The following is a 337,826-nucleotide window of genomic DNA, read 5'->3' on the forward strand; positions in this document are numbered from 1 at the left end:
AACTATCCGATTGAAGTTGTTAACCCTTTGAAGCAAATTGCTAATACTTTTAATAGAACAAAGGTTGATAAGCTTAGTGGTGTTTTTGGTTTAAATTATAAGTTTTTAGATGGATTTAGTGCAGAAGCTAATTACCAATGGAATTATTCTGAAGTAAGAACAAGAGGGCTTAATCCATTAGTAGAATATGGTAACGGATCAGTATTTGACAATACAGATAATGTTCAATTTACTGAAGGAACAAGCTTTTTTAGAGATTATACTTTTGATGCTTTTGTAAATTACGAAACATCATTAAATGATGAGACACATAACATAAAAGCAACTTTAGGAACGTCAGTATTTAAAACAACAGGAGATTATTACTTAGCTATTGGAGACGGAATGCCAGAAGACACTATTTTTAGTGAAGCTAATATTAATGATGCAACTACTATAACAGATCCTTATGCACAAATAAGTAATCGTTTTTTCGATTCTAGATTACTATCATATTTTGGTAGAATACAATATAATTACAAAGGAAAATATTTATTCTCTGCAGTTGTAAGACGTGATGGATCAACAGCTTTTGGACCTGAAAATAAATTTGGAATTTTTCCATCGGGTTCTATTGGTTGGGTAGTATCCGACGAAGCCTTTTTAGAGGATAGTAGCACAATAAACTTTTTAAAGTTAAGAAGTTCTTATGGAGTATTAGGAAACGATAGAATTCCTGGATTCAGATTCGAATCTCTATTAGATGGAGAAGGTGTATATGTTTTAGATGATGCTTTGGAACTAGGAACAGCAGTTGGCGCTATTTCTAATCCTGAAATCAAATGGGAAGAGCAAAAAGCATTTGATATTGGTTTTGAAACGAGATTATTTAATAGTAAAATTGATATTACTGCAGATTATTTTAAACGTACTACGGAAAACTTATTATTACCAGTAGAGAGTTCTTTAATTTTAGGAGGGGCAGCACCAGGTTCTGGAAACCCTATAGTTAATGCAGGTACTGTTGAAAATAGTGGTTTAGAATTTCAAATTTCTTACAAAGACCAAATTTCAGATAATTTTAAATTCAACGTAAGTTATAATATTTCAACTTTAGAAAATGAGGTCATTGAAGTAAATAACAGTATTGGCTATGAAGTAGGAGGTAGTTTTGGTATTGGTCAAGCTAATCCGCCATCAAGAATGCAAGTTGGGCAGCCAATAGGTGTCTTTTATGGTTTACAGATGGATGGGATTTTTCAAACACAATCAGAAGTGGATGCACATCCATCTCAATTAGCATTAGGAGCAAATGCAGAAGCAGGAGATATCAGATTTGTTGATGTAAATCAAGATGGAGTGATTGATGCAGACGACAGAACTTTTATAGGTAACCCAATTCCGGATGTAACTATGGGATTAAACCTATCTTTTGATTATAAGAATTTTGACTTTCAAACGTATTTCTTTGCTTCACTTGGTAATGATATAGTAAGAAACTACGATCGTAATAGTGCAAAAACAAATTTAACAACATACGTTTTAGACAGATGGACTGGGCCAGGATCTACAAATTCAGATCCTAGAGTTACAAATAGCGCGACTGCTAATACAGTATTCTCAGATTATTTTGTTGAAGATGGATCGTTTCTTAGAGCACAGAACATACAATTAGGGTATACTTTTAATAAAGAAAGATTACAAAATATAGGTCTAGATAATATTAGAGTATACGCATCTGTTAGTAATGCATTTACATTAACAAAATATAGAGGGTTTGATGCAACAACATCTAACGGAGCTCCTATTGGAGGCGGTATTGATAGTGGATTTTATCCAAATCCAAGAACATTTTTAATTGGAACAAACGTAAAATTTTAAAAGATGAAAAACATAAAATATATAATTCTACTTTTAGTTTCAGCTTCGACAATAATAGCGTGTAGTGACGATTTTGTGGACGTTGAATCTCAAAATGAAAGTTCTGAAAACTATTTTAATTCAGAACAAGACTACCAAGATGCTTTAATTGGTGCCTATGATTTGTTACAATCTACTTACTTAAATGTAATGTTAGGAGAAATTGCTTCAGACAATACGCTAGCAGGAGGAGAAAGTGCAACAGATGTGCCAGGAATACAACAAATTGATGACATGATTCACACACCTAATAACGAGCAGTTACGTTCTATTTGGGGTTGGATGTTTGCAGGAGTAAATCGTGCCAATTACATCATGGAGTTTCAGGATAAAACAGCGTTTTCTGGTAAAGAAAATGTATTAGCTCAAACTAGATTTTTAAGAGCATATTATTATTTCGAATTAGTAAAATGGTTTGGAGATGTGCCATTAGTGGTTGATCAACGTTTTTTATTCGGAGACCAATTTACTGCAGACAGAACACCTAAAGAGCAAGTATATACACAAATCGAAATGGATTTATTATACGCAGCAGAGAATTTACCATATGTACAAACTCAGTTAGGACGTGTTACAAAAGGTGCAGCGCAAGCATTATTAGGTAAAGTGTACTTATATCAAGATAAATTTGGCGCAGCAGCGTTAGTTTTAGAGGATTTAATAAACTCGGGTCCACATGATTTGGTTGCAGATTACACAACACTTTTTGAAAATGATAATGAAAATAGTATCGAGTCTGTATTTGAAGTACAATACGCAGATTTAGAAGGTGCTGGATTTGGATGTTTACAGTGTAGCGAAGGTAATGTAGCTGTTGGTTTTAACGGTATTCGTAATTACAATGGACCTTTATTTGATTCAGGATTTAGTTTTAATGTACCAACTCAAGAGGTAGTAGATGCTTTTGAAAGTGATGACCCAAGAATCGATACAGCTATTTTAGATATTAATGCATGGGCAACTAGCACAGGTGCTACGTTTGGAACAGGTAATGAGCACACGGGATATTATAACAGAAAGTATATAGCACGTCAAGGCGATTCTAATATTGGAGATCAAAACTTGACTAATCCAAATAACTACAGAGCTATTAGATATGCTGATGTACTATTAATGGCTGCTGAAGCTTTAAATAGAGGATCTATTGCTGACGATAGAGCACAAAACTATCTTAATTTAGTAAGACAGCGTGCTTTTGGAGATATGGATCATAACATTACGTCTTCAGGAAGTACTCTAACTGAGGCTATTTATAATGAGCGTCGTGTTGAGTTAGTAGGAGAAGGCCACCGCTTTTTTGATTTAGTAAGAACAGGTCGTGCTGCATCAGAAATTGATGGTTTTATGTCAGGAAAACATGAAGTATTTCCAATTCCTCAAATAGAAATAGAATTAACAGGTAATCGTTGGTCTCAAAACACTGGTTATTAATAAAATAATATGAAAATTAAAACGAAATATAACATGAAAAATTTCAAGTACATTCTTAGTTTATTCTTGGTAATAACAGCTTTTGTAAGTTGCGAACAAGATGATGATTTGCCAGATGTAAGTGCATTACCTGCACCAACTAACGTGGCAGCAGTTATTACTATAGCTCAAGATAATTCGGGGTTAGTAACAATTACGCCTACAGGAGAAAATGTAGCTAATTTTAGAATTAATTATGGTGATGGATCTGGTACAGATTCTGGCCTACTTAATCCTGGAGAAAGCACTCAGCATACTTATGCAGAAGGGGCATATGATATTGTAATTGCAGCAGCAGCAATAAATGGAAAAACAACGACTGTCGCACAAACAATAGTTGTGTCTTTTCAAGCACCAGAAAATTTAGTGGTTACCATCGCAAATGACGAAGGTGTTTCTAGACAAGTCAATGTAACTGCAACTGCAGATTTTGCAATGTCTTATGATGTAGATTTTGGTGACGCAGCAGGAACAGTAATAACGACTAATATTGGAGAGGTTACTTCTTTTGTTTATGAAGAAGCAGGAACATATACTATTACAGTAACTGCTTTTAGTGGGTCTGTAGATACGGTGTCTTATACGGAAGAGTTTGTTGTAACAGAAATTACAGCTCCTTTAGCAGCAGCGCCAACACCGCCAACTAGAGCTGATGAAGACAAAATTTCTATGTTTAGTAATGCTTATACAACAGATGTAAATGTTAGTTCTTGGAGATCAGATTGGAGTACAAGTACATTAACAGATATTCAAATTGATGGCGATGATACTAAGTCTTATGTAGATGCAGATTTTGTTGGAGTAGAATTTTATGGTGGAGACGCTGTAGATGCTTCGACAATGGAATTCTTTCACTTGGATGTTTGGACCGCTAATGCGGAAACATTTAGAGTAAAGTTAGTTGATTTAGGAGGTACTGCAACGGAAGCAGAAATAGTGTTTGAAGGTATCGCTCAAGGCGAATGGGTGTCTCTAGATATTCCTATGGCTGATTTTATTGCTGCTGGTATGACTGCAACAAATTCAATTCAACAATTAATATTTTCAGGTTTACCAACAGGAACCTTTGATTTTTATATAGATAACGTGTATTTCTATAAAGCACCTTCTGCAATGGGAGATACAACATGTGCAGTACTTCAAGATTTTGAAGGAACAGCACCTGCATTTACATCGTTTGGTAATATAGCAGATACGCAAATTATTGCTAACCCAGATATGTCAGGAGAAAACACTTCAGCTAATGTAGCACAATTAGTTAAAACAGCTGGATCAGAAGTTTGGGCAGGAACATTTTTTGACGTAGCATCACCAATTGATTTATCTACTTGTAATATGATAAGCGTTAAGTCTTGGTCACCAAAAGCAGGAGCAACGGTTAGACTTAAAATAGAAAATAGTGCTGATAATACTCAGTTTTACGAAACGGATGCAACTACATCTTCTATTAATACATGGGAAACTTTAGTATTTGATGTTTCTGCAGCAGCAGCATTAACTTATGATAGAGTCGTATTATTTTATGATTTTGGAGTAGCTGGAGATGATTCTACTTATTATTTTGATCAAATAGAAGTTGTGAGTACAGGTGGAGGTTCAGGTGGAACTCCTGCATTACCTTTTCAAGATTTTGAAGGTGCAGCACCAGCATTTACAGCATTTGGAAATATTGCAGATGTACAAGTAATTGCTAACCCAGATATGTCAGGTTTAAATACAACAGCTAATGTTGCAGAGTTGGTTAAAACAGCTGGTTCGGAAGTTTGGGCAGGTGCATTTTTTGATGTAGCAACGCCTTTAGATGTTAATACGTATAACAAATTAAGCGTTAAAACATGGTCTCCTAAAATGGGAGCTGTGGTGAGATTAAAAATTGAAAATAGTGCTGATAACACACAGTTTTTCGAAATTGACCTAAGTACAACAACTATAAATGCTTGGGAAGAGTTAGAATTTGATATTAGTGGCGCAGCAGACTTTAATTATGATAGAGTCGTGTTATTCTTTGATTTTGGAGTAGCAGGTGATGATTCAGTGTATTATTATGATGAATTTGAATTGAAGAACTAATAATCAGTTAAAAAAAGAACAAATGAAACATATACTAAAAATTAGTTTGCTATTAAGCATTGCTATTTTCTTTATTGCTTGCCAAGAAGAGGATCAGACGTTTGGTAATATAGTGGCGCCAACAAATATTGTTGTAGTACCAGAGATTGTTGGTCAAGATGCTGCCAATCCTAATGGAGATGGAAGTGGATTAGTAAATTTTACAGCAACTGCAGATAATGCATTAAGCTTTAAATATAGTTTTGGAAGTGCTGTTGTAAATGCACCCTCTGGAACTACAGATTTTACCTTTTCAGATTTAGGTGTAAACACTTATACGGTAACGGTGGTTGCTTACGGTACAGGAGGTGTGTCTACAACGACAACACTTGAAGTTGAAGTTTTGGCAACCTATTCTGCACCTGCAGATTTGTTAAATGCTTTAGTTGGTGATGGATCTAAAACATGGCGAATAAAATCTGAAAGTCCAGGACATTTTGGTCTTGGTCCAATTGGAGGTGTGGTACCTACGGAATGGTATGGTGCTGGTCCAGGAGAAAAATCGGCAACAGGAATGTATGACGACCGTTATATTTTTAATACAGACGGAACGTTTACTCATATTGTTAATAGTGTAAATGATGATCCTACAGTTAACCCTGAAGGAACTGTGTTTGGACGTGAGCCTTTAATAAATGAATTAGGTCCACATAGCGAAACGCCAAATGGAGCAGATATCGAAAATTATCCATACCAAGACTATTCTGAAAGTTGGGTAATTACAGCACCAGGAGGTGTAGAAACCATTAATCTTACAGGTTTAGGGTTTATGGGGTATTACACTGGAGGTAATCATAGATATGAGATTTTTAGTCGTGATATTCCTAATGAGATGATTATTAGAACTACAGATGGAAACAGTGAGTTTGATTGGTGGTTTATTATTACTTCTCAAGAAGAAGGTAGTTCTAACGAGTTACAGACTATTTATAACGATTTATTTTGGGCTGATGAGTTTGACATTAATGGTGCTCCAAATCCAGCTAATTGGACATACGACTTAGGAACAGGAGATAGTGGTTGGGGTAATAATGAGTTGCAGTCTTATACTAGTAATGCTGATAACGTAATTGTTGAAGATGGTATTTTAAAAATCACTGCAAAAGCAGATGGTGCTTCTTATACTTCTGCACGTATTAAATCTGTGGACTTATTTGAGTTTACGTATGGTAGAGTAGAAGTTAGAGCAAAGTTACCTGCAGCACAAGGGACTTGGCCTGCAATATGGATGTTAGGAGCAAACTTTGAAACAGTTGGATGGCCAACAAGCGGAGAGATTGATATTATGGAACAAACAGGTCAGGATAAAAACACGACTTTAGGGACGTTACATTACCCAGGAATGTCAGGTGGAAATGCTAATGGAGGTGCAACGCAAGTAGCAACGTCAACATCAGAATTTCATAATTATAGTGTAGAGTGGACACCAGATGTTATTAAGATTGTTGTAGATGGAGACGTTTTTCACACAGTAATTAATTCAGATGCATTACCATTTAATAGTGATTTCTTTTTTATTCTAAATGTGGCAATGGGAGGAAGTCTTGGAGGAGATGTTGACCCAGCATTTACGGAGGATACAATGGAAATAGATTACGTAAGAGTTTATCAATAAATATGAAATTAAGCAAGTATTATTATTTAGTCTTAGCAGGTCTTCTCATTATTTCATGTAAAAATAATAATGAGAACGACTTAGCTATAAGTGATGACAAAACATCAAGTATTGATGATAAAGTAGCTACGCTATTGTCTAAAATGACCTTAGAAGAAAAAATAGGTCAGATGAATCAGTACAATGGCTTTTGGGATGTTACAGGTCCAGTGCCAGAAAATGGAGACCAAGCTAAAAAGTACGAGCATTTACGTAAAGGATATGTAGGCTCAATGCTTAATGTTAGAGGTGTCAAAGACGTTAGAGCTGTTCAGAAAATAGCGGTTGAAGAAACACGTCTAGGGATTCCTTTAATTATAGGTTTTGATGTTATTCATGGTTATGAAACCTTAAGTCCAATTCCAATTGCAGAAGCTGCAAGTTGGGATTTAAAGGCTATTAAAAAATCGGCAGAGGTTGCAGCAAAAGAAGCTTCGGCAGCAGGTATCAACTGGACATTTGCACCAATGGTAGACATTTCTAGAGATGCCCGTTGGGGACGTGTAATGGAAGGCGCAGGAGAGGACACGTATTTAGGGTCTAAAATTGCGGTGGCAAGAGTTAAAGGATTTCAGAGTGACGATTTGTCAACCCCTTTTTCAATAGCAGCATGTGCTAAGCATTTTGCAGCTTATGGTTTTGCAGAAGCTGGTAGAGATTATAATACTGCAGATGTCGGAACTTCAACATTATACAACGTTATTTTTCCGCCATTTAAAGCAGCAAAAGATGCGGGTGTTAGAACATTTATGAATTCGTTTAACGAATTAAATGGTGTGCCTTCAACTGGAGACGAATATTTACAACGTGATGTTTTAAAAGGACAGTGGCAATTTGATGGTTTTGTAGTTTCGGATTGGGGCTCAATTACAGAAATGATTGCTCACGGACATGCCGAAAACGGTAAGCATGCAGCAGAATTAGCTGTAAAGGCAGGTTCTGATATGGATATGGAGTCGTACTTATATGTCGAAGAGTTAGCTGGTTTGGTTAATGACGGTACGGTTAATATTAAAGATATTAATGATGCTACAAGCCGAATTTTACGTGTCAAGTTTGAATTAGGATTATTTGAAGATCCATATAAGTATTTAGATGAAACTCGAGAAAAAGAAGTTATAGGAAGTCAAGAAATACATGATGCAGCTTTAGATATGGCTAAAAAATCTATTGTACTTCTTAAAAACGAAAATAATATACTTCCACTTAAAAAAGAGGGACAAAAAATAGCATTAATCGGTGCTTTAGCATCAGATAAAACAAGCCCTTTAGGTAGCTGGCGTATTGCTGCAAAGGATAGCACTGCGGTTTCTGTTTTAGAAGGTCTAAATAAATACTCAGGTAATACCATTACTTATGCTAAAGGTGCGGACGTCTCTATAGGTAAAACGGAATTTGCTTTTGAAGTAAAAATTAACACCTCTGATAAAAGTGACTTTAATGATGCCATCAAAGTTGCTAAAAAAGCAGATGTAGTGGTTATGGTTTTAGGAGAACATGGTTTTCAAAGTGGAGAAGGTAGAAGTCGTACAGATTTAGGATTACCTGGTGTACAGCAACAGCTTTTAGAAGCAGTATATAAAGTTAATAAAAACATTGTTTTAGTATTAAATAATGGTCGTCCGTTAACCGTGACATGGGCAGATAAAAATATACCTGCAATTGTAGAGGCTTGGCAATTAGGAACACAATCTGGTAATGCTATTGCACAAGTTTTATACGGAGATTATAATCCTAGTGGTAAATTACCAATGACATTTCCTAGACACGTTGGACAAGTCCCAATTTATTATAATTATAAAAATACGGGTAGACCAACTTTACCAGGAGAGGATATTGTGTTTTGGTCGCATTATCAAGATGAGAAAAACACACCTTTATACGCTTTTGGTCATGGTTTAAGTTACACGACGTTTAAGTATGATAATTTAAAAATTGAAAACACTTTTTCAGAAAACAAAACAGTAACGGTTTCAGTAGATGTTACTAATACAGGAGAATTGAAAGGAAAGGAAGTTGTTCAATTGTATATCAGAGATTTATTTGCAAGCATCACACGTCCTGTAAAAGAGTTAAAAGGATTTGAGCTAGTCGAATTAGATCCAAACCAAACAAAAACAATAACCTTGTCTTTAACTCAAGAAGAACTTGGTTTTTTTAATAATCAAGGTCTTTTTATTGTAGAAGATGGTGATTTTGAAGTCTTTGTTGGTGGAAGTTCTGAGACAGTATTAACGGATAAATTCAAATTATAATGAAGCTTTTAAAACTAATCGTATTACTTGTTTTCTGTTTTTCTTGTAAAGAGAATCAAGATAACAAGAAGTTAAGTAAAGCTAATGATGTATTTAGTTTTACAGATCAGTTTAAAGGCGCGCAGTTAAATGAGTCCTATTGGAATTACGACCTTGGTGATGGTTGCCCTAATTTATGTGGTTGGGGTAACAATGAAAGACAGATTTATACTAAAGAAAATGTATCTGTAAAAGATGGTAACTTAATAATTACAGCGACTAAAGATTCGACTGGATATTATTCAGGAAAAATCACAACTAAAGACAAAATTGAATTTCAATATGGAACAGTAGAAGTTAGAGCTAAGTTGCCTTTAGGTTCAGGTTTATGGCCTGCATTTTGGATGCTAGGGTCTGATATAGATACTAATACTTGGCCTGCTTGTGGTGAGATTGATATTTTAGAATATGTAGGTAAAATGCCTAATCAAATTCATACTACATTACATACACCAGACAGTTATGGAAAGTCTGTAAACACAAAAATTTCAACGATTGAAGATATAGAGGAAGGATTTCATAATTATAAAACCAATTGGACTAAAGATTCGATTTCATTTTATGTAGATGATAATTTAGTTTACACCTTTTCTCCAGACGTTAAAAATGAAAAAACATGGCCTTTTGATAAACCTTTTTATCTAATAATAAACTTGGCAATTGGCGGAAATTTTGGAGGTCCAGAAGTGGATGATTCTATTTTTCCTCAAGACTTTATTATTGACTACGTAAAAGTGTCAGGGTCTAATTAATCTTAACTACAATCACCATGAAAAAAATTACAGTATTAGTATTTTTATTTGCGACAACACTAGGGATATCTCAGGTATTACCTATAGATTACTCAGATCCAGCTGACGTCATGAATTGTTTTGATTGTGGTTTTATGCTCACAACAGATGCCGGAAATGATGTCGGCCAAATAGCAGGTGGTGGTTTGTTATACGATACCGCACAACTTAATCTAGCAGAAAATTTAGATCTGTCTGACGATGCTAATAATACTATTACTTTTAGAATTAAACCTATTGCAGAATATGGGACACGTACACATTTATTAAAATTTGAAGGTGGTACAGGCCCAAATACAGAATTATCTTTTACAACTACCGGTACGGATTGGCAAGTGGTAAGTTTAGATTTTCCTGCAGGTTTAGGTAATTACGACTTAATGGTGTTTTTTCCTGACTTTAATAACAATGAAGTAGGTACCTACTTAGTAGATGACTTTGCAGGAGGAACAAATATAGCACCAATTCCGGAGTTAGAAATCCCGTCACCAACACCAACAACACCTAATAACGAAGTGTTAAGTATTTTTGGAGATACAGGTGGATTTACTAATGTTTGGACAAATGATTATACGTTTGGAGAAACTACAATAGTTGATACAGATCCATCAGCGGTGATTAATAATACCTTTAAAATGGATTTTTCTATTGCAGGATATGGACAAGGAACAAATCCAGGTGCAGTAACAGATTTATCGGCATATAGTAATTTTCATTTTGATTATTATACGACCAATGCCACTCAGATTAGAATGATTTTGATTGAAGAAGATGGCGCTGTTTTTGAGTATTTTTATGAACTTCCAACAGAAGAAGCATTCGTTTTTAACCAATGGCAAAGTGTTGATATACCATTATCTTTTTTCACAGATCAAGGCTTTAGCTTAGATAAGTTTTTTCAATTTAAAATAGGAACCGAGTCAGATTTAAATACAGGTATCGCTTATTTTGATAACCTATATTTTTCTTTAAACCCAGGGACTAGCTTAAGTGTTGATAGATTTAGTGCTAATACGTTTTCTGTTTTTCCAAATCCTACAACATCAGATTGGAATATTCAATCTACAAAAACAGTTAATACAGTGCACGTTTTTGATGTATTAGGAAAAACTGTTTTTACACAAAAAATAGACGCTTTGCAATTTACAATACCTACAGATAATATGCCTTCAGGATTATATTTTGCAAAAATATATTCTGATAAAGGTAACCAAACCTTAAAATTAATTAAAGATTGATAGCCCTTAGCCTAAACAATAAAAAAGGATGTAATTTTTAATTACATCCTTTTTTTTATACTTTAAAATATTTAATGCTATTCGACCCGACTTAGGTCTTGTAGGTTTTCAATTTTTATCTGTTTTCCTTTAGTGCTAATCAAGCCTTCTTTTTTAAATTGAGATAAAATACGGATGGCGCTTTCAGTAGCAGTACCAACAATACTAGCGTAATCATCTCTAGACAAGTTTAAGGCTAAATAACCGTCTTGGTCTATATCAAACGTTGTTTGTACATAGATTAAGGTTTGTGCTAAGCGCTGTTTTACGGTTTTTTGTGCCATATTAACAAGACTATCTTCAGAAGTCTTTAAATCTTGAGCCATGCGTTTTAAAATATCCATAGAAAAATTGACGTTTTTTTGTAAATCACGAACAATTTCTTGTCTAGGAATAAAGCAAATTTGCATATCATTTATAGCTACAGCTGTCAGGTTTGATATTTCTCCACTAACTAAAGAGCGTTGCCCCATCATACCGCCTTTAATAGCTAGTTTTACAACTTGTTCTTTTCCGTTATCGCTAAGTTTAGTTAATTTACAAACGCCTTCTCTTACACAGTAAATACCATTTAAAGATTCTCCTTCTCTAAAAATGATGTCTCCTTTTTTTATCACGCTACTTGTTTTGCAAGCAGACACACGGACTAACTCCTCCTTGGTAAGGGTCTTTAGACTATTAAATTGCCTTACAATACACTGTTCACATTTACTCATACCTAATTTTGTTGGAAGTATACCAAAAGTATACAATATGTAACATGACAAATATCATAAAATATAAGCCAGTAAAGTGTAACCTTTGTTACAGGTAAATGAGCAAATTATGGAATTAAAAGTATGTTATCATTGTGGCGATAATTGTACAGATACAACTATCCTTTTAGAGGATAAACCGTTTTGTTGTCAAGGCTGTAAAACGGTGTATGAAATCTTGTCTGAAAGCGATTTAACGTGTTATTACGACTTACAATCGTCTCCTGGAGCTATTCCAAAAGAGATTGAGGGGAAGTACGACTTTTTATCTCAAGATAATATTATTGAGAAGTTAGTCGAATTTGATGATGGTAAAACACAAATAGTCACACTTTACATTCCACATATCCACTGTAGTTCTTGCATATGGATTCTAGAAAATTTAAATAAGTTAAATCCTGCGGTTACTTTATCTCAAGTTAATTTTGGTAAAAAAACAGTGCGTGTTTCTTATAATACAGCATCGTTTTCGCTTAAGCAGTTGGTATTGTTGTTAAGCTCTGTAGGGTATGAACCTTATATTAGCTTAGACGATTATAAAACGGGGCAAGAAAATGTAAATCGTAGTTTAATTTACAAATTAGGAGTTGCCGGTTTTGCTTTTGGGAATGTGATGTTTTTATCTTTTCCAGAGTATTTTGAGGTCAACGAGTTTTGGTTAGAGCAATACAAGCATGTCTTTAGATGGATTATGTTTGCTTTTTCTTTACCTGTTGTGTTTTATGCTGCTCAAGATTATTTTATATCGGCTTACAAAGCTATTAGAACACGAATTTTAAATATTGATATTCCTATTGCTTTAGGTATTATTGTTTTGTTTGCACGTAGTACAGCAGAAATAGCATTCGATTTGGGCTCAGGATTTTTTGATAGTTTAACAGGGTTGGTTTTCTTTTTATTATTAGGAAAATTTTTTCAGCAGAAAACCTATTCATTTTTATCTTTTGAACGCGACTACAAGTCGTATTTTCCAATCGCAGTTACAAAAATTTTTAATGGCGAAGAAGTGCCGGTTCAGGTTTATGATATCGAAAAAGGGGACCGTTTATTAATTCGAAACCAAGAACTAATTCCCGTAGATGGTATATTAATTAACGGGAATGCGAAAATAGATTACAGCTTTGTTACTGGCGAGTCTGAAACGGTTACCAAGCAATCTGGTGACAAGTTGTTTGCCGGAGGTAAGCAAACCTCTGGAGTTATTGAGATGGAAGCGATTAAGTCGGTTGAGCAAAGTTATTTAACACAATTATGGAGCAATGATGTGTTTAGAAAAAATAAGGACGATGGCTTTACAACGTTAACCAATGCGATTAGTAAGCGTTTTACAGTGGCTGTTTTAAGTATTGCTTTTATTGCTACAGTATTTTGGTTATTTAAAGACTCTAGTAAAGCTTTAAATGTATTTACAGCAGTTTTAATTATTGCTTGTCCGTGTGCTATTGCTTTATCCGCACCTTTTACTTTTGGTAATTTATTACGCATTTTAGGAAAGAAAAAATTCTATATAAAAAACGCTTCGATATTAGAGCAATTAGCACATATCGATACTATTATTTTTGATAAAACAGGAACAATTACTTCTAATAAAAAAAGTGATGCACAGTATGAGGGATTACCTTTAAGTGCTGCTGAAGAAGTCTTACTTAAAAACACACTGCGTGGCTCTAATCATCCATTAAGTCGTGGTTTGTATGATATTTTAGAAGAGAATAATATAGTTACACTAGATACATTTGAAGAGCATTTAGGTCAAGGGATTGAAGCGTCTCATGCTTCTGATAATATTAAAATTGGCTCTGCTAAATTTGTAGGGTTTCAAAATGAAAATGCAGTATTAAATACAGCAGTACATATTAGTGCTAACAATAACTATAAAGGAAAATACACGTTTTATAACAGTTACCGTAAAGGGTTATCAAAGCTGTTTAATAAGTTGAAAAAGAATTTTGATCTTGTCATTTTGTCGGGTGATAATGAAGGGGAACTAGAAAACCTTAAAAAGTTACTACCAGCAAAAACTAAAATGCTATTTAATCAAAAGCCAGATGATAAGTTGGAGTATATTAAATACCATCAAACGGAAGGCGCAAAAGTATTAATGGTAGGGGATGGTTTAAACGATGCTGGTGCTTTGGCACAAAGTAACGTGGGTATTGCTATCTCTGAAAATGTTAATGTGTTTTCTCCAGCTTGTGATGCTATTTTGGATGCTACAAAATTTAATCAATTACACCAATATATAAAGGCGTCTAAAAGTGCCATTAAAATTATAAAATGGAGTTTTGTACTCTCTTTTTTCTACAATGTTATTGGATTGTATTTTGCGGTAACAGGACAATTAGCGCCAGTAATTGCTGCTATTTTAATGCCTTTAAGCTCTATTAGTATTGTTGTTTTTACAACAATAGCCACTAATTTGGTAGGACGAAAATTAAAGTAGTTGTTTGATAAATAGAAGGAAGTCACTAAGACTGCTCTGTGTACTTTTTTTTCTAGTATTACTATCGTTTCGTTTTAAATTACTGCGTTTTGGCAAATTTTCCGTGTAAGCGAAAAACAATCTTAAATAAATCTTAATTTTTTTTGAGAATTTAATTCAAACATGATAAATGTCATCTTTTAAAACAGGCATCTAAGCTACTTTTGTAGCATAACTTCTAATAGGTATGAGCGTTATATACATTTTACTAACAGTCAGCATTGTTGTCGCAATTGTCTTTTTTATAGCCTTTATATTGGCAATAAGAAACGGACAATTTGATGATAGCTATACGCCTTCAGTAAGGATGCTTTTTGAAGATGAATTGGTTAAAACCACAGAATCACTAACTAAGAATAATAAAAAGACTAATCACAATTAATTATGGAAATGCAGCAATTTTATTACGATAACAAGATCGTTAAAAAGTTTCTTTACGCAACCATGCTCTGGGGAGTTGTTGGTATGCTTGTAGGGTTGCTTTTAGCCTACATGTTTTTATTCCCGAATATGACAGACGGAATTTCATGGCTAAGCTTTGGACGTTTAAGACCTTTACACACCAATGCGGTGATTTTTGCATTTGTTGGTAATGCTATTTTTGCAGGGGTTTATTACTCTACGCAACGTTTACTAAAAGCTAGAATGTATAGCGATTTACTAAGTAATATTAACTTTTGGGGATGGCAATTAATTATTGTTGGTGCCGCCATAACATTACCATTAGGATACTCTACATCTAAAGAATACGCAGAGTTAGAATGGCCTTTTGATATTGCTATTGCTTTAATCTGGGTGGCTTTTGGGATTAACTTGATTGGTACGATGATGAAACGTCGTCAACGTCACCTATACGTTGCTATTTGGTTTTATATTGCCACATTTGTAACTGTCGCTGTATTACACATATTTAATAGTTTAGAGTTACCGGTTAGTTTAACGGGTATGAAAAGTTACTCAGTTTACGCAGGGGTGCAAGATGCCTTAGTACAATGGTGGTATGGACATAATGCGGTTGCCTTTTTCTTAACAACACCGTTTTTAGGGTTAATGTACTATTTTGTACCTAAAGCAGCCAACAGACCAGTATATTCTTATAGATTATCAATTGTTCACTTTTGGTCGTTAATCTTTATTTATATATGGGCTGGACCACACCATTTATTATACACAGCTTTACCAGAATGGGCTCAAAATTTAGGTGTTGCATTTTCTATTATGTTATTGATGCCATCTTGGGGAGGTATGATAAACGGACTACTAACACTTCGTGGTGCATGGGATAAAGTACGTGTTGATCCTGTACTTAAATTTATGGTAGTTGCTATTACAGGTTATGGTATGGCAACGTTTGAAGGTCCAATGTTATCGCTTAAAAATGTAAATGCGATTGCGCATTATACAGATTGGATTATTGCACACGTGCATGTTGGAGCATTAGCTTGGAACGGATTTTTAACCTTTGGTATGATTTACTATTTGGTACCAAAATTATTTAAAACAAAATTATACTCTTTACCATTAGCAAACCTTCATTTTTGGATTGGTACCTTAGGTATTATCATGTATGCCTTACCAATGTATGTTGCAGGGTTTACACAAGCTAGTATGTGGAAACAATTTAATCCAGACGGAACATTAGTGTACGGTAACTTTTTAGAAACAGTTACTGAGATTATGCCAATGTACTGGATGCGTGCTATTGGAGGGACTTTATACTTAACAGGAATGTTAATCTTAGTGTTTAACGTAATCCAAACCATTAGAAAAGGTAGTGTTGTTGAAGATGAATTAGCAGAAGCTGCAGCATTACAACGTGTGTCTAAAAAACGTGTTTCTGGAGAGGGATGGCACACTTGGTTAGAACGTAAACCTATTAAATTAACTATAGGTGCTACAATAGCTATTTTAATTGGTGGTGTTGTACAGATTGTACCTACAATAATGGTTAAATCTAATATACCAACCATTAGTAGTGTTAAACCATACTCTCCTTTAGAGTTAGAAGGTCGTGATATTTATATTAGAGAAGGTTGTGTTGGATGTCACTCTCAAATGATTAGACCATTTAGAAGTGAAGTAGAGCGTTACGGAGAATATAGTAAAGCAGGAGAGTTTGTTTATGATCATCCATTTTTATGGGGAAGTAAACGTACAGGTCCAGATTTACACCGTATAGGTGGTAAATATTCAGACAACTGGCATTTTAACCACATGTATGATCCACAAAGTACCTCGTCAGGATCTATAATGCCATCTTATAAATGGTTAATAGATAATACGCTAGATAAGACTGATATCGAAGCTAAAATGAAAGTGATGGTAACATTAGGTGTCCCTTATACAGATGAGGATATTGCAAATGCACAAGCCGAAATGTTAGCACAAGGAACACAGATAGAAAAAAATCTTTACACAGATCCTGATTTTGCAGAAGCTTATGAAGCTAGTAAGAAAAACGGAGGTGCTGATTTTGTAGAAATGCGTAACCGCGAAATAGTAGCAGTTATAGCTTACTTACAACGTTTAGGTACTGATATTAAAGAAGGAAAAGAAGAAACAACCGTACAAAACTAAAACGTCATGTTAAAATTTGTAAAAAATCATTTAGACAGTATTGCAGGTGTAGAGATATACCCAATACTATCATTACTTATATTCTTTGGTTTTTTTGTAGTCCTTTTTTGGTGGGTAATTACCGCCAAAAAAGACTATATCACTCAAGTAAGTAATATTCCATTAGAATTAGACAACGAAAACGAAAACGAAATCGAATGATCAGACCAAACGCTTTATTATTTAATTATAAAATAATAAAAGTCAAAGGTTCTATTTGTCTATTTCAAAACAATAAAAACTAATCAAATGAAAAAAATAATCCCATCATATGTAAGAGTCCCAGCTCTCTTTTTTGCCATCTTTGGATTGGTAGAATATTTTGTAGACTCTGGAGATAAACCCGCTTTTTTAGAGTATCCAATTATCATGTTATTTTTAGTATTAGTATTATTTATACTAATTGCTGTAGAAGGTATTGTTGGATCTATAGAAAACGTATTGTTTCAAAGTTTAGATGAAGCAGGTAAAGCACGTTACCTAGCAAACACCTCTAAAGTACCAGAGTTTAAAAAAGCTAAAGCGCTGTACCATAAATTAAAAGGAGGAGAAACTCCAATAGAAGAGGAGCATGAAATTATCCTTGACCATAACTACGATGGTATAAAAGAGTTGGATAATAATTTACCACCATGGTGGTTGTATTCTTGGTATGCTTCTATGGTTTTTGCTGTAATTTATTTATTTAATTTTCATGTTACAGGGTCATCAGATACACAATACGAAGAATTGGATAACGAGTATGCTCAAGCTAAAATAGAAATTGAAGCGTATAAAAAAACAGCTAAAAATTTAGTAGATGTTAACTCAGTAGTTTTATTAACAGATGCGGCAGATCTTCAAATTGGTAAAAAAGTATTTGATGCTAACTGTGTTGCCTGTCATATGGCAGATGGAGGTGGAGGTATTGGACCAAATTTAACGGATAAATACTGGATTTTAGGAGGAGACATTAAAAGTGTGTTTCATACAATCTCTGAAGGAGGTAGATCAGGAAAAGGTATGATCTCTTGGAAAAAAGAAGGTTTAAAACCATTAGAAATGGCTCAAGTTGCAAGTTATGTATTGTCTTTACAAGGTACAACGCCAGCTAAAGGTAAAGATGCTGAAGGCGATTTATGGCAGCCGGAAGGAACAGAAGATACTACAACTCCAGCAGAACAAGAAAACACTGAAGCTTTAGAAATAGGTGAAACTATTTCTAGTAATAATTAAATTATAAAAATGGAAGCTCCAATTAACGAGGGTTTTAGAGACTCAATATCAACTATAGGCGAAGACGGTAAACGTGCTTGGGTTTTTCCTAAAAAACCCAGTGGTAAGTTTTACGATTATAGGAAGATTGTTAGTTATGTGCTATTAGTCTTTTTATTTGCAGCTCCATTTGTTAAAATTAATGGTAACCAGTTTTTATTATTCAATGTTCTAGAGCGTCGTTTTAATGTTTTTGGATTTCCGTTTTGGCCTCAAGATTTTCACTTATTTGTAATCTCTATGATTATTGGTGTGGTCTTTATTACCATATTTACGGTTGCTTTTGGGCGTATATTTTGTGGATGGATTTGCCCACAAACCATATTTCTAGAAATGGTATTTAGACGTATTGAGTATTGGATAGATGGGGATAGAGGGGCGCAAATGAAGTTAAAACGCACCAAATGGACTCCAGAAAAAATTAGAAAGCGTGTATTAAAACACACCATTTTTATAATCATTTCCTTTTTTATTGCTAATGTGTTTTTAGCCTATTTAATTGGTAGTGATAAGTTATTAAATTACGTAACAGAAGGACCCTCTCAGCATTTAAGCACCTTATTTCCGTTATTGATTTTTACAGGTTTATTTTACTTTGTATTTTCATGGTTTAGAGAGCAAGTATGTATTATAGCTTGTCCTTATGGACGTTTACAAGGTGTGCTATTAGATAATCAATCCATTATTGTTGCTTACGATCATAAACGTGGAGAAGGAGAAAATGGACGCAAAAAGTTTAGAAAAAACGAAGACAGAGAAGCACTTGGTCATGGTGATTGTATAGATTGTATGCAATGTGTGCACGTTTGTCCAACAGGTATTGATATCAGAAACGGTACACAATTAGAATGTGTTAACTGTACAGCTTGTATAGACGAGTGTGATGATATAATGGAGAAGGTAGGTTACCCTAAAGGGTTAATACGTTATGCTAGTGAGGATAATATAGAAAAGAAAGCGCCTTTTAAATTAACCACGCGTCTTAAAGCCTATATTGTAGTACTAGTTATTTTAACGGGTGTTTTAATAGCGATGTTACAATTGCGTAATGATGTCGAAGCTAGAGTCTTAAGGTTACCTGGGCAATTGTTTGAGCATAAGGCAAATAATGTCATTAGTAATGTATTTACATACAAGGTTGTTAATAAAACAACTCAGGAGATTGATAATGTCAATTTCAAACTTAAAAAATATAAAGGGACTGTCAAGTTAGTATCAACAGATAATAGTTTTGTAGTACCAGCACAAGGTTTAGCACAAGGAACATTGTTTATAGAGCTTGATCAAGGCGTTTTAAAAGATGATAAAACCAAATTAACTATAGAGGTTTACAGTCATAACAAATTAATAGAAACCACAACAGTAAACTTCTTAGGACCTAGAAGCTATAATTAAAAAATAAGACTATGAAATTTAACTGGGGAACAGGTGTTGTAATTGCATTTATACTATTTATAAGCTTTATCATGTATTTTGTGATATCTATGAATACGGATAAAAGCCTAGATCACGATTTAGTAGATGAAAACTATTACAAGCAAGAATTAGAATTTCAGAACGATATCAATAAAGAAAAAAACGCCAAAACATTAGCGTCTAAAGTGACTTGGAAAAAAACAACCGAAGGTATTGTTATTAGCTTTCCAGCTGATTTTGAAGACAAAGACATTACAGGTAAAGTATTCCTATATAGACCATCTAATAAACAACTAGACTTCGAAACCACAATTTTGTTGTCTAATCACAATTTGCTCATACCTGACAAACGTTTATTAGATGGTCGTTGGAATATTAAAATAGATTGGAGCTATAAAGATACAAACTACATGCTTAAAGAAGAAATACAGTACTAATGTTACTTACAGCACTCATATTTGGCTTATTGGGTAGTTTTCACTGCGTTGGTATGTGTGGACCTATTGCTTTTATGTTGCCTGTAGACAGAAGTAATTCTTTAAAAAAAATAACACAAATAGCGGCTTATCATTTTGGACGTCTATTAGCCTATAGTATTATCGGATTAATTTTTGGTTTAATAGGTAAAAGCCTTTATATTTTTGGATTACAACAAAAGTTATCTATTGTAATAGGTGTTTTAATGATTGTTGTTATCCTTTTTCCTTATAAAAAATTGGGTCAAAATTTTATAGTAAAGCCCATTTACAAGGCAGTAGGTTTTGTAAAAAAACAAATGGGTCAAGCCTTAAAAAATAAGACTGCAGACACCTTTTTAACCATTGGCTTTTTAAACGGATTTTTACCTTGTGGATTGGTTTATATGGCTGTTTTTGGAGCTATTGCAACAGGTACAGCATGGCAAGGCAGTTTATATATGGCCTTTTTTGGTTTAGGTACAATACCGTTAATGACCACAGCAATATATTTAGGTAAATTTTTAAATGCACAAGTAAAACAACGTATTCAAAAGGCTATTCCTGTATTTATCGTTATTATTGGTGCCTTATTTATTTTACGTGGCTTAGGTTTAGGTATTCCTTATATATCGCCAAGTCCCGTGGTGGAGATGGCAAATAGTGCCATAGATTGTCATTAAAAGAAAATATTTTTTTCGCTTTCGCGGAAATAATGCCAGGCACATTTAATGCTAGTAAATAGCTGCTAGTCTTATAAATAAACGTAAATTATCAAACCTTATTTACTCAAAAAACGTCTTTAAAATGAAAAACATCCTTTTACTTACAGATTTTTCTCAAAGCTCTAAAAATGCCATGCATTATGCAGCTATGCTTTTTGAAAATAAAGCTATTAATTTCCATTTAGTATATGTACACAAAGCGTCTGCTTTTACATCTGCAGATTTAATGACAACTGGAAATGCTAATTTGTATGCCTCTATAGTTAAAACACCAAAAGAAGATCTAGAAGATTTGGCACAAGACTTACAAACGGAATGTAACAACCCAAAACACACGTATAACGTACATATAGATTACGATGTGTTTACAGATGCTATTAACCAGTTTGTGGTTTTAAATGGTATCCAATTAATTATTATGGGTACAAACGGAGTAACTGGTGCTGATGAGGTTGTTTTTGGAAGTCACACACTAAATGTAATTAGAAAAGTAAGTTGTCCAACATTAATAATACCAAATGGTTTTAAGTTTGTTAAACCAAAATCGATTTTACTTCCATTAGACGAAAAGGATCAATTTAATCAACAAAGATTGAATCAGATTTTTAATCTTGTAAGCAAAGAAGCGTCTCATTTTCATGTTTTAAGAATAACAGAAACAGCAGAAGACCATACTACAGATATAAACACTTTAAAAAGCCTTTTAAAGTCTGGTAATTATAAATATCATCACGTTATAAATGTACCAATGGATAAAGTTGTAGATACGTATATGCAAACAAATACAATAGATTTAGAAGTCTTTATTATACAAAAAACTAGCTTTTTAGAACGTTTGTTTATGGGGTCACCAATAACAAAACATAGTAAAATAGCTAGTGTTCCATTATATATATTACATGATTAATGCGTTACCACTAATCATGTAATATATATTAGTTTTTTTGTGGTATTATTTTATCTTCTTCTAAAACTAAAATTAAAAGTTTTGAGTAATCATTTACCGTTTTATTAATATTTTTTGGATCCACAATATCTATATATCCTTTCCATATTAACGTGCGGTCTTTAGTAGGGCATAAGCAGTATACAGCCGTTTCTGCGTTATAGACTTGATACTCATTATATGCATCTGGATTAAAATGTTGGTCTTGATACATTAAATAATCATCGTTAAAACGATTATGACTTTTAGAGCTATTGGTATAGTCTTTTTTAAACTGGATTTTATTTTTAATTCCAACCACTTTGGTAAACACAACAGCATCATAACCTTCCTTTAATAGCTGGTTTTCTAAAGCTTTTATTTCTGTGTCGGTTCTTTTTTTAGCAAGAAATTCTGCATCAAATTTATCAAGGCTAATTGTAGCTTCAATTCCTCGTGACGTTAATTGGCTTTGTAATTTTCTTTCGAATTTTTCTCTAGCTTCAGGATCGTCAGTCAACCCAACAATAAACACTTTTTCTAGTGTGTAATTATCTGCTTCGGGACTAATCCAACGGTCTTTTAATTGTGTACTTCCGCAACTGTAAAGCGAACAAACAAGTAATATTAGTAAGAGTTGTTTCATGGTTTAGTTTAATAAATGGTCTTGTTTATCTCTTTTCATTAAGGTTTTTACCAAATTGAAAATTTCAGATTTCACAGCTTTATAATCATAAAAAAACGAACTTACTTGCTTAATAAAGGCTAGATGATCAGCTTTATATTGTTCTTCTTTGTCTAATTCATTTTTACCGTCAACCATTAGCTCAAGATCATTTTCATGTGCTACTAAAGCAGTAATTAATTTTTGACTGCCTCTTTTTGTTCTCAATAAAGCAGTTGCTGCATCTTGCGCTCTAGCTAATACGTGGTCATCTATAATTAGTTGTGTGTAATCTGTAATTAATTCTTCTAAAAACACTTGTTCATCTTTAATAAAATTTAAATCAGATAACCAGGTTTTAGACATTTCATGCATGCGGTCTGCACCATACCATTCTACCATTTTGTTTTTGTTTTGTGTTTTCATTTTTATGATTTGTTTATTAAAAAAAAACAGGAAGTAAAGTAGGCCATACTTCCTGTTTAAAGATTACATCATCTTTTATTACCTATTAACAAGACTGTTTTTGAGGCGTCGTGTTAATGATTAATAGCGTGTGGTAATTTTAAAATATTAGATTTTGTAATCTAAATATTATATGGTTTTTACTATAAATTAAAGATAGAATTATTACAAGTTAATTAGTATGATAAATATCATGTTGTACATTATCTATAACTCTATTTCTATAGTTTCAAATAAATTTGGGATACAAGTATACCAGTTAAAGGTATCTTTAATTTTAACTCTTAAAGCATTTTGGGCAGTAGGTTCGCCATGTATTAGATAAACTGTTTTTGGCGTGTTTTTAATAGCACTTAACCAATGTAGTAACCCATTCTGATCTGCATGAGCAGAGAGACTATCTATAGTTAATACAGCTGCTTTTACTGGATAGTATTTACCATAAAATTTAATTTCGTGAGCGCCTTCTTTTAATAGTCTACCTCTTGTGCCTTCTGCTTGATAGCCGACCAATAAAATAGTTGTAGAGGCATCATCTATTAATTGTTGCAAGTATGTTAAAACGCGACCACCGGTAACCATTCCGCTACCTGCAATTATAATTTTACTTCTTGGATCATCAATGGTTTTCCAAGTATCTGCATAACTTTTAATAATATTTATGTGCTTACACATAGCATTGTAATCGGTTTCAGATAGCTTATGCCATTTAGGAAAACGTTTAAAAATCTCTAACACATTATTACCCATTGGACTATCAACAAAAATGGGGATGTTTGGTATTTTGTTTTTTTGATAAAGTTTAAATAAGATAAACATTAGCATTTGTAAACGCTCTACCGCAAAACTTGGTATAATTAAATTGCCTCTAGTGTTTATGGTCTCTTTAATAATTTGAGTTAGTTTATTTTCAATGTCTTCGATAGGGTGTAGTTTGTTGCCATAAGTACTTTCTAGAAACAAATAGTCTGCTTGATCAGGTCGTTTTGGGTCGTTTAATAAATAATCATTAACTCTACCAATATCTCCAGAAAACACAAATCGTTTTCCTTCTATATCAAGTTCAATAAACGTAGACCCTATTATATGACCATTATATTTAAATCGATAAGAGATGTGATTATTTATAGCAATCCATTTGTCTTCGACTTGTACTTCAAATTTTGATACGGTTTGATCTACTTCCTTAGCAGTATAAAAAGGTAAAGCTGGTTGATGCTTAGTATATTTTTCTTTGTTTGCTTTTTTTGCTTCTTCTTCCTGTATTTTAGCACTGTCTTTAAGTATAATTTCGGCAATAGCTAGAGTAGGCGCTGTACCAATTATTTTACCATTAAAACCCTGTTTTATTAACCTTGGTAAATAGCCAACATGATCTAAATGCCCATGAGTTAGTAATATTGTTTCAATTTTTGAAACAGCAATGGGTAAAGGGTTCCAATTTAGTTGTCTTAAATCTTTTAGACCTTGAAATAAACCACAATCGATTAATATAGAAGTATTAAAAGCTTCAATAAGATATTTAGATCCTGTTACTGTTTTTGCGCCTCCTAAAAATGTAATTTTTACTTTAGTTTTCATAATTTATGATTTTAGGTTACACAGTAGTTTAATTTCGTTTAAAATTCTTTTTTTTCTAATATCTGATATTCCTAAGTGATCTAAATAAAAAGCATCATTTATTAAATCTTTGCATAAGACAACCTCTCTGTTTAATAAAAACTGTTTTTCTCTTTTTGTTAATAAAGTAGAAGTGGTTATTGGGTATAATTTTAGTTTATCAATACGGTCTTTTAATCCATTATGTAAAGGGTAATCCCAGCTTAATAAATACAGCCCAATGCAGTTTCCGTAGGTTTGAGCATCCTTAGTAAATCTAGTATTAGTAACAACCCAACCTTCGGTAATTTTAGTTTTTAATCCTAATTGATTATTCCATTTAGATTGAATGTCTTTATATCTAGAATGGATGTACAATGGGATTTTAACGTTGCAATTTAAACCAGCTTCACCATGAAATTTACATTCTATAACAATAGTTGCTTTTTCTTTTGTGGCTAGTATATCTACTTCATGATTTACACATTTGCCATTAATGATCTGTCCAACTTTTACATCATAACCAAACGCTTTTATGATAGAAGCTATATAACGCTCAAACGGAAAACCTGTTGGACCTAATTCGTAAATTGCTTTTTTTAATTTGTATTTGGAGGCTATATGACTTTTTTTAGATTTTAGTAATGCATACGCTTTATTGTAAATTTCTTTTGTAGAAATGCCTTGATATAATTGGTCCCTAACATTATTAACAATACTATCTGTTAACATAATATCTGCTCCAGAATTTATTAAAGATTTTCTTAATTTTTTAATTGAAAATTTAACAGGCTTTCCTGATGCTTTTTTTATATAAATATCTTGATTATTCATGTGTTACTATTTATTATCAGGTAGTATTAGAAAAGGAATGCTAGGCTTAAACCCTATTGTTTTTATAATAGGTTCGTTTAAATAACGCGCTATAAGACTATGTTTGTAGTTAACCATGACTAATAAATCAATGTTTAAATCGTTTATAAAGGTTGAGATTATTGTAGCTTTTTTATCGTAATTAGGAACGGAATGGTAATGTGTTTCAAAGCGCTTTAAACCACTTTTTAATACCGCTAAATTATATTTTTGAATCTCAGTTAAAGCTTTATTTGTCTGGATATTTATTACTCTTAAAACAGCATTGTTATTTGTAGTAAATTCGGAAATTGTATTAATTACTTTTTCAAAAAAGAATCGGTTTAAATCAGTTGAAAACACAATTTGATCTATTGGTTTATAATTGTATTGATCAGGAATAATTAAAATAGGACATGTTTTAATGTGGTCTACTAAATGCACTGTGTTACTTCCAAAAAATAAGGCTTTATTATTAGTCGCTCCTTTAGTACCCATAATTATTAAATCAATTTTTGTATCTAATATAAATTGATCTACAGCACTATTTAATTCCATAAATTTAATAACCGTTTTAAAAGTATGATTAGGGGTTTTTTCGGCGTTTAAAACCTGTTGTTTTAATTCAAGTAACTGTTGATTACTTTGTTGCCTTATACTTTTTATATAAACATCGGACAAGGTGGCTAAAGAGGATGGATTTAGTGGTTTTGCGTGTAGTAAATAAAAAGTACAGATATCATCTCTATAATATTTTATGGCATATACAATTGCGCTCCACGCATTATCCGAAAAATCTGAAGGTAGAAGTATATGTTTCATAACGTTAGGGTTTTGGTATACTTAAAGCTATGATTAAAAAACAACTATAAAAATGATATATATTAGTTTTAAAAAGAAAACCCCTATAAAAATGATAACTCATCTTTATAGGGGTTTAATCCTTATTAGTGTGTTGTATTATTTGATTTTAAAAGTCACTACAGGTAAAGATGAGTGGTTTGCAATATCCTCAGAGATACTTCCTGCCAAAAAGTGAGTAAAACCTTTACGACCGTGTGTTGCAACAGCTATTGCATTTGCACCTGATACATTAGCATGATTTAATATACCTTTTTCTACGGTGTAGTCAGAGATGTATTTTACTTCTGATAATTTATCTAAATTACCATCCGCTTTTTGTAAAAAGTTAACAACAATTTGCTCCATTTCTGAAGTGCTGTTAAAATTATCTCCTGGGGTATTTACATAGATAAGATGTAAATTAGCACCAAGTTTATCAAATAATTTTGTTGCGTTTATATAAGGTGTTACTGTGCTTTCTGAAAAGTCAGAAGCAAATACCACATTCTCAAAACTTAGGTTTGTTGGTTTGTTTTTAATAACCAATACTGGCACATCAGAATGGCGTACTACTTTTTCTGTATTAGAACCAATAAAGATTTCTTTTAATCCGCTACTTCCATGAGACCCCATTACAATTAGGTCCGCATTATGCTCCTTAGCAACCTCATTAACTTCAGTAAATACTTTAAAATGTTTAACAATAGGGGTTACTTTTACGTCTTTTAAAAAATCTTGTTGTAAAAAATCTGTAAATCGTTGTTCCGCTAATTTTAAGAAAAATACAGTTTCGGCTTGTAAATCAGCTTCTCCTTTTGTTAATATCGTTTCTGATATTTCTAACATGTGTAATGCTAATATTTCAGCATCATATTTTTTTGCTAATATAGCAGCTGATTCTAAAGCATAATTTGAATGATCTGAAAAGTCTACTGGTACAATTATTTTTTTCATGTTTAGTGGTTTATTAGTATTAAGATTTACTAAAATTAATAAATCTTTAAATCAGTTTTTAGTTTTTATGTATTAATTAACACCCTTAAATGGTCATTGAAAACAGTTGTGTTTCAGGTTTATTACGTTGTAAAAGTAAATCGAAAGCCATACAAATGTTTCTAACAAATGGTTTCCCTTTTTCGGTAATAAAAATTTGGTTCAACTCTTTTTTTAATAAACCATCATCTTCCATTTCTTTCAATTTGGATAAGACCTCTGGGATTTCTTCAAAATATAAATCAGAATCGATCCAACTGGTTTTAAAATGACACATTAAGTTTAAAATATGTTGTCTAATTATAAGGTCTTCGTTAGTTAAAATATGTCCTCTAAATACAGGTATGATTTGCGATTCTATTAAATGGTAATATTCTTCTATTCCTTTGACATTTTGAGCAAAAGCATACCAACTATCACTTATTGAGGACACGCCTAAACCAATCATTACTTTTGTTTTGGAAGCGGTATATCCCATAAAATTACGGTGCATAGTCTCTGATACACTAGCAGTATAAAGACTGTCCGTTTTTAATGCAAAGTGATCCATTCCAATATCATAATAACCAGCATCTGCTAGTAGTTTTTTACCCAATTGGTATTGGTTTTGTTTAATGCTTGGTGTTGGTAAGTCACTGTCTTTATAACCACGTTGTCCATTTCCTTTTATCCATGGGACATGTGCATAGCTGTAAAAGGCAATACGGTCTGGTAATAATTCTTTTGTTTTATTTATAGTCTCAGCAACATGTGCTTCGGTTTGAAAAGGTAGTCCAAAAATAATATCATGACTAACAGATGTGTAACCAATAGCTCTTGCTTGTTCCGTTACTTTTTTGACGTTTTCAAAAGGTTGTATTCTGTGTATAGCTTTTTGTACAATAGGGTTGTAGTCTTGTACTCCAAAACTAACACGCTTAAATCCCAAGTCAAATAAGGTCTGTAAATGCGTTTCTGTCGTATTGTTTGGGTGACCTTCAAAACTAAATTCGTAATTATCCGCTAATTTTGCTTTGCGTGTAATGCCATCAATTAATATTTTTAGATTTTTAGAATCAAAAAAAGTAGGTGTTCCACCGCCTAAGTGTAACTCTTTTATATTAGGTTTTTCGCCTAATAAATCACAGTATAAATCCCATTCTTTTAAAACCGCACTTATGTAAGGCGATTCAACTTCGTGGCGTTTTGTAATGCGTTTGTTGCACCCACAAAAAGTGCATAAACTTTCGCAAAAAGGTAAGTGAATATAAAGACTGATACCTTCTGTAGTATTACTTTCTTCAAATGCTTTTTTTAGATTTTCTTTCCATTGTTTTAAAGAAAATTTATCAACATTCCAATACGGTACAGTCGGGTAACTAGTATATCTAGGTCCGGCAACATTATATTTATTTACTAATGAAAAACACATAACTTTTTTGTTTATACGTCAAAGTTAGTGTCTTATTAGAAGTTAAAATATGACTAATATCATAAGTTAAAATTTAAGATAATAAGGCGGTAATTGTTTTAAAAGGAATATCATTAAACGTATTAACCACATGATCAGCTAAAGTGTAATCTTGGTTTTTAGAATGGAAACTATCAAAACCAATACAATAACTACCAGCAGATTTAGCTGCTTTAATACCGTTAGTCGAGTCTTCAATAACTATGCAATGGGCTTGTGGATGTCCTGCTAATCCTGCTGCTTTTTCAAAAATTTCAGGATGTGGTTTTGATGCTTTTAAATCTGCACCACTAATTTTAGCTACAAAATATTGATCTAAATCAAAACGGGTAAAGACATTGTTTATAGTTTGCATGGATGCAGAAGAGGCTAGGACAAGCGTTAAGCCATTTTTATGGTAATCTTGGATAATGTCAAGCACACCATCTATTAACTTTAAACTAGGGTCGCTATGGAACAATCCTGTAAAAATCTTACGTTTACATTGGACCAACTCTTCTGGGTTATTGTCTAAACCAAAAACCTCGCATAGTCTTTTACAAACATTGATAGTAGATTGCCCTGTGGTAGATTCATACAACGCACTGGAAACATTTATGTTAAAGTGGTCAAACATTAAAAAGTAGGCTTTTTTGTGTAACGGTTCTGTGTCAACAATTACACCATCCATATCAAATAAAACAGCTTTTAGCATTGGTCTAGTTTTTAGGCGAAGATACTTATTATGTGCTTTTTTACCATACATATATTTTTTTCTCTGTAAGAATTAGAATATTTTGCATAACCAATAGATTAATATGATTTACACTATTATTTTTATAGCACTAGTTATACTTGTTATTTACGCGTTTTATGTCATGCGCCCAAAGAAGATTGAAATATTCCCAAAGCATTGGCATGATCTTTTGGTAAAAAACGTTTTGTTTTATAAAAATCTTTCTGCACCGGATCAAGCCATTTTCAGGAAGCGTATGTTGTTATTTTTAGGCGAAATAAATATTGATGGTGTTAATACAATAATCGAAGACTTAGATAAAATACTAATTGCTTCAAGTGCTATTATTCCTGTATTTGGTTTTTCAAATTGGAGTTATAATAACTTATCAGGTATTATTGTTTATCCTGATACCTTTAATGCTGATTTACAATTTTCTGATAAAGATGAAAACAAAAAAATATTAGGAATGGTTGGAACGGGGAGATTTGAAAAACAAATGATTTTATCAAAAAAGGCCATACGTTTAGCATTTAGTAATAAAACCGACAAGCATAATACGCCAGTGCACGAGTTTGTACATTTATTGGACAAAATGGATGGCGAAACGGATGGTGTGCCTGAATTTTTTTTAGGAAAAGAATATATTGGCCCATGGTTAGAGCTAATGCACGAAGAAATGGAGCGTATTAATAATGATGCCTCTGATATAAGAAAATATGGCGGTACCAGTCAAGCTGAATTTTTTGCGGTTGCATCAGAGTACTTTTTTGAAAGACCTAAACTTTTTAAGCAAAAACATCCTGAATTATTTAAAATGCTTTCGCTTTGTTTTCAGCAACCTAAGCAGGGATCGTAAAATAAAAAGTGGTTCCTTTTCCTACTTCAGAGTCTAACCATATTCTACCACTATGGGCTTCGACTATTTTTTTACAATGGGCTAATCCAATTCCTGTACCTTCATACTCGTCTCTAGAATGTAAACGTTGAAAGATAGAGAAAATACGGTCTTTATGTTTTTCTGGTATTCCTATTCCATTATCTGTGATAGAAAACACCCAATAGTCAACGCTCTCTACATTAGATTGCAGATTACAATCAATTGAAATAATAGGTTTTACTCCTTTTTTTGTAAACTTAATACCGTTACTTATCAAGTTCTGAAACAATAATCTAAGTTCTAATTCTGCCCCTTTAATTGAAGGTAGGTCAGTGGTAATAATTGTAGACTCTGTTCTGTCAATAACGTTTTTTAAATCGTCTTTTAAAATAGAAATCACACTATTACAATTTATGTTTGTTGTGTTTTTACTTTTTCCAAGTCTAGAATACTGCAGAATGGCATCAATAAGTTTTTGCATTCTTGCGCTAGATTGACTAATAAAATTAAGACTCATTTTACCGTTATCGTCTAGTTTGTCTTCATATTCTTCGACTAATAAATCTATTAATCCAGTAATTGTAATTAAAGGTTCTTTTAAATCATGACTTGCAATGTATGCAAACTGCTCAAGCTCGTCATTTTTTATCTCTAACTCAAGACTCTGTTTTTGGATAGCAGCATTTTTGTCTTTTAATTTTTTGTTTAATTTTTTCTTACTTAGGTAACTTCTATAAATAAGTATCCCGCCCAATACCGCTAAACTGATTAAGGTTATTAGTAAGATATTTATGGTTTTTTGAGTGTTTAGCTGAGATTCTTTTTGTTTTAAAATAAACTCTTTAGTTTCAATTTCAGCAATTTGGTTCTGTATAAAATTATGTTGCTTTTGTATTTCTAGATTACGGCTAATAATGTTTTGATCTTGACTTTTAATAAATTCAATTTGACGCTTAATATTGTCTTCTAAATCTTGTTCTATTTTAACTTTATCTTCAAATCGCTGTTTATGTAATTCGCTTTGATTGGATAGTGTTTCAATCCATTTATCTTGTGTAACTACAGTGTTTAATATGGTGTCTATTTTACTTTCTTGCGTATTGATTTGTTGTTTCTGTGATAATATTTCAGCATCTTTTGTAACAAGGTTTTCTTGTTGTTCTGCTTCTGTTTTTTTTGAAGCTTCAAGATTAGCTTCACTATTTTGGTATAAATCTTTCCATTTTTGAGAGGAGCTAATAGCGTATTGTTGTAACGAGTTTGCTATTTTAAAACCTTCCTTATCAATAGTCTTGTTATTAATTTCATATTCAAAAGAATCTCCAACATTTACCATATTAATCATGGTTGTGTGGTAATTGTAATCTTCTGTAACTAGTAATATATTTTGACCTGAAATTTTATTTAAGATGTAATTGATGTCAAAATTGAAGGATTTATTGACGTACAGTAATTGTACGTCTTTGACATCTTTAACGCTATTAAAATTAACTACCGTAACTGGTTTGTTGTTTATGTTACGTTTTTGTGCTAAAGATTTAAAGTCTATTATAGCACGGTCCGGACCTAGTACACCTATTTTAAATTGTGTAGCATCTACTTGATTTGGCCAACCTACTTGTTGTGCAAAATTGTATACAAAAATAGCCCGTTGTAATCTTTTTACTTGCTGATTTGTTGTTTGAGCATGAATTGATAAACCATAAAAACACAGTAAAACACAAACCACTACTGATTTGTGTTTTAGATTATAGAGTGTTGTTTTTAGATTTAATTTCATTATAGTTTTAAAAAGGCTCTCATGTAAAAGTTAGAACCATTAACTCCAAATTGTTGCACACGTCTACTGTAAACAAAATTACCATTATCAATATTTGCAGAGTGTGTGTGTTTATCTGGATAGACGTTAAATATGTTATTACCACCTAAGGTCAGCTCAATACTACTATTAAATTTGTAAGAAACAGCTAAATCTGTAAGTAATTTAGGTGTAAATTTTTGATCTCTAGATTCTACTTCTCCAGATAATTCATTTAAAACCCAATTGTCACGATTACCATCTTCTGGATGTATAAAGCTGACGTCACCAAAATAGGTGTTTCCTAAAGATACTTTATAACTGTCAAACTCATAAGACAACAGGTTGTTTATCTTATAGTTTGGTTGTCCAGATTCTACTCTTGCAATTTCTTCTCTATTAAATAAGACATCTTCTTGACCAACTAAAGATTCTGATACTTTAATATCACCGATGACCTTTGTCTTATTAAAGTTTGCTGCTAAAGAGGCATTTAGTTTTCCTGATCCAATAATTGTTTTGTATTGTATAGCGGCATCTAAACCAGTGGTTCTAGAGTCTATGGCGTTTGTAAAAAACTGAGCAGCTCCTACATTAAAGGGTTCTAAGATACTTTCATAACCTTCATCAAAACGACCAGATAATACAATACGATCTTTAATTTTGATATAGTAATAATCTAAAGTGAAAGAAAAATTATCTTTTAATTTACCGTTAATTCCTAAGCTATAATGTCTAGATAATTCAGGCTTTAAGTTTTCAATTTTAAAAGCTTCTTGCGCTACAGCACTTTCGTTATTAAACGTACCTACTTGAATAATTTCACCATTAATAAATTGCGAGCTTATATTCTGAAAATAAACTTGGTGTAGGGAAGGAGCTCTAAATCCTGTAGAAATACCACTTCTAATACCTAAGGCGTCATTAACTCTATATAGACCGGAAACTTTCCAAATTAACTGTCCACCAAAATCGTTGTAAGACTCAAATCTAGCAGCAGTTTTGATTAATAGTTTTTCAGTAATGTTAGTTTCAATATCAATATATCCGGCACTATTTGTTCTAAATCGACTTAACTCATTCTCTGGCTGAAAACCAGGAAACACTTGTGCTCCGGGAATACGCGGTTGTTCGTCGCCAAAGGCATCTGTATACGTACTGCCTCCATCAATAAAAGACGCTTCTTCTCCAGCTATAATTTGATAGTTTTCAACTCTTAATTCTGCTCCAAAAGCAATGTTTACACCATGTAACCAATCATAAGTTCTAGACAGGTCTAAATTAGATGTGCTTTGTTTGTAAGCAAATCCTCCTGAATAAAATGTTTTTGGAGAAGCAATACCTAATGAGGCATTAATAGAATTATTTACCGTGTAGTCTAAAGCATTTTTTCCAATAGAATGACTAAAATCTATATCCCAATTATTTTTGACACCTCTAATTCCGGCTGTTACCGCATCATCTTGTATGTCGGTTAAAATTTGTGGAGAAAACCCATTAGGAAACAACTCTAAGACCACACGGTCTTCATCCTTTGGTAATCTATAAAATCCTTTAGCTTGACCTTCTCTGTAGTTTCTGCTACCGTTAAAATAAAAGGTTGTAATTTCAGAAATAGGAATTTCACCATTAAAAGTAATGGCTAAGTTTTGTGTTTTGGCACTTCCAATTTCCATTATTTTTTGATCATCGTATCCTGTATTATTAAAAAAGTTGTGCTCACTAACTAATTGTGCGTCTTCAATAGGTGTATCAGAATAAACAGGTCCAGTATAATTACCCGCTCTGTTAGTAGATTCTCTACTGCGGTATTCTCCAGTAATATTTATAAACCCTTCTGTACCAATATTAAATCCAAAATTAGCGCCAAAATAACTTGTTTGTCCGTCTCCTTCTTTATTAACACCAACGCGTCCAACGATATCAATAACTTCAACTTGTTGTTTTAAAATAATATTTACAACACCGGCAATAGCATCAGATCCATATTGCGAGGTTGCACCATCACGCAAAATTTCTATGCGCTCTACAGAGGCAACAGGAATAGCATTAAAATCTGTTCCAACAGTTCCTCTTCCAACAGTTCCGTTAACATTTAATAACGCACTATTATGGCGACGTTTTCCGTTTACTAAAACCAATACTTGATCAGGTCCTAAACCTCTTAATGTGGCAGGATCTATGTGATCTGTACCATCAGAAATAGTTTGAGTAGTAGAGTGGAAGGACGGCACTAGATAATGTAAGATATGACTTAGCTCTATTTGTGTTGCATTTGTAAGTTCTTGCGGAGAAATAATGTCTACAGGAGCAGTGGTTCTTAAAGAAGATATTGGTTGTGCTCTGGATCCTAAAGATACTGGTTGGTCTATGGAAAAACCAGTTTCTAATTTAAAATCTAAGGTTGCTGTTTCTCCAACTTTAACTGTAATACTTTTTGATATGGAATTGTACATTACAAAACCTGCTGTAATAACATAATCACCTTCTTCTAATTGCAACGTATAAGTCCCGTTTACATCGGTAGAGGTATTTAAATTAGTACCTTCAATACTCAGTTTAGCACCCGGAAGTGTTCCAAATTGATCAGAAACATTACCAGTAATAGTCGCTCTTTCTTGGCTATAAGCATTTAGTTGTAGACAAAATAAAAAGATACAAGTTATGTATGGTTTTATGGAAAAAGACATGGTAGTTAGTTGTTATGCACTTTTTAAAGCGTTAAAATAAATTAACAGTAATGCGTTATTCTGTGTTTAATGACAACACAACAGAATAGATATTATACGGTTTTTTGTTTGTAATGGCTTTCTATTAAGGTTGTTAATAAACTAGCAGATAAAGGCTTGTTTATAAAGTCCTCAAGTAAATCTATAGTTTTAAAACGCTTATAATCGTCAGGATTATTAGAAGTCGTTAATAAAATTATCTTTATTGATGATGTAAAATCTGTGTCTAGCTTATTATATTCTTCAATAAATTCCCAGCCATTCATGGCAGGCATATTTATATCTAAAAAAATAAGATTAGGTTTAATGGCTAAGCCTTTACTAGCATCTTCAAGATATTTTAAAGCTTTTAAAGCACTGTTAACAGATATAACTTGATTAAAATCATCATGTTTGTTAACTATTTTTTCGTTATAAAAATTAATAACTTTGTCGTCATCAATTAAGAGGGTAAAGTCTACGGGAAAATTAATTTGCATGTTACAATATTAAATATATTTATCAAATGTCAGAGATAAATTAGATTCATTTTTTTTTATTCGCTGAATGGCTTAAAAGCAACGACTACTAGCAGGTTTCGAATAGATGAACACCAATTATGTATTGGGCAAATTTGTTTAACTTTACCTTATAAAAAAACAAAAGATGTTAGAAGAGTTACAACAAAATTACGGGTATTTATTTGAAGATGAATTGATTCAAGAAATTAATAATGTTGGGACTTATAAAGATATTCCTGAGGGTTTTAAATTAATCGAAATTGGTGACTACATAAAGTCAATGCCACTTTTAGTAAGTGGCGCTATTAAAATTTTGAGGGAAGATGAAGATGGTGACGAATTGATACTATATTTTATAGAGCAAGGAGATACTTGTGCCATGACATTGTCTTGTTGTTTAGGTAATTCTAAAAGTGAAATTAGGGCTGTTGCCGAAACCGATACTAAATTAATCATGGTGCCCATTGTAAAAATGGAAGAGTGGTTAGGTAAGTATAAATCTTGGCAAAAATTTGTGTTACAAAGCTATCATAATCGAATGTCAGAATTGTTAGAAGCTATTGATACCATTGCTTTTTTAAAGATGGATCAGCGTTTGTTTAAATACTTAAAAGACAAGGCGATGGTTAATCATAATGAAGTTATACATGTCACGCATCAAGAAATCGCAAGAGATTTACACACCTCTAGAGTCGTGATTTCTAGATTATTAAAAACCTTGGAAATTGATGGTAAAATAAAACTTCATCGAAATAATATTACAGTAATTGATTTATAAGCGTAACAACTGTTACATATAATTACTATTTAAAACAGTAGTTTTGTTTTCGATAATTTAACCTATGGATTTTACACAAATTTTTACTTACGTTGCAGCATTTTTAATTGGAGCTATTTTAGGCTTAATTGGTGGTGGTGGTTCCATTTTAACAGTACCATTATTGGTTTATTTTTTAGGGTTTAATCCAATAATTGCAACAGCGTATTCTTTATTTGTGGTAGGATCTTCATCTCTTGTAGGTGTGGTTCAAAAATACCGTAAAGGATTAGTAGATTTTAAGACAGGTTTAGCCTTTTCGTTTCCATCATTTATTGCTGTTTTTATTTCTAGAAGATATTTGGTGCCAGCAATACCAGATGTGCTTTTTACAATAGGAGATTTTGCATTAACTAAAGGTATGGCAATCATGATATTTTTTGCTATTATCATGTTTTTGGCAGCTTTTTCAATGATTAAAACAAAACAAGAGGACTCTGTTTCTAACGGGTCTCAACCCTATTACAAAACGTTTGTTCAAGGCATAATAATTGGTGTTATAACAGGGTTAATTGGTGCTGGAGGTGGTTTTTTATATGTTCCTGCACTGGTGCTTTGGGCTGGTTTAGATATGAAAAAAGCAGTCGGAACATCTTTAGTTATTGTAGCAATTAACTCACTAATAGGGTTTTCTGGAGATGCTCAAACTTTAGATATTGATTGGTTTTTTCTGTTAACTTTTTCTTTATTAACAATTGTTGGGATATTGGTAGGTGGTTATTTTTCTAAATTTGTTTCAGGAAAAAAACTAAAAAAGAGCTTTGGTTACTTTGTATTAGTAATGTCAATTTATATAATTTTTAAGGAGTTGGTTTTTTAATTATGTAACTTATGTTGCTATAAAAATTTAAAAACATTAGTAAATTTGAAGAATTAAATAAGATGTTTAGCCTTAAGGCGAACACATTTTACCAAAATATAAAATAGAATTCAAAATGAACCGAGCTATTAAAGCGAACACATTTTACCAAAATATAAAATAGAATTCAAAATGAACCGAGCCATTAAGGCGAACACATTTTACCAAAATATAAAATAGAATTCAAAATGAAGATAGAGCAGATTTATACAGGTTGTTTGGCACACGCAGCCTATTATATAGAAAGTAATGGAGAAGCAGCAATTTTTGACCCATTAAGGGAAGTGCAGCCATATATAAAAAGAGCAAAGCAAGACAATGCTAAAATAAAATATATTTTTGAAACGCATTTTCATGCAGATTTTGTGTCTGGCCATTTAGATTTAAAAGAAAAAACAGGCGCTCAAATTGTATTTGGACCCACAGCAAAACCATCTTATGAAGCAGTTATAGCAACAGATGGTCAAATATTTGAAGTAGGAGACTACAAAATAAAGGCCATCCATACACCAGGTCATACTATGGAAAGCACAACGTATCTTGTCATTGACCAAAATGGAAAAGAGCACGGTATAGTTACAGGAGATACGTTATTTATTGGAGATGTTGGACGTCCTGATTTAGCACAAAAAATAGCATCAGACTTAACACAAGAAAAGCTAGCAGGGTATTTATTTGATTCGCTTCGTAATAAAATTATGACGTTACCAGATAGTGTTATTGTATATCCAGCACATGGCGCTGGTTCTGCTTGTGGTAAAAACATGAGTAAAGAAACCACTGATACTTTAGGACATCAAAAGGAAGTTAATTATGCATTACGTGCAGATATGACTAAAGACGAATTTATTGCTGAACTATTAGACGGGTTATCAGAGCCACCAGCATACTTTCCTCAAAATGTTATGATGAACATCAAAGGTTATGAAAGCTTTGATAAAGTCATGACTAAATCTCAGAAACCATTAACTCCAAAGGCTTTTGAAGCTGCAGCTAATGAGACTGAAGCTATTGTTTTAGATGTGCGTAATCAAACCGAATTTATAAAAGGACATATTCCACGTTCTATATTTATTGGTATTGATGGTGGATTTGCGCCTTGGGTTGGTGCATTGATTGCAGACGTTAGTCAGCCGGTTTTATTAGTCGCTCCAAAAGGTAGAGAAGAAGAAGTAATCACACGTTTATCTCGTGTTGGTTTTGATAATGTAATTGGGTATTTAGACGGTAGTTTTGAGGCTTGGAAAAGTTCAGGAATGGATTATGATACATTAACATCAATTTCTGCAGAAGAGTTTGCTAAACGATACGAAGAAAACAAAGACGTTATTTTTGACGTTAGAAAAGATGGCGAATTTACTGCCGAGCATGTTGATGGTGCAAAACACACTGCTTTAGATAATTTAAACAGTCATTTAAGCGAGTTTCCAGAAGATAAACCGTTTTACATTCATTGTGCTGGTGGTTACAGGTCTGTAATTGCAGCATCAATATTAAAAAGCAGAGGTATTCATAACTTAATAGATGTCGCCGGAGGTTATGGTGCCATCAAGAAAACAGACATACCAAGAACAGATTTTGTTTGTCCTACAACATTAAAATAATATTAAAGTTGTTTTTAGTTAGTAAAAGCGCGTATTGCATAATTGTAATACGCGCTTTTTTTGTGTAACATTAGTTACCGTTTAAGATTTCAATTTGTAGTAAATTTATATATTACTTTAATACTTTGGCCTTACGGCGAAACAGTTTTACCGAAATTTAAAATAGAATTAAAAATGAACCGAGCCATTTTAGCGAAAACATTTTACCGAAATTTAAAATAGAATTAAAAATGAACCGAGCATTTTAGCGAACACATTTTACCAAAATTTAAAATAGAATTAAAAATGAACCGAGCATTTTAGCGAACACATTTTACCAAAATTTAAAATAGAATTAAAAATGAACCGAGCATTTTAGCGAACACATTTTACCGAAATTTAAAATAGAATTAAATATGAACACTTCAATAGTAGTACAAAACTTAAAATGTGGTGGTTGTGCAAACACTATCACTACAAAATTAGCCGAAATAGAAAACATCTCTGAGATAACAATAGATGTTGACAATAGTGTAGTAGCATTTAATCATAATAATCAAGCAGAAGCTTTAGTAGTAAAAGAGCGACTTAAAGCATTAGGTTACCCTTCAATAGATGATGATAATAATTTAGTATCTAAAGCTAAATCTTTTGTTAGTTGTGCTACTGGAAAGCTTTCACAATAAAAAAAAATCATGAAAAAGGTCTACTTACTTATAATAGTATCGTTGTTTTTGGTTAGCTGCAATAATTCTAAAAATAAAAAATTTTCTGCATTTGACACACAAATGGAGGCTAATAAGCATCCTGGAAAAAAGCTAATGGAAACAAACTGTTACACATGTCATAGTCCAACAGCAAGTCAATCTGAAAGGATTGGACCGCCAATGATTGCTATCAAAAAGCATTATATAGATAAAAATACAACTAAAGCGCAATTTGTAGAAAATATGCAAGCATGGGGCAAAAATCCCAATGCACAAGACGCTAAAATGTTTGGAGCAGTAAAACGTTTTGGTGTTATGCCAAAGCAAGCATTTCCAGAAGAGACAATTGCTAAAATAGCAGACTATATGTTTGATTATGATATTGATCAACCAGATTGGTTTGAAGCCCATTTTAATGAAGAAAATGGTAACCATAAAGGAAATAGAAATAAAAATAACGTTAACCAGCAGCAGTCAGAAGTAAATTTTAAAGATTTACCGTACGCGGAACGTGGATTAAAATATGCCTTAACAACTAAAGCTGTTTTAGGAAAAAACCTAATGGGAACTATCCAGAAAAAAGGGACGTTAGATGCTTTGGCGTTTTGTAATGAAAAGGCTTATCCTTTAATAGATAGCATGTCTGTAGTACATAATGCAACCATAAAAAGAGTTTCCGACAAACCAAGAAATCAAAATAATTTAGCAAATAATAAAGAATTAACGTATATTAAATCTTTTAAAAACGACATCAAAAATAATACAGAACCAAAACCTATAGTTGATGTTTTAGATAGCAAAGTACTTGTATATTATCCTATAACAACAAACGCAATGTGCTTGCAATGTCATGGTAAACCAAATCAAGATATTAAAAGACCAACATTAAATAGTCTTGCTAATTTGTACCCTGAGGATAAGGCAACAGGTTATTCTATAAATCAGGTTAGAGGTATTTGGAGTATTAGTTTTGATAAATAAATAAAATTAATAATGAGTAAATTTTCAGAAATAATAAATCAAGATTCACCAGTGTTGGTGGATTTTTATGCCGAGTGGTGTGGGCCTTGTAAAACAATGAGCCCTATTTTAAAAGATGTAAAAGATAGTTTAAAAGAACGCGTTTCGATTATAAAAATTGATGTAGATAAAAACCAAGAATTAGCATCTAAATACCAAGTTAGAGGGGTGCCAACATTATTGTTATTTAAAAATGGAAAACAAGTTTGGAGACAATCAGGTGTGCTACAAAAAAACGAATTGATTGATGTTATTACAGCAACGTATTAATGGATTTAAACGCAGGTTTTTGGGATGATAGATACCAATCTAATGATATTGGTTGGGATTTAGGAACCATTTCTCCGCCATTACAAGCTTATTTTGATCAGTTAACTAATTTAGATTTAAAAATTTTAATTCCTGGTGGAGGTAATAGTTATGAGGCAGAATACCTTTATAATAAAGGCTTCAAGAATATCTTTGTTGTCGATTTATCTAAAACAGCTTTAGATAATTTAAAAGCTAGAGTGCCCGATTTTCCATCTTCAAATTTGATTTTAAATAATTTTTTTGATTTAAATATGACGTTTGATTTAATTATAGAGCAAACTTTTTTTTGTGCTATAGATCCAAGTTTAAGAAGTGCTTACGCTAAAAAAGCTTCTGAGATTTTAAATTCAAAAGGTAGCGTTTCGGGATTACTATTTGATGCTGTGTTAAATACAACGCATCCACCTTTTGGAGGTAGTAAAACGGAGTATTTAGGCTATTTTAAGCCCTATTTTGATATTAAGATTATGGACGAGGCTTATAACTCAATAAAGCCAAGAGCAGGACGAGAATTGTTTTTTATCATTCAAAAAAAAGGATAACTAACAAAGGTTTGATAAAACTGATATTTGTCATATTAAATTTAAAAAGGCAATAGTAATTTTACACTATCAAATAACGACATAAATTTTATACTATGATATCTCAAAACATTGCATTATACAATTGGAACAACGGAGTAATAATGATTGCTATATTCGCGCTTGTTTGCTTAGGACTTATTGGTTTATTAGTAAGTTCAATGACAAACAGTGATAGAGATAAAGAAGAGCCAAAAGAAAGATAATTTAAAACACTACAGATAATAATTTAAAAAGCGCATATTATGCGCTTTTTTTATGCAATAAAGTGTTTGTTTTAGCTATTGTTAACACTTATAATAGGATAGGGAATACGTATGGTTTAAGTCACAAATGTTACAAACCAACTTGTACTTCTAGAGTAATTTTATACTATAAATAATTAAAACTCGATATACTATGAATACGCTAGAAACAACACCACAAGACACATTTGCAATGCCAAGAATTGGTGATAAAGCACCAGAATTTACAGCAGTAACGACGCAAGGAAATATTAATTACCCTTCAGATTATAAAGGCAAATGGTCTATATTATTTAGTCATCCCGCAGATTTCACACCTGTTTGTACCTCTGAGTTTATGACATTTGCGCATTTAGAAGAAAAATTTGCAAAAGCAAACTGTAGTCTTATCGGTTTGTCAATTGATGGTCTATACAGTCACATTGCTTGGTTAAGAACTATTAAAGATAAAATTGAATTTAACGGAATGAAAAACATTGAGGTTAAATTTCCTTTAATTGAGGACATCTCGATGGAAGTTGCCAAAAAATATGGAATGATTCAACCCGGAGAAAGCAAAACACAAGCAGTTAGAGCTGTCTTTTTTGTAGATCCAAACGAAACCGTTAGAGCTATCATTTATTATCCATTAAGTTTAGGTCGTAATTTTGATGAACTTTACAGAGCTTTAATAGCTATGCAAACTTCAGATAAGTTTAATGTAGCTACTCCTGCAGATTGGAATCCTGGAGATGATGTAATTGTATCTCCTGCTGGATCATGTGGTGTTGCAGAAGAACGTATGACATCTGCCGAAGATTTAGACTGTAAAGACTGGTTTTTCTGTACTAAAAAACTAGATAAAGACTTAGTCTTAGATGCAATCTTAAAAAAATAATTCAAACTAATTATAAATAACAAAAAAGCCTCATTTTTGAGGCTTTTTTGTGATAAAGGTTACACAGCGTTTAAGCGTTGTGTCGTATTTTTATAGTCTAAAAACTAGGATATGGAAGACATGCTCTTTTACGATAGATTGCAGTTTGCATTTACTATCACATTTCATTATATATTTCCGCAATTAACCATGGGATTATCATTATTGATAGTCTTTTTTAAAGGAAAGTATTTAATAAATAACATCGAAAAGTATAACAATGCAGCAAAATTTTTAATGAAAATTTTTGCTATCAATTTTACCATGGGAGTGGTTACAGGAATTCCAATGGAGTTTCAATTTGGTACCAATTGGGCGAAGTTTTCAGAACTCACAGGTGGTATTATTGGTCAGACTTTGGCTATGGAAGGGATGTTTTCTTTCTTTTTAGAATCCTCGTTTTTAGCACTCTTTATTTTTGGTGAAAAACTAATGGGACAAAAACTACACTTTCTAACAGGTTTTCTAGTCTTTTTAGGATCTTGGGCAAGTGGATGGTTTATTCTAGCTACTAATGCTTGGATGCAACATCCTGTAGGTTATGAGGTTTTAGAAAACGGTAAATTTGTTTTAGAAAACTTTTCAGCACTCTTTACAAATCCTTGGCTATTACCAGCCTTTTTGCACAATCAAATAGCGTCGGTTGTTACGTCTTCGTTTGTTGTAGCAAGTATTGGTGCATTTTATGTATTAAGAAATAAGCAAACGGAATACGGGAAATTATTCTTAAAAACAGGTGTGATTTTCGGATTAATATCTAGTGTATTGGTTGCTTTTCCAACAGGTGATTGGAATGCTAAAAATGTTGCAGAATACCAACCAGCTTCTTTTGCTGCTATGGAAGGGATTTTTGAAACAGAAGAGGCTGGAGCCGAAATTGTTTTAGTTGGACAACCTAATATGGTAGAAAAGAAGCTAGATAATAAAATAGCAGTACCTAATATATTAAGCTTTTTAACCCATCAAGATTGGGATAAACAAATTCCGGGAATGGATCAGTTTAAAGAAGAAGAATTGCCAAGTAATATTCCTGCGCTTTATTATTCTTATCACATAATGGTTGGACTAGGAACTATTTTTATAGGTGTAATGGCATTGGCACTTTTCTTTTTATGGCGAAAAAAACTATACACATTAAAACCATTATTATGGACCATTATGTTTTTAGTGCCATTTCCTTATATCGCAAATCTTACCGGTTGGTATACTGCAGAACTAGGACGTCAACCCTATTTAGTGTATGGTTTATTAAAAACTAGCGATGGGATTTCGCCAACAGTATCTTCAGGAAACACGTTATTTACATTACTTGGTTTTGTTGCTTTATATATGCTTTTAGGCTTGTTATTTCTAGTCTTAGTTGGTAAAACTATTAATCAAGGTCCAAAACCTCAAACACATTAATTATGGAAGTATTTTGGTATATAGCAATCGCTATTGTTTTAGCAGTGTTTTTTATTTTAGATGGTTACGACTTTGGTACAGGAATCATTCATTTGTTCTTTGCTAAAAAAGAAAAAGACAAAGAAGTCATCGCAAAATCTGCTGGTTTATTTTGGGATTCTAACGAGGTTTGGTTAGTTGCAGCAGGAGGGATGCTTTTTATGGCGTTTCCAACATTTTACGCGTCTGTATTTAGTGGTTTTTATTTACCATTAATTATAGTGCTTTGGCTAATTATTTTCAGGGCTATTGGCTTAGAGTTTAGAGGCCAATTTAAGTATCAAATGTGGAAAGACATTTGGGACACCTCATTTGGTGTGTCAAGTTTGTTATTAGCCTTGTTTTTTGGTATTGCTTTAGGTAATATTGTTAGAGGTGTAAACTTAGGAGGCGTTGAAAATGGAGTTTCAGCTTACGAAGGACATTATTTTTTCTTACCCTTATGGGATAGTAGTTTTAGTCCATTAAGTGATACGCCTGGAATTATAGATTGGTTTACAATTATTATAGGGTTAATTTCTGTGATCACCTTAGCTATTCATGGTGCTAATTGGGTGATTTTAAAAACTAATTCTTCAATTAATACAAAACTTAAAGGTGTCATTTTTAAGTTGAATATCGCTCTAGCAATACTAACGGTGTTTTCCTTATTTATATGGCAAATTGTTAACCCTAACTCGCTAGATAACTTTATAAAAAGGCCTTATTTAATAGTCTTTCCTCTTATTTATCTTACAGGATTAATTGGATTGTTTTTTATCAACAAACTAAAGAAAGAAAGTCATGGTTTTATGTTTTCAACCTTATTAATTTTAGGAGGAATTACATCGTCATTGGCGTCACTATTTCCGGTTATATTACCGTCTATCAATAATACGCATGAGCATTTAACAATTTACAATACAGCTACAGAAAGTTATGGTTTGTCAGTCGCTTTTAATTGGGCAATTATTGGTTTTATTCTGATTGTTATTTACTTCATTATTCAAAAAAGACTAATGGCAGGAAAAGTTGATAAAATGGATTACGGACACTAGTGTAAACTTACTATTATGACAGGGACTTTAATTTCACTAGTTAGTATTCTTATTGGCATTATTGCGGCTAATATCTTTGGTGTTTTTTATAAAAAGTACTCTTTTGGTTTCATAGGAAACACTTTAGTAGGTGTTTTTGGAAGTATTTTTTTAATCAAATCTTTTGGAAGATTAGGTTTTGATCCCTGGTCAATAATGCAAAATGAAAGTTTTAATATAACTTTATTCGTCGTCAATTGTTTTGTCTCTATTTTAGGAGGCGTTTTAGGACTTGTAGTTGCTAAATTAATCTATAAAAAACTGAATAAATAACAATGTATTAATTAGGTATGGTTTTGTTTCCAATCCAAAAAAAAAGAGATAGAGAATGTTTAGATAGTTTTAAATAGCTTCTGAAGTTATAATATGTACACCCATAGCAACCATTTTAATCTTAATAGTTTCAAATGCTTTTAGATCTAAAGGTTTAGAAGCATCTTCAATAAAATAACATTCAAAACCTTCTTGAATAGCATCGCGAATAGAAAAGTAAACACAAATATCAGATGCTAAACCACAAAAATAGAGTTTTTTTGCCTCCTTTTCTTTTAAATAACCTGTTAACCCTGTTGCTTTTAAATGGTTGTTGTCATAAAAGGCGCTATAACTATCAATATTTATATCAGTACCTTTTCTAAAAATAGCTTCGTATTTTTTAGTGTCTAATTCTGGATGTAATTCGGCTCCTTTACTGCCTTGTACGCAATGTTCCGGCCATAAGGTTTGCAATTTCCCGCGCCATTCTATACTATCAAAATTAGATTTGTTATCATGGTTTACAGCAAAGCTAGAATGCGTTTTTGGATGCCAATCTTGCGTAGCTACAATCAAATCGAATTTATCTTGTATGCTATTTATTACGGGAACAATGTTATCTCCATCGGGCACTGCAAGAGATCCGCTAGGCATAAAATCGTTTTGTACATCAATGACTAAAAGTGTTTTCATAGTTTGACTATTTTTTAATGGATTAGGTTACGATTTATCTAACCATCTGCAGTATTGCTTTAACTTTTATGTTTGTTAATTAGATCGTTTCGTTCTTTTTTAAGTTGACTACTCAATCCAACTTTATAAGTATGTGGATTTTGAAAACGTTTATATTCATCCGGAAGTTGTGCTAAACGCGATTGCGAATATTCTGCAATTTCGGTAACAGTTCTAATCGGAACGACACGTTTACCATCTTCCATGACTAGCTCCAATAACGGTTCTTTTTTTAGTGCACTAATATCTATTTGTTTGGTAATATCAAAAGGGTGTTCCATTTTATCAATCTCACCTTCGGCATAAATAGCCACAGCATCTGCACCATAAAATTGTCCGTCGGCATCAGTCATTCTGTACACTTGCTTTTTAAAAGGTAGCGATACTTTTATGATGTTTTCAGAGAGTTTAATTCTTGGATCACCATTGTATTCAGATAATTTATAAACGCCATCTAACGCCGCATCTGGTCTTCCAGTAACCAGATTAGTTCCTACACCAAAAACATCAATAGGCGCCTGTTGTTCTTTTAAACTTTTTATAACAAATTCGTCTAACTGATTAGAGACTACAATTTTTACATAACTTAAATCAGCAGCATCCAAAATGGCTCTCGCTTTTTTAGATAGATACGCTAAATCACCACTGTCCAATCTGATTCCGAATAATTTTTCACCGTTCTCTTCCATTTCTTTTGCAACAATAATCGCATTTGGAAGTCCTAATTTTAGGGTATTATAAGTATCAATTAAAAGCACACAGTTTTTAGGTCGCACTTGAGCAAAATCACGAAAAGCGTCTAATTCATTATCATAACTCTGAATAAACGAATGTGCCATTGTTCCTGTTGATGCGATGTTGTAATCTTCTGCAGCTTTCACATTACTAGTACTGTCAAAACCACCAATAGCAGAAGCTCTTGACGCATAATAACCACCTGTAGCATGGGCACGACGTAATCCCATATCTAATAGTATGGCATCTTTTGCACTATAGCGTATTCTACTAGCTTTGGTTGCGATTAAGGTTTGAAAATTAAGAATATTTAATAAAAGGGTTTCTATAATTTGTGCTTCTATAATATTGGCTTCAACTTGTAAAATTGGACGGTTAGGAAAAACAATATCACCTTCTTTACTAGAACGAATACTACCTTTAAAGCTAAAGTTTTTTAAATACTCTAAAAACTCGTTCTCAAATCCTTTTTGCTTTAAATAAGAAATATCAGATTCTGAGAATTTAAGCGATTCTAGTATGTCTAAAACATCTTCTAACCCCGCAAATATGGCATACCCATTATCAAAAGGATTACGACGGTAATAATAGTCAAATACAGCTTTACCATTTGGTTTAGTCACAAAATAGACTTGCGCCATTGTAATTTGATATAGATCCGTATATGCTGCAGTAATGTCCATAAATTTATAAGTTTAGTTTACAAGATATTTAAAATTTGAAAGATTTCCATTCTCAAATTCTAAAGAAATTAATAGTATGTAATAATTAGTCTAGTTGAAATTAAATAATGGTTTTTAAACCGAAATTAATTCCCTTTTAAGCGTTGCCAAAGTTCTGATAATAGCTTTTTACCATCATTAGAATCTTTAGGCGCCTCTATAAATGAAACTTTACCCGTTGGATCAATTTCTAATTTGTATTTAAAAACAAAATTGGTTGATTTTGGTTTTAGGCTTAATAATCCAAAGCGTAAATCGTTAAAGTAAAGTGTGTTATTTTCTTTAGTAATAGTATACCAACCTTCAGTAATAGCAATCATTTGTTTTACACTTTTATCCTCAACAAGACTACCTAATAAGTCGTGGTTTTTTGGATAGCTTTCAAAAGTGATGGGTTGGCTATCAAAAAACGAATAATTACCAAGTAAATAAGCATCTTCAGTTTGCACATTGGCACTCCAAAGTATCGTGTTTAAAGGTGATGGTCTAGTGTCAATATCTGAATAATCAATATTTTGTGTTGCTAAAGTAGATTCAAATTTTGTATAAGCAGCCCACTTTAATAATAAAGTTAATGCTAAGTAAGAGGTACTTAAAATCAATCCCATGTTATTATAAAAACGACGTTTTGCAGTAGTCCGTTTCTGGCGCATTGCCAAAATTAAAAACACTAGAAAAGGCAAGGTGTATAATGGATCAACTACAAATATATTTTTGAACGCTAATCGTAAATCAAAAGGCCAAAACAGTTGTGTTCCCCAAGTCGTATGTGCATCTAAAATAGGGTGTGTTACAAATGCTAAAAAGAATAGCCAAGTCCAGTTTTTAAAGTTTTTATAGCTTTCGTACCGTGTCACAATCCATGCCAATATGGGCGCGAAAAGGACAGAAAACACAATGGAATGTGTAAATCCACGATGCACATAAAGTGCAGTGACATTGTCTGTAAAAAAAGATGCTAGGACATCTAAATCAGGAATAGTTCCTGCAATAGCACCATAGAGCATGGCTTTATTTCCAACTTTTCTACCTAAAACAGCTTCGCCTACAGCTGCTCCTAATACTATTTGTGTTAATGAATCCATATCAAATACAAAAGTAAGGGATACCAATATATTTATAACAATACTTATGTTTTAAGTTACTTTTTGGGCGCTTAATAAAAGGAGGTTGTCAGCGTTTTTTTTATTTGGTTTTATGGAATTATGTGATAATCAATATTTTGTATGATAATTATCAGTGTGTAGACTTTTTATTTATTCTAAATTTAGAACTATTAACGATGTCTCGAGTACTATTACTTTTCTTAAGTAACCTATGTTACTGACTAAAGTAAATTCCTGAACTATTTTTGTACTGTAAATTAATGATAAATGAAAAAACACATATATATAGTCGCTTTACTTTTTGTTTTCAGTATGTCTGTAAAAGCACAAGACTTGGTGCTCCTAGCAAAATCTGATGTTTTGTCAAAAGTATCTGAAAATAATACTAGTATAAAAATTTCCGAACAAGATTTTAACGCAGCTAGAGCCGACTACAGACAAACCAATGCTGTGTTTTTGCCAAACATTACAGCAAGTCACACTGCAATGGCGACAACCAATCCTTTAATGGCTTTTGGTTCTAAATTAAATCAAGAGATTTTAACACAGAATGATTTTAGTCCTGCGTTGTTAAACGATCCTTCTCAAATAGAAAACTATGCAACCAAATTCGAAATTCAGCAACCATTAATTAATTTAGATGGTATTTACCAACGTAAAGCTGCTAAGTCAAAAATGGAAGCCATGTCTTTAAAGACAGAACGTACACAAGAGTATTTAGTGTTTGAAGTTGATAAAGCCTACATGCAATTGCAGTTAGCATATAAAGCAGTTACTGTTTTAGAAAAAGCGTTAGTAGCTGCAAACGCTAATAAAAAATTAGCAGATGATAGTTTTAAACAAGGCTATTTACAACGTGCAGATGTATTGAATGTGGAAGTACGTGTTACTGAAGTTCAGAATCAGTTGCAAACCGCTAAAAGTAATGTGCAAAATGCCTCTAATTATTTGTCTTTTTTAATGAATGATGACACCTATGTCGTTTACATTCCAACAGATGAATTAACCATTGCCTCTTTTACTTTAGAGGATAAAATGGTGTCTGAAAACCGTTCTGACATTAAAGCCATGCAATTAGTATCAAATGCTTATGAAGCTATGAATAAAGCGGATAAAATGGCGTTTTTACCACGTTTAAACGCATTTGGGAGTTACGAGTTGTATGACGATAAAATTTTTCAAGGTGATGCAAATGGGTATTTATTTGGAGCACAATTAAGTTGGGATATTTTTAAAGGCTCAAAACGTTTTGGAAAAGTACAAAAGAGTAAAGCTGAATTTGAAAAATCAAAGCTAGAATACAATCAATATGTATCACAAAGTAATTTAGAATTAAACAAAGCTAAACGTGCCTTTATAGATGCCGAAAATAAGTTAAAATTAACAACTCTAGCATTACAACAATCTGAAGAATCTTTACGTATTAGAACAAACAGATTTAAAGAAGGTTTAGAAAAAACATCAGATTTACTAATTGCCGAAACACAATATGCGCAAAAGCAATTGGAATACTATCAAACCATTTTTGAATACAATTACACACAAGCATATTTGCAATTTTTAACTAAAGAATAAAAAAGATACAAGAATATAGAACCAAGAATCAAGATTGATTTTCGAGAGTTTTTAATTATAAAAAATGTCACACTGAGCTTGTCGAAGTGTCTTAAATAAAAAATAACAACCATGAAAAAAATATATACAATCCTAACACTTTCTGTAGCGCTATTAGTAGCAAGTTGTGGTAGCGAAGACAAAAAACCAGTTGTAGATAATTCGCCAGCAATTAGCGTAAAAACGAGTCAAGTAGCAGCAAATGAAAATAGCCCTTTTTTATCTGTAAGCGGTAAAATACAGGCTACTAATAGTGCCGATTTAAGTACTAGAATGATGGGTTACGTTAATAAAGTACATGTAAACGTAGGAGACAAAGTACGTAAAGGACAATTATTAGTCTCTATTAATAATAGCGATTTACAAGCTAAAAGAGCGCAAGTAAATGCGGGGATTACAGAAGCAAATGCAGCTTTAAGCAATGCTCAAAAAGATTACAACCGTTTTAAAAATTTATTTGCGGATAATAGTGCGTCTCAAAAAGAGATGGATGATATGACTGCAAATTACGAAATGGCAAAAGCTAGAGTAGAAGGCGCTAATCAAATGAAAAACGAAATTAACGCACAATTTGCTTACAGTAATATTACTGCACCTTTTAGCGGAACAGTAACTAGTAAAAATGTAGAAGCTGGTAACATGGCAAATCCTGGTGTATCATTAATAAGTATAGAAACACCTGGAAATTTTGAAGTGATGGCAATGGTTCCTGAAACTGAAATTTCAGCGATTAAAAAAGGAGCTACTGTTGCTGTTTTGGTTAAATCAATCAATAAAACCATAAAAGGCAAAGTAAAAGAAGTGAGTACTTCTGCTAAAAATACTGGAGGACAATATTTAGTAAAAATAGATTTAGATAAAACAGAGGCTAATATTTTGTCAGGTATGTTTACAACAGTGCAATTTCCTGTGGAAAGAAAAGCAACGTCATCAATGGTTTTAATACCAAACGAAGCTATTGTCACAAATGGGCAATTATCTGGAGTCTATACAGTAAGCCAAAGCAATACAGCATTATTACGTTGGTTGCGTTTAGGTAGAACTTTTGGAGATCAAGTGGAAGTATTATCTGGTTTAAATGCAGACGAAGCATACATTGTTTCTGCTGAAGGAAAATTATTTAATGGTGCGAAAATTACAATTCAATAACTAATAAGTTGCGTTAAGGATAGAAGAGGAAATCCTTTTTACGTCAGTTCGAGTGAATTTGCCTAAGCAAATTTGTATCGAGAATAAGTAAAAAGATTGTAACGGATAGCCTGTTAAAACGCCCAAAATAAAAATTCAAATGAAAGAAGGAATCGCAGGTAAAATTGCCAAAGTCTTTATGCAATCGAAGCTTACAGTGCTTTTGATGATTGTATTTATGGTGGTTGGTGTGTACAGTTCGTTTTTAATTCCGCGTGAAGAAGAACCGCAAATTGATGTGCCTATGGCAGATATTTTTGTGGGGTATCCAGGAGCAAGTCCTACGGAAGTAGAGTCACGTGTGATTAAGCCTTTAGAGCAATTAATTTCGAATATTAAAGGTGTGGAATACGTGTATTCTACGTCTATGAAAGAGCAAGGAATGGTCATCGTACAGTTTTATGTTGGCGAAGATATTGAGCGCTCTTTTGTAAAATTATACAACGAGATTAATAAGCACATGGACCAAATGCCGGAAGGTGTTACGTTTCCGTTAGTAAAAACGCGTGCGATTGACGATGTGCCAATGTTGGGTTTAACGTTGTGGAGTGAAAATTATGACGATTACCAGTTAAACCAAATGGCTCAAGAGTTGGAAGCCGAAATCAAGAAGATAAACGATGTGGCTATTACGCATAAAATTGGTGGTAGAGATCGTCAATTACGTGTGGTTTTAGATAAAGATAAATTAGCTGCAAGTGGTTTGGACTTTTTGTCGGTTTCGGAAATGATTAAAGCAAATAACAGCCAGTTAAGTGCTGGAAGTTTTGATAAGAATGATACTGAATTTTTAGTAAATACAGGTTCGTTTTTAGCTTCGGTTACTGATGTTGAAAATCTGGTGGTTGGTGTGCAACAAAATCAGCCTATTTATTTAAAGCAAGTCGCTAAAATTATTGATGGACCAGAAGTACCACAAAATTATGTGAGTTTAGGTTACGGAAAAGGAAGTGTAAAATCGGTTGATTATAATTCGGAATATCCTGCTGTAACTATTTCGGTAGCGAAACGTAAAGGTGCAGATGCCATGAAAATTGCTGATGTGATTATTGATAAAGTAGATCATTTACGTAGTACTTTAATTCCCGATGATGTACATGTGGAAGTCACTAGAAATTATGGTGAAACAGCGTCTCATAAAGTATCGGAATTACTGTGGCACCTCATTGGGTCTATCTTTGCAGTAACACTTGTAGTGATGCTAGCAATGGGTTGGCGTGGTGGATTGGTCGTGTTTTTATCGGTGCCAATTACGTTTGCTTTGACCTTACTGAGTTACTACATGATGGATTACACGCTAAACCGAATTACCTTATTCGCGTTAGTATTTGTAACGGGAATTGTGGTGGATGACTCGATTATTATTGCCGAAAATATGCACCGACATTTTAAGATGAAACGCTTACCATTTAAAGACGCAGCTTTATATGCGATTAATGAAGTTGGGAATCCAACCATTTTAGCAACATTTACAGTTATAGCGTCGGTTTTACCTATGGCGTTTGTGTCTGGATTAATGGGGCCATATATGGCACCAATGCCGATAGGTGCGTCTATTGCCATGATATTGTCTTTATTTGTTGCCTTAACTATTACACCATATTTAGGCTATATTTTCTTAAGAGAAAAAGATAAAAAAGGAGCAGAGGAGAAACCAGAAAAAGCAGTTGAAGACACGCTTATTTATAAGATTTATAACAAGTTTGAACGTCCTTTATTAGAAAGCAAAGGTAAGCGTTGGTTGTTTTTAGGGATAACGTTTATGGTCTTAATGGCGACAATGGTGTTGTTTTTCACAAAATCGGTTGCTGTAAAAATGTTACCATTTGATAATAAGAATGAATTTCAAGTGGTTATTGATATGCCTGAAGGCACAACGCTAGAAAGAACAGGAGTTGTAGCACAAGAAGTGTCGCAATACTTAGCGACGCGACCAGAAGTGGTTAATTATCAAAATTACGTTGGTACATCTGCACCAATTACGTTTAACGGTTTGGTGCGTCATTACGATTTACGTGGTGGATCTAATATGGCAGATATCCAAGTGAATTTAATTGATAAAGGCGAACGTGATATTCAAAGTCATGGTATAGCAAAATTAATGCGTCCAGATATTCAGAAAATTGCAGCAAAGTATAACGCTAATATTAAATTGATAGAAGTACCACCAGGACCTCCAGTATTGTCAACGATTGTTGCAGAAGTGTATGGACCTGATTATAACGAGCAGATTAAAATCGCCAATGGCGTTCAAGAGATTTTAAAAAACACAGATGATGTGGTAGATATTGATTGGATGGTGGAAGCCGATCAAACCGAATATCAATTTAATATAAACAAAGAAAAAGCCATGCTGTATGGTGTTGCGCCACAACAAATTGCGTATACCATGAATATGGCATTGTCTAATAGAGCGATCACAAATTTATATGATGAAGATGCGGTTACTCAAGTAGGTTTGATATTGGCTTTAGATGAAAAAGAGAAATCTACAATTAGTGATATTTCGCAATTAAAAGTAAAATCGAAACAAGGAAATATGGTACCAATTGCAGATTTGGTAACTATTACGGAAACGATAGCTGCAAAAAGTATTTATCGTAAAAACCAAAAGCGCGTGGTTTACGTGATGGCAGATATGGCTGGAGAATTAGAAAGTCCTGCGTATGCTATTCTTGGAATGGAAGAAAAGTTAAAAGAGATTCCGTTACCAAAAGGCTACGAGTTAAACGAAATGTATTTAGGTCAACCAGATTTTGAAGATAATTATACTGTAAAATGGGATGGCGAATGGCAAATTACTTTAGAAGTATTTAGAGATTTAGGTATTGCCTTTTTAGGAGCTATTATCTTAATTTACATTTTGATTGTAGGCTGGTTCCAAAACTTTAAAGCACCTATCGTTATGATGGTTGCGATACCATTATCGTTAATCGGAATTATACTAGGACATTGGATTATGGGAGCGTTTTTTACCGCAACGTCGTTTATTGGTATGATTGCTTTAGCAGGAATTATGGTTCGGAATTCGGTATTACTTATTGATTTTATTAATATAAGAACAGCAGAAGGTGTGCCACTAAAACAAGCGTGTATTGAAGCAGGCGCAGTGCGTACAACACCAATTTTATTAACAGCAGGAACGGTTGTTATTGGAGCATTTGTGATACTTTTTGATCCGATTTTTCAAGGATTGGCGATATCATTAATGGGAGGGACTATTGTGTCTACAGTGTTGACTTTACTGGTTGTGCCTCTTGTTTATTATATGATAGAGAAGCAAAATTATAAATAATGGGTAATTGTATTGTGAATGATGGGATTCTGAAATGAATTCAGAATGACGTGCGGTTTGCTGATAAGATTGGGTAATAAAAAGAAAGTTGAGTTGTGAATAATTAGGTTTTGAACTAGTTCAGAATGACGTGAATGTTAAGTTATAAATTTAAAAAAGAATAAAGATGTTGAATACATATTTTAGAGTAATTGTTGGTGTAATGGTATTGTTAAGTGTGGTGCTTTCTGTTTATGTAAGTCCAAAATGGATGTGGTTTACAGTGTTTATAGGTGTAAATTTAATACAGTCTGCATTTACAAAGTGGTGCTTATTAGAAACAATATTAGTAAAGTTAGGAGTGAGGAAAGAAGGCGCAGGTTGTAGTGTTAAATAACATTAGTTTTATAATAGGTTTATTCCTATAAAATTGGTGTTGTAAAATTCCATAAATTGATTTGTAGCATGTATTTTTGCGCAAATTTAATTTATGGATTTTTTATTTCAACCTTGGCATTGGTTTGTTTCAGGATTTTTAATTGCCTGTACAATGCTATTCTTATTATTAATGGGAAAGAAGTTTGGTATGTCATCAAACTTAAGAACTTTTTGTGCTGCTTGTGGTGCCGGAAAAGTCAATTCGTTTTTTAAATTTGATTGGAAATCGGATGTGTGGAATTTATTAGTCGTGATAGGGGCTATGCTTGGTGGGTTTATAGCATCACATTATTTGTCAGCTACAGATATGCCTGCCATTAGTGATGCTACAAAAGCATCGTTATCTAGTTTAAATATTTCAACTGAAAACCAATACTTACCTGTCGAGTTATTTTCTATTTCCGCTTTAAGCGATGTAAAAACCATTATAATTTTAGTTGTTGGTGGTATTTTGGTTGGTTTTGGAGCACGATATGCTGGAGGATGTACTTCTGGTCACGCCATTTCTGGATTAAGTAATTTACAACTTCCGTCTTTAATTGCTGTTATTGGCTTTTTTATCGGTGGATTAGTAATGGTTCATTTATTATTCCCTTTAATTTTTTAATATGAAAAAACTACTTTTTATTTTTATAGGACTTTGTTTTGGGATTATAATGTACAAATCAGAAGCTGCTTCTTGGTTTAGAATTTATGAAATGTTTCGTTTTGAAGCATTTCACATGTATGGTATTATTGGTACAGCTTTAGCGTTTGGTATTTTGTTTGTTCAAATTATAAAAAGGTATAACGTCAAATCGTTTGATGGTAATCCAATTGTAATTGCACCAAAGGAAAAATCGTTTTCTAGATATTTACTTGGAGGTATTATTTTTGGACTTGGTTGGGCACTAGTTGGTGCATGTCCAGGACCAATATTTGTGCTTATAGGTGCGGGTTATCTGCCTATTATTATCGTGTTTTTGTCAGCAGCATTAGGGACATTTTTATATGGTGTTTTAAAGGGTAAATTGCCACATTAATTAAAAATATTTTTCAAACTCTGTAACATTTTTACAAATTATACGTCATATAGGTATAAATCTAAAAAGCGAATTAAAGTAAAAATGAAAACAGACAGACAATTATTAGTATTAACCCATTTAAGTCAATTGGCATCTTTAGTTATAGGATGCGGTAGCTTAATCTTGCCATTAATAATATGGTTGACCCAAAAAGATAAAGTATACGACATGGATGCACATGGAAAGGCAATCGTTAACTTTCAGTTAAGTATTGTTGTTTTATACTTTGTATGTGTACCTTTAATACTGTTATTTGGATTAGGTTTTTTAGGATGGTTTGTTCTAGGCCTAGTATCTATTATATATCCAGTAATAAATGCTGTTAAAGTTAGTAATGGCGAAAACCCAGAATACCCTTTATCTTTTAATTTTATTAGTTAGTTATATTACTATGATAAAGAGAAAAACGCAACCTGTAAGGGTTGCGTTTTTAGGTTATATACTATGTTGTTTGCGTTTATTGTCTTATAAATTCTAAAGTCGAAAAATTTTCTAAAATTAGATTTCCATTCTCCAAAAATTGCACTGATGTTATGGTTTCTGTGCCATTTTGTTCGGTTATAATTAATTCAGCTTCGTTAAGTGTCCAAGTAAATGGGTTGGCACTAGATATAATTCCTGCTTGGGTGGTTAGTTGTTCTGTTATTAAGCCATTAGCATTATCTTCATAAAAAAACAATTTATATTCTGTAGATGTATCAACTAAGTAGTCACTTCTTAACCATTCTCCAATAATGGAATTGTTACTAGTTGTACTTGTTGTGTTGTTATCGTTTTGACAAGATAACTGTGTTAAGCATACTAGAACTAAAAGTATTAGTTTAATGTTACTTTTCATACTTTGGATTAATTGTTTCAATAAAATGTAATTATAATAACTGAGGGAAATTAATAATATTGTTTTAAGCGCTAAAAGTACTAAATTAAGTAGCAATAACACATTGGTTATTTGTCAAAAAAAAAGCAACTCGTTAGAGTTGCCTTTTTTAATATTATTTAAGCGGTAGTTATTAGCTATTTAACATAACTGGCATAACTAACATTGTAACATGTTCTCCTTCTTCTAAATCGTCAATAGGCGTTAAGATACCTGCTCTGTTTGGCATACTTAATTCTAATTGTACATCGTTAGATCCTAGATTGTTTAACATCTCTGTTAAAAAACGCGAGTTAAATCCAATTTGCATGTCATCTCCTTGGTAATCGCAAGTCAAACGCTCTTCAGCTTTGTTAGAGTAGTCAATATCTTCTGCAGATATATTTAATTCTGCTCCAGCAATCTTTAATCTAATTTGGTGCGTTGTTTTGTTAGAGAAAATACTAACACGACGTACAGAGTTTAAAAATTGAGTTCTGTCTATTGTTAATTTATTTGGATTCTCTTTTGGTATTACAGCTTCGTAGTTTGGATATTTACCATCAATTAGACGACAGATTAATACTGTGTTTTCAAAAGTAAATTTAGCATTAGAATCATTATACTCGATAGTGATTTCTTCGTCGCTTGCTCCTAAAATTCCTTTTAATAAGTTTAAAGGTTTTTTAGGCATAATAAATTCTGCAACCTGAGATGCTTGTACATCAGCTCTTGTATACTTTACCAATTTATGAGCATCTGTAGCTACAAACGTTAAACCTTCAGTAGAAAACTGAAAGAAAACACCACTCATTACAGGTCTTAAATCATCATTACCAGCAGCAAAAATAGTTTTGTTAATTGCAGTTGCTAAAATATGACCCGGCATTTTTGTATTACTTGGATCCTCTAGGCTAATTGCTTTTGGAAACTCGTTACCATCCGCATAAGCTAAAGCGTATTTACCATGATTAGAGCTAATCTCTACTGTATTGTTTTCTTCAATTACAAACGTTAACGGTTGTTCTGGAAACGTTTTTAAAGTATCTAAAAGTAAACGTGCAGGAATAGCAACGCTACCTTCGTTATCACTTTCTACATCTAATACTGAAGACATAGTTGTTTCTAAATCACTTGCAGATACGGTTAGTTTTGTTCCGTCTAATTCGAATAAAAAATTATCCAAAATTGGCAGTGTATTCGAGCTGTTAATAACACCTCCTAAAACCTGTAATTGTTTTAGTAAGTAAGTACTTGATACAATAAATTTCATCTATATATGGAAATTAATACTATTAATAATTGGTCTTACAAATATATTGTTAATGTCTTAAATTAAGAAACAAACTTATCAACACTTACTTAGCGTATTTTTTCTTTCTTAAGTAGTTAAATACAAATCCAAAAACACCTAATAAAACCAATGGTAATAAGATGTTTAAGAGTTGCCATTTTGTTTTTTCGGCACTTATTTTTTCAGGATTTAAAAAGGCAACCGCAATTTCTTTAGACCTAATGTTTATAAGTCCAGTGTCGTCTAAAAGATAATTAGCCACATTTATTAAAAATTCTTTATTCCCAAAAGTCTGCCCTGTATATTTATCAAAACCAAGTTCTTCTGGGCCAGTTCTGCCTACTTCATTTTTAATAATATCACCATCACTAATCACGACCATTTTGGTTGGTACACTTTCATTTTTGGTATTTGGTAGATTTACCGGTTTTACTCTATTATTATAAACAGATGTAAAGGTGCCTTCTAGCAAAACAGCAAGCGTTTGCGGACCTTTATTAAAGCTTTTAGGATCTAATTGGTCGTTTACCATATCCAAGCTTATTTCTCTTGGAGTCCCTTCTAGTTTGCTTAAAGGTGCACTTTGTAGCAATATAGTTTTCTTAGTGCTACTTTTTAAAACATCCATTGGATTTGCAAAGTCAAACTTTAAAAAGTCTAAATTATTTACAATTGGATGCTTCGTGTTTCCTTTTGCAAGCGGAGAATACGTCCATGGGTAACTTTGAAACTGGCTATCACTACCTTCGCCAGAAGCTAAAGTAATAGGAGCAGAGTACATAGAGCTTACAATTAATGGATTAATACGTACACCATATTTAAAGAAAAAATCAGTTAGTTTTAAATCCATTGGGATGGCCACATTTTTACCTAAGTCGTTGTAAAGACTATCCTTGTCCATAGCGACTTGTTCTAGCAACCATAGGCTTTTTCCACCATTCATGGTATATTGATCTAAAACAAATTTTTCTTTCTCTGTAAAAGCTTCTGTTGGCTTAGCCGAAATAATTAAATCGTATTCCTGAAGTTTTTTCAAGGTGTTTTCCGCCTGATTAGCAACGCTATCTAACGTAAAAGGGGCAATAAAATAGTAGTCTCTAATAGACTTTACATAATCTGCAATGTATTTGTTTTCTAGTTGTCCGTTACCTTTTAAAACTGCTATTTTACGACGTTTAGGATTAACTAATTTACTAATCCCATCAGCAAAGGCGTATTCTAATTGTTGTACAGAATTTGTAACTAATTGTTGTTGCGTTGCTCCAATGGTGTTTTTTACTAAAGGAATTTTTACGGTTGTATTATTAAAACTGGCTAATGCCCAAGGAAATATAACGGCTTGACTAGATTTTCCGTTTTCCTTTACATTTAATTGCATTGGTGTTAATCCTCGATCATTTAATTGCTGAATGGTTTGATCACGAGTTGCATCATTTTCAATAGGATTAATAAAACTGAAACTGATATTGTTGTTATAAGCCTTAAACTCTTCCAATAATTGTCTGGTCTCTAATTGTAGTTTTCTAAACTCTGAAGGAAATGCTTCCCCTTCTAAAAAGACATCAATTACAATGGGTGCGTCAGCTTTGTCTAATATCGCTAAAGCGGAAGGATTAAGCGTATAACGTTGATCTGTAGTTAAATCGAAGCGTTTATAAACAGTCTGTGAGAGTACGTTTAGTAGTATTAAACCAACGACTATAAGTGCGATATTTTTGATAAGTTTATTCAAATTTTTTCTCAAGTTTATAGGTTTTAACAGCAACTATGGTATCGTTTTTAAATTTAAACTCGACACACTCTTGTTGATTATTAAAAGCACCTGGTTTAAAGCCCATATTATAGTTCCATTGGTCTTTAGAGTTGGCTTTGATGCTATCATCCCAACCAAACCATTCTGCAGTACCAAAATCCGTAGTTATCTGTGCTTTAGTTTTTCCAATTAACTGATTGTCTTTATTTAGCTGGTCCATCATTTCAAAACGCAGTTCAGGGTATTCTGCCCAGTTTTCAGCATTAAAATATTTTTGATGATGGTAGTTAGAAAAGATATTTACTAAAGGGTAAAACATATAAAAATAGAGTAGTGGTGTCGCAATTAAAGTAATAAGTAAGCTGACCCATTTATTATCTCCAATGGTTTTTATAAATAACCAAGCCAAAACAAAAACAACAACAAACGATATAATTAAAGTAATAGTAATAACCATATTATTGTTTTTTGATATTGAATTTGGTTAGCGCAATAAACAGTATAGTTACACTTAAAAAGTAAATAATATCTCTAGTATCTAAAACACCACGACTCATACTTTTATAATGCGCATTCATCCCCAATTGCTCAATCATATTACTGGAAGCCACATCAGCAATCCCTTCAAAACCTATAAAAAAGAATAAGCATAAAAATACGGCAACAATAAAGGCTACAATTTGATTATCGGATAATGTGGATGCGAATACACCAATAGCAGTGTAAGCAGCCACTAAAAATAACAGTCCAAAATAAGACCCTAAAGTGCTTCCAAAATCTATATTTCCTGTTGGATTTCCCAATTGGTATACTGTATAGACGTATAATATTGTTGGTAATAATGCGATAATTATTAATACAAAAGCACCAAGGTATTTGCCTAATACTAACTGTAATGTGCTAATAGGTTTAGTTAAAAGTAACTCTAATGTTCCTTGTTTTTTCTCGTCACTAAAACTACGCATGGTTACCGCAGGAATCAAGAATATTAAAATCCAAGGCGCTAATAAAAAAAACGGAGACAAATCTGCAAATCCATTGTCTAGTATATTAAATTCGCCTTTAAACACCCATAAAAAGAGACCGTTTAATAGCAAAAATATAGCAATCACTAAATAGCCTATTGGCGAAGCGAAAAATGAATTTATTTCTTTTTTAAGTATGGCTAGCATGCTTTTTCTTGGTTTTTGTATTATTTATTACTTAAGTGATGCTAACTTATCAACACTCCAAGCTTCGGGTTTGGCATTAAACAACGGTTTTGTCTTTGCCCAAATACCTTTAAATAGTTCAGAGTTTCGGTAGTTTTCTAAGTCGCTCTCAGCATCCCAATAACTATACGTAAAAAACACATTACTATTGTGTTTGTCGCGATACAATTCTAATAATTGGTTGCCTTCAAAGTTTCTTATTTTAAACTTTATGATTTCAAAATTAGCTAAAAAGGTGTCAATATTTTCTTCAGCAAAACTTAATTTTACAATTCTTACAAACATGATTTTTACCTTTTTTAATTTCCGCTTAAGCGAAATAATTACTCTTTAAAAAAATTAATAGTAACAGTATCTCTTATTCCTAATCCCATTAAGCTACTTGCGCTACCAACGGTTTGGTTGTTACTTTTATATATCGCAATTTCTAGGTAGTTAGAGCTGTTAAAAACCACCAGACCACGTCCTTCGTCATTACGTTTGTCTTCGGGCGTTTCAAAATTAACAATATCACTATATTTATTTTGTATTTTTTTAAACTTATAGTTTCTAGCAGAGACCTCATAAGGGCGTCCTTTTTGAAGTGTTTCAAAAAAGTTTTTTCTAATATTAGTCACTACATTACCGTAATTGTCAATATATATAATACTTCCAATAATTTGGGTTTGTTCCTCATTAACGTAAGGGACTAAGTTTTTAATTGGCTTTATATTTCTAATCGCTTTTCCAATAACTTCTAATGTACCACCTCGCGCAATATGGCAGGCCACTTTTACAAAAACATCTAATACAGGAAAACTAGTTTCTATCTTGTCGTGTATATTAATTTCGACTAGTTTAGAAGGTGCAATTTCATTGGCAATCATACTCATTATTCCATTGTTTGCACAGATAAAATAATGCTCGTCCAATTCTACCGCAATATGTTTGTTTTCAGGGTTTATTTCTGAATCAATTCCAATAACATGAATAGTTCCTTTTGGAAAGCTACTGTATGCATTTTGAATAATGTATGCAGCTTCTGCACTATTAAATGGTGAGACAGAATGAGAGATATCAACAATTCTTACTTCAGGTAATTCACTATAAATAGCTCCTTTTATTGCGCCAGCAAAGTGATCTTTCTCTCCAAAATCTGTGGTAAGCGTTATAATTGGCATGTAGTATTGTTGATATTTTTTTAACCTTAAACACACAAAAATTGTGTAAGTTTGTTAGATACACAAAACTAATAAAATTGTACAGACTAATTTAATAAATCCACGCTTTTGAAAGAAATAATTATTGAACTAGAGGAGATCTCTCCAAAAGAGTTTTTTGGAACAGGAAACGAGAACATAACTCTTTTAAAAAAATACTTTCCAAAACTTAAAATAATTGCGCGCGGAAGCAAAATTAAAGCCATTGGTGATGCGGAGCTTTTAGAAGAATTTGATCGTAGAATGACTATGTTGATTAAGCATTTTTCTAAATATAATGCTATTGATGAAAACGTTATTGAACGTGTATTAACCAGTCAAAGTAGTGACGATTATAAGACTTCAGAAAAAAGTGGAGAAGTTTTAGTACATGGTGCTAACGGAAAACCAATTAAAGCTATTACAGCCAACCAACGTAAAATGGTGGAGCTGATGCGTAAAAACGATATGGTTTTTGCTATTGGACCAGCCGGTACAGGAAAAACATATACAGGTGTTGCATTAGCTGTTAAAGCCTTAAAAAATAAAGAAGTTAAACGTATCATATTAACTAGACCTGCAGTAGAAGCAGGAGAAAATTTAGGGTTTTTGCCAGGAGATTTGCAAGAAAAATTAGACCCTTACATGCAGCCTATTTATGATGCTTTGCGAGATATGATACCTGCGGAAAAATTAGCACATTATATAGATAACGGAACCATACAAATTGCACCATTAGCATTTATGCGTGGACGTACATTGGATAACGCATTTGTTATTTTGGACGAAGGTCAAAACACAACACATGCACAAATGAAGATGTTTTTAACCAGAATGGGTAAAAATGCTAAGTTTTTGCTAACCGGTGATCCAGGACAGATAGATTTACCACGTCGTACCATTTCTGGTTTAAAAGAAGCGTTGCTTATTTTAAAAGGGGTAGAAGGTGTTGGAATGGTTTTTCTTGATGATAAAGATGTTGTGCGTCATAAATTAGTTAAGAAAATTATTGAAGCATACAAGAACATCGAAAATGTAGATTAGATTTTTAAAAAAATATAAAATAAATAAATTACCAGATTAAGTAATGAGTAATACAATAATAGATACCAATTTTAACTTCCCGAATCAGAAAAGCCTTTACAAAGGAAAAGTTAGAGCAGTTTATAATATTAATGACGAAGAATTGGTCATGATTGCAACAGATAGACTTAGTGCGTTTGATGTGGTAATGCCAAAAGGAATTCCGTATAAAGGACAAATCCTTAATCAGATTGCAACTAGCATGATGAAAGCGACTGAAGATTTGGTGCCAAACTGGTTAACAGGTACTCCGGATCCAAACGTTGCTGTTGGGCATTTATGCGAGCCTTTTAAAGTAGAAATGGTAATACGTGGTTACATGTCTGGTCATGCTGCACGCGAGTATAAAGATGGAAAACGTATGCTTTGTGGCGTTGCAATGCCAGAAGGGATGAAGGAAAACGATAAGTTTCCTGAGCCTATAATTACGCCTGCAACTAAAGCAGAAATAGGTGATCATGATGAAGATATCTCTAGAGAAGATATTTTGAAAAAAGGAATTGTTAGTGAAGCCGACTATATTGTTTTAGAAGATTATACACGTAAATTATTCCAAAGAGGTACTGAAATAGCTGCTTCACGAGGATTAATATTAGTAGATACTAAATATGAATTTGGTAAAACTAAAGACGGAAAAATTGTTTTAATTGACGAAATCCATACGCCAGATTCTTCTCGTTATTTTTATACAGAAGGTTATCAAGAGCGTCAGGATAATAACGAAGCACAAAAACAACTGTCTAAAGAGTTTGTAAGACAATGGTTAATTGCTAATAATTTTCAAGGTTTAGAAGGTCAAACTGTACCTGTTATGTCTGATGCGTATATTGAAACGGTATCAGAACGCTATATTGAATTATACGAAAATATTATGGGAGAACCTTTTGTAAAAGCAGAGGTGTCTAACATACAAGAACGTATTGAAGCTAATGTTTTAGCCTATTTGAAATAAGACTTAATTATTTAAGTTTAATAATAGCTGATATCCTTATTTATAAGAAATAAGAATATCAGCTATTTTATTTAAGTCTGGTTCGTTTATTTCTGTGTGTGGTGCTAACGGAAATGTTTGCTGTCCTGGACGACTTACAAAAGCAGCTCTCCAGCCCGCCCAAAGTGCGCCTGCAACATCCCAACCATGTGCAGCAATAAGCATACACTCTTCTGGTTTTACATTCATTTTTGTTGAAGCCCAATTATAAACATCTGTAAAAGGTTTAAATTTTCCCACAGATTCAATGCTTAATAGCGCGTCAAAATAAGAAGTTAAACCAACGTTTTCAAATTTGTTTTTTAAGCTTTCTTTATTAGAGTTAGTTAATGCAACTAAAGTATAACCTTCTTTTTTTAATTCAGCTAAGGCTTCTTTAACTTCTGGATGTGGTGGTAAATTTTGCATCGCATTTACAATAATATCTCGCGCTTTGTCTTCTGGAATAGTAATGTCATGATTGGCGGCTACCATTTGCAATGCAGCAGCACCAATATGTCCAAAAGGCTCATAACGCCCACTAGCAGATACCACTAATGAATACTGTAACATTGTAGTAAACCATAATGATAACAACGCTTCGTTTCCGCCTAAAGCGTCACCAACTTGTTTTTTCATTATCGTCAAATCTAATAAGGTTTCGTTTACATCAAAAAATAAAACTTTAGGTCTGGTTAGGCTACTCATAACTATAGTTTTTTTAATGCAGTTACTATCTCAGAAACTTCTGCACGTTTGGTATAATCAGCATCTAAAAACGCATATTGTATAATTCCATTTGTATCTATAACGTAGGTTGCTGCTAGTGGTAATTGGTTACTAGCGTCTCCATTTTTTTCATTTAAACCAAAACCATTATTATAAATAGTGGCTACTTCTGGAGTTAATTTAAATACAACACCATAATTTTTACCAATAACATTACCAACATCACTTAATACAGAAAATTCTAAATTGTTTTTTTCAGAAGTATTTAATGAGTTGTCCGGTAACTCCGGTGTTAATGCTAAAAGTGTAGCACCTGCAGTTTTAATTTCAGGTAATTTATCTTGTAAATAGTGTAAAGTAATATTACAATACGGGCACCAACCACCTCTATACCATGTTAGCACAACAGGACCATCTTTTAATTGGTCATATAAAGATACGGTCTGATTTAGTTGATTTTTTAATGAAAAGTCTAGTGCTTTATCACCAACGTTTAAAGCGGTATCTAGGATTCCTGAATCGGAAACACTAGCAATACCATCAGCGTAAATTTTCTTTTTCTCCTCAGTAAATTTTGAAGCACCGTCTTGACGCTTAACATCTAATAAGGCATCTAAAGTTCCTGTGTTTTTTGTGGTATCCATAGTATTGTGATTTTATAATTAAATATTATTGTTCAGCGATTAATTCTGAAAGCACTTGTTTAAAGGTATCCACAGGCTGTGCGCCTGTAACTGCACTTTTTCTATTAAAAACAATAGTTGGCACAGAATTTACGCCCATGTTTTTCCAATAGTCTTGTTTTGTTCTAACTTCTTTACGGGCTTCTTCATTGTCTAGTTTAGCTAAAGCTTCGTCAGCATCTAAACCAACTTCTAACAATGCAGCTCTTAAAACATCATGTTTAGAGACATCTTTACGATCACTAAAAAACGCTTTAGTAAGTGTCATTTTTAGTTCTGTTTGTTTACCAAAATCTTTAGCATATTCTAATAAAACGTGTGCGTCAAAAGTGTTGACCATACGCATGTCATCAAAATAATCGAAAGTAAACCCTAATTCAGCCCCAACTTCCTTCATGTGTTGTTTGGACTGATTTTGTTGTTCTATTGTAGAGCCATATTTTTCTGTAATATGTTCGTTTACATTTTGACCTCCGGCAGGCATGTTTGGATTTAACTCAAACGGTTGCCATTCTATTTCTACTTGATCTTCAACACCAAGTTCTTTGATTGCTTTTTCTAAGCGTTTGTATCCAATGGTACACCAAGGACATACAACGTCAGATACGATATCTATTTTAAGTTTTTTTGTCATAATTAAAAAGTTACTAGGTTACTAATTTGAAGTTGTCCCTCTACGTTACTATAATTTTTGACATCAGCAGCAAACGTTTTTGCATGAGGTCCAAAAGCAGCTTGAAAAGCAGCAACATCATAAAATTTTAAATGTGCAATAGCGACATAAGGAGCAGGCTCTCCCGGAACTCTGCTAGCAATACCTAAGTCTAGTTCTAAACCTTTTAAGGCATCACCAAGTGCATTAACAATCATTGGTAAATGACTGTTAGTGTAGTAATCAGAATCAAACGTGACGTCTTTACCGTTTGGGTACATTACAGATACTTTTATCATAATATGTTTTTTATAAAATTAGTAAACCTTCTGTAAAAGTAACAGAAGGTTTACAGCTATTTATTAGTAATAATGGGATACTCTTATTTTTTCCAAGCAAAAGCTTTGAAAGCATCATCAACAGGTGTGTTGGCAATGTGGTTTGTATAGTTACTAATTACTTTTTGAGATAACCCTAAAATAATTTCTAATACTTGTTGCTCACCATATCCAGCAGCATAAAAAGTTGTTAAATCGTCTTGCGTTACATTACCACGGTTTCTAACAATTGTTAATGCCATTGTGCGTAAAGCTTCTAGTTTAGGATTTTCTAAAGCTGTTTCGTTACGTAAAGCTTCTGTGATTGCATCATCAACTTTCATCATTTTTGCAATTCCTGTGTGTGCAGGGACACAATAATGACATCCGTGTTCAACATTTATTGCTTGCCAAACCACAGTCAATTCTTCTTCATTAAAAGATGTTTGTGTAAATAACTCATGTAATTGCTGGTATGCGTCTAATAATTGAGGTGCTCCAGCTAATACGCCATGTAACCCAGGAATCATCCCGTAAGCCTTTTGAGACTTTTCTAATAATGGTTTTGCTTGTTCAGGAGCAGAGGCGATGTTGTGAATTTTTAAAGTTGTCATAATTATTTTTATTAATTGTTTGTTAATTTTTCTAAACGCTCGTTTAGTTATTGTTTAAAAAAAATGATTTTAAATTGTTTTAAAAATCATTTCTATATAATCTTCTATTTCTTGTTTTGTATTTACCCTTGACGCAGCAGCTAATCCGTGCTTTGCTAAAAGTAAAAAGTTAGCTTGTTTTAATATTGTCGCTTCGTCTTTATTGTTATCCAATGCTAACTTTTGGATAATAATATCTTTTAGATTAGCCATAAAAGCAGTCATTTGTGCTTTCACTAATTCATCTTCAGTTTCAGAAAACTCATTATACGTGTTTGTTACTAAACAGCCTTTTATATTGTCGCTTTTAAAACTAGAACTTACAGAATCGTAAAAAAAATGTTTGATGTCTTCAACACCTTGTGTTCCGTTTTTTAACTTTTCTAAAGTCACACTGACTTTTGCTTTGTATTGTTTTAGGCTTTCTAGAAATAAACCATGTTTACTTTCAAAGCTAGAGTAGATGGAAAACTTATTAATGCCCATTGCTTTTTCAAGCATCTGCATAGATGTGTTTTCGTAGCCATTACGCCAAAACAATTGCATTGCTTTGTCAACAACTTCCTCCTCTATATATTGCTTTTTTCTAGCCATTATTTTTAATTACACGACAAAACTAACTAATCGGTTAGATATAATAATACACTTTAACATTTATTTAGTTTTTAGCTTTTTATAAAAGCGTCTTATCTTATTGTAAATATAAGTATTGGTTTTTACGTAATAAAATGAAATAAAGCAAACAACCACTATAAACACTATCGCTCCAAGGATGGCTTGGGTTGGATTTAAACTCTTGTATAAAAAGTGTTTTAAGCTTAAACCTGTAAAACTACCGTAGATAATCATAAAATGAATCACATAAATAGACAATGTTTTTTGTCCTATTTTAGTAATTATAGCTTGTTTAAGGTACGTTTCAAAAGTGTAGAATATGCCAAAGATCACTAATACATTACCTAGTCTACTAAACAAATAATTGTAGTTAGCACTTTTATTAAATAACGGAATATCAAACAGGTTATCCATAAGTTTTAAACCCGCACTGGAAAAAAATATTAATGCCAAACCAACAACCAGAAAACCAATAATTTTTAAAGGTTTGTAGTTGTTTTTATGTCCAAACTTGAAAAATAATACAGCAATAAAGCCACCAAAAGCAACAAAGCCAAACCATGGAATAATAGTAAACACAGAGCCATTTTGCTGACTTATATAATTAACAAAAAGGATTGGTGCATCCGCTAGATTTAAAGTGCGGTACAACGGTTCAGAAACAAAAATACCACACCCTAGAATTAAGAAGAGTAGTGCTAAAACCCATTCGTTTTTAAAACTAATTTTATATAATAAGATTAAAATTAATAGCGATAACCCTATGCATTGCAGGACATCCACTTGTAGGAAATTCATGTTAACTTTACCATACATCAAGCTTAAAAACGAGAATCGTAAGGCATAACCTAATATAATAAGCAATAGCCCGCGATTAATTCCTTTTTTAATTCGCTCGCGTTCTGTGCCTTTTTCTTTAGCTTTTAATAATAAAAACACAAAGACTAATCCTGTAATTGTAAAAAAGGTAGGTGCGGTAATCCCTCTAAAATAGGCCCATACATTGTAAACCGTATTAGAGGTGTCTCTATAAATCGGGTTTAAAAGCGAATCTATAAAATGACCTTGTAGCATCATTAGTATAGCAAAAGCTCTAACAGCATCAAGAAAAAATAGTCTGGTTGGTTTCAAGTAGTAATATTTGTTAGTCATGTAAAGATAATAGTTATATTTAAAGTCTAAAACTTTAGAATAATATGTACGATAAAATAAATGAGTGGGTTGGAGATTTTGCTTCTTTTGTTTGGGGTTTACCTTTACTAATTTTATTAATTGGAGGTGGATTATATCTATTGATATTATCTAAATTTTTACCATTTAGGTATTTGGGACATGCCATACAAGTCCTTCGTGGTAAGTATGATAACCCAGAAGACACCGGAGAAATCACTCATTTTCAAGCCTTGACAACTGCGTTATCCTCGACCATTGGAATGGGGAATATTGCAGGAGTAGCAGTGGCCATTTCTATTGGAGGGCCAGGCGCTGTATTTTGGATGTGGATTAGTGCAATAGTAGGGATGTCTACCAAGTTTTTTACTTCAAGTTTAGCTATAATGTATCGTGGTAAGGATAGTGAAGGTAATACCCAAGGTGGTCCAATGTACTTTATAATGGAAGGATTAGGTAAAAACTGGAAACCGTTAGCTATGTTTTTTAGCGCCTGTGGATTAATAGGTGCATTACCCGTTTTTAATGTCAATCAATTAACGCAAGCCATCAACGATATTGTCTTAAAACCTAACGGAATTACTGTAAATTTTACCTCAAATTTAATCATAGGATTGGTATTAGTAACTATTACTTCAGTGGTTATTTTAGGGGGTTTAAACCGAATAAGCAAGGTGGCATCTAAACTAGTACCTAGTATGGTATTACTATATTTTGTGTTGATACTTATTATTTTGTTCGCTAATGCGGAAGTCGTGCCAACTTATTTTAAATTGATTTTCACAGATGCTTTTGCAGCAGAAAATTATAAAGGAGATGCTTTTTTAGGAGGTCTTTTAGGTGGATTGATAGTTTTAGGTATCAGACGTGGTGCATTTTCAAACGAAGCAGGTATAGGTACAGCGCCCTTAGCGCATGGTGCAGCAAAAACTAACGAGCCTATTCGCGAAGGTTTAGTAGCTATGTTAGGACCTGCAATAGATACATTAATTGTATGTACACTTACTGCTTTAGCTATTTTAGTAACTGGTGTTTGGGAAACCACAGATGCTAATGGAGTTAGCTTAACAGCAAAAGCATTTAGTAGTGCAATGCCACTTTATGGTAAGTATCTATTGTTAATATGTATTGTTGTGTTTAGTGTATCGTCACTGTTTTCGTATTCTTATTACGGAAGTAAATGTTTATCCTTTTTAATAGGAGATAAAAACAAACACTACTACAATTACTTTTATATAGTCAGTATTATTTTAGGAGCAACAACATCTTTAGCTTTAATGATTAATTTAATTGATGGTGTTTTTGCATTAATGGCAATTCCGACAATGACAGCAACTTTAATCTTATCGCCAAGAGTAATAAAAGCAGCAAAAGATTATTTTAAGAGGATGAAAGAGGCAAAACAAGTTTAAGCTTTATTTACGGACGCCTTAAATTGTTGAGGCGTCATTAGTTCCATTTTTTTAAATTGTCTATTAAAGTAACTGGTATTATTAAAACCAGATTTAAAGGCAATTTCAGACATTCTAAAATCTTTAGATTCTTTAATTAGCTTTTTAGAAAATTTAATCTTTTCAGAATTTATATAATCAATAGGAGAGATGCCTAAGGTATTTTTAAATTGTTTATGGAAGTGCGACGTGCTCATGTAAGCTTTTTTTGCTAATAGATTCACGCTTATATCTTTATTAGTTAAGTTGTCTTTTATGTATTTAATAACGGTGCCTATTCTGGTGTCGTTAAAAACCTGATTAGGATCATTAATAATTAAAGACTTGGCTTTGGTTTGTAATAGCCTAACAATTAATTCCTGAATCATTAAATCCAACAACACATCCTTAGATTTATTATTGTTTGTAAAAGTGTAAGTCAGGCGTTCTATTAAATGATTAACATCTGTGTTATTTATTAAGTGTGATGTGGTTTCATTTAAATCCCAAGTATTATTCTCATTTTCAATAGCGACTTGTTGATTAAATTTTTCAACAACCTCATCAATTTTAAAGGCATCAATTCCCAAAGCTAAACATTGTGTTGGGTTATTTTGTGTTGCATTTGGAAAGTCAATAACCATTTCTTTATTAGAAGGCATAACTACAGATTCGCCTGGAAAAAAATCAAAAGGATCATAACCATCAATATGCATAACTTTTTGGCCAGTTAACATGCTTGCTATAATTGGAAAATTAAATGTCAACGAGACTTTTTCCGCGAAAGCGTGTGTCTCATAGATATTAAGTTCTGCATAGTCGGCACTATAAGTCGTTCTGTTTTCTACTAAAGTGGTTAGTTTTCTGGTATTTAGATGTTGATTTAAAAGCGGTTTCATAGTCAATATTACAAAATTTTAGTCAGCAGATCTGTTAATAAGAGATATGTTCACAATTATGATAAATACGTGCAATAAACTTCGGATTTGATAAAATAACTTTATCAAAACTAAAGATAATATATTTTTTAGAACAGAAAATTATCTAATTACTAATTTAACATCAATTTATATGAGTTATTCTAAACCTAAGTTTAAAGAGAAATATGCTAATTTTATTAATGGAAAATTTGTCGCTCCTATTGGTGGGCAATATTTTGAGAATACCTCACCAATTGATAATAGTTTAATTGCAAAATATCCGCGTTCTCAGAAAGAGGATGTCGAGCTGGCTTTAGATGCTGCCAATGCTGCCAAAGAAGCTTGGGGAAATACCTCAGCAACAGAGAGAGCCACGTTATTAAATAAAGTAGCCGATATTATTGAAGTAAATTTAGAGGAGTTTGCAGTTATGGAAACCTGCGATAATGGTAAACCTATCCGTGAAACTTTAAATGCAGATGTCCCTTTGGCAATAGATCATTGGCGTTATTTTGCAGCGTGTATTAGATCTGAAGAAGGAAGTGCAACCGAGTTAGATCAAAACACATTATCCATGAATATTAAGGAGCCTTTAGGTGTTATTGGTCAAATTATACCATGGAATTTTCCGTTATTAATGTTGTCTTGGAAACTACCGCCAGCATTAGTAACAGGTAATTGTGTGGTTTTAAAACCTGCAGAACAAACACCCTCTACAGCAACATTATTAATGGAGAAAATTGCAGACGTCTTCCCTCCAGGTGTTATAAATATAGTGCATGGTTTTGGACCAGAAGCCGGAAAACCATTAGCGTCAAGCGCGAAAGTGGATAAAGTAGCCTTTACAGGAGAAACAACAACGGGGCAATTAATTATGCAATATGCTTCTAAAAACTTGAATCCTGTAACTATGGAATTAGGTGGTAAGTCTCCAAATGTTTTCTTTAACTCTGTTATGGATCATGACGATGCCTTTTTAGATAAAGCTATTGAAGGTGCGGTATTATTTGCTTTTAATCAAGGAGAAGTTTGTACTGCACCTTCTAGAATATTGGTTCAAGAAGATATCTATGATGCGTTTATGAAACGCGTTGTGGCGCGCACAAATGCCATTATACAAGATAACCCATACGATGTAAATACAATGGTTGGGGCACAAGCTTCTAAAGATCAGCATGAGAAAATACAATCGTATTTTAAAATAGGTAAAGACGAAGGTGCCAAAGTATTATCCGGGGGATCTGCAAATAATCTAAGTGGTAATCTAGCAAATGGGTTTTACATAAAACCAACCTTATTAGAAGGTCATAATAAAATGAGAGTCTTCCAAGAAGAAATTTTTGGACCGGTAGCTTGTGTGACTAAATTTAAAGATGAGGCTGAAGCGATTGAAATTGCTAATGATACGCTTTACGGACTTGGAGCAGGCGTTTGGACTAGAGATGCACACCAATTATATCAAATTCCGCGTGCAATAAAAGCGGGTCGTGTTTGGGTAAACTGTTACCACGCGTATCCTGCGCATGCACCATTTGGAGGTTATAAAAAATCTGGATTTGGTAGAGAAAATCATGTGATGATGTTAAACTACTATCGTCAAACTAAAAACATGTTAATCTCTTATGATAAAAACAAATTAGGGTTCTTTTAGTAGTTATTTAGAAACGTTTTATTAGTAACACAAAAGGCTGAGTTTAGTTAATTCAGCCTTTTTTAATACATTTAAGTTATGGAAAGAGTAGCAATTACAGAAGCAGCAATAACGGTTTTGGAACAACTAAAAGCAAAACATGGCGATTTAATTTTTCATCAAAGTGGCGGGTGTTGTGACGGGTCTGCGCCTATGGTTTTTGAAAAAGGGGATATGTATCTGGATGAAAGCGATGTGTTGTTAGGAACGTTAAAAGGCGTTAATTTTTATATGAATCAAGATCAATTTGAATATTGGAAGCACACACACCTTACTGTGGACATAACAGAAGGTCGTGGTGCTAGCTTTTCTTTAGAAATCCCTTTAGGACTTCGGTTTTTAATTCATTCTAGATTATTAACTACAGAAGAGGAGGCTTTTTTTAATAGCTGATTTCAGATAGGTATTCCGATTTTAATAATATAAGCTCTAAAAATCAATGATATTGTTGGTTTTAGGGCTTTTTTTTGGGGTAATAATTAATTATTTAACAATTTGGTTTTTATTTTATTGCTAAATTGATATATTTATGCTAAATTAATATACATGACTGTAGATTTATGTCCCAATTGTGGATCAGACCATTACATTAAAAGCGGAATTGTTAACGATAGACAGCGTTATAAGTGTAAAAAATGCAACTATTTTTTCTCTGTTAATAAGATCGGTAAGAAGATAGATGACTACTACGTTAACAAGTCACTGCAATTATATTTAGAAGGATTGACTTATCGAGAAATCGAACGCATTTTAGGGATCTCTCACGTCAGTATCATGAATTGGGTGAAAAAGTACAATATTAAACGCCCTTATAATTCTAATTACCATCCAACCTATAAGATTTTAAACGCTACAGAACTGGGTATTTATTTTAGTAATGCTCAAAATATTAAAGGCGCAGGTGTTGTTGTTACTGAGTTAGGGGATAAATTTATGTTGATTAAATGGGAGCGTTTTAAAGATTAGTATAATAAATTAACAGATAAATATATTAATTTTCTGTTAACACATTGTTTTTAAGAGCTTAGTAGTGCACACAAAACCAATTAACTACTAATTAATCCTTTAAACAATGAAAAAACAAACCCTATTATTGGCAGGACTCTTTTTAATGTCCTTTCAATTAATGACCGCTCAAGGCTCTCCCGATTATGATGGAGGTCTTAAGTTTAAGTTTAACGAAGATGGTTCTAAATATCTTCGGCTTATTTCTTGGGCGCAAGTCCAAGCTAACTATAATACAGACGATACATTTGATGCAAACGGAAACGAGAACAGTAAATTAAATTTTAATTTACGTCGTGCTCGTATTTTAATGTTTGCACAAATTAATAAAGACTTTTTAATCGTAACACACTTTGGATTAAACAGTTTAACAAGTTCTACATTAAGTCCAACAGGAAAAGGAGATGGTTCTCAACTCTTTTTTCATGATGTTTGGGCACAATACAATTTAGGTAAAGACCATACTGTTGGTGGTGGTTTACATTATTTTAATGGTATTTCAAGACTAAATAATCAAAGTACACTTAATATGATGACGTTGGATAACAACCGTCAATCTTGGGCAACCATTGGTTTATCCGATCAATTTGCGCGTCATTTAGGTGTTTTTGCAAAAGGTAAATTTGATAAGCTTCAATATCGTGTCGCTATTAATGACGCTGCGGTATCAACATTGGACGGTCGCACAGCAGTTGCTGGTGGAGACGCAGTTTATAATGGTCGTGCTACTTTAGGATCTAAAGATGCGGGTAAAACATACGCCGGTTATTTTGATTATAATTTCTTAGATCAAGAATCTAATTTTCTGCCGTACAAAGTAGGAAGTTATTTAGGAGGAAAAAAGATTTTTAATATTGGAGCAGGGTTCTTCTTGCATCCAAAAGGATCTGTAATTGATACTGGTACAGCATTAACACCAAACTTAGAAGGTGAGGATATTTCAATCTTTGCAGTAGATGCTTTTTATGATGCGCCACTTGGTGATAATGGAAGCGCAATAACGGCTTATGCGGTCTATCAAAATAGCGATTACGGTAAAGATTACTTATACAGTGCTTATGGTACTGGAAGTATGATTTATGGTCATGTTGGTTATGTCTTTAAAGGCGATGTTACAAAAACAAGATTTCAACCTTATGTAAGTTACGGTACGCATAGTTATGATGCTGTAGGTGATGACAGATCTATATTAGGTGTTGGTGTTAACGCTTATATGAGTGGACATAATTCAAAATTAACTTTAGAATATAAAAACCAAGAATTTGGGGCTTTAGATGCAAACACTATTTCGCTTCAAGCTATGATTTATCTATAAAAACTAACAACTATGAGTGATAAACAAAAACACGCGTCAGCGTATTGGAAAGAAAATATTAAATATTTGGCAATACTTCTTGTCATATGGTTTGTGGTATCCTTTGGATGTGGCATTTTATTTAGAGAAGAGTTAGATCAATTTAGACTTGGAGGATTTAAACTCGGTTTTTGGTTTGCCCAACAAGGATCTATATATGTATTCGTGATTTTAATTTTCGTATACGTAAGATTAATGAACAAATTAGATAAAAAATACGGTTTTGACGAGTAGTCTAAACTAATAACTTAAAAAATAAGATATTATGAGTGTACAATTTTGGACATGGTTATTAGTAGGAATTACTTTTGCCTTATATTTTGGAATAGCAATTTGGGCCCGAGCAGGCTCAACTAAAGAGTTTTATGTTGCTGGTGGAGGTGTTTCTCCGTTAGCAAATGGTATGGCTACCGCAGCCGATTGGATGAGTGCAGCCTCCTTTATTAGTATGGCTGGTATTATTTCCTTTTCAGGGTATGATGGCTCAGTTTATCTTATGGGATGGACTGGTGGTTATGTACTGTTAGCGTTATTATTAGCACCTTACCTGCGTAAATTTGGTAAGTTTACAGTGCCAGATTTTATTGGAGATAGATATTACTCAAACACAGCAAGAACAGTAGCAGTAATTTGCGCATTAATTGTATCATTTACATATGTTGCAGGTCAAATGCGTGGTGTAGGTATTGTGTTTTCTCAATTCTTACAAGTAGATATTAATATAGGTGTTATCATTGGGATGACGGTTGTTTTAACTTTTGCGTTATTAGGGGGTATGAAAGGAATCACATACACGCAAGTCGCACAATATTGTGTCTTGATTTTCGCTTTTATGGTGCCTGCATTTTTTATCTCTTTACAAATGACAGGAAACATTATTCCTCAAATTGGAATGGGAGGTAAGGTTGAAGGTGGTGCTTTTCTATTAGATAAATTAGATTTATTACATACAGAACTTGGATTTAACGAGTATACTAGCGGAACAAAATCTACTTGGGATGTTTTTGCAATTACATTAGCATTAATGACTGGTACTGCAGGATTACCGCACGTAATTGTACGTTTCTTTACAGTGCCAAAAGTAAAAGATGCCCGTAAATCTGCTGGTTATGCCTTATTTTTAATTGCTATTTTATATACAACAGCACCTGCAATTGCAGTATTTTCAAGAACTAATTTAATTGAAACGGTTAGTAATAAACAGTATAAAGAAATTCCAGAATGGTTTAAAAACTGGGAAAACACTGGGTTAATAGCGTGGTCTGATAAAAATGGAGATGGAAAAATCCAATATGTTGCAGGTGATGCTTTATCAAGTAAAAAACCAATATATACGGATGCTAGAGGTGCAAGTGGAGAACGTATCGTGTCTAATGTTAGTGATGCTTCAAACGAGCTTTACGTAGATAGAGATATTATGGTATTGGCAAATCCAGAGATTGCAAACCTACCCAATTGGGTTATTGGATTAGTCGCAGCCGGAGGATTGGCAGCAGCACTATCTACAGCAGCAGGATTGTTGTTAGTAATTTCGACATCTGTGTCTCACGATTTAGTTAAAAAACAATTAAAGCCGGATATTTCTGATAAAGACGAATTGAAAGTCGCAAGAATCGCCATTTTTGTAGCCATCTTAATTGCGGGGTACTTCGGTATTAATCCGCCGGGATTTGTCGCAGCGGTCGTCGCACTAGCATTTGGCCTCGCAGCAGCGTCCTTTTTTCCAGCTATTATTTTAGGAATATTTGATAAGCGTATGAATAGCGAAGGTGCTATTTCAGGAATGGTTGTCGGTATTGTTTTAATGTTATTCTACATGATGAAATTTAAACTCGACATGTTTGGTGGTGGTACAAAAGAAGATTGGTGGTTTGGTACATCTCCAGAAGGATTTGGTACTATAGCAATGATTTTAAATGTTGTGGTATCACTTGTGGTATCGCGCTTAACACCTGCGCCACCTCAGAATGTACAAGATATGGTTGAAAGTATAAGAATCCCTTCAGGAGCTGGAGAAGCTCAAGATCATTAAGGCATTGAGTTCGGTCTTTAATCGTTTTTAGCTTTCGCTAAAAATTAAAGAACTTAATTTTAATTTAGTTAGTATGCAAATCAGCATTACATTTATGTAGTGCTGATTTCTTATATTAGTAAAATAAACTAAATTCTGTTGCTCAAATCATGTCAGACTGAGCTAGGTGAAGTCTAATCAATAAATATATTTAGATAATAATTTCCAATGAAAAAACGCCACGAACAAAAGCTAGTTGTATTATCAATAGCATTATGTTTAATTTTTAATGTCCCATTTATCTTAGTCTTTAATTTTGAAGGTGCTATTTTTGGTATTCCAACCTTATATTTTTCAATATTTTCAATTTGGTTAGTATCTATCGTTATTTCATATATCGTATTAAAACGTCACTATGAATAACTACGCACTAATTGCCATAATTGTAATTTATTTAGCGGTGTTATTTTACATTGCTTTTCTTGGTGAAAAAAAGAAACAAAGCAAATGGGTTAACAATCCTTATGTGTATACGCTGTCTTTAGCAGTGTATTGCTCTGCATGGACGTATTACGGAAGTGTTGGTATTGCAGCAAATTCAGGAATTAATTTTTTACCAATTTATTTAGGTCCAGTTATAGCAGCGCCTTTGTGGATTGTTGTGCTTCGGAAGATTATTAGGATTTCTAAACAACATAAAATTTCAACTATTGCCGATTTTATTTCGCTACGTTACGGAAATAGTCGATTTCTTGGAGCGTTAGTAACCATAGTCTGTTTGTTTGGAACCTTGCCCTATATTTCATTACAATTAAAAGCAGTATCCGAAACGTTTGAGATTATGTCTGACGATACTAGTTATGTTTCTACAACTGTAATTGACGATTCTACTTTTTATGTCGCTTTGTTGTTAGCGATATTCGCTACTTTTTTCGGGACACAAAATGCGGATGCTTCCGAAAAACATAAAGGAATTATTGCTACTGTGGCTTTTGAGTCGGTTTTAAAACTAGTATTCTTTTTGGCTATTGGAGTTTATGTGACCTATTACTTGTTTGATGGGACTACAGATATTTATAATCAGATTTCAAAAACTGAAAATTTTAAACAACTCACCACGCTTAGTGGTGTGGAGGATGGTTTTAACTGGTTTTTCTTAATAGGATTGTCTTTTATGGCAATATTTTTATTACCGAGACAATTTCAGGTTTCGGTTTTAGAAAATAACAGAGAAAAACATCTTAAAAAGGCTATTTGGTTGTTCCCATTGTATTTATTATTATTTAATCTGTTTGTTATTTTTATAGCTTGGGCAGGTAAAATCACGTTTGGATCGACTCAGAATGCAGAATATTACTCGTTATTATTACCATTAGAAAATGGGAATTCGTTTTTAGCAACATTAGTTTTTCTAGGTGGTTTCTCAGCTGTAATATCAATGGTTATTGTGTCCACTTTGGCATTGTCTACTATGGTGAGTAATAACTTGATTATTCCTTATGGATTTTTAGATAAGTTTATAAAAAATCAACCAGAACGAAACTCTAAGTACATCAAGAATATCCGACGTATTTCTATTTTTACAATCATTATTACAGCCTATTTTTTCTATGTGTTATTCTCAAAAGAATTATCGTTGTATTCTATTGGTTTAATATCGTTTGTTATTATCTCGCAATTAGCGCCTTCCTTTTTTATAGGATTATATTGGAATCGAGGGGCTTCTAAAGCAGCAATTATAGGGATATTAGTCGGTTTTTTTATAGCGGTGTATACATTAGTGTTACCTTTTACACTTCAAGCTTACACAGGTACGGATGATTTTACGCAACTTGGTTTGTTCGGTATTTCAGCTTTAAAACCTTATGCGTTATTTGGTATTGATTTTTTAAGTCCGCCTGCGCATGCTTTTTTCTGGAGTATTACTTTTAACATGTTATGTTATTCGGTGTTTTCATTAACCTCAAAAGGAAATTACAGAGAGCGTAATTATGCTGAGATGTTTGTGGATAGTAATAACTTTACGACACTTCAGGATAATGCATTGGTTTGGAAAGGAGAAGCTTACGTTTCTGATATTAAAAGTGTATTAATTCGGTTTTTAGGTGAAAAAAGAGCCACTCGTGCGCTGACTATATTCTTCACTAAATACAAATTACCTCAAGACACACAATTAGCGGATGCTAGATTAATTAATTTCTCAGAAAAATTGTTAACAGGAAGTATTGGTTCGGCTTCAGCCAAAATATTAATTGCCAGCGTAGTCAAGGAAGAGCAAATTAGTTTAGTCGAAGTTTTAAAGATTTTAGAAGAGTCTAAAGAAAATATCGTCAGTAATAAAGTATTAATAGAAAAATCAAATGAATTATCTCAGCTATCTTCAAAGTTAAAAGAGGCTAATGATGAATTAATAAGTAAAGATAAGCAAAAAGACGAATTTTTAGACACTGTTGCGCATGAGTTAAAAACACCAATTACTGGTATTAGAGCTGCAACAGAGTTGTTGATGGATGAAGACGATGATATGCCACAAGACATTAAGGCACAGTTTTTAAAAAATATCCTTCAAGATTCCGATCGTTTAGGACGCTTAATACATAATATCCTTGATTTTGAAAAGTTGGAGACAGGGCGTTTGCACTTGGATTTACAATATCAAAATATCCAGAAAACAATACACAAAGCTACTAGTAGTATTTCTCAGATAGCAGCTAAAAAAGACGTTAAAATAGTTAATAAAAACCCACATGCGTTTAGTACTAACTATGACGAGGATCGTATTCTGCAGGTATTAACCAATTTACTGTCTAATGCCATCAAGTTTTGTAATCCAAAAACAGGAGTTATTGAAATAGATTATAAGCTAGGAAATCAAATGGTAGAAATATCTGTAACAGACAATGGTAAAGGAATTCCGGAAGAAGATCATAAGTTTATTTTTGATAAATTTTATCAGTCAAAACACCAAAATACCATCAAACCACAAGGCAGTGGATTAGGTTTAGCAATTACAAAACAAATTGTAGAAAAGCATAACGGGAAAATTTGGGCAAAAAAAGACGTTAAAAATGGCGCAACGCTTGTTTTTACCATACCTTTTAAGTAAATTGTTGTCGTAAAGTATGAAGAAGAAAATTTTAATTGTTGACGACGAGCCAAATATTGTTATGTCGTTAGAATACACTTTCAAAAAACAAGGTTTTGAAGTGTTTATTGCAAGAGATGGAAGTGAGGCTTTAGAGATATTAAAACATCATATTCCTAACGTGGTTTTGTTAGATATTATGATGCCAAACGTTGATGGTTTTCAAACCTTAACGCAAATTAAAAATACAGATAGTTTAAAGGATACCAAAGTGGTGTTTTTAACTGCGAAAAATAAAGCTTCAGATATTGAAAAAGGTTTAAAACTTGGAGCAGATAAGTATTTAACAAAACCTTTTTCAGTAAAAAAAATAGTTTCAGAAATATTGGAACTAATGACTTAAAACAGTTTTTTAAGTTTATTTAAAATTGGTTTTGTGTGCAAACAAACTAAGTTTAATTAAAGTTTAAAGACATGAAATTTCACATCAACCCATTAGCGTCAGATATTATAATTAGTATTTATATTATCGCTACGCTTTATCTTAGGTTTAAATTTGAAAGTCAAACCTATACAAGCCCAATGCTCTCAATTGTTTTGGGACTCTGTTTTGTGCTTATAATCTATGCACTTGTCAAATTAAAAGTACTTAATCCCAACTGGTTCGGCTTATTTAATTCTAAAAAAGCCTAGCTATGTATTATCAAGAATTTTATAGAAAAAGTATAGACCAACCAACGCAATTTTGGCAAGAACAAGCTATGCAATTGGAGTGGCTTAAAGTGCCAAAAACCATATTGTCTAAGGATAAATATGACTATGATCAATGGTTTGAAGATGGGCAACTTAACTTAAGTTATCTGTGTATTGATAAACATATCAAGGAGGGTTTTGGCGATCAGAATGCTATTATTTACGACTCTCCTGTAACTAATGTAAAACAACATATTACTTTTAATCAATTACATCACGAAGTGTCAAAACTTGCAGGTGGATTGCAAAGTTTAGGATTGCAAAAAGGGGATACATGTATTATTTACATGCCAATGATTCCGCAAGCGTTATATGCTATGTTAGCTTGTGCTAGAATAGGCGTAATACATTCGGTAGTATTTGGTGGTTTTGCACCACATGAGTTGGCTATCAGGATAGACGATTGTAAACCAAAAGCAATTATAACAGCATCCAACGGAGTAGAGATTCAGAAAATAATACCTTATAAACCATTTGTAGATCAAGCCATCACTAAAGCCAAAAACAAACCAGAACACGTTATCGTTTTTGATAGAGCCTTAGGTGTTGAGATTCCGAAGAAAAGCTACGATATAGATTATACAACTTTAGTAGAGGCATCGCCCTCCATTGCTGCTGTTGCTATAGAGTCTACACACCCTTCATATATTTTATACACATCAGGAACAACAGGCACACCAAAAGGGATTATAAGAGATACAGGTGGTTATGCAACCGCTTTAAAATTCGCTATGAAATACATTTATGGCGTAAACGAAGGCGAAACATTTTGGGCTGCAAGTGACGTTGGATGGGTTGTAGGACATAGTTTTATTGCTTACGGACCATTATTAAATCGAAACACAACCATTCTGTTTGAAGGAAAACCCATCAAAACACCAGATGCATCGACTTTTTGGCGTGTGATTAGCGAGCATAATGTAAAAGCAATGTTTACAGCGCCTACCGCTATTAGAGCAATACGAAAAGAAGACCCAAATGGGCATATGTTAAAGCGTTTTGATTTGTCGTGCTTAAAATATCAGTTTTTGGCAGGAGAACGTTGTGATGTGGCTACTTTAAAATGGGCTGAAGAAAAATTGAATGTACCAGTAATTGACCATTGGTGGCAAACAGAAAGTGGTTGGCCAATGATTTCTAATATGGTCGGTGTAGGACTACAGGAAATAAAACCAGGATCAGCAAGTTTGCCTGTAAGTGGTTATGATATCCAGATTTTAAATGAAGAGGGAGAAGAGGTACAGTCTAGTATAGAAGGCTACGTTACTGTAAAACTACCTTTACCACCAGGTACATTAAGTAACCTATGGGGGAATCCAGAGCGTTTTAAATCTGGGTACTTAGAGCGTTTTCCTGGCTATTATTTTTCAGGAGATGGTGGTTATAAAGACGAAGATGGTTATGTATTTATAACCGGTCGTGTAGATGATGTTATTAATGTGGCGGGTCACAGATTATCGACTGCAGAAATGGAAGAAATTGTGTCCTCGCATAAATCGGTAGCAGAATGTGCTGTATTTGGTGTCCATTGCGAGCTTAAGGGGCAAAAACCATTAGGGTTAGTGGTTTTAAAAACAGAAACAGCTTTAGATAACGATGCGATTCAAAACCAAATAATACAAGCCGTTCGTCAAGAAATTGGTGCAGTCGCTTCTTTTAGAGAGGTGTTAGTTGTAAACCGATTGCCAAAGACACGAAGTGGAAAAATTCTTCGTAAATTGTTGCGTAATATCGCAGACGAACAACAGTATAATATACCATCAACCATTGATGATGTTACAATTATAGACGAAATAAAAATAGTATATAAAACCCATAGTATTGGGATTCATAAATAAGCTATCGATACAATGCTCTTAAAATGGCATCACTCTATCTTATTAGACCAGAAGATAACGTCACATCGAGTGATTTTTAAAGTATGAAAAAATTGTATCGAGATCTATAAATATAAAAAACTATTTATCACACTGAGCGGAGTCGAAGTGTCTAGAAATAAAAACTAAATTAATAATATAAATATCCCACTAAACACAATCAACGTGTTTAATAAATTAAACTAATTATGAGTAATTATCACATAAAACATTTAGAAGAGTACTACCAAGTTTATCGTAAATCCGTCAGAAACCCAGAAAGCTTTTGGGAAGAAATCGCAGAAGAGCATTTTATGTGGCGTAAAAAATGGGACAACGTTTTAAGTTGGGATTTTTCTAAGCCTGAAGTTAAATGGTTTGAAGGCGCTAAATTAAACATTACAGAAAACTGTTTGGATAGGCATTTATATACAAGAGGAGATAAAACAGCAATTATTTTTGAGCCTAACAGTCCAAAAGAAAAAGCGCTTCATATTACATATAGAGAATTACATGAGCGTGTTTGTAGATTCGCCAACGTACTTAAAGAAAATGGAGTAGGTAAAGGCGATCGTGTTTGTATTTACTTACCAATGATTCCAGAATTAGCAGTCTCTGTTTTAGCATGTGCCCGTATAGGTGCGATACACTCTGTAGTTTTTGCAGGGTTTTCTTCAACAGCATTAGCAACCAGAATTAATGATAGTGATTGTAAAATGGTAATCACATCAGATGGGTCTTATCGTGGCGCAAAAACAATCGACTTAAAAGGGATTGTAGACGAAGCTTTAGAGGACTGTCCAGATGTAAAAACAGTATTGGTAGCAAAACGTATCAATTCAGATATAAACATGCAAGAAGGTCGTGACCAATGGTTACAACCGCTATTGGATGAAGCCTATCACGATTGTGATCCAGAAATTATGGATGCAGAAGATCCATTATTTATTTTATACACCTCAGGATCTACCGGAAAACCAAAAGGAATGGTACATACCACAGCAGGATATATGGTATATACTGCGTATACGTTTAAAAATGTATTTCAATACAGAGAGGAAGATGTGTATTGGTGTACGGCAGATATAGGTTGGATTACAGGACACAGTTATATTGTTTATGGACCATTATGTAATGGAGCAACAACCGTTATGTTTGAAGGGGTGCCAAGTTATCCCGATTTTGGACGTTTCTGGGAGATTGTAGAAAAACATAAAGTAAGTCAGTTTTATACAGCGCCAACCGCAATTAGAGCACTCGCAAAAGAAGGAGTAGAGCATCTAGAAAAACACGATTTATCGTCTCTAAAAGTCTTAGGTACCGTAGGAGAACCTATAAACGAGGAAGCTTGGCACTGGTATGATGACAATGTTGGTAAGAAAAAAGCACCAATTGTAGATACTTGGTGGCAAACCGAAACTGGAGGTATCATGATTACACCAATTGCATTTGCTACTCCAACCAAACCAACCTACGCAACCTTACCTTTTATCGGGATTCAACCAGCATTAATGGATGAGCATGGACAAGAAATTAAAGGGAATCAAGTGGATGGGCGTTTATGTATAAAATTCCCTTGGCCAAGTATAGCTAGAACCATTTGGGGGAATCACCAACGCTATAAAGACACGTATTTCTCGGCTTATGATAATATGTATTTTACAGGAGATGGAGCATTACGTGATGAGGTTGGGTATTATCGTATTACAGGTCGTGTAGATGATGTGATTATCGTATCGGGACATAATTTAGGAACTGCACCAATCGAAGATGCTATTAACGAGCATCCAGCGGTATCCGAAAGTGCAATTGTAGGCTTCCCGCACGATATTAAAGGAAACGCATTGTATGGTTACGTAACGCTTAAAGAAACAGGAGAAAGTAGAGATCATGTCAACCTGCGTAAAGAAATAAATCAAATTATTACAGAGCAAATAGGACCTATCGCTAAGTTAGATAAAATTCAATTCACAAACGGATTACCTAAAACACGAAGCGGAAAAATTATGCGACGTATTTTACGTAAAATTGCTAGTAATGAAACCGATAATCTGGGGGATACAAGTACATTACTAAATCCAGAATGTGTGCAAGATATTATGGATAATGTATTGTAATGTCATTTCGAGAAGGCACGACGAAGCAATCTTGAATAATGACATGTAAAACTATTATTTGGGCATTACACTTTTCCGCTTAAGCTACAAAGTGTCGGGCTATCCGTTATATCTTTTGCTAAAAGGCAAAAGGATGCCACTACTATCCCTAATGCAAAAAACGCAACCTCAAAAAGGTTGCGTTTTTTTTTATAATTTAAAAAAGAGTTTAGAGTTAAGTAAGCCCACAACAGTAAGTATTCCTTCCCTTTTTTTCAGGGAAGGTGGATTCATGCTTTCTAAAAAGCATGGATTCGGAAGGGTTTTCTTGGTAGTAAAAACAACCACCTCTTTCTTTAAAATTCCTTTTTACGGGAATTTTAAATTCATTCTCCTCCTTAAAAAATAGGAGGAGAATTTTACTCGACTGTTCTTGCGAGTCTCTTTTTGTTGTATTTTCTAAATATTATTTTAATTTAACCACAACAGTAGGTATTCGGAAGGGTTTGACATAAGAGTAATCAAACCTCAATATGCTCACAATAGTAAGTATTCCTTCCCTTTTTTCAGGGAAGGTGGATTCATGCTTTCTAAAAAGCATGGATTCGGAAGGGTTTTACCACTATTAGTTACCTAAAAACTCAGAAGTAATGTGTTTAATTATGATATCGATCATATATAATCAAACTACGATGGTATTTAAGTCAATTTTAATATAACTCTTAAATTATATAGCGATATTTGCAGTGACAAGCAAATATGATAAACATTAGAGAGTATATAGAAAAAACAGTTGCCGTTTCTGATGCAGATTGGCAGTTATTTTCTTCTAAATTAAAAGTCAGAACGTTTAAAAAGAAAACGACTATTCTTGGGGTAGGAGAGACTGAAAACTATATCTCGTTTATTGAGGAAGGTATCGCACGCTTTTTAATTCCGAAGGAAGATGAAGAAAAAGATTTAACCTTTGGATTTTGTTTCAAAAACGAATTTGTCAGTGCTTATGATTCTTTTTTAACAAGAAAACCATCACTTTATCAGTTACAAGCGTTATCGGACATTACAATGTGGAGTATCTCTCATGAAGATTTACAAGAAGTGTATGAGAAAAGTTTTGCAGGTAATGTTATTGGACGTTTATCCTCAGAACGCTTATTTTTAATCAAATCAAAACGTGAGCAATCCCTGTTAAACGAATCTGCAGAAGAGCGTTATCTTAATTTGTTTACAGAACGTCCTAACTTAATAAAAGAGATTCCGTTAAAGTATGTAGCATCTTACATTGGGGTTACACCACAAGCGTTAAGCAGAATAAGGAAACGTATTTCTTAACTTAGGTTCATTTTTATTCAACCTATTATTATAGACCTTTGCAAAATTAAAGCAAGGACTATGACTATTATTATATTTATTATCATTTTATGGTATACAGGTTTGTTCTTTCAAACCTTCTTTTTACACAGATACGCAGCACACCAAACGTTTACAATGTCTAAATTTACAGAGCGCGTTTGCTTTGTGCTAACATGGGTATTTCAGGGATCTAATTATTTAAGCGCCTATGGATATGGAGTAATGCACAGGATGCACCATGCCTATGCGGATACAGAGAAAGACCCACACTCACCTAAATACGATAGTAACTTATTTACTATGATGTGGCGTACTAAAAATATTTATCAGGATATTAATAAAAAACGTATTGCAGTAGCAGATAAGTTTACTAAAAACGTACCACAATGGAAAGCGTTTGACAAAATAGCGAGCTCTAGAATTTCAAGATTATCTTGGGCTACAGCTTATATTGTGTTTTTTATTGTTTTTGCAACTGCTTGGTGGCAATGGTTATTTTTACCTGTAGCCTTTTTTATGGCTCCAATCCATGGTGTTATTATTAACTGGTTTGCTCATATTTACGGATACCGTAACTTTAAAGTTAGCGATACTTCAAAAAACTTATTACCAATAGATATTTTAATGATGGGAGAAGGCTATCATAACAACCACCACTCGCATAGTGGACGCGCTAATTTTGGTGTACGTTGGTTTGAAATTGATTTTACTTATTTAATAATGGTGGTTTTAGATAAACTACATATTATTAAAATCAAGAAAACAGTAAACGTCTAGACTCTTGGTCTTAAATGATTTAAAATAAACACTATATTTTTTGTCAAACAGTTTAAACTAACTAAAAATTAGTTGCTATTTTAGAGGAATGAAATTTATAAAATATTCATTCCTCTTTTTTGTGTTCTTATTTGTTGTAAACAAAGGGTTTGCACAACAAAAAACAGATAGCATAGCTTATTATGTGACTAAAATAAGTCAAGTAAATACTAGTAATGACTTAGAAAAAGCTTATCAATTTTTTCAAAATAATAAATTGAATGCTTTAAAAAACAAGCACAAAGTACAAGTCGTTTATAATCTTTTTCAATTATCTAAAATAGACTATAAATTTGGGTTTTATAATACAAGCGAAGCAAATGCTGTAGAGGCATTATCTATTTTAGATCAGATAAAAAAAACAACATATAATAACACACTTAGGCGATCGCTTTACAATCATTTAGGAAAAGTTTACAAAGAAAAAAACATGTATACTTTGGCTTATGATAAGTATAATCAAGCTTTAGCATTGACTACAAGTGCATTGGATAGTTTAATTGTCTACAATAATATCTCTAATATATTAAAAGATAAAACAGATTTTGTAGCTGCAGAACAGTTGTTATCTAATACATTAAATATGTTTAATCGTGTTGAAAGTCCTATTGAAAAAGCTAGACTACTAGATAATTTAGGTTTAGTTCAGCTTAAGCTGAATAAAGAGAGTGCTTTTAACACATTAAGTCAAGCCTTAGCACTTAGAGAGGCTTCTAAAAGTACGTTAAGCTTATACCCAAGTTATAAAAGTTTTTCTAAATATTATTTAGCACATAAAGATACTGCACAAGCTAAGGTTTTTGCGCTCAAAGCATATAATGTCGCAAATCAGGTTAATAGTTTGTCTTATAAGTTAGATGCAATAAAACTAAGATTACAATTAGGGGATTATGAGTTGTCTAATCAGTATTTTAAATGGAATGATAGTTTGGAGTTAGTTAAGCAGCATAACCAAAACAAGTTTGCATTGTTAAAGTACAATGTTGGTCAAAGTGAGTTAAAGTCGCAAGTAGAAAAGACCAAAAAGCAGCAGTTTCAATTTATAGCACTGTTAATATTAGTTGTTGCTATTTCTCTCTTTTTTATATTACAATCAAAGCATAAAAAAGAAAAGCTACAAGAAGTGTATGCTACTGAAACTCGGATTTCCAAAAAAGTCCATGATGAGGTTGCTAATGATGTATATCAAGTAATGACAAAACTACAAGGTCAAACTATAGAAAAAGAAGTTGTTTTAGACGATTTAGAGCATATTTATATAAAAACTAGAGATATTTCTAGAGAAAATAGTACAATTGATGTAAACCAAGATTTTGAAGATTTACTGATAGATTTATTACAAAGCTATAAGAGTGAATCTGTTAATATCATCACCAAAGACATCTCTAAAATAGATTGGAAAACAGTTTCTGAAATCAAAAAAACAACTATTTATAGGGTGTTACAAGAATTGATGACTAATATGAAGAAGCACAGTCAAGCATCCATCGTCGTTTTGGTGTTCAATAAAAAAAATAAAAAAATAGAAGTAAATTATAAGGATAATGGCGTTGGAAGCGCAGAAAAAAAACAAAATGGTTTGCAAAATGCGGAAAACCGTATTCAAAGCATAAATGGAACAATTACATTTGACTCAGATATTAACCAAGGCTTTAAAGCCTTTTTTATTGTGTAGCGTATGTTTGAAAAAGTATTGATTTCTGATGATTTAGGAAGTATTAATCAAGGTGTAGTAACGGTATTAGATAGTTTAGCAATTAAAAACGTCCATCAAGTCCAGTATTGTGACGATGCGTATCTTAAAATTAAGAAGGCTAGCATGGATCAGGAGCCTTTTGATTTACTAATTACAGATTTATCCTTTGTGTCAGATCATAGGGATCAAATATATAGTTCTGGTGAAGCATTAGTAAAAGCGCTGAAGCAAGAATATCCAGAGTTAAAAATCATAGTATATTCCGTAGAAGACCGCTTACAGCGCGTCAGAACGTTAATAAATAACTACAATGCTAACGGCTATGTTTGTAAAGGTAGACGCGGTTTGATCGAGCTAGGTAAAGCTATTACGTCTGTATATGACAATCACAGCTATTTATCTCCTCAGGTGGAGCGTGCGTTAAGTCCAAAATCTAATTTAGAAATAGACGATTACGATGTAGAACTGATACGTCTGCTATCTCTAGGATTATCTCAAGAACAGATAGGCACTCATTTAAAATCTAAAAACATATCTCCAAACAGTTTAAGTTCTATAGAAAAGCGTTTAAATAAACTTAGAATACAGTTTAAGGCAAATAATGCTATTCATTTAGTGGCTATTGTCAAGGATTTAGGACTAATTTAAAAATAAAAACACCTGTTTACGGGAAACCGTAAAATACAAACTAAGAGAATGCTTAAAATTGCATGTTATTAGTTAGTAATTTTTTTAAAAGGGAAAATTAGAGGCCGACAGTAATGTTTGCCTCTTTTTTTATGGTTTGCGGTTTTCCGTAAAGAATACCGTTTTAATCGTTTTATTTTTGAGCAGACTTTGATTAAAATCTTGATAGGAATCCTTTTAGTACTACTCTAAACTATAGATAACTTACTAATAAAAGGATTGAGTTAATAGAGATAAAATAGCTATTAATCAATGTTGTTCATTTATTTTAAAGCCTTACGTAATAACCAGTAAGGCTTTTTTTTAGGACTATAATTTAAAAAACGAACCGCTTTATGTGGTGTTTCTCTGTCTTTCTAATTTTATGATTAATCTAATAAAATGATTATTACCGTGTTTGTATTATCATTTTCACTACATTTAAATCACAATTGTAAAATTAATTTATAAAACATAAAGTCATGGCTAAGTCTCAAGATTCAAAGAAGAATGTAAAAAAAGAAGCAACATTAACACCTAAAGAAAAAAAAGCAGCAAAATTAGCTAAAAAGGCGGCTCGTAAATAATAGCTTAATTATAGAATAACAAAAACCACTCTAATTTAGAGTGGTTTTTTCCTTTAAACACTATATCTTTAGTGTTGTAAAAGGATATCAATTTAAAAAGAATTAAAACGCTTAAAACTATGGATATAAAATTAGCAGTACTTATTGATGGAGACAATATACCATCCGCTTACGTAAAAGAAATGATGGAAGAGATTGCTAAATACGGTAACCCTACTATAAAACGTATTTATGGCGATTGGACCAAGCCAAATCTTAACAAGTGGAAAAGTTTATTGTTAGAAAATGCAATAACGCCAATACAACAGTACGGTTATACCACAGGTAAGAATGCGACGGATTCTGCTATGATTATCGATGCTATGGATATATTATATTCTCAAAAGGTAGATGGTTTTTGTTTAGTGTCTAGTGATAGCGATTTTACGCGTCTTGCAACGCGTTTACGTGAAGCTGGCATGAAAGTATATGGGATTGGAGAAAAGAAGACACCAAATCCTTTTATAGTGGCTTGTGATAAGTTTATTTACATCGAAATACTTAAAAATCTATCTGAAGACACAACATCTGAAGCAACCACTAAGTCTGCGACACCAAAAAATAACTACGATACCATTACTGCAAAAGAAATTAAATTTATAACCTCTACCATTGATGATGTTGCAGATGATGATGGATGGGCTTTTTTAGGAGATGTTGGAAGTTTGTTACAGAAGAAACAGCCTAATTTTGACTCAAGAAACTATGGCTTTCAAAAATTAACACCGTTAATTAAATCGATTCCTGCAATTGAGATTGAAAGGAGAGAAGCGTCAAAAGGGCGTACAAAATTAATTTACGTTAGAATAAAAGAGGTCAAGTCTAAAGTTAAAAGTCGTAAATAGTATAACTAATAAATGATTATCTAAAACATAATACAACGACTCTTGTCACTATAGAGATAAGTGTCGTGTTAATTTAAAAATCGCGTAATTTTAATTCGCGATTTTTTTTGGTTTTAAGTAAAGCGGACAATTTAAGAAATAAAATAGCGGTTAAATAAGCATCACCAGAAGCTGTATGTCGGTCATGCATAGTAATATTAAACAAATGGCATAATGCGTCTAAGCTATAGTGTTTTTGATTTTTAACGTACTTTGTTTTTTTATAGAGTTGTCCGGTATCAATAACCTTGTTTTTTAACTTAGGTAACGCCATCTGTTTTAAAGCTTGATTTATCATAGCGACATCAAAAGCAGCATGATGTGCTACTAAAACGGCATTTTTTATGTAATCTAAAAACTGAATGATAGCTTCGTGTTGCGTTGTTTTTACGATTGTTCCGGTTTTTAAAATCCCATGTATTTTTACAGTGTCTGCGTTAAATTGAGTTTGGATTATGTAACGTTCAAAACTATCAGCGACGTCAATAGCACCGTTTGTAATGGCAACGCAACCAATGGATAGTATTTTATCTGTTTTTGGCTGTAAACCCGTAGTTTCTGTGTCAAAAACAACAAACCTAGTGGTGTCTAAGCTGTTGTTTGGATGTGTAAAAGTTTCCGCGTAAGCGTTATAAAAATCAGGATATATATGACGCTTAAACCAACCCATTATAAGATTTGAGACAGTTTAAAACGCACGTTTAATAGCTCTTGAATATCTTTGATAGGTTTAAAACAGCCTTTTAGTTTTAGTTTATTGGATTTACTTAGATTTTTGACATCTATATAACGTCCAGAATCACCATGTTTTAGGCCTTGTTTTGTTCTAAAACGTAATAATATTCTGAAAGCATAAATACAAGACTCATACAACTCTTTATTTTGTGGTTCTAGTTCAATTAACTTCTGGTAGCGGGCAATAGTACTATTAAAATCTTTGACATTATGTGATAAAATAATAACTCGGGCGGCGTCTACTAATGGCATTATTGCTCGAGATTTGATATCAAATTGATCTTTATGTTCTCCTGTATCTTCCACCAAGAAACTTCTAAAAAAGCTTAAAGGTGGTGGGTTTTTTAAGGCATTGCGACCCATAAAATTTAAGAAAATAGTATAGTTATCAATTGCCTGAAAGATGCTGTCCGACATTTGACTAACCAAACTTGGTTTTCCGTAAACGATATTGTAGTCAAAAAAGATGTTGCAAAGCATCATTTTGTCTTCGTTAGGATGCGTAATCCAATTAGTGAATTGTGATTGCCAGTCCGATACAGATAAGCACCATTTGGGATTGCTAGCCATCATATTTGCAGGACATAATTCAAAACCGACTATCGCTAATTTATCATTTACTGCTTTTGCTAATTTTAAAAAATAGGCTTTGGTTTTGGTTTCTTCAATACCATCTTCGTACACCAAAGCATTGTCTTGATCTGTGTATAATAATTGTTCTTTTCTACCTTGACTTCCAATAGCTAGCCAAGCAAAAGCTACCGGTGGTTGTTTATCTAATTCTGCAATTGACAAATCAATAACACGTTTGGTTATGGCGTCGTTTATTGCTGATATTATCTTGGAAACAAAGCTTATAGGGATGTTTTGTTTAAGATACCCTTTAAGCAGTTCTTGAGCTTTTTCTCTGATAAATTTTAATGATTTTGCAGTGGTTGCACGTTTGATTTCTTTAATTAAAACCGATGGGTTGTTACCATGTATTACTATAATATCGTGCTCTGATAAGATGCCAATTAATTCAGAATGTATTGTACCATCTCTAGTGATGCATAAATGCGAAATATCATTTTTTAGCATCGCAATTTGTGCTTCTGCGACAGATATGTTTTCTGGAAAAGTAATTACGGGCGAAGACATGATAGCTTCAACGTCTTCCGTAATTGAATGTAATCCAGTGGCTATTTTATTGCGTAAATCTTTATCTGTAATTATACCAATTGGTAATTTGCCTTCTGTAATAATTATGGAGCCGACTTTATTCTGACTCATAATTAAAGAGGCTTCTTTTATGCTAATTTGTGTATTACAAACTATTGGGTTTTTAGAATATTTGGCAGATTGTACTTCTGTAAAAGCAGACGTTTCGGGTTTTAAAATGGCTTCGTTAGCAAATAGTGTCCCTTTGTCTTCATTACTGTAAGGGTTACGCGTATTGGTTGCAAAACTGGCTATTAAAAACTGATTTGCTTTGGGATTATTAATAATTATGTCTTCTAATAATTTTGAAGAAATACTATACAATATACTTTCTTCAATAGTTTTAGCGTCTAATAAGTAGTGGTCTTTACGGATTACTGCGCGTAAACCAAAAATATCACCTTCGTCACATTCGTCCACCAATTTTGTGCCTCTAAATACTCCAACAGCACCATCCTTTACAACGTAAAAGGAATCATGTAATTCTTCATTTTGTCTAAAAACAAAACTATCCTTTTCTAGGTATAACACTTTGACTTGAGACGCAATAGCAAACAATTGATCATGAGTTAAGGCGTCAAAAGGAGGGAAGTTTTTAAGGAAATCTAAAATACGTTCAGCAATGGTGTTCTTCATCTTACTAATTTATGCAAAATTAATATGAAAAATGCTGAGTATTATCATGAATTTTTTAAAGTCTGTGATTGACTTTTTATTTTCTTTAAAAGGAAGGCTATTTAGTATAATTTTATATCTATTATTTTGAAGTAACCTAAAGTAATAGGCTACTTCAAATAAAGATAACCGGCTTTTATATTGGTTGTTTTAATGTGTTAATTCTCAGGAACGTCCGTTAAAGTTTCTAGGTAAGCTATAATGGCTTGTTGCTCCGTTTCTGTCAGGTTTAAATTATCAAATGGAAGGGTTTGGTGTTCTAAATCAAATCCTAATCCACCACCGCCACCAAGGTTGTAAAAATTAAGAACGTCTTCTAAAGTATTATAAACGCCATTATGCATGTATGGTCCCGTGATAGCTATGTTTCTTACAGTTGGTGTTTTAAACATACCTTTATGTAGGTCTTCTTTATATTTATAATAGAAACCAGAATCGTCATCTAGTTTATTATTTTTTGCTGTTTTTGGTACACCAATAACTTCTTTTTCGGTTTCAGTAAAAAAAGGAGGTACAGTTCCGCTAGTTAGTGGCATAAAATGGCATGTAGCGCATAAAGCCTTTCCCATAAATAGGTTATAACCGAAGGTTTCTTCATCTGTAAAATTATCAAGTTCTCCTCTAATATTTTTATCAAATTTAGAGTCAAAACCGTTTAATGTAGATATGTAAGAAGATAGTGCTTTTATAACATTGGTGTTGTTTTTTGGAACTTGTCCATAGGCTTCTTTAAATAATTTAATGTAGGTAGTGTCTTGCAGAATAGCTTCAGAAAACGTGTGAACATTAGTATTAAACTCTTTGTCATTTAAAAATACAGATGAAATTTGTTCAATCATCGTTTCTGAGCGACCATCCCAAAAAAAGCTTTTTTGAAAGGCGCTGTTTATTAAAGTAGGTGTGTTACGTTGTAACTTGTTACCGTTATTGTCTAAGTTAACAGTCAACGCATCTGCATATCCTAACACGGGACTATGGCAAGTGACACAAGCCATGCTGTTATTAGCAGAAAGTTGGGTGTCAAAAAAAAGTTTTTCGCCTAACGCGATTTGTTTGTCACTAGGATTTCTGTTTGTGGTTGTTGTAAAATAGTTTAAGTTGAAACTGTTGCTTTCAAAAAAAGTGGGCGCATCAAAATTAAAAGGCTCTGTATTGGTAGGCTTCCAAATATCAGCTGTTTTACGGATAGAAACCCAATGACGTGTGATTGGATTCAGGTAATCACGTGTAAATGTAAACCTATCAAAACTATCAAAATCTTGATTTTGTTTGATGTAATTAATAGCCTTTAAAATTGAATTATTAAACGTGTCATCTAAGGTTTTGTCTTTTTTTAGAATAGTGGATTTAATGGTGTTATTATAAACGGTTTGTAGGCTTTTTAATGAAATAGCACTCTCTTTTATACCTAAATGGCTAACAGGTGTATCAAAAGCCGACATACCTAAGCTTACAATGCGTAATAATTGTTGGTGTGTAGCTATAAAGAAGCGTTGTGGTGTTAACGCTCTGTTTTGCATATTTCCTTTTAGGATGGCAAATAAGCCTTGGGTAACATAAATTTCTTGATTAAAATCGGTGATGGATGTGTCTTGGTTATAAATGCTTTCTTCTATTTTTTGAAGACCAATTGGTTTTAAAATTTTACCAGTATCTTCTTTATAAACAGGAAGCGCAGGTCCATTAGTTCTGTGTCCAACTTCAGGATTTAAATATGACGCAAAAGGCTCTGCTTTTTTAAAAGCTTCTCTTGCTAATGTAAAGTAGTGTTTTGTGTTTTTACCCTTTAGACCTTCGACTTTTAAGCTATCTAAGTATTTGGAAGCAAGGTCTATATTTTCTATATAGTAATTTTGAGCTACCTTCCAATTAATGACATCTATGGTTTCGGTTTTATCGGTTTTACAAGCAGAAATGCTTAATAGTAATGTTAGAATAATTAAAAACGAATGGTGTGATTTCATGTTAAGATTGTAATAAACAAAATGAATCTCCATTATAAAACGGAGATTCATTATTAATAATAAAAGACGTTGTCTTATCTAGGTAATCCTTGTAATAAAACGATTTGTCCACCTTGATTGTGTGGTAAGTTATTTGATATAAACTCGTCACTTTTCCAGTAATGTGGTTGTAGGTTTAAGATAAAGGTATCAGGTACACCAACTTTGTCAGAAATATCAATTAATGCTCCAAACTCTCCTGATAAAGAAGTGCTTCCAGTAGGGGATAAGTTGCTTTCAATTTTTAAATCTAAAACGGCAGTTGGGTTGTTTCCTTCTAAATCTGTTTGGTAGATTCTAGCAGCATGTCCTCTAGAAAAAGAGTTAGGATCTTCCTGGATATAAATATAGTTTTCTGTCACACAAATATTATCTGGGCTTTGTAAGCTAGATAAGTTTCCGTCTTGATTGTTAGTGTCTGTATTACCACTTACCACTTGTGTTAATTGACCTTGTAAAGGGTTAGTGGCATCTAAGTTAAGTTTGTAAACTGTACCCCAATCATTGTAAGTTCCTGCTCCAGGACCTCTTCCAGTTACCGCAAAATAGACGTTTCTACCATTGGCATCGCTACCTTTTTGATAATCTACATCTTCTACACGCATAAATTGTGAAGCAAAGACACCAGTACAAGCTGTTTCCATTTCGTTTTTGGTCATCGATGCACCATTTTCGATTTCTACAAACTCAACATCGTAAGTCATTCCAAAATCTAAGCTTCCTTCGTTATAAACTGTATTCGCAGTGACTGTTTGAACACCATTTGCGCCATCAGAAATTTCTTTTAAACGCAACACATATATTTTACCATTAGTTAAATCTGCATCGCCATTTTCTGATAAGTACATGATGACTTGACCTTCAGACCCACTAGAATCGTCGTCTCCACCAATAATTACCGTTTTACCAGCAAATGAGTTTTGAGGTAATGGCACTGCGTTTTCCCAAGAGAATTCGCCTAAAGCATCCAAACCAAAATCGGCAGTAGGCGTAGGCGTTTCTATCCAAGGATCGATAGCTTTAACATCGTATGCGATACTTTCTGAAGCAGATAAAAAGAAGTCTTGAGACCCACCATGTATTGCAGCTTCCCACATTGTTCCAGAGCACTGTCTTGCAAAATCTGCAACTCCAGCGTTTAATAACCATTCTCCTTTAATAGGTCTCATGTTTTCGTCAAATCTGATTCTAGAGACACTATAATCGTCTTCTGCATTAACAACATAAATATATTCGTTACCATCTTTTAATAAACCCGCACCATCTTGTGCACCAACTAAACGGAATCCATTTGGTAAATAATCTGTTGAGCTAATTAATGAGTAAGCATTTACGTTACTAAAATTAGAGCTAATATTTACCAACGGATCTAATACAGATTTGTTAGTGAATAAGCCTTCTGGCGGTGTGTAATCTTGTCCATCTTGACCATTAATTCCGTCTAGACCGTTTGTTCCATCTAATCCATCTTCGCCTTCACAACCCAAAAGTCCAAATCCAAGACTTGTTAGGATACATAGTTGAAAAAAACGTTGTTTAAATAATTTCATTTTGATTAATATTTTTAGTGGTTAATTTTAAGCAAAACTACAGTCAAGAGACTAATTGTATGTTACGTTAAAATGAATGAAATTTTAAGAAAACTTTACGCCAATGTTACTATGTAAACACTATGTTAAGTGTTGTTTTTGTGTGTTTAAAATACTGATAGTATGAGTGTTATGTTGTTTTTGATACGATTTTAGTGTTTACGTTTTAATTAAGATTAGTTAATGCTTTGGTAACTTTTATACTTTATAAAATCACGGAATTTGCAGAAAAAACAATGGAATTATTTTTAGTCGTATTTGGTGCTTTATTTTCAATAATGAATCCCTTAGGAACTGTCCCAGTATTTGTAGGTTTAACAGAAGAACTGAGCAAAAAAGAACGGTCTGTCACTGCTTTTTGGACAGCAATAGATGTTTTAGTGATTTTAGTACTTTCGTTTTTTGCAGGTCAATATATATTGTCTTTTTTTGGAATTAGTCTAAATGCTTTGAAGATAGCAGGAGGGCTGATAATTACCTCGTCTGGATTTGCTTTGTTAACGGGTAAGTTTAGAGAGCACAAAGGGATGAAGCGCAAAAAAGTGCAGGAGGATATACATACGCGTGATGCTATTAGTTTAACGCCCTTAGCTATACCTATGTTAGCGGGACCAGGGACCATCTCTTTATTAATAACTTATAATCAAGAATTTGTACTAACCTCTGAAATATTAATTATCGTAGGTGCAATTCTCTTGGCAACACTTGCGATATATATCATATTAAAAAGCGCTTATTTTATAGTTCGGTTTTTAGGTGCATCCGGTATAAATGCACTGTCCAGAATTATAGGTTTTATAGTAATAGCAATAGGTGTGGAGTATATTATATCTTCGGTTGTAGATATACTAACTTTAATTAAAGGATAGCTTCCTGACGTGCTTTTCGTTTTCTAGTGGATTTGATGTAAGTAAATATCATTAGTGATAAGGTTCCAAATATGGTAAAACCAATAAATAATGGTAGCGCTGTATCTTTAACATAACTACCAATAAAGTTAGCAATTGGCACCGCCATTATTGTTGATACAAATCCCGTTATAGCAGCGCCAATACCTGCAATATGACCAATAGGCTCCATTGCAATGGCTCTTAAATTCCCAAAAATAAAACCAATAGTAAAAAACTGAATAGCCATAAACAATAGTATTACAGTTAATGATGGATTTGTAGCAGCATTCCAGAATAATAACACATATAATAAAGCATTGACACTAAATACTATAATTGCTAAATAAGATAATCGCCACATTCCTAAACGCATCACAAAGCTTCCGTTTAAAAAGGTTGATAAACCGACGCCACAAGCCAATCCTGCAAAGATGTATGGAAACTCATCTATTAAACCGTATTGGTTTTCAAAAATAACTTGAGACGCACTTAAATAAACAATAAAAGCACCCGAGATAAACCCAGAAATAACAGTAAATCCAATGGTTTCTTTATACTTTATTAACTCTTTTAAACCATCAATAAACTCATGGCTACTAAACTTTATTTTGTATTCAGGTTTAAGGGTTTCTGGTTGTCTTTTCCAAAACCAAATGCTGACTATAAATGCCATAACTAATTGGACATAAAATATACCAGTCCAATTATAATGGTTTAATATAAATTTTCCCATTACGGGCGCAATAACAGGAACTAAAATAAAAAACGTCGTTACAAAAGACATGATTTTGGCCATATAATCACCTTTAAACATATCTCTAATAATAGCAATTGCAATAGTTCTTGGTGCTGCCAAACCTATCCCTTGAAGGATACGACCAGCAACCATCATTTCTAAACTGTGCGAAAGCACACAAACAATACTACCTACTGCAAACACAGCAAAACCGATATATACGATTGGTTTTCGACCAAAACTATCGGATAAAGGTCCAAATAATAATTGCCCAAAACCTAATCCTAAAAATATCATGGTAATTAGTAACTGATTATTTCCAGTATCAAAACTATTAATAGAGATACCAATTGCTGACATTGCAGGCAAAATTGCATCTATTGCTAAAGCTACAATAGACATTAGCGAAGCCATTAATATGATAAATTCTAGTTTTACAGTCTGTTTTTCTTGCATGCAGCAAAAGTAGGATAAAAAAGAATTATCCTTGGTTTAATTAGTGTGAAATAGGTGTTAAAATAGACCCAATTAATTAGATTATTATCAAACTTTTATAACAACTTTGCAAAACAATATTTTTAGTGATAAAATTTATATTACTATCTTGTATATTGTAATAAACCTTTGATTATCAATGAGAAATAATGTTCTATTTTGCTTAGTGTTTTTGTTGTTTTCAACACAAATAATTGCGCAACAAATTGCTCCAGAAAAGATAAAAGAGCAAATCAGTATTTATAAGAATGATTTACGTGGTCCTTATAAAGATATCCGTTGGTTTTGTACGGATGGTAGTTTACGTCAACCTAAAGATCCTTGTCCTGATAATATTGGACCAGGGAATCAACATGCGCGCTATAAAGATGACGTTGAAAAATTAGCAAAAAGTAACCATATTTATTTAGGGCAAATTTTAACTAACACAACAAATGAAGCTTTTTTAGATGTAGATAATGACAATTCTAGGTTAAAACAATACCAAATTGATAAGTATTTAAGAGCTGTTGATAATGGTTGGGTTAATCAAAAAAGTCAGTTTTATAGAGGTGCAATCCAGTCGGAAGATGAGGAATCATGGGGGGTTGATTTCTATAAGTGGTTATTATCTAAAGATAAATTACTTGTTGAAAATTACTTTTTAATCAGGCAATCTTTAAAAGACATTCCGCATAGTGGTGATGATAATCTTGCACAATTAATGCGTAGTCAATCTAAAGTGTTATCTGATTTGTATCCTTCATTTATGGATTTACGCGTTAAGATACATGCACAACCAGAAATAAATGATATTGAAAAAGTTAAAGCTTTTAAAGTAAAGCATGTAGAGAAGTTAAGTGCGAGCCAAATTAAGGTTTTAGATGAATTATTGGCAACTATGACTACTTTTTTTAAACCGATAGATTTGTTGTCATTACAAGCTAAAGCAAGTATAATAAAGTCAACAACGTTTGGCGAAACTTTTAAAAATTATGCCATTCAGAATAATCATTCTAATAATGCGTCGGATTTAATTCAGAATACAGCTGAATTATTAACCATTTTAAGAGCAAGTCTTCTTGAAGAAAAAAGACCTCTTGCGCGTTTACAACTATTAGATATTTCTATTGTACTTGAAGATCTTATCTTTAAAAACGCACCATTATGGCAACCTGAAACAGTAGAGCAGTTAGTTAGTAAGGTGTGTTATTTAGGAATGGCAACAGCTGCAACCGGTTATATTGAACAACATGAATGGGACGCTTTAAACCAAACATTATCAGCTAACAAAGCCAATGAAGCTACTTTAGGCGAGTTAACGTCTGTTTTACAAAATGGAAGAAGTTTAGTAGAATGGAGTTCAGGGATGGTTAAAGCTAATTATCAAAATGAAGTAAATACGTATACTGCTTTTGAACCTTTAGCCTATGGTTTTATAGATGATAAAATTAGAGGATCAATTGCTTTGCATTTAGGTAAAGCGGTAGGAGAATTGGGTGATTTTATAGCTGAAGAATCAGCGTTGACTAATAAAGTGTTAAGCATACCAAACCAAAGCACAGTACGTGGTTTAAACCCAGGGTACGCTTTTGGAGAACTTGTTGTTGTTGCAGGATCACCAGATGCTATTGAGGTATCTTCAAATAAGATTTATATTTTCCAACGTCCACCAGCAGATTTAAAACCAATAGCGGGTATTGCAACGGTTTCAGAAGGGAACATGGTGTCTCACGTGCAATTATTAGCGCGTAATCTAGGGATTCCAAATGCAGCGTTGTCTGATCAAAATTTAGATGATTTAAAACCTTTTAATGGACAAAAAGTGTTTTATGCAGTGTCTAATAATGGAAATGTAATTATTAAGGCAGAAAAAGACATGTCTGCAGAAGAACGTGCCTTATTTACAAAAACAGAACGTAAAAGCGAAAAGATAGAAGTACCGGTAGAATCTATTATTTTAAATGAATCTAAAGTGCTTAATTTACGAAATGTAAACGCTAGTAATTCTGGTAAGATTTGCGGACCAAAAGCAGCCAATTTAGGTCAGCTTAAACAAATGTTTCCGGAGCAAGTTGTGGAAGGATTAGTTATTCCGTTTGGGATATTTAGAGATCACATGAATCAGGATATGCCAGAACAAAATCAATCGTATTGGCAGTTTTTAGAAGCTATGTTTAAGGAAGCTACCGCAATGGAAGCCAAAGGGATTGTAGAAGGTGAGATTGAACATTACCAATTACGTCAATTAGAAACATTAAGAGCAGCAATAAAAAAGATGCCTTTAAAAGCTGATTTTATTGATCAGATGGAAGCTGATTTTAAATCGGTTTTAGGTCAAGATTTAGGTGCTATTCCAGTCTTTTTAAGAAGTGATACTAATATGGAAGACCTAAAAGAGTTTACAGGTGCTGGTTTAAATCTAACCCTATTTAATGTGGTTGATAAAACTAAAATATTAGAAGGGATTAAAGATGTTTGGGCATCTCCGTACACAGAACGTAGTTTTAAATGGAGACAAAAATATTTATTGAATCCAGAAAATGTTTTTCCTTCGATATTGGTAATTCCGAGTGTAGATGTCGATTATTCGGGTGTTTTAATTACTAAAGGATTAACTTCTGGTAATGATAACGACTTGACTATAGCTTTTAGTAGAGGCGCGGGAGGTGCAGTGGATGGACAGTCTTCAGAAACGTATTTATTAAAAGACGATGGCGGATTACAATTCTTAGCACCATCAAGAGAGCGTTTTTACAATAGTTTGCCAATTACAGGCGGAACATTTAAAAAGTCATCAACCTTTGATAAACCAATATTAAATGCGCAAAACATTAATGATATAAGAGCATTGGCTAAAACAATTAGAGCAACCATGTCTCAAGCCACTAATTCTGATTATCAAGGCGCTTATGATGTAGAATTAGGGTTTAAGGATAATAAATTATGGTTGTTTCAAATTAGACCATTTGTAGAAAATAAAAAGGCATTAAGTTCTACATATTTACAATCCATAACACCAGTAATTGATAATAATAAAGTGATAGCACTTTCAAAAAAGATATAAATGAAAAAAATAGTAATTGTTTTAGTCTTAGTACTGATTTGTTCTGCGTTTACAACCGCAACCTTTTATCCTATTGATGGTTATGAGCATACAGGCATTAAACGTTTAAAGCGTTTAGAGTTAATTAAAAGTGGCGAAATTGTTGAAAAACAAACCTTACCAGAAGGTGCTTTTAAATCGTATTTAGATATTAAATTGAATCTAAAAGAAAAGGCATCCGATAGTCTACATTGTTTTTTCAAGGAAAATGACGCTTTTCAAAAGGAAATTAGTAGCCTTTTTAGAGGTTTGGATAAAAGTTACTCGTTAACTGTAATGGATATTACCGATTTAAACAATATTAGATACGCACACCGAAATGAAACCTCAGGGTATCAGCCAGGAAGTGTTGGTAAATTAGCTGTTTTGATTGGGTTGTTTAATCAGTTATCTAAAATTTATCCTGATGATTTTGATAAACGTATTCAATTATTAAAAACAAAAGTGGTTAAAGCTGGAGTTTGGGGTTTAACGGATGAGCACACAATACCAATTTACAATATAGAAACAAAAAAACTAGTTAAGCGCCAGGTGATTGCTAGTGATACGTTTACTTTATTTGAATGGGCAGATCATATGTTATCTGTAAGTAATAACGGAGCAGCAAGTATTGTTTGGCGCGAAGTATTATTAATGCAAGCTTTTGGAGAGAAATATCCTGAGTTAACAGAAGAAGAGGCTTTAACCTATTTTAAAACCACAGAAAAAAAGGTGTTAACTGACCTAGGAAATGACGTTGTTAATTTGCCATTACGTGATTTAGGGATTACTGCAGACGAATGGCGTTTGGGGAGTTTTTTTACTAGAGGAGCAAACACTTACGTTGGAGATAAAGGCGGGAGTATTGGAACGCCTTTTGGTGTTATGAAATTTTTAGTACAACTAGAACAGGGTAATGTCATTGATGCTGAGTCTAGTTTAGAGATGAAACGCTTGATGTATATGACGGACAGACGTATTAGATATGCACAAGCACCAGCTTTAAAAGAGGCAGCGGTCTATTTTAAATCAGGTAGTTTATATAAATGTGATAGAAGTAATGGACAGGTTTGTGGCAAGTATATGGGTAATGTTCAAAATTTTATGAACTCTGTTGCAATTGTGGAGCATCCAGATAAAACGACGTATATGGTTGTTTTGATGACTAATGTATTAGGCAAAAACTCAGCAACTGACCATATGAACTTAGCTGCCAATATTGATAAGTTAATTAAGAAATAAGACGTAATAAGTTTTCAGTTTGTGTCCTGATTTTTTTATTAGTTTCATTAATTAAAACCAATTCTAAAAGAGGCTTATAATTTGCAGTATTAGACTTTTCAATAAGGTATAATACTGCAAATTTTAGTTTAATATCTTTTCGTTTTAGTAACTCATTATAGCATTCTAATTCACTTAAAACCTTAAGATTAAGTTTTTTTATTTTTTCTTCAGAATTAGAATCTAACAACATTGATTCTGCTACCGGAATTAATTCTTTTTTAAGTTGACTGTTTAAAATATTATCTAAAAACTCAATAGCATGTAAGCGTTGTTCTTCCTGACCGTGTATCATGGTATTAAATATAGGATCCACATCGTTTGGTGGGTATTTAATTCCTAAAAACCTAAATATACGTTGTAATTGTCTGTCTAATCGCTGCTCTAAAAGGTGTATAAGTCCATTTCTAGCTTCAGTTTCGTCTTTAGACTCAGTAACACCAGATTTCTTTTTATACTGCAGTACAATTTGAGTATGAATAACCGCTAAGGTGTTTTGATACAATTGACATTCGTCTAGAATTTTATCGACTATAAATCGATCCTTGATTTTTAAGTGTGGATATTTCCATTTTAAACGTTTTAATGCTTCAATTGCCTCGATTTTAACAGCATGCTCAGTATCGTTAGTTAGAAGAATTAACGTGTTTATTGCTTTTTGAGATTTAAATTTTTCGATTACTAAAATAACATAGGCTGCATCTTCAAAATCAATAGTTTCTTTTATGACCTTTTGATAGAGTACATCTATAACAGGTTCTTTGTAAAAAAACAAAGCATCTACAGCAGTCTGTCTGGTTTCTTTTACCGATAAATGCGAAATAATAGCATCAATAAATTCAGAATCTAAGGTCTTGGCAGCACTAGTTATCGCTGTTTTTAAAATGTCTAAATCTTTAGATAATAGTTGTGTTTTTAGCACATTATAATAAGTACTTATTTTAGCATTACCTATACTTTCTAGAATTGCTGTAATCTTGTTGGTTTTTAACTCAGGATCCGCTAACTCTAAATATTTACTTAAAGCAGCATTTATTTTTGAGTCTAAGTTAAATCTATTTTGGAGTAATTGATTATGACTAGATTCTAAAGATAATCCTACTAGAGCAGCATTAGCAATGGTGTTATCATCACTGTTTATATACTTTTCAAATAAAACAATAGTATTTTGCTTGTAGTTTTTTAATAGATATCTAAATGCTGACGTGGTAACATCTTGATCTTTATCGTAAACCATGGTTTCAATTTGAGACGATAGATTTTCAGACTTTAGAAAATATAAATTATCTATAGCCAATGTTTTTATCCTTGGCGATTCATGATTCAGAAGATTTTTAATACTATTAAAAAAACGTTCGTCTTTTACGTCTAACGTTCTTTCTAACATATTAATAATTTGGTTCTCTTTTCCTGTATTTAAAACTCTTAAAACACTATCTATAATTGATGTTACTTTTATAATCTCTTTATGATGCTTATCTTTTTTAATTCCAGAATTATCAAGTAAATCTTTAAAAGCAATGATGTATTCTTTTCTAAGGAAATAAATTAAAACCAACCAAACAGCGATTAATATGATAATAATTACACTGATATAAGTAGAAGAAATATTTAAACCGTTTATAAAAAAGATTAGAATAAAACCAGCAAGACCTGTAGCGATACTATCTACAACAACATCTGTAAAGGTTTTTGTTTTCTTTTTAATTTCTATAGGAATAGGGATTGATAACAACTCTGTAGATGCTTTATTAACGGATTGTTTTAAACTACCGTCCACAATTTTAATAAATACAATCACCCATAATTGTGGCAGTAATAGTAGAATTATTGAACCAATTAAAATCCCGGTTGGAAGCCATAATAAAGCTTTTCCAACACCAAAAGTACCAACAATTCGCTTGGTTAAAAATAGTTGTACCAATAATGAAATAACACTTAAGGTAGAAAACCAAAATCCAAAAAAGGAGGTCAGTTCATCTTGGTTATCAATAAGTCTTGACGCATAGTCACTATATTGGTAATCTACTAATTTGGCAACAAGTACGCTTAAACCTATAACTAAAGCGATAAGACTCAGTAATTTTGATTGTTTTATTAGTTTTAAAGGCGACTCTCCTTTAGCATTACTTTTTAAAGTGAGCTGAAAGGTATTAAGTTTTGCTATTTCGGTTTTCCATATGTATCGTGTAATAAAAACACAGATACAAAGTAGTAAAGCTGCAATAAATAACAAGTTTACAGAGTCAATAAAAGTAGTTAGTAAAGACGTTAAATACCCACCAAAGATACCTCCAGCAATAGCGCCAGCACCTATAAAACCAAACACACGTTTGGCTTCTCTAATATTATAAACTAGGTTGGCTAAAATCCAAAATTGTGAGGCGGTAAGCAATCCAAAAATAGCCACCCAGATGTATGGAATGTATAATAAAAAACCAGTAATTAAATTAAAGTTTAAACCAACACCAAAGAGTATTAACGATATTACAGAACCAATAATGGTTTTGTCTATTATAATATTTAACGAGTATTTTTCTAAGGCTTTGTCATAAAAGTAAGAGCCTACAATTGCCATGATAGCAGTTAAAACATAGCCTAACGGAAGTGCATCTGATGTTAACTCTGATAAAAATAGCGAGTTAATTGTAGGTTTTACAATTAATAGTGTTGTAATAATTATAAAAATATTTAATTGTAATAGAAGGGTCTTTTTAAGCTCTTCTTCCTTTAAATCAAATGCTTTTAAAAGTATGGTTTTTATAGGTTTTAATACCGAATTTGTTAAGTCCAATGTTTTGTGTCTAATGCGTAATGATTAATAGTTTACAAATGTAAGGTATAAACTATCTTTTATATTTATTGAAAAGGGTAATAAATAATATCAAAACTTAATTAGCTCTTAAGACTTTCTCTACTGGTTTTATCAAGTCTCTAATAATTTGTTCTCCTGAAGCGTCTTCTATTAAAGCTACTAATATATAACGTCTGTTAAGGTCTTTTCCCCAAACTAAAACAGAGTCTGAATGATAGTTTTTCCAAGAGCCCGATTTTCTAAATATTCTTGCATCAGGTGCTATTTTGTCAAGTGTATTTACAAATTTATGGTGCAACGCTGTGTTTTCCATAATATCTAACATTTGCTTAGAGCGTTTTTGATTAACCAATTTACCATTAGCTAACAGGTAATAGTATCTACAAACTTGTGTAACAGTAGCTGCATGACTTAAGTTTTTTAAAGGTTCTCTGTTTGTGTTTCCACCACCACCGTAGCGTTTTCCTACCCACAGACCACCACCAATAGCTTCGTCATAAAACTTATATTTTTTACTCCTCATTACCGACTCAATCTTGTCATATCCAACACGATCAATCATTCTAGTGGTTGCCGCATTATTAGATTTACTAATCATAAGGCGCATATCTTTTCTAATGTCTGCAGTCTCAGTTAATTCTTTTTTATCAATAGCATCCATCGCAGCTAATAATACTGCAATTTTTGGTAAACTGGCAGCATACATCATGTGGTTGCCATTTATTCTAGCAAACTTTACATTATTGGTATCTCTAAGGTCTACTAAGCCAATCGACATCTTTTTTTGATTGATTAGTTTTTTCCAAAGGGGATTTTTATTAATCTCTGATTCTAGTGTTTTTTGAAGATCACTATCTGCTAAAGAGGTTAACATCGCAATTTTGCCATCACTAGTTGGTAATGGAAGCTCATTTTGAGCAAAGCTATTAGTTACAAATAGAGTAACTATGGCGATAAAAACAAGGTGTAATTTCATTAAAAAAAATGCGTTAAATATAATTAGGCAAATGTAGTTAATTAACTAGTTATTAAAGTGTTAAAATTTTATTTTTCAAAAAAATAAAATTATGAGCAATTGTAATGGTTTTGTGATTGTTACATCCTTTTTTAGTTAATATTTTAGCTTTAGATTTTAAAATAGTATTAATAATCTAGTTGCTATTTAGTAAAAATCATAATCCATTAGTAAAACTGTGATATTTTTATAAATTTGTTTTAAACTTATCCCTTAAGTCTAATTTTAATGATAAAAAAACAAAGCATTACGGTTGTTAATGCTCTATTTTATAGTGTAATCTTTTTATGTGTAGGTCTTGTATCTGCTCAAAATTATCGTACGCCTAACTTTTATAGTTTAATAGACTCTGCTGATGTTTATATAGATGATTTCCCAAAAAAAGCAGAACAATTTTTAGATAGTATTCCAGAGCCAATCACATCTACAATTAAAGGGCGTTTAGCTTACTATTATCAGTTGCGTGGATTAATTAATGATAAGTATGAAGAGCCTATTAAGGAGTTTCAAAACTTCTCTTTAGCTTTAAAATATGCCAAATTAGAAAATGAATATGATATTGCTGGCATGGTGTCTTTGGAGCTGTTTTTTAATACTTATATAATTAAAAGGGATGCAACAGCATTTAAATATTTAGACGATGCCAAAGCATTTTACGCCTTAGCAAAAAACACAAATGGTTTAGCAGAAGTTAGTCAAATGTATGCTTATGTACAGTTTAATCAAAATAACTATGCCAAAAGTAATGCCTTACTTTTACCAAATTTAGAGCGCTATAAAAACATAAAAGATGATCAGTATTATTATATGTATGCGTTGTTTATGTTGTCTTCAAATTATGCGCATCTTAATAATTTAGACAAAGGACATTACTATTTTAATTCGCTTAAAGCACTACAAAACGACAGTACACTTTCCCCATCATTATACGCATCGCATGTAGTAACTATTAATACGTGTTTTGCAGAAGTGCACTTACAACATAAAAATTTAGATTCGACGTTGTATTATCTTGAAGCTTCAGGTAAAATGCGTCCAGCTATGAATGTGTCTGACACTAAGCAGTATTTTAATTTGTATGCCGATTATTATAAGCAACAAGGAAACAGTGCATTTAAAAATAGTTATTTAGATTCTTTGCGCGTCTTTAACGACCAACAATTTGATAAAGCAATAAAGGCTAGTCTAGATATTAATACAGCTTTAGTAAGCAAGGATGAAGCGTTAGTAGATGCAACAGATAAAAGAAACACTAATAGATTATGGATTGTAATTTTAGCAATTATTTTAGTGGCTTTTGGTATTGTTATAACAATGCGTTACAAAAAGATTAGATTAAAGATTGTTGAGTTTACAAAACGAAAAGACGAATACCAGTTTATGCAAACCAATCATGAAAAGCTTAAAGTTAAGGTAAGAGGGTTGGAGGATTATATTAAGGAGCTTAAAAATGAATTGAGGGCAATTTCAACCATAGATAACTCAACAGAGCAGAAAGAAAAAACGAAGGCGTTATATAAAAATTTACATCATCAATCATCTACATTTTTAGCAAAAGAAGAAAATTATTTAGAGTTAATCAATGATGTAAATATTGAATTTTTCACACAAATAAAAACATTACATCCTACGTTAACTGATTCGGAAATCATCATTTGTTATTATTTGTTTTTAGGATTTAAAAATAAGGAAATCGCAGCTTTTTTAAATACGTCTACGCGATCTGTAGAAAGTAAACGCTATCGACTTTCAAAAAAAATAGAGGCTTTGGATAGTAATATAACTTTAATCGATTATTTAAATGTGACTTTTAAGAATTCTAAAATCAGTGCTTTTTAGTCTTCTAACGTCCCATTAGGTCTTAGTTTTTAATAGTGCGTAGTCAATGCGTAGTCTTTGTTTACAATAGTATATACAGGTTAATTGATATTTGTGTTGTTCTAATAATTAAATAGAAAAACATGAAAAAAACAATTACTTTTTTATTCTTGGTCTTCACGATTGTATCCTATTCTCAATCTATAGACTACAAAAAGACACCTTATTTAAAAGGTAGTAATTATTACCAAATCATAAAACAAGTTAGAGAGGATTTGGGAGCATTCAATAAAAATGCATCTAAAACCGAAATTAAAAAGCATAAGCAATTTGAACGTTGGGCTTATTTTTGGAAAGATAGAGTGGACGTAAATGGAAACTTTCCTAATGCCTTTTCAGGTTATTATAATGCTGGTATTATTTATGCTAATGGTAAATTTAAAGACAATATAAGTTTAGCAAGTCAGACTAGTAGAGCTTCAAATACAGGACAAACATGGACAAATATTGGACCACAAGAAGTACCTGATGCTAACGGTTACCCTAATCAACCACAATTAGGACGATTGACTAACTTTTTAAGGTACACACATGCTACTGATCCAAGTCAAAATGTATTGTTTGTAAGTGCTCCAGTTGGAGGTGTATGGAAATCTACAGATAACGGAACCTCTTGGACACCTAAATTAGATCATTTAGCAGGTATTGGTGTTACGGATATTAAAAGTAGCGCGACAGATATTAATAATCCGGGGACTATTTATATCTCCACTGGAGATTTTGATGCAGGACATATCAAATCAATAGGTGTGTATAAGTCAACTGATTTTGGAGAAACCTATCAGCCTACAAATTTGACCTTCAATTTAAATCAACAAGAATCAACTTCTAATTTAATTGTACTTGATGCTAACACGGTAATTGTTGGAACAAACAAGAACATTAAAAAAACAACGGATGGTGGCGTAACATGGACCAATGTTTATGCTCATAATTATGACGATGCTGTTTTGGGTAAGTTTCATAGAAACGGTAATAATATTATGTGTTCTGATAGTTGGGGTGGATTATTTTTCTCTTCTAATAATGGAAGTACATGGAGTGTTTTAGTGTCAGAAGGCTCAAGTAGCCAGCGTCATGCTATTACATCAGATCAATCAGGTGTGTTTTATGTACAAAACGATAATGGACAGGTGTCTACATATAATACAACATTAGCATCACCAGTGTTAACGACTATTGGTGTGCCGGCAGTTGGTTATAGTACACAAGGCTCTTATAACCAATGTTTAGCAGTAAAAGATGGTTTAATTATTAGCGGAGTAGTAGATGGAATAAATTCTGATGACTTAGGAGACACATGGTATGTAACTTTAAACAATTCTTGGTCAGATAACACTTCTGCTGGTTCTTATGGACATGCAGATATACATGAAATGGGACCTTTAGATGATGGGTATTCTTTTTGGAATGTAAACGATGGTGGTTTAAATTTTGTTACTTACAGTAGTATTGCGGACGAAAAACCTACCGTAGAATATAAATCTAACGGAGTGATTGTAACACAATTATATTCGGTAGCAATAACACCACAAACTAGTACAGATAACATTATTATGGGAAACCAAGATAATGATGGTTATAGTTTAGAATTAGTTGGTGGTACACCAACATGGGTAACAGCAGGAGCAGGAGACGGTACGTGTACAGCAGTAGATTATACTAATCCTCAAATTAGATATTTAGGGTCGCAGAATGGTGGGTTGACAAGAGCAGATAATGGCTTTTTAGGTGATGTTTGGGGGACAAGTTTAACAACGCCAACAGCTGGAGCGCCTTTTGTTTGGACATTAAAAATGCACTCCACAAATTCTTCAATATTATATGGTGGTTTTGCAGATGTTTATAAATCGGCTAATAAAGGTGATACTTGGACCAACTTAAACTCTGGAGCAGGAGCAATAGAGTATATCGAAACTTTTGGAAGTGATTTAATAGTTATTGGAGAAACTTCGGTTAGAAAATCAAGTAATGATGGAAGTACGTGGACTACAGTTAATCAACCTGAAGCTGGTGCTAAAATGAATTCTGTTTCATTAAACCAAAATAACACTAATATATTATATGCAACAGTAAATGGTTATGTAGACGGATCAAAGGTTTATAAATCTATGGATGGTGGAGCTACATGGATTAATATTTCAGCAGGACTACCAAATATAGTTGCAAAGCAAGTTGTTTTAAAACAAAATCAAGGTCAAGAGATTTTGTTTTTAGGTACAGAAATAGGCGTGTATTTTAAAACAGGAACTGAAGATTGGGCTAAGTTAGGCGAAGGATTGCCAAATGTGGTTATTAATGATTTAGAAATTAACTACACGCAAGACAAATTAGTAGTTGGAACATATGGTAGAGGACTTTGGGAAGTTAGTATTTTTAATGAAACCTTAGGTGTCGAAGAAGTTCAATTATCAAGTGAAACCGCACCTTTAGTGTATCCAAACCCAGTAAAAACTGGAGTTCTTAATATTAAAATGAATACGACTAATACCAATTTTAAATATCAAATGTACAATGTTATTGGAGGTTTGGTTAAAAAAGGAAGCTTAGCCACAGGACTAAATACGCTAGATATTAGCACTATTGCATCAGGTATTTATGTTGTAAGAATGACAGATGGAATCACGGTATCTGCTCAAAAAGTGATTATTGAATAGAGTATAGCTAGTAATCTCTGATTTTTTTAGGGAAACTAAAAAGAGCCTCAATTGAGGCTCTTTTTTTATGCTTTCTTTATGTATTATTTTTTTTATAAAGGAATATTACCATGTTTTCTATTTGGTAAAACTTCTTCCTTATGTTCTAACATTTTAAACGCTTTTATTAATTTACGTCTTGTGTTTTCAGGAAGAATAACTTCATCTATAAAACCGCGTTCTGCAGCTTTATAAGGATTAGCAAACAGCTCAGCATATTCGGCTTCTTTTTCTAAAAGTTTTTCTTCAGGATTATCTGCTGCTTTTATTTCTTTTCTAAAAATAATTTCACTGGCACCTTTTGCTCCCATAACAGCAATCTCAGCACTTGGCCAAGCGTAATTTAAGTCCGCTCCAATGTGTTTAGAGTTCATAACGTCGTAAGCACCACCATAAGCTTTTCTTGTAATTACAGTTACTTTAGGTACTGTAGCTTCGCTTAAAGCATATAATAGTTTTGCACCATGCACTATAATTCCGTTCCATTCTTGATCTGTTCCTGGTAAAAATCCTGGTACATCTACTAACACTAATAACGGAATATTAAAGGCGTCACAAAATCGTGTAAATCGTGCTGCTTTACGCGAACTATTTACATCTAAAACACCTGCTAAAATCAATGGTTGGTTAGCTACAATACCAACACTTTTCCCACCAATTCTTGCAAATCCAACAATAATGTTTTGGGCAAAATCTTTATGGATTTCAAAAAAGCTATCCACATCAATTATGCCTTTTATAACATTATGCATGTCATATGGCTTGTTGGCATTTAAAGGAATGATTGTTTTAAGTTCGTCTCTAATTTCATCACCTAACTCAAATGGTAAATCTTTTGGTTTTTCTAAGTTGCTTTGTGGTAAATAGCTAAGTAAACGTTTAACATCTTCTAGACATTCTATATCGTTAGACGATGTGACGTGGGCTACACCAGATTTAGTCGAGTGTGTACTTGCACCACCAAGCTCTTCGCTGGTCACCTCCTCGTTAGTTACTGTTTTAACAACGTTTGGACCTGTAACAAACATATAACTTGTATCCTCTACCATCATAGTAAAATCCGTCATTGCAGGACTGTAAACAGCTCCTCCAGCACATGGACCCATAATAGCAGATAGTTGTGGTATTACACCAGATGCTTTTACATTTCTATGAAAAATATCAGCATATCCACCTAAGGATCTAACACCTTCTTGGATACGTGCACCACCAGAATCGTTAAGACCAATAAAAGGCGCACCAACTTTAAGTGCTAAGTCCATTATTTTACAAATTTTTTCGGCATGTGTTTCAGACAAAGCACCTCCAAAAACGGTAAAGTCTTGTGCAAAAACATAAACTAATCTTCCGTTTATTGTTCCGTAACCTGTAATAACACCATCACCATAAAATTTTTGGTTTTGCATTCCAAAATCAACAGTTCTGTGTGTTACTAATGCACCAATTTCTTCAAAAGAGCCTTCGTCCATTAGATAGGTAACACGTTCTCTTGCGGTTAATTTTTTCTTTTGGTGTTGTTTATCTATTCTATCTTGACCACCACCTAATTTGGATAGCTCAAGTTTTTCGTTTAGGGTTTTTATTTTAGATTCCATATCTCTATTTTAATCACGTATGGTCGTAAACGCTATACGTTATGTAATTATCTAATTAGTTGGTAGTCTTAATTGCTTTTGATCCTCTAGATACTGTTTTACAGCAAAAAGAGCAGCTAATTTAGCTTCGTGTTCTGCATCTTGTTTTAAAGCTTCAGGAGAATAGTACTTTTTTACAAAATGGGTGTCAAAGTTTCCTGATTTAAACGCTTCATGATTAAATACAAACGTCCCAAAAGGCAACGTGGTTTCGATACCTTTAACATCGTAATCTGCAATAGCTTGACGCATTAGTTGCATGGCTTCTTCACGTGTTTTACCGTAAGTAATTAGCTTGGCTAACATTGGATCGTAGTAGATCGGGATATCCATACCTTGTTCAAAACCATTATCCACTCTTATCCCTTTTCCTTCTGGAAGTTTATAAACGTCTAAATGTCCAACACTAGGTAGAAAATCGTTTAAAGGATCTTCAGCATAAATACGTAATTCTAAAGCGTGACCATTAATTTTTAAATCAGATTGTTTTATGTCTAAAGCTTCGCCACGAGCCACTTTTATTTGTAATTCTACTAAGTCAACACCAGCGATAATTTCTGATACAGGATGCTCTACTTGTAGTCGTGTATTCATTTCAAGGAAATAGAAGTTTTTGTTTTCATCTAATAAAAACTCGACAGTTCCAGCGCCAACATAATCACATGCTTTAGCTACTTTAATTGCAGCTTGTCCCATTTCTTCTCTTAACTCTGGCGTTAAAACAACACTTGGCGCTTCTTCGACTACTTTTTGATGGCGACGTTGTATACTACATTCACGCTCAAAAAGATGTATCACATTACCATGCGTGTCCGCCATGACTTGAATTTCGATATGACGAGGCGATCCAACGTATTTTTCAATAAAAACAGAACCATCACCAAAAGCATTAACTGCTTCACTAATAGCACGATTCATTTGAGATTCAAATTCGTCTTCGTTTTCCACAACACGCATTCCTTTTCCACCACCTCCAGCAGAGGCTTTTATTAAAATAGGAAAGCCAATAGTCTTAGCTATTTTTTTAGCTTCAGCAATATCTGTAATAGCTTGGTCTGTTCCTGGTACCATTGGTATATCATAACCTTTAACAGCATCTTTAGCTGCAAGTTTACTACCCATGACTCTAATAGCATGCGATTTTGGTCCAATAAAGGTGATGTTGTTTTTTTCGCAAAGCTCTGCAAAATCTGCATTTTCACTTAAAAAACCATAACCAGGATGTATACCATCAACATTTAAGCTTTTGGCTACTTCTATAATTTTATCGCCTAATAAATACGATTGATTAGAAGGTGCTTCTCCAATTAAAACAGCTTCGTCAGCAAATTTTACGTGAGGCGCATTACGATCTGCAGTAGAGTAGACTGCTACGGTTTCAATTCCCATTTTCTGGGCTGTACTCATAACTCTTATTGCGATTTCGCCACGATTGGCGACTAGTATTTTTTTCATTTTATTCGAATTCAATTAACAATTCACCTTTGTCTACAGTACTTCCCTTTGTTCCTGTCACAGACTTTATCACACCATCTCTAGGTGATACAATGCTGTTTTCCATTTTCATAGCTTCAAGGATAAGTAAAGGTGTATTTACAGAGACTTCGTCACCAGGCTTTACCATAATATCCAAGATTAATCCGGGCATTGGCGCTTTTATATTATCAATAACTTTGGAAGCACCAACTTCAAATCCCATTGCCTTTATTAAAGCATCCAATTGGTCTTCGATTTGGACTGTATATAGGTTATTGTTAACTTTTACGGTGTACGCTTTTTTTAGAAAATCACTTTCCGTGATTTCGATTTTAAAAGGTTTGTTATTATCTAAAAGATGAAATGTATTCTGTTTAACTTCAACAGAATCAATGCTATTTATAACATCTGAATCTATCTCAAATTGATTAAGACCATTTGTTTTTACATTAAATTTTTGGCTCATTTTGTCTAAAATTATGAGGTATAAAGATAAGTAACTATATCGTTTTAGTAAAACAGAAACTCATTATATTATTCTATATTAGTTAACAATTACATCCATTAGGTTTATTTTTACGTACTTAAGTTATAAACAACATATATTATGAAAATAAAATTACTTCTTTTAATATGTTTATTATTCCAGGTTAGTTACGCTCAGGACTTGTCTTTAGGATATAGTGCAAACGACTTAGCACAGCACCCAATGCAAGATTTAGCTAAACCAGGTTACTTGCAATCTGCAGCAGATCCATCTTTTCCAGCAACACAAATACGACGTATTACAAATGCAGGAACAGGTAACTCTATTAAACCCATGTATAGCACAATACAGGCTTGGAATGCAGATGAAAGTTTAATGATAGTTTATGGCGGAGGTACGCACCAATTATTAAATGGTCAAGATTATACGTTTATAAGAAACTTAACGGATGTCAATCCTGATGATATTGAGACTATTTTCTGGTCTTTTTTAAATCCTGAGATATTCTTTTATATGGACGGCGCTACGGATGATTTGATTAGTTATAATGTGCAAACCCAGGTAAAAACGGTATTGGTTAATATTAGAACAATTAGTAGTTGTGTTTCTAGTAATGGTTTAACAGGAGGTAATGATATCCAAATGATGTCTTGGGATGATGATGTATTTGCTTTTAGATGCGGAAATACTGCTGCATATTGTTACAGAATCTCTACAGGAACGCTAACACAATTTAATATATCAGACGTTGCTTATACAGCACCAATGCCTTTTCCTAGTGGTAATTTGTTTTTTCATAGAGGAGATGTTTATGATGCTAATGGTGATTTTGTGAGAAGTTTAAATATAGCAGGCGTACAGCATTCTTGCTTAGGAAAACTAAGTAATGGAGACGATGCTTATTACAATGTTAATTTTGAAGAAGGTATAAATGGTGGTTGTCAAGGGACTTTAGTGGCTCACAATGCGACAACAGGAGACTGTTTTGCTGTTACAACTTATAGTGATTATGCATATCCAAAATCAGGAACACATATATCGTCTTTAGCGCATAAAAACACAGGAGATGGTTGGGTTGCAGTTTCTTGTTTAGGTTTTCAGCGTGATGGTGTACAGATTTTAGATCAAGAATTATTTATCGCGAAGGTCAATGAGTTTGATGCCGATGTTTATAGAGTAGCACATCATAGAAGTGATCCTGATGAGTTTGGTTATTTTGCAGAGCCACATGTGACTATCAGCCCAACAGGGACCAGATTATTATTTGGTAGTGATTGGAGTGGAACAGAAGACGGAGACTCTGTAGATAGTTATGTAGCTGAACTAAATAGTTATACGCTATCAACAGCACAGGTTGTAACCACAACTAAATCAATAGCTTTATTTCCAAATCCAGTTAATAATATGCTACAATTACAGTCTACTTTAAATAGAAGCATACAATTTTCTATTACTGATATTACAGGAAAGCAAGTTTATGATGCTAGCTTTTATAACAATACATCAATAGACGTTAGTGCTTTAGCTAATGGTTTGTATTTTGTTACTTTTAATAATGAAAGTACTTTGGATGCGATAAAATTTGTTAAGAAATAGAATTTAAATCGTCTTTAAAAACAGAACTATTTTGATGGTATCTAATGGCTCTTCTAGATAAGAAAATTCCAATTGCTAGAGATACAAAAGCACCAACCCAAATACCTGGGACAAAATCTATAAATAAGAAAAAGTCATAGGCTCCATGAAATAAAACAGCAAAAAATAAGCCTAATAAATTTAAGTATAATTTGTTGGGCGCAAATTTTGCTTTACCCATAAAGTATCCCATTAAAATTCCAAAAGTAGCGTGAGCAGGCACTGCGGTAAATGCTCTGGCAATTGCTGTTGCTGGCCCACTTTGCATGACGTACATGATGTTTTCGGTTGCTGCAAACCCCATAGATACCATAACAGCATATACAATACCGTCAAAGGGCTCATTAAACTCTTTATGGCGTTGCGCAAAAAGCAATACGATTAAAAATTTACTTAATTCTTCAGAAAAACCAACCACGAAAAAGGCTTGTTTAAATTGTTCCCAAATGCTTAGTTTATTCTCTAAAGGGACTAGTATATTAAATACAGAGTAGAGTAGTGTGGTAATAATAATACTAACAATAGCACCCAATAAAAACGAAATTATTAATAAACGTTTAGGTTCTTTCTCGTACTTATCTTTTAGATAAATGTAAAATATGATAATAACAATTGGCGCTAAAGCCATCAATAGTAGTTGCATAGTTCAAAAGTAATTAAAAAAGGGAAACTAATTCCTTTCTGCTTTTAGGGTCTAAAAAAATATACCCAATATTAGTTATCAAATGACTTATTAAAACAGCAATTGCAGCTCCAGAAACTTGCCAAATAGGAATCAATAGATAACACAATACGACATTAAATGTGCAACCAATTATAAAGCGATAAACATTTTTTTGTAGTTGATTTGTGTTAATTAAGTGCTTTTCATATATCATTCCTATAAATATAATAAGCGGTGCCCAACAAAATATTAATAACGGACTTTTTGCTTCGGCATAGCTTTCTGAAAAATAGGTATTTAATATTGCGCTGCCAAATAGCGTATAAAGTATACCAATTAATACCCCTAAAAAACACATGATTTTAAATAGCTTTTTTAACTTTCTGGCATATAGTATACTGTCGTCTTTATAAGATTCTGCTAAAGAAGGATATAGTGCATTAATTATCGAAAACCCGATATTCCAACTTAAAGCAATCACTAAAAATTGAACAGTTGCAAAAATTCCGTTAGCATGATCGCCTAAAAAATGTTTCAAAAACAGCTCGTCAATAGAGATATAAAACATAATTAAAGCATTGGACACTATAAGCGGAAAAGACATTTTTAATAAAGACTTTCCTAAAGGCCATGAAAAGCGCCATTGCTTGAACAAAAATTGTTTTTTATATTTTAAAATGAAGTAATAAATAACGCCTTGAATTAGAAAATCTAAAGCAATAAGCTTCGCAAAATAATTAACATCCAAATTGTTTTTAACTCCATAATATTGCAAAGACACAATAATAATAAGACTGGATATTTTACTAATAAATATAATCTTAGTCCATTTTTTTGCGAGTAAATAGTATTCAAAAACGTCTGTGAGTTTAAAAAAATAACTGACAGCAATAATTAGATATAAACTGTTTAATGGGCTATTTTCAGCACTATAAAAGTAGATTACAATACCAATAAATATTGCAATCCAACTTGCAAGTCTTAAATAAAAGGCAGTGGCTAAAATTTGCTCGCTTCGCTTTGGGTTAAAGACTATTTCTCTGATGCATATAGCAGAAAGACCTAGAAAAAACAAAGGTGTTAATAGTCCTAAAACGGACTCGACAAACTTAAGTTTTCCGATGTCAATCGTACCTAAAGTGCTAAATATTTGTGGTACAATAAAGACACCTGTTACAAACTGAATAAGTTTTTCTAGTGTAAACCATTTGGTGGCGATAAAGTCTTTTTTGCTAAAAACGTTGGTCATGAATTGTCTATAATTTTCAAATATATAAAACGGTTTCCATTAGCTGTTTGATAGATTAGTATTACTTTCGTTTTCATTATTTTAATATGACACCAGAGTTTTTAAGACGCTATTATATTTTACGTGTTATTTCAAATCCTAAGGTTTATGGAATTGAAAAAAATGGCTATGTCCCGTTAGAAGATTTACAAAATGCGTTAGACCAATTACGCGTAAATAATATTGATGATCCGCTATATGATAAACTCAATCAGTTTTCTCAAAAAACGATTAAGCGTGATTTAGAGAAAATAAAATCCTATTTTCAAACTATAATTTTACACAAACGTAATTATGGCTATTTTTTAGAAGGCTATGAAATGACTGATGGTTTAAAGGAAGTTTATGAAAAAACAGAACTTTATCTTTTGCATCATCATGCCCATTCTTGGAAAGATCATGTTACGACTGCTCGAAGTTCTTTAAGTGTCTATATAGATTTAGTCCCTTTAATACAAGCTATTGAATTGCAGGTTTTAGTGGAAATTACTTATCATGGTTGGTATGATGATAATGGTTTTGAAACCATTACAGGTTTTTTTCAACCATTGCACATTAAAGAGATTAATAAGGCTTGGTATTTAATTGCACATAATGACAAATATGGTATTTATGCCTTTTGTTTAGATGATAGAATTAAGTCTTTAAATATAACCAACCATCAGGTTAAAAACCCTATAAGTTTTAATCCTAAACAGTATTTTAAAAATGCTATTGGTATTTTAAAAACAGATATAAAAGTAGAATGGATATATATCCAAGTAGCTAATCATCATTTTAAATATTTAGAGAGTAATCCTTTGCATCATTCTCAAGAGATAGTAAAACGTCCTAAAGCAGCTGAAACAGAGTCATTAGACTACAAAAACGCTAATATTTGGGGAGAAATAAGGATTTATATTGAACCTAACTACGAGTTTTTAATGGAGATTTTAAAGTATAATCTTTGGGTTAAAGTGGTTAGCCCTACGCATGTAAAGTCTTATGTTAAGAATCATTTGGAATATATGATAAACTATTATTAATTAAAAACGGGTCATTGTTTTCTGAGGTATCTGTGGTTTTTAATGTTTTTTTTATAATTTCTAAACTAAATTTAAAACGGACACATTTTGTCTGTTTGGTAAGTAAGTTTGCTGTAGGAAAGATAGGGAACAGATAAATTTAACCAAATTAACTGATTTTTTCTAAATATTCATGGTGTAAAAAATAACAGTAGATAGGGAAGCTATTAATCTAAAGGGACTTGTTATTTTATTATGGATGGCATATAAAAACCTCAACTTGTAAAAGTTGAGGTTTTTGCTTTTAGGTACTATTTTTTAATAGTATTATTTAAGTTATTCTATTTAAAATAGCTTCTGAGACTTTTATGTAATAGTCGTAATTACTTGCTACAAAATGCCCATTAGTTTTACTGTTTTCTAAAAGATCTAAAAAATCGTACATACTAACTAGTTTTAAAGCGTTGACCTCTTCCTCTTGAGGTATTAGAGACACAATAGGGAGGCGTAACGGAACAATGTAAGTATTATGAAACTCGTTGTCCTTTATCCCATTTGGATAGCTTTGAAAGCACTCAAAAACACCAATTTTTTCTAAATCAGTCTGTTTTATTTTTAAACCAATTTCTTCCTTAATTTCTCTAATGGCACCATTCTCGATAGATTCTCCTGCATCTATGTGCCCAGCAACAGATACATCCCAAAGTAATGGATAGATTGATTTTGATGCTGCACGTTGTGCGAGTAATATTTGACCGTCATCAGTATAAAACCAAATGTGTGCGGTATTATGTAAATAACCTTTAGTATGAATGACAGATTTTAAAGCGGTCTCTCCAGTTGGAAGTCCATTTTTGTCAACAATATCAATTGTTTCGTCCATGTTAAGTTGTTTTAATTAAAGCTGAAAAGCAAGCGATTAATGTTTTAAAATCTTCAGTTGTATTAAAAACATGACTAGACAATCTAATGTAATTTCCCCGGAAGGAAACATAAATATTATGATTAGCCAATGTTTGTTTTACACGTTCTGGCGTTATATTTTCTGGTAATTTAATGCCAAATAAATGATGCGTTCTATAATCATCATCTTCAATCTGAAATCCTAATGCTCTTAATTCTTGAACAGCTTTTTGTGTTATTGTTTTACAATAGTGTTGGATGGCTTCAGGTGTCCATTCTAAAACTTGCTGTAGTGCTGCGATTTGCATTTTTACGTTTAAAAAGCTGGCACTTTCTCCTGCAGAATAGCGATTGGCTAATGGCTTATATTGTTCTTGGTAGTTTGTTAAGCCTGAAAAGTTGTCGCTATCTAAGCGATTAGTCCAATTTTCTTCAAGCGGAATTCCGTTATCAAACGTTTTACTAAAATAAGCATAACCACAACCATACGGACCAAATAACCATTTGTAGCCTGCACAAATCAATGCATCGGGTTGTAACTCTTTAACAGAGAATGGTAAAGCGCCAATACTCTGGCTACCGTCAATAATTAATAAGGCTTCGTGTTGTTTAGATTTTTCTCGTATTTTTTTTAAATCGAATAACGTTCCGTTAGACCAATGGATATGTCCCATGGCTACCACAGCGGTATTAGTATTTATAGCTTTTATGATATCTAAATTCCATTGTTGACCAATGTTTTCTACATCTAAAGGTGCTTTTACAACTCTAATAGTTGCTTGATATTGATCTGCTAATCTTTTCCAGGAATAGTAATTACTGGGAAACTGCTCGTCAATAATCAAAATTTCGTCGGTTGGTTTTAAAACAATATTATTTGTCACTGTTGCAATACCATAAGATGCTGACGGAATTAAAGCAATACGGTTATAATTGTCTTCATCAATAAGTTGTGCAAATAAGGATTTAAGTTGTTTGACGGGTTCAAAATAATCAGAGCCCGTTATTAAGTAAGGCCTTCTTTTTTGTAGTAATCCATCTAATCCGGCTTGATGCATCGCGTTAAATGCAGGCGATTGCGACGCGATATTTAAATACGTGACGTCTTCTGGTAAATCAAATAAGTGTTTTTGTTGTTTTAAATCCATAGTATAAAGATAAAAAAAAGCCTCAAAAAGAGGCTTTAATTGTTTTATGTTATTTGTATTTAAATGATCAAAACTGATTATTTAAAATAAGAAAATGTTTCACCATCTTCAATTTTAAGTAATGTTTCATAAATTAATTTAATAACGTTTTCTACATCATCTTGGTGTACCATTTCTACAGTCGTGTGCATGTAGCGTAATGGTAAAGAGATTAATGCCGATGCAACACCACCATTACTGTATGCAAATGCATCAGTATCAGTTCCTGTTGCTCTACTTAAAGCAGCACGTTGAAACGGTATTTTATTATCATCTGCAGTATCCGTAATTAAATCACGTAATTTTTGTTGTACAGCAGGCGCATAAGCAACTACAGGACCTTTACCAATTTCGACATGACCTTGTACTTTCATGTCAATCATTGGAGTAGTAGTATCATGCGTTACATCTGTAACTATTGCTACGTTTGGTTTGATTGTTTCCGTAATCATTTGTGCACCACGTAAACCAATTTCTTCTTGAACCGAGTTGGTTATATAAAGTCCAAATGGTAATGTTTTCTTATTTTCTTTAAGCAAACGTGCTACTTCAGCAATCATAAAACCACCCATACGGTTATCTAAAGCACGACAAACAAATTTGTCTCCGTTTAAAATATGAAACTCATCTGGATAGGTAATGACACATCCAACATGCACACCCATTTTTTCAACTTCTTCTTTGTCTTTAGCACCAACATCAATAGTAATGTTATTAGGCTTTGGTGCTTCTTCTTTAGCTTTATTACGTGTGTGTATTGCTGGCCATCCAAAGACACCTTTTACAATACCGTTTTTAGTATGAATATTAACTATTTTACTAGGTGCAATTTGATGATCACTACCACCGTTTCTTACCACATAAATTAATCCGTTATCAGAAATATAGTTTACGTACCATGAGATTTCGTCTGCATGACCTTCAATTACAACTTTAAATTTAGCATCAGGATTAATAACCCCAACAGCTGTTCCGTAGGTGTCAGTAAAAAACTCGTCTACATATGGTTTAAGGTAATCCATCCATATTTTTTGACCATCCCATTCGTATCCTGTTGGAGACGCATTATTTAAATATGTTTCTAAAAAGTCCATTGACTTTTTATTAAGTATGCTTTTTGTTGCCATTTGATTTAATTTTTGTCTAAAATAAGAATATTCACACTTTTTAATCGTTAGCAAGACGTTAATTATTAATTTTGTGCAATAAAATGTTCTATTTTGGAATAGTTTTAGCAGTTAAGTCACTATGAAGTATATTATTTGCCTTTTTTTATGTCTCCCTTTTGGACTTTTTGCACAGGAAGTTAATGAGGTTGTAAAAGATTCCACAGAGGTAGAGTACATTATTATTGCTGGAGATTCTATCCCACATACTTCTATTTATTTAGATGAAGTTATGCTTTTGGATAAGCTAAGTTTTAAAGATAAAGCGGACAGAAGACGTTATTATATTTTAAGACGAAAAACAATAAAAGTGTATCCGTATGCAAAGTTGGCAGCAGACCGTCTAAACGCATTAAATACTAAATTGAAAACGTTGACTAAAAAACGCGAGAAAAAGAAGTACGCTAAAAAAGTCCAAAAATATATAGAAGAAGAGTTTTCTGAAGAGTTAAAAAAGTTAACTAAAACGGAGGGTCAAATTTTAGTTAAATTAATACATAGACAAACCGGAGATACAGCCTTTAACTTGATAAAAGAGTTACGTAATGGATGGCGTGCCTTTTGGTATAATAGTACGGCGTACTTATTTAATATTTCTTTAAAACGTGAGTATGACCCTGAAAACGTAGAGGAAGATTATTTAATCGAAGATATTTTGGTTAGAGCCTGGCAAAGAGGAATACTTAAATTGGTGAAATCGCCTTTAAATTTTGAATACTATAAGTTATCCAATAAATGGGAAACAACAGATAAATCTAATAATAACTAATGCGTAAGCAAACCCCTTTTGAAGAAAAATTAAATGCATTAACACACGGTATAGGTGCTGTTTTTGGTATTGTAGCATTAGTGCTATTAATGGTTTTTGAAACTAAAAAAACAGAATACAGTTTGTTTAGTGTTGTGGTATACGGTTTATCAATAATCATTTTGTTTACAGCGTCAACACTATATCATATTATTACTGAAGAAAAAAAGAAACACTATTTTAGAATTGTAGATCACGTTAGTATTTATCTGCTAATTGCAGGAACATATACGCCAGTTTTACTTATTACTTTAGAGCAAAGTTTAGGTTGGACATTATTTTATACCGTCTGGGCAATTGCTGCTTTTGGTGTAGTTTTAAAACTGTTTTTCACAGGGAGATTCAACTTTTTTTCCACACTATTGTATTTAGTTATGGGCTGGTTAATAGTTTTTGATTTTGCAAGGCTATCAAGTATTATGGAGCCTAACGGTATTGTATTACTTATGGCAGGAGGCTTGTCTTATACTGTCGGTATTGTATTTTATGCTATCGAGAAAATACCATACAATCATGTTATTTGGCATTTATTTGTTTTAGGAGGTGCCATTTGCCATTTTTTTATGGTCTTATTTTTTGTAGTCTAACTCTAAAACATCCTGTTTATAAATTATTGTCGGGTGCGTTCTATAGCTTTGTTTATTTGTAGTAATGCCATATCCACTATGTTTTTATTGTTAAGCGCAATTGTCCATAGCGACAATTCTGTACAGGCAACTAATACAATATTATTTTTACTGTATTTTTCTATAAGTGCTTTATATTCTTCAAAATCAATATCTGTTTCAGAATAACTATATAGTTTTTTTCGACAATTATCAATTGTGATTTGATCAGATTTAGATGGCAATGTTACCGTAATATTTTCTGAACGTAATTGATTAGTAATATAATCCGAGCTCATTGTGTATAAAGAGCCAAAAACTATCACGTTACTTATATTTTGAGCTTTTAGGTGTTGTGTGCTTAACGTTATAGGATGAAGTATAGGCTTGTCAAATTGTAATTGATCTATAGTTTCATGTAAAGTAATATTAGGTACAATACAGCTATGTACATTGTCCTTAAAAAGTGATGTTATTTGTTGTTTAACAACGGGTTTAAGTGTATTAAATTGATTTGGTAAATACGGATTTATAGTATTAAAATCTACAGTATGTGTAATAGAAGGGAAGGTATGATAATCGCCTTTTAGGGTGTGGAATTGTGTGTTCAATTGTTCTAAATAAAACAAAGTGCTTCGGCTTCCAAGCCCTAATATTCCTAATACTTCTGATTGTTTTTTAATCATTTTTTATCCAATATATAATCTGCGAAATAAGTATTACTATCCATTAATTTGTCAATAACTTGTAATGATGTATTCTTTAAATAAGAGTTTAAAATGGTATCATTATATTTTCTAGAGGTCTCTGTATGTACGCGTTCTCCTTCCATAAAATGGAATGTTTTATTTAAGCTTTTAACCGTAACATTTTGATTTGTTGTGCTTACTATATAACTTCTGGCTATACCTTCTTCTTCTGTGTATTCTGGTTGGTGTACAAAGGCATTCGTGTCAAAATCTGCACCTAATTCGTTATTAATTCTATCTAATAAGTTTAAGTTGAAACGTTTTGTAATTCCTTGGCTATCATTATAAGCAGGTAGTACAATGTCTCTAGATTTGATAAGGTCTAAACCTAATAAAACTTTATCATTTGGTCTTAATGAATTTGATAATTTAGAAAGAAAATCTTCCGCTTGTACATCACTTAAATTACCAAGATTTGAGCCTAAAAATAAAATTATTTTAGGATGATTAGATTGTTTTAATGATGCCAAAACATTAAAATAATCACCTTGTTTGGTGGTTGTTTTAACGTTAGGTAATTCTTTGTCTACACTTTGCTTTAATTGGTCTAAGGCATTTTGAGAAATATCTATTGGCACATAATTAAAATCGTAATTTTCAGTATCTAAAACTTTTAATAGTTCTTTTGTTTTGGTTCCGTCTCCAGCTCCAAGTTCTATCAATTCAAAAAATGTATTTTTATTAAGTTGTAGCGCTTTAATGATATTTTGGGTTTGATTTTTAAAGATATCAAATTCAGCTCTAGTCAAATAATACTCGGGCATATTCATAATATCTACAAATAAAGCATCTCCTTTTTTATCATAAAAATATTTGGATAAAAGGTACTTAGGTGTATTACTTAGACCTTTATCTACGTCGTTTAAAAAATTGTTATTCATATTTATTTAGCTAGTCTAATGCCTGAAAATTGCCATTTAGTTTGTGGTGGAAAAAAGTTTCTGTAAGTTGGTCTGCTGTGGTTTTTGGATGTAGCAGAAGATGCCCCACGAAGCACCATTTGGTTAATCATAAATTTACCATTATACTCGCCAACAGCACCTTTTGCTATTTCAAAATTAGGATAAGGTAAGTAAGCGGAATTGGTCCATTCCCAACGTTGTCCCCAATTTAAGTTTTCAGAGGCTATTTCCCATTCAAACTCTGTTGGTAAGCGCATACCTTTCCAAAAAGCAAATGCGGCAGCCTCATAATAAGATATGTGCGTTAAAATGGCATCAGGATTAACTGGTTTTAAACCAGACAGTGTATAATGGTACCAAGTTGCGTCTATCTTAACCCAATATAAGGGTTTGTCAATTGCGTTGTCATTAATCCAATACCAACCTTCGTCTAGCCAATAATTAGAGGTTTGATAGCCTTTGGCTTCAATAAACTCAATATATTCTTGATTAGTTACTAAGGCTTTATTAATACTGTAGGGCTGAAGGTAGACTTTATGTAAACCTAGCTCATTATCAAAAGAAAACGAATCTGTATTATGTCCAATACTGTAAACCCCCTCTTGTATTGATAACCAACCGGATTCTATATTGGTGGCTTCAACCAAATTATGGTCTGTATATTTTGGATTAATTGGATTTAAAGAAAACGTGTATTTTAAGTCGGTAAGCAATAACTCTTGATGTTGTTGCTCATGATTTATGCCTAAAACAGTCAATTTTACAACTTCTGGATCCGCTGCTGTTTCTAATAGTTGAGACATATGTTTATCCACATAAGCACGATATTTAAAAATCACATCAATACTTGGACGTGTAATTAAACCACGGTTATGACGCTCTATACGTTTACCTATGCTATTGTAATAACTATTAAATAAAAACGAATACTCACTGTCAAAAACAATATAATTTGGATAAAACGATTTCAAAATCATTTCTTCAAAAAACCATGTGGTATGTGCAATATGCCATTTAGGCGGACTTGCAAAAGCAGCAGATTGTGGTGTGTAATCTTCTATTTTTAGAGGATTACAAATAGTTTGAGTATAATTTCGAGTGTTTTGGTAGTGTTGTAATATGGTATCCATGCTTCTCAAATATAACAAGTAATTGGCTACAGGTTTAATTATTAGTCCGAATTTAAATTTATTTTAACGTTATTTTACACATCAATACTACTGGTTTAAAAAGAATAAATTCATTTTTAAACCAATAATTAAACGTGATATATAGCGTATGAAAATAACACTAAAATTGTTATTTGGTATTGAGGAAAGTTTGTCAACTGACTATAACTAGTACTGTCTACCATTTACTTTTAAAAAAAATAAAACAGTAAAACGTACTGTAATTAATCTTTTTAAAATAAAACACACAAATACTAAGTCGTTATTTTTAATTGTACCTAACACAATTAAAACAGCTATTTTTGATAAAAAATGGAGTAGGTTTAATCTTCTAGAATATCTTTATACTCTTCAAAAAAGTCTTCAAAAAGCGCCATGTGTGTATTAAAAAACACCATTACTTCTTGCCAAGAGTTTTTGTTATGTATAGATACTTTTTGCTCTAAGGGCACATAAATTCTAGAGATTTCTTTTCCATTATCTAGTATATATTCTTCGTCATAAATAGCTTCGGGAAGATATTGATCTAACAAAATAGATTTTAGAGATACTAGTTTTTCCCAGTAATTAATGCGGTTTTCAAGATCATCTTCAAGGTCTAATGTTACAAAAGCTTTTTTATTATCAAAATAAAACTTGAAGCTTAAGCCTTTTAGTTTAGTGTTGTATAGCGTCCATTTTCTTGGAAAAGATTTTCCAAAACTAGTCCAAAACAACTCTTTTATCTCTCTTGATTCTTCTTTTGAAAACATAGATATATTACAGTATTAACACGGTTAAAGTTTATAAACGTGCTAGATTATATTTTTATATGGTTAACGCCTCGTTATATTAAATAGGCAATTATAATACCTAAAACAATGGTACTTAGTTTAGCTAAATTAAATTTATGCCCTTCGCTACTTTCAAATAAAATGGTGGTACTAATATGTAAAAATATACCAATAACCAAAGCAGAAACCTCATAATAATAGTTTTCAAAAAACTGAAATTGCATTGATAAAAACACTCCTAAAGGCGTCATTAATGCAAACAGTAATAAAAACATAATACTTTTAGACTTACTTAAGTTTGAAGCTAGAAAAAAGGTTGATAATATTATAGCTACAGGTAGTTTATGGATAATAACACCATAAATTAAATGGTCATGTGCCTCGATAGGGATGCCTTCTAAAACACTATGGATACTTAAACTTATAAATAATAACCAAGGAAAATCAACACTACTTTTGTCAATATGTACATGACCATGTTCTGCTCCTTTAGAGAAAAACTCTAGTATAATTTGTAATAATATACCAATCATGATAAACAAACCAATAGGTTTATCAAAACTATTATACACTTCAGGTAAAAAATCAAAAACGGTAATTGACAGTAAAAAAGAACCACTAAACGCTAGTAGTAATTTAAGACTGCGGTTATGTTTAGGCTTAAATAATAAGACTATTAAATACCCTAAAACAACAGCTATAATGGGAAAAATAAAATTTTGCATTTGTTTTACTAAATTACTTACTTGATAATCATGATTAAGCGATCAGATGTTTTTTTATGAAATTTATTTAATTTATAATCTCCAAAAATATCTAATAAATAAACACCGGCTTGTTCAAACAAAGCTTCAAAATCAGCTAAGCTAAAAGCTTTAACACGCTCTTGAAACTGATACTCTTCGCCATCTGCCGTAAAGCTAATGTCTTTAATAATGTATCCGTTTTCTACTCGTCTTTTTTGTAAAAAGTCAATGCCCTCTACCGTTTTAACGTTTTCGGGAACCAGGTTGTCAATAATAAACTCGGTATTCATAAAATCAATAACACCAAAACCAGAATCGTTTAAATTGGCTTTAATAGCTTTTATAGTCGCTAAATTGTCAGATTCGTTTTCAAAATATCCAAAACTGGTAAACAAATTAAACACAGCATCAAAAGTTTCGCCGAAAGGCTCACACATATTATGCACTTTAAAATGCAATGTGTCATTTTCAAATTGCTTAGCATGATTAATACTATTTTCTGATAAATCTGCACCAGTAACATTGTATCCAATCGAGTTTAAATACACCGCATGTCTACCTTTACCACAAGCTAAATCCAATATTTTACCTTCCTCAGGAAGATTTAAATATTCCGTTAAACTAGTCATAAAATGCTCTGCTTCAGTATGATCTCTATCTTTGTAAAGTATGTGGTAAAATGGACTATCAAACCATGATGCGTACCATTTTTTATCGTTTTTATTCATATTTTATTTTTGGGGTTTAAACTTCCGCTTAAGCTACAGTTTATCAGGCTCTCACAACTCGCTCTCTCCGAGGAGCTCAAACAAATTGCTCCATCCTTAACCCAATTATTTATAAAGGTTATATTTCCGGCAAAAATAGAGTATTTTTGCAAAGTATTAGACGAAAAGAATGGAAGAAAATTTCAAGATGGTTGCCAAAACTTTATTTGGCTTTGAAGAGTTACTAGCAAAAGAGTTAACACAATTGGGTGCACGCGATGTAAAAATCGGTGTTCGTAACGTGTCATTTGTTGGGGATAAAGGATTTATGTACAAAAGTAATTTGGCTTTGCGTACAGCAACAAAAATTTTAAAACCGATACATAGTTTTAAAATTCAAACAGAAAAAGATCTATATGATCAGGTTTATAAAATGGACTGGACGCCTTATTTGAAGTCGTCAGGAACATTAGCTGTTGATGCTACAATAAATTCTACGGTGTTTACACACTCTTTATATATAGCACAAAAAACTAAAGATGCCATTGTAGATAAGTTTAGGGACGAAACTGGAGAGCGTCCAAATGTAGACTTAAAGTTTCCGGATGTTAAAATTAACGTTCATATTGATAGGGAAGAGTGTAATATTTCCTTAGATTCTTCTGGAGATTCTTTACACAAACGTGGTTATAAATTAGCAACCAATATTGCACCTATTAACGAGGTGTTGGCAGCAGGGATTATTATGTTGTCAGGTTGGGATGGACAATCCGATTTTATAGACCCAATGTGTGGTAGTGGAACTATTTTAGCAGAAGCTGCTATGATTGCTTGTAATATACCACCAAATTTAATGCGTAAAGAGTTTGCTTTTGAGCGTTGGAACGATTGGGATGTAGATTTATTTGAAAAAATTGAAGAGTCTTTAATTAAAAAGACTAGAGATTTTCATCATAAAATAGTAGGTTATGATAAGTCTCCAAGTGCAGTTACAAAAGCTAAGGAAAACATTGCAAATGCGCACTTAGAGGATTTTATAACAATACAGCACGAAGACTTTTTTAAGACACAAAGAGGAGGGGAGTCAAAATTACATATGGTATTTAACCCACCGTACGGAGAACGTCTTGATATTGAAATGGAGAGCTTTTACAAGAATATAGGAGATACTTTAAAGCAGAACTACCCAAATACAGATGCTTGGTTTATTACTTCTAATTTAGAGGCTTTAAAACATGTTGGTTTAAGACCATCAAGAAAAATCCATTTAATGAATGCTATGTTGGAATCACGTTTAGTTAAATACGAGATTTACGCAGGAAGTAAAAAAGGAAAGTACATGAATAAGTAGTTATTATAAATAGCTAATAAAAAAAAGGAAGTTGATTAATTATCAACTTCCTTTTTTGTTTTTACACTGTTTTTGTTTTTCTTAAAAAGCGGTATTAGATAGGAAACACTGTATCCGTAACCAACCCCGATACGACCGGAATCAAACGTTTTGTTAAATCCAGGCACAAATAAATTTTCAAAATCTATAGGTTGGTCTTGCGTAATCATTCCTTTTAATTGCGCATTAATACCAATATAAAAATTAGTAAAAACTTCAGCTTTAATTCCTAATATTAATTCAACCCAAATGGCAGACAAGCCACTAGATTCTATTGACTCTGTTGATGAGAATTGAGGTTGCCAATATTGATTGGTAGAATAAACAGTATAGCTAGTTCTAGTTTGACTAAAAGTACTAGCTCCAATTCTAAAACCTGAATAAATCATATTATCCGCTCCTGCCCAATTATCATAAAGGTTATAGTCAAAACCAACTTTAAAGTAGCTTCCTTTAGCAGTAACATCTAAAAAGTCATTGGTGGTTGTTTTTTCTTCATTACCAATTTCTCCCGCAATAAATAGATCTTTAGTCAAACGGTAATCACCATTAATTTCAAAACCAGAATAGTCATCGTCTAAAGCTGTTCTAATTAATTTACTAGCGTCTGTACCTAAACGCAAACCATAGCGCAGTTGGATACTATCTTTTTTGATTGCGACCTCTTCTTTTTCTTCTTGTGCGTGTAATGTTACACTACAGCACAAAAACAGACTAATGATAAAAGAAATAGTGTGTTGTTGTTTCATCTTCAATTGTTAAATTATCATTTTCTGGTTGTGCAAATATGATCCAATTAGCATCCGTACCTCCATCTATTGTTACTACTACATTTTTAAATATAGTTTTATAACCACAAGCTCTAGAGACATAAACGTCTTCCGTAGCGTAGGTTATAGTAACTGTATCTGTATTACCTGAGGTAATATTACCATCGTCATCTAAAACTGTATTACGGGTTAAAGAAAATGTTGTAGTATCTGTGTCTGTTCGTAATGGTAACACAACTTGGTTTACGGTTGCAACATTATAACCATCTAAAACGTCTTCATTATCCTGACCAATTACATATAGGTTTGTTGCATTTTTCCTACTGTCCTGCGCATTATTGTTGTAAAAATCAATAATTAGACTTGGCGTTGTAGGTGTTGTTTCTGGACATAAATCGTCACGCTCACAAGTCAAAAGACTAAACGAGGCAACCAATACTACTAAGTAAAGTTTTAAATGTTTCATTTACGTTGTAAATTATTTCTTTTCTAAAAGTACAATATTTTCTACATGGTGTGTTTGCGGAAACATATCTACAGCTTGCACTTTAGTAATGTTATAGATGTCTTTCATTAACTCTAAATCTCTAGCTTGCGTCGCACTATTACAACTTACATATACTATTTTTTGTGGCGCAATATTTAGTATTTGTTGTACCACATCTTTATGCATTCCGTCTCTTGGTGGATCTGTAATAATAACGTCTGGTTGACCATGAGTATTTATAAACTCTTGGTTAAAAACGTTTTTCATGTCTCCTACAAAAAACTCGCAATTTGTAATATTATTGCGTTCAGCATTTTCTTTTGCTGCACTAATAGCATCTGGTACAGCTTCTACACCAACCACTTTTTTAGCTTTTTTAGATACAAATTGAGCAATAGTTCCGGTACCTGTATATAAATCGTAAACTAATTCGTCTCCTTTTAAATCGGCAAACTCACGGGTTAGTTTATATAACTCGTAGGCTTGATTAGAATTGGTTTGATAAAATGACTTCGCATTTATCTTAAATTTCAAACCTTCCATTTCTTCAAAAATATGATCTTCACCTTTAAAGCAAATTACATCTTGATCGTAAATAGTATCGTTAGCTTTTTCGTTAATAATATATTGTAATGATGTTATTTCTGGAAAAGTTTCAGCTACATAATTTAAAAGCAATTCACGTTTTGTAACATCCTCTTTAAAAAATTGAATAACAACCATTATATCGCCTGTAGAAGACGTACGTATCATCATAGTACGTAATAAACCAGTTTGGTTTCTAGTATTAAAGAATTCTAGTTCATTTTTAATAGAAAAATCTCTAACCGCATTTCTAATAGCGTTAGAAGGATCTGCTTGTAAATGACATTTTTTAATATCTAATATTTTGTCCCACATTCCAGGAATATGAAAACCAAGTGCATTTCTGTCTCCTAAATCTCTATCAGATTGTACTTCTTCTAAAGTTAACCATCTAGCATCGCTAAAAGAGAACTCCATTTTATTTCTATAAAAATATTGTTCTGCAGACGGTAGGATAGGAGTTACTTCAGGTAACTCTAAATGACCAATTCTGGTTAGGTTATTTGTAACTTCATTTTGTTTGTAATATAATTGGTGCTCATAGCCCATATCTTGCCACTTGCAACCCCCACAAACGCCAAAATGCTCACATTCTGGAGTTGTACGTTTATCACTTAATTTATGAAAAACAGTAGCCTTACCTTCAAAATAAGACTTACGTTTTTTAAATGTTTGTACATCTACTATATCTCCTGGTACTGCGTTTGGTAAAAATATAACACGTCCATCAGGTGCTTTAGCTACAGTCTTTCCTTTAGCTGCAGCATCTAAAACTTCTACATTAGTAAAAATTTGTTTTTTTGTATTTCGTCTTGCCATAAGTGCAAAAATATCAAAAAAAAACTGCTCTAATGTTTTAGAGCAGTTTTAAATTTAAAGGAAATTTAAATTATTTTTTATTAAATCTGTCTAAAATGTTAGACATCTGTTTTCCTGCAGCTTCACGACCACCAAGTCCAAAAGATAATACGACTGTAAGTGCTACTGTACCTAATGTAATTCCGAATGCTAAGTTTACAATTTCATCAGCAATTCCCATAGAGCGTAATCCGATAGCTAGAAAAATAGCGATAATTGCTATTTTAATAATAGAAGTTACAAAAACGTTGTTACCCTTTGCTATTGTAGAAGTTAATAAATTAGCTAACCACATACCAAGTGTAATAATTACAATTCCGAAAAGGATTCTTCCACCATAAGAAATTACTGTATCAACAATAGATGTTAATTGAGAGAATTCTAATTTTTCTAAAGCTGTAACTAATCCAAAAAGGATAATAAAAACATAAACTATTTTAGAAATAGCAGTTGCTACATTGGTGTTACCAAATAAGCTTTTCATATTCATTTTTTCTAAAGTACTGTCTAAGTTCATGCTTTTTAAAAGGTCTTTTAATAAAGCAGAAATAAATTTTGCAGCGACAACAAATACTATTAAAATAATTGCAGCTAATAATATTTTAGGAATAGCAGCAAAGAACGTACTTAACATTTGTGTTGCTGGCTCTGAAATAGTTTCTATATTTAAAATGTTTAAAGCAGAAATTAATAATGGTATAAATATTAAAATGAATACCACTTGTTTTAATATTTTAACAAGATTAATATTTTCTGGTAATTTTAATTTTGGTGTAAATTTTTGAATGGTATCTCCAGATAATTCTACTAATTCTGAAACTACATTAGCAAGCATGTAACCTATGTAAGCTACTAATCCTGCTCCTATAATATTAGGAATAAAACCTAAAAATTTATTAAGCATTATTTTTAATGGCTCAAGAACGTTAGTCATTCCTAATTTTTCTAATGCTAGCATAAACACAATTATCATTAATAAAAAGTAGATAAGCTTACCAATTAGTTTTGACAATATTACTTTATCGCTTTTAAGTTTTGCATCTATACCACTTTTTGCTACTAATTTTGTAATTATTTTTTTTACAAATTTAGCGACAAAGATTCCTATTATTAATATAAGTAAAGCACCCAAAGCATTAGTTAAATTATCTCCAAGTGAGTTTGAAATACTTCTTTCAATGTTTTTTAAAAATTCCATTTTGTATTATTATTTTGTTGATTAGTTAATGATTCTAGCTAAAATAGAATTTATAAGACAGTTGTAATTATTAATAGAACTAGTAAATGTCACATCGGATTAAGTGCGCTTTTGTCTGTTAAAAGGAATTTAGAATTGGTATATATTACTATAATAAATTTGATTTTTATTTCTTTGAAGGTTTTATTTATTAATTTGCGAGTTCTTAGGGATGATTTCTCTCCCACGCTGAATTTTCGAGCTTTCGAAAGGATAAAGGTACAGAAGGAATGGCTACTTTATAACTTTAAATATTGAAAAAATGGCTGTTTTAAACCAATTAACATCGCAAGAAGCGATGGACTTAGAAAACAAATACGGAGCACACAACTATCATCCATTACCTGTTGTATTAAGCAAAGGTGAAGGTGTATTTGTTTGGGACGTAGAAGGAAAAAAATATTATGATTTTTTATCTGCATATTCTGCAGTTAATCAAGGACATTGTCACCCGAAAATAGTAGGAGCAATGGTTAAGCAGGCGCAAACATTGACATTAACGTCTCGTGCTTTTTATAATGATATGTTAGGTAAATTTGAAAAATATGCTACCGAAACATTTAATTACGATAAGTTATTACCAATGAATACTGGTGCTGAAGCTGTAGAGACTGCTTTAAAGCTATGTAGAAAATGGGCTTATGAAGTAAAAGGTATTGATGAGAATGAAGCTGAGATTGTTGTTTGCGAAAACAATTTTCATGGTCGTACAACTACTATTATATCTTTTTCTAACGATCCAGTAGCACGTAAAAACTTTGGACCTTATACAAAAGGATTTATTAAAATTGAATATGATAATCTTCAAGCATTAGAAGATGTTTTAAATAGTAACAAAAACGTTGCAGGTTTTTTAGTGGAGCCTATCCAAGGAGAAGCGGGTGTATACGTGCCAAGTGAAGGGTATTTAGCAAAAGCTAAAGCATTATGTGCAAAACATAACGTTTTATTTATTGCAGATGAAGTACAAACAGGTATTGCAAGAACAGGACGTTTATTAGCAACTTGTGGTAATTGTACTTGTTCTGACAAACATTGCTCTGGTACTCCAGAAGTAAAAGCTGATATTTTAATATTAGGAAAAGCATTATCAGGAGGAGCTTACCCAGTAAGTGCTGTGTTAGCAAACGATAACATAATGAATGTTATTAAGCCAGGTAACCACGGTAGTACATTTGGAGGTAACCCAGTTGCAGCAGCAATTGGAACTGCAGCTTTAGAAGTAATTAAAGATGAAAAATTAGCACAAAACGCTTTTGATTTAGGAGAATTATTTAGATCTGAATTAGCTAAATTTATCGAAACTTCAAATATTGTTAACTCGGTTAGAGGTAAAGGATTGTTAAATGCTATTTTAATTAATGATACAGAAGATAGCGAGACTGCTTGGAACATTTGTATTGCATTACGTGATAATGGTTTATTAGCAAAGCCAACGCACGGTAATATTATCCGTTTTGCGCCGCCTTTAGTAATGACTAAAGAACAGTTGTTAGATTGTGTTGGTATTATTACAAAAACATTAAAACAATTTGAAAAGTAATTTTTAAATTGTTGTATACTAAAAAAGACTGTCAAATTTGACAGTCTTTTTTTTTTGTTTAAACAGTAACTAATTTTATTTCTTGTTAGCAACAATCACTTTTTTAGTAGTTGTATTACTATTAGATAATGTGGTTTTTACTAAATACACACCATCACTTAGGTTTTTAGTAGAATAGCTTAATCTTGTAGTTGTATTGTTCACTAATTTATTAAAAATTAGCTTACCAGTTATATCAAATAACTCAATACTATTAATCTTTAAATTTTTAGGGTTTAGTACAACTAATTCTGCATTGGCATTGTTTTGTAGTACATTAAAATTATTATCTACAAACTCATCACTTGATAATGTATTTGCTTCTTCAAAAGTAATTTCAAATCTATTGGAATAGACACCAATAGGTAAAATAACATCAAAGTCTTGCTGCCTTAAGTCTACGTATAAATCGTTGTCTTTATCGTGTAAAAATATTGGCTGTCCATTGTCAAAATTTTGAATATCCGTTAATCTGAATTTTAACGTTTGTGGCGCATCTATATTTAAAATGATTGGAATTATTAATTCAATTTCAAATTTATCAGCCTTAGTAACATAAGCATCATTGCCTTGTTTCCAGTTAGCATCAGCACTTAAAAGACTATTCACTTTACTTTCTAATCCATAATCCATTCCAGGTGTTGCTGAGTCGTGAAAATTATGTAATAATTGTCTTGTGTATGCAACTCCAAAATCTACGTTTAATCTAAAGCGTTTGAAAGCTTCAGGAATAATTTGATTTCCATTGTCGTTGTATACCATTTGGTATTCTGAGGCATCATTACTAGTACTTCTTTGCGAAGTTGTTCTGTAAAATTCACTATTCACTCCAGTTTTCTTATAAAATACACGGTGTTTATCTGATATTAAAAGTGTACCTGTGGCTGCACCTTTGACCATGTATCCTTGACCAACAGGGATATAACGTCTGGCTCTTTTTCCTGTGGTGGATGTCGATCCGGCTGTATTTAAAGTACCATCGCCATTATAAGCATTAAAAGCAGGAGGGACGTAAGATCCAAGTGTACCTGAAGCATCAATAGTATAAGCACCATAACCTGCTCTGTAGTCTACTAAAACATGAGAGCTTACAGATTGGTCTTGTTCCCAATAATATAACGAACCAGTATCTAATAGAGGCACATTGTTGGCATCATGTATAAAAGCTTTTGCATCTAAAGCGGAAGGAAAAGGATTTCCTATTAAAGTTTCTTGACCTAAGGTAACTTCAGCACCAATTTCACCTTCGTTCGGCTTTCCTCTAAAATCATATAATTGCCCAGAAGCAGGAGTAGATCCAGTGGTCCCTTTCATAGTAAAACCATAACCTGCGTCTACCGTTCCCGATTGACCAACAAATATCCAATCACTATAAGATGTACCAGGGTTATACTTCCATAACCAATAACTTTCAATATTTAAAGGTGCACTTGTACCATTGTATCCAGAAGTAGCATAACCAGCTAAATTACTGTTGGTTAAATCTACAACATCAAAAATGTTTTGATTAGGTATAAACGCAGAATTACCTGTTGTATTAGTTGATACATTACCTACAGGAGAGGTCCAATAGTTATAAGCATAATTATGTACAGTACCTTGTTGATAAACACTTAGTTTACCTAAACCAGAATTACCTGTTGATTTAATACCTTGTATTATTTGTGCTTCGTTTCTTAAATAAATAGTACTGTTTGCTTCTTGTAGGTTAATGTTGTCCGTTACAAATAATGGAGCGACATCGGCTACAGTGTCATCAAATCCAGTACCATCAACAAAAATGTAAGCATCGTTTCTTACTGTCAGTTGCGCAAAGCTTATATATATAGGACATATAAGTAGCGCGAATATTAGGTTTTTTTTCATGATTCTTTGGGGGATGAATATTCTATACAAAAATATTGAATTTATCAATATGATTGGTTTAATTCAGTATAATAATTTCATTTTTAGTCTTTTGACTATCCTTTATGTAAGGTATTGCGGATTAATAATTTGTTAATTGGTGTTTTTTACTAAGCTAATTGACACAAGTATTATAAAAATATATAGATTTGTTTAAATAATTAAATATATCGCAATCGTGCAAAAAAAGACTACGCTTTACTATATCTGTATTTTACTAGGTGCAGTTGTTGCCATTTATGCCAATGCTAATGAGAAACAAAACATATTACTCTTAGTTGGTGGTGTTGCTGTATTAATGTTTGGTATTTTTAATTTGCAGTCAGGAATACCTAGTAAAAAAGAAAAGGAGACGTTTGTTGAATCGGAACTAATTGAAGACGAAGAAGAATGAATTTAAAGATTGGAGATGTAGTAGATGTTTTGGATGATGCTTTGTCTGGAACAATAATAGCTATAGTGTCAAATACTGTAACTATTGAAACAGATGAAGGTTTTGAGCTTGAATTTAAGCCTTCTGAATTAGTTAAAACTAAATCAGCTACACTAAGAAATAATGTTTTTAATTCGGCATCACTACAACAAGTATTGTCTGAAAAAACAGAGAAAAAACGCCATTCTACAACTAAAGTTAAGGCTAAGGAACGTTATGAGCCAACGATGGAAGTGGATTTGCATTTACATAAGTTAGTTGACCACGAAAGAGGTATGACTAATTATGACAAATTAACCATTCAATTAGATACCGCTAGACATAAGTTAGAATTTGCTATTAAAAAGCGTCTTCAAAAAATTGTGTTTATACACGGTGTCGGAGAAGGTGTTTTAAAAATGGAATTAGAAACCTTATTTAGTAGGTATGACAATGTTAAATACTACGAAGCCGACTATAAAAAATACGGTTTAGGAGCTACAGAGGTTTATATTATGCAAAATGCTAGCACTACTAATTAATCCTAAATAAAAGGTGGTGTAATTGTTCTAGTTTTAGACGTTAAACCATCATCTAAGGTACCAAAATTAGTTTCGTCATAAATAATTTCAGGAAAAGAAATATTTTCAAATTTAAGAGTAACTGTAAATTCCTGAGAAATACTATGACTTCTAAATGATGTCGGTTGATGATTATTCATAAATATTGGGTTTAAATAATCAGGACCAAAAGTACTGTCAGAAACGTCATTGGTTGGGTTATTATCAAAAGTTGTAACCTCTTCATTTCTGGTTGGTATACCATCACCATCATCATCGTTATCTAAATAATTTGCAATACCATCTCCGTCAGTATCCAAAGCATTATTTAGGCCATCTGTTTCTGTGTAAGCAACACTTTCACTTGCTGTTAAAACATTATCACCATCATCGTCTGCATCTAAATAATCTGGCAAACCGTCACCATCTGTATCTAAAGGATTTGTTGTGTGGTCGTTATCACCATCTAAATTATCATCTTCTAATTCGGCAGGTATTCCGTCGTTATCATCTTCAATTAAACTAACAGTAAAATATGCAGTTCCACTTGTAGTTGTATACTCTTCAACGATTTGAATACCGTTTGGAGGGACATCATTACAGAAAAAATCAGTAGGATCACTAGTGTAACTTCTAAACTTAAATAAACCAGCAACACTAGCTACGGTAACATCTGTTGTTACCAAATCTACTAGTAACGTGTTATCAGCGTTAGCTTCAGTTTCAAGCAAAGAAGCAACAGTAAAACTAGGACTATCTAATTGTAATGAAAGCGTTTCGTTAGGTTCCGTTTTTACTTTAAAGAAAACTAAATCACCACAAGCCTCAAAAGTATCATCAAAATCTAGTTCAGTGGTAATAATGTCGCCATCATCACAAGAAAATAGACTTAATAAAAAGATAAATAAAACTGAAATTTTTCGCATTGCTAATAAGTTTAAAAGACAAAAATAAGAGAATTGTCAAACTTATAACGTTGGTTAAGCTAATTAATTTTATTTAAACTATTTTTGTGCTTCTTAATAGCAATAAACGCAATGAAACCAGTATATTTTGATAGTGCTGCCACTACGCAGATAAGACCAGAAGTTATAGATAAAATGACTAAAGTTATGCAAGAGTGTTATGGTAATGCATCCTCGACGCATAGTTTTGGACGTTCTGCTAAAGCATGGATTGAACAAGCTAGAAAAACAGTAGCTAAGCTTTTAAATGTATCTGCGTCAGAAATTGTATTTACATCAGGTGGTACGGAAGCTGATAACTTAGCATTATTAAGTGCAGTTAGAGATTTAGGTGTAAAAAATATTATTACTTCAAGAATAGAGCACCATGCTGTTTTGCATACCGTACAACAATTACAACGCGAGTACGATATTACTATCAACTATGTAGATTTAGATGTCGATGGTCATGTAGATTATAAGCATTTGGAGCAATTATTACAAGCATCAGAAAAAACCTTAGTTAGTTTAATGCATGTTAATAATGAGGTTGGTAATATATTAGACATCAAGCGTGTTGCTGATATGTGTAAGTCTAACCAAGCATTATTCCACAGTGATACTGTACAGTCTGTAGGACATTATAAATTGGATTTACAAGAAATCCCGATAGATTTTATGGCAGTAAGTGGTCACAAATTTCATGGACCAAAAGGAGTTGGGTTTGCATTTGTTAGAAAAAATTCAGGTTTAAAACCTTTAATTTTTGGAGGAGAACAAGAACGTGGACACCGCGCAGGGACAGAAGCAGTGCATAATATTGTTGGATTGGAAGAGGCTTTAAAATTGTCTTACCAAAATCTAGAAGAAGAAAAAGCATATATCACAACGCTTAAAACATATTTTATAAAGCAACTAGAAACTAATTTTCCTGGTGTTGGATTTAATGGTAGTAGTGCCGATTTTGAAAAAAGCACATATACTGTTTTAAATACTTGCTTACCAATTGCGTCAGAAAAAGCATTGATATTACTTTTTCAATTAGATTTAAAAGGAATTGCATGTTCTAAAGGAAGTGCTTGCCAAAGTGGAAGCTCTAAAGGAAGTCATGTATTATCTCAAATTTTAAGTGATGATGATATGCAAAAACCGTCTTTACGTTTTTCTTTTAGTAAGTATAATACAACAGAAGAAATAGATTATGTTATTGAGGTGTTAAAAGAATATATTTAAGTCTTTTTATATCGTATTTTTGTAACTCATAAAAAATATTTGTTAAACTACTCTACATATTTAAATGCTAATTCTAATCAATGGGTGACTTTTGTCCATGGAGCTGGAGGGAGCAGTTCCATATGGTACAAGCAAATTAGAGATTTTAAAGCAGAATTTAATGTGCTTATTTTGGACCTTCGTGGTCACGGAAATAGCAAGCCTAGATTAAAAGACACCTTTAATTCTAAATATACTTTTGATTCTATTACTAATGATATTCTTGAGGTTATCAATCATTTAAAGATTGAAATGTCACATTTTGTTGGTATTTCTTTAGGAACCATTTTAATAAGAAATTTAGCCGAAAAACATCCCAAACGCGTACAAAGTATGATAATGGGAGGTGCTATAATGAAACTTAATGTTAGGTCTCAAATCTTGATTAAGTTAGGTGTTATTTTTAAAAGTGTAGTGCCTTATATGTTATTGTATCGTTTTTTTGCATTTATTATAATGCCGAAAAAAAATCATAAAAAGTCAAGATCTTTGTTTGTTAACGAAGCTAAAAAACTATATCAAAAAGAGTTTATCAGATGGTTTAAGTTAACCTCTGAGATCAACCCTTTACTTCGGTTTTTTAGAGCAAAGGATATTCAAATCCCAACACTTTACGTCATGGGAGCAGAGGATCATTTGTTTTTACCATCCATAAAGGATATAGTAAAATCGCATTCATCTTCAATATTATATGTAGTTGAAAAATGTGGACATGTCGTTAATGTGGAACAACCCTTGTTGTTTAACAAAACAAGTTTAGACTTTCTTAGAAGCAGAGCAATAGTAGCTTAGTTTTTTTGAAGCGCTTCTATTTGCTCTAATACCGCTTGTGCTTCGGCTTGTTTTTTATCACTCTCACTTCTATTAGTAGTTGATAATTTAAACGACTCTTCTAATAATTTTTTGTATTTATCTTGAAGTTTATCTAACTCACTTTTCTTTTTAAATAATCCAAACATAGCTTTTATTACAAAGATAGGTGCTAAGGCACTTTAGTTTGTCAAGGATCTGTTAATCTTTGTATTAGGTAAAAAATAAGGTATGCATATAACGCCCAGGAACAAAAGTAAAAGCACCAGCTATTAACATTGCGCCAACGTATAAGCCAATCATTTTTATTTTATGACGCCTTACGTCTCCCTTTTTTATCGCGGTGTATGCAGTTGGTACAGTGTAAATAGTTAGGAAGCTAAATAAGTGTATCCAACCAAAATGGTTGAATAATTGAGGGCCAATAAAAGAGGGCATAAATAAAGTAATGAATGCTGTTAATAGCATTAAAATCATATAAATCCGACCAATTATTTTATGTATTACTGTTCCTTTTTTTAGTATAAAACTGAGTGTTCCTAAAACAAAAGCAGGAAGTATGGTGGCTAAATGAAGGTACATTAAAATAGTATAAGACATAATTTTGGGTTGTTAGATACCCAAACTTATACTTATTTTAAGGCTTCTGTAATTTTGTTTTACTCAAGTGTTGTTTTTTTAGGATGGAGTGTTAGTTGTTATTTTGACCAAAAAATTTTTTTGCTTTCTCGTAATCAAATGTTATTAACTTAATTAATTTTCCTTGCTCTTTTATTCTTATATCCATTAAAACTGTATTGTCTCTATTTTTAAAATCAAGATAAACGTCTTGTTTAACAGATTTAATTTTTATGGTTGTTGGTTTTGTAAAACTGTTAAATTGGTGATGTATAAGTTTTTTAAAATCATTGTAAGACTCATCTATACTTGACATATCAAATTGAAAATTTTTAGAATAAGCTTCTTTATGTTTTAAATTAAAATTAAAAAAATATCTATTGTTTAATTTGTAAATAGTAAAATAATGATCAAAATGTATTAGATATTCTTTTATTTCTGATTTTTTCTTTTTGCCAGAAACAAATTCGGCCAGTTCTATTACTCTTTCCTTGTAATAGTAGCCATAATTAATTAAATATCTACCGTCATTTCTAATAAGAACAAAACCATTTTTGGGAACTTTATACATAAAAAAAGTATTTTCCAGGAAATCAGAAAATAACATTTTGTTACTTTTTATTTTATTCTGTAGTTGTTGTTTATTTGATTTAGAGCTTTTAATAAAAAAGGAGTTGCAGTTTATTGTTTTATTTAATTCGTTTATAAATTCAGTATCATTTTTAAAAGTATTGAAAGAAGATGAATAATTGAAATTATTCTTTCGGTGTTTGTAATGAATTAACATAAATTCTTTCGAATTTAAACTTTTTTTTGAATGTTTATCAATAAAAAAAATCAAGCTATCTAGTTTTTTTTTATTCAACATTCCATATCTTAATTTTGGATATATAACCTGTAATACGTTATTTTTATTACTGTTATATTGCACGGAGTATTCGTCTCTTGTAGTAGAGTCAAATAGGTTTTGGAATTGTGTTTTAGAAATTATTTTATTTTCCTCTGCATTGTAATACGTTTTAATTTTTTCTTGAGAAAGTGATAAAAATGGTGCAGAAAATAAAATTATATAGATAAACAGTTTCATTGTAAATTATTTCGTTGTTATTTTCTAATTGTGTTTTAGGGATTCTAAAAGCATTAAAAAACATTTAAACTAAACAGTATTTATTTTTAAAAACGCATTGTAGTTCTGACATTAAAAACACGTGGCGTTAAATAATTAGGTATTGCATACTGACGTTTACTGTACACATCTCTAACCCAAGTATTGGTTATAGAGTTTTGAACATCAAACACGTTAAAGATTTCAAATCCAAAAGACAATTCTTTAAACGCTTTTTTCCAACCACTGTCAAATTGCTTGTCTGCGTCTACTACAACAAATTGAAATCCTATATCAGCACGTTTATAGTCAGGAAGTCTATTTTGAAACACGTAAGGATCGGCGTAACTTGGTGATCCTCCTGGAAGACCTGTATTATAAACTAAGTTTAAATACATTTTCATACTAGGTATATTTGGTACGTAATCCTGAAACAATGCAGCAAATTTTAGGCGTTGATCTGTTGGTCTTGCTATAAAACCTTGATCATTAATATTTTCTTCTGTTTTTAAATATCCAAAACTAAACCAGCTTTCTGTACCAGGTACAAATTCGCCATTTAAACGTAAATCTAAACCGTAAGCATACGCTTCTGCATTATTAGTAGCACGATATCTAATACGTACGTTTTCTAAAGTATATGGATTAACATCTGTTAGATTTTTATAATAGGCTTCACTAGTTAGTTTAAAGGGTCTCTCCCACATTTTAAAACTATAATCGTTACCTAATACTAAGTGTATGGATTTTTGAGCTTTTACATCTGCTTGGACAATACCTTCTTGATTACGTAATTCTCTGTAAAAAGGAGGTTGGTAATATAAACCACCACTAATTCTAAATAGCATGTCTTTATCCCAGTTTGGTTTTATAGCAAATTGTGCACGGGGACTAAAAACATTTTGAGATACACTTTGGTTTGTAGCCTCATCATTAACAGTCCAACTATGGCTTCTAACGCCGGCATTATACCATACATCATGTGCTCCAATGGTGCTACGCTTGCTCCATTGTACATATGCTTGCAATCTATCTATTGTAGTGTTGTTTCGTGCTCTAACGTCCTGATAAGCTTCTAGAGGACCTTCGTAAGGCTCATAAGGTTGATTATTAAAAGCATCTGATCTTGGAGGATTTATTGAGAACCCGGCAGAATCAATTACTTCCCATTCTACCAATCTATCTCTAATATCCTCCTTGGTATATTTTATTGAAAATTTGAATTCGTTTTCATTTTTAGTATACGTTCCTTTTGCTTCCACTGTCGTGATTAAAGCATCTAAATCGTTACGCCCGTGATTTAGTTGACTTCCTATACCTTCAGCAAATTCGACTTCACCTAAATTTTCATCTCCAATATTACTATTAACTTCCCCTAAAGCATACTGTGCTAAAATGTCAAAGTATTCTTCTTCTGTAGTGTGATAAGTGGACGTAACTAATGCCAGCGATAAATCGTCATTAACATCATAATTAGCACTTAAAGCACCAAAAAGGGTTTGGTATTTATCTTTTTCTTGACCTTGATATTGCACAATTAACGCTTGTGGGTTATCTAAGGTTCCAAAATTTGTTTGCCTAGTTAATGGCGTATAATCATATTTATTAAGTGCAGCATTTCCTAAAAAGCTGACTTCTAATTTATCTGTAAATTGATACGTTAAATAACTTTGCACATCTGCAAAGGTTGGTTTAAAATTAGTCTCCGTTTCTTTAGCGTTAACCAATAAGCTATTGTCCCTGTAGCGTAGTCCGACGATACCTGTAAATTTAGAATCTTTACTAGCAGTTTCTATAGCTACACTAGCGCCTAATAGGCTAGCGTCTACAGCTACGCTATTGTCTACTGGTTTACGATAAGTAATATCTAAAACAGAAGATAATTTGTCTCCATATTTGGCTTGAAATCCTCCAGCAGAGAAATCTACATTTTGAACTAAATCGGAATTAACAAAACTTAATCCTTCCTGCTGTCCAGAACGTATTAAAAAAGGACGATACACTTCAATGCCATTAACATATACTAGGTTTTCGTCAAAATTACCACCTCTTACAGAATACTGTGTACTTAACTCGTTATTACTACTAACACCAGGTAGCGTTTTTAATAAATTTTCAATACCAGCTTGTGCACCTGGGATTTTTGTTAATGTAGCGGGATCAATATTAACAATACCTTCCACATCTTTTCTTTTACGACCATTTATGACAACGGTCGAAATTTGCTCTACGTTTTCTTTTAGGACGGGATTAAACTCTAATTTTTCACCATTTTTTAAGTTGAAAGTAGCCGTTATATTTTTATGGGATACATGAGAAAAAATAACTTTTACATCTGTGTTAGCCGGAATTTTAATTTCGAAAAAACCATTTTGATTGGTTTGTCCGCCAAACGCTCCACTCTTAATATTTACGGCTTCTACTGGTTGGTTAAATTCGTTTAAAATCACACCTTTTATTGTTCCTGTTTGTGCAAAACAGAACAGGGGTAATAAAAAGGCTAATAGTTTTATGGTGTAGTTAGGTTTGTCCAAGGGTAGTTGTTTTATTTTCTAAAAAAGCTTGCTTCAAATGTAGTGCTATTTCCTACATTATCTGTAACAATAACTTTTAAATTGTTCTTAGTACCAGTAACGACTTTATCTTTAAAATCGTATGTTAAGGTCTTCTTTTTGTAGTCATATTCCATTAAAATCCACTCATCATTAATGGACGCTCTGTAATTAGAGATACCGGTTTCTTTATCATCAATTTTGATTTTCAAAAAACGGTATTTACTTAACCATTGTCCATCTTTAAAACTTACAGGTGTTATTGTGGGATTTACAGTGTCTCTTGCTAAGCAATACGTCCCCAAGTTTTTGGTCCTAGTTAGTAATGTATTATCTTCTCTGATAGTAGAGGAGTAGCTTAAATAATTTTTGTAACTCACTAATCTAGCAATGTACATTTGTTTTAAATCTTCAGCACTATAATTGCTAACATTATAAGATATAGTAAAATACTTTTTAGCCGCAAGATTGTTTTCATGAAGCTTTAATGTATCACCACTAACTTTATAATCAATAAAAAAGTCTTCGTAAAAGGTCTGTTTCGGGATTTCTACTTTTATATTTTGATCCTCTAATAAATTTACTTCTTCTGATTTAATATAATAAGGCGAAGTAAAACGATCTACAATATCTGTAGGTTGCGTGTTTTCTCCTTTGATATTAATATTTATACTAGTTTCATTACCATCAAAATCTGTAATTTTTACTTTATAAACGTTAGAAACGGTATCGTATATAATTAAATATCCATCGTCAATTATATTATCATACATGCTTAGAGGATTGTTGGTGTCTTTAAATAACTTTTGAAGACGTTCCTTTTTATCCTTATAATGTTTGTAGTCAATTAATCTATTAAGATGTTTTGTTTCGTTAAATGAAAACTTTTTAAAATCGATTGTAAAATTTTGCATGCCATTATAAAACGTTTCAATTTTATAAACTCCATTTTTATTAGCAGCTAAATCGTGTCTATCAATACTATTAATAGCAAAACCAATTTTACCGTAAGCTGTCAAGTCTTCGGTTTTATAGTCCCCATTTTTTAAAGGGATAAGTCTAATTTTTTGCTTTTGGTTAGAACCATTTACATGAGATAAGTCGTTAATTGGATACGCATAAACACTGCTAACTGTCGGTTTTTTGGAGTCCTTAATTTTTAAACCAAAAAGCAATGGATTGATTGGACGTTCTTGGTTATCTCTAATCTCAAAATGAAGGTGAGGACCACCAGAACCACCAGTATTCCCAGAATAAGCAATAACGTCACCTTTTGTAACTACCAAATCGTTTAAATCGGGAAATAACTCGATTTCATAACTTTCTTCTGCATATTGACGTTGTTTAACATACGTTTCAATTTTATCAGAAAAGCGTTGTAAATGCCCATGCACTGTAACGTAACCATTAGGATGCGTCACATAAATAGCTTTACCATATCCATAATGTGATACTTTAATTCGGCTAACATAACCGCTAGCAGTTGCGTAAATGTTTAAACCTTCTCTTTGTTTAGTTTTAATGTCCAAACCAGAGTGGAAGTGGTTGCTTCTTAACTCGGCAAAAGTACCGGATAACACCAGTTCTATATCCAAAGGAGATCTAAAATAGTCTTGAGGGTAAATGCTTTGTGCTTGGCCAAAAGTTGAAATAAAAATGAGTAATAAAAGTGTATATCGCATAAAATATTGATTACGGCTAAAGTATAAATAAGGTTTTAAATACCAAAGTAAAATCAAAGACTAAGCCATACTATTGATAATGAGCATAATTAAAGGCGGTTTAAAAAATTATCAAAAATTAATTGTATTGTGTTAAGGTTTGATTAACTTTGTGAGATAAGTATAGTATTAGTTCATGAGTAAGATTGAAAACATTGTTGATGCTCTAGAAGGTAAAATTAAAAAAGTCTTACATAGGCAAGAGATTTTAAAACTAGAAAACGAAAAGCTTAAAAAGGCTTTAGAACAATCCCAATCTAAAAGTGTTGCAAAGGATTTAGAATTAGAAACTTGGCAAGAAAAGTATAACACTTTAAAAATGGCTAACACAATACTTGGCAGTGACAATGATAAACGAGAAACAAAGCTCAGAATAAATACATTAATAAGAGAGATTGACCATTGTATAAGTCAATTATCAAGTTAAAGTTTATATAGTTTTTATGGCAGACACGCTTAAAATAAAGTTATCTATAGCAAATAGAGTCTACCCGTTAACTATAGCACCTAGTCAAGAAGAAGGACTGCGTTTAGCAGCAAAGAAGATTGAGGCTATGATTACCAAGTTCGAGCAAAGCTACTCTGTTAGGGATAAGCAAGATGTATTAGCCATGTGTGCTTTACAATTTGCAAGTCAAGTAGAACAGAAGGCACTAGATAAAGACCATGTGACGGAACATGTACAGGATAAGTTAGAAGCTTTAAATGATATGTTACAATCACATCTTAGTTTATAATACGTTCATATAACATAGAATATTAGGTTACTGCCTACATTAATTATTTTTTTGATAAACTCAACGTTAATTCTTTAAAAAGGGTGAGTTTTAAGCTGTAAAAGCGTGCTGCTAATAGTGATTTATTACTATTTAGGCAGATTATTGATCAGCTTGTTAGCCCTAAACTTGTTTTTAAGGAGTTTATACAAAAGCAAATTAGTGTAGGCTTTTTTTATATATAAACAATCAAAAATGGATAAAACAATTTTAATTATAGCAGGTATTGCAATCGGAGCCATAATAGGCTTTATAGTCGCTAAAATATTAGAGCGCAATAACGCATCAAAGCTTATCAAAGGTGCTAAAAAATCAGCAGCAGCTATTCTCAAAGAAGCTAAGGTAGAAGGTGATGGTATCAAAAAAGATAAAATACTTCAAGCAAAAGAAAAATTTTTAGAGCTTAAAGCAGAGCACGAAAAGGTTATTTTAAGTCGTGACAAAAAAATGGCTGACACAGAAAAACGTGTTAGAGATAAAGAGTCTCAGGTATCTAGTGAGTTATCTAAAAACAAAAAGCTAAATACTGATATCGAAGTAAAAGTAAAAGACTACAATCATAGACTTGATGTTTTAGATAAAAAACAAGAAGAGCTAGATAGACTGCATAAAAGCCAAGTAGAGCAATTAGAAGTTATTTCTAGTCTGTCTGCAGACGAAGCTAAATCTCAATTAGTAGAGTCTTTAAAAGGTGAAGCAAAAAGTGATGCTATGGCTTACATCCAAGATAAAATGGAAGAAGCTAAATTAACAGCTCAGCAAGACGCTAAAAAAATAATTATAAATACTATACAACGTATTGGAACAGAAGAAGCGGTTGATAACTGTGTCTCTGTTTTTAATATTGAAAGTGATGATGTTAAAGGACGTATTATTGGTCGTGAAGGACGTAATATTCGTGCAATTGAAGCAGCGACAGGTGTAGAGATTATTGTTGATGATACACCGGAAGCAATTATTTTATCATGTTTTGACTCTGTTAGAAGAGAAGTAGCACGTTTGTCACTTCATAAATTAGTAACGGATGGTCGTATTCATCCAGCACGAATTGAAGAAGTTGTTAAGAAAACACAAAAACAGATAGAACAAGAAATTATCGAAGTTGGTAAACGTACAGTTATCGATTTAGGTATTCATGGATTACATCCAGAACTTATAAAAATGGTAGGACGTATGAAGTATCGTTCTTCTTACGGACAAAACTTATTACAACACTCCCGTGAAGTCGCAAAATTATGTGGTGTAATGGCAGCAGAACTAGGTTTAAATCCAAAATTAGCAAAACGTGCAGGATTATTACATGATATAGGTAAAGTGCCAGACGCAGAAGCAGATATGGAAACACCACATGCTATTTTAGGTATGCAGTGGGCTGAAAAGTATGGCGAGAAAGATGAAGTGTGTAACGCTATTGGAGCTCACCACGACGAGATAGAGATGAAATCGTTATTATCACCAATCATTCAAGTCTGTGATGCTATATCAGGAGCACGTCCAGGTGCTAGACGCCAAGTATTAGACAGTTATATACAACGTTTAAAGGATTTAGAAGAAATTGCTTTTGGATTTAACGGAGTTAAAAAGGCTTATGCTATACAAGCTGGTAGAGAATTACGTGTTATTGTAGAAAGTGAAAAAGTAACTGATCAAATAGCATCAGACTTATCATTTAATATCTCTCAAAAAATACAGACAGATATGACTTATCCTGGTCAAGTAAAGGTTACAGTAATTAGAGAAACTAGAGCGGTAAATATTGCTAAGTAAATTCTAAAACTATTTATAAATAAAAAATCCAGCTTATAGCTGGATTTTTTTATGATTAGGAATTCGTATTTTAAACGTTGTACCGACATCTATTTTACTATCGATGGTGATTGTACCTCCGAAAGCTTCAACCTGATTTTTGACCAAGTATAAGCCTACACCTTCAGCATCTTCATTATGATGGAACGTTTTGTACAACCCAAAAATATCTTTACCAAATTTCTCTAAATCTATGCCTTTTCCATTATCACTAATCGTCAATTCTAAATCATCATCAATACAATCAGAATCAATAGTTATTACAGGGTTACGGTCAGTATGTTTGTATTTTATAGCGTTAGTAATTAAATTTTGTAGAATACTATGTAAATAACTAGCACTAAAGTAGACATTACAGTTGCTTCTAACATTATTATAAATTATAGTGCTACTTTCTGATATTATAAAAGTAAGTTCTTCTATAACAGCATTTACCTCTTTACCTATTTCTATGTTCTTATCTCTAATACTTTCTTTAGACTGAAGTGTAACAATTTGACTTAGGCTATTTAATGTCTTTGATAAAGATTTAGAAACAGTTCTTAAGTGTCTAACCATTTCCTGTTTTTCAGCATCAGAATCCGCTTCTTCGTGAAACTTGAGGATACTCTCAAAATTACCAGCATGTTGTTTTAGGTTATGAGATACAATATGTGCAAAACTTTTTAATTTATTATTTTGATCAGTAATAACATCAATTGACTTTTTTAATGATAATTCAGCTTCTTTTTGTTTCGTAATATCTGTATGTGTACCAACTATTCTTAATGGATTACCAGCGGTATCGCGCTCAATTATTTTACCTTGATCTAAGATCCATCTATAAGTATCATCTTTATGTAAGACGCGGTGTATATTAACATAGTTTGAATTTACGCCTGTAATATGATCATTAAAATCTTCATAATAATCGGCTCTATCTTCTCTATGTACACGATTATCCCATTCTGATGCTTCAGAGCTTATTTCGTCATCTTTAAAACCTATAATTTTTTTTGATTCTTTAGAGTAAATGACAACGTTAGTTTTTGCATTCCAATCCCAAACTCCAATTCCTGAGTTTTCTAAAGCGAATTTCCATTTCTGGTTTTCAAGAGTGTTTTCTTCGGTTATCTGTTCCATTTCTCTAAATATTAATACATTACAGTGCAAATATCTAATACAAGAATTAATTTGAGGATTTTTGTGTTTGTAGAAATGTTAACATCGATTAAACACCAGTTAATTAGATTAACTGCATATTTTACCGTTTAATTGCTTTTGGTTTTTTTTTGAATAACTTTAAAACTGTTTGTTCGGGATAGTAATGGTAAAGGTTGTACCAGAATTGACAACACTAGACACTGTAATGGTACCATTAAAAGCTTCAATTTGATTTTTAACAAGATATAAGCCAACTCCTTCAGAGTCATCGTTATTATGAAACGTTTTGTAGAGTCCAAAAATGGCATTACCAAATTTTTCTAAATCGATTCCAATACCATTGTCTGATATTTTAATTTCTAAAATATCATTTATAGTTTGAGACGTTATAGTTACTTTAGGTTCACGATCTGGATGTTTGTACTTAACCGCATTATTAATTAAATTTTGTATTATACTTTGAAAATACGAGGTATTAAAATGCACATAGCAATTTAAACTAGCTTCATTAATAACTGTAGCGTTATTGTCTGATATAAAATACTCTAAATCGTTGAGTATTATATTTATTTCATTATAAATGAATAGTTTATGTATTGAAGTTTTTTCTTTAGATTGTACGGTTACAATTTCGCTTAAATCTGTAATTGTTTTTGATAAAGATTGAGAAAGTGTTTTTAAGTAATCTAACATTTCTGTTTTTTCACTTTCAGTATCGGCTTCTTCATATAGCCCTAAAAGACTTTCAAAATTACCAGCATGCTGCTTTAAATTATGAGTAACAATGTGTGCAAAATTTTGAAGTTTACTATTTTGCTTTACAACAAGGTTAAAGGTGTCTATTATTTTTTCTTCGTTTTCAACATATTCAGTGATGTCCACGTGTGTACCAATAATTCTAGATGCTTTTCCTGATTTATCTTTTTCAACAATTTGACCGCGATCCAAAATCCAGCGGTAAGACCCATCTTTATGCAAAACACGGTGCTTATTCTCGTAGATAGGTTTTAGTCCTTTGGAGTGGTCTTGAAAATCGTTATAGTATTGCGCTCTGTCATCTGGATGTACACGGTTGTTCCAATCTGTAGCGTTATTACCAAATTCGTCATTATCTTCAAATCCAATTAGAGCCTTAGACGGTTGAGAAAAGAAAATACGGTCAGAAGTTCCGCAATAGTCCCAAATACCCAATTTACTAATTTGTAACGCTAATTGCCACTTTTCATTTTCATGAATGGACGTATTTGGATTTGGCAGAACACCATTTATTAACTCAGACATACAGTAAAATTTTAATCAAGCTAGTTCAGGGATTCCGTCTAAATCATTCAGACTGTGTCAAATATAAATAAATATATCGAGAAAACCCAACTATTTTCTTGGATGAAAATTATTAATTACTGCGGTTAATTGACTGCGGTCTACGTGTGTATAAATTTCGGTAGTGGTAATACTTTCGTGACCCAACATAAGTTGTATAGCTCTAAGGTCAGCACCATTTTCTAATAAATGTGTTGCAAATGAGTGTCTAAAAGTGTGAGGAGATATTGTTTTATCTAAAGCAATGGTAACAGCTAAACCTTTTATTATAGTAAATATCATTGCTCGGGTAAGTTGCTTACCACGTCTGTTTAAAAACAAAATATCCTGATGCTCAGGGTGTATTTTTATATGGTTTCGTATTTGATTTTTATAAATAGTAATATATTTTTGAGTGTCTTCTAAAATAGGGACAAAGCGCTGTTTATCACCTTTTCCGGTGACTTTTATAAAGCCTTCATCAAAAAATAAATCAGATATTTTTAGATTAGTTAACTCGCTAACACGTAGACCACAACTGTATAATACTTCTAAAATAGCGCGATTACGTTCGCCTTGCGGGTGACTTAAATCAATAGCTTCAATTAAATTATTGATTTCATTTTCGCTTAATGTATCCGGAAGTTTTCGTCCAATTTTTGGAGAGTCTATCGTATCCAGAGGATTGTCTTTGCGGTAGTCTTCAAAAATTAAATAGTTAAAAAAACCTTTTAAACCTGAAATTAAACGGGATTGTGATCTAGCATTTAACAGTTTAGCAACTTCATAAATAAACTGTTTTACTGTTGTCGTATCTATGTCAATGGGTGAAACGCTGATAGTATTAGTCTCTAAATAATTTATTAGTTTTTTTACGTCAAGAATATAACTATTAATAGAGTTTTCAGAAAGCCCTCTTTCAATTTTTAAATACAATGAATAATCGGTTAGTGCTTGATGCCATTTCATGAGGTTAAATATAGTATTTATAAAGACCAAAATAGAGCATATTGCTGATAGTTTATATATTAGTTTGATTGTGATAAAAAATAAGTGCTAAGCGTGTTAATATGATGAGAATAATGCTTGAAATACATGTTTTTTTTTCATAATGTTTAATATTTGTTTTTGTTGCTATCCTTTTGATATCGGGGCTTGACAAGATTTTTAACTACTTTTTATCAAAATGAAACGTTAAACTTTCACTCTAAATGTATGATTGATAGTGACTTGTTTTTCAGCTCTTTTTTTTTACGAAAATTTACTTGTTGAAGGTGTTTATAGCTTCTAAATTTGCAGTTCAAATGATTTAAAATTATATCAATTATGAAAAAATTATTATTTACAGCTGCAATCGCAGTATTAGGATTTACAAGTGTTAATGCACAAGAGGATACTACTGTTGGTGGTTTCGAAAAAGGTGATGTTTTTGTTTCTGGATCAGTAGGTTTTAGTAATTCATCTTTTGGGGATGACAGTTCTGATTTTTTTACTATAGCTCCGAAAGCTGGATACTTTGTATCTGAAAATATTGCTGCAGGTTTAAAAGTAGGATATGAGTCAGATACTGCTGATAATGGTGTTACTGATACTAGAGATGAAACTGAATTTTCAGTTGGCGTATTTGGTAGATATTACTTTACTCCTTCTAGTCAATTTTCTTTATTTACAGAATTAGGAGTTGATTATTTTTCAGGTGAAAATAAATTATCAGATGCTGAGTATGATGGTTTCGATATTGCTTTTGCTCCTGGTATTAGCTATTTCGTGTCTAAAAACTTTGCTATCGAAGCAACAGTTGGTGTATTAAGTTATGAAACTGAAGAGTATGATGGAGCTTCTGATTCTCAAGATAACTTCAATGTAGGTTTAAACTTTGATGATATCAGATTTGGAGTTGTTTACAAGTTCTAAGTTTATAAAACTTTATTATAAAAATACCGAAGCTTAATCGCTTCGGTTTTTTTATGCTATAACTTTTGTATTTTTACAGTATGAAAAAACTAATCATTATAAACGGACCAAACCTAAACTTACTTGGTAAGCGAGAACCTAATATATACGGAAGTCTTTCTTTTACCGAGTTTTTAGATACAATAAAGGCAAAATATCCAACTGCGGCTATTGAGCATTACCAATCTAATATTGAAGGCGAATTAATTGATAAAATCCAAGAGGTAGGCTTTAGTTATGATGGTATAATCTTAAATGCAGCAGCGTATACACATACGTCTATAGGTATAGGAGATGCTGTTAAAGCTATAGAGACACCTGTTGTAGAAGTGCATATCTCTAATACTTTTGGAAGAGAGGAGTTTAGACATCAATCCTTTGTGTCTCCAAATGCAAAAGGAATTATTTTAGGTTTTGGATTACAGAGTTATGAGTTGGCCATTCAAAGCTTTTTATAGTCTTTGAATAATAACTATTAGAATAAGATCTATATTTTAGACATAAAAAAAGTTCCAGAAATTTCTGGAACTTTTTTACTATAATAGTTTTCTAAATAGATTTTAGTCCTAAAGATTAAAATCTATTTAGATTTATAAATGTATTACTTCTCCATAAGCATCTGCTACAGCTTCCATAACCGCTTCACTCATTGTAGGGTGTGGATGTACCGTTTTTAATACTTCATGTCCTGTAGTTTCTAATTTACGCCCTAAAACGGCTTCTGCAATCATGTCCGTAACACCAGCACCAATCATATGACAACCTAACCACTCACCATATTTAGCATCAAAAATTACTTTTACAAAACCATCTTTTGCTCCAGCAGCACTTGCTTTACCTGACGCAGAGAATGGAAATTTTCCAACTTTAATATCGTAACCTTGTTCTTTAGCTTGTTTTTCTGTTAAACCAACACTTGCAATTTCTGGGCTAGCATAAGTACAACCAGGGATGTTACCGTAGTCTAATGCTTCCACATGCATTCCCGCAATTTTTTCTACACATAAAATAGCTTCTGCAGAGGCAACGTGTGCTAATGCTTGACCAGGAGTAATATCTCCGATAGCGTAGTATCCAGGGATGTTAGTTTGGTAATAATCGTTTACTAAGATTTTATCTCTATCTACAGCAATACCAACAGTTTCTAATCCAATATTTTCTATATTAGATTTTATACCAACAGCAGATAATACGATGTCAGCTTCTAATACTTCTTCTCCTTTTTTAGTTTTTACAGTAGCTTTTACACCATCACCAGAAGTATCAACACTAGTAACTTCCGCAGAAGTCATAATTTTAATACCACTTTTCTTAAAACTACGTTCTAATTGTTTAGATACATCGTCATCTTCAACAGGAACAATTTTATCAAGGTATTCTACTATAGTTACTTCTGTACCCATAGAGTTATAGAAATAAGCAAACTCAACACCAATTGCACCAGAACCTACAACAATTAATTTTTTAGGTTGTTCAGGTAATGTCATAGCCTGTCTGTAACCTATCACTTTTTTACCATCTTGAGGTAAGCTTGGTAATTCTCTAGAGCGTGCTCCAGTAGCTATAATAATATGATCTGCACTGTATTCTTTTCCTTCTACATCAATCTTTTTTCCAGTTTTAAGTGTTCCAAAACCTTCAATAACATCAATCTTGTTTTTTTTCATTAAAAACTTAACACCGTTACTCATGCCTTCAGCTACGCCACGACTACGTTTAACTACAGCATTAAAATCTTTGTCATAATCTTTAACAGATAAACCATAATCTTCTGCATGCTTTAAATATTCAAAAACTTGTGCAGATTTTAATAAAGCTTTGGTAGGAATACAACCCCAGTTTAGGCATATACCACCAAGACTTTCTTTCTCTACAACAGCAGTTTTTAAACCTAATTGAGATGCTCTAATAGCAGCTACGTATCCTCCAGGACCACTTCCAAGTACAATTACATCGTATTTACTCATTCTATTAATTTTTGTAGTTTTTAAGAAGTTACGAAGTTACGAAACCAAATTTGAATAAAGAATTTAGATTCTTAAAAAATTACAACTTTATGCTACCTTTGCACAGCAAGTTTTTTATTATGAATATACCTAAATCTAGTTTTCCTCGAATTGTAATTATTGGTGGTGGTTTTGCGGGCATTGCGTTAGCTAAAAAATTATCTAAACAAGAAGTGCAGGTCGTACTTTTGGATAAGCACAATTATCATACATTTCAGCCTTTATTATATCAAGTATCTACCGGTGGTTTGGAGCCAGACTCCATAGCTTATCCGATTAGAAAGGTATTACAAGATTTTCCTAATTTTTATTTTAGACTAGCAAAAGTATCCGAAATAGATACTGAAAAAAACACAATACAATCAAATATAGGAGCACTTAAGTTTGACTATTTAGTAGTTGCTTCAGGATCTAAAACCAATTATTTTGGTAATAAATCTATTGAAGATAATAGTATGGAAATGAAAACCATACCACAGTCTTTAAATTTAAGAAGTTTAATTCTTGAAAATTTTGAAGAAGCATTATTAACGTCTGATTTAAATCGAAGAAATGCATTAATGAGTTTTGTTATTGTTGGTGCTGGACCAACAGGAGTAGAGTTGGCTGGGGCTTTAGCCGAAATTAAAAAAGGAATATTGCCAAAGGATTACCCTGATTTAGATACGCGGTTAGCACAAATAAATTTAGTGCAATCGGGAGATACTATTTTAAAAACAATGAGTCCAAATGCCTCTAAAAAAGCAGAAGATTTTTTAGAAAAACTAGGAGTTAACGTTTGGAAAAATGTTAGAGTAACTAGTTACGACGGTACAACGGTAACAACAGATAGCGACTTAACGTTTGAGTCTGAAACTGTAGTTTGGGCAGCAGGAGTAAAGGGCGCTGCTATAAAAGGATTGGATGCCGAACAATTTGTGTCTAGAGGTAATCGAATTTTGGTTAACGAGTTTAATCAAGTCAAAGGAATTGATAATATTTTTGCAATTGGAGATGTCGCACAAATGGAGTCTGAAAGTGTACCACATGGCCATCCAATGATGGCACAACCAGCGATACAACAAGGTAAATTATTAGGTGATAATATCTTGAAGCTGTTAGATAAAAAACCAATGACACCGTTTGTTTACAAAGACATAGGGTCTATGGCAACTATAGGTCGTAATAAAGCAGTTGTAGATTTACCTAATTTTAAATTCCAAGGTGTTTTTGCTTGGTTTGTGTGGATGTTTGTACACCTGTTTTCTTTAGTTGGATTCAGAAACAGAACAGTTGTTTTTATTAATTGGGTTTACAACTATATTAGATTTGATAGAGAGGCACGTTTAATAATAAGACCTTATAAAAAGAAACTAAAATCCTAAGTTTTAGGTTTACTAAATTTTTCTGAATTAAACTGTACCGATTGTCCTTTTGGTATAGATAAAGATTGCCAATCAGTATTTTTAATAATAACACCTATGTAGGCTATTTGACCAATATGATAACTGTAATGTCCTAGTTGTCTAAATATGGCGTCGGCTACAGTATGACTTTCATTACGGATGTAAACAATACGCTCTAAATCTTTGTTTTTAAGCGGTTTTATAGCATCATATACACATTGCCATCCTTTTTCCCAATCGGCAATAAGTTGGTCTTTATTTGTGTAGGTCGCTTCAAACTCTTGTTCACGCTGGCGCCAATCTTTCTCGCCATCTTCTATTAAAAAGTTAGTCCATCGGCTTAACATATTTCCAACCATATGTTTTACAATAATAGACACGCTATTAGAATTGTCGTGAGATTGCCAATTCATCTCCTCAAAAGATAACTGCTGGAGTGTTTTGTCTCCAGCAGTTTTATAGTAATCAAACTGTTTTATTATACTTGTAATGTAGTTATTCATCTTTAAAATCTACACTTGCAGAGTTAACACAAAAACGTGTTCCTGTTTCAGTAGGACCATCGTTAAAAACATGTCCTAAATGTCCACCACAATTAGAGCACACGACTTCCGTTCTAATCATCCCATGCGTTTTATCCAATATGTTTGTCACACTTCCTGGGATTGCTTCGTCAAAACTAGGCCATCCACAATTAGATTCAAACTTACTGTTGCTTTCAAAAAGCTTTTGGTGACAAGCAGCACAAGTATAGGCACCATCTTCAAAATGAAGATTATATTTACCTGTATGCGGCATTTCAGTACCTTTTTTACGTAAAATACGGTATTGCTCATCCGTTAATTCTTTACGCCATTCGTCTTCTGATTTTGTTACTTTATAATTACTCATTATCTGGTTTAAAATTTAATGCAACTCCGTTTATACAATGTCTTTCTCCTGTGGTTTCAGTAGGACCATCATTAAAAACATGTCCTAAATGTCCACCACAAGTCCCGCAATGTTCTTCATCTCTTGTGTAACCAATTTTAGTATCAGTTCCAAATGCAACATTACCTTCTATTTCTTGGTCAAAGCTAGGCCATCCTGTTCCAGAATCAAACTTATCTTTACTTTTAAATAAAGGCGTGTCACAGGCAGCACAATGGTACGTTCCTGATCTGTGTTCTTTATTTAAAGCGCTAGAAAAAGGACGTTCTGTACCGGCTTGTCTTAATACATAATATTCGGCGTCAGACAATTCGGCTTTCCATTCTGTATCTGTTTTAGTCACCTCAAAGGTTTCTTTTTTTGTTGTTTCCTGTGCTTCACTTTTGCAACTAAACAAAAGGCAAGTTAGGAGTACTAATGCAATATTTTTCATAATTTTTCTTTTTTTTAAAGATATCTTAAAAACTTAAAATAGAATTAATACTGTCGTAATTTTAATTTAAAAATAACATTTCACTATTTGTAATTTTAAGTGTAACTTTTCAACTTCTAATTAAATTATTGTAAATGAAAATATTTCATATTAGCGCAGAATGTTATCCTATAGCCAAAGTAGGAGGATTAGCGGATGTTGTGGGCGCCTTACCAAAATATCAAAATGGGTTAGGACATTCGTCTTCAGTAATCATGCCTTTTTATGATAATAAATTCACCCAAAACAATAGTTTTACTACTGTTTACAAAGATCAAATAGATTTTAATGGTTCTCAAATTAGTTTTAAAATATTAAAGACAACGGATGACGTTTTAGATTTTAGTACCTTTTTTGTGGATATACCAGAACTTCTTTTTAAAGATTATGTGTATTCTACGGATGATACGGATCGTTTTTTAGCGTTTCAAATTGCAACTTTAAATTGGATTTTGACTTTACAAGCATTACCGGAAATTATCCATTGTCACGATCACCACACGGGGTTAATTCCGTTTATGCTACAAGAGAGTTTTAGGTATAAAACATTAAACACAATTCCTGTGGTGACAACTATCCATAATGCGCAGTATCAAGGCTGGTTTAGCTATGATAAATTACATTTAATACCGGAATTTGATCTAAACAAAACAGGATTATTAGACTGGGATAATAGTATTAACCCATTGGCAACTGCTATTAAATGTGCTTGGAGAGTAACAACGGTATCGCCAAGTTATATGGAAGAGTTAAAGTTAGAAGCTAATGGATTACAAGATTTATTAAAACATGAAAGTAATAAGTGTGTTGGTATTTTAAATGGTATTGATACTGCTGTTTGGAATCCAGAAACAGACCATTATATAGAAGAGAATTATAGTATAAATACAATCGAAACTGGTAAACTAGCTAATAAATTAGCGCTTTGTAAAACATTTGATTTGGATGTAACAAAGCCTTTAATTGCTTTTATAGGGCGTTTGGTTTACGAAAAAGGTGCAGATGTATTTCCTTCAGCTTTAGAAAAAGCATTAGAAGATAAAAATTGTAGTGTTTTGGTTTTAGGATCGGGTAATGCTGAAACAGAAGCGGCTTTACTTCAGCTTAAAGCGAAAAATAAAGGTTACTACAACACATTTATTGGATATGACGAAAAATTGTCACACAATATCTATGCTGGAGCAGACTTTTTATTAATGCCATCACGAGTAGAACCTTGTGGCTTAAATCAATTATACGCCTTACGTTATGGTACTATTCCGGTAGTGAGAAGTATAGGAGGCTTAAAGGATACGGTTGTGGATATTAGTAAAAAAGGTGGCTTTGGGATTAGCCATGAGCAGGTTACCGTTGAAGAAATTTACCAAGCAATTAAAAGAAGTGTCGATTTATACCATAAAACTACTATCTTTAAGTCACTAACTAAGCATATCATGACAATTGACCACTCATGGCATGTATCAGCAAACGCATATATCAATTTATACCAATCTTTAAAAAAATAACTATGATTAATAATAAAGTTTTATCTATCATTTTAGGAGGAGGACAAGGCTCAAGATTGTACCCTTTAACAGCAACTAGATCTAAACCAGCAGTACCAATTGCGGGTAAATACAGATTGGTAGATATACCTATTTCTAATTGTATTAATTCTGATATCAAACGTATGTTTGTGTTAACTCAGTTTAACTCGGCATCATTAAATCGTCATATAAAAAATACCTATCATTTTAGTTTTTTTAGTTCTGCTTTTGTAGATGTATTAGCTGCCGAGCAAACGCCTGGTAACGAAGGTTGGTTTCAAGGTACCGCAGATGCTGTTAGACAAAGTATGCATCACTTTTTAAGTCATGATTTTGAATATGCTTTAATATTATCAGGTGACCAACTTTATCAAATGGATTTTAATGCCATGGTAGATGCGCATGTTAAGGCTAAAGCCGAAATTTCTATTGCAACTATTCCAGTAAATGCAAAGGATGCGACGTCTTTTGGGATTTTAAAAACAGACGATAAAAATGTAATTACCTCTTTTGTAGAAAAGCCTGATGCGTCCTTATTACCGGATTGGACGTCTAAAGTTAGTCCAGAAATGGAAAAAGAAGGTAAAAATCATTTAGCATCTATGGGAATCTATATCTTTAATAGAGAGTTGTTGGTGGAATTAATGAGTAATCCGGATACTAATGATTTTGGTAAAGAAATCATTCCGCAATCTATAGAGAAACATAAAACCTTAAGTTACCAGTTTGAAGGGTATTGGACAGATATTGGTAATATTGATTCGTTTTTTGAGGCCAATCTTGGTTTAACGGATGATATTCCTAAATTTAATTTGTACGACAAAGACCAAAGTGTTTATACACGTGCAAGGATTTTACCGACGTCTAAAATATCAGGTACAGCTTTAGATAGAGCGGTAATTGCAGAAGGTTGTATTGTACATGCATCAAAAATCGAAAAATCGGTTATTGGAATACGGTCAAGAATAGGTAAAGAAACTACGATTATTAACACCTATATGATGGGAAATGATTCTTATGAATCCTTATCCGAAATAGAATCTAATAAAATAAATATTTTAATGGGTATTGGAGAGCGTTGCTTTATTAAAAATACCATTATTGATAAAAACACTAGAATTGGAGATGATGTCCGTATTAACGGTGGTAAACATCTTGAAAATATAGAAACGGATACGTACGTTATTAAAGACGGTATTGTGGTTATTAAAAAAGGAGCAATAATACCTAATGGGTTTGTAATATAATATATGGCAGATGTAACAGTATTTAGTTTATTTACAGAATTTGATATTAATCTCTTTAAGTCTGGAAAACACTATAAGTTATACGAGAAGTTTGGGTCGCATATCACGACTGTAAATGGAGTAGAAGGTACTTATTTTTCTGTGTGGGCACCAACTGCCAAGCAAGTGTCTGTTGTCGGAGATTTTAATTATTGGAAGGAAGGCGAACATTTACTAAATGTGCGCTGGGATGAAAGCGGTATTTGGGAAGGGTTTATACCAAATATTGGTAAAGGAAGTGCCTATAAATATAAAATACAAAGTAATAATAACGGTATTGTAACAGAGAAAGCCGATCCGTACGCTAGACGTTGCGAGCATAACCCCAATACAGCATCTATTGTTTGGGAAGACGATTATAGTTGGAAGGATTCCAAATGGATGAAATCTCGAAAAAAGAAAAACGCACTAGACGCCCCGTATTCTGTTTATGAAGTGCATTTAGGATCTTGGAAAAAGCAAATTGAAGAGAATCGGTTTTTATCTTATGTAGAGTTGGCGGATGACTTAGTAAAATATGTCAAAGACATGAATTTTACACATGTAGAGCTGATGCCAATCATGGAGTTTCCGTACGACCCAAGTTGGGGCTATCAAATTACAGGATATTTTGCACCAACATCACGGTTTGGATATCCTGAAGAGTTTAAATTATTAGTCGATAAGCTGCATCAAAATGACATCGGAATTATACTAGATTGGGTACCCTCACATTTTCCTGAAGATGCACATGGTCTTGGTTTTTTTGATGGATCTTGCTTGTATGAGCATCCTGATAAGAAAAAAGGCTATCATCAAGATTGGAAAAGTTTAATCTTTAATTACGGACGTAACGAAGTTAAATCCTTTTTAATAAGTAATGCTATTTTTTGGTTAGAACAATTCCATGCCGATGGATTGCGTGTAGATGCTGTAGCGTCTATGCTATTTTTAGATTATAGTAGAGAAGAAGGCGAATGGGAACCTAATATTTACGGAGGACGAGAAAACTTAGATGCTATTGCGTTTATGAAAGAGTTAAACGTCGCTGTTTACGATAATTTTCCTGATGTACAAACCATAGCGGAAGAGTCCACCGCATTTCCTGGAGTATCAAAACCAGTCTTTTTAGGTGGTTTAGGTTTCGGGATGAAATGGATGATGGGTTGGATGCACGATACATTGCAGTATTTTGCAAAAGAACCGATTTATAGAAAACACCATCAAAACGATATCACTTTTTCTTTAACCTATGCGTTTACTGAAAATTTTATGTTGCCTTTAAGCCATGATGAAGTTGTTTATGGCAAAAAATCTATTTTAGGACGTATGCCAGGAGACGAGTGGCAGCGTTTTGCAAACCTGAGATTATTATACAGCTATATGTTTACACACCCAGGAACAAAATTATTGTTTCAAGGGGCGGAGATTGGTCAAAGTGAAGAGTGGGATTTTCAAACCAGCTTAGATTGGCACTTACTAGAATATCAATCTCATAAAGGGATTAACCAGTTTATTAAGGCTATAAATACATTTTATAAATCGGAGCCTGCTTTATATCAAAAACAATTTTCTCATGATGGTTTTGAGTGGATAGATTATGGAGATGCAGAGCATTCTGTTATTGTTTTTATAAGAAAAGGAAATCAACCAAAAGACAATGTAATTATTGCTTGTAATATGACGCCTGTACCTTTAGAAAACTATCGTATAGGTTTGCCTAAAAAAGGAAGTTTAATAGAGGTTTTTAATAGTGATAATAAATCATTTTTTGGAACAGGAGATTTTAAAAACAACAGCTTAACTAGTGAAGGGACGCTTTGGCATTCTCGAAAAAACTCGACAGAAATAACAATTCCACCTTTAGGAATGGTCGCATTTAAGTATCAAAAAAGCGCAAAATAAATTATATTAAATTCTCTTTTTATCTGCTGATAATAAAGGTTTTAATAATTTTTGTTACCGAAATCGTTATAGTTAATAATTTGTGGTAATAACTGTAATCAATGTTTTTATAACATTAAAATTTTCCGTTTTTTTACTTTATAAATAATATACAATTATGATTGTAAATACAGAATTAGAACAAAAAGGAAATTTGTTTCCATCAAAGTTCGTCTCTTTTAAAAAAGATGTCGATACATTATATTTTTCAACAGATAATAATGTTGTCCTTCAATTAACTGTTTTTAGAGACAGTGTATTACGATTTAGGTATACAACCACAGGTACTTTTGATAACGATTTTTCTTATGCTATCACTAAGTATGCTAGCAAAGGGTATAATCATTTAGAGATTGTAGAAAATGATGAAGAATACCATATTATTACCTCTAAATTACTTTGTAAAATTGCAAAGGAAAATTTAAGAATACGTATTTACGATGTCAAGGATAACACTTTGATAAATGAAGACGAAATTGGTTTTCATTGGGAAGAAAGCTATGAGTATGGTGGTAACATTGTTAAAATGAGTAAAACCATAAATGATCGTGAAAGCTACTTTGGCTTAGGAGATAAACCAGAACATTTAAACTTAAAAGGAAAGCGTTTTGAAAATTGGGTTACAGATTCTTATGCATTTGGTAAGCAAACAGACCCAATATATAAAGCTATTCCGTTTTTTACAGGCTTACACCATAACAAAGCCTATGGGATATTTTTTGATAATACATTTAGAACGTATTTTGATTTTGGTCAAGAAAGACGAAATGTAACAAGTTTTTGGGCACAAGGAGGAGAGATGAATTATTACTTTATCTACGGGCCTAAAATGAATGATGTCGTGGAAAGTTATACAGATTTAACAGGAAAACCACACCAGCTGCCACCACTTTGGGCATTAGGATTTCATCAATGTAAATGGAGTTACTATCCAGAAGCTAATGTAAAAGAAATCACCAACAAGTTTAGAGAGTTACAAATACCATGTGATGCCATTTACCTGGATATAGATTATATGGATGGTTTCAGATGTTTTACTTGGAATAAAGACTATTTTCCGGATCCTAAACGTATGGTGAAAGAGTTATTGGATGATGGTTTTAAAACGGTCGCTATTATAGATCCAGGTATAAAGATTGATCACGAATATTCTGTATTTAAAGAAGCACTAGAAAAAGACTATTTCTGTAAACGTGCTGATGGTCCTTACATGAAAGGAAAAGTATGGCCAGGAGAATGTTATTTCCCAGATTTTACTAAACCAGAAGTTAGAGATTGGTGGTCAGGTTTATTTAAAGAATTAGTAGAAGATATTGGCGTGCAAGGGGTTTGGAATGATATGAATGAGCCTGCAGTTATGGAAGTGCCAAACAAAACATTTCCGGATGATGTTAGACATGATTATGATGGTAACCGTTGTAGTCATAGAAAAGCGCATAATGTTTATGGTATGCAAATGGCGCGAGCGACGTACCATGGAATGAAAAAATTTAATTACCCAAAACGTCCGTTTGTTATAACCAGAGCAGCGTACTCAGGAACGCAACGTTATACGTCTACTTGGACAGGAGATAATGTGGCGACTTGGGAGCATTTAAGTATTGCAAATATTCAAGCACAGCGCATGGCTATGTCAGGGTTTAGTTTTGCAGGTAGTGATATTGGTGGTTTTGCAGAACAGCCTCAAGGCGAATTATACACGCGTTGGATCCAGTTAGGCGTATTCCATCCATTTTGTCGTGTGCATTCTTCAGGAGACCATGGTGATCAAGAACCTTGGGCATTTGATGATGATGTTACTGATATTGTTAGAAAATTTATTGAACTACGTTACCAATTGTTACCGTATTTATATACGGCATTCTGGAAGCTGATAGAACATGGGACGCCATTATTACAGTCGTTAGTCTTATTCGATCAAGAAGACCAACAAACGCATTACAGAACAGATGAATTTGTATACGGAAATCAAATATTGGTGTGTCCAATTCAAGAGCCAAATGCAAAAGGACGTAGAATGTATATTCCTAGAGGAAGTTGGTATAATTTCTGGACAGATGAATATGTTGAAGGTGGAAAGGAAAAATGGGTAGATGCAGAAATAGATAGTATGCCAATGTTTATTAAAGAAGGTGCTATTATTCCTAAATTTCCTGTGCAACAATATGTTGGTGAAATTGAAATTGAACAATTAGCTTTAGAAGTCTATTATAAATTAGGGAAAGAAGTATCTGAATTGTATGATGATGCACATGACGGTTATGACTATACTAAAGGACGTTATAGTTTTAGGACGTTTAAACTAACAGGTAAGGCTAACGAGTTAATTATACAACAGCATAAAGAAGGTAAGTATGAAGCGTCTTATAAAACTTTTAAACTTAATTTACATGGTTTACCTTTCGAGATAAAAGAGATTCAAATTGATAATGAAATCATCTCATTAGAACACTTAATAGTAAACGGAACAGTGTCTATGGTGATTGATAAAAAGTTTTCAGAAATTCATTTAATCGGAAATTAATAGTGCTAAAATCGGTAGTTTAAGGTGGTTTTTATGACGTTTATCGATGTTACTAACATGAAAAATATGGTCTTTACTTAATTGTGGCTAAGTTTTTGTAATTTTATAGAAGAATTAACAACAATCCATATGAAATTTAAGAATACAATAGTTTTGACATTAACATTAGTGATGTTTATGTCTTGTGCAACAAATCCGTTTACGGGAAAAAAGACGCTAGCATTTGTGTCTAATTCTCAATTGTTTCCGACTGCATTTGCACAATATAATCAAGTGTTGACAGAAAGCAAAGTAGAAACAGGTACGGCTCGTGCTGATATGATTAAGCGTGTTGGTCAACGTATAGCAGTTGCTGCAGAGCGTTGGTTAAATGCAAATGGTCAACAAGGATATTTGAATGATTATAAGTGGGAGTATAACCTAATTGATGAAGACATTATTAATGCTTGGTGTATGCCAGGAGGTAAAATTGTATTCTACACAGGGATTTTACCTGTAGCAGAAAATGAATCTGCGGTAGCAGCCATTATGGGACATGAAGTTGCTCACGCGCTAGCAAATCATGGTCAGCAACGTATGAGTGCAGGTATGGTTCAGCAAGGTTTAGCTGTAGCTGGAAATATCGCCATTAAGGATGATCAAACTAGAAATGCGTTTAACCAATATTACGGTGTTGGATCTAATGTTTTAGGAATGTTACCATTTAGTAGGAGTCATGAAACGGAAGCAGACAAAATTGGATTGTATTTAACAGCTATTGCTGGTTATAACCCAGATGAGGCTGCAAACCTATGGAGACGTATGGCAGCAGCAAGTGGAGGTCAAGCGCCACCAGAGTTTTTAAGTACTCACCCTGCAAATCAAACACGTATTGATAACTTAACAGCATTGTCGCCAGCTGCGAAAGCAGAAGCAAAGAAGTTTGGAGTTACTAGCTTTAAGCCATTAGGAAAATACTAGTTACTTATTAAAATATTTAATTATTTTTAAAGCTGCTCTTTTATAGAGCAGCTTTTGTATTTTTAGGCTCTAACTAACACTTATTAAATGGCAAATCTTGAAAAGGGAAGTAAAAAACTACTTAATGCTTGGGCTTTCTATGACTGGGCAAATTCGGTTTACACGCTAACAATAGCATCTTCTATATTTCCTATATTCTATTCTGCACTTTTTGTATCACAAGTAGAAAAAACAGTTCCTGCTTTTGGGATGGTATTTAAAAGTACAGCATTAATAACCTATGTTACTGCATTTACATTTCTAGTAGTTGCTTTTACTTCTCCAATTTTATCAGGTATTGCCGATTATGTTGGTAATAAGAAAAATTTCATGAAGTTTTTCTGCTACGTTGGAGGTATAGGTTGTATTGGGTTATACTGGTTTAGTATAGATTTTATTCACCTAAGTTTGTTCTTTTATTTTATGGGATTAATTGGGTATTGGGGCAGTTTGGTTTTTTATAACTCTTATCTACCAGATATAGCTTATCCAGAACAGCAAGATAGTATTAGTGCCAAAGGGTTTAGTATGGGGTACATTGGAAGTGTTACACTATTATTATTAAACTTAGCTATGGTAATGAAGCCAGATTGGTTTGGTTTTGATATTAGTATTTCTGAATCAATCAGAGAAACAGGAACAGAAGGACAAATAGCAGAAGCATTAAAAGAGGCTAAAAATGCAGCATCTTTTCAAGCCATGCGTATATCTTTTATAACCGTTGGTTTATGGTGGATATTATTTAGTCAGTACTCTTTTTATGTCTTACCAAAAGGGGTATCTAAAGGACATAAGGTAACTAGAGCTGTTGTTTTTAATGGTTTAAAAGAATTAAAGTTAGTTTGGATTCAGTTAAAACAAAACTTAAGACTTAAACGTTACTTAACAGCCTTTTTTGTGTTTAGTATGGCAGTACAAACCATTATGTTGGTTGCGGTGTACTTTGGAGAAGAAGAGATTAATTGGGGAGGCGCTGATGCTAAAACACAAGGGTTAATAGTAAGTATATTAGTTATTCAATTAGTTGCTATTTTAGGTGCTTTTTTAACTTCAGTAGCATCGTCTAAATTCGGAAACATTAAAACACTTATTGTTGTAAATATAATATGGATGTTCCTTTGTTTTTACGCCTATTTTATGGAAACACCAATGCAATTTTATTTAGCTGCTGGTTTTGTTGGTTTAGTAATGGGAGGTGTGCAAAGTCTAGCACGATCAACGTATTCAAAATTTTTACCAGAAACAGAAGACACAACGTCTTATTTTAGTTTTTATGATGTGGCAGAAAAAATAGGTATTGTAATAGGTATGGTAATTTTTGCGACAATAGATCAATTAACGGGAAGTATGCGTAATGCCATCTTGTTTTTATTCATATTCTTTTTAATAGGTATTGTGTTGTTATTTAGAGTACCAAAAGAAGGTGAGTTGAATTAATTGTTTTAAGTTTATAATCTAAAATTATTTAAAATGAAAAAAATATTACTTCCATTATTATCCTTAGTCTTAGTGTTATTTAGTTGTGAAAACGAAGCTTTAGAAGGTGAGTTTTTAAGTCTTGAAGGCGGTAGTTCTTCTAGCTTAATTGGAACTTGGGCTTTAGTTGATTTTAATAACACAATTAGTAACACAGGAGAGGTTAGTGGTACAACTATAGATTCTAATACTACTATAGATGGTATGAATCCTAATTATAACATGACGTTTACACCAGGATCTTTTAGTGCTTTAGGAAGTTATGGGTATAATGTTAATTCTACCGTTAATGGTGTAAATAGTACTCAAGATATATTTTTGACAGATGTTACTGGTGCTGGAGATTATTCAGTAAGTGGTAATACAATGACAGTTGATGGTTCTTTTTTTACTTTAGAATATCAAGGTGTAGATTTTTCTCAAGTTCAAGGAGCACAAACTATAAATTTTAGTATTTCTGAAGATGGTCAAACCTTAACATTTACACAAGAATCAACCGAAACAAATACAGTTTCTGGAGGTGCAATTACTGCGGTAGTATCTGGTACTTCCGTTTGGAGTAAAACAGCAACGACGACTGCAAGTTGTGATGAAACTATAGCTAATACAACAGTTGCGGAAAATGAGTATAACAATGATACAACTAACACAGATTTATGTAATGCTTATAAAACAGCACTACAAAGTCAGATTAGCAGTTGTGGTGATGCAGATGGAAGTATTCAAGCAATCATTGATGGATTAAATTGTAATTCTAGTGATGACAGTTTATTGTTAAAGCAAATGATTTGGACAGAATTAGATGGAACTTCGGAAACAGAAGAATTCTTTTATGATGGAAATAATTTAACTTCAGTTACTGTTGATGGCGTTTTATATAATTCATATACATATGAAAATGATTTATTAACTAAGATTGAAACTTATGATGATAATGGAGCTATAGCTGATTATACAATTCCAGAATATGATACTAACAACCAATTAATAGTTTATACTGTATATATAAATTCAGATAATCAAGGTATAAGATTTGAATTAACCTATAATACTGATGGAACTATTACAGAAAAAAAATATTTAGGAGACCTTAATTCGCAAACTAATTTAACCTCAGAAACAATAGTAATAATTGATAACAATCAATTATTACAAGAAAATAATGATAATGGATTTAGCGTTACTTATGCATATGATACAAGCAATGGTATCTTCAAAAATATATCAAATTTGCAAACGCTAAATTTAATTAATGTTGATTTTTCAGGGTTTATTGATAGTGGTCAAAATAATATTTTATCATATACGGAAAATGACAATGGGACTGTAGTCGTTCCTGAGGAATATGTGTATACATACAATTCAAACAATTATCCAGAGACTTCAAATGATTACTATGAAGGCGTTTTAGATACTACTAGAGAATATATTTATGAGTAATATTAATCACTAAAAAAAGCCCCTAACTTAAATTAAGATAGGGGCTTTTTTTATGTTTAAAAATTAATACAAATTCCAATTACCTTCTTTATAATAAGTATACAACTTAGGGTTGAAAATAGTATTAATTTTAATATCCGTTGTATCTGCTAATGGTTTTCCAAAAGACGTCAACAAACCAATTGAGCTATTATTAAGCCATTTTAAGGACGGTATACTAGAAACATCTACATCATGAACCTGTTTTGTAGTTATCTTATTTTTGCTACCTATAATCCAGCCCCATTCTCCTAAAGTTAAAATTTGATTATGTAATGGAATGGTATTTAATTGCGCAGCACGCATTGTTTTTTCTATACAATAAAAGGCTTTTGTTGCATAATAGGGACTTCCTGATTGGGTTATCATTAAGCCATTATCGCTTAACCTATTTTTACATAAATAATAAAACTCTTTAGTGTACAGTTTGTTTAGATCTACATTGTTTGGATCTGGAAGGTCCACAAATATGACATCATATAATATGTCATTTCTTTCTAAAAAAGAAAAGGCATCATCTGCAACAGTTGTTACTTTAGGACTGTTTAGAGCATCGTTGTTTAAGGTTTTAAACGTTTGGTTGTCTTTACCAAGCTCTAGCATTACAGGGTCTAAATCAACCAAAGTAATAGTGTTAACTGACTTGTATTTTAAAATTTCTCGAGCTAAACAACCGTCACCACCTCCTAAAATTAAAATATTACTTTTTTTTGGTGCTAATCCCATGGTTACGTGTGCCATAGGTTCATGATACATAAACTCATCAAAAGAGGATAGTTGTTGGTTTCCGTTTATATATAACGAGTGCCAGTCTTTCCATTTAGTAATAACTATTTTTTGATACTTAGTTTGTTGACTAAACACTATTTTGTCCTTGTATTTTACTTGCTCTCCGTATTGTACTATTGGGCTAGCAAAATAAACGCCTAATGCAATACAAGTGGATACAATCACGTAAGTTATGGAAAGCATTTTTTTTGTTTTTGCAGAAAATGTGTCTTTAAGTACAATAAACAACCAAAACGAAACACTTAAATTAAGAAACCCAAGTATAAATGGCGTGTAGGTTAATCCTAAATATGGTAAGCCTACAAAAGCAAAAAATAGTCCTCCAATTAAACTCCCAAAATAATCTTTCTCAAGAATATTGGAAATGTTAAGTCTCAGCTCTTCGTAGTCATCATTTATTCGGGTTGCTAGCGGGATTTCTAATCCAATTAATAAACCTATTAGTATTGAAAACATATAAATAATCAACCATGAAAAATCTGTAAATCCATAAACCAAATAGCAAATAATTGCTGAAAAGGATATAAATACAGAAAGCACTAGCTCGGTTACAATAAACGATAAAACAACATTACCAGTAAATAATCTGGATAACCGACTACCTAAGCCCATTGCAAATAACATAATTGAAACAATTAATGTAAACTGCAATATGGCGTTACCAATAAAATAAGATGCTAAGGTTGACAGAATATACTCTGCCACGATACCGCTTAAGCCTGTAGCAAATAAGGCTACTTTTAAGGCGGTAGATTTTTGTTTTTTAGTATAACTCAAAATTACTATTTTCCAGTTCCACCTGATCTAGATCGTGTTGAAGACCCTGATTTGTATCTTGAAGAACTTCTACTAGTTCTTTTTTCTAAATTATTCCAGCGTGAAGCATTTTTACTTTGTCTTGTAAAAAAAGAAGACCTTGTTTTTTTCTGGTAACTACTTCTTGTACCGTATCCATAAGTATTATTTCTATTTTGTCCATAATAACTTCTACCACTAGTATTGTACGTTCTGTAATTAGTATAATCGCTTCTAAATATACTACGTCTAGAACCTAACCAAAGCCAAAAAAATGGACTAGTAGAATGTGTTCTCCAACGTCTATGTGTTGTTCCAGAATTGGACGTGCTTGTAGAGTCTTTTTTAGTCTCTTCCCATTCGCCATGCGCTGTATTTCCAATTGCCCAACCAAAACCTACGGGTTGTGCTAATGTTGAAACTTTACCATTATGCCTTGATAAAATTTCCATTCCTAAATCATTTTTATGATTAGAAAAAAAAGTTTGATTTACAACAGCCCAGTCTTTATCTGTACTGTATAACGAATCTTTTTTAAGCTCTAAAACTTTATACTTGTGTTTGTGTATAATTTGATTCTCAGTTTCTTCAATAGTCATATCATCCAATACTAACGAAAAATCATTACTTGGTATGTTTTTTAATATGGCTTGAGAAGGCTCAACAGTTATTGTTTTTACCTCTTTTTCCGTGTTATCACACGAAAACAATAAAAGGCTAATTACAGTAGCACATATAATTTTGTTAATCATTTTATAAGGTGTTAATGTTGGTTATTTTTTTAGGTTTTATTTCTTTTCCATAAAAGGATTCAATACTTCCGTCACTCCATTTTTCAATAGTAATACAATTGTCTTTGTAATAAAATTGATAACTAGTTAAGGTTTCAGTGCTTGTAAAAATAGTCATATTTCTGTAAGAGCCTGAATATGTTTCTTCTAATTTATAATCTTTACCTTCAAAATTAAAGTAACCATCATCAATAATTTCATCTAAATCAATAGTTCCTAGATGCAATGTTTCGCTATAGATAACTTCAAATTCACCACGATAAAATTCGACTTCTAAAAATGCTTTTTCAGCACCACTTTCAATGGTGTATTCTACACTCATATTTCCTGTATCCCAACTATATTCACCAAGTTCAAGGATGGTCCATTCTTTTTTTAATAAACTAAATGAAAACCCCACTTTTAGTTTGTTTAATGGATGTTGTTTTTTGTTTCCAAACATTATTCTATTATTTCTTTATTACAATGTGGGCAAATACATTTTTCTGTTTTCTTTTGGCTACGTATTTCTTCAATATAGGCAGAGCTAATAATACCGGTTGGTAAGGCTACAAAACCAATACCTAGTAAAGCGATAAAAGCACTCATTATTTTACCTAGTCCTGTTATTGGGTAAATATCTCCATATCCTACGGTAGTTAAGGTTGCAACTGCCCACCAAAGTGCTTGTCCAATATTTTCAAAAGCTTCAGGTTGTGCTTTGTTTTCTATATAAAACATTAAAGTAGATGCTATTATTAGTAATATAAATACTAATATGGCTGAAACTAATATTTCATTTTTTGTTTTAATTATTACAGAACGTATTACCGCTAAACTTTTAAAATTTCGATTTAATTTTAAAACTCTCAATAATCTAAATAAACGTAACAATCTGATTATTCTTAAATCTAACGTGATTATAAATGGTAAATAGAATGGCAATATTGATGCTAAATCTACTATTCCCATAAAAGAAAGCGCATATTTTAATCGCGCTTTGGTAGGAGATAGATGTGGGTAGATTAAATCTGAAACCCAAATACGAATGATATATTCGATTGAAAAAACAATGATTGTAAATAGTTCTAGTAATTGAAAAAGGGATTTATAGCTGGTATAGATGCTTTTATAGGATTCTAATATAATGGCTAATACATTTATTAGAATTAGTACTGCTATAAAATATTCTAATAGTGCTTCTCCTTTAGCGTTACCTTTTTCGTCATCAAAATATTTTGCAATTGATTTTTTAAAACTCATAGCTTAATGTATTTTTTCTAAAAATCCTCTTTGAGAAAATTGCTGCTCTATTTTATCAGATTCAAATTGTTCTTGGATCCATAGTATACCTTTTTCAAGATCGTTAAAGGTACTGCATGTAAAAAAGTCTAATGCGACATAGTTATGTTCTGGCCAAGTGTGTATTGCAATATGACTTTCTTTAATTACAATTACACCACTAATACCAATAGGAGAGAACTGGTGTATAGTTGTGTTAACTACATTAAGGTTCATTAACTTGGCTGCTGTTTCTAAAATAGTGGTTATTGTTGAGACTGAATTGATGGTGTCTTTATTACAATTATAAAAGTCTACTGTAGTTTGATATCCTAAGCTTTTTTTCATGACTCAAATATAGCATTCTAAATCAATAATTTTAGAACATAAAAAAAAGGATTTTACAATTAATTGCAAAATCCTTTAAACTATAGATTCACTTAGTGTCTTAATTACTAATATCTCCAGAGCCTGTAACTTTTTTATTTACGTTTGACGGGTTACCTTTATAATCTATATCTCCAGATCCAGTAACTTTTGCTTTTAAACTGTCTTTAGCGTAAACTTCTATTCCGCCAGATCCTGTAACTTTTACATCTGCATTGTCAGACTTTAAACGCTCAGCATGTATGTCTCCTGACCCAGTAACACTTGCTTCTAAGTTTTTAGTAGTACCAGTAATGGTTAAATCTCCAGATCCAGTAACCGAAGCTTTAACATTTGTAGCTTCTAAATCTAAAGTAACATCTCCAGATCCAGATACTTTAGTTTCAAAATTTTTAGAGTAAAATGTTGCATTAGAAGTAACATCTCCAGAACCGGATAAAGTTAATTTATCTATGTCTTCAAATGGAACCGTAATTTTGATTTTATTGCTTCCGCTTGGTTTTAAATTTGTGTTATTTTCTATTTTAATTACTAATGCGTTAGATTCAACTTCTGTAATAATGTAGTCTAATAAGTTTTCTTCACCTTCAATAGTAATTGTACCTTCTGTACCTTTTACTAATTCAAAGTCCATCCAACCAGCTAATCTAATGGCATCATAATCTGATGTTGATCTAGTAATGGTGGTAACATTTCCGTTTCCTTTAATCTTTTTACCGTTACCCCATTGTGCATTACAAGACGAGAAAGTAACTAGAGTTAATGCTAAAAGTAATGTTTGTTTTAATGTTTTACTTACCGCATTTGTAATTGGTAAGTGTTTGTGTGCTGAAAAATTCATAGTGATTGATTTATATTATTAATTGATTATTTTTTATCAAAAGTGACACTTCCATATTCTGAGTTTATTTTAACTAAATTTCCTGTACCATTTTTTAAATGGTAACCAGAGTAGTACTTGTCTGTGTTTTTTATACTTTTTGTTTGTACTTCAAAATGGTCATCTCCGTTAAGTCCACCATATTCTAAGTTAATATCAAAGTTAAAGGCGTATTCTGCATCAATACCTATTTTTATACCTACGTAATCAGATTGGATGCTTATGTTTTTAGCATTTTTGGCCATTTTTCCTATTTTAATAGAACCATAATCTGCATTTATATTAACATTTTTATACACATCACCTAAGACAACTGTAAGGTAGTTTCCGTTACCAGAAATGCTATTAAGTTTATTAACACGTAAGCTTCCGTAGTCACAGTTATAATCTATGTTTTCTACAATTTCTATAAGTGATTTTGTGTAATCGGCAACTATAGTCAAATCTTTACTTTTTGCTACGGTAAATCCACTATAGTCGGCATTTATTTTACCACTTTTTATATACTCAAAATAACTATTGTTTGTATAATCAAATTGGATGGTGTTGTTATCTGCTAATAACTCTTTAGTTGTAATCTTACCATAGTCGCACTTTATGTCAGCATGTCCTTCAAGCGTATCTAATGTAATATTACCATAGTCGTTATTTAAGCTTACGTTATTTGTTATAGGCATTTTAATGACATAATTTATTTTCATGTTTACGTCATTATTGCTAGACCAACTCCACCAAGAGTTTTTCTTCTTTTTACCAATAACAGTTTCGGCAGAGACCTGGTTAGAGGATGCGTTAAACTCGACATCAATTTCATTTAACCTTTTATCTACTTCCTCTGGATCATTACCATTGGTAGTAATTGTTACTTCAATCTCTATTGTGTTTCCTGTCCAGGTAACAATATCTAAGTTTCCATACTTGTTGGCTACTTTTAGTGTTGCATCTTTACTTACAGTATAGGTCTTGTTAATGGTCTTTTTCTTAGTGTGTTTGCCATCCCAATTGCCATTATTTGAAAACGCGAAAAGCGGCAGCAATAGGCATAAGGTTAGTTTATAAAGTAGTTTCATAATTGTTTTGTTTTAATGTTTTTATCGCTTCGATTTGTAAAAGCGTGCTTTGTAGCAAGTCTATTCTGTTCTGAAAGTTGGTAATCATTGCGTAAATAACACGTTGATCTTCTCCGCTTTCTGTTAAATTTAATTTTAGTGTTTTGTATTCTTTTTCTAGCTGTCCTAATCTTAGTAAAGCATCGTTTACTAGTTTTTCTGTTTCAGGACTTTTCTCTGTATTTAATTTGTTTAATTCAAAGGTGATTGTATTTGCAAAAAAAGTTTGTGTTTCTGCCATTTCTGGAGACACACTAGCCAAATCTTTATCACTAGTATCAGGTTTTAAATTAAACGTAATGGTTAATATTAAAACTATAGAGGCTGCTACCGCTAATAATGGTTTCCAATAACTAGCTTTAGTATTGGCTACTTTTACTTCAATTTGTTGGTTATTTAATTTGTCTAAAAACCGTTGTTGGTGTCCAAAATTTGGAACTTCAACATCAAATTGATTGTCTAGGTTTTTAAATAAGTCTTCTATTTTATCGCTCATAACAATTAGTTTAATTGTTCTAATTTTTTTCTTAAACTGTCTTTAGCTCTAGACACGGTGGTTCTGCAATTGGCATAACTAATATCCATGATTTGGCTAATTTCTTCGTAATCATAACCTTCAATTAAATTAAGGGTTAACGCAATTCTGTAATTAGATTTTAAGACATTCAAAGTTTCTAATATTTGTTTTGCTTTAGAAGACGTAATTTCGGTTGTTGTATCTAATCCTTGTTGGTCTTCAATTTTATATAATACATCGTCCAGTGCTACGTCTTCATTTTTTTTATTCTTATTAAACGCATGGATGCTATTATTAACAACAATACGTTTAAGCCAAGCACTAAATGTGCTTATTTCTTTTAGTGTCTTAAGCTTAGTAAATGCGGTCAAAAAGGACTCTTGCATAATGTCTTCAGCTTCAAAACTATTGTTCACAATTCTAAACGAGGTATTGTACATTGCTTTGTAATATCTGTTGTAAATCTCCAATTGTGCTAATTGGTTACCAGATAAGCAAAGCATTATAAGCTCTTCGATATTGTGTTTGGTTAGTGTCAAAAAATGGTTTGTTTTATATAAAGAGGAAAGTTAAAACACTTTGTTACACTTTTAGAAAAAATATTTTAAATTTTATTGAATCCAATTCTATTAACTTCCACACGGAATCTATTCGGTTTGAAAGTAAAAACTTAAAAAGTGGCACATTAATTGAAATTTTACTAATGAAAATAAACTGTTTTATTTTGTTAATAACAAGTAAATCAATAAGATGGATTATTAATAAGAATAATTTTAAAAAATTAATAGCTCAAATGAAACTACTAATGTGACATTTTGGCTTATATATATCTATGAAAAAATCTAACTTTATATCACTTGACAGTTTGTCATTGCAGGATTTTGACGAAAATTCAGAGTTAATACCTTTAATGACACCAGAAGATGAAGAAAAAATAGCTAAAGAAGAATTACCAGAATCTTTGCCAATTTTATCGTTACGTAATACGGTATTGTTTCCAGGTGTTGTAATTCCTATAACTGCAGGACGTGATAAGTCTATTAAATTAATTAACGACGCTAATAAAGGCGAAAAAGTTATTGGAGTAGTCTCTCAAATTGATGAAGAGGTTGAAGATCCAAAAGCTGAAGAGTTACACCAAGTAGGGACAGTAGCTAGAATTTTAAAAGTTTTAAAAATGCCTGATGGTAACACTACAGTTATTATTCAAGGTAAAAAACGTTTTGAAATTGATACAGTAATCACTGAGGAGCCATACATTAAAGCAACAGTAAAAGAAGTACCTCAAGCAACTCCTGCTAAGAAAAATAAAGAGTTTGCTGCTATAATAGATTCTATTAAAGAGTTGGCTGTACAAATTATTAAGGACAGTCCAAATATCCCAACAGAAGCTACTTTTGCTATTAAAAATATTAAAAGTGATGCGTTTTTAATCAATTTTGTGTCGTCAAACATGAATTTGTCTGTAGACGAAAAACAAGCACTTTTAGAAATTAACGATTTAAAAGAAAGAGCTTTAGAAACGTTACGTTTTATGAATGTCGAGTTCCAGAAATTAGAACTTAAAAACGATATCCAATCTAAAGTACAAAGCGATTTAAATCAACAACAACGTGAGTATTTCTTAAATCAGCAATTAAAAACCATTCAGGAAGAACTTGGTGGTGGTAATGCTGAAGAAATTGAAGCGATGAAAAAACGTGCTAAAACTAAAAAATGGGACAAAAAAGTTAAAGAGCATTTTGAAAAAGAATTAGCAAAAATACAACGTATGAATCCTCAGGTTGCTGAGTATTCCATACAACGTAATTATTTAGATTTATTTCTAGATTTACCATGGGGTAAGTTTAGTAAAGATAAGTTTGATTTAAAACGTGCCGAAAAAATACTAGATCGTGACCATTATGGTTTAGATGACGTTAAAAAACGAATTATAGAACATTTAGCTGTTTTAAAACTTCGTAATGACATGAAGTCTCCTATAATCTGTTTATACGGACCTCCAGGAGTTGGTAAAACATCTTTAGGTAAATCTGTAGCAGAAGCTTTAGGACGTGAGTATGTGCGTATGAGTTTGGGTGGTTTACGTGACGAAGCAGAAATACGCGGACACCGTAAAACATACATTGGTGCAATGCCAGGACGTATTTTACAGAGTCTTAAAAAAGCAGGAACATCTAATCCTGTATTTGTATTAGACGAAATTGATAAATTATCTAACTCTAATCAAGGAGATCCATCTTCTGCATTGTTAGAAGTGTTGGATCCAGAGCAAAACTCTGAGTTTCATGATAACTTCCTAGAAATGGGGTATGATTTATCTAAGGTTATGTTTATTGCAACTACTAATAGTTTAAATACAATACAGCCTGCATTAAGAGATCGTATGGAGATTATTAATGTAACAGGGTATACTATTGAAGAAAAAGTAGAAATAGCGAAACGTCACTTATTACCAAAGCAACTTAAAGAGCATGGTTTAACGGACAAGCATATTAAGATTGCAAAACCACAATTAGAGAAAATAGTTGAAGGTTATACGCGTGAGTCTGGTGTCCGTGGTTTAGAAAAGCAAATTGCTAAGATGGTGCGTTATGCAGCAAAAAACATAGCAATGGAGCAAGACTATAACATCAAAATATCTAATGATGATATTATTGAAATTTTAGGTGGTCCAAAATTAGAACGTGATAAATACGAAAACAATAATGTAGCAGGGGTTGTTACAGGATTAGCTTGGACTAGAGTAGGTGGTGATATTTTATTTATCGAATCTATTTTATCTAAGGGAAAAGGATCGCTTAATATTACAGGAAACTTAGGTAAGGTGATGAAGGAGTCTTCTACCATTGCAATGGAATATATTAAAGCACATGCTGAAGAATTAGGTATAGATCCTGATGTTTTTGAGAAATATAATGTACATATCCACGTGCCAGAAGGTGCAACTCCAAAAGACGGACCAAGTGCAGGTGTAACAATGTTAACATCATTAGTGTCATTATTTACACAAAGAAAAGTCAAAAAGAGCTTAGCAATGACCGGCGAAATTACACTTCGTGGGAAAGTTTTACCCGTTGGTGGAATAAAAGAAAAAATATTGGCTGCTAAACGTGCAAAAATTAAAGAAATATTACTTTGCGAAGACAACAGAAGAGATATAGAAGAAATTAAGCCAGAATATTTAAATGGGCTAACGTTTCATTATGTGTCAGACATGTTGGAGGTTGTTGATATTGCTATTACCGACCAAAAAGTTAAAAACGCAAAAAAACTTTAAAGCACACTTTAGTAACATGAAAAGATTAATTGTTTTAGCCGTATTATTTAGTTCGTTAACTGCATTTGCACAAGACGATAATTATATTGAAGTCGTTTTAGACGGGAAACCTGCTTTGTTAAATACAAAAACGGGTCAGTTTAAAGCAATGAATAAAAAGGATTTGGCAAAAATGTCATCCAACAAAAATAATACAGCAAGTAAAACAGTTAGTAGTGGTAACACAACTAGCGGTAATACTCATACAGTTAATAGGGGAGAAACATTATATTCTATATCTAAACAGTATGGTGTAAGTATGTCTCAATTAAAGTCTATAAATAATCTAGAAAGCAATGCCTTAAGCATTGGACAGGTACTCAATATCTCTTATGCATCTGCAACTCAAGAGCCTTCAGAAAGTGCTTGGATTGTTAAAAAAGGAGATACTTTATATGGTATTTCAAGACAATCTGGTGTTTCTGTTACAGATATTAAAGCTTTAAATAATTTAGAAAGTAACACGTTGTCAATTGGACAGCAGTTAAGATTAAAATAAGACGCTAAACCGTCTGTAATAATATTTTTTAAAACACCATTATCCTTTTTAACTAAAGTATAATGGTGTTTTTTTTATGTTAAATTCCTTAATTATAGCGGATAATAAGCAATAGCTTATATTTGCAGAAAATAATCCATTTATAAAAATGAAAAACATACTATTTATTTTAGTGTTTTTATTTGCTAACCTAGGTATAGCACAAGAAGTAGAAGAAGAATTTTTACCAATAGTAATAGAAGAAAAGGAGGCATTTATGTCTACTTTAACAGGAGAATATGTGTTTAGAGAACATGCAAAAACGGATCCTGAACAATTACAAACAACACCAAGTGGTGTAGTTTATAATAACATATCTACGCACGTTGTTAAAAAAGGAGAAACGTTATCTGTAATTGCAGAAAAATATAAGTTAGGTCTTACGCAGTTAAAAAAAGATAATAATCTAAAATCTAACGCGCTTAGTTTAGGTCAAAAGTTAAAAATTATCAATAAAGTTTTAGTAACATCAAGTAGCCCGGTAATTAGTTATTCTGGAGACGATCGTATTATTGCTAAATTAAGACCAGGACAATCACCATCTACATTAGCACCGCCACCATCACAGACATCACAAACAATGGAAAGTGATACTAAGATAACAAAAACAGTAAATCCTAAAGACAAAAAAACAAAAGTTAAAGGAAGTATCTATTCTAAACCAATGATTATTCCTACGGTTTCAGAACCATCAAATACAACTGTTCCAGTAACAACAATCGAAGAAGAAGTTGTCGCAGCTCCAAAGGTTGAGGTTCAAGAAACTGTAATTACAAATCAAATAACAGTTTTGGAAGCTTCGGAAGAAGTTAGAAGAGCAGAGAGACAATTGGAAGATGCTAAGCAACGATTAAAATTAGCTAAAAAAGCGCAACAATCTAAAGTAACAGCGCCTGTAAAGATACCTGCAGTAGCAGAGCAAAAGGAAATAGTTGAAACCGTTGTTAGCGAAACAGTTATTGAAGATACAGTTATTGAAGATACAGCTATTGAAGATGCAGTAGTAGCTAAGGACGTGGTAAAACAGATTGTAGAATCTGAAGAAACGGTAGTAGTTGAAGAAGCTGTAGTTGAAGAAGCTATAGAAGAAACTGTGGAAGACGTTTTAGAAGAAGAAACTGAAGTAGCGACTGAAGATACAGTTGATGATACTGATGAAGACAAAGAAGAGTCGGAAGAAGAAGCTAAAGAAGAAGTAGAGGGTGTCGATTACCATATAATTGTAGAAGGGGATAACCTTTACAATTTGGCTTTAAAACACAAAACAACAGTTAAAAATCTAACGTTACTAAACAACGTTAAGTTTAATAATTTAAAAATAGGACAAAAGCTTAAACTTAAGTAAAAAATAAATTTACTATATCTGCGTTTTAGGGTAGATTTATTTACTTTGCGAAACTATGTTTAAAAATAAAATAGTCCTTTTATTGCTATTGTTTGGTTGCACGTTTAGTTATGCGCAATTGGGAGGGCAATCGACTTATCAATTTTTAAACTTAGTATCATCCCCGCGTCAAGCCGCTTTGGGAGGTAAAGTTTTAACCAATATAGATTACGATGTCACGCAGGGATTATATAATCCATCGGCTATTAATCCAGAAATGGATAACCAATTCGCATTAAATTTTAGTAACTATTTGGGTGGTATTACTTATGGTACTGCTGCTTATGCTTATACTTGGGACAGACGTACTCAGACTTTACATGCTGGGATGACCTATATTAATTATGGCGATTTTGATGGCTATGATGAAGACGGAATTTCAACAGGAACATTTACTGGTACAGAAGCAGCCTTATCTTTAGGGTATGCATTGCAATTAGGCTATTCTGATTTTTATTTTGGTGCCAATCTTAAATTTATTACGTCTACTTTAGAGCAGTACAGCTCGTTTGGAGTAGCAACAGATTTGGGTTTAATGTATGTCGATGACGATTTAGAGTTTCAAGCTGCATTAGTAGTCAGAAACCTAGGAACACAGATTACAACCTACGCAGGACAACAAGAAAGTTTGCCATTAGACATCACTTTAGGTTTGTCTCAAACGCTAGAGCATGTACCATTGCGTTGGCATGTCACTTTTGAAAACTTGCAACAGTGGCCTATAGGAACCTCTAATCCGGCACGTGCAACCACAGATTTAGAAGGTAATCAAACACAAGAAAAGGTTGGATTTTTAGGCAATGTAATGCGTCATACTATTTTAGGAGCGGAGCTTTTTCCAGACAAAGGTTTTAATATAAGATTAGGTTATAACTTTAGACGTGCAGAAGAGTTGCGTATTGTTGATCAACGTAATTTTTCAGGCTTGTCTGCTGGATTTGCTATTAAAATAAACAAATTACGTTTTAGTTATACACATGCCAAATACACTGCAGCAAGTAATGCTAGCTTTTTTGGATTGCATATCGACCTACAGTAAAACTAAATAAATGCCTATTGTTTTGTATTTTTGCAAAATAAAACAAACCCTTACATGAAGTATTCTAAAGCACAAGTGTTAGCAATAGCAAATAAAGCAAGCAAAAACACTTTAATGGAAACCTTAGAGATAGAAGTTGTGGATTATGGCGAGGATTTTTTAGTGTCCAGAATGCCAGTTACACCACGTGTACATCAACCAGACGGTGTGTTGCATGGTGGCGCAACAGCAGCTTTAGCAGAAAGCGTTGGTAGTTTTGCTTCGCATATTTTTTTAGATTCAGAAAATTTAATGATTAGAGGTTTGGAGATAACTGCCAACCATTTAAAAAGTATTAGCTCAGGCTATGTTTACGCTAAGGCTACTTTTTTACATAAAGGACGTACGACACAATTACTAGATATTAGAGTAACGGATGATGATGATAACCTTATTTCGTTATGCAAATTGTCAACCATTTCTTTACCTAAAAAGAAGTAAGTTATGACGTCTTCAGATTTTTTTGAACAGCTTGCTCAGCAGTTTACAAATCAGCTTCCTTTTGTAGCGTATAAAAAGCCCAATCAATTAGCAGTAAAAGCAATGCTTCAGGATAGCAATCAGCTTCATTTTACGACAAATTTTGAGGATAGCGGTTTTGTGTTTTCACCTTTTAAAAATGAAGATAATACGGTATTATTTCCTTTAGATAAAAGCAAAGTAATAGATTGTTTGTTTGATAGTAAACCGGATCAGGTTAAAAGCCAATTAAGTAGCACTATAAATGTTTCAGCGAAAGCGAAACATATCCAAATAGTAGAGAAAGCTATTTCCGAAATTGAAGATGGTAGTTTTAAAAAAGTAGTGATATCTCGAGTTGAAACCGAAACTTTTCCTGAAGACAATACGCTTTTACTATTTAAAAAACTGTTAGCGACTTATAAAACAGCAATGGTGTATTGTTGGTATCATCCAAAAGTAGGGCTGTGGCTAGGAGCAACGCCTGAAACGTTGTTAAAAGTAGAAGGCAACCGCTTTTTAACCATGTCTCTTGCAGGTACGCAACAATATAAAAATACAGTTGATGTCCAGTGGCAGTCCAAGGAACAAGAAGAACAGCAATTAGTTACGGATTTTATAGTAGGTAGTTTAGAGTCGTCAGTAAGTAGTATTAATTTGGGCACTACAGAGACTATCAAAGCAGGAATTTTATTGCATTTGAAAACTAAGATTTCTGGACTATTAAAGCCTGAAAATGGATTGCAGTCTGTTATTGCTAAATTACATCCAACACCTGCAGTTTGCGGTTTACCTAAAGAAAACGCTAAACAGTTTATATTAAAAAACGAAGGCTATAATCGTGAGTATTATACCGGTTTTTTAGGCGAAATAAATATTAAACAAGCCAAAACAAGAAATACCAATCGCAGAAACGTAGAGAATAACGCTTACGGATCCGTAAAAACAATATCGCATTTGTTTGTTAACTTAAGATGTCTGCAAATTAAGGACAACCAAGCATTAATCTATGTTGGTGGCGGAATTACAAAAGATTCTATACCTGAAAACGAATGGGAAGAAACCGTTGCAAAATCTAAGACTGTTAAAAACCTCTTATAATGGTTTTATTTAGGATTTGGGTTTCGTATTTTTGTATAACACATGAAACACCCAAAAATACCTTTAGCGCAAACGGTAATTCAGCTTTGTAAAGCCAAGAATATCCAACACATTGTACTGTCTCCAGGAAGCAGAAATGCGCCATTAACCATTGGATTTACTCACGATCCTTTTTTTAAATGTTATAGTATTGTGGACGAGCGTTGCGCAGCTTTTTTCGCATTAGGTATCGCACAACAAATAAAGCATCCCGTAGCAGTTGTTTGTACTTCTGGTAGTGCGTTGTTAAATTATTATCCAGCAGTGTCAGAAGCGTATTATAGCCATGTTCCGTTAGTGGTTTTAAGTGCAGATAGACCTAAGTACTTGGTCGGAATAGGAGATGGACAGACTATAAATCAAGAAAACGTTTTTAAAAATCACATACAATATTCGGCTAATTTAAAGCAAGATTTAAATCCTGAAAATCAAAACGCTTTCGCGGAAGACTTGCCAATAATGAAGAGTATTGAGAATAAAATCGAACGCTTTTTAGGGCTACAACAAGGGATCCAACAATACAACGAAACCGAAATTAATAAAGCCTTTAATATAGCAATAACAACACAAGGCCCTGTACATGTTAATATTCCGTTTGATGAGCCTTTATATCAAATGGTGGATGCGCTAACGGTAACTCCAGAAATAGTGCCCGTACCAAAACCTAATATAGGTAGTGAAGATTATAACGCTTTCGCTGAAATTTGGAATAACTCCAAAAAGAAGTTAGTATTAGTAGGTGTTTTAGATCCAAACAGCGTAGAGCAGCACTTTATTGATGTTTTAGCAGAAGATGAAAGTGTATTGATATTAACCGAAAGTACGTCTAACTTACATCACGATAATATTTGTCCAAGTATTGATAAATTAATTGGTGCGCTTTCTGAACAAGAGTTACAAGGCTTACAACCAGAAATACTATTAACCTTTGGAGGTTTAATAGTATCAAAAAAAATAAAGAAATTTTTAAGAACCCATAAGCCAAAACAACATTGGCATGTAGCAGAAAATGGGGCAAATGACACCTTTTTTGTGCTAAATAAGGTGTTTAAGCAATCAATAAATTCGTTTTTCCAATCTTTTATACCATTAACTAAAGCTTTAAAAAGTGATTATAATCCATTTTGGAAAAACCAAATGGATATTAGAAGAGAAAAGCATTTGCAATACATGGGGTTGATACCATTTTCTGACTTTAAAGCATTTGATGTGTTACTAAAAAGTTTACCAAATCATACGCAATTACAAGTTGGTAATAGTTCTGCTATTAGATATACACAGCTTTTTGATATTAATCCAACGTTGGACGTTTTTTGTAATCGAGGTACTAGCGGAATTGATGGAAGTACTAGTACCGCAATTGGAGCATCAATAACAAGAGATAATCCAACCGTCTTTATTACTGGAGATTTAAGCTTTTTTTACGATAGTAATGCGTTGTGGAATAACTACATACCTAAAAACTTTAGGATTATAGTTATTAATAACGAAGGAGGAGGTATTTTTAGAATCCTACCAGGACATAAAAACACAGATAACTTTGATTATTTTTTCGAAACCAAACATAATCTGTCTGCAAAGCTCTTGTGTCAAATGTATGGTTTAGAATACACCCAAGTAACCGACCCAGACCAATTAGAAAATGCTCTAGAGCATTTTTACGATAAAACCGAGCAACCTAAGTTATTGGAGGTTATGACGCCAGCAAGAGACAATGATAGTATACTATTAGATTATTTTCAATTTGTTAAATAGTTTAATCGGAGAAATTGACCGTTAATCGTAATTGTAATTATATTTATTTTGGCTTAAAAAAGAGACCGAGAAAAATTGTATCTTTAGTAAGCTAAAAATTATTAATTTAAATTATAAAAAAATTATGAGTAAACGTGATGACTTAATCGTAAAGTACGCTGCAGATTTAAAGGATAAATGTGGAGTTAATCCAGATATGGATTTTTTAACTAAAGTTACTATTGGTTGTGGACCATCTATATATAATAAAGATGCAGCGACAGTGTCAGGTTCTGACGAATCAGAATTAGCTACTGTAAAAAATAATTTTTTAATTAAAAAGTTAGGTTTAGCAGATAGTGCAGATTTAGATAAAGCTATAGATTCTGTAATTGAAACTTATGGAAGATCAAATAAAAATAAATACAGAGCAGTTGTTTATTATTTATTGGCAAAACACTTCAAAAAAGAAGCGATTTACAACAAATAGAAAAAAAATAGAAAAAAATATATAAAAAAAGCGTTACAGTTCTGTAACGCTTTTTTTATATGCTTACATTTGCAAAATGATACAAATAGGAGAATTCAATACGCTTGAAATTTTAAGAGATACAGAACCTGGATTATTTTTAGGTGATGCAGATAATAATGAAGTTTTATTACCTAACAGATATGTTCCAGAACATTTTGAAATTGGGGATAAAATAGAAGTTTTTGTTTATTTAGATAATGACGAACGTATTATCGCAACAACTACAGAACCGTTTATAATTAACGGGGAGTTTGCTGTATTACGATGTAATGAAGTATCTAATTTTGGTGCCTTTTTAGATTTTGGATTGGTAAAAGAATTGTTTTGCCCATTTAAAGAGCAAGCATTTCCTATGAAAAAGGGTGGTTGGTACTTAGTACGTTGTTATTTAGACGATGTTACAGAGCGTTTAGTTGCATCTAGTAAGACTAATCAGTTTTTAGATAATAAAGAATTAACAGTAGCGCAGTTTGATCAAGTGGATATTATTGTATCTCATCCAAGTGATTTAGGGATGAATGTTATTGTTAATAATATACATACAGGATTAATATACAAGGATAGTATTTTTCAAGACTTAAGTGTTGGAGACAAACTAAAAGGTATTGTTAAAAAAGTAAGACCAGGAAATAAGTTAGATATTGGATTAGGAGAAATAGGCTATAGAAATATAGAACCTAATGCTGATAAGATCATGCAAGAACTTACGGATAGTAATGGGTTTTTAGCTGTAACAGATAAATCTAGTCCTGAAAAAATTAAAGACCTTTTACAAATGAGTAAAAAAACATTTAAAAAGGCAATAGGGACGTTATACAGACAAAAATTAGTGGAGTTAAAACCTGATGGAATTTATCTTAAGAAGCAAGATTAGCACTACTAAGGCGTTTTGCCCAGTCAATAGCTTCGTATAAGTCATCAAAGCGTTCAATCTCTACATTAGAAAATAATTTTTCCATTAAAGCATTAAACCAACTGTTTTCACTTTTGGTAACTACAGCGTAGGCATTTAGTCTATTGTTACCACGATAAAATTTTAACCAATCAGATGGTTTTACAGAGTATTTATTTATACGGTTAGACACATAACTTACGTTTATTGTTGGACCGTAAAATGCTTGTGCTGCTTCAATAACTTTTTTTGCTTCTTCCCAAGTGTAGGTAATACCTTCGTCAAGTTCTGAAATTATAACATCGTCTAAAAAATAGAAATTACCATAATCAGAGATGTATACATCTTTAATTTGGTCAGCAAGTGTGGAATCTACAATTTTCATAAGTTTAATAGCTTATAGCAAATTTAGAGCATGAATTTTTTTTAATGTAGTTATGTGGTTGTTAACTAAATAGTTTTCGATATAAATTATGTTTTTTAGGTTTAACTCCAAAAAAAAAGTTACTTAAAAAGAGTTTAGGGCTCTTAAAAAGTAACTTATAAGTTTCTATATAATAGTAACTTGGGGGGACTAATTTACGCTATCAATTAATACTTACTTTATTTTGTGCAACTGTATTGGAATAAGTAAAAGCTTCATTAAGGGTATTAAATGTTAATGTTTTCATTTTACTAAATCGTTTTTCAATTGAAATATTCATTTCACTAAAGCTTGAATATCCGATAATACCATACATACATATATTATCAAATAAACTACTATATTTTGGATAGTCTAAAACTTCAATAGAGTACTTATTTATTCTATTAGAGATTAAACTAAACGGTTTTTTTCTTTTTTCATAAAAATCATATAAGATTTCTAAGCAATCTTGTAAAGCGTCTATATCTACGTGCATGCCTTCATGAACTTGAATTACAGCTACATTTTCAAAAAGAAATAAATCACCTAGGGAGAGATTGTGTTCTTTTGAAATTGAATTATATAGGTTAGACTTGGTTACATTCATTAATAGAGGGATTTTAATATGCTACAAATATAAAAGTTGTTTTTAATTGTATTATGCTAATTGCTAAAGTTGTGATAACAAATAGATTAAAGACTGATTTCAACGTTTAAAACCAAAAATTGAGTTGATTTTTCTTACATTTAACACCTGTAAATCAAGTATTTACAAGTATTGACGCTCTCTCATCTTGTTTTTTTAGCCAAAAAGTATTCGGTAGTTAACCTTGAATATCGCTTCTTAAAAAAGATTTATTCCGTATTTTTATGACTTGAAAAATTAAAGATATTTTATGGATAATATAAATTGGAAGAAAGCCAAAGATTACGAAGACATTACCTACAGTAAATGTAATGGTGTTGCACGTATTGCTTTTAATAGACCAAATGTTAGAAACGCCTTTAGACCAAAAACTACAAAGGAATTGTATGATGCTTTTTATGACGCAGGAGAAGATACCTCAATAGGTGTTGTGTTATTATCCGCAGAAGGACCATCTACTAAGGATGGCGTGTATAGTTTTTGCTCTGGTGGAGATCAAAAGGCAAGAGGACATCAAGGTTACGTAGGAGAAGATGGTTACCATAGATTAAATATACTTGAGGTACAACGTTTAATTAGATTTATGCCTAAAGCAGTTATAGCAGTTGTTCCTGGTTGGGCAGTTGGTGGAGGACATAGTTTACATGTTGTTTGCGATTTAACTTTAGCAAGTAAAGAACATGCTATTTTTAAACAAACGGATGCTGATGTTACTAGTTTTGATGGTGGTTATGGATCTGCTTATTTAGCAAAAATGGTAGGTCAAAAAAGGGCTAGAGAAATATTTTTCTTAGGAAGAAACTACTCCGCGCAAGAAGCTTATGACATGGGAATGGTAAATGCTGTGATACCTCATGACGAGTTAGAAGCTACTGCATACCAATGGGCACAAGAAATTTTAGAGAAATCGCCAACGTCTATTAAGATGTTAAAATTTGCCATGAATTTAACAGACGATGGTATGGTTGGGCAGCAAGTATTTGCTGGAGAAGCGACACGATTGGCTTATATGACAGACGAAGCTAAAGAGGGTAGGGATGCGTTTTTAGAAAAGCGTAAGCCTAATTTTCCAAAACAATGGATTCCATAATATATGAAGAACCTTACCAAATGGTTGTCGGCAATGCGCTTACGCACATTGCCACTATCTATTTCTGGAATTATTGTCGCCGCCTGTTTAGCAAAATATAATGGCGCTTTTGATAGTGTAATTCTAGTGTTTGCTATTCTAACAACGCTCAGTTATCAAATACTATCAAATTTAGCTAACGATTATGGAGACGGTGTAAAAGGGACGGATAACGACCAACGCATTGGACCTGTTCGTGCTTTACAATCTGGCGCTATTACACATCAGGACATGTATAAAGCTATTAGATTAAACGTAATTATTAGCGTAGTGCTTACTCTAATTTTACTTTATGTGTCTTTTAAAGCTGAATATTTGTGGTTAGCACTATTATTTTTTGTGCTAGCAGGAATCTCTATTTATGCTGCTATAAAATATACCGTAGGAAACAATGCGTATGGCTATAAAGGTAAGGGCGATATTTTTGTCTTTGTTTTTTTTGGTTTAGTAAGTGTTTTAGGATGTTATGTTTTATTTGCTAAACAGATAGATTTTATTGTTGTTTTACCTGCAGTTGCAATAGGATTATTAAGTACAGCGGTACTTAACCTAAATAATATGAGAGATATTGTATCTGACGTAACAGCAAACAAAATAACATTGGCTGTAAAATTAGGTGCAGAAAAGGCTAAAAAATATCATTATTTTTTAATTATAACAGCTATTGTATTATCAGTTTTATTTGGTGTTATTTACTATAAATCACCTTTAAATCTGATTTACTTTGTAGCGTATATTCCTTTAGGATTACATTTAAAAAAGGTCAGATTGGTTACTAATCCTAAAGATTTTGATCCAGAATTAAAAAAGTTAGCATTAACCACAGTATTGTTAAGTTTACTATTAGGTATCGGACATTTACTGTAATAAATACATTACCATGAAAATTACTTTTTACGGTCACGCCTGCTTAGGTCTTCAAATAGAGGATACACATATTTTAGTAGATCCATTTATTTCAGGAAACCCTAAAGCTGCTCATATTGATATTAATACCATTAAAGCAGATTACATATTGTTGACGCATGCACATCAAGATCATATTTTGGATGTGGAAGCAATCGCAAAACGTACGGATGCAGTCATTGTTTCTAATTTTGAAATTGTAACACACTTTCAGAATTTAGGTTTTGAAGGTCATCCAATGAATCATGGTGGGACCTGGGATTTTGACTTTGGAAGTTTAAAATATGTCAATGCAATACACACCTCTTCTTTTCCTGATGGTAGTTATGGTGGTCAACCTGGAGGTTTTGTTCTTGAAGGCGAACATAAAAATATTTATATAGCAGGAGATACAGCACTAACATTTGATATGAAGTTGATCCCAATGCAAACCAAATTGGATTTAGCTATTTTACCTATTGGAGACAATTTTACAATGGGTATTAATGATGCTATTATTGCTAGTAGTTTTGTAGAGTGCGATAAAATTTTAGGATATCATTTTGATACGTTTGGTTATATAGAAATTGATCATGAAGCAGCTAAGCGTAAGTTTTTTGAAAAAGACAAAGACTTAATGCTTTTAGAAATAGGAGAAAGTTTAGAGTTGTAATTATTATCTAACTTGACTTTTCATTACAAAACGATGTAATAGCTTTGGAAAAAAGCGTTTTAAATACACGCCTAAAATCTCCTTTTTTCCAATATAAGCTTCAAATTTTTCTTTTTGAATAGCTTGTATCATGCGGTCACAAAACTCAGGAATAGGTAATCCGTTTTCTGTAGCGTCATCTTGGCTGTTTTGTAAACTACCATCGCCAATCAATGCATTTTTTGCAATATTAGTATTTACAAATCCGGGACAGATTAGTGTTACGTTTACATTGTCTTTTTGGTGTTCCATGCGTAGCGCATCAAAAAAACCGTGTAAAGCATGTTTTGCACCGCAATATCCAGAACGGTAAGGCGAACTGAATTTACCCATCAAGCTAGTTACTACAGCGTAATGTCCAGTTTGATTTTTAATAAAATGAGGCAGTAACGCTTTGCTTAAAGCAACAGTCCCTAAATAATCCACTTCCATTAGTTTTTTATCTACACTTATATCCGTATCAATAATCAAGGCGCGTTGGCTAATACCTCCGTTATTAATTAACAAGTCTATTTTTCCATACTGTTTTATAGCTTGAGCTACAACTGGTTTCATATGGTTGTAATCCAATAAATCAAACGGTAGGACTGCAATATTATCTGGATTAGGACACAATTGCTTAAGTTGATTTAAAGTGCTACTGTTTCTTGAAGAAATTATTAATTGACACTCTAATTTAGCTAAGGCTAGAACTAACCCTTTTCCTATTCCGCTAGAGGCGCCAGTAATCCAAACTACTTTATTTTTAAACGTCATGTAATCCTATATTTTTAGGTGAAATTACAAAATTATTTAAGTATTTTTGATTTTCTTATGAAAGCAAGCTACAAGAAACACATTTTAGAATTTAAAAGACCAAGTGGTACCTCTCGAGGTGTTTTAAAAACTAAGGAAACTTGGTTTATTATTATAGAACATGACGGTAAACGTGGTATTGGAGAATGTGGTATTTTAAGAGGTTTAAGTGCAGATGATAGACCTGATTACGAAATGCAATTGCACAACACATGTCAAGAAATAGAAAAAGGGTTAGTGTATTTGTATGCCAAGAATACAGAATTCCCGAGTATTCAAATAGGACTTGAAATGGCTTTTAAAAGTTTAGAGAGTCAAGCCCCTTTTGTTTTATTTCCTTCAGAATTTACAAGTGGCAGTGCTTCGATTGATATTAATGGTTTGATTTGGATGGGCGATCAGGCTTTTATGAAACAACAAATTGAAGACAAAATAGCGTCGGGATTTAGTTGTATAAAATTAAAAATTGGAGCCATAGATTTTCAAACGGAGTTGGATATTTTAAAGGGTATCAGGCATAATTTCAGCGAAAGCGATATTGAACTACGTGTGGATGCCAATGGTGCGTTTAAACCATCTGAAGCTTTAGAAAAACTAAAACAGTTATCAGAATTTAATTTACACTCTATTGAACAACCAATACAAGCAGGTCAGTTTTCAGAAATGGCAAAACTCTGCGAGCAAACCCCTTTAGATATCGCTTTAGATGAAGAATTAATTGGTGTGTTTGATGATGCTAAAAAGGAAGCCTTATTACACGCTATTAATCCGCAATACATTATTTTAAAACCTAGTTTTATTGGAGGTTTTAAAGGTAGTGATACATGGATTGCATTAGCCCAAAAACAAAAGATAGGTTGGTGGATTACTAGCGCGCTAGAAAGTAATGTTGGACTAAATGCAATAGCGCAATACACGTATACAAAACAAAGTAATTTACCACAAGGTCTTGGTACTGGCGGTTTATTTACTAATAATATTACATCGCCTTTAGAAGTAGAGCAAGGACGATTACATTACAATAACAATACTAATTGGGATTTTAAATTATAGACTATGGATTTTATAAAACAAGCTTTTAATTTTAAACACGAATTTTGGCGTTACCTAGTAGGGTCTTTAATTATTGCTGTTTTTGCATCATTAGGGCAAATTCCGTTTACAGTTGCAGCTATGCTTAAATATGTGGCAAATGGTGGATCTGCTTATAATATGGACGAAAAACAATTGATGACAATTTTAGAACCTAATCTAAATTTGTTTTTATTATTACTATCCTTTGCTATTGGTTTTATAGGGTTAATTATTGCTGTTAAATATTTGCATAAACAAACGTTGTTATCTGTAACGACTGCTAGAAATAAAATAGATTGGAAACGTGTTATGTTTTCTTTTTTGTTTTGGGGTGTAATATCTTCAGGAATGATAGTGATTGACTATTTAACGACGCCTGAGAGTTATGTTTGGAATTTTGAGTTAGAACGTTTTTTAATTTTAGCTGTTATTGCAGTATTATTAATACCAATTCAAACAAGTTTAGAAGAGTACATTTTTAGAGGGTATTTAATGCAAGGTTTCGGGACGGTTACAACTAGTAATCAATTTCCTTTTGGATTTATTTTTACGCTGTTGTCTATTCCGATATGTTCTAATATAATCATGATTTATGATCTTGATGTATGGGAAGGTATTGGTGCGATTGGCGCTGTAATTGGAGTTGGTGCTTTAATCTTTGATATTTTAAAAAAGAAAAATGCTTTTGAGTCTGAATTTAATAAAAACTTAGTGACATCTTTAAGAAAAAAATGGGTGCCATTACTTATAACCTCTGTTATTTTTGGAGGTATGCACGTGTTTAATCCTGAAGTTGGTAAGCTAGGTTATGGTGTAATGGTGTATTATATTGGTACAGGTGTATTTTTAGGAGTACTAACGTTAATGGACGACGGGATGGAGTTAGCCTTAGGGTTTCATGCTGCAAATAATTTATTTGGTGCGTTATTGGTTACTGCAGACTGGACTGTATTGCAAACACATTCAGTTTTAAAAGACGTGTCAGAACCAGGAGCAGGTTTTGGAGATGTAATTATACCAGTATTTGTAGTGTTTCCTATATTGCTATTTATTTTTGCGAAAGTCTATAAATGGACCAATTGGAAAGAGAAATTATTTGGAAACATTGAAGCACCATTAAAGGAAAATAGTAACCTTTTAGATTAAGTAATGACACCAACATTTAATAAAGTACATAACCGATTTAAGTTAAACGGGAATAGTTTTTCTTTTCAAGACTTGAAAGAAGTAGCGTATAGTTTTATTAAAGAAGGTGATTTGTTTGAAAAAGAAATCGGTGATTTTTTATCAGATTGGTTAGATGATAATGACTTTATTTTAGTAAAAACATCAGGGTCTACAGGACAACCTAAAACAATTACATTAAGTAAACAAGCCATGGTGCATTCGGCTATTGCTACTGGAGATTTTTTTAAGTTGCAACCTAGTAATTCCGCGTTATTGTGTCTTCCGGCAACGTATATAGCGGGTAAGATGATGTTGGTACGTGCTATGATTTTAGGTTTAGAAATAGACTGTGTACAACCAACAACTAATCCAGAGTTTGAAATAAAAAAGCATTATGATTTTTGTGCTATGATTCCTGCGCAAGCAGAAAAGACAATTCAAAAATTAAGCAATATAAAAACGTTAATTGTAGGAGGTGCTCAAGTGTCTCCCAAATTAAAACAACAGTTTAAAGGTTTAAAAACTAATATTTTTGAAACTTATGGGATGACGGAAACCATTACTCATATTGCGGTAAAACAGATTAATGATAAAGCAACAAACTACTTTAAAACGTTACCAAATATAACCATTAGTCAAAACGATAAGGAGTGCTTGGTTATTGATGCGCCACAATTAAATACAACGCAAATTATAACTAATGATGTTGTAAAACTACATTCTAAAACAACGTTTGAGTGGTTAGGACGTATTGACAATGTTATAAACTCTGGAGGTGTAAAACTGTTTCCGGAACAGATAGAGGCGAAGCTTCAATCTAAAATTGGACCTCGTTTTTTTATAACTTCAGAAAAAGACGAAACGTTTGGAGAGGTCATTGTATTGGTAATTGAAGCGGAAGACAATACGTTAAATCCTGCTGTTTTTTCAGACCTAACAGCAATACAAACGCCTAAAACTGTATATTCTATTCCCGCATTCGCGGAAACAACCTCAGGTAAAATAAATAGGTTAAAAACTATGGCACTTGTTAAATCGTAGGTTTGCCTAATTGAAAAGTAGCGTTCCCTCAATATTGGTTTTGTAATCTTTAGTTTGGTTATAAGTTTGTTTTAATTTTAAAACAACCACCATGAAACTAATCAAACTCTTTTTCTTTTTTATCTCAATACAACTATTTGCGCAAGAAGTACCACGAATTAAACTTCAAGATTCTACTTTTTTAGCGTTAAAGCAATTGGATGTTAAAACAGAAGTTGTAGGTAATATTGCTACAACTACTTATAACATGACCTTTTATAATGGTACAGATCGTGTTTTAGAGGGGCAGTTGGCTTTTCCTTTGGGGCAGGGTCAATCTGTGACTAATTTTGCAATGGATGTAAATGGTAAGCTTAGAGATGCTGTAATTGTTACTAAAGAGTTGGGTCGTGTTGCTTATGAGTCTACTATCAGACAAACCATTGATCCTGGATTGTTAGAAATTACTAAAGGAAATAATTATAAAGCAAGAGTATATCCAATACCGGCAAAAGGTTATAAATTATTAAGTATCACATTTGAGCAAGAAATGAATGTAAGTAATGGTAAACACTTATATCAGATTCCGTTACATTTTTCAGATCCTTTAGACTTTAATCTAGATGTTGTTGTTTATAATGTAAATCAAGAACCGAGGGTTATTGGTGATAATCTGTATAAACTTAAATTCAAAGAAGTAGATGGCGTATTAAAAGCATCATCTAAGCAGACTAAAGCTATTGTAAATACGGCTGTTTTGTTAGAGTTTCCTATAGGTAGCACAGAGAGTGTATCCACTTATAACGCATATTTTAATGTTTATAAATCATTTAAGCCGAAAAGTAGGATTAAAGAAAAACCTAGAAATATTACATTGTATTGGGATGCGTCTTATTCTATGAAGTTTAGAGATTTAGAAACCGAAATTAAGCTTTTAGAAGACTATTTTAAATATTTAAAGACGGTTAACGTCAATTTAGTTGTGTTTAGTAATGTAACTCAAACACCAAAACATTTTAGTATTACTAACGGAAATTGGGACCTATTAAAAAAAGAAATTCAGTCCGTAGTGTATGATGGAGGTACATCTTATTTGGATATTAAAAACGCGGTAAAAGAGGAGGTTTTATTTTTTAGTGATGGTATGTTTAATTTAGGAGAGTTGCAAAATAAGTTTAACGGTCGTTTGTATACCATAAACACTGTTAAATCTGCCAACCATCAGTTTTTAGAGCACATAGCAAATCAAAATAACGGAAAATATATTAATCTAAATTTCAACAAACCTGATGCTGCTTTACATGCCCTTAAAACGGAATCATTTAAGTTTTTAGGTACTGATAAAAACAAAGCAGTTTCAGAAGTGTATCCGCTACCAAATACAACTGTGAATAGTGATTTTTCAGTGTCAGGAAAATTTGATTCTAATACAGAAGTAAAATTAAATTTTGGTTATAATGGTCAAGTTACAGAGCATTTAAAAGTAAACTTAATTAAATCTAGTTTTAATGGATTAGTAAAGCGCTTATGGGCAAAAAAGAAATTGCAAGCATTGAATATAAATAAAGAAAATAATAAAGATGACATTATTAAACTAGCAAAAAAGCATCATTTGATATCTGAATATACGTCGCTAATAATTTTAGATAGAATAGAAGATTATGTCAGGTATAAGATTGAGCCACCATTGGAACTAAAAACAGAATATAAAGCACTTATAGCTAATAATAGTCAAGCTGAAGCTGAAAGACAAGAAGAGATACAAGACAGAAAAGAAGATCTTATAAAGGATTATCAAGATTTAATGGAATGGTATAGCACTAAGTATCCGATCGTAACTAAGATTAAAAAACCAAAATCGTTAAATGCAGCAACGGTGACACCAGAAAGTGCTACAGTTAACCTGCCAAGTATTACAGAACCTGAAGTTATGCCTGTTAGAAGTGTGTTACCGGAAACAGAATTAGACTCCAGTAGTAGGATAATATCAGGAGTTATAACTGACGAAAACGGACTACCATTGCCAAGTGCTTCAATAATTGTAACAGGAACGTCTAGAGGTGCAACAACAGATTTTGAGGGGAATTTTAGCATTAATGCCGACCTTGGAGATAGTATTGCTATTAGCTATGTGGGGTATGTAAGTAAAGTGTTTGTTGTTGGTAGTAATACTACTGTTAATAGTACTTTAGAACCGGATAATAATTTAGATGAAGTGGTTGTTACTGCTTACGCTTCTATAACAAGGAAAAGTGTGACAAGTTCAGTTCAAGTTGTTAAATCAGAATCTGTTACAGACGCAGTACAAACATTAAGCGGTAGAGTTGTTGGAGTTAATATAGAAGACGATTCAGGGCAACCAGGAGGTAGTCCTCAAATAATTATAAGAGGACAAAGTACTATTGGTAACAATACACCGTTGTATGTAATTGATGGAGTAATAGTTTCTGATACTGAATTTAAAAAAATAGATACGGATTCTATTGATAGTCTTACGGTGCTTAAAGATGCTTCAACATCCGCCTTATTTGGAAGTAGGGCTAGTAATGAAGTTATAATAATAAGAACCAAAGCTGGTCTAAAAAATAGACCAGAGGAAATAGAAGAATTAGATAATAAAATTAGGGAAGACATTAATTTTAAACCTTGGTCAGCAGAGAATGATTATATCAAATTGTTAATGGCGCAAACAAGCATTGAAGATGCTTATAAAACGTATTTAAAGCTGAGAGGAAAATACCGCAATACACCATCTTTTTTTATGGATGTCGCAGATTTTTTTGATTCTAAACAAGAAACAAAATTAGCAATTAAAGTGTTGTCTAATTTAGTTGAAATAGATTTAGATAATCACGAAGTAATGCGAGCTCTGGCTTATAAGTTAGAGTATTTTAAACAAGATCAACTGGCACTGCATGTTTATAAAGAAATTTTAAAGTTGAGGCCAGAAGAGCCACAATCTACAAGAGATTTAGCTTTAGCTTTTGAAAACGTTGGACAGTACCAAAAGGCTTTTGACTTATTATATACATTAATAGATGGACAATTAGTTGAAAAGGATTTAGATGAACGCTTTTACGGAATAGAACACTTAGCATTTATCGAGGCTGGTCATTTGATACAAAAATATAAAGGTCAGATACAATTAACTGAAGTACAGAAAAAACGAATACAGCCAATTAAATTAGACCTGCGTGTTGTTGCAGATTGGAATCATAACGATACTGATTTAGATTTATGGGTAGAAACACCTGAAGAAGTATCGATAAGCTATAAAAAGACCATATCAGATTTTGGAGATCATTTGTCAGAAGATATGACTGAAGGTTATGGACCGGAAGAGTTTATGATTAAAAAAGGACTGAAAGGAACATACGAAATTGAATTAGATTATTTTGCTGACGACGTTCAGAAAATTTCGGGACCAACCACTTTAAAAATTACAATATTCAAGAAATACGGAAGTAAAGAAGAAACGAAAGAGGTTAGAGTTTTTAGACTAGATGCTGAGAAAGATCTATTGGAAATCGGAACAATACAATTTTAAGTTTTAATTGTTACTAGTATTTAAAATAAAAAAGGAGCGCTAAAAGCGTTCCTTTTTTATTTTGTTTTAAAACCGTTTCTTAAAAATTAAATCTTCATTTAAATCGTAAACACGCCAAGTACCAACTTGTTTGTCTTTTCTGTATTTACCAGAAATTTTAAGAACTCCGTTGGAATAGTAGGATTTATAACGTCCATGTTTTAAACCATCTTTTAATTCAACACTAAATTTGGTGTTTCCGTTAGCGTATTTTTTAGAAAATTGATCAGCAGTTAGATCTGTTGGATATATTTCAGGAATATTAAATACAGTAGTCTGATCAATAGTATCTTTATTAATTAATGAAGATGTATTACTATTTGGTTTGTTTGGTATAGTGGCATCTATAAAAGTATAATTACTTTTTACTTGATCAGGTGCTTGATAGTCTATTACTATTTTACTTTCAAAATAACGTTGTTCTGGTGTTAGTTGTATTCCTATTAATGGAAAACATATCACATAGTCTTTATTTACACTTAACTGTTGTTTAGTGGCATTATCTACAAATTGATAAGCGTTGTTGTATAAGCTAGGTGTATTGATGTAAGCGAAGACGCTAGAGCGTTTATCAAAGCGGTCGTCAAAATTATTAAAAGCCTCAAAATTACTTAATGTTTGTTTGTTAGTATACCCATTGATGATACTCTTTAAGGTGTTAGGCTCATTACTAAAAACAACATAATTATCTATAATGGTGTAGTATGGCTTTTCTATATCTGAAAACAAATCACCTAAAAGAATTTTAAAGAAGCCCTTTATGGACATAAAATTAATAGTATAGCCTTTGTAGTCAACCGCCTTGAATTTAACAGGAGATCGTTTTCTAATTTGTTCTAGAATAAAGTCTAGGTTTTCTTTGGCGTCATCAATGTTATTTGTTTTTATAACTAAGGCAACATCTTTTTTAGAATCTGAAACGTTGGAATGGAGTTGTAGTAAAGCAATCTCATCATCAACCCAACTTATGAAGTGTTTTTTAATGTTTATTTTTAAAAAGCTTTCAATCTGTTCTGTACCGTCCAAATAGCTTTTAAATTGTTCTGGGTTTTCTTTTTGAATGGTCTCAAAATTGTTGTAAAAGTCTTTAAAACTACTAAAGCCGAAGCTAAGATATAAAGCAGTTTCTTTTGGAGCAACACGACTTATTGTACGTTTTCCTTTTCCTGATTTTTGAAGTGCTTTTAAATAGGACGACGCTTGATTGTTTGTATTTGTAATTCCGTTAGCAATAATGGTATTATCGTCCAAGTCAAAACTAAAACCACTATACTCAAGACTTTCTGTTAAAACTTGTGTTGTATACCCCGGAGTGTTAGAAAAGACTTTAACAAACTGGTCTAGATAGTCATATTGAAAGTATAGCCTAAACATATCATTATACCCAACTTGTTTTTTGACTTCAATAAAATTTAAATCTCTACCAATTTTAGGTTCAGAATACTGATCAATAGAAGCTTCTACTAGAGTATGCGTATAGGACGCAATCATTTGGTTTTCTATAAAACTAATATAAAGTGTTTCTCTGTTTTTAACATCGTAAACCTCTGTTATTTGATGGTCATGATATTTACGTTTACTAACCTTATAATTACTATTTATTAATGAGTTTAAATTGTTTTTAAGTAAATTAAGTTTAGATATTTTCTGTAAATCTACAACATAGAAAAACCCATATTTTTTAGGCGCATAAACATGTGCAGAGATTAAAACCTCACGATTACCAATGCGATTAAAAGTGCCTTGCTTTTGTTTAAAAATAGTATCTAACTTATTTAAGTTTTGAGCAAGGCTATTAAAATAGGTGTTGGTGTTTAAATGTTTCCAGATATCACTTTTACTAATGGCATCCCAATTGTCTATTGGTTTTTGGCTTTCAATAACATAAACCGCATCTTTAGGTACTAGATAGATGGATTGTATGTTGTTGTTATTGTCAAAATAAAACACATAAATTTGGTATAAACCATAACTAATAAATAGTGCAACTAGTAATGATAATATACCTTTTTTATTAAAACTCATAAAGGTTATTTTCTATAAAGCGTGTTCTTTTTTAAGAGCAAATACCATAGCATTAGCTATTTCTGGATTAAAATGACTGGCTTTAAAGTAATATCTTCCTGCTTTGTCAATTACAATTGTAAAATCACAGGCTTCGTAGTTTTTGTTAAATAAAGAATACAGTAGTTTCTTTTCGTCTTTAGTACTATAAGTCGATTTTTTATTGTCATAATGAGCAAATACTAGGTCTGATACTATTTGTTGCTTTAATTTATCTGCATTAATCTTAGCTTGTTTAGAGTTAATATTTGCATAATTATCATACCAACAATCACCTCTTGATTTTAAATAAGAAATAGTTAAATATTCTGTATCATTAATTTCAATATTAAATAATTCTTTTATGTAACTTTTAAAAATAGGCAATGCTTCTTCTGTTAAAACACCTTTTTCAAGATTCTTTAGATGTTCCTTATACTCTTGGAAGTATTCTTTATTAATAGTTTGAGAGTTACTGTTGAAGGTTTTTTTTGAGTCCACTACTTTTGTACCACAACTACTTAATAATAAAAAAAATAAAACAGTAGAAAGAGCTAGAGATAATGTTTTTGTATTCATAAAAAAAATAAGATTAAAAGTTAAAAGTTAAATTAAACCTGTAAAACCCCCATGTTAAATTGCTTCTCAATAGGTGCGTGGTTTGCAGCTTCAATACCCATGCTAATCCATGTTCTAGTATCTAAAGGATCAATTACAGCATCAGTCCAAATACGTGCAGCTGCATAGTACGGAGAGACTTGCTCATCGTAACGTGCTTTTATTTTATTAAATAGTTCGTCTTCTTTTTCTTTAGTAATTGTTTCACCTTTCTTTTTAAGTGATGCTGTTTCAATCTGTAATAATACTTTAGCAGCGCTATTACCACTCATTACAGCAAGCTCTGCACTTGGCCAAGCAGCAATTAATCTAGGATCATACGCTTTTCCGCACATTGCATAATTACCAGCTCCATAACTATTACCTAAAATAATAGTAAACTTTGGCACCACGCTATTACTAACAGCGTTTACCATTTTGGCACCATCTTTTATAATTCCAGAATGTTCGCTTTTACTACCAACCATAAATCCAGTAACATCTTGTAAAAAGACTAAAGGGATTTTTTTCTGATTACAATTAGCAATAAAACGGGTAGATTTATCGGCACTATCATTATAGATAACACCACCAAATTGCATTTCTCCTTTTGCATTTTTAACTAAGGTACGTTGGTTTGCTATGATGCCGACAGCCCAACCATCTATCCTAGCGTAAGCAGTTATTATAGATTTACCATAATCAGCTTTGTATTCATCAAACTCAGAGTCGTCAACAAGTCGCTTAATAATCTCTTTCATATCATACTGATCCGCTCTAGATTTAGGCAAAATACCATAAATGTCTTGTGGATCTTCTTTTGGTTTTTTCGACTCATTTCGGCTAAAGCCAGCTTTGTCATAATCACCAATTTTATCAATAATACGTTTAATTTTTTCTAAAGCATCTTTATCATCTGTAGCTTTATAATCTGTTACACCACTAATTTCACAATGTGTTGTTGCTCCACCTAATGTTTCGTTGTCTATAGATTCTCCAATAGCAGCTTTAACTAAATAGCTACCTGCCAGAAAAATACTTGCAGTTTTATCTACAATAATAGCTTCGTCACTCATAATAGGTAAGTAAGCACCACCAGCAACACAACTACCCATGATAGCTGAAATTTGTGTAATTCCCATACTACTCATAATTGCATTGTTTCTAAAAATACGACCAAAGTGTTCTTTATCAGGAAATATTTCGTCCTGCATAGGTAAGTATACACCAGCAGAATCCACTAAATAAATAATAGGTAATTTATTTTCGATTGCAATCTCTTGAGCACGTAAGTTTTTCTTTCCTGTAATAGGAAACCAAGCGCCTGCTTTAACAGTTGCATCATTGGCAACAACTATACATTGTTTACCCTTTATGTAGCCCATTTTTACAACCACACCTCCAGAAGGGCAACCGCCATGTTCTTGGTACATGTTTTCTCCAGCAAAAGCGCCGATCTCTATACTTTTCTTTTTACTATCTAATAGATAATTTACACGTTCTCGGGCAGTCATTTTCCCTTTTGCATGTAATTTTTCTATGCGTTTTTCTCCGCCACCTAGTTTAACTTTAACTAATTTAGACTTAAGGTCAGAAAGTAATAGCTTATTGTGATCTTCGTTTTTATTGAAGTTTATGTCCATTGCAATTGTTTTATTTGAGGTAAAAATACAAAAGATAATAGTGTAATGAAACTACTATTTTCTAATTATAACAAGTATTATGCTGTAATCCATAATTTACAGCTTATAATTAGCATTTTTTTTGTTTCATCTGTAATACAATACAAGGAATTAGTTTCCATGTAATGTATATTAATTTATTTTGTATATTTGTAATCTATAAAATTAGATACATGAAAAAATTAATAGCATTTGGAGCAAGTAACAGCTCAACATCAATAAATAAACAATTAGCAACTTACGCAGCGTCTTTAGTACCAAATACAACAGTAATGGTTTTAGATCTTAACGACTTTGAAGTACCTGTTTATGGAGTAGACTTAGAGCAAGCTTCTGGTTTTCCTGAAAAGGCACAATTATTTTTTGATAAGCTTAAAGCAACTGACGGAATTATTATATCCTTAGCAGAGCATAATGGAGCGTATACCGCAGCTTTTAAAAACTTATTAGATTGGATGTCTAGGATAGACGTAAAAGTGTTTCAGGATAAACCAATGTTGTTAATGAGTACGTCTCCGGGTGCAAGAGCAGGACAGTCAGTGTTTGACATGGCAAAAGATAGATTTCCAAGACATAATGCTAACATTGTTGCCACTTATAATTTCCCATCGTTTAATGATAATTTTAAAGATGGAAGTATTATTGATACAGATCTTAATAAAGTATTAGTGCATGAAATTGCTAAATTTTCTGACAGTTTATAACAGCTAATAACACCAATGATCATGGCTAATTTCGCAGAAGAGATAAATTCAAAATTTGATAATAACAGGATAAAGGCAATGCTTAATATTCTGTATACAGCAAATTACATTACAAGTCATCAAAACGATTTTTTTAAACCTTTTGGGGTGTCGCCACAACAGTATAATATTTTAAGAATATTGCGTGGCGCAAAACAACCTATAAAAGTGCAAACCATAAAAGAAAGAATGGTAGAGCGCGCACCAAATCTAACACGTTTGACGGATAAGTTGTGTGATAAAAAACTAATTAAACGGATTCCTTTTCCTGGAGATCGCAGAGTTGTTTTAATTGAAATAACAAAAGATGGATTAGATCTTTTAAACGAAATTATGCCTAATAATCCATTGCATCATTTATTGGATTCGTTATCTAACGAGGAAGCGGGTCAGCTAAGTGATTTATTAGATAAATTGCGTGACAATAACGACGCATAGATTACGGTATACGGTATTGATTACTAAAATAAATATTAAAACAAAATGAAAACAGTTATACACCAAGCTTCAGATCGTGGTTTTGCAAATCATGGTTGGTTACAAGCAAATCATAGTTTTAGTTTTGCTCAGTTTTATGACCCAAATAAAATGCAATTTGGAGCGTTACGTGTATTAAACGACGATGTCATAGCACCTAGTATGGGGTTTAGTACACATCCTCATGATAATATGGAGATTATTACTATCCCATTAAAAGGTACACTTAAGCACAAAGACTCTATGGGTAATGCATGGCAAACCATAGAAGCAGGAGAAGTACAAGTCATGAGTGCAGGGACAGGCTTGTTACATTCTGAGATGAATGCTAAAACGGATGAGTATTTAAGCTTGTTTCAAATTTGGGTGATACCCAATAAGCAAAATGTAGCGCCACGTTACGATCAACGCTTTTTTAACGCAGAAGATAGGCAAGGTAAGTTACAAACCTTAGTAACATCTATAGATAGTGAAGAGGATGGTTTAAAAATTCATCAAGACGCTAAGTTGTCCAGAATAGATTTAAAAGCCAATCAAAGCTTTAAGTATCATGCAAAAAGTGATAACCACGGAACCTACGTTATGGTTATGTCTGGAGGTGTAACTATAGATGATAATGTATTACAAACTAGAGATGCTATAGGAGTTACTGAAACAGATAATTTTGAAATAAAAACGAATACAAATACGCAATTACTTTTTATAGAAGTACCAATGTCATAGCTTCAAATTAAGCGATATCAAAAAAGCATCCTAAATAGGGTGCTTTTTTTGTTGAAATAAACGATATTTGTAATTCACATTTTACTAAAAATAGATTATGGCAATGAATAAAAATACTGTGTTAGCTTGGGCTACCACAATAATGATAATAGTAGGATTAGCATTAATCGCATTAGGAGCCTTTAGATACGATGATGTAGCAGGTTGGGGTTTTGCAGCTGTTGGTGTCGGTTTTTTTGCTGTGGCTTGGGTGTTTAACGCACTTAAGGGAAGAGTATAATCAAATTAATAATTAAAACATTACAATAAATGTCTGACGATAAAAAAGTAATTTTCTCAATGTCTGGTTTGACCAAGACATTTCAAAGTGCACAAACACCTGTACTTAAAAACATATATTTAAGTTTCTTTTATGGAGCAAAAATTGGAATCTTAGGTCTTAACGGTTCTGGTAAATCTACTTTACTTAAAATTATTGCTGGAGTTGATAAAAACTATCAAGGAGACGTAGTCTTTTCTCCAGGATATTCTGTTGGTTACTTAGAACAAGAACCAGAATTGGATAATGACAAAACAGTAATGGAAATTGTACGTGAAGGTGCAGCAGAAACCGTTGCTATTTTAGATGAATACAATAAAATTAACGATCAGTTTGGTTTAGAGGAAGTATACTCTGATGCAGACAAGATGGAAAAACTAATGAATCGTCAAGCCGAGCTTCAAGATCAAATTGATGCTTCTAATGCTTGGGAGTTAGATACCAAATTAGAAATTGCTATGGATGCGTTACGTACTCCGGATGGTGATAAAAAGATAGGTGTATTATCTGGAGGTGAAAGACGTCGTGTTGCTTTATGTCGTTTATTACTTCAAGAGCCAGATGTATTATTACTTGATGAGCCAACCAACCACTTGGATGCAGAATCTGTACATTGGTTAGAGCATCACTTAGCACAATACAAAGGAACAGTAATTGCTGTAACACACGATAGATACTTTTTAGATAACGTAGCAGGATGGATTTTAGAACTAGATAGAGGAGAAGGTATCCCATGGAAAGGGAACTACTCATCTTGGTTAGATCAAAAATCTAAGCGTATGGCTCAAGAAAGCAAAACAGCGTCTAAGCGTCAAAAGACATTAGAACGTGAGTTGGAGTGGGTTAAGCAAGGAGCTAAAGGACGTCAAACAAAGCAAAAAGCACGTTTGAAAAACTATGACAAGTTAATGAGTCAAGACCAGAAACAACTGGACGAAAAACTTGAGATTTACATTCCTAATGGACCACGTTTAGGAACCAATGTTATTGAAGCAGTTGGTGTAAGCAAAGCTTTTGATGATAAATTATTATACGAAGATCTAAACTTTAGTTTACCTCAAGCAGGTATAGTTGGTATTATTGGTCCTAACGGAGCGGGTAAGACTACTATTTTTAGAATGATTATGGGAGAAGAAACTCCTGATAAAGGTGAGTTTAAAACAGGAGAAACTGCAAAGGTCTCTTATGTTGATCAAGCACACTCAAATATAGATCCTGAAAAAACAATTTGGCAAAACTTTAGTGATGAGCAAGAGTTGGTTATGATGGGTGGAAAAGAAGTAAACTCTAGAGCTTATTTGAGTCGTTTTAATTTCTCAGGAGGAGAGCAAAACAAAAAGGTAAAACTATTGTCTGGTGGAGAGCGTAACCGTTTACACTTAGCAATGACACTTAAGGAAGAAGGTAACGTATTACTTTTAGATGAGCCTACCAATGATTTAGATGTAAATACATTACGTGCATTGGAAGAAGGTTTAGAAAGCTTTGCAGGATGTGCAGTAGTGATTTCTCACGACAGATGGTTTTTAGATAGAGTGTGTACTCATATCTTAGCATTTGAAGGAGATTCTCAAGTGTATTTCTTTGAAGGTGGATTTAGTGAGTATGAAGAAAATAAGAAGAGTCGTTTAGGTGGAGATTTAATGCCAAAACGTATTAAGTATAAAAAATTAGTAAGATAAGTTTATTGATTTTTAAGCATAAAAAAAGCAGACTAATTAGTCTGCTTTTTTTTATGTCTTATTTTTATTGATATAAATGACCGTCCGTAAAATCGTTGTAATCATTACTGTTATTTTGTTTATTCAGTAACGCTTCTATTTTTTTGTTTTCTTCATCAAGCGCAATTTGGTTTTTCCTCATTTTTATTTTTTGTGAACCTAATAATGCGCAAAAAATAACAAATACAAAACCAAATAGCAGAGTAATAAATAACGTGCTCATATTTTAATTATAAATTTTTAAGTCTTTTAATCTCTTCCTTAAGTTGGTTTACTCTATAAAGGTTTAGCGTAAGTAAAGATATCATTGTAATTAATGCAATAGACAAAATTGTAATTATTTTTTCATTAGGTAGTGTTGCCGATGCTTCTTCTATACTTTGTAAAATAAATAATACTTTAGGTGTCATAAATTGTTAATTTGGGGATTTATCAATCCCAAATATAATAATTAATTTTTAGGATACCAATCTAGCTGTATAACCTCAATTTCAGAATTACCAGCGTTAACTAAAGTTTTAAATTTAGCAACATCACTTAAACCCTCTGTTCCTCTGTAATGATAAGGATAAACTTGTTTAGGTTTAAAATCTAATACTGCACTAGCTGCACTTTCTACTGTCATGGTGTAAGGTAAATTCATGCAAACAAAAGCTTTGTCTATGCTTGTAAGCTGTCTCATTTCAGGGATGTCTTCTGTATCTCCAGAGATGTAAATACGTTCTTCACCAATAGTTAGTACATATCCATTTCCAAGTCCTTTAGCATGAAACTTTAAAGCTTCCTCACGCAAATTGTACATAGGTATTGCTTGTATAGTAACCGTATTAACCATTGCAATGTCATCATTAGCCATAACTTTAATAGTTGGCTTAAAATCTTCAGGAAACTTATCTACTACCGCTTGAGGAGCAACTAATAATGCGTTTTTTAAATCTAATGCTTTTAAAGTCTCAATATCAAAGTGATCACCATGTGTATCTGTAACTAAAACTAAAGTTGGTTGTTTTTGATCTTCAAAAGCTTCTTTTCCACCAGTTGGATCTACGTAAATAGTTTCGTTAGCATAATTTAAAACCAATGTAGCATGCGTAATTGGTATAATTTCTAAGCTGTTTTTAACAGCTGAGGTTGTTGGTTTTTCAGCTTTAGCGGTATCAGTTTTCTCTTGATTTTTACAACTAGTTAGTAATAAGGTTAATGTAAGTAAGGTAAATAATAGTCTTTTCATTTTTAGATTTTTGTTTTAAAGATACTTGTTTTTTAATTCTTGATAATAATCTGTAACATTTTAATAACAATTAATACTTATATTATGAGCAATAAATATTTTCTTAACTAATATTTTTTAACGAAATTGCTTACATAAATTTTATCCAACCTTAAAAACAAGAATATATATGTCTGATGATTTTGATTTATTAGAAACAAACTCTAATGAAAAAACCGAAAAAGTAGATGTCAATTGGGGAAAAGCAATTGATACCATGAAGTCTAAGTTAGCGCAAGAGGACGATCCAGAAAGTCGTCAAAAAATCTTAAACGCAACTTTGGATGATGTTGTTGGTATGGCGGAGAAAGATCGTACAACGCTTTTAGATGCTATTAAAGATTTAACAGACTACCAAGATGAGGTTGGTATCTTGTTTGAGCGTTTTTCATCATTAAACGCAAAAGAGCAAAAAGTTATTGACGATGCTCAAAAAGCATTAGAGCGTTCAAAAATCGAATTAGAAGACGCACAAAATAAGCCTGACACATGGTGGAATAACCTTTGGGGACGTAAAAGCAAAATCAAAGCAGCAGAAAAAGCTTTGGAAGCATCAGAAAAAGTACGTGCAGGAGCAGACAACAAAGCAAAAGCGATGTTTCAAGAGCGTATAGAGAGCGCTGACATCCAAACACTATTAAGTGAGTTGTCATACAAATCTCAAGCAGCAGTAACACGTCTTAAAAATCGTGAGGTAGAAATCAAAGAAGTAGAAGATAAGCTGCAAGTAGCTATCGTAGAAGCCTCTAAAAACCACACTAAAGCCTTAGAGAAAAAAGCAGAAACAGAAGCTAAATTAGAGACACAATATGCTGCATTAAAGCAAGCACGTCAAGCATTAGAAGAAGTTGCAGATAAACAATCACCACAGTACTCTGAGGCATTATCTCAAGTCACTAAATTAGAACAAGAGATAGAAGAGTTAGAAGGACTTAAAAACGCCTACACAACACTTGCAGCATCTAAAGACAGTTTTGTACACAAGCATAATTTAACTATTAAAGTATTAACGTCTTTGCGTAGTAACTTACAAACGCACCGTGCTAAATTAAAGTCGGATACAGAAGAGCGTTTAAAGTATTATGACGGTTATGTAGTAGCTTTAAAAGCACGTACAGATCAAGAATTTGCTGCTATTTTAGAGCATTTAGGAGTTAAAACGGACGAGCATATTGGAGAGACATTAGCATCAATGCATACAGCAAGTGCTAAAGCACGTCAAGAAATGATGGATAATATCCCAGTTCACGAAAAAGTTATGCAAGGTGTATACCGTAGTTATGCAGAGGCTTTGCATGAGATTAGAGCAAAAGATGTGGATATTCAAAAGAATTTTGCAGACCGTTACGGAATTGACATGAAAGAGATTTTTGAAGAGTATTACAACTCAGATAATACAACGCCTTCAGGAGATGATGCACCAGCAGGAGCACCAAAACCAGAAGCATCAAACGACGATTTATTGTCTTAAAATTAGTAGAGCGTTACCTACTTTAGCTTTTAAGGGCTAAAGTAGGTCAGGCTTTACGTTATATCTTTTGCAAAAAAGCAAAAGGATGCCACTTCAATCCTTAACGCGCTTACTCAGGTGTTAAAGTGCGTATAAACATGCTATCATAATTTAATAAAGTCAAAACAGTTAAGCTAATTAATCTTGATTTAGTAAACACTGTTTCTTACAACGGAATATTGAAAATTTAAAATGAGTATAAACCACATTGTAACACCATTAGATTCGGCTATTTTAAATAGCAAAGATCAATATGTGTTTTATCATAAAAAGGTAGATTTTGCCTTAAAAGAGCTAATAGTTGGCGTCCAACAAAACGGCTTATGTACACCACAAGAAGTTATATTCTTTAAACAATACTGCGACCTGTTATTGTACTCCATAGAGGCCATGCGTGTCAAATACATGTATGACGAAGAAGATAACATGAAGATAGATGTTACAGATTCAGGTTTCCCAAATTATTTAGAATTTAGATATCTATTTAACGACCTGTCTTTACGCGACAACTATTTAAACAAATTAAAAGACGTCTCTGTACTTCAAGACGAATTTCTAGATCAATTATTACGTAAAAAACAACCCGTCAGACGTGATAAATTATTTCAAGCAGCCTCAATTGTCTATTACACTTCAGTAGAGCAACAATACATATTCAATCGTTTTGTTCAAGGTAAAATTATAAAAGCACCGGAAGGTAGCGAAGCAGACTATATGACTAGTTGGAGTTTTTACGATGTGTCTTTAAACAGACCTTTTGTATGCTTTATGTACTTTGACTATGATGGTAAAGATCCATTTACAAATAAAGAAGAAATTTACGAGGCATTAAAAGCAGTAGCTGATCGTAAAATGAATATGGATACCATGGCTTATGGTATTGATAGACGTTTAAAAAACGTATATCCAAAACATATAAAACGTCTAGATATAGGTGCGTTTCATAACGTGTTTGCAAAGGATGATAACGACTTAACGCATACTATTTTAGAAGCAATAGGTAAAAAGGAAATCCCTTTAGAAGCCTATGCATTATCTTTTAAAATTCACGAAGTATTTACTGGAGGAGAATTTAAAGAAGGAGGGTACTTTAGCAAACAAACACTTCAAAATTGGAGCACTCCAATCAAGGAAGGTTATGTGTTTGCACCACACCGTATTATTCAATTACTATACAACAAAAATCCAGAGATTATGAATAAGTTGGCAAAGCCACCATTTCAAGTAGCGGATTTAATAATAGAAAAATAAAATCAATAACAGTGGTCGTAATTAGCTTTATAAAATATTGATAAATACGTATTACACACTGAAGACTAATAAACCATGGAACACAACTCAACTTTCCCTATAAAAAAATCAGAATTAGACGTTTTACGTGACGAAGCTTCATCATACTTAAAAAGTATAAGTTGGGAGCAAGGGTCGCGTGCAAAAAATAAAGACAAAGATGCTAAAGACGAGTCGATCCTACTGTATTTATCAAAAGCAAATAATGGATCGTCAGCGTCAATTACATCGGTTTCAAAAACAATACTGGCATTAAAAAAACGATTATTGCCAGACTCGGTAGCTATACCAATTCTTTTAAATCAAACATTATACGCAGTACAAGAAGGATTAACCTTAGGTATTTGGATAAAAGATAGTTATTATGATGCGTCGGGATTATCTGGTCTTAACGAGCGTAAATCGGCATTAGATAATGATGGTAAACGTGAGTTTGAAAGTAAAATGCAAACCGCAACTGCTTTTATGTTATTTGCTTCGGCTTATAAAATATTACACTTATTAAAGCCGCATGCTTCGGACGATTTAAGTGTTATGAAACAAAAGTTTGCTGGTATTCCAGAATTGTCTTTAATGTCTCCTTTAAAAGGGGTGTCTTGCGCCTTATTTTATTTTGATAAATATTTAGCACATCCGGATATTGTTAAATCGGATAAAGATGTTGCAGATTTTACAGTAGTCTATTTTGAGGCGTTGTTAGCAGAGATTAGTTTAAGAAGAAGTAGTTTAGAGTATACAGAGACTATTGTTGACAGAACTTATAAATTAGAAAATAGTGATTTTGCCATTTCAGGATGGGAAAATACATTTCAGGGCACAGCAAAAAGTGTTGAGTTTAACAAAATACAATTCGAACAAATCGTTGGTAATAGAGATGCAAAACACTTTGCACGTCGTTTAACAGAGCGTATGTTGAGTTACGATTTTGAAGCAAAGAAAAACCCGTTCCAAGAACTAGGTGGTTTTATGCCAGTTTTTATGGGGTACGGTATTCCTGGAACAGGAAAAAGTATGCTAATTGCAGCTATTGCTACAAGATTAAAAGAGCATTGTGACCATTTAGACATTCCATTTTTATTCCATCCAATGCCGGATACTTTAATTAGTACATTTCAAGGTGGATCGGCAGAAAAGATGGTAGATTGGATGAAACCAATGCAGGATCCAACTAAACTTATTTTTGCACCAATTGATGATGCAGAAAACAATTTGCAAGAACGTACAGCGCAAGGTGTATCTGCCGGTGTAAAAGAAGTTATTGGTGTCTTTTTAAGATACACGGAAGGGGCGTATGCTGTTAATTACGGAAATAGCTCTGTAGGGTTATTTACCAACCTTCCAGAAATGTTAGATAAAGCAGTTATTTCTCGTGTTCAAGGACGATTTAAAATTGATGGTGCACGTAATGAGCATGATTTTATTGATCAAGATCATATCTGGTGGAGAAAACTAGATAGTACAATGCCTGATTTTGTAAACATGAGTAATCCTTCAGATTACAACTATTTAGATGCGCAACATGTTGCTAAAAACTTGGGAGATATTTTAGAAAAAGTAGACAACCCAACTGAGCAACGCGTTTTAGAAACATTTGAAAAAGTAGAGGCAAAATATAAAGATACAGAGCATATGTTTTATGCTAATTTATATACCGAAATTCAGAAAATATTTCCATTTTTCTCATCTCGTGATGTACGTAATATTCAAAAATCAGTATCGCTACGTTTAACGGATTTTGATTTAGAACCAGATTGGTTTGAGAATCCTGAAACGTATTTCAAAAAAGATTACGATACTAAATTTGGAATGTTACAAGAACTAATGCGTGCCAACATGAAAGGATTAGACTTTTCGGATATTAGAAGACAAGAGGTTGTGCGTTATTTAGATAACGTTGCAACTATTGCAGATACAGACTTTAAACGTAAAGTGGATGCTAGAGTAAATCAATTAAATATTGAAACTAAAGCTAGAGAACAATACGGTGTTAGTAAATAACAATTTGTCATTCTGAGCTGCGACGCAGGATCCATAAAAAGTAAAACAAGCAAGACTCAAAATAATTAGACTTTCGAATAATGCAATAGTTTTAAACATAAACAAAATAATAATAGTTTGTCATTCTGCGCTACGACGCAGGATCTATAAAAAGTAAAATAAGTAAGATTCAAAGTAATTAGAGTGTAGAATACTGTATTAGTTTTAAACTTAAACGAAGTAATAATAGTTTGTCATTCTGCGCTTTGACGCAGGATCTATAAAAAAATGAAAGTAAATAACCGTCAATACTATGTTTATATCCTTTCTAGTAAAAAAAATGGCACATTATATATAGGAGTAACAAACAATTTAGAACGAAGACTAATCGAACACAAACAAAAGTTAGCTTCTGTATTTACTTCAAAGTATGATGTAAATAGACTAATGTATTTTGAAATAATAGCAGACATTAATGAAGCCATCAAACGTGAAAAACAGCTTAAAAACTGGAACAGGCAATGGAAAATTGAGCTTATTGAAAAAGAAAATCCAAATTGGAAAGATTTGTCAATAAATTGGAATTAAAAATAGATTCTGCGTCGTAGCGCAGAATGACATGTAAAAAAAAGTAACATCATTTGTCATTCTGCGCTGCGACGCAGAATCCACAAAGAGTAAACAAGATATAATTCAAATTAAACAGAATTTAGAATAAAGCATAATTTTAAAATCCAAATAGGAAAGATTTGTCAATAAATTGGAATTAAAAATAGATTCTGCGTCGTAGCGCAGAATGACATGTAAAAAAAAGTAACATCATTTGTCATTCTGCGCTGCGACGCAGAATCCACAAAGAGTAAACAAGATATAATTCAAATTAAACAGAATTTAGAATAAAGCATAATTTTAAAATTCTAATTGGAAAGATTTGTCAATAAATTGGAATTAAAAATAGATTCTGCGTCGTAGCGCAGAATGACATGTAAAAAAAAAGTAACACCATTTGTCATTCTGCGCTACGACGCAGAATCCACAAAGAGTAAAAAAGATATAATTCAAATTAAACAGAATTTAGAATAAAGCATAATTTTGAAATCCAAATAGGAAAGATTTATCAATAAATTGGAATTAAAAATAGATTCTGCGTCGTAGCGCAAAATGACATAAAAATTTAAACAAAACACAAGCTGAATAACAAATGAGTACTGATAGAATCAAAAATTTAAAAACCGAATTATTATCTGATAATTGGTACACTCTAAACAAGTTAACATTTGATTATTTACAAAGTAATGGCGAGTGGCGATCAGTTGCTAGAGAATGTTACGATAGAGGTGATGGAGCAGTCATTCTGTTGTACAATAAAGTAAAACAAACGGTTGTATTAACCAAACAACTTCGCATACCAACATATGTAAACGGTAATAAAGATGGCTTTTTGATTGAAGCCTGTGCGGGTATGTTAGACAATGATAAACCTGAAGATTGTATCAAAAAGGAAGTTGAAGAAGAAACAGGATATCGCATTACAAACGTAGAAAAGGTAATGGAAGCCTATTCATCTCCAGGATCTGTTACAGAAATTTTACATTATTTTATTGGCGAATATTCAGACCAAATGAAAGTCAATGAGGGCGGAGGAGCTACTAATGAGACAGAAGACATCGAAGTATTAGAACTAGCGTTTAATACAGCTGTAAATTGCATTAAAACTGGCGAGATTAAGGATATAAAGACTATTTGTTTGTTGCAGTATGCTCAAATTAATAATATAATGCAGTAATTAATATGGAAGATAGCAAACACGGTAGTAAATTATCTAATCTTGGTATTCAAGATTTTTTATCCATTGGATACTTATTTTTATTAGTGCTAGGTGTTGTGCATGAAACCATTTACTATAAATTTATTGGGATTAATATATTAGATTATTCATCTGTTTTAGATGTTTTGATTAGTCCAATAGCTGTTATTACAGGTAATTTAATTCTAGGTTTAGCAGTCTTATTTAGTATAGTTATGGCTTATGTAGTGGTTAAAATAACGCCTAAGTATTACAAATGGTTAAGTAAAAAGAAAAAGTACCAATCAGGAAAAAATAAAATAAAATTAGAAAAGGCACAAGTTAAAATTAATGCTAAAGACGCGGTAATAACAATGATTGCCTTTTATGTATTCAGTATTTTTATAGGCTTGGGTATTGGAAGTGGTTATAAAACTAAGAAAAGAATAATTAGTAATGACTATAAAATAACACATCAATTAACATTTGAGGATGGTTTTACACAAGACATAAAAATGTTAGGTAAAAATAGTTTGTATGTGTTTTATGTTTTAAAAGATGATCCTGAAGTAATAATTGCGCCTATTGATGGAAATATTAAAATGATTAAAAATTTAGAAAAATTGTAGTTTGAAAAAGGCTTGGTACATATACAAAAGGTATTTTTTACCACCTCAAATATTGCTATTTGTAATACTTGGTATTGCATTGGTTAAATTGGATAAAAGTGAAACCCAATACCCTTTAATATTTATTATTTTAAGTTTATTTATTATGCTCTCATTTCTGAGTGCAATGCGCTATTATAATTATGAGGTTTTAAGACCAAAAAAAATAATTGAGGAATTAAACTCTGAGTTATTTAACGAATTTAAAAGAAATGGGTTTAAATTAAAAGGTAGGGATTGGGTAGGTCAAATTAGAGACTACACGGTACTTGCAGGAATAGAATGGGAGAATCATCAAGAAACTCCTGATTATAGATTTAGAGTTTTGTTTGATCCGTTGTCATTAGGGCGGAATTTGAGTCTTGAAGAGTATGTAAATTATAATGATTTGGAAAAAAATAACTTCTATGTAAATTTAAGTCATTTAGAAAAATCGCATAATTTAAAAGCCTATTCAAGTCTCAATTATAATAGACCGTTAATTGTAATAAATAGTATGGTTGATTATTTAATTATTAAGAATTTAATCCCAATAACGCCTAAAGAGTGGGGAAAGCATGTTTTTAATATTGAGAGGATGGAAAAAAAATATTTGAGTAAAATTTAATGTAATGCAAAAACTAAAACAAGCAAATCTATACAGAAGCGAGCTAATTCCGATAAGTGGTAAATTAGTGGAGCGTTACAACCAATGCCTTCAAAAATTAGGGTTTACGCCGACTAAACTGACTAGTTTTTCAATTGATGGTATTGGATATAGTCCAGAAATAGCAGAAGAAAAAGGAACAACCATGTATCTTAATAATGGTGAAGCCAATCCGCATGCTATTATTATTTCGCCTTTACAAAAAGGAAAACCAGTGTATTCTGAGTTTCATAGTTTTGATAGAGAAATGATGAAACAGGTGTTTCAAGTACATGGTCAAAAAATTAATGATATTACAAGAGATTCAGCAATATGCATTGATTTTGATCAAGATATAGATGCTTTTTATGAGCCTTTAGATGTTCTTAAATACAATAAGGTTTACATTAAATTTCATCTAGTAAATAATTTAGATAAACTACAAAAAGAACAACAACAATTAATAGATACTTTTAGACAAGGTAATAATTTTATTGACGAGGATTTGCATGCGCAACTATTAGCGTCTGCTAAAGCTAATGGCGATTTACGTGGGCGAGATTTAAGCTTACATAGCTTGCAATATCAAACAGATTCGTTTTACACTAAATCCTTCGGGGGTGTTTATGTATTACGTGATTTTATATCACCAATCGTTGTCTTTGAAGATGAAAAAGGGTATAAAGAAGCGATTAAGGATACTGTGCATGATGTTACAATTTATCATATTGAGCAACCAGAACTAATGGATAAATTGCGTGATCATGTTATTATTGAGCATGATTTGGAGGAAGCACTAAATACGACGCGTTATCAACGCGTAAAAAAAATGGAATTTGCAATGGCTTTAAAAGACACGCAACATCCGTTACGTGACATTTTAAACGATGCTGTTTTGTTTAAAAGTTATTTAAATAAGTTAGATATTGATACTAGAAAACGTGTCATGGGTGTAGAGTTATATTTAGACAAAATTGAAGTTAGTAACCAATATAAAATTGCAGATATTGTAGATGTTAATTTGTTTAATGCGTTGCATATACCGCATTCGTCTTTAACTGCTAAGCATCAAGATTTAATCTGGAAACTACTAATAAATGTTTCGCCTAGAGATGTTTTGTTCTTATATTGGTATGATAAAGAAGAATTTTATAAGCAATACAGTACTTGGGAGGATTCTTTTAAGGATTGGGTTATTGAAACTATTAGTAACAATATTTAAAAATTATAGACTAATTTAGTACAGGCTTTGTAATAAGCCTTTTAAATAATAAAACACAAGCAAAACCATGGGTTTAGAAATTATTATATTTTTTGGAGCAATTCTTTTCGGAATTTTTATTTATTGGACAGAATCTAAAGGAAACGGAGTTTATAGATTTTTTAATAAACTATTAAATAGTAAAGAATTACAAATGAAATCAGGCAATGTAAAAGGCTTTATTTATAAGCAAGACATTCTACCTAGGGTTTTGTTTGTTGCATTTGGATTTTTAATTGTGGCTTTAATTATTCAGTTTTTAACACCTATCGTTATTTTTAGCTCTTATTATGGGATTTCAGCTTTTGCAATGGCCATTTTTGGAACATTGATTGGGACGTATGTTGCTAATTTTGTGCTTAAATCTGGAGAGGTTATAGAAGAGCAAACAGATAGTATTGAAGATGTTGTAAAAGATGGTTTTAATAAAGGTAAAGAGTTTTTAGAGGATTTAAAAAACACAGATACTAAAGTGATTAAAGAGGCTAAAACCGAAATTAAAGAAGAAGCTAAAGCACCTGAAAAAACTGCAAGAGAACGATTGAAGGATAAAGGATTAATGTAGTTTTTAGGCAAAAGGCATAAGGCAGAGAGATAAACAAGGAAACACTATTCGGTTAAAAGCGAAAGCTAAAAACCAAAATATAAGTTATATGATTAAAAGGTATTGGAATCAAGGAGGTAAGCAAAAAGCAGTTGTTATTATTTTAGGACTAATTGTTTTTGCATTATTGTTTTTTTTAAGAGATGATTATCAACCGTTACTATTATTTATACGTAAGTATATTTTTATCATTTTACTAAGTGGTATATTATTGTTTTTTGGATTGCGTAGTTTCCGTAATTCAGCAGCAACAGGAAAACGATTAGCTGTTTTAGCAGGACTATTAGTGTTTTTTGGACTGTTGTATGTGGCAGGTTGGGAATATCAATTATATGATTATATGAGAACGTATAATGTGTATAATAATCTAAATAAAATCGAAATTAACGAACTACCATTAACACAAAACGAACGTATTCAACCATTAAAAAACGTCCATTCTATGGGTAATGAAAGCGTTGGAGAGACTAAAGATGTGTCGTTGCCACACTTGGTTCGTATTGGAGATGAGAATAAATGGACGATGGCTATTCAGCCTACAGAAAAATATGTGTGGCAGGGTATAAGTGATAATACTGAAGAAGTGTTTTCTGTATCAAGTACAACACCTTTTCCTCGTTTTTCTAATGAAAACCGAATTCCGGTAACGTTTTCTATTGGAGAATCTTTAAAATTTAGTCGTAATACTTACAATGCAGTAGTACAACGTTTTAATCCTTGGATGTTATTTAATTATGAACCAAGCGATACATTTTACATGAAAAACGATTCTGGTCAATGGGTGGAAGTAGTAAGTCTTATTAAATGGAAAGGATTTTTCTTTCCTTACCCAACCTTTGGAGGGGTAATGGTTATAGGTAATGGCGCACATGATTTTAGCGATTATATTGAGCGTGTTACTATAGGTAAAGGGACGTTTATAAGCCCAGAAGAAATGAGGAATCATCCTTACTTGACACGTCAAAATACGTTGTCAGAAAAAGTATCACGCTTACAAGCGGAATCTTTAAAGTTTATTGGTGGGTTTAGTGATCCTTTACCTTGGAACATGAAAACAGCAGTTAAAATTCCGGACTTAGAAGATGATCAAAATCAACTGCCTTTTGTAACGGATTTTAATTTTGAAGATACTAAAATAGATGCCTACAGTGGATTGTATCATTGGTTTGGTTTAGAGCCTTTTGGAGACGAGCGTACTAGTTTAACATACAGTGTTTTTGTGCCAGCTGATGGTACTGACAAATTGTATTATTATGATCATGCAACAAAAAAACAAGGTTACGCAGGTATTTCTGCGATGCCTTCTAAAGTTAGAGAGTCTAGGAAAGAATACGATTGGGACGTTAATAAGGCTGTAGAGTTTAGGCCTTATATAAAAAATATTGCAGGACGTAAACGTTTATTCTTTTTAGGGACGGTCGCTTCAATTAGTAAAGACTCTGATAATTTTGACGGTTCTGCAACCCCAGATTTGGCATTAATTGATAGTGAGTATAGAGATGTTGTTTGGATAGATGTTAAACATCCAAGTACATGGGAAAAAACTATTTATGATCAACTTAATGAAGCTTGGAGAGCAAGCGAAGGTATTGATACTTATTTTGTAGATGAAGAAAAAGCCACAGAGGCTATAATGAAGGATTTAAACGATCAATACATTGCTATTGATACTACAGCAGTAAATGGCAACACTGTTGATAATAAAGAGACGCTAGAGGCTTTACAGCGCAAATACGACTCTATAGTAAACAAGCGTAAAGCTGATGATATTGCTAAATTAAAACAAAAAATAGATTCGTTAGAAAATAATAATTAATCACAAAAAAAGCACTAAATCTTATTTAGTGCTTTTTTTTATGCGTTTAAATCATATTCCATTTTTATATTGGACCTTTTGTAAGGCGAATCTTGCTCTAAAGTAATTTCCTTAAAGCCAAATTTTAAATATAAATAGATTGCGTTTTTTAATGTTTTACTAGAGTAGAGAAGTAGCCTTTTAAATTGATTGGTTTTGGCAAATTCAATACTATGTTGCAATAATTTTTGACCTATTTTATGTCCTCTCATATCCGGAGAAACCGCCATTTTAGTTAATTCAAAACCAGGTTGGTCTTTTAAGGGCATAAAGGCATAAGTGCCAACTATTCTGTCTTCAAACTTAGCAAAAAAGATAAAACCACCTTTATCTATAATATAGTCTTTAGGATTGCTTAAAACAGTTTGATCAAAAGGCTCAACATAAAAGTAAGTTTCCAACCATTCTATATTTAATTGATAAAAATCTTTAGAATACAGTTGATTAAACGGAATTATTTTAATATTTTCTGTCATCTTTAATTTAATATTTTTATTGCAAAAAGCATTAATAGAATTGAAATTACAGAAATAAAAAACGTTAAATTAAATATAGATTTATCTGCAACTTGTTTTCTAATTAAATCAACAATCATCCAGATTGGAACAGCTACAATTAATACAAGAACGGGTATTGTTATGGCTTGTGCAGTGTTAATAAACCAATCCATTTGTACTTGGTTAATAAGCACAAATAATAGTGTAATAATAAAGATAAATACTAAGGTTGCTATCGCAAGTCTTATATATTCTACTTGTAATTTAGTCATTTTTATTTGAGTTTGAACGTATAAAGTCTGTTATTAAATAGCTGATTAGTTTACCTACTTGTGCAGCATTTTTCTTTTTTGCCGAAGCTTCGCAAATATGCAAATAATTAGCATTATTTAGTTTTGCAAAGTGATGAAGAAATTGCCTTGTTTTTTCTACGGTAAAACCACTAGGTGTTTGTGCGCTACTAGGTGTGTTTATTATGGCATCACAATCTATTTCAATTCCAAATTTTGATTTATTAACATGTGATTCAGCACGCTGTAGTTCTGCTAAAAACTTCTTTTCATGTCTGACAGCAACAGCTTCGTAAGTATTATAGTCTAAATGTTTATTGTCTTTAAACTGACTAAAAATATGTGAAGACGTATAGTTTTCGTGTAAACCAAAAACAAAATAACGTTTTAAGAAACCTTCCGCGTAAGCGTAACTAAACCCATTACCACTATGTCTACCTTCCAACGCTCTAAAATCTGTGTGTGCATCAAAATTAATACTGTTTACAGGTTGTTTTAAGGCTAAACTTGTTCCTTTAATCATTCCGTAAGCATTATTGTGTCCACCACCAATGGCAATAGGGATTTTACCTGCACTAACAATTTTAGAGACTAAGTCTACAATATGTTTATCTATTTCTGTTACTAATTTTCTAGCTTTAGAAATATGCTTAGGGTTGCTCTGTTTTAGTTTGGAGATTACTTCTTGTTCTTCAGAAAAATCTAGATGTCCCAGAATTAGTACGTTGTTGGGCACATTAAACGTGTTACTTTGTGTATTTAACAAAATTTTAATTGTAGCCTCCCAAGTGCTTGAAGTGCCTGATTTACCGTGATTTGCAAATACACCGACGTCTTCTGGTATGCCAAATATAACATGCGTAACGTCTAAATTTTTAAGTGCATCGTATATATTTGAAACACTGGTTAATGTCTGAACATGTTCACCAAATTTAGTTTCGCCAGAGCGTGTATTAAGTAGATCTGTAATAATCGAGTTATTAAATAAAACTAATTTATTCATTTACTTTTTATGTAGTTTTGAAAAATTAAAATTACGTTTTTATTATTAAAGTTTTAACAAGAAACAAGAATTAACGTTTAACAATTTAAAAACAAATAATTATGGCAAATAACACCGCAAGTACAGGACTAAAAGTAGCACTAGGTATTGCTTTAGCATTATTTATTGGTACCGGAATTTACACGTCGTCTTTATATAAAGACAAACAAAAAAATGAACAAGAATTAACGCAGCAAAAAGAGAGTGTTTTAAGCGATTTAAACATTATGGCTGCAAAGTATGACGTGGCTTTAGGAGAAAATAAAGTTGCAAATCAAAGTTTGATTGATGCAAGAGAACGTATTCAAGGTTTGATAGACTCTTTAAAAGTATCAGAAAACAATGTGGGTAGTTTATGGAAGTATAAAAAGAAATACTTAGCGTTGCAAGATGAAATGGATGTGTTGTTAACTGAAAACGACAGATTAAAAGTTGAAAACATGCAATTAGCAACTACTTTGGATAGTACAAATGTGAGATTTGAAAAAAGCAGAATGTTTAACGATTCGCTTTTAGTACAAAATACTGCGTTGGCTAATGTAGTAGAAAATGCAGCAGTATTGTCTACTGCTAATTTAAAAGGGTTTGGTGTTATTGAGCGTAATAACGGTAAACTAATACCAACAGAAAGAGCAAGAAGAAGTGACAAAATTAGAGTATGTTATACAGTTGCAAAAAACAAGTTAGTACAATCCGGAGATAAGGAGTTTTTTGTACAAGTTTTGGATCCTAAAAATAATGTTTTAGGAGTTAATGAGCAGGTTAAATTTGGAGAACAATCACTTAATTACAGTGTGATTAGTAAATTTAATTATGAGAATGCAAATTTAGATATTTGCGAATTTGTTGCAAATAATACAGATGATGATTTTGAAAAGGGGCTTTACCAAGTCAATGTTTTTAATGCAAACGAATTGGTTTCTAGTTCTCAATTTACTCTAAAATAAAAGTATTACTAATAGTAATTTATTATTCCATAAAAAGCCTGAAAGTATATTGCTTTCAGGCTTTTTTAATGCGTTTAATTTAACGTGAATTTTTCTTTTGTAAGCTTCTTTAGTAATTAAAAGAATAAATAATAATCTTGATAAGTTTAAACTATATAACTTGTCCGTTAATTATAACAGTATCAATATGATTATCTCCAAAAGCATATGGTAAATAGTTATAACTTGAGATTGGTTTTGTAATAATTAAATTGGCTTTTTTTCCTTTGGTGATACTTCCATATTGATTAGATATTCCCATTGCATATGCGCCATTTATTGTAGCTGCATTTATAGCTTCTTCTGGTGTCAATCTCATTTTAATACAAGCTGTGCTTACAACAAAGTTCATGTTTCCTGATGGTGTAGATCCTGGATTATAATCTGAAGCCAATGCTAATGGTAAACCTGCATCAATTATTTGACGACCTGGTGTATATGGAATGCTTAAAAAATAAGAGCAAGAGGGAAGCGCTACAGCAATTGTATCACTATCTTTTAAGGCTTTTATATCTTCAGGATTTAACTGCTCTAAATGATCTACGCTTAACGCATTATGCTTAACCGCTAATGCAATACCTCCAAACGCATTAAATTGATTAACATGTATTTTTGGTATTAAATTATAGTGTTTACCAGCGTTTAATATTTGTTCTGTATCGTTTAAGTCAAAATAGCCTTTTTCACAAAAAATGTCAATGTATTGGGCTAAGTTTTCTTTGGCAATTTGAGGTAGCATAACGTTAATAATCTGATCTAAATAACCTTGCTTATTATCTTTGTACTCTAAAGGTAATGCATGAGCACCTAAAAAAGTGGCTTTTACTTTTAACGGAAATTCTTTTTTAATACGTTTTATTACGCGCAGTATTTTAAGTTCAGCCTCAGGTGTTAATCCGTAACCGGATTTAATTTCTATTGCTCCTGTACCTAACTTCATAACATTTTTTAAACGTGCAATGGATTGGTTGTAAAGCTCGTCTTCACTTGTATTTTGAAGTATTTTAGCGCTATTGGTAATTCCGCCGCCACGGTTTGCAATGTCTTCGTAACTTAAACCATTGATACGGTCTACAAACTCTTGAGAGCGGTCTCCAGCGTATACAATATGCGTGTGAGAGTCGCACCAAGTAGGTAAAACTAGTTTACCTGAAGCGTCAATTATTTTATCGGCTTTTATGGTACTTACGTCTATCATAGATCCAAAATCAACAATTGTGTCATTATCAATTAGTAGATAAGCATCTTTAATAGTAGGTAATTCTTTCATCTGATTTCCAGATAACTTTAAAGTGTTTTCCTCTCTTACCTGCAGTAATTCTTGAATATTTGTAATAAGTATTGACATAAAAAAAAGCTCTAATTTATATTCAAATATAGACAAAATGCATAGTACAGAATACTTCTTGTCAGAATAGTTGTTTTAAATTTTAACATGTCATACGTCGAAAACTTCTTTGACCAACCAATAAATATTATAATTTAGCATACGTGTAAATAAAATATATGTGTGAGAAGGGAGAAAAATATTATAATGATATATATAACTATATAACTTCATTTTACCCCATGTCTAAAACCTCATTTGATCAGATGTTAGGTGCTTCTAGTTGCAAACAGCTAAAAGCAGGAGATATTCTGGTTGATTCTGGAGATGTGCCAAGTAAAATTTATATGTTAAATAAAGGTGTGATGCGTTCTTTTGTTAGGTTAGAAAGTGGAAAAGAAGTGACTAAATCACTTTTTTTACCTATCACGATTTTGGCATCTTTTGATGCTTTGCTTAATGAATCGCCTTCAAATAGTATTTATGAAGCTCTAACAGATTGTGATATTTATATTTTAGAATATTTTCAGTTTAAAGCATTGTGCGAATCTAATATTGAAATCCTAGGGTTTTATGCTAAATTTTTAGAAACCTTGATTTGCGAAAAGGATAAAAAGCATATTGAATTATTAACCATGGGAGGAAAGGCGCGTTATTTAAACCTAAGAAAAATGATTCCGAATATTGATAATTTGATACCGCAATATCAAATTGCGAAGTATTTGAGTATTACGCCAGTACAACTTAGTAGGATAAGGGCAAAATTGTAATATTTATTAACATATGTTAATGTGTATAAATATAATAAGTTATAATCTTGCAGTGGTTATTTAAACCATCCCTATTATTAAAATTAATAACTAACTAAAAAAAACCGATAAGCTAGCTTACCGGTTTTTTACTTTTATAAGAGTTGTCACATTATTTTAATGCACCAACCATATTTTCTGGTTTTACCCATTCGTCATAATCTTCTGCAGTAACATAGCCTAAATTAACAGCTTCAACTTTTAAAGTTGTACCGTTTTTATGAGCAGTATTTGCAATTTCAGCAGCTTTATAATATCCTATTTTAGTGTTTAAAGCAGTTACAAGCATTAAAGAGTTGTTTAAAAGTTCTTTAATAACATCGTAGTTAGGCTCTATACCTGCAGCACAATTAATATCAAAACTAACACATGCATCTCCAATAAGTTGTGCAGATTGTAATATGTTAGCAGCCATCATTGGTTTAAATACGTTAAGCTCATAGTGTCCTTGTGTACCTCCAACAGTTACAGCAACATCGTTACCCATAACTTGTGCACATACCATTGTTAAAGCTTCACATTGTGTAGGGTTAACTTTTCCTGGCATGATAGAGCTTCCTGGCTCGTTAGCTGGAATAATTATTTCACCAATTCCAGAACGTGGTCCTGAAGCCATCATACGGACATCATTAGCTATTTTGTTTAAAGAAACCGCTAATTGTTTTAAAGCACCGTGACTTTCTACAATAGCATCGTGTGCAGCTAAAGCTTCAAATTTGTTTGGCGCAGTAATAAATGGTTGTCCTGTAAATTCTGCTATATATTCTGCAACACGTTTAGAGTAGCCTTTAGGTGTGTTTAAACCTGTACCTACAGCTGTACCTCCTAAAGCTATTTCGCTTAAGTGTGGCAATGTATTTTCTAAAGCTTTAATACCATGGTCTAATTGTGACACATAACCAGAAAACTCTTGTCCTAAAGTTAAAGGTGTTGCATCCATTAAATGCGTACGACCTATTTTTACAACGTTTTTAAATGTATCCGATTTCTTTTTTAAAGTATCACGTAATTGTTTTACACCAGGTATGGTTGTTTTAACAATTTTTGTGTAAGCTGCAATATGCATTCCTGTAGGGAACGTATCGTTTGATGATTGTGATTTATTAACATCATCATTAGGTTGGATTGTTTTCTCTCCTTCGCCAACAATTTTACCGGCTAATTGGTGTGCTCTGTTAGCAATAACCTCATTAACATTCATATTAGATTGTGTCCCAGAACCTGTTTGCCAAATTACTAAAGGAAATTGATCATCGTGTTGTCCTTTTAAAATTTCGTCACAAACCTGTGCTATCAAATCGCGTTTTTCAATAGGTAAAACCCCAAGTTCACAATTTGTGTAAGCTGCAGCTTTTTTAAGATAAGCAAAACCATAAACCACTTCAAGTGGCATTGATGCAGCCAAACCAATTTTAAAATTATTTCTAGAACGTTCTGTTTGTGCACCCCAAAGCTTGTCTGAAGGGACTTTAACTTCGCCCATGGTATCTTTTTCTATTCTGTATTCCATCTGAAAATTAATTAAATTATAGCAGTAAAATTACAAAATTTTGAGGTTTTAGATTGTCAGATTTGGATAATAAAATTAAAAAATAATGTACTGTATTTGATGTTAGTGTTTTTGTAAAATTTTTAATAGTAAAAAATTGATTAGAAATAATTTAAGATGTGTTAAATACCCTTATTTCTTTGAGAATAAATACATACCTTTATCTTTTATTAGCAACTTAACCTAGTGCATGATTTTTAATAAGATAATTAAGAATGTAAAATATTATTTGCTTGTTTTTATAGTTTTATTTGTAGGTGTATTTTTATTACACAACCTATTGGATAATAATAATGCTTTAGAACAGCAAAAAATAGAACAGAAACTTAAAGAGGAGCATGCAAATGCTATAAATAGTGCAAAAGCAGGCTTGCAAGTGTATGCAACGATAGTGTCTTCTATTAAAAGTTATACTAAAAATGAAGCTACATTCCCTGATGAATACCAGCTCCAAAAGTATCTTAACGATTTATTAAAAGATATCAATTTTAAGGATTCGATTTTAATAAGCCATGTAGGGATTGACCATGCTTTTAAATATGTAATAACTCCTAATCAAATTGATCCTAAAAAATTAAAAGGTGTTTCTACAAAATCATTTATTTCTAAGAAAAAGATAGCCGCATTAGATCGTTTAATGCAGTCTGAGGATATCGAATTGTTTCCACCTATAAATTTGAGAGAAGGATGGGCTGGTTTTCCGTTTGATTTTTCGGCAAGAAATAATAAAAACGAAATTTTAGGATATGTTGCTCCCGTTATAAATGTGAAGTATTTGTTGGATTATTTTTATGAAAATAATGATGCAGAAACTTATGTACACAAATTTATTGTTAATGATTCGATAGATTTAACTCGAGAAGCAGTCCATAATAACACTGAAATATTTAATGCTACTAAAGATGTAGAATATTATAAAAACTTTGATGTTAAGGATAGTGATTATATCTATTCCAGTATACAGTTGTTTGGTTTAAAATTAAGAATTGGTAGTGCTTACAAGGTTAAGCCTTTAGTAAATAAGAGTAGCACAAATATAGCTTATGCTTGGTATGCTTTAATTTCTCTTTTAGTGTTGTTATCATTATATCAGTTTCTTAAAAACAGAGCCTTAAATAATAGTTTACATGATGCTAACGATTTAGTTCTTGATAAAAATAAAGCGTTGGAGGGTAACTTGCTTAAAATTCAGACCTTGATAAAAGAGATTCACCACAGGATAAAAAACAACATGCAAATGGTGTCTGGTATTTTATTAATGCAAGAGGATGAGTATGAAGATGAAAATATTAAAAAAGCTTTAAGAGATAGTCAAAACCGAATACAATCAATGTCTCTTGTACATGAAAAACTTTATGCAAATGCGACTTTAAAGGAAGTAAATACAAAGGAGTATATAGAGCAATTATTGATGTATGTTGAGGATACTGTAAAGTATAAAGCATTAGAGTTACAAAAAGAAATTGTTATAATTCAAGAGTTGTACTTTGATGGTGACACCTCTTCGGATTTAGGATTAATAATTAACGAATTGGTTACAAATTCTTTTAAGCATACTTTTAGAGAAGGACGTAATAATAAATTACGAATTGAAATTATTAAAGAAGAGTCATTCTATAAATTGATATATAAAGATTACGGTAAAGGATTAGCCGATAATTTTGATTTTAAAAGTGCAAAAACTTTAGGAATGCAATTAATTACAATTTTAACGGAGCAATTAGGAGGGCGATTGGAGTACAATAAGTCGCCGGATAGCACTTTTATTATCTATTTTAAACCATTAGAAAAAAGTTTCAAGGCGTAGGTCGGAAAATTATTAACAAGTCTGTTAATAAATTTTAACTTTGTATTGGATAAAAAACAACTTTACTTTATCTTTGCCATAACAATAAACAAGAAATTAAACGCATTATGTTCGAATTTGACCAATATTTAGGCTTTTTAGCATTTTTAACTATCTTAACCATAGGGTTTTGGTTGATGATATTTTTAATCACTTTTGTTATTCCTTACTGGATTGGAGGAAGTGTAATTGAGCGTTTAAACGAAATTAAAGAAGAGAAAAAAGCTAATCATAGCGCATAAGCTTTTAAATAGTATATTAAAAAAGGGAAATTCGAAAGGGTTTCTCTTTTTTTGTGAATAATATTTTGCTAGTTAATGTTGAGCATAAAAAAAGGAGCAAGTAATTAATTACTTGCTCCTTTTTTATTAATTGTATTTTACCTATTAACCTTCAAAATCATCACCATCTCCGTAACCACCACGTTCTGGACGTTTCTTTTTCTGATTGAATCTATATGTAAAGGCTAAATTAAAGCTACGTTCTCTCCACTGAAACTCGCTATAAGCATCATAAGTAGGAGTAGTAGTAGTCTGCTGTCTTTTTCTACTGTTAAATAAATCGTTTACATTAAATGCAATTGACGCTCTGTCTCCAAATAAATCTTTACTCAATGCCATAGTAGTTGTAAAGATACCTTCTGATTTATTTTGAGCATCCTCACTTGGACCTCTATAATTTAGATTAGTTTGCCAATCAATTTCTCCAGGCAATGTGTATTTATTACTTACTCTAGCAAACCAGCTTGTATTTGTGTTGTCTAAGGATAAACCATTTGGAGTATCTCCTTTAGTGTCGTTTTGAAAAAAGTTAAAGTTTCCGTTTACTCTCCATTTTTTAGAAGGACTGTAAGTTAAAGTGAATTCAAATCCATATCTGTCTTCTGTTGCTAAGTTTATTGGTGTACGTTGTATGATTGGTAATTCTTCTCCATTTACAATAGCCGTTTCTCCTGTATCAAAACTTACATAGTTAAAAGCGTCTGTAGCATGAGAATAGTATAAGGATGAATTAAATGTGAATTTACCAAAACGTTTTAAATATCCTAAATCAAATTGTCCTGAATAACTAGGGTTTAAGTTAGGGTTACCTTGGAAATAATTAGTAACACTAGATCTTGATGGGAATGGGTTTAAAAAGAATCCTCTAGGACGACGTAAACGTCGTGCATATCCCAATGTAATATTTTCTCTGTCTGTTATTTCGTAACTTAAATTTACTGTTGGGAATAATCCTGTAAAATCTCTTTTACTGAAATCGCCTGTAGTTGGTTGGTCAATAGTTAACTGCGTGTTTTCTAAACGTAAGCCTAGTAAAAATGAAAAGTCACCAATTTTACTTCCAAACTGAGTGTAAACTGCATTTAAATATTCTCTAAAATTTAAAACATTTGATAAATCTGTACTTAATGCAAATTGATTAGTATCAGTATCTAAAAATTCTACTTGAAAATCTGTTGTCGTTGTATTAAAATTACCTCTGTAACCTGCTTCAAATTGACTATTTTCTCCAATAGGAAGTACATAGTCCGATTGTAATAAGATCTGTGTTTGATCTTCTAAAGTAGCAACACGTTCTGAGGTTATATTATCTACTTTTACTAAAGAGTTTTCGTCTTCTGAACTTTTTTCATATTGAAAGTCAAAAGTAAAAACATGACCACTTTCTTTGAAATTTTTCTGAAAGTTTAATGCGTACTGCATTGTTTTGTCCTCTTCAAATTCTGGGTCTAAACGTACCGTTGTAGATAGTAAGTTTTTATCAGAATCAAATTGTTGTAATAAGTTAGTCGTGTTGTTTTCGTCATCACTATTTCTATACAAGAAAGAAGCAGTTAAAGATGCAGAATCATTGACATACCATTCTACACCAAAATTAGTAGTAAGTCCTTTTCTAATTCTATCAAATTCATTAGTTTCATCTAAAAAGTTTCCTGTAGATACGTATTGAGTAGAAGAAGAGGAGTTACCAGGTGCTTCTCTGTAGCTATAACCTGTAGTATTAAATATATTGATGTCTCCAGTTCTGTAATTAATGTTACCATTAATTCCTGCAGAAGGATTGTAACCAACATTAGTTGTTATTGCGCCATTTAAACCTTCTAATTTACTACGTTTAAGAATGATGTTTAATATTCCTGCAGTTCCTTCCGACTCATATCTTGCGGATGGCGATGTAATTACTTCGACACGTTCTATAGATTCGGCTGGTAATTGTCTTAAAGCGTCAGTCGAATTTAAACCAACTAAACCTGATGGTTTTCCGTTAATCAAGATGCGCACGTTATCATTTCCGCGTAAAGCGACATTACCTTCTACATCCACCGAAACAGAAGGGACGTTATCCAAAACATCACTTACGGTTCCGCCACGCACGGTTAAATCCTTACCAACGTTATATATTTTTTTATCTAATCTAATTTGTACTGTCGTTTTTTCAGCAACAATTTCAACTTCATCTAATGCTTCCGCATCCATAAATAAATACTGCGTTTTTAAATTCTGGTCAGCAGTAATTGTTTTGTTAGGAATTGTTTCGGTTTTAAAACCGATATACTCAAAACTAATATCATAAGTGCCTTTGTTTACTTCAATTGAGTAATTACCCGTTCCATCTGTAATACCTCCTGAAACATCAGATGGGCTTTTAGCATTTTTAAATACAACTGTTGCGTATTCTAAAGGTGCATTTGTATCCTTTTCTAAAATTTTTCCTGTAATAGTTACCTTGTCATCAGCTCCACTTTGTGCAAATGCTGTATTTAATGCTAAAAAGAGCAAGCAAACGGTAATAATATTTTTTGTCATAAGTTTTGGTTTCTTAGTATGACCTCAAAAATACCGATAGGTTTAAAGGGGATTGGTTAAAGGTTTGTTAAATAAAAAATGCACCTTATTTTAAAGGCGCATTTTCTTGCTGTACGATATTAAATATGCGTTTTGGAGGATCTCCGATAACAGCTTTTTCACCGTTTATAATTATTGGACGTTCTATAATATCTTGATACTCGATCATGATATCTATTAAGCTGTCGTCATTAAACTTATGTCCCTCATCTACAAGAGGTTTGAAGTTATCTATCCACGTTTTACTTTCTTTTCTAATTAATTCTTCAGGTTTTATATTTAAAAGTTTTATTATTTTGGTAAACTTGATTTTATCTAACGGTTTGTCTTGATATTTTATGACTTGACTATCGTTTTTATGTGTCTCCAGTATTTCAAGGCAAGCGTTTGAGCCTGTAGACTCAGGATTGTGATATATAACTATCATTAGTTTAAGGGAAAATTTTAGTTGCTATTAATTGCTAAGAACTGATATTACAATATTGTTTGAATTAGCTCTGTTGGTCTGCCTATTACTGCTTTGTTATTATTAACAACAATAGGTCTTTCTATTAGCTTTGGATATGCTACTAACGCATCAATTATTTGATTATCCGTAAGTGTTTTTGTTTTGTAGTTTTCTTTCCAAATGGCTTCATTTTTTCTTACCAATTCCATTGGCGTAATATCTAAAAGCTTGATTATTTCTAATAATTGAGCTTTTGATAATGGATGGTCTAGATATTTAATAATTTCAAACTCTTGGTTAGAGTCTTCTAATAACTGTAACCCTTGTCTAGATTTGCTGCATCTAGGATTATGGTATATTTTAATCATTTTTTATAGGTTTTGGTTATCTGTTTCTTGCTGCCCCATCATCATTAAATAGGCTTTTAAAAAGGGTTCTATATTACCATCTAAAACAGCATCAACATTTCCTGTTTCATGGCTACTTCTTACATCTTTAATTAATTTGTAAGGGTGTAATACATAGTTTCTAATTTGACTACCCCATTCAATTTTCATTTTTCCGGCTTCAATATCATCACGTTGTGCTAATTGTTTTTGCAACTCAATTTCGTACAATTGAGACTTTAACATTTGCATAGCTCGAGATCTGTTATCGTGTTGTGATCGTGTTTCAGAACATGATATTTGTATACCAGAAGGCTTGTGTGTTAATTGTACTTTAGTTTCAACTTTATTTACATTTTGTCCACCGGCACCACTTGATCGGGCAGTAGTAATTTCTATATCAGCTGGGTTTATTTCAATCTCAATAGTATCATCTACTAAAGGATATACATATACGGAGGCAAAACTAGTGTGTCTTTTTGCATTACTATCAAAAGGAGAGATACGCACCAATCTATGGACGCCATTTTCACCTTTTAGCCAACCAAAAGCAAATTCGCCTTCAATTTCTAAAGTAACGGTTTTGATACCGGTAACATCACCTTCTTGAAAGTTAAGTTCTTTGACCTTAAATCCATTTTTTTCGGCATACATTAAATACATGCGCATCAACATGTTTGCCCAATCACAACTTTCTGTACCACCAGCACCAGCTGTAATTTGTAATACGGCACTTAAATTGTCTCCAGGTTCTGACAGCATATTTCTAAACTCAAGATCCTCAATTAAGGACAAGGCTTTATTATATCTGTTTTCTACGTCAGATAAAGTGGCTTCATCTTCTTTATAGAATTCGTATATAACTTCTAAATCTTCAACAAGTATTTTGGATTGGTTGTAGTCATTGATCCATTTTTTCTTTTCTCTAATGGATTTCATTACTAGCTCAGCGCTTTTTGAATCATTCCAAAAGCTAGGATCAAAGGTTTGTTCTTCTTCGTTTTGAAGTGCAATTAGCTTAGCATCAATGTCAAAGATATTGCCTTAACAAATTAAGGCGTGTATTAAGATCTTTAATGTTTTCTGAAGTGATCATATATTAGGTTTGCGTATCTAACAAAAATAGAATTAATACTCATATTTAAAAATATTTGCCAACTATTTTTAATAGATTTATGCTGAAAAATAAGAATTAAGATGATTATAGATTTAAGAAGTGACACGGTTACTAAACCAAGTCCAGGAATGTTGGATGCCATGATGCACGCCAATGTTGGTGATGATGTTTATAAAGAAGACGAAACTATAAATGCATTAGAGTCAAAAGTTGCAGACATGTTTGGTAAGTCTCATGCCATGTTTTTTCCAACAGGGACAATGGCTAATCAAACTGCACTTAAATTACATACTAATCCAGGAGATCAAGTAATATGTGATAAATATGCCCATATATATAATTACGAAGGTGGAGGTGCCTCTTTTAATAGTGGTATATCATGTAATTTACTTGATGGGAGCAGAGGGATGTTTACAGCGCAGCAGGTAATTGAGGCTATAAATCCTCCAGAATTTTACCATAGTCCATTAACAACGTTGGTGGAAATTGAAAATACGACAAATAAAGGAGGAGGTGCTTGTTGGGATTTTCAAGAAGTTTTAAAAGTAAAACAAGTTTGTCAAGATCATAACTTAGGATTTCATTTAGATGGTGCACGACTTTGGAATGCATTAGTAGAAAAAAAAGAAACGACACAACAATACGGAGATGCGTTTGATACGATATCTGTCTGTTTAAGTAAAGGTTTAGGATGTCCAATAGGATCCGTTTTAGTAGGAGATGAGCAAATTATGAAAAAGGCACTCCGAATTAGAAAAATTTTAGGTGGAGGTATGCGACAAGGTGGTTTTCTAGCTGCTGCGGGATTATACGCTTTGGATAATAATATTGAAAGACTGTCAGAAGACCATAAAAAAGCTAGGGAATTAGGGGACGCATTATTAAAGTCTTCTTTTGTTAAAAAGGTAGAACCTGTTGAAACAAATATTGTCATATTTGAGCTTAATGAAAAATACTCAGAAAACCAATTTATAGAGCTGTTTTCTGCGAAAAATATTAAGTTAATTGGAATGGGAAGTAACAAATTAAGGGTAGTAACGCATTTGGATTATTTTGATAATCAGCACGATAGGGTATTAGAGATTATCAATAATTTGTAATTTTTTTTTACTAGAGTTGTTATGCTGAATCTAAAAGTGTAAAAACAAGTGTTTTTAAACGGAAATTTAACACACTTTATCGAAATGTTAACTCAATTTTAAGAATAAATACCGAGAATAGTCAGATATGTGTTTTTTTTGCATCAAATTAGTGAACAGTCGTTATTAGTTCGGCTATATATTTTAATAAATAACAATTTAAATTAACAAAAATGAAAAAAGTATTACTAACAATTTTATCTTTTGTAGTCTGCTCAGCAGTTTTTGCACAAGATTTACCTACAAATCCTGAGCCAGGGAAATGTTACGTACGTTGTGTAACTCCTGATGTATGGGTTAACCAAGACATTACAGTTCAGGTTGCACCAGCTTACAAGAAATTAAGCGTGGTTCCTGCACAGTACAGAACAGAAAACGAAGAAGTTGTAACTCAATCTGCTGGACAAGAATTATCTGTTGTACCTGCACAGTATGAGACACAAACTTTTGAAGTTGTTACTCAAGGAGCGTCACAGAGATTAGAAAAAGTAGCTGGATCTACGGATACAACTACTGAAGAAATGACAATCCAACCTTCTTACCAAGAATTAGCAGTAGTACCTGCTAAGTATGCAAACGAAACTTTTGAAGTTGTTACAGCTGAAGCTGGTCAAACTTTATCAGTAGTTCCTGCAAAATTAGGGTCTGAAAGTTTTGAGGTTGTAGTACAAGAAGCTGGTCAACGTTTAGAGTTGGTACCTGCAAAATATGAAAACAGAACAGAGACTGTATTAGTACAAGCTGCTTATACTAAGTTACAAACTGTACCTGCACAATATGAAACTAGAACTGAGACAGTAGTAGTACAAGCTGCTGGTCAACGTTTAGAAGTTGTTCCTGCAAAATGGACAACTGAAAATGTAACTGTAGTAGTACAACCTGCTTCTTCTAGATTAGATTTAGTTCCTGCTCAATATGGTACTGAAACTGTAGAAGTAGTTGTTAAAGAAGCTGCTCAACGTTTAGAGGTTATTCCTGCAAAATGGGGAACTGAAACGTTATCTTATAAGAAACAAGAATTTGGTTCTACTTTATCTGTAGTACCTGCTAAATTTACTTCAGGTTACCAAACTATCGAAGTTAAGCCAGCTACAGCTAAATGGGGTATGAGTGATACACCTGCTGCTGATTGTGCTTCAAGTGATCCTAACGATTGTAGATACTGGTGTTACAAAAATGTACCATCTCAAAACATTACAATTAACACAACTGAATTAGCTTCTGATGCGCAAGTAATGACTAAGCCAGGATGTGATCAAGGAACAAACAATGCTTCTGATTGTGGTATGGGTACTTACACAAGACGTGTAGTTCAAACTCCAGCAACAACTAGAGTAATTGATATTCCTGCTGTTACTAAAACAGTTAAGAAAACAGTAATGACTACACCTCCAACATCTAGAGTTATTGAAATTCCTGCTGTTGAAAAAACAATCAAGAAAACAGTATTAGTATCTCCAGCTACAACTAGAGTAATTGATATTCCTGCTGTAACTAAAGATGTAACAAGAAGAGTTATGGTTACACCTCCAACAACAAGAGTTGTAGATGTACCTGCTGTAACTAAAGAAGTTACTAGATCTGTAATGGTTACACCTCCAACAACAAGAGTTATTGCAATTCCTGCTGTTACAAAAACTATGACACGTACAGTTGTATTAGAGCCAGCTACTACTAGAGTATCTGAGATTCCTGCTGTAACTAAAACTATGAAACGTACTGTAATGGCAACACCTCCTACAACGAGAGCTATTGATGTACCTTCTAAGTCTACAACAATCAGAAAAACTAACATTACTCCTGAGTCTACTAGAGTTGTTGCAATTCCTGCAGTAAGTACTACAATGAAGCGTACTGTTATGACTACACCTCCTACAACTAGAGTTATTGAAGTTGCTCAAAAAACTGCAACTTTAAAGCGTACAGTTTTAGCTAGTGATGCTAGAGTAGAAGAAACTACTGTTCCTGCTGTTAACAAAACAGTAACGAAAGAAGTATTACAGAAAAAAGGTGGATTAACGACTTGGACTGAGGTTGATTGTAAAATCGTTGAATATAACGACTTAAACATAAACTGGAATTTAGGTTCTGCTTCTTTAACTGCAGCTGCTAAAGCTGAAATCGATGCTAAATTATTACCTGTATTAGCTAACGGAGTATCTGTAGAGATTGCTTCTCATACTGATTCAAGAGGTTCTAAAGAATCTAACAGATCTTTATCTGAAAGAAGAGCTCAAGCTGTAACTAACTACTTAATCACAAAAGGAATCAATTCTTCAAGAATTGTATCTAATGGATATGGTGAAGCTAGATTAGCAAACAGATGTTCTGATGGTGTTTCTTGTACAGAAAGAGAGCACTTAGCAAACAGACGTACTCAATTTAGAGTTATCAATGCTAACTAATTAGTATATACTTTTATATAAAAAAAGGAAGCCAATTTGGCTTCCTTTTTTCTTTTAATAAGGTTTTGTTTCTTAAAACAAATCCATTCCAGGAATGTTAGGCATTCCTTCTTTAGTAACAGCAGCAATCTCAGTATCATTAATCTCAGTTGCTTTTGCAATAGCCTTGTTAAGTGTTAAAATCAGATAATCTTCTAGCTGTTCTTTATCATTTAATAAATCATCACTGATAGTAATAGATTTAATTTGACGGTTAGCAGTTATTGTTACCTGTAATAAATTATCAGTACTGTTTTGATCTATTAAAACAGTATCCAATCTTTTTTTAGTGCTTTCTACTTTTTGTTGGGTTTCTTTTAATTTACCCATCATACCTTTAAGGTCTCCAAACATGTCTAATAGTTTTAAAATTAATAGTGCAAATTTATTAAAATGATTGTTTATAAATTCATTTTAATTAAATATGAAAAAACTGTTTTTGCTAATTATATTAAGTTTTACATTTGTAGTATCCCATTAAATAGAAAAAAGTATGACTAAAAGTAATATAGTACCTCCTGTTGCAAAAAAAGTAAAAAAGGAATTAACCATACATGATGACACTAGAATAGATAATTATTATTGGCTAAATCAAAGAGAAGATCAAGAAGTAATAGATTACTTAAATGCAGAAAATAGTTATACAGATTCTGTTTTAAAACATACAGAGCCATTTCGAAAGTCTCTTTTTGACGAAATGAAGGCTAGAATAAAAGAAGACGACCAAAGTGTGCCATATAAACAAAATGGGTATTGGTATATTACTAGATTTGAAGAAGGAAAAGATTATCCAATTTATACTAGAAAAAAAGATAGTTTAGAGGCGGATGAAGAAGTCATGTTTGACTGTAATACAATGGCGGAAGGATTTAGTTACTTTAAGTTGGGTGGTATTTCTATCAGTACAGATAATACATTAGCAGCTTATGCTGTAGATACCGTAAGTAGAAGACAGTATACCATTTATGTAAAGAATCTTATTACAGGTGAAATATATACAGATAAAATAGAAAACACATCTGGAGGTGCAACATGGGCTAATGATAATAAGACTTTGTTTTACAGTCAAAAAGATGAAGTTACATTGCGATCTGACAAAATTTTTAAACATAAACTAGGAACTGAATCCTTACAAGATGTTTTAATTTTTAACGAAGAGGATGAGACCTTTAATACATACGTTTATAAAACAAAATCTAAAAAGTATTTAGTTATTGGAAGCTCTAGTACATTAACTACAGAATATAGCATTTTAGAAGCAGATAATCCAGATGGTGATTTTAGAATTTTTAATGCACGTACGCGTGATTTAGAGTATTCTATTGCGCATTTTGAAGATAATTTTTATGTTATTACAAACAAAGATGGTGCAACAAATTTTAAGCTTCAAAAAACTAGCGAATTGGATACTAGTAGTGATAATTGGGTCGACGTTTTACCGCATAGATCTGATGTCTTATTAGAAGATATCGAAATTTTTAAAGACTATTTAGTAGTTAACGAAAGAGAGAATGGATTAAATCAACTACGTATTATTAGTTGGAATGGTAAGGAAGATTACTATTTAGATTTTGAAAATGAAACGTACACCGCATTAATTGGTAATAATCCTGATTTTGATAGCGAATTTTTACGTTATGGTTATAATTCTTTAACAACGCCGAGTTCTGTTATAGACTATAATTTTATTACAAGGATTAAAACAGTTAAAAAAGAACAACAAGTACTTGATCAGAACTTTGATAAAGACAATTATACCTCAGAACGTATTTGGGCAACAGCTAGAGATGGGGAGAAAATCCCAATGTCTGTAGTATATAGAAAAGACACAGAGCTTAACGGTAATAACCCCGTATTACAATATGCTTATGGCTCTTATGGCTCTACAATAGATCCCTATTTTTCTACAATTAGATTAAGCTTACTTGATAGAGGTTTTATATATGTTATTGCACATATTAGAGGAAGTGAATATTTAGGTAGACCTTGGTATGAAAACGGTAAGTTGTTAACCAAGAAAAATACTTTTACAGATTTTATTGATTGCTCAAAACATTTAATAGAACACAACTATACGTCTAAGCAACATCTATATGCCATGGGGGGTAGTGCAGGAGGACTGTTAATGGGAGCTATAATTAATATGAATCCAGAATTATACAACGGAGTTATTGCTGCAGTACCATTTGTAGATGTTGTAACTACAATGTTAGATGATTCTATTCCGTTAACAACAGGAGAGTATGATGAGTGGGGAAATCCAAATGATAAACCTTATTATGATTATATGAAATCATATTCACCTTATGATAATATAGAAGCTAAAGCATATCCAAATTTATTAGTAACAACAGGTTTACATGACTCGCAAGTACAATATTGGGAGCCTGCAAAATGGGTTGCAAAATTAAGAGAGTTAAAAACAGACGCTAATTTATTATTGCTAAAAACAGACATGGAAGCCGGTCACGGTGGTGCTTCTGGTCGTTTTGAAGCTTTAAAAGAGGTGGCTTTAGAGTATGCTTTTATATTTGATTTAGAAGGAATAAATAAATAATGAAAAAAAATGCTTATTTTTGCACGGTTTGATTTTTAAAATCAAAAAAATAAGTAGCTTTTAAATAGCATTTATGAAACAAAAGAAACAAGTTTTTGATAGCGTATTAGATTTAATTGGTGATACGCCAATGATAAAACTAAAAAAAATTACATCAGAATTTAAAGGAAATTACCTAGCAAAGGTAGAGGCTTTTAATCCTGGTCATTCTTCTAAAGATAGAATTGCACTATATATTATTGAGCAAGCAGAAAAGCAGGGTATCCTTAAACCTGGCGATACAATTATAGAAACGACTTCTGGTAATACAGGATTTAGTATTGCTATGGTTAGCGTAATTAAAGGATACGACTGTATATTAGCTGTAAGTTCTAAATCTTCTGCAGATAAAATAGACATGTTAAAAAACATGGGAGCTAAGGTGTATGTTTGCCCAGCAAACGTAAGTGCGGATGATCCTAGAAGTTATTATCAAGTTGCAAAACGTTTGCACGACGAGATTAAAGGTTCTGTTTACATTAACCAGTATTTTAATCAGTTAAATATAGATGCACATTACCAGTCTACTGGTCCAGAAATTTGGAACCAAACAGGTGGGGAGATAACACATTTAGTAGCATGTAGCGGTACAGGAGGAACTATTTCTGGTACAGCTAAATATTTAAAAGAGCAAAATCCAAACATCAAGATTATTGGTGTAGATGCATTTGGTTCTGTACTAAAAAAATACCACGAAACTAGAGAGTTTGACGATAAAGAGATTTATCCATACAGAATTGAAGGTTTAGGTAAAAACTTAATTCCAACAGCTACAGATTTTGATAGTATTGATAAGTTTATCAAAGTATCTGATGAAGAAAGCGCACACACAGCAAGAGAATTGGCTCAAACAGAAGGTTTGTTTGTAGGATACACTTCTGGAGCTGCGATGCAAGCTTTAAAGCAGTTAAACGAATTAAATGAATTCAAGGAGACAGACAACATTGTTGTTATTTTTCCTGACCATGGATCACGTTATATGAGTAAAATATACAGTGATAAATGGATGAGTGAACAAGGCTTTTTTGATAGTAAAAATGAAGCTGCTGCTCAAAGTATTCAATATGTAAAGTAATTATTACAATAAACATATAAAAAGTTAACTTTAATATAATTAGAGTTAACTTTTTTGTTAATAACAGTTAGGCTATTTATTATGCACGTATAATAAAAATGCCTAATTTTGTATTATCTAACTAAATTATAATAGCTTAAGCCAATTATTTCGCAAATAATAGCTTAAAAATCGCGTTTTACAATGAAAGATTTATTTGAAAAAATATACAAGGACAAAGGACCACTAGGTAAATGGGCTGCGCAAGCAGAAGGTTATTTTGTGTTTCCTAAATTAGAAGGAGAAATTTCTAATCGTATGAAATTTCAAGGAAAGGAAGTTATCACTTGGAGTATCAATGATTATTTAGGATTAGCAAATCATCCTGAAGTTCGTAAAGTGGATGCAGAAGCTGCAGCACAGTACGGATCAGCTTACCCAATGGGAGCAAGAATGATGTCGGGTCATACAGAATTACATGAGCAGTTACAAAACGAACTAGCAACTTTTGTACAGAAAGAAGCAGCATATTTATTAAACTTTGGTTACCAAGGTATGGTATCTACTGTAGATGCTCTAGTTAGTAAAGATGATATTATTGTTTATGATGTTGATGCACACGCATGTATTATTGATGGTGTAAGATTACATCACGGTAAACGTTTTACGTACAAGCACAACGACATGGAAAGTTTGGAAAAAAACTTAGAACGTGCTACTAAAATGGCAGAGACAACTGGAGGAGGGATCTTAGTGATTTCTGAAGGTGTTTTTGGTATGAGGGGAGAGCAAGGTCGTTTAAAAGAAATTGTTGCTTTAAAAGAGAAGTTTAACTTTAGACTTTTTGTTGATGATGCACATGGTTTTGGTACTTTAGGTAAGACTGGAGCAGGAGCTGGTGAAGAGCAAGGTGTACAAGATGATATTGACGTTTATTTTGCAACGTTTGCAAAGTCTTTAGCAAGTACAGGTGCTTTTATTGCTGCTGATCAAGAAATTATTGATTATTTAAAATATAACTTACGTTCTCAAATGTTTGCTAAGTCATTGCAAATGCAATTGGTTGTTGGAGCATTAAAACGTTTAGATATGTTACGTACAATGCCTGAGTTAAAACAAAACTTATGGAAAATTGTAGATGCATTACAGTCAGGTCTTAAATCACGTGGTTTTGATATCGGAACAACACAAAGTTGTGTAACTCCAGTATATTTAAACGGAAGTATTCCTGAAGCGATGGCTTTAGTTAGAGACTTAAGAGAAAATTACGGAATATTCTGTTCTATTGTAGTGTATCCAGTAATACCAAAAGGATTAATTTTATTAAGAATGATTCCTACTGCAACGCATACATTAGAAGATGTAACAGTTACTTTAGATGCTTTTGATGCGATTAGAGAACGTCTAGAAAACGGAACTTACAAACGTATGTCTGCTGCTTTAATAAAAGCAATGGGAGAATAAGAAGTAATAAATATAATATATAAAAAAATCCGATTCGTAAGAATCGGATTTTTTGTTTTAGTGTAGTTCCTTTTTGAAGGTACAACGTCTAATATATACTTCTGGATCAAAATGCTTCCATATTTTATGTATAGCTTCATTGTCTTCTAGTTCTGGTGTTCTGTAACAGGTTTGTATACCTTTTTCAGTAAATGTGTTATAGTATTCATTAAAAATAACAGCATGGACACCCTTATTTTGATAATCAGGATGTACACCAATTAAGTAAAACATAACATCTTTACTTTCTTTTTTAGCTTTTAGTAACTTCAAAAACCCTAAAGGAAAAAGTTTACCATTCATCTGTTTTAATGCACTTGCAAATCTTGGCATTACGACCGCAAAAGCAACTAGTTTTTTATCTTTATCTAGTACAAACTTGATGTACTCTGGATTTATAAAACTGATAAATTTCTTTTTAAAATATTCCTTTTGAATGTCTGTAATAGCCACAAAGGATGACAAAGATGCATAGCTATCATTAAATAAATCAAACATCTGATCTACGTATGGCATAACTTCAGATGTTTTTTTCAAATCTAAAGCAGTTAACTGATAGCGACGCTTGATTAATTCTTGTGCTTTATAGAAAAATTCTGGTTTTACGTTTTCAAAAGGAAAGCGATTTTCAGAGTATTTTTTTTCAACAGAAAAGCCATGTGCTTTATAATGGTTAACATAATAGGGGTGATTATACCACGTTATCATGTTTCCAACAGTATCAAAACCTTCCGTAATAACACCAACTTTGTCTAAATTAGAAAATCCTACAGGACCTTCTGTGTAAACTAAGCTGTTTGCTTTTCCTATGTTGTAAACCTCTTCTAATAGTGCTTTACTGACGTCTTGGTCATCAATAAAGTCAAACCAACCAAAACGCATTTTTTTGATGTTTTGATCTTTTACTTCCAGCCAGTTTATTATGGCAGCTATACGCCCTACAATTTTATTGTCTTTATAAGCTAAAAACAATGTGGCTTCAGCATCATTAAAGATTGGATTTTTTTTAGCATCAAACGTAGCTAATTCTTGGCTAATAATAGGAGGAACCCAATACTTGGAATCTTTATATATATCAAATGGAAATTTAACAAATGCTTTGTAATCTGCTTTTGAAACTACTTTTTTGGTTGTAATCATATAAAAAAGAAAGGGTTAATTTTCGTCATCGAAATCAATTTCTTGAGTTTCTTTTTTTCGTTTTCCTGAATCTTCTGGAGTATCAGGGTCTCCATCTTTTTTCTTCTTCTTTTTCTTATTTGCTCTTCTTTCGTATTCTTCTAAAGCATCAGTCCCGTTGTCTTTGTCTGCTTCAGGATCTTTATGAAAATCTAAACGGTAAGAGGCACCAAAGTTTACACCAAATACAGAAGGTGTGTCTTTAGTATTAAAAGTCACTGCTGTATCTAATTGGAAATCTTTATTCCATAAATAGGCACCACCAAATCTAAATAAGTTATCTGCGTAGTAGTCACTTTTAATCCCTTGCGTTTCTCCAAATAACACCCATTGTTGATTAATAGCTTTAGTTAATGTTACTATATATTCAAAATCAGAAAAATCTGATCCAATTCTGTCTTTAGAAAAATTGGTTACTAATACCCATCCACTGCTAAAGTTGTTTTGAGTAGCAATCATTACTTTAGGTGTAAAACCACCTTCGTAATTAGGACTTGTAAACGGGTTGCTATAAGGGACATAACTGTTATTGTCAGCATCATAGTTAACTCCCACATATACGGCAACTGCTGGTATTAAATTACTCCATTTAAATTTCTTGTTTGCATGGTAGCTATATAAATTCGGTTTTTCTTCACCTCTTTTTTTATAAGGATCGTAAACCAAATATTTAGCACCTACTGTCAAATATCTAAAATTAGCACGGTCTGATTCTACAGGAAATGCAGAAGAGCGGTTATCCGTAAAGGTGTCATTTTGGTAACTTCCTTCAATATTTAATTCTAATTGCTCCCAAACCAAACCATAACGTGCCGCAAAGTCAATTCCAAACCCTGAAACTTCATTTTTTAGTGGCGTATGTTCTTCTTTAACTATATAAGGACCAACTTCCAGTTGGGCTACATTTTTTCCTACAGCAAAAGCACTTCTAGATACTCCAGGTCTGTTAGAATTTATGACATCTGTATATTGGGCAGTAGCAGTGATACTTGCTAATAGCAGAATATACTGCAATATTAATTTTGGGTTAAGCATATATTATTGTTTAAAGTCAAATATAAGATTTTATATTTTTTTTAAGTATTTAAAACTTAATTTAAAACTGAAGAATTGTATTTTTGTTAAAGTATTGATAATTTAACAAAAGTTACAACATGGGTTTATTAAGAACCATCCTTATTATTGCATTAATTTATTACGGATTAAAAATCTTATCTCGTCTGTTTGCACCTGCGCTTTTTAAATACGCAGCCAAAAAAGCGGGTCAACGTTTTAATGGCGGTTTTAACCAACAAAGAGCAGAACCAACTACAAAAGAAGGAGAAATATCTATAGATAAAATGCCTAATAATAAATCTTCAAATAAAAATGTAGGGGAGTATGTAGATTACGAAGAAATTGAGTAATTTTCAACCTCATACTTTTTAAAATCATTTATGCAATTTTCGTTTAAAAAAATCTTACCACATCTTTTAGTTTTGGTAGGATTTATTGTTTGCTCTTTAGCCTATTTTAGTCCTGTTTTACAAGGTAAAGTTATTTACCAAAGTGATATTGTGCATTACACCGGAATGGCTAAGCAACAAAAGGATTTCAAAACCAAAACAGGTGAAGAAACGTATTGGACTAACAGCGCATTTGGAGGTATGCCAACCTATCAATTAGGAGCAAAATACCCACACAATTATATTAAAAAATTAGACTTATCCTTACGGTTTTTACCAAGACCTGCGGATTATTTGTTTCTATACTTTTTAGGTTTTTATATTTTACTTTTAGTCTTAAAGGTAGATTGGAAACTTGCTGGACTGGGGGCACTAGCCTTCGGTTTTTCTACATATCTGATTATAATTCTTGGTGTTGGACATAATAGTAAAGCACATGCTATTGCTTATATGCCATTAGTTTTAAGTGGTATTTTACTAACATTTAAAGGTAAGTATGTTGGGGGGTTCTTGTTAACAGCAATTGCTATGGGCTTAGAGTTGGTGGCTAACCATTATCAAATGACCTATTATTTGCTTTTATTAGTATTGGTATTGGGTATTGCTTATTTAGTAGATGCTTACAGAAAAAAAATGTTGCCACATTTTTTCAAAGCGGTTGGCGTCTTATCGGCAGCAGTAGTGTTAGCAATAGGTTTAAATGCTACAAATATATTAGCTACGCAAGATTATGTTAAGGAAAGTACACGTGGTAAAAGTGCGTTAACCATAAATCCTGATGGCTCTAAAAGAGAAAGCAGTAATGGGTTAAGTAAGGAGTATATCACAGAATATAGTTATGGAAAACTTGAAACTTTTAACTTATTTATTCCAAGATTTTTAGGAGGAGGTAGCGGTGAAGATGTTGGAGAAAACTCGGCTGTATTTAAATATATAGTGGCGCAAGGTGTACCTGCCAGTAATGCTAAAGAATATACAAAAAGCTTGCCTACGTATTGGGGAAGTCAAACCATAGTGGAAGCGCCTGCTTATATTGGAGCAGTAGTTATCTTTTTGTTTGTACTTGGCCTATTTTTAGTCAAAGGACGCTTAAAGTGGTGGTTAGTTGGCGGAACTATTTTATCGTTATTATTATCGTACGGAAAGAATTTAGAGTTTTTAACTGACTTATTTATAAATTATGTACCACTATATAATAAGTTTAGAGCGGTTAGTTCCATACAAGTTATTTTAGAATTATGTATTCCTGTTTTAGCAGTATTTGCTTTAGTTAGACTATTTAATGATGTTGTTAAAACAGAAGAAAAATTAAAGGCTTTAAAATATACGGTATTTATTACCGGAGGGTTATCCGTTTTATTTTTGGTTGCTAAAACCATTGGTCTTTTTGATTTTGTAGGAGGAATGGATGGACGCATTAGAGAAGGTAATGGGCAAGCATTTTTAGATGCGTTAAAAGCCGATAGAGCTAGCTTTTTTACAACAGACACACTTAGAACGTTGCTATTTGTTTTGTTAGCTGCAGGTGTTATTTACTTATTTTTAAAACAGAAATTAAACGAAACCAAAGTCATTATTATTTTAGGACTTTTAATTGTTGTGGATTTAGTTAGTGTTGATAAGCGTTATGTAAATAATGATGATTTTGTGTCTAAGTTTCAAATGGAACGTCCTTACGAAGCTAATAAAGCCGACTTACAAATATTAAAAGACAAGTCTAATTATAGAGTATATGATATGACGTCTGGCGGTGCAAAAACAAGTTATTTTCATAATGCTTTAGGAGGATATCATGCTGCAAAACCAAAACGTTTTCAGGATTTATATGAATTTTACATCTACAAAAACAATATTAATGTATTAAGTCTGCTTAACGCGAAATACATTATTGGTGCTGGTGAAGATGAAAAACCATTTCGTTATGTTAATAATGATGCAAACGGAAACGCATGGTTTGTTTCAAATCTTGAAAAAGTAGCTTCAGAAACGGATGAGTTATTGGCTTTAGAGTCTTTAAAATCAAAAGAAACAGCTGTATATTCATCTGAATTTAAAGGGAAAACTAATTTACCTAAATCATTTACAACGGATTCTTTAGCTTCGATTAAAGTAAAAACGTACACTCCCAATCTAATTGAATATAGTTCTGAGAACAGTAACAATGGTTTTGCAGTGTTTTCTGAAATGTATTATGCTAATGGTTGGAATGCTTATATAGATGGTCAATTAAAACCACATTATAAGGTAGATTATGCTTTACGTGGTATGGAAATCCCAAAAGGGAAACACACCGTAACTTTTAAATTTGAACCTCAAGTGGTTAAAACGGGAAGTACTATTGCTTTGGCTAGTTCTGTGTTATTAGCTTTGCTTTTACTTGGAGGTTTGTTTTTTGGATATAAAAATTATCTAGGAAACCAAAAGGGTTAATACGTCAAGGCATAAATTCCGCGAAAGCGTTATATAATGAATAAAAAAAAAGTACTTATAATTACTTATTATTGGCCACCAGCAGGAGGTCCAGGCGTACAGCGGTGGTTAAAATTTGTAAAGTACTTACCAGAATTTAATATAGAACCTATTGTATATTGTCCGTCAAACGCTAGTTATCCTATTACAGATGCTAGTTTGGCTGATCAGGTTAATCCTGATTTAACAGTTATTAAACAACATATTAAAGAGCCTTATAAGATAGCGCAATTGTTTTCTAAGAAAAGTAAAACGATTAGTAAAGGGATTATTGCCGAAAAGGAAAAGCAGAGCTTAATGGAGCGTTTGATGCTATTTGTAAGAGGTAATTTTTTTATTCCTGATGCGCGAAAAAATTGGGTAAAACCGTCTGTTAAATACTTGTCAACTTATATTAAAGATTTTAATATAGATACGATTATTACAAGTGGTCCACCACACAGTTTACATTTAATAGGTTTAGAATTACAGCAAAAATTAGAAGTGACTTGGATTGCGGATTTTAGAGATCCTTGGACAACTATTGGCTACCATAAGCAACTAAAATTAACGTCTGCATCTAAAATTAAGCACAAGAATTTAGAAAAAAAAGTACTTAATAATGCTAATAAAATTATAGTAACTAGTCCTAGCACTAAGGTGGAATTTGAGCAAATTACAACGCAGCCTATTCAGGTTATTACCAATGGTTATGACCATGAAAAAGTAACAACATTTGGATTGGATAAAAAGTTTACACTCTCGCATATTGGTTCGTTATTATCAAAAAGAAACCCTGAAGTATTGTGGAAAGTATTGCGTGATTTAATTAATGAAGATTCAGATTTTGCATCAAATTTTCAGTTGAATTTGGTTGGTGCTGTTGGTAAGGAAGTGCTTCAGTCTATTGAAATTAACGATTTAACTAACAGTTTAAATAACATTGGTTATGTTTCACATAGTGAAGCAATTATGTTTCAGAAAAAGTCGCAATTATTATTATTGATTGAGATAGATTCTGAAATTACTAAAGCAATAATACCAGGTAAGTTATTTGAGTACATGGTTGCTAATAGACCTATAATTGCATTAGGCCCAATTGGTGCAGATGTGGCTTCTATTATAAAAGAAACTAATACAGGACAGTTTTTTAATTACCAAGATTACGATGCTTTAAAGTTGACTATAAAACAACATTTTGAAGCCTTTAAAAAAGGAGATTTAAAAACAAATCCAATTGGTTTACAGAAGTATTCTAGACAACAACTAACCAAGAATTTAGCACAGTTTATAAATCCTTAATACCTTAGGGTTTTAATATCTTTTAATTTATGGGAATAGTCATTAATCAATCTATAAAAAACACTATTGTCACGTACTTTGGTTTTGGAGTAGGCGCTATTAATGTTATTTTTTTGTACACTCAATTTTTAACGGAACAGTATTTTGGTTTAATAACTTTTATATTGTCTACCGCTAGTATATTAATGCCATTTATGGCATTTGGAGTACATAATACTATCGTTAAGTTTTATTCGTCGTTTAAGACAAGACAATCGCAAAATAGCTTTTTAAGTTTGATGTTGATACTGCCTTTGTTTCTTATTATTCCTTTAGGTTTATTGACGCATTTTGCTTTTGACGTGATTGCGAATTGGCTATCTAAAAAAAATGCGATAATAAAGGATTACACGTGGTTAATTTATGTGTCTGCAGCTGCATTTGCTTATTTTGAGGTGTTTTATGCGTGGAGCAAAGTGCAGTTACAAAGTGTTTTTGGTAATTTTATGAGCGAAGTCTTTCATAGGGTAGCAACCTCTATTTTATTAATAGCACTTTATTTTGGTTATCTAACTGTAGACCAATTAATTTATGGGATTGTTATAGTATATATAGCGCGCGCTTTGATAATGAAATTGTATGCTTTTAGCTTAAGAATGCCTAGTTTTAAATGGACTAAAATCCCTAATTTATCTAGTATTTTAAAATACTCTGCTTTAATTATTATAGCAGGCTCTGTAGCTAATATTATCTTAGAAATAGATAAGTTTATGTTAGGACAGTTTCAAGCGCTTAATAATGTAGCTTATTATGGTGTAGCAATCTATATTGCTACGGTAATTGGTGTGCCAGCAAGAGCAATGCACCAAATAACTAATCCTTTAACTGCAAAATTATTAAACGAAGGACATAAGGAGGAATTAAAGACCTTGTATCAAAAAACGTCTATCAACTTATTTATTATAAGCGGTTTTATTTTTTTGTGTATTATCATAAACATATCCAAGTTATATCTTTTGATTCCTGAGAATTATAGCGAAGGGTTTCTTGTGGTGTTAGTTATTGGTTTAGCTAAGTTGTCTGATAACTTAATAGGAAATAATAATGCTATTTTGTTTAATAGCGATTATTATAGGGTAGTGCTAGTATTTGGTGTACTGTTAGCCATATTGACCGTGGTTTTAAACTTAGTATTTATTCCTATATATGGAATTAACGGAGCAGCTTACGCGAGTTGTATCACGATATTTACTTATAATATTATTAAACTTAGCTTTGTGTATCGTAAGTTTAAAATGCATCCTTTTACAGGTTTAACACTAAAAACGTTGCTTTTAATTACGATTTGCGGATTAGCATTATTCTTTTGGGAGTTTTCGTGCCATCCGATTTTGGCTATTTTGTTAAAAACAATGCTACTTAGTATTGTATATGGGCTTTCTGTTTATAAATTTAATTTGTCTGAGGATATTTCTAAACTATTAAATAAGTTTATTCCATAAAAAAATCCTACTTCCAGTTGCTTTAGGGCAAACAACCGTTTGTAGGATTCTAATCTTGTAACTATTCTATATTAATTTCTAGACCTTGTACTTCTTGTTTTAGAAGATGTACTTCTAGAGCTTGTTGTTCTTGGTTTAGAAGTCGTTTTTCTAGTTGTTGTCGTTCTAGTATTACTTCTATTTGATTTTGTACTTACTGTATTCCTTGTTCTAGGTTTACTAGTTGTTGTACTATTGTTTCTAGTTCTAGGCGTAGAGGTTGTTGTTTGGTTCCCTCTTGTTCTAGGCGTACTAGTTGTAGTGCTATTATTTCTAGTTCTAGGCTTAGAGATCGTTGTTTGGTTTCCTCTTGTTCTAGGTGTACTAGTGGTAGTATTATTGTTTCTAGTTCTAGGCTTAGAGTTAACTGTTTGATTCCCTCTTGTTCTAGGCGTACTAATCGTAGCATTGTTATTTCTAGTTCTAGGCTTTACAGTAGTATTACCTTTTGTTCTAGGTGTTACTTTGTTATTTCTTGTACGTGGTGTACTGTTTGCTCTAGGTGTTCTTCCTTCGTTTCTAGAAGCTAAAGCTCTATTTCTAGTAATTGTGTTTCCTCTTCTGCTAGCAACCGCTGTTCTACGTCTATTGTTGTTTACATAAGGTCTATCATATCTGTATCTAGTAGGTGTGTAATTTTGTCTGTAAGGTGTAGAGTATAATACACGGTAATGTATTGAAGGTAATACATAATATGCATGCCATGATCTGTATACATATGCTCTGTTATACACGTTAATAAATCCTGTACAGTGAGAATAACGGTTGTATCGGTTATAGTGTACATATAATCCACCAACACGGTTTACATATCCTCTGTTGTTATAGTTTATATAAACATTTCCAACTTGACTTACACGACCATAATAGTCATAGAATACTGGAGTGTTTTCTACTTGTATAATAGCTCCAAATTCGTCATACTGCACATAAGCACCATAATCGTAACCTGTATTAAAGCTAATACTTGTGTTTCTGTTATTTACGTCTACGTTAACTTGTGGTCCGTAATTTGGCATGTAGAAGTCAAACTGCCCATCAGCATAAACAGAAAATTCTATTCCTGCTTCTTCAAATATAAAAGAGTTACCATAACCTCTAACGTAAGAGTTGTTAATAACACCGTTATCTACAGTGGTATTTGTGTCTGCATTAACAGTAAATCCACTAAGGACTAATGCTGTTAATAAAAGGAATATGTTTTTCATAATGTATTGTTTTAAGATTGAACAATTAACTAATTACAAGCATCGTGCCAAAAATCAAAAACCTAGTAATAGTAAGGGGTTTAGGTGTCTTGTTTTAATTTTATCACATAATAAACCCCGTAAATAAAAATTTACGGGGTTTATCTTTAGGGCAAAAAAGATATTATTTTCTTGTTTTAACAACTTTAGTCTTTTTAGTTTTTACACCTTTTTTATAATAGTAGTTATCATCATTAGTATTATAATCATTGTATGTATTATAATCTACAGTGTTATTATGGTGTTGACCTCCATAGTTACTTGTATTTGCTCTATTAACATGACCAATGGTTTTAATTAAATGCCCATGTCTGTTGTATTTTAAACGCATGCTTCCAATCTGACTAACTAAACCTTGACGGTTGTAGGCGATATATACGGATCCTAAACGTTTGATTTGTCCGGTTCTGTTATAGTTTAAAAACACATGTCCAATACGTCTTACTTTACCATCACGATCATGTGTTACAGTCATACCTCTGTCTCTAGGGGTAGAATAGGTAACCTGTGTTCCTGGTGCACCATAAGTTGTATTTACAGATCTACGTTTTGTAGTGCTACGTCTGTAATAATTGTCACCTTGTGTTTGTTCTAATTGTGTATTAAAATCAAAACTTCCGTCAGGAAAAATTAAAAATTCTACACCACGCTCTACAAACAATATTGGTTGTGCGTAATAATTTCTGTTTAATACTAAATCTTCACCTTGCGATGCAGATTTAGTTTCTGCTGTTACGGTAGTTAATCCAATTAACATACCTGTAAATAATAGTACTAATTTTCTCATAGTATTAAGGATTTAGATTTTGCCTACTAATTAAGCGTTTCGGCATTCGCTATATTGATTAGATAGGTTCAATAGCTGTGCCAAACTTGTTAAACGTTGGTTTTACTAGTGTTTCAAACCGTTTAAAGACATGGTTTTATTCTTGATGTAAACCAAAAAGTATTAAAAAGAATGCTATATTTACTATCGTAAAAACCAACCACCAATGTCTTTAAAGTATAACACGTGTAAAAATTGCGAGAGTGATTTTAAATCTGGATTTGATTTTTGTCCGCATTGCGGAATGAAGGATAAAGAGGATTTAACGCTTGGAATTTTGTTTTATAATACTTTAAACAACTATCTACTATGGGATTCTAAATTCTTCAAGAGTTTTATACCCTTAATGACTAAGCCAGGTTTTTTACCAAATCAATTTATAGGAGGGAAGCGTTTGTCTTTTTTGCATCCCGCCCAATTGTACTTATTTATAACATTTGTATTTTTCTTTTTGTTTTCTTTTCAGATGAACAAAGTAGAACAAGACCTAAATGAAGGTTTTAAAGCCGAATCAAACAACGTATTAAATCAGATTCAAACTAAGGATGCAGATTCCGTTAAAAGAGAAGAAATGCGCACCGCATTAATTAAAAACAAAACACTGACTAGAATGTCTGATAAAGCGATTGACTCCATAGTCTCTCAAAAGGATATTAAGTCAAATAATTCCGTATCCTTTGGATACAATACTCAAGAAATAGATGCTCTACTAGCTGCAAGTGCTTCTAATGACACTATTTATAAAGCAATGGGAATGGCGGACAATCCGGGTTGGTTTGACAAGATGTTGTATCCTCAAATGTTAAAATTTCATAAGGACAGAAAAGCAGGTTCGATATGGATCTCTATGATAAATGCCACACCAATTGCATTATTTATATTGTTGCCTATTTTTGCTTTATTTCTAAAGTTGTTTTATTGGAAAAAAGGACGCTATGCTTATCATTTAGTGTTTTCGTTCTATTTTTTCGCTTTCATTTTTATGGTGTTTAGCATCTTATTAATCACCAACCTTATTATAGATGTGCCTAGTTGGGTTAATTTGTTGATTACGCTATCTGTTTTTATCTATTTTGTAATTGCTGTCAAGCATTTTTACAATCAACGTTGGCGCTATAGTATACTAAAAAGTGGTGTTATTTCCTTTGTGTTTTTGGCAATATTGGTTCCTATTGCTTTTGTGGTGTTAGCGTTTGTTTCTTTTTTGTTTTATTAAATCAAAATTTAAATAGCGAAGTAGTATTCTAATTTTTTTTTCGGTTAAACCGAAATTAAAAGCCTTATAAATAAAAAGGTATAGACTTAATGAAGTTGCTTTTTTGGGTTACAAGTATTGTTTGTAAACCGAAACGCTAAGACGTTGCATGCCAAATAGGAATGTTAAAATGTTTGCTTAATACTTCAGCATCAATAATAATAGTTTTTAGTTTGCCATGATCTACCACATTAATTCGTGAAGCATCTTTTAGTACTAAATTAAGTTCAAAGCTTTTGTAATTACCATTCTCACCAGATATAGTTTCGCCAATAATCTGTAAAGCAACAATGTTTGATAATACAGTACTCTTCTTTGAGTTGTGTTTATTAAATCCGCGATAAAAACGATTGGAATGTTTATTAAAAACAATGGGCGAAAAATAAGAAATCAGTAAATAGTTACCTGCAATAAAAAACATAGTTCCTGCTAATGTTGCTAGAGTAAATATAAAGTCAAAATTTTGAGTCTTTATATACAAGGCAATACCTGCATACAAAAAGGCATAAGCAACACTAACAAATAACAGTGTAAATAGGGCAAAGCCTAAAGAAGGCTTAAATTTAAACCCATATCTAGTCTGAGACAAAACATGTGTTTCAAAATTAGCACCTCCACTTACTGCGGGTTTTGTAGATACCTTTTTTTTGATAGTTTCTAAATCACCCATTTAACGTTGTTAACTGTAATGTTTATTATAGTTTGTCTTTTAAATATTGCGCAGTAACACTAGCTTTTACTTTTATAATCTCTTCAGGTGTTCCAAAAGCGACTAATTTACCACCATTTTCTCCACCTTCAGGACCTAAATCTATAATATGATCTGCACATTTAATCAATTCTAAATTATGCTCCACAACAATTATAGAATGTCCTTTAGCTATTAAAGCATAAAAGGATTTTAATAATTTCTGAATGTCATGAAAGTGTAAACCTGTTGTAGGTTCGTCAAAAATAAATAAGGTTTTATCTTTTGTGTTTCCTTTACCTAAAAAAGTAGCTAGTTTAATGCGTTGTGCTTCTCCACCAGAAAGGGTAGAACTGCTTTGACCTAAAGCAACATAGCCTAATCCAACATCTTGCAGTGGTTGTAATTTATTTTTGATTTTGGAAACGCCATTTTTATCAAAAAAGGCAATAGCATCATCAATAGTTAAATTTAAAATGTCATCAATGTTTTTATCTGCAAAAGTGACTTCTAAGACCTCCTTTTTAAAACGTTTTCCTTTACAAGTTTCACATTCTAAATGGACATCAGCCATAAATTGCATTTCAATAGTCACTTCACCTTCACCTTTACAGGTTTCGCAACGTCCACCATCCACGTTAAAACTAAAGTGTTTAGCTGCATAATTACGGATAGTACTTAGTTTTTGTTTAGAATATAATGCTCTGATGTCATCATAAGCTTTAACATAAGTCACCGGGTTTGATCTAGACGATCTTCCTATAGGGTTTTGGTCAATAAATTCGATGTTTTTTACAATACTATAGTTTCCTTTTAGTTCTGTAAACTGTCCTGCTTTATCACTAAAACCAGTTAAGTGTTTTTGTATTGCCGGAAATAATATTTTTTTAACCAATGTACTTTTTCCACTTCCAGAAACACCAGTAATAACTGTTAGCATTTCTAAAGGAAAAGAGACATCTATATTTTTTAAATTATTTTCTCTAGCACCAATAATATCGACACTATATTTACTAGTACGGCGTGTCTTAGGCACTTCAATTTTTAAGGTTTCATTTAAATATTGTGCGGTTAACGAGTTTGATTTTAGAATATCAGCATACGTACCAACTGCAACAACTTCTCCTCCTAAAGTACCAGCTTCAGGACCAATATCTATAATTTGATCCGCTTCCTTCATGATATCTTCATCATGTTCTACCACAATTACAGTATTTCCTAAATCACGGAGTTGTTTTAAAACTTGTATCAAGCGTTCAGAATCTTTTGGGTGTAAACCAATACTAGGTTCGTCCAATATATACATAGATCCAACTAAGCTACTTCCTAAAGAGGTTGCTAGATTTATACGTTGGCTTTCTCCTCCGGAAAGGGTATTAGATTTTCGGTTTATTGTCAAATAATCTAATCCTACGTTATGTAAAAAGCTAAGTCTGTTTCTAATTTCTATTAATAAACGTTCTGCAATTTTTGCATCGTAGTCGTTTAACACGATCGTATTAAAAAAGACAGCCAATTTATTTAAAGGTAACTCTACTAATTCCGTTAAGGTTGCATTACCAACTTTAATATAGTTAGTTTCTTGTCTTAATCGTTTTCCGTGACATACTTTACATTGTGTTTTACCTCTGTATCGGGATAACATCACACGGTTTTGAATCTTGTAAGCCTTGCTTTCTAACTCTGCAAAAAAGCTATTTAAACCTTCAAAGTATTCATTTCCTTCCCAAATTAAGGCTTTATGTTTTGCGCTTAATTCAAAATATGGTTTATGAATGGGAAAATCAAATTTATGCGAGTTGTTAACCAATTGGTCTTTATACCAACTCATACTGTCACCACGCCAAGGAAAAATGGCATTTTCATAAACAGAAAGTGCTGTGTTTGGCACGACTAAATCGTCATCAATACCTATCACATCACCATAACCTTCGCATTTAGGGCAGGCACCATAAGGGTTGTTAAAACTAAATAAATGTACGTTTGGCTCTAAAAATAGCACGCCATCTAATTCAAATTTATTACTAAAATGACGGGTTGTATTATCAGCTAACGTTTCTATATAACAATTGCCTTTACCTTCAAAAAAGGCAGTTTGTATGGCATCTGCTAATCTGTTATAAAAATCCTCATCGTCTTTTGTTACAATACGATCTACTACCAAAAACAAATCTTTGGTTGATGTTAAGTCCTTAGCATCGTCTATTCTAATAACTTTATCTTTTACTTTAATTCTGGCGTAACCTTGCGCATTTAATGCACTTAATTTATCTTGTAATTCACGACCTTCTTCTAAAACTAAAGGCGCTAAAAGCAGTAGTTTTTCGTTTAAACCTAATCCTTTTATATAATTTGTAACGTCTGTAACAGTATCTTTTTTAACTTCTTGACCAGAAATAGGAGAGTAGGTGCGTCCAACTCTTGCAAAAAGCAGTTTTAAGTAATCATAGATCTCAGTAGTTGTTCCAACCGTAGATCTAGGATTTGTACTATTTACTTTTTGCTCGATTGCAATTGCAGGAGCAATACCTTTAATATAATCTACTTTAGGTTTGTTTAGACGACCTAAAAACTGTCTAGCATAACTACTTAAACTTTCTACATAACGACGTTGCCCTTCGGCATACAAGGTATCAAATGCTAAACTTGACTTTCCAGAACCTGATAGTCCTGTAATAACAACAAGTTTGCGTCGTGGTATTACAACATCAATATTTTTAAGATTGTGCAGTTTTGCACCTTTTATAATAATGTTTTCTTTTGGATTTACTTCAGAAAGCGGTGTAGTCATAGTTGTTTTTACGTCTAAAACACAAAGATAACACAAGTTGAGCACCTTTTAAATAGGTTTATTGTGCAATAAAATGTTAAAAAAAATGTTTTTTTTTGCTTTTACGGAATGATTGTTGTTATATTTGGAACATATCATATTATTAACAAAACTTTATAGCCTATAGTATAACATTACTTTTTAATTTATAAACCCCAGACCAAAACCTGCTTTTGGTGCTTAAAAGTAATGATTATGCAAAAAATAACCATAACGGATGCTATCCTTGTTAGTAACTATATTAAAGGAGATGAGTCTTCTTTAGAGATTCTTATTAAAAGACACAAACAACGTATTTACAGTTTTATCTATTCTAAAGTATTTGATAGAGACATCGCAGAGGATGTTTTTCAAGATACCTTTATTAAGGTTATTCGTACCTTAAAAAGAGGTAAGTATAATGAAGAAGGTAAATTTTTACCATGGGTTATGCGTATCGCACACAACTTAGTTATTGATCATTTTAGAAAGAATAACAGAATGCCAAAATTTGATAATTCAGGTGATTTTGATATCTTTTCTGTAATTAGTGATAACTCTTTAAACGCTGAAAAAGTGATGGTTAAGGAGCAGGTCGAAGCAGATGTACGTCGATTAATAGACGAGTTACCAGAAGATCAAAAAGAAGTTTTGGTTATGCGTATGTATAATGATATGAGTTTTAAAGAAATATCAGAACGTACAGGTGTAAGTATTAATACCGCTTTAGGGCGTATGCGTTATGCATTAATTAATATGAGAAAAGTAATTGAAAAGCATAATATTGTTTTAACAAATTAGAAATGCAATAAATCAAAAGATTGCTCGTTATCTGTGTATACCTTAAACATATATACATGGCGAAAATTTACTCTGAACATTCGAATACCCCAAAAAAACAAAACTTTAAAATAGAACCAAAAGCAGAAACAATTAGTTTTATTTTAAATTACTCTAAGGCTTTAAGTGTTATAAATTATAAAAATTTGAAGTTTGAAGCACTTCAAAACTAAACTTTGAAAACGTCCTGATAGTCTCAGGACGTTTTTATTTTTAAGGCATTTTAGTAATTAACCTTAATGAAAATGAATTATTATACTTTTTCAGGACCTATTATGTCAGAAAAAAGGTGATGATAATTATTCAGTTCGCGGAATTATAAAACCATTTTTAATAGTATCAAAACCTATTTTTGGATAGTATTCCATTGCTAATGGTGCCGAAAGTAAAATTAGCGTCGTTTGTGGTCCAATCTCTTTTTTGGTAAGATTTATTAGATGCTTACCAATACCTTCTTTTTGATATTCGCTATTTACCGCTAAATCTGATAAATAACAGGCATAGCAATAATCTGTTAGTGAGCGTGCTATTCCTACCAATTCGTTGTTTAACCAAGCAGTTATAATTAGATTAGAATTTTTATACATTTTTGAAATCCGATCACTATCGTTTGTAGGTCTTGTTATTCCTGAGCTATTATAAAGTTTGATTATCTCCGATGTGTTAGGATGTATTCCGATTTTGAATTCGATATTTTTCATGTGTTACGAATGTTTTTCAGCTTATTAATCTATCAATTCTACTTATAATAGTCCTTTAAAACGGTAGCACGACCAATAGTTTTGGTAATAATATCTTTTTCTAAATCCCAACCTCTAGCAGGAGAATACTCGCGTCCATACCAAATAATTTGCAAGTGTAAATCATTCCAAGTGTCTTTTGGAAATAAGCGCTTGGCATCTTTTTCTGTTTGTTGTACGTTTTTACCGTTGGTTAAATTCCAACGGTACATAAGTCTATGTATGTGCGTATCCACAGGAAAAGCAGGTACACCAAAAGCCTGACTCATAACTACACCAGCTGTTTTATGTCCAACAGCGGGAAAGGTTTCTAATGCTTCAAAAGACTGTGGTACAATACCGTTATAGTCTTCGACTAACATTTTTGATAACCCATAAATACCTTTACTTTTCATTGGAGACAAACCACAAGGTCTAATAATAGCTTTGATTTCTTCCACACTCATTTTTATCATATCATACGGGTTATCTGCTTTGGCAAATAATAACGGTGTGATTTGATTAACTCTAACATCTGTACATTGTGCAGATAGCAATACAGCAACTAATAAGGTGTACGGATCTTTGTGGTCTAACGGAATAGGTATTTCTGGATAAAGTTTATTTAACGTATTTATAACAAAATCTACCTTTTCTTGCTTAGTCATTAGTCGTATTTTTGAATGAAACCAAAATTACAACTATGAATACATTAAAACAAGGCGATAAAGTACCAAATTTTACAGTAAATGATCAAGATGGAAATCCAGTGTCATTATCGGATTATAAAGGCAAAAAACTAATTGTTTTCTTTTATCCAAAAGCTAGTACGCCTGGTTGTACAGCCGAAGCTTGTAATCTAACAGACAACTATACACTGTTACAAGATAAAGGTTATGAGATTTTGGGGGTAAGTGCAGACTCAGAAAAAAGACAAACTAATTTTAAAAACAAATACAGTTTCCCGTTTCCGTTATTAGCGGATGAAGAGAAAGAAGTTATTAATGCTTTTGGGGTTTGGGGTTTGAAAAAATTTATGGGTAAAGAATATGATGGTATCCACAGAAAAACCTTTTTGGTAGATGAAGATGGAGTAGTAGCCCATGTTATTGATAAAGTAAAAACTAAAGATCACGCAGCACAAATTTTAGAGCTGTAAGATTATAATTTAAGTATAAAAAAAGCGACCATGAGGTCGCTTTTTTTTTGTTGCTATAATTTTGAAAGAACAATTATTCTGTAGTTTCTTCCATAGTATGATATACGTTTTGCACATCATCATCTTCTTCTAATTTTTCTAATAATTTTTCAATATCTGCTGCTTGTTCCGGTGTTACTGCTTTTGTAACTTGAGGAATACGTTCAAATCCTGAAGATAATATTTCGATATCACGACTTTCAATTTCTGCTTGGATAGCTCCAAAGCTTTCAAAAGGCGCGTAGATTAAAATACCATCATCATCAGCAAATACTTCTTCTGCACCAAAATCGATAAATTCTAATTCTAACTCTTCTGGGTCTAAACCTTCAGCATTTACTCTAAAGTTACAAGTATGGTCAAACATAAATACTACAGAACCTGACGTCCCTAAACTACCATCACATTTATTAAAATAACTACGCACATTTGCAACTGTACGGGTGTTATTATCTGTTGCAGTTTCTACCAATACAGCAATACCATGTGGTGCATAACCTTCAAATACAACTTCTTTAAAATCACCAAGACTTTTATCACTTGCTTTTTTAATAGCACGCTCTACGTTGTCTTTTGGCATGTTTACTGCTTTGGCATTTTGGATAACTGCACGTAAACGTGAGTTACTAGCTGGATCGGGTCCACCTTCTTTAACCGCCATTACAATATCTTTTCCTATGCGTGTAAAGGCCTTGCTCATCGCAGACCAACGTTTCATTTTACGTGCTTTTCTAAATTCGAAAGCTCTTCCCATGGTTATATATGTTTTTAAATTTCCGCTTAAGCGAAAACTAAATAGTTAAAATTAATTTTACAATTACAAATTTAAAAAAACTTTTACTTTTAATTTAATCTTTAGACAGGTGTCTACGTAATTAGTTTGCTTTTATTACTAATTTTTAAGATTAAGTAGGTCTTTTAAAATTGTATAAGATTCTGCAATATAAATATCTTTTGATAATTGCGTGATTATATCCGCATTTAAGGTTTGATCTTCTTTATTAATATCTAATAATTTTTGTGTTGCTTTAGTATTAGACACTTTAATTAATGGTAAATCGTCTTGTTCAGGAAAAATCTGAAAATATAAGTCGCTCTTAGTTTCTCTGGTTTTTTTTATACCTTCTAACGTCAGTTGATATTTTTCTCCCTTTTCAAAAATACTAGCTCTTAATTTTAGGTTGTTTTTAGCAATGTCTTTAAAATTAATGTTGTTGGCTAATCGCTGCTTGTTATTACTAAATATAGAGGCGTAATCTACTGTTTTAAACGGTCTAAATCCCATTTGAGGCGTAACTCTATCTTTGGTTAAAGCATAGTCTAAATACCCTTCTCCGCTATCTAAATTATCATAAATAGAAGGGAGTTTTATATCCGGAATTACTCCAGTTGCCTGATGACTTTGGCCTGTGATACGATAAAATTTTTCGACAGTAATTTTGCAAAACCCTAAATTGCCCGTGTCATCTAAAGCAAGGATACTTTGCGCACTGGATTTACCATGTGTTGTAGACCCCACAATTAAAGCACGATTATAATCTTGCATTGCAGATGCAAAAAACTCTGATGCAGAGGCGCTATAACTATTAACCAGTACTACGACAGGTTTGTTAAAAAACGTACCACGCTTACTATCTCTAATGGTGTAGGTTTCTTTTAAGTTAGTTTCAATAATGGTTATTGGACCTTGATCTATAAACATGCTAACAAGTTCCATTGCTTCTTGCATGGATCCGCCACCATTAAATCTAAGATCAATAAGTAACGCGTCAATATGTTGTTTTTGTAGTTTGTAAAGTTCTTTAGCAAAGTCAGAGGATATACCACGACCATTTAGAGACTCGTCATTAGTATAAAAACTAGGTATCTTGATATATCCTAAATCTTGATTTTCGCCAAGTAAATAGCCTTTAATGGCATTGTCTTCTACTTTAATTTTGGTTTTAGTTATGGTAATGGTTTGTTCTGTTCCGTTTTTCTTTTTTACTAAAAAGGATACTGTTTTATGGTCTTCTTTATTACTAAATGCTTCGATCTCATGATTAGAAATACAAAACGTATTTAAAGTAACGCCATTAGCGGTTAATGACATGATGATATCGTCCGTTTCAAAGTTTCCGTTATTAAAAGCTGCGCTTCCTGGTGTGATTTCTGCTATAAAAATCTGACCTTCTTTATTTTTTTCGGTAGTAATACCAAAAGACAATTGATTACTAGATAAGGAGGTTTCGTAAATTAATTTTTCAGTAGGATTAAAAAACACCGAATGTGGATCGTGATACTCTAAATAAGCATTAATAAAGGCATCTTTTACATAACGATCAATACCACCGCTGGTGTTGGTAAACTGCTCAAGTTTGCACAGTTGATTTTTAATAACATCCAATCTAGCGTTAACTTCTAGAGTTGAAAAGTTAGATTTAATAACTTCTATAGCGTCATTACTATCCAATAGATTGGTAATAACCTTATAGGCTACTAATTTTTCAAGCATTTTTTGTAATCCCTGATAATCTTTGGGATAAGTGATAAATTTTGAAGGCGAATATTGTAAGGTTAGCCCACCAGAATAATCAGGAACAGTTGTGTTTAATTGCTCTAAAATAGTTTTAGTGTCGTTAATACGTTGTAGTAATACTGTTTTATAAGTGTCTAAAAAGTCGCAATTATCAGACAGTAAATAATTATCAAATTGCAGTTGATCTGATTTAAATTGGTCAATATCTGTTTTTAAAAAGTAATCCTTATCAGGATCTAAGCCTTTTAAAAATAGATTAAAAACACCTTTTGATAAACTATCATTAATCACTTTTGGTTGGTAATGGTTATTTTTTACCAACTGTTTTACAGCCACTAACTGCTTACAAAATATAGAATCTGATTGCGCCAAACTGACGCTAGTACTTAATAGAAAGAGTAGGAGAAGGTGTTTATACATTTGGGGCGTTTAAACGGTTAGTCTTCGTCTTCTTCAACAATATGCTCAATAGCTAATGCTAATTTAAAATCTTTATCAGTAACGCCACCTGCATCATGCGTTGTTAAAATTATTTTTAAAACATTATACTCGTTAGTCCATTCTGGATGGTGGTTTAATGCTTCGCACTCAAAAGCAATTCTGCTCATGGCACTAAAACAATCTTTGAAATTTTCGAATTCAAACTCTGCATGTATTGCATTATCAGCATAGTCCCATTCTGGTAATCTTAATAAACGTTGTTCAATTTCAATAGGGGTAAGTGTAGACATAAATTTTTATTTAAAAATAAGACATTTATACTTCTAATTCTGTTAAAATATCATGACTTAATAGCTCTAAATTTTTTGGAAGCGTATTTGTTTTAGATAGTACTGCTAAATAACGATCGTCATTAGTAGTAAACACTTGCTTAAACACAGGGTTTATAACACCTAAAGACGCTATTATTTCTTTAAAAAAGTCGTCATGATGCACTAAGTCTGTACTTCCAAGATGGAAAATACCGGATTTTTTTTGATTGATAATATAATGAATTTGTTGTGTCACCTTTGTATCTGTAGTGACATTCATTATTAAATTCGGAAAAACTTCAATGGGTGATTTTTCTTTTAAAAAAAACTTTATTTCTTGTATTCTTGGGGATTGCGCTCCAAAAACCATGGGTAATCTTATTATTGCGTAGTTGCGTTTAGGCAAGCGCAATAGCATGTTTTCAATCTTAATTTTAAAATGACCATACATGCTATTGCTTAATGTTTTGTCTTCCTCATAACTAGGATACTTGCTGTAAGCATCAAAAACGTTTGCTGAGGATAAAAAGATAAATTTACTATTATTAGCCACCACATATTCTGCAATATGATGATGCGCAATAACTTGTGCCGAAAAATTACCACGTACTGCCGAGATTATAATTGTAGGTTTTACAATCTCTAGAATTTCGAAAATATCATCCTCTTCCATATTATATTGGAAGTAGTGCTGATTTTTACTAAACGCTTTATTATCTACACAATACGTCCCGTAGGTGTTAAAATAGCCACACAACTCTTTATATAAAGCTTGTCCTATAAACCCACTAGCGCCAAGTATAAGTATGCGATGTTTGTTATTTATCGTTTTCATTTAAAGACTATAACGTTTAGAAAATAGATAAATTGGTTTGGGTAGTAAATTGTTCTAAAGCTTGCATTCCAATTAAAGAGTTTCCTTTAGCATTTAGTCCTGGAGACCATGTAGTAATTACAAATTTATTTGGTAGAAGCGCCACAATACCGCCACCAACACCACTTTTACCTGGTAGACCGACTTCAAATGCAAACTCGCCAGATTCGTCATAAAAGCCACAAGTCAACATTATAGCATTGATCCGTTTGGCTTGACTAACGGTAACATGTTGTTTGTTATTAACACATTTTCCGCTGTTAGCAAACACATAAAACGCTTTAGCGACTTGCGCACAAGTCATCTCTAAAGCACATTGATGAAAATAAAAATCCAAGACCACCTCCACATCATTATGCAAGTTGCCAAAAGACTTTAATAAGTTGGCAGCCGCATAATTATTATAACCAGTAAGCTTTTCTGAAGCCGCCACTTTATAATTGTATTTTATGGACTGATCATTACTAATATCTCTAACGTACTGTAAAAAGTCTGCTTTTGGGTTTTTAAATTGTGTACATAATATATCTGCCACAACAATAGCACCAGCATTTATTAAAGGATTTCTAGGTATTCCGTTTTCTAATTCTAATAACGATAAATGGTTAAATGGGTTTCCAGAAGGCTCCACATCTACACGGGTCCATAAGTTGTTATCTTCAAACGCTATGGCTTTAGATAAGGTTAGGACTTTAGATATACTTTGTATGGAAAACGGGACATTAGCATCTCCAGCCATAAATGTACGACCATCCATGTGCTGCATAAAAATACCAAAGTGATTAACATCCTGTTTTGACAATTCAGGAATATAAGAAGCAACAACACCCTTAACAACTTCGTTTTTTAAGTTGCTATGGATGTTGTTTATAATAGTATTAAAGTCTAGCATAAATAATTACGCTTTGTAAAACGGAAGTTTTACAACAGTTGCTGGTACTGCGTTTTTACGTATTTGTATGTTTATTTTGCTGTTTACGTCAGTAAATACGGTTGGTACATACCCTAAGCCAATACCTTTACCTAACATTGGAGACATTGTACCAGAAGTAACAACACCAATCTTTTTACCTTGACCATCTACAATATCATAACCTTGTCTTGGTATACCACGTTCGTCAAGCTCAAAAGCGACTAATTTACGGTCTACACCACGACGTTTTTGATCCTCTAAAGCTTCACTATTAGTAAAAGTCTTACTAAACTTAGTAACCCATCCTAAACCAGCTTCAATAGGTGATGTTGTATCGTCAATATCGTTTCCGTAAAGACAGTACCCCATTTCAAGACGTAAGGTATCACGTGCAGCTAAACCAATAGGTTTTGCACCAGCTTCAGTTACCTTATCCCAAATTTGTTTAACCTCGTCATTTTTACAATAAATTTCAAAACCACCACTTCCAGTATAACCAGTTGCAGAGATAATAACATTGTCAATACCTGCAAAATCACCAACTTCAAAGTTGTAAAATTTAATAGCAGATAAATCATGACTAGATAACGCTTGCATTTTTGTTACAGCATTAGGACCTTGTATAGCTAAAAGCGAATAGTCTGCAGACAAGTCGCGCATATCCGCATTCACTGTGTTTTTAGAACTAATCCAATTCCAGTCCTTTTCAATATTACTAGCATTAACAACTAATAGGTATTGTTCCTCTTTTAGTTTGTAAATAATCAAATCGTCAACAATTCCACCATCATCATTTGGTAAACAAGAATATTGCGCTTTACCAATAGTTAATTTAGTAGCATCATTACTACTTACACTTTGTATTAAAGCTAAAGCGTTAGGACCAGAGATTAAAAATTCTCCCATGTGTGATACATCAAATACACCACAATCTTTTCTTACGGCTTCATGTTCGATATTTACACCATCATATTGTACAGGCATGTTATAACCTGCAAAAGGAACCATTTTTGCACTTAGTGCTTCGTGAGTTGCTGTTAAAGCTGTGTTTTTCATTCTTAATATATTTTTGATTTTACCGTCAAGCGGAAATGATTAGCAATTGTCTAACAAAAGTATTGAAAATTATCGAGTTGCTTTTTAGTAATAGAAATAATATCAAGTTAAAATTTATAATCGAAGCATGTCCCGTTTAGAAGTACTTCAAATGTTAAAAAAATTAGTAGTTGCTTGTAAAACCAAGTATTTTCTATTAAACTAAAGTTAAACCAATCCTTTAAATTTGGTAAGCGGGTGTGTAGCTGTTATCTTTAAGTATGGAAAATATATTAGTAGCAGGTGCCAACGGTACCACAGGAAAAAAAATAGTAAATCTTTTAAACGAATCTCAGTATTTTAACCCAATTGCAATGGTTAGAAAAGAAGAGCAAGTCGCTTATTTTAAAGCCAAAAATATTGATACGGTTTTAGCAGATTTAGAACAAGACGTTTCTGTAGCTTTTAATAACACTATAGACAAGGTTGTTTTTGCTGCAGGATCTGGAGGAAAAAAAGTAGTGGAAGTAGATCAAGAAGGCGCAAAGCGTCTAATTGATGCATCTAACAAAAACAATGTCAAAAAATTTGTGATGTTAAGCTCTATGGGAGCAGACCATCCAGAACAAGCAGAACAACTACAAGCGTATTTAAAAGCAAAACATAACGCAGACGAGTATTTAAAATCAAGCGGATTAAATTATAGTATTGTTAGACCAGGATCTTTAACTAATGGCGAATTAACTAACAAAATACAGTTAGACACTAAGCTAAATAGAAGTGGAGACATTAGCCGAAACGATGTAGCCCAAACCTTAGTTAGATCTTTAAATGACGATGTTGCAAATAATGCCACTTTCGAAATTTTAAAAGGAGAGACCTTAATTGGCGATGCCTTAAATACATTGTCTAAATAGAATAAGAATTTCTTGTTTTTAAGATATTTGATTAATAAAAAAAGCTACCGTTTGGTAGCTTTTTTTTGTTTTCGGGTTTAAAATAGCGGTTGGTGTATGAAATGTAGCAGATTTTCATGTTCTACTTTTCGGTTTAAAAATAGAAATAGCAGAAAAGAAAAAAACTTTAAGTTTAGCTCTCCTTAACTGCTATTTTTTATATACGTGGTTGTAGGTAATATTATATATTAATATTTTCCATATTTTTCAATTCTTTTTTGACAATTCAACCATTCGTTTAATTCTAATTCTATTGGCTGAAATTCAATTCCAGTACAATCTTCATACTGTATTTCATTTTTGAGTTTTTTAGATACTATATATTTAATTCCACCGCTAATATCAGTTAAAACAAAAAAATCACTATTAACATCTTTTTTAATATTTACATTCTTTATGATTATAGTAAAAGGGTATTTAATTTTAGCTTTTTCTTTTAAAAAGTCTTCTAAATTAGTAATATTTAATTGTTTTATTATTGTTGAGTAATTTTTAGTTAGAAAAACTTTTGATTTTTTAAAATTAATAAAATTTAATCTTGACCTTGAAGGATTGGTTATCCAATAATTTGTTATTTCTTTTCCATTTTGTATCAAATTTGATTTAAAAAATTTAACATCATCTTTATTTTTAGAATCTATGATAGACTTTAATTTGTTGCTAACTAATAATTTGCGACCAAATCCAATGCTAGAAATATTAATTAAATCAGTAAGATTTGAACTGGCATATAGAATAGCATTAGATGTAATAGGCTCAAAGTTTACTTCTTTAAATTCTAGTCTATCTATAAATTTTTCATCATCCCAAACATGGCAATTATGTTTTTCTCCTTTTATTTGAGGATAATTACCTAATATTTTTTTATTTGAAGAAGAGTTTATACTATAAAATTTCATTTTAAAAAATTAAATTATCAATATGAGTTGTTGGATTATTAGCTATAGCTGTTCTAATATTATTTATTAATGTCGAAACATACTCAAATGTTTGATTAGGAGTTGCATTTGCAGGTAATTGATTTAAGAAACTAAGAATTCTATTGTCATAATTTGTATGACTACCAAGATGTACAGTATTTACAAGTTAGCACTTAGCCAAATTGGCAATTTTTATGTTACCTTTTTTCATTTAACCGTCAAATTTTATATTTAGCGGACTTTGTAAATATTCACAGACCTTTTGGTTTAGCGCAAATACCCTATGTTTTTTATACATTATTAGCCTTTGTTTATTCTCCAATTGCTGATTTAATAGCTCCATTAGTGACTTTATCTAAATGGTCTAGTCCTTTTTTCGCTAAACTATTTACTATGTCTAATTCTTTTTTTGTTAATTTTTTCGTTTCAAAAGGCGATTCGTATATCCTTTCAACTGTTTCAATTATAAACTGCTGTGATACGTCATCATCTTTATTTTCTTTTAGCATTTCATTATATGCTAAAATTGATAATGATAGAACTGATTTGAAACTGTATTTTTCAATTAAATCCCTTCTCGAATTGTATTGCTTGATAAAGAAAAAATCTAAAACTATCAATGGTATTGATATTAATAATTTCATATAGAACATTCCGTTCAAATTTGTTGAATCTAATTTGTCAATACCGATAATATCATTTCCGTTTAGAATTAACAAAGTCAGTATAACTAAACTAATATTTATGATTGCAATACCTGATAACCAAAACCATAATCCCTTTTCCAATTGTCTTTTTCGCCAATGAAAAGACTTATATAACCGTCCTGCATTTGCTCCTTCAAGAAGTGAATTTACTTTCTTTTGTAATTCAGTGTTTTTTGTAATTATATTTGAAGTTTTTAAATCAAACCCATCTGTTTTTGTATTAAATTCAGTTTCTTTTTGAAGTAAAAAATCTTCAGCTCTAGTTTCAGAATTCTCTAGTGTTTCTTTTAGTTTCGTTTCAATTGTCTCAAAAGTTGATTCTATATTTTCTGAATTTTGATGTAATGAATTAATTGTAAGTTTTTTAGTCTCTATCTCTTGAAGGTTTGAATTTATTTGGTTGTAAAGATTTTCAATTTGGTTTTTTAGATTTAAAGTTGATGCTGAAGTTTTTTCTAACTCAGTAATCTTATTAATTAACACATCTGCCTTTTCATTTATAGTTTTAGATACTCCAATTGTTTTGCGATTTAATACTTCAGCATTGCTAATGTCTTTAACTAAGTTATTGTACCTTCTTTTAATTTTATTTAATTCTTTAGTTTGTTCCGCATAATTATAATAACCTTTTAATTTTTGAGAAAGGAATGACGAATCGACAATGTCTCTTAGTCCTAGAATCGTTGTAATTATGGCATTTACTTGTGACTTTGCTTGATTATTATTTGAATCATAATTCCAACGAGATAATTGATTTAAATAATTAGTAATATTGTTCAAATTTGCAAATATTTGGTTTCTTTTATTGTATGTAATTTTTTCGAAAACATCTTTCTCAACTGATGAGACTATCAATTGTTTCACAAAATCTAATTCATCTAATGCTTCTAAAACGGTTGTTTCATATTGTTCATATTTTGGACTATTTTCACGTAAGAGGTTTAACTGATTTTCAGTAGTTTCACTGTTAAACCAATTAATAATATTTTGAGTAGTGTTTTTCATTTTTCTTAATAAAAGCTAACTTAAAACTGATATGACATCGTTTTTAATGATTTATATCAGTAGTTATTTTAAATCCGAAGGTAATGGTTTTATTTTTTAAAATCAAGTTTAGATTACATCTAAATTTACAGAGATTTAAGCTTCTTTGTGTGGTAAATTCAGTATTTATTCCTGCTCATAATCATGCACAAAAGTAATGTGTGGGCTGCTAGCCATTAAGTTAGGATTTGTGCCTTCAATCCCTTCAGGAATGGGTTGATTACGTGTTTTGTAATAGGTTATCCAACTTGGCATTGGGTGTCCTGTACTATCGTTAAAGGTCATTGGGTGTGTCAAAAAAGGAATAGCTGCTTTTGCTAAATTTTGAGTGGAGAACATTTTATAAACTAATTCTGAGCAATAATATGATGTATCGTCCCATAAAAAGACATCGTCATAAGGTGTGTTTAGTCTCTCCATTCCGTAGTCCAAAGCTTTTGCAATAAAGCGTTGGTAAATACTATCTAATCTGGCGACTGTAGTTTGCGATTTGTTTAATTTGTTTTTATTTCGGTCTAGAAACGTTTTTAAAGAGGTTTGAGAAACCCCGATTTTTGGATAGGCTTCCACAACAAACCATTGGTCGTCTTTTTGCATGGCGATGCCAACATGAGAGTAGTTTTTAGATAGTGATGTTGCTGTTACATCTTTGATTGCGTTAGCTACATCACTTGTGCCCGTATTTTGAAACAGTAAATCGCCTTGTTTTAATTTAAAGGCAGTAGTGTTTTTATTACTATTACAGCTTATTAAAACAAGAGATGCTATAAAAAGGAGACACGTTTGTTTTAGCGTTAGAGTCATGTTTTTTGTGGTTAGTTTTAGGTTGAATAGAATAGGTCTGAAAATAGTAATTAGTTTACCTGTTATTAGTGGATTTTCTTATCATTTTTAATCCTATTATCAAACTATAGATAAAACCGAAGCTATAAATAATTAGTAAAAGTTTATCTAAGGTTTCTAATTTAGGTTTAGTCCAAAAATAATAGCTCCAAAACCCAAAAAATATCAGATTAAAGAGTAAAATCAAAGGGAGTTTGAATTCTATTTTTTTTAAAGCTTCGTTTTTAATTACAAAAGTATTGGATACATTATCGTGTAAAGCTTTTTCGTCATCACTTAATCCAGAAAGTATACTAATAAATCGGCTTATATTTCTTTTAATTAACTGTATCACTGTTGGTTTTTCTCCAACATGGTTTACAACTTGAGTTTGTGTTTGGTACTTACCAAGTGTTCTGCCCGAAATATATTCAAAAGAAAAATAGTAAATAAATCTGACAAGTGTATAAATTAAAATAGCTAATAGGAGGTTTTTATAAGTGTAAAAAGCTATTAAAACACCCATAAAAGAAGATATAATAAAATCCATTATTAGGTTTTCACCACGATCATCCTCATTTGCTAAATTAAGATTTTTATATTTTTTGTTCGTGATTTTCATTTATATAAGACAGACAGTTTAGTTTCTTAAGTGGTTAATTTAGTGGTTTTATTTTAACTGTTCAAATTTTAATTTTTCTAACCAAAAAAAGCCACCAAATTGGTGACTTTTTTAGACTTGTAATCAAGTGTTTATAGTAATATTTTATTATTTTGAATAAGCGCCAGATGAGTAGGTAAGCTCATAGCTATGCGTGTAAATTTCAAATACAATTCCAAAAGGATCTTCCACGTAGCACATTTTAAAAGGCTTGTCTTTTGGATAGTATTCTCTAATTGGCATTCTTTGTTTTCCGCCGTAAGCCAAAATTTTCTCAATAAGGTCTTCAATATTTGGGTCTTGGATGCAAAAATGAAATAATCCAGTATTAAACGGATTAAAATCGGGTGCTTCTTTTATACCATTCGGAAAAGAAAATAACTCTATTCCAATACCGTCAGACGTTGCTAAATGTGCAATTTCAAATTCGGTCCAATCGTTACCAAAAACATCAATACACATTTGACCAATCGCCGTTTCTGTTTCTTTTTTGACAGTAGATGGTTCCATTATAATGTACCAACCCATAACTTCAGAATAAAATTTTACAGCTTCTTTTATGTTGGGAACCGTAAGTCCTATATGAGAAAATGATTTTGGATAATTTTGATTTGTTGTCATAACATTTATTTTAGATTACAAAATTAATCTATATTTGCTTTATAGGCAATAACTTACCAAAAAGTAGTATAGTTACCTAAACGAGTAAAATAATAGAAATCAGCACTTTAAATATTTAATATTGAATAAAGAAATTAACTGTCCTCTGAATTATACAATGAATTTGATAGGCACAAAATGGAAACCTTTAATTTTATTTCATTTATTGGAAGGTGGTTTGCGTTCTGGAATCTTACAAAAGCAAATTCAAGGAATTTCAAATAAAATGTTTACCCAAACGGTTAGGGATTTAGAAAAAGATGGACTTATTTCTAGAAAAGTATATCCTGTTGTTCCTCCAAAAGTGGAATATAAATTAACTGCAAGAGGTAAGTCTTTGGAGGCTATTTTAAGAAGTTTAGATCAATGGGGTTTGGATGACAGTCAGAAGTAGTGGAGGTGTTGTAATTTATTTGACCACATCTTAGAATACCAACAGAGTTAAACGCTATTACTTTTGTTAATTTATTATTCCAAAGAAAAAAGTTTTGCTGGCCTATTAAATTATTAAATAATGCTTTGTGGTATTTTAAATGGCCTGATTCTGATCTGGAATAAACAATATAAACGTCATCTTTTTTGAATTGTTTGACAATCACGTTTTTAATTTTTTGATAATCAATTTCAATAGCTGTCCCAAAATGGATCCATTCTTCTTGATTGCTTTTAGTCCAATCTATTTTATTAGTTAGAGCATGGGTAATACTGTATAGTAATCTTGAGTCCAAAATATGTTTAAAGGGTTGTTAATAAAATTTTAAATAATCAAACCGCGTTGTTTACTTCAATCCAATAACCATCTGGATCTTGAAAGTAAATTTGTTGGATACCATCATCCCTTACATAATCTTTTTTAGGCGTATCACGCCAATCAGAGTAATATACTTCTAAACTTTTAAGGTGCTTTACAAAAGCGTCAAAATTAGGCGTTGCCAAAGCAAAATGAACGGCTTTATTGGTTTTAACCTCTAATTCTGGTCTAGGTATTAAATGGATTTGTTTATGATCTGTAAGTGCCAACCATCTGGTTTTAGAACTGGACGCAGTGTTTTTAACTTCCTCTATCCTAAAAACGGATTGATAAAAAGTAACCGATAGGTCGACGTCCTTTACAGAAAGTGCAATATGATCCAATACAAATGTCATGTTAGTCTCTTTTATATTTAGCATTTAAAACTAATCAAAAGGCTTTGAATTATTGTAATAAAAAGGCTTTTAAACCATCGTAATCACTAATTTTAGTAGCGACTTTGGTTTTATCCATAACCGCTTCAATTTGTGGTGGTAAGGCTTGCTTTTCTTTAATTACGTCTTCAACAACATCTAAAAACTTAGTTGGATGCGCAGTTTCTAAAAACACACAATGTGCCTTAGAATGCGCTTTTAAGTAAGATTTGCATCCTAAATAGCCAACAGCGCCATGTGGATCTGCAACGTAGTTATAGGTATCGTAAATCTCTTTTAAAGCCACTTTTGTTTCTTCATCAGTAAAGCTAAAAGAAGATAAGTTTTCTTTTAACGCGCTAAAGTTATTTTTGTAAATTTCTTGGATACGTATAAAATTACTTGGATTACCAACATCCATCGCGTTACTAATGGTTTGAACTGATCGTTTTGGTGTGTACAGTTCCGTTTTTAAGTAATTAGTAACCACGTTATTTTGATTATTTGACGCAATAAAATGTTTAATTGGTAAGCCTAACTGCTGTGCCATCATTCCGGCGCATACATTTCCAAAGTTTCCGCTAGGTACAGAAAATACAATCTCTTTTTGTGTTTTGTGTAGTTGTTTATAAGCAAACATAAAGTAGAGTAGTTGTGGTAACCAACGTGCTACATTAATAGAGTTTGCAGATGTTAATTGCATTTTACTGGTTAACGTATCATCCAAAAAGGCACGCTTAACCATGTCTTGACAATCGTCAAAGACACCGTCCACCTCTAATGCTTTAATGTTTTGTCCTAACGTTGTTAGTTGTTTTTCTTGAATATCGCTTACTTTTCCTGAAGGATATAAAATTACAACATTTACACCTTTTACACCCAAAAACCCATTGGCAACAGCACCTCCTGTGTCTCCAGAAGTGGCAACTAATACCGTTACTTGATTAGTGTTGTCTTTATTAAAGTAGCCTAAACAACGCGCCATAAAACGGGCGCCAACATCTTTAAAAGCCATAGTCGGACCGTGAAATAGCTCTAATGTTGAGATGTTATCATTAAGCTTTACCACAGGAAACTCAAACGATAGGGTTTCGGCAATAATTGTTTTTAAAACGTCTTTTGGAATATCAGGGCTCACAAATTGTTGTAAGGCCTCAAACGCAATATCTGTATAGCTTAAAGTGTCAATATTTTCAAAAAATGAAGCCGGTAAAGGCGTTATACTTTCTGGAAAATACAATCCTTTGTCTGGCGCTAACCCTTTTACAACAGCATCTTTAAATGTTGTATTTGGTGCTTTATGGTTTAATGAGTAGTAGTTCATTTTTTTGTTTTTGTTTGTCTTTACGCGGACGCAGGACGTGGCACTCTATTTTAATTTTTTTGTTTACTGGTAATGCCGATTAACTTAATATTTTCATCCCTTGAGTATTAATTTTAGAGACATAAGTATTAAAATTAATAGCTGTTTTAGCATAAATAGTAGTCATCGCTTTAGCTACATCTTCCGCAGTTTTTTTGCTTTTTGATAAAGCGAAAATAGACGGTCCAGAACCAGAAATTCCGGCACCCAAAGCGCCTGCTTTTATAACTTCGGTTTTAACCGAATCAAAATGTGGTATTAATTGACTTCTATAAGGCTCTACAACTACATCAACTAAGGCTTGGCTTAGCAATTTATAATCGTTAGTATGTAAAGCATGTACCAAGCTACCAACGTTTGACCATTGTGTTATGGCGTTTTGCAACGGAATATGTTTTGGTAAAATAGCACGCGCTTCAGAGGTTTTAACTTCAATTTGTGGATGTATAATAGTCACAAATAAATCTTCTGGAGTTGGTAATTGTAATACTTGTAAAGGTGTTGTGCTTTTTACTAATGTAAAACCGCCAAATAGGGCAGGAGCAATATTATCAGCATGTTCACAACCACTTGCAACCGCTTCGCCTTTCATAGCAAAATTGGTTAATTGTGTTTTATTATACGGTCTGCCTAATAGCTCGTTTATGGCAAACACACTTCCGGCAGCACTTGCAGAGCTGCTTCCAATACCGCTTCCTGGCTTAATGTTCTTATAGATTTCTATTTCGAAACCGCAATCAGGATTAGCGTGATTATATAAGGCTAAAGCCGAAACACTAGCTACATTTTTATGCGCTTCAAAAGGAAGGTCAGCACCAACTATTTTAGTGATTTTGATTCCTTTTTCAGTGGTTTTTCTAATCACCATTTCGTCACCAATAGTATCTAAGCAAAAGCCTAAGACGTCAAAACCGCAAGAAACGTTAGCGACTGTGGCTGGTGAGAATATTTTGATTTCGTTCATTTAAAACTCCTTTTTATAATTTCCGCGAAAGCGTTACTCTTTTTACTAATTACTGCCTTTACTATGGCTTATTTATTACCTATTCTGATAATATCTGCAAATAATCCGGATGCTGTAACATCTGCTCCAGCACCAGCACCTTTGACTATTAAAGGCTGTTCTGGATAGCGTTGTGTGTAAAACATAACAATGTTGTCTTTTCCTTCAAGATTATAAAAAGGATGTCCTTCTGGTACTTCTTGTAATCCTACTTTAGCTTTTCCATTTTTATATTCGGCAACATATTTTAGTTGACAATTATTAGCTTGTGCAGAAGCGTATAGTTTTTGAAAATGTGCTTCGTCATTAATTAAAGTATCGTAAAAATCGTCAACAGAAGTGCTATTTAAATTAGCTTCGGTTAAAAATGAATCGTTTACAATGTCTTCGATTTCCATCGGAATTCCGTTTTCACGGGCTAAAATTAATATCTTTCTTGCGACATCAATTCCGCTTAAATCAATACGCGGATCAGGCTCAGTATACCCTTCAAATTGGGCTTGTTTTACTGTATCATGAAAATTCTTTTTATCACTAAAATTGTTAAACACAAAGTTTAAGCTACCAGATAGAACTGCCTGTATACTAATTACTTTGTCTCCTGATGCAACTAAATTATTAAGTGTATTAATTATTGGTAATCCGGCACCAACATTTGTTTCGTATAAAAATGGTGCGTTGTATTTTAATGATAAATCTTGTAAGTTTTTATAGTTAACATACTTATCAGAACAGGCTATTTTATTACAAGCAACTACTGCGACACTTTGTTTAAGATAGCTGTCATATATTGCTGCGACATCCTTATTAGCGGTTACATCTACAAATATGCTATTTCTAAGATTTAGGCTATTTACTTTGTCTAAAAAGGCAGTAATACTTGATGGTTCTGCATGATGAAACTGGTCTGTCCAATTGTTTAAATCGATACCTTTTGGATCAAAAATCATTTTTTTAGAATTTGACATTCCAACAATTCTGACATCTAATTTTAAGTTTTTCTTTAAAAAACTATGTTGTTGCTGTATTTGGTCTATTAGCTTTTCTCCAACGTTTCCAATTCCGGTAATAAATACGTTTAATTGTTTAGTGTTAATCTCAAAGAAACGCTCGTGTAAACTGTTTAATGCCTTGCTAACATCATGCTCATTAATTACAGCTGAGATGTTTTTTTCTGACGCACCTTGCGCAATAGCTCTGACATTAATATTGTTTTTTCCTAAGGTACTAAAAAGCTTTCCGCTAATACCTTGGTGGCTTTTCATGTTATCACCAATTAATGCAATAATAGAAAGTCCTTTTTCAACGATAATAGGATTTATTTTATGTAACGATATTTCGTATTCAAATGCAGTGTTTATGGCTTGTTCTGCCTGTTGGGCATTACTAACATCTATTCCAAAACAAATAGAATGCTCTGAAGACGCTTGTGTTATAAAAATGATGTTTATTTTTTCGTTGGCTAAGGTTTCAAACAGACGCTTAGAAAATCCTGGGATACCAACCATACCACTACCTTCTAATGTTAAAAGGGCGACATTATCTATATGACTAATCCCTTTAACGGTCAGGTTACTTTTATTGTCTTGATTAGAGATCACTGTTCCGTTAGCTTCCGGATGTAATGTGTTTTTAATGTGTATCGGGATAGCTAAATTTAAAACCGGTTGTACTGTTGGAGGGTATAAAACCTTCGCACCAAAATGCGACAGTTCCATAGCTTCTTGATACGACAAATTAGTAATCGGGTAGGCCTGCTTTACTAATTTTGGATTAGTAGTATACATCCCGCTAACGTCTGTCCAAATTTCTAATTGGTCTACTTTTAAAGCAGCTGCAATAATAGCTGCTGTAAAATCTGATCCACCACGACCTAGAGTTGTTACTTCTCCAGCTTGCGATTTTGATACAAACCCAGGAAGTATTGTAATTTGCTGATTGGCGTTATTAAAGTAATCTGTAATATTCTTGTTAGTTATGTCGTAATTAACTTCTGCTTTTGTAAAATTAGAGTTAGTAACAATAAGCTCTTGACTGTTTTTTAAGACAGCATTTAAGCCCATTTCTTCCATTGTTTTTGCAATTATAAAAGACGAAAGTAGCTCTCCAAAACTAACTAGCTTATCAGATGTTTTTGGAGACAACTCGTTAATCAAATAGATACCATTTAGTAGTTGTTTTAAGTCTTCAAACTTTACATCTACTTCAGACGTGATTGCTTTAGGTTTTGAACTTAAGCCTTCAATAACTTTATAGTGCGTGGTTTTTATTTTTTCAAAAATAGTAAGGTAGCTTTTGTCTTTTTGCTTAGCTAATGTTCCAGCTTGCAGCAATTTATCAGTAATACCACCAACAGCGGATACTACACAAACGACAGTACTAGATTGCGATTCTTTTTGAAGAATGGCGATAACTTTTTTTATGTTTTGTGCTGAACCAACAGAGGTTCCACCAAATTTTAATACTTTCATTTTTAAATTATTTTGTGATAAAAATTGTAGTTGAAAAACTACCCAAACGGAAGGAATATATAGTCATTAACCCAAAAGGGTAATGGTCATAATTAACGTAAAAATAGTATGTCTTTTTTTCATTTTATGCATCTATACCTATCAAATGTATTACTTTTACTTTTATCAAAAAAACTAAACATCAATTTTTGCGAGATTGATAATTAATAGCCAATATATTATTAAAATGAAAATATTTTCGAAAGAACAAATTTATGAAGGCGATGCTTTAACAGCTAAAAAACAAGGTATTACATCTACCGATTTGATGGAGCGTGCAGGTATACAAATTTTTAATTGGTTGCATATGCGTATGCAAGGCGCACAAGTCCCAATACACGTGTTTTGTGGGATTGGAAACAATGGAGGAGATGGTTTAGTAGTTGCTAGACATTTAATAACACACGGATATAATGTAAAGACTTACATTGTTAATTATAGTACAACACGATCTAAAGATTTTTTACTTAATTATGATCGTATTAAAAGCACAACTAAAGATTGGCCTGTAGTATTAGCTGATGATTGTGAGATGCCTGCAATAGAAGAGAAAGATATTATTGTAGATGCTATTTTGGGTATTGGTATTAATCGTCCTGTGGATCCTTGGGTAAAGTCATTATTTAATCACTTTAGAGCTACTAAAGCTTTTGTTTTAGCCATAGATGTGCCTTCAGGTTTATCTACAGATGCAGCGCCAACTGATGAAGAAAGTGTTGTAAACGCAGGATACACCTTAAGTTTTCAAACACCAAAATTGGTTTTCTTTTTACCAGAATTGGCTAAATATACGGTACAATGGGAAGTTTTAGATATTGGTATTGATCCAGAATATTTATTTACGACACCAACTGTAGCTGAGTTAATTGGAAAAAATGAAGTCTTACCAATTTATAAGCCTAGAACTAAGTTTAGCCATAAAGGAGATTTTGGACATGCTTTAATTATAGGCGGGAGTTACGGTAAAATAGGATCTGTTACATTAGCTAGTCAAGGCGCATTAGCTATTGGAGCTGGTAAGGTTACAGCGTACACACCAAAATGTGGTTATATTCCATTACAAGTTGGTTTTCCTGAAGCAATGGTTATTACAGATAGCGATGAGGAAAAAATTACGGCTATAAATTATGATATAACACCAAACGTTATTGCGTTTGGAGTTGGTGTTGGTACAGATGCTAAAACAGTTACTGCTTTTGAAACGTTTTTAAAAGCAAACAAAACAGCTTTAGTTGTTGACGCGGACGGTTTAAATATACTATCTAAAAAGAAAGCATTATTAAAATTATTGCCAGAAAACACAATATTAACGCCACATCCAAAAGAGCTTGAAAGACTTGTTGGAACTTGGAAAGATGATTTTGATAAGCTTAAAAAAACGAAAGCATTTGCTAAAAAATATAAGTGTATTGTTGTTATTAAAGGTGCCAATACAATTACTGTTTTTGATGATAAGTTGTATGTAAACGCAACAGGAAACCCTGGGTTAGCAACAGCTGGTACTGGAGATGTTTTAACAGGTATGATTGCTGGTTTAGTAGCACAAGGTTATGACGCTTTGTCTGCTGCAATTTTTGGTGTGTATTTACATGGAAAATCTGCCGATTTATTAATCGAGGATTTGGGTTACCAAAGCTTTATAGCTAGTCATGTTATTGAAGGTATATCGTTGGCATATTTAGATATGTTTAAGCAACCAGAGCCACCACAAGTTGAAACTGAAGAAGAAGGTGAAGAACCACAAGGATAAATTAAATATAAGTACAAAAAAAGCGAACTGAAAAGTTCGCTTTTTTTATATAAGTTTTAAACTAGCTTAGATTCCGAAAGAACTTAAGTACTCGTTTATTTTTGGATATGATGGTCTTGGAGCATCAGCATTAACAATATTACCATTTGGATCTATTAAGATAAATCTAGGTATAGAGTTAATTTTGTAACCTGTAACAAAATCAGAGCTGAAAGATTTATCAGCAAATAATTGAATACCACTCATTTCTTTTTCAGCAATCATTTTTCTCCAAGCTTCTTTAGATAATTTAAAAGATTCTTCTTTGCTTGCAGCTCTATAACCTCTTCCGTCATCTGTAGAGATACTTACAAAAGCAATATTTTTACCTTCGTAATCTTTTTCTAAAGTTTGTAATGCAGGAATTTCGCCAATACAAGGTCCACACCAAGTTGCCCAAACATCTACATAAACATATTTACCTTTTAAGTCAGATAAAGACACTGTTCCACCTTTATAGTTTTCGTAATTTTCAAAAGTAGGAGACACTGTTCCTGCAGGTAATTCTTGTTTTAATTTAATACCACCTAACACATATCCTTTTAAACCGTCCAGCATTGGGCTAACTTGTTCTTTAGATTGTGCAATAAGTGTAGAGTCAATGCTTACGTTTTTATCATAAAAAGCAATCATTTCATTTTTTAAACTCTCTATTTTAGAATTCAATCCAGTTTCATCTAAACTTTTTAAAGCTTCGATATCAATTAAACCTTCTTCAAATTTTAGTTTTTCACCTAAAAAATTAGTTTTTTCAGCACCTTTTCCAGAAAAAGCAATCGTTTCATCAAATGCTTTAGTGTCTAAAGTCATTTTAATATCCATATCATTAGCTAAAAAGATATTAGTTTGCTCTTTACCATCATATAATCCGTAAACTCCAGATTTAACTTTTAGTGTATCACTAAACGTTCCGTCTTCATTAACTTTTATCGTTCTTTTAAAGTCTCTACCTTGGTAAACAAATAAAGAGTCACTGTTTTTATTTTCTATTTTACCAGATATTGTAGCATAATCTTTAGGGGCTTCCTTTTTGCAAGCAACAATAGATAATGCTGCTATACAAACTAATAGTTTTTTCATTGTTTTAATTTTATTTAAACCAAAAATATATAGAATTCTTATAGATATAAAGTTTTTTTTTAATTATTAACAATTACTTGCATATTATTATAGTATTGATGACTTTTGACTAGTTAAATTAAGCAAATGAAAACAACGCACATTATATCTTCAACGCCATTAGATTTGGCGACTATACAATCGATAATTTTAGAACAAAAACAATTAGAATTATCAGAGCAATCTATTGTTAAGATTAATGAGTGTAGAGCTTATTTAGACGAAAAACTAAAATCTGAAACTAGACCAATTTATGGAATTAATACAGGATTTGGGTCTTTATATAATGTAAAGATTAGTACCGAAAATTTAACGAAACTTCAGGAGAATTTAATGATGTCTCATGCTTGTGGTACTGGAGATTTGGTGCCTAATGAGATTGTAAAATTAATGTTGCTATTAAAAATACAATCATTAAGCTACGGACATTCTGGAATACAGTTAAAAACTGTACAACGTCTAATTGATTTTTATAATAACGATGTTTTACCATTGGTTTACACACAAGGATCTTTAGGTGCCTCTGGAGATTTGTCACCTTTAGCACATATGTCATTACCATTAATTGGTAAAGGAAAAGTGTTTTATAAAGGCGAAACTTTAGAAGCAAAAGAAGTGTTAGAGCAATTTAATTGGGAACCAATAACAATGCAGTCTAAAGAAGGATTAGCATTGCTTAACGGAACACAGTTTATGAGTGCTTATGGTACGTCTTTACTGTTAAAAGCGTATAAATTATCTTATTTAGCAGATTTAATAGGAAGTGTGTCTATTGATGCTTTTGATGGTAGAATAGAGCCTTTTAATGAATTAATACATTTGGTAAGACCACATAATGGTCAATTAAAAACAGCCAAACGTGTGCGTGACTTTTTAGAAGGAAGTGAAATTATTACTCAAGAAAAACAGCACGTGCAAGATCCTTATAGTTTTAGATGTATCCCACAGGTACATGGTGCAACTAAGGATACGCTTGCTTTTGTTGAAAAAACGTTTACTACCGAAATTAATTCAGTAACGGACAATCCTAATATTTTTGCAAAAGATGATGAGATTATCTCAGGAGGTAATTTTCATGGTCAACCATTAGCGTTAGCTTTAGATTATTTAAAAATAGCGATGGCGGAAATTGGAAATATATCGGAAAGACGTGTGTTTCAATTAGTCTCAGGACTAAGAGGTTTACCTGCATTTTTAGTGGATAATCCAGGTTTAAATTCTGGTTTTATGATTCCGCAGTACACTGCAGCAAGTATTGTAAGTGCTAATAAGCAGTTGGCATCTCCTGCCAGTATTGATAGTATTGTATCTAGTAATGGTCAAGAAGATCATGTTAGTATGGGTGCTAATGCAGCAACACAAGCCTATACTTTAATAAATAATGTAGAACGTGTTTTAGCTATCGAGTTGTTTAATGCGTCTCAAGCATTAGCTTTTAGAGCGCCTTTAAAGTCAAGTGATTTTATAGAGGCCTTTTTATCTAGCTATCGTGATGTTGTTCCTTTTATAAAAGAAGACGAAATTTTGCATGATGATATTCAGGCATCTATTGCATTTATTCAGACTATTGGTATTGATTCAGATGAATTATTCTAAGAGATTTGCGCGCGTATAGCGTTATGTTCAAGTGTTTTTATAGCCCAAAACATGGCATTGTCCATAGTTTCAAATAGTTTGAATTTGTTTTTATAGAACAGTTTTTCTATTTCAGAAATTTCTGTTTTCCTAGTTTTATTACAAACCACGCCAAATCCTATGATATTTTTGATTTTAGAAATATTGGTATATAATGTAGGATCAATAGAGTAGGAGTTTATGCGATTTGTAATATAAACCATTGGATAATCTCCTAAATGTTTAAAAACGGTTAATACAATGGTCTCACTTAATTCAGGAGTCAGATGTACGCCTTCGTTAACTGTACCAATTACTATTTTGTTTTTTTTGAAAATTTCTAAGGAACAGAAATTTAATTTTATTGTTGTACTCATAATAGCATTTACTTAGGCTACTTAAGGTACTAACTGTAGACTAAAAAAATGAATACAACAGAATGATTTAAGCTATTTATCGCTTAAAAGTCATTTTATTCGTCAAAACACTTATTTTAATCTAGTTTTCATTATTGTTTTAATGTTATTGAATAGATTTGAATAACTTAAACTAATTGGTTTAATCAATAAAAGATTCTGATTGGTTTTCTTTTAATGTTTTTAAGGCCCAAGCTTTGGCTTTATCTAAATCAGAAAATATTTCAAAAGGCTTATTAAGAAATAAGCGCTCTATTTCCGCATTTCTAGCTGATAGCGTTTGAGAGACTACAGCAAAACCACGCAAAGTTTTAATTTGAGAGACGTCTCTATATATAATAGGATCTACAGCATAAGAATTGACTCTATTAGTAAGATAAACAAATGGTCTATTTTGAAAAGTGACTTTTGCAAAATGAATGATGGCATCAGACAGCTCTTTATTTAGAGTAATCCCTTCATTAATCTCCGAAATAAGGATACTATTAGAAACTAATAGTGTTCCGAAGGATAATTTTGTTTTTGCGTACATTTTAAGTCAATTAAAAAAGCTTCACTAAAGTTAGTGAAGCTTTTAATATTTTGCAAATATACTTTTAATCTTAAGATTCTGCAGGCTTTTCTGCTTTTTCTATTGCTATAGTGATTTCGTCAGTTTTTGAATCTAAATCCATCACTATTTTATCACCTTCTTGCAGTTTAGCGCTAATAATTTCTTCAGCTAAAGCATCTTCAACATACTTTTGAATAGCACGCTTTAAAGGACGTGCACCGTATTGTTTATCAAATCCTTTGTCTGCGATATAATCTTTAGCAGCATCAGTTAAAGTTAATTTATAACCTAAACCGTCAATACGTCTTAGCAGCCTATCTAATTCGATATCAATAATTTTATTAATATCTTCTTTTTCTAAAGCATTAAAGACAACTACATCATCAATTCTGTTTAAAAATTCTGGAGCAAACGATTTTTTAAGTGCATTTTCAATAACACTTTTTGCATTTGCGTCTTCCTGAGATTTTTGAGAAGCTGTTCCAAAACCAATACCTGTTCCAAAATCTTTTAATTTTCTTGCTCCAATATTTGATGTCATTATAATGATAGTATTTCTAAAATCGATTTTACGACCTAAACTATCCGTTAAATAACCATCATCTAATACCTGAAGTAACATATTAAAGACATCTGGATGTGCTTTTTCAATTTCATCTAAAAGAATTACTGCGTAAGGTTTACGACGTACTTTTTCTGTTAATTGACCACCTTCTTCATATCCTACGTATCCTGGAGGTGCACCTACTAGTCTTGAGATAGCAAATTTTTCCATGTACTCACTCATGTCAATTCTTATCATAGCATCTTCGCTATCAAACAATTGATTAGATAAGACCTTGGCTAACTGTGTTTTACCGACTCCTGTTTGACCTAAAAAGATAAATGACCCGATTGGCTTGTTTGGATCTTTAAGTCCAGCACGGTTACGTTGTATCGCTTTTACAACTTTTGCAACTGCTTCATCTTGACCAATTACTTTTCCTTTAATAAGGTCTGGTAATAATGATAGTTTGTTGCTTTCGGTTTGAGCAATACGATTAACAGGTATTCCTGTCATCATGCTTACAACATCTGCAACATTATCTTCGCTAACAATTTCTTTATGTAACTTGGTGTCTTCTTCCCATTTTTCTTGGGCAACAGCTAATTCTTTCTCTAAACGTTTCTCATCATCACGTAAACGTGCTGCTTCTTCGTATTTCTGTTTTTTAACAACAGAATTTTTTGTTTCTCTAACGTCCTCTAATTTTTTCTCTAATTCTATGATCTGTTTTGGTACACTTATGTTGGTAATGTGTACTCTAGAGCCAGCTTCATCTAAAGCATCAATTGCTTTGTCTGGAAGAAAACGTTCCGTCATATAACGGTTGGTTAACTTTACACAAGCCGCAATAGCTTCGTCAGTATAGGATACATTATGGTGTTCTTCATACTTACCTTTAATGTTGTTAAGTATTTCAATAGTTTCGTCAACAGTAGTTGGTTCTACAATTACTTTCTGGAAACGTCTTTCTAAAGCACCATCTTTCTCAATATATTGTCTATACTCATCAAGAGTGGTAGCTCCAATACATTGGATTTCTCCTCTTGCTAATGCAGGTTTAAACATGTTAGAAGCATCTAAACTTCCTGTAGCTCCACCAGCACCAACAATGGTATGAATTTCGTCTATAAAAAGAATAACGTCATCATTCTTTTCAAGCTCATTCATTACCGCTTTCATACGCTCTTCAAATTGGCCTCTATATTTAGTACCAGCAACTAAACTAGCTAAATCTAAAGTAACTACGCGCTTATTAAATAATATACGAGATACTTTTTTACTTACAATTCTGTTGGCTAATCCTTCAGCAATTGCTGATTTACCTACACCTGGCTCACCAATTAGTAATGGGTTGTTCTTTTTACGACGAGATAAAATTTGAGATACGCGCTCAATTTCTTTTTCTCGTCCTACCACTGGGTCAAGTTTACCTTCTTCAGCCATAGCTGTCAAATCACGTCCAAAATTATCTAACACAGGTGTCTTAGATTTTTTGTTCCCTTTAGCTCCCCCAGGAGTATTAAATATGTCTTTAGAACTAGAGTCTTCAGAAGATGGGTCATCTTGAAATGACTCAGCTTTTGGTGCTCCAGTTATGTCTTCGAAGTTATCGTCGTTTGTTATCATAGACTTAAATTGTTCTTTAACGTTATCATAATCTACTTTAAGCTTATTTAAAAGCTTAGTTGTAGGGTCGTTTTCGTTTCTAAGTATACACAATAATAAGTGTGCTGTGTTTATTGATGTACTTTGAAACAGTTTAGCCTCTAGAAAAGTGGTTTTTAATGCACGTTCTGCTTGACGCGTTAAGTGCAAATTTTTCTTTTCGTTAGAAGTAATAATGGTATTAGGATTAGCAGGACTTAATATTTCGACCTTTCGCCTTAAATGATTTAAATCAATATCTAACGCATTTAAAATATTAATTGCTTTTCCGTTCCCGTCTCTTAATAAACCAAGCATTAAATGTTCAGTACCTATAAAGTCATGTCCTAAGCGTAATGCTTCTTCCTTACTATAGGCAATGACGTCTTTTACTCTTGGTGAAAAATTATCATCCATATATTTGTTCCTTTCAGCTTTAAAAATAGTAAACATATTTACTAATGGCAAAAACTATACCTTAAATAATATGTTAATTGTTTAAAGCTTGAAAGTACAGATAATTTCAAAATAAAGTACAATTGAGTTATTAACTAAAAAAGGGAATCAAATTGTTAATAAAAAACATCAAAAAATAGACTTAAAAGGCGTACGGTTACTAATGAAAGTTTTATATTAGCGTGTTTTGAAATAATGAATAAAACTAATTAAATTTATATATGGCAGAAGGAGAGAAGGTCATTCCAATTAATATTGAAGATGAAATGAAATCGGCTTACATTGATTATTCAATGTCAGTCATTGTGTCACGTGCATTACCAGACGTTAGGGACGGGTTAAAACCTGTACACAGACGTGTATTATATGGTATGCATGAACTGGGTGTTAGAGCAACCGGAGCGCATAAAAAGTCGGCAAGAATAGTTGGGGAAGTTTTAGGAAAGTATCACCCACACGGGGATACATCAGTTTACGATGCAATGGTACGTATGGCTCAAGAGTGGAGTTTACGTTATATGTTAGTAGACGGTCAAGGTAACTTTGGGTCTGTAGATGGAGATAGTCCAGCTGCAATGCGTTATACAGAAGCACGTATGCGTAAGATATCTGAAGACATGTTGGCAGATATTGATAAAGAAACTGTAGACCATAAATTAAACTTTGATGATACTTTAGAAGAACCAACGGTTTTACCAACACGTATACCGGGTCTTTTAGTAAATGGAGCATCTGGTATTGCTGTAGGTATGGCAACAAACATGCCTCCTCATAATTTAACAGAAGTAGTAGATGGTACTATTGCTTACATTGAAAACAATGATATTGAAATAGATGAGTTAATTACACATATTAAAGCTCCAGATTTTCCTACAGGAGGAACAATCTATGGTTATGATGGTGTAAAAGAAGCTTTTCATACAGGTAGAGGGCGTATTGTTATGCGTGCCAAAGCTATTATTGAAGAAGTGCAAGGTCGTGAGTGCGTTATTGTAACAGAGATACCATACCAAGTCAATAAGGCAGACATGATTAAAAAGACTGCTGACTTAGTTAATGATAAAAAGCTTGAAGGTATTTCTACTATTAGAGATGAATCTGATAGAAATGGTATGCGTATCGTCTATATCTTAAAGCGTGATGCTATACCTAATATTGTACTTAATAAATTATTTAAGTATACAGCATTACAATCTTCTTTTAGTGTTAATAATATTGCATTAGTTAATGGAAGACCTCAATTATTGAATCTAAAAGAATTGATTCATTATTTTGTGGAGCACAGACATGAAGTTGTAGTAAGACGTACCACTTATGAGTTACGTAAAGCTGAAGAAAGAGCACATATATTAGAAGGACTTATAATTGCATCGGATAATATAGACGAAGTAATTAGTATTATTAGAGCTTCCAATAATGCAGATGAAGCACGTGCTAATTTAATTGAACGTTTTAAACTTTCTGAAATACAAGCAAAAGCTATTGTAGAGATGCGTTTGCGCCAATTAACTGGTCTAGAACAAGACAAGTTACGTAGCGAGTATGATGATATCATGGTAACTATTGATGATCTTAAAGACATTCTTGCTAAGAAGGAAAGAAGAATGACTATTATAAAGGACGAGTTGCAAGTTGTTAAGGAAAAATATGGAGATGAGCGTCGTTCTGTAATAGAATATGCTGGTGGAGATTTAAGTATCGAAGATATGATTCCGGATGCACAAGTAGTTATTACTATTTCTCATGCAGGTTATATTAAACGTACATCTTTAACGGAGTATAAGACACAAAATAGAGGAGGTGTTGGTCAAAAAGCATCAACTACTAGAAATGAAGATTTCTTAGAACACTTATTTGTTGGTACTAATCACCAATATATGTTATTCTTTACTCAAAAAGGAAAATGTTTCTGGATGCGTGTTTACGAAATCCCAGAAGGAAGTAAAACGTCTAAAGGTAGAGCTATTCAAAACCTTATAAATATTGAGCAAGACGACAAAGTAATGGCGTTTATTTGTACTCAAGATTTAAAAGATGAAGATTATATTAATAGTCATTATGTGATTATGGCAACTAAAAAAGGTCAAGTTAAAAAGACTTCTTTAGAGCAATATTCAAGACCAAGAACTAATGGTATTAATGCTATTACTATTAAGGAGGATGACGAATTATTAGAAGCTAAATTAACAACTGGTAATAGTCAAGTTATGATAGCACTTAAATCTGGTAAAGCTATTAGATTTGAAGAAGCTAAAACTAGACCAATGGGAAGAAATGCTTCTGGAGTTAGAGGTATTACTTTAGCACATCCAAAAGATGAAGCTATAGGGATGGTGATCGTAGAAAACCCTCAAGAGGAAACGGTACTTGTGGTTTCTGAAAATGGATATGGTAAGCGTACTTATATTGACGACCCAGAAGATGGAGAAGCAGTGTATAGAATTACAAACAGAGGAGGAAAAGGAGTTAAAACCATTTCAATATCTGAAAAAACAGGTGGTTTAGTATCTATTAAAACAGTAACAGATACTGATGATTTAATGATAATTAACAAATCGGGTATTGCAATTAGAATGGCGGTAGAAAGTTTACGTACTATGGGAAGAGCAACTCAAGGAGTTAAATTGATTAACCTAAAAGGTAAAGACTCAATAGCAGCTGTTGCAAAAGTAATGAAAGACGAAAACGAGGAGCTTGATGAAACTCTAGAAGGCGTTGAAAACAGTACTGAAGCAGAGGATGGCACAACTATTGATATTACAGAAGAAGAATAAATAACAACAAATTTAAAAATAACTAATAATGAAAAAACAATTAATACTTGGGATAGCATTACTTGTATCTGTAAGCTCAATTGCGCAGAAAAAAGAAATCAAAGCTCTAGAAAAAGCAGTAAAAAATAGTAACTATGCTGAAGCAAAAAGTTTAGTAACACAGTTACAATCTATGGAAGGTGCTATGGATAGTAAATTAAAAGATAAGTATTATTTTGCATCTGCTAAAGCCTTTTTTAGTAATGGTTCTGGATCTTCAAAAGATATAACAAGTGCAGTAAGTAGTTTAGAGAAAATATCTAGTACTACAGTTGAAGTTTCTCAATTTAAGCAAGTTATTGAAAATGATTTAATATCTAAAGCTAACGATTTTTATACTGCAAAAGATTTTAGTAAAGCAGCTAGTGTTTTTGAGAGTCTTTATAATGTAAAGAAATCAGATCAAACTTATTTGTATTATGCGGCATCTAGTGCATTACAAGCGCAAGATATGGATACAGCGTTAGGATATTATTTACAACTTAATGAGTTAGGTTATACAGGAGTTTCTACTGAATATTTTGCAATTAACAGTGCTAGTGGACAGGAAGAGGTTTTACCAAAGGAAACTAGAGATAAGTTTGTTAAAATGGGTACTCATACAAACGCAGGAGAAAGAACTACTGAATCTAAGTCTTCAGAAATAATCAAGAATATTGCTTTAATATATGCAGAAAAAGGTGAAAATGATAAAGCTTTAGATGCTATGAAACAAGCTAGAGAAGCAAATCCTGAAGATTCTAGTTTATTGGTAAATGAAGCTAATTTACATTATAAATTAGGTAATAAAGACAAATATCAAGCACTAATAAGTGAAGCTCTTGCTAATGATCCTAATAACCCTGATTTATTATACAATTTAGCAGTATTAGCTAATGACGGTGGTGATAAAGTTAAAGCAAAGGAGTATTATACTAAATCTCTTAGTTTAAAGCCAAACAACACTAACACTTTAACTAATTTGGCTGCTTTAGTTTTAAGTGAAGAGCAAGAAATAGTAAAAGTAATGAACGGTTTAGGGACGTCAGCTGCTGATAACAGAAAGTATGACGAATTAAAGCAAAAACGTACAGATCTATATAAAGAAGCTGCACCTTACTTAGAAAAAGTTTTAGAACTTAAAGAAGACAGTGTTGAAGTAGGTTTGACTTTGGCAAATATCTATAGTGCACTTGGTGAAGATGCTAAAGCTAAAGTATTAAAAGAAAAGTACGATAGATAATAATAAATTCTATTTTTACTAAAAAAAGCTTTCAATAATGAAGGCTTTTTTTTATGTCCAATTTTAGGTATGGTTGGGTAGACTTATAGTCTATCTTATAATATCGAAAAGTAGTATTTGCTTAGTAAATAATTATAGAAGTCACAGAAGTTAGTTTAAGTGTGCTAAATATTATAAACATACTTTATGAGGATGCAAAACTTAAAGATTTAAAGCGAGTAGTACAATCTAAAACACTATGTTGTAGTACTAAAAAAGCCTTCATTTCTGAAGGCTTAATTCTCTATTATATAATCTTTTTAATGACTCGCAATTTGTGCGTATGCATGCGCCTGTCTGCATTATATATACCTGTATGATCTAATCTGTCAATTCTTACTTGTCCATGAGCATGGATAACATAATTATCTTGCATAATAATTCCAACATGTATAATGCTTCCTTCATTATTATCAAAAAATGCTAAATCACCTGGCTCACTTTCCTCTATAAAACTTAAAGCTTCTCCTTGTGTTGCTTGTTGAGAGGCATCACGTAATAATTTATAACCATTAAGTTTATAAACCATTTGGGTAAAACCACTACAATCAATTCCAAACGGTGTTTTACCACCCCATAGATATGGCGTGTTTAGGTACTGAAATGCAGTCGTAATTATTTCTTCTTTTAAATTTTTCTTATCACAAAAATCACCTTCAAAAGCATGTTGCATTAGGTCTAAACCATTTAATTGAGAACCTAAGACAATAGTATTTAACTGGTTATTTTTATCCTGAATAAATTCAACTAAATCAGTTGACAATTTAAGAGGTTGACTGTTTATTAGATGGTATTGCTCTTCTGTAATTTCAATATATTGCTTATTATCAATCCAGCCTTCGTATTTATCAAAAGCTAATCTTATTTTACTCCATTGCTTGCGCTGCTCTAAAACTTTAAATGTTTCTCCATAAATAACCTGCGAGACTAACTCGCTTGTATCAGAGGTTTCAAGTCTTAAAGGAACAATACTTAAATTACAGATTCCGAATTGCATTAGGTCTTTTTAGTGACGTTCAATAATTACAGCAGAGGCACCACCACCACCATTACAAATGGCTGCAGCTCCTATTTTAGCATTATTTTGTTCTAACACATTTAATAAGGTAATTAGTATTCTAACACCAGAACATCCTAATGGATGACCTAAAGAAACAGCACCACCATTAACATTTACATTAGAATCGTTTAATCCTAAAATTTTCATGTTAGCTAATCCAACAACAGCAAAAGCTTCGTTAAATTCAAAAAAGTCAATATCGTCAATTGACATACCAGCTTTTTCTATTGCTTTTGGTAACGCTTTAGAAGGAGCAGTTGTAAACCATTTAGGTTCGTGCGCAGCATCAGCGTAACTTTTTATAGTTGCAAGAGGTTTTAAACCTAATTCTTTAGCTTTATCAGCACTCATTAATACCATTGCGCCTGCACCATCATTAATAGTTGAAGCATTAGCAGCAGTTACTGTACCGTCTTTTGAAAAAGCAGGACGTAAAGCAGGTATTTTTTCCATTTTCACATTAGTAAATTCTTCATCTTTACTAACTATTACAGGTTCTCCTCTTCTTTGTGGTACTTCAACAGGAACAATTTCATTATCAAATTTACCTGCTTGCCACGCAGCTGAAGATCTGTTATAACTTTGGATAGCGTAAGCGTCTTGGTCTTCTCTAGAGAAGTTATACTCAGTAGCACAAGCATCAGCACAAACGCCCATTGCATTTTGGTCGTAAGCATCAACTAATCCATCTTTTTGCATACCATCAATTAGTGTCCCTGGACCAAATTTAGTTCCAGTTCTAGCATGAAAGTAATGCGGGATCATACTCATGTTTTCCATTCCACCAGCAACAATTATATCAGCATCACCCAAAGCAATACTTTGTGCAGCTTGCATAACTGTTTTCATACCTGAAGCACATACTTTATTTATAGTTGTACATGGTACAGTATTAGGTATTCCGGCATATATAGCTGCTTGTCTAGCAGGTGCTTGACCATTACCAGCTTGTACAACATTACCCATTAATACTTCTTGTACTAATTCTGGATTTAAATTTATTTTATCTAAAGCTCCTTTTATAGCAATAGCTCCTAACTTTGTAGCAGGAACAGTACTTAAAGCACCTAAAAAACTACCAATTGGTGTTCTAGCTGCAGAAACAATAACAACTTCTTTGCTCATAATATCTATTATTTAGTAAAGCACGAAATTACTAATTTTTTTAGAAAATTTTACTGTAATCTTAATATTATAGGTTAATTGTAGTATTATAAATTGTTACATTTGAAAAACACGAGTTTTAAGCATGAAAGATCATATTAACGCGATTTATAAAAATCATTCGCAATTTTATAAAATATTACTATTTGTAGTTACTACTATTTTAATAGTCTTTATTTTTCCTAAAAGTGGACGGTTTAAATATAATTTTGAGAAAGGTAAGCCTTGGCAAACAGAAAATCTGTACGCTCCTTTTAATTTTGCCATTCAAAAATCTAATGTTGAAGTTTTAAACGAAAATGCGATTATTACTTCTCAAACTAGTCGTTTTTTTAACAAGAAAGCAGATTTAGCAGCAGAAGTTAGTGATAGTTTTGAAGAGAACTTTGGCAAAGTATTTAATGATACACTACGGGATTATAAAAAGATAAAATCTAAAGGGTTTTCTATTTTAAAGGACTTTTATAAATATGGTATTTTAAGTCAAGATTTAGATTTAAATGATCAAGATAAAGTAGTTATTTTAGTAGATAATGTTGAGAAAAAAATAACTACATATTCTAATTTACAAAAATTAGGTGCTATAAAAACTACGATTGATAAAGAATTAAAAGGAAGTTCTTTAGAAGCGTATTCTAATAGATTAACCGCTTTGTTTTTTGATGTTATAAAATCGGATTTAACTTACAATCGTGCTTTAACAGATAATGTTTTAAACGAATCTTTAAGTAAGGTTTCTAAGAATAGAGGTGTAGTGGATAAAGGGACTTTAATAATCTCTAAAGGAGAAGTTGTTAATGACGAAAAGTATCAAGTACTAACATCTTTATCTAAAGAATACGAATCTCAAGTGTGGAGTAAGTCAAGTTATAATTGGATAATTTTTGCTTATACTTTATTAGTAGCTTTGGCGCTATTAATGTTGTTGCTTTTTATAAGAAAATATAGGTTAGATGTTTATAAAAATAACACAAAAGTAACCTTCATCTTTTTTAATGTTTTTATAATGGTATTATTAACGACTTTGATTGTTAACTACAATTCAGAGTACGTTTATTTGGTTCCAATTGCGATATTACCTTTAGTTTTAAAAGCCTTTTTTGATGCACGTCTTGGATTATTTACTCACGTTATTACCGTATTATTGTTAGGATCTATAGTGCCTAATAGTTATGAGTATATGTTTCTTCAGATCATAGCGGGTATTGTTACCATCCTAACGGTATCAGAGCTATATAAAAGAGCAAATTTATTTATTTCCGTGGGTCAGATTACTTTGGTGTATATCATCGCTTATTTCGCCTTTTTTGTAATTCATGAAGCTAGTATAGATAATTTGAAATGGGAAACTTTTGGGTTATTTGTATTATGTGGATTAGCCACGCTATTTGTACAACCGTTAATCTACGTTTACGAGAAGTTATTTGGATTAGTGTCCGATGTGTCTTTATTAGAATTGTCTGATACTAATTCTAAACTATTAAAAGAGTTGTCTAATAAAGCACCAGGAACGTTTCATCACTCTTTAAATGTTGCTAATTTAGCTGAAGCTTCTGCTAACGAAATTAATGCGAATGCGATGTTAGTTAGAGTAGGGGCATTGTATCATGATATTGGTAAGATGAAGTCTCCGACGTATTTTACCGAAAATCAATCTTCAGGAATTAATAGTCATGATGAATTATCGCCAAAAGAAAGCGCTAAAATAATTATAAATCATGTTTTGGATGGTATTGAAATAGCAAAGAAAAATAATTTACCAGATCGTGTTATTGATTTTATTAGAACGCACCATGGTACAAGTCAGGTCTATTATTTTTATATGAAGGAGAAAGCCAATCATGAAGATGTAGACATTAATGACTTTACATATCCAGGTCCAAAACCTTTTAGTAAAGAAACTGCAATATTAATGATGTGTGATAGTGTAGAGGCAGCTTCTAAAAGTTTGAAGGAGCCAACCTCTAGTAAAATTGATAATTTTGTCGAAAATATCATAAATAAACAGAAAGATGACGGTCAATTTTTAAATGCGGACATAACTTTTAAAGAAATTGAATCAATTAAAAAAGTGCTAAAGCGCAAGCTTGCAAATATTTACCATTTGAGAATTGAATATCCTGAATAAAATTCAAAAAAAACTTGAAAAAAGGTTGTGATATTTAATAAAGTATTCTAAATTTGCACCCGCAATTACTTGCAAGTTCATTACAATAACGGAGAGGTGCCTGAGTGGCCGAAAGGAACGGTTTGCTAAATCGTCGTAGGTGTTAAAACTTACCCAGGGTTCGAATCCCTGTCTCTCCGCAATTTTTTTATCAAAATTGTATTTTGATTTAAGATAACCGTTTTTCGGGGTGTAGCGTAGCCCGGTTATCGCGCCACGTTTGGGACGTGGAGGCCGCAGGTTCGAATCCTGCCACCCCGACACTGTTTTCGTAGAAACAATAAAACTACGGGCTCTTAGCTCAGCTGGATAGAGCACCTCCCTTCTAAGGAGGCGGTCTCAGGTTCGAATCCTGAAGGGCTCACTCAAAGCTTCACTAGAAATAGTGAGGCTTTTTTGTTTTCTATAGTTTTCTTCTGTTTTATTATACTTCACAGCCTTTATTGGGCTATAAATACAATTTCAATACAATCTAATATTTAATAAACACACATCTTTTTAAGTGTGCTATAAGGTGTACCATTTTCACTTCAGGTGTACCAAAATAAAATCTAAACAATATGAATAATTATAAAGTTTCAATCTTGTTTCTATTGCAGAAATCTAGATTAAATAAACATGGAAAGTGCCCCGTAAGATGTAGAATTACATATCTTAAAAAAAGGAAAGAATTTGCAACTGGAATGTTCTTAAATCCAATTAATTGGGATAATCATAAACAAAAGCCTATACCAATTAATGTAGACAACACAATTTTAAACAATAAACTAAGCCTTATTTATCAACAGATAGATAAGGCTTTTTTAATGCTCCAAATTCTACCAAATGATTTTGATGTAGATGATATTTACAGAAAATATAAAGGAGAAGATGTTAAAACAGAAATTACCATTTTAGGAGCTTATGATTTACATAATGATAAAACTAAAAAATTAATAGGTATAGATTTTAACGAATTATCTTGGAGTCGATATGTCGAAAGTAGAAGAAAAGTAGCCGGTTTTATATCTAAATTTTACAATAAAAAAGATATTCAATTAAAACAATTGGACTTAAAATTTATAATGGATTTAGAATACTATTTTAAGACAGAACTCAATTTAAAACAAGCAACAATTTATAGAAGCATCCAAAGAGTAAAGAAGATTATTCAATTTGCTATTGCTGAGAATTATCTTCAAAGAGATCCTTTTAATTTATATAAAAATAAAAAGTATAAAACTAAGATAGTCTATTTATCCGTAGAGGAATTAAGGACTCTAGAAAATCATTCTTTTGCTCAAGATAAACTTCAGAAAGTCAAGGATATGTTTGTTTTTTGTTGTTATACAGGTTTAGCTTATTTAGAAATGGCGAATTTAAAGAGTGAAAACGTTATTATTAATTTTGATGGAAATAAATGGATTCAAATTAAACGTCAGAAAACTCAAAAAGTTATTTCTATACCATTATTAAGTAACGCTGAATTAATTTTAAAGAAGTATGAAAATTTGGAAGTAGAGACATTACTTCCAGTAATTTCAAACCAAAAATTCAACTCTTATTTAAAAGAGATCTCAGAGCTTTTGGGCATAGATAAAAGATTAACACATCATATAGCTAGAAAAACTTTTGCTACCACAGTGTTGCTTTATAATGATGTCCCTATGGAGATTGTATCAGAACTATTGGGACATTCAAATATGAATATAACTCAAGCTCATTATGGTAAGGTTGTGAATCAGAATATTAGTAAACAAATGAAAAAACTTAACAAAAAATTGAGGTAAGTATCATAATTCTATATTTTAAGATAGTAAATAATATTTAATAGATTTGTCTAGCTTAACATAACGCAACTCATCTTGAGTTGTATGATATTTTAATAATATTCTATAATAAAAAATGGCTAATTGAGGAAAACCGTAAAATAATTAGTAATAATAAAAATACATTTAAAAATAACAATAATAGTATAAATACAAATTCATTAAATATAGTATGACAGTATTAATAATAGTAGTTTTAATAGTGATAGGTAAATTTATTTATGATTCTTACCTATCAAATAACACTGAAGAGAGATGGCAAGAATACAAAAAAACAAATCCACATAGAGCAAGGAGGGTAGAGGCTTCTAAATTTGGAGCTAAAACTAATAAAAATGATTATAAGTATAGAGCAGATATGGCTCAACAAAAAAAGAAATTAATTTCTGAAATGATCAAGAAAGATCTTACGGACTATCAAATAAAAAGTTTGATTGAAATTGAAGACGATTTTGGCGAGATAAAAGGGAATAGTATTACAACATTAAAAGCGATTGATATTATTAATTCAAATTCTATTTTATTTAAATTAGAATTGTTAAAGAAAAAGTTAGAGCTAGAACTAGAAGAAAGAGAATTATTAGAAATAATTGATAATGTTTCCAGGGGTGTTATAAATGATAAGCTAGGTATTAATTTGAATGAAGAAGAAATGGAGGTTACTAGAAGGAAAGCCGTTTCCATATTGACTAAAAGAGTAAAATTAATAGTAGGAGCTAATCATAATATAGTTATTAGGAAAGTACAGTTTACCAAATATTTAAATGAAGCTGTAATTAGTGTTGATGCATTTAATAGTTTTTCTGAAAATAAAGCAAAAGATTTTTTTATCAACGGAAAATTTGAAGAAGCCACCAATGTTTTTACAGAAATACATGTAATTAAGGAACTAGGTTATAAATTACAAGAAACAAAACTGGCAACAGTTTATTGTGATAAAAAAGAAGAAGGTATTGTAGTTGTTGATGTTATTTCACAAAATGAAATTATATAATATGCTTAATTTTTTTAGATATAATAAATCAAAGAGAAACATAATTAATTTCTTTGACGAATATGAAGGATCTTGCGTTATCACAGAAAAACATAAAGGAATTTTAAAAATAGAGTTTTCAAGAATTTCTAAAGTTGATTTAATTAAAGTTTCAAATAGATTGATTAATACATTGGGTATAGTCATTTACGATTTAGAAATTGTTTTTTGTAACAATTCAAAGATGTCTATTGGTAATCAAATTCTTGTAGGCTTAAAAAGTAAATTACCAATCAAATTTAATTTAGTTAGTACAGGTGTAAATTACCAAAATCTAATAGAGTATAAAGTTACCCAAAAGTATGGTGTAATGCATAAAGAATTGGATGGTTTAGTTTTAGCAAGTAATATTGGAAACTATTATATCCTTAAAATGAAAGTTAAATGATAGAGGAAGAGTTTAAAAATATAGTTTTAAAATCAATTTATAATTTGGATATAAACTATTTATCCTTGTTAGAAAACAATACAGTGTATAAAGGAACTGAAACTTATTATCACATTAAAAGAGAAATTACCACTCTGATTGAGATAGCAGAAGCAAAAGACGTAAGTAAGTTTAAAATTTCTATCCATAAAGATGATAATGAATTTAGTGTTCTAACAGAAGATATGATATTTATTGTTAGATATAAAATTCATCACGTTCAACATTCTAGATTTACCATTACAAAATGTGTTGATGGTATTCCATTCTAATTTTTTTTAAATTTTTATTTTATTTTTTTTAAGAGTTTCTTCTTTATAAGTAACCTAAAAACACCCCCACGCTTTGTTGGTTTTGGGCAGATAGCCCGTGCTTATTGTTAAATCTAAAAATTAAACAAACCATGGTAAAAATTGTAGATTTTAAAACCTATCAAACAGAAGAAGGAAAAAGTTTTTGTACGCTTATTGTACAAGGAGGATTAGAAGCTGTAAAAAGTCAAAGTACTAATAAGACTTATTTAACAGCTAGAACAGCAAGGATGTCTTGTACATTTAATGAAGCAGTATGCAAATCATTGATTGGAACAGATTTTCCAGGCTCAGTTCAAAAGATTGAAGTTGATCCGTATGAGTACACTATAGAAAGTACAGGAGAAATTGTTAAGTTATCTCACCGTTACGAGTATATGGGAGAAGAGGAAAGCATTATTAATAATAATGTGGTAAAGAAAGAGTTGATATTTTAATCACTCTAAATAATACAGTATAAAAGGTTCTAGCTTAGGTTAGAGCCTTTTTTTTTGTGCTATATAAAACGATTATATAGCTACTAATTTTATTAAATATATAATATATGAAATTACAACAAGCCAAAAGGCATCAAGTAAAATTAAGACTTGGATTAAGCGGAGCTAGTGGGTTTGGAAAATCTTACAGCGCATTATTATTAGCGTATGGAATTACAAACGATTGGTCTAAAATAGCCATAATTGATACAGAGAATGGGAGTGCTAGTTTATACTCGCATTTAGGAGACTACAATGTGCTATCATTAGAGGCTCCTTATAGTCCAGAGCGTTACATAGAGGCTATTAATACGTGTGAAGCATCAGAGAATATTGAAGTCATTATTGTGGATAGTATAACTATGGAATGGTCTGGTTCTGGAGGTTGCTTGGATATGCATTCTAAACTAGGTGGGAGATTTGCAGATTGGAGTATTGTTACACCAAGACACCAATCCTTTATAGACGCTATTTTAAAATCGAATTGCCATGTTGTTACCACAGTTAGAAAGAAAATGGACTATTCAATGGATAGAGATTCTAACGGGAAAACTAAAGTTATAAAACATGGTTTAAAGGATATAACAAGAGAGGGTTTTAGTTATGAGTTAACTGTTGATTTTGAAATTATAAATGATAAGCATTTGGCTAAAGTATCAAAGGACAGAACAGGATTGTTTACTAATAAACCTGAGTTTATAATAAATGCTTCTACAGGAAAAAAACTTATAGCTTGGTGTAATGAAGGTATATCCATAGAACAGATTACTCAAGAGATAAAAAACTGTTCTTCAATAATAGATTTAAAACACATTTATGATAAACATTCAAGTGTGCAATCAGAGATTAAGTCACTTGTTTTAAGACGTAAAGAAGAACTCGAAGCTTTAAAGAATCAATTAATTGATCAAAAAGAAATTGTAAACCCAATAAAAACAGAAAACAATGGAATTGATAGCTAATAACAACGTTAAAAATATGGTTTTAAGTCATTTAGAAGTAACTAATAGCACTTCTAGTAGTTTTATAGAAGCCAACACAGAAATAGTAAGCTTAGAGCATCTTAAAGAAAAATGTACAATTCCTGTTTTTGCTAAAGATAACGAAACCACAATAAGTCATTTTCAGTTTATTAATGAAACCTTAGAACTGATTAAGTCTCAATTTCCTAACACTAATCCTAAAATACCAGACATTAGAGTTAGCCATGTAGTAAAAGGTAGAGTCCCAACAGCTATTGGTAAACCTGCAAAAGAATTATTAGAACATGAAAAGACAATCTATTATGAGCGCTGTGCATTTGTAATTGAAATCCCAGAGTTTAAAAAGGTTATTAATGGTAATGAATTGTCATTATGTGTTGGTGGTGTTAGAGCGTACAATCAAGAAAATCTTTACAGTAAAAAAAGCTTAGAGAAATTTAAAATGTTTGTTGGCTTCCAAAATAAGGTCTGTACTAATCTATGTGTTAGCAGTGACGGATTCACAAATGAAATTAGAATAGGCTCTATTTTAGATTTAAACCAAAACATTAATAATCTACTTAGTAATTATAATAAAGACTCTCATTTAAAGGCAATGCAGACAATGTCTAATTATAGTTTAACAGAAAATCAATTTGCTAGTCTAGTAGGGAAAACAAGAATGTTTCAGCATTTAGATAAGGTAGAGCAGCAAGGTAAATTTTTAATTAATTTAAATGATTCTCAAATTAATAACGTTGTAAAAGATTATTACAACTGTTTAAATTTTAAAAGGAGTGAAGATGGAAGTATTAACATGTGGAATTTATATAATTTATTCACAGAAGCTAATAAAAGCTCTTACATAGATTCTAATTTTGAGCGTAATGTTAATTGCTACGCATTCGTAAATCACCTAGTAGAATCGATTAAAAACGATGCTATATGCTGGTACCTTCATAATTAATATATAGCTAACAAGTGTAATTCAGATTTGAGTATAACACATAAAAATATTAATAAATGACTGATAAAGAACTAGCTTTTTCACTTAAATACAGCTCTTCTAAAGAGCTTTATGTGGTTACATGGGATAATACTTTAAAACTTCTTTACTGTCCATTTAAAGCAATAGCAAACCGTAATATTGGGTTGCTTAAAAAGGAGCAAGTGGTTTTTGTTGAAGAAGTAAAAGTTACCCAAGAACTACAAACAGTGTATATCATTAAAAATATAGCTTACTACTATTTTCACTTCGAGATACTATTAGAGCGTTAGTTTTTAGATATATAATTCAATATTGATTTGACCCTTATGTTGTATTTTCTTTACTCGATTCTTTTGAGACTTTTTTTGGTCATTAAATTATAAAATACTGAAAAGTAATCAGAATTTAATAATTGCATTGTATGTGTTAAGTCTTATTTATAATATATTGTACATTCAATTCATGCAATGCAACATTAATTAAACACCTTTCTAAATAATGCTTAAAAATTTTAAATTTACTGATTTTACTTCTAAAAAATCTTACTGTAGGCTTCAAGAGTTTTTTGCTTCAGCAGACTATCGTAATGGTTTTTATGAAAAATTAAACGAACCATTTGCTGACAGAACTATTATTATTAATGATGTTAATTTTGAAGGGGAAGAAAACTATCGTGAAGTTTCTTTTATAGAAGGATTTATTAAACCTAATATTGATATAATGCATAAGTTCTATTTTAGATCTTTCATTGGAGAAATAAATAGTAAGCTACTGTTACTAAAAGAGCAAAAATCTGGTTTAGCAAAAAAAAACATACAGAACATAAGAGTCACAAATGAGTTATTAAATAAATCTGAATACCTGCACCCAGAAGTAATTAATGTTTTAAGCAGGCAATTAGAATTATTAGAAAAGAAAATCGAGGGTTTTCTATTAAATCCCTATCCACATGTAAAAACTAAAATTCAATTTAATTGGAATAGAACTGATGTCATATATTTTTTTCATCTTTTAAGGGAGAATAAACAGATAGAGGATATTTCAAATGCAGACTTAGGGAGAGTTATTGATCATATGTGTGAGTGGTCAAAGGTAGATATGGCTTTAGCTATAAAAGATTCTAAAAAACATTTAAGTGACTTTAAAACGACTTCAGGAAGATCAGAAACGCCAGCATTAAAACGTCTTAGCGTAGTGTTTAATGATGATTTTTTTAATGTGTAATTTGGGGAAGTTTTTTTGACCCCTAAAAAAGGAATTAAAGTTTGTAGCTTTGTATTGAATTTGAGTAGAATGAAAGAGAAGATGCAAGCAGGATATTTAAAAAGACTCCAATTATATTGTCATTTAGACGCCTCTCTATCTTTTAAATTTATTTTAAACTATCCTCAAATTATAAGATAACATCAGTTTGATAGTTACTGATAAACCTAAACAAGCTTGACTACCTTGACTGGTAGATAGGGCTTCGTTTAATAATTACTAAATATAATGAAGAGAGAAAATGTAGAGAATGTAAAATTTAAAATTAGATCAGGAGCTGATTTAATAAATCAATATGAAAAATTACCAGAACCTAAATTACTTTGGAATGGTATTATTGAAGGCGCATTTGGTTTAATTACAGGAGTAGGAAAAACAGGAAAGACAACTTTTGCTGAAAATTTAGCGATGTCACTTGCTGTTGGAAAAAATGAATTTTATGGTTATGAATTGGATGCAAATCCTAGAAAAGTACTATTCATAAATTTAGAAGAAAAATTATGGAGAATTGGGAGACGTAATTCAGCACAAATAGATAGCTTAAATGAAAAAGAGAAAGCATTGTTTGCTTCAAATTATTTTGTTGCTCCAGATGAATTTCCTGAATATTTAATGAATGATTCAGATTGGGAGAATTTAGAAGAATATATCAAAAAAATAAATCCAGAAGTGTTATTTATAGATAGTTTAACGCATATGTGTATTGGAGAAATCGAAAGGAGTGTGGTTGCCCAAGAGTTTACAAGAAAACTAAAACACTATGTAGCTCATTTAAATATAACAACTTTTATTATTCACCATAACATTAAAGGTAATGATAAGCCAATGACGCAAGATAGTATAGCGGGAAGTAGAATAATTACACAAGAATTTGATTTTGCATTAGGTCTTGGTAATGTTCCAACAGCAAAAGGAGGAACCTATTCTTGCATTTTGTATAATAAAGATTCTGGTAAAGAAAATAATGCCGCAATCACGTATTCTTTCGATGACAATTATAATGTTGTAAGACTGGGAGAGTCTAATGTCTATGATTTATATACAGAAGCTAAAACGGATGGACGAAAGAATGATAAAAATAAAAATATAGTTACTGATTACATATTGAGTAAACATAGTCAAGGTAGTCAATCTATTACAACGAGTGAACTTAAAAGTGAGTTTGTAGAAACCAACACTTTTTCTAAACAAACGTTGTATACTGTTATAAAAAGTTTGAAAGAGGATGGTAGTATAAATATGGATAATGAAATAAAAGGAAAATATTTTATTAATATATATTAAGAGATTTAAAATGAAGGAAATAATGCAGGAGGAAATGAAGAAAAAATACACAATATATAAAGCAGAAAACATACAAACAGGTTATGTTTACATAGGAGCTACTACACGAAGCTTAGAAGAGAGAAAACTAGAGCACTATAAAAAGGTGTCTAAGAATTCAGAAAAACCCTTACATCAAGCCATATCTTTTTATGGAGTAGATGCTTTTACATGGGAAACTATTGATACAGCAAGTAACAATAATGAATTAGCTGAAAAAGAAGTTAATTATATATTTAATTACAGTAATGAAACTGAATTATATAATCAAGATAGAGGAGGAGGCATACCAAAACAAGTCTATCAATACAATATAGAAACTGGAATGTGGGTGAACACCTATAATTCTCTAACAGAGGCCGGTCAGCAATTTAATATTGATAAAAAATCATTGTCTAAGGTGTGTTTAAGCGTCAATAAGAACTTCAATAATTTCTATTGGAGCTATGAGTATAAAGAACCATTTAAACCATTAATAGACTCTAGAAACAAGTGTGTAACACAATACAATGAGAGTAAAGTGGAAATAAAAACGTTTAAGTCTGTTAGTGAAGCTTCAAGGCTTACAGGAGTTAACAAAACATCTATATCTAAAGTTTGTAGAGGGGAACGTAAAACTGCAGGAGGTTTTATGTGGAGTTATCTCTAATAGTTTAAATTTAAAGCCTAGTATAACGATGTATTAGGCTTTATTTTTTTCAATACTTTCTTTTGAATAATAATATGCATTACCTCGTTTTTTAAATTCAAGTTTGCCTTGAACTCTATAATGCATTAAATCGCAACTTTTTATGTTTGCTTTTTTTTGAGCCTCTTTACTTGAGAGCCATATTGATTTATCCTTCATAGAAATATAATTAACAACTATTTAGTCGAATTTTCATTTTGAAAATTACATTAAATTTAAAAACATGCTCATGTTAATAATTAAATCACTAATAAATTACACACATATTGGCTTTTGACGTTAATATGATTAATTTTGAAAATTACATAATATTATGATAAAAATTAGAAGTAAAAAAGTTGAGGGTATAATTTCTGAAATTATAGACCAATATGCTTACGCAGATACAACAGATAGACCATGGATTATTGGTTTTAGTGGAGGAAAGGATTCAACAGTTTTATTAACTTTAGTTTGGATTGCTTTACAGAGAATAAAAGAAACTTTACCCTATCCATTTCAATTAAGAAGACCTGTATACGTAGTATGTAATGACACTATGGTTGAGAACCCAATAATATCTAGTTATATTGATGATGTATTAGCTAAGGTAGAAGAAGGAGCTAGAGATCAGGGAATTCCTATTATAGTAAAAAAGACAGTACCTAAATTGGAAGAGTCTTTTTGGATTAACGTAATAGGTAAAGGTTATCCTGTACCAAATAATACGTTTAGATGGTGTACAGATAAGCTTAAAATTAGACCAACATCTAATTTTTTGTTAGAACAAATAGATGAAAAAGGTGAAGCAGTCGTTTTACTGGGAACTAGGTATGAGGAAAGTGCTACTCGTGAGAGATCTATGAGGAAGCATGAAGTTGAAGGTAGGAGATTATCTAAGCATAATACAAATGCAAACACATATGTGTATGCGCCAATAAAAGAAATGTTACTTGAGGAGATATGGTATGTAATTAATACCGTTAAATCACCTTGGGGATTTGATAACTCTATTTTATTTCAGATATATTCAGATGCAAGTGCAGATGATTATGAGTGCCCAACTGTGGTTACAAATAAAACGCATTCTTCATGTGGTCAAAGTAGATTTGGATGCTGGACATGTACTGTTGTAAAGAAAGATAAATCAATGACAGCTTTAATTGAAAATGGTCAGCATTGGATGGAACCTCTATTAAAATTCAGAGATGGTCTTGTAGAAAATAGAAATGTTAGTGAAAACAGATCTACCACGAGAAGAAATGGAATGCCTGCTGTAGATGAAGATGGTCACAGATCTGGTAATTATGAGATGCATTACAGAGCAACAATACTAAGAGAATTGTTAGAAATACAAAAAGGAGTTCAATTAGAAAGACCTCACGTAACCCTAATAACTAATCAAGAGTTAATTGCTATTCAAGTAATGTGGAATAGGGATTTAGAATTTGATTTCACTGTTGGTGAAATTTATAAGAAAATATACAATAAAGATATTAGTACTAATAATATCAAATCATTAGATGATACAGAAAGAAGAATCTTAAAAGAGGTTTGTAAAGAAGATGCTTCATATTATCATTTAATAGATAATTTAATAACGCTTCAAGAAACAAAGACTCTTATGATTTCTAAGTATGGATTGCATAATGATGTTGAAAATAGAATTGAGTCTTTTGTTAATGAAAATCAATTATGAAAATAAGTAAAATAAAACTAAATAACTTTAGGATATATAAGGGACAAAATGAATTGAACCTTTCAGCTAAAGGAGATAAAAACATAAGTATTATTGCAGGTAAAAATGGTTTTGGTAAAACAACATTTTTAACGTCTTTAATATGGTGTTTTTATGGAAAACTTATGACTCAAGTTGAGGATAAGTATAAAAAGGATATCAAGAATATAGGAGGATATGATAATTATTTACTGTCATTAGTAAACAGAGATAGTAAGGATGAATCTTCAGAATCTACTTTTACAGTAGAAGTTGAGTTACAAGATTTATTAATACCTTCAATACCATGTAGAACAGTAAATATTATTAGAACGTATAGCTTAAAAACCCAACAGGAAACACTAAAGATTCTTATAGATGGAGATGAAAATGAGTTAACTAAAGATGTAGGCTTTGAAGTTTTTATAAATGACTTTATTTTGCCTAGAGAAATTGCTAAGTTCTTCTTTTTTGATGCTGAAAAAATAGTATCACTTGCAGAAGCTAAATCCAAATCTGAATTAAGAAGTTTAAGTAAAGCATATTCTGAAGTTTTAGGAATTAAAAAGTATGAAGAGCTTAAAAACAACTTAGAATCACTTATAACTAAACTTAGAAGAAGAGGTGTTTCAGATCTTGAGGAATATAAACTAAAAGAACTGTTATCTGAGGAGGAGGAATTAGAAAAACTAATTAATCATAATCAAGATAAGCAAGATGAAATAGATAAACATCTCGTTATTTTAAAATCTGAAAGTGACTCTCTTCAAGAAAAGTTAATTCGTGAAGGGAATTCCATCACTTTAGAAGAGTTAAAAGAGCTTAAATCTAGGCGTGACAGTTTAAAAGAAGAATCTATTAGTATAAAACAAGATTTAAGAAAACTACTAGACCTTACACCACTTGTAATAGCTGGTAAGCATCTTGGTAAGTTATACAGTCAACTTGTATTAGAAAATGATGATTTATATGGTGCTTTAACAGAAAAGCTTTTAAAGAAAGAATTAGAATCTTTCTCAACAAGTATTCTGGCTAATCAAGACTTATTAAATTTAGATCCGTCAATTAAAGATAAAATTGAAAAAGCTATAACCAATTCGATGAGGTCTAAATTCAAGAAAAAAGATTCAAAATCGAAAGTAGGTAAGGTGTATCTAGAGTTTAATGAAGAGTCTTTTAGAGCGTTTGAAGCCATTTATAATAACATTAAAACAACGTTTTTAAGTCAGTTTAATGCTATCGTTAAAGATGAGAAAATCAATAGAGCTTTACTTAGTAGAACTAATAAAAAAATTAAGCAAGGAGAAGCCAGAAAAGACAATCATTTAGCTAGACAGTTTAGAGATGAAAAGACTAATGCTGATACTAAAATTGAAGATTTTCTAAATGAAAAGAATAATCTTTTAGAAGAAGTTGGTGGATTAAGATTGAAGCTAACTTCACATAAAAAAGTGAGATCTGAATATGAGAAAAACTTTAATTTAGTAGAGACAGATAAAAAGAAGTATGATGTCACCCAAAAGTTGTTAGTTAAGATTAATGAGTTAATTAAAAGAATCAAGGAGGATAAAAAGTACTCTCTACAAAAATCAGTGTCTTTAGGTTTAAAGAAATTGATGCATAAAAAAGATTTCATTTCTAATGTTAGAGTTAACATTATAGATGATGTTATGGACATTGATTTATTAGACAAAAAAGGACAAGTTATAGACAAGGACTCTTTATCAAAAGGAGAGCAACAGCTTTATGCAACAGCTTTGTTAAAAGCTTTGGTTGATGAGTCTGGAATTAAGTTTCCTGTATTTATAGATAGTCCTTTACAGAAGTTTGATAAGTACCACTCTAAAAACATTATTAAAGAGTTTTATCCATCTATTTCAGAGCAAGTAGTACTATTTCCTTTGTTGGAAAAAGAACTATCTGAAGCAGAGTATGAGCTATTAAAACCTAATTTAAATAAAGCGTTCTTAATTCATAATACTGAGAATGGGTCTGAGATTATCTCTACTCGTGTAAATAATTTATTTAAAGAATTTAAAAAAGAAAAAGATGTTTACACATATTAAAACGAGTAAAGAAAATAAAGAGGTTGTATCTAAACTTACACGTAGACTTAATCTTGGCACGGAAAATATAATTTCTAGAATTGCATTAGCACATTCTTTGTCTCAAGATAGGGTTTTAAAGTTAGAAGATATTCAAAATTCAGGTGGTAAAGATTACTCTAAAGCGGTGCTTTTTGGTGATTATCTAGATTATTACTTAGGTATGATTGCTCTGCACTATGGTATCCATATTACAGATAAAGACTTACCTAAATATGTGAAAATGCATATTGATGATGGACTTCAATTATTGAATGAGGAGCTAAACCAAAGATCTAATATTGATGGGTTTGACTTTTTAGTAGAGAAGATAGAATTTGGTCTTAGTGAATTAATACAAGACTGACTTTCTTATATTTTAATTTTAAGAATCAAGGATTAGACTTAGACAAAAGTCTAATCCTTTTTTAATCTTTATCAACAAACTTAATTCTATGCTTAACATTGATAACGTCTGGAAAATTAGGAATTAAATCTTGGTTTTTTGAAAGACGAAATTCAATCTCTTCACGATTCCACCATTCTGTCCATGTGCCTTTGTTTTTAAGTGATTCTAATTTTTCAGTTAATGGAGCAGTAATTTGAGTAGACACCGCTAAGAAATAACCATTAGAATTATGAGTTTCAATTGTATCTCTTATATCTGTAACTTTACTTTTTCCAACAGAATTATTACTAGCCTTACATTGCCCAACTACTCTGATTGTTTTTGTTGGAGGATTGATCTCAGATATTTCTTTTTTATCAAACACAGTCCATTCTATAATTAAATCTCTTCCTTTATCACCTTGATTAATTGGCGCAGGTTTTCTTACATTTTTCACTCCGGGTTCTCTTTCTAAAAGAGCTTTTATCATATTCTCAAACTGCTCTGGACAAATTTTTTCTATCCAAACAAATGATGGTATAGGAAATAATAACGCAGCTTCTTTATTATGCCTTTTTCTTAACAACTCACGCTCTGCTTTAAACTCAAATCGTCCAGATAACCTACCTAATGCTATTATATATGGTTTTGAAACTGAGACCAACATATTTTCTAGAGGGATAATAGTATCATTAAATTTAATACTATTGTTCAACGATTTAAATAATTCATAGAATTCATCTCTAACAGTATTTGATATAAAATTATTTACTTCTTTATCTACAACAAGATTACCATTAACACCCTGAATTGTGTTTTCAGCTAGTGCATTGTTTTTTAGAATAATTTCGAGATATTCTGACAACTCTATGGATTCAATAACAGTAACTTCATTCTCCATGTCGTACAGATAATGCCAATTTGGTCTCATTCGACTACCATAATTAATATGCGGGGAATCTCCATATAGTATTTTAGTTTTTTTAATTAGATCATCCTTTATTCTATAATCTCTACTATTTTCCTGTTGCATACAATCTTTACAAGGGCATCCAGCTGTCCTCCAAAAAATTAACCGCCATATAGTTATTACACCGATTAAATCTTTTATCTTATTACGTAATTGAAAATTGCTTAAAGAGCCTAAAAAAAATGGCATTTGGTCAGGCATAATATATCTACCCCAAATTTCATCTTCAATCATTGGGTGTGGGATATCAAATAAGGAAGATGAAATTGGAGAATCAGTTAGCCTTAAGAAAACACTAAACATTAGACTTAATACTACATGGGCATCTGTCCTATCTCCTTCATAGAATACGTCGTAGGTTCTTTGAATAAAGTAAAAGGATAATTTATTTTGTTCCTCAATATTCAGAATAATAGATATTCCAGAAGCTTGGTCAGTATTTATCTTAAAATAATTTTCTGTACTTCTTTCTAATTCTAACTCTGCATCTGAACATAACTTTTCAATAAATCGAACTAAACTAATGTCTTTTTTTTTCAATGTAAAGAGCTTTTTTAATCATCATTTTTTTGCTATCCATACTACTTTATTTTCCATATAGTTTCAATTTGCATTGAGAGATCAATAGCCCTCTTGTCTATCTTCACAGTATCCCAATACTCATTTTTCTTATAAGTCTTCTTTTTTGAAGCCTCAGTATATGATTTATGTATATCGAATGTTAAAGGAATAGAGGTGCTTTTACCATCATCTCCAGAAGTCTTTTCTTTGAAAAAATCAATTTTTTTATCAAAGCTGTAATTTTGAACTTTTTTGTTATTTCTTGGATTAATAAGTGTAAGATTACCAATATTATTAATTACATCTTCAGGCTTTCTCTTTTTAAAATCAAAATCACTCCAATGTTCTTTGTAGGATTGAGGAAGTATATGTTCCAAATCCACCTCATAAATCATGGTTTCACTTCCCAGATTGTTTTGTAATATTTTTGCTAAAGCATATCTTGCCAACCCATTAGAAAAAGTTTTTTGGACGAACTTTGACTTAAAAGTTGTGTTGTCAATTTCTAGATTTTCATTAAAAATTTGGAGAACTTTTCCTAATTTCGGTTTTGTATCTGATTTCAAATATTTTAATACTTCATCAAAAGTTTCTTTTGCTTTTCTAACTTGTAACTCTCCAACAGTAATTGTTCTGAATAGATAAGCAACACTTAATTCGGTAATTTCCTTAATGATTTTAACCTTTTTGTATTTGGAGTATAGAATTACGGGGATACAAATAGAGTATTTTAGCTGTTGTATTTCAGATAAATATTGTTCTAAGCTCCGACTTTTATATTTATTAGAAGGGTATTGTAAATCTACATTTGTAATAGAAGAATATGAATTAGAAGTATCAACTAGAAGTTTTGAGTATTTTTCTATCTTCTTAGGCGACATACTCAAAAGTTTCTGTCTAACGTTTTTATAGAGAGTTTTCTTTGTAATTGGTGAATTTTCAAAGGCAAGCCAATGATAATAGAAAAAATCTACTATACTTGTGTTATTTGATTCTTTAAGGTTAGAGATGATTTCACTCCAATTTTCAAAAACATTTTTTTGAACTGACTCATCTTTCTGACATATCATCAACATTTTGTTTTTGATTAAATCAGCTTGACTTAAACTCATTCCTTTTGAATTCAAGGATTCAAATAACAAGTAAGCATCATAGTCTTCACCAACTTTAATTGCATTAATTTTGAGTTTCTTAATTAAATGAGAGATAAATTCATGAAGTTCTGTTGCGCCATCACTTTTCTTAATAAAAAGCTCTAAAATTTTTGAAGCAAAGAATTTTTTAGTTTTTAAAATTCTAGAATCATTTGAAATTATCTTTAAGTCATCTTCAGTTCTTAAGATTTTAGATGTTTGAATAATTTCCCTTTTGAAAACTGGATTGTCTTTCTCATTCAATTCCAAATAATAGTTGTCAGGTTCTCCATAATAAACAAGTCTATCACTTACTCTTTTTTCAACTCTAAATACTTCATCGTAATCTCGATCATAATTCCATTTATCATAAATTTCATCTTCACCATGATTTTTTGTAAAAAAGGAAGCATAGTCTTTAATAACTTTGAATAGAATGGAAAATGTAGTAATTCTTTGTTGGCCATCAACAATATCAAATTCTGTTGCAGAATCAATATCTCCATTAGCATTTAACACAATATTCCCAATAAAATATTCTGTCTTTTGTTTGAATGAGAACATAATGTCATTCCACAGTTCTTCAACTTCTTCATTGTATTTCCAAGAATAGTCACGTTGGTATTTTGGAATTCTATATTTCGTTTCTTCTCCTGATAATATTTTAGAAAAGTCTACAATTGATGGTTTTATTTGCATTTTTTAGTTGTTATATAAATCAATAAACATATAATGAGAGTTCTTTAGCTCTCTTTCTTATTCTGCTCTAAGAATATTAACTCCAGTGATTATCAATGTAATTAATCATTTCACTTGGGTTTAATGCTGTAGTGGATGCAGCTCTTCTGATATAAAATTCTTCAGTATTTTTAGATTTATTTTTAACATAAATAGCTCCACTTTTTCTGAAATCAACATCTATTCTACAAATCATTTTACCTTCTAGTTCTGGAAAAGAAATTCTAATTAAAGAATAAGCTGAGTTTCCAATATATTTTTCTACTAAATTATCTAGATGCTTTTGAAATTCATCTAACAAATCTGGTTTATTTCCAAAAGATTCAAAGTCTGTGTTTAGTCCTAATATCTCTTTGTTATCAGCTACTCCTATTAACAATGTTCCATTTTTTGTGTTCATAAAACCTGCAATAGTTTTTATACAGGAAAGTTCCATTTTATCATCAGGTTTATTGGTGTGAAGATTAACTCTAAGGGTTGACTTAAATTCAGTATTGGGAGATTCTCCAGCTTTTATTAAACTTAAAGTGGATGAAACTATATCTTCATCTGCTTCTTCAATTTCTAAGTTAATTGAATCATCTTCTTCAATAAATTCACTATTTTCTGCTAGTAAGTCAACAAACAAATAAGGGCTGTTTAGCAATTTGTTATCATTATATTCTTGTTGTAAATATTCTAAACCACCATTTGCATAACTTTCAATAAAAGTAATAATATCATCTACCACTTTGTTTAGCTCAGGCTCTTCCATGTCTTCTAGTTCATTCCATTTAAAACCAATTTCTTCACAATGTGTGAAAATTGTCATTAAAAGGAAATCTACTAAACTAGAGCCTCCTTTCCATTTACCAATCTCTAAGAAATCTTTAGTCATATTTCCTTTAGGAAGAGGTAATTGAATTTTTTTCTTTAAACCAATAACAAAAGCATAAATATATAACTCATATATAGGCCCAAATTGACTATATTCTGATTTAGATTTTCCTTTATTAGCAAATGCTTCAATTACAGGGATTCTACTCTTAGCATATTTAGGTCTTCTCTTTGTAATAAGATTTTTAAAAACTTCTGAGTTCATTATTTTAATTTAGTTTTTGTAGTTATTAAATCAATTTGTTCAGCACCTTCTGGAACATGATTTACATACATAGTTTTTACATTACTATCTTTTAATAACCTCTTACCTAAGTCATTAATTTTCATATCATCATTTCTTTTGTAAATCTCTTTTACTAAGACAATACTTTGAGGGAAAACTTCACCAGTAGCTTCAAAGAATCCTTCTGTGAATCCCTCACCAAATGCAGAAATTGGTGCATCAGCAAGTAAAGGGTAGTTATATTCAGAATTATTGGCAGAAATGATAGCCATAACTACTGAGAACTTTTTCATACGCTGGAATCCTTCAGAACTACCATATACAATATTGTTATTGCTGTCAGAGTAATTGAAGTTTATTGAGCCCGAAGGTGTTTTTTCAAATTTTAAAATACCTCCTGCTAAATCATTATTTACAGTAAGATTTTTGAAATGCTGATTGGCATGTTCTTCTAGTAAACTAATCATATTGTCATAGACTCTATCTTTAGCATTTAAAGTAGCTTTAGCTAAATCTATAGCAATTGAATAGTTGTCTTTATAGCCTTGAGGAATATCTTGAGTACTATTTAGAGCATCAATCTCAATTTCTATATTATGAATATCTGTTTTTAACTTATTTATTTTAGGTCTAATAATGTCGTCTATTTTAGAACGTGCATTTTCCATTCTTCTTATAGCTCCATGATAGTTAGAAAGAATCTGTGAATCTGATGTTTCAGAATCTTCACCTCCAACAAAAATGTCTTTTCTCTGGTCTTTTAAAGATTTAATTCTTTCTTTAATTTGATTAATCTGCCTTTTTAATTCTTGTTCTTTTTCCTTTGTTAGCATAATGCTATTTTTTACATCAGGAATTCTACTATAGAATGGTTGTGCTTGAATTTGAATATTTCCAAAAAAGTCCTTTAAATCATTTTTAACAAATGTTTTCTCTTTGGCAGACTCAATTGGTCTATTTTTTAATTTGAGTAGATAATCATGTTCTGGTTTTCCTTTTTTTGCGGGTCTATCACATACGTAGCAATGCTCATTGTCAATCATGTTTTGAATAGAAACAGCGTCAGGAGAATTTACAGGTAAAAAGTGAAAGTAATTATTAGGACTTTCTTCTATATCTAAAAGAGCTTTTTTCTTATACCTTTCATCTATGAATTTATCATTTAAATTTCTGAAGTCTTTGACAGTTTTATCAAAGCCCATAGCAATCCATGAAAAATTCCCATCAAAAAACTTATTATTTAACCTGTCTAGAAACTCTTCGAATTCTGCCGCTTTGTCTTTAAGTTTTTTATTTAAAGGTCTTAACTTATCATCAAGTTCTTTTCTTTTGTCTGCATTAGCGTAAATTTTATCAAGATTGTTTTTCTCTTTTTCGGCATCAGAAAAAGTTATTTCCCATTCAGAAAGTTTTTTTGTTTCGTGTTTTAGTTGCTCACGGACTTTATCTTTCTCAGCTATTGCATTATTTAAATCTCTTGCTTGTTGATCGTTTGCATTGTTTTGGTTGGCTAGATCTTTTTCAGCTTTAATTTTAAACTCTTCTGTTAAGTCAACAAGTTTTCTGTACTTACTAATATCAGTTAGATTCTGTACAGCACCTTCAATACTGTCTTTTTCAGAAAAATCAATAATGTCATCAACTTCCTCACCTTGAAAAAATGAATATTTCCTAAAGTTAGGAAGTATTAACCTATCAATTATTTTTCTTTTTTCATCTTCATCATAAACAGGCTTATATTTTGTAAGTACTAAGTCTGTTTTGTTTATTTCAGTGTCATTTATAGTAAACTGCCAACTATTTGGATCTGAAATATCATTGTTTAATTTGGTAAGCGTAAATGATTTAATAATTTGGAATTTATGTAATTTACCATATGTGTATTCAACCTGAATTGCACAATCTACTGTATCTCTTATTTGTGTCTCATTTTTGGCTTTGTCAGACAAGATTTTTACGTAAACATCTTTTATGTTTTTTCTGATTTTATCATCAGAGTCAAGCACTTGGTCATTAAATAGCCATAAAAAAGCATTAAAGAATTTTGATTTTCCTGCTCCGTTATCAGCTACTATAATATTAATTCCTTCTTTTAAATCATACATGTTATCTTCAAACTCACCATAATAGTTGAAGAAGTTTTTAAAGGAAATACTGTTTATTATTGAAGCCATAACTATATTTTATGTATATTTTTAATAGTTGAATAAATCTGTCTAGAGGATCTGTTATTATCGTTTTCATTGATAATTGTTGAAAGTATATCTACTATTTTTTTACTACCAGGTTGAAAAGGCTTAATATCATCTAAATCCTTTTCATTTATATCATACTTTACCATTAATTCTTTGTCTGAAAGAATCTCTTTTAATATTTGTTCTCTTTTACTCATAATTCGTTAATTATAGTGTCTAGATTTAAGTCATATTTTTTTAGTACATTTTCTAAATTCTTTGTTGAATTATAAAAATTCATTGATAAACTTGCGAAATATGCAACTCTACGTATTTCATTCTTTACCATATTTTGTTCCATATTAAAATAATCTAAATTGTTATTAGATAATTTAGGGATTACTATCATATCATATATAGTAGCAAAAGATTTAGAAGGGTGTTTTCTCAACAACCTTCCTCTTCGTTGAATAAATTGTCTAGGATTACCAGTGCTAGAACAAAAAATGCCAACTTCTGCTCTTGGTACATCAACTCCTTCATCTAACATCTTCATAGCAAATAGTAAATCAATTTTCCCTTCAGTAAAGCCTCTTAAAATATCATCAAGATTTGAATCTTCTGAAGTGTATGAATTCATTTTTAAATTTGGTAAAGTTTCATTACCAGCTGTAATAAATTTATCTAATATTTTTTCTGAATCACCTTCATCAGTTTGTATATATCCCTCTGGAATGTAAGTGAAAATATATTTTAACTTATTTTCAATATTTAACTGTTTTAAAATAGTTTTAAAGCATTCAATTTTATTCTTTGCCTTGTGAATAATGTTTTTTCTTTTAAGTAAAAGTATTTCTACGATTGGGTCATTTTTAAACTGCCCTTTTTCAAAATCAAAGAATTTTAGAAGTTTTTTTGATATTGAAATATATTCTTCTAATTCATTTTCATTAAGCTCAACGACCAAAGGAAAGTATTTGTATTCGGTAAGAAAGCCTTCATTTAGAGCTCTTTCCATATCAAAACTGTAGGTGTATGGATATGTATCATTAAAAAAGGTATTTATAGCTTCGGTACCTTCAACATCATATATTCTTTTAGGGGTAGCAGATAAACCTATTTTTTTTTGAGTTTTAATACTATTAAGTTTTGACCTTATATTATTAGCTCCCATATTGTGGGCTTCATCAGCTATAAGAATTAAATCCTTTTCAATTTTCTTAAAATATTTTTGAAACCTATCAGTAATGAAACTACCATAAGTTGATATTATTACTAGGTTATCTTTAATATCCCATGTGTAATTACTTACATAGGTTGCTAATTCCTTTTCCCAGTTATTACCTCCACCAACTTTTAATATTTTTTTAAAATTAAATGATTTTACTTCTTCTTCCCATTGATTTAATAAAGCAATTGATGGAACTAGAATTATAGCTCTATAGGATTGTTCATTATTATATATATTTAATAAGCAATTAAGAGAAGTTATAGTTTTCCCTGTACCTGTAGCCATTGCAAAAATTCCTGAATAGTTGTTTTTTTTCCAAGCATTAAAAGCTTCTGTTTGATACTCTCTAGGTCCCTGTGGAAATGGGAATTTTGGCGTATTTGAGAGTAACTCAATTTTCTCATCAAATCTCTTTTTCTTTCTCTCAATGACTTTTTTTACTTTATCACCGTAATTTTCTTTATTCAATTCTAATGAGTCGTCAAGTAAATCAGAAATATCTTTATCCCTTCCAACAGAGTTAATTACAACTTCAATACTCTCTTTTTCAATATGTTTATAGCTTGTATGGGTCTTATTAATAATCTTCTCGAAATTAACTTTCTCATCTTCAATTCGATTAATACTCACATCACCATTCCATGGAGTTTCAACTTGGAAACTTTCAGAATTTTTAATTAAAGCAGGTAAGGTAAAATTAATGCTCCCTTCAGTTACTATATGGTCTCTTCCATCAAATAGGATCATTTTTTTACAATGAGCTAAATCAACATTATTAAATTTAACTGGAATTAATTCTAGTCTACCTTTCTTTAATAAGTACTTCAGACAATCAAAAAAATGTTTTCCTTCATAACTTAAGTTCTTTTGGATTTCAGATAGATTACTAAAAATATTAATCACTTTATCTTCATCAAGAAGATTGGTGTCATTTAGTAAGTTTTCATAATCAGCAAGACTGTAAACGTGATTAGTAATAAGCCTCATTTTACCACCATTATATATAAACTCAGCAAAACTTCTTGAAAGGACTTTTATAGCATTAGAACTAAAATATCCTAGTAGTAGATCTATGTTAGTGGATATAGGAAAGACTTCTTCATAGAATTCTAGAGGAATAGCATTAGAGTCTGAACTATATTTATAAGTAGAGGGAAAGGTTAACTCCCTAAAGTATTTCTTCATAAAATATTAATGAACAAAATAAAGTGGTTAGTAATTAATAAGCGATTATTAAAGCATAAAAATACAGATATTAATATTAATGGAATCTGTTTATTTAAAAAAAATATAAAATTTAATTATCTGATTTTTTCACTAATTAGAGCAAATAATTTGAACTTATTTGTTTTATAACAGGCTCCTTGACCATTACTATTATTGATATACTCAAATTATAGATTTAATTATTCAAATATTAAACATAATAAAAACACCAATTAAAATTAACTAATAATTTAAAATATATGAAAGCATCAGAAATTAAGATATCTTATTTAAATGATAAACTAGAAAAAGTATTAATACCAAATAGTCAAACAATCTATAATTTAATAAAAATACATTGTAACCTTAGTAACATTGAAATTCACGAAGAAGTAAAAGTAGTGTTACTTAGTAAAGCAAATATTTTGATAGGAATATGTGATTTACCTAAAGATAGTATTATGAACTGTAGTATTAATATTAAATTATTACTAAGTGTCGTTTTAAGAGCAAAATCTTCAAATATTATTTTAGTACATAATCATATAAGTAGAAATATAAACCCTACTGATGTAGATAAAAGGATTACAACCGCGTTAAAAAACGCATGTGATATGGTAGATATAAAATTACTAGACCATTTAATTATTTCGAAAGAAAGTTACTTTAGTTTTAAAGATGGAAGTTTTTTATAAATACAATAAGCAAAAAACTAAAAGGCACACTTTTAGGCACACAAGAAATAGTAGAGTAGTGGTAAGCACTACAAAATATAGAAACTTAAGCTCAGGTTCGAATCCTGAAGGGCTCACTCAAAGCTTCACTAGAAATAGTGAGGCTTTTTTGTTTTCTATAGTTTTCTTAATTAATAGTCTTTAATTAGTTATAGTTCTGTTCTGTTCTGTTCTGTTCTGTTCTGTTCTGTTCTATTTTAGTTTTATTACAATTTGTTTTATTACTATTTTGTTCTAGTTATGGTCCAAATTTTTTAATGCAATTAGTTTCTTGAGTAATTAAATATTTACGCTTTACTTATTTTTTATTGCCTTTATATTTTGACTAACGGTTTAGTTTTTAACACTATATCGATTTATTTTGTTTTTCATCGATTCAGCTATTTTTTTAAGTGTACAAATTTTTTATCCTCTTTTAAATGGTACTTTTGCAGCCCCAAATTCAGCATATTTATTTGCTGGTTTAAACTTGAAAAAATAATGAAATATCTATTAAAATTATCAGTTGCAATTTGTTTATTATTAACTGTATCTAGTTGTAATGTAGAGTCTTTGGATGATGCAGTAAGTAAAAGTGCAGTAAGTCAAAATGTAGCCGAAGCAAATCAATCTTGCAATAATCAAGATCCAAAAACAAAACTAACAAACAACGGAACTGTCGCTTTTACTTTTCAAATCATAGATTCTGATAGTAATATGATTGAATTTGTAGATGTAGCTGCAGGTGCAAGTACTTCTTGGATTAGTTTTACAGAAGGAGATACTATTTTTAATTTGGACAGCAATGTTATTGGTGTTTCTGATGATAAAATAGCTATAAGTATTAGTAACTGCTCAGAAATTGAAATTGTTGTTAATGCTCAAAATAAAATTGACACACCTATAGTAAATAGTCTAAACTAAAGTTTAGAACAAAGAATAGTGATTTTTGAATTGTCTAAATTGGTGGTAAAAAACAAATAGTTTTTACCACCATCTTTTATTTTAAGCTTTTCTCTTATTTTGGCTACTGACTCAGGAAAGTTACGAGTCGTTATATTAGCTTGTTTTAATCCTATTTTTTTATTGAATTCCTTTTTGTTGTAATTAATACTAGTTTCAATTTTAAATATTCTTCCTGGAAATTTAATTAATGTATCACTAGTGTATAAATGCGCGTGTTTGTGTAACTTAAAAAGTTTTAACTGACTTGCGACACTGTTAAACGCTCCGGACTTTAAAATGGCTGCATTAGGTTCGTATAAATAGGTTAGAGGCTGGCTGTAGTCAGGATCTTCTTTATTTTCATCACCTAATAAAAAAGAAAACTCTTGTTCTTCGTTATTTTTAAGATTTACTGTATTAATTCTTATTGCGCCCTCAAAACCTTCTTCTAACACCCACAATAGTTCTTTAACTTCATTATTGACAGCAACACAATGTATTGATTTTACATTTTGAAGTTCGTTTATACCAGAAGTTAAATCCAAAAGAGGGGAGGTTTTAATTAAAACATTTTTGGCCTTTGTAAATAGAAAATTTAAATGCTCAGGTATATTTGGTAAACAGTCTTTTAATAAAAACACTTTTCCTTTTATATCATTTCTTCTAGAGGGGTCAACATATATCCAATCTAATTTGGTGGTTATGTTTTGTAAAACCTCTATTCCGTTTTGGGGATAAAAGCTGCTATTTTTAATTTTTAAGATAGAAGCATTATAAGCGACTATTTCAGATAGCGTTTTGTTTATATCACAATGCACGACAGATTGTATCGTTTTAGCAAAATACAAACTGTCTACCCCAAATCCTCCAGTTAAGTCTATTAAAGCTTCTCCTGAAACTAGATTAGCTTTATACTTTGCTGTAATCTCTGAGGACGTTTGCTCTATATTTAATTTTGTTGGATAGTATATGTTTGGCGTGTTAAACCAAGTAGGAAGCTTTTTTTGACATCTTTTTTTTGCTTCTATTTGTGTAAATATATCTTGTTTTAAATGCTCAGAAAAGGGAATACCTTTTAGCGCTAATTTAGATATGTCAGAGTTTATGTTAGCGTTTATAAAATCTTGTATGTCGCTATCAAGAATGGCCTTATTAAACTTAATCATCTAAACCTTTAGTTAATTTATCAACCACTCTGTATTCTGATAAAAACTCTTTAGAAATCACTTTAAGTACTGTGTACATTGGAATAGCGACTATCATACCAACAATACCAAATAATAATCCAGCGATAATAATAACTAAAAATATTTCTAACGGATGAGATTTTACACTTTTTGAAAATATAAAAGGTTGGCTAACAAAATTATCTACTAATTGTGCTATTAAAAACCCAACCATTACGTAAATGGTCTTTGGAAGTATAACATCGCTAAAACTTTCTCCTAAATTGCTAGACATACTTAAAAGTATTAGTAAAAAGGCGCTAATAATAGGACCAACGTATGGAATTATATTTAATAGAGCACAAAGTGTTGCTATAATTACTGCATTTTGTATTCCAAAGATTAAAAGAACAATTGAGTAAATTGTGAACAGTATTAACAACTGTAATAGTAACCCTCCAAAATATCGTGTTAGTAAATCGCGTATTGTAACAAATGACTCTCTTAACCTTTTTTCATGTTTTTTAGGTAATATAGTAACCAATCCTGTACTCATTAGTTTACTATCTTTTAGGAAGAAAAAGGATATAAATAGTATTGAAAACAGACCAATACTAAAGCTTCCAAAACCGGCAATTAAATAGTTTAAAAATTCTGGTATTATACCAAAATTAATACTTGACATAAATTTAGAGTCTTTTATAGACTCTTCAACTGTAGAAGAACTTAATCCAAAATGACTAATAACTTCTTTATATAAGTTTTCAATATTGGTTTGTAATAAATCAATATCTAATAAAGCTAAGTTTTGACCTTGTTCTATAATTAAGGGTATAAAAAGACTAATTATACCAAAGATTAATGCAAGAAAAATAACCATGGTAGAAACCACAGCTAAAGTATCCGAGAATTTTAGTTTGCTTTTTAAGAACACCACTAACGGACGCCCTAATAAAGCAACGATACCAGCAATTACTAAATAAACTATTACAGATTGTATTTTATATAAAAACCATAAAAGTATAACAACACCAACTAACGTTGCTGCAGCCCTTAAAATTCCGTTTGATATTGTTCTTGATGTCATACTGTAAATATAAAATATTGAATTTTATTTTTGTGCTAACTGTTTAGTAATTTCATATAAACAAATACTTGTTGCTTGGACTACATTCATGCTACTATTTTGCCCAAACATATCTATATGTACAACGGTATCAGTTAGTTTTAAAATGGCTTCAGAAACCCCAAAATTCTCATCACCAATAATTAATGCGATAGGTTGTTTTGAGTTAAATTGGCACTGACTTATGGTTTTACTGTCTGAAGTTATTTCTAAAGCTACAATTTTATAACCTTCTTTTTTTAAATTACTTACGGTTTCAAGTGCTGAGTCTTCAACTTGATAATTAACTACTTTTTCTGTCGCACGAGAAGTTTTAGTCATTTTTCGTCCTAACGGAATATCTGCACCACAAAAAATTAGTTTTTCTATTCCAAAAGCATCACAAGCTCTAAATAGACTACCAATATTTGGCGCGTTTGTAACGTTTTCGCAAATAACAGTTATAGGAAATTGATGTTGTTTAAATTTTGAAGTATAATGCGTTAGTTGCATGGATTGGCAATTGTTTTAATAAGTTAATTTCCAAAAGATTTAATTTTCGAAAGCATATTTTACAATATTAGCTCCCATTTTTAAAGCTTTTAGACGGATGGCGTCATCGTCGTTGTGTACTTCTTGATCTTCCCATCCATCACCTAAATCGCTTTCAAAAGTAAAAAGAACAACTAACCTAGTTTTATAATACAAACCAAAGGCTTGCGGGCGTTTACCATCGTGTTCATGAATTTTAGGCAAGCCCTCTTTAAAAGTGAAAGCTGTACTAAAAATAGGATGTGTGCTTGGTAATTCTTCTAAGTCTTGATTTGGGAATATTTTTTTAAGTTCTTTGACGATATATGGCTGCATACCATAATTATCATCGATATGCAAAAAACCACCAGATTGCAAATAGTTACGTAAGTTGTCTACATCGTCTTCTTCAAACAGCACATTTCCATGACCTGTCATATGTAACAATGGAAATCTAAATATATCAATACTATTTGCTTCAACGGTTTCTGGTTTTTCGTTGATTTGTGTGTCAATATTTTCGTTACAAAACTTGATAAGATTAGGAATAGCTGTAGGGTTACTGTACCAATCTCCGCCACCTTTATATTTAAGTATCGCTAAGTCTTGTGAGAAACTATTGAAAGTAGATAGAAAAAGAAATAATGTTAGAATGTTTTTCATTTATAAATATTCAGTTTCAATTTTATTTACGAAAGATAATACTTCTGCTTCTATTTTATGATTGTCAAAAATCTAAACAAAGTAAGTTATATTTGTATTGTTGCTATTCATTTATAAAAGCAACACTATGACAAGCTACTATAGCAGCAGTTTCTGTGCGTAATCTTGTTTGTCCTAAAGTTACTGGAGTAAAATTATTTTTAATAGCTAATTCTATTTCTTTTATAGAGAAGTCACCTTCCGGACCAATTAAAATGGTGATTTCGTTTTTAGGTAATACCTGAGATTTTAACGACTTTTTGTCTGTTTCTTCACAATGCGCAATAAATGTATCTCCAGAAAATTCTTGATTACAATAGTCTTTAAAATGTATTGGGTCATTTAAAATAGGGTAGTAGCAACTTAGAGATTGCTTCATTGCAGATTGGATAATCTTATTAAACCGCTCCAATTTTATGACTTTCCTTTCGCTATGATCGCAGATAATAGGCGTTATGCTTGTAATTCCAATTTCGGTAGCCTTTTCAAGAAACCACTCGTAACGATCATTCATTTTTGTTGGTGCTACTGCTAAATGTAATTTGTAATGTTGTGGTTGTTGCAAGGTGGTTTCTAAAATAGTAACAACACAGTTTTTTTGATCAGCAATAGTAATTTCAGCTTCAAACAGATACCCTTTACCATTGGTAATATTTAGGGTGTCTCCCGTTTGTTTTCTTAAGACTTTAACAATGTGCCTGCTTTCGTCTTTAGGAAAAGAAAATTGGGTTGTATCGGACTGTATGTCTGGATTGTAAAATAGTTGCATTTAATCTTTTGCTATTACTTTAAGTACTTTAATTTCTTTGATTTTCTTAATGCGTTCCGTTTTTAAGATCACATAAAAACCGTTAGGTTCAGGTATTCTTACAGTATAAATTTCTCCTAATTTGTGATCCAAATTAAACGCTTCATTTTCTACTTCAATTGGCATACTTCCTTCTTTTAACCATCCAGAATCTCCACCACGTTTAGCGTTTCTGTCCATCGAGTAACGTTTAGCTAAATCGTCAAATCTAACACCATCTTCGTAAGATTTTAAAATATTGTTTTTGTATTCTACAATTTTGGAAGCTTCTATTTTATTTCCATCAAAGTAGATATAACTAAGCCTGTAGTGTCTGTCATCTGTCCTATCAATCACTTTATAATGTGTGACGTTAAATTCTGTCTTTACAACTTCTGTACTCCCAACGCTTGTGCTTAAAAGCTTTGTTGCTAGCTTAGTCTTATGCTTTTCTTCATTAAAGATTAATATTTTATTTTTTCTAGATTTTTTTGTTTCTAAAAATTTTTCAGCTTGTGCAACCGTTGTAATGGTGTCCAATTCTTTTTTTAAAGCTCTTTGAGCAAAAGTAGAGACCGACAATAGACAGATAGTAAGGTAAAGTAAAAATTTCATTGGGTAGTGTATGTGTTTTAATTTCAGCAAAAAAACAAAAATAAATAGTTTTAGTTGTGATTGTTAACAGTAGTTTTAGGTTTTAGATATTGTGTTTATATTTTTAATCTAGAATTTGCCATTACATTTTGTTCGGCAAAATCACCATCTAAAAATTTAAGATAACCCACAATTGCTATCATTGCTGCATTATCTGTTGTAAATTCAAATTTAGGAACATAGGTTGTCCATCCGTGTTTTGCTTCACCATCTTTTAAAGCTTGTCTTATGCCAGAATTTGCCGACACACCACCACCAATAGCGATATGAGAGATACTGGTTTGTTTAACTGCTAACTTAAGTTTATCCGTTAAAATACCAATAATTGTATATTGTATGGAGGCGCAAATATCATTTAAGTTTTCTTCTATAAAATTAGGATTTAACTTGACTTGCTTCTGGATAAAATATAAAACAGCCGTTTTAAAACCTGAAAAGCTAAAGTTTAAACCATCTACTCTTGGTTTTGTAAATTTAAAAGCCTTTGGATTACCTAATTTTGCTAATTTATCAATTTTAGGACCCGCAGGATAACCTAAGCCTAATGTTTTTCCGCTTTTATCAAACGCTTCTCCAACAGCATCATCAATTGTTTCTCCAATAACCTCCATATCAAAATAGTGGTTCACCTTTACAATTTGAGTATGTCCGCCAGAAATGGTCATTGCTAAAAAAGGAAAAGGCGGTTTGTTAAATCCATCTTCGTCAATAAAATGAGTTAAAATATGTGCTTGCATATGGTTAACATCAATTAATGGGATGTTTAATCCAAATGCCAACGATTTGGCAAAAGATGTACCCACTAATAAACTCCCCATTAATCCTGGTCCTTTAGTAAAAGCTACAGCACTAAGTTGAGATTTAGTTATTCCTGCTTTTTTTAAAGCTTGATCTACAACAGGTACTATGTTTTGTTGGTGCGCTCTAGAGGCTAATTCTGGTACAACACCACCGTATTCTTCATGTATTTTTTGGCTTGCAACAACGTTACTTAATATCTTTCCATTAAATATAATAGAGGCAGCAGTATCATCACAAGAGCTTTCAATTCCGAGGATATAAATATTTTGTGTAGTCATTAGGTATTTTTAGGCATAATAATTGTTAATTTTGGTGTAATGATTAACAACTAAATTACTTTTGTTTACTTAAAAGCAAAAGTAAGATATTATATATAATTTTTAAGCTTAAAAACAGTATCAAAAAATTTCTTAAAATAGTCGGTAAATTAATAGCAATCTTGCTATTGTTGTTCATCATTTTGGTGTTGGTCATGTTTATTCCTGCTGTTCAAACTAAAGCTGGTAAATACGCTACGGATTGGCTTAATGATTCTTATAAAACCAATATAAATATTCAAAAAATCGGATTGCAATTTAATGGAGATGTCCAGATTAAAGGTATTTTAATTAGAGATTTTAAAAAGGATACATTAATTAGTGCGACAGAATTAAATACATCAATTGTTAGTTTTAAAAATCTATATAACAGTAAATTAAATTTTGGTGATATTGATTTAGAGGATTTGGTATTTAATATTGTGACTTATAAAGACGAAAGCCAAACCAATTTAGATGTGTTTGTGGATCGATTTGAAGATGATAACCCAAGACCGAAAAAAAGTAATTTTTTATTGACATCAAGTGATGTTAATATTACCAACGGGACTTTTAATTTAATTGATCAAAATAAAGAAACGCCACAAATTATTCAATTTAATACTATCAATTTAAACGGAACCAATTTTGTTATTGACGGTAGTAATGTAAGGACTAGAATAAATACCATGCAGTTTGTTGACAGTCGTGGAATACAATTAGAAAATTTATCTTCTGATTTTAGTTATACACTGTCAGAAATGCGTTTTGATAATTTAAATTTAAAAACACCAGAATCTTTTATAATAGGAGAACTAGCCTTTAATTATAATAGATCGGATTTTAAAGAGTTTGAGGATAAAGTAAAAGTTTCTGCTAATTTTACAGAGGGTAGTGTTTTATTAGATGAATTAAATGTGTTTTATAATGAATTTGGTAAAAATCAACGTGCCAATTTTTCAACAAAACTATCAGGAACATTAAATAATCTAACAACAGAAAATTTAAGATTAGATACAAGCCGAAACACTAAGATATACGGGACAATAAACTTTAAAAATCTATTTAATAGTGAAGATAATAATTTTGCCATGCAAGGTAATTTTACCAATTTATCTTCTAATTACAAAGACTTAAAAGATTTGTTACCTAATGTTTTAGGAGAATCAATTCCGTCTTTATTTGATAAGTTAGGTAATTTTACTGCAGTTGGTACTTCTAATATTACACCAAATAAGATTAGAGCAGATTTAGAGATTAGCACAACATTAGGCTATGTTAATTCTAATCTTGAGATGTCTGATATTAGCAATATAGATTATGCATCGTATAAAGGAAATATAATTTTAGACGAGTTTGATTTAGGACAATTATTAGAAGATCCTAAAATTGGGACTACCTCATTAAACGTAGATGTTGATGGTGTAGGTTTTAAAAAAGAAAACTTAAAAACGCAATTAAAAGGGGATGTTTATAACATTAATTACAACAATTATAATTACCAGAATATTGTAGTTAATGGACAGTATAAGCAAAGTAAATTTAATGGAAAGTTGGTGTCTAGGGATAAAAACTTAAAATTAGAATTTGATGGTTTAGCAGATTTATCTCAAGAGGTAAAGTCGTTTGATTTTGTTGCCAGAGTAGATTATGCCAATTTGAAAGCACTTAATTTTTATAACCGAGATGAGCAATCAGAGTTTACTGGTATTGTAGACATGAAAATGAATGCAAATACTATTGATGATGCTGTTGGTAATATTTCATTTAAAAACACAGTGTATAAAAATGAGAACGATACATACACGTTTAAAGATTTTGCTATTAGTTCTGAGTTTTCTGATAATGAAAGGCTAATAAAAGTAAACTCGCCAGAAATCGTAGAAGGGCAATTAAACGGGAATTTTAAATTTAAAGATTTAGAGCTACTCTTTGAAAATTCTATAAAAAGTGTTTACGCTAATTATGTTCCAAATACTATAGAAGGGAATCAATACATTGATTTTAATTTTAAGATATATAACAAAATTGTTGAAGTCTTTTTTCCTGAAGTAGAAGTAGGCGCCAATACCTTTATTAAAGGGCGTGTAGAGAGTAATGAAAAAGCGTTTAAACTAACCTTTAAATCACCAAAAATTAAGTTATTAGATTACTTTGCAGACACCATAGAGTTGCAAGTGGATAACAATAACCCACTATTTAATACTTATGTAGAAGTGGATAGTGTTTATACAAAACACTACAACATTTCTAAGTTTAATTTAATTAATGTAACGCTTAACGACACACTGTTTATGCGTTCAGAATTTAAAGGAGGTAAACGTAATGACGATGCTTATAATTTAAGTTTTTATCACACTATAAATAAAGATAATTTATCTGTTGTTGGTTTTAAAAAGAGTGATGTCACTTTTAAAGGCAACAAATGGTATGTTAATGAAGATAAAAACAAGTTTAATAAAGTGATTTTTGATCGTGATTTTAAAAATTTCAAGATTGAAGAGTTGATGATGAATCATGAAAATGAGCAAATCAAATTAGCAGGAGTTTTAAGAGATTCTACCTATAAAGATTTAAAGCTGAATTTTAAAAATGTTGATTTAAATAAGATTGTTCCAGAGGTTACTAAATTGTCCTTAGCGGGAAATATTAACGGAGATTTAGATATCCTTCAAGAAAACGGAAACTACATTCCTAATGCCTTAGTTACAATTGATGATTTAGAAGTTAATGAAACCTTTTTAGGTTCTTTTGATGCAAAAATAAAAGGAAACTCAACGTTGTCTAATTACAAAGTAGATGCAAAAATAAAGGATGATATTTCTAATTCATTTACTGCAAAAGGAGACATAAGTGTTAAAGGAGATGATGCTTTTATTGATGTTAATTTAGATTTTAATAAATTCGATTTACAAATATTAAATCCATTTTTAGAAGGCGTCTTGGATAAGATTAGAGGAGATGTTTATGGAGGTGTTAAGGTCGTTGGTAATTTAAACAAACCAAGCTTTAATGGTGCATTTAAAATTGATAATGGAGGTTTAGGAGTCCCTTATTTAAATGTGGACTATGCTTTCCAAGAACAAGCTTCGGTAACATTAAAAGACCAATCGTTTTACTTTAATAAAATTAATATCACAGATATAAAAGAGGATACTAAAGGTCTTTTAGATGGTAGTATTAGTCATACTAATTTTTCTAAATGGAAACTTGATTTAGAAGTGCTAACATCAAGACTGTTAGTTTTAGACACAAAAGAAAGCGAAGACTCTTTATATTATGGTACAGGATTTATAGGTGGTAGTGCCTCTATTACCGGTCCAGCCGAAGGATTAAGTATTAATGTTATTGCCCAAACTAAAAAAGGAACGGTTTTTAAAATACCTTTAAATGATAACGAGTCTTTTGGTGATAACTCAATAATTCATTTTATAACAGCAGAAGAAAAAGCAGCAAGACAAAAAGGAATTGTATTAGAGAATACTTTAGATACAGGGTTGGATTTAAATTTTGATTTAGATGTTACGGAAGATGCTGAGATCGAGATTTTAATTGATAAAACCTCAGGAAGTACAATAAAAGGACGCGGAGTTGGAGGTTTGTTAATTGAGATAAACACCAATGATAAGTTTAATATGTATGGTGATTTTGTAGTATATGAAGGGGTTTATAACTTTTTGTATGGAGGTGTAATAGAAAAGAAATTTACAGTAGAACCATACGTTAGTAACATACAATGGAATGGTCCTCCTTTAGATGCAATTATAAATATTAATGCGAAATATGAGACGCGTGCAAACCCATCTCCTTTATTAGATAATCCTATAAGTAGGAGTATTCCTGTCGAGTTAATTATAGAGTTATCAGATAAGCTAGAACGTCCGGATATAGATTATGTCTTTACGTTTCCAACAACAGAATCAAGTATAAAATCTGAGTTAAACTATAGATTAGACTCAAAAGAAGAAAGAGATAGCCAAGCTTTATATTTAATTTTGACTGGTGGATTTAGTAGTGGTATTAATGATCTTAATTTTTCAGGAACATTAACCGAAAGATTAAATGGTCTGGTTAATAGTTTATTGTCTAGTGGAGATGGTAAATTTAACGTTGGACTAAATTTTGAAGCTGGGCAAAACAATCCAGATTATCAAACGGATAATCGAGTAGGGGTGACATTGCAAACCAAAATTTCTGATCGTGTTTTAATTAACGGTAAAGTTGGGGTTCCGGTTGGAGGATTGGGAGACTCAGTAATTGCTGGAGATTTACAAATAGATTTTTTATTAAATGAAGACGGGACGTTAACCGCAAAAGTATTTAATAGAGAAAATAGTATTAGAAATTTTGGGGAAGAGATTGGATACACCCAAGGTGTAGGATTATCTTACAGCGTTTCTTTTGATACGTTTGGAGAATTACTTCGTAAAGTTTTTAGTCCTAAAAAAGAGGAGGAAAATTTAGAACCTCAAAAAGAAGACCAAAATCTTGAACCAGAGACAGATTCAAACTCGCCATTTCCAGACGATATGACTTTCAAAAAAGAAGAATAATCTCTACCAAAAGTCTTCTTTTATTCAATTTAACACGCTGTATTTTATTAAGTTATTAACGATAACGTTATAGTTTTAAGGTTATCGTTAAATTTTAGCAAAAGCAATGTATTATCTAATATATCTTTATTAGTTTTACTTTATTAAGTAAAAAATACATGTCAAAAACCATAAAAAAAATAGCAGTTATGACTTCTGGAGGAGATTCTCCAGGGATGAATGCTGCAATACGTTCTGTAGCCAGAACATGTGCATATTACAATATTGAATGTGCCGGAATATATCGTGGATATGAAGGTATGATTGAAGGTGACTTTAAGGAGTTAACTGCACGTAATGTAAAAGGACTTATTAATAAAGGTGGAACTGTTTTAAAGTCTGCTAGATCAAAAGAGTTTCGTACTAAAGAAGGACGTCAAAAAGCATATGATGCTTTGGTCGCTGCCAATGTGGACGCTTTAGTTGTTGTAGGAGGAGACGGAACTTTTACCGGAGCATTAATTTTTAATCAAGAATTCGGTTTCCCAGTAATGGGTATTCCAGGAACTATTGATAATGATATTTTTGGAACCTCACATACATTAGGTTACGACACCGCTTTAAATACGGTTGTTGAAGTTATTGATAAAATTAGAGATACTGCTAGTTCTCACAACAGATTGTTTTTTGTAGAAGTTATGGGCCGAGATGCCGGACATATTGCTTTAAACGTAGGTGTTGGTGCTGGAGCAGAAGAGATTTTAATCCCTGAAGAAGATTTAGGTTTAGAACGTTTATTAGAGTCGTTAAGACGAAGTAAATTATCTGGAAAATCATCAAGTATTGTTGTCGTAGCAGAAGGCGATAAAATTGGTAAAAACGTTTTCGAACTTAAAGATTACGTTGAAGAAAATATGACAGAGTACGAAGTACGTGTATCTGTATTAGGACACATGCAACGTGGTGGTTCTCCATCTTGTTTTGACCGTGTGTTAGCAAGTAGAATGGGTGTAAAAGCTGTTGAGAGCTTATTAGAGGGTAAATCTAATTATATGGTTGGTCTATTAAGTGATACAATACAATTAACACCTTTAGAGCAAGCTGTAAAAGGAAAATCAAAAATTAACGAAGAATTGATACGTGTGTCAGATATCATGACCACATAATATAAATTGAATACAAATAAATAAAAATCATATGTCAACATTAAAATTAGGAATTAACGGATTTGGTAGAATTGGTCGTATCGTGTTTAGAGCGACAGTAAAACGTAGCGATGTAGAAGTAGTTGCAATTAACGATTTGTTAGATGTAGACCACTTAGCTTACTTATTACAATACGATTCTGTACACGGAAGATTTGATGGTACAATCGAAGTAAAAGACGGAAACCTTGTTGTTGACGGTAAAACAATTCGTGTAACAGCAGAAAGAGACCCAAAAAGTTTAAAATGGGATGAAGCAGGAGCTACTGTAGTTGCAGAATGTACTGGTATTTTTACAACTTTAGAAACAGCAAACTACCATATTGAAGGTGGTGCTAAAAAAGTAGTAATCTCTGCACCAAGTAAAGATGCACCAATGTTTGTAATGGGTGTAAATGATGATAAATTAACTGCTGCAGATACTATAGTTTCTAATGCATCTTGTACTACTAATTGTTTAGCGCCTTTAGCTAAAGTTATAGAAGATAACTTCGGAATTGAAGAAGCTTTAATGACTACTATCCACGCAGCGACGTCTACACAATTTACTGTAGATGCACCTTCACGTAAAAACTACCGTTTAGGACGTAGTGCAATTAATAATATTATACCAACATCTACAGGTGCTGCAAAAGCAGTAGGGAAAGTAATTCCAGAATTAGATGGTAAATTAACTGGTATGGCTTTTAGAGTGCCAACGGTTGATGTATCTGTTGTAGATTTAACGGTAAGAACTAAAAAAGAAACGTCTTTAGCTGAAATTAAAGCAGCTATGAAAAAAGCATCTCAAGGTGCAATGAAAGGTGTTTTAGGATATACTGAAGATGCAGTTGTATCTCAAGATTTTGTTGGAGAAGTACAAACTAGTGTTTTTGATGCAGATTCTGCTATCGAGTTAAATTCTAAGTTTTTCAAGTTAGTATCTTGGTATGATAATGAGTTTGGATATTCAAACAAATTAGTAGACTTAGCTCAAAAAGTTAACGCACTATAATACGTTTAATTTTATATAATTTAAGCACAGTAAATAGATGTAATTTATCTTTTTACTGTGCTTTTTTTTTATCTTACCATAAATATTTAAAAATATGATTTTAGTTGTTGATAGTGGTTCTACAAAATGCGATTGGATTGCAGTAGATAAAGACGGAAACCAATTATTTGAAAAAATACGTACCAAAGGTTTAAATCCTGCGATACTATCTGAAAAGAAAATTAAAAAAATCTTAAAAAAGAGTACGCCATTAAAGGATAATAAAGACAAGGTCACACATGTGTTTTTCTATGGTGCTGGTTGTGGGACAGAAAATCCACGATTAATGCTAAAGGTTGTTTTACAAGAATTTTTTCCAAAAGCAACTATATTAGTAGAAGAAGACACTATGGCTGCTGTATACGCTACCATTAATACACCAACTGAAGCTGCAGTAGTTTGCATCTTAGGGACTGGATCTAATTGTAGTTATTACGATGGTACTATTTTACATCAACGTGTAAAATCTTTAGGGTACACTATTATGGATGACGCTTCAGGTAATTATTATGGTAAGGAGTTATTACGTGACTACTATTTTAATCATATGCCAGAGCAAATCAGAATTGCTTTTGGAGATAAGTATAACCTAGAAGCAGATTATATAAAGTATAATTTATACAAACAACCTAATCCTAATGCTTACTTAGCGCAGTTTGCAGAGTTTATGATATTGAATAAGGATTCAGAATATATAGTTGAACTAATCAAATCAGGAATCAGACGTTTTGCAAAAAATATGATTTTACAGTACCAAGAAGAGCTTAAAACGGTGCCAGTACATTTTGCGGGTTCAATTGCGTTTTTCTGTCAAGATGAAATCAAAGCAGTTGCTAAAGAGTTAGGTTTTAAAGTTGGAAATTTTGAAAGGCGTCCAATAGAAGGTTTGGTTGCATTTCATACTAAAACAATAAAATAAATGGAAATAGCTATAATTGCACACGATGGTAAGAAGGCAGAGATGGTTCAGTTTTTAAACGAACATCAGGCTATTTTTCATCAAAAAGAAATTACTTTAATATCAACAGGTACTACAGGTAAAAAAGTAAAAAAAGCAGGCTTTGAAGTATTACGCATGTTATCAGGGCCAATGGGAGGAGATGCGCAAATAGCAGCCAGAGTAGCAGAAGGTAAATGTAGTATGGTAATATTTTTTAGAGACCCTCTAGAAAAACATCCACACGAGCCGGATGTCTTAATGTTAATGCGTCTTTGCGATGTACACGATGTACCTTTAGCTACCAATTTAGCTAGCGCAGAGCTGTTTATGAAAGCTTTAAAGTAAATAGAAATATAAGTAGATAAATACTATCTAGTTTAAAAAAACAAGACCTATATATAGCATATTAGGTCTTGTTTTTTTTATACCCTTTTTTAATGCATACGTATAACTATGTATTGGTTTTTAGGATAAATAGTTGTAAATCAATTGCTTTATAATTAATTGAAAAAATCAATTATTTTGTATTTGTACTATTTTATCTGTTAAAAAATGTTAATTTTTCTTCAGAAGAACATTAATTAAGTGGTAATTTTGTCCCAATTAATTAATTTTATGAGACACCTAATAATCCTCACAGCTTTTGCTTTATCAGGTTATTTTAATTTAAACGTTACATCGGATATTCCTGATGCAGTTATAAATATAAATTATTCAACAGTTGCTGTTGCCGATACTGAGGTTCTTAATCCGTTATATACCTTACCCACTAAAACTAGATTTAACCCTAATTGTAATATAGAACAAGGGATAGCTATACTGCCTAAAACAGGAGTCTGTTTTATAGAGGATGTTGTTTTTGAAAGTTATAATGCACTGCAAGAAGACTTTTATAAAAATGATGTTATTTTACAAATGGCTAGTTTACAAAGTCAATATAAGGCTGGAACGTTTATTGATATTGACCAAACAACATATACACCTGAACAATTAATTACGGATATTTTAGTTAATAATCCTTGTGCTACAATATCAAATGTAATTTCTAGTACCGGTAGTGATTTTGGAACAGGATTTGGATTTGATAACGGGATTGCTTATTTCAGTGCAGATCCTGGTGCTTTCCCTTTTGAATCTGGAATAGTCTTAAGCACGGGAGATGCAGCACTTTTGCCTGGGCCTAAGAACTTTTCTGGGGATGAAAGCAGTGGTAATGTAAATTGGGAAGGTGATGGTGAATTAGAAGCGGTTATTCCAGGTATGGATCCTATGGAATCAGTTAATGCAACCTCAATCCAATTTGATTTTATACCTACACGAAACACTATAAGTTTTGATTTTTTATTTGCATCTGAAGAATATGGAGAATTTCAATGTAATTTTGGAGATGCTTTTGCTTTTATATTAACAGATTTAGATAACTTAAGTGTTAATCCTGTAAATTTAGCTGTAGTTCCAGGTACAACGGATGTAGTTTCTGTTTTGACTGTTAGAGATCAAGCTTACGAAGCAGGTTGCCTTTCTGTAAACCCACAATATTTCGGAGCTTTTTATGATGTGCCATCAAGTGGTAGTAATCCTATTCAACTTAGAGGGCATACACTATCGATGACTGCTTTTTCTCCAGTAACACCTGGAACAAATTATAGGATTAAATTGGTGATAGCTGATTATTTTGATAATACTTTTAACTCAGCAGTTTTTCTAAAACAGAACTCATTTAATGCAGCGGGAGGTTCTTTAGGTGATGATATTACTATTGCAAATGGTACAGCGCAATGTGAGGGCACTACAGTAACGCTAACATCTAGCTTACCAACAGCTGGTCATATTTGGTATTTTAATGGTGCGGAAATTATTGGAGAAACTGGGGCTACATTAGATGTGACCGTAGATGGAACTTATAGTGCTGATATTACAATATCGCCAACGTGCACGAGTACCGATGAAGTTTTGGTTGAGTTTATACCGGCTCCAACAGCAGATGTAAAAACCAATGAGCAATCTTGTACATCTTATACGTTAGAAGCGTTATCAACTAATAATAATTATTATACCGCAACAGGAGGACCAAATGGAACGGGGACTATAGTTACAGCAGGAACAGATATCATTGTAACAACAACGTTGTACGTTTACACGGAAACTGGAATAGCGCCAAATATTTGTTCTGACGAAACCAGTTTTATAATTACTATTGATGGAACGGTAGTGGCCGATACACCTATGGATTTAGAAGCTTGTGACACGTATACTTTACCAGCTTTGACTGCTAATAACACTTATCACACAGCAACTGGAGGCGCTTCTACAACGGAGTTGCCTGTTGGCGAAATAATTACAAGTACAACAACATTATTCGTTTATAAATCAATTGGTACAGCGCCAAATATTTGTACAGACGAAAGTAGTTTCCTTATTACTATCGAAGACTCACCAACATTAACACTAACCAATACAACTTGTAGTACTGATTTATTAACCTATAATGTTTCATTTACAGTATCTTCTACAAGTGCACTAATTACAACAACAGCAGGAACTGTAGGTTCTGGTAACATTACGGATATTCCTGCTGGAACAGATATTACAATTACTGCAACAAACCCATCAAATTCAAGTTGCACTGCGGATTTAGACGTAACAGCACCAAATTGTTCTTGTCCTATTATAGACGCGCCAATAACACCAAATAACCCAAGTGTTTGTGCAGGAGTCACTACGCCAACATTAACTGTTACTCTGCCTGGATTACCTTCGGTAGGCGATCAAGTAAATTGGTACGATGCGTCATCAGGCGGAACACTTTTGCAATCAAATAGTCTTAGCTATTTACCAACAGGACCTTTTACAGCAGGTACAACCTATACTTATTATGCAGAAGCAGAAGAGAGTATAAGCGGTTGTGTTAGTAGCAGAATTGCTGTAACCTTAACTTGGTCTGATACCGTAGTAGCAGATTCACCTATGGATGTAGAAGCTTGTGACACGTATACTTTACCACCTTTGACTGCTAATAATACTTATCACACAGTAACTGGAGGGTCTCCAACAACGGAGGTTTCTGCAGGAACAGATATTACGACGACAACAACATTGTTCGTTTATAAATCAATTGGAACAGCGCCAAATAATTGTACAGACGAGGATAGTTTTGTGGTAACCATTAATACATCTCCGACAGCAGATGTTATAAGTGACGTGCAATCTTGCGGTGCTTATACATTACCAACACTAAGTGCTAATAATGACTATTATTCAGCAACAGGAGGACCAAATGGAACGGGGACTTTAATTGCTTCTGGGACTGATATTTCAGGAACATCAACGTTGTACGTTTACACTGAAATT

298 protein-coding genes, 3 tRNA genes and 1 other RNA gene (1 of these 302 only partly in view) are annotated in these 337,826 nt (G+C 32.0%); 163 read left to right on the plus strand and 139 right to left on the minus strand.

The window, feature by feature from the left end:
• The 7 genes in view from CXF54_RS02490 to CXF54_RS02520 are tightly spaced (at most 33 nt apart) and all read left to right on the plus strand, a layout consistent with a single transcriptional unit that may run on beyond the window.
• Window positions 1–1,860, plus strand: the 3' portion of a protein-coding gene (locus CXF54_RS02490; RefSeq protein WP_101202317.1) for a SusC/RagA family TonB-linked outer membrane protein. 1,191 nt of this gene lie to the left of the window's left edge; 1,860 of the gene's 3,051 nt are visible here — the last part of the coding sequence; the start codon falls outside the window, past its left edge; the stop codon is at window positions 1,858–1,860.
• A 3-nt stretch (window positions 1,861–1,863) separates the two neighbouring features.
• On the plus strand, window positions 1,864–3,330 hold the full coding sequence (locus CXF54_RS02495) for a RagB/SusD family nutrient uptake outer membrane protein (RefSeq protein ID WP_101202318.1): 1,467 nt from the start codon (window positions 1,864–1,866) through the stop codon (window positions 3,328–3,330).
• A 33-nt stretch (window positions 3,331–3,363) separates the two neighbouring features.
• On the plus strand, window positions 3,364–5,439 hold the full coding sequence (locus CXF54_RS02500) for a PKD domain-containing protein (RefSeq protein WP_157823376.1): 2,076 nt from the start codon (window positions 3,364–3,366) through the stop codon (window positions 5,437–5,439).
• Window positions 5,440–5,461: 22 nt separating this feature from the next.
• Window positions 5,462–7,093: a family 16 glycosylhydrolase gene (locus CXF54_RS02505; RefSeq protein WP_101202320.1), complete on the plus strand. Its 1,632-nt coding sequence runs from the start codon at window positions 5,462–5,464 to the stop codon at window positions 7,091–7,093.
• 2 nt (window positions 7,094–7,095) lie between these two features.
• Entirely contained in the window at window positions 7,096–9,387 is a 2,292-nt protein-coding gene (bglX, locus tag CXF54_RS02510) for a beta-glucosidase BglX (RefSeq protein WP_101202321.1), read from the plus strand.
• Entirely contained in the window at window positions 9,387–10,178 is a 792-nt protein-coding gene (locus CXF54_RS02515; RefSeq protein WP_090838820.1) for a family 16 glycosylhydrolase, read from the plus strand. Before bglX ends, CXF54_RS02515 begins: the two co-directional genes overlap by 1 nt.
• Window positions 10,179–10,195: 17 nt before the next feature.
• Entirely contained in the window at window positions 10,196–11,455 is a 1,260-nt protein-coding gene (locus CXF54_RS02520) for a T9SS type A sorting domain-containing protein (RefSeq protein ID WP_101202322.1), read from the plus strand.
• A gap of 77 nt (window positions 11,456–11,532) precedes the next feature.
• On the opposite strand, the gene CXF54_RS02525 is transcribed toward CXF54_RS02520, so the two are convergent.
• The gene (locus CXF54_RS02525; protein WP_090838955.1) at window positions 11,533–12,210 is read right to left on the minus strand and encodes a Crp/Fnr family transcriptional regulator; all 678 of its coding nucleotides are present in this window, start codon (window positions 12,208–12,210) and stop codon (window positions 11,533–11,535) included.
• A 109-nt stretch (window positions 12,211–12,319) separates the two neighbouring features.
• On the opposite strand from CXF54_RS02525, the gene CXF54_RS02530 reads away from it, so the two are divergent.
• From CXF54_RS02530 to CXF54_RS02570, 9 genes are all read left to right on the plus strand, one after another.
• Complete coding sequence (locus CXF54_RS02530; RefSeq protein ID WP_101202323.1) at window positions 12,320–14,692, plus strand: heavy metal translocating P-type ATPase; 2,373 nt, start codon at window positions 12,320–12,322, stop codon at window positions 14,690–14,692.
• 226 nt (window positions 14,693–14,918) lie between these two features.
• Window positions 14,919–15,113, plus strand: coding sequence for a cbb3-type cytochrome oxidase assembly protein CcoS (gene ccoS, locus CXF54_RS02535; RefSeq protein WP_090838814.1), 195 nt, complete (start codon window positions 14,919–14,921; stop codon window positions 15,111–15,113).
• Window positions 15,114–15,115: 2 nt separating this feature from the next.
• Window positions 15,116–17,308 carry a cytochrome-c oxidase, cbb3-type subunit I gene (gene ccoN, locus CXF54_RS02540; RefSeq protein ID WP_101202324.1) on the plus strand — a complete coding sequence of 731 codons (2,193 nt, stop codon included), beginning with the start codon at window positions 15,116–15,118 and terminating at the stop codon, window positions 17,306–17,308.
• A gap of 6 nt (window positions 17,309–17,314) precedes the next feature.
• Complete coding sequence (locus tag CXF54_RS02545; RefSeq protein WP_090838809.1) at window positions 17,315–17,509, plus strand: CcoQ/FixQ family Cbb3-type cytochrome c oxidase assembly chaperone; 195 nt, start codon at window positions 17,315–17,317, stop codon at window positions 17,507–17,509.
• 87 nt (window positions 17,510–17,596) lie between these two features.
• Window positions 17,597–18,562 (plus strand): cbb3-type cytochrome c oxidase N-terminal domain-containing protein, encoded by a 966-nt coding sequence (locus CXF54_RS02550; protein ID WP_101202325.1) that lies wholly within the window; start codon window positions 17,597–17,599, stop codon window positions 18,560–18,562.
• 9 nt (window positions 18,563–18,571) lie between these two features.
• Window positions 18,572–19,996 carry a cytochrome c oxidase accessory protein CcoG gene (gene ccoG / locus CXF54_RS02555; RefSeq protein WP_101202326.1) on the plus strand — a complete coding sequence of 475 codons (1,425 nt, stop codon included), beginning with the start codon at window positions 18,572–18,574 and terminating at the stop codon, window positions 19,994–19,996.
• A gap of 11 nt (window positions 19,997–20,007) precedes the next feature.
• Window positions 20,008–20,454 carry a FixH family protein gene (locus CXF54_RS02560; RefSeq protein ID WP_101202327.1) on the plus strand — a complete coding sequence of 149 codons (447 nt, stop codon included), beginning with the start codon at window positions 20,008–20,010 and terminating at the stop codon, window positions 20,452–20,454.
• Complete coding sequence (locus tag CXF54_RS02565) at window positions 20,454–21,155, plus strand: sulfite exporter TauE/SafE family protein (protein WP_101202328.1); 702 nt, start codon at window positions 20,454–20,456, stop codon at window positions 21,153–21,155. The genes CXF54_RS02560 and CXF54_RS02565 overlap by 1 nt, the downstream gene beginning before the upstream one ends.
• A 124-nt stretch (window positions 21,156–21,279) precedes the next feature.
• Window positions 21,280–22,104: a universal stress protein gene (locus tag CXF54_RS02570; protein ID WP_101202329.1), complete on the plus strand. Its 825-nt coding sequence runs from the start codon at window positions 21,280–21,282 to the stop codon at window positions 22,102–22,104.
• Between the two features lie 28 nt (window positions 22,105–22,132).
• Here CXF54_RS02570 and CXF54_RS02575 read toward each other — a convergent pair whose 3' ends face one another.
• The 8 genes from CXF54_RS02575 to CXF54_RS02610 all read right to left on the minus strand — a co-directional run bounded on the left by CXF54_RS02575 (window position 22,133) and on the right by CXF54_RS02610 (window position 29,682).
• On the minus strand, window positions 22,133–22,768 hold the full coding sequence (locus tag CXF54_RS02575; protein WP_101202330.1) for a hypothetical protein: 636 nt from the start codon (window positions 22,766–22,768) through the stop codon (window positions 22,133–22,135).
• A gap of 3 nt (window positions 22,769–22,771) precedes the next feature.
• On the minus strand, window positions 22,772–23,212 hold the full coding sequence (locus tag CXF54_RS02580) for a hypothetical protein (RefSeq protein ID WP_090838797.1): 441 nt from the start codon (window positions 23,210–23,212) through the stop codon (window positions 22,772–22,774).
• Window positions 23,213–23,458: 246 nt separating this feature from the next.
• Window positions 23,459–24,832 (minus strand): MBL fold metallo-hydrolase RNA specificity domain-containing protein, encoded by a 1,374-nt coding sequence (locus tag CXF54_RS02585; protein WP_090838795.1) that lies wholly within the window; start codon window positions 24,830–24,832, stop codon window positions 23,459–23,461.
• A 3-nt stretch (window positions 24,833–24,835) separates the two neighbouring features.
• Complete coding sequence (locus tag CXF54_RS02590) at window positions 24,836–25,684, minus strand: restriction endonuclease (protein ID WP_101202331.1); 849 nt, start codon at window positions 25,682–25,684, stop codon at window positions 24,836–24,838.
• Between the two features lie 6 nt (window positions 25,685–25,690).
• Window positions 25,691–26,524, minus strand: coding sequence for a universal stress protein (locus tag CXF54_RS02595; RefSeq protein ID WP_101202332.1), 834 nt, complete (start codon window positions 26,522–26,524; stop codon window positions 25,691–25,693).
• Between the two features lie 138 nt (window positions 26,525–26,662).
• Window positions 26,663–27,499 carry a universal stress protein gene (locus CXF54_RS02600; RefSeq protein ID WP_090838789.1) on the minus strand — a complete coding sequence of 279 codons (837 nt, stop codon included), beginning with the start codon at window positions 27,497–27,499 and terminating at the stop codon, window positions 26,663–26,665.
• Between the two features lie 85 nt (window positions 27,500–27,584).
• Window positions 27,585–28,949: an oxygen-independent coproporphyrinogen III oxidase gene (gene hemN / locus CXF54_RS02605; protein WP_101202333.1), complete on the minus strand. Its 1,365-nt coding sequence runs from the start codon at window positions 28,947–28,949 to the stop codon at window positions 27,585–27,587.
• A 73-nt stretch (window positions 28,950–29,022) separates the two neighbouring features.
• Entirely contained in the window at window positions 29,023–29,682 is a 660-nt protein-coding gene (locus CXF54_RS02610; protein WP_090838953.1) for an HAD family hydrolase, read from the minus strand.
• Window positions 29,683–29,785: 103 nt separating this feature from the next.
• On the opposite strand from CXF54_RS02610, the gene CXF54_RS02615 reads away from it, so the two are divergent.
• Entirely contained in the window at window positions 29,786–30,562 is a 777-nt protein-coding gene (locus tag CXF54_RS02615) for a zinc-dependent peptidase (protein ID WP_101202334.1), read from the plus strand.
• Here the strand turns inward: CXF54_RS02615 and CXF54_RS02620 are convergent.
• The 3 genes from CXF54_RS02620 to CXF54_RS02630 form a co-directional block, all read right to left on the minus strand.
• Window positions 30,546–32,363 carry a YfiR/HmsC family protein gene (locus tag CXF54_RS02620; protein ID WP_101202335.1) on the minus strand — a complete coding sequence of 606 codons (1,818 nt, stop codon included), beginning with the start codon at window positions 32,361–32,363 and terminating at the stop codon, window positions 30,546–30,548. The two genes, CXF54_RS02615 and CXF54_RS02620, sit on opposite strands and share 17 nt — an antisense overlap.
• Entirely contained in the window at window positions 32,363–35,071 is a 2,709-nt protein-coding gene (locus tag CXF54_RS02625; protein WP_101202336.1) for a TonB-dependent receptor domain-containing protein, read from the minus strand. The genes CXF54_RS02620 and CXF54_RS02625 overlap by 1 nt, the downstream gene beginning before the upstream one ends.
• A 92-nt stretch (window positions 35,072–35,163) precedes the next feature.
• A complete protein-coding gene (locus tag CXF54_RS02630; RefSeq protein ID WP_101202337.1) occupies window positions 35,164–35,589 on the minus strand; it encodes a response regulator in 426 nt (141 codons plus the stop codon).
• Window positions 35,590–35,755: 166 nt separating this feature from the next.
• Between CXF54_RS02630 and CXF54_RS02635 the strand changes: the two genes are divergently transcribed.
• The 12 genes from CXF54_RS02635 (at window position 35,756) to CXF54_RS02685 (ending at window position 45,442) form a co-directional block, all read left to right on the plus strand.
• The gene (locus CXF54_RS02635; RefSeq protein WP_090838777.1) at window positions 35,756–36,388 is read left to right on the plus strand and encodes a Crp/Fnr family transcriptional regulator; all 633 of its coding nucleotides are present in this window, start codon (window positions 35,756–35,758) and stop codon (window positions 36,386–36,388) included.
• Window positions 36,389–36,452: 64 nt separating this feature from the next.
• Complete coding sequence (locus CXF54_RS02640; RefSeq protein ID WP_101202338.1) at window positions 36,453–37,247, plus strand: sulfite exporter TauE/SafE family protein; 795 nt, start codon at window positions 36,453–36,455, stop codon at window positions 37,245–37,247.
• A 227-nt stretch (window positions 37,248–37,474) separates the two neighbouring features.
• Window positions 37,475–38,890 (plus strand): MBL fold metallo-hydrolase, encoded by a 1,416-nt coding sequence (locus CXF54_RS02645; protein WP_101202339.1) that lies wholly within the window; start codon window positions 37,475–37,477, stop codon window positions 38,888–38,890.
• A 395-nt stretch (window positions 38,891–39,285) separates the two neighbouring features.
• Window positions 39,286–39,555 (plus strand): heavy-metal-associated domain-containing protein, encoded by a 270-nt coding sequence (locus CXF54_RS02650; protein ID WP_090838771.1) that lies wholly within the window; start codon window positions 39,286–39,288, stop codon window positions 39,553–39,555.
• A 9-nt stretch (window positions 39,556–39,564) separates the two neighbouring features.
• Window positions 39,565–40,557: a DUF3365 domain-containing protein gene (locus CXF54_RS02655; protein WP_101202340.1), complete on the plus strand. Its 993-nt coding sequence runs from the start codon at window positions 39,565–39,567 to the stop codon at window positions 40,555–40,557.
• Between the two features lie 12 nt (window positions 40,558–40,569).
• Entirely contained in the window at window positions 40,570–40,866 is a 297-nt protein-coding gene (gene trxA / locus CXF54_RS02660; RefSeq protein WP_101202341.1) for a thioredoxin, read from the plus strand.
• Entirely contained in the window at window positions 40,866–41,450 is a 585-nt protein-coding gene (locus CXF54_RS02665) for an SAM-dependent methyltransferase (protein WP_101202342.1), read from the plus strand. The genes trxA and CXF54_RS02665 overlap by 1 nt, the downstream gene beginning before the upstream one ends.
• 95 nt (window positions 41,451–41,545) lie before the next feature.
• The gene (locus CXF54_RS15770; protein ID WP_168800759.1) at window positions 41,546–41,695 is read left to right on the plus strand and encodes a hypothetical protein; all 150 of its coding nucleotides are present in this window, start codon (window positions 41,546–41,548) and stop codon (window positions 41,693–41,695) included.
• A 193-nt stretch (window positions 41,696–41,888) separates the two neighbouring features.
• Window positions 41,889–42,611: a peroxiredoxin gene (locus CXF54_RS02670; protein WP_101202343.1), complete on the plus strand. Its 723-nt coding sequence runs from the start codon at window positions 41,889–41,891 to the stop codon at window positions 42,609–42,611.
• A gap of 111 nt (window positions 42,612–42,722) precedes the next feature.
• The gene (locus CXF54_RS02675; protein ID WP_101202344.1) at window positions 42,723–44,054 is read left to right on the plus strand and encodes a cytochrome ubiquinol oxidase subunit I; all 1,332 of its coding nucleotides are present in this window, start codon (window positions 42,723–42,725) and stop codon (window positions 44,052–44,054) included.
• 2 nt (window positions 44,055–44,056) lie between these two features.
• Window positions 44,057–45,130, plus strand: coding sequence for a cytochrome d ubiquinol oxidase subunit II (gene cydB, locus CXF54_RS02680; protein WP_101202345.1), 1,074 nt, complete (start codon window positions 44,057–44,059; stop codon window positions 45,128–45,130).
• A gap of 15 nt (window positions 45,131–45,145) precedes the next feature.
• Entirely contained in the window at window positions 45,146–45,442 is a 297-nt protein-coding gene (locus tag CXF54_RS02685; protein WP_090838756.1) for a hypothetical protein, read from the plus strand.
• A 69-nt stretch (window positions 45,443–45,511) separates the two neighbouring features.
• On the opposite strand, the gene pncA is transcribed toward CXF54_RS02685, so the two are convergent.
• The 3 genes from pncA to CXF54_RS02700 form a co-directional block, all read right to left on the minus strand.
• Window positions 45,512–46,117, minus strand: coding sequence for a bifunctional nicotinamidase/pyrazinamidase (pncA, locus tag CXF54_RS02690; protein ID WP_101202346.1), 606 nt, complete (start codon window positions 46,115–46,117; stop codon window positions 45,512–45,514).
• Between the two features lie 59 nt (window positions 46,118–46,176).
• A complete protein-coding gene (locus CXF54_RS02695; protein ID WP_101202347.1) occupies window positions 46,177–47,574 on the minus strand; it encodes a nicotinate phosphoribosyltransferase in 1,398 nt (465 codons plus the stop codon).
• 125 nt (window positions 47,575–47,699) lie between these two features.
• A complete protein-coding gene (locus CXF54_RS02700) occupies window positions 47,700–48,698 on the minus strand; it encodes a metal-dependent hydrolase (RefSeq protein WP_101202348.1) in 999 nt (332 codons plus the stop codon).
• A 288-nt stretch (window positions 48,699–48,986) separates the two neighbouring features.
• On the opposite strand from CXF54_RS02700, the gene CXF54_RS02705 reads away from it, so the two are divergent.
• From CXF54_RS02705 to CXF54_RS02735, 7 genes are all read left to right on the plus strand, one after another.
• On the plus strand, window positions 48,987–50,294 hold the full coding sequence (locus tag CXF54_RS02705) for a TolC family protein (RefSeq protein ID WP_101202349.1): 1,308 nt from the start codon (window positions 48,987–48,989) through the stop codon (window positions 50,292–50,294).
• Between the two features lie 111 nt (window positions 50,295–50,405).
• Window positions 50,406–51,482, plus strand: coding sequence for an efflux RND transporter periplasmic adaptor subunit (locus CXF54_RS02710; protein ID WP_101202350.1), 1,077 nt, complete (start codon window positions 50,406–50,408; stop codon window positions 51,480–51,482).
• Window positions 51,483–51,621: 139 nt separating this feature from the next.
• Window positions 51,622–54,816, plus strand: coding sequence for an efflux RND transporter permease subunit (locus CXF54_RS02715; RefSeq protein WP_101202351.1), 3,195 nt, complete (start codon window positions 51,622–51,624; stop codon window positions 54,814–54,816).
• A gap of 166 nt (window positions 54,817–54,982) precedes the next feature.
• Window positions 54,983–55,192 (plus strand): DUF2892 domain-containing protein, encoded by a 210-nt coding sequence (locus CXF54_RS02720; protein WP_090838743.1) that lies wholly within the window; start codon window positions 54,983–54,985, stop codon window positions 55,190–55,192.
• 93 nt (window positions 55,193–55,285) lie between these two features.
• Complete coding sequence (locus CXF54_RS02725; protein WP_101202352.1) at window positions 55,286–55,840, plus strand: YeeE/YedE family protein; 555 nt, start codon at window positions 55,286–55,288, stop codon at window positions 55,838–55,840.
• A 1-nt stretch (window position 55,841) separates the two neighbouring features.
• Complete coding sequence (locus tag CXF54_RS02730) at window positions 55,842–56,255, plus strand: DUF6691 family protein (protein WP_090838739.1); 414 nt, start codon at window positions 55,842–55,844, stop codon at window positions 56,253–56,255.
• Between the two features lie 84 nt (window positions 56,256–56,339).
• Window positions 56,340–56,678 (plus strand): DUF4870 domain-containing protein, encoded by a 339-nt coding sequence (locus CXF54_RS02735; RefSeq protein WP_090838737.1) that lies wholly within the window; start codon window positions 56,340–56,342, stop codon window positions 56,676–56,678.
• Window positions 56,679–56,754: 76 nt separating this feature from the next.
• Here the strand turns inward: CXF54_RS02735 and CXF54_RS02740 are convergent, their stop codons facing one another.
• The 7 genes from CXF54_RS02740 to CXF54_RS02770 all read right to left on the minus strand — a co-directional run bounded on the left by CXF54_RS02740 (window position 56,755) and on the right by CXF54_RS02770 (window position 62,571).
• Window positions 56,755–57,135 (minus strand): hypothetical protein, encoded by a 381-nt coding sequence (locus tag CXF54_RS02740; protein WP_101202353.1) that lies wholly within the window; start codon window positions 57,133–57,135, stop codon window positions 56,755–56,757.
• A 172-nt stretch (window positions 57,136–57,307) separates the two neighbouring features.
• A complete protein-coding gene (gene dnaN, locus CXF54_RS02745) occupies window positions 57,308–58,426 on the minus strand; it encodes a DNA polymerase III subunit beta (protein ID WP_090838733.1) in 1,119 nt (372 codons plus the stop codon).
• An 85-nt stretch (window positions 58,427–58,511) separates the two neighbouring features.
• Complete coding sequence (gldG, locus tag CXF54_RS02750) at window positions 58,512–60,179, minus strand: gliding motility-associated ABC transporter substrate-binding protein GldG (protein WP_101202545.1); 1,668 nt, start codon at window positions 60,177–60,179, stop codon at window positions 58,512–58,514.
• Window positions 60,172–60,657, minus strand: coding sequence for a hypothetical protein (locus CXF54_RS02755; RefSeq protein ID WP_101202354.1), 486 nt, complete (start codon window positions 60,655–60,657; stop codon window positions 60,172–60,174). Before CXF54_RS02755 ends, gldG begins: the two co-directional genes overlap by 8 nt.
• Window position 60,658: 1 nt before the next feature.
• Window positions 60,659–61,372 carry a gliding motility-associated ABC transporter permease subunit GldF gene (gene gldF, locus CXF54_RS02760; RefSeq protein WP_101202355.1) on the minus strand — a complete coding sequence of 238 codons (714 nt, stop codon included), beginning with the start codon at window positions 61,370–61,372 and terminating at the stop codon, window positions 60,659–60,661.
• A gap of 27 nt (window positions 61,373–61,399) precedes the next feature.
• On the minus strand, window positions 61,400–61,696 hold the full coding sequence (locus CXF54_RS02765) for a putative quinol monooxygenase (RefSeq protein ID WP_090838727.1): 297 nt from the start codon (window positions 61,694–61,696) through the stop codon (window positions 61,400–61,402).
• A 38-nt stretch (window positions 61,697–61,734) separates the two neighbouring features.
• The gene (locus tag CXF54_RS02770; protein ID WP_101202356.1) at window positions 61,735–62,571 is read right to left on the minus strand and encodes an S-adenosyl-l-methionine hydroxide adenosyltransferase family protein; all 837 of its coding nucleotides are present in this window, start codon (window positions 62,569–62,571) and stop codon (window positions 61,735–61,737) included.
• A gap of 108 nt (window positions 62,572–62,679) precedes the next feature.
• Between CXF54_RS02770 and CXF54_RS02775 the strand changes: the two genes are divergently transcribed.
• Window positions 62,680–63,633: a PhoH family protein gene (locus CXF54_RS02775; RefSeq protein WP_090838722.1), complete on the plus strand. Its 954-nt coding sequence runs from the start codon at window positions 62,680–62,682 to the stop codon at window positions 63,631–63,633.
• 43 nt (window positions 63,634–63,676) lie between these two features.
• The gene (locus CXF54_RS02780; RefSeq protein WP_101202357.1) at window positions 63,677–64,624 is read left to right on the plus strand and encodes a phosphoribosylaminoimidazolesuccinocarboxamide synthase; all 948 of its coding nucleotides are present in this window, start codon (window positions 63,677–63,679) and stop codon (window positions 64,622–64,624) included.
• Window positions 64,625–64,660: 36 nt separating this feature from the next.
• On the opposite strand, the gene CXF54_RS02785 is transcribed toward CXF54_RS02780, so the two are convergent.
• From CXF54_RS02785 to CXF54_RS02815, 7 genes are all read right to left on the minus strand, one after another.
• Window positions 64,661–65,350 carry a haloacid dehalogenase type II gene (locus CXF54_RS02785; protein ID WP_101202358.1) on the minus strand — a complete coding sequence of 230 codons (690 nt, stop codon included), beginning with the start codon at window positions 65,348–65,350 and terminating at the stop codon, window positions 64,661–64,663.
• Between the two features lie 2 nt (window positions 65,351–65,352).
• Window positions 65,353–66,015: a peroxiredoxin-like family protein gene (locus CXF54_RS02790; protein WP_101202359.1), complete on the minus strand. Its 663-nt coding sequence runs from the start codon at window positions 66,013–66,015 to the stop codon at window positions 65,353–65,355.
• Between the two features lie 25 nt (window positions 66,016–66,040).
• Window positions 66,041–66,688 (minus strand): DsbA family protein, encoded by a 648-nt coding sequence (locus tag CXF54_RS02795; protein ID WP_101202360.1) that lies wholly within the window; start codon window positions 66,686–66,688, stop codon window positions 66,041–66,043.
• Between the two features lie 2 nt (window positions 66,689–66,690).
• Window positions 66,691–67,005, minus strand: coding sequence for an EthD family reductase (locus CXF54_RS02800; RefSeq protein ID WP_101202361.1), 315 nt, complete (start codon window positions 67,003–67,005; stop codon window positions 66,691–66,693).
• 83 nt (window positions 67,006–67,088) lie between these two features.
• Window positions 67,089–67,637 (minus strand): carboxymuconolactone decarboxylase family protein, encoded by a 549-nt coding sequence (locus CXF54_RS02805; protein ID WP_101202362.1) that lies wholly within the window; start codon window positions 67,635–67,637, stop codon window positions 67,089–67,091.
• Window positions 67,638–67,706: 69 nt separating this feature from the next.
• The gene (locus CXF54_RS02810) at window positions 67,707–68,270 is read right to left on the minus strand and encodes a TetR/AcrR family transcriptional regulator (protein WP_101202363.1); all 564 of its coding nucleotides are present in this window, start codon (window positions 68,268–68,270) and stop codon (window positions 67,707–67,709) included.
• A 60-nt stretch (window positions 68,271–68,330) separates the two neighbouring features.
• A complete protein-coding gene (locus tag CXF54_RS02815; protein WP_101202546.1) occupies window positions 68,331–69,422 on the minus strand; it encodes a heparan-alpha-glucosaminide N-acetyltransferase domain-containing protein in 1,092 nt (363 codons plus the stop codon).
• A gap of 65 nt (window positions 69,423–69,487) precedes the next feature.
• On the opposite strand from CXF54_RS02815, the gene CXF54_RS02820 reads away from it, so the two are divergent.
• The gene (locus tag CXF54_RS02820; RefSeq protein WP_090838706.1) at window positions 69,488–70,873 is read left to right on the plus strand and encodes an alanine/glycine:cation symporter family protein; all 1,386 of its coding nucleotides are present in this window, start codon (window positions 69,488–69,490) and stop codon (window positions 70,871–70,873) included.
• Here the strand turns inward: CXF54_RS02820 and CXF54_RS02825 are convergent.
• Window positions 70,870–71,790, minus strand: a complete 921-nt coding sequence (locus tag CXF54_RS02825) for an AraC family transcriptional regulator (RefSeq protein WP_101202364.1) — start codon at window positions 71,788–71,790, stop codon at window positions 70,870–70,872. The genes CXF54_RS02820 and CXF54_RS02825 overlap by 4 nt on opposite strands.
• Window positions 71,791–71,962: 172 nt before the next feature.
• On the opposite strand from CXF54_RS02825, the gene CXF54_RS02830 reads away from it, so the two are divergent.
• The 16 genes from CXF54_RS02830 to CXF54_RS02915 all read left to right on the plus strand — a co-directional run bounded on the left by CXF54_RS02830 (window position 71,963) and on the right by CXF54_RS02915 (window position 91,663).
• Complete coding sequence (locus CXF54_RS02830; RefSeq protein WP_101202365.1) at window positions 71,963–73,462, plus strand: aldehyde dehydrogenase family protein; 1,500 nt, start codon at window positions 71,963–71,965, stop codon at window positions 73,460–73,462.
• Between the two features lie 78 nt (window positions 73,463–73,540).
• A complete protein-coding gene (locus tag CXF54_RS02835) occupies window positions 73,541–73,894 on the plus strand; it encodes a DUF779 domain-containing protein (protein WP_090838700.1) in 354 nt (117 codons plus the stop codon).
• 153 nt (window positions 73,895–74,047) lie between these two features.
• Window positions 74,048–74,467, plus strand: coding sequence for a terminase gpP N-terminus-related DNA-binding protein (locus tag CXF54_RS15680; protein ID WP_157823377.1), 420 nt, complete (start codon window positions 74,048–74,050; stop codon window positions 74,465–74,467).
• Window positions 74,468–74,573: 106 nt separating this feature from the next.
• Window positions 74,574–75,821: a hypothetical protein gene (locus CXF54_RS02845; protein WP_101202367.1), complete on the plus strand. Its 1,248-nt coding sequence runs from the start codon at window positions 74,574–74,576 to the stop codon at window positions 75,819–75,821.
• Between the two features lie 12 nt (window positions 75,822–75,833).
• Window positions 75,834–76,094 carry a DUF4212 domain-containing protein gene (locus CXF54_RS02850; RefSeq protein WP_090838695.1) on the plus strand — a complete coding sequence of 87 codons (261 nt, stop codon included), beginning with the start codon at window positions 75,834–75,836 and terminating at the stop codon, window positions 76,092–76,094.
• A gap of 31 nt (window positions 76,095–76,125) precedes the next feature.
• Window positions 76,126–77,892, plus strand: coding sequence for a sodium:solute symporter family protein (locus CXF54_RS02855; RefSeq protein ID WP_101202368.1), 1,767 nt, complete (start codon window positions 76,126–76,128; stop codon window positions 77,890–77,892).
• Window positions 77,893–78,099: 207 nt separating this feature from the next.
• Window positions 78,100–78,294, plus strand: a complete 195-nt coding sequence (locus CXF54_RS02860) for a hypothetical protein (protein WP_090838691.1) — start codon at window positions 78,100–78,102, stop codon at window positions 78,292–78,294.
• The gene (locus CXF54_RS02865; RefSeq protein ID WP_101202369.1) at window positions 78,287–80,977 is read left to right on the plus strand and encodes a sensor histidine kinase; all 2,691 of its coding nucleotides are present in this window, start codon (window positions 78,287–78,289) and stop codon (window positions 80,975–80,977) included. The genes CXF54_RS02860 and CXF54_RS02865 overlap by 8 nt, the downstream gene beginning before the upstream one ends.
• Before the next feature lie 16 nt (window positions 80,978–80,993).
• On the plus strand, window positions 80,994–81,359 hold the full coding sequence (locus CXF54_RS02870) for a response regulator transcription factor (protein WP_101202370.1): 366 nt from the start codon (window positions 80,994–80,996) through the stop codon (window positions 81,357–81,359).
• A gap of 292 nt (window positions 81,360–81,651) precedes the next feature.
• A complete protein-coding gene (locus CXF54_RS02880) occupies window positions 81,652–83,547 on the plus strand; it encodes an acetate--CoA ligase (RefSeq protein WP_101202371.1) in 1,896 nt (631 codons plus the stop codon).
• Between the two features lie 227 nt (window positions 83,548–83,774).
• A complete protein-coding gene (acs, locus tag CXF54_RS02885) occupies window positions 83,775–85,682 on the plus strand; it encodes an acetate--CoA ligase (RefSeq protein ID WP_101202372.1) in 1,908 nt (635 codons plus the stop codon).
• 738 nt (window positions 85,683–86,420) lie between these two features.
• Complete coding sequence (locus tag CXF54_RS02895) at window positions 86,421–86,993, plus strand: Crp/Fnr family transcriptional regulator (protein WP_101202374.1); 573 nt, start codon at window positions 86,421–86,423, stop codon at window positions 86,991–86,993.
• Between the two features lie 60 nt (window positions 86,994–87,053).
• Window positions 87,054–87,791: an acyl-CoA desaturase gene (locus CXF54_RS02900; RefSeq protein ID WP_090838675.1), complete on the plus strand. Its 738-nt coding sequence runs from the start codon at window positions 87,054–87,056 to the stop codon at window positions 87,789–87,791.
• Window positions 87,792–87,879: 88 nt separating this feature from the next.
• Entirely contained in the window at window positions 87,880–89,505 is a 1,626-nt protein-coding gene (locus tag CXF54_RS02905) for an ATP-binding protein (protein WP_157823378.1), read from the plus strand.
• A 3-nt stretch (window positions 89,506–89,508) separates the two neighbouring features.
• The gene (locus CXF54_RS02910; protein WP_101202376.1) at window positions 89,509–90,174 is read left to right on the plus strand and encodes a response regulator; all 666 of its coding nucleotides are present in this window, start codon (window positions 89,509–89,511) and stop codon (window positions 90,172–90,174) included.
• Between the two features lie 724 nt (window positions 90,175–90,898).
• A complete protein-coding gene (locus CXF54_RS02915) occupies window positions 90,899–91,663 on the plus strand; it encodes an NYN domain-containing protein (RefSeq protein ID WP_090838668.1) in 765 nt (254 codons plus the stop codon).
• A 73-nt stretch (window positions 91,664–91,736) separates the two neighbouring features.
• Here the strand turns inward: CXF54_RS02915 and CXF54_RS02920 are convergent, their stop codons facing one another.
• The 4 genes from CXF54_RS02920 to CXF54_RS02935 all read right to left on the minus strand — a co-directional run bounded on the left by CXF54_RS02920 (window position 91,737) and on the right by CXF54_RS02935 (window position 97,865).
• Entirely contained in the window at window positions 91,737–92,372 is a 636-nt protein-coding gene (locus CXF54_RS02920) for a PolC-type DNA polymerase III (RefSeq protein WP_101202377.1), read from the minus strand.
• Window positions 92,372–94,273, minus strand: coding sequence for a DUF294 nucleotidyltransferase-like domain-containing protein (locus CXF54_RS02925; RefSeq protein WP_101202378.1), 1,902 nt, complete (start codon window positions 94,271–94,273; stop codon window positions 92,372–92,374). The genes CXF54_RS02920 and CXF54_RS02925 overlap by 1 nt, the downstream gene beginning before the upstream one ends.
• A gap of 197 nt (window positions 94,274–94,470) precedes the next feature.
• Window positions 94,471–96,276 (minus strand): cytochrome-c peroxidase, encoded by a 1,806-nt coding sequence (locus CXF54_RS02930; protein WP_101202379.1) that lies wholly within the window; start codon window positions 96,274–96,276, stop codon window positions 94,471–94,473.
• 74 nt (window positions 96,277–96,350) lie between these two features.
• A complete protein-coding gene (locus CXF54_RS02935) occupies window positions 96,351–97,865 on the minus strand; it encodes a hypothetical protein (RefSeq protein WP_101202380.1) in 1,515 nt (504 codons plus the stop codon).
• Between the two features lie 275 nt (window positions 97,866–98,140).
• On the opposite strand from CXF54_RS02935, the gene CXF54_RS02940 reads away from it, so the two are divergent.
• Window positions 98,141–98,773: a MarC family NAAT transporter gene (locus CXF54_RS02940; protein WP_090838946.1), complete on the plus strand. Its 633-nt coding sequence runs from the start codon at window positions 98,141–98,143 to the stop codon at window positions 98,771–98,773.
• Here the strand turns inward: CXF54_RS02940 and CXF54_RS02945 are convergent.
• Window positions 98,763–99,986, minus strand: a complete 1,224-nt coding sequence (locus CXF54_RS02945) for a multidrug effflux MFS transporter (RefSeq protein WP_101202381.1) — start codon at window positions 99,984–99,986, stop codon at window positions 98,763–98,765. The two genes, CXF54_RS02940 and CXF54_RS02945, sit on opposite strands and share 11 nt — an antisense overlap.
• A gap of 178 nt (window positions 99,987–100,164) precedes the next feature.
• On the opposite strand from CXF54_RS02945, the gene CXF54_RS02950 reads away from it, so the two are divergent.
• Together CXF54_RS02950 and CXF54_RS02955 are read left to right on the plus strand one after the other, a co-directional pair.
• Entirely contained in the window at window positions 100,165–103,071 is a 2,907-nt protein-coding gene (locus tag CXF54_RS02950) for a PEP/pyruvate-binding domain-containing protein (protein ID WP_101202382.1), read from the plus strand.
• Window positions 103,072–104,331 (plus strand): serine hydrolase, encoded by a 1,260-nt coding sequence (locus CXF54_RS02955; RefSeq protein ID WP_101202383.1) that lies wholly within the window; start codon window positions 103,072–103,074, stop codon window positions 104,329–104,331.
• Here the strand turns inward: CXF54_RS02955 and CXF54_RS02960 are convergent.
• Together CXF54_RS02960 and CXF54_RS02965 are read right to left on the minus strand one after the other, a co-directional pair.
• A complete protein-coding gene (locus tag CXF54_RS02960) occupies window positions 104,321–107,164 on the minus strand; it encodes an Npt1/Npt2 family nucleotide transporter (RefSeq protein ID WP_101202384.1) in 2,844 nt (947 codons plus the stop codon). The genes CXF54_RS02955 and CXF54_RS02960 overlap by 11 nt on opposite strands.
• Before the next feature lie 97 nt (window positions 107,165–107,261).
• Window positions 107,262–108,161, minus strand: a complete 900-nt coding sequence (locus CXF54_RS02965; RefSeq protein ID WP_101202385.1) for a serine hydrolase — start codon at window positions 108,159–108,161, stop codon at window positions 107,262–107,264.
• Window positions 108,162–108,428: 267 nt separating this feature from the next.
• On the opposite strand from CXF54_RS02965, the gene CXF54_RS02970 reads away from it, so the two are divergent.
• Together CXF54_RS02970 and CXF54_RS02975 are read left to right on the plus strand one after the other, a co-directional pair.
• Window positions 108,429–110,039, plus strand: coding sequence for a helix-turn-helix transcriptional regulator (locus tag CXF54_RS02970; RefSeq protein ID WP_101202386.1), 1,611 nt, complete (start codon window positions 108,429–108,431; stop codon window positions 110,037–110,039).
• Between the two features lie 122 nt (window positions 110,040–110,161).
• Window positions 110,162–112,735 (plus strand): T9SS type A sorting domain-containing protein, encoded by a 2,574-nt coding sequence (locus CXF54_RS02975; RefSeq protein WP_101202387.1) that lies wholly within the window; start codon window positions 110,162–110,164, stop codon window positions 112,733–112,735.
• A gap of 92 nt (window positions 112,736–112,827) precedes the next feature.
• On the opposite strand, the gene CXF54_RS02980 is transcribed toward CXF54_RS02975, so the two are convergent.
• From CXF54_RS02980 to CXF54_RS02990, 3 genes are read right to left on the minus strand one after another with little or no spacing between them, the layout of a single operon-like run.
• Window positions 112,828–114,369, minus strand: coding sequence for an acyl-CoA carboxylase subunit beta (locus CXF54_RS02980; RefSeq protein WP_101202388.1), 1,542 nt, complete (start codon window positions 114,367–114,369; stop codon window positions 112,828–112,830).
• A 51-nt stretch (window positions 114,370–114,420) separates the two neighbouring features.
• On the minus strand, window positions 114,421–115,863 hold the full coding sequence (gene accC, locus CXF54_RS02985; protein WP_101202389.1) for an acetyl-CoA carboxylase biotin carboxylase subunit: 1,443 nt from the start codon (window positions 115,861–115,863) through the stop codon (window positions 114,421–114,423).
• A 1-nt stretch (window position 115,864) separates the two neighbouring features.
• Window positions 115,865–116,350, minus strand: a complete 486-nt coding sequence (locus CXF54_RS02990) for an acetyl-CoA carboxylase biotin carboxyl carrier protein subunit (RefSeq protein ID WP_090838641.1) — start codon at window positions 116,348–116,350, stop codon at window positions 115,865–115,867.
• A gap of 141 nt (window positions 116,351–116,491) precedes the next feature.
• Between CXF54_RS02990 and CXF54_RS02995 the strand changes: the two genes are divergently transcribed.
• Window positions 116,492–117,967, plus strand: coding sequence for a T9SS type A sorting domain-containing protein (locus CXF54_RS02995; protein WP_101202390.1), 1,476 nt, complete (start codon window positions 116,492–116,494; stop codon window positions 117,965–117,967).
• Here CXF54_RS02995 and CXF54_RS03000 read toward each other — a convergent pair.
• The gene (locus CXF54_RS03000; RefSeq protein WP_090838637.1) at window positions 117,957–118,649 is read right to left on the minus strand and encodes a PrsW family intramembrane metalloprotease; all 693 of its coding nucleotides are present in this window, start codon (window positions 118,647–118,649) and stop codon (window positions 117,957–117,959) included. The two genes, CXF54_RS02995 and CXF54_RS03000, sit on opposite strands and share 11 nt — an antisense overlap.
• Before the next feature lie 13 nt (window positions 118,650–118,662).
• The gene (locus tag CXF54_RS03005; protein ID WP_101202391.1) at window positions 118,663–119,919 is read right to left on the minus strand and encodes a flippase; all 1,257 of its coding nucleotides are present in this window, start codon (window positions 119,917–119,919) and stop codon (window positions 118,663–118,665) included.
• Window positions 119,920–120,005: 86 nt separating this feature from the next.
• On the opposite strand from CXF54_RS03005, the gene CXF54_RS03010 reads away from it, so the two are divergent.
• On the plus strand, window positions 120,006–120,983 hold the full coding sequence (locus tag CXF54_RS03010) for a helix-turn-helix transcriptional regulator (protein ID WP_101202392.1): 978 nt from the start codon (window positions 120,006–120,008) through the stop codon (window positions 120,981–120,983).
• A gap of 310 nt (window positions 120,984–121,293) precedes the next feature.
• Here CXF54_RS03010 and CXF54_RS03015 read toward each other — a convergent pair whose 3' ends face one another.
• From CXF54_RS03015 to CXF54_RS03025, 3 genes are all read right to left on the minus strand, one after another.
• Complete coding sequence (locus CXF54_RS03015; RefSeq protein ID WP_101202393.1) at window positions 121,294–121,845, minus strand: NUDIX hydrolase; 552 nt, start codon at window positions 121,843–121,845, stop codon at window positions 121,294–121,296.
• 1 nt (window position 121,846) lies between these two features.
• Window positions 121,847–123,013: an aminotransferase class V-fold PLP-dependent enzyme gene (locus CXF54_RS03020; protein WP_101202394.1), complete on the minus strand. Its 1,167-nt coding sequence runs from the start codon at window positions 123,011–123,013 to the stop codon at window positions 121,847–121,849.
• Window positions 123,014–123,090: 77 nt separating this feature from the next.
• Window positions 123,091–124,179 (minus strand): M42 family metallopeptidase, encoded by a 1,089-nt coding sequence (locus tag CXF54_RS03025; protein ID WP_101202395.1) that lies wholly within the window; start codon window positions 124,177–124,179, stop codon window positions 123,091–123,093.
• Window positions 124,180–124,300: 121 nt separating this feature from the next.
• Between CXF54_RS03025 and CXF54_RS03030 the strand changes: the two genes are divergently transcribed.
• Both CXF54_RS03030 and trhA read left to right on the plus strand, forming a co-directional pair.
• A complete protein-coding gene (locus tag CXF54_RS03030; protein WP_090838624.1) occupies window positions 124,301–124,987 on the plus strand; it encodes a DUF4294 domain-containing protein in 687 nt (228 codons plus the stop codon).
• Window positions 124,987–125,613 carry a PAQR family membrane homeostasis protein TrhA gene (gene trhA / locus CXF54_RS03035; RefSeq protein ID WP_101202396.1) on the plus strand — a complete coding sequence of 209 codons (627 nt, stop codon included), beginning with the start codon at window positions 124,987–124,989 and terminating at the stop codon, window positions 125,611–125,613. The genes CXF54_RS03030 and trhA overlap by 1 nt, the downstream gene beginning before the upstream one ends.
• A gap of 23 nt (window positions 125,614–125,636) precedes the next feature.
• On the opposite strand, the gene CXF54_RS03040 is transcribed toward trhA, so the two are convergent.
• The 6 genes from CXF54_RS03040 to CXF54_RS03065 form a co-directional block, all read right to left on the minus strand.
• Window positions 125,637–126,317, minus strand: a complete 681-nt coding sequence (locus tag CXF54_RS03040; RefSeq protein ID WP_101202397.1) for an aspartate/glutamate racemase family protein — start codon at window positions 126,315–126,317, stop codon at window positions 125,637–125,639.
• Entirely contained in the window at window positions 126,314–127,261 is a 948-nt protein-coding gene (locus CXF54_RS03045; protein WP_101202398.1) for an L-histidine N(alpha)-methyltransferase, read from the minus strand. Before CXF54_RS03045 ends, CXF54_RS03040 begins: the two co-directional genes overlap by 4 nt.
• Window positions 127,262–127,263: 2 nt before the next feature.
• Window positions 127,264–128,412 (minus strand): ergothioneine biosynthesis protein EgtB, encoded by a 1,149-nt coding sequence (gene egtB, locus CXF54_RS03050; RefSeq protein ID WP_101202399.1) that lies wholly within the window; start codon window positions 128,410–128,412, stop codon window positions 127,264–127,266.
• A gap of 362 nt (window positions 128,413–128,774) precedes the next feature.
• Window positions 128,775–129,203 (minus strand): DUF4268 domain-containing protein, encoded by a 429-nt coding sequence (locus tag CXF54_RS03055; RefSeq protein ID WP_090838612.1) that lies wholly within the window; start codon window positions 129,201–129,203, stop codon window positions 128,775–128,777.
• Between the two features lie 74 nt (window positions 129,204–129,277).
• Window positions 129,278–129,949 carry a ZIP family metal transporter gene (locus CXF54_RS03060; protein WP_101202400.1) on the minus strand — a complete coding sequence of 224 codons (672 nt, stop codon included), beginning with the start codon at window positions 129,947–129,949 and terminating at the stop codon, window positions 129,278–129,280.
• Window positions 129,950–129,966: 17 nt separating this feature from the next.
• Complete coding sequence (locus CXF54_RS03065; protein WP_101202401.1) at window positions 129,967–130,698, minus strand: class I SAM-dependent methyltransferase; 732 nt, start codon at window positions 130,696–130,698, stop codon at window positions 129,967–129,969.
• A gap of 169 nt (window positions 130,699–130,867) precedes the next feature.
• Between CXF54_RS03065 and CXF54_RS03070 the strand changes: the two genes are divergently transcribed.
• Complete coding sequence (locus CXF54_RS03070; protein WP_090838606.1) at window positions 130,868–132,028, plus strand: class I SAM-dependent RNA methyltransferase; 1,161 nt, start codon at window positions 130,868–130,870, stop codon at window positions 132,026–132,028.
• Between the two features lie 35 nt (window positions 132,029–132,063).
• Here CXF54_RS03070 and CXF54_RS03075 read toward each other — a convergent pair whose 3' ends face one another.
• The 4 genes from CXF54_RS03075 to CXF54_RS03090 all read right to left on the minus strand — a co-directional run bounded on the left by CXF54_RS03075 (window position 132,064) and on the right by CXF54_RS03090 (window position 135,965).
• On the minus strand, window positions 132,064–132,816 hold the full coding sequence (locus tag CXF54_RS03075; protein ID WP_101202402.1) for a DUF6048 family protein: 753 nt from the start codon (window positions 132,814–132,816) through the stop codon (window positions 132,064–132,066).
• Window positions 132,782–133,303, minus strand: a complete 522-nt coding sequence (locus CXF54_RS03080) for a DUF6452 family protein (protein WP_090838602.1) — start codon at window positions 133,301–133,303, stop codon at window positions 132,782–132,784. Before CXF54_RS03080 ends, CXF54_RS03075 begins: the two co-directional genes overlap by 35 nt.
• Window positions 133,304–133,315: 12 nt before the next feature.
• A complete protein-coding gene (rlmD, locus tag CXF54_RS03085; protein ID WP_101202403.1) occupies window positions 133,316–134,728 on the minus strand; it encodes a 23S rRNA (uracil(1939)-C(5))-methyltransferase RlmD in 1,413 nt (470 codons plus the stop codon).
• Window positions 134,729–134,798: 70 nt separating this feature from the next.
• The gene (locus CXF54_RS03090; protein WP_101202404.1) at window positions 134,799–135,965 is read right to left on the minus strand and encodes a mechanosensitive ion channel; all 1,167 of its coding nucleotides are present in this window, start codon (window positions 135,963–135,965) and stop codon (window positions 134,799–134,801) included.
• 301 nt (window positions 135,966–136,266) lie between these two features.
• On the opposite strand from CXF54_RS03090, the gene rocD reads away from it, so the two are divergent.
• On the plus strand, window positions 136,267–137,547 hold the full coding sequence (gene rocD, locus CXF54_RS03095; protein ID WP_101202405.1) for an ornithine--oxo-acid transaminase: 1,281 nt from the start codon (window positions 136,267–136,269) through the stop codon (window positions 137,545–137,547).
• 75 nt (window positions 137,548–137,622) lie between these two features.
• Here the strand turns inward: rocD and CXF54_RS03100 are convergent, their stop codons facing one another.
• Window positions 137,623–139,452 (minus strand): T9SS sorting signal type C domain-containing protein, encoded by a 1,830-nt coding sequence (locus CXF54_RS03100; RefSeq protein WP_101202406.1) that lies wholly within the window; start codon window positions 139,450–139,452, stop codon window positions 137,623–137,625.
• A gap of 217 nt (window positions 139,453–139,669) precedes the next feature.
• Between CXF54_RS03100 and CXF54_RS03105 the strand changes: the two genes are divergently transcribed.
• On the plus strand, window positions 139,670–139,885 hold the full coding sequence (locus CXF54_RS03105; RefSeq protein WP_090838592.1) for a hypothetical protein: 216 nt from the start codon (window positions 139,670–139,672) through the stop codon (window positions 139,883–139,885).
• Complete coding sequence (locus CXF54_RS03110) at window positions 139,882–140,445, plus strand: Smr/MutS family protein (protein WP_090838590.1); 564 nt, start codon at window positions 139,882–139,884, stop codon at window positions 140,443–140,445. Before CXF54_RS03105 ends, CXF54_RS03110 begins: the two co-directional genes overlap by 4 nt.
• Before the next feature lie 2 nt (window positions 140,446–140,447).
• Here CXF54_RS03110 and CXF54_RS03115 read toward each other — a convergent pair whose 3' ends face one another.
• The gene (locus CXF54_RS03115; RefSeq protein WP_090838588.1) at window positions 140,448–141,389 is read right to left on the minus strand and encodes a hypothetical protein; all 942 of its coding nucleotides are present in this window, start codon (window positions 141,387–141,389) and stop codon (window positions 140,448–140,450) included.
• A 111-nt stretch (window positions 141,390–141,500) separates the two neighbouring features.
• On the opposite strand from CXF54_RS03115, the gene CXF54_RS03120 reads away from it, so the two are divergent.
• A complete protein-coding gene (locus CXF54_RS03120) occupies window positions 141,501–142,640 on the plus strand; it encodes a cysteine desulfurase family protein (protein WP_101202407.1) in 1,140 nt (379 codons plus the stop codon).
• Window positions 142,641–142,679: 39 nt separating this feature from the next.
• The gene (locus tag CXF54_RS03125; RefSeq protein ID WP_101202408.1) at window positions 142,680–143,471 is read left to right on the plus strand and encodes an alpha/beta fold hydrolase; all 792 of its coding nucleotides are present in this window, start codon (window positions 142,680–142,682) and stop codon (window positions 143,469–143,471) included.
• On the opposite strand, the gene CXF54_RS15685 is transcribed toward CXF54_RS03125, so the two are convergent.
• The 5 genes from CXF54_RS15685 to CXF54_RS03145 form a co-directional block, all read right to left on the minus strand.
• A complete protein-coding gene (locus CXF54_RS15685; RefSeq protein WP_157823379.1) occupies window positions 143,468–143,638 on the minus strand; it encodes a Lacal_2735 family protein in 171 nt (56 codons plus the stop codon). The two genes, CXF54_RS03125 and CXF54_RS15685, sit on opposite strands and share 4 nt — an antisense overlap.
• Window positions 143,639–143,702: 64 nt before the next feature.
• Entirely contained in the window at window positions 143,703–144,089 is a 387-nt protein-coding gene (locus CXF54_RS03130) for a DUF2306 domain-containing protein (RefSeq protein WP_101202409.1), read from the minus strand.
• Between the two features lie 91 nt (window positions 144,090–144,180).
• Window positions 144,181–144,975 (minus strand): hypothetical protein, encoded by a 795-nt coding sequence (locus CXF54_RS03135; protein WP_157823380.1) that lies wholly within the window; start codon window positions 144,973–144,975, stop codon window positions 144,181–144,183.
• Between the two features lie 305 nt (window positions 144,976–145,280).
• Window positions 145,281–147,746: a carboxypeptidase-like regulatory domain-containing protein gene (locus CXF54_RS03140; RefSeq protein ID WP_101202411.1), complete on the minus strand. Its 2,466-nt coding sequence runs from the start codon at window positions 147,744–147,746 to the stop codon at window positions 145,281–145,283.
• Between the two features lie 11 nt (window positions 147,747–147,757).
• The gene (locus CXF54_RS03145) at window positions 147,758–149,446 is read right to left on the minus strand and encodes a M23 family metallopeptidase (protein WP_101202412.1); all 1,689 of its coding nucleotides are present in this window, start codon (window positions 149,444–149,446) and stop codon (window positions 147,758–147,760) included.
• 175 nt (window positions 149,447–149,621) lie between these two features.
• On the opposite strand from CXF54_RS03145, the gene CXF54_RS03150 reads away from it, so the two are divergent.
• The 4 genes from CXF54_RS03150 (at window position 149,622) to rny (ending at window position 152,028) form a co-directional block, all read left to right on the plus strand.
• A complete protein-coding gene (locus CXF54_RS03150) occupies window positions 149,622–149,912 on the plus strand; it encodes a hypothetical protein (protein WP_090838577.1) in 291 nt (96 codons plus the stop codon).
• 16 nt (window positions 149,913–149,928) lie between these two features.
• A complete protein-coding gene (locus CXF54_RS03155) occupies window positions 149,929–150,222 on the plus strand; it encodes a cell division protein ZapA (RefSeq protein ID WP_090838575.1) in 294 nt (97 codons plus the stop codon).
• Between the two features lie 58 nt (window positions 150,223–150,280).
• Window positions 150,281–150,407: non-coding RNA, 6S RNA (gene ssrS, locus CXF54_RS03160), on the plus strand.
• A gap of 49 nt (window positions 150,408–150,456) precedes the next feature.
• Window positions 150,457–152,028, plus strand: coding sequence for a ribonuclease Y (gene rny / locus CXF54_RS03165; RefSeq protein ID WP_090838573.1), 1,572 nt, complete (start codon window positions 150,457–150,459; stop codon window positions 152,026–152,028).
• Between the two features lie 33 nt (window positions 152,029–152,061).
• Here rny and CXF54_RS03170 read toward each other — a convergent pair whose 3' ends face one another.
• From CXF54_RS03170 to xerD, 3 genes are all read right to left on the minus strand, one after another.
• Entirely contained in the window at window positions 152,062–153,189 is a 1,128-nt protein-coding gene (locus CXF54_RS03170) for a sensor histidine kinase (RefSeq protein WP_101202413.1), read from the minus strand.
• A 159-nt stretch (window positions 153,190–153,348) separates the two neighbouring features.
• Window positions 153,349–154,491: a sensor histidine kinase gene (locus tag CXF54_RS03175; protein WP_101202414.1), complete on the minus strand. Its 1,143-nt coding sequence runs from the start codon at window positions 154,489–154,491 to the stop codon at window positions 153,349–153,351.
• Between the two features lie 90 nt (window positions 154,492–154,581).
• Window positions 154,582–155,478 carry a site-specific tyrosine recombinase XerD gene (xerD, locus tag CXF54_RS03180; protein ID WP_090838567.1) on the minus strand — a complete coding sequence of 299 codons (897 nt, stop codon included), beginning with the start codon at window positions 155,476–155,478 and terminating at the stop codon, window positions 154,582–154,584.
• 357 nt (window positions 155,479–155,835) lie between these two features.
• Between xerD and CXF54_RS03185 the strand changes: the two genes are divergently transcribed.
• Both CXF54_RS03185 and aroQ read left to right on the plus strand, forming a co-directional pair.
• Entirely contained in the window at window positions 155,836–156,423 is a 588-nt protein-coding gene (locus CXF54_RS03185) for an outer membrane beta-barrel protein (protein ID WP_101202415.1), read from the plus strand.
• 80 nt (window positions 156,424–156,503) lie between these two features.
• Window positions 156,504–156,920: a type II 3-dehydroquinate dehydratase gene (gene aroQ / locus CXF54_RS03190; RefSeq protein ID WP_090838563.1), complete on the plus strand. Its 417-nt coding sequence runs from the start codon at window positions 156,504–156,506 to the stop codon at window positions 156,918–156,920.
• A 132-nt stretch (window positions 156,921–157,052) separates the two neighbouring features.
• Here aroQ and lpdA read toward each other — a convergent pair whose 3' ends face one another.
• The gene (lpdA, locus tag CXF54_RS03195) at window positions 157,053–158,429 is read right to left on the minus strand and encodes a dihydrolipoyl dehydrogenase (RefSeq protein ID WP_090838561.1); all 1,377 of its coding nucleotides are present in this window, start codon (window positions 158,427–158,429) and stop codon (window positions 157,053–157,055) included.
• 119 nt (window positions 158,430–158,548) lie between these two features.
• On the opposite strand from lpdA, the gene CXF54_RS03200 reads away from it, so the two are divergent.
• Window positions 158,549–159,832: an NAD(P)/FAD-dependent oxidoreductase gene (locus tag CXF54_RS03200; protein WP_101202416.1), complete on the plus strand. Its 1,284-nt coding sequence runs from the start codon at window positions 158,549–158,551 to the stop codon at window positions 159,830–159,832.
• Here CXF54_RS03200 and CXF54_RS03205 read toward each other — a convergent pair.
• The 3 genes from CXF54_RS03205 to msrB (CXF54_RS03215) are packed head-to-tail and all read right to left on the minus strand — an operon-like array spanning window position 159,829 to window position 161,216.
• Complete coding sequence (locus CXF54_RS03205; RefSeq protein ID WP_101202417.1) at window positions 159,829–160,356, minus strand: DUF1572 family protein; 528 nt, start codon at window positions 160,354–160,356, stop codon at window positions 159,829–159,831. The genes CXF54_RS03200 and CXF54_RS03205 overlap by 4 nt on opposite strands.
• Complete coding sequence (gene msrB / locus CXF54_RS03210; RefSeq protein WP_101202418.1) at window positions 160,349–160,744, minus strand: peptide-methionine (R)-S-oxide reductase MsrB; 396 nt, start codon at window positions 160,742–160,744, stop codon at window positions 160,349–160,351. Before msrB (CXF54_RS03210) ends, CXF54_RS03205 begins: the two co-directional genes overlap by 8 nt.
• Window positions 160,737–161,216: a peptide-methionine (R)-S-oxide reductase MsrB gene (gene msrB, locus CXF54_RS03215; RefSeq protein WP_101202419.1), complete on the minus strand. Its 480-nt coding sequence runs from the start codon at window positions 161,214–161,216 to the stop codon at window positions 160,737–160,739. The genes msrB (CXF54_RS03210) and msrB (CXF54_RS03215) overlap by 8 nt, the downstream gene beginning before the upstream one ends.
• Window positions 161,217–161,350: 134 nt before the next feature.
• Here msrB (CXF54_RS03215) and CXF54_RS03220 point away from each other — a divergent pair, with 134 nt between their 5' ends.
• The 7 genes from CXF54_RS03220 to CXF54_RS03250 all read left to right on the plus strand — a co-directional run bounded on the left by CXF54_RS03220 (window position 161,351) and on the right by CXF54_RS03250 (window position 172,429).
• On the plus strand, window positions 161,351–162,760 hold the full coding sequence (locus tag CXF54_RS03220) for a glycogen synthase (protein WP_101202420.1): 1,410 nt from the start codon (window positions 161,351–161,353) through the stop codon (window positions 162,758–162,760).
• A gap of 2 nt (window positions 162,761–162,762) precedes the next feature.
• Window positions 162,763–164,028 carry a glucose-1-phosphate adenylyltransferase gene (locus CXF54_RS03225; protein ID WP_101202421.1) on the plus strand — a complete coding sequence of 422 codons (1,266 nt, stop codon included), beginning with the start codon at window positions 162,763–162,765 and terminating at the stop codon, window positions 164,026–164,028.
• Window positions 164,029–164,031: 3 nt separating this feature from the next.
• A complete protein-coding gene (glgB, locus tag CXF54_RS03230) occupies window positions 164,032–165,951 on the plus strand; it encodes a 1,4-alpha-glucan branching protein GlgB (protein WP_101202422.1) in 1,920 nt (639 codons plus the stop codon).
• Window positions 165,952–166,108: 157 nt separating this feature from the next.
• A complete protein-coding gene (locus CXF54_RS03235) occupies window positions 166,109–168,514 on the plus strand; it encodes a glycoside hydrolase family 31 protein (RefSeq protein WP_101202423.1) in 2,406 nt (801 codons plus the stop codon).
• Window positions 168,515–168,643: 129 nt separating this feature from the next.
• Window positions 168,644–169,474: a M48 family metallopeptidase gene (locus CXF54_RS03240; protein ID WP_101202424.1), complete on the plus strand. Its 831-nt coding sequence runs from the start codon at window positions 168,644–168,646 to the stop codon at window positions 169,472–169,474.
• A gap of 87 nt (window positions 169,475–169,561) precedes the next feature.
• Window positions 169,562–170,950: an MFS transporter gene (locus CXF54_RS03245; RefSeq protein ID WP_101202425.1), complete on the plus strand. Its 1,389-nt coding sequence runs from the start codon at window positions 169,562–169,564 to the stop codon at window positions 170,948–170,950.
• Window positions 170,951–170,983: 33 nt separating this feature from the next.
• Window positions 170,984–172,429 (plus strand): hypothetical protein, encoded by a 1,446-nt coding sequence (locus tag CXF54_RS03250; RefSeq protein WP_101202426.1) that lies wholly within the window; start codon window positions 170,984–170,986, stop codon window positions 172,427–172,429.
• A gap of 63 nt (window positions 172,430–172,492) precedes the next feature.
• Here the strand turns inward: CXF54_RS03250 and CXF54_RS03255 are convergent, their stop codons facing one another.
• From CXF54_RS03255 to CXF54_RS03295, 9 genes are all read right to left on the minus strand, one after another.
• Window positions 172,493–174,034, minus strand: a complete 1,542-nt coding sequence (locus CXF54_RS03255) for a polyamine aminopropyltransferase (RefSeq protein WP_101202427.1) — start codon at window positions 174,032–174,034, stop codon at window positions 172,493–172,495.
• A 5-nt stretch (window positions 174,035–174,039) separates the two neighbouring features.
• Entirely contained in the window at window positions 174,040–174,804 is a 765-nt protein-coding gene (locus CXF54_RS03260) for a hypothetical protein (protein WP_101202428.1), read from the minus strand.
• 1 nt (window position 174,805) lies between these two features.
• Entirely contained in the window at window positions 174,806–175,285 is a 480-nt protein-coding gene (locus CXF54_RS03265) for a DUF4178 domain-containing protein (protein ID WP_090838535.1), read from the minus strand.
• A complete protein-coding gene (locus tag CXF54_RS03270) occupies window positions 175,285–176,085 on the minus strand; it encodes an ion transporter (RefSeq protein ID WP_101202429.1) in 801 nt (266 codons plus the stop codon). The genes CXF54_RS03265 and CXF54_RS03270 overlap by 1 nt, the downstream gene beginning before the upstream one ends.
• 3 nt (window positions 176,086–176,088) lie before the next feature.
• Window positions 176,089–176,451 carry an adenosylmethionine decarboxylase gene (gene speD, locus CXF54_RS03275; RefSeq protein ID WP_101202430.1) on the minus strand — a complete coding sequence of 121 codons (363 nt, stop codon included), beginning with the start codon at window positions 176,449–176,451 and terminating at the stop codon, window positions 176,089–176,091.
• Between the two features lie 100 nt (window positions 176,452–176,551).
• Window positions 176,552–177,331, minus strand: a complete 780-nt coding sequence (locus tag CXF54_RS03280) for a head GIN domain-containing protein (RefSeq protein WP_101202431.1) — start codon at window positions 177,329–177,331, stop codon at window positions 176,552–176,554.
• 26 nt (window positions 177,332–177,357) lie between these two features.
• Window positions 177,358–178,440 (minus strand): hypothetical protein, encoded by a 1,083-nt coding sequence (locus CXF54_RS03285; RefSeq protein ID WP_101202432.1) that lies wholly within the window; start codon window positions 178,438–178,440, stop codon window positions 177,358–177,360.
• Window positions 178,424–178,975, minus strand: a complete 552-nt coding sequence (locus CXF54_RS03290) for a hypothetical protein (RefSeq protein ID WP_090838525.1) — start codon at window positions 178,973–178,975, stop codon at window positions 178,424–178,426. Before CXF54_RS03290 ends, CXF54_RS03285 begins: the two co-directional genes overlap by 17 nt.
• A gap of 5 nt (window positions 178,976–178,980) precedes the next feature.
• A complete protein-coding gene (locus CXF54_RS03295; protein WP_101202433.1) occupies window positions 178,981–179,535 on the minus strand; it encodes an RNA polymerase sigma factor in 555 nt (184 codons plus the stop codon).
• 293 nt (window positions 179,536–179,828) lie between these two features.
• Between CXF54_RS03295 and lon the strand changes: the two genes are divergently transcribed.
• The 9 genes from lon (at window position 179,829) to CXF54_RS03340 (ending at window position 190,054) form a co-directional block, all read left to right on the plus strand.
• A complete protein-coding gene (gene lon / locus CXF54_RS03300; RefSeq protein ID WP_090838521.1) occupies window positions 179,829–182,276 on the plus strand; it encodes an endopeptidase La in 2,448 nt (815 codons plus the stop codon).
• A gap of 16 nt (window positions 182,277–182,292) precedes the next feature.
• Window positions 182,293–182,814, plus strand: coding sequence for a LysM peptidoglycan-binding domain-containing protein (locus CXF54_RS03305; protein WP_232782563.1), 522 nt, complete (start codon window positions 182,293–182,295; stop codon window positions 182,812–182,814).
• A 148-nt stretch (window positions 182,815–182,962) separates the two neighbouring features.
• The gene (locus tag CXF54_RS03310) at window positions 182,963–184,198 is read left to right on the plus strand and encodes a LysM peptidoglycan-binding domain-containing protein (protein ID WP_101202435.1); all 1,236 of its coding nucleotides are present in this window, start codon (window positions 182,963–182,965) and stop codon (window positions 184,196–184,198) included.
• Window positions 184,199–184,253: 55 nt separating this feature from the next.
• The gene (gene porQ, locus CXF54_RS03315) at window positions 184,254–185,276 is read left to right on the plus strand and encodes a type IX secretion system protein PorQ (protein WP_101202436.1); all 1,023 of its coding nucleotides are present in this window, start codon (window positions 184,254–184,256) and stop codon (window positions 185,274–185,276) included.
• A gap of 54 nt (window positions 185,277–185,330) precedes the next feature.
• Window positions 185,331–185,756 (plus strand): PaaI family thioesterase, encoded by a 426-nt coding sequence (locus CXF54_RS03320; protein WP_090838513.1) that lies wholly within the window; start codon window positions 185,331–185,333, stop codon window positions 185,754–185,756.
• A 3-nt stretch (window positions 185,757–185,759) separates the two neighbouring features.
• The gene (locus CXF54_RS03325) at window positions 185,760–186,875 is read left to right on the plus strand and encodes a chorismate-binding protein (RefSeq protein WP_101202437.1); all 1,116 of its coding nucleotides are present in this window, start codon (window positions 185,760–185,762) and stop codon (window positions 186,873–186,875) included.
• A gap of 42 nt (window positions 186,876–186,917) precedes the next feature.
• Window positions 186,918–188,669 (plus strand): 2-succinyl-5-enolpyruvyl-6-hydroxy-3-cyclohexene-1-carboxylate synthase, encoded by a 1,752-nt coding sequence (menD, locus tag CXF54_RS03330; RefSeq protein WP_101202438.1) that lies wholly within the window; start codon window positions 186,918–186,920, stop codon window positions 188,667–188,669.
• A gap of 124 nt (window positions 188,670–188,793) precedes the next feature.
• On the plus strand, window positions 188,794–189,138 hold the full coding sequence (locus CXF54_RS03335; RefSeq protein ID WP_090838507.1) for a DUF2853 family protein: 345 nt from the start codon (window positions 188,794–188,796) through the stop codon (window positions 189,136–189,138).
• A 76-nt stretch (window positions 189,139–189,214) separates the two neighbouring features.
• Entirely contained in the window at window positions 189,215–190,054 is an 840-nt protein-coding gene (locus tag CXF54_RS03340) for a S1 RNA-binding domain-containing protein (RefSeq protein ID WP_101202439.1), read from the plus strand.
• Here CXF54_RS03340 and CXF54_RS03345 read toward each other — a convergent pair.
• On the minus strand, window positions 190,038–190,457 hold the full coding sequence (locus CXF54_RS03345; protein WP_101202440.1) for an STAS/SEC14 domain-containing protein: 420 nt from the start codon (window positions 190,455–190,457) through the stop codon (window positions 190,038–190,040). The genes CXF54_RS03340 and CXF54_RS03345 overlap by 17 nt on opposite strands.
• A gap of 202 nt (window positions 190,458–190,659) precedes the next feature.
• Window positions 190,660–190,974 (minus strand): hypothetical protein, encoded by a 315-nt coding sequence (locus CXF54_RS03350; RefSeq protein WP_198551036.1) that lies wholly within the window; start codon window positions 190,972–190,974, stop codon window positions 190,660–190,662.
• 400 nt (window positions 190,975–191,374) lie between these two features.
• Between CXF54_RS03350 and CXF54_RS03355 the strand changes: the two genes are divergently transcribed.
• The 3 genes from CXF54_RS03355 to CXF54_RS03365 are packed head-to-tail and all read left to right on the plus strand — an operon-like array spanning window position 191,375 to window position 193,811.
• Window positions 191,375–192,214 (plus strand): 1,4-dihydroxy-2-naphthoyl-CoA synthase, encoded by an 840-nt coding sequence (locus CXF54_RS03355; protein ID WP_090838498.1) that lies wholly within the window; start codon window positions 191,375–191,377, stop codon window positions 192,212–192,214.
• Between the two features lie 3 nt (window positions 192,215–192,217).
• Window positions 192,218–193,120: a 1,4-dihydroxy-2-naphthoate octaprenyltransferase gene (gene menA / locus CXF54_RS03360; protein WP_101202442.1), complete on the plus strand. Its 903-nt coding sequence runs from the start codon at window positions 192,218–192,220 to the stop codon at window positions 193,118–193,120.
• 13 nt (window positions 193,121–193,133) lie between these two features.
• Window positions 193,134–193,811: a metal-dependent hydrolase gene (locus tag CXF54_RS03365; RefSeq protein ID WP_101202443.1), complete on the plus strand. Its 678-nt coding sequence runs from the start codon at window positions 193,134–193,136 to the stop codon at window positions 193,809–193,811.
• A gap of 3 nt (window positions 193,812–193,814) precedes the next feature.
• On the opposite strand, the gene CXF54_RS03370 is transcribed toward CXF54_RS03365, so the two are convergent.
• The gene (locus CXF54_RS03370) at window positions 193,815–194,606 is read right to left on the minus strand and encodes an SDR family oxidoreductase (RefSeq protein ID WP_090838492.1); all 792 of its coding nucleotides are present in this window, start codon (window positions 194,604–194,606) and stop codon (window positions 193,815–193,817) included.
• Window positions 194,607–194,663: 57 nt separating this feature from the next.
• On the opposite strand from CXF54_RS03370, the gene CXF54_RS03375 reads away from it, so the two are divergent.
• From CXF54_RS03375 to CXF54_RS03390, 4 genes are all read left to right on the plus strand, one after another.
• On the plus strand, window positions 194,664–195,698 hold the full coding sequence (locus CXF54_RS03375; protein WP_101202547.1) for an o-succinylbenzoate synthase: 1,035 nt from the start codon (window positions 194,664–194,666) through the stop codon (window positions 195,696–195,698).
• Between the two features lie 3 nt (window positions 195,699–195,701).
• Window positions 195,702–196,865 carry a CPBP family intramembrane glutamic endopeptidase gene (locus CXF54_RS03380; protein WP_101202444.1) on the plus strand — a complete coding sequence of 388 codons (1,164 nt, stop codon included), beginning with the start codon at window positions 195,702–195,704 and terminating at the stop codon, window positions 196,863–196,865.
• 3 nt (window positions 196,866–196,868) lie between these two features.
• On the plus strand, window positions 196,869–197,927 hold the full coding sequence (locus CXF54_RS03385) for an AMP-binding protein (protein WP_101202445.1): 1,059 nt from the start codon (window positions 196,869–196,871) through the stop codon (window positions 197,925–197,927).
• Window positions 197,928–198,018: 91 nt separating this feature from the next.
• A complete protein-coding gene (locus tag CXF54_RS03390; RefSeq protein WP_101202446.1) occupies window positions 198,019–201,453 on the plus strand; it encodes a VIT domain-containing protein in 3,435 nt (1,144 codons plus the stop codon).
• Window positions 201,454–201,519: 66 nt separating this feature from the next.
• Here CXF54_RS03390 and CXF54_RS03395 read toward each other — a convergent pair whose 3' ends face one another.
• Genes CXF54_RS03395 through CXF54_RS03405 form a run of 3 tightly spaced genes read right to left on the minus strand, consistent with a single transcriptional unit; the run spans window position 201,520 to window position 205,775 of the window.
• The gene (locus CXF54_RS03395; protein WP_101202447.1) at window positions 201,520–203,517 is read right to left on the minus strand and encodes a DUF3352 domain-containing protein; all 1,998 of its coding nucleotides are present in this window, start codon (window positions 203,515–203,517) and stop codon (window positions 201,520–201,522) included.
• 12 nt (window positions 203,518–203,529) lie between these two features.
• Window positions 203,530–204,114: a hypothetical protein gene (locus CXF54_RS03400; RefSeq protein WP_101202448.1), complete on the minus strand. Its 585-nt coding sequence runs from the start codon at window positions 204,112–204,114 to the stop codon at window positions 203,530–203,532.
• Window positions 204,115–204,146: 32 nt separating this feature from the next.
• Window positions 204,147–205,775, minus strand: coding sequence for an acyl-CoA carboxylase subunit beta (locus tag CXF54_RS03405; protein ID WP_101202449.1), 1,629 nt, complete (start codon window positions 205,773–205,775; stop codon window positions 204,147–204,149).
• 212 nt (window positions 205,776–205,987) lie between these two features.
• Here CXF54_RS03405 and CXF54_RS03410 point away from each other — a divergent pair, with 212 nt between their 5' ends.
• The 5 genes from CXF54_RS03410 (at window position 205,988) to ettA (ending at window position 209,758) form a co-directional block, all read left to right on the plus strand.
• Window positions 205,988–206,518: an NADPH-dependent FMN reductase gene (locus CXF54_RS03410; protein ID WP_101202450.1), complete on the plus strand. Its 531-nt coding sequence runs from the start codon at window positions 205,988–205,990 to the stop codon at window positions 206,516–206,518.
• A 21-nt stretch (window positions 206,519–206,539) separates the two neighbouring features.
• On the plus strand, window positions 206,540–206,995 hold the full coding sequence (locus tag CXF54_RS03415) for a MarR family winged helix-turn-helix transcriptional regulator (protein WP_090838473.1): 456 nt from the start codon (window positions 206,540–206,542) through the stop codon (window positions 206,993–206,995).
• A 45-nt stretch (window positions 206,996–207,040) separates the two neighbouring features.
• Window positions 207,041–207,757, plus strand: a complete 717-nt coding sequence (locus tag CXF54_RS03420) for a pirin family protein (protein ID WP_101202451.1) — start codon at window positions 207,041–207,043, stop codon at window positions 207,755–207,757.
• Window positions 207,758–207,854: 97 nt separating this feature from the next.
• Complete coding sequence (locus tag CXF54_RS03425) at window positions 207,855–208,037, plus strand: CAL67264 family membrane protein (protein ID WP_028281998.1); 183 nt, start codon at window positions 207,855–207,857, stop codon at window positions 208,035–208,037.
• A 29-nt stretch (window positions 208,038–208,066) separates the two neighbouring features.
• The gene (gene ettA / locus CXF54_RS03430; RefSeq protein ID WP_090838469.1) at window positions 208,067–209,758 is read left to right on the plus strand and encodes an energy-dependent translational throttle protein EttA; all 1,692 of its coding nucleotides are present in this window, start codon (window positions 208,067–208,069) and stop codon (window positions 209,756–209,758) included.
• A gap of 269 nt (window positions 209,759–210,027) precedes the next feature.
• Here the strand turns inward: ettA and CXF54_RS03440 are convergent, their stop codons facing one another.
• Together CXF54_RS03440 and CXF54_RS03445 are read right to left on the minus strand one after the other, a co-directional pair.
• The gene (locus CXF54_RS03440) at window positions 210,028–210,207 is read right to left on the minus strand and encodes a hypothetical protein (RefSeq protein WP_101202452.1); all 180 of its coding nucleotides are present in this window, start codon (window positions 210,205–210,207) and stop codon (window positions 210,028–210,030) included.
• A 41-nt stretch (window positions 210,208–210,248) separates the two neighbouring features.
• Window positions 210,249–211,028: an MBL fold metallo-hydrolase gene (locus tag CXF54_RS03445; RefSeq protein ID WP_101202453.1), complete on the minus strand. Its 780-nt coding sequence runs from the start codon at window positions 211,026–211,028 to the stop codon at window positions 210,249–210,251.
• Window positions 211,029–211,197: 169 nt separating this feature from the next.
• Between CXF54_RS03445 and CXF54_RS03450 the strand changes: the two genes are divergently transcribed.
• From CXF54_RS03450 to CXF54_RS03495, 10 genes are all read left to right on the plus strand, one after another.
• Window positions 211,198–212,538, plus strand: coding sequence for a microtubule-binding protein (locus tag CXF54_RS03450; RefSeq protein WP_090838461.1), 1,341 nt, complete (start codon window positions 211,198–211,200; stop codon window positions 212,536–212,538).
• Between the two features lie 231 nt (window positions 212,539–212,769).
• On the plus strand, window positions 212,770–213,828 hold the full coding sequence (locus CXF54_RS03455) for a hypothetical protein (RefSeq protein ID WP_090838459.1): 1,059 nt from the start codon (window positions 212,770–212,772) through the stop codon (window positions 213,826–213,828).
• A gap of 75 nt (window positions 213,829–213,903) precedes the next feature.
• Complete coding sequence (locus CXF54_RS03460) at window positions 213,904–215,865, plus strand: AAA family ATPase (protein WP_101202454.1); 1,962 nt, start codon at window positions 213,904–213,906, stop codon at window positions 215,863–215,865.
• A gap of 267 nt (window positions 215,866–216,132) precedes the next feature.
• Entirely contained in the window at window positions 216,133–216,432 is a 300-nt protein-coding gene (locus tag CXF54_RS03465; RefSeq protein ID WP_101202455.1) for a GIY-YIG nuclease family protein, read from the plus strand.
• Window positions 216,433–217,045: 613 nt separating this feature from the next.
• Window positions 217,046–217,630 (plus strand): GDP-mannose pyrophosphatase NudK, encoded by a 585-nt coding sequence (gene nudK, locus CXF54_RS03470; protein WP_101202456.1) that lies wholly within the window; start codon window positions 217,046–217,048, stop codon window positions 217,628–217,630.
• Window positions 217,631–217,635: 5 nt separating this feature from the next.
• A complete protein-coding gene (locus CXF54_RS03475; protein ID WP_101202457.1) occupies window positions 217,636–218,259 on the plus strand; it encodes a hypothetical protein in 624 nt (207 codons plus the stop codon).
• 1 nt (window position 218,260) lies between these two features.
• The gene (locus CXF54_RS03480; protein WP_101202458.1) at window positions 218,261–218,905 is read left to right on the plus strand and encodes a hypothetical protein; all 645 of its coding nucleotides are present in this window, start codon (window positions 218,261–218,263) and stop codon (window positions 218,903–218,905) included.
• A gap of 4 nt (window positions 218,906–218,909) precedes the next feature.
• Window positions 218,910–220,145 carry a DUF6638 family protein gene (locus CXF54_RS03485; protein WP_101202459.1) on the plus strand — a complete coding sequence of 412 codons (1,236 nt, stop codon included), beginning with the start codon at window positions 218,910–218,912 and terminating at the stop codon, window positions 220,143–220,145.
• 67 nt (window positions 220,146–220,212) lie between these two features.
• Window positions 220,213–220,749, plus strand: a complete 537-nt coding sequence (locus CXF54_RS03490; RefSeq protein WP_101202460.1) for a hypothetical protein — start codon at window positions 220,213–220,215, stop codon at window positions 220,747–220,749.
• Between the two features lie 88 nt (window positions 220,750–220,837).
• Window positions 220,838–222,604, plus strand: a complete 1,767-nt coding sequence (locus CXF54_RS03495; RefSeq protein WP_101202461.1) for a hypothetical protein — start codon at window positions 220,838–220,840, stop codon at window positions 222,602–222,604.
• A gap of 38 nt (window positions 222,605–222,642) precedes the next feature.
• Here the strand turns inward: CXF54_RS03495 and CXF54_RS03500 are convergent, their stop codons facing one another.
• Genes CXF54_RS03500 through CXF54_RS03510 form a run of 3 tightly spaced genes read right to left on the minus strand, consistent with a single transcriptional unit; the run spans window position 222,643 to window position 224,433 of the window.
• Window positions 222,643–223,119, minus strand: coding sequence for a GNAT family N-acetyltransferase (locus tag CXF54_RS03500; protein ID WP_101202462.1), 477 nt, complete (start codon window positions 223,117–223,119; stop codon window positions 222,643–222,645).
• 2 nt (window positions 223,120–223,121) lie between these two features.
• Window positions 223,122–223,412, minus strand: coding sequence for a hypothetical protein (locus CXF54_RS03505; protein WP_090838437.1), 291 nt, complete (start codon window positions 223,410–223,412; stop codon window positions 223,122–223,124).
• Entirely contained in the window at window positions 223,405–224,433 is a 1,029-nt protein-coding gene (locus tag CXF54_RS03510) for a formimidoylglutamase (protein WP_101202463.1), read from the minus strand. Before CXF54_RS03510 ends, CXF54_RS03505 begins: the two co-directional genes overlap by 8 nt.
• Before the next feature lie 101 nt (window positions 224,434–224,534).
• Between CXF54_RS03510 and CXF54_RS03515 the strand changes: the two genes are divergently transcribed.
• Window positions 224,535–225,419: a chromosome partitioning protein ParA gene (locus tag CXF54_RS03515; protein ID WP_101202464.1), complete on the plus strand. Its 885-nt coding sequence runs from the start codon at window positions 224,535–224,537 to the stop codon at window positions 225,417–225,419.
• Window positions 225,420–225,570: 151 nt separating this feature from the next.
• Here the strand turns inward: CXF54_RS03515 and hutI are convergent, their stop codons facing one another.
• Window positions 225,571–226,806: an imidazolonepropionase gene (gene hutI, locus CXF54_RS03520; RefSeq protein WP_101202465.1), complete on the minus strand. Its 1,236-nt coding sequence runs from the start codon at window positions 226,804–226,806 to the stop codon at window positions 225,571–225,573.
• A gap of 221 nt (window positions 226,807–227,027) precedes the next feature.
• On the opposite strand from hutI, the gene CXF54_RS03525 reads away from it, so the two are divergent.
• A complete protein-coding gene (locus tag CXF54_RS03525) occupies window positions 227,028–227,555 on the plus strand; it encodes a Crp/Fnr family transcriptional regulator (RefSeq protein ID WP_157823381.1) in 528 nt (175 codons plus the stop codon).
• 151 nt (window positions 227,556–227,706) lie between these two features.
• Here CXF54_RS03525 and fumC read toward each other — a convergent pair whose 3' ends face one another.
• Window positions 227,707–229,104, minus strand: coding sequence for a class II fumarate hydratase (gene fumC, locus CXF54_RS03530; protein ID WP_090838427.1), 1,398 nt, complete (start codon window positions 229,102–229,104; stop codon window positions 227,707–227,709).
• A gap of 229 nt (window positions 229,105–229,333) precedes the next feature.
• On the opposite strand from fumC, the gene CXF54_RS03535 reads away from it, so the two are divergent.
• A complete protein-coding gene (locus tag CXF54_RS03535) occupies window positions 229,334–230,950 on the plus strand; it encodes a sensor histidine kinase (RefSeq protein ID WP_101202467.1) in 1,617 nt (538 codons plus the stop codon).
• Window positions 230,951–231,057: 107 nt separating this feature from the next.
• Window positions 231,058–231,231 carry a hypothetical protein gene (locus CXF54_RS15775; RefSeq protein WP_177183510.1) on the plus strand — a complete coding sequence of 58 codons (174 nt, stop codon included), beginning with the start codon at window positions 231,058–231,060 and terminating at the stop codon, window positions 231,229–231,231.
• Between the two features lie 144 nt (window positions 231,232–231,375).
• On the opposite strand, the gene CXF54_RS03540 is transcribed toward CXF54_RS15775, so the two are convergent.
• The 4 genes from CXF54_RS03540 to prfB all read right to left on the minus strand — a co-directional run bounded on the left by CXF54_RS03540 (window position 231,376) and on the right by prfB (window position 235,765).
• Window positions 231,376–233,796 carry an outer membrane beta-barrel family protein gene (locus tag CXF54_RS03540; RefSeq protein WP_101202468.1) on the minus strand — a complete coding sequence of 807 codons (2,421 nt, stop codon included), beginning with the start codon at window positions 233,794–233,796 and terminating at the stop codon, window positions 231,376–231,378.
• A gap of 85 nt (window positions 233,797–233,881) precedes the next feature.
• Window positions 233,882–234,262, minus strand: a complete 381-nt coding sequence (locus tag CXF54_RS03545; protein WP_101202469.1) for an ArsC/Spx/MgsR family protein — start codon at window positions 234,260–234,262, stop codon at window positions 233,882–233,884.
• Window positions 234,263–234,309: 47 nt separating this feature from the next.
• Window positions 234,310–234,651 (minus strand): arsenate reductase (glutaredoxin), encoded by a 342-nt coding sequence (arsC, locus tag CXF54_RS03550; protein ID WP_090838419.1) that lies wholly within the window; start codon window positions 234,649–234,651, stop codon window positions 234,310–234,312.
• A gap of 3 nt (window positions 234,652–234,654) precedes the next feature.
• Window positions 234,655–235,765, minus strand: a protein-coding gene (prfB, locus tag CXF54_RS03555) for a peptide chain release factor 2 (protein ID WP_143067787.1) whose coding sequence is annotated in 2 segments (ribosomal slippage) — window positions 234,655–235,701 and window positions 235,703–235,765 — 1,110 coding nt in all. Because the reading frame shifts where the segments join, the coding sequence is not laid out codon by codon here.
• 101 nt (window positions 235,766–235,866) lie between these two features.
• Between prfB and CXF54_RS03560 the strand changes: the two genes are divergently transcribed.
• Together CXF54_RS03560 and CXF54_RS03565 are read left to right on the plus strand one after the other, a co-directional pair.
• Entirely contained in the window at window positions 235,867–236,886 is a 1,020-nt protein-coding gene (locus CXF54_RS03560) for a threonine aldolase family protein (RefSeq protein WP_101202470.1), read from the plus strand.
• A 212-nt stretch (window positions 236,887–237,098) separates the two neighbouring features.
• Complete coding sequence (locus CXF54_RS03565; RefSeq protein ID WP_101202471.1) at window positions 237,099–239,330, plus strand: OmpA family protein; 2,232 nt, start codon at window positions 237,099–237,101, stop codon at window positions 239,328–239,330.
• A gap of 72 nt (window positions 239,331–239,402) precedes the next feature.
• Here CXF54_RS03565 and CXF54_RS03570 read toward each other — a convergent pair whose 3' ends face one another.
• Window positions 239,403–239,723 (minus strand): YbaB/EbfC family nucleoid-associated protein, encoded by a 321-nt coding sequence (locus CXF54_RS03570; RefSeq protein ID WP_101202472.1) that lies wholly within the window; start codon window positions 239,721–239,723, stop codon window positions 239,403–239,405.
• Between the two features lie 139 nt (window positions 239,724–239,862).
• Here CXF54_RS03570 and CXF54_RS03575 point away from each other — a divergent pair, with 139 nt between their 5' ends.
• The 3 genes from CXF54_RS03575 to CXF54_RS03585 all read left to right on the plus strand — a co-directional run bounded on the left by CXF54_RS03575 (window position 239,863) and on the right by CXF54_RS03585 (window position 244,483).
• On the plus strand, window positions 239,863–241,926 hold the full coding sequence (locus tag CXF54_RS03575; RefSeq protein ID WP_101202473.1) for a S9 family peptidase: 2,064 nt from the start codon (window positions 239,863–239,865) through the stop codon (window positions 241,924–241,926).
• A 73-nt stretch (window positions 241,927–241,999) separates the two neighbouring features.
• Window positions 242,000–243,040 (plus strand): PLP-dependent cysteine synthase family protein, encoded by a 1,041-nt coding sequence (locus CXF54_RS03580; protein WP_090838405.1) that lies wholly within the window; start codon window positions 242,000–242,002, stop codon window positions 243,038–243,040.
• Between the two features lie 183 nt (window positions 243,041–243,223).
• Window positions 243,224–244,483 (plus strand): aminotransferase class I/II-fold pyridoxal phosphate-dependent enzyme, encoded by a 1,260-nt coding sequence (locus tag CXF54_RS03585; protein ID WP_090838403.1) that lies wholly within the window; start codon window positions 243,224–243,226, stop codon window positions 244,481–244,483.
• A gap of 57 nt (window positions 244,484–244,540) precedes the next feature.
• Here the strand turns inward: CXF54_RS03585 and CXF54_RS03590 are convergent, their stop codons facing one another.
• Window positions 244,541–245,662, minus strand: a complete 1,122-nt coding sequence (locus CXF54_RS03590) for a GTP cyclohydrolase (RefSeq protein WP_101202474.1) — start codon at window positions 245,660–245,662, stop codon at window positions 244,541–244,543.
• A 15-nt stretch (window positions 245,663–245,677) separates the two neighbouring features.
• The gene (locus tag CXF54_RS03595) at window positions 245,678–246,736 is read right to left on the minus strand and encodes a transporter (RefSeq protein ID WP_101202475.1); all 1,059 of its coding nucleotides are present in this window, start codon (window positions 246,734–246,736) and stop codon (window positions 245,678–245,680) included.
• Between the two features lie 119 nt (window positions 246,737–246,855).
• Here CXF54_RS03595 and CXF54_RS03600 point away from each other — a divergent pair, with 119 nt between their 5' ends.
• From CXF54_RS03600 to CXF54_RS03615, 4 genes are read left to right on the plus strand one after another with little or no spacing between them, the layout of a single operon-like run.
• The gene (locus CXF54_RS03600; protein ID WP_101202476.1) at window positions 246,856–247,107 is read left to right on the plus strand and encodes a DUF4834 family protein; all 252 of its coding nucleotides are present in this window, start codon (window positions 246,856–246,858) and stop codon (window positions 247,105–247,107) included.
• A 30-nt stretch (window positions 247,108–247,137) separates the two neighbouring features.
• Window positions 247,138–249,576, plus strand: coding sequence for a YfhO family protein (locus CXF54_RS03605; protein ID WP_101202477.1), 2,439 nt, complete (start codon window positions 247,138–247,140; stop codon window positions 249,574–249,576).
• 36 nt (window positions 249,577–249,612) lie between these two features.
• The gene (locus tag CXF54_RS03610) at window positions 249,613–250,896 is read left to right on the plus strand and encodes a glycosyltransferase family 4 protein (protein ID WP_101202478.1); all 1,284 of its coding nucleotides are present in this window, start codon (window positions 249,613–249,615) and stop codon (window positions 250,894–250,896) included.
• A gap of 29 nt (window positions 250,897–250,925) precedes the next feature.
• Window positions 250,926–252,377 (plus strand): polysaccharide biosynthesis C-terminal domain-containing protein, encoded by a 1,452-nt coding sequence (locus CXF54_RS03615; RefSeq protein ID WP_101202479.1) that lies wholly within the window; start codon window positions 250,926–250,928, stop codon window positions 252,375–252,377.
• A gap of 71 nt (window positions 252,378–252,448) precedes the next feature.
• Here CXF54_RS03615 and CXF54_RS03620 read toward each other — a convergent pair whose 3' ends face one another.
• Together CXF54_RS03620 and CXF54_RS03625 are read right to left on the minus strand one after the other, a co-directional pair.
• Window positions 252,449–253,624, minus strand: a complete 1,176-nt coding sequence (locus CXF54_RS03620; RefSeq protein WP_101202480.1) for a hypothetical protein — start codon at window positions 253,622–253,624, stop codon at window positions 252,449–252,451.
• Window positions 253,625–253,787: 163 nt separating this feature from the next.
• Window positions 253,788–254,450 carry a hypothetical protein gene (locus CXF54_RS03625; RefSeq protein WP_101202481.1) on the minus strand — a complete coding sequence of 221 codons (663 nt, stop codon included), beginning with the start codon at window positions 254,448–254,450 and terminating at the stop codon, window positions 253,788–253,790.
• A 205-nt stretch (window positions 254,451–254,655) separates the two neighbouring features.
• On the opposite strand from CXF54_RS03625, the gene CXF54_RS03630 reads away from it, so the two are divergent.
• On the plus strand, window positions 254,656–255,705 hold the full coding sequence (locus CXF54_RS03630; RefSeq protein WP_101202482.1) for a DUF3667 domain-containing protein: 1,050 nt from the start codon (window positions 254,656–254,658) through the stop codon (window positions 255,703–255,705).
• 136 nt (window positions 255,706–255,841) lie between these two features.
• On the opposite strand, the gene CXF54_RS03635 is transcribed toward CXF54_RS03630, so the two are convergent.
• Window positions 255,842–256,414 (minus strand): hypothetical protein, encoded by a 573-nt coding sequence (locus CXF54_RS03635; protein WP_101202483.1) that lies wholly within the window; start codon window positions 256,412–256,414, stop codon window positions 255,842–255,844.
• Between the two features lie 25 nt (window positions 256,415–256,439).
• Window positions 256,440–259,223 (minus strand): excinuclease ABC subunit UvrA, encoded by a 2,784-nt coding sequence (uvrA, locus tag CXF54_RS03640; protein ID WP_101202484.1) that lies wholly within the window; start codon window positions 259,221–259,223, stop codon window positions 256,440–256,442.
• Between the two features lie 234 nt (window positions 259,224–259,457).
• Here uvrA and CXF54_RS03645 point away from each other — a divergent pair, with 234 nt between their 5' ends.
• Window positions 259,458–260,042 (plus strand): RNA polymerase sigma factor, encoded by a 585-nt coding sequence (locus tag CXF54_RS03645; RefSeq protein WP_090838943.1) that lies wholly within the window; start codon window positions 259,458–259,460, stop codon window positions 260,040–260,042.
• Between the two features lie 338 nt (window positions 260,043–260,380).
• Here CXF54_RS03645 and CXF54_RS03650 read toward each other — a convergent pair whose 3' ends face one another.
• Window positions 260,381–260,782, minus strand: coding sequence for a GNAT family N-acetyltransferase (locus tag CXF54_RS03650; RefSeq protein ID WP_101202485.1), 402 nt, complete (start codon window positions 260,780–260,782; stop codon window positions 260,381–260,383).
• A gap of 38 nt (window positions 260,783–260,820) precedes the next feature.
• On the minus strand, window positions 260,821–261,468 hold the full coding sequence (locus CXF54_RS03655; protein ID WP_090838375.1) for an endonuclease III domain-containing protein: 648 nt from the start codon (window positions 261,466–261,468) through the stop codon (window positions 260,821–260,823).
• 35 nt (window positions 261,469–261,503) lie between these two features.
• Here CXF54_RS03655 and bcp point away from each other — a divergent pair, with 35 nt between their 5' ends.
• Window positions 261,504–261,959, plus strand: a complete 456-nt coding sequence (gene bcp / locus CXF54_RS03660; RefSeq protein ID WP_090838373.1) for a thioredoxin-dependent thiol peroxidase — start codon at window positions 261,504–261,506, stop codon at window positions 261,957–261,959.
• 73 nt (window positions 261,960–262,032) lie between these two features.
• Here the strand turns inward: bcp and CXF54_RS03665 are convergent, their stop codons facing one another.
• The 6 genes from CXF54_RS03665 to gcvT form a co-directional block, all read right to left on the minus strand.
• Window positions 262,033–262,752 (minus strand): YebC/PmpR family DNA-binding transcriptional regulator, encoded by a 720-nt coding sequence (locus CXF54_RS03665; RefSeq protein ID WP_090838371.1) that lies wholly within the window; start codon window positions 262,750–262,752, stop codon window positions 262,033–262,035.
• A gap of 138 nt (window positions 262,753–262,890) precedes the next feature.
• Complete coding sequence (locus CXF54_RS03670) at window positions 262,891–264,936, minus strand: carboxy terminal-processing peptidase (RefSeq protein WP_101202486.1); 2,046 nt, start codon at window positions 264,934–264,936, stop codon at window positions 262,891–262,893.
• 17 nt (window positions 264,937–264,953) lie between these two features.
• On the minus strand, window positions 264,954–265,247 hold the full coding sequence (locus CXF54_RS03675; RefSeq protein WP_090838367.1) for a 4a-hydroxytetrahydrobiopterin dehydratase: 294 nt from the start codon (window positions 265,245–265,247) through the stop codon (window positions 264,954–264,956).
• A 25-nt stretch (window positions 265,248–265,272) separates the two neighbouring features.
• Window positions 265,273–266,103, minus strand: a complete 831-nt coding sequence (locus tag CXF54_RS03680) for a sugar nucleotide-binding protein (RefSeq protein ID WP_101202487.1) — start codon at window positions 266,101–266,103, stop codon at window positions 265,273–265,275.
• A 16-nt stretch (window positions 266,104–266,119) separates the two neighbouring features.
• Window positions 266,120–267,034, minus strand: a complete 915-nt coding sequence (locus tag CXF54_RS03685) for a glutaminase (protein WP_101202488.1) — start codon at window positions 267,032–267,034, stop codon at window positions 266,120–266,122.
• A 6-nt stretch (window positions 267,035–267,040) separates the two neighbouring features.
• Complete coding sequence (gene gcvT, locus CXF54_RS03690) at window positions 267,041–268,111, minus strand: glycine cleavage system aminomethyltransferase GcvT (RefSeq protein ID WP_101202489.1); 1,071 nt, start codon at window positions 268,109–268,111, stop codon at window positions 267,041–267,043.
• A 260-nt stretch (window positions 268,112–268,371) separates the two neighbouring features.
• Between gcvT and CXF54_RS03695 the strand changes: the two genes are divergently transcribed.
• The gene (locus tag CXF54_RS03695; protein WP_101202490.1) at window positions 268,372–269,007 is read left to right on the plus strand and encodes an SDR family oxidoreductase; all 636 of its coding nucleotides are present in this window, start codon (window positions 268,372–268,374) and stop codon (window positions 269,005–269,007) included.
• 227 nt (window positions 269,008–269,234) lie between these two features.
• Here the strand turns inward: CXF54_RS03695 and CXF54_RS03700 are convergent, their stop codons facing one another.
• The 5 genes from CXF54_RS03700 to CXF54_RS03720 all read right to left on the minus strand — a co-directional run bounded on the left by CXF54_RS03700 (window position 269,235) and on the right by CXF54_RS03720 (window position 273,821).
• Window positions 269,235–269,945 carry an imm11 family protein gene (locus CXF54_RS03700; protein WP_101202491.1) on the minus strand — a complete coding sequence of 237 codons (711 nt, stop codon included), beginning with the start codon at window positions 269,943–269,945 and terminating at the stop codon, window positions 269,235–269,237.
• Window positions 269,946–270,277: 332 nt separating this feature from the next.
• Window positions 270,278–271,678: a hypothetical protein gene (locus tag CXF54_RS03705; RefSeq protein ID WP_101202492.1), complete on the minus strand. Its 1,401-nt coding sequence runs from the start codon at window positions 271,676–271,678 to the stop codon at window positions 270,278–270,280.
• A gap of 165 nt (window positions 271,679–271,843) precedes the next feature.
• Window positions 271,844–272,521 carry a YiiX/YebB-like N1pC/P60 family cysteine hydrolase gene (locus tag CXF54_RS03710; protein ID WP_101202493.1) on the minus strand — a complete coding sequence of 226 codons (678 nt, stop codon included), beginning with the start codon at window positions 272,519–272,521 and terminating at the stop codon, window positions 271,844–271,846.
• Between the two features lie 55 nt (window positions 272,522–272,576).
• Window positions 272,577–273,161 carry an RDD family protein gene (locus tag CXF54_RS03715; RefSeq protein ID WP_101202494.1) on the minus strand — a complete coding sequence of 195 codons (585 nt, stop codon included), beginning with the start codon at window positions 273,159–273,161 and terminating at the stop codon, window positions 272,577–272,579.
• Between the two features lie 147 nt (window positions 273,162–273,308).
• On the minus strand, window positions 273,309–273,821 hold the full coding sequence (locus CXF54_RS03720; protein WP_101202495.1) for a VOC family protein: 513 nt from the start codon (window positions 273,819–273,821) through the stop codon (window positions 273,309–273,311).
• Window positions 273,822–273,978: 157 nt separating this feature from the next.
• Here CXF54_RS03720 and CXF54_RS03725 point away from each other — a divergent pair, with 157 nt between their 5' ends.
• Window positions 273,979–274,254, plus strand: a complete 276-nt coding sequence (locus CXF54_RS03725) for a winged helix-turn-helix transcriptional regulator (protein WP_101202496.1) — start codon at window positions 273,979–273,981, stop codon at window positions 274,252–274,254.
• Between the two features lie 371 nt (window positions 274,255–274,625).
• Here CXF54_RS03725 and CXF54_RS03730 read toward each other — a convergent pair whose 3' ends face one another.
• The 4 genes from CXF54_RS03730 to thrA form a co-directional block, all read right to left on the minus strand.
• A complete protein-coding gene (locus tag CXF54_RS03730; RefSeq protein WP_232782564.1) occupies window positions 274,626–275,030 on the minus strand; it encodes a VOC family protein in 405 nt (134 codons plus the stop codon).
• 25 nt (window positions 275,031–275,055) lie between these two features.
• The gene (gene thrC, locus CXF54_RS03735) at window positions 275,056–276,348 is read right to left on the minus strand and encodes a threonine synthase (protein ID WP_101202497.1); all 1,293 of its coding nucleotides are present in this window, start codon (window positions 276,346–276,348) and stop codon (window positions 275,056–275,058) included.
• Between the two features lie 79 nt (window positions 276,349–276,427).
• The gene (locus CXF54_RS03740) at window positions 276,428–277,351 is read right to left on the minus strand and encodes a homoserine kinase (RefSeq protein ID WP_101202498.1); all 924 of its coding nucleotides are present in this window, start codon (window positions 277,349–277,351) and stop codon (window positions 276,428–276,430) included.
• 68 nt (window positions 277,352–277,419) lie between these two features.
• On the minus strand, window positions 277,420–279,861 hold the full coding sequence (gene thrA / locus CXF54_RS03745) for a bifunctional aspartate kinase/homoserine dehydrogenase I (RefSeq protein ID WP_101202499.1): 2,442 nt from the start codon (window positions 279,859–279,861) through the stop codon (window positions 277,420–277,422).
• A gap of 226 nt (window positions 279,862–280,087) precedes the next feature.
• Here thrA and CXF54_RS03750 point away from each other — a divergent pair, with 226 nt between their 5' ends.
• Window positions 280,088–281,650 (plus strand): NAD(P)H-hydrate dehydratase, encoded by a 1,563-nt coding sequence (locus tag CXF54_RS03750; protein ID WP_101202500.1) that lies wholly within the window; start codon window positions 280,088–280,090, stop codon window positions 281,648–281,650.
• 66 nt (window positions 281,651–281,716) lie between these two features.
• Here CXF54_RS03750 and CXF54_RS03755 read toward each other — a convergent pair whose 3' ends face one another.
• A complete protein-coding gene (locus tag CXF54_RS03755) occupies window positions 281,717–282,769 on the minus strand; it encodes a TlpA family protein disulfide reductase (RefSeq protein ID WP_101202501.1) in 1,053 nt (350 codons plus the stop codon).
• Window positions 282,770–282,895: 126 nt separating this feature from the next.
• On the opposite strand from CXF54_RS03755, the gene hutH reads away from it, so the two are divergent.
• Window positions 282,896–284,404 carry a histidine ammonia-lyase gene (hutH, locus tag CXF54_RS03760; RefSeq protein ID WP_101202502.1) on the plus strand — a complete coding sequence of 503 codons (1,509 nt, stop codon included), beginning with the start codon at window positions 282,896–282,898 and terminating at the stop codon, window positions 284,402–284,404.
• On the opposite strand, the gene CXF54_RS03765 is transcribed toward hutH, so the two are convergent.
• The 3 genes from CXF54_RS03765 to CXF54_RS03775 all read right to left on the minus strand — a co-directional run bounded on the left by CXF54_RS03765 (window position 284,401) and on the right by CXF54_RS03775 (window position 287,999).
• Window positions 284,401–284,799, minus strand: a complete 399-nt coding sequence (locus CXF54_RS03765; RefSeq protein WP_090842351.1) for a hypothetical protein — start codon at window positions 284,797–284,799, stop codon at window positions 284,401–284,403. The genes hutH and CXF54_RS03765 overlap by 4 nt on opposite strands.
• A gap of 181 nt (window positions 284,800–284,980) precedes the next feature.
• Complete coding sequence (locus tag CXF54_RS03770) at window positions 284,981–285,370, minus strand: hypothetical protein (protein ID WP_101202503.1); 390 nt, start codon at window positions 285,368–285,370, stop codon at window positions 284,981–284,983.
• A gap of 70 nt (window positions 285,371–285,440) precedes the next feature.
• On the minus strand, window positions 285,441–287,999 hold the full coding sequence (locus CXF54_RS03775) for an ATP-dependent Clp protease ATP-binding subunit (RefSeq protein WP_090842383.1): 2,559 nt from the start codon (window positions 287,997–287,999) through the stop codon (window positions 285,441–285,443).
• A 260-nt stretch (window positions 288,000–288,259) separates the two neighbouring features.
• On the opposite strand from CXF54_RS03775, the gene gyrA reads away from it, so the two are divergent.
• Window positions 288,260–290,812, plus strand: coding sequence for a DNA gyrase subunit A (gene gyrA / locus CXF54_RS03780; RefSeq protein ID WP_101202504.1), 2,553 nt, complete (start codon window positions 288,260–288,262; stop codon window positions 290,810–290,812).
• Window positions 290,813–290,840: 28 nt separating this feature from the next.
• Window positions 290,841–292,073 (plus strand): tetratricopeptide repeat protein, encoded by a 1,233-nt coding sequence (locus CXF54_RS03785; RefSeq protein WP_090842345.1) that lies wholly within the window; start codon window positions 290,841–290,843, stop codon window positions 292,071–292,073.
• Window positions 292,074–292,359: 286 nt separating this feature from the next.
• On the opposite strand, the gene CXF54_RS03790 is transcribed toward CXF54_RS03785, so the two are convergent.
• Both CXF54_RS03790 and CXF54_RS03795 read right to left on the minus strand, forming a co-directional pair.
• A complete protein-coding gene (locus CXF54_RS03790; RefSeq protein ID WP_101202505.1) occupies window positions 292,360–293,109 on the minus strand; it encodes a C40 family peptidase in 750 nt (249 codons plus the stop codon).
• A 9-nt stretch (window positions 293,110–293,118) separates the two neighbouring features.
• Window positions 293,119–294,297, minus strand: a complete 1,179-nt coding sequence (locus CXF54_RS03795; protein ID WP_101202506.1) for an acetyl-CoA C-acyltransferase — start codon at window positions 294,295–294,297, stop codon at window positions 293,119–293,121.
• Window positions 294,298–294,421: 124 nt separating this feature from the next.
• Between CXF54_RS03795 and CXF54_RS03800 the strand changes: the two genes are divergently transcribed.
• The 15 genes from CXF54_RS03800 to CXF54_RS03870 all read left to right on the plus strand — a co-directional run bounded on the left by CXF54_RS03800 (window position 294,422) and on the right by CXF54_RS03870 (window position 305,743).
• A complete protein-coding gene (locus CXF54_RS03800) occupies window positions 294,422–296,464 on the plus strand; it encodes an HD family phosphohydrolase (protein WP_101202507.1) in 2,043 nt (680 codons plus the stop codon).
• Window positions 296,465–296,554: 90 nt separating this feature from the next.
• Window positions 296,555–296,643, plus strand: a tRNA-Ser gene (locus CXF54_RS03805).
• A 46-nt stretch (window positions 296,644–296,689) separates the two neighbouring features.
• Window positions 296,690–296,764: transfer RNA gene (locus CXF54_RS03810), tRNA-Pro, on the plus strand.
• 29 nt (window positions 296,765–296,793) lie between these two features.
• Window positions 296,794–296,867, plus strand: a tRNA-Arg gene (locus tag CXF54_RS03815).
• A gap of 196 nt (window positions 296,868–297,063) precedes the next feature.
• Window positions 297,064–298,272 (plus strand): site-specific integrase, encoded by a 1,209-nt coding sequence (locus CXF54_RS03820; RefSeq protein ID WP_101202508.1) that lies wholly within the window; start codon window positions 297,064–297,066, stop codon window positions 298,270–298,272.
• Between the two features lie 211 nt (window positions 298,273–298,483).
• Complete coding sequence (locus tag CXF54_RS03825) at window positions 298,484–299,305, plus strand: hypothetical protein (RefSeq protein ID WP_101202509.1); 822 nt, start codon at window positions 298,484–298,486, stop codon at window positions 299,303–299,305.
• Window positions 299,292–299,732: a hypothetical protein gene (locus tag CXF54_RS03830; RefSeq protein WP_101202510.1), complete on the plus strand. Its 441-nt coding sequence runs from the start codon at window positions 299,292–299,294 to the stop codon at window positions 299,730–299,732. Before CXF54_RS03825 ends, CXF54_RS03830 begins: the two co-directional genes overlap by 14 nt.
• A complete protein-coding gene (locus CXF54_RS03835; protein ID WP_101202511.1) occupies window positions 299,729–300,043 on the plus strand; it encodes a hypothetical protein in 315 nt (104 codons plus the stop codon). Before CXF54_RS03830 ends, CXF54_RS03835 begins: the two co-directional genes overlap by 4 nt.
• Window positions 300,044–300,174: 131 nt before the next feature.
• Complete coding sequence (locus CXF54_RS03840) at window positions 300,175–300,519, plus strand: hypothetical protein (RefSeq protein WP_198551037.1); 345 nt, start codon at window positions 300,175–300,177, stop codon at window positions 300,517–300,519.
• A 107-nt stretch (window positions 300,520–300,626) separates the two neighbouring features.
• A complete protein-coding gene (locus CXF54_RS03845; RefSeq protein ID WP_101202513.1) occupies window positions 300,627–301,520 on the plus strand; it encodes an AAA family ATPase in 894 nt (297 codons plus the stop codon).
• Window positions 301,504–302,487 (plus strand): DUF3871 family protein, encoded by a 984-nt coding sequence (locus CXF54_RS03850; protein ID WP_101202514.1) that lies wholly within the window; start codon window positions 301,504–301,506, stop codon window positions 302,485–302,487. Before CXF54_RS03845 ends, CXF54_RS03850 begins: the two co-directional genes overlap by 17 nt.
• 56 nt (window positions 302,488–302,543) lie before the next feature.
• Window positions 302,544–302,798, plus strand: coding sequence for a hypothetical protein (locus CXF54_RS03855; protein WP_101202515.1), 255 nt, complete (start codon window positions 302,544–302,546; stop codon window positions 302,796–302,798).
• 208 nt (window positions 302,799–303,006) lie between these two features.
• Window positions 303,007–303,732, plus strand: a complete 726-nt coding sequence (locus CXF54_RS03860) for a hypothetical protein (protein ID WP_101202516.1) — start codon at window positions 303,007–303,009, stop codon at window positions 303,730–303,732.
• 267 nt (window positions 303,733–303,999) lie between these two features.
• Window positions 304,000–305,055 carry an AAA family ATPase gene (locus tag CXF54_RS03865; protein WP_101202517.1) on the plus strand — a complete coding sequence of 352 codons (1,056 nt, stop codon included), beginning with the start codon at window positions 304,000–304,002 and terminating at the stop codon, window positions 305,053–305,055.
• A gap of 10 nt (window positions 305,056–305,065) precedes the next feature.
• Window positions 305,066–305,743 (plus strand): NUMOD1 domain-containing DNA-binding protein, encoded by a 678-nt coding sequence (locus CXF54_RS03870; protein WP_101202518.1) that lies wholly within the window; start codon window positions 305,066–305,068, stop codon window positions 305,741–305,743.
• Window positions 305,744–305,776: 33 nt separating this feature from the next.
• Here CXF54_RS03870 and CXF54_RS15780 read toward each other — a convergent pair whose 3' ends face one another.
• Window positions 305,777–305,941 (minus strand): hypothetical protein, encoded by a 165-nt coding sequence (locus CXF54_RS15780; RefSeq protein WP_198551038.1) that lies wholly within the window; start codon window positions 305,939–305,941, stop codon window positions 305,777–305,779.
• A 154-nt stretch (window positions 305,942–306,095) separates the two neighbouring features.
• On the opposite strand from CXF54_RS15780, the gene dndC reads away from it, so the two are divergent.
• From dndC to CXF54_RS03885, 3 genes are read left to right on the plus strand one after another with little or no spacing between them, the layout of a single operon-like run.
• Window positions 306,096–307,460 (plus strand): DNA phosphorothioation system sulfurtransferase DndC, encoded by a 1,365-nt coding sequence (dndC, locus tag CXF54_RS03875; RefSeq protein WP_198551039.1) that lies wholly within the window; start codon window positions 306,096–306,098, stop codon window positions 307,458–307,460.
• Window positions 307,457–309,544, plus strand: a complete 2,088-nt coding sequence (locus CXF54_RS03880) for an AAA family ATPase (RefSeq protein ID WP_101202519.1) — start codon at window positions 307,457–307,459, stop codon at window positions 309,542–309,544. Before dndC ends, CXF54_RS03880 begins: the two co-directional genes overlap by 4 nt.
• Entirely contained in the window at window positions 309,528–309,929 is a 402-nt protein-coding gene (locus CXF54_RS03885) for a DndE family protein (protein WP_101202520.1), read from the plus strand. Before CXF54_RS03880 ends, CXF54_RS03885 begins: the two co-directional genes overlap by 17 nt.
• Before the next feature lie 61 nt (window positions 309,930–309,990).
• On the opposite strand, the gene CXF54_RS03890 is transcribed toward CXF54_RS03885, so the two are convergent.
• The 6 genes from CXF54_RS03890 to CXF54_RS03915 all read right to left on the minus strand — a co-directional run bounded on the left by CXF54_RS03890 (window position 309,991) and on the right by CXF54_RS03915 (window position 319,044).
• Window positions 309,991–311,460 carry a restriction endonuclease gene (locus CXF54_RS03890; protein ID WP_101202521.1) on the minus strand — a complete coding sequence of 490 codons (1,470 nt, stop codon included), beginning with the start codon at window positions 311,458–311,460 and terminating at the stop codon, window positions 309,991–309,993.
• A 41-nt stretch (window positions 311,461–311,501) separates the two neighbouring features.
• Window positions 311,502–313,313 carry a DUF262 domain-containing protein gene (locus CXF54_RS03895; protein ID WP_101202522.1) on the minus strand — a complete coding sequence of 604 codons (1,812 nt, stop codon included), beginning with the start codon at window positions 313,311–313,313 and terminating at the stop codon, window positions 311,502–311,504.
• A gap of 76 nt (window positions 313,314–313,389) precedes the next feature.
• Window positions 313,390–314,433, minus strand: coding sequence for a helix-turn-helix domain-containing protein (locus tag CXF54_RS03900; protein WP_101202523.1), 1,044 nt, complete (start codon window positions 314,431–314,433; stop codon window positions 313,390–313,392).
• Window positions 314,433–316,628 (minus strand): ATP-binding protein, encoded by a 2,196-nt coding sequence (locus tag CXF54_RS03905; RefSeq protein WP_101202524.1) that lies wholly within the window; start codon window positions 316,626–316,628, stop codon window positions 314,433–314,435. Before CXF54_RS03905 ends, CXF54_RS03900 begins: the two co-directional genes overlap by 1 nt.
• A gap of 2 nt (window positions 316,629–316,630) precedes the next feature.
• Window positions 316,631–316,846 (minus strand): hypothetical protein, encoded by a 216-nt coding sequence (locus tag CXF54_RS03910; protein ID WP_101202525.1) that lies wholly within the window; start codon window positions 316,844–316,846, stop codon window positions 316,631–316,633.
• Entirely contained in the window at window positions 316,843–319,044 is a 2,202-nt protein-coding gene (locus tag CXF54_RS03915; protein WP_101202526.1) for a DEAD/DEAH box helicase family protein, read from the minus strand. Before CXF54_RS03915 ends, CXF54_RS03910 begins: the two co-directional genes overlap by 4 nt.
• Window positions 319,045–319,325: 281 nt before the next feature.
• On the opposite strand from CXF54_RS03915, the gene CXF54_RS03920 reads away from it, so the two are divergent.
• Window positions 319,326–319,760 (plus strand): JAB domain-containing protein, encoded by a 435-nt coding sequence (locus CXF54_RS03920; protein ID WP_101202527.1) that lies wholly within the window; start codon window positions 319,326–319,328, stop codon window positions 319,758–319,760.
• 519 nt (window positions 319,761–320,279) lie between these two features.
• Window positions 320,280–320,702, plus strand: a complete 423-nt coding sequence (locus tag CXF54_RS03925; RefSeq protein WP_101202528.1) for a hypothetical protein — start codon at window positions 320,280–320,282, stop codon at window positions 320,700–320,702.
• Here CXF54_RS03925 and CXF54_RS03930 read toward each other — a convergent pair.
• The 7 genes from CXF54_RS03930 to tsaD form a co-directional block, all read right to left on the minus strand.
• Entirely contained in the window at window positions 320,699–321,889 is a 1,191-nt protein-coding gene (locus CXF54_RS03930; RefSeq protein ID WP_101202529.1) for a THUMP-like domain-containing protein, read from the minus strand. The genes CXF54_RS03925 and CXF54_RS03930 overlap by 4 nt on opposite strands.
• Window positions 321,882–322,976: an AI-2E family transporter gene (locus CXF54_RS03935; RefSeq protein WP_101202530.1), complete on the minus strand. Its 1,095-nt coding sequence runs from the start codon at window positions 322,974–322,976 to the stop codon at window positions 321,882–321,884. Before CXF54_RS03935 ends, CXF54_RS03930 begins: the two co-directional genes overlap by 8 nt.
• A gap of 24 nt (window positions 322,977–323,000) precedes the next feature.
• Complete coding sequence (locus CXF54_RS03940) at window positions 323,001–323,507, minus strand: TrmH family RNA methyltransferase (protein ID WP_101202531.1); 507 nt, start codon at window positions 323,505–323,507, stop codon at window positions 323,001–323,003.
• Between the two features lie 39 nt (window positions 323,508–323,546).
• Window positions 323,547–324,188 (minus strand): DUF4159 domain-containing protein, encoded by a 642-nt coding sequence (locus CXF54_RS03945; protein WP_090842328.1) that lies wholly within the window; start codon window positions 324,186–324,188, stop codon window positions 323,547–323,549.
• A 103-nt stretch (window positions 324,189–324,291) separates the two neighbouring features.
• A complete protein-coding gene (locus tag CXF54_RS03950) occupies window positions 324,292–324,996 on the minus strand; it encodes a 16S rRNA (uracil(1498)-N(3))-methyltransferase (RefSeq protein WP_101202532.1) in 705 nt (234 codons plus the stop codon).
• A complete protein-coding gene (locus CXF54_RS03955; protein WP_101202533.1) occupies window positions 324,997–325,629 on the minus strand; it encodes a peptidylprolyl isomerase in 633 nt (210 codons plus the stop codon). It abuts the gene before it with no gap.
• A 95-nt stretch (window positions 325,630–325,724) separates the two neighbouring features.
• Window positions 325,725–326,747 carry a tRNA (adenosine(37)-N6)-threonylcarbamoyltransferase complex transferase subunit TsaD gene (tsaD, locus tag CXF54_RS03960; protein WP_101202534.1) on the minus strand — a complete coding sequence of 341 codons (1,023 nt, stop codon included), beginning with the start codon at window positions 326,745–326,747 and terminating at the stop codon, window positions 325,725–325,727.
• A gap of 167 nt (window positions 326,748–326,914) precedes the next feature.
• Here tsaD and CXF54_RS03965 point away from each other — a divergent pair, with 167 nt between their 5' ends.
• The 6 genes from CXF54_RS03965 to CXF54_RS03990 all read left to right on the plus strand — a co-directional run.
• The gene (locus tag CXF54_RS03965) at window positions 326,915–331,318 is read left to right on the plus strand and encodes a translocation/assembly module TamB domain-containing protein (protein ID WP_232782565.1); all 4,404 of its coding nucleotides are present in this window, start codon (window positions 326,915–326,917) and stop codon (window positions 331,316–331,318) included.
• 158 nt (window positions 331,319–331,476) lie between these two features.
• On the plus strand, window positions 331,477–332,463 hold the full coding sequence (gene pfkA / locus CXF54_RS03970; protein WP_090842320.1) for a 6-phosphofructokinase: 987 nt from the start codon (window positions 331,477–331,479) through the stop codon (window positions 332,461–332,463).
• A 31-nt stretch (window positions 332,464–332,494) separates the two neighbouring features.
• Entirely contained in the window at window positions 332,495–333,496 is a 1,002-nt protein-coding gene (gap, locus tag CXF54_RS03975) for a type I glyceraldehyde-3-phosphate dehydrogenase (RefSeq protein WP_090842318.1), read from the plus strand.
• Window positions 333,497–333,590: 94 nt separating this feature from the next.
• The gene (locus CXF54_RS03980; RefSeq protein ID WP_101202536.1) at window positions 333,591–334,454 is read left to right on the plus strand and encodes an N-acetylglucosamine kinase; all 864 of its coding nucleotides are present in this window, start codon (window positions 333,591–333,593) and stop codon (window positions 334,452–334,454) included.
• Complete coding sequence (locus tag CXF54_RS03985; protein WP_090842314.1) at window positions 334,455–334,820, plus strand: methylglyoxal synthase; 366 nt, start codon at window positions 334,455–334,457, stop codon at window positions 334,818–334,820. It begins immediately after the preceding gene.
• 270 nt (window positions 334,821–335,090) lie between these two features.
• Window positions 335,091–337,826, plus strand: a 2,736-nt coding sequence (locus CXF54_RS03990) for a choice-of-anchor L domain-containing protein (protein WP_198551040.1), incomplete at its 3' end; no start/stop codon positions are given.

The organism is Olleya sp. 1-3 (assembly GCF_002836085.1).
In the GTDB taxonomy this organism is placed as follows: domain Bacteria; phylum Bacteroidota; class Bacteroidia; order Flavobacteriales; family Flavobacteriaceae; genus Olleya; species Olleya namhaensis.

Excerpts from the sequence above, each read along its gene's own strand:
- CXF54_RS02870 (WP_101202370.1), top strand. The coding sequence starts at position 80,994 with ATGAAGAAGAAAATTTTAATTGTTGACGACGAGCCAAATATTGTTATG.
- CXF54_RS02595 (WP_101202332.1), bottom strand. The coding sequence starts at position 26,524 with ATGAAACATATACTTCTACCTTCAGATTTTTCGGATAATGCGTGGAGC.
- CXF54_RS03115 (WP_090838588.1), bottom strand. The coding sequence starts at position 141,389 with ATGCGAAAAATTTCAGTTTTATTTATCTTTTTATTAAGTCTATTTTCT.
- CXF54_RS02900 (WP_090838675.1), top strand. The coding sequence starts at position 87,054 with ATGACTATTATTATATTTATTATCATTTTATGGTATACAGGTTTGTTC.
- gcvT (WP_101202489.1), bottom strand. The coding sequence starts at position 268,111 with ATGAAAAACACAGCTTTAACAGCAACTCACGAAGCACTAAGTGCAAAA.
- hutI (WP_101202465.1), bottom strand. The coding sequence starts at position 226,806 with ATGTCAATACTTATTACAAATATTCAAGAATTACTGCAGGTAAGAGAG.
- CXF54_RS03060 (WP_101202400.1), bottom strand. The coding sequence starts at position 129,949 with ATGCAAAATTTTATTTTTCCCATTATAGCTGTTGTTTTAGGGTATTTA.
- lon (WP_090838521.1), top strand. The coding sequence starts at position 179,829 with ATGAAAAAATCTAACTTTATATCACTTGACAGTTTGTCATTGCAGGAT.
- CXF54_RS03630 (WP_101202482.1), top strand. The coding sequence starts at position 254,656 with ATGTCTTTAAAGTATAACACGTGTAAAAATTGCGAGAGTGATTTTAAA.
- CXF54_RS03800 (WP_101202507.1), top strand. The coding sequence starts at position 294,422 with ATGAAAGATCATATTAACGCGATTTATAAAAATCATTCGCAATTTTAT.
- CXF54_RS03845 (WP_101202513.1), top strand. The coding sequence starts at position 300,627 with ATGAAATTACAACAAGCCAAAAGGCATCAAGTAAAATTAAGACTTGGA.
- speD (WP_101202430.1), bottom strand. The coding sequence starts at position 176,451 with ATGAAAAAAAGCTTAGGATATCAAACTACAGTAGACTTTTATAATTGT.
- CXF54_RS03045 (WP_101202398.1), bottom strand. The coding sequence starts at position 127,261 with ATGAATAACAATTTTTTAAACGACGTAGATAAAGGTCTAAGTAATACA.
- CXF54_RS03065 (WP_101202401.1), bottom strand. The coding sequence starts at position 130,698 with ATGAATAAAAACGATAAAAAATGGTACGCATCATGGTTTGATAGTCCA.
- CXF54_RS03565 (WP_101202471.1), top strand. The coding sequence starts at position 237,099 with ATGAAAAAAGTATTACTAACAATTTTATCTTTTGTAGTCTGCTCAGCA.
- CXF54_RS02905 (WP_157823378.1), top strand. The coding sequence starts at position 87,880 with ATGAAATTTATAAAATATTCATTCCTCTTTTTTGTGTTCTTATTTGTT.
- CXF54_RS03940 (WP_101202531.1), bottom strand. The coding sequence starts at position 323,507 with ATGCAACTAACGCATTATACTTCAAAATTTAAACAACATCAATTTCCT.
- CXF54_RS02685 (WP_090838756.1), top strand. The coding sequence starts at position 45,146 with ATGACAGGGACTTTAATTTCACTAGTTAGTATTCTTATTGGCATTATT.
- CXF54_RS02795 (WP_101202360.1), bottom strand. The coding sequence starts at position 66,688 with ATGACAAAAAAACTTAAAATAGATATCGTATCTGACGTTGTATGTCCT.
- CXF54_RS02965 (WP_101202385.1), bottom strand. The coding sequence starts at position 108,161 with ATGAAATTACACCTTGTTTTTATCGCCATAGTTACTCTATTTGTAACT.
- CXF54_RS03335 (WP_090838507.1), top strand. The coding sequence starts at position 188,794 with ATGAGTAAACGTGATGACTTAATCGTAAAGTACGCTGCAGATTTAAAG.
- CXF54_RS02550 (WP_101202325.1), top strand. The coding sequence starts at position 17,597 with ATGAAAAAAATAATCCCATCATATGTAAGAGTCCCAGCTCTCTTTTTT.
- CXF54_RS02700 (WP_101202348.1), bottom strand. The coding sequence starts at position 48,698 with ATGGATTCATTAACACAAATAGTATTAGGAGCAGCTGTAGGCGAAGCT.
- gap (WP_090842318.1), top strand. The coding sequence starts at position 332,495 with ATGTCAACATTAAAATTAGGAATTAACGGATTTGGTAGAATTGGTCGT.
- trhA (WP_101202396.1), top strand. The coding sequence starts at position 124,987 with ATGCGTAAGCAAACCCCTTTTGAAGAAAAATTAAATGCATTAACACAC.
- CXF54_RS03170 (WP_101202413.1), bottom strand. The coding sequence starts at position 153,189 with ATGGAACAGATAACCGAAGAAAACACTCTTGAAAACCAGAAATGGAAA.
- hemN (WP_101202333.1), bottom strand. The coding sequence starts at position 28,949 with ATGTGTTTTTCATTAGTAAATAAATATAATGTTGCCGGACCTAGATAT.
- CXF54_RS03710 (WP_101202493.1), bottom strand. The coding sequence starts at position 272,521 with ATGACTCTAACGCTAAAACAAACGTGTCTCCTTTTTATAGCATCTCTT.
- CXF54_RS03305 (WP_232782563.1), top strand. The coding sequence starts at position 182,293 with ATGAAAAGATTAATTGTTTTAGCCGTATTATTTAGTTCGTTAACTGCA.
- CXF54_RS03055 (WP_090838612.1), bottom strand. The coding sequence starts at position 129,203 with ATGTTTTCAAAAGAAGAATCAAGAGAGATAAAAGAGTTGTTTTGGACT.
- CXF54_RS02860 (WP_090838691.1), top strand. The coding sequence starts at position 78,100 with ATGAAAAAACGCCACGAACAAAAGCTAGTTGTATTATCAATAGCATTA.
- CXF54_RS02730 (WP_090838739.1), top strand. The coding sequence starts at position 55,842 with ATGAAAAAACTACTTTTTATTTTTATAGGACTTTGTTTTGGGATTATA.
- rny (WP_090838573.1), top strand. The coding sequence starts at position 150,457 with ATGGATAAAACAATTTTAATTATAGCAGGTATTGCAATCGGAGCCATA.
- CXF54_RS03410 (WP_101202450.1), top strand. The coding sequence starts at position 205,988 with ATGAAAAAATTAATAGCATTTGGAGCAAGTAACAGCTCAACATCAATA.
- CXF54_RS03730 (WP_232782564.1), bottom strand. The coding sequence starts at position 275,030 with ATGCTAAATATAAAAGAGACTAACATGACATTTGTATTGGATCATATT.
- CXF54_RS02610 (WP_090838953.1), bottom strand. The coding sequence starts at position 29,682 with ATGCTAAAAGCTGTTTTATTTGATATGGATGGTGTAATTGTTGACACA.
- CXF54_RS02725 (WP_101202352.1), top strand. The coding sequence starts at position 55,286 with ATGGATTTTTTATTTCAACCTTGGCATTGGTTTGTTTCAGGATTTTTA.
- CXF54_RS03755 (WP_101202501.1), bottom strand. The coding sequence starts at position 282,769 with ATGAAAAAACTATTAGTTTGTATAGCAGCATTATCTATTGTTGCTTGC.
- CXF54_RS02650 (WP_090838771.1), top strand. The coding sequence starts at position 39,286 with ATGAACACTTCAATAGTAGTACAAAACTTAAAATGTGGTGGTTGTGCA.
- CXF54_RS03485 (WP_101202459.1), top strand. The coding sequence starts at position 218,910 with ATGCAAAAACTAAAACAAGCAAATCTATACAGAAGCGAGCTAATTCCG.
- CXF54_RS03910 (WP_101202525.1), bottom strand. The coding sequence starts at position 316,846 with ATGAGTAAAAGAGAACAAATATTAAAAGAGATTCTTTCAGACAAAGAA.
- CXF54_RS02810 (WP_101202363.1), bottom strand. The coding sequence starts at position 68,270 with ATGGCTAGAAAAAAGCAATATATAGAGGAGGAAGTTGTTGACAAAGCA.
- CXF54_RS03605 (WP_101202477.1), top strand. The coding sequence starts at position 247,138 with ATGCAATTTTCGTTTAAAAAAATCTTACCACATCTTTTAGTTTTGGTA.
- CXF54_RS02710 (WP_101202350.1), top strand. The coding sequence starts at position 50,406 with ATGAAAAAAATATATACAATCCTAACACTTTCTGTAGCGCTATTAGTA.
- CXF54_RS02950 (WP_101202382.1), top strand. The coding sequence starts at position 100,165 with ATGAGAAATAATGTTCTATTTTGCTTAGTGTTTTTGTTGTTTTCAACA.
- aroQ (WP_090838563.1), top strand. The coding sequence starts at position 156,504 with ATGAAAAAACTAATCATTATAAACGGACCAAACCTAAACTTACTTGGT.
- CXF54_RS03585 (WP_090838403.1), top strand. The coding sequence starts at position 243,224 with ATGAAAGATTTATTTGAAAAAATATACAAGGACAAAGGACCACTAGGT.
- thrC (WP_101202497.1), bottom strand. The coding sequence starts at position 276,348 with ATGAACTACTACTCATTAAACCATAAAGCACCAAATACAACATTTAAA.
- menD (WP_101202438.1), top strand. The coding sequence starts at position 186,918 with ATGAAACACCCAAAAATACCTTTAGCGCAAACGGTAATTCAGCTTTGT.
- CXF54_RS03240 (WP_101202424.1), top strand. The coding sequence starts at position 168,644 with ATGAAATTTAAGAATACAATAGTTTTGACATTAACATTAGTGATGTTT.
- CXF54_RS03935 (WP_101202530.1), bottom strand. The coding sequence starts at position 322,976 with ATGACATCAAGAACAATATCAAACGGAATTTTAAGGGCTGCAGCAACG.
- CXF54_RS03415 (WP_090838473.1), top strand. The coding sequence starts at position 206,540 with ATGGCTAATTTCGCAGAAGAGATAAATTCAAAATTTGATAATAACAGG.
- CXF54_RS03465 (WP_101202455.1), top strand. The coding sequence starts at position 216,133 with ATGAAAGTAAATAACCGTCAATACTATGTTTATATCCTTTCTAGTAAA.
- CXF54_RS03345 (WP_101202440.1), bottom strand. The coding sequence starts at position 190,457 with ATGAAAATTGTAGATTCCACACTTGCTGACCAAATTAAAGATGTATAC.
- CXF54_RS02665 (WP_101202342.1), top strand. The coding sequence starts at position 40,866 with ATGGATTTAAACGCAGGTTTTTGGGATGATAGATACCAATCTAATGAT.
- pfkA (WP_090842320.1), top strand. The coding sequence starts at position 331,477 with ATGTCAAAAACCATAAAAAAAATAGCAGTTATGACTTCTGGAGGAGAT.
- CXF54_RS03570 (WP_101202472.1), bottom strand. The coding sequence starts at position 239,723 with ATGTTTGGAGACCTTAAAGGTATGATGGGTAAATTAAAAGAAACCCAA.
- CXF54_RS03855 (WP_101202515.1), top strand. The coding sequence starts at position 302,544 with ATGACTGATAAAGAACTAGCTTTTTCACTTAAATACAGCTCTTCTAAA.
- CXF54_RS02670 (WP_101202343.1), top strand. The coding sequence starts at position 41,889 with ATGAATACGCTAGAAACAACACCACAAGACACATTTGCAATGCCAAGA.
- CXF54_RS03005 (WP_101202391.1), bottom strand. The coding sequence starts at position 119,919 with ATGACCAACGTTTTTAGCAAAAAAGACTTTATCGCCACCAAATGGTTT.
- CXF54_RS03265 (WP_090838535.1), bottom strand. The coding sequence starts at position 175,285 with ATGTTTGGAAACAAAAAACAACATCCATTAAACAAACTAAAAGTGGGG.
- CXF54_RS03340 (WP_101202439.1), top strand. The coding sequence starts at position 189,215 with ATGATACAAATAGGAGAATTCAATACGCTTGAAATTTTAAGAGATACA.
- CXF54_RS03510 (WP_101202463.1), bottom strand. The coding sequence starts at position 224,433 with ATGAATAAATTAGTTTTATTTAATAACTCGATTATTACAGATCTACTT.
- CXF54_RS15770 (WP_168800759.1), top strand. The coding sequence starts at position 41,546 with ATGATATCTCAAAACATTGCATTATACAATTGGAACAACGGAGTAATA.
- CXF54_RS03355 (WP_090838498.1), top strand. The coding sequence starts at position 191,375 with ATGGATAATATAAATTGGAAGAAAGCCAAAGATTACGAAGACATTACC.
- CXF54_RS03100 (WP_101202406.1), bottom strand. The coding sequence starts at position 139,452 with ATGAAAAAAAACCTAATATTCGCGCTACTTATATGTCCTATATATATA.
- CXF54_RS03720 (WP_101202495.1), bottom strand. The coding sequence starts at position 273,821 with ATGACAACAAATCAAAATTATCCAAAATCATTTTCTCATATAGGACTT.
- CXF54_RS03670 (WP_101202486.1), bottom strand. The coding sequence starts at position 264,936 with ATGTATAAACACCTTCTCCTACTCTTTCTATTAAGTACTAGCGTCAGT.
- CXF54_RS02705 (WP_101202349.1), top strand. The coding sequence starts at position 48,987 with ATGAAAAAACACATATATATAGTCGCTTTACTTTTTGTTTTCAGTATG.
- CXF54_RS02850 (WP_090838695.1), top strand. The coding sequence starts at position 75,834 with ATGAGTGATAAACAAAAACACGCGTCAGCGTATTGGAAAGAAAATATT.
- cydB (WP_101202345.1), top strand. The coding sequence starts at position 44,057 with ATGGAAGTATTTTGGTATATAGCAATCGCTATTGTTTTAGCAGTGTTT.
- CXF54_RS02645 (WP_101202339.1), top strand. The coding sequence starts at position 37,475 with ATGAAGATAGAGCAGATTTATACAGGTTGTTTGGCACACGCAGCCTAT.
- acs (WP_101202372.1), top strand. The coding sequence starts at position 83,775 with ATGAGTAATTATCACATAAAACATTTAGAAGAGTACTACCAAGTTTAT.
- CXF54_RS03090 (WP_101202404.1), bottom strand. The coding sequence starts at position 135,965 with ATGGAATTTTTAAAAAACATTGAAAGAAGTATTTCAAACTCACTTGGA.
- hutH (WP_101202502.1), top strand. The coding sequence starts at position 282,896 with ATGAAAACAACGCACATTATATCTTCAACGCCATTAGATTTGGCGACT.
- CXF54_RS03225 (WP_101202421.1), top strand. The coding sequence starts at position 162,763 with ATGATTAATAATAAAGTTTTATCTATCATTTTAGGAGGAGGACAAGGC.
- accC (WP_101202389.1), bottom strand. The coding sequence starts at position 115,863 with ATGAAAAAAATACTAGTCGCCAATCGTGGCGAAATCGCAATAAGAGTT.
- CXF54_RS03490 (WP_101202460.1), top strand. The coding sequence starts at position 220,213 with ATGGGTTTAGAAATTATTATATTTTTTGGAGCAATTCTTTTCGGAATT.
- CXF54_RS02520 (WP_101202322.1), top strand. The coding sequence starts at position 10,196 with ATGAAAAAAATTACAGTATTAGTATTTTTATTTGCGACAACACTAGGG.
- CXF54_RS03680 (WP_101202487.1), bottom strand. The coding sequence starts at position 266,103 with ATGAAAACGATAAATAACAAACATCGCATACTTATACTTGGCGCTAGT.
- CXF54_RS02615 (WP_101202334.1), top strand. The coding sequence starts at position 29,786 with ATGATTTACACTATTATTTTTATAGCACTAGTTATACTTGTTATTTAC.
- CXF54_RS02945 (WP_101202381.1), bottom strand. The coding sequence starts at position 99,986 with ATGCAAGAAAAACAGACTGTAAAACTAGAATTTATCATATTAATGGCT.
- menA (WP_101202442.1), top strand. The coding sequence starts at position 192,218 with ATGAAGAACCTTACCAAATGGTTGTCGGCAATGCGCTTACGCACATTG.
- CXF54_RS02625 (WP_101202336.1), bottom strand. The coding sequence starts at position 35,071 with ATGTCTTTTTCCATAAAACCATACATAACTTGTATCTTTTTATTTTGT.
- lpdA (WP_090838561.1), bottom strand. The coding sequence starts at position 158,429 with ATGAGTAAATACGATGTAATTGTACTTGGAAGTGGTCCTGGAGGATAC.
- CXF54_RS02500 (WP_157823376.1), top strand. The coding sequence starts at position 3,364 with ATGAAAAATTTCAAGTACATTCTTAGTTTATTCTTGGTAATAACAGCT.
- fumC (WP_090838427.1), bottom strand. The coding sequence starts at position 229,104 with ATGGAATACAGAATAGAAAAAGATACCATGGGCGAAGTTAAAGTCCCT.
- CXF54_RS02630 (WP_101202337.1), bottom strand. The coding sequence starts at position 35,589 with ATGCAAATTAATTTTCCCGTAGACTTTACCCTCTTAATTGATGACGAC.
- CXF54_RS03600 (WP_101202476.1), top strand. The coding sequence starts at position 246,856 with ATGGGTTTATTAAGAACCATCCTTATTATTGCATTAATTTATTACGGA.
- CXF54_RS02930 (WP_101202379.1), bottom strand. The coding sequence starts at position 96,276 with ATGAAATCACACCATTCGTTTTTAATTATTCTAACATTACTATTAAGC.
- CXF54_RS02935 (WP_101202380.1), bottom strand. The coding sequence starts at position 97,865 with ATGAAATTATTTAAACAACGTTTTTTTCAACTATGTATCCTAACAAGT.
- CXF54_RS03675 (WP_090838367.1), bottom strand. The coding sequence starts at position 265,247 with ATGTCTACACTTACCCCTATTGAAATTGAACAACGTTTATTAAGATTA.
- CXF54_RS03150 (WP_090838577.1), top strand. The coding sequence starts at position 149,622 with ATGAGTAAGATTGAAAACATTGTTGATGCTCTAGAAGGTAAAATTAAA.
- CXF54_RS03325 (WP_101202437.1), top strand. The coding sequence starts at position 185,760 with ATGACGTCTTCAGATTTTTTTGAACAGCTTGCTCAGCAGTTTACAAAT.
- CXF54_RS03075 (WP_101202402.1), bottom strand. The coding sequence starts at position 132,816 with ATGAAACAACAACACACTATTTCTTTTATCATTAGTCTGTTTTTGTGC.
- CXF54_RS02765 (WP_090838727.1), bottom strand. The coding sequence starts at position 61,696 with ATGTTTGTAAGAATTGTAAAATTAAGTTTTGCTGAAGAAAATATTGAC.
- CXF54_RS03625 (WP_101202481.1), bottom strand. The coding sequence starts at position 254,450 with ATGAGAAAATTAGTACTATTATTTACAGGTATGTTAATTGGATTAACT.
- pncA (WP_101202346.1), bottom strand. The coding sequence starts at position 46,117 with ATGAAAACACTTTTAGTCATTGATGTACAAAACGATTTTATGCCTAGC.
- CXF54_RS03795 (WP_101202506.1), bottom strand. The coding sequence starts at position 294,297 with ATGAGCAAAGAAGTTGTTATTGTTTCTGCAGCTAGAACACCAATTGGT.
- CXF54_RS02835 (WP_090838700.1), top strand. The coding sequence starts at position 73,541 with ATGGAAAGAGTAGCAATTACAGAAGCAGCAATAACGGTTTTGGAACAA.
- CXF54_RS03010 (WP_101202392.1), top strand. The coding sequence starts at position 120,006 with ATGACACCAGAGTTTTTAAGACGCTATTATATTTTACGTGTTATTTCA.
- CXF54_RS03590 (WP_101202474.1), bottom strand. The coding sequence starts at position 245,662 with ATGATTACAACCAAAAAAGTAGTTTCAAAAGCAGATTACAAAGCATTT.
- CXF54_RS03770 (WP_101202503.1), bottom strand. The coding sequence starts at position 285,370 with ATGTACGCAAAAACAAAATTATCCTTCGGAACACTATTAGTTTCTAAT.
- ettA (WP_090838469.1), top strand. The coding sequence starts at position 208,067 with ATGTCTGACGATAAAAAAGTAATTTTCTCAATGTCTGGTTTGACCAAG.
- CXF54_RS02515 (WP_090838820.1), top strand. The coding sequence starts at position 9,387 with ATGAAGCTTTTAAAACTAATCGTATTACTTGTTTTCTGTTTTTCTTGT.
- CXF54_RS03665 (WP_090838371.1), bottom strand. The coding sequence starts at position 262,752 with ATGGGAAGAGCTTTCGAATTTAGAAAAGCACGTAAAATGAAACGTTGG.
- rlmD (WP_101202403.1), bottom strand. The coding sequence starts at position 134,728 with ATGGCAAGACGAAATACAAAAAAACAAATTTTTACTAATGTAGAAGTT.
- CXF54_RS03350 (WP_198551036.1), bottom strand. The coding sequence starts at position 190,974 with ATGCACGTAGATATAGACGCTTTACAAGATTGCTTAGAAATCTTATAT.
- CXF54_RS03130 (WP_101202409.1), bottom strand. The coding sequence starts at position 144,089 with ATGTCTTATACTATTTTAATGTACCTTCATTTAGCCACCATACTTCCT.
- CXF54_RS03950 (WP_101202532.1), bottom strand. The coding sequence starts at position 324,996 with ATGCAACTATTTTACAATCCAGACATACAGTCCGATACAACCCAATTT.
- CXF54_RS02925 (WP_101202378.1), bottom strand. The coding sequence starts at position 94,273 with ATGAAGAACACCATTGCTGAACGTATTTTAGATTTCCTTAAAAACTTC.
- CXF54_RS03705 (WP_101202492.1), bottom strand. The coding sequence starts at position 271,678 with ATGAAAAACACTACTCAAAATATTATTAATTGGTTTAACAGTGAAACT.
- CXF54_RS02495 (WP_101202318.1), top strand. The coding sequence starts at position 1,864 with ATGAAAAACATAAAATATATAATTCTACTTTTAGTTTCAGCTTCGACA.
- CXF54_RS03580 (WP_090838405.1), top strand. The coding sequence starts at position 242,000 with ATGAAACAAAAGAAACAAGTTTTTGATAGCGTATTAGATTTAATTGGT.
- CXF54_RS15685 (WP_157823379.1), bottom strand. The coding sequence starts at position 143,638 with ATGTTTGGATTATTTAAAAAGAAAAGTGAGTTAGATAAACTTCAAGAT.
- CXF54_RS03385 (WP_101202445.1), top strand. The coding sequence starts at position 196,869 with ATGACACCAACATTTAATAAAGTACATAACCGATTTAAGTTAAACGGG.
- CXF54_RS03595 (WP_101202475.1), bottom strand. The coding sequence starts at position 246,736 with ATGCTTAACCCAAAATTAATATTGCAGTATATTCTGCTATTAGCAAGT.
- CXF54_RS02590 (WP_101202331.1), bottom strand. The coding sequence starts at position 25,684 with ATGAATAATCAAGATATTTATATAAAAAAAGCATCAGGAAAGCCTGTT.
- rocD (WP_101202405.1), top strand. The coding sequence starts at position 136,267 with ATGGCTGTTTTAAACCAATTAACATCGCAAGAAGCGATGGACTTAGAA.
- dnaN (WP_090838733.1), bottom strand. The coding sequence starts at position 58,426 with ATGAAATTTATTGTATCAAGTACTTACTTACTAAAACAATTACAGGTT.
- CXF54_RS03925 (WP_101202528.1), top strand. The coding sequence starts at position 320,280 with ATGAAATATCTATTAAAATTATCAGTTGCAATTTGTTTATTATTAACT.
- uvrA (WP_101202484.1), bottom strand. The coding sequence starts at position 259,223 with ATGACTACACCGCTTTCTGAAGTAAATCCAAAAGAAAACATTATTATA.
- CXF54_RS03535 (WP_101202467.1), top strand. The coding sequence starts at position 229,334 with ATGATTTTTAATAAGATAATTAAGAATGTAAAATATTATTTGCTTGTT.
- gyrA (WP_101202504.1), top strand. The coding sequence starts at position 288,260 with ATGGCAGAAGGAGAGAAGGTCATTCCAATTAATATTGAAGATGAAATG.
- CXF54_RS03460 (WP_101202454.1), top strand. The coding sequence starts at position 213,904 with ATGGAACACAACTCAACTTTCCCTATAAAAAAATCAGAATTAGACGTT.
- CXF54_RS02940 (WP_090838946.1), top strand. The coding sequence starts at position 98,141 with ATGGAATTATTTTTAGTCGTATTTGGTGCTTTATTTTCAATAATGAAT.
- CXF54_RS03825 (WP_101202509.1), top strand. The coding sequence starts at position 298,484 with ATGACAGTATTAATAATAGTAGTTTTAATAGTGATAGGTAAATTTATT.
- CXF54_RS03365 (WP_101202443.1), top strand. The coding sequence starts at position 193,134 with ATGAAAATTACTTTTTACGGTCACGCCTGCTTAGGTCTTCAAATAGAG.
- CXF54_RS02895 (WP_101202374.1), top strand. The coding sequence starts at position 86,421 with ATGATAAACATTAGAGAGTATATAGAAAAAACAGTTGCCGTTTCTGAT.
- CXF54_RS03000 (WP_090838637.1), bottom strand. The coding sequence starts at position 118,649 with ATGCAACTACTATTGATGGCTTTAGCGCCAATTGTTATTATCATATTT.
- egtB (WP_101202399.1), bottom strand. The coding sequence starts at position 128,412 with ATGGATACCATATTACAACACTACCAAAACACTCGAAATTATACTCAA.
- ccoG (WP_101202326.1), top strand. The coding sequence starts at position 18,572 with ATGGAAGCTCCAATTAACGAGGGTTTTAGAGACTCAATATCAACTATA.
- CXF54_RS02830 (WP_101202365.1), top strand. The coding sequence starts at position 71,963 with ATGAGTTATTCTAAACCTAAGTTTAAAGAGAAATATGCTAATTTTATT.
- CXF54_RS02635 (WP_090838777.1), top strand. The coding sequence starts at position 35,756 with ATGTTAGAAGAGTTACAACAAAATTACGGGTATTTATTTGAAGATGAA.
- CXF54_RS03945 (WP_090842328.1), bottom strand. The coding sequence starts at position 324,188 with ATGAAAAACATTCTAACATTATTTCTTTTTCTATCTACTTTCAATAGT.
- CXF54_RS03280 (WP_101202431.1), bottom strand. The coding sequence starts at position 177,331 with ATGAATTTTTCAGCACACAAACACTTACCAATTACAAATGCGGTAAGT.
- CXF54_RS15780 (WP_198551038.1), bottom strand. The coding sequence starts at position 305,941 with ATGAAGGATAAATCAATATGGCTCTCAAGTAAAGAGGCTCAAAAAAAA.
- CXF54_RS02975 (WP_101202387.1), top strand. The coding sequence starts at position 110,162 with ATGAAAAAAACAATTACTTTTTTATTCTTGGTCTTCACGATTGTATCC.
- CXF54_RS03775 (WP_090842383.1), bottom strand. The coding sequence starts at position 287,999 with ATGGATGATAATTTTTCACCAAGAGTAAAAGACGTCATTGCCTATAGT.
- CXF54_RS03655 (WP_090838375.1), bottom strand. The coding sequence starts at position 261,468 with ATGACTAAGCAAGAAAAGGTAGATTTTGTTATAAATACGTTAAATAAA.
- CXF54_RS03185 (WP_101202415.1), top strand. The coding sequence starts at position 155,836 with ATGAAAAAATTATTATTTACAGCTGCAATCGCAGTATTAGGATTTACA.
- CXF54_RS02640 (WP_101202338.1), top strand. The coding sequence starts at position 36,453 with ATGGATTTTACACAAATTTTTACTTACGTTGCAGCATTTTTAATTGGA.
- CXF54_RS03895 (WP_101202522.1), bottom strand. The coding sequence starts at position 313,313 with ATGCAAATAAAACCATCAATTGTAGACTTTTCTAAAATATTATCAGGA.
- CXF54_RS03495 (WP_101202461.1), top strand. The coding sequence starts at position 220,838 with ATGATTAAAAGGTATTGGAATCAAGGAGGTAAGCAAAAAGCAGTTGTT.
- bglX (WP_101202321.1), top strand. The coding sequence starts at position 7,096 with ATGAAATTAAGCAAGTATTATTATTTAGTCTTAGCAGGTCTTCTCATT.
- CXF54_RS03205 (WP_101202417.1), bottom strand. The coding sequence starts at position 160,356 with ATGAATAACTACATTACAAGTATAATAAAACAGTTTGATTACTATAAA.
- CXF54_RS03425 (WP_028281998.1), top strand. The coding sequence starts at position 207,855 with ATGGCAATGAATAAAAATACTGTGTTAGCTTGGGCTACCACAATAATG.
- CXF54_RS03785 (WP_090842345.1), top strand. The coding sequence starts at position 290,841 with ATGAAAAAACAATTAATACTTGGGATAGCATTACTTGTATCTGTAAGC.
- CXF54_RS03865 (WP_101202517.1), top strand. The coding sequence starts at position 304,000 with ATGAAGAGAGAAAATGTAGAGAATGTAAAATTTAAAATTAGATCAGGA.
- CXF54_RS03700 (WP_101202491.1), bottom strand. The coding sequence starts at position 269,945 with ATGAAATTTTATAGTATAAACTCTTCTTCAAATAAAAAAATATTAGGT.
- CXF54_RS03285 (WP_101202432.1), bottom strand. The coding sequence starts at position 178,440 with ATGAAACTACTTTATAAACTAACCTTATGCCTATTGCTGCCGCTTTTC.
- CXF54_RS03445 (WP_101202453.1), bottom strand. The coding sequence starts at position 211,028 with ATGAAAAGACTATTATTTACCTTACTTACATTAACCTTATTACTAACT.
- CXF54_RS03860 (WP_101202516.1), top strand. The coding sequence starts at position 303,007 with ATGCTTAAAAATTTTAAATTTACTGATTTTACTTCTAAAAAATCTTAC.
- CXF54_RS02735 (WP_090838737.1), top strand. The coding sequence starts at position 56,340 with ATGAAAACAGACAGACAATTATTAGTATTAACCCATTTAAGTCAATTG.
- arsC (WP_090838419.1), bottom strand. The coding sequence starts at position 234,651 with ATGATTAAAATATACCATAATCCTAGATGCAGCAAATCTAGACAAGGG.
- CXF54_RS03455 (WP_090838459.1), top strand. The coding sequence starts at position 212,770 with ATGAGTATAAACCACATTGTAACACCATTAGATTCGGCTATTTTAAAT.
- CXF54_RS02545 (WP_090838809.1), top strand. The coding sequence starts at position 17,315 with ATGTTAAAATTTGTAAAAAATCATTTAGACAGTATTGCAGGTGTAGAG.
- porQ (WP_101202436.1), top strand. The coding sequence starts at position 184,254 with ATGTTTAAAAATAAAATAGTCCTTTTATTGCTATTGTTTGGTTGCACG.
- CXF54_RS03450 (WP_090838461.1), top strand. The coding sequence starts at position 211,198 with ATGTCTGATGATTTTGATTTATTAGAAACAAACTCTAATGAAAAAACC.
- CXF54_RS03635 (WP_101202483.1), bottom strand. The coding sequence starts at position 256,414 with ATGGGTGATTTAGAAACTATCAAAAAAAAGGTATCTACAAAACCCGCA.
- CXF54_RS03370 (WP_090838492.1), bottom strand. The coding sequence starts at position 194,606 with ATGACGTTTAAAAATAAAGTAGTTTGGATTACTGGCGCCTCTAGCGGA.
- CXF54_RS03420 (WP_101202451.1), top strand. The coding sequence starts at position 207,041 with ATGAAAACAGTTATACACCAAGCTTCAGATCGTGGTTTTGCAAATCAT.
- CXF54_RS02560 (WP_101202327.1), top strand. The coding sequence starts at position 20,008 with ATGAAATTTAACTGGGGAACAGGTGTTGTAATTGCATTTATACTATTT.
- CXF54_RS03220 (WP_101202420.1), top strand. The coding sequence starts at position 161,351 with ATGAAAATATTTCATATTAGCGCAGAATGTTATCCTATAGCCAAAGTA.
- CXF54_RS02915 (WP_090838668.1), top strand. The coding sequence starts at position 90,899 with ATGGATATAAAATTAGCAGTACTTATTGATGGAGACAATATACCATCC.
- CXF54_RS02805 (WP_101202362.1), bottom strand. The coding sequence starts at position 67,637 with ATGACAACTTTAAAAATTCACAACATCGCCTCTGCTCCTGAACAAGCA.
- CXF54_RS02620 (WP_101202335.1), bottom strand. The coding sequence starts at position 32,363 with ATGAAATTAAATCTAAAAACAACACTCTATAATCTAAAACACAAATCA.
- thrA (WP_101202499.1), bottom strand. The coding sequence starts at position 279,861 with ATGAAAGTATTAAAATTTGGTGGAACCTCTGTTGGTTCAGCACAAAAC.
- CXF54_RS03650 (WP_101202485.1), bottom strand. The coding sequence starts at position 260,782 with ATGAAAAATATCGAATTCAAAATCGGAATACATCCTAACACATCGGAG.
- CXF54_RS03870 (WP_101202518.1), top strand. The coding sequence starts at position 305,066 with ATGAAGGAAATAATGCAGGAGGAAATGAAGAAAAAATACACAATATAT.
- CXF54_RS02600 (WP_090838789.1), bottom strand. The coding sequence starts at position 27,499 with ATGAAAAAAATAATTGTACCAGTAGACTTTTCAGATCATTCAAATTAT.
- CXF54_RS03610 (WP_101202478.1), top strand. The coding sequence starts at position 249,613 with ATGAATAAAAAAAAAGTACTTATAATTACTTATTATTGGCCACCAGCA.
- CXF54_RS02955 (WP_101202383.1), top strand. The coding sequence starts at position 103,072 with ATGAAAAAAATAGTAATTGTTTTAGTCTTAGTACTGATTTGTTCTGCG.
- CXF54_RS03885 (WP_101202520.1), top strand. The coding sequence starts at position 309,528 with ATGTTTACACATATTAAAACGAGTAAAGAAAATAAAGAGGTTGTATCT.
- CXF54_RS02995 (WP_101202390.1), top strand. The coding sequence starts at position 116,492 with ATGAAAATAAAATTACTTCTTTTAATATGTTTATTATTCCAGGTTAGT.
- CXF54_RS02740 (WP_101202353.1), bottom strand. The coding sequence starts at position 57,135 with ATGAAAAGTAACATTAAACTAATACTTTTAGTTCTAGTATGCTTAACA.
- CXF54_RS02920 (WP_101202377.1), bottom strand. The coding sequence starts at position 92,372 with ATGGGTTGGTTTAAGCGTCATATATATCCTGATTTTTATAACGCTTAC.
- trxA (WP_101202341.1), top strand. The coding sequence starts at position 40,570 with ATGAGTAAATTTTCAGAAATAATAAATCAAGATTCACCAGTGTTGGTG.
- CXF54_RS03820 (WP_101202508.1), top strand. The coding sequence starts at position 297,064 with ATGAATAATTATAAAGTTTCAATCTTGTTTCTATTGCAGAAATCTAGA.
- CXF54_RS03980 (WP_101202536.1), top strand. The coding sequence starts at position 333,591 with ATGATTTTAGTTGTTGATAGTGGTTCTACAAAATGCGATTGGATTGCA.
- CXF54_RS03835 (WP_101202511.1), top strand. The coding sequence starts at position 299,729 with ATGATAGAGGAAGAGTTTAAAAATATAGTTTTAAAATCAATTTATAAT.
- CXF54_RS03695 (WP_101202490.1), top strand. The coding sequence starts at position 268,372 with ATGGAAAATATATTAGTAGCAGGTGCCAACGGTACCACAGGAAAAAAA.
- CXF54_RS03560 (WP_101202470.1), top strand. The coding sequence starts at position 235,867 with ATGATTATAGATTTAAGAAGTGACACGGTTACTAAACCAAGTCCAGGA.
- CXF54_RS02910 (WP_101202376.1), top strand. The coding sequence starts at position 89,509 with ATGTTTGAAAAAGTATTGATTTCTGATGATTTAGGAAGTATTAATCAA.
- CXF54_RS03440 (WP_101202452.1), bottom strand. The coding sequence starts at position 210,207 with ATGACACCTAAAGTATTATTTATTTTACAAAGTATAGAAGAAGCATCG.
- CXF54_RS03985 (WP_090842314.1), top strand. The coding sequence starts at position 334,455 with ATGGAAATAGCTATAATTGCACACGATGGTAAGAAGGCAGAGATGGTT.
- CXF54_RS03380 (WP_101202444.1), top strand. The coding sequence starts at position 195,702 with ATGGATTTTATAAAACAAGCTTTTAATTTTAAACACGAATTTTGGCGT.
- CXF54_RS03245 (WP_101202425.1), top strand. The coding sequence starts at position 169,562 with ATGGCAAATCTTGAAAAGGGAAGTAAAAAACTACTTAATGCTTGGGCT.
- CXF54_RS02755 (WP_101202354.1), bottom strand. The coding sequence starts at position 60,657 with ATGGTTATTACTATTACTTTAATTATATCGTTTGTTGTTGTTTTTGTT.
- CXF54_RS02780 (WP_101202357.1), top strand. The coding sequence starts at position 63,677 with ATGAGTAATACAATAATAGATACCAATTTTAACTTCCCGAATCAGAAA.
- CXF54_RS03235 (WP_101202423.1), top strand. The coding sequence starts at position 166,109 with ATGATTGTAAATACAGAATTAGAACAAAAAGGAAATTTGTTTCCATCA.
- CXF54_RS03615 (WP_101202479.1), top strand. The coding sequence starts at position 250,926 with ATGGGAATAGTCATTAATCAATCTATAAAAAACACTATTGTCACGTAC.
- CXF54_RS03955 (WP_101202533.1), bottom strand. The coding sequence starts at position 325,629 with ATGAAATTTTTACTTTACCTTACTATCTGTCTATTGTCGGTCTCTACT.
- CXF54_RS02575 (WP_101202330.1), bottom strand. The coding sequence starts at position 22,768 with ATGAAACAACTCTTACTAATATTACTTGTTTGTTCGCTTTACAGTTGC.
- CXF54_RS03400 (WP_101202448.1), bottom strand. The coding sequence starts at position 204,114 with ATGAATACAAAAACATTATCTCTAGCTCTTTCTACTGTTTTATTTTTT.
- CXF54_RS03500 (WP_101202462.1), bottom strand. The coding sequence starts at position 223,119 with ATGACAGAAAATATTAAAATAATTCCGTTTAATCAACTGTATTCTAAA.
- CXF54_RS03685 (WP_101202488.1), bottom strand. The coding sequence starts at position 267,034 with ATGCTAGACTTTAATACTATTATAAACAACATCCATAGCAACTTAAAA.
- CXF54_RS15680 (WP_157823377.1), top strand. The coding sequence starts at position 74,048 with ATGACTGTAGATTTATGTCCCAATTGTGGATCAGACCATTACATTAAA.
- CXF54_RS02695 (WP_101202347.1), bottom strand. The coding sequence starts at position 47,574 with ATGGACATTACTGCAGCATATACGGATCTATATCAAATTACAATGGCG.
- CXF54_RS03505 (WP_090838437.1), bottom strand. The coding sequence starts at position 223,412 with ATGACTAAATTACAAGTAGAATATATAAGACTTGCGATAGCAACCTTA.
- CXF54_RS03015 (WP_101202393.1), bottom strand. The coding sequence starts at position 121,845 with ATGGACGAAACAATTGATATTGTTGACAAAAATGGACTTCCAACTGGA.
- CXF54_RS02980 (WP_101202388.1), bottom strand. The coding sequence starts at position 114,369 with ATGGAATCTAAAATAAAAACCCTAAACGAAAAACTTGAGCTATCCAAA.
- CXF54_RS02800 (WP_101202361.1), bottom strand. The coding sequence starts at position 67,005 with ATGATAAAAGTATCTGTAATGTACCCAAACGGTAAAGACGTCACGTTT.
- CXF54_RS02585 (WP_090838795.1), bottom strand. The coding sequence starts at position 24,832 with ATGAAAACTAAAGTAAAAATTACATTTTTAGGAGGCGCAAAAACAGTA.
- CXF54_RS02990 (WP_090838641.1), bottom strand. The coding sequence starts at position 116,350 with ATGAGCCAAAAATTTAATGTAAAAACAAATGGTCTTAATCAATTTGAG.
- CXF54_RS02785 (WP_101202358.1), bottom strand. The coding sequence starts at position 65,350 with ATGAGTAGCCTAACCAGACCTAAAGTTTTATTTTTTGATGTAAACGAA.
- CXF54_RS03475 (WP_101202457.1), top strand. The coding sequence starts at position 217,636 with ATGGAAGATAGCAAACACGGTAGTAAATTATCTAATCTTGGTATTCAA.
- CXF54_RS03375 (WP_101202547.1), top strand. The coding sequence starts at position 194,664 with ATGAAAGCAAGCTACAAGAAACACATTTTAGAATTTAAAAGACCAAGT.
- CXF54_RS03040 (WP_101202397.1), bottom strand. The coding sequence starts at position 126,317 with ATGATTAAAAAACAATCAGAAGTATTAGGAATATTAGGGCTTGGAAGC.
- CXF54_RS02655 (WP_101202340.1), top strand. The coding sequence starts at position 39,565 with ATGAAAAAGGTCTACTTACTTATAATAGTATCGTTGTTTTTGGTTAGC.
- CXF54_RS02675 (WP_101202344.1), top strand. The coding sequence starts at position 42,723 with ATGGAAGACATGCTCTTTTACGATAGATTGCAGTTTGCATTTACTATC.
- CXF54_RS03830 (WP_101202510.1), top strand. The coding sequence starts at position 299,292 with ATGAAATTATATAATATGCTTAATTTTTTTAGATATAATAAATCAAAG.
- CXF54_RS03200 (WP_101202416.1), top strand. The coding sequence starts at position 158,549 with ATGAATATACCTAAATCTAGTTTTCCTCGAATTGTAATTATTGGTGGT.
- CXF54_RS03575 (WP_101202473.1), top strand. The coding sequence starts at position 239,863 with ATGACTAAAAGTAATATAGTACCTCCTGTTGCAAAAAAAGTAAAAAAG.
- CXF54_RS03310 (WP_101202435.1), top strand. The coding sequence starts at position 182,963 with ATGAAAAACATACTATTTATTTTAGTGTTTTTATTTGCTAACCTAGGT.
- CXF54_RS03715 (WP_101202494.1), bottom strand. The coding sequence starts at position 273,161 with ATGAAAATCACGAACAAAAAATATAAAAATCTTAATTTAGCAAATGAG.
- CXF54_RS03750 (WP_101202500.1), top strand. The coding sequence starts at position 280,088 with ATGAAAATATTTTCGAAAGAACAAATTTATGAAGGCGATGCTTTAACA.
- CXF54_RS02970 (WP_101202386.1), top strand. The coding sequence starts at position 108,429 with ATGATAAAAAAACAAAGCATTACGGTTGTTAATGCTCTATTTTATAGT.
- CXF54_RS03135 (WP_157823380.1), bottom strand. The coding sequence starts at position 144,975 with ATGTTGAATAAAAAAAAACTAGATAGCTTGATTTTTTTTATTGATAAA.
- CXF54_RS03110 (WP_090838590.1), top strand. The coding sequence starts at position 139,882 with ATGAATTTAAAGATTGGAGATGTAGTAGATGTTTTGGATGATGCTTTG.
- ccoN (WP_101202324.1), top strand. The coding sequence starts at position 15,116 with ATGGAAATGCAGCAATTTTATTACGATAACAAGATCGTTAAAAAGTTT.
- CXF54_RS03020 (WP_101202394.1), bottom strand. The coding sequence starts at position 123,013 with ATGGATTTAAAACAACAAAAACACTTATTTGATTTACCAGAAGACGTC.
- CXF54_RS02825 (WP_101202364.1), bottom strand. The coding sequence starts at position 71,790 with ATGAAACCGCTTTTAAATCAACATCTAAATACCAGAAAACTAACCACT.
- bcp (WP_090838373.1), top strand. The coding sequence starts at position 261,504 with ATGAATACATTAAAACAAGGCGATAAAGTACCAAATTTTACAGTAAAT.
- CXF54_RS03725 (WP_101202496.1), top strand. The coding sequence starts at position 273,979 with ATGAATTTGATAGGCACAAAATGGAAACCTTTAATTTTATTTCATTTA.
- CXF54_RS03290 (WP_090838525.1), bottom strand. The coding sequence starts at position 178,975 with ATGAGCGATAAAATAGAAGACTTATTTAAAAACCTAGACAATCAATTT.
- CXF54_RS03840 (WP_198551037.1), top strand. The coding sequence starts at position 300,175 with ATGGTAAAAATTGTAGATTTTAAAACCTATCAAACAGAAGAAGGAAAA.
- CXF54_RS03155 (WP_090838575.1), top strand. The coding sequence starts at position 149,929 with ATGGCAGACACGCTTAAAATAAAGTTATCTATAGCAAATAGAGTCTAC.
- ccoS (WP_090838814.1), top strand. The coding sequence starts at position 14,919 with ATGAGCGTTATATACATTTTACTAACAGTCAGCATTGTTGTCGCAATT.
- CXF54_RS02565 (WP_101202328.1), top strand. The coding sequence starts at position 20,454 with ATGTTACTTACAGCACTCATATTTGGCTTATTGGGTAGTTTTCACTGC.
- CXF54_RS02715 (WP_101202351.1), top strand. The coding sequence starts at position 51,622 with ATGAAAGAAGGAATCGCAGGTAAAATTGCCAAAGTCTTTATGCAATCG.
- CXF54_RS03120 (WP_101202407.1), top strand. The coding sequence starts at position 141,501 with ATGAAACCAGTATATTTTGATAGTGCTGCCACTACGCAGATAAGACCA.
- CXF54_RS02845 (WP_101202367.1), top strand. The coding sequence starts at position 74,574 with ATGAAAAAACAAACCCTATTATTGGCAGGACTCTTTTTAATGTCCTTT.
- CXF54_RS02570 (WP_101202329.1), top strand. The coding sequence starts at position 21,280 with ATGAAAAACATCCTTTTACTTACAGATTTTTCTCAAAGCTCTAAAAAT.
- CXF54_RS03390 (WP_101202446.1), top strand. The coding sequence starts at position 198,019 with ATGAAACTAATCAAACTCTTTTTCTTTTTTATCTCAATACAACTATTT.
- glgB (WP_101202422.1), top strand. The coding sequence starts at position 164,032 with ATGGCAGATGTAACAGTATTTAGTTTATTTACAGAATTTGATATTAAT.
- CXF54_RS03930 (WP_101202529.1), bottom strand. The coding sequence starts at position 321,889 with ATGATTAAGTTTAATAAGGCCATTCTTGATAGCGACATACAAGATTTT.
- nudK (WP_101202456.1), top strand. The coding sequence starts at position 217,046 with ATGAGTACTGATAGAATCAAAAATTTAAAAACCGAATTATTATCTGAT.
- CXF54_RS03790 (WP_101202505.1), bottom strand. The coding sequence starts at position 293,109 with ATGCAATTCGGAATCTGTAATTTAAGTATTGTTCCTTTAAGACTTGAA.
- CXF54_RS03850 (WP_101202514.1), top strand. The coding sequence starts at position 301,504 with ATGGAATTGATAGCTAATAACAACGTTAAAAATATGGTTTTAAGTCAT.
- xerD (WP_090838567.1), bottom strand. The coding sequence starts at position 155,478 with ATGAAATGGCATCAAGCACTAACCGATTATTCATTGTATTTAAAAATT.
- CXF54_RS03145 (WP_101202412.1), bottom strand. The coding sequence starts at position 149,446 with ATGCGATATACACTTTTATTACTCATTTTTATTTCAACTTTTGGCCAA.
- CXF54_RS03525 (WP_157823381.1), top strand. The coding sequence starts at position 227,028 with ATGTCTAAAACCTCATTTGATCAGATGTTAGGTGCTTCTAGTTGCAAA.
- CXF54_RS02820 (WP_090838706.1), top strand. The coding sequence starts at position 69,488 with ATGTACGATAAAATAAATGAGTGGGTTGGAGATTTTGCTTCTTTTGTT.
- dndC (WP_198551039.1), top strand. The coding sequence starts at position 306,096 with ATGATAAAAATTAGAAGTAAAAAAGTTGAGGGTATAATTTCTGAAATT.
- CXF54_RS03080 (WP_090838602.1), bottom strand. The coding sequence starts at position 133,303 with ATGAAACATTTAAAACTTTACTTAGTAGTATTGGTTGCCTCGTTTAGT.
- CXF54_RS03905 (WP_101202524.1), bottom strand. The coding sequence starts at position 316,628 with ATGGCTTCAATAATAAACAGTATTTCCTTTAAAAACTTCTTCAACTAT.
- CXF54_RS02855 (WP_101202368.1), top strand. The coding sequence starts at position 76,126 with ATGAGTGTACAATTTTGGACATGGTTATTAGTAGGAATTACTTTTGCC.
- CXF54_RS03900 (WP_101202523.1), bottom strand. The coding sequence starts at position 314,433 with ATGAACTCAGAAGTTTTTAAAAATCTTATTACAAAGAGAAGACCTAAA.
- CXF54_RS02790 (WP_101202359.1), bottom strand. The coding sequence starts at position 66,015 with ATGGATACCACAAAAAACACAGGAACTTTAGATGCCTTATTAGATGTT.
- CXF54_RS02865 (WP_101202369.1), top strand. The coding sequence starts at position 78,287 with ATGAATAACTACGCACTAATTGCCATAATTGTAATTTATTTAGCGGTG.
- CXF54_RS03070 (WP_090838606.1), top strand. The coding sequence starts at position 130,868 with ATGGAAGAAAATTTCAAGATGGTTGCCAAAACTTTATTTGGCTTTGAA.
- CXF54_RS03405 (WP_101202449.1), bottom strand. The coding sequence starts at position 205,775 with ATGGACATAAACTTCAATAAAAACGAAGATCACAATAAGCTATTACTT.
- CXF54_RS03880 (WP_101202519.1), top strand. The coding sequence starts at position 307,457 with ATGAAAATAAGTAAAATAAAACTAAATAACTTTAGGATATATAAGGGA.
- CXF54_RS02530 (WP_101202323.1), top strand. The coding sequence starts at position 12,320 with ATGGAATTAAAAGTATGTTATCATTGTGGCGATAATTGTACAGATACA.
- CXF54_RS03545 (WP_101202469.1), bottom strand. The coding sequence starts at position 234,262 with ATGATAGTTATATATCACAATCCTGAGTCTACAGGCTCAAACGCTTGC.
- CXF54_RS15775 (WP_177183510.1), top strand. The coding sequence starts at position 231,058 with ATGTTCGAATTTGACCAATATTTAGGCTTTTTAGCATTTTTAACTATC.
- CXF54_RS02770 (WP_101202356.1), bottom strand. The coding sequence starts at position 62,571 with ATGCCAATTATAACGCTTACCACAGATTTTGGAGAGAAAGATCACTTT.
- CXF54_RS03270 (WP_101202429.1), bottom strand. The coding sequence starts at position 176,085 with ATGAGTTTTAAAAAATCAATTGCAAAATATTTTGATGACGAAAAAGGT.
- CXF54_RS03620 (WP_101202480.1), bottom strand. The coding sequence starts at position 253,624 with ATGAAAAACATATTCCTTTTATTAACAGCATTAGTCCTTAGTGGATTT.
- CXF54_RS03765 (WP_090842351.1), bottom strand. The coding sequence starts at position 284,799 with ATGAGTACAACAATAAAATTAAATTTCTGTTCCTTAGAAATTTTCAAA.
- CXF54_RS03540 (WP_101202468.1), bottom strand. The coding sequence starts at position 233,796 with ATGACAAAAAATATTATTACCGTTTGCTTGCTCTTTTTAGCATTAAAT.
- CXF54_RS03260 (WP_101202428.1), bottom strand. The coding sequence starts at position 174,804 with ATGATTAACAAAATTATATGTGCTACTGTAATTAGCCTTTTATTGTTT.
- CXF54_RS03645 (WP_090838943.1), top strand. The coding sequence starts at position 259,458 with ATGCAAAAAATAACCATAACGGATGCTATCCTTGTTAGTAACTATATT.
- CXF54_RS02880 (WP_101202371.1), top strand. The coding sequence starts at position 81,652 with ATGTATTATCAAGAATTTTATAGAAAAAGTATAGACCAACCAACGCAA.
- CXF54_RS02525 (WP_090838955.1), bottom strand. The coding sequence starts at position 12,210 with ATGAGTAAATGTGAACAGTGTATTGTAAGGCAATTTAATAGTCTAAAG.
- CXF54_RS03175 (WP_101202414.1), bottom strand. The coding sequence starts at position 154,491 with ATGTCTGAGTTAATAAATGGTGTTCTGCCAAATCCAAATACGTCCATT.
- CXF54_RS03515 (WP_101202464.1), top strand. The coding sequence starts at position 224,535 with ATGGCAAATAACACCGCAAGTACAGGACTAAAAGTAGCACTAGGTATT.
- CXF54_RS02580 (WP_090838797.1), bottom strand. The coding sequence starts at position 23,212 with ATGAAAACACAAAACAAAAACAAAATGGTAGAATGGTATGGTGCAGAC.
- CXF54_RS03915 (WP_101202526.1), bottom strand. The coding sequence starts at position 319,044 with ATGAAGAAATACTTTAGGGAGTTAACCTTTCCCTCTACTTATAAATAT.
- gldF (WP_101202355.1), bottom strand. The coding sequence starts at position 61,372 with ATGCTAGCCATACTTAAAAAAGAAATAAATTCATTTTTCGCTTCGCCA.
- CXF54_RS03025 (WP_101202395.1), bottom strand. The coding sequence starts at position 124,179 with ATGGCAACAAAAAGCATACTTAATAAAAAGTCAATGGACTTTTTAGAA.
- CXF54_RS03250 (WP_101202426.1), top strand. The coding sequence starts at position 170,984 with ATGAAAAAAATATTACTTCCATTATTATCCTTAGTCTTAGTGTTATTT.
- msrB (WP_101202419.1), bottom strand. The coding sequence starts at position 161,216 with ATGAAAAATATTGCATTAGTACTCCTAACTTGCCTTTTGTTTAGTTGC.
- CXF54_RS03320 (WP_090838513.1), top strand. The coding sequence starts at position 185,331 with ATGAAGTATTCTAAAGCACAAGTGTTAGCAATAGCAAATAAAGCAAGC.
- msrB (WP_101202418.1), bottom strand. The coding sequence starts at position 160,744 with ATGAGTAATTATAAAGTAACAAAATCAGAAGACGAATGGCGTAAAGAA.
- CXF54_RS03740 (WP_101202498.1), bottom strand. The coding sequence starts at position 277,351 with ATGAACGAAATCAAAATATTCTCACCAGCCACAGTCGCTAACGTTTCT.
- CXF54_RS02505 (WP_101202320.1), top strand. The coding sequence starts at position 5,462 with ATGAAACATATACTAAAAATTAGTTTGCTATTAAGCATTGCTATTTTC.
- tsaD (WP_101202534.1), bottom strand. The coding sequence starts at position 326,747 with ATGACTACACAAAATATTTATATCCTCGGAATTGAAAGCTCTTGTGAT.
- CXF54_RS03395 (WP_101202447.1), bottom strand. The coding sequence starts at position 203,517 with ATGAGTTTTAATAAAAAAGGTATATTATCATTACTAGTTGCACTATTT.
- CXF54_RS03030 (WP_090838624.1), top strand. The coding sequence starts at position 124,301 with ATGAAGTATATTATTTGCCTTTTTTTATGTCTCCCTTTTGGACTTTTT.
- CXF54_RS03920 (WP_101202527.1), top strand. The coding sequence starts at position 319,326 with ATGAAAGCATCAGAAATTAAGATATCTTATTTAAATGATAAACTAGAA.
- CXF54_RS02720 (WP_090838743.1), top strand. The coding sequence starts at position 54,983 with ATGTTGAATACATATTTTAGAGTAATTGTTGGTGTAATGGTATTGTTA.